The sequence below is a fragment of the Agrobacterium sp. LEGMi-208b genome (assembly GCF_059511785.1).
In genome coordinates this window covers 1,115,899-1,560,000 of the sequence record NZ_CM183445.1, presented here as the reverse complement: position 1 = coordinate 1,560,000, position 444,102 = coordinate 1,115,899, and the positions used below count along the sequence as shown (strand labels likewise).

The 444,102-nt window shown below is 59.0% G+C and carries 428 protein-coding genes, 6 tRNA genes, 2 rRNA genes, 1 other RNA gene, 1 pseudogene and 2 riboswitches (1 of these 440 only partly in view); of the genes and pseudogenes, 233 read left to right on the top strand and 205 right to left on the bottom strand.

Features of this window, described 5'->3' with window-relative positions; all coding sequences use genetic code 11:
- From AC5YUO_RS07740 to AC5YUO_RS07730, 3 genes are all read left to right on the top strand, one after another.
- Nucleotides 1–2,910 (top strand): 23S ribosomal RNA (locus AC5YUO_RS07740) (it extends 26 nt beyond the left edge of the window).
- A gap of 254 nt (nucleotides 2,911–3,164) precedes the next feature.
- A 5S ribosomal RNA gene (rrf, locus tag AC5YUO_RS07735) occupies nucleotides 3,165–3,279 on the top strand.
- 162 nt (nucleotides 3,280–3,441) lie between these two features.
- Nucleotides 3,442–3,518: transfer RNA gene (locus AC5YUO_RS07730), tRNA-Met, on the top strand.
- Between the two features lie 261 nt (nucleotides 3,519–3,779).
- Here AC5YUO_RS07730 and AC5YUO_RS07725 read toward each other — a convergent pair.
- Nucleotides 3,780–4,499 carry a GntR family transcriptional regulator gene (locus AC5YUO_RS07725; RefSeq protein WP_496152889.1) on the bottom strand — a complete coding sequence of 240 codons (720 nt, stop codon included), beginning with the start codon at nucleotides 4,497–4,499 and terminating at the stop codon, nucleotides 3,780–3,782.
- Nucleotides 4,500–4,701: 202 nt separating this feature from the next.
- On the opposite strand from AC5YUO_RS07725, the gene AC5YUO_RS07720 reads away from it, so the two are divergent.
- From AC5YUO_RS07720 to AC5YUO_RS07690, 7 genes are read left to right on the top strand one after another with little or no spacing between them, the layout of a single operon-like run.
- The gene (locus AC5YUO_RS07720) at nucleotides 4,702–5,532 is read left to right on the top strand and encodes a substrate-binding periplasmic protein (RefSeq protein WP_496152888.1); all 831 of its coding nucleotides are present in this window, start codon (nucleotides 4,702–4,704) and stop codon (nucleotides 5,530–5,532) included.
- A 59-nt stretch (nucleotides 5,533–5,591) separates the two neighbouring features.
- Nucleotides 5,592–6,362, top strand: coding sequence for an amino acid ABC transporter ATP-binding protein (locus tag AC5YUO_RS07715; protein WP_496154824.1), 771 nt, complete (start codon nucleotides 5,592–5,594; stop codon nucleotides 6,360–6,362).
- Between the two features lie 10 nt (nucleotides 6,363–6,372).
- Nucleotides 6,373–7,041, top strand: coding sequence for an amino acid ABC transporter permease (locus tag AC5YUO_RS07710; protein ID WP_496152887.1), 669 nt, complete (start codon nucleotides 6,373–6,375; stop codon nucleotides 7,039–7,041).
- A gap of 11 nt (nucleotides 7,042–7,052) precedes the next feature.
- Nucleotides 7,053–7,718, top strand: coding sequence for an amino acid ABC transporter permease (locus tag AC5YUO_RS07705; protein WP_496152886.1), 666 nt, complete (start codon nucleotides 7,053–7,055; stop codon nucleotides 7,716–7,718).
- 33 nt (nucleotides 7,719–7,751) lie between these two features.
- The gene (gene dapA / locus AC5YUO_RS07700; RefSeq protein ID WP_496152885.1) at nucleotides 7,752–8,630 is read left to right on the top strand and encodes a 4-hydroxy-tetrahydrodipicolinate synthase; all 879 of its coding nucleotides are present in this window, start codon (nucleotides 7,752–7,754) and stop codon (nucleotides 8,628–8,630) included.
- 60 nt (nucleotides 8,631–8,690) lie between these two features.
- Complete coding sequence (locus AC5YUO_RS07695; RefSeq protein ID WP_496152884.1) at nucleotides 8,691–9,923, top strand: NAD(P)/FAD-dependent oxidoreductase; 1,233 nt, start codon at nucleotides 8,691–8,693, stop codon at nucleotides 9,921–9,923.
- A gap of 19 nt (nucleotides 9,924–9,942) precedes the next feature.
- Nucleotides 9,943–11,412: an aldehyde dehydrogenase family protein gene (locus tag AC5YUO_RS07690; protein ID WP_496152883.1), complete on the top strand. Its 1,470-nt coding sequence runs from the start codon at nucleotides 9,943–9,945 to the stop codon at nucleotides 11,410–11,412.
- Between the two features lie 109 nt (nucleotides 11,413–11,521).
- On the opposite strand, the gene AC5YUO_RS07685 is transcribed toward AC5YUO_RS07690, so the two are convergent.
- Nucleotides 11,522–12,007, bottom strand: coding sequence for an Lrp/AsnC family transcriptional regulator (locus AC5YUO_RS07685; protein ID WP_400815713.1), 486 nt, complete (start codon nucleotides 12,005–12,007; stop codon nucleotides 11,522–11,524).
- A gap of 161 nt (nucleotides 12,008–12,168) precedes the next feature.
- On the opposite strand from AC5YUO_RS07685, the gene AC5YUO_RS07680 reads away from it, so the two are divergent.
- Entirely contained in the window at nucleotides 12,169–12,735 is a 567-nt protein-coding gene (locus tag AC5YUO_RS07680) for a PPC domain-containing DNA-binding protein (protein WP_496152882.1), read from the top strand.
- Nucleotides 12,722–13,129 carry a PPC domain-containing DNA-binding protein gene (locus tag AC5YUO_RS07675; RefSeq protein WP_496152881.1) on the top strand — a complete coding sequence of 136 codons (408 nt, stop codon included), beginning with the start codon at nucleotides 12,722–12,724 and terminating at the stop codon, nucleotides 13,127–13,129. The genes AC5YUO_RS07680 and AC5YUO_RS07675 overlap by 14 nt, the downstream gene beginning before the upstream one ends.
- A 38-nt stretch (nucleotides 13,130–13,167) precedes the next feature.
- Here the strand turns inward: AC5YUO_RS07675 and AC5YUO_RS07670 are convergent, their stop codons facing one another.
- From AC5YUO_RS07670 to AC5YUO_RS07635, 8 genes are all read right to left on the bottom strand, one after another.
- Nucleotides 13,168–14,061 carry a PPC domain-containing DNA-binding protein gene (locus tag AC5YUO_RS07670; RefSeq protein WP_496152880.1) on the bottom strand — a complete coding sequence of 298 codons (894 nt, stop codon included), beginning with the start codon at nucleotides 14,059–14,061 and terminating at the stop codon, nucleotides 13,168–13,170.
- Entirely contained in the window at nucleotides 14,058–14,837 is a 780-nt protein-coding gene (locus tag AC5YUO_RS07665; protein ID WP_496152879.1) for an SDR family NAD(P)-dependent oxidoreductase, read from the bottom strand. The genes AC5YUO_RS07670 and AC5YUO_RS07665 overlap by 4 nt, the downstream gene beginning before the upstream one ends.
- A gap of 31 nt (nucleotides 14,838–14,868) precedes the next feature.
- Nucleotides 14,869–16,509 (bottom strand): acyl-CoA synthetase, encoded by a 1,641-nt coding sequence (locus tag AC5YUO_RS07660; RefSeq protein ID WP_496152878.1) that lies wholly within the window; start codon nucleotides 16,507–16,509, stop codon nucleotides 14,869–14,871.
- Nucleotides 16,506–17,675 (bottom strand): acetyl-CoA acetyltransferase, encoded by a 1,170-nt coding sequence (locus AC5YUO_RS07655; RefSeq protein ID WP_496152877.1) that lies wholly within the window; start codon nucleotides 17,673–17,675, stop codon nucleotides 16,506–16,508. The genes AC5YUO_RS07660 and AC5YUO_RS07655 overlap by 4 nt, the downstream gene beginning before the upstream one ends.
- On the bottom strand, nucleotides 17,672–18,529 hold the full coding sequence (locus AC5YUO_RS07650) for an IclR family transcriptional regulator (RefSeq protein WP_400815729.1): 858 nt from the start codon (nucleotides 18,527–18,529) through the stop codon (nucleotides 17,672–17,674). The genes AC5YUO_RS07655 and AC5YUO_RS07650 overlap by 4 nt, the downstream gene beginning before the upstream one ends.
- Nucleotide 18,530: 1 nt before the next feature.
- Nucleotides 18,531–19,334, bottom strand: coding sequence for an SDR family NAD(P)-dependent oxidoreductase (locus tag AC5YUO_RS07645; RefSeq protein WP_496152876.1), 804 nt, complete (start codon nucleotides 19,332–19,334; stop codon nucleotides 18,531–18,533).
- Nucleotides 19,335–19,410: 76 nt separating this feature from the next.
- Complete coding sequence (locus tag AC5YUO_RS07640; protein ID WP_496152875.1) at nucleotides 19,411–20,421, bottom strand: TRAP transporter substrate-binding protein; 1,011 nt, start codon at nucleotides 20,419–20,421, stop codon at nucleotides 19,411–19,413.
- 63 nt (nucleotides 20,422–20,484) lie between these two features.
- Complete coding sequence (locus AC5YUO_RS07635) at nucleotides 20,485–22,362, bottom strand: TRAP transporter large permease subunit (protein ID WP_496152874.1); 1,878 nt, start codon at nucleotides 22,360–22,362, stop codon at nucleotides 20,485–20,487.
- Nucleotides 22,363–22,860: 498 nt separating this feature from the next.
- On the opposite strand from AC5YUO_RS07635, the gene recQ reads away from it, so the two are divergent.
- Nucleotides 22,861–24,669, top strand: a complete 1,809-nt coding sequence (recQ, locus tag AC5YUO_RS07630; protein WP_496152873.1) for a DNA helicase RecQ — start codon at nucleotides 22,861–22,863, stop codon at nucleotides 24,667–24,669.
- Nucleotides 24,670–24,732: 63 nt separating this feature from the next.
- Here the strand turns inward: recQ and AC5YUO_RS07625 are convergent, their stop codons facing one another.
- Nucleotides 24,733–25,965 (bottom strand): ROK family transcriptional regulator, encoded by a 1,233-nt coding sequence (locus AC5YUO_RS07625; RefSeq protein WP_496152872.1) that lies wholly within the window; start codon nucleotides 25,963–25,965, stop codon nucleotides 24,733–24,735.
- A 263-nt stretch (nucleotides 25,966–26,228) separates the two neighbouring features.
- On the opposite strand from AC5YUO_RS07625, the gene AC5YUO_RS07620 reads away from it, so the two are divergent.
- From AC5YUO_RS07620 to nrdF, 8 genes are all read left to right on the top strand, one after another.
- Entirely contained in the window at nucleotides 26,229–27,251 is a 1,023-nt protein-coding gene (locus AC5YUO_RS07620; RefSeq protein ID WP_003524279.1) for a sugar ABC transporter substrate-binding protein, read from the top strand.
- A 224-nt stretch (nucleotides 27,252–27,475) separates the two neighbouring features.
- Nucleotides 27,476–28,558, top strand: a complete 1,083-nt coding sequence (locus tag AC5YUO_RS07615) for an ABC transporter permease (protein WP_496152871.1) — start codon at nucleotides 27,476–27,478, stop codon at nucleotides 28,556–28,558.
- A complete protein-coding gene (locus AC5YUO_RS07610; RefSeq protein WP_003524281.1) occupies nucleotides 28,558–29,340 on the top strand; it encodes an ATP-binding cassette domain-containing protein in 783 nt (260 codons plus the stop codon). The genes AC5YUO_RS07615 and AC5YUO_RS07610 overlap by 1 nt, the downstream gene beginning before the upstream one ends.
- On the top strand, nucleotides 29,337–29,966 hold the full coding sequence (locus AC5YUO_RS07605; RefSeq protein WP_496152870.1) for a nucleoside triphosphate hydrolase: 630 nt from the start codon (nucleotides 29,337–29,339) through the stop codon (nucleotides 29,964–29,966). Before AC5YUO_RS07610 ends, AC5YUO_RS07605 begins: the two co-directional genes overlap by 4 nt.
- 133 nt (nucleotides 29,967–30,099) lie before the next feature.
- Nucleotides 30,100–30,323: riboswitch (cobalamin riboswitch) on the top strand.
- 308 nt (nucleotides 30,324–30,631) lie between these two features.
- Nucleotides 30,632–30,853, top strand: coding sequence for a glutaredoxin-like protein NrdH (gene nrdH, locus AC5YUO_RS07600; protein WP_003524283.1), 222 nt, complete (start codon nucleotides 30,632–30,634; stop codon nucleotides 30,851–30,853).
- A gap of 12 nt (nucleotides 30,854–30,865) precedes the next feature.
- Nucleotides 30,866–31,264 (top strand): class Ib ribonucleoside-diphosphate reductase assembly flavoprotein NrdI, encoded by a 399-nt coding sequence (nrdI, locus tag AC5YUO_RS07595; RefSeq protein WP_496152869.1) that lies wholly within the window; start codon nucleotides 30,866–30,868, stop codon nucleotides 31,262–31,264.
- Entirely contained in the window at nucleotides 31,252–33,438 is a 2,187-nt protein-coding gene (gene nrdE / locus AC5YUO_RS07590; RefSeq protein ID WP_496152868.1) for a class 1b ribonucleoside-diphosphate reductase subunit alpha, read from the top strand. Before nrdI ends, nrdE begins: the two co-directional genes overlap by 13 nt.
- 16 nt (nucleotides 33,439–33,454) lie before the next feature.
- Entirely contained in the window at nucleotides 33,455–34,429 is a 975-nt protein-coding gene (nrdF, locus tag AC5YUO_RS07585) for a class 1b ribonucleoside-diphosphate reductase subunit beta (RefSeq protein WP_142855118.1), read from the top strand.
- A gap of 30 nt (nucleotides 34,430–34,459) precedes the next feature.
- On the opposite strand, the gene AC5YUO_RS07580 is transcribed toward nrdF, so the two are convergent.
- Nucleotides 34,460–35,563 (bottom strand): alpha/beta hydrolase, encoded by a 1,104-nt coding sequence (locus AC5YUO_RS07580; RefSeq protein WP_496152867.1) that lies wholly within the window; start codon nucleotides 35,561–35,563, stop codon nucleotides 34,460–34,462.
- 152 nt (nucleotides 35,564–35,715) lie between these two features.
- On the opposite strand from AC5YUO_RS07580, the gene recF reads away from it, so the two are divergent.
- Genes recF through AC5YUO_RS07565 form a run of 3 tightly spaced genes read left to right on the top strand, consistent with a single transcriptional unit; the run spans nucleotide 35,716 to nucleotide 38,106 of the window.
- The gene (gene recF / locus AC5YUO_RS07575) at nucleotides 35,716–36,843 is read left to right on the top strand and encodes a DNA replication/repair protein RecF (protein WP_496152866.1); all 1,128 of its coding nucleotides are present in this window, start codon (nucleotides 35,716–35,718) and stop codon (nucleotides 36,841–36,843) included.
- Nucleotides 36,844–36,865: 22 nt separating this feature from the next.
- Nucleotides 36,866–37,633 (top strand): molybdopterin-synthase adenylyltransferase MoeB, encoded by a 768-nt coding sequence (locus AC5YUO_RS07570; RefSeq protein WP_496152865.1) that lies wholly within the window; start codon nucleotides 36,866–36,868, stop codon nucleotides 37,631–37,633.
- On the top strand, nucleotides 37,630–38,106 hold the full coding sequence (locus AC5YUO_RS07565) for a GNAT family N-acetyltransferase (RefSeq protein WP_496152864.1): 477 nt from the start codon (nucleotides 37,630–37,632) through the stop codon (nucleotides 38,104–38,106). The genes AC5YUO_RS07570 and AC5YUO_RS07565 overlap by 4 nt, the downstream gene beginning before the upstream one ends.
- Nucleotides 38,107–38,112: 6 nt before the next feature.
- On the opposite strand, the gene AC5YUO_RS07560 is transcribed toward AC5YUO_RS07565, so the two are convergent.
- Nucleotides 38,113–39,117, bottom strand: coding sequence for a 2-hydroxyacid dehydrogenase (locus AC5YUO_RS07560; RefSeq protein WP_496152863.1), 1,005 nt, complete (start codon nucleotides 39,115–39,117; stop codon nucleotides 38,113–38,115).
- Between the two features lie 180 nt (nucleotides 39,118–39,297).
- Between AC5YUO_RS07560 and AC5YUO_RS07555 the strand changes: the two genes are divergently transcribed.
- On the top strand, nucleotides 39,298–39,831 hold the full coding sequence (locus AC5YUO_RS07555) for an SH3 domain-containing protein (protein ID WP_035214555.1): 534 nt from the start codon (nucleotides 39,298–39,300) through the stop codon (nucleotides 39,829–39,831).
- Here the strand turns inward: AC5YUO_RS07555 and AC5YUO_RS07550 are convergent.
- Nucleotides 39,824–40,816, bottom strand: a complete 993-nt coding sequence (locus AC5YUO_RS07550) for an adenosine kinase (protein ID WP_496154796.1) — start codon at nucleotides 40,814–40,816, stop codon at nucleotides 39,824–39,826. The two genes, AC5YUO_RS07555 and AC5YUO_RS07550, sit on opposite strands and share 8 nt — an antisense overlap.
- A gap of 477 nt (nucleotides 40,817–41,293) precedes the next feature.
- Between AC5YUO_RS07550 and AC5YUO_RS07545 the strand changes: the two genes are divergently transcribed.
- Entirely contained in the window at nucleotides 41,294–42,238 is a 945-nt protein-coding gene (locus AC5YUO_RS07545; protein WP_003507159.1) for an AEC family transporter, read from the top strand.
- A gap of 5 nt (nucleotides 42,239–42,243) precedes the next feature.
- Here the strand turns inward: AC5YUO_RS07545 and AC5YUO_RS07540 are convergent, their stop codons facing one another.
- The 9 genes from AC5YUO_RS07540 to rimP all read right to left on the bottom strand — a co-directional run bounded on the left by AC5YUO_RS07540 (nucleotide 42,244) and on the right by rimP (nucleotide 53,616).
- Nucleotides 42,244–43,260 carry a class I SAM-dependent methyltransferase gene (locus AC5YUO_RS07540; RefSeq protein WP_496154795.1) on the bottom strand — a complete coding sequence of 339 codons (1,017 nt, stop codon included), beginning with the start codon at nucleotides 43,258–43,260 and terminating at the stop codon, nucleotides 42,244–42,246.
- 133 nt (nucleotides 43,261–43,393) lie between these two features.
- On the bottom strand, nucleotides 43,394–45,535 hold the full coding sequence (gene pnp, locus AC5YUO_RS07535; RefSeq protein WP_496154794.1) for a polyribonucleotide nucleotidyltransferase: 2,142 nt from the start codon (nucleotides 45,533–45,535) through the stop codon (nucleotides 43,394–43,396).
- 266 nt (nucleotides 45,536–45,801) lie between these two features.
- Nucleotides 45,802–46,071 carry a 30S ribosomal protein S15 gene (gene rpsO, locus AC5YUO_RS07530; RefSeq protein ID WP_003492949.1) on the bottom strand — a complete coding sequence of 90 codons (270 nt, stop codon included), beginning with the start codon at nucleotides 46,069–46,071 and terminating at the stop codon, nucleotides 45,802–45,804.
- A 225-nt stretch (nucleotides 46,072–46,296) separates the two neighbouring features.
- The gene (gene truB / locus AC5YUO_RS07525) at nucleotides 46,297–47,244 is read right to left on the bottom strand and encodes a tRNA pseudouridine(55) synthase TruB (RefSeq protein WP_496154793.1); all 948 of its coding nucleotides are present in this window, start codon (nucleotides 47,242–47,244) and stop codon (nucleotides 46,297–46,299) included.
- A 3-nt stretch (nucleotides 47,245–47,247) separates the two neighbouring features.
- Nucleotides 47,248–47,664 carry a 30S ribosome-binding factor RbfA gene (gene rbfA, locus AC5YUO_RS07520; RefSeq protein ID WP_003507167.1) on the bottom strand — a complete coding sequence of 139 codons (417 nt, stop codon included), beginning with the start codon at nucleotides 47,662–47,664 and terminating at the stop codon, nucleotides 47,248–47,250.
- Nucleotides 47,665–47,803: 139 nt separating this feature from the next.
- On the bottom strand, nucleotides 47,804–50,539 hold the full coding sequence (gene infB, locus AC5YUO_RS07515; protein WP_496154792.1) for a translation initiation factor IF-2: 2,736 nt from the start codon (nucleotides 50,537–50,539) through the stop codon (nucleotides 47,804–47,806).
- 102 nt (nucleotides 50,540–50,641) lie between these two features.
- Entirely contained in the window at nucleotides 50,642–51,343 is a 702-nt protein-coding gene (locus AC5YUO_RS07510; protein WP_496154791.1) for an RNA-binding protein, read from the bottom strand.
- Nucleotides 51,340–52,956, bottom strand: a complete 1,617-nt coding sequence (nusA, locus tag AC5YUO_RS07505) for a transcription termination factor NusA (protein WP_400815784.1) — start codon at nucleotides 52,954–52,956, stop codon at nucleotides 51,340–51,342. The genes AC5YUO_RS07510 and nusA overlap by 4 nt, the downstream gene beginning before the upstream one ends.
- Before the next feature lie 63 nt (nucleotides 52,957–53,019).
- Nucleotides 53,020–53,616 carry a ribosome maturation factor RimP gene (gene rimP, locus AC5YUO_RS07500; protein WP_496154790.1) on the bottom strand — a complete coding sequence of 199 codons (597 nt, stop codon included), beginning with the start codon at nucleotides 53,614–53,616 and terminating at the stop codon, nucleotides 53,020–53,022.
- 288 nt (nucleotides 53,617–53,904) lie between these two features.
- Here rimP and AC5YUO_RS07495 point away from each other — a divergent pair, with 288 nt between their 5' ends.
- Nucleotides 53,905–55,533, top strand: coding sequence for an MFS transporter (locus AC5YUO_RS07495; RefSeq protein WP_400815789.1), 1,629 nt, complete (start codon nucleotides 53,905–53,907; stop codon nucleotides 55,531–55,533).
- Nucleotides 55,534–55,697: 164 nt separating this feature from the next.
- Here the strand turns inward: AC5YUO_RS07495 and AC5YUO_RS07490 are convergent, their stop codons facing one another.
- On the bottom strand, nucleotides 55,698–56,963 hold the full coding sequence (locus tag AC5YUO_RS07490) for a lytic murein transglycosylase (protein WP_496154789.1): 1,266 nt from the start codon (nucleotides 56,961–56,963) through the stop codon (nucleotides 55,698–55,700).
- A gap of 34 nt (nucleotides 56,964–56,997) precedes the next feature.
- Nucleotides 56,998–57,603 carry a recombination mediator RecR gene (recR, locus tag AC5YUO_RS07485; RefSeq protein ID WP_077983270.1) on the bottom strand — a complete coding sequence of 202 codons (606 nt, stop codon included), beginning with the start codon at nucleotides 57,601–57,603 and terminating at the stop codon, nucleotides 56,998–57,000.
- A 37-nt stretch (nucleotides 57,604–57,640) separates the two neighbouring features.
- Between recR and AC5YUO_RS07480 the strand changes: the two genes are divergently transcribed.
- Nucleotides 57,641–58,276 (top strand): MOSC domain-containing protein, encoded by a 636-nt coding sequence (locus tag AC5YUO_RS07480; protein ID WP_496154788.1) that lies wholly within the window; start codon nucleotides 57,641–57,643, stop codon nucleotides 58,274–58,276.
- A 68-nt stretch (nucleotides 58,277–58,344) separates the two neighbouring features.
- Here AC5YUO_RS07480 and AC5YUO_RS07475 read toward each other — a convergent pair whose 3' ends face one another.
- The 3 genes from AC5YUO_RS07475 to ffs form a co-directional block, all read right to left on the bottom strand.
- Complete coding sequence (locus AC5YUO_RS07475) at nucleotides 58,345–58,668, bottom strand: YbaB/EbfC family nucleoid-associated protein (protein ID WP_065114501.1); 324 nt, start codon at nucleotides 58,666–58,668, stop codon at nucleotides 58,345–58,347.
- Between the two features lie 24 nt (nucleotides 58,669–58,692).
- Nucleotides 58,693–60,567: a DNA polymerase III subunit gamma/tau gene (locus tag AC5YUO_RS07470; protein WP_496154787.1), complete on the bottom strand. Its 1,875-nt coding sequence runs from the start codon at nucleotides 60,565–60,567 to the stop codon at nucleotides 58,693–58,695.
- A gap of 94 nt (nucleotides 60,568–60,661) precedes the next feature.
- Nucleotides 60,662–60,758, bottom strand: an RNA gene (gene ffs / locus AC5YUO_RS07465) — signal recognition particle sRNA small type.
- A 65-nt stretch (nucleotides 60,759–60,823) separates the two neighbouring features.
- Between ffs and AC5YUO_RS07460 the strand changes: the two genes are divergently transcribed.
- Together AC5YUO_RS07460 and nudC are read left to right on the top strand one after the other, a co-directional pair.
- Nucleotides 60,824–61,252: an HIT domain-containing protein gene (locus tag AC5YUO_RS07460; RefSeq protein WP_400815800.1), complete on the top strand. Its 429-nt coding sequence runs from the start codon at nucleotides 60,824–60,826 to the stop codon at nucleotides 61,250–61,252.
- Nucleotides 61,252–62,214, top strand: coding sequence for an NAD(+) diphosphatase (gene nudC, locus AC5YUO_RS07455; RefSeq protein WP_496154786.1), 963 nt, complete (start codon nucleotides 61,252–61,254; stop codon nucleotides 62,212–62,214). The genes AC5YUO_RS07460 and nudC overlap by 1 nt, the downstream gene beginning before the upstream one ends.
- A gap of 15 nt (nucleotides 62,215–62,229) precedes the next feature.
- Here nudC and AC5YUO_RS07450 read toward each other — a convergent pair whose 3' ends face one another.
- The gene (locus AC5YUO_RS07450) at nucleotides 62,230–63,093 is read right to left on the bottom strand and encodes a prephenate dehydratase (RefSeq protein ID WP_496154785.1); all 864 of its coding nucleotides are present in this window, start codon (nucleotides 63,091–63,093) and stop codon (nucleotides 62,230–62,232) included.
- 11 nt (nucleotides 63,094–63,104) lie between these two features.
- Nucleotides 63,105–63,860 (bottom strand): 3-deoxy-manno-octulosonate cytidylyltransferase, encoded by a 756-nt coding sequence (locus AC5YUO_RS07445; protein ID WP_496154784.1) that lies wholly within the window; start codon nucleotides 63,858–63,860, stop codon nucleotides 63,105–63,107.
- Nucleotides 63,861–64,010: 150 nt separating this feature from the next.
- On the opposite strand from AC5YUO_RS07445, the gene AC5YUO_RS07440 reads away from it, so the two are divergent.
- A complete protein-coding gene (locus AC5YUO_RS07440; protein ID WP_400815808.1) occupies nucleotides 64,011–64,589 on the top strand; it encodes a c-type cytochrome in 579 nt (192 codons plus the stop codon).
- Between the two features lie 97 nt (nucleotides 64,590–64,686).
- Here AC5YUO_RS07440 and AC5YUO_RS07435 read toward each other — a convergent pair whose 3' ends face one another.
- The 3 genes from AC5YUO_RS07435 to AC5YUO_RS07425 all read right to left on the bottom strand — a co-directional run bounded on the left by AC5YUO_RS07435 (nucleotide 64,687) and on the right by AC5YUO_RS07425 (nucleotide 68,590).
- On the bottom strand, nucleotides 64,687–65,412 hold the full coding sequence (locus AC5YUO_RS07435) for a sugar transferase (RefSeq protein WP_496154783.1): 726 nt from the start codon (nucleotides 65,410–65,412) through the stop codon (nucleotides 64,687–64,689).
- A 278-nt stretch (nucleotides 65,413–65,690) separates the two neighbouring features.
- Nucleotides 65,691–67,985, bottom strand: coding sequence for a transglycosylase domain-containing protein (locus AC5YUO_RS07430; protein WP_496154782.1), 2,295 nt, complete (start codon nucleotides 67,983–67,985; stop codon nucleotides 65,691–65,693).
- A 146-nt stretch (nucleotides 67,986–68,131) separates the two neighbouring features.
- The gene (locus AC5YUO_RS07425) at nucleotides 68,132–68,590 is read right to left on the bottom strand and encodes a YbaK/EbsC family protein (protein WP_496154781.1); all 459 of its coding nucleotides are present in this window, start codon (nucleotides 68,588–68,590) and stop codon (nucleotides 68,132–68,134) included.
- 470 nt (nucleotides 68,591–69,060) lie between these two features.
- Between AC5YUO_RS07425 and AC5YUO_RS07420 the strand changes: the two genes are divergently transcribed.
- A complete protein-coding gene (locus tag AC5YUO_RS07420) occupies nucleotides 69,061–69,270 on the top strand; it encodes a cold-shock protein (protein WP_003492998.1) in 210 nt (69 codons plus the stop codon).
- Nucleotides 69,271–69,671: 401 nt separating this feature from the next.
- On the opposite strand, the gene AC5YUO_RS07415 is transcribed toward AC5YUO_RS07420, so the two are convergent.
- Nucleotides 69,672–71,063 carry a dipeptidase gene (locus AC5YUO_RS07415; protein WP_496154780.1) on the bottom strand — a complete coding sequence of 464 codons (1,392 nt, stop codon included), beginning with the start codon at nucleotides 71,061–71,063 and terminating at the stop codon, nucleotides 69,672–69,674.
- A 166-nt stretch (nucleotides 71,064–71,229) separates the two neighbouring features.
- Nucleotides 71,230–71,664, bottom strand: coding sequence for a MarR family winged helix-turn-helix transcriptional regulator (locus tag AC5YUO_RS07410; RefSeq protein ID WP_400815823.1), 435 nt, complete (start codon nucleotides 71,662–71,664; stop codon nucleotides 71,230–71,232).
- A gap of 415 nt (nucleotides 71,665–72,079) precedes the next feature.
- On the opposite strand from AC5YUO_RS07410, the gene polA reads away from it, so the two are divergent.
- From polA to AC5YUO_RS07360, 10 genes are all read left to right on the top strand, one after another.
- On the top strand, nucleotides 72,080–75,079 hold the full coding sequence (gene polA / locus AC5YUO_RS07405; RefSeq protein ID WP_496154779.1) for a DNA polymerase I: 3,000 nt from the start codon (nucleotides 72,080–72,082) through the stop codon (nucleotides 75,077–75,079).
- 76 nt (nucleotides 75,080–75,155) lie between these two features.
- On the top strand, nucleotides 75,156–75,875 hold the full coding sequence (locus AC5YUO_RS07400; protein ID WP_496154778.1) for a DUF1868 domain-containing protein: 720 nt from the start codon (nucleotides 75,156–75,158) through the stop codon (nucleotides 75,873–75,875).
- Between the two features lie 192 nt (nucleotides 75,876–76,067).
- Entirely contained in the window at nucleotides 76,068–76,253 is a 186-nt protein-coding gene (gene rpmF / locus AC5YUO_RS07395; RefSeq protein WP_003507205.1) for a 50S ribosomal protein L32, read from the top strand.
- A 184-nt stretch (nucleotides 76,254–76,437) separates the two neighbouring features.
- Nucleotides 76,438–78,240: a sensor histidine kinase gene (locus AC5YUO_RS07390; protein ID WP_496154777.1), complete on the top strand. Its 1,803-nt coding sequence runs from the start codon at nucleotides 76,438–76,440 to the stop codon at nucleotides 78,238–78,240.
- Nucleotides 78,237–79,583 carry a sigma-54-dependent transcriptional regulator gene (locus AC5YUO_RS07385; protein WP_496154776.1) on the top strand — a complete coding sequence of 449 codons (1,347 nt, stop codon included), beginning with the start codon at nucleotides 78,237–78,239 and terminating at the stop codon, nucleotides 79,581–79,583. The genes AC5YUO_RS07390 and AC5YUO_RS07385 overlap by 4 nt, the downstream gene beginning before the upstream one ends.
- Before the next feature lie 198 nt (nucleotides 79,584–79,781).
- Nucleotides 79,782–80,765: a tripartite tricarboxylate transporter substrate-binding protein gene (locus tag AC5YUO_RS07380; RefSeq protein WP_400815836.1), complete on the top strand. Its 984-nt coding sequence runs from the start codon at nucleotides 79,782–79,784 to the stop codon at nucleotides 80,763–80,765.
- Between the two features lie 99 nt (nucleotides 80,766–80,864).
- Entirely contained in the window at nucleotides 80,865–81,326 is a 462-nt protein-coding gene (locus AC5YUO_RS07375) for a tripartite tricarboxylate transporter TctB family protein (RefSeq protein ID WP_400815838.1), read from the top strand.
- Between the two features lie 9 nt (nucleotides 81,327–81,335).
- Nucleotides 81,336–82,841 (top strand): tripartite tricarboxylate transporter permease, encoded by a 1,506-nt coding sequence (locus AC5YUO_RS07370; protein ID WP_496154775.1) that lies wholly within the window; start codon nucleotides 81,336–81,338, stop codon nucleotides 82,839–82,841.
- 148 nt (nucleotides 82,842–82,989) lie between these two features.
- On the top strand, nucleotides 82,990–83,202 hold the full coding sequence (locus tag AC5YUO_RS07365) for a SlyX family protein (RefSeq protein ID WP_400815843.1): 213 nt from the start codon (nucleotides 82,990–82,992) through the stop codon (nucleotides 83,200–83,202).
- 13 nt (nucleotides 83,203–83,215) lie between these two features.
- On the top strand, nucleotides 83,216–83,767 hold the full coding sequence (locus AC5YUO_RS07360) for a DUF924 family protein (RefSeq protein WP_496154774.1): 552 nt from the start codon (nucleotides 83,216–83,218) through the stop codon (nucleotides 83,765–83,767).
- Nucleotides 83,768–83,834: 67 nt separating this feature from the next.
- On the opposite strand, the gene dnaJ is transcribed toward AC5YUO_RS07360, so the two are convergent.
- Both dnaJ and dnaK read right to left on the bottom strand, forming a co-directional pair.
- A complete protein-coding gene (gene dnaJ, locus AC5YUO_RS07355; protein ID WP_003507223.1) occupies nucleotides 83,835–84,971 on the bottom strand; it encodes a molecular chaperone DnaJ in 1,137 nt (378 codons plus the stop codon).
- Between the two features lie 90 nt (nucleotides 84,972–85,061).
- A complete protein-coding gene (dnaK, locus tag AC5YUO_RS07350; RefSeq protein WP_496154773.1) occupies nucleotides 85,062–86,963 on the bottom strand; it encodes a molecular chaperone DnaK in 1,902 nt (633 codons plus the stop codon).
- 46 nt (nucleotides 86,964–87,009) lie between these two features.
- On the opposite strand from dnaK, the gene AC5YUO_RS07345 reads away from it, so the two are divergent.
- A complete protein-coding gene (locus AC5YUO_RS07345; protein WP_496154772.1) occupies nucleotides 87,010–87,270 on the top strand; it encodes a hypothetical protein in 261 nt (86 codons plus the stop codon).
- A gap of 2 nt (nucleotides 87,271–87,272) precedes the next feature.
- Here the strand turns inward: AC5YUO_RS07345 and AC5YUO_RS07340 are convergent.
- Nucleotides 87,273–87,362: transfer RNA gene (locus AC5YUO_RS07340), tRNA-Ser, on the bottom strand.
- 221 nt (nucleotides 87,363–87,583) lie between these two features.
- Here AC5YUO_RS07340 and AC5YUO_RS07335 point away from each other — a divergent pair.
- The 10 genes from AC5YUO_RS07335 to deoA all read left to right on the top strand — a co-directional run bounded on the left by AC5YUO_RS07335 (nucleotide 87,584) and on the right by deoA (nucleotide 96,810).
- Nucleotides 87,584–87,901 carry a hypothetical protein gene (locus AC5YUO_RS07335; RefSeq protein ID WP_496154771.1) on the top strand — a complete coding sequence of 106 codons (318 nt, stop codon included), beginning with the start codon at nucleotides 87,584–87,586 and terminating at the stop codon, nucleotides 87,899–87,901.
- Nucleotides 87,902–87,976: 75 nt separating this feature from the next.
- Nucleotides 87,977–88,627: a peptide-methionine (S)-S-oxide reductase MsrA gene (gene msrA, locus AC5YUO_RS07330; protein ID WP_496154770.1), complete on the top strand. Its 651-nt coding sequence runs from the start codon at nucleotides 87,977–87,979 to the stop codon at nucleotides 88,625–88,627.
- A gap of 214 nt (nucleotides 88,628–88,841) precedes the next feature.
- Complete coding sequence (locus AC5YUO_RS07325; protein WP_400815859.1) at nucleotides 88,842–89,834, top strand: BMP family lipoprotein; 993 nt, start codon at nucleotides 88,842–88,844, stop codon at nucleotides 89,832–89,834.
- Between the two features lie 83 nt (nucleotides 89,835–89,917).
- Nucleotides 89,918–91,423 (top strand): ABC transporter ATP-binding protein, encoded by a 1,506-nt coding sequence (locus AC5YUO_RS07320; protein ID WP_496154823.1) that lies wholly within the window; start codon nucleotides 89,918–89,920, stop codon nucleotides 91,421–91,423.
- A gap of 7 nt (nucleotides 91,424–91,430) precedes the next feature.
- Nucleotides 91,431–92,534 (top strand): ABC transporter permease, encoded by a 1,104-nt coding sequence (locus AC5YUO_RS07315; RefSeq protein WP_400815861.1) that lies wholly within the window; start codon nucleotides 91,431–91,433, stop codon nucleotides 92,532–92,534.
- A gap of 6 nt (nucleotides 92,535–92,540) precedes the next feature.
- Nucleotides 92,541–93,512 carry an ABC transporter permease gene (locus tag AC5YUO_RS07310; RefSeq protein WP_496154769.1) on the top strand — a complete coding sequence of 324 codons (972 nt, stop codon included), beginning with the start codon at nucleotides 92,541–92,543 and terminating at the stop codon, nucleotides 93,510–93,512.
- Between the two features lie 19 nt (nucleotides 93,513–93,531).
- Nucleotides 93,532–93,921 (top strand): cytidine deaminase, encoded by a 390-nt coding sequence (locus tag AC5YUO_RS07305; protein WP_162936796.1) that lies wholly within the window; start codon nucleotides 93,532–93,534, stop codon nucleotides 93,919–93,921.
- The gene (locus AC5YUO_RS07300) at nucleotides 93,921–94,721 is read left to right on the top strand and encodes a purine-nucleoside phosphorylase (protein ID WP_496154768.1); all 801 of its coding nucleotides are present in this window, start codon (nucleotides 93,921–93,923) and stop codon (nucleotides 94,719–94,721) included. Before AC5YUO_RS07305 ends, AC5YUO_RS07300 begins: the two co-directional genes overlap by 1 nt.
- Nucleotides 94,722–94,723: 2 nt before the next feature.
- Complete coding sequence (gene deoC / locus AC5YUO_RS07295) at nucleotides 94,724–95,497, top strand: deoxyribose-phosphate aldolase (RefSeq protein WP_496154767.1); 774 nt, start codon at nucleotides 94,724–94,726, stop codon at nucleotides 95,495–95,497.
- The gene (gene deoA, locus AC5YUO_RS07290) at nucleotides 95,494–96,810 is read left to right on the top strand and encodes a thymidine phosphorylase (RefSeq protein WP_496154822.1); all 1,317 of its coding nucleotides are present in this window, start codon (nucleotides 95,494–95,496) and stop codon (nucleotides 96,808–96,810) included. Before deoC ends, deoA begins: the two co-directional genes overlap by 4 nt.
- On the opposite strand, the gene AC5YUO_RS07285 is transcribed toward deoA, so the two are convergent.
- The 9 genes from AC5YUO_RS07285 to cyoA all read right to left on the bottom strand — a co-directional run bounded on the left by AC5YUO_RS07285 (nucleotide 96,803) and on the right by cyoA (nucleotide 105,665).
- The gene (locus tag AC5YUO_RS07285; protein ID WP_496154766.1) at nucleotides 96,803–97,324 is read right to left on the bottom strand and encodes a TIGR02281 family clan AA aspartic protease; all 522 of its coding nucleotides are present in this window, start codon (nucleotides 97,322–97,324) and stop codon (nucleotides 96,803–96,805) included. The two genes, deoA and AC5YUO_RS07285, sit on opposite strands and share 8 nt — an antisense overlap.
- 135 nt (nucleotides 97,325–97,459) lie before the next feature.
- Nucleotides 97,460–98,089, bottom strand: a complete 630-nt coding sequence (gene upp / locus AC5YUO_RS07280) for a uracil phosphoribosyltransferase (RefSeq protein WP_400815870.1) — start codon at nucleotides 98,087–98,089, stop codon at nucleotides 97,460–97,462.
- A gap of 93 nt (nucleotides 98,090–98,182) precedes the next feature.
- Nucleotides 98,183–99,160 carry an adenosine deaminase gene (locus tag AC5YUO_RS07275; RefSeq protein ID WP_496154765.1) on the bottom strand — a complete coding sequence of 326 codons (978 nt, stop codon included), beginning with the start codon at nucleotides 99,158–99,160 and terminating at the stop codon, nucleotides 98,183–98,185.
- Entirely contained in the window at nucleotides 99,157–100,377 is a 1,221-nt protein-coding gene (locus tag AC5YUO_RS07270) for a phosphopentomutase (RefSeq protein WP_496154764.1), read from the bottom strand. Before AC5YUO_RS07270 ends, AC5YUO_RS07275 begins: the two co-directional genes overlap by 4 nt.
- 113 nt (nucleotides 100,378–100,490) lie before the next feature.
- Nucleotides 100,491–101,252: an SURF1 family protein gene (locus tag AC5YUO_RS07265; RefSeq protein ID WP_496154763.1), complete on the bottom strand. Its 762-nt coding sequence runs from the start codon at nucleotides 101,250–101,252 to the stop codon at nucleotides 100,491–100,493.
- A 178-nt stretch (nucleotides 101,253–101,430) separates the two neighbouring features.
- On the bottom strand, nucleotides 101,431–101,826 hold the full coding sequence (cyoD, locus tag AC5YUO_RS07260; protein WP_496154762.1) for a cytochrome o ubiquinol oxidase subunit IV: 396 nt from the start codon (nucleotides 101,824–101,826) through the stop codon (nucleotides 101,431–101,433).
- Nucleotides 101,826–102,452, bottom strand: coding sequence for a cytochrome o ubiquinol oxidase subunit III (cyoC, locus tag AC5YUO_RS07255; protein ID WP_003524364.1), 627 nt, complete (start codon nucleotides 102,450–102,452; stop codon nucleotides 101,826–101,828). Before cyoC ends, cyoD begins: the two co-directional genes overlap by 1 nt.
- Nucleotides 102,453–102,458: 6 nt before the next feature.
- A complete protein-coding gene (gene cyoB, locus AC5YUO_RS07250) occupies nucleotides 102,459–104,462 on the bottom strand; it encodes a cytochrome o ubiquinol oxidase subunit I (RefSeq protein WP_400815881.1) in 2,004 nt (667 codons plus the stop codon).
- 72 nt (nucleotides 104,463–104,534) lie between these two features.
- A complete protein-coding gene (gene cyoA / locus AC5YUO_RS07245; RefSeq protein ID WP_496154761.1) occupies nucleotides 104,535–105,665 on the bottom strand; it encodes a ubiquinol oxidase subunit II in 1,131 nt (376 codons plus the stop codon).
- 249 nt (nucleotides 105,666–105,914) lie between these two features.
- Here cyoA and AC5YUO_RS07240 point away from each other — a divergent pair, with 249 nt between their 5' ends.
- The 3 genes from AC5YUO_RS07240 to AC5YUO_RS07230 all read left to right on the top strand — a co-directional run bounded on the left by AC5YUO_RS07240 (nucleotide 105,915) and on the right by AC5YUO_RS07230 (nucleotide 114,916).
- Nucleotides 105,915–107,243, top strand: a complete 1,329-nt coding sequence (locus tag AC5YUO_RS07240) for an MFS transporter (protein WP_496154760.1) — start codon at nucleotides 105,915–105,917, stop codon at nucleotides 107,241–107,243.
- A 405-nt stretch (nucleotides 107,244–107,648) separates the two neighbouring features.
- Nucleotides 107,649–113,150, top strand: a complete 5,502-nt coding sequence (locus tag AC5YUO_RS07235; protein ID WP_496154759.1) for a glutamate synthase-related protein — start codon at nucleotides 107,649–107,651, stop codon at nucleotides 113,148–113,150.
- On the top strand, nucleotides 113,147–114,916 hold the full coding sequence (locus AC5YUO_RS07230) for a sulfite reductase subunit alpha (protein ID WP_496154758.1): 1,770 nt from the start codon (nucleotides 113,147–113,149) through the stop codon (nucleotides 114,914–114,916). The genes AC5YUO_RS07235 and AC5YUO_RS07230 overlap by 4 nt, the downstream gene beginning before the upstream one ends.
- Before the next feature lie 36 nt (nucleotides 114,917–114,952).
- Here AC5YUO_RS07230 and AC5YUO_RS07225 read toward each other — a convergent pair whose 3' ends face one another.
- The 5 genes from AC5YUO_RS07225 to fabA form a co-directional block, all read right to left on the bottom strand.
- A complete protein-coding gene (locus AC5YUO_RS07225; RefSeq protein WP_400815893.1) occupies nucleotides 114,953–115,546 on the bottom strand; it encodes a TadE/TadG family type IV pilus assembly protein in 594 nt (197 codons plus the stop codon).
- Nucleotides 115,543–116,139, bottom strand: coding sequence for a TadE/TadG family type IV pilus assembly protein (locus AC5YUO_RS07220; protein WP_496154757.1), 597 nt, complete (start codon nucleotides 116,137–116,139; stop codon nucleotides 115,543–115,545). The genes AC5YUO_RS07225 and AC5YUO_RS07220 overlap by 4 nt, the downstream gene beginning before the upstream one ends.
- A 184-nt stretch (nucleotides 116,140–116,323) precedes the next feature.
- The gene (fabI, locus tag AC5YUO_RS07215; RefSeq protein WP_065114546.1) at nucleotides 116,324–117,130 is read right to left on the bottom strand and encodes an enoyl-ACP reductase FabI; all 807 of its coding nucleotides are present in this window, start codon (nucleotides 117,128–117,130) and stop codon (nucleotides 116,324–116,326) included.
- Nucleotides 117,131–117,136: 6 nt separating this feature from the next.
- Nucleotides 117,137–118,360: a beta-ketoacyl-ACP synthase I gene (gene fabB / locus AC5YUO_RS07210; RefSeq protein WP_496154756.1), complete on the bottom strand. Its 1,224-nt coding sequence runs from the start codon at nucleotides 118,358–118,360 to the stop codon at nucleotides 117,137–117,139.
- Nucleotides 118,361–118,435: 75 nt separating this feature from the next.
- Complete coding sequence (fabA, locus tag AC5YUO_RS07205) at nucleotides 118,436–118,951, bottom strand: 3-hydroxyacyl-[acyl-carrier-protein] dehydratase FabA (protein ID WP_003507274.1); 516 nt, start codon at nucleotides 118,949–118,951, stop codon at nucleotides 118,436–118,438.
- Between the two features lie 318 nt (nucleotides 118,952–119,269).
- On the opposite strand from fabA, the gene irrA reads away from it, so the two are divergent.
- Entirely contained in the window at nucleotides 119,270–119,689 is a 420-nt protein-coding gene (gene irrA, locus AC5YUO_RS07200; protein WP_006309975.1) for an iron response transcriptional regulator IrrA, read from the top strand.
- A gap of 273 nt (nucleotides 119,690–119,962) precedes the next feature.
- Nucleotides 119,963–120,109 carry a hypothetical protein gene (locus tag AC5YUO_RS07195; RefSeq protein WP_496154755.1) on the top strand — a complete coding sequence of 49 codons (147 nt, stop codon included), beginning with the start codon at nucleotides 119,963–119,965 and terminating at the stop codon, nucleotides 120,107–120,109.
- Nucleotides 120,110–120,322: 213 nt separating this feature from the next.
- Here AC5YUO_RS07195 and AC5YUO_RS07190 read toward each other — a convergent pair whose 3' ends face one another.
- Nucleotides 120,323–120,961 (bottom strand): trimeric intracellular cation channel family protein, encoded by a 639-nt coding sequence (locus AC5YUO_RS07190; RefSeq protein ID WP_496154754.1) that lies wholly within the window; start codon nucleotides 120,959–120,961, stop codon nucleotides 120,323–120,325.
- A gap of 78 nt (nucleotides 120,962–121,039) precedes the next feature.
- Here AC5YUO_RS07190 and AC5YUO_RS07185 point away from each other — a divergent pair, with 78 nt between their 5' ends.
- Nucleotides 121,040–121,558, top strand: a complete 519-nt coding sequence (locus AC5YUO_RS07185) for a hypothetical protein (RefSeq protein WP_400815907.1) — start codon at nucleotides 121,040–121,042, stop codon at nucleotides 121,556–121,558.
- A 12-nt stretch (nucleotides 121,559–121,570) separates the two neighbouring features.
- Here the strand turns inward: AC5YUO_RS07185 and AC5YUO_RS07180 are convergent, their stop codons facing one another.
- Complete coding sequence (locus AC5YUO_RS07180; RefSeq protein WP_496154753.1) at nucleotides 121,571–122,281, bottom strand: YoaK family protein; 711 nt, start codon at nucleotides 122,279–122,281, stop codon at nucleotides 121,571–121,573.
- A gap of 208 nt (nucleotides 122,282–122,489) precedes the next feature.
- Here AC5YUO_RS07180 and AC5YUO_RS07175 point away from each other — a divergent pair, with 208 nt between their 5' ends.
- The 8 genes from AC5YUO_RS07175 (at nucleotide 122,490) to AC5YUO_RS07140 (ending at nucleotide 129,856) form a co-directional block, all read left to right on the top strand.
- Nucleotides 122,490–123,431: an ABC transporter substrate-binding protein gene (locus AC5YUO_RS07175; protein ID WP_496154752.1), complete on the top strand. Its 942-nt coding sequence runs from the start codon at nucleotides 122,490–122,492 to the stop codon at nucleotides 123,429–123,431.
- A 139-nt stretch (nucleotides 123,432–123,570) separates the two neighbouring features.
- The gene (locus AC5YUO_RS07170) at nucleotides 123,571–124,344 is read left to right on the top strand and encodes an ABC transporter permease (protein WP_496154751.1); all 774 of its coding nucleotides are present in this window, start codon (nucleotides 123,571–123,573) and stop codon (nucleotides 124,342–124,344) included.
- A complete protein-coding gene (locus AC5YUO_RS07165; RefSeq protein ID WP_496154750.1) occupies nucleotides 124,344–125,129 on the top strand; it encodes an ABC transporter ATP-binding protein in 786 nt (261 codons plus the stop codon). Before AC5YUO_RS07170 ends, AC5YUO_RS07165 begins: the two co-directional genes overlap by 1 nt.
- A gap of 34 nt (nucleotides 125,130–125,163) precedes the next feature.
- Complete coding sequence (hutC, locus tag AC5YUO_RS07160; RefSeq protein WP_496154749.1) at nucleotides 125,164–125,901, top strand: histidine utilization transcriptional repressor HutC; 738 nt, start codon at nucleotides 125,164–125,166, stop codon at nucleotides 125,899–125,901.
- A gap of 193 nt (nucleotides 125,902–126,094) precedes the next feature.
- Nucleotides 126,095–127,300, top strand: coding sequence for a tonB-system energizer ExbB (exbB, locus tag AC5YUO_RS07155; RefSeq protein ID WP_496154748.1), 1,206 nt, complete (start codon nucleotides 126,095–126,097; stop codon nucleotides 127,298–127,300).
- A gap of 6 nt (nucleotides 127,301–127,306) precedes the next feature.
- Nucleotides 127,307–127,792 (top strand): TonB system transport protein ExbD, encoded by a 486-nt coding sequence (exbD, locus tag AC5YUO_RS07150; protein ID WP_496154747.1) that lies wholly within the window; start codon nucleotides 127,307–127,309, stop codon nucleotides 127,790–127,792.
- Entirely contained in the window at nucleotides 127,789–128,718 is a 930-nt protein-coding gene (locus tag AC5YUO_RS07145; RefSeq protein ID WP_496154746.1) for an energy transducer TonB family protein, read from the top strand. Before exbD ends, AC5YUO_RS07145 begins: the two co-directional genes overlap by 4 nt.
- A 148-nt stretch (nucleotides 128,719–128,866) precedes the next feature.
- Nucleotides 128,867–129,856 carry an Ldh family oxidoreductase gene (locus tag AC5YUO_RS07140; RefSeq protein WP_496154745.1) on the top strand — a complete coding sequence of 330 codons (990 nt, stop codon included), beginning with the start codon at nucleotides 128,867–128,869 and terminating at the stop codon, nucleotides 129,854–129,856.
- 218 nt (nucleotides 129,857–130,074) lie between these two features.
- Here the strand turns inward: AC5YUO_RS07140 and AC5YUO_RS07135 are convergent, their stop codons facing one another.
- The 16 genes and pseudogenes from AC5YUO_RS07135 to phnG all read right to left on the bottom strand — a co-directional run bounded on the left by AC5YUO_RS07135 (nucleotide 130,075) and on the right by phnG (nucleotide 144,425).
- The gene (locus AC5YUO_RS07135; protein ID WP_400815926.1) at nucleotides 130,075–130,320 is read right to left on the bottom strand and encodes a transcriptional regulator; all 246 of its coding nucleotides are present in this window, start codon (nucleotides 130,318–130,320) and stop codon (nucleotides 130,075–130,077) included.
- A 463-nt stretch (nucleotides 130,321–130,783) separates the two neighbouring features.
- Nucleotides 130,784–131,824, bottom strand: coding sequence for an AraC family transcriptional regulator (locus AC5YUO_RS07130; protein WP_496154744.1), 1,041 nt, complete (start codon nucleotides 131,822–131,824; stop codon nucleotides 130,784–130,786).
- Nucleotides 131,825–131,911: 87 nt separating this feature from the next.
- Entirely contained in the window at nucleotides 131,912–132,511 is a 600-nt protein-coding gene (phnN, locus tag AC5YUO_RS07125) for a phosphonate metabolism protein/1,5-bisphosphokinase (PRPP-forming) PhnN (RefSeq protein ID WP_496154743.1), read from the bottom strand.
- Nucleotides 132,508–133,644 (bottom strand): alpha-D-ribose 1-methylphosphonate 5-triphosphate diphosphatase, encoded by a 1,137-nt coding sequence (locus AC5YUO_RS07120; RefSeq protein ID WP_400815933.1) that lies wholly within the window; start codon nucleotides 133,642–133,644, stop codon nucleotides 132,508–132,510. Before AC5YUO_RS07120 ends, phnN begins: the two co-directional genes overlap by 4 nt.
- Nucleotides 133,641–134,339, bottom strand: coding sequence for a DUF1045 domain-containing protein (locus tag AC5YUO_RS07115; RefSeq protein ID WP_496154742.1), 699 nt, complete (start codon nucleotides 134,337–134,339; stop codon nucleotides 133,641–133,643). Before AC5YUO_RS07115 ends, AC5YUO_RS07120 begins: the two co-directional genes overlap by 4 nt.
- 276 nt (nucleotides 134,340–134,615) lie before the next feature.
- Nucleotides 134,616–135,965, bottom strand: coding sequence for a phosphonate ABC transporter, permease protein PhnE (phnE, locus tag AC5YUO_RS07110; protein ID WP_496154741.1), 1,350 nt, complete (start codon nucleotides 135,963–135,965; stop codon nucleotides 134,616–134,618).
- On the bottom strand, nucleotides 135,965–136,951 hold the full coding sequence (gene phnE, locus AC5YUO_RS07105; protein WP_400815940.1) for a phosphonate ABC transporter, permease protein PhnE: 987 nt from the start codon (nucleotides 136,949–136,951) through the stop codon (nucleotides 135,965–135,967). Before phnE (AC5YUO_RS07105) ends, phnE (AC5YUO_RS07110) begins: the two co-directional genes overlap by 1 nt.
- A 70-nt stretch (nucleotides 136,952–137,021) precedes the next feature.
- Nucleotides 137,022–137,927, bottom strand: coding sequence for a phosphonate ABC transporter substrate-binding protein (gene phnD / locus AC5YUO_RS07100; RefSeq protein ID WP_060722755.1), 906 nt, complete (start codon nucleotides 137,925–137,927; stop codon nucleotides 137,022–137,024).
- 85 nt (nucleotides 137,928–138,012) lie between these two features.
- Nucleotides 138,013–138,873 (bottom strand): phosphonate ABC transporter ATP-binding protein, encoded by an 861-nt coding sequence (gene phnC, locus AC5YUO_RS07095; protein WP_496154740.1) that lies wholly within the window; start codon nucleotides 138,871–138,873, stop codon nucleotides 138,013–138,015.
- Between the two features lie 363 nt (nucleotides 138,874–139,236).
- A pseudogene (locus AC5YUO_RS07090) lies at nucleotides 139,237–139,727 on the bottom strand (DapH/DapD/GlmU-related protein); the annotation flags it as partial.
- Complete coding sequence (gene phnL, locus AC5YUO_RS07085) at nucleotides 139,724–140,431, bottom strand: phosphonate C-P lyase system protein PhnL (RefSeq protein WP_080826862.1); 708 nt, start codon at nucleotides 140,429–140,431, stop codon at nucleotides 139,724–139,726. The pseudogene AC5YUO_RS07090 and the gene phnL, both read right to left, overlap by 4 nt.
- Before the next feature lie 4 nt (nucleotides 140,432–140,435).
- Complete coding sequence (gene phnK / locus AC5YUO_RS07080) at nucleotides 140,436–141,212, bottom strand: phosphonate C-P lyase system protein PhnK (protein WP_004439249.1); 777 nt, start codon at nucleotides 141,210–141,212, stop codon at nucleotides 140,436–140,438.
- The gene (locus AC5YUO_RS07075; RefSeq protein ID WP_496154739.1) at nucleotides 141,209–142,111 is read right to left on the bottom strand and encodes an alpha-D-ribose 1-methylphosphonate 5-phosphate C-P-lyase PhnJ; all 903 of its coding nucleotides are present in this window, start codon (nucleotides 142,109–142,111) and stop codon (nucleotides 141,209–141,211) included. The genes phnK and AC5YUO_RS07075 overlap by 4 nt, the downstream gene beginning before the upstream one ends.
- 133 nt (nucleotides 142,112–142,244) lie before the next feature.
- The gene (locus AC5YUO_RS07070) at nucleotides 142,245–143,354 is read right to left on the bottom strand and encodes a carbon-phosphorus lyase complex subunit (protein WP_496154738.1); all 1,110 of its coding nucleotides are present in this window, start codon (nucleotides 143,352–143,354) and stop codon (nucleotides 142,245–142,247) included.
- Nucleotide 143,355: 1 nt separating this feature from the next.
- Nucleotides 143,356–143,964, bottom strand: coding sequence for a phosphonate C-P lyase system protein PhnH (gene phnH / locus AC5YUO_RS07065; protein ID WP_496154737.1), 609 nt, complete (start codon nucleotides 143,962–143,964; stop codon nucleotides 143,356–143,358).
- The gene (phnG, locus tag AC5YUO_RS07060; RefSeq protein WP_400815958.1) at nucleotides 143,964–144,425 is read right to left on the bottom strand and encodes a phosphonate C-P lyase system protein PhnG; all 462 of its coding nucleotides are present in this window, start codon (nucleotides 144,423–144,425) and stop codon (nucleotides 143,964–143,966) included. Before phnG ends, phnH begins: the two co-directional genes overlap by 1 nt.
- A gap of 82 nt (nucleotides 144,426–144,507) precedes the next feature.
- On the opposite strand from phnG, the gene phnF reads away from it, so the two are divergent.
- Complete coding sequence (phnF, locus tag AC5YUO_RS07055; RefSeq protein ID WP_496154736.1) at nucleotides 144,508–145,245, top strand: phosphonate metabolism transcriptional regulator PhnF; 738 nt, start codon at nucleotides 144,508–144,510, stop codon at nucleotides 145,243–145,245.
- Nucleotides 145,246–145,253: 8 nt separating this feature from the next.
- On the opposite strand, the gene dapB is transcribed toward phnF, so the two are convergent.
- The 4 genes from dapB to mepA form a co-directional block, all read right to left on the bottom strand.
- Nucleotides 145,254–146,081 (bottom strand): 4-hydroxy-tetrahydrodipicolinate reductase, encoded by an 828-nt coding sequence (gene dapB, locus AC5YUO_RS07050; protein WP_496154821.1) that lies wholly within the window; start codon nucleotides 146,079–146,081, stop codon nucleotides 145,254–145,256.
- A gap of 134 nt (nucleotides 146,082–146,215) precedes the next feature.
- Nucleotides 146,216–147,238 carry a glucokinase gene (locus tag AC5YUO_RS07045; protein WP_496154735.1) on the bottom strand — a complete coding sequence of 341 codons (1,023 nt, stop codon included), beginning with the start codon at nucleotides 147,236–147,238 and terminating at the stop codon, nucleotides 146,216–146,218.
- Between the two features lie 22 nt (nucleotides 147,239–147,260).
- Nucleotides 147,261–147,644, bottom strand: a complete 384-nt coding sequence (locus AC5YUO_RS07040) for a methylglyoxal synthase (protein WP_496154734.1) — start codon at nucleotides 147,642–147,644, stop codon at nucleotides 147,261–147,263.
- A gap of 99 nt (nucleotides 147,645–147,743) precedes the next feature.
- Complete coding sequence (gene mepA / locus AC5YUO_RS07035; protein ID WP_496154733.1) at nucleotides 147,744–148,799, bottom strand: penicillin-insensitive murein endopeptidase; 1,056 nt, start codon at nucleotides 148,797–148,799, stop codon at nucleotides 147,744–147,746.
- A 205-nt stretch (nucleotides 148,800–149,004) separates the two neighbouring features.
- Between mepA and AC5YUO_RS07030 the strand changes: the two genes are divergently transcribed.
- The 9 genes from AC5YUO_RS07030 (at nucleotide 149,005) to AC5YUO_RS06990 (ending at nucleotide 159,921) form a co-directional block, all read left to right on the top strand.
- The gene (locus AC5YUO_RS07030) at nucleotides 149,005–150,849 is read left to right on the top strand and encodes an extracellular solute-binding protein (protein ID WP_400815970.1); all 1,845 of its coding nucleotides are present in this window, start codon (nucleotides 149,005–149,007) and stop codon (nucleotides 150,847–150,849) included.
- Nucleotides 150,850–150,988: 139 nt separating this feature from the next.
- The gene (locus tag AC5YUO_RS07025; protein WP_400815973.1) at nucleotides 150,989–152,083 is read left to right on the top strand and encodes a microcin C ABC transporter permease YejB; all 1,095 of its coding nucleotides are present in this window, start codon (nucleotides 150,989–150,991) and stop codon (nucleotides 152,081–152,083) included.
- Nucleotides 152,083–153,228: an ABC transporter permease gene (locus tag AC5YUO_RS07020; protein WP_400815976.1), complete on the top strand. Its 1,146-nt coding sequence runs from the start codon at nucleotides 152,083–152,085 to the stop codon at nucleotides 153,226–153,228. Before AC5YUO_RS07025 ends, AC5YUO_RS07020 begins: the two co-directional genes overlap by 1 nt.
- 63 nt (nucleotides 153,229–153,291) lie before the next feature.
- Complete coding sequence (locus AC5YUO_RS07015) at nucleotides 153,292–153,558, top strand: hypothetical protein (RefSeq protein WP_496154732.1); 267 nt, start codon at nucleotides 153,292–153,294, stop codon at nucleotides 153,556–153,558.
- Between the two features lie 3 nt (nucleotides 153,559–153,561).
- Nucleotides 153,562–154,029 carry a type II toxin-antitoxin system VapC family toxin gene (locus tag AC5YUO_RS07010; RefSeq protein ID WP_496154731.1) on the top strand — a complete coding sequence of 156 codons (468 nt, stop codon included), beginning with the start codon at nucleotides 153,562–153,564 and terminating at the stop codon, nucleotides 154,027–154,029.
- Nucleotides 154,026–155,654 carry an ABC transporter ATP-binding protein gene (locus tag AC5YUO_RS07005; RefSeq protein ID WP_496154730.1) on the top strand — a complete coding sequence of 543 codons (1,629 nt, stop codon included), beginning with the start codon at nucleotides 154,026–154,028 and terminating at the stop codon, nucleotides 155,652–155,654. The genes AC5YUO_RS07010 and AC5YUO_RS07005 overlap by 4 nt, the downstream gene beginning before the upstream one ends.
- 102 nt (nucleotides 155,655–155,756) lie before the next feature.
- A complete protein-coding gene (locus AC5YUO_RS07000) occupies nucleotides 155,757–157,004 on the top strand; it encodes an NAD(P)/FAD-dependent oxidoreductase (RefSeq protein WP_496154729.1) in 1,248 nt (415 codons plus the stop codon).
- Between the two features lie 252 nt (nucleotides 157,005–157,256).
- A complete protein-coding gene (locus tag AC5YUO_RS06995) occupies nucleotides 157,257–158,618 on the top strand; it encodes a glutamine synthetase family protein (protein WP_496154728.1) in 1,362 nt (453 codons plus the stop codon).
- A 1-nt stretch (nucleotide 158,619) separates the two neighbouring features.
- A complete protein-coding gene (locus AC5YUO_RS06990; RefSeq protein ID WP_496154727.1) occupies nucleotides 158,620–159,921 on the top strand; it encodes an NAD(P)/FAD-dependent oxidoreductase in 1,302 nt (433 codons plus the stop codon).
- On the opposite strand, the gene AC5YUO_RS06985 is transcribed toward AC5YUO_RS06990, so the two are convergent.
- The 7 genes from AC5YUO_RS06985 to rirA all read right to left on the bottom strand — a co-directional run bounded on the left by AC5YUO_RS06985 (nucleotide 159,918) and on the right by rirA (nucleotide 166,188).
- Complete coding sequence (locus tag AC5YUO_RS06985) at nucleotides 159,918–160,406, bottom strand: gluconokinase (protein WP_496154820.1); 489 nt, start codon at nucleotides 160,404–160,406, stop codon at nucleotides 159,918–159,920. The two genes, AC5YUO_RS06990 and AC5YUO_RS06985, sit on opposite strands and share 4 nt — an antisense overlap.
- A 108-nt stretch (nucleotides 160,407–160,514) precedes the next feature.
- Nucleotides 160,515–161,255 (bottom strand): ABC transporter permease, encoded by a 741-nt coding sequence (locus AC5YUO_RS06980; protein ID WP_400815989.1) that lies wholly within the window; start codon nucleotides 161,253–161,255, stop codon nucleotides 160,515–160,517.
- On the bottom strand, nucleotides 161,252–162,190 hold the full coding sequence (locus AC5YUO_RS06975) for an ABC transporter ATP-binding protein (protein ID WP_496154726.1): 939 nt from the start codon (nucleotides 162,188–162,190) through the stop codon (nucleotides 161,252–161,254). Before AC5YUO_RS06975 ends, AC5YUO_RS06980 begins: the two co-directional genes overlap by 4 nt.
- The gene (locus AC5YUO_RS06970; protein WP_496154725.1) at nucleotides 162,187–163,353 is read right to left on the bottom strand and encodes an ABC transporter permease; all 1,167 of its coding nucleotides are present in this window, start codon (nucleotides 163,351–163,353) and stop codon (nucleotides 162,187–162,189) included. Before AC5YUO_RS06970 ends, AC5YUO_RS06975 begins: the two co-directional genes overlap by 4 nt.
- A gap of 94 nt (nucleotides 163,354–163,447) precedes the next feature.
- Nucleotides 163,448–164,359 carry a glycine betaine ABC transporter substrate-binding protein OsmF gene (gene osmF, locus AC5YUO_RS06965; protein WP_496154724.1) on the bottom strand — a complete coding sequence of 304 codons (912 nt, stop codon included), beginning with the start codon at nucleotides 164,357–164,359 and terminating at the stop codon, nucleotides 163,448–163,450.
- Nucleotides 164,360–164,500: 141 nt separating this feature from the next.
- Nucleotides 164,501–165,547: an AbrB family transcriptional regulator gene (locus AC5YUO_RS06960; protein ID WP_496154723.1), complete on the bottom strand. Its 1,047-nt coding sequence runs from the start codon at nucleotides 165,545–165,547 to the stop codon at nucleotides 164,501–164,503.
- A 170-nt stretch (nucleotides 165,548–165,717) separates the two neighbouring features.
- A complete protein-coding gene (gene rirA, locus AC5YUO_RS06955) occupies nucleotides 165,718–166,188 on the bottom strand; it encodes an iron-responsive transcriptional regulator RirA (protein WP_059759126.1) in 471 nt (156 codons plus the stop codon).
- 173 nt (nucleotides 166,189–166,361) lie between these two features.
- Between rirA and AC5YUO_RS06950 the strand changes: the two genes are divergently transcribed.
- Nucleotides 166,362–167,411 (top strand): Fe(3+) ABC transporter substrate-binding protein, encoded by a 1,050-nt coding sequence (locus tag AC5YUO_RS06950; RefSeq protein ID WP_400816004.1) that lies wholly within the window; start codon nucleotides 166,362–166,364, stop codon nucleotides 167,409–167,411.
- 42 nt (nucleotides 167,412–167,453) lie between these two features.
- Here the strand turns inward: AC5YUO_RS06950 and AC5YUO_RS06945 are convergent, their stop codons facing one another.
- The 3 genes from AC5YUO_RS06945 to AC5YUO_RS06935 all read right to left on the bottom strand — a co-directional run bounded on the left by AC5YUO_RS06945 (nucleotide 167,454) and on the right by AC5YUO_RS06935 (nucleotide 171,307).
- Nucleotides 167,454–168,524 (bottom strand): M48 family metallopeptidase, encoded by a 1,071-nt coding sequence (locus AC5YUO_RS06945; protein WP_496154722.1) that lies wholly within the window; start codon nucleotides 168,522–168,524, stop codon nucleotides 167,454–167,456.
- Nucleotides 168,514–169,584 carry a YjgN family protein gene (locus AC5YUO_RS06940; protein ID WP_496154721.1) on the bottom strand — a complete coding sequence of 357 codons (1,071 nt, stop codon included), beginning with the start codon at nucleotides 169,582–169,584 and terminating at the stop codon, nucleotides 168,514–168,516. Before AC5YUO_RS06940 ends, AC5YUO_RS06945 begins: the two co-directional genes overlap by 11 nt.
- 226 nt (nucleotides 169,585–169,810) lie before the next feature.
- Nucleotides 169,811–171,307: a CoA-acylating methylmalonate-semialdehyde dehydrogenase gene (locus AC5YUO_RS06935; protein ID WP_400816013.1), complete on the bottom strand. Its 1,497-nt coding sequence runs from the start codon at nucleotides 171,305–171,307 to the stop codon at nucleotides 169,811–169,813.
- A 106-nt stretch (nucleotides 171,308–171,413) separates the two neighbouring features.
- On the opposite strand from AC5YUO_RS06935, the gene AC5YUO_RS06930 reads away from it, so the two are divergent.
- The 7 genes from AC5YUO_RS06930 (at nucleotide 171,414) to pncB (ending at nucleotide 178,280) form a co-directional block, all read left to right on the top strand.
- Nucleotides 171,414–172,295, top strand: a complete 882-nt coding sequence (locus AC5YUO_RS06930; RefSeq protein ID WP_496154720.1) for a LysR family transcriptional regulator — start codon at nucleotides 171,414–171,416, stop codon at nucleotides 172,293–172,295.
- A 122-nt stretch (nucleotides 172,296–172,417) separates the two neighbouring features.
- A complete protein-coding gene (locus AC5YUO_RS06925) occupies nucleotides 172,418–173,335 on the top strand; it encodes a DMT family transporter (protein ID WP_496154819.1) in 918 nt (305 codons plus the stop codon).
- A gap of 291 nt (nucleotides 173,336–173,626) precedes the next feature.
- The gene (locus tag AC5YUO_RS06920) at nucleotides 173,627–174,733 is read left to right on the top strand and encodes a DUF475 domain-containing protein (protein ID WP_400816018.1); all 1,107 of its coding nucleotides are present in this window, start codon (nucleotides 173,627–173,629) and stop codon (nucleotides 174,731–174,733) included.
- Between the two features lie 360 nt (nucleotides 174,734–175,093).
- Nucleotides 175,094–175,438, top strand: a complete 345-nt coding sequence (locus AC5YUO_RS06915) for a MarR family transcriptional regulator (RefSeq protein WP_080826839.1) — start codon at nucleotides 175,094–175,096, stop codon at nucleotides 175,436–175,438.
- 18 nt (nucleotides 175,439–175,456) lie between these two features.
- Nucleotides 175,457–176,308 (top strand): C40 family peptidase, encoded by an 852-nt coding sequence (locus tag AC5YUO_RS06910; RefSeq protein WP_400816022.1) that lies wholly within the window; start codon nucleotides 175,457–175,459, stop codon nucleotides 176,306–176,308.
- Nucleotides 176,309–176,403: 95 nt separating this feature from the next.
- On the top strand, nucleotides 176,404–176,763 hold the full coding sequence (locus tag AC5YUO_RS06905; RefSeq protein WP_496154719.1) for a hypothetical protein: 360 nt from the start codon (nucleotides 176,404–176,406) through the stop codon (nucleotides 176,761–176,763).
- A 212-nt stretch (nucleotides 176,764–176,975) separates the two neighbouring features.
- On the top strand, nucleotides 176,976–178,280 hold the full coding sequence (pncB, locus tag AC5YUO_RS06900) for a nicotinate phosphoribosyltransferase (protein ID WP_003507389.1): 1,305 nt from the start codon (nucleotides 176,976–176,978) through the stop codon (nucleotides 178,278–178,280).
- Nucleotides 178,281–178,337: 57 nt separating this feature from the next.
- Here the strand turns inward: pncB and AC5YUO_RS06895 are convergent, their stop codons facing one another.
- Nucleotides 178,338–179,732, bottom strand: coding sequence for a leucyl aminopeptidase family protein (locus AC5YUO_RS06895; RefSeq protein WP_496154718.1), 1,395 nt, complete (start codon nucleotides 179,730–179,732; stop codon nucleotides 178,338–178,340).
- A 142-nt stretch (nucleotides 179,733–179,874) separates the two neighbouring features.
- Here AC5YUO_RS06895 and AC5YUO_RS06890 point away from each other — a divergent pair, with 142 nt between their 5' ends.
- Nucleotides 179,875–180,699, top strand: coding sequence for a tetratricopeptide repeat protein (locus tag AC5YUO_RS06890; RefSeq protein WP_496154717.1), 825 nt, complete (start codon nucleotides 179,875–179,877; stop codon nucleotides 180,697–180,699).
- A gap of 81 nt (nucleotides 180,700–180,780) precedes the next feature.
- Here AC5YUO_RS06890 and AC5YUO_RS06885 read toward each other — a convergent pair whose 3' ends face one another.
- From AC5YUO_RS06885 to AC5YUO_RS06845, 9 genes are all read right to left on the bottom strand, one after another.
- Nucleotides 180,781–181,767, bottom strand: coding sequence for a type II secretion system F family protein (locus AC5YUO_RS06885; RefSeq protein ID WP_496154716.1), 987 nt, complete (start codon nucleotides 181,765–181,767; stop codon nucleotides 180,781–180,783).
- 9 nt (nucleotides 181,768–181,776) lie between these two features.
- Nucleotides 181,777–182,781 carry a type II secretion system F family protein gene (locus tag AC5YUO_RS06880; RefSeq protein WP_496154715.1) on the bottom strand — a complete coding sequence of 335 codons (1,005 nt, stop codon included), beginning with the start codon at nucleotides 182,779–182,781 and terminating at the stop codon, nucleotides 181,777–181,779.
- Between the two features lie 15 nt (nucleotides 182,782–182,796).
- A complete protein-coding gene (locus AC5YUO_RS06875; protein ID WP_496154714.1) occupies nucleotides 182,797–184,269 on the bottom strand; it encodes a TadA family conjugal transfer-associated ATPase in 1,473 nt (490 codons plus the stop codon).
- Nucleotides 184,270–184,302: 33 nt separating this feature from the next.
- The gene (locus tag AC5YUO_RS06870; RefSeq protein ID WP_400816047.1) at nucleotides 184,303–185,586 is read right to left on the bottom strand and encodes a CpaE/TadZ family protein; all 1,284 of its coding nucleotides are present in this window, start codon (nucleotides 185,584–185,586) and stop codon (nucleotides 184,303–184,305) included.
- Nucleotides 185,587–185,620: 34 nt separating this feature from the next.
- Nucleotides 185,621–186,313 carry a CpaD family pilus assembly protein gene (locus tag AC5YUO_RS06865; protein ID WP_496154713.1) on the bottom strand — a complete coding sequence of 231 codons (693 nt, stop codon included), beginning with the start codon at nucleotides 186,311–186,313 and terminating at the stop codon, nucleotides 185,621–185,623.
- A 56-nt stretch (nucleotides 186,314–186,369) separates the two neighbouring features.
- Entirely contained in the window at nucleotides 186,370–187,953 is a 1,584-nt protein-coding gene (locus tag AC5YUO_RS06860; RefSeq protein ID WP_496154712.1) for a type II and III secretion system protein family protein, read from the bottom strand.
- Nucleotides 187,950–188,756: a Flp pilus assembly protein CpaB gene (gene cpaB / locus AC5YUO_RS06855; protein WP_496154711.1), complete on the bottom strand. Its 807-nt coding sequence runs from the start codon at nucleotides 188,754–188,756 to the stop codon at nucleotides 187,950–187,952. Before cpaB ends, AC5YUO_RS06860 begins: the two co-directional genes overlap by 4 nt.
- 117 nt (nucleotides 188,757–188,873) lie before the next feature.
- Entirely contained in the window at nucleotides 188,874–189,386 is a 513-nt protein-coding gene (locus tag AC5YUO_RS06850) for an A24 family peptidase (RefSeq protein WP_496154710.1), read from the bottom strand.
- Between the two features lie 79 nt (nucleotides 189,387–189,465).
- Complete coding sequence (locus AC5YUO_RS06845) at nucleotides 189,466–189,651, bottom strand: Flp family type IVb pilin (protein ID WP_496154709.1); 186 nt, start codon at nucleotides 189,649–189,651, stop codon at nucleotides 189,466–189,468.
- A gap of 441 nt (nucleotides 189,652–190,092) precedes the next feature.
- Between AC5YUO_RS06845 and AC5YUO_RS06840 the strand changes: the two genes are divergently transcribed.
- The gene (locus AC5YUO_RS06840) at nucleotides 190,093–190,476 is read left to right on the top strand and encodes a pilus assembly protein N-terminal domain-containing protein (RefSeq protein WP_496154708.1); all 384 of its coding nucleotides are present in this window, start codon (nucleotides 190,093–190,095) and stop codon (nucleotides 190,474–190,476) included.
- Between the two features lie 184 nt (nucleotides 190,477–190,660).
- Here the strand turns inward: AC5YUO_RS06840 and AC5YUO_RS06835 are convergent.
- A tRNA-Leu gene (locus tag AC5YUO_RS06835) sits at nucleotides 190,661–190,747 on the bottom strand.
- 119 nt (nucleotides 190,748–190,866) lie between these two features.
- Nucleotides 190,867–191,172 carry an Rdx family protein gene (locus AC5YUO_RS06830; RefSeq protein ID WP_496154707.1) on the bottom strand — a complete coding sequence of 102 codons (306 nt, stop codon included), beginning with the start codon at nucleotides 191,170–191,172 and terminating at the stop codon, nucleotides 190,867–190,869.
- Nucleotides 191,173–191,317: 145 nt separating this feature from the next.
- On the opposite strand from AC5YUO_RS06830, the gene AC5YUO_RS06825 reads away from it, so the two are divergent.
- The 4 genes from AC5YUO_RS06825 (at nucleotide 191,318) to AC5YUO_RS06810 (ending at nucleotide 194,166) form a co-directional block, all read left to right on the top strand.
- Nucleotides 191,318–191,767 carry a DoxX family protein gene (locus AC5YUO_RS06825; RefSeq protein ID WP_003524478.1) on the top strand — a complete coding sequence of 150 codons (450 nt, stop codon included), beginning with the start codon at nucleotides 191,318–191,320 and terminating at the stop codon, nucleotides 191,765–191,767.
- A gap of 136 nt (nucleotides 191,768–191,903) precedes the next feature.
- Nucleotides 191,904–192,602 (top strand): type 1 glutamine amidotransferase, encoded by a 699-nt coding sequence (locus tag AC5YUO_RS06820; RefSeq protein ID WP_496154706.1) that lies wholly within the window; start codon nucleotides 191,904–191,906, stop codon nucleotides 192,600–192,602.
- Nucleotides 192,603–192,686: 84 nt separating this feature from the next.
- The gene (locus AC5YUO_RS06815; protein ID WP_003524480.1) at nucleotides 192,687–192,875 is read left to right on the top strand and encodes a YegP family protein; all 189 of its coding nucleotides are present in this window, start codon (nucleotides 192,687–192,689) and stop codon (nucleotides 192,873–192,875) included.
- A 178-nt stretch (nucleotides 192,876–193,053) separates the two neighbouring features.
- Complete coding sequence (locus AC5YUO_RS06810) at nucleotides 193,054–194,166, top strand: glycoside hydrolase family 25 protein (protein WP_496154705.1); 1,113 nt, start codon at nucleotides 193,054–193,056, stop codon at nucleotides 194,164–194,166.
- Nucleotides 194,167–194,178: 12 nt separating this feature from the next.
- Here AC5YUO_RS06810 and AC5YUO_RS06805 read toward each other — a convergent pair whose 3' ends face one another.
- Nucleotides 194,179–195,054, bottom strand: coding sequence for a DMT family transporter (locus AC5YUO_RS06805; protein WP_496154704.1), 876 nt, complete (start codon nucleotides 195,052–195,054; stop codon nucleotides 194,179–194,181).
- Between the two features lie 116 nt (nucleotides 195,055–195,170).
- Between AC5YUO_RS06805 and AC5YUO_RS06800 the strand changes: the two genes are divergently transcribed.
- Both AC5YUO_RS06800 and AC5YUO_RS06795 read left to right on the top strand, forming a co-directional pair.
- Nucleotides 195,171–196,583, top strand: coding sequence for an aminotransferase-like domain-containing protein (locus AC5YUO_RS06800; protein WP_496154703.1), 1,413 nt, complete (start codon nucleotides 195,171–195,173; stop codon nucleotides 196,581–196,583).
- A 72-nt stretch (nucleotides 196,584–196,655) separates the two neighbouring features.
- On the top strand, nucleotides 196,656–196,973 hold the full coding sequence (locus tag AC5YUO_RS06795; RefSeq protein WP_003524488.1) for a hypothetical protein: 318 nt from the start codon (nucleotides 196,656–196,658) through the stop codon (nucleotides 196,971–196,973).
- Nucleotides 196,974–197,051: 78 nt separating this feature from the next.
- Here the strand turns inward: AC5YUO_RS06795 and AC5YUO_RS06790 are convergent, their stop codons facing one another.
- Nucleotides 197,052–197,510 carry an Rrf2 family transcriptional regulator gene (locus AC5YUO_RS06790; RefSeq protein WP_496154702.1) on the bottom strand — a complete coding sequence of 153 codons (459 nt, stop codon included), beginning with the start codon at nucleotides 197,508–197,510 and terminating at the stop codon, nucleotides 197,052–197,054.
- A gap of 154 nt (nucleotides 197,511–197,664) precedes the next feature.
- On the opposite strand from AC5YUO_RS06790, the gene AC5YUO_RS06785 reads away from it, so the two are divergent.
- On the top strand, nucleotides 197,665–198,558 hold the full coding sequence (locus AC5YUO_RS06785) for an NAD(P)/FAD-dependent oxidoreductase (RefSeq protein WP_496154701.1): 894 nt from the start codon (nucleotides 197,665–197,667) through the stop codon (nucleotides 198,556–198,558).
- On the opposite strand, the gene AC5YUO_RS06780 is transcribed toward AC5YUO_RS06785, so the two are convergent.
- Complete coding sequence (locus AC5YUO_RS06780; protein WP_496154700.1) at nucleotides 198,555–199,451, bottom strand: AraC family transcriptional regulator; 897 nt, start codon at nucleotides 199,449–199,451, stop codon at nucleotides 198,555–198,557. The two genes, AC5YUO_RS06785 and AC5YUO_RS06780, sit on opposite strands and share 4 nt — an antisense overlap.
- Here AC5YUO_RS06780 and AC5YUO_RS06775 point away from each other — a divergent pair.
- A complete protein-coding gene (locus tag AC5YUO_RS06775; RefSeq protein ID WP_496154699.1) occupies nucleotides 199,426–199,833 on the top strand; it encodes a DUF2000 family protein in 408 nt (135 codons plus the stop codon). The genes AC5YUO_RS06780 and AC5YUO_RS06775 overlap by 26 nt on opposite strands.
- Nucleotides 199,834–199,901: 68 nt before the next feature.
- Here the strand turns inward: AC5YUO_RS06775 and lepA are convergent, their stop codons facing one another.
- The 3 genes from lepA to AC5YUO_RS06760 all read right to left on the bottom strand — a co-directional run bounded on the left by lepA (nucleotide 199,902) and on the right by AC5YUO_RS06760 (nucleotide 203,273).
- Complete coding sequence (gene lepA, locus AC5YUO_RS06770) at nucleotides 199,902–201,728, bottom strand: translation elongation factor 4 (protein WP_020808457.1); 1,827 nt, start codon at nucleotides 201,726–201,728, stop codon at nucleotides 199,902–199,904.
- A gap of 73 nt (nucleotides 201,729–201,801) precedes the next feature.
- Complete coding sequence (locus tag AC5YUO_RS06765; protein WP_496154698.1) at nucleotides 201,802–202,671, bottom strand: carbon-nitrogen hydrolase family protein; 870 nt, start codon at nucleotides 202,669–202,671, stop codon at nucleotides 201,802–201,804.
- Nucleotides 202,668–203,273 (bottom strand): GNAT family N-acetyltransferase, encoded by a 606-nt coding sequence (locus tag AC5YUO_RS06760; protein ID WP_496154697.1) that lies wholly within the window; start codon nucleotides 203,271–203,273, stop codon nucleotides 202,668–202,670. Before AC5YUO_RS06760 ends, AC5YUO_RS06765 begins: the two co-directional genes overlap by 4 nt.
- Before the next feature lie 73 nt (nucleotides 203,274–203,346).
- Between AC5YUO_RS06760 and AC5YUO_RS06755 the strand changes: the two genes are divergently transcribed.
- The 3 genes from AC5YUO_RS06755 (at nucleotide 203,347) to AC5YUO_RS06745 (ending at nucleotide 204,964) form a co-directional block, all read left to right on the top strand.
- Nucleotides 203,347–203,748, top strand: a complete 402-nt coding sequence (locus AC5YUO_RS06755) for a ketosteroid isomerase-related protein (protein ID WP_496154696.1) — start codon at nucleotides 203,347–203,349, stop codon at nucleotides 203,746–203,748.
- 96 nt (nucleotides 203,749–203,844) lie between these two features.
- Nucleotides 203,845–204,426, top strand: coding sequence for a helix-turn-helix domain-containing protein (locus tag AC5YUO_RS06750; RefSeq protein WP_496154695.1), 582 nt, complete (start codon nucleotides 203,845–203,847; stop codon nucleotides 204,424–204,426).
- Between the two features lie 19 nt (nucleotides 204,427–204,445).
- A complete protein-coding gene (locus AC5YUO_RS06745; protein ID WP_496154694.1) occupies nucleotides 204,446–204,964 on the top strand; it encodes a GNAT family N-acetyltransferase in 519 nt (172 codons plus the stop codon).
- 18 nt (nucleotides 204,965–204,982) lie between these two features.
- Here the strand turns inward: AC5YUO_RS06745 and AC5YUO_RS06740 are convergent, their stop codons facing one another.
- Entirely contained in the window at nucleotides 204,983–206,056 is a 1,074-nt protein-coding gene (locus tag AC5YUO_RS06740; protein WP_496154693.1) for an alpha/beta hydrolase family protein, read from the bottom strand.
- Between the two features lie 145 nt (nucleotides 206,057–206,201).
- Here AC5YUO_RS06740 and AC5YUO_RS06735 point away from each other — a divergent pair, with 145 nt between their 5' ends.
- Entirely contained in the window at nucleotides 206,202–207,293 is a 1,092-nt protein-coding gene (locus tag AC5YUO_RS06735) for a helix-turn-helix transcriptional regulator (RefSeq protein WP_496154692.1), read from the top strand.
- Between the two features lie 6 nt (nucleotides 207,294–207,299).
- Here the strand turns inward: AC5YUO_RS06735 and AC5YUO_RS06730 are convergent, their stop codons facing one another.
- Together AC5YUO_RS06730 and AC5YUO_RS06725 are read right to left on the bottom strand one after the other, a co-directional pair.
- Entirely contained in the window at nucleotides 207,300–208,403 is a 1,104-nt protein-coding gene (locus AC5YUO_RS06730) for a TRAP transporter substrate-binding protein (protein ID WP_496154691.1), read from the bottom strand.
- Nucleotides 208,404–208,566: 163 nt separating this feature from the next.
- Nucleotides 208,567–209,037 carry a group III truncated hemoglobin gene (locus AC5YUO_RS06725; protein WP_496154690.1) on the bottom strand — a complete coding sequence of 157 codons (471 nt, stop codon included), beginning with the start codon at nucleotides 209,035–209,037 and terminating at the stop codon, nucleotides 208,567–208,569.
- A gap of 139 nt (nucleotides 209,038–209,176) precedes the next feature.
- Between AC5YUO_RS06725 and mbfA the strand changes: the two genes are divergently transcribed.
- Entirely contained in the window at nucleotides 209,177–210,160 is a 984-nt protein-coding gene (mbfA, locus tag AC5YUO_RS06720) for an iron exporter MbfA (RefSeq protein WP_400816109.1), read from the top strand.
- 56 nt (nucleotides 210,161–210,216) lie between these two features.
- Here mbfA and AC5YUO_RS06715 read toward each other — a convergent pair whose 3' ends face one another.
- Both AC5YUO_RS06715 and AC5YUO_RS06710 read right to left on the bottom strand, forming a co-directional pair.
- Entirely contained in the window at nucleotides 210,217–210,831 is a 615-nt protein-coding gene (locus AC5YUO_RS06715; protein WP_496154689.1) for a transglutaminase-like cysteine peptidase, read from the bottom strand.
- 118 nt (nucleotides 210,832–210,949) lie between these two features.
- The gene (locus AC5YUO_RS06710) at nucleotides 210,950–211,738 is read right to left on the bottom strand and encodes an alpha/beta hydrolase (protein WP_496154688.1); all 789 of its coding nucleotides are present in this window, start codon (nucleotides 211,736–211,738) and stop codon (nucleotides 210,950–210,952) included.
- 187 nt (nucleotides 211,739–211,925) lie between these two features.
- Here AC5YUO_RS06710 and infC point away from each other — a divergent pair, with 187 nt between their 5' ends.
- The 6 genes from infC to pheT all read left to right on the top strand — a co-directional run bounded on the left by infC (nucleotide 211,926) and on the right by pheT (nucleotide 217,875).
- Nucleotides 211,926–212,462 carry a translation initiation factor IF-3 gene (infC, locus tag AC5YUO_RS06705; RefSeq protein ID WP_078051391.1) on the top strand — a complete coding sequence of 179 codons (537 nt, stop codon included), beginning with the start codon at nucleotides 211,926–211,928 and terminating at the stop codon, nucleotides 212,460–212,462.
- A 187-nt stretch (nucleotides 212,463–212,649) separates the two neighbouring features.
- Complete coding sequence (gene rpmI, locus AC5YUO_RS06700; protein ID WP_003493355.1) at nucleotides 212,650–212,853, top strand: 50S ribosomal protein L35; 204 nt, start codon at nucleotides 212,650–212,652, stop codon at nucleotides 212,851–212,853.
- Between the two features lie 40 nt (nucleotides 212,854–212,893).
- Entirely contained in the window at nucleotides 212,894–213,298 is a 405-nt protein-coding gene (rplT, locus tag AC5YUO_RS06695) for a 50S ribosomal protein L20 (protein WP_003493358.1), read from the top strand.
- Between the two features lie 175 nt (nucleotides 213,299–213,473).
- Nucleotides 213,474–214,352 carry a phosphotransferase gene (locus tag AC5YUO_RS06690; protein WP_496154687.1) on the top strand — a complete coding sequence of 293 codons (879 nt, stop codon included), beginning with the start codon at nucleotides 213,474–213,476 and terminating at the stop codon, nucleotides 214,350–214,352.
- Entirely contained in the window at nucleotides 214,345–215,427 is a 1,083-nt protein-coding gene (gene pheS, locus AC5YUO_RS06685) for a phenylalanine--tRNA ligase subunit alpha (protein ID WP_496154686.1), read from the top strand. Before AC5YUO_RS06690 ends, pheS begins: the two co-directional genes overlap by 8 nt.
- 24 nt (nucleotides 215,428–215,451) lie before the next feature.
- Nucleotides 215,452–217,875 carry a phenylalanine--tRNA ligase subunit beta gene (gene pheT, locus AC5YUO_RS06680; protein ID WP_496154685.1) on the top strand — a complete coding sequence of 808 codons (2,424 nt, stop codon included), beginning with the start codon at nucleotides 215,452–215,454 and terminating at the stop codon, nucleotides 217,873–217,875.
- A 52-nt stretch (nucleotides 217,876–217,927) separates the two neighbouring features.
- Here the strand turns inward: pheT and AC5YUO_RS06675 are convergent, their stop codons facing one another.
- Nucleotides 217,928–218,929, bottom strand: a complete 1,002-nt coding sequence (locus AC5YUO_RS06675; RefSeq protein ID WP_496154684.1) for an aldo/keto reductase — start codon at nucleotides 218,927–218,929, stop codon at nucleotides 217,928–217,930.
- Nucleotides 218,930–219,100: 171 nt separating this feature from the next.
- Between AC5YUO_RS06675 and AC5YUO_RS06670 the strand changes: the two genes are divergently transcribed.
- Entirely contained in the window at nucleotides 219,101–219,991 is an 891-nt protein-coding gene (locus tag AC5YUO_RS06670) for a LysR family transcriptional regulator (RefSeq protein WP_496154683.1), read from the top strand.
- Here the strand turns inward: AC5YUO_RS06670 and AC5YUO_RS06665 are convergent, their stop codons facing one another.
- The 4 genes from AC5YUO_RS06665 to AC5YUO_RS06650 form a co-directional block, all read right to left on the bottom strand.
- On the bottom strand, nucleotides 219,992–220,435 hold the full coding sequence (locus AC5YUO_RS06665) for a GNAT family N-acetyltransferase (RefSeq protein ID WP_496154682.1): 444 nt from the start codon (nucleotides 220,433–220,435) through the stop codon (nucleotides 219,992–219,994).
- 1 nt (nucleotide 220,436) lies between these two features.
- Complete coding sequence (locus AC5YUO_RS06660) at nucleotides 220,437–221,387, bottom strand: aldo/keto reductase (RefSeq protein ID WP_496154681.1); 951 nt, start codon at nucleotides 221,385–221,387, stop codon at nucleotides 220,437–220,439.
- Nucleotides 221,388–221,495: 108 nt separating this feature from the next.
- On the bottom strand, nucleotides 221,496–222,479 hold the full coding sequence (locus AC5YUO_RS06655; protein WP_496154680.1) for a GlxA family transcriptional regulator: 984 nt from the start codon (nucleotides 222,477–222,479) through the stop codon (nucleotides 221,496–221,498).
- Entirely contained in the window at nucleotides 222,479–223,039 is a 561-nt protein-coding gene (locus tag AC5YUO_RS06650) for a cysteine hydrolase family protein (RefSeq protein ID WP_496154679.1), read from the bottom strand. Before AC5YUO_RS06650 ends, AC5YUO_RS06655 begins: the two co-directional genes overlap by 1 nt.
- A gap of 180 nt (nucleotides 223,040–223,219) precedes the next feature.
- Here AC5YUO_RS06650 and AC5YUO_RS06645 point away from each other — a divergent pair, with 180 nt between their 5' ends.
- Nucleotides 223,220–224,203 (top strand): Gfo/Idh/MocA family protein, encoded by a 984-nt coding sequence (locus AC5YUO_RS06645; protein ID WP_496154678.1) that lies wholly within the window; start codon nucleotides 223,220–223,222, stop codon nucleotides 224,201–224,203.
- Here the strand turns inward: AC5YUO_RS06645 and AC5YUO_RS06640 are convergent.
- Together AC5YUO_RS06640 and AC5YUO_RS06635 are read right to left on the bottom strand one after the other, a co-directional pair.
- Nucleotides 224,200–224,571 (bottom strand): GtrA domain-containing protein, encoded by a 372-nt coding sequence (locus tag AC5YUO_RS06640; protein WP_496154677.1) that lies wholly within the window; start codon nucleotides 224,569–224,571, stop codon nucleotides 224,200–224,202. The two genes, AC5YUO_RS06645 and AC5YUO_RS06640, sit on opposite strands and share 4 nt — an antisense overlap.
- Nucleotides 224,572–224,583: 12 nt before the next feature.
- Complete coding sequence (locus AC5YUO_RS06635; protein WP_496154676.1) at nucleotides 224,584–224,826, bottom strand: hypothetical protein; 243 nt, start codon at nucleotides 224,824–224,826, stop codon at nucleotides 224,584–224,586.
- Nucleotides 224,827–225,015: 189 nt separating this feature from the next.
- On the opposite strand from AC5YUO_RS06635, the gene xseA reads away from it, so the two are divergent.
- The gene (gene xseA, locus AC5YUO_RS06630; protein ID WP_496154675.1) at nucleotides 225,016–226,614 is read left to right on the top strand and encodes an exodeoxyribonuclease VII large subunit; all 1,599 of its coding nucleotides are present in this window, start codon (nucleotides 225,016–225,018) and stop codon (nucleotides 226,612–226,614) included.
- Here the strand turns inward: xseA and AC5YUO_RS06625 are convergent, their stop codons facing one another.
- The 3 genes from AC5YUO_RS06625 to AC5YUO_RS06615 form a co-directional block, all read right to left on the bottom strand.
- Complete coding sequence (locus AC5YUO_RS06625; protein ID WP_496154674.1) at nucleotides 226,615–227,817, bottom strand: mandelate racemase/muconate lactonizing enzyme family protein; 1,203 nt, start codon at nucleotides 227,815–227,817, stop codon at nucleotides 226,615–226,617.
- Between the two features lie 57 nt (nucleotides 227,818–227,874).
- On the bottom strand, nucleotides 227,875–228,582 hold the full coding sequence (locus AC5YUO_RS06620; RefSeq protein ID WP_400816147.1) for a FadR/GntR family transcriptional regulator: 708 nt from the start codon (nucleotides 228,580–228,582) through the stop codon (nucleotides 227,875–227,877).
- Between the two features lie 108 nt (nucleotides 228,583–228,690).
- Nucleotides 228,691–229,191: a MarR family winged helix-turn-helix transcriptional regulator gene (locus tag AC5YUO_RS06615; RefSeq protein WP_400816149.1), complete on the bottom strand. Its 501-nt coding sequence runs from the start codon at nucleotides 229,189–229,191 to the stop codon at nucleotides 228,691–228,693.
- 81 nt (nucleotides 229,192–229,272) lie between these two features.
- Here AC5YUO_RS06615 and pecM point away from each other — a divergent pair, with 81 nt between their 5' ends.
- Entirely contained in the window at nucleotides 229,273–230,136 is an 864-nt protein-coding gene (pecM, locus tag AC5YUO_RS06610; RefSeq protein WP_496154673.1) for a 4-hydroxybenzaldehyde efflux transporter PecM, read from the top strand.
- 6 nt (nucleotides 230,137–230,142) lie between these two features.
- Here the strand turns inward: pecM and AC5YUO_RS06605 are convergent, their stop codons facing one another.
- The 3 genes from AC5YUO_RS06605 to AC5YUO_RS06595 form a co-directional block, all read right to left on the bottom strand.
- Nucleotides 230,143–231,381, bottom strand: a complete 1,239-nt coding sequence (locus tag AC5YUO_RS06605; RefSeq protein ID WP_496154672.1) for an aminopeptidase — start codon at nucleotides 231,379–231,381, stop codon at nucleotides 230,143–230,145.
- An 88-nt stretch (nucleotides 231,382–231,469) separates the two neighbouring features.
- On the bottom strand, nucleotides 231,470–231,946 hold the full coding sequence (gene ybaK, locus AC5YUO_RS06600; RefSeq protein ID WP_496154671.1) for a Cys-tRNA(Pro) deacylase: 477 nt from the start codon (nucleotides 231,944–231,946) through the stop codon (nucleotides 231,470–231,472).
- A 12-nt stretch (nucleotides 231,947–231,958) separates the two neighbouring features.
- The gene (locus AC5YUO_RS06595; RefSeq protein ID WP_496154670.1) at nucleotides 231,959–232,306 is read right to left on the bottom strand and encodes an ArsC family reductase; all 348 of its coding nucleotides are present in this window, start codon (nucleotides 232,304–232,306) and stop codon (nucleotides 231,959–231,961) included.
- A 237-nt stretch (nucleotides 232,307–232,543) separates the two neighbouring features.
- Between AC5YUO_RS06595 and AC5YUO_RS06590 the strand changes: the two genes are divergently transcribed.
- Nucleotides 232,544–232,711: a hypothetical protein gene (locus tag AC5YUO_RS06590; RefSeq protein WP_003503889.1), complete on the top strand. Its 168-nt coding sequence runs from the start codon at nucleotides 232,544–232,546 to the stop codon at nucleotides 232,709–232,711.
- Nucleotides 232,712–232,912: 201 nt separating this feature from the next.
- Here AC5YUO_RS06590 and AC5YUO_RS06585 read toward each other — a convergent pair whose 3' ends face one another.
- Nucleotides 232,913–233,629, bottom strand: a complete 717-nt coding sequence (locus AC5YUO_RS06585; protein WP_496154669.1) for a 2'-5' RNA ligase family protein — start codon at nucleotides 233,627–233,629, stop codon at nucleotides 232,913–232,915.
- Between the two features lie 91 nt (nucleotides 233,630–233,720).
- Nucleotides 233,721–234,422, bottom strand: a complete 702-nt coding sequence (locus tag AC5YUO_RS06580; RefSeq protein ID WP_496154668.1) for a methyltransferase family protein — start codon at nucleotides 234,420–234,422, stop codon at nucleotides 233,721–233,723.
- A gap of 352 nt (nucleotides 234,423–234,774) precedes the next feature.
- Here AC5YUO_RS06580 and AC5YUO_RS06575 point away from each other — a divergent pair, with 352 nt between their 5' ends.
- The gene (locus AC5YUO_RS06575; RefSeq protein WP_496154667.1) at nucleotides 234,775–235,353 is read left to right on the top strand and encodes a TetR/AcrR family transcriptional regulator; all 579 of its coding nucleotides are present in this window, start codon (nucleotides 234,775–234,777) and stop codon (nucleotides 235,351–235,353) included.
- A gap of 143 nt (nucleotides 235,354–235,496) precedes the next feature.
- Nucleotides 235,497–235,985: a hypothetical protein gene (locus AC5YUO_RS06570; RefSeq protein ID WP_496154666.1), complete on the top strand. Its 489-nt coding sequence runs from the start codon at nucleotides 235,497–235,499 to the stop codon at nucleotides 235,983–235,985.
- A 40-nt stretch (nucleotides 235,986–236,025) separates the two neighbouring features.
- Here AC5YUO_RS06570 and guaA read toward each other — a convergent pair whose 3' ends face one another.
- The 13 genes from guaA to AC5YUO_RS06505 form a co-directional block, all read right to left on the bottom strand.
- A complete protein-coding gene (gene guaA / locus AC5YUO_RS06565) occupies nucleotides 236,026–237,603 on the bottom strand; it encodes a glutamine-hydrolyzing GMP synthase (protein WP_400818896.1) in 1,578 nt (525 codons plus the stop codon).
- Between the two features lie 82 nt (nucleotides 237,604–237,685).
- Nucleotides 237,686–238,324 carry a 5'-methylthioadenosine/S-adenosylhomocysteine nucleosidase gene (locus tag AC5YUO_RS06560; RefSeq protein WP_496154665.1) on the bottom strand — a complete coding sequence of 213 codons (639 nt, stop codon included), beginning with the start codon at nucleotides 238,322–238,324 and terminating at the stop codon, nucleotides 237,686–237,688.
- Complete coding sequence (locus AC5YUO_RS06555) at nucleotides 238,321–238,770, bottom strand: PaaI family thioesterase (RefSeq protein ID WP_003520131.1); 450 nt, start codon at nucleotides 238,768–238,770, stop codon at nucleotides 238,321–238,323. The genes AC5YUO_RS06560 and AC5YUO_RS06555 overlap by 4 nt, the downstream gene beginning before the upstream one ends.
- Before the next feature lie 78 nt (nucleotides 238,771–238,848).
- Entirely contained in the window at nucleotides 238,849–239,301 is a 453-nt protein-coding gene (locus tag AC5YUO_RS06550; RefSeq protein WP_400818890.1) for a TspO/MBR family protein, read from the bottom strand.
- A gap of 51 nt (nucleotides 239,302–239,352) precedes the next feature.
- Nucleotides 239,353–240,447, bottom strand: a complete 1,095-nt coding sequence (locus AC5YUO_RS06545) for a DUF1513 domain-containing protein (RefSeq protein ID WP_496154664.1) — start codon at nucleotides 240,445–240,447, stop codon at nucleotides 239,353–239,355.
- 4 nt (nucleotides 240,448–240,451) lie between these two features.
- Nucleotides 240,452–241,573 carry an imelysin family protein gene (locus AC5YUO_RS06540; protein ID WP_496154663.1) on the bottom strand — a complete coding sequence of 374 codons (1,122 nt, stop codon included), beginning with the start codon at nucleotides 241,571–241,573 and terminating at the stop codon, nucleotides 240,452–240,454.
- Nucleotides 241,573–243,096 (bottom strand): di-heme oxidoreductase family protein, encoded by a 1,524-nt coding sequence (locus AC5YUO_RS06535; RefSeq protein ID WP_496154662.1) that lies wholly within the window; start codon nucleotides 243,094–243,096, stop codon nucleotides 241,573–241,575. The genes AC5YUO_RS06540 and AC5YUO_RS06535 overlap by 1 nt, the downstream gene beginning before the upstream one ends.
- 56 nt (nucleotides 243,097–243,152) lie before the next feature.
- Nucleotides 243,153–244,430: an imelysin family protein gene (locus AC5YUO_RS06530; RefSeq protein WP_496154661.1), complete on the bottom strand. Its 1,278-nt coding sequence runs from the start codon at nucleotides 244,428–244,430 to the stop codon at nucleotides 243,153–243,155.
- 155 nt (nucleotides 244,431–244,585) lie between these two features.
- Entirely contained in the window at nucleotides 244,586–245,875 is a 1,290-nt protein-coding gene (locus AC5YUO_RS06525) for an RsmB/NOP family class I SAM-dependent RNA methyltransferase (RefSeq protein WP_496154660.1), read from the bottom strand.
- Nucleotides 245,876–245,936: 61 nt separating this feature from the next.
- Nucleotides 245,937–246,305: a septal ring lytic transglycosylase RlpA family protein gene (locus AC5YUO_RS06520; protein ID WP_269341622.1), complete on the bottom strand. Its 369-nt coding sequence runs from the start codon at nucleotides 246,303–246,305 to the stop codon at nucleotides 245,937–245,939.
- Nucleotides 246,306–246,733: 428 nt separating this feature from the next.
- Nucleotides 246,734–247,606: an SDR family oxidoreductase gene (locus AC5YUO_RS06515; RefSeq protein ID WP_496154659.1), complete on the bottom strand. Its 873-nt coding sequence runs from the start codon at nucleotides 247,604–247,606 to the stop codon at nucleotides 246,734–246,736.
- Nucleotides 247,607–247,609: 3 nt separating this feature from the next.
- Nucleotides 247,610–248,761 carry a tRNA epoxyqueuosine(34) reductase QueG gene (queG, locus tag AC5YUO_RS06510; protein ID WP_496154818.1) on the bottom strand — a complete coding sequence of 384 codons (1,152 nt, stop codon included), beginning with the start codon at nucleotides 248,759–248,761 and terminating at the stop codon, nucleotides 247,610–247,612.
- 129 nt (nucleotides 248,762–248,890) lie between these two features.
- Entirely contained in the window at nucleotides 248,891–249,583 is a 693-nt protein-coding gene (locus AC5YUO_RS06505; protein WP_003520121.1) for a glutathione S-transferase family protein, read from the bottom strand.
- A gap of 159 nt (nucleotides 249,584–249,742) precedes the next feature.
- Here AC5YUO_RS06505 and AC5YUO_RS06500 point away from each other — a divergent pair, with 159 nt between their 5' ends.
- A complete protein-coding gene (locus AC5YUO_RS06500; protein WP_400818870.1) occupies nucleotides 249,743–250,549 on the top strand; it encodes an undecaprenyl-diphosphate phosphatase in 807 nt (268 codons plus the stop codon).
- A gap of 604 nt (nucleotides 250,550–251,153) precedes the next feature.
- Here AC5YUO_RS06500 and AC5YUO_RS06495 read toward each other — a convergent pair.
- The 6 genes from AC5YUO_RS06495 to dnaN form a co-directional block, all read right to left on the bottom strand.
- The gene (locus AC5YUO_RS06495) at nucleotides 251,154–252,134 is read right to left on the bottom strand and encodes a complex I NDUFA9 subunit family protein (RefSeq protein ID WP_496154658.1); all 981 of its coding nucleotides are present in this window, start codon (nucleotides 252,132–252,134) and stop codon (nucleotides 251,154–251,156) included.
- Between the two features lie 120 nt (nucleotides 252,135–252,254).
- On the bottom strand, nucleotides 252,255–252,542 hold the full coding sequence (locus AC5YUO_RS06490) for a DUF1330 domain-containing protein (RefSeq protein WP_496154657.1): 288 nt from the start codon (nucleotides 252,540–252,542) through the stop codon (nucleotides 252,255–252,257).
- 20 nt (nucleotides 252,543–252,562) lie between these two features.
- Entirely contained in the window at nucleotides 252,563–253,270 is a 708-nt protein-coding gene (pyrF, locus tag AC5YUO_RS06485) for an orotidine-5'-phosphate decarboxylase (RefSeq protein ID WP_003503850.1), read from the bottom strand.
- A 4-nt stretch (nucleotides 253,271–253,274) separates the two neighbouring features.
- Nucleotides 253,275–253,871 carry a histidine phosphatase family protein gene (locus AC5YUO_RS06480; RefSeq protein WP_496154656.1) on the bottom strand — a complete coding sequence of 199 codons (597 nt, stop codon included), beginning with the start codon at nucleotides 253,869–253,871 and terminating at the stop codon, nucleotides 253,275–253,277.
- 95 nt (nucleotides 253,872–253,966) lie between these two features.
- Nucleotides 253,967–254,560, bottom strand: coding sequence for a phospholipid N-methyltransferase PmtA (gene pmtA, locus AC5YUO_RS06475; protein WP_003520115.1), 594 nt, complete (start codon nucleotides 254,558–254,560; stop codon nucleotides 253,967–253,969).
- Between the two features lie 192 nt (nucleotides 254,561–254,752).
- Nucleotides 254,753–255,871 carry a DNA polymerase III subunit beta gene (gene dnaN / locus AC5YUO_RS06470; RefSeq protein WP_065654600.1) on the bottom strand — a complete coding sequence of 373 codons (1,119 nt, stop codon included), beginning with the start codon at nucleotides 255,869–255,871 and terminating at the stop codon, nucleotides 254,753–254,755.
- Here dnaN and AC5YUO_RS06465 point away from each other — a divergent pair.
- The 11 genes from AC5YUO_RS06465 to AC5YUO_RS06415 all read left to right on the top strand — a co-directional run bounded on the left by AC5YUO_RS06465 (nucleotide 255,870) and on the right by AC5YUO_RS06415 (nucleotide 265,998).
- Complete coding sequence (locus tag AC5YUO_RS06465; RefSeq protein ID WP_496154655.1) at nucleotides 255,870–256,040, top strand: hypothetical protein; 171 nt, start codon at nucleotides 255,870–255,872, stop codon at nucleotides 256,038–256,040. The two genes, dnaN and AC5YUO_RS06465, sit on opposite strands and share 2 nt — an antisense overlap.
- A 96-nt stretch (nucleotides 256,041–256,136) precedes the next feature.
- Nucleotides 256,137–257,078: a 16S rRNA (cytidine(1402)-2'-O)-methyltransferase gene (gene rsmI, locus AC5YUO_RS06460; RefSeq protein ID WP_496154654.1), complete on the top strand. Its 942-nt coding sequence runs from the start codon at nucleotides 256,137–256,139 to the stop codon at nucleotides 257,076–257,078.
- Nucleotides 257,068–257,436, top strand: a complete 369-nt coding sequence (locus tag AC5YUO_RS06455) for a YraN family protein (protein WP_496154653.1) — start codon at nucleotides 257,068–257,070, stop codon at nucleotides 257,434–257,436. Before rsmI ends, AC5YUO_RS06455 begins: the two co-directional genes overlap by 11 nt.
- A gap of 14 nt (nucleotides 257,437–257,450) precedes the next feature.
- Nucleotides 257,451–258,011 carry a sugar O-acetyltransferase gene (locus AC5YUO_RS06450; RefSeq protein ID WP_496154652.1) on the top strand — a complete coding sequence of 187 codons (561 nt, stop codon included), beginning with the start codon at nucleotides 257,451–257,453 and terminating at the stop codon, nucleotides 258,009–258,011.
- A 133-nt stretch (nucleotides 258,012–258,144) separates the two neighbouring features.
- On the top strand, nucleotides 258,145–259,443 hold the full coding sequence (locus AC5YUO_RS06445) for an extracellular solute-binding protein (protein ID WP_496154651.1): 1,299 nt from the start codon (nucleotides 258,145–258,147) through the stop codon (nucleotides 259,441–259,443).
- A gap of 82 nt (nucleotides 259,444–259,525) precedes the next feature.
- The gene (locus AC5YUO_RS06440) at nucleotides 259,526–260,494 is read left to right on the top strand and encodes an ABC transporter permease (RefSeq protein WP_496154650.1); all 969 of its coding nucleotides are present in this window, start codon (nucleotides 259,526–259,528) and stop codon (nucleotides 260,492–260,494) included.
- 11 nt (nucleotides 260,495–260,505) lie between these two features.
- Nucleotides 260,506–261,348, top strand: coding sequence for a sn-glycerol-3-phosphate ABC transporter permease UgpE (gene ugpE, locus AC5YUO_RS06435; RefSeq protein ID WP_400818842.1), 843 nt, complete (start codon nucleotides 260,506–260,508; stop codon nucleotides 261,346–261,348).
- Nucleotides 261,349–261,358: 10 nt separating this feature from the next.
- Nucleotides 261,359–262,459, top strand: coding sequence for a sn-glycerol-3-phosphate import ATP-binding protein UgpC (locus tag AC5YUO_RS06430; RefSeq protein ID WP_496154649.1), 1,101 nt, complete (start codon nucleotides 261,359–261,361; stop codon nucleotides 262,457–262,459).
- Nucleotides 262,460–262,568: 109 nt separating this feature from the next.
- Nucleotides 262,569–263,081: a cupin domain-containing protein gene (locus tag AC5YUO_RS06425; protein WP_400818836.1), complete on the top strand. Its 513-nt coding sequence runs from the start codon at nucleotides 262,569–262,571 to the stop codon at nucleotides 263,079–263,081.
- A 241-nt stretch (nucleotides 263,082–263,322) separates the two neighbouring features.
- Complete coding sequence (gshB, locus tag AC5YUO_RS06420; protein WP_003520105.1) at nucleotides 263,323–264,282, top strand: glutathione synthase; 960 nt, start codon at nucleotides 263,323–263,325, stop codon at nucleotides 264,280–264,282.
- A 183-nt stretch (nucleotides 264,283–264,465) separates the two neighbouring features.
- Complete coding sequence (locus AC5YUO_RS06415) at nucleotides 264,466–265,998, top strand: YifB family Mg chelatase-like AAA ATPase (protein WP_496154648.1); 1,533 nt, start codon at nucleotides 264,466–264,468, stop codon at nucleotides 265,996–265,998.
- A 198-nt stretch (nucleotides 265,999–266,196) separates the two neighbouring features.
- Here the strand turns inward: AC5YUO_RS06415 and cysK are convergent, their stop codons facing one another.
- From cysK to dut, 3 genes are all read right to left on the bottom strand, one after another.
- Nucleotides 266,197–267,165, bottom strand: coding sequence for a cysteine synthase A (cysK, locus tag AC5YUO_RS06410; RefSeq protein WP_496154647.1), 969 nt, complete (start codon nucleotides 267,163–267,165; stop codon nucleotides 266,197–266,199).
- Between the two features lie 141 nt (nucleotides 267,166–267,306).
- Entirely contained in the window at nucleotides 267,307–267,924 is a 618-nt protein-coding gene (locus AC5YUO_RS06405) for a LysE family translocator (protein ID WP_496154646.1), read from the bottom strand.
- A 152-nt stretch (nucleotides 267,925–268,076) separates the two neighbouring features.
- The gene (gene dut / locus AC5YUO_RS06400) at nucleotides 268,077–268,547 is read right to left on the bottom strand and encodes a dUTP diphosphatase (RefSeq protein WP_496154645.1); all 471 of its coding nucleotides are present in this window, start codon (nucleotides 268,545–268,547) and stop codon (nucleotides 268,077–268,079) included.
- 90 nt (nucleotides 268,548–268,637) lie between these two features.
- On the opposite strand from dut, the gene AC5YUO_RS06395 reads away from it, so the two are divergent.
- The 3 genes from AC5YUO_RS06395 to AC5YUO_RS06385 are packed head-to-tail and all read left to right on the top strand — an operon-like array spanning nucleotide 268,638 to nucleotide 271,857.
- Nucleotides 268,638–270,221 carry a peptide chain release factor 3 gene (locus AC5YUO_RS06395; RefSeq protein WP_496154644.1) on the top strand — a complete coding sequence of 528 codons (1,584 nt, stop codon included), beginning with the start codon at nucleotides 268,638–268,640 and terminating at the stop codon, nucleotides 270,219–270,221.
- 59 nt (nucleotides 270,222–270,280) lie between these two features.
- Nucleotides 270,281–271,486, top strand: coding sequence for a bifunctional phosphopantothenoylcysteine decarboxylase/phosphopantothenate--cysteine ligase CoaBC (coaBC, locus tag AC5YUO_RS06390; RefSeq protein WP_496154643.1), 1,206 nt, complete (start codon nucleotides 270,281–270,283; stop codon nucleotides 271,484–271,486).
- Nucleotides 271,483–271,857, top strand: a complete 375-nt coding sequence (locus tag AC5YUO_RS06385) for an MmcQ/YjbR family DNA-binding protein (RefSeq protein ID WP_400818817.1) — start codon at nucleotides 271,483–271,485, stop codon at nucleotides 271,855–271,857. Before coaBC ends, AC5YUO_RS06385 begins: the two co-directional genes overlap by 4 nt.
- A gap of 7 nt (nucleotides 271,858–271,864) precedes the next feature.
- On the opposite strand, the gene olsE is transcribed toward AC5YUO_RS06385, so the two are convergent.
- The 3 genes from olsE to ubiE form a co-directional block, all read right to left on the bottom strand.
- A complete protein-coding gene (olsE, locus tag AC5YUO_RS06380; protein WP_496154642.1) occupies nucleotides 271,865–272,779 on the bottom strand; it encodes an ornithine lipid hydroxylase OlsE in 915 nt (304 codons plus the stop codon).
- A gap of 164 nt (nucleotides 272,780–272,943) precedes the next feature.
- Nucleotides 272,944–274,518: a 2-polyprenylphenol 6-hydroxylase gene (gene ubiB, locus AC5YUO_RS06375; protein WP_496154641.1), complete on the bottom strand. Its 1,575-nt coding sequence runs from the start codon at nucleotides 274,516–274,518 to the stop codon at nucleotides 272,944–272,946.
- 36 nt (nucleotides 274,519–274,554) lie between these two features.
- Nucleotides 274,555–275,331 (bottom strand): bifunctional demethylmenaquinone methyltransferase/2-methoxy-6-polyprenyl-1,4-benzoquinol methylase UbiE, encoded by a 777-nt coding sequence (ubiE, locus tag AC5YUO_RS06370; protein ID WP_496154640.1) that lies wholly within the window; start codon nucleotides 275,329–275,331, stop codon nucleotides 274,555–274,557.
- 143 nt (nucleotides 275,332–275,474) lie between these two features.
- On the opposite strand from ubiE, the gene mutM reads away from it, so the two are divergent.
- The 4 genes from mutM (at nucleotide 275,475) to dnaA (ending at nucleotide 279,972) form a co-directional block, all read left to right on the top strand.
- Entirely contained in the window at nucleotides 275,475–276,371 is an 897-nt protein-coding gene (mutM, locus tag AC5YUO_RS06365) for a bifunctional DNA-formamidopyrimidine glycosylase/DNA-(apurinic or apyrimidinic site) lyase (protein WP_496154639.1), read from the top strand.
- 34 nt (nucleotides 276,372–276,405) lie between these two features.
- On the top strand, nucleotides 276,406–277,179 hold the full coding sequence (locus AC5YUO_RS06360) for an enoyl-CoA hydratase (protein WP_496154638.1): 774 nt from the start codon (nucleotides 276,406–276,408) through the stop codon (nucleotides 277,177–277,179).
- A gap of 195 nt (nucleotides 277,180–277,374) precedes the next feature.
- On the top strand, nucleotides 277,375–277,641 hold the full coding sequence (gene rpsT, locus AC5YUO_RS06355) for a 30S ribosomal protein S20 (RefSeq protein WP_269341670.1): 267 nt from the start codon (nucleotides 277,375–277,377) through the stop codon (nucleotides 277,639–277,641).
- A gap of 870 nt (nucleotides 277,642–278,511) precedes the next feature.
- Nucleotides 278,512–279,972: a chromosomal replication initiator protein DnaA gene (gene dnaA / locus AC5YUO_RS06350; protein ID WP_496154637.1), complete on the top strand. Its 1,461-nt coding sequence runs from the start codon at nucleotides 278,512–278,514 to the stop codon at nucleotides 279,970–279,972.
- A 72-nt stretch (nucleotides 279,973–280,044) separates the two neighbouring features.
- Here dnaA and hemW read toward each other — a convergent pair whose 3' ends face one another.
- From hemW to rph, 3 genes are read right to left on the bottom strand one after another with little or no spacing between them, the layout of a single operon-like run.
- Entirely contained in the window at nucleotides 280,045–281,244 is a 1,200-nt protein-coding gene (gene hemW, locus AC5YUO_RS06345) for a radical SAM family heme chaperone HemW (RefSeq protein ID WP_496154636.1), read from the bottom strand.
- Between the two features lie 5 nt (nucleotides 281,245–281,249).
- Nucleotides 281,250–281,894 carry an RdgB/HAM1 family non-canonical purine NTP pyrophosphatase gene (gene rdgB, locus AC5YUO_RS06340; RefSeq protein WP_400818802.1) on the bottom strand — a complete coding sequence of 215 codons (645 nt, stop codon included), beginning with the start codon at nucleotides 281,892–281,894 and terminating at the stop codon, nucleotides 281,250–281,252.
- A gap of 17 nt (nucleotides 281,895–281,911) precedes the next feature.
- Nucleotides 281,912–282,628: a ribonuclease PH gene (gene rph, locus AC5YUO_RS06335; protein ID WP_046799315.1), complete on the bottom strand. Its 717-nt coding sequence runs from the start codon at nucleotides 282,626–282,628 to the stop codon at nucleotides 281,912–281,914.
- A gap of 135 nt (nucleotides 282,629–282,763) precedes the next feature.
- Between rph and hrcA the strand changes: the two genes are divergently transcribed.
- Together hrcA and grpE are read left to right on the top strand one after the other, a co-directional pair.
- Nucleotides 282,764–283,855, top strand: a complete 1,092-nt coding sequence (gene hrcA / locus AC5YUO_RS06330) for a heat-inducible transcriptional repressor HrcA (protein WP_400818800.1) — start codon at nucleotides 282,764–282,766, stop codon at nucleotides 283,853–283,855.
- Nucleotides 283,856–283,968: 113 nt separating this feature from the next.
- Nucleotides 283,969–284,604 carry a nucleotide exchange factor GrpE gene (gene grpE / locus AC5YUO_RS06325; protein ID WP_496154635.1) on the top strand — a complete coding sequence of 212 codons (636 nt, stop codon included), beginning with the start codon at nucleotides 283,969–283,971 and terminating at the stop codon, nucleotides 284,602–284,604.
- Nucleotides 284,605–284,688: 84 nt separating this feature from the next.
- On the opposite strand, the gene ptsN is transcribed toward grpE, so the two are convergent.
- The 6 genes from ptsN to lptC all read right to left on the bottom strand — a co-directional run bounded on the left by ptsN (nucleotide 284,689) and on the right by lptC (nucleotide 289,805).
- Entirely contained in the window at nucleotides 284,689–285,150 is a 462-nt protein-coding gene (gene ptsN / locus AC5YUO_RS06320; RefSeq protein ID WP_003503792.1) for a PTS IIA-like nitrogen regulatory protein PtsN, read from the bottom strand.
- Nucleotides 285,151–285,232: 82 nt separating this feature from the next.
- Nucleotides 285,233–285,805, bottom strand: a complete 573-nt coding sequence (gene hpf / locus AC5YUO_RS06315; RefSeq protein ID WP_026363803.1) for a ribosome hibernation-promoting factor, HPF/YfiA family — start codon at nucleotides 285,803–285,805, stop codon at nucleotides 285,233–285,235.
- A gap of 234 nt (nucleotides 285,806–286,039) precedes the next feature.
- Nucleotides 286,040–287,590, bottom strand: coding sequence for an RNA polymerase factor sigma-54 (rpoN, locus tag AC5YUO_RS06310; protein ID WP_496154634.1), 1,551 nt, complete (start codon nucleotides 287,588–287,590; stop codon nucleotides 286,040–286,042).
- Nucleotides 287,591–287,743: 153 nt separating this feature from the next.
- Nucleotides 287,744–288,553 (bottom strand): LPS export ABC transporter ATP-binding protein, encoded by an 810-nt coding sequence (gene lptB / locus AC5YUO_RS06305; RefSeq protein ID WP_003520083.1) that lies wholly within the window; start codon nucleotides 288,551–288,553, stop codon nucleotides 287,744–287,746.
- A 9-nt stretch (nucleotides 288,554–288,562) separates the two neighbouring features.
- Complete coding sequence (locus tag AC5YUO_RS06300; protein ID WP_496154633.1) at nucleotides 288,563–289,126, bottom strand: LptA/OstA family protein; 564 nt, start codon at nucleotides 289,124–289,126, stop codon at nucleotides 288,563–288,565.
- A 13-nt stretch (nucleotides 289,127–289,139) separates the two neighbouring features.
- The gene (lptC, locus tag AC5YUO_RS06295) at nucleotides 289,140–289,805 is read right to left on the bottom strand and encodes an LPS export ABC transporter periplasmic protein LptC (RefSeq protein WP_400818918.1); all 666 of its coding nucleotides are present in this window, start codon (nucleotides 289,803–289,805) and stop codon (nucleotides 289,140–289,142) included.
- A 234-nt stretch (nucleotides 289,806–290,039) separates the two neighbouring features.
- On the opposite strand from lptC, the gene sppA reads away from it, so the two are divergent.
- The 27 genes from sppA (at nucleotide 290,040) to trmB (ending at nucleotide 319,340) form a co-directional block, all read left to right on the top strand.
- A complete protein-coding gene (gene sppA / locus AC5YUO_RS06290) occupies nucleotides 290,040–290,993 on the top strand; it encodes a signal peptide peptidase SppA (protein WP_496154817.1) in 954 nt (317 codons plus the stop codon).
- 2 nt (nucleotides 290,994–290,995) lie between these two features.
- A complete protein-coding gene (locus AC5YUO_RS06285; protein WP_219256707.1) occupies nucleotides 290,996–291,322 on the top strand; it encodes an integration host factor subunit beta in 327 nt (108 codons plus the stop codon).
- Nucleotides 291,323–291,388: 66 nt separating this feature from the next.
- On the top strand, nucleotides 291,389–291,730 hold the full coding sequence (locus AC5YUO_RS06280) for a LapA family protein (RefSeq protein WP_006310184.1): 342 nt from the start codon (nucleotides 291,389–291,391) through the stop codon (nucleotides 291,728–291,730).
- A gap of 93 nt (nucleotides 291,731–291,823) precedes the next feature.
- Nucleotides 291,824–292,957 carry a class I SAM-dependent methyltransferase gene (locus AC5YUO_RS06275; protein WP_496154631.1) on the top strand — a complete coding sequence of 378 codons (1,134 nt, stop codon included), beginning with the start codon at nucleotides 291,824–291,826 and terminating at the stop codon, nucleotides 292,955–292,957.
- Nucleotides 292,954–293,814: a TrmH family RNA methyltransferase gene (locus AC5YUO_RS06270; RefSeq protein WP_496154630.1), complete on the top strand. Its 861-nt coding sequence runs from the start codon at nucleotides 292,954–292,956 to the stop codon at nucleotides 293,812–293,814. Before AC5YUO_RS06275 ends, AC5YUO_RS06270 begins: the two co-directional genes overlap by 4 nt.
- Nucleotides 293,814–294,302 (top strand): signal peptidase II, encoded by a 489-nt coding sequence (lspA, locus tag AC5YUO_RS06265; RefSeq protein ID WP_400818785.1) that lies wholly within the window; start codon nucleotides 293,814–293,816, stop codon nucleotides 294,300–294,302. The genes AC5YUO_RS06270 and lspA overlap by 1 nt, the downstream gene beginning before the upstream one ends.
- A gap of 55 nt (nucleotides 294,303–294,357) precedes the next feature.
- Nucleotides 294,358–296,598: a hybrid sensor histidine kinase/response regulator gene (locus AC5YUO_RS06260; protein ID WP_496154629.1), complete on the top strand. Its 2,241-nt coding sequence runs from the start codon at nucleotides 294,358–294,360 to the stop codon at nucleotides 296,596–296,598.
- Nucleotides 296,599–296,692: 94 nt separating this feature from the next.
- Nucleotides 296,693–297,574 (top strand): l-ornithine N(alpha)-acyltransferase, encoded by an 882-nt coding sequence (olsB, locus tag AC5YUO_RS06255; RefSeq protein ID WP_400818914.1) that lies wholly within the window; start codon nucleotides 296,693–296,695, stop codon nucleotides 297,572–297,574.
- 190 nt (nucleotides 297,575–297,764) lie between these two features.
- Complete coding sequence (gene mutS / locus AC5YUO_RS06250) at nucleotides 297,765–300,416, top strand: DNA mismatch repair protein MutS (protein WP_496154816.1); 2,652 nt, start codon at nucleotides 297,765–297,767, stop codon at nucleotides 300,414–300,416.
- Nucleotides 300,417–300,512: 96 nt separating this feature from the next.
- Nucleotides 300,513–303,341, top strand: coding sequence for a [protein-PII] uridylyltransferase (locus AC5YUO_RS06245; RefSeq protein WP_496154628.1), 2,829 nt, complete (start codon nucleotides 300,513–300,515; stop codon nucleotides 303,339–303,341).
- A 7-nt stretch (nucleotides 303,342–303,348) separates the two neighbouring features.
- Nucleotides 303,349–304,938, top strand: coding sequence for a murein biosynthesis integral membrane protein MurJ (gene murJ / locus AC5YUO_RS06240; protein ID WP_400818777.1), 1,590 nt, complete (start codon nucleotides 303,349–303,351; stop codon nucleotides 304,936–304,938).
- On the top strand, nucleotides 304,938–305,342 hold the full coding sequence (locus AC5YUO_RS06235; RefSeq protein WP_496154627.1) for a VOC family protein: 405 nt from the start codon (nucleotides 304,938–304,940) through the stop codon (nucleotides 305,340–305,342). Before murJ ends, AC5YUO_RS06235 begins: the two co-directional genes overlap by 1 nt.
- A 103-nt stretch (nucleotides 305,343–305,445) precedes the next feature.
- Nucleotides 305,446–306,510, top strand: a complete 1,065-nt coding sequence (gene trpS, locus AC5YUO_RS06230; protein ID WP_496154626.1) for a tryptophan--tRNA ligase — start codon at nucleotides 305,446–305,448, stop codon at nucleotides 306,508–306,510.
- A gap of 114 nt (nucleotides 306,511–306,624) precedes the next feature.
- A complete protein-coding gene (locus AC5YUO_RS06225; protein ID WP_003503758.1) occupies nucleotides 306,625–307,116 on the top strand; it encodes a universal stress protein in 492 nt (163 codons plus the stop codon).
- Between the two features lie 145 nt (nucleotides 307,117–307,261).
- Nucleotides 307,262–307,825 carry a NifU family protein gene (locus AC5YUO_RS06220; RefSeq protein WP_400818768.1) on the top strand — a complete coding sequence of 188 codons (564 nt, stop codon included), beginning with the start codon at nucleotides 307,262–307,264 and terminating at the stop codon, nucleotides 307,823–307,825.
- Nucleotides 307,826–307,846: 21 nt separating this feature from the next.
- Nucleotides 307,847–308,515 (top strand): tRNA (adenosine(37)-N6)-threonylcarbamoyltransferase complex dimerization subunit type 1 TsaB, encoded by a 669-nt coding sequence (gene tsaB / locus AC5YUO_RS06215; RefSeq protein ID WP_496154624.1) that lies wholly within the window; start codon nucleotides 307,847–307,849, stop codon nucleotides 308,513–308,515.
- A gap of 60 nt (nucleotides 308,516–308,575) precedes the next feature.
- Nucleotides 308,576–309,070: a GNAT family N-acetyltransferase gene (locus tag AC5YUO_RS06210; RefSeq protein ID WP_496154623.1), complete on the top strand. Its 495-nt coding sequence runs from the start codon at nucleotides 308,576–308,578 to the stop codon at nucleotides 309,068–309,070.
- A 64-nt stretch (nucleotides 309,071–309,134) separates the two neighbouring features.
- Nucleotides 309,135–309,563, top strand: a complete 429-nt coding sequence (locus AC5YUO_RS06205) for a Fur family transcriptional regulator (protein WP_003503749.1) — start codon at nucleotides 309,135–309,137, stop codon at nucleotides 309,561–309,563.
- 30 nt (nucleotides 309,564–309,593) lie between these two features.
- A complete protein-coding gene (olsA, locus tag AC5YUO_RS06200; RefSeq protein ID WP_400818762.1) occupies nucleotides 309,594–310,388 on the top strand; it encodes a lyso-ornithine lipid O-acyltransferase in 795 nt (264 codons plus the stop codon).
- A 150-nt stretch (nucleotides 310,389–310,538) separates the two neighbouring features.
- The gene (miaB, locus tag AC5YUO_RS06195; RefSeq protein WP_496154622.1) at nucleotides 310,539–311,942 is read left to right on the top strand and encodes a tRNA (N6-isopentenyl adenosine(37)-C2)-methylthiotransferase MiaB; all 1,404 of its coding nucleotides are present in this window, start codon (nucleotides 310,539–310,541) and stop codon (nucleotides 311,940–311,942) included.
- 40 nt (nucleotides 311,943–311,982) lie between these two features.
- Nucleotides 311,983–313,038, top strand: a complete 1,056-nt coding sequence (locus tag AC5YUO_RS06190; RefSeq protein ID WP_400818757.1) for a PhoH family protein — start codon at nucleotides 311,983–311,985, stop codon at nucleotides 313,036–313,038.
- A gap of 9 nt (nucleotides 313,039–313,047) precedes the next feature.
- Entirely contained in the window at nucleotides 313,048–313,554 is a 507-nt protein-coding gene (ybeY, locus tag AC5YUO_RS06185) for an rRNA maturation RNase YbeY (RefSeq protein ID WP_400818754.1), read from the top strand.
- Between the two features lie 15 nt (nucleotides 313,555–313,569).
- Nucleotides 313,570–314,715 (top strand): hemolysin family protein, encoded by a 1,146-nt coding sequence (locus AC5YUO_RS06180; protein ID WP_496154621.1) that lies wholly within the window; start codon nucleotides 313,570–313,572, stop codon nucleotides 314,713–314,715.
- A 222-nt stretch (nucleotides 314,716–314,937) separates the two neighbouring features.
- A complete protein-coding gene (gene lnt, locus AC5YUO_RS06175) occupies nucleotides 314,938–316,527 on the top strand; it encodes an apolipoprotein N-acyltransferase (protein WP_496154620.1) in 1,590 nt (529 codons plus the stop codon).
- A 133-nt stretch (nucleotides 316,528–316,660) separates the two neighbouring features.
- Nucleotides 316,661–317,080 carry a helix-turn-helix domain-containing protein gene (locus tag AC5YUO_RS06170; protein ID WP_404499427.1) on the top strand — a complete coding sequence of 140 codons (420 nt, stop codon included), beginning with the start codon at nucleotides 316,661–316,663 and terminating at the stop codon, nucleotides 317,078–317,080.
- 189 nt (nucleotides 317,081–317,269) lie between these two features.
- Entirely contained in the window at nucleotides 317,270–318,532 is a 1,263-nt protein-coding gene (gene metK / locus AC5YUO_RS06165) for a methionine adenosyltransferase (RefSeq protein ID WP_496154619.1), read from the top strand.
- Between the two features lie 109 nt (nucleotides 318,533–318,641).
- The gene (trmB, locus tag AC5YUO_RS06160; RefSeq protein WP_006310208.1) at nucleotides 318,642–319,340 is read left to right on the top strand and encodes a tRNA (guanosine(46)-N7)-methyltransferase TrmB; all 699 of its coding nucleotides are present in this window, start codon (nucleotides 318,642–318,644) and stop codon (nucleotides 319,338–319,340) included.
- 62 nt (nucleotides 319,341–319,402) lie between these two features.
- Here trmB and AC5YUO_RS06155 read toward each other — a convergent pair whose 3' ends face one another.
- Nucleotides 319,403–320,302 carry a ribokinase gene (locus tag AC5YUO_RS06155; RefSeq protein WP_496154618.1) on the bottom strand — a complete coding sequence of 300 codons (900 nt, stop codon included), beginning with the start codon at nucleotides 320,300–320,302 and terminating at the stop codon, nucleotides 319,403–319,405.
- Between the two features lie 54 nt (nucleotides 320,303–320,356).
- Nucleotides 320,357–321,550, bottom strand: a complete 1,194-nt coding sequence (locus AC5YUO_RS06150) for a DNA recombination protein RmuC (RefSeq protein WP_496154616.1) — start codon at nucleotides 321,548–321,550, stop codon at nucleotides 320,357–320,359.
- A 149-nt stretch (nucleotides 321,551–321,699) separates the two neighbouring features.
- Between AC5YUO_RS06150 and def the strand changes: the two genes are divergently transcribed.
- Genes def through truA form a run of 3 tightly spaced genes read left to right on the top strand, consistent with a single transcriptional unit; the run spans nucleotide 321,700 to nucleotide 323,998 of the window.
- Nucleotides 321,700–322,212: a peptide deformylase gene (gene def, locus AC5YUO_RS06145; protein WP_496154615.1), complete on the top strand. Its 513-nt coding sequence runs from the start codon at nucleotides 321,700–321,702 to the stop codon at nucleotides 322,210–322,212.
- Between the two features lie 47 nt (nucleotides 322,213–322,259).
- On the top strand, nucleotides 322,260–323,195 hold the full coding sequence (gene fmt, locus AC5YUO_RS06140) for a methionyl-tRNA formyltransferase (RefSeq protein WP_496154614.1): 936 nt from the start codon (nucleotides 322,260–322,262) through the stop codon (nucleotides 323,193–323,195).
- Nucleotides 323,195–323,998, top strand: coding sequence for a tRNA pseudouridine(38-40) synthase TruA (truA, locus tag AC5YUO_RS06135; RefSeq protein WP_496154613.1), 804 nt, complete (start codon nucleotides 323,195–323,197; stop codon nucleotides 323,996–323,998). Before fmt ends, truA begins: the two co-directional genes overlap by 1 nt.
- A 23-nt stretch (nucleotides 323,999–324,021) precedes the next feature.
- Here truA and AC5YUO_RS06130 read toward each other — a convergent pair whose 3' ends face one another.
- From AC5YUO_RS06130 to dapD, 3 genes are read right to left on the bottom strand one after another with little or no spacing between them, the layout of a single operon-like run.
- Nucleotides 324,022–324,618, bottom strand: a complete 597-nt coding sequence (locus tag AC5YUO_RS06130) for a hypothetical protein (protein WP_496154612.1) — start codon at nucleotides 324,616–324,618, stop codon at nucleotides 324,022–324,024.
- Entirely contained in the window at nucleotides 324,602–325,798 is a 1,197-nt protein-coding gene (gene dapE, locus AC5YUO_RS06125; protein WP_496154611.1) for a succinyl-diaminopimelate desuccinylase, read from the bottom strand. The genes AC5YUO_RS06130 and dapE overlap by 17 nt, the downstream gene beginning before the upstream one ends.
- Before the next feature lie 14 nt (nucleotides 325,799–325,812).
- Nucleotides 325,813–326,667: a 2,3,4,5-tetrahydropyridine-2,6-dicarboxylate N-succinyltransferase gene (gene dapD, locus AC5YUO_RS06120; protein ID WP_496154610.1), complete on the bottom strand. Its 855-nt coding sequence runs from the start codon at nucleotides 326,665–326,667 to the stop codon at nucleotides 325,813–325,815.
- A 138-nt stretch (nucleotides 326,668–326,805) separates the two neighbouring features.
- Between dapD and AC5YUO_RS06115 the strand changes: the two genes are divergently transcribed.
- Together AC5YUO_RS06115 and AC5YUO_RS06110 are read left to right on the top strand one after the other, a co-directional pair.
- A complete protein-coding gene (locus tag AC5YUO_RS06115; RefSeq protein WP_496154609.1) occupies nucleotides 326,806–327,672 on the top strand; it encodes an LOG family protein in 867 nt (288 codons plus the stop codon).
- 166 nt (nucleotides 327,673–327,838) lie between these two features.
- The gene (locus AC5YUO_RS06110) at nucleotides 327,839–330,178 is read left to right on the top strand and encodes a methyl-accepting chemotaxis protein (RefSeq protein ID WP_496154608.1); all 2,340 of its coding nucleotides are present in this window, start codon (nucleotides 327,839–327,841) and stop codon (nucleotides 330,176–330,178) included.
- Between the two features lie 69 nt (nucleotides 330,179–330,247).
- On the opposite strand, the gene AC5YUO_RS06105 is transcribed toward AC5YUO_RS06110, so the two are convergent.
- Entirely contained in the window at nucleotides 330,248–331,192 is a 945-nt protein-coding gene (locus tag AC5YUO_RS06105; RefSeq protein ID WP_496154607.1) for a nucleoside hydrolase, read from the bottom strand.
- 206 nt (nucleotides 331,193–331,398) lie between these two features.
- Between AC5YUO_RS06105 and AC5YUO_RS06100 the strand changes: the two genes are divergently transcribed.
- Together AC5YUO_RS06100 and AC5YUO_RS06095 are read left to right on the top strand one after the other, a co-directional pair.
- Nucleotides 331,399–331,824: an Hsp20 family protein gene (locus tag AC5YUO_RS06100; protein WP_496154606.1), complete on the top strand. Its 426-nt coding sequence runs from the start codon at nucleotides 331,399–331,401 to the stop codon at nucleotides 331,822–331,824.
- A 56-nt stretch (nucleotides 331,825–331,880) separates the two neighbouring features.
- Nucleotides 331,881–332,138 (top strand): BQ00720 family protein, encoded by a 258-nt coding sequence (locus AC5YUO_RS06095; protein ID WP_496154605.1) that lies wholly within the window; start codon nucleotides 331,881–331,883, stop codon nucleotides 332,136–332,138.
- Nucleotides 332,139–332,180: 42 nt separating this feature from the next.
- Here the strand turns inward: AC5YUO_RS06095 and AC5YUO_RS06090 are convergent, their stop codons facing one another.
- Together AC5YUO_RS06090 and AC5YUO_RS06085 are read right to left on the bottom strand one after the other, a co-directional pair.
- The gene (locus AC5YUO_RS06090; RefSeq protein ID WP_496154604.1) at nucleotides 332,181–332,789 is read right to left on the bottom strand and encodes an EF-hand domain-containing protein; all 609 of its coding nucleotides are present in this window, start codon (nucleotides 332,787–332,789) and stop codon (nucleotides 332,181–332,183) included.
- Nucleotides 332,790–332,889: 100 nt separating this feature from the next.
- Nucleotides 332,890–333,603 carry a pyrimidine 5'-nucleotidase gene (locus AC5YUO_RS06085; protein WP_496154603.1) on the bottom strand — a complete coding sequence of 238 codons (714 nt, stop codon included), beginning with the start codon at nucleotides 333,601–333,603 and terminating at the stop codon, nucleotides 332,890–332,892.
- A 106-nt stretch (nucleotides 333,604–333,709) separates the two neighbouring features.
- Between AC5YUO_RS06085 and AC5YUO_RS06080 the strand changes: the two genes are divergently transcribed.
- Nucleotides 333,710–334,627, top strand: coding sequence for an EamA family transporter (locus tag AC5YUO_RS06080; RefSeq protein WP_496154602.1), 918 nt, complete (start codon nucleotides 333,710–333,712; stop codon nucleotides 334,625–334,627).
- Nucleotides 334,628–334,673: 46 nt separating this feature from the next.
- Here AC5YUO_RS06080 and argB read toward each other — a convergent pair whose 3' ends face one another.
- Nucleotides 334,674–335,558 (bottom strand): acetylglutamate kinase, encoded by an 885-nt coding sequence (argB, locus tag AC5YUO_RS06075; protein ID WP_400818715.1) that lies wholly within the window; start codon nucleotides 335,556–335,558, stop codon nucleotides 334,674–334,676.
- 271 nt (nucleotides 335,559–335,829) lie between these two features.
- On the opposite strand from argB, the gene AC5YUO_RS06070 reads away from it, so the two are divergent.
- A complete protein-coding gene (locus tag AC5YUO_RS06070; RefSeq protein WP_496154601.1) occupies nucleotides 335,830–336,207 on the top strand; it encodes a hypothetical protein in 378 nt (125 codons plus the stop codon).
- Nucleotides 336,208–336,219: 12 nt separating this feature from the next.
- On the opposite strand, the gene yihA is transcribed toward AC5YUO_RS06070, so the two are convergent.
- Genes yihA through rpmH form a run of 4 tightly spaced genes read right to left on the bottom strand, consistent with a single transcriptional unit; the run spans nucleotide 336,220 to nucleotide 339,229 of the window.
- Nucleotides 336,220–336,873 (bottom strand): ribosome biogenesis GTP-binding protein YihA/YsxC, encoded by a 654-nt coding sequence (gene yihA, locus AC5YUO_RS06065; protein ID WP_149743868.1) that lies wholly within the window; start codon nucleotides 336,871–336,873, stop codon nucleotides 336,220–336,222.
- A complete protein-coding gene (yidC, locus tag AC5YUO_RS06060; protein ID WP_496154600.1) occupies nucleotides 336,870–338,672 on the bottom strand; it encodes a membrane protein insertase YidC in 1,803 nt (600 codons plus the stop codon). Before yidC ends, yihA begins: the two co-directional genes overlap by 4 nt.
- On the bottom strand, nucleotides 338,672–339,055 hold the full coding sequence (gene rnpA, locus AC5YUO_RS06055) for a ribonuclease P protein component (protein WP_496154599.1): 384 nt from the start codon (nucleotides 339,053–339,055) through the stop codon (nucleotides 338,672–338,674). The genes yidC and rnpA overlap by 1 nt, the downstream gene beginning before the upstream one ends.
- Nucleotides 339,056–339,091: 36 nt before the next feature.
- Nucleotides 339,092–339,229: a 50S ribosomal protein L34 gene (gene rpmH / locus AC5YUO_RS06050; protein WP_003493611.1), complete on the bottom strand. Its 138-nt coding sequence runs from the start codon at nucleotides 339,227–339,229 to the stop codon at nucleotides 339,092–339,094.
- Nucleotides 339,230–339,580: 351 nt separating this feature from the next.
- Between rpmH and AC5YUO_RS06045 the strand changes: the two genes are divergently transcribed.
- The 17 genes from AC5YUO_RS06045 (at nucleotide 339,581) to AC5YUO_RS05965 (ending at nucleotide 359,218) form a co-directional block, all read left to right on the top strand.
- Nucleotides 339,581–341,629, top strand: a complete 2,049-nt coding sequence (locus AC5YUO_RS06045) for a methyl-accepting chemotaxis protein (protein WP_496154598.1) — start codon at nucleotides 339,581–339,583, stop codon at nucleotides 341,627–341,629.
- Nucleotides 341,630–341,873: 244 nt separating this feature from the next.
- Nucleotides 341,874–343,292 (top strand): sensor histidine kinase, encoded by a 1,419-nt coding sequence (locus tag AC5YUO_RS06040; protein WP_496154815.1) that lies wholly within the window; start codon nucleotides 341,874–341,876, stop codon nucleotides 343,290–343,292.
- 217 nt (nucleotides 343,293–343,509) lie between these two features.
- Nucleotides 343,510–343,586: transfer RNA gene (locus tag AC5YUO_RS06035), tRNA-Arg, on the top strand.
- Nucleotides 343,587–343,766: 180 nt separating this feature from the next.
- Nucleotides 343,767–344,579, top strand: coding sequence for a class I SAM-dependent methyltransferase (locus AC5YUO_RS06030; RefSeq protein WP_496154597.1), 813 nt, complete (start codon nucleotides 343,767–343,769; stop codon nucleotides 344,577–344,579).
- 218 nt (nucleotides 344,580–344,797) lie between these two features.
- Nucleotides 344,798–345,943 carry an ABC transporter ATP-binding protein gene (locus AC5YUO_RS06025; RefSeq protein ID WP_496154596.1) on the top strand — a complete coding sequence of 382 codons (1,146 nt, stop codon included), beginning with the start codon at nucleotides 344,798–344,800 and terminating at the stop codon, nucleotides 345,941–345,943.
- Nucleotides 345,940–346,866, top strand: coding sequence for a carbohydrate ABC transporter permease (locus tag AC5YUO_RS06020; RefSeq protein ID WP_496154595.1), 927 nt, complete (start codon nucleotides 345,940–345,942; stop codon nucleotides 346,864–346,866). Before AC5YUO_RS06025 ends, AC5YUO_RS06020 begins: the two co-directional genes overlap by 4 nt.
- Nucleotides 346,866–347,687: a carbohydrate ABC transporter permease gene (locus AC5YUO_RS06015; protein WP_496154594.1), complete on the top strand. Its 822-nt coding sequence runs from the start codon at nucleotides 346,866–346,868 to the stop codon at nucleotides 347,685–347,687. Before AC5YUO_RS06020 ends, AC5YUO_RS06015 begins: the two co-directional genes overlap by 1 nt.
- Nucleotides 347,688–347,729: 42 nt before the next feature.
- Nucleotides 347,730–349,022: an ABC transporter substrate-binding protein gene (locus AC5YUO_RS06010; RefSeq protein ID WP_496154593.1), complete on the top strand. Its 1,293-nt coding sequence runs from the start codon at nucleotides 347,730–347,732 to the stop codon at nucleotides 349,020–349,022.
- A gap of 66 nt (nucleotides 349,023–349,088) precedes the next feature.
- Nucleotides 349,089–349,889, top strand: coding sequence for a phosphodiesterase (locus AC5YUO_RS06005; protein ID WP_496154592.1), 801 nt, complete (start codon nucleotides 349,089–349,091; stop codon nucleotides 349,887–349,889).
- 287 nt (nucleotides 349,890–350,176) lie between these two features.
- Nucleotides 350,177–351,685 carry a succinyl-CoA:acetate CoA-transferase ScpC gene (gene scpC, locus AC5YUO_RS06000; RefSeq protein ID WP_496154591.1) on the top strand — a complete coding sequence of 503 codons (1,509 nt, stop codon included), beginning with the start codon at nucleotides 350,177–350,179 and terminating at the stop codon, nucleotides 351,683–351,685.
- A 188-nt stretch (nucleotides 351,686–351,873) separates the two neighbouring features.
- On the top strand, nucleotides 351,874–353,196 hold the full coding sequence (locus AC5YUO_RS05995; protein WP_496154814.1) for an alpha/beta hydrolase: 1,323 nt from the start codon (nucleotides 351,874–351,876) through the stop codon (nucleotides 353,194–353,196).
- Between the two features lie 125 nt (nucleotides 353,197–353,321).
- The gene (locus tag AC5YUO_RS05990) at nucleotides 353,322–354,359 is read left to right on the top strand and encodes a 4-hydroxyproline epimerase (protein WP_496154590.1); all 1,038 of its coding nucleotides are present in this window, start codon (nucleotides 353,322–353,324) and stop codon (nucleotides 354,357–354,359) included.
- 113 nt (nucleotides 354,360–354,472) lie between these two features.
- Nucleotides 354,473–355,510 (top strand): dihydroorotase, encoded by a 1,038-nt coding sequence (pyrC, locus tag AC5YUO_RS05985; protein WP_496154589.1) that lies wholly within the window; start codon nucleotides 354,473–354,475, stop codon nucleotides 355,508–355,510.
- 167 nt (nucleotides 355,511–355,677) lie between these two features.
- Complete coding sequence (locus tag AC5YUO_RS05980; RefSeq protein WP_400818683.1) at nucleotides 355,678–356,376, top strand: orotate phosphoribosyltransferase; 699 nt, start codon at nucleotides 355,678–355,680, stop codon at nucleotides 356,374–356,376.
- Between the two features lie 100 nt (nucleotides 356,377–356,476).
- A complete protein-coding gene (locus AC5YUO_RS05975; RefSeq protein ID WP_496154588.1) occupies nucleotides 356,477–357,403 on the top strand; it encodes a carbohydrate kinase family protein in 927 nt (308 codons plus the stop codon).
- A 124-nt stretch (nucleotides 357,404–357,527) separates the two neighbouring features.
- Nucleotides 357,528–358,493, top strand: coding sequence for an acetylxylan esterase (locus tag AC5YUO_RS05970; protein WP_496154587.1), 966 nt, complete (start codon nucleotides 357,528–357,530; stop codon nucleotides 358,491–358,493).
- Nucleotides 358,490–359,218 carry an esterase family protein gene (locus tag AC5YUO_RS05965; protein ID WP_496154586.1) on the top strand — a complete coding sequence of 243 codons (729 nt, stop codon included), beginning with the start codon at nucleotides 358,490–358,492 and terminating at the stop codon, nucleotides 359,216–359,218. Before AC5YUO_RS05970 ends, AC5YUO_RS05965 begins: the two co-directional genes overlap by 4 nt.
- An 11-nt stretch (nucleotides 359,219–359,229) precedes the next feature.
- Here the strand turns inward: AC5YUO_RS05965 and AC5YUO_RS05960 are convergent, their stop codons facing one another.
- From AC5YUO_RS05960 to AC5YUO_RS05950, 3 genes are all read right to left on the bottom strand, one after another.
- Complete coding sequence (locus AC5YUO_RS05960) at nucleotides 359,230–360,099, bottom strand: Rossmann-fold NAD(P)-binding domain-containing protein (RefSeq protein WP_496154585.1); 870 nt, start codon at nucleotides 360,097–360,099, stop codon at nucleotides 359,230–359,232.
- A gap of 89 nt (nucleotides 360,100–360,188) precedes the next feature.
- Nucleotides 360,189–361,814, bottom strand: a complete 1,626-nt coding sequence (pgi, locus tag AC5YUO_RS05955; protein WP_496154584.1) for a glucose-6-phosphate isomerase — start codon at nucleotides 361,812–361,814, stop codon at nucleotides 360,189–360,191.
- 139 nt (nucleotides 361,815–361,953) lie between these two features.
- Entirely contained in the window at nucleotides 361,954–363,666 is a 1,713-nt protein-coding gene (locus AC5YUO_RS05950; protein ID WP_496154583.1) for a long-chain fatty acid--CoA ligase, read from the bottom strand.
- A gap of 360 nt (nucleotides 363,667–364,026) precedes the next feature.
- Here AC5YUO_RS05950 and AC5YUO_RS05945 point away from each other — a divergent pair, with 360 nt between their 5' ends.
- The 6 genes from AC5YUO_RS05945 to AC5YUO_RS05920 all read left to right on the top strand — a co-directional run bounded on the left by AC5YUO_RS05945 (nucleotide 364,027) and on the right by AC5YUO_RS05920 (nucleotide 371,982).
- Nucleotides 364,027–365,082 (top strand): ABC transporter ATP-binding protein, encoded by a 1,056-nt coding sequence (locus AC5YUO_RS05945; protein ID WP_496154582.1) that lies wholly within the window; start codon nucleotides 364,027–364,029, stop codon nucleotides 365,080–365,082.
- 149 nt (nucleotides 365,083–365,231) lie between these two features.
- Entirely contained in the window at nucleotides 365,232–366,248 is a 1,017-nt protein-coding gene (locus AC5YUO_RS05940; RefSeq protein ID WP_496154581.1) for an extracellular solute-binding protein, read from the top strand.
- 174 nt (nucleotides 366,249–366,422) lie between these two features.
- Nucleotides 366,423–368,099: an ABC transporter permease gene (locus AC5YUO_RS05935; RefSeq protein WP_496154580.1), complete on the top strand. Its 1,677-nt coding sequence runs from the start codon at nucleotides 366,423–366,425 to the stop codon at nucleotides 368,097–368,099.
- Nucleotides 368,100–368,278: 179 nt separating this feature from the next.
- Nucleotides 368,279–370,468 carry a TonB-dependent siderophore receptor gene (locus AC5YUO_RS05930; protein ID WP_496154579.1) on the top strand — a complete coding sequence of 730 codons (2,190 nt, stop codon included), beginning with the start codon at nucleotides 368,279–368,281 and terminating at the stop codon, nucleotides 370,466–370,468.
- Between the two features lie 109 nt (nucleotides 370,469–370,577).
- Nucleotides 370,578–371,459: a helix-turn-helix transcriptional regulator gene (locus tag AC5YUO_RS05925; protein ID WP_496154578.1), complete on the top strand. Its 882-nt coding sequence runs from the start codon at nucleotides 370,578–370,580 to the stop codon at nucleotides 371,457–371,459.
- A 130-nt stretch (nucleotides 371,460–371,589) separates the two neighbouring features.
- On the top strand, nucleotides 371,590–371,982 hold the full coding sequence (locus AC5YUO_RS05920; protein WP_003503587.1) for a PRC-barrel domain-containing protein: 393 nt from the start codon (nucleotides 371,590–371,592) through the stop codon (nucleotides 371,980–371,982).
- Between the two features lie 94 nt (nucleotides 371,983–372,076).
- Here AC5YUO_RS05920 and AC5YUO_RS05915 read toward each other — a convergent pair whose 3' ends face one another.
- The 4 genes from AC5YUO_RS05915 to AC5YUO_RS05900 all read right to left on the bottom strand — a co-directional run bounded on the left by AC5YUO_RS05915 (nucleotide 372,077) and on the right by AC5YUO_RS05900 (nucleotide 375,002).
- Entirely contained in the window at nucleotides 372,077–372,319 is a 243-nt protein-coding gene (locus AC5YUO_RS05915) for a DUF982 domain-containing protein (protein ID WP_003519998.1), read from the bottom strand.
- Between the two features lie 318 nt (nucleotides 372,320–372,637).
- Nucleotides 372,638–372,796, bottom strand: coding sequence for a YqaE/Pmp3 family membrane protein (locus AC5YUO_RS05910; RefSeq protein ID WP_496154577.1), 159 nt, complete (start codon nucleotides 372,794–372,796; stop codon nucleotides 372,638–372,640).
- Nucleotides 372,797–373,827: 1,031 nt separating this feature from the next.
- Nucleotides 373,828–373,903: transfer RNA gene (locus tag AC5YUO_RS05905), tRNA-Thr, on the bottom strand.
- Between the two features lie 136 nt (nucleotides 373,904–374,039).
- Nucleotides 374,040–375,002, bottom strand: a complete 963-nt coding sequence (locus AC5YUO_RS05900; RefSeq protein ID WP_496154576.1) for an NAD(P)H-dependent flavin oxidoreductase — start codon at nucleotides 375,000–375,002, stop codon at nucleotides 374,040–374,042.
- 254 nt (nucleotides 375,003–375,256) lie between these two features.
- On the opposite strand from AC5YUO_RS05900, the gene AC5YUO_RS05895 reads away from it, so the two are divergent.
- A complete protein-coding gene (locus tag AC5YUO_RS05895; RefSeq protein WP_496154575.1) occupies nucleotides 375,257–376,402 on the top strand; it encodes a hypothetical protein in 1,146 nt (381 codons plus the stop codon).
- A gap of 49 nt (nucleotides 376,403–376,451) precedes the next feature.
- On the opposite strand, the gene ppk2 is transcribed toward AC5YUO_RS05895, so the two are convergent.
- A complete protein-coding gene (gene ppk2, locus AC5YUO_RS05890) occupies nucleotides 376,452–377,333 on the bottom strand; it encodes a polyphosphate kinase 2 (protein WP_496154574.1) in 882 nt (293 codons plus the stop codon).
- A 233-nt stretch (nucleotides 377,334–377,566) separates the two neighbouring features.
- Here ppk2 and phoR point away from each other — a divergent pair, with 233 nt between their 5' ends.
- The 7 genes from phoR to phoB all read left to right on the top strand — a co-directional run bounded on the left by phoR (nucleotide 377,567) and on the right by phoB (nucleotide 385,525).
- Entirely contained in the window at nucleotides 377,567–378,841 is a 1,275-nt protein-coding gene (phoR, locus tag AC5YUO_RS05885) for a phosphate regulon sensor histidine kinase PhoR (RefSeq protein ID WP_400821190.1), read from the top strand.
- 195 nt (nucleotides 378,842–379,036) lie between these two features.
- Nucleotides 379,037–380,071: a substrate-binding domain-containing protein gene (locus tag AC5YUO_RS05880; RefSeq protein WP_400821188.1), complete on the top strand. Its 1,035-nt coding sequence runs from the start codon at nucleotides 379,037–379,039 to the stop codon at nucleotides 380,069–380,071.
- A gap of 288 nt (nucleotides 380,072–380,359) precedes the next feature.
- Nucleotides 380,360–381,844: a phosphate ABC transporter permease subunit PstC gene (gene pstC / locus AC5YUO_RS05875; RefSeq protein WP_400821186.1), complete on the top strand. Its 1,485-nt coding sequence runs from the start codon at nucleotides 380,360–380,362 to the stop codon at nucleotides 381,842–381,844.
- Nucleotides 381,841–383,160 (top strand): phosphate ABC transporter permease PstA, encoded by a 1,320-nt coding sequence (gene pstA, locus AC5YUO_RS05870; protein WP_400821184.1) that lies wholly within the window; start codon nucleotides 381,841–381,843, stop codon nucleotides 383,158–383,160. Before pstC ends, pstA begins: the two co-directional genes overlap by 4 nt.
- A 14-nt stretch (nucleotides 383,161–383,174) precedes the next feature.
- On the top strand, nucleotides 383,175–383,990 hold the full coding sequence (gene pstB, locus AC5YUO_RS05865) for a phosphate ABC transporter ATP-binding protein PstB (protein ID WP_269341816.1): 816 nt from the start codon (nucleotides 383,175–383,177) through the stop codon (nucleotides 383,988–383,990).
- Between the two features lie 95 nt (nucleotides 383,991–384,085).
- Nucleotides 384,086–384,811, top strand: a complete 726-nt coding sequence (gene phoU / locus AC5YUO_RS05860) for a phosphate signaling complex protein PhoU (protein ID WP_400821182.1) — start codon at nucleotides 384,086–384,088, stop codon at nucleotides 384,809–384,811.
- A 30-nt stretch (nucleotides 384,812–384,841) separates the two neighbouring features.
- A complete protein-coding gene (phoB, locus tag AC5YUO_RS05855; RefSeq protein WP_003493692.1) occupies nucleotides 384,842–385,525 on the top strand; it encodes a phosphate regulon transcriptional regulator PhoB in 684 nt (227 codons plus the stop codon).
- 380 nt (nucleotides 385,526–385,905) lie between these two features.
- On the opposite strand, the gene AC5YUO_RS05850 is transcribed toward phoB, so the two are convergent.
- A complete protein-coding gene (locus AC5YUO_RS05850) occupies nucleotides 385,906–386,439 on the bottom strand; it encodes a GcrA family cell cycle regulator (protein WP_496154573.1) in 534 nt (177 codons plus the stop codon).
- Between the two features lie 430 nt (nucleotides 386,440–386,869).
- Between AC5YUO_RS05850 and AC5YUO_RS05845 the strand changes: the two genes are divergently transcribed.
- From AC5YUO_RS05845 to AC5YUO_RS05835, 3 genes are all read left to right on the top strand, one after another.
- A complete protein-coding gene (locus AC5YUO_RS05845; RefSeq protein ID WP_496154572.1) occupies nucleotides 386,870–388,069 on the top strand; it encodes an aspartate aminotransferase family protein in 1,200 nt (399 codons plus the stop codon).
- A gap of 57 nt (nucleotides 388,070–388,126) precedes the next feature.
- Nucleotides 388,127–389,044, top strand: a complete 918-nt coding sequence (gene argF, locus AC5YUO_RS05840) for an ornithine carbamoyltransferase (protein WP_496154571.1) — start codon at nucleotides 388,127–388,129, stop codon at nucleotides 389,042–389,044.
- Between the two features lie 241 nt (nucleotides 389,045–389,285).
- Nucleotides 389,286–390,275, top strand: coding sequence for an Hsp33 family molecular chaperone (locus AC5YUO_RS05835; protein WP_400821170.1), 990 nt, complete (start codon nucleotides 389,286–389,288; stop codon nucleotides 390,273–390,275).
- A gap of 49 nt (nucleotides 390,276–390,324) precedes the next feature.
- On the opposite strand, the gene apaG is transcribed toward AC5YUO_RS05835, so the two are convergent.
- Together apaG and AC5YUO_RS05825 are read right to left on the bottom strand one after the other, a co-directional pair.
- Nucleotides 390,325–390,717: a Co2+/Mg2+ efflux facilitator ApaG/CorD gene (gene apaG / locus AC5YUO_RS05830; protein ID WP_003503545.1), complete on the bottom strand. Its 393-nt coding sequence runs from the start codon at nucleotides 390,715–390,717 to the stop codon at nucleotides 390,325–390,327.
- A gap of 233 nt (nucleotides 390,718–390,950) precedes the next feature.
- Nucleotides 390,951–392,135, bottom strand: a complete 1,185-nt coding sequence (locus AC5YUO_RS05825) for an O-succinylhomoserine sulfhydrylase (RefSeq protein ID WP_400821167.1) — start codon at nucleotides 392,133–392,135, stop codon at nucleotides 390,951–390,953.
- Nucleotides 392,136–392,177: 42 nt separating this feature from the next.
- Nucleotides 392,178–392,256: riboswitch (SAM riboswitch) on the bottom strand.
- A 73-nt stretch (nucleotides 392,257–392,329) separates the two neighbouring features.
- Here AC5YUO_RS05825 and AC5YUO_RS05820 point away from each other — a divergent pair.
- The 3 genes from AC5YUO_RS05820 to AC5YUO_RS05810 all read left to right on the top strand — a co-directional run bounded on the left by AC5YUO_RS05820 (nucleotide 392,330) and on the right by AC5YUO_RS05810 (nucleotide 394,947).
- Entirely contained in the window at nucleotides 392,330–393,427 is a 1,098-nt protein-coding gene (locus AC5YUO_RS05820; protein WP_400821165.1) for a 2'-deoxycytidine 5'-triphosphate deaminase, read from the top strand.
- Nucleotides 393,428–393,483: 56 nt separating this feature from the next.
- Nucleotides 393,484–393,557: transfer RNA gene (locus AC5YUO_RS05815), tRNA-Gly, on the top strand.
- Nucleotides 393,558–393,720: 163 nt separating this feature from the next.
- Nucleotides 393,721–394,947, top strand: coding sequence for a tyrosine-type recombinase/integrase (locus AC5YUO_RS05810; protein WP_496154570.1), 1,227 nt, complete (start codon nucleotides 393,721–393,723; stop codon nucleotides 394,945–394,947).
- Here AC5YUO_RS05810 and AC5YUO_RS05805 read toward each other — a convergent pair.
- Both AC5YUO_RS05805 and AC5YUO_RS05800 read right to left on the bottom strand, forming a co-directional pair.
- The gene (locus AC5YUO_RS05805; protein WP_496154569.1) at nucleotides 394,942–396,639 is read right to left on the bottom strand and encodes an ATP-dependent nuclease; all 1,698 of its coding nucleotides are present in this window, start codon (nucleotides 396,637–396,639) and stop codon (nucleotides 394,942–394,944) included. The genes AC5YUO_RS05810 and AC5YUO_RS05805 overlap by 6 nt on opposite strands.
- Before the next feature lie 121 nt (nucleotides 396,640–396,760).
- Nucleotides 396,761–397,327, bottom strand: a complete 567-nt coding sequence (locus AC5YUO_RS05800) for a recombinase family protein (RefSeq protein WP_496154568.1) — start codon at nucleotides 397,325–397,327, stop codon at nucleotides 396,761–396,763.
- A 210-nt stretch (nucleotides 397,328–397,537) separates the two neighbouring features.
- Here AC5YUO_RS05800 and AC5YUO_RS05795 point away from each other — a divergent pair, with 210 nt between their 5' ends.
- The 3 genes from AC5YUO_RS05795 to drt5 are packed head-to-tail and all read left to right on the top strand — an operon-like array spanning nucleotide 397,538 to nucleotide 402,183.
- Nucleotides 397,538–398,893 (top strand): SIR2 family protein, encoded by a 1,356-nt coding sequence (locus tag AC5YUO_RS05795; RefSeq protein WP_496154567.1) that lies wholly within the window; start codon nucleotides 397,538–397,540, stop codon nucleotides 398,891–398,893.
- Complete coding sequence (locus AC5YUO_RS05790) at nucleotides 398,890–400,698, top strand: ATP-binding protein (RefSeq protein WP_496154566.1); 1,809 nt, start codon at nucleotides 398,890–398,892, stop codon at nucleotides 400,696–400,698. Before AC5YUO_RS05795 ends, AC5YUO_RS05790 begins: the two co-directional genes overlap by 4 nt.
- Nucleotides 400,699–400,719: 21 nt before the next feature.
- The gene (gene drt5 / locus AC5YUO_RS05785) at nucleotides 400,720–402,183 is read left to right on the top strand and encodes an antiviral reverse transcriptase Drt5 (RefSeq protein ID WP_496154565.1); all 1,464 of its coding nucleotides are present in this window, start codon (nucleotides 400,720–400,722) and stop codon (nucleotides 402,181–402,183) included.
- Nucleotides 402,184–402,463: 280 nt separating this feature from the next.
- Here drt5 and AC5YUO_RS05780 read toward each other — a convergent pair whose 3' ends face one another.
- Genes AC5YUO_RS05780 through AC5YUO_RS05770 form a run of 3 tightly spaced genes read right to left on the bottom strand, consistent with a single transcriptional unit; the run spans nucleotide 402,464 to nucleotide 404,834 of the window.
- A complete protein-coding gene (locus AC5YUO_RS05780; RefSeq protein WP_496154564.1) occupies nucleotides 402,464–403,894 on the bottom strand; it encodes a hypothetical protein in 1,431 nt (476 codons plus the stop codon).
- Nucleotides 403,891–404,436 carry a DUF805 domain-containing protein gene (locus AC5YUO_RS05775; protein ID WP_496154563.1) on the bottom strand — a complete coding sequence of 182 codons (546 nt, stop codon included), beginning with the start codon at nucleotides 404,434–404,436 and terminating at the stop codon, nucleotides 403,891–403,893. Before AC5YUO_RS05775 ends, AC5YUO_RS05780 begins: the two co-directional genes overlap by 4 nt.
- Before the next feature lie 47 nt (nucleotides 404,437–404,483).
- Nucleotides 404,484–404,834, bottom strand: a complete 351-nt coding sequence (locus AC5YUO_RS05770) for a hypothetical protein (protein ID WP_496154562.1) — start codon at nucleotides 404,832–404,834, stop codon at nucleotides 404,484–404,486.
- A gap of 103 nt (nucleotides 404,835–404,937) precedes the next feature.
- On the opposite strand from AC5YUO_RS05770, the gene AC5YUO_RS05765 reads away from it, so the two are divergent.
- Complete coding sequence (locus tag AC5YUO_RS05765; protein ID WP_111791282.1) at nucleotides 404,938–405,204, top strand: helix-turn-helix domain-containing protein; 267 nt, start codon at nucleotides 404,938–404,940, stop codon at nucleotides 405,202–405,204.
- A gap of 24 nt (nucleotides 405,205–405,228) precedes the next feature.
- On the opposite strand, the gene AC5YUO_RS05760 is transcribed toward AC5YUO_RS05765, so the two are convergent.
- The 4 genes from AC5YUO_RS05760 to AC5YUO_RS05745 all read right to left on the bottom strand — a co-directional run bounded on the left by AC5YUO_RS05760 (nucleotide 405,229) and on the right by AC5YUO_RS05745 (nucleotide 407,706).
- Nucleotides 405,229–405,594 (bottom strand): DUF3768 domain-containing protein, encoded by a 366-nt coding sequence (locus AC5YUO_RS05760; protein WP_496154561.1) that lies wholly within the window; start codon nucleotides 405,592–405,594, stop codon nucleotides 405,229–405,231.
- A gap of 5 nt (nucleotides 405,595–405,599) precedes the next feature.
- Nucleotides 405,600–406,205 carry a hypothetical protein gene (locus tag AC5YUO_RS05755; RefSeq protein ID WP_496154560.1) on the bottom strand — a complete coding sequence of 202 codons (606 nt, stop codon included), beginning with the start codon at nucleotides 406,203–406,205 and terminating at the stop codon, nucleotides 405,600–405,602.
- A gap of 465 nt (nucleotides 406,206–406,670) precedes the next feature.
- Complete coding sequence (locus AC5YUO_RS05750) at nucleotides 406,671–406,799, bottom strand: hypothetical protein (protein WP_496154559.1); 129 nt, start codon at nucleotides 406,797–406,799, stop codon at nucleotides 406,671–406,673.
- A gap of 691 nt (nucleotides 406,800–407,490) precedes the next feature.
- Nucleotides 407,491–407,706 carry a hypothetical protein gene (locus tag AC5YUO_RS05745; protein ID WP_496154558.1) on the bottom strand — a complete coding sequence of 72 codons (216 nt, stop codon included), beginning with the start codon at nucleotides 407,704–407,706 and terminating at the stop codon, nucleotides 407,491–407,493.
- A 385-nt stretch (nucleotides 407,707–408,091) separates the two neighbouring features.
- Here AC5YUO_RS05745 and AC5YUO_RS05740 point away from each other — a divergent pair, with 385 nt between their 5' ends.
- On the top strand, nucleotides 408,092–408,667 hold the full coding sequence (locus tag AC5YUO_RS05740) for a hypothetical protein (protein WP_496154557.1): 576 nt from the start codon (nucleotides 408,092–408,094) through the stop codon (nucleotides 408,665–408,667).
- A gap of 20 nt (nucleotides 408,668–408,687) precedes the next feature.
- Here the strand turns inward: AC5YUO_RS05740 and AC5YUO_RS05735 are convergent, their stop codons facing one another.
- From AC5YUO_RS05735 to AC5YUO_RS05720, 4 genes are all read right to left on the bottom strand, one after another.
- The gene (locus AC5YUO_RS05735) at nucleotides 408,688–409,476 is read right to left on the bottom strand and encodes a hypothetical protein (RefSeq protein WP_496154556.1); all 789 of its coding nucleotides are present in this window, start codon (nucleotides 409,474–409,476) and stop codon (nucleotides 408,688–408,690) included.
- 1 nt (nucleotide 409,477) lies between these two features.
- Entirely contained in the window at nucleotides 409,478–409,735 is a 258-nt protein-coding gene (locus AC5YUO_RS05730; RefSeq protein WP_496154555.1) for a helix-turn-helix transcriptional regulator, read from the bottom strand.
- 129 nt (nucleotides 409,736–409,864) lie between these two features.
- Nucleotides 409,865–410,860, bottom strand: coding sequence for a hypothetical protein (locus AC5YUO_RS05725; RefSeq protein ID WP_496154554.1), 996 nt, complete (start codon nucleotides 410,858–410,860; stop codon nucleotides 409,865–409,867).
- A 400-nt stretch (nucleotides 410,861–411,260) separates the two neighbouring features.
- Nucleotides 411,261–412,049, bottom strand: coding sequence for a DUF4394 domain-containing protein (locus AC5YUO_RS05720; protein ID WP_496154553.1), 789 nt, complete (start codon nucleotides 412,047–412,049; stop codon nucleotides 411,261–411,263).
- Nucleotides 412,050–412,252: 203 nt separating this feature from the next.
- Between AC5YUO_RS05720 and AC5YUO_RS05715 the strand changes: the two genes are divergently transcribed.
- The 5 genes from AC5YUO_RS05715 (at nucleotide 412,253) to AC5YUO_RS05695 (ending at nucleotide 417,528) form a co-directional block, all read left to right on the top strand.
- Nucleotides 412,253–412,798 carry a sigma-70 family RNA polymerase sigma factor gene (locus AC5YUO_RS05715; RefSeq protein ID WP_496154813.1) on the top strand — a complete coding sequence of 182 codons (546 nt, stop codon included), beginning with the start codon at nucleotides 412,253–412,255 and terminating at the stop codon, nucleotides 412,796–412,798.
- A complete protein-coding gene (locus AC5YUO_RS05710; RefSeq protein ID WP_496154552.1) occupies nucleotides 412,795–413,499 on the top strand; it encodes an anti-sigma factor in 705 nt (234 codons plus the stop codon). Before AC5YUO_RS05715 ends, AC5YUO_RS05710 begins: the two co-directional genes overlap by 4 nt.
- A gap of 364 nt (nucleotides 413,500–413,863) precedes the next feature.
- Nucleotides 413,864–416,074 carry an ATP-binding protein gene (locus AC5YUO_RS05705; RefSeq protein WP_496154551.1) on the top strand — a complete coding sequence of 737 codons (2,211 nt, stop codon included), beginning with the start codon at nucleotides 413,864–413,866 and terminating at the stop codon, nucleotides 416,072–416,074.
- A complete protein-coding gene (locus tag AC5YUO_RS05700) occupies nucleotides 416,067–416,522 on the top strand; it encodes a response regulator (RefSeq protein WP_496154550.1) in 456 nt (151 codons plus the stop codon). Before AC5YUO_RS05705 ends, AC5YUO_RS05700 begins: the two co-directional genes overlap by 8 nt.
- On the top strand, nucleotides 416,512–417,528 hold the full coding sequence (locus AC5YUO_RS05695) for a sensor histidine kinase (protein WP_496154549.1): 1,017 nt from the start codon (nucleotides 416,512–416,514) through the stop codon (nucleotides 417,526–417,528). The genes AC5YUO_RS05700 and AC5YUO_RS05695 overlap by 11 nt, the downstream gene beginning before the upstream one ends.
- A gap of 53 nt (nucleotides 417,529–417,581) precedes the next feature.
- Here the strand turns inward: AC5YUO_RS05695 and AC5YUO_RS05690 are convergent, their stop codons facing one another.
- Nucleotides 417,582–418,076 carry a response regulator gene (locus tag AC5YUO_RS05690; protein WP_496154548.1) on the bottom strand — a complete coding sequence of 165 codons (495 nt, stop codon included), beginning with the start codon at nucleotides 418,074–418,076 and terminating at the stop codon, nucleotides 417,582–417,584.
- Between the two features lie 89 nt (nucleotides 418,077–418,165).
- Between AC5YUO_RS05690 and AC5YUO_RS05685 the strand changes: the two genes are divergently transcribed.
- The 6 genes from AC5YUO_RS05685 to AC5YUO_RS05660 all read left to right on the top strand — a co-directional run bounded on the left by AC5YUO_RS05685 (nucleotide 418,166) and on the right by AC5YUO_RS05660 (nucleotide 423,620).
- Complete coding sequence (locus AC5YUO_RS05685) at nucleotides 418,166–419,620, top strand: sensor histidine kinase (protein ID WP_496154812.1); 1,455 nt, start codon at nucleotides 418,166–418,168, stop codon at nucleotides 419,618–419,620.
- Nucleotides 419,617–420,054 carry a response regulator gene (locus tag AC5YUO_RS05680; protein WP_142843558.1) on the top strand — a complete coding sequence of 146 codons (438 nt, stop codon included), beginning with the start codon at nucleotides 419,617–419,619 and terminating at the stop codon, nucleotides 420,052–420,054. Before AC5YUO_RS05685 ends, AC5YUO_RS05680 begins: the two co-directional genes overlap by 4 nt.
- 4 nt (nucleotides 420,055–420,058) lie before the next feature.
- Nucleotides 420,059–421,099, top strand: coding sequence for a sensor histidine kinase (locus AC5YUO_RS05675; RefSeq protein ID WP_496154547.1), 1,041 nt, complete (start codon nucleotides 420,059–420,061; stop codon nucleotides 421,097–421,099).
- 309 nt (nucleotides 421,100–421,408) lie between these two features.
- Nucleotides 421,409–421,786 carry an RNA 2'-phosphotransferase gene (locus AC5YUO_RS05670; protein WP_496154546.1) on the top strand — a complete coding sequence of 126 codons (378 nt, stop codon included), beginning with the start codon at nucleotides 421,409–421,411 and terminating at the stop codon, nucleotides 421,784–421,786.
- Nucleotides 421,787–422,548: 762 nt separating this feature from the next.
- A complete protein-coding gene (gene aqpZ, locus AC5YUO_RS05665; protein WP_496154545.1) occupies nucleotides 422,549–423,274 on the top strand; it encodes an aquaporin Z in 726 nt (241 codons plus the stop codon).
- Nucleotides 423,275–423,326: 52 nt separating this feature from the next.
- Nucleotides 423,327–423,620, top strand: a complete 294-nt coding sequence (locus AC5YUO_RS05660; protein ID WP_400820907.1) for a hypothetical protein — start codon at nucleotides 423,327–423,329, stop codon at nucleotides 423,618–423,620.
- Nucleotides 423,621–423,834: 214 nt separating this feature from the next.
- On the opposite strand, the gene AC5YUO_RS05655 is transcribed toward AC5YUO_RS05660, so the two are convergent.
- Complete coding sequence (locus tag AC5YUO_RS05655; protein ID WP_496154544.1) at nucleotides 423,835–425,772, bottom strand: glycosyltransferase family 2 protein; 1,938 nt, start codon at nucleotides 425,770–425,772, stop codon at nucleotides 423,835–423,837.
- A 169-nt stretch (nucleotides 425,773–425,941) separates the two neighbouring features.
- On the opposite strand from AC5YUO_RS05655, the gene AC5YUO_RS05650 reads away from it, so the two are divergent.
- Nucleotides 425,942–426,703 (top strand): transporter substrate-binding domain-containing protein, encoded by a 762-nt coding sequence (locus AC5YUO_RS05650; RefSeq protein WP_496154543.1) that lies wholly within the window; start codon nucleotides 425,942–425,944, stop codon nucleotides 426,701–426,703.
- A gap of 37 nt (nucleotides 426,704–426,740) precedes the next feature.
- Here AC5YUO_RS05650 and uppX read toward each other — a convergent pair whose 3' ends face one another.
- Complete coding sequence (gene uppX / locus AC5YUO_RS05645; RefSeq protein WP_400820912.1) at nucleotides 426,741–428,033, bottom strand: Wzx-type polysaccharide biosynthesis protein UppX; 1,293 nt, start codon at nucleotides 428,031–428,033, stop codon at nucleotides 426,741–426,743.
- A 286-nt stretch (nucleotides 428,034–428,319) separates the two neighbouring features.
- Between uppX and uppY the strand changes: the two genes are divergently transcribed.
- On the top strand, nucleotides 428,320–429,615 hold the full coding sequence (uppY, locus tag AC5YUO_RS05640) for a Wzy-type polysaccharide biosynthesis protein UppY (RefSeq protein WP_496154542.1): 1,296 nt from the start codon (nucleotides 428,320–428,322) through the stop codon (nucleotides 429,613–429,615).
- Nucleotides 429,616–429,641: 26 nt separating this feature from the next.
- A complete protein-coding gene (locus tag AC5YUO_RS05635) occupies nucleotides 429,642–430,394 on the top strand; it encodes a polysaccharide deacetylase family protein (protein ID WP_496154541.1) in 753 nt (250 codons plus the stop codon).
- Nucleotides 430,395–430,449: 55 nt separating this feature from the next.
- Here AC5YUO_RS05635 and AC5YUO_RS05630 read toward each other — a convergent pair whose 3' ends face one another.
- Nucleotides 430,450–431,100, bottom strand: a complete 651-nt coding sequence (locus tag AC5YUO_RS05630) for a S24 family peptidase (protein ID WP_400820919.1) — start codon at nucleotides 431,098–431,100, stop codon at nucleotides 430,450–430,452.
- A gap of 111 nt (nucleotides 431,101–431,211) precedes the next feature.
- On the bottom strand, nucleotides 431,212–431,862 hold the full coding sequence (locus tag AC5YUO_RS05625) for a response regulator (protein ID WP_035265127.1): 651 nt from the start codon (nucleotides 431,860–431,862) through the stop codon (nucleotides 431,212–431,214).
- Nucleotides 431,863–432,105: 243 nt separating this feature from the next.
- On the opposite strand from AC5YUO_RS05625, the gene AC5YUO_RS05620 reads away from it, so the two are divergent.
- Nucleotides 432,106–432,459, top strand: coding sequence for a DUF952 domain-containing protein (locus tag AC5YUO_RS05620; RefSeq protein WP_400820922.1), 354 nt, complete (start codon nucleotides 432,106–432,108; stop codon nucleotides 432,457–432,459).
- A complete protein-coding gene (locus AC5YUO_RS05615; protein ID WP_496154540.1) occupies nucleotides 432,459–433,550 on the top strand; it encodes a quinone-dependent dihydroorotate dehydrogenase in 1,092 nt (363 codons plus the stop codon). The genes AC5YUO_RS05620 and AC5YUO_RS05615 overlap by 1 nt, the downstream gene beginning before the upstream one ends.
- A gap of 163 nt (nucleotides 433,551–433,713) precedes the next feature.
- Here AC5YUO_RS05615 and AC5YUO_RS05610 read toward each other — a convergent pair whose 3' ends face one another.
- Nucleotides 433,714–434,211, bottom strand: coding sequence for a CAP domain-containing protein (locus tag AC5YUO_RS05610; protein WP_400820927.1), 498 nt, complete (start codon nucleotides 434,209–434,211; stop codon nucleotides 433,714–433,716).
- 1 nt (nucleotide 434,212) lies between these two features.
- Nucleotides 434,213–434,479: a DUF6460 domain-containing protein gene (locus tag AC5YUO_RS05605; RefSeq protein ID WP_003493739.1), complete on the bottom strand. Its 267-nt coding sequence runs from the start codon at nucleotides 434,477–434,479 to the stop codon at nucleotides 434,213–434,215.
- A gap of 169 nt (nucleotides 434,480–434,648) precedes the next feature.
- Here AC5YUO_RS05605 and AC5YUO_RS05600 point away from each other — a divergent pair, with 169 nt between their 5' ends.
- The 3 genes from AC5YUO_RS05600 to AC5YUO_RS05590 all read left to right on the top strand — a co-directional run bounded on the left by AC5YUO_RS05600 (nucleotide 434,649) and on the right by AC5YUO_RS05590 (nucleotide 437,151).
- Nucleotides 434,649–435,590, top strand: a complete 942-nt coding sequence (locus AC5YUO_RS05600; RefSeq protein WP_400820931.1) for a class I SAM-dependent methyltransferase — start codon at nucleotides 434,649–434,651, stop codon at nucleotides 435,588–435,590.
- 134 nt (nucleotides 435,591–435,724) lie between these two features.
- Nucleotides 435,725–436,336, top strand: a complete 612-nt coding sequence (locus AC5YUO_RS05595) for a YitT family protein (protein ID WP_496154811.1) — start codon at nucleotides 435,725–435,727, stop codon at nucleotides 436,334–436,336.
- 173 nt (nucleotides 436,337–436,509) lie between these two features.
- Nucleotides 436,510–437,151, top strand: coding sequence for a YitT family protein (locus AC5YUO_RS05590; protein WP_496154539.1), 642 nt, complete (start codon nucleotides 436,510–436,512; stop codon nucleotides 437,149–437,151).
- Between the two features lie 25 nt (nucleotides 437,152–437,176).
- Here AC5YUO_RS05590 and AC5YUO_RS05585 read toward each other — a convergent pair whose 3' ends face one another.
- Together AC5YUO_RS05585 and AC5YUO_RS05580 are read right to left on the bottom strand one after the other, a co-directional pair.
- Nucleotides 437,177–437,638 (bottom strand): carboxymuconolactone decarboxylase family protein, encoded by a 462-nt coding sequence (locus AC5YUO_RS05585; protein WP_400820936.1) that lies wholly within the window; start codon nucleotides 437,636–437,638, stop codon nucleotides 437,177–437,179.
- Between the two features lie 105 nt (nucleotides 437,639–437,743).
- Nucleotides 437,744–438,247: an RrF2 family transcriptional regulator gene (locus tag AC5YUO_RS05580; protein WP_496154538.1), complete on the bottom strand. Its 504-nt coding sequence runs from the start codon at nucleotides 438,245–438,247 to the stop codon at nucleotides 437,744–437,746.
- A gap of 50 nt (nucleotides 438,248–438,297) precedes the next feature.
- Here AC5YUO_RS05580 and AC5YUO_RS05575 point away from each other — a divergent pair, with 50 nt between their 5' ends.
- Nucleotides 438,298–440,889 carry a ligase-associated DNA damage response DEXH box helicase gene (locus tag AC5YUO_RS05575; protein WP_496154537.1) on the top strand — a complete coding sequence of 864 codons (2,592 nt, stop codon included), beginning with the start codon at nucleotides 438,298–438,300 and terminating at the stop codon, nucleotides 440,887–440,889.
- A gap of 28 nt (nucleotides 440,890–440,917) precedes the next feature.
- On the top strand, nucleotides 440,918–441,646 hold the full coding sequence (gene pdeM / locus AC5YUO_RS05570; RefSeq protein WP_496154536.1) for a ligase-associated DNA damage response endonuclease PdeM: 729 nt from the start codon (nucleotides 440,918–440,920) through the stop codon (nucleotides 441,644–441,646).
- Nucleotides 441,647–441,723: 77 nt separating this feature from the next.
- Here the strand turns inward: pdeM and AC5YUO_RS05565 are convergent, their stop codons facing one another.
- From AC5YUO_RS05565 to AC5YUO_RS05555, 3 genes are all read right to left on the bottom strand, one after another.
- Nucleotides 441,724–442,161 carry a universal stress protein gene (locus AC5YUO_RS05565; RefSeq protein WP_003522788.1) on the bottom strand — a complete coding sequence of 146 codons (438 nt, stop codon included), beginning with the start codon at nucleotides 442,159–442,161 and terminating at the stop codon, nucleotides 441,724–441,726.
- A 158-nt stretch (nucleotides 442,162–442,319) separates the two neighbouring features.
- On the bottom strand, nucleotides 442,320–443,147 hold the full coding sequence (locus AC5YUO_RS05560; RefSeq protein WP_496154535.1) for a TIGR02186 family protein: 828 nt from the start codon (nucleotides 443,145–443,147) through the stop codon (nucleotides 442,320–442,322).
- Complete coding sequence (locus AC5YUO_RS05555) at nucleotides 443,144–444,070, bottom strand: sulfite exporter TauE/SafE family protein (RefSeq protein WP_496154534.1); 927 nt, start codon at nucleotides 444,068–444,070, stop codon at nucleotides 443,144–443,146. The genes AC5YUO_RS05560 and AC5YUO_RS05555 overlap by 4 nt, the downstream gene beginning before the upstream one ends.
- Between the last annotated feature and the right edge of the window lie 32 nt (nucleotides 444,071–444,102).

The following is a 444,102-nucleotide window of genomic DNA, read 5'->3' as shown; positions in this document are numbered from 1 at the left end:
GGATGCCTTGGCATGCACAGGCGAAGAAGGACGTGATACGCTGCGAAAAGCCGTGGGGAGCTGCGAATAAGCTTTGATCCATGGATCTCCGAATGGGGCAACCCACCTTAAATACCTAGAAAATCTGTTTTGCAGACACCTTGAATAAGACTTTTGATCGGTTTGCATGGGACTTCCCATACAGACCGATAGGTCGTCGCCAATCGTTTGGCGCGCCGTCCGCAGGCCTTCGGCCGTGAGGACAAAAGAGACCCCGGAAGCGGGGCATGAGGGTTCGGCAAAAGAGGTTTCTAGGTATTGTTATAAGGTATCTTACCTTCGAATACATAGGGGTAAGAAGCGAACGCAGGGAACTGAAACATCTAAGTACCTGCAGGAAAGGACATCAACCGAGACTCCGCAAGTAGTGGCGAGCGAACGCGGACCAGGCCAGTGGCAATGATGAATAAAGCGGAACGATCTGGAAAGGTCGGCCATAGAGGGTGATAGCCCCTTACGCGTAGAACAGTCATTGTCCTTGAGTAGGGCGGGACACGTGAAATCCTGTCTGAACATGGGGAGACCACTCTCCAAGCCTAAGTACTCGTGCATGACCGATAGCGAACAAGTACCGTGAGGGAAAGGTGAAAAGCACCCCGACGAGGGGAGTGAAATAGAACCTGAAACCGGATGCCTACAAACAGTCGGAGCCCGCAAGGGTGACGGCGTACCTTTTGTATAATGGGTCAACGACTTAGTGTAACTAGCAAGCTTAAGCCGGTAGGTGTAGGCGCAGCGAAAGCGAGTCTGAATAGGGCGATTTTAGTTAGTTGCATTAGACCCGAAACCGAGTGATCTAGCCATGAGCAGGCTGAAGGTTGGGTAACACCAACTGGAGGGCCGAACCCATAACTGTTGCAATAGTTCGGGATGACTTGTGGCTAGGGGTGAAAGGCCAATCAAACTCGGAAATAGCTGGTTCTCCGCGAAATCTATTTAGGTAGAGCGTCGACCGAATACCCTCGGGGGTAGAGCACTGGATGGGCTATGGGGACTCACCGTCTTACTGATCCTAACCAAACTCCGAATACCGAGGAGTACTAGTCGGCAGACACACGGCGGGTGCTAACGTCCGTCGTGAAAAGGGCAACAACCCTGACCTCCAGCTAAGGTCCCCAAGTCATGGCTAAGTGGGAAAGGATGTGAGGATCCCAAAACAACCAGGATGTTGGCTTAGAAGCAGCCATCATTTAAAGAAAGCGTAACAGCTCACTGGTCTAAATAAGGGTCTTTGCGCCGAAAATGTAACGGGGCTAAAGCCATGCACCGAAGCTGAGGATATGCCGTAAGGCATGTGGTAGCGGAGCGTTCCGTAAGTCTGTGAAGGCGGACCCGTGAGGGCTGCTGGAGATATCGGAAGTGCGAATGTTGACATGAGTAACGATAAAGGGAGTGAGAGACTCCCTCGCCGAAAGACCAAGGGTTCCTGCTTAAAGTTAATCTGAGCAGGGTTAGCCGGCCCCTAAGACGAGGCGGACACGCGTAGTCGATGGGAACCACGTTAATATTCGTGGGCCTGGTGGTAGTGACGGATCTCGTGTGTTGTTCAACCTTATTGGATTGGTTGGGCGGCGAAGAGGTTCCAGGAAATAGCTCCACCGTATAGACCGTACCCGAAACCGACACAGGTGGTCAGGTAGAGTATACCAAGGCGCTTGAGAGAACTATGTTGAAGGAACTCGGCAAATTGCACGCGTAACTTCGGAAGAAGCGTGACCCTTTTGTACGCAAGTATGATGGGGTGGCACAGACCAGGGGGTAGCGACTGTTTATCAAAAACACAGGGCTCTGCGAAGTAGCAATACGACGTATAGGGTCTGACGCCTGCCCGGTGCTGGAAGGTTAAAGGGAGGGGTGCAAGCTCTGAACTGAAGCCCCAGTAAACGGCGGCCGTAACTATAACGGTCCTAAGGTAGCGAAATTCCTTGTCGGGTAAGTTCCGACCTGCACGAATGGCGTAACGACTTCCCCGCTGTCTCCAACATAGACTCAGTGAAATTGAATTCCCCGTGAAGATGCGGGGTTCCTGCGGTCAGACGGAAAGACCCCGTGCACCTTTACTATAGCTTTACACTGGCATTCGCCAAGGCATGTGTAGGATAGGTGGTAGGCTTTGAAGCAGGGACGCCAGTTCCTGTGGAGCCATCCTTGAAATACCACCCTTATCTTCGTGGATGTCTAACCGCGGTCCGTCATCCGGATCCGGGACAGTGTATGGTGGGTAGTTTGACTGGGGCGGTCGCCTCCGAAAGAGTAACGGAGGCGCGCGATGGTTAGCTCAGACCGGTCGGAAATCGGTCGTCGAGTGCAATGGCATAAGCTAGCCTGACTGCGAGACTGACAAGTCGAGCAGAGACGAAAGTCGGTCATAGTGATCCGGTGGTCCCGTGTGGAAGGGCCATCGCTCAACGGATAAAAGGTACGCCGGGGATAACAGGCTGATGACCCCCAAGAGTCCATATCGACGGGGTTGTTTGGCACCTCGATGTCGACTCATCGCATCCTGGGGCTGGAGCAGGTCCCAAGGGTATGGCTGTTCGCCATTTAAAGCGGTACGTGAGTTGGGTTCAGAACGTCGTGAGACAGTTCGGTCCCTATCTGCCGTGGGTGTAGGAATATTGACAGGATCTGTCCCTAGTACGAGAGGACCGGGATGGACGTATCTCTGGTGGATCTGTTGTCCTGCCAAGGGCATAGCAGAGTAGCTATATACGGAATGGATAACCGCTGAAGGCATCTAAGCGGGAAACCAACCTGAAAACGAGTGTTCCCTATCAGAGCCGTGGAAGACGACCACGTTGATAGGACGGGTGTGGAAGCACAGCAATGTGTGAAGCTTACCGTTACTAATAGCTCGATCGACTTCTTCGTTCCCATTGAATATGTTCATCAAGCAAAGCTTGATGACATCATCTTCTGTCCTCACGGGCCAAAGGCCCTGCGGACGGCGCGCCGGACAACCGGCGACGGACTAGCGTCCTGTATGGCTGCCAAACTCGATCTCGAGCAAGGCAACATGAGGATGGGTCACAGAAAGACGTGTAAATTAAATAGAGCCTTGGCTCTCCAGCTTCTCGAAACAGCAGTTTCCATGTGAAAACATGGAGCATGTTGCGTTTTGCCGACCTGGTGGTTATCGCGGGGCGGCTGCACCCGTTCCCTTTCCGAACACGGCCGTGAAACGCCCCAGCGCCAATGGTACTTCGTCTCAAGACGCGGGAGAGTAGGTCGCTGCCAGGTCTGCAAAACGCAACACAAATCTTCTCATTCACAAATAAGGGCCAGCGCCCAAATCAACAGGCCGCGTAAGCGGCCTTTGTGTTATAATGAAATCACTTCGGTTCTTTGCCAAAAGCAAAAACCAGATCTAGGCGACAAGTTCTTCCGACTTCTCGCTGGTGCCGCGGGGTGGAGCAGCCCGGTAGCTCGTCAGGCTCATAACCTGAAGGCCGCAGGTTCAAATCCTGCCCCCGCAACCAAATCTATCCAATTATCAAAGGGCTCCGGGGAAACTCGGAGCCCTTTTGGCGTTGCTGCTACAACTCAAGCTCGCCGCTACAAAGCTTATCCGCATAGTCGTCGCCCTTCAGCGCAGCCAACTGCTTATCCAGAATGGCCGTGGATTCCATGAAAGGGCTGGCCACGCTTTGTAAAGGCGCGGGAATGGCTGGCAGGGTCAGTATCCTGTCGCTAGTGGATGGGCGTATTACCGATTCCCGGATATTCCGAGGCCGACTTGACTATTCCGCGGCGACACTGGAGCCAAGCGAAACGTCAGTCGTATAGTTCTCCCGCAGAAACCGAATGAAGTTGTCCTGGAACTGCCGCGTGTGGGCGTGCGCCAGGTCGTCGGCGCGCTCCACATCCTTGGCGCGGATCGCTTCCAGCATCAGGTTGTGCTCGTCGGTCAGGAGATAGCCGTCACCGGTTCGCTCCAGATATTCGAAGTGGAGATGCAGCATGCGCTGGCCCTGGTTCAGGAGACGCTCGTAAAAAGATGCGAGATAGGCGTTCTTGCCGGCATAGGCCACCGCCATGTGAAATTGCTTGTTGGCCTCCGACATCTTGAGATGTTGTCCGGTTTTTACCGCGGCCTCGAATTCCTTCTGGCGTCTGGCGATGATCTTCAGGTCAGCATCCGTGCGCAGCGCGGCGGCAAGCCGCGTGTTCATGCGCTGGGCGACATCAAGTGCTTCCACATATTTGGGAAAACTTGCCACCTCGATGGGCGCAACGATGGTGCTGCGGTTGGAGAGCGTCACAACCAGATCTTCGCCCGCCAGCCTGATCAATGCCTCGCGGATCGGCGAGCGTGACATGTCGAAGCGTTCGGCAAGCGTCATCTCGTCGAGAAGCTGCCCTGGCGGCAGGGTCAATGCCAGGATTTCATTTCGCAGCGTGTCATAGACATTTTTCCAACCCGTGCCGCGCACCCGCTTCATTTCAATTTCGTCAGACACTTAGGTCCCTTTCCGTCATCCAGTGGCATTGGGCCAGAAAATCGGCCTGGCGGCAATGTTAAATTTTCCGCTTGACTTTGTCGACACGGAGACGACATAAATTAATCAGTCGACACGGAGCCGACAGAAAAAGACAAAAAGAACGGCCAGATCCGACGGGTGGAACCGCGCGTCCTATGCGCTAAAAAAATGGGGAATGCTTATGTTATCGAAGATGGTAAGGCCCGCTCTGCGGGCAACGGTCGCGCTCGCCCTGGTGTCGGGGCTTGCCACAGCGGCAATGGCCCAGACGGCGGAAGGATACTGGCAGGGTGTCCAGAAGAGCGGCAGGCTGCGCTGCGGCGCCGCCGTCGCGCCGCCTTACGTCATGCGTGATCCGGCCAGCGGTGAATATTCCGGGTTTTTCGCGGATCTTTGCCGGGAATTCGCCGGGGTTCTGCAGGTGAACCCCGAATTTGTCGATACGACCTGGGATAATATCGTGGCGGGTCTCCAGGCCGGAAAATGGGATTTATCGCTGGCGCTCAACCGCACGGCCACCCGCGCCATGGCGGTGCAATTCTCCATCCCGGCGATGGAATATCAGATTTCGCTCGCCTACAATAAACAGAACCCGAAAATTCCGGCCGGCGCCACCTCGGTTGCCGATCTCGACAAGCAAGACGTGACCATGGCGGTCATGTCGGGTTCCGCGCAGGACAAGGCAATTTCGGCGGCCGTGAAGAAGGCGCAGATTCTGCGCCTGCCGACCAACGACGAAACGCGTCTTGCGGTCGTGTCCCGCCGCGCGGATATCCTTGTCGACGCCTCCGATACCAATCAGCTTTTCACCCAGTCGAACCCGGAATGGGCCGTGGCGCTGAACCCGACCCCGGCGCTCGCCAAGCAGGGCGTCTCTTTCGGCCTGCCGCATCAGCTTTCTGCGGCCGATATCGAGGTTGTCAACATCTTCCTCGAAGAGCGGGTTGCAACGGGTCATGTCGACGCCTTGATCCGCAAGGCCGTCGATCAGGTTCTCAAGACCGGCAACTGAACAGTGCCGGAGCCGCCGTGCGGCGGCTCCGTGCCCGTTCCGAACAGGAGAACCTGATGATGCCAGATGCGACTTCGCTGGTGAAAATCGAAAGGCTGCACAAGAGCTACGGTGGCGTGGTGAAGGTGCTGCAGGGGCTGGATATCGAGATGAAAGCGGGAGACCGCGTCGTCGTCATCGGCCCGTCCGGCGGCGGCAAGTCCACCCTTTTACGCGTGCTGATGGGACTTGAGCAGATCGACAGCGGTTCCGTCGTCTTCGGCGGCAAGCCCTATATTTCCGTAAACGGCAATGGAAAGACGGCCATCGACGCTAGGGTCCGCCGCTCGATCGGCATGGTCTTCCAGCACTATACGCTGTTTCCCCATCTCAATGTGATCGGCAATCTCATTCTCGCGCCGATGAAAGTGCGGGGAGAGAAGAAAGCCGAGGCCGAGGCAAGGGCGATGGCGCTCCTGACGCGCTTCGGTCTGGCGCAAAAGGCAAAGTCTTATCCGGCTCAGCTTTCCGGCGGCCAGAAACAGCGCGTGGCGATTGCCCGCGCCCTGATGCTCGATCCGAAACTGATGTTGTTCGATGAGGTCACCTCGGCGCTCGATCCCGAGCTTGTGGCCGAGGTCGAACAGGTCATCCTGCAACTCGCCCAGCAGCAGATGCCGATGGTGATCGTCACCCATGACATGTGGTTTGCGAAAAACATCGCGTCGCGCGTGATCTTCTGCGCAGGCGGCGTCGTGGTGGAGGACGGTCCTCCGGAACAGGTGCTCGGCTCGCCGAAGGAAGAGCGCACACGCGAGTTCATCGAGCGCGTCTTCCATATCAAGCATTGAGGGCTTGGCCATGAACTATAGTTTCGATTTTTCGTCCGTCTTCCGCAATTTAGGGCCCTTGTGGGAAGGGCTGATCGTCACGATAGAACTCACCATCGCGGCCAACGCCATCGGGCTGACGCTCGGCTTCGTGCTGGCGCTGCTCGTCATGAGCCGCTGGGCAACGATCCGGTTGCCCGTGACGCTTTTCATCGAATTTTTCCGCTGCACGCCGGCGATCATCCAGATCGTCTGGTTCTTCTATTGTGTGCCCATGCTGTTCAATGTGTTCCTGGGCTCGATCACGATGGGCGTGCTGGCGCTCGGCCTCAACCTGGCCGCTTTCAATGCGGAAGCCTATCGCGCCGCGATCCAGGCGGTGCCAAAGGAGCAGCTCGATGCTGGCGTGGCGCTTGGCCTGACGCCGCTCCAGAGGGTGTTCTACATCGTTCTGCCGACAGCGGTGCGCAACTCGATCCCGGTTTTGCTCACAAATGGGATCGGTATCTTCCAGCAGACCGCGCTGGTCGCCATCGTCGCTGTCCAGGATCTGATGTATCAGGGCAAGACGCTGGCCACGCAGACCTACCGGCCGATCGAGACCTTCACCATCGTCGCCCTCGTTTATTTCGCCGTGTCTTTCCCGGTTTCCCAGATCGTCGGTTATCTGGAACGCCGCCGTGAAATCATGGCAAGCTGAGGAGGCGGATAATGACCCTCAACTTCGCGATTGTGCTCAGATTCCAGGACGCGCTTCTTCTAGGCCTCTGGACGACGCTCAAGCTGACCCTCGTCTGCGTCGTGCTCGGCTGCATCTTCGGTTTCCTGCTAGCGCTCGCCCGCACGTCGAAAAGCGTTATTCTCCGGGGCATGGCCAGCGTCTATGTGGAATTCTTCCGTGGTACGCCGGTGCTCGTGCAACTGTTCTGGATATTTTTCTGCCTGCCGCTGGTTCTCGGCGTGGAGCTTTCCAACATGGCGTCCGCCATCATCGCCCTGACGCTCTATATGGGTGCGATCAGCAGCGAAACCTTCCGCGCCTCGCTGAAATCCGTCGGGCGCGAGCAACTGGACGCCTGTGTGGCGCTGGGGCTTTCGCCCTTCGTGCGCACCACGAGCGTCGTGCTGCCGCAGGCCGTGCTGCGCGCCGCGCCGACGCTGCTATCCAATTGCGTCAGCCTCTTCAAGGAAAGCGCGCTGGTCTCGGCGGTCGGCATGGCCGATCTGATGTTCGTCGGCCAGAACATTTCCAACACAACGGCCCGCCCCATCGAGGTGCTGACCGTCGTCGCCCTGATCTACTTCATCATCGCCTTTCCGCTGACGCGCGCCGTCACGGTTTTCGAACAGCGCATCCTCAAACGGCTTGCCGTCTGACGCGCCAACCACCCATCCGAACGGAGATATTCCATGAAACTGTCCGGCGTTATGCCCGCTCTCGTTACCCCCTTCGATGCCAACGGCAAGATCGATTTCAAGGCCTTCGAAAAACTTCTCGCCCATCTGCGCGAAGCCGGCGTGACCGGCTGGGTGCCGAACGGTTCGACCGGCGAATATTTCAGCCAGTCGACCGAAGAACGCCGCGACGTGCTTCAATTCGTCAAGGACTTTGCAAGGCCCGGTGAAATCCTGATCGCCGGCACCAATGCGCCCGCCACGCGCGAGGTCATCGAGCAGACGGCACTGGCGAAGGACATCGGCTATGACACGGTCCTGCTTGCCCCGCCTTTCTACACGCGCCCAACGCAGGCCGAACTCATCGGGCATTACGAAACCATACTCGCCGCCGTCGACGTCAATCTGGTGCTTTACAGCTATCCCGCAAAGGACGGCTCGGACATCAGCTTCGAACTGATGGATCACTTCGCCGATAATCCGCGCGTGATCGGCATCAAGGAAAGCTCCGGTGTGCTACAGCGTGCGATCGATATCGCCAGCCGCTACGGGGACAAGATCCAGCTCGTATCGGGCTCGGACGATATCGCGCTCGATTTCATGTTCTGGGGAGCGGAAAGCTGGATTTGCGGTCCGTCCAACTGCATGGCCAAAGCCTGCTGCGATCTCGACCGCACCTATAAGGCCGGCGACCTCGACAAAGCCCGCGAGATGATGAAGACGCTCTATAGGGCGATGAACATTCTGGAATCCGGGAAATTCGTCCAGAAGATCAAATATGGCTGCGAATTGCAGGGTCTGCCGGTCGGGGAATGCCGCGCGCCGCTCGGCCCCCTGACCGACGAGGAGAAGGCCGAATTCCGCGCCGCCATGCAGCCGATCCTCAACTGGTGAGCGAAGCGCGGCCGGGCGGCTTGCGCCCGGCCTATGGTTGAATCGAACGGGGAGAGCGGCATGAGTACCGTCGTGATCGGCGCGGGCATTATCGGCACCACCATCGCCTATGAATTGCAGAAACGCGGGCGGCAGGTCGTGCTCTTGGACAGGGGCGAGGTCGGAGGCGGCGCGTCCTATGGCAATATGGCCTCCATCGCGGTTACCGAATTCATGCCGGCGTCGCGTCCTTCCATCTGGAAGCAGATACCGGGCTGGATGCTCGACCCCGAAGGGCCGGTGCGCGTTCGCCCCGGCTATATGCCGAAACTCATCCCGTGGTTCGCCCGTTTTGTCGCCGCGTCCCGCCCGAGCCGGCTCCGCCAGATCGAGGCCGAAGGTGCGGCACTCTGCAAGCGTGTCTATGACGACCTGTTGCCGCTGCTGAAGGAGACGGGTCTGGAAGGCGAGTTGACGGCGGAGGGGTGCCTCTCCCTCTATACCGATGAGGCGGAATTCTCCGCCGACCGCGACCATATCGAAATCCTCGAGCGTTTCGATTTTCCGTATCGCCGCCTGACGGGGGCGGAGGCGAGGGAACTGGAACCGGAACTGTCGAAGGATATCGGCATTGCCGTGCTGTTTCCCGAAAACCGCAGCCTGCGCGACCCGTTCCGCCTGGTGAACGGCCTTGCGCAGCGCTTCACGGCGCTTGGCGGCGATATCCGGCGCGGCGACGTGACGGGTTTCGACCGATCGGACCGCATCACCGCCGTCCGGCTGGCCGGCGGCGAACCAGTCTTTGCCGATGAAGTGGTGATCTGTGCCGGCGCCCATAGCGGCCTCCTGTCGGGGATGCTCGGCGAACCGATGCCGCTCGAAACGGAGCGCGGCTACCACACCCAGATCATGTCGCCCGGCATTTCCATGCGGCATTCGATCATCTGGCCGGCGCGCGCCTTCATGGTGACGCCAACGGCCGGCGGCATCCGCGTCGGCGGCACGGTGGAAATGGCGGGCCTCGCCGCCGCCGCCGATTATCGTCGCTCCAAGATCACCGTACGGCGGGCGCAGACTGCCCTGCCGAAGCTGCGCTGCGAAGATTTTACCGAATGGATGGGCCATCGTCCGGCCTTTCCGGATACCGTGCCGGTCATGTCCGCCTCGGCAAAGGTGCCGGGCGTCTATTACGCCACCGGCCACGGCCATCTGGGCGTCACCTATGCGGCGACGACCGCCCGTTTGATGGGCGACCTGATCACCGGGCGGGCGCCGCCCGTCGACATGCGGCCGTATCGCATCGACCGCTTCTGAAAACACATGTGAGGACACCATGCAGAACAAGCTTTTCATCGATGGCAAGTGGGTCGTTCCGGCCGACGGGGCCACGCTTGCGGTGATCGATCCGGCGACCGGGGAGGTCTTCCACCACATCGCCGCCGCCGGCGCGGCGGAGGCGGAACTGGCCGTGAGGGCCGCCCGCGAAGCCTTCGACAACGGCCCATGGCCCCGCCTTTCGGGTAAGGAGCGCGCAACATATCTCCGCGCCATGGCGCAGGGCATTCGCGACCGCCTGCCCGAACTGGCACGTCTGGAAACCCGCGACAACGGCAAACCGCTTCCCGAATCCGAATGGGATCTGACCGACGCCGCCGGCTGCTTCGACTTCTACGCCGATCTCGCCGAGGAGCTGGATGGCGAGGCGGAAGAGGTGAAGCTTGGCGATGCGCGCTTCGTTTCCAGGGCCGTGCGCGAGCCGCTCGGCGTCGCGGTCGCCATCGTTCCGTGGAACTATCCGCTGCTGATGGCGTCCTGGAAGGTGGCGCCGGCGCTTGCGGCCGGCTGCACGATCATCCTGAAACCGGCCGAAACGACGTCGCTGACGGCGCTGGAGCTCGGTGTCATCGCGCAGGCGGCAGGGTTGCCGAGCGGTGTTCTGAACATCCTTTCCGGCAGAGGCTCTGTGGTCGGGCAGGCGCTGGTCGATCACCCTGATGTCGACAAGGTCGCCTTTACCGGCTCCGGCCCGGTCGGCTCGAAAATCATGGCTGCCGGCGCGAAGGATATCAAGCGCATCAGCCTTGAGCTTGGCGGCAAGTCGCCCTTCGTCATTTTCGCCGACAGTGATATCGAGAAAGCGGTCGAATGGATCATGTTCGGCATCTTCTGGAACCAGGGGCAGGTCTGCTCGGCCACATCAAGGGTTCTGGTGGAGGCCCCGCTCTATCCGAGACTGCTGGCGCGGCTGGTGGAGGAAGCCCAGAAGATCAGGCTGGGGAACGGCCTTGATGAAGGCACGCTCCTCGGCCCGCTCGTCAACAAGGGACAATATGAGGATGTGCTGCGCCATATCGACCGCGCCGTCGAACAGGGTGCGACGCTTGCCTGCGGCGGCAGGTATGACGGCTTCGACAGGGGTTTCTTCGTCGCCCCCACCATTCTTGTCGATGTGGCGCTCGACAGCGATGCCTGGCGGGAGGAGATATTCGGCCCCGTCGTCTGCATCCGGCCTTTCGAGACCGAGGAAGAGGCGATCCGCCTTGCCAATGATTCCCGCTTCGGCCTTGCCGCCGCCGTGATGTCGGCGGACGATGCGCGCTGCGACCGCGTCGCGGCCGCCTTCCGCGCCGGCATCGTCTGGATCAACTGCTCGCAGCCGACATTCACCGAAGCGCCCTGGGGCGGTTACAAGCAGTCCGGCATCGGCCGTGAACTCGGCCGCTGGGGTCTCGACAACTATCTGGAAACCAAGCAGATCACCCGTCTGGTCAGCGAAGAACCCTGGGGATGGTATTTGAAATGAGGTTCGACAGGGTGCTCTTCGGCCGTCAGCAATCGCGGCTCGATCCGAAGGATCCTCTGCAAAATGCCTGCGAGATCGCCGTACAGATCAAAGACGAGGTATCCCTCACTCAGCTCAATGGCGGTTCCGGATCGGGCACAACGGACAATGTGTGTTTGAGACATTTGAGCGCGAAACAGGAGCGTGAATGGCGCACACCCTCAATCTTATAGAGCTTCCTGCGCAGAAACTGCTCATAGCCTGCGGTTCCCGCCACCGCCACCTTGATGAGGTAATCATATTCGCCGGTGGTTAGATAGGCTTCCAGCACCTCCGGAAGAGCGGCCATGGCCTCGCCGAAACGCTCCAGAACCTCGTCGTCATGACGCTCCAGCATCACCTCGATGATAACGGTTTCGGTCAGTCCGAGCTTGGCCTGATCGAGAATGGCGGTGTAGCCGCGAATGATCCCTTCGTCTTCCAGCCGCTTGACGCGCTGCCAGCAGGGGCTCGGCGAGAGCCCTACTTTTTCCGAGAGCTCCGTATTGCTCAGCCTGCCGTTCTTCAAGAGGGTGCGCAATATCTTGCGGTCAATTCTGTCCAGCGGTTTGGTCATGCCGGTCTTCCCAAAATACGTTGCAAAAAAATCTGCCGGCCTTGCGGCCGCCGGCGAAAGAAGTGTTTTCCGCCACGCCGTTTTGCGGCGCCATTCGAAAGCACCTTCGGTCGATCCTTGAGTACCGTACTGCAAGGTACAGGCAGCAGGGAGGAGCAGGCATGGCACCAAGAGAACAGCAGCATTTTCCAAGGCCGAGAACGCTCATCCATCCCGGCATTTCTTCGCCGGTGCGCATCAACAGCCTTCACTCGCCATCTGCCCGCCATGTGCGGCTGTTCATCGCGCCGGGATCCAGCCTCTACGATGGCATTGTGCGGCCGCTTTTCGAAAACGGCATCGAAAATGCCTCGCTCACCATTCTCGGTGGTTATTTCGACGTATTGTCCTATTGCGTGGCCCCACCCGATCCTTCCGGAAGGGCCGTCATTGCCTATACGAAACCCATCGATGCCGGTGCGGCGTGGCTGGTTTTCGGCAATGCCACGCTGGGGCGCAGCATGAAGGGTGAGCCGATCGTCCATTGCCATGCCGCCATGCGCACTGCGGCGGGCGTTGTCAGGGGCGGCCATTTGCTGACGGAATCCTGTATTGTCGGCGAAGGCGGCGTTTCCGCACTTGTGACCTCGCTCGACGGTTTCGTGCTGCAGCAATCCTTCGATCCCGAAACCAATATTCCTCTTCTTCAACCCAGGAACCGCACGGAGCGCGCCGATGAACCCGCATAACACTGTCGAATCCGGCTCCATGGGGCGTGTGGCCTATGCCCGAATCGCGCCCAACGAGGATCTCGTGCTCGGCGTCGAGAAATTGTGCCTCGCCGAAGGGTTCCGCAACGCCTTCGTGCGCGGCGCGCTGGGCAGTCTGGTCGACGCCTGTCTCGGCACCCGCAGCGGCGCGTTCCTGCAGATACGTGGTCCCGCCGTTGAAATCGTCTCCATTGCCGGGGAGGTGCGCGCCCAGCCCGATGGCTCGCTGCGCGCCGCGCTGACCGGCGTCGTCGCCGATACCGAAGGCGCTGTTTACGGCGGTCCCTTCATCGCGGGCGCCAATCCGGTTTGCATGACCTTCGAGGTGACGCTGGAAGAATGGTTGCCTGCGGAGACGCCGCAGGCGGCGTGAGTCGCGGGAAGGCGGGTCGTTGAGTTGCGCGGCGCAACTCATGCGACGGCCCCCTGTCTTTCGGTCAGAAGTAGCTCGAAAGTGACGCAAACGGGGTTTTTGCCGCGCACCAGCCGCCCGCTGCTGATATGTTTGGTGAGATCGACCATCGCAATATCCAGCATCGCCTGTTCGCCGCCCATGGCGGAGGGGCCGATACGGCCACTGCGGATGAGGATTTCGCTGGCATAGGCGCTGAGACTTGTCCCGTCTTCATAATCCGCACCGATCAGGCTTCCGATACCATTGACCTCGGTCTCCCGCAGGCCAAATTGGGCAGCGGCCGTTTCAAGGGCCGTGCAGATATCGGTATTGGGCCGCACCGTGCATAACAGCGCCCGCAGGCCGGCGTCCTTTCGGTTGCGCGGTCGCGCGACGGGGGTGAAGAGGGGGAAATTGGTTTCCTCATCCTGTTGCACATCGAGGATTGCGCCATCCAGCGCCAGCGCCTCAAGTGGCGTTTCTCCGGCAAATTCGGCCTCGAAAGGCAAGAGATGCCCCATGGAGACAACGTCGTCGGCACTCTTCCAGGAACCATGGCAATGCAGAAACGGCTTTCCATCGCGTCGGCCCATATGCAGGCCGGCATCGAGGATCGTACCATCAGGCATGGAAAAGGTTTCGCTGTACCAGGCGGCATGGGCGTCATCGGGTGCGGCTGCGGGCATGACATAATGCAGCCGCTTCATCGGTACGTTTCTCAGTCTGACGTAACCACCCTCGAAACCCCGTTCCGCAAAGGCATCGGCAATCGCTTCATTGACACAGATGCCGGGCCTGGCCGTCAGCGTGACGGGATAGGCATGGCAGCCGACGGCACGAAAGCGTTCGGCTGTTTCCGGCCCGGGATGGACGATGCTGCGCGGAAGCGCCACCGGGGCCATTGTCGTCATACCGCAAGCCCCGCGGTAATGAAGCCGCCATCCACGGCGAGCACCTGTCCGTTGACGTAGCTTGCGTCATCCGACACGAGGAAGGCCACGGCCGATGCGATCTCGTCCGTCCTGCCATAGCGATGCATGGGAACGCGGCTATGCCACTGGCTGCGAACATTCTCCGTGTGAACGGCCTGGGTGAGGGGGGTATCGACCGGGCCGGGAGCGATCGCATTGACCCGAATGCCCGATTGCCCGAGTTCGTTTGCCATCACCATCGTCAGAAGGTTGACGCCGCCTTTCGATGCGCCATAGGCGCTGCGGCCACGATTGCCGCACATGCCGGAAACGGAGCTGATATTGACGATGGAGCCGGAAATCTCGCGGTTCAGCCAGTAACGCGCTGCGGCGCGGGCCACCGCGAAGCTGCCGACGAGATTGACGTCAACGATACGGCGAAATTCCTCGACGCTGGTGTCGACGGAAAGTTTGTCGATACCGACACCGGCGCTGTTGACGACGGCCACCAGTTCAACCGCATGATCGGTGCCGCCTGCCGTCAAGGCGGTGAAAGCCTCTTCTATCGACGCCTCATCCGCCACGTTGCAGACGATGCCGCGCGAGGCATCGATACCGAGTTTTTCGCAGGCCGCATCCAGTGCCTCGCGCTTGAGATCCAGCAACCATGGCTGCCAACCGCGTGCCATCAGCAGCTGCGCGGTGGAAAAACCGATACCGGATGCGCCGCCGGTGATCGCGACAGCCCCTTTTGTTCCTGTCGTCTGTTGTGTCATACCGTCTCCTCCCGGTTGCATGTCGTGCCCGTCAGCCGGTCCGCTTTTCCTCGAAAACGGGCATCTGGCCGCGTTTTTCCAACTCCTCGCGGATCATTTTCTTGGTGATCTTGCCATAGGCGGATTTTGGCATGGCATCCCAGAACACCACGGTTTTCGGCAGCTTGTAGCGGGCCATCTTGCCCTCGAGATAAGCCTTGAGGTCGATGCCGGCGATATCCGCCCCCTCGCGCGCCACGCAGACGGCGATGCCCACCTCGCCCCACACCGCATCCGGCACACCCAGAACGGCGGTCTCGCTGATATCCGGGTGCATGAGGATTTTCTCCTCGATCTCGCGCGGGTAGATGTTCGAGCCGCCGGAAATATACATGTCGGAGGCGCGGCCGGTGATGTAGACGAAGCCGTTGTCATCGCGATGGCCGAGATCGCCGGTGCGGAACCAGCCATTGCGGAAGGCTTTGGTATTGGCCTCGGGATTGTCGTAATAACCGGCAAAGACGGCTGGACCGATAACGCAGATCTCGCCGGTCTCACCCGCGCCAACCTCCTCACCCGCCTCGTTCTGGATCTGCACTTCCATGCCGGTCCGGTCGAAACCGCAGGTGCCGACCCGCGCTTCCGGGCCGTCTTCGGCGCTGTGGAAGGAAGGGGGCAGCACGGTGATGTTGCCGGTCACTTCGCCGAGGCCGAAATATTGCACCAGCACCGGACCGAGTTTTGCCAGAGCCCGTTTCTGATCGGCGCGATACATTGGCGCTCCGGCATAGATAATGTACCGCAGTGATGAGTGATCGAAGCGGTCCACGGAAGGGTCTTCGATCAGCATTTTTAAAATGGTCGGCACGGTGAAGGCATTGGTGACACGCCATTTTTCGATCAGTGCCCAGACAGCGGGCACATCGAGTTTTTCCGCGGCCGGAAGCACGGTTTTGGCCCCGTGCGCCACCTGCACGAGCTGGTGAATGCCCGCACCGTGCGAAAGCGGCGCCACGACGATGGAGGCGTCGCCGGTTCCGGTGCCGGGCATCAGATCGCAGAGATGGTTGGTGATGACGAAAGCCATCTGGCCGTGGGTCAGCACCGCTGCCTTGGGGCGGCCGGTGGTGCCTGACGTGAAGAAGAACCAGCAGGGGTCGTCGCGGTTCACGGATTCGCTTTTGACCGTCTGGCCCAGATGACGGGCCACGATGGAGTCGTAATCCTCACCGAACTCGGCCGGGCCGATGGCAATGGTGAAATCGAGAGCGGTTGCCTCACGGCTGGCTTTGGCATGATCCTGAAAAGCGCTGGCGCAGATCATGCCGCGCGCGCCGCTGGCCTTGGCCAGGTAAGCCACTTCATCGGATGACTGCCGGTAATTGGTCGGCACCCAAACTGCACCCACGCGGAAGCAGGCAAACATGGATTCGAACATCTGGTTGTTGTTGGAAGACTGCACCAGAATGCGGTCACCCTTCTTGACGCCGAATTCATTCACCAGCGCATGGGCCATGGCGTTGACCCGGGCATCCATCCGAGCCCAGGTCCATGTGTTTTCGCCCCAGACGAAGCCGATATTGTCAGGGTTGCGGCGTGCCGCCTGGGTCAGGAAATGCGAGAGATTCATCACCCGTGTGGTGGAGGGCGCGACCCCGCCCGCGGGATGCTGCACGGCACTTTGCATCGTCATTTCACGCGCTCCATGATCGAGACGTAATTGGCAACCGCAGTACCCCCCATGTTGAACACGCCGGCCAGTGAGGCATTGGGTATCTGCATGTCGCCCGCCTCGCCCATCAATTGCATGGCGGCCATGACATGCATGGAAACGCCGGTCGCTCCGACGGGGTGACCTTTCGATTTCAGGCCTCCCGAGGGATTGATCGGCAGGCGGCCGGTCTTCAGCGCCGTGCCCTCCTGCACCACCCGATGGCCTTCACCGGGCTTCGCCAGCCCCATGGCCTCATATTCAATGAGCTCAGCGATGGTGAAGCAGTCATGGGTTTCAACGAAAGAGAGATCGTCGAGGGTAGCGCCTGCAAGCTCCAGCGAACCCGCCCAGGCGCGGCGTGCGCCTTCGAACGCCAGCGGGTCGCGACGGCTGAGCGCCAGAATGTCGTTGACGTGTTTGCGCCCCCTGAAGCCGATGGCGCGGTTGAGCGTCGCGGCGGTTTCCTCATCGGCCAGAATGATGGCGGCGGCGCCGTCGGAGATCAGCGAGCAGTCGGTACGGCGCAGGGGGCCGGCGACATAAGGATTTTTCTCCGATACGGTATTGCAGAATTCGAAACCGAAATCCTTGCGCATATGGGCATAGGGATTGACCGCGCCATTGGCGTGGTTCTTGGCGGCAATCATCGCCAGCTCTTCGGAGCGATCGCCATAACGCTGGAAATAGGCCTGAGCGATGCGCCCGAACTGACCGGCAAAGCCGCCGCTAATATCGGCCTCTTCGGCGCGGTAGCAGGCGGAGAGCAGAATTTCGCCAACTTCCGCCGTCGGCAGCGCCGTCATTTTTTCGGCGCCGACGACGAGCGCGATGCGCCCGCGCCCGGCCTCGATGAAATCCATGGCGCTGTAAAGGGCGGCCGATCCCGTCGAGCAGGCATTCTCGAAGCGCACAGCCGGCGTATAGGCAAGCCGCTCATCGCCCATGGCCACCAAAGCGCCCTGAAAATCCTGCTTTGAGAACCCGTTATTCATCACACCGACGAAAATGCCGTCGATATCGCCGACGTCGATGCCGGCATGGTCTATGGCGGGTGCTACGACCGAAGCCATCAGTTGTTCGGTATTTTCAAGGGTCGATTTGCCGAAAGGCGAATGCGCCCAGCCGACGATCTGCGCTTTGCTCATTTGCTCGTTCTCCTTGTTTGCCGTTTCGTGTCGCCTTCACCGCGCGTGCGGGCGCGGCTGGCCATCATTTCTGCGATGCGCGTTTCGATGCGGGTCACTTCCTCGCGCAGCAGGGCGGCCAGTTCCGGCTGGCGCTCCGGTCGCATGCGGCTATCGACAGCGGCGATGCTCAATGCACCAGCAACCGCGCCATCCGGTGTGCGAATGGCGACGCCGATACCCCAGGAATTGGAAAGGATGAGACCGGGATTGAGCGAATAGCCATTCGCCCGGGTCAACTCGACATCACGGCGCAGCCCATCAAGCGTAATGCCCGGATAGTTCGCGGCGATGAGGCCGCTATTGGCGGCAATGACGCTTTCCACCTCGGCATCCGGCAGCGCCGCCAGCATGGCGAGCGACCCTGCACCGATGCCTAACGGGTGCTCAAACCCGGCCTGAAGCGCGTGGGTGCGCACCGGCCAGGTGCCTTCTTCACGATAAAGGCACAGCGCAAACGTATCACGGCGCACGGAAAGGAAGCTTGAATCCTCGGTGCGGCGGGAAATACGCGTCAACCCGTCCTGGGCCATCTGCAGCAAGCCAAAACGGCGCGATGACAGGCTGCCCAGCACATAGGCTTCCTCGCCGAGATAATATCGCCGTGTTTCCTCGTCCTGTTCCACGAGGCCCGCGCGGATCAGCGCCAGCAGCAGACGGCGGGCCGTGGGCTTGTTGAGCCCGCTTTCGGTGACGATCACGGACAGCGATACGCCGCGTTCGGCGTGCCGCCCCACCATGGACAGCAACGCCAATGCCCGGTCTACCGCACGCGCGCCTGTCAGATCATTTTCTATCGGAACTGCCGTGGCCATATCAGGAAAATGCCCCCACCGCACAACTTTGCCCGCCATCGACCGGCAGGCAGATGCCTGTGATAAATTTCGCTTCATCGGATGCCAGAAAGACGGCGGCGCGGGCGATATCGAAGGCATCGCCCATACGGCCCACGGGCACTGCGGCATTGCGCGCCGCGACCATATCCTCGACGGAGGCGTATTGGTTGCTGATCTGCTTGTAGATCAGTGGCGTGTCGATCATGCCCGGCAGAATGCAATTAGCGCGAATACCCTGTCGGGCATATTGCATGGCCAGCGCCACGGTCGCCTGATTGACGGCGGCCTTCATGGCGTAATAGGCAAAATAGGGATAGCCGGTCCAGCGGATCGAGGCGAGCGAGGAAATATTGACGATGGCCCCGCCGCCCTGCGCCAGCATCACCGGCAGCACCGCCTTGGCGGTGCGATAGACGGAGCCAATATTGAGATCGACCGAGGCGCGAAAACGTTCCTCGTCCAGTTCGACCGGCCCGCCCATATGCGTCACGCCGACATTGTTGTGCAGGATATCGACGCCGCCAAAGGCCTCGCAGGTGCGGGCAACGGTGTCCGACACGGACTGCAGCTCGGTGACATCGGCCGCGACAGCAATTGCCTCGAACCCTTCGCCGCGAATGATCTCTGCCGTCTCTTCAGCGGCGTCAGCGGAAAGGTCGATACAGGCGACATGCGCGCCTTCGCGGGCAAACTGCACGGCTGTAGCCTTGCCATTGCCAAAACCCGGACCTGATGATCCTGCGCCAAACACGAGCGCGCGTTTTCCCGTCAGGCGACCTGTCAAAACAGTCTCCATTGCAATCGTCAGATATAATCGGGTTGGCCCCGCCGGAGGCGGGGCCAGTTATTCAGCGGACCAATCAGGTCAGGCTGGCGCCAACGGCCTTCTCGAGAATGGCCCAGGCTTCGTCGCCATATTTGCCCTTCCACTCGGAATAGAAGCCCGCCTCCTTCAGCGCGGCGCGGAAGAGTGTCGCATCCGTGTCGTTGAAGGTCATGCCCTTGGCGATCAGGTCTTCCTTAACCGAGGCATTCAGCTTCGCCACATCGGCACGCTCATCCTTGCCGGACTGGTTGAGGTTCTTTGCCACAATGGCGCGCAGGTCATCCGGCAGGCGTTCCCAGGCGCGCTTGTTGGCGAGGAACCAGAAGCCGTCCCACATGTGGTTGGTGACAGAGCAGAATTTCTGCACTTCGAACAGTTTGGCGGTGGAAATGATGGCCAGCGGATTTTCCTGGCCGTCGACGACGCCGGTCTGCAGCGCGGTATAGACCTCGGCGAAATTGATCGAGGCCGGCGCCGACTTGAAGGCCTTGAACATCGAAGTCCAGAGCGGGCTTACCGGTACGCGGATCTTGAAGCTTTCAAGATCGGCCGGCGTGGCTATCGGCTTTGACGCGCTGGTGATCTGGCGGAAACCGTTATCCCAGATCGTATCCATGGCAACGAGGTTCTGCTTGGCAATTTCGCCACGCACATATTTGCCGAGATCGCCATCCATGGCCGCCCAGACGGAATCGTAGTTGGGGAAGGCGAAACCGATGCCGCTGATGGACGCATTCGGCACCAGCGTCGACAGGATCAGCGGTGAGAGCGTGAAGAATTCAACGCCGCCGGAGCGCACCTGGCTCAACACGTCGGTATCGGCACCCAGCTGGCTGCTGGGGAAGATGCTGATATTCACCTGCCCGTCGGTCTCCTTGGCGATACGCTCGGCGGCCTCCTTGGCGCGAATGTTCATCGGGTGCGCGGCAGGCAGGTTGTTGGCATATTTGTAATTGTACTGGGCAGCGCGGACGCGCGACACGAAGGCGGTGGCCAGAACGGCGGAACCGGCACCGGCGAGCATGGTACGTCTGTTGATATTCATTGCTTTCTCCTCCCAAAATAAAGCAGTGTCGTTCCTCGGCATGGCGGGCGGCCCGCCACGATCCTAGAGCAGAATGGTCGAAAAACCGGGAATTGCGGCAATCAGCAGCAGGCCGATGACCATGGCCGCGAGATAAGGCCAGATGGCGCCCATGGCTTCATCGGGCGAGACATTGCCGATCTTGCAGGCGATATAAAAGCCGATGCCGATGGGCGGCGCCATCAGGCCGATATTCATGGCGACCACCACGACCATCGAATAATGGATGTCGTTGATGCCCAGCGTGCGGGCAATCGGGAACATGATCGGCGCGAGCAGAACGATTGCCGGCAAACCTTCCAGCACGCAGCCGAGGATCATGAAAATCAGGATCGACACGACCATATAGGTCATCCAGCCGCCCGGCAGATCGGTAATCATGGCGGTGAGCTGGAAGGCGAAACCGCTCTGCGTCAGCCCCCAGGCCATGGCCGAGGCGCAGCCAAGGATCAGCAGGATGGCGCCGGAAAGCGCTGCCGTCTCCACCAGCATGGAATAGAGCTTTTTAAGGCTGATGCCGCCATAAAGCACCGCACCGATAATCATCGCATAGAGCACGGCAATGGTGGAAACCTCGGTTGCCGTCGCCACGCCGCCGCCGACAAGGCTACGGATGAGGAAGGGCAGAACCAGCGCCGGGGCGGCAATCAGGGCTGCCTTGCCCACCAGCGGCCAAGGGGTGCGTTTTGCGCCTTCCATGTTTTCATGCCGCGCCTTCCAGCGGGCCAGTACGGCCAGCACGAGAAGCAGCACCATGGCAATCATGAAACCGGAGGTGAAGAGGCCGGCAATCGATACGCCCGCCGCCGAACCCAGAACGATCAGCACGATGGAGGGCGGAACCGTATCGGCCATGGCCGCACCGGTGGCCAGAAGCGCGATCATTTCCTTGGGCTTGTGGCCACGGCGCTTCATTTCCGGAAACAGCGCCGGCGCAACCGTCGCCATATCCGAAACCTTGGAGCCGGAAATGCCCGAGACCAGAAACAGCGAACCGAGCAGCACATAGGACATGCCGGCGCGGATGTGGCCGAACATCGAGGACAGAAGCTCGACAATCGCCTTGCCCATGCCGGTGGCATCGAGCACGCAGCCCAGCAGCACGAACACTGGCACCGACAACAGAATGATGCCCGACATGCCCTCATCCATGCGCCCGATCATCACGATGGTCGGGACCCAGGTGGTGAAGGTCAGGTAGGCGAGGGTTCCAAGGCCGAAACAGAAGGCGATCGGCACGCCCAGCACCAGAAACACCGCCACGAACAGGCCGAGGAAGATCGCCAGATTAAGATTGCCGAGGGATTCCAGCATCGGGGATGCCAGATAGAGCAGGCCGGAGGCGACCGCGACGGTCAAAAAGGCCGCGATGATATCGCGCAGCTTTTCCCTGCGGAAGAGATTGTTGAGAACCAGAAGCAGCATAAGACAGGCGCCGACCGGCAGCGCCGCAGCGCGGAAGGACATCGGAATATTCAAGGCCGCCGATGTGACCACCCATTCTTCGATGGCGTATTCCATGGCGGGCTTGATAATCGCTGCGAGAAATGTCGCCACCAGCACCAGGGCCAGCGAATTGATGTAGCCGAGAACACGTTGCGGAAACATGTTGAGAAACAGCGTCAGGCGCAGGTGTTCGCTGCGATCGATGGCAATTGCCGCACCCAGCATGGCAAACCACAGGAAGCATAACGACGCCGTTTCATCGATCCAGACGATCGGCAGATGCAGGGCATAACGGGATGTCACGCCCAGCAGAAGCAGGCCGATCATCGCTGCCAGCAGCATGGCCGCCACGGCCTCGACGGGGCGCATGAACCACGAGCCGGTCACCGGCCCGGTGTGCAACAACTCGCCATCGAGCACAAATACGTCGTCATTCGCGTTTGCGGTCATGGTCATCGGGGCCTCCTCTCCCACAGAACAACCTTCGCAATGAAGATGGCCAGCAAAACAGCATGTCCATGCCACGGCCGCGACATCAGGATTCCGTTGTTGCCAGACTGGCCAGACCCCTCCAAAAGTCCTGATGTATCGGTATATCGCCTCCACAATATGGACCGTTACAAAACCATGTATTCGGGATACACAGGAAAATTGGTGAAATCAACAGTAAATAGGCGGATTTGTGTAGTTTATTTGCGTATCTACAAGGTCCACATAGTGGATCATACTTAATTCTGATCTATATTCACGGGTAATGGTGATGCGACGGAATGCCATGCAAATGCCTGCCAGTGCTGATCGTGTCGGGGTCTTCTGGCTGGCAGGATGCGAACAGGGTTGGGGCCACAAAATCAATCCCGCTCCCTGCCTGCTTGACCAATTCCATCTTCGGGATTGCCATAGGTCCCAAAACGGTGATGATGCGCCATCATTCCAGTTCGGATAAAAGCTGCCGTGACCGCTGATCCCTTACATATCCTCAAGACCGTCTACGGTTACGATGCGTTTCGCGGGCGGCAGGCCGAGATCATCCGGCATGTGGTGGCGGGCAACAATGCTTTCGTGCTGATGCCGACGGGCGGTGGAAAGTCGCTATGTTATCAGATCCCAGCGCTTGCTCGTAAAGGCATGGGGCTGATCGTCTCACCGCTTATCGCGCTGATGGTCGATCAGGTCGCCGCCCTGCGTCAGGCCGGTGTGCGGGCCGAAGCTCTCAATTCCGATCTTTCTTCGGAAGAGCGGCGTGCGCTCTGGCGCGATATGCGGGCCGGCAAGGTCGATATTCTCTATGCTGCGCCGGAAACCCTTCTCAAGCCGGATGTTCTGGATGCGCTCCAGCCTATTCCACTGTCGCTGATCGCGATCGACGAAGCCCATTGCCTGTCTCAATGGGGTCATGATTTCCGCCCGCCTTATCGCCAGCTCGACACGCTGATCGAGCGTTTTCCCGATACACCGCGCATGGCGCTGACGGCGACGGCCGATGAGCCCACCCGCACCGAAATTCTCGGTCATCTGGAAATTGCCGAAGACGACGCCTTCATCGCCGGGTTCGACCGACCCAATATCCGCTATGCGATCATGGAAAAGGATAATCCGCGCGCGCAGCTGAAGCGTTTTCTGAAAGACCGCGATGGTGAAAGCGGCATTGTCTATTGCCTCTCCAAACGCAAGGTGGACGAAACGGCCGCGTGGCTGCGGGAAGAGGGCCGCGATGCGCTGCCCTATCACGCCGGCATGGACAAGGCCGCCCGCGAAGAGAACCAGACCCGTTTCCAGCACGGCGAGGCGGTCATTATTGTCGCGACCGTCGCTTTCGGCATGGGCATAGACAAGCCGGATGTGCGCTTCGTGGTTCATATCGATCTTCCCGGCAGCATCGAGGCTTATTATCAGGAAACGGGCCGCGCCGGCCGCGATGGCCTGCCGTCAGACGTGCTCATGCTTTACGGCTACGAAGATATTGCCCTGCGTAACCGTTTCATCGAAGAGTCTGATGCCGCCGACCAGCGCAAATATATGGAGCGCCAGAAGCTCGATGCGTTACTCGGTCTCGCGGAAACCGCGAGCTGCCGCAGGCAGGTTCTGCTGTCCTATTTCGGCGACCGGTGTGAACCCTGCGGCAATTGCGATACCTGCGCCGAGCCACCCGACCTGTTTGACGGTGCCATCGCCGCGCAGAAGCTTCTGTCCTGCATCTACCGCACCGGTGAACGTTTTGGCCAGGCCTATGTCATCCGCGTATTGCTGGGTGTCGAGGATGAGCGAATTTCCCGCTTCGGACATGATCGCATCACCACCTATGGGATAGGCAAGGAGCATGACAATCGCACATGGCGCGCCATTCTGCGTCAACTGGTTGCGCTGCGCATGATTGAAGTGGATTTGTCCGGGCATGGAGGCCTGTCCATTTCCGATGATGGACGGCGGTTTCTGCGGGAAAAACCGGCGTTGATGCTGAGGATACCATCTGCTCCGCGCTCTGCACGGCAGCAGACGCCTCGCAACACGGCATCGACGGCTTTACCGGAATCCGATCGCAGCCTTTTTGAGGCACTGCGTGCGAAGCGTATGGAAATTGCCCGCGCGCAGAACGTTCCGCCCTATGTGATTTTCCATGACAGGACCCTGATTGAACTTGCCACGGCAAAACCGGTTTCGGCGAGGGAAATGGCCGAGATTGCCGGTGTCGGAGACACCAAGCTCGAGCGCTATGGGCCCGCCTTTCTGGCGGCGATCATGCAGCATACCGCCGGCGAGTGACCGGCAGGCAGTCAAATGAAGAGCCGGGTAATGAAATCAGTGTAGTTGCAGTTCGGCGGAGGCTCAGCCGGTCGTGTCCTTGAACAGAACATTCTGGTCGATGAGGTAGCGCGAAAACAGCGGCAGGCTCGCCCCGCCGATTGCCCGTGCCTGGCTGCCCACCGCGCCTTCAACGATTTCCGGCAGCGTGACACCCTGCAGATCGTGGTGTTTAAGGGCAAGGCGGGTGGCGGCGACGATCCTCGTTCTGACCCAGTCGGGAAAACCGCCATCGATGATGACGCTCGAAAAATCGATGATGGAGGCGGCGGCAATAACGGCCTGCGCCAGTGCTGCTGCGGTTTTTCTGATCCAGCTTTCCAGCGGCTCGCCGAAATCGATCCACTCGTCTGGAGAAAACCACAGGGGCCGTGGATCTATGCCCCTTTCGCGCAGCATGTTTTCCAGAACGAAGATCGACGCGATTTTCAGAAGCTGGACGGTATTGCCGTCCTGCCCCTGTACCGGCAGGGGGCCGATTGCACCGGCCGTCCCCGTCTTTCCGGAAAAGAGCGCGGAATTCAGAACGACGCCGCCGCCGATGAAGGAACCGATGAAGATATAGAGAAAATCCGGATAATGCTGACCTGCGCCGAAAACCAGTTCGGCGCCGCAGGCGCTGGTCGCATCGTTCTGGAGAAAAACCGGATAGCTGACGCTTTCGGCAATTTCCGACCGGATGTCGACGCCCCGCCACCGCTCCATTTCAATCTGCGGGGCACCCACTTCCTGCGCCCAGTTCCACAATTCAAAGGGGGCGGCGATGCCGACGCCGGCGATTTTCTCTCGCTCGGCCGGGGAAAGCTTCGATTCGAGCTCCGTTATGCCATCGATCACGAACGGCAATATCCATTCCGGCAGCGGATAAGGGTAAGTTCTGCGCAGCTTGAGCCTGATCCGGCCGACAAAATCCATCAGCACGAGATCGACGCTGCGCCGACCGATCTTTACGCCGAAAGAAAAGACAGCATCGGGATTAAGGCGCATCGGCGTCGATGGCTGCCCGACTTTGCCGCGCAGTCTTTCGCCGCGAATGAGAAGCCCGTCCTTTTCAAGCGAGCGCATGATAACAGAGACAGTCTGCGCCGAAAGGCCGCAAAGTCTTGATATTTCGGCTTTTGACAGTCCGCCGTGACGGCGAACGAGAGACAGCACGAGCCGCTCATTATAAGCGCGCACCCCGATCTGGTTGGCGCCGCCGCTTATATCCATGGTGGTTGGCGACGCCGGTGGCGCCGTCTCGACAGATTGTCTCATAGTGTCATCCTCCCGCCCGCCCTATCCACCGTGACCGATACAGCAGGCTTTATGGCAATCTTGCTATCGCAACGTTAAACGACGCGGCGATATTCCTCCCTGCCGCATATTAGAATGCCATACGGAATTAATAATTCAATCGGATTTATTTATTGACAGCCGTTTCCTTTGGTGGTTCCATCTGGTCAACGGTCGTCGATCTCGGAGGAGACGGGATCGTCGGGTAACCGTCACGGTGCTCAAATATCCATTGGGAGGATCTCATGAAGACCACTGTTTCCGCTCTTCTGGGCGCGCTTGCGCTTGGCGTTTCTTTCGCTTCCGTCGCGTCCGCGGCCGATACCTCGGTTTGCCTCATTACCAAGACCGACACCAATCCCTTCTTCGTCAAGATGAAGGAAGGCGCGACCGCCAAGGCGAAAGAACTCGGCGTGACGCTGAAATCCTATGCCGGCAAGATCGACGGCGATTCCGAAAGCCAGGTAGCTGCTATCGAAACCTGCATCGCCGATGGCGCCAAGGGTATCCTGATCACCGCATCGGACACCAAGGGCATCGTTCCGGCCGTGCAGAAGGCGCGTGATGCCGGTCTTCTGGTAATCGCTCTCGACACGCCTCTGGAGCCCGTCGACGCCGCTGATTCCACCTTTGCCACCGACAATCTTCTGGCCGGTGAACTGATCGGCAAATGGGCTGCCGGCAGCCTCGGCGACAAGGCCAAGGATGCGAAAATCGCCTTCCTCAACCTCACCCCCTCCCAGCCGACGGTGGATGTGCTGCGTAACCAGGGCTTCATGAAGGGCTTTGGCATCGACGTGAAGGACATCAACAAGATCGGCGACGAGAACGATCCGCGTATTGTTGGTCACGATGTCACCAATGGTAACGAAGAAGGCGGTCGTGCGGCGATGGAAAATCTGCTGCAGAAGGACCCGACCATCAACGTCGTCCACACCATCAACGAACCTGCGGCTGCCGGCGCTTATGAAGCGCTGAAGGCGGTCGGTCGCGAAAAGGATGTTCTGATCGTCTCTGTCGACGGCGGTTGCCCGGGTGTCAAGAACGTGGCGGAAGGCGTGATCGGTGCGACCTCGCAGCAATATCCGTTGCTGATGGCGGCACTCGGCGTCGAAGCCGTCAAGAAGTTTGCCGACACGGGCGAAAAGCCGAAGCCGACCGAAGGCAAGAACTTTGTCGACACCGGCGTGACGCTGGTGACCGACAAGCCGGTCAAGGGCCTCGACTCGATCGACACGAAGGAAGGTCTCAACAAGTGCTGGGGCTGATGCCTAACCGTTGAAGCCCGCGGGGGCATTCGTGCCCCCGCCCTTGGACCAGAATGATTTCAGGCACGATCCGGGGGATCGGACAAAGGAACAAACGAGCGCGTCACGCGTCCTGCGGGGATGGCATGGGCGGCTTCACAACACTTTGAAATCTACGCATCATTCTCCTTGGAGATAGGCCCGGTATCAGGGCTGATGCGATGGAGCGATCGGGAGGAAAATCCATGAGCGATCAGCCGGTGCGGGCTCAGCCGCATAATGAATTTGAAAAGGTGCTTTCGGGAAGTTCGACACAGGTCGCCGCTTTCGATACGCATGACAAGAGCGCGCTGGAAAAATTCCAGCACTTTCTCCATTCCAGCCCGGCGGCCGTGCCGCTTATCGTTCTGGTGCTGTCGCTGATTGTTTTCGGCCTGCTCCTCGGCGGCAAATTCTTCTCGGCCTTCTCGCTGACCCTCATCCTGCAGCAGGTCGCAATCGTCGGTATCGTCGGCGCGGCGCAGTCGCTGGTCATCCTGACGGCGGGCATCGATCTCTCGGTCGGCGCGATCATGGTTCTCTCTTCCGTCATCATGGGGCAGTTCACCTTCCGCTACGGTTTGCCGGCGGAGCTTTCCATTCTCTGTGGCCTCGCCGTCGGCGCATTCTGCGGCTTCATCAATGGCGTCCTGGTCTCGCGCATGCGTCTGCCGCCATTCATCGTCACCCTCGGCATGTGGCAGATCGTGCTGGCGACCAACTTCCTCTATTCCGCGAACGAGACGATCCGCGCCCAGGATATCGCCCAGCAGGCGCCGATCCTACAGTTCTTCGGCGCCAATATCCGTTTCGGCAACGCGGTCTTTACCTATGGCGTCATCGCCATGGTTCTGCTCGTCGCTCTGCTCTGGTATGTGCTGAACCGCACAGCCTGGGGCCGCCATCTTTATGCTGTCGGTGACGATCCGGATGCCGCCGAACTTGCTGGCGTCAACGTCAAGCGCATGCTGACGACCGTCTACACGCTGTCCGGTCTCATCTGCGCCTTTGCCGGCTGGGCCCTCATCGGCCGCATCGGCTCGGTTTCGCCGACCGCCGGTCAATTTGCCAATATCGAATCCATCACTGCGGTGGTTATCGGCGGCCTGTCGCTGTTCGGCGGGCGCGGCTCCATCATGGGCATGATCTTCGGTGCCCTGATCGTCGGTGTCTTTTCGCTCGGCCTCAGGCTCATCGGAACAGACCCGCAATGGACCTATCTGTTGATCGGCGTCCTCATCATCATGGCTGTCGCAATCGACCAGTGGATCAGAAAGGTAGCAGGCTGATGGCAAAAGAACCCATTCTCACAGCACGCAATCTCGTCAAGCGCTACGGTCGCGTGACCGCCCTCGACCACGCCGATTTTGATCTCTATCCGGGCGAAATCCTGGCCGTCATAGGTGATAACGGCGCCGGAAAATCTTCGCTCATCAAGGCGATTTCCGGTGCTGTAACACCCGATGAAGGGGAGATCAGGCTGGAAGGCCAGCCCGTGCAGTTCCGCTCGCCGATCGAGGCGCGCAAGGCGGGTATTGAAACCGTCTACCAGAACCTCGCCCTCTCGCCGGCGCTTTCCATAGCCGACAATATGTTCCTCGGCCGTGAAATCCGCAAACCCGGCATTCAGGGCAGCCTGTTCCGGGCGCTGGACCGCCCGGCCATGGAAAAATTCGCTCGCGAGAAACTGTCCGAGCTCGGCCTGATGACGATCCAGAACATCAATCAGGCGGTGGAAACCCTCTCCGGCGGCCAGCGTCAGGGTGTGGCCGTGGCGCGTGCGGCGGCCTTCGGTTCCAAGGTCGTCATCCTCGACGAGCCGACGGCAGCACTCGGCGTCAAGGAAAGCCGGCGTGTTCTCGAGCTTATTCTCGATGTACGGTCCCGTGGCCTGCCGATCGTCCTGATCTCGCATAACATGCCGCATGTCTTCGAGGTTGCGGATCGCATCCATATTCACCGGCTGGGCAAGCGCCTGTGCGTCATCAATCCGAAGGACTATTCGATGTCGGATGCCGTCGCCTTCATGACCGGTGCCAAGGAAGCGCCGAAGGAAACGCTTGCCGCATGACGCTGAAGCTTGAAACTATCGCCGAGGATGTTCTTCGGCGGGCAGAAGGTAAGTCCCGTTTTATCGTTGCCATTGCCGGTCCCCCTGGGGCCGGCAAATCCACGCTCGCGGACGCCCTTTGTGATGCTTTGCTCACGCGCGGCGAGACGGCCGCCGTTCTGCCGATGGACGGCTTCCATATGGATAACGGTATTCTTGAGGAGCGGGGGCTGCTGTCGCGAAAGGGGGCGCCCGAAACTTTCGATGTGCGCGGTTTCCTCGATATAGTTTCGGCTGTTCGTAAAGGCGGGCAGGAAGTCCTCGTCCCGATTTTCGACCGTTCCCGCGAAATCGCCATTGCGTCCGCCCGCGCTATCGTACCGGAAACACGTTTCGTCCTTGCCGAAGGCAACTACCTGCTGCTGAACGAAGCGCCGTGGACGACGCTTTCCGGGAGCTTCGACCTCACCATCCTTGTGGGTCCCTCTGTCGCGGTGCTGGAAGAGAGGTTGCGCAACAGATGGTTGGGCTATGGTCTCGATGCCGCTCAAATCCACGCCAAACTATTCGAGAACGATCTTCCCAATGGAAAAAGGGTGATCGAAAACGCCCGTCCCGCCGATATTCGCATCGATATATGGGAATAGATTAACGCTTTTCCGTTCTTCAGCCGTAACGCGCATTTGCCGTTAAGCCTTTGTTGACCATGTGTTGAATCTTTTTGATCCACAGGGTGGGGCTTTTGTGTGTCTATTCATTGACGCGAAAATTTCCTCATATACTATATGTGGTGTTCGAGGTTCTTCCGATTCGCAAGGATTGGGAGCTAAGACGGGAATTCGGTGCGTAACGCCATCCAGGCGGAGCAAGGCCGAAACTGCCCCCGCAACTGTAAGCGGTGAGCATCGTTCCGATTTGGGCCACTGGGGCTGAAAGCTCCGGGAAGGCCGGAATAGATGTTGTGACCTGCAAGTCAGGAGACCTGCCTTGAGCGCAAACGTCCACGGGCGGGGTGTCCGGAGGAAGGTGTATGACGCAAATGATTTGCGTTCGCCCTTTTCTGCCCCCTCCAGAACAAGCTTCGGGGTGAAGTCATGCCAGTGCATTTTTTTGAGTTGCTACGCTCGTCGGCGTAGAGAGTGATTTTCTGCGGCTTGAAGATCGCCAGGAAAAGGGAACCCGGTTTCCGCCTAGAATGCGACGAACTCTCCAAGCTGCACGTTTCGCCTGAATGACAGATCCATCGCCACCCGATTGCGAGTGCAATCGGCAATGTTGAGCCGTGTCCTAAATCGGCTTCGAAAGGGAAATTATGACCGTCACCGTTTACAGCAAACCCGCCTGCGTCCAATGCACCGCCACGTACCGCGCCCTCGACCGCATCGGCGTTCCCTATGAGATTGTCGATATTTCCGAGGATGCTGACGCGCTCGATCACGTCCGTGGCCTTGGTTATATGCAGGTTCCCGTGGTCGTCGCCGGCGAACGCCATTGGGCGGGTTTCCGGCCTGACATGATCGGCTCGATCAGCTGAGGCGGTGGGGCGATGGGCCTGATCGTCTATTATTCCAGCCGCTCTGAAAACACCCATCGTTTCCTTCTGAAACTGGGACGGCGATTGTTTCGCCTGCCGCTCGGCGCGGAGGATGACGTGCCTCAGGTATCGGAGCCCTATGTGCTCGTTACCCCCACCTATGGCGGCGGCGGCACAAAAGGGGCCGTGCCGAAACCGGTGATCCGGTTCTTGAACGATCCCTCCAACAGAAATCTCATTCGCGGCGTCATCGCGGCGGGCAACACGAATTTTGGCGCAGCTTTCGCATCCGCCGGAGATATCGTCTCGCGCAAATGCGCAGTGCCGTTTCTCTATCGCTTCGAGCTTCTCGGCACGGAGGAAGATGTCGCCAACGTCAAACATGGATTGGAACGATTTTGGACACGCTGACCTCGAGCGCGCTGCGCAAGGACGCCAAACAGCCGGTAGCCGCAAGCCAGAAACCGCTCGATGCGGCCCTGGACTACCACGCACTGAACGCGATGCTGAACCTTTATGACGAGAACGGAAAGATCCAGCTCGACAAGGATCGCCTCGCCGCCCGGCAATATTTCCTCCAGCACGTCAACCAGAATACGGTGTTTTTCCATAACCTCAGGGAAAAACTCGATTATCTGGTGACGGAGGGATATTATGAGCAGGAGGTGCTGGATCAGTACTCCTTCAATTTCGTCCGCGACCTCTATGACGAGGCTTATGCCCGGAAATTCCGCTTCCCGACCTTTCTCGGCGCCTTCAAATATTACACCTCCTACACGCTGAAGACCTTCGACGGAAAACGTTATCTCGAGCGTTATGAGGATCGCGTCTGCATGGTGGCGCTGGCTCTCGCGCGCGGTGACGAACAGCTTGCCCGCGACCTGATGGACGAGATCATTTCCGGCCGCTTCCAGCCGGCGACCCCGACGTTCCTGAACGCTGGCAAGAAGAGCCGCGGTGAGCTGGTCTCATGTTTTCTGCTGCGCGTGGAAGACAATATGGAAAGCATCGGCCGCTCCATCAATTCGGCGCTGCAGCTTTCCAAGCGCGGCGGCGGCGTGGCGCTGTCGCTCACCAATATTCGCGAATTCGGAGCGCCGATCAAGCAGATCGAAAACCAGTCTTCCGGCGTCATTCCTGTCATGAAGTTGCTGGAAGATTCGTTTTCCTACGCCAACCAGCTGGGTGCACGCCAGGGCGCCGGCGCGGTCTATCTGCACGCCCACCACCCTGACATCATGCGCTTTCTCGATACCAAGCGTGAAAATGCCGACGAAAAGATCCGTATCAAGACCCTGTCGCTCGGCGTGGTGATCCCTGACATCACCTTCGAACTCGCCCGCAACAATGAGGATATGTACCTGTTTTCGCCCTATGATGTGGAGCGGGTCTATGGCGTGCCATTGACGGAGATTTCGGTTACCGAAAAATATCACGAGATGGTCGCCGACAGCCGCATCCGCAAGAAGAAGATCAAGGCGCGCGAATTCTTCCAGGTGATCGCCGAAATCCAGTTCGAGAGCGGTTATCCCTACATCATGTTCGAAGATACGGTGAACCGCGCCAATCCGGTCGCCGGCCGTATCAGCATGAGTAATCTCTGCTCGGAAATCCTGCAGGTCAGCGAGGCGAGCGAGTTCAATACCGATCTCTCCTACAGCCACATGGGCAAGGATATTTCGTGCAATCTCGGTTCGCTCAACATCGCCTCGGCGATGGATTCGGCCGATTTCGGCAAGACCATCGAGACCTCCATCCGGGCGCTGACCGCGGTGTCGGACATGAGCCATATATCCTCCGTTCCCTCGGTGGAAAAGGGCAATGATGCCAGTCACGCCATCGGGCTTGGCCAGATGAACCTGCACGGTTATCTGGCACGCGAGCGCATCTTTTATGGATCCGAAGAAGGTATCGACTTCACCAATATCTATTTCTACACGGTGACCTATCACGCCATCCGCGCCAGCAACCGGCTGGCGGTGGAAAGGGGCCAGAGCTTCAAGGGCTTTGAGAACTCCAAATACGCCTCGGGCGACTATTTCGACAAATATACCGACCGGGAATGGTTGCCTGCGACGGAAAAGGTTCGTGAGCTGTTCGAAAAGGCCGGCATTGCCATTCCGACACAGGAGGACTGGAGGGCTTTGAAGCAGGAGGTCATGGCATCAGGCCTCTATAACCAGAACCTGCAGGCCGTGCCGCCCACTGGCTCGATCTCCTATATCAACCACTCCACCTCTTCGATCCATCCGATCGTCTCGAAGATCGAAATCCGCAAAGAGGGCAAGATTGGCCGCGTTTATTACCCGGCTTCCTATCTCTCGAACGACAACCTCGAATACTACCAGGATGCCTACGAAATCGGACCGGAAAAGATCATCGACACCTATGCGGCGGCCACCCAGCATGTCGATCAGGGCCTGTCGCTGACGCTGTTCTTCCGCGATACGGCGACGACGCGTGATATCAACCGGGCACAGATCTACGCCTGGAAGAAGGGCATCAAGACCATCTACTACATTCGTTTGCGCCAGATGGCGCTGGAAGGCACGCAGGTTCAGGGCTGCGTTTCCTGCACGCTCTGATTTGAGGGACAAGAGAATGAACATCGCCGTAAAACCTGCGTCCCGCATCCGCGCGGTCAACTGGAACCGCATCGAGGACGACAAGGACCTCGAAGTCTGGAACCGCCTGACCTCAAACTTCTGGTTGCCGGAAAAGGTGCCGCTTTCCAACGACATCCCCTCCTGGGGAACGCTGAAGCCGGAAGAACAGAAGTTGACGATCCGTGTCTTCACCGGGCTGACATTGCTCGACACCATCCAGAACGGTGTAGGCGCCGTGCGGCTGATGGCGGATTCGGCAACGCCGCATGAGGAGGCGGTGCTTTCCAACATATCCTTTATGGAGGCCGTGCACGCCCGTTCCTATTCATCGATCTTCTCGACGCTCTGCCTCACGCCTGATGTTGACGACGCCTATCGCTGGTCGGAGGAAAACGAGTTCCTGCAGCGCAAATCCGCCCTCATCATGCGGGAATATGACAGCGGCGATCCGCTGAAGAAGAAAATCGCCAGCGTATTTCTGGAAAGCTTCCTGTTCTATTCCGGCTTCTATCTGCCGATGTTCTGGTCAAGCCGCGCCAAACTTACCAACACGGCGGATTTGATCCGCCTCATCATCCGCGACGAGGCCGTGCATGGCTATTATATCGGCTACAAGTTCCAGCGGGCGGTGGATCGGCTCGGTGAGAAGGAAAGACAGGAGATCAAGGACTTCGCCTTCGATCTGCTTCTGGAACTTTACGACAATGAGGCGAAATATACCGAAGACCTCTATGACGGCGTCGGCCTGACGGAGGACGTCAAGCAGTTCCTGCACTACAACGCCAACAAGGCCCTGATGAATCTGGGTTACGAGGCGCTGTTTCCGGCCGAGGCCTGCCGGGTCAATCCGGCGATCCTCTCCGCCCTCTCGCCCAATGCCGACGAGAACCACGACTTTTTCTCCGGCTCCGGCTCGTCCTATGTCATCGGCAAGGCGGTTGCCACCGAGGACGAAGACTGGGATTTCTGAAGCAGGGTATTTCGGCGGGAGCCCGCAAAACTATTGCGGGTTCACCACCTGGCTCGCAAGCCGGAAAGGGCTGGAGACGGTGGCGCCGATCGCATCGAAAACGAAGGCTCCGGCACTGTTGATGTCACCCCCGCGCCTGCTTGCCTCAAGTTGCGGCACCATGGAGGCCAGTGCCGCATAGCGGTCGTGGTTGAGCGGGTCCGAGGCTTCCAGATTGGAAATGTCGACGAATTGCACGCCCTCCTTGAGGGCGGCTTCCTGCACCTGGCGGTCGGTGACATCCAGCGCGCCGATACGGGTGATGTCCGCACCGAGGATGGAGGAGGCTTTGAGCGCACGGTCGTCCTTGGAGACGAGCACGGTGAGCGGCGGGTTGAGCCGTCCAACCACTTCGATCTGCTTGCGGAAGACATCGGCATCGATGTCAGGCGCTGCCAGCACCACTTGCAGCTTGGCGATCACGTCATTCCTGCCCTGCAAGCGCAATTGCCGCAGCGCCTCCATGACCAGCCAGCCGCCCATGCTGTGGCCGAACACGACGACGCTTTTCTTCGGGGTCTGCCGGGTGAGGTCGATCAACATCGATGCCAGCGCATCGCGTGAAAAAGTCGCGGACTCCTTGTCGGCCACATAACCGGCGACAGTGGCCTGTGACGGCCAGGAAAAGACCAGCGGCACGCCGTTCATATTGGCATCTGCCGCCATCTGCGCCGCGCGGAACAGGGCTTCCTGATAGCTGTAATTATAGCCATGTACAAAAAGCGCGATCTGTTTGCCGGAGCGGGCTATGTCGCCAAGATCGGCATTGAAGCGTGTTTTCGTCAACATATCGGCCCTGGTGACGACGAAATCCTTGTTCGGGTCGGGTTTGCCGCTGGCCCATTCGATTTTGCCGCTCTTATGGGTGGGCGGAATGGAAATATCGAAACTGGCGTAGTTCGGCTCCATCGCCCGCTCCGTGCTGAAGCCCTTTTTCGCATCCTTGTTTTTCTCCCGTGTGCTCGCCACAAAGGCGGTCACGATTTTCGTGTCGCGGGTTCTGGTGTTGACGGCTTCCAGCACATCCGCCCCCGGTCGGCCTGCGCAGGAAGAGAGAAGACCGAGAGTGAGAAAGAGCGAAAAGATCAGGCGCATGAATGGGCTACCAGTGATGAGGACCGGCTCATAAATAACCGGCCACTAAAAAAGTTGCTACTGGAGAATGAATTGCACTGTAGCGGCGGTCTTCGTTGCGGACGGGCATTCCCCACCTTGCTATCCGGCCATGTTCGTTTTAGGCCGTAAAGATGACGAACAAGGTGTCGCTTTTACGGCTGAAACTCACGGACTTCCGCAATTATGCTGCGGCTGCGCTCACGCTTGATGACCGCCATGTGGTGCTGACAGGCGACAATGGTTCCGGCAAGACAAATCTCCTGGAGGCCGTCTCCTTTCTCTCCCCCGGAAGGGGCCTGCGCCGCGCCACCCTGTCTGACGTGACGCGGGTAGGCGCCGAAGCCACCGGTTTCTCGATCTTCGCCGATGTCGAGGGCATGGATGGCGAAGTCGCCATCGGCACAGGCATCGAAGGCGATGGCGAGGTGGTGTCGCGTCGGCTAAGACTGAACGGGACGCCGGTGAAATCTGTCGATGAGTTGACCGATCATCTGCGGGTTCTTTGGCTGACGCCCGCCATGGACGGCCTTTTTACCGGTTCGTCCTCGGATCGCCGGCGTTTCCTCGATCGGCTGGTGCTGTCGCTCGATCCCGCCCATGGCCGGCGGGCAAGCGATTTCGAAAAGGCCATGCGCGGCCGCAACCGCCTGCTGTCGGAAGGCCGTTTCGATCCGGTCTGGCTGGATGGCATCGAAAAGCAGATGGCGGAACTCGGTATCTCCATGGCGATTGCCCGTTATGAGATGCTCGGCTTGTTGAAGACCCTGATCGAAGGGCGGGCAGGCGATGCGGCGTTCCCATCGGCAGCGCTGTCGTTGTCCGGTTTCATGGACGACGGGCTCAATCGCCCGGCCGTCGACCTGGAAGACGAATATGGCGTGATGCTTCGGGAAGGTCGATATCGGGACGCTGCTGCCGGTCGCACGCTGGATGGGCCGCATCGCGTCGATCTCTTCGTGCGCCATGCGGAAAAGGACATGGAAGCCGAACGTTGTTCGACCGGGGAGCAGAAGGCGCTGCTGGTCGGGCTGGTGCTTGCCCATGCGCAGCTGACCGCCAATATGACCGGTTACGCGCCGGTTCTGCTGCTCGACGAGATCGCCGCCCATCTGGATGAGGGCAGGCGGGCGGCTCTGTTTGATCTCATTCATGCGCTTGGCGGCCAGAGTTTCATGACGGGAACCGATGCGGCGATGTTCTCCGCCCTTGGCGACAGGGCGCAATTTTTCAATGTATCCCACGGGAGCATCACGGCATGACGGCTAAGAGACGGAGGGCGGCATGGACCCGCTGAGCCCGGAAGAAATCGAACGTTACAAGCGCCACATCCTGCTGCCGGAAATCGGCGGCGCCGGCCAGCAGCGGCTGAAGGCGGCGCGTGTTCTGGTCATCGGCGCAGGCGGCCTTGGAGCGCCCGTGCTTCATTATCTCGCCGCAGCCGGTGTCGGCACGCTCGGCATGATCGATGACGATGTGGTTTCGCTGTCCAATCTCCAGCGACAGGTGATTCATGATACCGGCACGATTGGGGAACTGAAAACGGAAAGCGCCCGCAGGACCATTGCACGGCTTAATCCGCATGTTCGCACGCTTGTTTATGAGGAGCGATTTTCGCAGGTCTGGGCGCATGACCACCTGCCATCCTTCGATCTCCTGATCGATGGCTCGGATAATTTCGATACGCGTTACGCCGCAGCAGACGCCGCGGAGGCCGCAAAAAGACCGCTCGTGACAGGCGCCGTTGGCCGTTTCGATGGCTCGATTACAGTGCTGAAGCCCTATGAGACCAACGCAGAAGGTACTCTGCTGCCGGGTTACCGCGATCTGTTCCCGGAACCGCCGCCACAGGGTCTCATTCCCAATTGCGCGGAAACGGGTATCGTTGGCGCGCTGACCGGGGTCATCGGCACGCTCATGGCGATGGAGGCGATCAAGGTGATCACCGGCGCCGGCGAACCCCTCATCGGCCGCCTGCTTCTCTATGATGCCTTGTCAGCACGGTTTGAAACGGTGCGATACAAGCGCCGGGCAGCGGGAAAAAAAGAATGATCGAGATCGTAGGGATCGGCGAGGATTTCGACCGCTGGCAGGATTTGCTGGCGCTCATCATGGCGTCCTTCGCTTATATGGATGGCGTCATCGACCCGCCCTCTTCGGCCCATCGGTTGACACCTGAAAATCTTGCCGAAAAGGCGAGGGCGGAGGTCGCTTTCATGGTGCGGCATGGCGATGAATTGCTGGGCTGCCTGTTTTGCCGGCCCGAACCGCCGGCCTCGCTTTATGTTGGCAAGCTATGTGTTTCTCCGAAAGCGCAGGGAAAGGGCATCGGCAAGCTGCTTCTGCAGCAGGCCGAAGCGCTGGCAAGAGAATTGGTGCTGCCGGCGCTCAGGCTGGAAACGCGCATCGAGCTTCTCTCCAACCACGCGAAATTCGCCGCCTGGGGTTTCGTCAAGACGGCGGAAAATGCCCATGCCGGCTATGATCGTACGACCTCGATCGAAATGACCAAACTCCTCGGCTGAACCGGCTCAGTTCCGCCCCGGCAGCACCCGGTTCGGCGGACGATGTCCGTCGAACAGCGTGCGGATGTTGATGATGACCTTGTCGCCCATTTCGATGCGGCCTTCGATCGTTGCCGAGCCCATATGCGGAAGCAGCACGACCTTGCCCTCCTTGGCGAGCTTGATGAGCTTGGGGTTCACCTGCGGCTCGTTCTCATAGACATCGAGACCGGCGCCGGCGATCTTGCCTTCACGCAGGCACTGGATCATGGCCGCCTCGTCGATGATATCGCCGCGCGCCGTGTTGACGATATAGCTGGTCGGCTGCATCAGCGCGAGCCGCCGCGCCGAGATCAGGTGATAGGTCGCCGGCGTCGAAGGGCAATTGACCGATACGATATCCACCCGCGCCAGCATCTGATCGAGACTGTCCCAATAGGTTGCCTCAAGCTCTGCCTCCGTCGCCGGATTGACCCGCTTGCGATTGTGGTAATGAATGGAAAGGCCGAAGGCCTTGGCGCGCCGCGCAACCGCCGTGCCGATGCGGCCCATGCCGACAATGCCGATACGCTTGCCGGAAATGCGGCGTCCGAGCATCCAGGTGGGTGACCAGCCCAGCCACTCATCCGCGCCGTTGGCGAGCACCCGCGTGCCTTCGATCATGCGGCGCGGCACGGCCAGCACCAGCGCCATGGTGATATCGGCGCTGTCCTCCGTCAGTACATTCGGCGTATTGGTGACCGTGATGCCCTTCCGCGCGGCCGCATCGACATCCACATGGTCGATACCGTTGGAGAAGCTGGCGATCAGCTTCAGCTGCGGTCCGGCTTTCTCGATCATCGCGGCGGTGATGCGGTCGGTCACGGTCGGCACCAGCACATCCACCCGTTGCATGGCGGCGACAAGCTCTGTCTCGCTGCGCGGCATATCGTCGATATTCAGTTCCGCATCGAAGAGCTCGCGCATTCTGGTCTCGACGACGTCAGGCAATTTGCGGGTGATATAGACTGTCGGTCTCTTCTTGTGGGTCATCGTTTGCCGCTGCCTTGTTCAGAAGTCATTAACCAGAAAGAGCGATAATTTCTTTCAATCAGGGCGTTTCTACCAGACCCACCGGCGAAGACAAATAAAACTCGCCGCGGCTTGAGGCATGTGGAAACGCGCCTCCTTAAATATCATCCGGTTTGCAGAAGGCGGGAAACGGAAATGGGCATGCGCAGTGTGGTTTCTATCGTTTGCATTGCATTGTCTCTCGGCCTCCTCGGTGCGGCGGGAGAAGCCATGGCGCAGGGTGCGGCCAAGGGCGCAAGCGGCCTGCCGCTGCCGCGTTTTGTCAGCCTGAAATCCAAGCGGGTCAACATGCGCATCGGCCCCAGCACGGATTATGCCGTGTCTTGGATGTATCTGAAATCGGGCATGCCGGTGGAAATCATCCAGGAATATGAAAATTGGCGGCGCATCCGCGATGCCGACGGCACGGAAGGCTGGGTCAATCAGGCCCTGCTGTCAGGCGAACGCACCGCTGTCGCCGCTCCATGGATGCGCGGCAAGGGCAAAGAAGTCTATGTGAACATGCGTCGTGAGGCACAGTCTGGCGCTGCCGTTACCGCCCGGCTGGAGCCGGGCGTCGTCTTCCGGATTGGCGAATGCAACGGAGACTGGTGCCGTGCCGAGGCCGGTCAGGCCTCGGGTTGGGTATCCCAGGGGGAAATCTGGGGCGCTTACCCTGGCGAAGCCTTTAAATAAGACCGTGTTTTTCGCCCAGCGCCTTCAGCGATGACATGGGGCGTGGCCCGACCTGCTGAATGACGGCAGCCGCCGCAAGGCAGCCAAGCTTGCCGCAATCTTCAAGCGAACGGTTCTGCGTATAACCGAACAGGAAGCCGGCGGCGAAAAGATCGCCCGCACCCGTCGTATCGACCACGTCATGCACGGGATAGGCATCCACCTTCACGCGTTCCGTGCCGCGCAGGATGACGGCGCCTTCTTCGCTCATCGTTACCGCGGCAATCTTGCAATCGGCGGCAATTTTTGTGAGCGCCAGCTCGAAGTCGTCGGTTTCGTAAAGCGAAAGCGCTTCCTGCTTGTTGGCGAAAACGATGTCCACCGTGCCGGAACGCATCAGGTCCAGAAACTCGTCGCGGTAGCGGCCGACGCAGAAACTGTCGGACAGCGTCATGGAGACTTCGCGGCCGTTTTCATGGGCAATGCGGGCGCATTCGCGAATGGCGTCCTTGGCGCGTGGCGGATCCCACAGGTAACCTTCGAAATAGGTGACCTTGGTCTGCGCAACGACATCGTCTTCCACGTCTTCCGGACCGAGATCAACGCAGGCGCCGAGATAGGTGTTCATCGAACGCTCGCCATCTTCAGTCACGAAGATCATCGAACGTGCCGTCGGCGGGAATGTGCCTTCCGGCTTGGTTTCGAAATAAACGCCCTGAGCACGGATATCGTGCTGGAAGATTTCGCCGAGCTGGTCTTCGGCCACCTTGCCGAAATAGGCGGCCTTGCCGCCGAAGTTTGCAACGCCTGCCGCCGTATTGCCCGCGCTGCCGCCGGAGGCCTCAAGCGCCGGTCCCATCAGCGAATAAAGCAACTCGGCGCGTTCCGCGTCGATGAGGTTCATTGCACCCTTGGTAATGGCATTGTCGTTGAGGAAGCGATCATCGCAACGGGAGATGATGTCGACGATGGCATTGCCGACAGTCAGTACGTCGAATTTCGTCATAGGCCCTATCCGGTTCGCACGGGGTGTGCTTTTTTCGAATGGTCTTAAACATTTCTGGCTGCAAGAAAAGCCCAAAGAGAAAATATGCGGTTCTCCACGAAAGGCGGAAGCGCGTCATTTGTCTGTAATGTGGTTAAGCTATTACTCCGATCAGAGCAAAAGGTGTGTGAATGCATACCGAAATAGAAGACATGAGGTCTTCTGGCTCAACCGTTATCTCCGCCACGGATGTACTGGCGGCATTTAACGGACATAAAAGGCGGGGGTAACCCCGCTTTTTCTTTTTTGAGGACCTTGGCCTGCGGCCATCGCGCGGGCAATGAGCGGCGCTTCCGCCCATCGCTCACCAAGCTCCTTCCCCCAAGCCACGCCTCATTTGATGAAAACAAGGAATGGAAGCGTATTCGCGATTCCATTCCCGTGGAAAAGGCTCTAAAGCGGAGTATCTCCCGCAAAAGCCGCGAAAGCTTTCCCTTCATGTCTGCCGTTGCCGCGAATGTCGCCCCGATTTTCATTCTCATCCTGATCGGCTGGCTCACCGTCAAGGCTGGCCTCTTCAGGGCCGATGCCGGTGATATCCTCAGTGATTTCGTCTTCAAGATCGCGGTGCCGACATTGATCTTCCGCACGCTTGCGGAAGCGAATTTTCACGGCGCGTCGCCTTTCCGTCTCTGGATAACCTATTTCGCCGGCGTGGCCGTCACCTGGACGGTCGGGCATATCGTCACCCGTTATGTCTTCAAGCAGGATGTCCGCATCGCCGTCATCGCCGGCATTTCCTCGGCCTTTGCGAATAATATCTTCATCGGCCTGCCGCTGGTCGGACGTTCGGTGGGGGATGAAGGGCTGGTGGCTCTCTCCATCCTGCTCGCCATCCATTTGCCGGTCATGATGATCGCCGGCACCATCCTGATGGAAAATGCCACGCACAAGGCGGTCGGTGGCGAAAAACGGAGCATGGCTGCGGTCTTCAAACAGGTGGGCCGCAATCTCATCACAAATCCGCTGGTGATCGGCCTTGTCATCGGGCTTTCGACCAATGTTTCCGGTGTGGCGCTGACACCCATTTTGAAAACCGTGGTCGATCAGATCGCCTCGATGGCGGGACCGGCGGCACTCATCTCGCTCGGCATGGCGCTGACGAAATACACCATTCGCGGCAATATGGGCATTGCCGTCACCATGACCGTTTTCAAGCTGCTGCTTCTGCCCGCCTGCGTGTGGGCCATGGGCCACGCTCTTGGCCTCAGCCGTGAATGGACGGCGGCGCTGGTGCTCACCTCGTCGGTGCCGACGGGCGTGAATGCCTGGCTGATCGCCAACCGCTTCGGCATCGGCCACAGCGTTGCGGCCTCCACCATCAGCATTTCCACGGCGACCGGCGTTTTGTCCGTGTCGCTATGGGCCTGGTTGCTGAGCTGATCCGATTATTTCTGAGCGCTCAGAATCTTGAAGCGGGCGTTACGGCACACTTCGGCGCTCGTGCGGAATTCCGCCGCGAGAATCGGCTCGTAGGGCAGGCCGCGATTGGCGACCATCAGCAGCTTGCCGCCACTGCGCAACGCGCCGGCCGCAGCCTTGATGAAGGCTTGGCCAAGCGCCGGTTCCGCCGCCTGTCCGGCTGCATGGAAAGGCGGATTCATGATGATGAGGTCGTATTTTTCCTTCGGCGGCTCGTTCGCCAGATCCTGCCAGAAGAAGCGCGCCGTCAGCCGCGGATTGTTTTCGAGAAGATTGGTCTTGGCGAACTCAAGCGCGTTCCAGTCCGCTTCGAAAAGATCGATACGGGCCGTACGCGGCGATTTTTCCGCCAGCATGATGGAGAGATAACCCCAGCCTGCACCAAAATCGGCGGCATTGCCGTCAAAGTCGGTCGGCAGACGCGATGCGAGAAGCTCAGAACCGTCATCCACGCGGTCATGCGAGAACATGCCCGGCAGGGCGGTAAAGCGGCCCTCGATCGTCGCAGGCTTCTGGGCAAGCTTGGAGACGGCGGCTGAGACATCCTCTGGCCGTTTGAACCAGATTGCAACGCCGTGATATTTCGGTGTCGATTCCGACTCGATGCCGAGCTTTGCCAGCGTCTTGCGCAGCGTCACGATGCCGTCTTCCTTGGAACCCGCCGCGACGATCAGGCCGCCGGCCTTCACGCGCGAGAGCGCTTCGGCAACACGGTTTTCATTCTCACCGCGATGTTTGCCGCAAAGCAGCAGCGCCGCATCGTAATCTTCACCCGAAACGTCAGGGGCGACCGCTGTGCCCTGAGCCTCGAGCGCGCGATAGAGCGGCCGAAGATGCTGAACCGCGACGATCTCCGCGTCGAAGCCATCCAGCCGCGGACCGGCTTCCGCTCCCAGAAACAGAACGCGTTCACCTTCTTTCGGCATGGCAAGCATGTCCGAGGCAAAGGGATGGAAAAGGGTTTTCACGGCGTCACGGCTCATGGGAGCGTCCTCAAGGTAGGATGGAGTTTGTCAGGGAAAGTGGAAACCGGTTTTCCCGAACAGACAAACGATAACAAAACGAAAAAAAGGCGCGGGCAGAACCCGCGCCTCGATAGGGTCTGGCGGCGCGGCCTTATTCGGCAGCGGCTTCGCCGTCTTTCTTGTCGGCAGCGACTTCCTTGCCGGTTGCCTGGTCGACAACCTTCATGGACAGGCGAACCTTGCCGCGCTCATCGAAGCCCATCAGCTTGACCCAGACCTTGTCGCCTTCCTTGACGACGTCGGAGGTCTTGGCCACACGCTCGGAAGCGAGCTGCGAGATGTGGACGAGGCCGTCACGGGCACCGAAGAAGTTGACGAAAGCGCCGAAGTCGGCGGTCTTGACAACCGTGCCTTCGTAGATCTGGCCGACTTCCGGTTCCGCAACGATGGAGTGGATCCACTTGCGGGCCGCTTCGATTTCCTTGCCGGAAGAAGAAGCGATCTTGACGGTGCCGTCGTCTTCGATGTTGATCTTGGCGCCGGTCTTTTCGACGATTTCGCGAATGACCTTGCCGCCGGAACCGATGACTTCACGGATCTTGTCGACCGGAATGTTCATCACTTCGATGCGCGGTGCGAATTCGCCGAGCTGGCTGCGGCTCTCGGTGATGGCGTTGGCCATTTCGCCGAGGATGTGCTTGCGGCCGCCCTGTGCCTGCTCCAGAGCGATCTTCATGATCTCTTCGGTGATACCGGCGATCTTGATGTCCATCTGCAGCGAGGTGATGCCGTCGGCCGTACCCGCAACCTTGAAGTCCATGTCGCCGAGGTGGTCTTCGTCACCGAGAATGTCGGAGAGAACCGCAAAGCGCTCGCCTTCGAGGATGAGGCCCATGGCAATACCGGCAACCGGCTTCGCCAGCGGAACGCCGGCATCCATCAGCGCGAGCGAGGTGCCGCAAACCGTTGCCATCGACGAGGAGCCGTTGGACTCGGTGATTTCGGAAACGACGCGCAGCGTGTAGGGGAACTGTTCCGCCGTCGGCAGCATCGGGCGGATAGCGCGCCATGCGAGCTTGCCGTGACCGATTTCGCGGCGGCCCGGGGAGCCCATGCGACCGGTTTCGCCGACCGAGTAGGGCGGGAAGTTGTAATGCAGCAGGAAGCGTTCCTTGTACATGCCGGTGAGGCTATCGACATACTGCTCGTCTTCGCCGGTGCCGAGGGTCGCAACAACGATTGCCTGGGTTTCACCGCGGGTGAAGAGAGCCGAACCGTGCGTGCGCGGCAACAGGCCGACTTCCGAGATGATCGGACGAACGGTCGACAGGTCGCGGCCGTCGATGCGGCTCTTGGTGTCGAGAACGTTCCAGCGAACGATCTTCGCCTGAAGGTGCTTGAAGACGGCGCCGATTTCTTCCGGCGTGTACTTGGCTTCGCCTTCTTCCGGCAGGAAGTGGGCCTTGACCTTTGCCTTCACGGCGTCGACGGCAGCGTAACGGGCAGCCTTTTCGGTGATCTTGTAGGCGGTGCGCAGTTCGGTTTCGGCCAGAGCCAGCATTTCGTTTTCGAGCGCGGAGAAATCTTCCGGTTCGAATTCGCGGGGTTCCTTGGCGGCAACTTCAGCGAGCTTGATGATCGCGTCGATAACCGGCTGGAAGCCCTTGTGGCCGAACATGACGGCGCCGAGCATGATCTCTTCGTTGAGTTCCTTGGCTTCCGATTCAACCATCAGAACGGCGTCGGAGGTACCGGCGACAACCAGATCGAGCGTGGATTCTTCCATCTCGTCCAGATGCGGGTTCAGAACATATTCGCCGTTGATGTAGCCAACGCGCGCGCCGCCGATCGGACCCATGAACGGAATGCCGGAAAGGGTCAGCGCAGCCGAAGTGGCGACCATCGACAGAATGTCGGGGTTGTTTTCCAGATCGTGCTGAATGACGGTCACGACAACCTGCGTGTCGTTCTTGTAGCCTTCAGGGAAAAGCGGGCGGATCGGGCGGTCGATCAGACGCGAAACGAGGGTCTCGTTTTCGCTCGGACGGCCTTCGCGCTTGAAATAACCGCCGGGGATCTTGCCGGCTGCGTAGGTCTTTTCCTGGTAGTTGACGGTCAGCGGAAAGAAGTCCTGGCCGGGCTTCGGAGACTTTGCGGAAACCACGGTCGCGAGAACCATCGTCTCGCCGTAGGTTGCGATGACGGCGCCGTCAGCCTGACGGGCAACCTTGCCGGTCTCAAGCTTCAGCGGGCGGCCTGCCCATTCGATTTCCACGGAGTGCTTATTGAACATATCTTGTCCTTGTTTGTGCGTGCCACCAAAAGGGGCAACGAATGACGCAATCACGGGCAAGACAGCGGGAGGCTTTAAGGATCAAGCATCCGGCAATCCTGCCCCATGACAGGTCTGCGGTTGAAAAGGCGGCCCCGGCCCATCCGGGTCTACCTCATCCGTCCGGGGGCCACATCTGCGGCAGACGCCCGGAAATTCATGTGGCCTTCAAAAGGCTCGATATAAAAACCGGCGGGTATCTTTGCGAAACCCGCCGGACACAAGTTTTAGCGGCGAATGCCGAGAGCACCGATCAGCTTGGAGTAACGGGCTTCGTCCTTCTTCTTCAGATAGTCAAGAAGCGAACGGCGGCTCGAAACCAGCGTCAGAAGGCCACGACGGGAGTGGTTGTCCTTCTTGTGGTCCTTGAAGTGACCGGTCAGGTTGTTGATCCGCTCGGTGAGGATTGCGACCTGAACTTCCGGAGAACCGGTGTCGCCTTCCTTCGTTGCATATTCCTTGATGAGGGCGGCTTTGCGCTCTGCAGTAATCGACATCGGACGATCCTTTCTGTTTTAAGGAAAATGGGACGCCAAAGAGCCGGGATGTCGTCCAGCTCTGGCCATTCAGTAGCATAGGCAAAGCCCAAGCTGGCGCTGCCTATAAACTATTCCGGGTGCAATTGAAAGAGGCGATTGACAGCGCCTCTTTGAGCGTTTCCGGGAAAAGTGTGAAGCGGTTTTCCGGGCGGAAACGCGAAAAACAGATAGATGGAGCCCGTTTCAGCCGAAAACGCGCTTCGGTCGGAACTCGCCTTCGCCAATCTCGCCGATGGCGACAAGCTTGCCATGCGCGGTGGCATAGGCTTCCGGATGGTTGGCCGGCGCATCGCGCCCGCGCAGCAGGATGGGGTTGCCCATTTTCAGCCGGTGCGCCTGATCGTCGTTGATGATAAGGCGGGGAAGGGCGGAAAGCGCCTCGGCCGTGTCGATGAGATAGGCGTCCAGCGCTTCCAGCCGTTCGTCGCGGTCCTCTACGGCTTCCAGCGCCGTCAGGGTTTCGAGTGGCACCATCATGTCTTCGCCAAAGGGGGCGACCATGGTACGGCGCAGTTCCGAAATATGGCCGAAACAGCCGAGATCGCGGCCCATGTCGCGCGCCAGCGCTCGGACATAGGTGCCCTTGCCGCACTCCACTTCGAAATGCGCGGTATTAGCGTCCGGACAGGCAAGCAGCGTCAGGCGGTGGATTTCCACCTCGCGGGCGGGGATTTCGACCGTCTCGCCATCACGCGCCAGATCATAGGCGCGCTCGCCGGCGATCTTGATCGCGGAAAATTGCGGCGGTGTCTGCAATATCACGCCGGTATAATTGGGCAGAATATCGCGGATCGCCTGCTCGTCAGGGCGCTGATCGGAGGATTCGACCACCTCGCCTTCCAGATCGTCAGTCGTGCGCTGCTCACCCCAGGTCACGGTGAATTCATAAATCTTGCGACCGTCCATGACATAGGGCACGGTCTTGGTGGCATCGCCAAGCGCGATCGGCAGCATGCCGGAAGCAAGCGGATCGAGCGTGCCGGCATGGCCCGCCTTCTGGGCGTTGAACAGCCACTTGATCTTGGAAACGGCCTCGGTCGAGCCGAAATCCAGCGGCTTGTCGAGAATGAGCCAGCCGGAAATCGGGCGGCCCTTGGGTTTGCGGTTCTGCTGTTTGCGTGGTTTGGACATGCTTCAGTTCTGTTCGTCGTCTTTTTCGTTCGAAGGTCCAAGATCGCGCTGCACTTCGGGCGAACGCAGAAGCGCATCGATCTTCTGATAATTGTCGAAACTCGTATCGTCGCGGAAGCGCAGTTCCGGCATGTATTTCATCTGCCGAAGCTGGGGTCCGAGGCGGCCGCGCATGAACTTGGCATGGCGGTTGAGCGCGGTGATGATGTCGGTGTGATCGGCAACGCCAAGCGGCGTCACGTAAGCGGTGGCGATCTTGAGATCGGGCGACATGCGCACTTCCGAAATGGAAATGACGGTGCCTTCGATCAGATCGTCGCGGACTTCGCCGCGCTGGAGAATCTGGGTCAGTGCGGCGCGCACCTGTTCGCCAACACGCAGCATGCGTTGCGAAGGGGCCGATGATGTTGCTTTTGCCATGGGTTATGCCTCAAACGGAGCGAGCGCCGGTAAGCCGGCGCCCGACAGTAAAGTCCTGTTTTGCGGCGAGAACGCTCTAACTCTTTGTTTTATCGCATTTTCGAACGGAAAACCGGGGTCCAGTTTTCTTGGAAATGCTTTAGAGCGTTCTCGTGATGTGTTCGACGCGGAAGCACTCGATGGTGTCGCCGGCGCGGATGTCTTCGTAGTTTTCGAAGGCCATGCCGCATTCCTGACCGACCGGAACTTCCGAGACTTCGTCCTTGAAGCGCTTGAGGGTCTTGAGCTTGCCTTCGTGGATGACGACGTTGTCGCGAACCAGACGCACGCCCGCACCACGTTCCACCTTGCCTTCGATGACGCGGCAACCCGCGACCTTGCCGACCTTCGTGATGTTGAACACCTCGAGGATTTCGGCATTGCCGAGGAAGGTCTCGCGACGTTCCGGCGAAAGCAGGCCCGACATCGCCGCCTTCACGTCATCCACCAGATCGTAGATGATGTTGTAGTAGCGGATCTCGATGCCGGCGCGTTCGGACGCCGTACGTGCCTGTGCGTTGGCGCGAACGTTGAAGCCGATGATCGCGGCGTTGGAGGCCTCGGCAAGCGAGATATCCGATTCCGTGATGGCGCCAGCGCCCGAGTGAACGATACGAGCACGGACTTCGTCGGTGCCGAGCTTGTCGAGCGAAGCGATAATGGCTTCGACCGAACCCTGCACGTCTGCCTTGATGACCAGCGGGAATTCCTTCATTCCCGAAGTTTGCAACTGGCTCATCATCTGTTCCAGCGAACCGCGCTGGCCCGTCTGACGTGCGACAGCCTTGTCGCGTGCCAGACGCTGGCGGTACTCGGAAATCTCGCGGGCACGGCTTTCATTTTCGACAACCGCGAAACGGTCACCGGCAGATGGCGTGCCGGAAAGACCGAGAATCTCGACAGGCATAGCCGGACCGGCTTCCTTGACGTGTTCACCCTTGTCGTTGACGAGGGCGCGAACGCGGCCCCACTGGTCGCCGGCCACGATGATCTGGCCAGGTTTCAGCGTACCCTTCTGTACGAGAACTGTAGCGACGGCACCACGGCCGCGGTCGAGTTCCGCTTCGATGACGGTACCTTCTGCGGTACGGTTCGGATCTGCCTTGAGGTCGAGAATTTCAGCCTGCAGCAGGATCGCTTCAAGCAGTTTGTCGAGACCAAGCTGTTTCTTGGCGGAGACTTCCACGTCAAGCACTTCACCGCCCATCGATTCCACGAAAACTTCGTGCTGCAGGAGCTGCTGGCGAACCTTTTCAGGGTTTGCTTCGTGCTTGTCGATCTTGTTGATCGCCACGACGATCGGAACACCCGCTGCCTTGGCATGGTTGATGGACTCGATCGTCTGCGGCATCACGCTGTCGTCAGCGGCGACCACCAGAACGGCGATATCCGTCGCCTGTGCACCACGGGCACGCATGGCCGTAAAGGCGGCGTGGCCGGGGGTATCGATGAAGGTGATCTTCTGGCCGTTCTTTTCGACCTGATAGGCGCCGATATGCTGGGTGATACCACCGGCTTCGCCCGCGACCACATTCGCCTGGCGAATGGCGTCGAGCAGCGAGGTCTTGCCGTGGTCGACGTGGCCCATGATCGTGACAACCGGCGGACGCGGCAGCATTTCGCCTTCGTCGTCTGCCTGGTTGAAGATGCCTTCTTCCACGTCGGATTCTGAAACGCGCTTGACGGTATGGCCGAATTCGACCGCGATCAGTTCCGCCAGATCGGCGTCGATCACGTCGCCCGGCTTCATCATCTGGCCTTCCTTCATCAGGAACTTGATGACGTCGACGGCGCGTTCGGACATGCGCTGCGACAGTTCCTGAATGGTGATGGTTTCCGGCAGGATCACTTCGCGCATGACCTTTTCACGGGTTTCCTGCATCTGGCTGCGGCGGAATTTCTCCTGCCGGCGGCGCATGGATGCCATGGAGCGGCCGCGCGGCGTGCCGTCTTCATCCAGATTGGATGAGGTGACGGTCAGCTTGCCGCGACGGCGTTCTTCTTCCGTCTTCAGGCGTGCAGCGGGCTTTGCCGGTGCAGGCGCGGCGACTTTGCCACGAACAGGAAGATTGCTACGGCGCGCACCGCGATCGTCCTCGTCGTCACCATCGGTACGACGTCCGCGCGGAGCGACGGATTCCGGAAGGGCGCGGGCAGGGGCGGCGGCCGGCTGAGGACGAGCCTCGGTGCGCGGCGCCGGCTGAGCGGCGGCAGCCGGCTTTTCAGCGGCCGGTTCGGATTTCGTTTCCACAGCCGGCTGGCTTGCTGCCACCTTGGCGGCTTCGGCCTCTTCGGCGGCACGGCGTGCAGCTTCTTCCTTTTCAGCGGCGATGCGCCGCTCTTCTTCCACCTTGCGGCGCGCTTCGTCTTCGGCACGCTGCTTGGCTTCGATCACGTCGCGGGCCTGCGCTTCCATCAGCGCGCGGCGGCGGGCTTCCATCTCGCCGGCGGACAGATCGTGCAGGACGTTGCCGCGCGGACGCTCAGGCTGGCGCTGCTGCGGTGCGGACGAGCCGGTACGCTGCTGCTGCGGCTGGGAGGAACCCGGACGCTGCTGCTGGCCGCTCGGCTGGTGGATGCGCGGCTGCGGAGCCTGCGGACGCGGTGCCGCGGGGGCAGGGGCGGCCGGCTTCGAAGCGGGTGCTGCAACCGAATGAACCTGCTTCTCGTCTTCAGGTCGATGGGGGCGGCGCTTGCGTGTTTCCACGACAACCGCATTGGTGCGACCTCGACCCATATCCTGCCGCACGGTGCCCTGATTCATCCCGCCCGGCTTGAGGGTGAGAGTCTTCTTGGCAGGCGCGTTAAGTGTCTTGTCGTCGTTGTTGTCGGTCATTCCGTTCCCGTTCCTTCGGACGAGAACCGGATGACGTCCATCAGGTCTCGTCGTTCAATTGCTGCATCGGAACGCGGCGACCGTTGATGTCGGTTAACCGCGTCATTGTTCTGTCCGGGCAGCGTCGCGTTCCGCCTGAGATTGGCCGCCGAGGCGGTACCGCTCAAGCATCGTTGCGCGCTTCACTACACCCTCACCCGCCTGCCCTGCAAGCGCGCAGGCATGGATAAAAGCATTCTGGCCCATCAACTCGTCCATTTCGGCTCCGCTGAAGAGCCGGAAGGACGGAATTTCATTGCCGGCATCGCTGCCGAGCGCCCAGGCCTTGCGGGCCTGGTCCAGTTTTCTCACGCCGTCGGCCGCAGCATCGGTCGCATGAAACACGGCGATCGTATTTCCGGACCGGACGGCGGCATCGACCTTCGTCGCGCCGCTGATGAACTGGCCGGCCTTGCGCGCCATATTCATCATCCCGGCAAGCTGCTGCGCCATCAGCCGGTCGAGAAGAGCAAGAAGCTCCGGCCCGGCCTTGACGTCGCGTTTGAGAGCCCGCGCGAAGAGCTTCTTCGCGATGGCCTTCTCGATCAGGGCGCGCTCGGGTGTCACCCAGCAGCCGCGCCCCGGCAATTGGCGTTTCAGGTCCGGAACGACGCCGCCGTCCGGGCCTGCGACGAAGCGGATCAGCTCATCCGGCGATCCGCTCTGCCGTGTCACAATGCACATACGTCCATTGACGTCGCCCTTGATCCGCCCGTCATCGTCAGTCTCGGGCAGATCGTCCGGCTCATGCGCCTGCGATATCATTCCTGTTCGGCGGTATCCGCCTCCTCGGCAGCTTCCGCATCGGCTTCCTGTTCGGAAGCGAGCTCTTCGGCGGTGATCCAGCCTGCCAGAAGACGGGCCTGCACCACCATGTTCTCGGCTTCGACACGCGAAACATCGAGCTTGGAGAAGATGCCTTCGAACTTCTTGGTCTCGCCGTCCTTGCGCTCGCTCCAGCCGACCAGATCGTCCGCTGCGCAGCCGGCAAAGTCCTCGATGGTCTTGATGCCGTCTTCACCGAGCGCGACCATCATCTGCGAGGTCAGGCCGTCGATCTGGCGCAGCTCGTCCGTAACGCCGAGTTCCTTGCGCTTGGCGTCCATTTCGGCTTCCAGGCGTTCCAGATATTCGCGGGCGCGGGTCTGGATTTCATCGGCGGTGTCTTCGTCGAAGCCGTCGATCGAGGAAATTTCATCGAGATCGACATAGGCCAGTTCTTCGACCTGCGCGAAGCCTTCCGAAGCCAGAACCTGGCCGACCATTTCGTCGACATCCAGCGCTTCCATGAACAAGGCCGTGCGCTCGTTGAATTCCTTCTGGCGACGCTCGGATTCTTCCTGCTCGGTCATGATGTCGATATCCCAGCCGGTCAGCTGCGATGCCAGACGCACGTTCTGACCGCGGCGGCCGATGGCGAGCGACAGCTGCTCGTCGGGAACAACCACTTCGATACGCTCGGATTCTTCATCCAGAACGACCTTGGCGACTTCCGCCGGCTGCAGGGCGTTGACGATGAAGGAAGCCGGTTCCTGGCTCCACGGAATGATGTCGATCTTCTCGCCCTGGAGTTCGCCGACAACGGCCTGGACGCGCGAGCCGCGCATACCGACGCAGGCGCCGACCGGATCGATCGAGCTATCGTTCGAGATAACCGCGATCTTGGCGCGCGAACCGGGGTCGCGGGCAACCGACTTGATCTGGATGATGCCGTCGTAGATTTCAGGAACTTCCATGGTGAAGAGCTTCACCATGAACTGCGGATGGGTACGCGACAGGAAAATCTGCGGGCCACGCTGTTCGCGGCGAACGTCGTAGACATAGGCGCGAACGCGGTCGCCATAACGCATGTTTTCGCGCGGGATCATCTCGTCGCGACGGATGATGCCTTCGCCACGGCCGAGATCGACGATGACATTGCCATATTCGACGCGCTTGACGGTGCCGTTGACGATTTCGCCAATGCGGTCCTTGAACTCGTCATACTGGCGGTCACGCTCCGCTTCGCGCACCTTCTGCACGATCACCTGCTTGGCGGACTGGGCGGCGATACGGCCGAAATCCATCGGCGGCAGCGGATCGGCGATGAAGTCGCCGAGCTTGGCATCGGGGTTGCGGTCGCGGGCGAGCTCCAGCGGGATCTGGGTCGAATAGTCCTCAGCGGCTTCGACCACTTCCAGAAGACGCTGCAGGCGGATTTCGCCGGTCTTGGAGTTGATGTCGGCGCGGATGTTGGTTTCCGAACCATAGCGCGAGCGGGCGGCTTTCTGGATAGCGTCGGCCATTGCGGCAAGCACGATTTCGCGGTCGATGACCTTTTCGCGCGCCACAGCATCGGCGATCTGCAGAAGCTCAAGCCGGTTAGCACTCACTGCCATTTTTTTATCTCCGTAAGTCGCATAATTGCGGGGATCGCCCGTTTTCCGGGCTTTACGTTGGAATTAGTCTTCGTCTGCTTCGTTTTCGTCGTTCTGGTTTGCGGCGGCGGCCTTTGCCGCCTTGTCTGCCCGCAGAGCATCACGAATAAGGTCGTCCGTCAGGATGAGCTTCGCATCGGAAAGCGCATTGAACGGAACGATGACTGTCGGTTCTTCGCCATAGGCGATCTGGTCGCGTTCGAGCTTGAAGCCGTCAGCATCGACCTCAACGATCTTGCCGCGAAACCGCTTGCGGTTCTCGACCAGAATGGAGGTTTCGACCTTCACCAGATGACCCTGCCAGCGGGTGAAATCCGATTTGCGAACCATCGGCCGGTCGATGCCGGGCGAGGAAACTTCGAGATGATACGCTTTATCGACCGGATCTTCCACATCAAGAACCGGTGAAATCGCCATGGAGATGGCTTCACAGTCCTGAACGGTCATGGTGCCGTCTTCCCGCTCGGCCATCACCTGCAGCGTCATGCCGTTCTGGTTGGAGAGCCGCACGCGCACCAGAAGATACCCCATGCCCGTCAGAACAGGCTCGATGATCTCGGCAATGCGCTGGTCAATGCCCGTTTCGGTTATCAGTCGCGGTTCATGTGCGGTGTCTGCCATCTGGCCTTCCGGTCTTTAGATTTTCACCGGGCACTCAGCCCGTGGTTTCCGGTTCGCCTAACGAAAAAGAGCGGAGCCTCGCGGCCCCACTCTTCATCAAGCGATCAAGAATTTCAGGGGTCATATAGACCCATCGGGGCAGGATTGCAAGGTTTTCGCGGGCGGTCTCGCCCGGAGCGTGGCTCCGGCCATATTTTCACCCTTACCGTGTCGGAAAGGCTGGCATGAATTCCGGCACTGTCTATAGTTGCCGTTTGATAGATCGCAGTTGCATCAAGTGGACAGAGCGTGCCTGACCGAAAATCGCCACTCGCGCCTTTAAGGCATTTGACTTACAGACGAATCTGGATCGCGAGCCTTGCCTCGAATTTCGGCGGATTGATCCAGGCGGTGGGTGCCGCGTGGATGATGACCTCGCTTTCGAGTTCGGAAAACATGATCGCGCTGGTACAGGCCTCCACCTCGCTGCCGATCATGCTGTTCTCGCTGATTTCAGGTGCGCTGGCCGATAGTTTCGACCGCCGCCGCATCATGATTTCGGCGCAGCTTCTGATGCTGACGGCCTCCGTGCTGCTCACCGTCTTTGCCTGGTCAGGGTGGCTCACGCCCTGGCTGCTGCTCTTTTTCACCTTCATGATCGGCTGCGGCACGGCGCTCAACAACCCGTCCTGGCAGGCCTCGGTCGGTGAAATGGTACCGCGTGAGGATTTGCCGGCCGCCGTGACGCTGAACAGCGTCGGCTTCAACATCACCCGCAGCGTCGGCCCGGCCATCGGCGGTATCATCGTCGCCGCCGCCGGGGCCGCGGCTGCGTTTTTTGTCAATACGCTCAGCTATTTCGCCCTGATCTACGCGCTGTTTCGCTGGCAGCCGCCCAAATATGCTTCGAGCCTGCCGCGTGAGCAGCTTCTGGCCGCCATCTCGGCCGGCATGCGTTATGTGGCGATGTCGCCCAATATCGGCAAGGTGCTGGTGCGCGGCTTTCTCTTCGGCCTTTCCGCCAGCGCCATCCTTGCTTTGATGCCCATTGTCGCGCGCGATCTGGTAGAAGGCGGCCCGCTTACCTACGGCGTCATGCTCGGCGCGTTCGGTGTCGGCGCTATTGGTGGGGCCCTTATCAGCGCCAGATTGCGCGAGGTCCTGTCCAGCGAATGGATCGTGCGCGTCGCCTTTTTGGGCTTCGCTCTCAGCTCCGGTGTAACGGCGCTGAGCACCAGTTCGATCATCACCTCGCTGGTTCTCACCATTGCCGGTGCCTGCTGGGTGCTGGCGCTGTCGCTCTTCAACACCATCGTTCAACTCTCCACCCCACGCTGGGTGGTGGGCCGCGCGCTGTCGCTTTACCAGACACTGACCTTCGGCGGTATCGCCGTCGGCAGCTGGCTGTGGGGTGAGCTGGCGGAAGATTATGGCATTTCCTATTCGCTGCTCTGTTCCTGCGTGCTGATGCTGCTCGGTGTCGTCGTCGGTCTCAAGCTTGCGATGCCGGCCTTCGCCTCGCTCAATCTCGATCCGCTCAACCGTTTCGTGGAGCCGCCGCTGAGGCTGGATATCAAGCCGCGCAGCGGCCCCATTGCCATTCTCATCGACTACGAAATCCATGACGAGGACCTTGGCGAATTCCTGCCGCTGATGGCCGAGCGCCGCCGCATCCGCATCCGCGATGGTGCCCGCAACTGGAACCTGATGCGCGACCTCGAAAACCCCGACATCTGGACGGAAAGTTACCATGTGCCGACATGGGTGGAATATGTCCGCCACAACCATCGCCGCACCCAGGCGGATGCGGAAGCCTGGGACCGGCTGCTGGAGCTTCATCGTGGCAAGACGCGGCCGCGGGTGCATCGAATGATCGAACGGCAGACCATTCCGCCGACCGACGACATCTTTCACAAGCCGCATACCGACCAGCATTGAAAGACGATGCGACAGTAGAGTGGCGACGGTTTTTACCCAAGTGCTGTCATCCTCGGCCTTGTGCCGAGGATCCAATCACCTGTCGCTAAATCAATCGGTTGCAGATGCTCGGGACAAGCCCGAGCATGACGATGGAGAGGTTTTCGGACTTCGCCAGCAGCCTGCTATTTCAGCTTCGCCTTCAGCGTCGCATCGGGAAAACATGTCGGCGCGAGGCCGTTTTTCGACTGCCAGTCACCGAGTGAGCGGCGTGTCTTGAAGCCCGCCAGCCCGTCCGCCTTGCCAACATCGTAACCCTTGGCGACCAGCGCCTTCTGCATGGCCAGCACGTCGGAGCGCAGCATCGACCCGACATTGCCCCATTCCCCCTTGAAGGGCCCCGCCCCATGGGCGATGCGGTCGGCGAGATTGCCGATGAAGAGCGCATAGAGATCGGAATTGTTATATTCCTTGATGACGTAGAAATTCGGCGTCACCACGAATTCCGGCCCGTGCCGTCCAGCCGGCACCAGCATCATGCCGTCAGCGGTCAGGTCATTGGCAGGAAAGGCTTTTCCGGAAATGCGGGTAATGCCCATCTTCGCCCAGTCGGCCACCGGCCGGGCAAGGTCAGGGCCTTCCTGCGCGCAGGAAACATTGGCGGGAATGGAGACTTCGAAACCCCAGTCGCGATTGCGCTGCCAGCCGCGCTCAGAAAGATAGTTCGCTATGGACGCCAGTGCATCCGGCACGGAATTCCAGATATCACGGTGGCCGTCACCATCGAAATCCACGGCATATTTGAGATAGCTCGACGGCATGAATTGCGGCTGGCCAAGCGCGCCGGCCCAGGAGCCCATCATGCGAGAGGCTGCGATATCGCCGCTTTCGACGATCTTCAGCGCGTCTATCAGCTCAGTGCGGAACATCTCCTTGCGGGTTGACATATAGGCTTTCGTGGCCAGCACATCGACCACCGAATGCGGCAGCTTCGCCCGGCCGAAGCCGGATTCGCGGCCCCAGATCGCGATAACGATGTCTCCGGGAACACCATATTTCGCCTCGATCCTGCGCAGCGTTGCCGCATGCGTGGCCGCAAGCGAGCGGCCGGTGCCGGCAAGCCCCTGCAACCGCTTTTCGGAGAAATAGGCGCCCGGAGAGGAGAATTCCGCCTGGCTCTGGCTCTGTTCCTTCGGCGGTTTCTGGCCGGGAATGACGAGATCGGGCAGGTTCCAGCTGATGGAGAGATCGCTGAGCGTGGCCTCCAGCGTCTTTTGCGAAATGCCGGCCTTACGGGCTTCCGGCCAGATTTCCTTTTTCAGCCAGGCATTGAAGTCTGCGTCATATTTGGCTGCAGCCGCACCTGTCGGGGCCGACTGTGCAAGAACTGTCGTTGCTGAAAAAACGGAAAGAATGGCGGCCAATGCCTTGGTAGCAAATCGGTGTCGCATTCGGTCTCCTCTTGGGTGATGGGGAGGGAAGGCTTCAGATTGTCGTTCGCGCGCGAAGCGCCGCCGTCAATGTGCCCTCGTCGAGATAATCAAGCTCGCCGCCCACAGGCACGCCATGCGCGAGCCTCGTGATCTTGATGCCGAGATCGGAAAGGCGATCGGTGATGTAATGGGCGGTCGCCTGTCCTTCCACCGTCGCATTAACGGCGATGATGAGCTCGCGAATGCCGCCGGCGCTCACACGGTCGATCAGGCCCTTGATGTTCAGGTCCTCCGGCCCAACACCGTCGAGCGGTGACAGCGTGCCACCCAGAACGTGATAGGCGGTGTTCATCGCACCCGCTCGCTCCAGCGCCCAGAGATCCGACACGTCTTCCACCACGATGATGACGGACTGGTCGCGCCGGTCATCGGCGCAGACGGTGCAGGGATCGATCGTATCGACATTGCCGCAGCAGGAGCAGATCTTCACCTTGTCATAGGCTTCGCCCATGGCATGGCCCAGCGGCCCGAGGAGCTGTTCCTTCTTTTTGATGAGATGCAACGCCGCCCGCCGTGCCGAGCGGGGCCCAAGCCCCGGCACTTTTGCCAGAAGCTGGATCAGTTTTTCGATTTCGGGACCAGTGACTCGTTTTGCCATGAGCGCTTTCTACTGCATAAATCGGGAAACGGGAATCATGAAGCTTGAAGGGCAATCCATGAAAATAAGGGCGGTGTGCCGGGGCGGGGCAAAAAGCCTGCCGGGAAAGACGGCGAAGACGGGCATCTTCAAACATGCGGTGAACGGCCCGGTCATGGTCGATGCGGAAGGCATTGTCAGCGATGCCGTCTGCAATCGCAAACATCATGGTGGGCCGGATCAGGCGATTTACGTGATGGGCTCCGTCGATCTCGACTTTTGGTCCAGCGCTCTGGGCTTCATGGTCGAACCCGGATTTTTCGGCGAGAACCTCGTGCTTGATGGTGTCGACAGCGCGAAACTGCATGTGGGTGACAGGTTCACGGCAGATGACGTCGTGCTGGAGGTGACCGCTGCCCGCATCCCCTGCGCCACGCTGTCGGCCCGCATCGGCGATCCCGATTTTGCCCCGCGTTTTCGGCAGGCGGGCCAGCCGGGTTTTTATTGCCGCGTGCTGAAAGGCGGAATGCTCGCCGCCGGTGAGGAGGTAGTGTTCGAGCCCTATCAGGGAACGAAACTGCCGATACCGACTATTCTGCAGCGCTTCCGTCCCATGCAACTCAGCGAAGCCGAACGTGCGGCCTATCTCGAAACACCGCTCGCAAGCCGGTTCCGCGCGATGCTGGAAGCCTAGCCCCAATCTTTGAGGCGAGGATGGCGAATGCTCAACAGCGGTTCGCCATCCTCTTCAGTCGGATGATATCAGAACGGCAGCTTCATGCCGGGCGGTAGCGGCAGACCGGCGGTCAGGCCGGCCATTTTTTCCTGGGCCTGCGCTTCGCCTTTTTCCTTGGCGTCCTTGTGGGCAGCCACGATCAGATCCTCAAGGATTTCGACCTCGTCTTCCTTGAACAGCGAAGGATCGATTTTCAGGCCGCGCATTTCGCCCTTGCCGTTGAGGATGACGGTCACCAGACCGCCGCCGGCCCTGCCTTCGACTTCAAGGGCGGCGATTTCTTCCTGCACCTTCTCCATCTTGGACTGCATTTCCTTGACCTTGCCCATCATGCCCATGATGTCGCGCATGTGCCAATCTCCTGTTCTTCTTGTTTAAAACTCGATGTCGTCGCCGGGAAGGATGTCGCCTTCGCTCGATTCGGCAACCGATGGCGGGGCGATGTCCTCCGCCTCATCCTGTATCGCGGCGCGGATACGCACGTCGGTGATCTTTGCGCCGGGAAACTGCGCCAGAATCGCGGCAACATCAGGGTCCTGACGCGCATCGACCAGGCGGGCATCGCGGGCATTGCCTTCGGCTTCAACAAGCGTCGGCTCACCCTGTTCCTTGCTGAGGCTGACGATCCAGTGGATACCGGTCCATTCCTTCAGCCTGACACCAAGTTCACCGGGCAGGGAGCCGGGCGCACCTTCGCCGAGGCGCATATCGAGCCGGCCGGGCTCCAGCCGCACCAGCCGCACGAAGTTGCGAACCTTCGCCCGCATAACGGGATCGCGGTTTTTCTGGCAGAGATCGGCAATATCCTGAAGCGAATTGACGGGAACCTTCGGCTCCGGCCGCTCTTCGGTTTTCGGGGGCGCGACCTGCATCTCCTGCGGCCGGCTATCCGGAACGGCGCGCAGCATGGTGGAGGGTTGCGGACCGGCCTGCCTCGGGGTGGCAAATTCTGCAGGTCTTCCCGCTGCCACGGTCTGCGCCGAAGAATAGGCACGCGCGCCACCGCCATTGCCGCCCCCTGAGGGCCCGCCATTGGCGTAACCGCCGTCGCCGCTGGAAAGCTCCAGCAGGCGTCGCGCCGCATCTTCCGGTGCCGGCAGATTGGCGGCATGCGAAAGCCGGATCAGCACCATTTCAGCCGCACCAGCGGGCCGCGAGGCATTTTCCGTTTCCGGAATGCCCTTCAGCAGCATCTGCCAGATGCGCGACAGCGCCGTCACGGCGATGGTTTCGGCAAACTCCGCGCCACGCACGCGCTCGATCTCGGAAAGCGAGGGGTCTTCCTCTGCGTCAGGCACATATTTCATGCGGGTGACGAGATGGGTGAAATCGGCGAGGTCGTTCAGAACCACAACCGGGTTCGCGCCAGCCTCATATTGCCCGTTGAATTCCGAAAGGGCAGCAGCGACATCGCCTTTGACGACGTGCTGGAAGAGATCGACGATGCGCGCCCGGTCAGCAAGGCCAAGCATGCCGCGCACCGCTTCGGCCTCCACACGGCCGCCGCCATGGGCAATCGCCTGGTCGAGCAGGGAAAGACCGTCACGGGCGGAACCCTCGGCCGCCCGCGCAATCATCGACAGTGCCTGCGGATCGGCCTCGAAACCTTCCTTGCCGGCAATGGCGGTGAACAGGCCGACGAGATCGGCGGCGCTGATGCGGCGCAGGTCGAAACGCTGGCAGCGCGACAGAACCGTGATCGGCACCTTGCGGATTTCGGTGGTCGCGAAGATGAATTTCACATGTTCCGGCGGCTCTTCGAGCGTCTTCAGAAGGCCGTTGAAAGCCTGCGTCGAGAGCATGTGCACTTCGTCGATGATATAGACCTTGTAGCGCGCCGAGACCGGGCGATAACGCACCTGTTCGATGATCTCGCGAATATCGTCGATACCGGTATGCGAGGCGGCATCCATCTCGATCACGTCGACATGCCGGCCTTCCATGATCGCCTGGCAATGTTCGCCGGGAATGCGAAGGTCGATGGTCGGCTTGTCGATGGTGTCGGTCTTGTAATTCAGTGCGCGGGCGAGAATGCGGGCCGTGGTCGTCTTGCCCACGCCGCGAACGCCGGTCAGCATATAGGCCTGCGCGATACGCCCCGTCTCGAAGGCGTTGGTCAGCGTGCGGACCATCGGCTCCTGGCCGACCATCAGATCGGAAAAATCCTTGGGGCGATATTTGCGCGCCAGTACCCGGTAGCCGGTCCCGACCTGGGATTTGCTTGATGTGGTGGGTACGGTATCGCTCATTGCCTCGCCAGTTTGTTTTGCCAGTTGTCTCGGGGCGCAGTTGTCTTGGGGCGCGGAACTGGCCCGGCGAAAGCTGAGCACGTCTTTTAAAAAGGTGGGAGGCTGGCACGGCGACCCGTGCCGGGCTCGTTAGGGCTGCTTCCTTCCGGACCTGACCCGGTTGGCGAGTGGCTCGTCCACCACCAACCTCCCGGGGCCACATATCGGCAATATCGACAGCAAATGCAAGCCAAGCCTTCAAAAAACTGCTATCACGATGAAAACAAACATGGAGGACACCTTGGAGACATTCCGGCTGGACGACAGGCTGGCGCGCGACAGCGTGCTGGTGACGCGTTTGGGACTATGTGAACTGCGTTTGCAAAACGACAGTCGCTGGCCCTGGCTGGTGCTGGTGCCGCAGCGAGATGGTGCCAGCGAATTGTTCGATCTCACCCCGCTTGATCAGGCCGTGCTGACATTCGAGACCAATCTCGTCGCCTCCGCCTTGAAGGAAATCACGGGAGCCACCAAGATCAATGTCGGTGCTCTGGGCAATATCGTCCGGCAGCTGCATGTCCATATTATCGCCCGTAATGAAGGCGACACCTGCTGGCCCGGTCCCATCTGGGGTCACGGAACGGCGGTGCCCTACGCTCCGGGCGAAAAGGAAAGTCTGATGAAAAAAATCTCCGGCGCGCTCTGATGATCTCAATGAAAATTTTTGAAACCACTGCTCCCCATCCCGAAGCAAGCCTGCTGACGGCCTTTTCCAAAAATGCTCTCGACCGTTTCGCTGAAAAGCGGACGGAGGAGTGCGTTGCCGATGCGCTGAAAGTCGACGGCACCCATATTTTTGCCTTTTCGGGCAACCGGCTTGTCCTGAAACATGACGAGCAGGTCATCGATCCCCTGTTTTCCGCTTATGAACTGGCCGAGTTGCAGCCGGATTTCGACAATGCCGTTCTGCTGGGATATCGCGAAACCGGCGAACCGAGAATTGCGGTGCCGGTTGCCGTGGCCGAGGATCAGCTGGCGAGCCACTACAAGCTGGCCGATGCCCGCACGCTTTATCGCGACCATCTTCTCGACGAGGAATTGCTGAGCGAAGTCGCGCAGGCTGTCAGCCTCACCCACTGGAACGCCGACAATCGCTTTTGCGGCAAGTGCGGCGGCACCATGGAGCTGCGAATCGGCGGCTACAAGCGTATCTGCGCCGTCTGCAGCCACACCATTTTTCCGCGCACCGATCCCGTCGTCATCATGATGACGATCGATATCGAGCGTGATCTGTGCCTGCTTGGCCGCGGCGCGCATTTTGCACCGGGCATGTATTCGTGCCTTGCCGGTTTTGTCGAACCGGGCGAAACCATCGAGCAGGCTGTCCGCCGCGAAACGCATGAGGAATCCGGCGTTGAAATCGGCCGCGTGCGTTATCACGCGTCGCAGCCCTGGCCGATGCCGCATACGCTGATGATCGGCTGTTATGCCGAGGCACTGTCTTTCGATATTGCCCGCGATGAGATCGAACTGGAGGATTGCCGCTGGTTCACACGGGCGGAAGTCGCAAAAATGCTGGAGACGGCGACGGGCGAAGGCTTTTCCGCGCCTCCCGGCGGCGCCATCGCGCATCGGCTGATGCGCGACTGGGTGGAATGGACGAAATAATCGCGTTCGGCAGGCTCACCCCTGGTTGAGCTTGCCGCGCATCGCATGGCCCTTGTAGACGCCGAGAATGCGGACTTTTTCCGAGAAAAAGCGCAGCTCGTCCAGCGCGTGTCGCACCGGTTCGTCATCGGGGTGGCCTTCAATATCGGCATAAAACTGCGTCGCCACGAATTTGCCGCCGAGCTGGTAGCTCTCAAGCTTCGTCATGTTGATGCCGTTGGTGGCGAAACCGCCCATGGCCTTGTAGAGCGCGGCCGGAATGTTGCGAACATTGAAGACGAAGGTGGTGACAACGATTTCATCGCTCGACTGGCGCTTGGCCCAGTTTTCATCGCGGGAAAGCACCACGAAGCGCGTGACGTTGTTTTCCGAATCCTCGACATTCTCAGCCAGAATATCGAGACCGTAGAGATCCGCGGCAAGGCGTGGAGCCAGTGCCGCCATGCTGCGGTCGCCCTTTTCGGAAACCAGCCTTGCGGAGCCCGCCGTATCGCCGGCGATGACGGGCTTCCAGCCATTGGCACGAATAATCTTTCGGCATTGGCCCAGCGCATGGATATGGCTGTGGACGGTGCGGATTTCATCCTTCGTCACGCCCGGCACCACCATCAGCTGGAAACGGATCGGCATGAAATATTCGCCGATGATGTGAAGGCGTGATTCGGGCAGCAGGTGGTGAATATCCGCGACGCGGCCGGCCAGCGTGTTTTCAATCGGGATCATGCCGAGATCGGCTTCGCCATTCTCGATAGCGTTGAAGGCATCCTCGAATGTCGGGCATGGCAAAGGCTCCATATCCGGAAACATGTCACGGCAGGCCATGTCGGAATTCGCGCCGAACTCGCCCTGAAAGGCAATGCGATTGGTAATCAAGCTCATGGGACTGTCCGTTAGAGGGTTCTGCTTGCAAGGATCTTGCGGGCTTTTTCGAGATCGTGCGGCGTGTCGACGCCGAGCGGCACGGAGCGGACGATTTCTGCATCGATGCGCATGCCCGCTTCGAGTGCACGCAGCTGTTCCAGCCGCTCGCGCAATTCGAGAGGCGAGGGCGGCAGGCGCACGAATGTTTCAAGTGCGGCGCGGCGATAGGTGTAAAGTCCGATGTGATGATAAAGCGGCCCATCGCCATAAGGCGCGGTGGTGCGGGTGAAATAAAGCGCGCGCAACCGTGTTTCGGAAAGCGGGCTGCCCACCACTTTCACCACGTTCGGATTGGTTTTTTCCTCTTCGTCGGTGATTTCGACCGTCAACGTCGCAATGTCGACGGCGGCATTTTCCAGCGGGCGCAGCGAGGCACGGATGGTTTCCGCCTCGATGGTCGGAAGGTCACCCTGGACATTGATGACGTATTCCGCCTTGCCGTAGGGGTCGGCCTTTTGCAGCGCCTCGAAAATGCGGTCCGAGCCGGACTGGTGGTCGTCACGTGTCATCATCACGTCGAAACCGGCGTTTTTTACCGCTGAAAACACCTGTTCGTCATCGACCGCAACGACGATTCGCTCCGCACCGGCCTCGCGTGCTCTCAGCGCCACCTGCACGATCATCGGCTTGCCGCCAATGTCGGCAAGTGGCTTGCCGGGCAGGCGCGTGGAGGCCATCCGCGCCGGTATGAGGACGACAGCTTTCTCGAAATCCCGATTCTTCATCCGACACCCTTCAAATCCCGCCCGAAAAGTGTCAAAACGTCACGGTGTGGGGAGCATTATTCAAGTTGCGCAGGCTGTGCAAAAGCCATAGCTTTCGAGCAATTTCAAGATGCCCGGTTATATGGAGCGGATGCGAGGGAGCGCATATAGATGAATTCTTATGTTAATATGGGCGTTGGGGCGTTGCTCGGCACGGTTTTCGTCCTGATGTCGGTGTCGATTGCGTCTGAGGGCATTTTCCATGCGCCCGCGCCCGAAAAGGAAGGTTACGCCATTGCCGCGGCAGAGAGTGGCGGCGGAGAAGCCGGTGGCGGAGAAGCCGCTGCAGCTGCGACGCCAATCGCAAAATTGCTTGCGAGCGCCGATGCCACCAAGGGTGAGGCCGTCTTCAAGAAGTGTACGAGCTGTCATACCGGAGAGAGTGGTGGTGCAAACAAGGTCGGCCCCAATCTCTTCGATATCGTCAACCGGCCGATCGCCAGCCACGAAGGTTTCAGCTACTCCGCTGGGATGAAGGATTTCTCCAAGGGCGGTTCCGTGCATTGGGATTACGATCATCTCAGCTACTTCATCGAAGCTCCCAAGAAACACGTTCCCGGCACGGCCATGGGCTTCGCGGGTGTGAAGAAGGAGACGGAACGAGCAGACCTCATCGCTTATCTGCGCACGCTTTCGGCAAATCCGGCTCCGCTTCCGGATCCGAATGCGGCTCCCGTACCGATGAACTGATCATGATGATGGTTTCATGATAAAAAGCCCGGCATCGCTGCCGGGCTTTTATTTTTGTGAGGAGTGGACTGCAGATGTCGGAATGGCGCCTGGAGAATCAGAAGCCCTTGCCGCCGCGCAATTCGGAAATCACCGTTCCGACCATGATCTTGATATCCAGCCAGACCGAAAAATTGTCGACATAATAGAGATCGGAGACGATCCGGGCACGGGCCTTGTCGCTGCGATCCGTCGGGCCGCGTAGTCCCCGCATCTGGGCAAGGCCGGTAATGCCGGGCCGCATCCGGTGCCGCATGTGATAATGCGGAACCAGCTCCTCATAAAGACGGCCGGCCGCCAGCATGCCGATGGCGTGGCAGCGTGGGCCTACCAGCGACATGTCGCCCTTCAACACATTGATGAGCTGCGGCAGTTCGTCGATATTCGTACGGCGGAGAATGGCGCCGATACGGGTTATCCGCGGATCGTTCTTCACCGTTTGCGCCACGCCGGTGGCATCACCCAGTTCCGCCCGCATCGAGCGAAATTTATAGACGCGGATTTTTCGTCCATTCATGCCCCAGCGCACCTGCGAGAACAGGACGGGACCTTTGCTGTCGAGCTTCACCAGCAATGCGACGGTCGCCAATACTGGCGCAAGCGCCACAAGGGCGATGGACGCCCCTGTAATGTCTATTGTCCTTTTGAGCGCAAACTGGCTGCGCAGAAAAGCCGATGGTTTCTTGTCGGAGATGGGAGATTGTATTTCCGCCGTTTCAAACGGGACGGCAGGATAGGGAGCGCCGTAAAAAACGGCATGCGATGAGCCTTTAGTACCCAGCATAATATGGAACCCTGAAAAGTTATTTTGAAACAAGAAAATTAATTTATATGAACGATTAATAATTCATTTACCCTAAAAAGTCACCCGAAATGTAGCCGCCTCCCTGCAAATGGCAATCTAGGGTTAATGTCGGTGCATCCATATGTTGCGGCCTTGCGCCATCTTCGCGCGCGGCTAGGGATGCGAGGGGTCTATCCCCAGGGAAAAGCGGGTTTTTGGGGAGGTGAACGGGTCTGCCGTCGTCATCCGTCCTGAGACCGGGTCCGTTTCGGTGCCGCTCAGTTGCCCATCAGAATGTCGAGAAGCGTCGTCTGCTTCGGCCCCGATTGTGCGGGGGCCGAGCTGCCTATATCGGCAGGCGGCACGGGGCCGTTGCCGGCCTGATAGCCAGGTTCGATATCGCGGGAGGGTATGTTCGCCGGCGGCATGGCCATGCCCGGCTGGTTGGGCGAGGCCGGCGCGTCGGGATAGGCCCGGGTGCCGGTCGTTCCGCCACCAAGCGCATTGGAAATAATGTCGCCGATGGAGGAGGGGGCGCTTTCCGGCGCCGGCTGCTGCATTTCTCCAAGCGGCGGCACGCCGCCTGCGCCAAGCCCGAAGAGCGGTGAGGGCGAAAGCCCCGAATGGGCGGCGGTCATGAAATCTTTCCAGGCCTTTGCGGGAAGCCCGCCGCCGGTGACCTTTTTCATCGACGTGCCGTCATCATTGCCGAACCAGACGCCGGTGGTCAGGTTGCTTGTGTAGCCGACAAAAAGTGCGTCACGGAACGACTGGGTCGTCCCGGATTTTCCTGCCGCCTGCCAGCCCTGCAGCTTTGCGGCTTTGCCGGTGCCTTCGGTGATGACACGCGACAGCATGCTGTTCATGGTCGCCGCGATCTCTTCGCTCAGCACGCGCGGCGGGTTATCGTATTTGTTTTCGTAAAGCACCTTGCCGTCCGCATCGGTGATGCGTTTGACGATATGCGGCGTCGCCTTGTAGCCGCCATTCATGAAGGGGGCGTAGGAGGCGGTCAGCTCCATCAGCGACACTTCCGAGGTGCCGAGCGCGATGGAGGCATTGTTCTGCAGCTCGGATTCGATGCCCATGCGATGGGCCACCTGGGTCACGCGATCGGGGCCCACTTCCATCACCAGCTGCGCGGCAATCGTGTTCAGCGAATTGGCGAGCGCGGTGGCGAGCGTCACCTCGCCCCGATATTTCTTCTCGTAATTTTCCGGAGTCCAGTTGCCGATACGAACAGGCGCGTCATTGCGGATGGTGTAGGGGGTGAGCCCGGATTCGAGCGCGGCGACATAAACGAAGGGTTTGAATGCGGAGCCGGGTTGCCGTTTTGCCTTGGCGGCGCGGTTGAACTGGCTTTCGGCATAATCCGCTCCGCCTACGACGGCCCGGATCGCACCCGTACCATCGATGGAAACCAGCGCCGCCTGCGAGGCGCCCTGTTTCTTGCCGTCGCCCTGCAGCACATGCGTCAGTGCCTTTTCGGCGTCGCGCTCGAGATTGGGGTCGATGGTCGTATCGACGACGATGTCCTGTTTGACCTCGCCGACCAGGTTGCGCACTTCCTCCAGCACCATATCGGCGGCGTAATGCTCGGCACCCGACCAGAAACGTTTCGCCTTGGTCGGCGGCTGTGACATGGCGGTCTTGATTTCGTCGTCGGTGATGAAGCCGACATCGCGCATGGATTGCAGCACGACCTGTGCCCGCTCTTCCGCCGCCTGCGGGTCGCGCGCCGGCGAAAGGCGCGAGGGCGCTTTCAGAAGCCCGGCGAGCATGGCCGCCTCGCCCAGATTGACGTCGCGTGCGGATTTATTGAAGTAGCGCCGCGAGGCAGCCTCGACGCCATAGGCGTTGGAGCCGAAATAGACGCGATTGAGATACATCGCGAGAATCTGGTCCTTGGTGAATTTATGCTCCAGCCAGAAGGACAGCAGCACTTCCTGAACCTTGCGCTCCAGCGTGCGATCCGGCGACAGGAACAGGTTTTTCGCCAGCTGCTGCGTCAGCGTCGAGCCGCCCTGCACGGTGCGCCCCGTCAGCACATTGGTGACGATGGCGCGCCCGAGACCGAGCGGATCGACGCCGAAATGCGAATAAAACCGCCGGTCCTCGATCGCCATGACGGCCTGCGGAATATAGGGCGACATATCTTCCAGCGCGAGCGCCTCGCCGCCGGTGGTACCGCGATTGGCCAGCACGCTGCCATTTACCGAAACAATCTTCACATTCGGCGGGCGTTCGGGAATGGACCAGCTGCTGGCGCTCGGCATGCGTGCACCGTAATAGAGGACAAGACCGGCAACGCCAATGCCGCCCCAGATGCCGAGCACGATGCACCAGTAGACGAGAGAGCGAAGGAAGCCCGTCGCGCCGCGGCCGGAGCTGCGGCTGCGTTTTTCTTTTTTCCTGGATTTGGTTCGGGCGGATGCCGGCTTCGGTTTCCCGGCTTGCTGTTTTGTGGTGCCGCTGATGCGTTCGTTGGCGTCAAGGCGCAGGTCGTCGCCGGACTCGTGGAAATCCCCGAAGGAGGGTTCTACCCGTTCGCGTGATTTACCTTTGCCTGCCATTCAGCCGAAGTCGCTCCTATTTGCGAAACCGCGCGCATCCCATTCGAATTTCAGGCTTTCATGCCTGCGCGATCATTAATCCAGGATGAAGAGTTTAAATGCGGCAATTTAAGGCGGGGTTAAGCTCTTGCCGGATCAAATCGGCGTCATTGGCAGACGTCGACCCATTGCGCGCCCGTCAATTCGGCCATCACATCGGGAGAAATCTTCACTGCCGCATTGGTGGCGCCGGCAGCCGGAACCACCTCTTGGTAGTTTTTCAGAGATATGTCGCAGAACACTGGCAGGGGCGAGGGCAGGCCGAAAGGGCACACGCCGCCGACGGGGTGGCTGGTCACCGCAACCACTTCTTCCGGTCCGAGCATACGCGGCTTGGCCCCAAAATGATCGCGGAACTTCCGGTTATCGAGCCGCCTCGTGCCGGCGGCGACGACAAGGAGAATGGTGTCGCCTGCCTTGAGGCAGATCGTTTTGGCGATCTGGTCGGGCGCGACACCATGGGCTTCGGCGGCCAACGCCACCGTCGCTGAACTCGCCTCCGTTTCAATCACGGCGACTTCGGGCGATTTCTCGGTGAAAAAGGCTCTGACGGATTCGATAGACATGCGTATTTATTAGGCGTTACGCGGAGACGCTTCAAGTCACCTTGAAACAGCTATGCAATTTGTGCAATGCTGCGCTGCGATGAAACGTCTGTTTTTTAAGCTGATATCCTGTATCTTCAAATCATCGAAGCGACGCACTCCTCCTCCCAGCGTCGCCCGATTGGACTGACAATACTCCTCCTCCCAATTGTCAGTCAGTTTCAAGAACCCGGCGCACCTCCTCCCGCGCCGGGTTTTTGCTTTTTGGCGCCCCTGTCGTCTGGCTCCCTGCTGAACTCCGGCAAGATGGGCGTGTTCAAAGAAACTTGACTTTCAGCCCCTTCCAACCTAGTTACTTCGCCATCGATATTTGTTTGACGACCAGAGCTTCGGCGTCTTTTTAGACGCTCACGACGATCTTTTCCTTCAAATTCGACCCAAGTCCGCACTGCTCGCAGTGCAAATACAATTGCCAACGGAAGGAAATCGTTATGGCGACTGGTACAGTAAAGTGGTTCAACGCAACCAAGGGCTACGGCTTCATTCAGCCTGACGACGGTTCGCAGGACGTATTCGTTCACATCTCCGCTGTTGAGCGCGCTGGTCTGACCGCCCTCAACGACGGCCAGAAGCTCTCCTACGAGCTGATGCAGGATCGTCGCTCGGGCAAGATGTCCGCAGGCAACCTCGTTGCTGCCTGATAAGCGCTTTGGCCCGAAAGGGTCATTCGCATGAATGGAAAGGCCGGATTTTTCCGGCCTTTTTCTTTTGCTGGAAGGGGCTGGACCGGTTGCCCTTGAAAAAGCCGGACCACATACCAATATAGGGTTCAACAGTGCTCCGGACCGGAACTGCCGGGAATGGCGCTTTTAAAAGTGCCGCTGCGGTTGTGTTAACCAAAGATTAACCAAAGCAGCCGATCCTGAGCCGGAAAGCAGCGTCGATATCTTTGACGCGCTCTGGAGCATCAGACCGTTTGAACGCTTTGACCACGGATGTACTGGCATTGACGGAAAACGGATGGAAAGGTCGGGCTTGCCCGGCCTTTTTGTTTATGGGCCGAGGAGGTGCCGAATATTCGGCACCTCCTCTTTTTTCTGGATTATTTCGCCGCGAGCGCGTCGAGAATACGGACCCAGGAGCGGATACCCTTGTGGAAGGACTGCAGGTCGTATTTTTCATTCGGCGAATGAATACGGTCATCGGTAAGTCCGAAGCCGACAAGCAGCGAATCCATTCCCAGCATCTTCTGGAAATCGCCGACGATCGGGATCGAGCCCCCCATGCCGATGACGACGGCAGGTTTTGGCCATTCTTCCGAAAGCGCGTTTTTGGCCTTGGTCAGCACGGGTGAATCGTAAGAAAGCTGGATGGCCGGTGATGCGCCATGCTCGTGGAATTCCACGGAGCAATCGGCTGGAAGCTTCGAGCGCACATAGGTCCGGAAGCTGTCGCGGATGGCTGCCGGATTCTGCTCGCCGACGAGGCGGAACGACACCTTGGCGGAGGCCTTCGCGGCGATCACGGTCTTGAAGCCGTCACCAGTGTAACCACCGATGATGCCGTTGACTTCCGCCGTCGGCCGCGCCCATGTCTGCTCCAGCACGGAACGGCCCTTTTCTCCCGAGGGAACAGAAAGGCCGACTTCGCCGAGAAAGGCTTCGGCCGTGCGTCCCAGCGTTTCCCAGGAGGCCTTGATGTTGGCCGGGGTTTCCTCCACGCCATCATAAAAGCCTGAAAGCGTCACCCGGCCTGTTTCGTCATGCAGGCCGGCGAGAATATCGGTGAGGATGTGGATCGGATTTGCCGCCGCACCGCCGAACAGACCGGAATGCAGATCGCGGTCGGCCGCGGCGATGACGATCTCTTCCCCGACAAGACCGCGCAGGGCTGCGGCAATGGCCGGCGTATCCCGGTCCCACATGCCGGTATCGCAGACCAGCGCATAATCGGCCTTCAACTCATCCGCATTGGCTTCGAGAAAAGGCTTCAGCGAGGGCGAGCCGGATTCCTCTTCGCCTTCAAAGAGGATAGTGACGCGCACCGGCAGGCCGCCATTCACTGCCTTATAGGCGCGGCAGGCTTCCACGAAGGTCATCAGCTGGCCCTTGTCGTCTGCCGTACCGCGTCCGGTGATCACCTGCCGGCCGGCGCCGATATCCTTGACGGCGGGCTCGAACGGATCGTTTTCCCAGAGATCGAGCGGATCGACGGGCTGTACGTCATAATGGCCGTAGAAAAGCACATGCGGTGCATCTTTGGTGGCCGCATCGTGATGCGCCACAACCATGGGATGGCCGGCCGTATCGCGCACGGAAGCTGTGAAGCCGAGCGCTGAAAGCGTTCTGACCAGCCATTCCGCCGCCTTGCGGCAGTCCGCTTTGTAGGCCGGGTCCGTCGAAATCGATGGAATGCGCACGAGCTCGAACAGCCGCTCGAGGCTGGAGGTGAGATTGTCGTCGGCGGTGGAAAGAATGGGGGAAACGTCTGTCATCGCTGATCCTGTCATGTCTGTCGTGACCCGGCGATAAGACGACACATCCGGGCATCGCGCATCGCGGGAAACAAGGGGGCCGGCGTGTCGTGAATCGGCAAACGTGCGGCCGCCGGAACGATAGAGCAGTTCAGGGAAAGTGCGAAGCGGTTTCGGGCTCTAAATATTATTTCGCTTTTTTTGCGCTTTCGATCGCCCGGCGCATATATTCCAGCAGAAGCTGTCTCTCGAAACGCCGGAAATCCTTGAGCAGCGTGTCTTCGGTGGCTTCGGAGGCGGCAATGGCGTTGGCTTCCAGATCCCTGCCGCGCTGGGTCAACTCGATGATCTGGGCACGGCGGTCGCTTGGATGTGATTTGCGGATGATCAGCCCGTCACGTTCCATACGGGAGAGCGTATTGGCGAGTGTCGCCTGTTCAACATCGATTCTATCGAGCAATTGCCGCTGCGTCAGGCCTTCTTCATGCCAGAGTTCGATCAGGATGGGGAACTGCCCGGGGGAGAAACCGAGCGCGGCGGCTCTTTTCTGCATCGCCATGGTGAATTCGCGCGCCATTTTTGAGGCGAGATAGATTGCCGATTCGTCCCGGGAAAAACCCATTTTTTCCGCCCATAAAGCACCACGGCCGGCTCAGTCCGGCAATTTCAATAGCGTGATATATATCGCGTGATATGTTTAAGCCAGCCCGACAGGGCACAAAATAAAACCGCCATGGCCGGGAGGGGTCGGCCATGGCGGTCATATTGGAGGACAAAGGCCCGGAGAGGGGGAAAGGCCTTTGTCCGGTCTGACGCGGCGGGGGACGAGCCAGCAATCAGACTACGGCGTGATCAGGCGCCGTCCTCCTAGAAATGTGTCTGCAAATGCGGCTTTTCAAGGGAAGGGCGGATTACAAATCGGTAACGTTGAGGTGAATTTCGCGCGCTCTCGCGGACACCGTATTCCCTGCGCTTTGCGGTGTGTTGTGCGAAGTTTCGGTGGACGTCAAAACGGCCCCGCGCTATCCATGCTACCCATGAAAAAAGGCGATCATCTTTTCCTCGTTGACGGTTCCGGCTTCATTTTCCGGGCCTTCCATGCCATTCCGCCGCTGAACCGCAAGTCGGACGGGCTGCCGGTCAACGCCGTCTCGGGCTTCTGCAACATGTTGTGGAAGCTCCTGAAGGATGCGCGCAATACCGATGTGGGTGTGACGCCTACCCATTTCGCGGTGATTTTCGACTATTCGTCGAAGACCTTCCGTAACGAGCTTTACGATCTCTACAAGGCCAACCGCACCGCGCCGCCGGAAGATCTCGTTCCGCAATTCGGTCTGATCCGCGAAGCGACGCGCGCCTTCAACCTTCCCTGCATCGAGACGGAAGGTTTCGAGGCGGACGATATCATCGCCACCTACGCCCGGCAGGCCGAGGCAATCGGCGCCGATGTCACCATCATCTCTTCCGACAAGGATCTGATGCAGCTCGTGACGGCCAATGTGCATATGTACGACGCCATGAAGGACAAGCAGATCGGCGTTCCCGACGTCATCGAAAAATGGGGCGTAGGCCCCGAGAAGATGATCGACCTGCAGGCGATGACCGGCGATTCCACCGACAATGTTCCCGGCATTCCCGGCATTGGGCCGAAGACTGCGGCGCAATTGCTGGAGGAATATGGTGATCTCGATACGTTGCTGGCTCGGGCGGGCGAAATCAAGCAGCAGAAGCGTCGGGAAAACATCATCGCTAACGCGGAACTTGCCCGCCTTTCCAGACAGCTTGTGGCGCTCAGGACCGATGTGCCGCTGGATCAGTCTCTCGAAGCGCTGGTACTCGAACCGCAGAACGGCCCGAAACTCATCGCCTTCCTGAAGGCGATGGAGTTCACGACGCTGACACGCCGGGTTGCCGAAGCGACCGAAACCGACGCTTCCGCGATCGACCCTGCCAATGTGCCGGTGCAATGGGGTGCCGATGCCCATGGTCCCGATCTTGACGCGCCGGCCGCTGCCGTCAAGGCCGGTGAAGTTGCTGCTGACGCAGCAGGCGCCCCGGCTTTGCCTGCCGCTCCGGCAAGGAAAGTAACGGGGGAGGGCAGCGCGCCCGCCGATTTGGCCGCAGCGCGACAGGCGCTTTTTTCCGCCGCCGCGATCGATACGACTTCCTATCTAACGATCAGGGATCTTGCGACGCTTGACCGTTGGATAGCCGCTGCCCGGGAGACGGGCGTCGTCGCCTTCGATACGGAAACGACCTCGCTCGACCCGATGCAGGCGGAACTTGTCGGCTTTTCTCTGGCCATTGCCGATAACGGCAAGGACGCCACAGGCACCGATATCCGGGCAGCCTACGTTCCGTTGACGCACAAGACCGGCTCCGGCGGCGATCTCTTCAGCGATGGCATTAAAATGGCTGAGGGGCAGGTTCCCTTTGCCGAGGCGCTGGAGCGCCTGAAGGACCTGCTCGAAGATGAAGCCGTCCTGAAAGTCGCCCAAAACCTTAAATACGACTATCTGCTGATGAAGCGCCACGGCGTCGTCATTCAGAGCTTCGACGACACGATGCTGATTTCCTATGTTCTCGAGGCCGGCAAGGCCACGCATGGCATGGATTCACTGTCCGAACGCTGGCTCGGCCACACGCCGATCGCCTATAAGGACGTGGCGGGTTCGGGCAAGTCGAGCGTCACTTTCGATTTTGTCGAGATCGACAAGGCGACCGCTTATGCTGCGGAAGATGCAGATGTCACCCTGCGGCTCTGGATGGCGCTGAAGCCGCGGCTTGTCTCGGAACGGCTGACCAAGGTTTATGAGCGCCTGGAACGTCCCCTCGTTCCGGTTCTCGCGCATATGGAAGAGCGCGGCATCACCGTCGACCGGCAGATTCTTTCGCGTCTTTCCGGAGAACTCGCGCAGAAGGCTGCGGCCTTCGAAGAGGAAATCTACGAGCTGGCGGGCGAGCGTTTCAACATCGGATCGCCAAAGCAGCTCGGCGATATTCTGTTCGGCAAGATGGGGCTGCCGGGCGGTTCCAAGACCAAGACCGGCCAATGGTCGACATCGGCGCAGGTTCTCGAAGATCTTGCGGCGGAAGGTATCGAACTGCCGCGCAAGATCGTCGACTGGCGGCAGCTGACGAAGCTGAAATCGACCTATACGGATGCGCTGCCCGGCTATATCCATCCCGAGACGAAACGGGTGCATACGTCCTATGCGCTCGCCTCCACCACCACCGGACGCCTGTCCTCCTCGGAGCCGAACCTTCAGAATATCCCGGTTCGCACGGCGGAAGGGCGCAAGATCCGCACGGCCTTCATCACCACGCCCGGCCACAAGCTTCTGTCGGCCGACTACAGCCAGATCGAACTGCGCGTGCTGGCCCATGTCGCCGACATTCCGCAGCTGCGCAACGCCTTCGAAAACGGCATCGACATTCACGCCATGACGGCTTCGGAAATGTTTGGCGTGCCCGTGGAAGGCATGCCGTCGGAAGTACGCCGCCGCGCCAAGGCCATCAACTTCGGTATCATTTACGGCATTTCCGCTTTTGGCCTCGCCAACCAGCTCGGTATCGCCCGCTCGGAGGCGGGCGAATATATCAAGAAATATTTCGAGCGTTTTCCCGGCATTCGCGATTACATGGAAGCGACCAAGGCCTTCGCCCGCGAGAATGGCTATGTCGAAACGATTTTCGGCCGGCGCGCCCATTACCCGGAAATCCGTTCTTCCAACCCTTCCGTGAAGGCCTTCAACGAACGCGCCGCCATCAACGCGCCGATCCAGGGCTCGGCCGCCGATATCATCCGCCGCGCCATGGTCCGTATCGAGCCGGCGCTGGAGGCGGAAAAGCTTTCCGCCCGCATGCTTTTGCAGGTACATGACGAACTCATCTTCGAAGTCGAGGAAGCGGAAATCGAAAAGACCCTGCCTGTCGTCGTCTCTGTCATGGAGGATGCGGCCATGCCGGCGATTTCGATGAAGGTGCCGCTGAAAGTGGATGCGCGTGCCGCCGACAATTGGGATGAGGCGCATTGACCGGCCTTTGAGCGGTCGATGTCATTGCCTTGTCGCGTGCGCGGACTAGGGGGAACGTCTCACAAGGAGTTCCCCGATGCACGCCCCGCTCGTTTCGAAAGATCTTGAGTATATTTCCGCCGCCAATCGCGATCAGCCGCCGCGCCATCTGGGCAGCCGCTTCAATGCGAATGGCGAGTTCCTGCCCGAGCCAGGTAACACCGTCGTCTGCCATCTTGTCGAAGGATCGCAGACCGAAAAAGCGATCATTGCGACCCGCCAGCGTTTTCTGGATATGCCGGAGGCGTCGCATCTTGCCTTTACGCCTGTTTCCAGCCTGCACATGACGGTATTTCAGGGCATCATCGAGTTTCGCCGGGCTTTGCCCTATTGGCCGGAAAACATGCCGCTCGATACGCCTATCGACACGATGACGGACTATTATCGCGACCGTCTTTCCGCATTTCCGGTCCTGCCCGCGTTCAAAATGCAGGTGTCGGGTCTGCGTCCCGTAGGTCTCGCAATGAAGGGCGCAACCGCTGAAGATGACCGGATCATAGCTCTCTGGCGGGACACATTCGCCGATTTCTTCGGCTATCGCCATCCCGATCATGATAGCTATGAGTTCCATATCACCCTGTCCTACATTGTTCGCTGGTTCGAGCCTGACTGCCTGCCGCGCTGGCAGGCGATGCTCCACGAGGAACTGGAAAAGCTGCGCGCCGCAGCGCCCGTCATAGAGATGCATCCGCCGGCTTTCTGTGAATTCAAGGATATGAACCACTTCAAGGAACTTGTCGTTTTCGATAAGACGTGAGGTGTGATTTGCAGCCACCAGCCGTGGTTCTGCATACCGATTCCGCTGAATCGGAAAAAATGCGCATCAGGGCTGGTCAAAGCCCGTTTGGGCATGTATAAGCGCGCCAAATTTCCGATATCGAGACATCCGACATTCGGCCTTTGGTTCTGGCCGGTTCCGTTGTTTCGCCGCTTAAGTGGAGTAACAAAAATGGCTGTACCAAAAAGAAAAACAAGCCCGTCCAAGCGCGGTATGCGCCGCTCGGCTGACGGTCTCAAGTCTGCAACCTATGTTGAAGACAAGAACTCCGGCGAACTGCGCCGTCCGCACCATATCGATCTGAAGACCGGTATGTATCGCGGCCGTCAGGTTCTGACGCCGAAGGAAAGCGCATAAGCTTTCTGAAATCATCTTTGCAAAAACCGGCCCTCGTGGCCGGTTTTTTGTTTTCAGGACTGCCCACCTGTCCTTTCCGCTCCCTTGGAAAATCCGCGCGCTCCCCCTACACTCTTTTAGGGAGAGCAGGTTTGCTGCCTGCAGCAGGAGGGGAGCTTCGGTGAAATATCGCTGGATTTTGTTGATGCTTCTCAGCCTCGGCCTCGGTTATGGCGCCGTGACGAGAGGTGGTGGCATCATTGCGGAGAGCTATTTTGGCGAAATGTCCGAGCAGGGTCGCACCACGCTTCGGCTCGCCGTCTCGGCACTGGGCGGGCTCCTGAGCCGTTACGAGCCGCTTCCTGCACTCATTGCCGATCACGACGACATCGAGGAACTGGTCGCGCATCCCAAGGATGGAGCCCTGCGTCAGCGCGCCAATGTGTACCTCAAATCCATCAACACCCTGCTGGAATCCTCCGATATCTATATCATCACGCTGGACGGAGAGACCATCGCGGCCAGCAACTATGATGGTCCGACAAGTTTCGTTGGTGAGAATTTCAGCTACCGTCCCTATTTCCAGGATGCCGCCAGGGGCTTCCAGTCCCGCTTTTTCGCGCTCGGCACCACCTCGCACAAGCGCGGTTATTATTTCTCCGCACCGATTCTCTTCAATGATGAGATCAAGGGCGTCATCGTCTTCAAGGTCGATATCGAAGGCATAGAGGCCTCCTTTGGCGATGGCGAGAACCGTATTCTGGTATCGGACCCGGAAGGCATCATCTTCATGACCGGAACGCCGCAATGGCTTTATTCCGGCCTGATGCCGCTGACGCCTGAAAGGCTGGCGCGTACGGAGGCTTCCCGCCGCTATGCCAATGCCACCTTGAAGGAACTGCCGCTTAAGAACGGCAGTTTCGGCTCGCATCAGCTGATGACGATCAGCCAGGAAGACGGTGAGAGGGAATATATGGTCCTGTCGCAACCGATGCCCGATGCCGGCTGGACCGTCAGCGTGCTGATGGACACGGGCTCGCTCCGAACGCAGGTCAAGACGGCGATGATTGCGATCATCCTCTGCCTGTGTCTGGCCGCTGCGCTGATCGCCGTGCTGTTGCAAAGACGTCGACGCCTGCGGGATCGGTTAACCCATCAGGCCGAAGCCCAGGCGGAACTGGAGCGCCGGGTGGAGGAGCGCACGGCCGATCTGGCGCGGGTCAATCAGGAGATCGAGCACGAAATCGCCGAACGCCGCCAGACCGAAAAGCAGTTGCGCAAGATGCAGAACGATCTGGTTCAGGCTGGCAAACTTGCGGCACTTGGGCAGATGTCGGCCGCGCTGTCGCATGAGTTCAACCAGCCGCTGGCCGCCGCCAAGAATTATGCCGAAAACGCCTCGCTTCTCGTGGAGCGCGGGCGGCTGGAGGAGGTGACGGAAAATCTCAGGCGTATTTCGGGCCTTATCGACCGTATGGCGTCCATCAGCAAGCATCTCAGGAACTTCGCCCGTAAGCCCAATGAAAAAATGGCGGCAGTGGGTCTGGAAGCCGTGCTTCGCGACACGCTCGAAATCGTCGGCCCGCGGCTGAAGGCCGCCAATGCGGTGCTGGATGTCGATCTCGGCCCGGTGCCGCTTGCCGTAAAGGCCGGTCCGGTGCGGCTGCAGCAGGTGCTCGTCAACATCATCTCCAATGCCGCTGATGCGGTGGAGGGGCGCGAGGACCGCCGCATTGCGCTGCAGGCGGTGCAGCATGGCCAGTCGGTGTCGATTTTCATCCGTGATCGCGGTCCCGGCGTGCCGGCGGCGATTTCGGAACGTATTTTTGACCCCTTCTTCACCACCAAGGGCGTGGGACGCGGCCTTGGTCTTGGCCTGTCCATTTCCTACAACATCATCAAGGATTTTGGCGGCCAGCTGCGCGTCAGAAACCATGAAGACGGTGGGGCGGAGTTCGAAATCGAATTGCCTGCCGCCGCATGGCGCGTGGAGGCGGCTGCGGAATGACGATGTCGCGGGTTCTGTTGATCGATGACGAAGAGGAGCTGCGCTTTTCCACGGCGCAGGCGCTGGAGCTCTCCGGCTTTGCCGTCACCATGCTGGCGAGTGCCGAACATGCGCTCGAACTGATTGGATACAGTTTCGACGGTGTCGTGGTCAGCGATATCAGGATGCCCGGCATGGATGGCATGACGCTGCTGCAGAAGGTGCGGGAGCTCGACCCGGAAATACCCGTCATCCTGATGACCGGCCATGGCGATGTGCAGCTTGCGGTCAACGCCATGCGCAACGGCGCCTATGATTTCATCGAAAAGCCGTTCACGCCGCAATATCTCGCCGGCATCATAAAAAGGGCGAATGACCGGCGCGCATTGGTGCTGGAAAACCGCCGCCTCAAGGCGGTGGCGGGCAAGCATGACGATCTCGAGACACGTCTGCCCGGCAGAACCCAGATCATGGTCGATCTGCGTTACCGCATCCGCGCCATCGGCGCGACGGACGCCGATACGCTGATCGTCGGCGATACGGGTGCGGGCAAGGAGGTCGTGGCGCGGGCACTGCATGATATCAGCGCCAGAGCCAACCGGCCCTTCGTGGCGATCAATTGCGCCGCCCTTCCGCAGACGCTGATCGAAAGTGAACTATTCGGCCATGAGGCCGGTGCGTTTCCGGGTGCGCTGCGCCCGCGCTACGGCAAGTTCGAGCATGCTCGCGGTGGCACCATCTTGCTGGACGAGATCGGCTCTATGCCCTTCGAATTGCAGGGCCGCTTTCTGCGTGTGTTACAGGAGAGGGTGATTACCCGTCTCGGCTCGAATGAAACGGTCGAACTCGATGTCCGTTTCATTGCCACCAGCAAGGTCGATCTGGAACAGGAAGTTGCGGCTGGCCGGTTTCGTGCCGATCTTCTTTACCGCCTGAACGTGGCGACACTTCTCGTGCCATCCCTTTCGCAGCGCAGTGCCGATATACCGTTACTCTTCCTGCATCTTGTGCGGGAAGCTGCGGCTCGCTACGGGCGGGAAGACATGGAGGTGCCGCAGAACCTGCTTTCAGCCGTCTCGCTCCGAGAATGGCCGGGCAATGTGCGTGAATTGCGCAATGCCGCCGACCGTTTCGTTCTCGGTCTGGAAAGCGACGTATCCGAAGGATCGTTGCCGTTTCAGGATGACGGAAAGGCAGCGCTTGCCACAAGGGTTGCCGCTTATGAAAAAAGTCTGATTGCACATGCAATTGCCGCCAATGGCGGAAATCTGAAATCCGTCTATGAGAATCTCGGCATTTCGCGCAAAACGCTCTATGAAAAAATGCAGAAATACGGGTTGCATCGCCACATGACCGAGGTCTGATGGGTGGATTTCCACCCATGGATAGGCTGCTATGGGTCGAAATCCACCCAATCCCCTTCGCGATGGCGATAAAAGCGCACTCTATTGCAAGACCGCCATTGCTGAATGGCCGTCCCGGATCGCAAATATCGTCACCCCGGTCGCCATGGAGGAGCATGCGCGGCTGAAGTGGCAAACATTTTCATCCGGGAGGAATCGATGAAAATACTGAAGACAGTTACCGGCCTTGCCGCCGCCGCTGCCGTTTCCCTTTTTGCGCTGTCCGCATCCGCTCAGAACTATCCCGAGCGCAATATCACCATGGTCGTGCCCTTTGCCGCCGGCGGCCCGACGGATACGGTCGCGCGCCTTGTCGCCGAATCCATGTCGAAGGATCTCGGTCAGCAGATCATCGTTGAAAATGTCGGCGGCGCGGGTGGCACGCTGGGCGCGGGCCGTGTGGCATCGGCCGATCCGGATGGTTACACTGTCCTTCTCCACCATATCGGCATGGCGACCAGCGCAACGCTCTACCGCAAGCTCGCCTATGACACGCTGAACGCCTTCGAATATGTGGGTCTCGTCACCGAAGTCCCGATGACCATCCTGTCGCGCAAGAACCTCGAGACCAAGGATCTCAAGGGTCTGATCGAATACGCGAAAGCAAACAAGGACAAGGTCACCGTGGCCAATGCCGGCATCGGCGCTGCCTCACATTTGTGCGGCATGCTGTTCATGAGCGCCATCGAGACACCGCTCGTCACCGTTCCCTACAAGGGCACCGGACCGGCCATGACCGATCTGCTCGGCGGCCAGGTCGACATCATGTGCGACCAGACCACCAACACCACCAAGCAGATTCAGGGCGGCACCGTGAAAGCCTATGCCGTGACCACGGCCAAGCGCCTGGACGTACTGCCGGACGTGCCGACGGTTGTCGAAGCGGGCCTGCCGAAACTCGAAGTGGGCATCTGGCACGGCATCTATACGCCGAAGGGCACGCCGGCCGAAATCAACGAAAAGCTCTCCAAGTCGCTGCAGGTCGCGCTGAAGGACAAGAATGTCGCGGCCCGCTTTGCCGAACTCGGCACCACGCCCTCCTCGGAAAGCGATGCGACGCCGGCGGCGCTGAAGGCCAAGCTTGAAAGCGAAATCGCCCGCTGGAAGCCGGTGATCGAATCCGCCGGCCAATATGCCGACTGATGAACGCGGAACGACCGGCGGTATCTCGCCGCCGGTCGACCGTGATCATTTCAACAGGCGGACCGGTGTTATGCCGGCCGTGATGGAGGGGCATCTTTCATGAAGTCTTTATTTAATGACCCTGCCGAGGCGATCTGCGGGGCAATTTTCATGGGGCTTGGCGTCTTTTTCGCCTTGCAGTCCTATGGGCTGGAAATCGGAACGGCCTTTCGTATGGGCCCCGGCTATTTCCCACTCGTTCTGGCAATCATCCTCATCCTGCTCGGCGGCGTTATATTCCTGCGATCGGCCCGCCCGGTCGGGGAGGGGATCGGAGCAATTGCGTGGCGCGGCATATTTTTTATCCTGCCCGCGCCGATTTTCTTCGGTTTCACTGTCCGCGGTCTTGGTTTTGTGCCGGCGCTGTTTTTCAGCGCGCTCATCGCCTCCTTCGCCTCGCACAAGATGAGCCCGCTCATGGCGATCATTCTTTCCGCGGCCATCACGGTCTTTTCCGTCGCCGTTTTCAACTACGGTCTCGGCCTGCCGTTCCAGCGCTTCGGCCCCTGGCTCAAATTTTAAGGTGCTGCGATGGATCTGCTCGATAATCTCGCTCTCGGTTTCGTCACGGCATCCTCGCTGGCAAACCTGTTCTTCTGCCTGATCGGCGTGCTGCTCGGCACCCTGATCGGTGTGCTGCCCGGTATCGGCGCGACGGCGACCATCGCCATGCTGCTGCCGATCACGTTTCAGCTGGAACCCGTCTCGTCACTCATCATGCTCGCCGGCATTTATTACGGCGCGCAATATGGCGGTTCCACCACCGCCATCCTGATCAATATGCCCGGAGAATCCTCCTCCGCCGTCACCGCCATCGATGGTTATCAGATGGCACGCAAGGGCAAGGCGGGTGCGGCACTTGCGATTGCGGCCATCGGCTCGTTTTTCGCCGGCACGGTCTCCACCTTCCTCGTGGCGATCTTCGCCCCGCCGCTCACGGCCATTGCGCTGGAGTTCGGTGCGGCGGAATATTTTTCGCTGATGGTCGTCGGCCTCGTTTCGTCGATCGCGCTTGCCCATGGTTCCATCGTCAAGGCGCTGGCCATGGTCGTGCTGGGCCTGCTGCTCGGCCTGGTCGGCACGGATATTTATAGCGGCACGCCGCGCTTCACCCTCGGTATCCGTGAATATGCCGATGGTCTGAACTTCGTGGCCGTGGCCGTCGGCGTCTTCGGTATCGCCGAAATCCTGCGCAACCTCGAAAATGAGCGCACCCGCACGGTACTGATCGCTAAGGTCAGCGGGCTGATGCCAACCCGGGAAGATTTCAGGAAAATGGTCGCGCCGGTGCTGCGTGGCACGGTCATTGGTTCCGCTCTCGGCATTCTTCCGGGCGGCGGCGCCATCCTTGCGGCCTTTGCGTCCTACACGGTTGAAAAACGCGTCTCCAAGAACCCGGAAGAATTCGGGCATGGCGCGGTGGCTGGCGTCGCCGGTCCGGAATCGGCCAACAATGCCGGCGCGCAGACCTCCTTCATCCCGCTACTCACGCTTGGCATTCCCGCCAATCCGGTGATGGCGTTGATGATCGGCGCGATGATCATTCAGGGTATCGTGCCGGGTCCGAATGTGGCGACCGAACAGCCGGCGCTGTTCTGGGGCATCATCGCCTCCATGTGGATCGGCAACCTGATGCTCGTCATCCTGAACCTGCCGCTGATTGGGCTGTGGGTGAAGCTTCTGACGGTGCCCTATTATGTGCTTTTCCCCATCATCATGGCCTTCTGTGCCATCGGGGTCTACAGCGTCAATTCCAACGTCTTCGATCTCTATGCCGTCGCCTTCTTCGGCTTCATCGGTTACGTGCTGGTGAAACTGCGCTGCGAGCCGGCGCCGCTGCTGCTCGGCTTCGTGCTCGGCCCGCTGCTGGAGGAAAATCTGCGCCGTGCCATGATCCTCTCCCGCGGTGATCCGACCACCTTCGTCACCCGGCCGATCAGCGCCACCCTGCTCTTCATTGCCTTGGCCGTGCTGATCATCGTCTTCCTGCCCAGCGTGAAGAAGAAGCGCGAAGAGGTTTTCGTAGAAGAAGACTGAGACTGCCAAAAATTCCGGATGCCGGCGATGGAAACATCGCCGGCTTTTTCCGTTTCCGGATCGCCATGACGAATTCGCTTCACGAAAGCGACATATGGTTGACTTGTTCGCTTTTACGCCCAAGGAAGGGCTGGAAAGAGAGGTCGATATGACGTCGGAAACCGAAAAACGCATCATCACGCTCGAGGAAACGGCCGCGCATCAGGCGAAGGTGATAGAGGAACTCTCCGATCAGCTGGCGGAACAGTGGAAGGTGGTGGAGCAGACCCGCGCCAAGCTAGACCGCCTGACGGAGAGGTTCCTGAGCCTCGAAGAGCAATCGCTGGATGCGCCCGCAATCACTCGACCGCCGCATTATTGACAGGGAAGAGCCAATGAAAAACGACACCGCCGCGCTGGCTGCCGATATCGTCGATTTCTGGAAGAAGGCCGGACCGGACAAGTGGTTCGACAAGGATGCCGCTTTCGACAATCATTTCCACGACCGTTTCCGTGACGCCCATTTCGCCGCCGCAAGGCGGGAACTGGATCGCTGGCTGGAGGGTGCGGAAAGCAGCCTGGCGCTGATGCTTCTGCTGGACCAGTTTCCGCGCAACTGCTTTCGCGGCACCGCCCACATGTATGCGACAGACCCGCTGGCGCGGCTTTTTGCCGACGAGGCTATCCGCCGTGGCCACGATCAGGCGGTGGGCGAGGACTTGCGCGTTTTCTTCTATCTGCCCTTTTCCCATGCGGAAGATATGGCGGCCCAGCAGCGCGCCTGCGGCCTGAACCAGCCGCTTGGCGGGCTTTATCTTCACCACGCCGAAGAACATCGCGATATCGTCGAGCGTTTCGGCCGCTTTCCGCATCGCAACGGCATATTGCTGCGGGAAACGACCCCGGCGGAGCGGCAATATCTGGATGAAGGCGGTTTTTCCGGCTGAGCCGGAAACGAAAACGCCGCCAGTCCCGAAGGGTGGCGGCGTTTTGAAGGCATGGGAGCGGCGACAATCAGCCGTCGAAGAATTCCTTCATCCGGGCGAAGAAGCCCGTAGATTCCGGATTATTCTCCTTGGAGGACAACTGCTCGAACTCCTGCAGCAACTCGCGCTGACGCTTGCTGAGTTTCTGCGGTGTTTCGATCTGAATCTGGATATAGAGATCGCCCGTCTGCGCAGAACGCAGCACCGGCATACCCTTGCCCTTCAGACGGAACTGCTTGCCCGGCTGGGTGCCTTCCGGAACCGTGACGCGCGATTTCGTGCCATCGAGCGTTGTCACATCGAAAGTGCCGCCAAGCGCTGCCGTGGTCATCGAGATCGGCACGGTGCAATAAAGATCGGCACCGTCCCGCTGGAAGAATTCATGCGGACGCACGGACAGGAAGATATAGAGATCGCCTGCCGGACCGCCACGCATGCCGGCCTCGCCTTCGCCCTGCAGGCGAATGCGGGTGCCGTCTTCGATGCCCGAGGGAATGTTGACGGAAAGCGAACGCTCTTCCGTTACACGGCCCTGGCCATGGCACTTGCCGCAGGGGTCGGAGATCGTCTGTCCGCGACCGTGGCAGGTGGGGCAGGTGCGTTCCACGGAAAAGAAGCCCTGCGCCGCGCGCACGCGGCCAGATCCCTGGCAGGTGGCGCAGGTCTTGGGCTGCGTGCCGGGCTTTGCGCCCGAGCCGGAACAGACATCGCAGGTGATCGAGGTCGGAACCCTGATCTGCGCCGTCTTGCCGGTGAAGGCCTCTTCCAGCGTGATTTCCATATTGTAGCGAAGATCGGCGCCGCGCTCGCGACCACCGGAAGACCGGCGCGCACGACCGCCACCCATCATCTCGCCGAAGATGTCTTCGAAAATATCCGAGAAGCCGCCATTGGCGAAACCGCCGCCGCCAAAGCCGCCACCGCCGCCCATGCCGCCATTTTCAAAGGCCGCATGGCCGAAACGGTCATAGGCCGCGCGCTTCTGCGGGTCCTTCAGCGTTTCATAGGCTTCGTTGATTTCCTTGAATTTCTGCTCGGATTCGGCGTTATCCGGGTTCTTGTCCGGATGGTATTTCATCGCGAGTTTGCGGAAGGCGCTTTTCAGCTCTTTTTCGTCCGCGGTCTTGCTGACGCCAAGTGTTTCGTAAAAGTCTGCTTTCGCCATTAAGTTAACAAGCCCCGCAAATGGATTTCCGGCTGCACGTCGGCAGCCGGATGTCTTGCATATGTTGCCAGGAGACGGAAGGTCACGCGATTATGCGGACTTCTTGTCGTCCTTGATTTCTTCATAGTCGGCATCGACGACGTCATCCTTGCCGCCTTCAGAAGCATCGCCGGCCTCCGCCTGCTGTGCTTCGTAGATGGCCTGACCGAGCTTCATGGAGACTTCCATGAGGGTCTGGGTCTTGGCCTGAATGTCGTCTGCGTCAGGCTCAGCGGCTTCGACAGCGGTCTTCAGGCTGGCAATGGCGTCTTCGATCGCCTTGCGGTCGGTCTCGGAAACCTTGTCGCCATATTCCTTCACCGACTTCTCAGTGGAGTGAATGAGGCTTTCGGCCTGGTTCTTGGCTTCCACACCGGCGCGGCGCTTCTTGTCGGCCTCGGCATTGGCTTCGGCGTCCTTCACCATCTTTTCGATGTCGGCGTCGGACAGACCACCGGAGGCCTGGATGCGGATCTGCTGTTCCTTGCCGGTGCCCTTGTCCTTGGCGGAAACCTGCACGATGCCGTTGGCGTCGATATCGAAGGTAACTTCGATCTGCGGAACGCCACGCGGCGACGGCGGCAGGCCAACGAGGTCGAACTGGCCGAGCAGCTTGTTGTCCTGGGCCATTTCACGCTCGCCCTGCGAAACGCGGATGGTCACGGCCGACTGGTTGTCTTCGGCGGTCGAGAAGGTCTGGCTCTTCTTCGTCGGGATCGTCGTGTTGCGATCGATCAGACGGGTGAAGACACCACCCAGCGTTTCGATACCGAGCGACAGCGGGGTCACGTCGAGCAGCAGAACGTCCTTTACGTCGCCCTGCAGAACGCCGGCCTGAATGGCGGCGCCCATGGCAACCACTTCATCCGGGTTCACGCCCTTGTGCGGCTCCTTGCCGAACAGCTGCTTGACGACTTCCTGCACCTTCGGCATGCGGCTCATGCCACCGACGAGAACGACTTCGTCGATCTCGGACGCGGAAACGCCGGCATCCTTGAGCGCTGCCTTGCAAGGCGCGACGGTGCGCTGCACCAGATCGTCGACCAGGCTTTCGAACTTGGCACGGGTGAGCTTAAGCGTCAGGTGCTTCGGACCGGAAGCGTCAGCCGTGATGAAGGGCAAGTTGATTTCGGTCTGCTGCGAGGACGAAAGCTCGATCTTCGCCTTTTCGGCAGCTTCCTTGAGGCGCTGCAGAGCGAGCTTGTCGTTCTTCAGGTCGATGCCCTGATCCTTCTTGAACTCGCCGGCCAGATATTCGACCAGACGCATGTCGAAGTCTTCACCGCCAAGGAAGGTATCGCCGTTCGTCGACTTCACTTCGAAGACGCCGTCGCCGATTTCCAGAACGGAAATATCGAAGGTGCCGCCGCCAAGGTCGTAAACGGCGATGGTCTTGCCGTCCTTCTTGTCGAGGCCATAAGCGAGTGCTGCCGCAGTCGGCTCGTTGATGATACGCAGAACATCAAGACCGGCGATGCGGCCGGCATCCTTGGTTGCCTGGCGCTGCGCGTCGTTGAAATAGGCCGGAACGGTGATGACGGCCTTCTCGACCTTTTCGCCGAGATAGGATTCAGCCGTTTCCTTCATCTTCTGAAGGATCATCGCGGAAATCTGCGAAGGGGAATAGGGCTTGTCCTGCGCCTTCACCCATGCGTCGCCATTGTCACCCTTGACGATTTCAAAGGGAACGAGGGCCTTGTCCTTTTCGACGGTCGGGTCTTCATAACGGCGGCCGATCAGGCGCTTGACCGCAAACAGGGTGTTGGTCGGGTTGGTGACCGCCTGGCGCTTGGCCGGCTGGCCGACAAGGCGTTCGCCATCGTCGGAAAATGCCACCATGGACGGCGTGGTGCGTGCACCTTCCGCGTTTTCAATTACTTTCGTGTCCTTGCCGTCCATCACTGCGACGCAGGAATTGGTCGTGCCAAGGTCGATACCGATTACTTTTGCCATGCTCTTCTCTCCTTGAAGCGAGCTGCCGGAACCCCGTGAGGCATTCTTGTGGCAACTCCTTGACTTGGATTTGCAGTATTTGCTGCAGTTCTGCGGCGTATATAAGGAGCGATTTTTCCTGCTGCAAGGCGCAAGAGAGGGTGAAGCGCAGCAAAAAAGCGCAAGAAACCCCTGTCTGTGCAGAAGCATAGCCATCGCGGCTTGCGGAAGCGGGAAAACGCGGCTGAAGCGCTACACGGCGGCATCGTTCGACATCGCGGGGAGCGAACCGGTGAGACTTGCTTTTAACGGCATCGGGGTGGGGTGAAATGGCGGACAGGGTGGGATTCGAACCCACGGTACGCTTTCACGCACACACGCGTTCCAGGCGTGCGCCTTAAACCACTCGGCCACCTGTCCTTTTTTCAAATCTGCATGTTTTGAAGAATGCAAATCACTGGAACGGCGCGATATATACCGATGAATTCGCAGGGATCAACACGAATCTGACAGTTTTTTGAAATGTCGGCAATTTCCTGTGTTCCGATGCGATTGCAAACCGGTTTTTCCACCTTTATCGATGCATTATAGATTTCAAAATATGGCTGTCTGACCGGCAGATCGTAAGCGAGGTGTCCCCAATGAAAGCTTTTTTGCGGTTTTTGAGCTTTCTTTTCCTCGTTGCGGCGGTTTTTCTGGGCGTGCTCGATTCGATCCGCTCGGTTTCCACATCCTCGGTCAACATCACCGGCATCCTGTCCGCCTGGAACTATCTTCTTCCTGCCTCCCGTACCATGGTGGAAGCGGCCATGGCTCACTATATTCACCCTGAAGCGTGGCGCTTCATTGAAAATGCCCTGTCGGCGGTGCCCGCATTTGCCGTTTCCCTGGCGCTTTCCCTGCTCTTCTGGATGGCGGGTTACAGGAAGCACAAGGCGATGAGGCGTTTATCGGCCTGACCTCGTGTCTGTCGAATTGAGCGCCCGCAGACGTGAACCATGAGAAGCGGCTGAACTGGCCGCATGGAGGACCGAATGTTCCTGTTCGATACGCTTTCAAAAAAAACGACGATGCCGACTGAAGAAACGGCCTTGCCCGGCCGTGAAGAGGCGCTTGCGGTGCCGGAAAACCATTTCGTGAATGGCCGGCCTTTGAAGGGGCCATATCCGGATGGTCTGGAAATCATCTATCTCGGCATGGGCTGCTTCTGGGGCGCGGAGCGGCTTTTCTGGAAAACGCCGGGCGTGTGGGTAACGGCGGTCGGATATGCCGGCGGCTTCACCCGCAACCCGACCTATCAGGAAACGACGACCGGCCAGACAGGCCATGCCGAAGTAGTCAAGGTTGTCTACGATCCGGCGGTTATCTCGCTCTCGGGTCTGCTGAAGATATTCTTCGAGGAGCATGATCCGACTCAAGGGATGCGGCAGGGCAACGATGTCGGCACGACCTACCGTTCCGCCATTTACGCGACGACGGAAGGGCAGTTGCAGCAGGCGCAGAAGGCGCGCGATGCTTTTCAGGAGGCTTTGGACGAGGCCGGCCATGGCAGCGCCATCACCACCGAGATCGGGCCGCTTGAAACGTTTTATTACGCTGAAGACTATCATCAGCAATATCTTGCCAAGAACCCGGGCGGCTACTGCGGCCTGAGGGGAACCGGCGTAAGCTGCAATATCGACTAGATTTTTTGCAGGTCGCTCCGGTGGAAAGACCAAAAAAACGCCAGAATAAAGTTTTTCCACCGGGTCAAAAAAACCGGATGAATTTTTCATTGAGCCATGCAAGGATATGAGCCAAGCACAGCCGGGAAAACGGCTGGCGGTTCCGCAGACATTCCCGGTCAACGGGTTTGCGGGAGGACCCTTAAAATATCAATTGCAACAACAGGGCTGCACAATGAAAAAATCCCTTCTGACGCTTTTTGCGCTCGCCGCAATGTCGGCTTCCGCGCTCGCCGCAGATATCAAGCCGGCGCTGGTCTATGGCACGGGCGGCAAGTTCGACAAATCGTTCAACGAAGCCGCTGCGGCCGGGGCTGAAAAGTTCAAGGCAGAAACGGGCATCGAATACCGCGACTTCGAACCGACCAGCGACACGCAGGGTGAACAGGCGATCCGCAACTTCGCCAGCAAGGGCTTCAACCCGGTCGTCGCTGTTTCCTTCGCCTGGACCTCGGCCATGGAAAAGGTTGCAGCCGAATTCCCTGACACCAAATTCGTCATCGTCGATTCCGTCGTCGAGCTGCCGAACGTCCGATCCGTCGTCTACAAGGAGCATGAAGGCTCCTACCTCGTTGGTCTTCTGGCCGGCATGGCTTCCAAGACCGGCAAGGTCGGCTTCATCGGCGGCATGGATATTCCGCTGATCCGTAAGTTCGCCTGTGGTTATGCCCAGGGCGCCAAGGCGGCCAACGACAAGATCGAAGTCTTCCAGAACATGACCGGCACCACGGGTGCTGCCTGGAACGATCCGGTGCGCGGCGGTGAACTCACCAAGAACCAGATCGACCAGGGCGCGGACGTGATCTACGCGGCGGCCGGTGCGACCGGTATCGGCGTGTTGCAGACCGCCGCCGATAACAAGAAGTTCTCGATCGGCGTCGATTCCAACCAGAACCATCTGCATCCGGGTTCCGTTCTGACCTCCATGGTCAAGCGCGTCGATCTGGCGGTTTACAATGCCTATAAGGATGCCAAGGACGACAAGTTCACCCCCGGCATCGTTGCTTTGGGCGTCAAGGAAGACGGTGTGGCTTACGCGGTTGACGACAACAACAAGGCCCTGATCACGCCGGAAATGACCGCCGCCGTGGACAAGGCGAAGGCTGATATCATCTCCGGCGCCGTCAAGGTTCATGACTATATGGCGGATAATTCCTGCCCGAAATGATATGATATGTAACGGGGGCGCATGATGATTTTTCATCTTGCGCCCTTTTCATATCCAGCCTTCGGAGAGGTTTCGGTTTGAGTATGGACCCTGCAATCGAACTGGTGGGCATCGACAAGAAATTCGGTGCCGTTCACGCCAATAAAAATATCAATCTGACCGTTGCCAAGGGCACGATCCACGGCATCATCGGGGAAAACGGTGCCGGAAAATCGACCCTGATGTCGATCCTCTACGGTTTTTACCAGGCGGATGCCGGTGAAATCCGGGTGAATGGCACGCCCGTCGCGATCCGTGACAGTCAGACGGCCATCAATGCCGGCATCGGCATGGTGCATCAGCACTTCATGTTGGTGGAAAACTTCACCGTACTTGAAAACGTCATGCTAGGCGCGGAAGGCGGCGCATCGCTCGCCAAGGGCCGGGCGGCGGCCCGCAAGGAGTTGCAGCGTCTGGAGGACGATTACGGTCTGGAAGTCGATCCGGATGCGGTCATCGAAGAACTGCCTGTCGGCCTGCAGCAGCGCGTCGAAATCCTGAAAGCCATGTATCGTGGCGCCGAAATCCTGATCCTCGATGAGCCGACCGGTGTTCTGACCCCGGCTGAGGCCGATCACCTTTTCAAGATTCTCGGCGTCCTGCGCGAGCAGGGCAAGACCGTCATCCTGATCACCCACAAGCTGCGCGAGATCATGGCGATCACGGATTCCGTCTCCGTCATGCGCCGCGGCGAAATGGTGGCGACCCGCAAGACCTCAGAAACCAGCGTCGAGGAGCTGGCCGAACTGATGGTTGGCCGTCGCGTGCTGCTCCGGGTGGAAAAGGGCGAGACGACACCGGGTGATGTTCTGTTCTCCATCCGCAATCTGACCGTCAAGGATAACCGCGGCGTCACCATGGTGGACGATGTCTCGCTCGATGTCCGCGCCGGTGAAATCGTCGGCATTGCCGGCGTGGCAGGCAATGGCCAGTCGGAACTGCTCGAAGCCATCGCCGGCATCCGCAAGCCCGCTTCGGGAGAGATATGGGTGGATGGCCAGAAGGTAGAGCGCCCCGATCCGGCAATCTTGCGCAGGCTCGGTCTCGCGCATATTCCGGAAGACCGCCACCATATGGGGCTGGTGCTGAAATTCGAGGAATATGAAAACTCAATCCTCGGCTATCACCATGATGAGCGATACGGCAAAGGACCTTTCCTCAACCCCGAGGCCATCCGCAAGGATGCGGTCGAAAAGATCGAGAAATACGATATCCGCCCGCCGAACCCGCAATTGAAGACCGCCAATTTTTCCGGCGGCAACCAGCAGAAGATCGTCGTCGCCCGCGAAATCGAACGCGACCCGAAGATGCTGATTATCGGCCAGCCGACACGCGGCGTGGATATCGGCGCCATCGAATTCATCCATCGCCGCATCATCGAAATGCGCGATGCCGGCAAGGCGATTTTGCTGGTTTCGGTTGAACTCGATGAAATCCGTTCCCTTTCGGACCGGATCATGGTCATGTTCGCCGGCCGTGTCGTTGGAGAAAAAACGGCGGAAGCCGAAGAACAGACGCTGGGCCTGATGATGGCCGGCATCGCCGCATGAGGCATGAATGAGCACCGCTTCCACCCCCCTGCCAAACTGGATCAGCTACGGCCTGCTGCCTTTGCTGAACGTCGTCACCGCCTTTCTGATTTCCGGCCTCGTCGTCTGGTCCATCGGTGAAAATCCGCTGGCGGCGCTTCGCCTGCTCATCGAAGGTGCGCTCGGCCGTGGCGACGCCATCGGCTTCACGCTGTTTTACACGACGAGCTTCATTTTCACCGGCCTCTCCGTCGCCGTGGCTTTCCATGCGGGCCTGTTCAATATCGGCTCCGAAGGTCAGGCCTATATTGGCGGGCTGGGTGCGGCGCTGGTGGCGCTGGCGCTTGATCGTTACGTGCCCTGGTATGTGACGATGCCCTTCGCCGTCATCGGTGCTGCGGTTTTCGGCGCGGCCTGGGCCTTCATTCCGGCATGGCTTCAGGCCAAGCGCGGCAGCCATGTCGTCATCACCACCATCATGTTCAACTTCATCGCCGCGGCACTGATGGTTTATCTCCTGGTCAACGTGCTGATCGTACCGGGCAAGATGGCGCCGGAAACGCGTACCTTCCTGCCGGGCGGGCAATTGCCGAAGCTGGACTGGCTGATGGCATTGTTCGGCCTCAAGCTCGGGCCGGCGCCGTTCAACGTCTCCTTCATCATCGCGCTGGTCATGTGTTTCCTCGTCTGGGTGCTGATCTGGCGCACCAAGCTCGGTTACGAGATGCGTACGCTCGGCATCAGCCCGTCGGCAGCCATCTATGCCGGTATTCCCTATGCGCGCACGGTCATCATCGCCATGCTCATTTCCGGTGGACTGGCGGGCATGATGGCCCTGAACCCTGTCATGGGCGCCTCCGCCCGCCTGCAGGTGGAATTTGTCGGCGGTGCGGGTTTCGTCGGCATCGCCGTTTCGCTGATGGGGCGAAGTCACCCGCTTGGCATCATCTTCTCGGCATTGCTGTTCGGCATTCTCTATCAGGGCGGTGCAGACCTTTCCTTCGAGATGCCCAACATTACCCGCGAGATGATCGTGGTCATCCAGGGTCTGGTGATCCTGTTTGCCGGCGCGCTGGAATATATGTACCGGCCGGCGGTCGTCCGCATCTACCAGCGTCTGGCAAAGGGGTGAGCTGATATGGATTTCTTCGACATGCTGGTCAGCATTCTCGGCTCGACCGTCCGCCTCACCATCCCGCTTCTGTTCACCGCCCTTGCCGGGCTTTTTTCCGAGCGTGCGGGCGTGTTCGATATCGGGCTTGAAGGCAAGATGCTGGCTGCGGCCTTCGCGTCTGCCTGTGTTGCCTATATCACTGCCAATCCCTGGGCCGGTCTACTGGCTGGCATCGCGGTCTCCATCCTGTTCTCGCTGATCCATGGTTTCGCCGTCATCACCAATCGCGGTAACCAGATCGTGTCGGGCGTGGCGCTGAACTTCATTGCCGCCGGCCTGACCGTGGTTCTGGGGCAGGCCTGGTTCGGCCAGGGCGGCCGCACGCCGCAGCTTCCGGGCGAAGGACGTTTTGCCCCGATCATCCTGCCCGGCGGGGACGCGATGCGCGAGGTGCCTTTCATCGGCCCGCTTTATGCCAATGTCATTTCCGGCAACAATATCCTCACCTATCTCGCCTTTCTGGCTGTGCCGCTTTCCTGGTGGGTGCTTTATCGCACCCGTTTCGGCCTGCGGCTGCGCGCCGTCGGTGAAAACCCGGGTGCCGTCGATACGGCCGGCATTTCGGTGACATGGATGCGTTTCCGCGCCGTCATCGTTGCCGGTTTCCTCTGCGGCTTTTCAGGCGCCTATCTCGCCGTTGCGCAATCAGCCGCCTTTATCGCCAACATGTCGGCCGGCAAGGGTTATATCGCGCTCGCGGCGCTGATTTTCGCGAAATGGAAGCCGGTGCCGGTCATGTTCGCCTGCCTGCTCTTCGGTTTTCTGGATGCCTTCGCCAACTTCATGCAGGGCAAATCCGTGCCCGGCATCGGCGAAGTGCCGGTGCAGATATTCCAGGCCATGCCCTATATTCTGACCTGCATCCTGCTTGCCGGTTTCATCGGCGTCGCCAAGCCGCCCAAGGCCGGTGGCGTTGCCTATGCGAAGGAGCGTTAAATCCATGTCACAAGACCCGATGTCGCATGCCCTGTTCGAGGCGGCGGTGGAGGCCATGGCCTTTGCCCATGCACCCTATTCGAAATTCCCGGTCGGTGCGGCGATCCGCGCTGAAGACGGCAAGATCTACAAGGGTGCCAATATCGAAAATCTTTCTTTCCCGCAGGGCTGGTGCGCCGAACCTTCCGCCATCAGCGCCATGATCATGGGCGGGGCCAAGAAGATCAGCGAAATCGCCGTCATCGCCGAAAAGCTCGCTCTCTGCCCGCCCTGCGGCGGCTGCCGGCAGAAGATCGCCGAATTCGCCACGCCGGAGACGAAAGTCTATCTCTGCGATGAAACCGGTGTCCAGAAGGTCATGACCATGGAAGAGCTTTTGCCCTTCAGCTTCAAGACAGAGCTGCCCTGATGCCGGATACGCTGATCGATATTCTGGTGGAGCGCCTGAACGGCCTGATGCCGCGCATCGCCATCGTTCTCGGCTCTGGCCTCGGTTCTCTGGTGGAGGAGGTGGGCGATCCGATCCGGGTGCCCTATGCCGAACTTCCCGGTTTTCCCGCAAGCGGCGTTTCCGGCCATGCGGGCGAGCTGGTGGCGGGCTATCTTGGCGGTGAGCCCGTCATGATGCTCTCCGGCCGGGTGCATTATTACGAGAAGGGCGATCCGTCCGCCATGCGTGCGATCATCGGGGCGCTGGCCGGTCTCGGCGTGCAGTCGCTCATTCTCACCAATTCGGCGGGTTCGGTCAGGCAGGATATGCCGCCCGGCTCGGTCATGCAGATTACCGATCACATCAATTATTCCGGCATGAACCCGCTGATCGGCGAGGAAAGCGACCGCCGCTTCGTCGGCATGACCACGGCTTACGATCCTGATTTGATGCTCGCCATGCGCAATGCCGCGATCCGTGCAACGGTGCCCCTGTTCGGCGGCGTCTATATGTGGTTCTCCGGCCCAAGCTTCGAAACGCCGGCGGAAATCCGCATGGCGCGGTTGCTGGGTGCGGATGCCGTCGGCATGTCCACGGTGCCGGAAGTCATCCTCGCCCGCTTTTTCGGGATGCGTGTTGCCGCTGCATCGGTTATTACCAATTACGGCGCCGGCATGACCGGTGCGGAACTGAGCCATGAAGAAACCAAGGACATGGCTCCCGTGGGTGGCAAGAGGCTTGCCGCTATTCTGAAGGAAATGATCGCAGGAGGAGCGTGACCATGGAACTCCAGCGTCCGCGCGAAGCGGCTGCCCTCACTCTGTCCTTGCTGGACCTGACAAATCTCAAGGAAGACTGCACGCCGGAGCAGATCGCTGCCCTGTGCCAGCGCGCGCATACGGATTATGGCAACACCGCCGCGATCTGCATCTGGCCGCGTTTCGTGGCACAGGCCCGGGCTGCTTTCGGAAAAGAACACGCGATCCGCATCGCCACCGTCGTCAATTTCCCCTCGGGCGATCTCGATATCGCGACCGTGGTTACGGAAACCGAAGTGGCGATCCGCGACGGCGCCGACGAAATCGATCTGGTGATCCCCTATCGCAAATTCATCGCCGGCGATGAAGCGGCCGTTTCCGACATGGTGGCCGCCGTGCGCAAGGCCTGCGTGGCACCCGTGCTGCTCAAGGTCATTCTCGAAACCGGCGAGTTGAAGGACAAGGCGCTGATCCGCCGCGCCTCCGAGATCGCCATCGCCGAAGGGGCGGATTTCATCAAGACATCGACCGGCAAGGTCGCCGTCAATGCCACGCTGGAAGCGGCCGATATCATGTTGCAGGCGATCCGCGACAGCCGGCAGAAAGTTGGCTTCAAGCCCGCCGGCGGCATCGGCACGGTGGAGGACGCGACACTTTACCTGCGGCTGGCGGAAACCATCATGGCGCCCAACTGGGCCATGCCGTCCACTTTCCGTTTTGGTGCCTCGGGCATTCTCGATGACGTGCTGAACGTGCTGGCCGGCGGCGAACCGGCCAAGGCCGCCAGCGGGTACTGAGCTTGATCCCGCAGGAAATCATCCGCCGCAAACGTGATGGCCTGTCGCTTGCGCCGCAGGAGATCGCCGCTTTCATCGAGGCGCTTTCCAAAGACGGCATCTCGGAAGGGCAGGCGGCCGCCTTCGCCATGGCGGTGTTCTTTCGCGGCATGAACCGCGATGAGATGGTGGCGCTGACGCTTGCCATGCGCGACAGCGGCGATGTCCTGTCCTGGAGTGATCTCGGCAGACCGGTGGCGGACAAGCATTCCACCGGGGGCGTCGGTGATAATGTCTCTTTGATGCTCGCCCCCATCGTTGCCGCCTGCGGTCTTGCCGTGCCGATGATTTCCGGCAGGGGTCTTGGCCATACCGGCGGCACGCTGGACAAGCTGGAAGCGATCCCCGGTTATAACGTTATGCCGGACGAGGCGCTGTTTCGCCGGACAGTGAAGACGGTTGGCTGCGCCATCATCGGCCAGACGGGCGATCTCGCACCCGCCGATAAACGCCTCTATGCCATCAGGGATGTGACCGCGACGGTCGATTCCATCCCGCTGATCACGGCTTCCATTCTCTCGAAGAAGCTGGCCGCCGGGCTTGAGACGCTGGTTCTCGACGTGAAAGTCGGCAACGGCGCTTTCATGCAAAGCCTGGAGGATGCCCGCATTCTCGCCCGCGCGCTGGTCGATGTAGCGAATGGCGCGGGCCTGCCGACGGCCGCGCTGATCACCGACATGAACCAGCCGCTTGGCGATGCGGCGGGCAATGCCGTCGAAATCGTCAATTGTCTGGAGTTTCTGGCCGGTCGCAAGGCCGGCACACGTCTCAAAAAAGTGGTTCTGTCCTTTGCGGCGGAAATGCTCGTGCAGGCTCAAAAAGCCGCGACGTTGGAGGAAGGCGAGGCGCTGGCGTCGTCGGCTCTTTCCTCCGGCCGCGCCATGGAGGTCTTTGCGCGGATGGTTTCGGCACTGGGCGGCCCGTCGGACTTTGTCGAACATCCATCCCGTTACCTGGCCTCTGCGCCGGTCATTCTCCCGGTTCCCGCTGTGCGAAGCGGTTGGCTCGCATCCTGCGCAACGCGCGATCTCGGCATTGCCGTGGTCGAACTCGGCGGCGGCAGAACAAAGCCCTCGGACACCATCGATCCGGCAGTCGGTATTTCGGGTATTCTGCCGCTTGGGGCGAGGGTGGAGAAGGGCGAGCCGATCGCCGTCGTTCACGCAGGGTCCAGCGAAGATGCGGAACGTGCGATCAAAAGAATAGAGGGCTGTTATGGGATTGCGGACAGCGCCCCGGAAATCGCGGCACCTATCCTCGAGCGGATCACCTGACCAGCCGCATTTCGCCGCCGGACACCTTGAAAGACGACAATTGTTTCAGAAAGCTCATGCCGATCAGCATGTTGCTCAGCGCATTGTCCTTCAGCACCATGGCATCGACATTCTGAACGCGGATTGCGCCGATCTCTACCCGGTCAAGCTTCACATGCGCCGCCAGGGTCTGCCCATTGGCCGTCGAGATCGCATATTTGAAATCGAGGCTGTTGACGCCGTAACCCAGCCGGCGTGCAATCGTCTCGTTGATCGCCACCATGGAGGCGCCGGTATCGACCATCCCGTCGAAGGACTTGCCGTTGATGCGGAAGGTGGCGTTGAAGTGACCGCGCGTATCCGCTTTCAGACTGACGCTGCCCAGCGAAACCGGCTGCGGCCTGGAAACTTCGGCGGTGGCGCCGGATTTTGCCACGCCGGTTTCCGGGCGTGACTGAAATTTTTCCATCAGCGCTGGAATTTGCGTGGCACTAACCGAAAGACCGACAAGCAGAAAAATCGCACGCGCCAGCAAGTGATTGCTCCTTAAGGGCAGGGGTTGTCCCTGTGCAGCATAGGCGCAAAACATGCTGAAATCTTAAAAGAAAAAAGCCATCCGCCGCGTTGCGTGCGGCGAATGGCTCAAACGGTTAAGCAATGATGAACGGTGTTATTTGGTACCGTACATGCGGTCGCCGGCATCGCCGAGGCCGGGAACGATATAGCCCTTCTCGTTCAGATGCCTGTCGATGGCGGCTGTGTAGATATGCACATCGGGATGGGCTTCACGGAAATTCTTGATGCCTTCGGGTGCAGCCAGCAGACACAGGAAGCGGATGTTCTTGGCGCCGCGCTCCTTCAGCTTTTCAACGGCGGCGATGGAGGAATTGCCGGTTGCCAACATCGGATCCACGACGATGATGAGACGGGCGTCGAGGCTTTCAGGAGCCTTGAAATAATATTCGACCGCTTCCAGCGTATCGTGATCGCGATAAACGCCGATATGGGAGACACGCGCCGAAGGAACGAGTTCGAGCATGCCTTCCAGCAGGCCGTTGCCGGCGCGCAGAATGGAAGCGAAAACCAGCTTCTTGCCTTCGAGCACCGGTGCCTCGATGGTTTCGAGCGGCGTGTCGATGGTTTCCATCGTCATTTCAAGGTCGCGCGTCACTTCATAGCAGAGCAGCGTCGAAATTTCCCTGAGCAGGCGGCGGAAGCCGGCCGTGGAAGTTTCCTTCTTGCGCATGATGGTGAGTTTGTGCCGCACCAGCGGATGTTCGATGACTGTGACGCCGTCCATGAAACTGGCCTTCCTTTTATCTTATGCCCTGTAATTCACCGAAAGCACGTTTTTCGCAAGCCTTCTTCGCGGTTTTACCCTGCCAACAACAGCTCAGGACTGATCGATCCGGGCCAGCAGCTGTGCGCGGGTGGCGTCGTCCACAAAGGCGCATTCCAGCGCGGTGCGGGTCATATGATTGATCTCGGCATTGCTGAACCCGAACTCGTCGGCAGCCAGCGCATATTCCCTTGCGAGCGATGTGAAGAAAAATGGCGGGTCGTCGGAACTGATGCACACACGCACCCCGGCATCGCTGAGAGCTTTCAGCGGGTGGCTGGCGAAATCGGGATAGACGCTGAGCGCGATATTCGAGCCGGGGCAGACTTCGAGAACCGTTCCCGCCTCGACCAGCCGGGAGATGAGAGCGGCATCTTCAATCGCGCGAACGCCGTGGCCGATACGCGACGGTTTGACGAGATCGAGCGCGTCAGCAACGCTTTGTGGCCCGCAAACCTCACCCGCGTGGATCGTCAGCCCAAGACCCGCATCGCGGGCGATATCGAAGGCGCGGGCGTAATCGGCAACCCGGCCCATGCGCTCTTCACCGGCCATGTTGAAGCCGGTGACCAGGGGATGCCGCCCGCGCGCCGCATATTCGGCCGCTGCGATTACCCGCTCTGGGCCGAAATGCCGCTCGCCGGTGACGATGATGCGGGTTTCGATGCCGGTCTTTTCTTTCGCGATGCGGATGCCTTCGGCAATGCCGGCGAGATAGGCGTCGGCACCGAGCCCGATGCGGTCGCCGTGGTCGGGCGAAATGATCAGCTCGCTGTAGATCGTATTGGCTTCGGCAAGTTCGGTCAGATAGGTTTCGGTCAGGAGGGCATAATCCTCATCCGTCTTGAACACCTGCGCCACCGCGTCATAACAGCGGATGAATTCGGCGAAATCCGACCAGACATATTGGCCGTCCCGCAGGAAGCCGCTGGTGTCGATGCCGTATTTCTCCGCCTGTTTCGCGACGAGGGCGGGCGGGGCCGCACCCTCGATGTGGCAGTGAATTTCTGCTTTCAGCAAATGCGATGTCAAATGAAGCTCCTGCCGTGTGAACCGGCGTCAATTCCAAGATGATGGGCGATGCTTTCGCCGATATCGGCGTAGCTTGAACGGATGCCGACATCGCGGGAACGGATGCCCGGCCCGAATGCCATGATCGGCACCCTTTCGCGTGTATGGTCCGTGCCCCGCCATGTGGGGTCGCAACCGTGGTCGGCGGTCAGAAGGGCGATATCACCCGGCGCCATCTTGCGATGGATTTCGGGGATGCGCGCATCGAAGGCCTCAAGGGCAGCGGCGTAACCGGCAACATCGCGGCGATGGCCGTAAAGCATGTCGAAATCGACGAAATTGGTGAAGACGAGATCGCCGTTTTCTGCCTCGTCGATCGCCTGCAACGTCGCATCCATCAGGGCGCTGTTGCCGTTAGCCTTAATGACGCGCGAGACGCCCTGATGGGCATAGATATCGCCGATCTTGCCGATCGCATGCACCTTGCGCCCGGCCTCCATCAGCCGATCGAGCAGGGTCGGCTCGGGTGGCAGAACGGAGAAATCGCGACGGTTGCCGGTGCGTTCGAAGGTTGCGACCGTTTCGCCGATGAAGGGGCGGGCGATGACGCGGCCAATATTCAGCGGATCGAGCAGCTTGCGCACCGTCTCGCAGAGCGCGATGAGCCGCTCCAGACCGAAATGCGTTTCATGCGCGGCGATCTGGAAAACGGAATCGGAGGACGTGTAGCAGATCGGTTTGCCGGTCCTGATATGCTCTTCACCGAGCGCCGCGATGATCTCGGTGCCGGAAGCATGGCAATTGCCGAGAATGCCCGGAATATCTGCCTCTTTGCAGATCGCTTCCACCAGTTCCGGTGAAAATGCATCGCCTTCCGTCGGGAAATATCCCCAGTCGAAGGTAACTGGCGTACCGGCGATCTCCCAGTGGCCGGAAGGCGTGTCCTTGCCCTTGGAGATTTCGCTGGCGGAGCCATGCAGGCCGAAAATGCGCTCCGGCGGTTCCATGCCGGCGGGAATGTCGCCGCTTGCCTGCCTTGCGATCTCGATGAGGCCGAGCGAACACATGTTCGGCAGCTTCAGCGGACCTGCCCGAAGCCCGGCTCTATCCGCCGCACCTGCCGCGCAGAATTCCGCGATGTGACCGAGCGTATTTGCACCAAGATCGCCATAACGCTCCGCATCAGGCGCGCCGCCGACACCGAAGGAATCCAGAACGAGAAGAAATGCTCTTGCCATAACTCACCGAAACAAAATGCGCCGACGGGCAATGTCAGGCCGAACTGCCGTTATAGATCAGCAAAACGTGAAGAAGGAAGTGCTTTTATGAACCATCCGGTAAAACCGGCTGCTCAATCCTCGTCCCGTTTCGATTTGGGGGCGTTGAGATTACGCAGGACATACCACCCCGCCGCCACCACCATCGTCGCCAGAATATACCACGTTACGGCATAGGAGAGGTGGTTGTTGGGGAAGGTGAGCATGGTCTTGCCGCCGACCGGCAGACCGCCGGGATTGGGTGTCGCATCGGCGTCGACATAAAACGGCGCGACATCGGAAAGGCCGGATGCCTGCGAGATTTCAGGAATATTGCGGGAATACCAGCGGCCATTTGCCGGATCGTTGGTGCGCAGGAAAAGCCCGCCGGTTTCGGGCGCGCGCATCAGCCCGACGATCTCCACGTTTCCGGTCGGTTCGCCTTCCTGACGGGAGGATGGATCGCGCCTGTCGGACGGCACGAAGCCGCGATTGACGATGATGCTGGAGCCATCGTCGCGCCTGAGCGGCGTCATCACCCAGTAACCGGGGCCGAGATCCGTGACCGTATAGACCTGAACCTCCCTGTCATTGAGCAAGGTGCCGGACAGTTTCACACGGCGATATTCGTATTGCGCCGGGTCGCCGAGTGCCGGCCATTCTCCGGCTGCAGGGGCATCGACGGGATCGGCATGGGCGCGGGCTTCGACCCGTTCGATAAGATCGAGCTTCCAGGAAAGGCGCTTGACCTGCCATGTGCCGAGCGCCAGCAGCAGACCCGTCAGGACAACGGTCAGAAACAGAACGACGATGGCCGCAGGGCGGATGCGCCGCTTATGGGATGTGGTTTCTTTCATGTCACGGTCCTTGCGAAGCGCGCCTGGCAGAGACCAGTCTGCTTTGGCGGGCTTTTTTTCCCACCCGCATGCGCTTCTTCCAGCAAATAACCCCATAAATCGCACCAGGATTCATGGGGTTATGTGTTGGCGCGAGGGCGGCCCGCCGGAAACCCGGCAGGCCGTCGATTTATGCTGCTCAGGGCAGGTTCTTCACATCCTCGATGTGCAGCGGCATCATGTTCTTGTTCATGTTGTACATGACCCAGAGCGAGCCGGAGAGGGTGATCAAAAGCACCACGACGGTGAAGATCAGCGCCATGAAGGTCCAGCCGCCTTCGGACTTGGTGTCCATGTGCAGGAAGTAGATCATGTGCACGAAAATCTGGATGACGCCGAGGCCCATGATCGCGATGACCAGCAGGGTCTTGTTTTCGAGAACGTCGCCCATGACCAGCCAGAAGGGGATCGCCGTCAGGATGACCGACAGGACGAAGCCGATCATGTAGCTCTTGAACGTGCCATGGCTGGCGCCATCATGGTGATGATGCTCGTCGCCATGCGCGTCGTGATGTGCGTGTGCTTCGGAACTCATCAAAGAACTCCCATGAGGTAAACGAAGGAGAAGACGCCGATCCAGATGACGTCGAGGAAGTGCCAGAACATCGACAGGCACATCAGGCGGCGCTTGTTCGCCGCGATCAGGCCGTGTTTGGCAACCTGGAACATCAGCGTGACGAGCCAGATGATGCCGAAGGTGACGTGCAGACCGTGCGTACCGACCAGCGCGAAGAAGGCCGACAGGAACGCTGAACGCTGCGGGCCGGCACCTTCCGCGATCAGGTGATGGAACTCATAGAGTTCGACGGCGAGGAAGGCGAGGCCAAAGAGGCCGGTCACACCCAGCCATACCAGTGTTGCCTTTACCTTCTGCTTTTCCATTTCCAGCATGGCGAAGCCATAGGTGATGGAGGAGAAAAGCAGGAAGCCGGTATTGATCGCCACCAGCTTCAGGTCGAACAGGTCCGCACCCGAGGGGCCGGCCGCATAGTTGCGGCCGACGACGGCATAGGTGGCAAACAGCGTCGCGAAGATGAGGCAGTCGCTCATCAGGTAGAGCCAGAAGCCCAGCGACGTGCCGTTCTCCGGGTGATGGTCTTCCTTCAGGTAGAAGACCGGTGGTTCAGCGCCGTCGACGCTTTGTGCAGGTGTATGAGACATGTTCCGTTACGCCTGTTCCGCGAGCAGCTTGGTACGTTCCGCTTCGACCGTCGAAACGTCGGCAGCCGGAATGTAATAATCGCGATTGTAGTTGAAGGTGTGGGCGATGGAGACCGCGATGATGGCGAGCATCGACAGAGCCGCAAGCCACCATATGTGCCATACCAGGGCGAAGCCGAGAACCACGCTGATGGCGCTGATGATCACGCCGGCGCCGGTGTTCTTCGGCATATGGATCGGAATGAAGCCTTCCTTGGGACGGTTGTAACCGCGCTTCTTCATATCCGCCCAGGCGTCGACATCATGGATGACGGGCGTGAAGGCGAAGTTGTAGGCAGGCGGCGGCGACGAGGTCGACCATTCCAGCGTACGGCCGTTATAGGGGTCGCCGGTTACATCGCGCAGCTGGTCGCGCTTCAGGAAGCTGACGATGAGCTGGATGACGAAGGAGGCGATGCCGAGCGCGATCAGGAAGGCGCCGAAGGCGGCGATCAGGAACCAGATCTGCAGCGAGTTGTCCTCGAACTGGCTGATACGGCGGGTGATGCCCATCAGGCCGAGAATATAGAGCGGCATGAAGGCGAAGTAGAAGCCGATGAACCAGAACCAGAAGGACAGCTTGCCCCAGAACGGATCGAGACGGTAACCGAAGGCCTTGGGGAACCAGTAGACGATACCCGCAAGCACACCGAACACGACGCCACCGATAATGGTGTTGTGGAAGTGGGCGATGAGGAACAGCGAGTTGTGCAGCACGAAGTCCGCCGGCGGAACGGCAAGAAGAACGCCGGTCATGCCGCCGATGACGAAGGTGATCATGAAGCCGATCGTCCAGAGCATCGGCACATCGAACTTGATGCGGCCCTTATACATGGTGAAGAGCCAGTTGAAGATCTTCGCGCCCGTCGGGATCGAGATGATCATCGTGGTGATGCCGAAGAAGGCGTTGACGCTTGCGCCGGAACCCATGGTGAAGAAGTGGTGCAGCCACACGATATAGGCGAGGATGGTGATGACGCCCGTGGCGTAGACCATCGAGGCATAACCGAAAAGGCGCTTGTTGGAGAAGGTCGAGACGATTTCCGAGAAGACGCCGAAGGCCGGCAGAACCAGAATGTAAACTTCCGGATGACCCCAGATCCAGATGAGGTTGACATACATCATCGGATTGCCACCGAGATCGTTGGTGAAGAAATTGGTGCCAACGTAACGGTCGAGGGTGAGAAGGGCGAGCGTGCCGGTCAGGATCGGGAAGGAGGCCACGATCAGGATGTTCGAACACAGCGACGTCCAGACGAAGATCGGCAGGCGCATCATGGTCATGCCAGGCGCGCGCATCTTGATGATCGTGACGATCAGGTTGATGCCCGATAACGTCGTTCCCACACCGGCGATCTGCAGACCCCAGATATAATAATCGACCCCGACCCCCGGGCTTCCGTCGATGCCGGACAGCGGCGGATAGGCCAGCCAGCCGGTCTGCGCATATTCACCGATGAACAGCGAGATCATGGTGATGACGGCGCCGGCCGTGGTCATCCAGAAGGAGAAATTGTTGAGGAAGGGGAACGAAACGTCGCGGGCGCCGATCTGCAGCGGTACGACGAAGTTCATGAGACCCGTGATCATCGGCATGGCCATGAAGAAGATCATGATGACGCCATGGGCCGTGAAGATCTGGTCGTAATGGTGCGGCGGAAGATAACCTTCCGAACCACCCGAGGCGATGGCCTGCTGCACGCGCATCATGATGGCGTCGGCGAAGCCGCGCAACAGCATGACGAGCGCCAGAATGATGTACATGATACCGATCTTCTTGTGATCGATGCTCGTGAACCATTCGTTCCAGAGATAGCCCCACAGGCGGAAATAGGTAAGGGCGCCGACGACGGCGATGCCGCCCAGAGCCACGGCCGCGAAGGTGGCGACGAGAATGGGCTCGTGAAGCGGGATGGACTCCCATGTCAGCTTCCCGAACAGGAACGACGTTTGATCGGAATTGACGATCATTTTAGCCTCTTGCGATTCGAAAACGTAAGATCGGCGCGGACCGGCCGCGCCGCAGAATGCCGGGACGTATCGTCAGCCAGCGACTTGTTTCGTTTCCGGCAGCGCCGCGGGTTCGAAAGTCTGACCCTTGATTGCAGCCGGAGTGGATTGAGGACCGCTGGCGACGCCATAGGGCGCGAGCGGGGTGCAGACGACGGAGTTCAGCGCCTTGGCGATGTCGATGCCTTCCTTGCCGCCGCCGCCATTGGCGTCGATATGCATCATGTCACGCATGCAGAGCTTGTTGGGCTCGACACAGCGGTTGAGAATGGCGCTGTAGAGCTCCGGATCGACCGAAGCGAAATATTGCACCGGCTCGCGCTCGGAAGGCTTGGCGAATTCCAGATATTCCTGACGGCCGAAGCCCTTGCCGCCTGCTTTCGTCTTGGCAACCCACTCATCGAAGCCCTGCTGGCTGAGGCCATGGAACTTGAAGCGCATGTGGGAGAAGCCGGGGCCGGAGAAGTTGGCCGAGAAGCCGTCATAGACGCCTTCCTTGTTGATGACCGCGTGCAGCTTGGTCTGCATGCCGCCCATGGCGTAGATCTGGCCGGCGAGTGCGGGAACGAAGAAGGAGTTCATCGCGGTCGTGCCGGTGATCTTGAAGTTGATCGGAACATCGACCGGAGCGGCGAATTCATTGACGCTGCCAATGCCGAGTTCGGGATAGAAGAACAGCCACTTCCAGTCCATGGCCACCACTTCGACCGTGAGCGGCTTGATATCGGCGGTCACCTGGCGGTTCTCGTCGATACGCTCCAGCGGGCGATAGGGGTCGAGACGGTGAGTGGAAATCCAGGTCACCGTGCCGAGCATCAGGATGATGGCGACCGGAGCCGACCAGATCACCATTTCAAGGCGTGTGGAGTGGTGCCACTCGGGATCGTAATCCTCGGCCTTTGCCGATTCCCGATACTTCCATGCGAAGAAAAGCGTCAGGGCAATGACGGGGACGATGATCAGCAGCATCAAGACCGTGGACGTGATGATAAGATCGCGCTGCTGGATGGCGATGTCGCCCGAAGGGTTCATGACGACGAGGTTGCAGCCGCTGAGCAGCAGCAGAGCCGGGATTGCCAGAAGGGCGGATGAGATTTTTTTGATCGTGCGCACGTTCTTTGAACTCGTACAGTTTGGATTATGCCGCGAATAATTGCCGAACATCATTTTTCAAATGAGGTATATTGTCGCGGTGCAGCGAAACCTTCGCGATGCACCATGTACCGGGCAGAGCTGCCTTTGAAGGCTGAGCGCGTGCATTATCGCATGGTCGACCGACTGGGCAACCCTTTATTGCCAAACTTCAATTGACGTTACGGAGGGTGCGTGTGACAATCCGTCGCATCGTAACGCAACGGAAGAGGAGCCGGCGCGTTACAGGAAATGGTTCGTCCATGACGCAGGAGGGATATTATGAGTTATACGAATGCTGCTCCATCCTTTGGGCAGGCGCCGGAGGCGAACGGACATGGGGCCGGTCCCGTCAAGGTCGATCCGGATCGCATTACGATTGCGGTCATTCTTGCGAGAATGACGGAATTTTTTGACTTTTTCATCTATGCCATCGCCTCCGCGCTCGTTTTCCCACACGTCTTCTTTTCTTTCGTCGATCCGCTGACGGCGACGCTTTATTCCTTCGCGGTTTTCTCATTGGCCTTTATCGCAAGGCCGATCGGTTCGCTGATCTTCCTCCAGATCGACCGCAAGTTCGGCCGCGCCGTCAAGCTGATGGCCGCCCTCTTCACGCTCTGTGGCTCCACCATGGCGATCAGCTTTCTTCCGTCCTACGCGGAAGCGGGCATGCTCGCGCCCTGTCTTCTGGCCGCGTTCCGCATCGGCCAGGGCCTTGGGCTCGGCGGCGCATGGGACGGTCTCGTTTCGCTGCTCGCCATGAATGCACCGCAGAAGCAGCGCGGCTGGTACGCCATGATGCCGCAGATTGGCGCGGCCATGGGCTTTGGTCTCGCCAGTGCCTTTTTCATCGTCTTCGTCACGCAGCTTTCCAATGCGGAATTCCTCGCCTGGGGCTGGCGTTTCCCCTTCTTCGTGGCGCTCGCGCTGAATGTTCTCGCGCTGTTTGCCCGACTGCGCATGATCGTGACGCCGGAATTCCAGGCTATGCTGGAACAGCACGAGCTGGAGCCGCGTCCCATGTTCAAAATGCTCCGCTCGCAGTTTCCGGTGGTCGTGACAGGCGCATTCGTGCCGCTGGCAAGCTTTGCGCTCTTCCATCTCGTCACGGTCTTCCCGCTGAGCTGGGTTTCGCTCAACACCAGCCAGCGTGTCTCGGACTTCCTGTTCGTGCAATTCGTCAGCGCCATCATCGCCGGCGGAATGATCGTGGTGTCGGGTATTCTGGCAGATCGGATCGGACGGCGGAAACTCTTGGCTATCGCGGCCGTGCTGATCGGTCTTTTCAGCCTCGTGGCACCCGTTCTCCTGAGTTCGGGCGATATCGGCCGCTATCTCTTCGTCCTGATCGGCTTCTCGCTGCTTGGCCTGTCCTTCGGCCAGGCGGGTGGCGCGCTCGCTTCCCGCTTCAGCCGCGAATACCGCTATACCGGCGCATCGCTCACCTCGGATATCTCCTGGCTGATCGGCGCCGGCTTCGCCCCGCTCGTCGCTCTTGGATTTTCGTCCAAATTCGGCCTTTTCGCGGTCGGGATTTACCTGATGTCGGGTGCGCTTTGCACACTGATTGCCCTCTGGTTCAGCCGCACGCTGGACATGCCCTCGGAGTAAGCAGGGTAATTTAACAATCTCTGCAGCCATTGCGCCGCGGAATCCTGTCGGATTTCGCGGCGTTTTTGTTTTTTTATTGCGCTGGACCGATTTTAATCTTGACTCGGTCGATCATGAAATATTATGTAAGCAATACTGACGTAATTCAGTGTGTCTCACCGCCGGAAAGCCGGCCTTCAGGGAACGCGATGCGAACGACGACGATCATTATTTGCGAAAAAGCGGCCATTGCCGCCAAGCCGTTTGACGGCCGCAAAACGACCGTTCGCGCCATTAAACGCCGATAAGCAGAAAAAGAGGAGCAGCCAGGTCGCCTGCGGCTCCGCCCGCAGAGTGCCGGCTGACGCACCGGGTTTCGGGAAAGAGGGCGATACCGCGCGAAATGCGCAACGAGAGGAGAGTGCCTTGAGCGTGACGGAGCAAAAATTCGGCCTTTACGATGCCGCTTTTGAAAAAAGCAGCTGTGGCGTCGGTTTCATCACCCGCAAGGACGGCGTACAGACTCACGATGTGCTGAAGCGCGGGCACGAGGCGCTCTGTGCCGTGCCGCATCGCGGCGGCATGTCGGCGGAAGGTGTCGGCGACGGCGCGGGCGTGTCGCTGGATCTGTCGCTTCCCTTCTTTCGGCAATTGACCGGTGAGACTGGCTTGCAGGCCGGCCGTTTCGGCGTCGGCAATTTTTTCCTGCCGCAAAATCCGGCTTTCCACGGCGAGGCGGTCGGTATCATCGCAAACGCCCTTAAAGAGCAGGGCTTTGCAATCCTGCTCGTCCGCGATGTGCCGGTGAATGACGCGGCCATCCGTCCCGCCGCCATCCGTTACCAGTTGCCGATCCGCCAATGGGTCTTTTCGGCTCCGGCCGAATGCGGCAGCCTTGTCGAATTCGACTGGCGCATCCACAAGGCGCTGCTCGCCATTGAGGCGCTTGCCTATACCGTGCCGGAACTCGCCGGATTTTATCCGCTGTCGCTCAGCGCCCGCACGCAGGTTCTGAAGGGTCGACTGAACTCCCATGAGGTCATGCCCTATTTCTGCGACCTCACCGATCCGCGCCATGAAGTGCATACGATGTATTTCCACACGCGGTTCTCCACCAATACCGACCCGCATCCTTCCATGGCGCAGCCCTTCCGCCTGATGGCGCATAATGGCGAGCTCAATACGGACAAGAAGAACCGGCTGTCGGAAGCGGCCGTGGCGCTGGCGAAGAATGCCAGCATCATCCGGCCGAAGGGCCAGTCGGACAGCTGCCGCCTGGACCAGACCCTGCAGGCGCGCGTGATGGAAGACGGTCTCGACCTCGTTACAGCCGTTGTCTCGATGATGCCGCCAGCCTGGGAAAACGACGATACCCTGTCACCGGGCGTCAAGGCGATGCTGGAATATTTCTCGCTCTATGAGGAGAAGAATGACGGCCCGGCCGCGCTGATCTTCGGCGACGGCAACATTATTGGTGCGCGTCTCGATCGCCTCGGTCTGCGCCCGCTGCGCACCGTCGAGACGGAAGATTATCTCTGTGTCATGTCGGAGGCGGGGCAGATCGCCTTTCCGGCGGAAAGCGTCATCCGTCGCGGCCGCATCGAGGCGGGCGGCATGCTTTATTACGACCATGCAGAACGCCGCGCCTTTTCGACCGTCGAGGCGCTGGAGCTTCTGGCCTCGCGCCGCGATTATTCGTCCCTGCTGCGCGAAGCCCGTGTCATGCTGGAGGATCTGCCGGAAGTGCCGGCGGAAAAGCAGGGCTCGCCGCTGCGTTACAATGGCGATCTCGAACGGCACCAGCGTTATGTCGCCTATTCGCATAATCAGGAAAGCTTCAAGTTCCTGATGGACCCGATGCTGGCCTCCGGCGCTGAAAAAATTTCGGCGATGGGCTACGGCAATGCCATCAACGCGCTGTCCGATCAGGAAGGCGGGGTCGCGAAGTATTTCTCGCAGCGCTTCGCGCAGGTCACCAATCCGCCACTCGACAGTATTCGTGAGGCCGATGGCATGACGTTGCGTGTCGCTCTCGGCGCAAAGCCGAACAGCGGCGCGAGGAAGGCCCGCCAGATCGTCGTGCGCTCCCCGATCCTGACCCATCTCGATATGCTGCGTATCCGCGAGCAGTCGGAGACGCCGCTTCGCCGTTTCGAAATGCTCTATTCGCCGGTCTTCGATGTTGCGGAGGCCAATGAAGCGGCCCTGCGGCAGGCAATCGATGGTCTCTGCGATGAGGTTGTGGCTTTTGCGGCTGATGAAGGCGGCATCGCCATCATCACCGACCGGCACGTTTCGGCAAACCGCGCGGCCTTGCCGATGATCATGGTCGTCTCCGCCATCAATCAGCGGCTAATCGAGGAAGGTCTGCGGCTGCGCGTATCGCTGATCGTTGAAAGCGGACAGTTTTCCTCTTCCCATCACATTGCGGCGAGCCTCGGTTTCGGCGCTTCGGCCGCCTACCCGCTCGGCGTGCAGTTCCGTGCCGAGGAGAAATTCGGTGCCGACGCCGACAAGGCCTTCAAGAGTTTCGCCAAGGCGGCGGAAAAGTCGCTGATGAAGACCATGGGCAAGGTGGGCCTGTGCACGGCGGAAAGTTACATCGGTGGCGAGTTCTTCGAACCGAACTTCCTCGATACCGACGATGCGGTGCTGAAGCGTTATTTCCCGAACGTGAAGACCCCGGTTGGCGGCGTCAACTTCGCCGTCATCGCGCAGGCGGTGGCGGACTGGCATCGCAAGGCGCTGTCGGTGAAGGGTGAGAACGACATTCCGCTGCTCGGTCTTTTCAAGGAACGTGCAGAAGGTGCGGGCCACTCCTACGGTACCACGGCGGTGCGCGGTTTCGTGGATATGACGGAGGAAAAGATCGGTTTCGACAAGGGAACCGACAATGAAGAGGCGCTACGCCTCCTGCCGCTCAACCGGCTGGAGGATGCCTTTGGTCTCAATGACACCGCCTATTACCACAACAGCTTCGACCGGTTGACGCCGGACGCCATCGATAAATTCGAGGTGACGCCCGGTTACCGCGCCTTCGCCCGCATGATGGCGGAGGAAAGGGCGCGCCGCCCCGCCGCCCTGCGCGATGTTCTGGAATTGCCGGCTGACGTGACCTTCGCCGGTTCCGCAGAAGAATTCCGCCGGGAAATGGGCCGCTTTTCCCGGCAGGGCAATAACAGCTTCATGGTGCGCGGGTTGCTCTGCGAAGAGGCGGGCGAAGGCGCGTTCCGGCTGCAATTGACCGGTCCGCACGGTCATGAGCTCGCCCGGCTTGCCGCACTCGGCCAGTCGCTGCTCGACCGTTTCGGCGCGGATATTCCCGGCCATTGGCTGGAAGGCGGCGCGCTTCTGGTTCAGGCCAGGGGCGAGGCTTTCGCCTATCTGTCGCTTATCCGCACCGCGCCGGCAAGCATACCGCTTGAGGCCGTGCAAAAGGCGAGCGAGATCACCAGGACACTGGCATCTGGCGCCATGAGCCATGGCGCGCTGGTCGCCGCTGCCCATGAGGCGGTGGCGCATGGCACCAACATGGTCGGCGGCATGTCGAATTCCGGCGAAGGCGGTGAGCATATTTCCCGCTACGGCACCATCCGCGCCTCGCGCATCAAGCAGTTCGCCTCCGGCCGCTTCGGCGTCTGGGCCGGTTATCTTGCCGATCCGATGCTGGAAGAGATCGAGATCAAGATCGGTCAGGGTGCAAAGCCGGGCGAGGGCGGGCAGTTGCCGTCTCCCAAGGTGACGGTGGAAATCGCGGCCGCACGCGGCGGCACGCCGGGTGTCGAGCTCGTCTCGCCGCCGCCGCATCACGATACCTATTCCATCGAGGATCTGGCCCAGCTCATCCATGACGCCAAGGCGGCGCGCGTGCGCGTCATCGTCAAGCTCGTCTCGTCGGAAGGCATCGGCACGATTGCGGTCGGCGTCGCAAAGGCGGGGGCCGATGTCATCAATGTCGCCGGCAATACCGGCGGCACGGGGGCGGCGGCCGTCACCAGCCTGAAATATACCGGCCGCGCGGCGGAAATCGGTATCTCAGAAGTGCATCAGGCGCTTTGCGCCACCGGCCTGCGCGCCAAGGTGCTGCTGCGCTGCTCCGGCGCGCACCAGACCGCGAGTGACGTGGTGAAGTCTGCCCTTCTCGGCGGCGACAGCTTTGAATTCGGCACGACGGCGCTGATGATGCTGAAATGTGTCATGGCAAAGAACTGCAACATCAAGTGCCCGGCCGGTCTCACCACCAACCAGGAAGCCTTCAACGGCGATCCGCGCGCGCTGGCGCAATATCTCATGAACATCGCCCATGAAACGCGCGAGATTCTGGCCGCACTCGGGCTGCGCTCGCTGCGGGAAGCACGCGGCCGTTCCGATCTTCTTCACCTCCTCGATCATCCGGCGAGCGTCGGCCAGCTTGACCTCCGGGCAATGCTTGCCGTGGTCGAAGAGGTGAAGATCGACAGCCCCGTCTACATGGAAAAGGATTTTGGGCTGGATGATGCCTTCATCGAACTCGTGCGCTCGGCTCTGGTTGACAGCAAGCGGGAAAAAATCGAGCTGGGCGGCAATCGTTTCCTGAATAATTGCAACAAGAGCGTGGGCGGCCAGCTCGCCGTCGATATTGAACGCATGCTGAACCACGAGCTTTCCGACGAAGAGGTGGAGGCGCTTCCGGCCGTGAAGCGGGACAGCCGTGGCCGCCGGTTCCTGGAGGCGGGTTCGGTGCGCATCGATACCTCGGGTTCGGCCGGTCAGTCCTTCGGTGCCTTCTGCAATGACGGCATGGTCATGGTTCATACCGGCACCTGCAATGACGGTGTCGGCAAAAGCGCCTGCGGCGGCACCATCGTCGTGCGTTCGCCCGGCGGCGGATCCGAAGAGGCGGGCGGTAATGTGCTGGTCGGCAATTTCGCGCTGTTCGGCGCCACCGGCGGCCGCACCTTCGTGGAAGGGCAGGCGGGAGACCGTTTCGCAGTGCGTAACTCCGGTGCCACCGCTGTCGTCGAAGGCGTGGGTGATTTCGCCTGCGAATACATGACCAACGGCGCGGTGCTGAACCTTGGCAGCTTCGGCAAGGGTTTCGGCAACGGCATGAGCGGCGGTTTCGTTTATCAATATGATCCCTATGGCGATCTGCCGAAGAAGATCAGCCATGATTCCATCCTGCTCGGCTCGATCACCGGTGAGGATGAGCAGGCCGCGATCCATCATCAGGCTGTGCACCAGCTTCTGGCCTGGCATGTCGCGGAGACCGGCTCGGCCAAGGCGGCATGGCTGCTGGAAAACTGGGAAAGCGAACAGCATAATTTCGTCTATGGCATGCCGCGCGCCCTGCTGCTTTATCAGGACAGTGACGAGATTCTCAAAGCCAAGCCCCGCAAGGAGCTGCTGGAGGAGCTGGCATCTGCGCTTGCCGCCCATCAACTGCGCAAGTTCAAGCTCGCCTATCGTGACCGCAAGGCTGTCTTGAATGGAACGGTGCCGGGCTATGGCGAGACGGATACGGAGGAAATGTATGCGCTTCTCAACAATTACACGGTGTTGAGTATGGCGCAGGCCATCGCCTTGCAGCGGGTGCCGATGGCATCAGGCCCTTCCGACCCGGCCATCGAAAAGGCGGTGCGCAATCTCATCCTCACGGAAGACTATGCGCTGATGCAGCGTCTGCTGAAATATGCGCGCGAGGCTCTTTCCGATCATGGCGACGAACAGCTTGCGGTGATGATCGCCGCCAAGCGTCTCGACGATTACAAGCAGGCGCTGGCGCGCCGCAACATCTGGTCGGTGGACAGCCCCGGCACCTATGGCTGGATTATTCAGCAGAACCGGAAAAACATCGAGAAGATCGGCCGCCTGCCGGGCTTCGAGGAGCTTTTCGCAGCCCGCGCCATTCCCGACCTCGCCACCGTATCCAGCCACAGGGCAGCATGATGAAGATACCTTATATTCCCGAGGATGCGCCGTTCAACGGTGATCAGCGCGCATGGCTTTCCGGTTTCCTGGCGGGGCTCCATTCCCGCGCCGCCATCGGCATGGAGACATCTGTTGCTGCGGCCGCTCCGAAAGCGGCGGCCAGTGTGCTGAATATTCTTTTCGGCACCCAGACCGGCAATGCCGAAGCGCTGGCGATGGATATTGCCGCCGCCGCCCGTGCGCAGGGCATGCAGCCGGTGGTGACGGCGCTGGACGATGTCTCGATGGACAGTCTCGGGGCCATGAAGCGGGTCATCGTTGTCACCTCGACATATGGCGAAGGGGAAATGCCTGACAATGCCCAGCTTTTCTGGGAAGCACTTGCCGCTGACAGCGCCCCGCGTCTGGACGAGACGAATTTTGCCGTCCTCGCTCTCGGCGATACCGGTTATGACGGCTTTTGCCAGGCGGGCAAGCTCATCGATACGCGGTTCGAGCAACTCGGCGGCAAGCGCATGAAGACGCGTATCGACTGCGATATCGATTTCGAGGATGCGGCCGCGGCATGGATCGGCGAGGCCTTGCCGCTTGCGCTTGCTGTCGATGGCGGCAAGGCGGCGGCGGTCGCCATGCCCGATATCGCCGAGCCACCCGCGCGCGCGAAACAGGGCTGGAACCGCAAGAATCCCTATTTGGCGACGGTGAGTGTCAATCGTCGCCTTTCCGGTCCCGGTTCGTCCAAGGAGATTCGTCACTATGAATTCGATCTCGGCGAAAGCGGCCTGGACTATGAGGCGGGTGATGCGCTCGGCGTCGTGCCCCTGAACGATCCGAAACTGGCCGGCGCGCTGCTGGAACACTTCGGAGCGGCGGCGGACAGCGAAGTCGCGGGGCTCGACCGGCCGGTCGGCGATGCGCTTCTCAACATGGTCGAAATCTCGACGCCCTCGCGCGAACTCGTCGCCGAAATCGGCAAGCGGGCGGGGCATGATGAACTCAGCCACATTCTCGCAAATGGAGACAGGGAGCAGCTGGCCGCCTTTCTCTGGAGCAAGGATATTCTCGACCTCATCAATCTCGCGGGAAAACCCCTGTTTGACGTCGCCGAATTCGTGACATTCCTGAAGCCTTTGCAGCACCGCGCCTATTCCATCTCCTCCAGCCCGCTGGTTGCAAAAAACAGCGTGCATCTGACCATCGCCAGCGTGCGTTATCGCGCCGAGGGGCGTGAGCGTGGCGGCGTGTGCTCCACCTATCTCGCCGACCGGGTGGAGGCGGGACAGAATGCCGGGATTTTCGTCTCACCGAACAAGGCGTTTCGTGTGCCGCAGGACGATGAGGCGCCTGTTATCATGGTGGGACCGGGCACGGGCATCGCCCCCTTCCGGGCCTTTTTGCAGGAACGTCAGGCGCGCGGTGCCAAGGGCAGGAACTGGCTGTTTTTCGGCGATCAGCACCGGCAGTCGGATTTCATCTATGAAAACGAGCTTGGCGACATGAGCCGCGATGGCGTGCTGACCCGTCTCGACCTCGCCTTCTCGCGCGATCAGGCGGAGAAAATCTATGTCCAGACCCGCATGCGGCAGAACGGCAAGGCGCTCTATCAATGGCTTGAAGAGGGCGGGTATTTCTACGTTTGCGGCGATGCGACGCGTATGGCGAAGGATGTCGATGATGCCCTGCACAGCATCATCAGCGATGAAGCAGGCATTTCCACTGAGGCGGCAAGCGATTATGTGAACCGGCTGAAGCGCGAAAAACGCTACCTGCGCGATGTCTATTAGGCCTCGCCCACAGGGGCCGCCAGAGCGCCGATTGGCTCAGCAATTGGTGCAGGCGGTCTCGGCGTCGCGCTGTTTGAAGAAATAGTCCCGACCGATGGTGATCGACTTCACCCCGGATGAGGTGACGTCGGGCATGAACATCAGCAGTTCGTGCGGGATGGAAAGTTCGACGTGGATGAGGAAGCTGTCTTCCACGAGCAGGCGGGTCGGAACGACGACCGGTGATCCCACCGCATAGGGTCTGAGGTTCTTCTCGTCCCAGGACCAGGTGATTTTCGCCTGTTTTTGTGTATCGATCTTGATGCCGCTGATCTTAAGCTGCAGACCCTTGGTGCTGTAAGGCGCAAAAACTGCCGCTGCGACATCCTGCATGCCTGTGAGATAGGTTTTATCGACGGAGCCCGTTTTCGATATCAGGTCATTGATGGTGGCGGCCGCGCTGCTTGCCCGCTTGTAGGTGTTGTAGCCGATCGTCAATTCGAAAGAGGTCAGATAGAGCGCGAGCAATATCGGGAAGATGATCGCGAACTCCACCGCGCCCACGCCACGGTTGTCTCTGGCAAAGCGAGAAACGAGCGCCATCAAGCGTTGTTTGCCCTTTGCAGCAACGGACACCAGCCCTGCCATCATGAGCCCCCGCCTGTGATGTATTTCTCGTTCATGAATGCACTCGTTGCGACGATGAGGAAATGTGAGGGCATCGATCCATCGGCTGGACGTATTTTGGTCAGGTACGGCCGAATGATATCGGCAATCACACGCCAGCGATAATAGACGCGCAACATGTTGATGGTTTCCGGCCCGCCCGGCTTGAAGCCGAATTGAGCCGTGTCGAGATCGTAATATTCGCCATAGGCTTTCAGGGGTACCGTGGTCGGAATATCCTTGAAAGCGGTGAAGGAACGGAGGTCGATATAAAGCTTCTGCTCTTTCTGGATCTCGTCTGCCGAGCAGGTGATCATCACCGAGACTTCGCTGCAGAAACTTCTGCGGAAATCCTCTTTCGAAATCGAGCTGCTGATCTGCCCGGTGCGCAGACGCCGCGACATGGTCTCGGTGGCGTTGACCACGACCTGTTCGGCCATAAGGGCGATGAAGGTTTCGATGATTGCGAAGACGACAAGGAAATAGGGAATGGCCAGGATCGCGAATTCGATGGCCGCTGTCCCGTCTCGCGAGAACCCGAATTTTTCCAGCAATGGCTTCAGTCTGGCCAGTCGCATGAGGCGGTGTCGATCTCTAAGAATATGCGGCAAGCGCAACCGTTGAATTTGTTGCGGACCATAACCACCCGATGTTTAAATTCAGTTACTTCGATAAACTATACTTTAGTGATTTCCAAAATTGATACGGCGCATAAAAAAGCCCGGCACGGAGCCGGGCTTTTGGCTGATGTCAGAGAGCTGCTTATTCCGCGTCTGCCTTGGACAGAACCTCGAGCGTGGGCGTTGAGGTGATGTTGTAACCGCAATCAACGTAGTGGCATTCGCCCGTTACGCCGCGCGACAGGCTGGACAGGAGGTAGAGTGCGGATCCGCCGATGTCGTCGATGTCAGCCGTCCGCCGCAACGGTGCGTTTTTCTGGTTCCACGCGTAGATCGCCCGCGCATCCGAAATGCCGGCGCCCGCCAGTGTGCGGACCGGACCGGCCGAGATGGCGTTGACGCGGATATCGCGGGGGCCATAATCGGCGGCGAGATAGCGAACGGACGCTTCAAGAGCAGCCTTGGCGACGCCCATGACATTGTAGTTCGGAATGACGCGCTGCGAGCCATTATAGGTCAGCGTCAGCATTGAGCCGCCATTCGTCATCAGTTCAGCGGCGCGCTTGGCGATTTCCGTGAAGGAGAAACAGGAAATGACCATGGTGCGGCTGAAATTGTCGCGGGTCGTATCCGCGTAGAGACCTTTCAGCTCGTTCTTGTCGGAAAAGCCGATGGCGTGCACGACGAAGTCCAGCGAACCCCATTTTTCGCGGATCGTCGCAAAGAGGGCGTCGACCGAGGCGATATCCTCGACATCGCACGGTACGATGAAATCGGATCCGAGTTCCGCCGCGAGCGGTTTCACACGCTTGCCGAGCGCTTCTCCCTGATAGGTGAAGGCCAGTTCCGCGCCTTGTGCCGCAAGCGCCTTGGAGATACCCCAGGCGATCGAGTGATTGTTTGCGACGCCCATGATGAGGCCGCGTTTACCCTGCATGATGCCGTTCATTGGCAATTATCCGTTATGACGCTGGAAGACGAGCGTGGCGTTGGTGCCGCCGAAGCCGAAGGAATTGGAAAGGATGGTGTCGATCTTGGCATTGTCGATGCGGCTGCGAACGATCGGAACACCCGCAAATTCCGGATCGAGCTCGGCAATATGCGCGCTTTCGCCGATGAAGCGTTCCTGCATCATCAAAAGGCCGTAGATCGATTCCTGAACGCCGGCAGCACCCAGCGAATGACCCGTCAGCGATTTGGTCGACTGGATGTGCGGGATCTTGTCGCCGAAGACTTCGCGGATCGCGCCGATTTCCTTGCTGTCGCCAACCGGCGTCGAAGTACCGTGCGTATTGATGTAGTCGATGTCACCCTTGACGGTGGAGAGCGCCTGCCGCATGCAGCGGATTGCACCTTCGCCCGACGGAGCCACCATGTCGTAGCCGTCGGAGGTCGCGCCGTAACCGACGATCTCGGCGTAAATCTTGGCGCCGCGTGCCTTCGCATGTTCCAACTCTTCGAGAACCAGCACGCCAGCACCGCCGGCAATCACGAAACCGTCGCGGTTGACGTCATAGGCGCGCGAGGCGACGTCGGGTGTTTCATTATATTTGGACGACATGGCGCCCATGGCGTCGAAGAGGTTGGACATCGACCAGTCGAGATCCTCATGGCCGCCCGCGAACATCACGTCCTGCTTGCCCCACTGGATCATTTCGGCGGCGTTGCCGATGCAATGCGCCGAGGTGGAGCAGGCCGACGAGATCGAATAGTTGACGCCGTGGATCTTGAACCAGGTGGCGAGCGTGGCCGATGCGGTGGAAGACATGGCCTTCGGCACGGCAAACGGGCCGATGCGCTTCGGGCTGTTGTTCTTCAGCGTGATGTCGGCTGCCTCGACGATGGTGCGGGTGGAAGGACCGCCCGAACCCATGATGATGCCGGTGCGCTCATTGCCGCTGATATCGCTCTCTTCGAGGCCGGAATCGGCAATCGCCTGCTTCATGGCCACATGGTTCCATGCACCGCCCTGCGACAGGAAGCGCATGGCGCGGCGGTCGACCAGATCGGTTGGGTCGAGAGACGGCTTGCCCCAGACCTGGCATTTGAAACCGTGCTCGGCAAAATCCGGCGAAAATGAAATGCCGGATTTGGCATTGCGCAACGATGCGGTGACTTCAGCGGCATCACCGCCGATGGAAGAAACAATACCGAGGCCGGTGACAACAACTCGTCTCATGAAAGGGACCTTTTCTTAAGATTTCGGCTGGACGACCGAAGCCGCCCGGCTTTTGTCAGGACTATTCCGTCTGCCTCAGGCAGCCTTTTCCTTCGACAGGCCTACGCGCAGGTCCGTCGCCTGATAAATGGTTTCGCCGTCCGCCTTCAGCCAGCCATCGGCGGTGCCAAGCACCAGACGGCCGCGCATCACGCGCTTGAAATCAATACCATACTGAAGCAGCTTGGTGTGAGGGCGTACCATGCCCTTGAACTTCACTTCGCCGGTGGAAAGCGCCATGCCGCGGCCTTCTTCGCCCAGCCAGCCGAGGAAGAAACCGGTCAGCTGCCACATGCCGTCAAGGCCGAGGCAGCCCGGCATGATCGGGTTGCCCTGGAAGTGGCAGGGGAAATACCAGTCGTCGGGGCTGACATCGTATTCGGCACGGATGAAACCCTTGTCGAAGGCGCCGCCGGTTTCGGAAATTTCGGTAATGCGATGGACCATGAGCATGGGGGGCAATGGGAGCTGGGCATTTCCCGGGCCGAACAATTCGCCGCGACCGCAGGACAGGATCTCCTCGTAATTGTAACTTGATTGCCTCGTTGCCATACCGCTTTCACTTCCCCAATTACTGGTGTTGATTGACTTCACTAGAGCAAGTTAGGTTCAAAATGAAGCGCTGCAAGGGCAGAGGCCGCTCCGCCCCCATTCTTTGTCTTCGAACCTTCTTTGCAGAAGTCATTACCTCAATATGCCGTCCGCATACAGGAACCATACGGCTGGAACCAGAGGAAATTTGCAGGAAAGGCCGGTTTGCCGCCATTTGCCGCGCCTAAGCCACGCTGAAACTATTGAAAGCACTCGCTGCAAAAGATATATGCTAATGCAATTGATAGGTTTCATACCCTCTGTTTGGAATGGGATTGCATGGCATTTGACGCCACATTGGATATCGGAACGAGGCTGCGGCGCTCGGGGCTGCGCCCCACGCGCCAGCGTGTGGCTCTGGGCGATCTTCTCTTCGCAAAGGGTGATCGCCACCTGACGGTGGAGGAACTGCACGACGAGGCGGTCACCGCCGGCGTGCCTGTTTCCCTCGCCACCGTCTACAACACGCTGCACCAGTTCACCGAAGCCGGCCTGATCCGCGTTCTGGCCGTGGAAGGCGCGCGTACCTATTTCGACACTAACGTCTCGGATCACCACCACTTCTTCGTGGAGGGCGAGAACGAGGTTCTCGATATTCCGATCAACAATCTCCAGATCGACAATCTGCCGGAAGCGCCCGAAGGCATGGAAATCGCCCATGTGGACGTGGTCATCCGCCTTCGCCGCAAGCGCGGCTGACATTCCGTTTCGCGATATATGTGAAAATGGCGCCAAGGGGCGCCATTTATGTTTTCACGTGTGATTTCAGGGCATGTGTGCGTGGCTGGTACTTTTGGACCAAGCTGAACTTTCGGTCAATAAGTGCACATGTACAGGTTTTTTAGTCGACCTACGCCGACCCTGTGGAGTTTGTAAGTTGTCATTTTCTATTATAAAATGTCTTTGAAGTTGTGTTTCGGATTGTTTGTAGACGTTAATTCAATTAAATATTTATTAAATTGGATATGTATTGTGGAAGAAGATAATAAAACGGGAAAAAAAGAAAAAAATAATAAAAATGACTCAACAAAATACTATAAATTATTCAATGGAGGTGAGAATATCAGGGTGGTGTTAGATGGAATTAATTTGATTTTTTCGCTTTTCATTAAAAAATGACAGCAGACATGAGGGTGGGTGAGCAGTTCAGAAAGGATTATTTGGATGTACCGCCTCCTATTCACGGACATGTTGGTGGTATGCTGAATTGTAGAGAGATAGAAATTGGTGCCGAAATTATAGCTTTGGGAGTCGTGGTGCCGGAGTTGTTTGATTGTCGACATTTAATGGACCACCAAAGGCTAGAGTTACCCGCCATAGGCGTAGGTTATATCACTTCATAACGTCTTCTGGCCGCCTGCCGGGCTTGGCCTTGTACGGCGGGAAAGTCCAGCCGAAGAGCAGTGCGCCGGATCGCACGCAGAAGGCCGTCAGGAAACCCACAGCTGATGCGGCATATAGCGGTGCGCCGAAGAAATAGACGACAATGAAGGTGGAAGAGCCCAAAAGCGCGCAGGTGATGTAGATTTCCGGGCGCAGGAGAACCGACGGCTCCCCGGCCATAATATCGCGCAAAACGCCACCGAACGTCGCCGTCAGAACGCCGGTGACGATGGCGACGGTCGCGGAGCCGCTTGCGGCAAGGCCCTTGGCTGCTCCCATGACGCAATAGGCGGAGAGACCGAGCGCATCGAGCCAGATCAGTACCCGATAGCGGGACTCGAAAAGATGTGCAGTGAAGAACAGCAGCACCGCGACCGACACGCAGACGAGGATATAGGTGGGGTTTATCACCCAGAAGACCGGCGTTCTGCCCAGCACGAGATCACGCACCGTGCCGCCGCCGATGCCGGTCGCGGCTGCGAAAAACAGGAAGCCTATCAGGTCGAGCTGCTTGCGCGAGGCGGCGAGCGCGCCGGTTGCGGCAAAGACGGCGACACCCGCATAATCGAGAAAACCCAGAAGCGTCATGAAAAGGTTCCCCCTGGAAATACGGGCTGCGAACACGTCAGTGTCGCGCAAGCACTAAACTCTAGGCTGGCCGCCCGGATGATCGCAACATCCATAACCGAAACGGATGCAAAGGAAAATGCCGTGCGAATCGCTCTCGTTGCCGCTCTTCAGGCGCTGGTTCTCTTGATGTTTCCGGTGGCGCTCTCGGCGCAGCAGCAGCTGGTGAGCGACCCGGAGATCTATGAAAAGGATCATTTCCGCACCGAATGCAAGGTGGCGGCCTTCGGCGACGATTTCGTCACGCGGCAGGATATCAACAATGACGGGCTGATGGACGCCGTCGTCAATCACGGCGTTCTCGATTGTGACGGCGAAAAGGGCCGCAGCTGCGACGACGAGGGATGCCCCTATAATTTCTATGTCCAGGTGAAGGAGGGCGGTTATCTGATGATCGCGACGGCCCGGATTTACGGTTATGATTTCATCAAGCGCTTTGGCAACATGGTTTTTGTGCTGAAGATGCATCCGCGCTATTGCGAGCGCACCGACAAGGAGCCCTGCCTGATGACGGTGCGGGTACGCGGTACGAAATTCGTCACCATCTCGCGAAAGTGAAGTTGACGATTTTCAGGGCGTGATTCTTCGGATTTTGACCCTTTGATTGTAGCGCTGCCGAAGCGAGCGCGGAATGATGAAGGTGGCGATGGCGACGGCGAAAACCGTGGCCGCAACCACCCACAGGGCATTGGACTGCAGCTTGGCGGCGAGAACGGCGCCGCAGATCGCGCCGCTGATCATGCCGAGCCAGGGCACGATCTGAATGCCCCAGTCGAGGCTCCGTTCGCCGAGAAGAAAGCGACCAATGCCACGGCCGAAGCGGGAAAGAGCGCCGGTCACATAGGTGAGGCCGATTGGCAGCCCCTCAATATGTTCAACGGCGGCGTTGACCATGCCCATGGCGAAAACGACGAGATAAAATTGCGCGAGAGCGGAAGCCTCGCCCCCGAGCAGCGCGGCAATTGTTACCAGCAGTCCCACCGCCATCAGAACGGCAAAGATGCGCCGGTCGAACTTATGCGCCACCACGATGCCGCCTGCATTGCCCGCCACGAAGGCAATGATCGCGAAAAGCAGTTTTGCTGCATGGGAATAGAGGCCAGCCTCCACCGATACGGCGGCTCGCGTGGTGTTGCCGGTCATAAAGGACACGAAGTCACCTGAAATATGCAGGCCCACCGCATCGGTCATGCCGGCGATGAAGGAAATGGCGGCAACCAGCGCAATTCCGGTTCCGGTTCGCCTTGCCCTGATGATACTGCGGCGTCTTTGTCTTGTCATGGAAAAGCTCGATATGGAAAAACAGCGGTCCTGCGCGCAGGGGCCGTGTTATCCTATGTCTAGAATGCCTGATGGTGTATTTGCAATCTTTCTGGAGGCCTTCGGAAGCTTCTATTTTGTCTAGACAAATATAAAATCCCTGCCTACCATGCCTCAAATAAAGCGAAAAACAACATCGCACAAAAATAAATCAAAAGGGGTTCAGATCATGAAGAAAACATGGGTTCTTGCCACAGTCGCCGCACTCTTTTCATCCGCTTCCGCCTATGCCGAGACGTCGGTGACGATCGGCATGTCCGGCTGGACCGGTTTTGCCCCGCTGACGCTCGCCAAGCAGGCCGGCATTTTTGAAAAGAACGGCCTGAAGGTCGATATCAAGAAAATCCCGCAGGCGAGCCGCCATCTGGCTCTTGCTTCCGGTGACATCCAGTGCGCCGCCACCACGGTGGAAACATGGATCGCGTGGAATGCCAATGGCGTGAAATCCACCCAGATTTTCCAGATGGACAAGTCGCATGGCGCCGATGGTATTGCTGTGCGCAGTGATGTTGCAAAGGTCGCGGACCTGAAGGGCAAGACGGTTGCCGCTTCCGCGCCGGGCACCTCGCCCTATTTCTTTCTTGCCTGGATTCTCAAGGAAAACGGCCTCACCCTGAAGGACGTCAAGGTCGTCAACCTCGAGCCGGGACCGGCCGCGCAGGCATTCGTCGCTGGCCAGAACGACGCAGCCATGACCTATGAGCCCTATCTGTCCACCGTCCGCGCCGCCCCCGACAAGGGCAAAATCCTCGCCACGACGCTGGATTATCCCGCCGTCATGGATACGTTCGGTTGCACCCCGGATTTCCTGAAGGCCAATCCGCAGGCGGCGAAAGCCCTGGCGGACAGCTATTTCCAGGCCCTTGAGCTCATCAAGGCCGATCCCGAAAAGTCCTATGCGACGATGGGGGCGGATGTGAAACAGACCGGCGAGGCCTTTGCCGCTTCGGCAAAGTTCCTCGAATGGCAGAACAAGGCGGCCAATCAGAAATTTTTCGAGGGTGAATTCAAGACATTCTCGGAAAAATCGGCGGAGCTGCTGCTGGAAATCGGCGTGATAAAGTCTAAGCCCGATCTTTCGACCCTCGCGGATACGTCCTTCATCAAGTAACAGAAAAAGGCGGCCGCACTCCCTGCAGGGAATATTGCAGCCAAAACAGGTGAGTGCGTCGATTGTGCGTCACGAAACGCGCACGGCGTTCTGATGGCGCGGCGAAGGTGCCGCGCCGGTTTTCCGGACAGGCGACAGAATGCAACCTCTTCAACCCATAAAGAACAGCACGAGGATTGCCCTCGGCATTCTGTTCTTCGTGCTGTTTTTTTCCGCCTGGGGCTTTGCCACGCTGGGCGGTTTCGTGTCGTCGACCTTTCTGGCCGACCCCATCACCATGCTGAAGGACGGCATCTATCTGCTGACCGATCAGGGGTTTGCCAGCGATATCGGCATGACGATCTGGCGCGTGGTGGGTGGTTTCGTGCTGGCATCGCTCATTGCCGTGCCGGTCGGCATCGCCATGGGGGCCTATAAGCCCATCGAGGCGCTGCTTGAGCCCTTCGTATCCTTCGCGCGCTATCTGCCGGCTTCCGCCTTCGTGCCGCTGCTCATTCTCTGGGCCGGCATCGGCGAGATGCAGAAGCTGCTGGTGATCTTCATCGGCGCGGTGTTCCAGATCATCCTGATGGTGGCCGTCGCTGTCGCCGGCACCCGGCGTGATCTGGTGGAGGCCGCCTATACGCTTGGCGCGAAGGACCGGGGCGTCGTTCGCCGTGTTCTCATTCCTGCCAATGCGCCCGATATTGCCGAAATCCTCCGTCTCGTTCTCGGTTGGGCCTGGACCTATGTCATCGTCGCGGAACTGATCGGCGCCTCCTCGGGCATCGGCTATATGATCATCAACAGCCAGGCGCTGATGGCGACCGGCCAGATCATCTTCGGCATCATCGTCATCGGCATTATCGGCCTTATTTCGGATTTCGCGTTCAAATCGCTGAACCGGAAGCTTTTCGCCTGGAGGCTTGCCTGATGAGCGAACTCGTTATCAAGGGCGTCAGCCGCACTTTTCCGGGCGTACAGGGCGGGCAGCCGACACTGGCCCTGCAGCCGACGAATTTGGATATCCCCCGCAATGACTTCGTCACCATCCTCGGCCCGTCGGGATGCGGAAAATCGACCCTGCTGCGCATCATCGCCGGTCTCGACCGTCCGACGACGGGCGAGGTGCTGCTGTCGGGCAAGGCGGTAACGGGTCCGGGCGCGGATCGCGGCATGGTGTTCCAGTCCTACACGCTGTTTCCCTGGCTAACGATCCGCGAAAACGTCGCCTTCGGTCTGCGCGAACGCGGCGTCGCCGAAAAGGAAAAATGGGAGATCGTCGACAGCTATATCGACAAGGTCGGCCTGCGCGGTTTTGAAAACCATTGGCCGAAACAATTGTCCGGCGGCATGCAGCAGAGAACGGCCATCGCCCGTGCCCTGGCGAACGGCCCGAAAATCCTGCTGCTCGATGAGCCTTTCGGCGCCCTCGACAATCAGACACGCGGGCTTATGCAGGAGTTGCTGCTCGGCATCTGGGAGCGTGAGCAGAAGACGGTCATTTTTGTCACCCATGACATCGAGGAGGCGGTCTTCATGGCGTCGCGTGTGGTGACCATGTCCGCAAGGCCGGGCCGCATCAAGTCGATCACGCCGGTCGACTTGCCGCATCCACGTCACTACACCGTCAAGGCCAGCCCGGAATTTTCCGAGCTGCGCGCGAAGCTTACGGAGGAAATCCGCAGCGAGGCGATTGCCGCCGCCGCCCATGGATAGTTGACCAGCCAAAGGGGAGGATAAAAGCATCGGGATGAGGAGCACAGGCGCCGATCTTCAGGAAAAATCGCTGCACGAGCGCATCCGCAATGATGTCGAGCGCCATATCATGTCGGGCGAGTGGCCGCCGGGTTATCGTATTCCCTTCGAACACGAGATGACCCGGCACTATGCCTGTTCGCGCATGACGGTGAACAAGGCTCTGAGTGAACTGGTGCAGCGCGGACTTATCGAAAGACGCCGTCGTCTCGGCACCTTCGTTCGCCAGCCCCATGCGCAATCCGCCGTTCTGGAAATCCACGATATCGAGCGGGAGGTGCAGGCGCTCGGTCTGGTCTACGGTTACCGTCTCGACAAACGACGGCTGCGCCCTGTGGGGGAAGAGGACGGCGCGGCCATGGCGCTTGCCGCCGAAGCCCGGGTCCTGGAACTCACCTGCACGCACTTCGCCGGCGGCGTTCCCTTTTGCCTTGAGGAGCGCATCATCAATGTCACCGCCGTTCCGGAGGCGGAAGCCGCGGATTTTTCACAGATCGGGCCGGGGACATGGCTGCTGAAAATGGTGCCCTGGAGCGCTGCCGAACATCGCATCAGCGCCGTTTCCGCCGACCGTAAAAATGCGGCGGCGCTCGGTATTGCTTCCGGTGCCGCCTGTCTGGTCATTGATCGGCGGACCTGGCATGGGGCGGATTATATCACCCGCGTCCGTGTCACCTATCCCGGTGACCGGCATGCCCTCGTTGCGCAGTTTTCGCCCTCGCAGAACAGCTGAAGGCCGTCGATCGGTCAATTTTTTGTAAAGAAGAGTTTACGGGTCGTCTTTTGACAATATAATAGTTGTCAAAAGAACTCAGGTTTATTATCGGAACGTCAAGCTTTCACGACGTTATCCGTTCATGACCCCGGTTTTCAGGAACCGGTCAATCTGCGGATGAGTTCATCGACGGAAATCCGGGATAAAAATTATGTCAGCTGAGACCTCAACTTCTTCCGCATCCTTCAACAAGGCAAACACAACAAGGCATCTCTGCCTTGCCGTCGCTGTCACCTTGCTGGCCGGCTTGAGTAGCGGCGCGGTTTTCGCTCAGACGGCATCGGAGACCCAGATACAGCCCGCACCGCAAACGGAAGCGGTTCAGCCGGCACAGCCGGCGGCTCCCGCAACGCCGAGCGCTCCGGCGGCCGCGCCCGTCCAGCCTTCCGCGACGGCACCGGAACAGCCGGCCGCCACCGCACCCTCGCAGCCTCAGTCAACTCAGCCCGCACCGGTCCAGCCTGCACCCGCTCAGCCCGTGACGAATACCGCACCGGGAGCCGAAGGCCTGGCGCCGCAGCCGACGCAGACCGAGCAACCCGCACAGACCGGCCAGACGACCGCGCCGAATGAAGCCGCGACCCCATTGGAGCCTGTCAGCACCGAGCCCGCGAGCGCTGAACATCGTGCGGATATCCCGCATAATCTTTCTCCCTGGGGCATGTTCATGGCGGCCGACTGGGTCGTGAAGGGTGTGATGATCGGTCTTGCCTTCGCATCGCTGGTCACCTGGACGGTCTGGGTCGCGAAGTCTATCGAGCTTGCGGGTGCGCGGGTGCGCGCCGGTGCAACGCTCAAGGTCATTCGCAGGGCAAAAACCCTGATCGAGGCGACCGAAGCCGTCGAAAAGAAGGGCGGACCGGCCGCGCTGATGCTGCGCATGGCAACCCATGAAATGCAGCTTTCCGATGCGGTGGTTGAGCATACGGATGGCGGCGGTATCAAGGAGCGCGTCTCTTCGGCGCTGTCGCGTATCGAAACCCATGCCGGCCGCCGCATGTCGCGCGGGACTGGGGTTCTGGCGACGATCGGTTCCACGGCTCCCTTTGTCGGCCTGTTCGGCACCGTCTGGGGTATCATGAACTCCTTCATCAGTATTTCGGAATCGCAGACCACCAACCTCGCCGTCGTCGCGCCGGGTATTGCCGAGGCGTTGCTCGCCACCGCCATCGGTCTTGTCGCCGCCATTCCGGCCGTGGTGATCTATAACGTCTTTGCCCGCTCCATCACCGGTTACCGCCATCTTCTGGCGGATGCCGCAGCCGGCGTGGAACGCCTCGTCAGCCGCGACCTCGATTTCCGCCGTATTCCGCCGGGCAGCACCAGCAAGCCCGCCGTGTCTCTGGTTGGACGGTGATCGGTCATGGCTGGCGGCATTCGCGAAAATAGCGGAGACGATCTCTCCGAAAACCACGAGATCAACGTCACGCCCTTCATCGACGTGATGCTGGTTCTGCTCATCATCTTCATGGTGGCCGCACCGCTGGCCACCGTCGATGTGAATGTCGATCTGCCGGCATCCACCGCCAAGCCGGCGGAACGTCCTGACGAGCCGCTCTATCTGACGGTGAAGGACGATCTCTCGCTCAATCTCGGTAATGATGCGGTTGCCCGCGAAGCCTTGGCTGCCGCGATAGACCGGCAGACGGGCGGCAAGAAGGATACGCGCATCTTCCTGCGGGCCGACAAGGCGGTCGATTATGGCCACTTCATGGAAATCATGAACCTGCTGAGAGATGCCGGTTATCTGAAGATCGCCCTTGTCGGGCTGGAAAACGCGGCTGCCGCATCGCCGCCTGCCGCCGCTGGCCAGCCCGTGGCGCCGGCAGCGCAGGGAACGGCGCCATGACTGAAAACGGCTACCCGCAGGCCCGGCATTCCCGTCTCGGGGAAGTGACGCTGTGGTCCGCCGCGGCGTTGCTCATGCTGGGCGTTCACGCCGGTTTTGCCTATTATCTTATGCAGGAGCCCGAGGAAATGGATGCCGGCGGGCCGCCGCCTGCTGCGATCATGATTGAAATGGCGGCGATACCGGAAGCCGTCAAGACCGAAGAAACAACGCAGGCGCAGGATGTCGAAGACGCCGAAGAGGTGAAGAGCGACAGCAGCGAACCGGTGGAGGAAACCGCCCCGGAAGAGCCGCCGCCGCCGGAGCCGGTTGCGGAAACGCCGCCGCCGGAACCGGAGCCGGTGCAGCCGCCTGAACCGCCGGTCGAGGAGATCGTCGAACCGCAGGAAATTCCCGAGCCCGTTGAGCCGATCGATCCCGTTCAGGAGCAGATGATGGCGGAACTCGAAAATGTCGAGGTTCCCTTACCCGTCATGCGGCCTCCGCCGCCACCTGTCGAAAAAAAGGTGGAAAAGAAACAGCCGGAAGAGAAAAAGAAGGTCGAGCGCCAGCGTCCCAAACCGCAGCAGGCATCGGAACTGCGCGAAACGGCGAAGGCTGAAGCCCAGCAGTCCGACCGGACGGCGGCGTCGCGCAGCAATGCCGGCTCCTTCTCGGCCTCGTCCATGTCAAATGCCGACTGGGGTGCGAAAGTGCGCTCGGCGATGCAGCGGCGACTGGTCCGTTCGGCTGGAAAATCGGGAATGACGATCACGGTTTCTTTCAGGATCGATAGCGGCGGTTCCGTTGGCGGTGCGAGGATTATTTCATCCACTGGCGACTCGGCGATGGATCAGAAGCTTTTGGCGGTCATACAAAAAGCGTCCGTCTCGCCGCCGCCGCCAGGCGCAAATACGAGTTTCACCCTGCCGATTCTTTTCAAGTAGGCGAAACAGGCCGACCACATAAGGGCATCCCGACTCTTGAGAGAACGGGATGTCCGATTTATTTTCGATGTTGATTTGCAGCGACCGTATACCGCAGAGTAGGACCAATCGTCCCATCGCATGCAAGCCAACAGGAATCACGAAAATCATGAAATTCTCAATCGCAGAGGCGGAGGATCTCGTATCCTCTATCTTTGAGCGCAACGGCGTTCTGCCGCAAAACGCCCGCTCGGTCGCAAAGGCGCTCGTCGCCTCCGAAGCGGCTGGTCAAAGCGGCCACGGTTTTCGTCGCATCCCCGTTTATGTCCGGCAGGTGCGGGTTGGCAAGGTCGACGGCAAGGCGCGTCCCTTGGCGACGCGCGTGAAGCCGGGCGTGCTCTCGATCGACGCCAATCACGGCTATGCCTATCCGGCGATCGATTGCGCCCTTGAGGAATTGCCTGATATGGTACGGCAGCAGGGCATCGCGCTTGCCGCGATCCACCGCTCCCATCATGCGGGTGTCATGGCGCTGACCGTCGAGCGGCTTGCCGAAATGGGTCTTGTCGCGCTCATGTTCGCCAACGCGCCGGCATCCATGGCGCCCTGGGGCGGCAGCAAGCCGCTCTATGGAACCAATCCAATCGCCTTCGCCACTCCCGTCGGTGGCGCCGATCCGCTGGTCATCGATCTGGCCCTGTCGAAGGTCGCGCGCGGAAAGATCATGGCCGCCCGCCAAAAGGGTGAAACGATCCCCGGCGACTGGGCGCTTGACAGAAATGGCCGACCGACGACCGATCCCGAAGAGGCCATAGAGGGAACCATGGTGCCCGCAGGCGAGGCCAAGGGTGCCGCGCTGGCATTGATGGTGGAGATCATGGCTGCGGCGATTACCGGCGGAAACTTCGCATTCGAGGCTTCTTCCCTTCTGGACGACAAGGGCGCGCCACCCTCTCTCGGCCACACGATCATCGCCATAGAACCCGTATCGTCAGGCGGTGCGGCCTTTACCGAGCGGCTGGCGCTCATCGCCGGCGAGATAGAAAAGCAGGAAAATGTGCGTCTGCCCGGCCGCCGCAGCCAGGGGATTCGCAAACAGGCGCTGGAAAGCGGCATCGTGATCGAAAGCGATATTCTGGCCGAAATTCAATCGCTTTGACGTGACAATGAAAACCCGGCGGATCGAATAGGACCCGCCGGGCAAACCGTAAACGGCCGCTTTGCATTTGCGTCGATAGAGCCGGACATCATGTCCAGCCCGCTTTTGGTCCGCCATCCCGCCATTAATATGGAGAGATTTGACGCAGAAAGCCGCTCATTCGGTTTTCAGCTTACGGGAGGGGACGTTTCGCGTAAGCCTGGATGATCATTTGTCGATTATGCATCCTGTTCGATCAGGCCGCGCAGCAGGGCGATGCTGACGGCATTCAGCAAATTGGTCGCACCCAGCCTGTGGCGCACCCTTTCAAGCGTATCTTTCACATCCGCTTCATCCGCGCCGGTGATCAAGGCGACATGGGACGGATGCTTGCCCCGCGCCACGAGCCCAAGATAATGCCGCTCACGCTCCGAAAGGATGATTTCCCGCGCTTGGCGATGTTCATGTGGCGTATTTGAAGACATTTTCTTTCAGCCTCAAAAGAGATTGACCTTGCCGGGGGCACGATCAGGCAATGGTTCATTCCCCAAAACCGGTTCGTGAACCGTTCTGTCTACACGCGAACGGAAACGCCAATTTCGCCAATAGGTTTCATTTCGCATTGGAAATTATGCAATAAAAGGCTGTTTTCGCAGCCAGACGATCCCGGCGGACGCTCTGTTCCGGGCATTGAAAGGAACTGCGACATCGATATTGCCAGAGACCACAATCGGTCTGGCGCAAAATGCAGCTTCAAAGCTTTGGAATGTTTTCGTCACACCCGAAGGATATGCGGCGCTTTAATAGGCGATGTGCTGCACCGATAGAATAACATCTCGCGCCAAGTTTTTCGTTTTATTGTTATGTTTCGGCACACATCATAATCGGTGCCGACATATTTCTTAAATTTAATGTGTCATTCCGAAATATTGATGCCAACAACATGGATCATCCGGCGGAATGATGCGCGTGTTTCTTGCGAATGTCGGTCGGTGTTGCCCCGAACCAGCGGGAAACGGAACGCGAAAACGCGCCGGGTGTCGAATAGCCCAGCCTGTAGCTAATGTCGGATACCGGAAGATCGCTTTCCACGAGGAGCTTGAAACCGGCGTTTTTGCGGATGGCGTCCTTTATCTCGTTAAGATTGGTGCCGAGTTCGGCGAGCCGCCGTTGAAAACTCCGTTCCGACAGGTTGAAATAGGGGGCGATCTCACCGAGCGACAGCTCGGCATCCGACAGCCGCATCTGCATGTACCGTTTCACCTGATCGATGAAATGGGTCGCATCCGACGATGTTTCCGGTCGCAACATGCGGCACTGCAGGTTCATCAGCTCGAACAGCCGCTCATCCGCATTCGGATTGACCACATCGAGAAGCGATGCCGGAAGACGCATGGTATGGATGGGCTGGGAAAAACTGACGCGCCGCGTCATTCTTTCTCTAAATAGTTGAATATTATTCGGTTTAGGCCGCTCCAGACCGATCTCTATCTGGTTTATGCGATCTCCGAGAATATCACGCAGGCGCTGCACCAGGACGGCGAGCGACAAATCCACATATTGATCGCGTTTGGCGATAACCGGTGCGAAAGACCATGACAGGGTTACCTGCGTGGCATCCGTTACCATGGTGAAATTGCTGTTGTTGGTCGCGTAATAAACATGGTCCTGAAGAAAGCGCAGGAATGCCCTTACCGTCGGTGCACTGATCAGGCCATATCCGAATGCGCCGGATGCACCCGCGGGAAAGGCTGAGGCGCATTGCAGACCGAAGGCATCGTCACCGGAAATGAGTGCGCAGGTTTCGAGCAGACGCGAAAATCTGTCGAGGCTGATACGCTCCGTCAGGCTGCTGAATGTGGCTGGATCAATATTCAGGGCCTTGCAGATGGGAGCGATATCGATGCCCCGTGACCGGGCATAATTGCTGACGCCGGCAGCCAGACCGGCGACCACAGTTATCTCATCACTGACCCTTTTTTCGGGCATCCCTCGCCTTGGCGTACCATGTTTGGAAATTGTCGCGTGATGGTAAGCCTTGAAAGGGCGTTTGTCGAGCAGCCGGGCCGGGGGATTTTAAGCGCGGCCCACACCGGCGCTTTGCTCCAGCACCCGCATGATGGTTTGGCCGGCATCTTCGATTGCGCCGCTATTATCGACGGTTATGACATCGAAGTCCCCGACGACGGCCAGCGAGCTGCGTTCCAGCCGCCGGAGGATATCGTCCCGGCTTTCCCGCCCGCGTTGCTCCAGCCGCCTTGCCAGCACCTCCGGCCGCGCGACGATGTTCACGACCTTGAGACGGGAAAAGGCGGTGCCGAAATGGGGAAGTGCCGAGCGCGAGCCATTGGCGATGACCACGTCGCCCGCCTCGAGATGACGATAGACGGCAGCCGGGATGCCGTATTTCAGCCCATGTGCCTGCCAGGAAACCGCGAAGGCGCCCGCCTCTTCCAGCCGGTTGAACTCATGCATCGAAACGGCATCGTGATTTTCACCGCCCGCATCGCCGCTGCGGGTAATGACACGGCGGGTGAAGTGAAAACCCGGCCGGCTGGAAAGCTGTGTCGCTGCATAATCCATCAGCGTGTCCTTGCCGGCCCCGCTGGGGCCGACAATCACGATCATCGTGCCTGGCAATTGTTCGCGCCGGCTATCCTGCCCATCGCCGGTCATGCCACGCGCTTGCCCTGACGCCAGACCGAACGGGCGACCGGCACGCCATCCTCGCGATGAACGCGGACCAGATCGGCCCGCAGTCCCGTTGCGATACGACCACGGTCAACAAGGCCAACCGTCCGGGCGGGCGTGGCAGTGACCATGCGGAGCGCTTCCGGCAGAGAGATGGCTTCCACCTGATCGGCGAGCAGGAAGGGCGCGAAGAGCAGGCTGAACGGCACATAATCGGAAGAAAGAACATCCAGCACGCCGATCTCCGCGAGATCGCGGGCGGCGATATTGCCGGAATGGGATTTGCCGCGGACGATGTTCGGCGCACCCATCAGCACGCTCATGCCAGCGCTGTGCGAGGCCTTTGCAGCCTCGACGCTGGTGGGGAATTCCGCCAGTTTCACGCCGTGGCCGATAGCCTCGCCGACATGCGCTTCGGTGGCATCGTCATGGCTTGCGACGGTGATGCCGCGTTCGGCGCAGCGGGCGGCAAGATAATCGCGGTGCTTGGCGGAAAATTCCGCCGAAGCAGCCTGCCGCCGCCGCACGAACTCGGCGAAAGCCTCGTCGCTCAAGCCGCGCTTCTTCTGGTAGTAGAAAATGTACTGATCCATCGACTGGAACTGGCGCTGACCCGGGGAGTGGTCCATCAACGAAATCAGCCGCACGCGCGGATCGGTTTCGAAGTCTTCGAAATGCTCCAGCACATCGGCGGAGGCGACCTCACAGCGCAGATGCAGCAGGTGGTCCGCACGCAGGCGGTTCTGGTCGGCTGCTGCCTCGATGGCGTCAGCCATTTCGCGCATTTCGCCCTTCTTGAAACCGCCATCCTCATCCGAACCGAGCCGCAGGCAGTCGAATACGGTGGTGATGCCGGAGGCCGCGACCTGCGCGTCATGGGCCTGAATGGCGGCGATCTTGTCCCAGATAACGCCAGGGCGCGGCGAATAATGCTGCTCCAGATGGTCGGTGTGCAGTTCCACCAGGCCGGGGATCAGGAAGTCACCTTCGAGGTCTTCTCCGGTCTTGGAGGCGCCTTCGCTGATATCGGCGATCTTGCCATCACGGATCAGGACGGAACCCAGAATAATATCGTCTTCCAGAACGATACGGGCATTGGAAAGGGCGTGCTCGGTCATGGGTTCGCATCTTTCTTTGGTGGCTGGCCAAGGGGGTGCCAGCTATGAACGGTAAAGGGCGCGCCACGCGTTTCTTCAATGAACAAAGCGAGGCCGGAAATGCTGAGGGGCTGATCAACGAACTCGGAAAACCGCGCCGAAAGCACCTCGTGCATGGCGGGCTGATCGTTCTCGTCGATGCGGCCGGTCAGCGTCATGTGAAAACGGAAGTCATCCATCACATGCGGATAACCCCAGAGCGACAGATTTTGCCGCTGGCTCTCCGTCAGCATTTGTGGCCGCCGCCGGGCAATATCTGTCTCAGACAGAGGCGCGCGAAACCGGTCGAAATGATCGACGATCTCGGCGGCAAAATCCTGCAGCGGCTGGTAAATGCGATCCGGAACCAGTGCGAAAAAAGGCCCGAGCGCACCGACGACGACGCGGGGAATTTCGAAGGCAGGCTGGCGGGCCGCGAAATCTTCGAAGGCCGCGAGCAGCTCCGCCTCGCTGTATTTTTCGGCAAGTTCGAAAGGCGCCTTCAGGGTGGCGTGGAAACCATAACGGCGGGGTTCTTCCGTCATCTCGGCATAGTCGTCGTGGTCGTCATGCAATGTGTCGGAAAATGCATTTCGGCCCAGCCAGCGCGACGCTGCTTCAGTCAGCGGATGATCCTTAGCCGGAGAAAAATAGATGGCGTAGCGCACGGCAAGCACTCTTCAGTGTCATGGGAAACCAGGGATGAGAAGCTATTTGGCGTGACTCGCCCGCTTCCCGCAAGGTCAGGAGTGCGAGGTAATTGGTTTCCGTGACAGAATGATGATGCCGAGGGAAAAAAGCGCATTCGAAATGCGGTAGAACTAGCGAATACGCTCCAATCGCAGATGGACGAGGCGAGGGGATATGGTCGGCGTCCGTGAGGGCTTTGCAAATGCCCGAGGGGCGGGACAACAAATGCCGTTATGGCTTTTATCATCCCGCTCTTTCTAGGCTTAGTGCTGTGTTTTACCGATCAGGCGCGAACGCAGGGAATTGGAGATGTGGTCGAACAGGAAAACGACGAAGAGGATGAGCAGAACCATATAGGCGACCTTGTCCCAGTCGGCATTGGTACCCATCGCTTCCAGCAGTTTCAGGCCGATGCCGCCGGCACCCACCGCACCGATGATGGTGGCGGAACGGGTGTTGCTTTCCCAGAAGTAGAGCGATTGCGAAATGAAGACCGGCAGAACCTGCGGCAACACGCCGAAGCGATTGACCGCAATCGGGGATGCACCGACCGACTTGACGCCCTCGCGCTGCTTGTCGTCGACATTTTCCAGTGCCTCGGCGTAGACTTTGCCGAGCGCCCCGGTATCGGTGAAGAAGATCGCGGCAATGCCGGGGATCGGTCCGGGGCCGAAACTGCGGGTGAAGAACAGCGCCCAGATCAGCATGTCGATGGAACGCAGGAAGTCGAACAGGCGCTTCATGCCCCAGTTTGCGGCCTTGTTGGCGGTGATGTTGCGGGCGGCGATGAAGGCGAGCGGCAGGGCAACGAGCGTGCCGAACAGCGTGCCCACAAATGCCATCACCAGCGTCTGCATCAGCTTGGAGAGAATATCGGCATGTTGCCAGACGCTGTTGTCGAGGAAATCATCGACCATATGGCCGATGTTGGAGCGCTCGGGATCGAGCCTTTCTCCCCAGAGCGCCAGCGCGGCGAGTTCACCATAACCCTTGCCCCAGAATTCCGATTTGGTGTCGAACAGGAAGTTGGCCCATCCAAGGAAACGGCGCTGCACATAGACCTGGCTGGTGCGGATTTCCGCCTGGCCGGCAAAGCCGTAATGCACGAGAACCTTCTTGCCGTCCTGTTGGATTTCGTCGGGCAGGCCCTGCGGAGCGACCGCCGCATCGTCATTGATGATGACGGGGTAGTTCTTGCCGTCGACATAGACATCCACCCGGGTCGGGGTCACATCGAGGCGGTTTTGCGTACCGGCATAGACCACACTGTAGCCGCCGCCCGGCAGGGGCTGCAGCCAGTCGATCTTCGCATCGGTGGGATATTGCCCGCGGCTTGACCATTGCGGTTCAACCTTGCCGTCTTCGAAACGCAGGCGCGGCTGGGCGCGCCAGGAATACCAGTCCTGAATATAGCTCGAAGCGCGATCCCACCGCCCCTGCATGAAAGCCGGCCCGACATTGAAGAAGAAAAAGCAGCCAATGAGATAGGCGGTGACGGCAAGAAGGCCGACGAGCAGGCCATACCGTTGCATGAAACTGCGGTTGAATACGCCGGGATATGCAGCCGTCAGCCTCTCGCGGTCGGCGGTGTTGAGAATGAAGCTGGACGACATCAGGCCGCTCCCCGTCCGAATTCGAAGGATTGTTGGCCGATCAGCTTACGGCGCAGCCAGCTGGAAAACTGGTCGACGGCGATGATGGTGATCAGCAGAAGGATGATGATGGCATAGGTCTTCGACGCGTGATCGTTACCGATCGACAGGCGGAAGACCTCGCCGATGCCGCCGCCGCCCACCGCGCCGATGATCGTGGAGGCGCGCACGTTGATTTCGGCGCGCAGCAGCGCGTAGGACACGAAATTGGGCAGAACCTGCGGCACGATGGCGAAGCGTACCCGCTCCAGCCAGTTGGCACCAGCGGCGCGCAGGCCTTCATCCGGTTTCATGTCGGCATTTTCGACGACTTCGAAGAAGAGCTTGCCCAAAGCGCCGATCGTATGAACCGAAATCGCGATGATGGCCGCGATCGGACCGATCGACAGGATGGCGGTCAGCAGCCCGGCGACGACGATTTCAGGAAAGGCTCGCAGCACTTCCATCACCCGGCGCACCACCCAGCGCACGAGGCCAGCGCCGACGAGATTGGTGGAGGCAAAGAAGCAGAGCACGAAGGCGAAACTCGTGCCGATGATTGTCGAGACCAGCGCGATATTGAGCGTGATGATCAGCTGGTAGATGAAATGCGGGATGTAGAAGCCGTCGGTGATGTAAACGCGATCCGCGACATAATTATATTTCAGCGAACCATCCGCATAAGGCGACGGCAGGTCGAACATTGCCCGGAAGATTTCCAGCGGACTGTCAGGCACGAAGGTCTTCATGAAATCGAAGAAATAGGGCAGGCGCTCGAAGAATTTGCCCGAATTGGCCGCATTGGCGAAATTCAGGGAGGCGGCGAGGATGACGAGAAAGATCACGAGCGAAATGACGGTATAGATCCGCCGTGTCGCAAGCTGCTGTTGATAATGGCGCATGACCGTCCGGGACGATGCGCTCAACCCCTCGGATGAGAGGGTACCATTGTGCAGTGTGGTCGCCATGCCGCTTTTCCTTTATTGGCAAAAGCGGCGGCGCCATGGGGCACCGCCGCTTCCGGATATGATCTGAGGATCAGCCGCCGATAACGGACTTACGGGCGTCGATGATCGTCTGGTAGAAGGACGGGTCGACCTTGATGTAGGCGGTGTTCTTGCCCTGGGTGAAGCCCTGGAAGCATGCGAGGTCCTTCTTCGGCAGTTCCATGAAGAAGTTTTCGACCTTCTGCTTCATCGCGTCGCCCAGCTTGTTGGTGACCATCAGCGGACCGTTCGGGATCAGCGGCGACTTCCAGACTTCGACGATATCGTCCATGTCGAGGTTGCCCTTCTTGACCATCTGGTAGAGGTTGCCGGCGGTGTAGCCTTCTTCCCACTTGCCAACGCCCGAACCGAAGGTGGTGCCAACGTCGAACTTCTTGTCGAGAACGGCGAGAACGAGGTTCTCATGGCCGCCGCCGAAGCCGGTTTCGGAGAAGTATTCCTTGACCGGAACGCCGGTTTCCTTCGGGATAGCCACGTTCGGAACGAGGAAGCCGGAGGTGGAGTCAGGGTCGGCGAAGCCGATCTTCTTGCCCTTGGCGTCAGCCAGCGTCTTGATGCCGCTGTCCTTGCGGGCAACCATGATCGTGTAATAACCGGTCGAACCATCGGCGCCAGCCGTGGTCAGGATCGGGTCAACGGCCTTCGGGTCGGCCAGAGCGATCTTGGCGTAGGAGGATGCACCCATGGAAGCGATGTCGATGGTGCCGCCGAGCAGGCCCTGGATGACGCCGTTATAGTCCGGCGACGGGAAAACCTGAACTTCGGAAACGCCGGTTGCAGCCTTGAGGCCATCGGCAACGCACTTGGTGTTGCGGATCTGGTCGGCTTCGTTTTCGGAACCGTCGAGACCGATGCGCAGAACCTTGACGTCCTGAGCCATGGCGGAACCGGCCAGAACGCCAAGGGCGACTGCCGAAAGAAGGACTTTCTTCAACATGGACTTTCTCCTGTTTCCCGGCGAGCCGGAGTTTGTTGTGAAATGTCGGCCCTTGACGCGGGCGCAAACGATGCTGAGCGGTTCCTCAGAGCCCGGCGAGAGCGAGCGGTTCGGGACCGGCAGATTGCTGCACCGGACGCGCGGCAAGCTGCGCGCCGGGAATATTGATGCTGGTCGAGGTCATGGTCTCGTCGATGCCGGAGCCTTGAGAATCGGTTCCGTAAATCTCGGTGACGGCGGCAGCCGTCAGCTCGGCGGGCGTCCCGTCGAAGACGACGCGGCCCTGAGACATGCCGATGATGCGTTCGCAATAATTGCGTGCCGTATCCAGCGTGTGCAGGTTGGTGATGACGGTGATGCCTTCGCGCTCGTTGATGTCGCGCAACGCGTCCATCACGATCTTGGCATTGAGGGGATCGAGGGAAGCGATCGGCTCATCGGCCAGCACCATCTTCGGGGACTGCATCAGTGCGCGCGCAATGGCGACACGCTGTTGCTGGCCGCCGGAAAGCGTGCCCGCCGCCTGCATGGCCACATGCTCGATGCCGAGGCGCTCCAGCGCGGCGATCGCCATCAGCCGCTCCTCATGGGTGAAGATGTTGAAGAGGCTGAGCGCCGTCGAACGGTGGTTGAGGCGGCCGAGCATGACATTGGTGAGCACGTCGAGGCGGGGCACCAGATTGAACTGCTGGAAGATCATGGCGCAGTCGCGCTGCCAGTTGCGCAGCGCCGCACCCTTCAGCGACGAGACTTCCGTATTGTTGAAATGAATGGAACCCGAGGAGGGATCGACGAGGCGGTTGATCATGCGCAGCAGAGTCGATTTTCCCGCACCGGAGCGTCCGATCACGCCGACCATCTGACCCTGCGGTATCTCGACATCAACGGAATCGACCGCAGTGTGGTTGCCGAAACGGCGCGTGACTTGCTTCAGGTGAAAGCTCATTTCCCCGTCCAATCTTCTTTTGACGGGGTTCCACGTAACAGCGGTGCGTGAAGCGTGAGTGTCAGTTTGATGAATAAAATATTACAGATTCCGGAGGCGCGACCGGTGCCTGTTCGCCGACAAAGCTTTCAGGAGGTATCTCGGCGCGCTGAAATCCGCGCGTCCCTTAAAGGCGCAGAAACAAAAATCCCGGAGTTTTGCTCCGGGATTTTTAACTGTTTCAGAAGTGGGAAGTTCATCCGCCATATTTCGCGACGAAATCCTCTGCCGCCAGGTTGCGGAAGTCGTCCAGAGCGCCGCGTAATTTTGTATGGTCCCAGTCCCACCATTTCAGATCATCCATTTGCCGGCCCAGTTCAGTCGGGAAACGTTCCCGGATCAGCTTCGCTGGCACACCCCCAACGATTGGTGTAGGGCGCCACATCCTTGGAGACGACCGCACCCGCGCCGATCACAGCGCCGTTGCCGACCGTGACGCCGGGCAGGATCGTCGCACCATGGCCGATCCAGACATCGTGGCCGATCACCACCCGTTTGGCACGGCGGGCGGCGAAGAAGTCCGTCTCGTCTTCCGCATCGTCCCAATAGCTGCGGGCGCGATAGGTAAAATGGTGCAATGTCGCCCGCTGCATCGGATGATTGGTGGCGTTGATGCGGACGGAAGCGGCGATATTGACGAATTTGCCGATGGTGGCGCACCAGATGGCGCCATCCTGCATGACATAGGAATAATCGCCCATCTCGACCTCCTCGAGGCGGCAGCGCTCCGAAATTTCGGTATAGCGGCCGATCGAGGAATTGGTGACGCGGGCACTTTCGTGGATGACGGGTTCGAGACCGACCTTGACACTCATGCCGCTGCCTTTCGGGGCGAGAATTGCGAGACGTCAAGAATGCGATCAGCCACGGCTTCGCGCACCTCTTCGTCGTGGAAGATGCCGAGCAGCGCGGTGCCCTTCTCTTTTTTCTCCCTGATCATGTCGACCACCACACGCCGGTTGGTGGCGTCGAGCGAGGCGGTCGGCTCGTCGAGGAGCAGGATCGCATGATCGGTGATGAAACCGCGGGCGATATTGACGCGCTGCTGCTCACCGCCCGAAAAAGTCGCGGGTGGCAGCGACCACAATTCCCGTGGCAGGTTGAGTTTCGAAAGCAGCATGGCCGCCTGCTCGCGCGCATCTTCAGCGGTAACCTTGCGCGCCAGAAGCGGCTCGGCAACGACGTCGATGGCCGCCACACGCGGCACCGTGCGCAGGAACTGGCTGACATAACCGATGGTGCGGTGGCGGATATCGAGGATCGTGCGCGGCGAGGCATTGCCCATATCGATGACCTCACCCTGATGGCGGATGAGGATCTGCCCGCTGTCGATGGCGTAGTTGCCATAGAGCATTTTCAGGATCGAGCTTTTGCCGATACCCGACGGGCCGCCGAGAACGACGCATTCGCCGCCCGAAACGGAGAAATTGACATCGCGGACAACGGGCAGCTCGATGCCGTCGCGAAGATGCATGGTGAAGCTTTTGAAGACTTCCGAAACAATGAGTGGCGTCGTCATGGCATCAAACCTGCAAGATGGAGGAAACAAGCAATTGCGTGTAGGGCTCGCGCGGATCGTCCAGCACCCGGTCGGTCAGGCCATGTTCGATGACGTCGCCGCCCTTCATCACCATCATCCGGTGGGAAAGCAGTCGCGCCACCGCGAGATCATGGGTGACGACGACGACCGCAAGACCGAGATCGTTGACGAGACCGCGTACGAGATCGAGCAGGCGCGCCTGCACCGAGACATCGAGGCCGCCGGTCGGCTCGTCCATGAAAACGAGGCGCGGCGAGGTGACGAGGTTGCGGGCAATCTGCAGGCGCTGGCGCATGCCGCCGGAAAAGGCGCGCGGCTGGTCGTCGATACGGTCGGTGCCGATTTCCACCCGCTCCAGCCATTCGCTGGCCGATTGACGGATATTGCCGTAATGCCGGTTACCCACGGCCATCAGCCGCTCGCCGACATTGGCGCCGGCAGATACCGCCATGCGCAGTCCATCCGCCGGGTTCTGGTGCACGAACCCCCAGTCGGTGCGCATCAGGAAACGCCGCTCGGCCTCGCCCATATGGTAGAGATCACGCATGGAGCCGTCACGCATGCGATATTCCACGCTGCCGGCGGTGGGCATCAGCCGGGTGGAAATGCAGTTGAGCAGCGTCGTCTTGCCGGAGCCGGATTCGCCGACGATTGCCAGCACCTCGCCCGGATAAAGCTCGAAGGAGACGTTGCGGCAACCGGCGCGGTCGCCGTAATATTTGGAAACGTCCCGGACTTTCAGAAGCGGTGCGTCGCTCATTCTGCGGCCTCCTTCACATCCGCCAGCAGGTGGCCCTTGTGGCCATGGGCACGGCGGTCTTCGCAATGGTCGGTATCGGAGCAGACGAACATGCGTCCGCCCTTGTCATCCAGCACCACCTCGTCGAGATAGACATTCTCCCCGCCGCAGAGCGCGCAGGGCTTGTCGAAGCGCTGGATTTCGAAGGGATGATCTTCGAAGTCGAGGCTGACGACGTCGGTATAGGGCGGCACGGCGTAAATGCGCTTCTCGCGCCCGGCGCCAAACAGCTGCAGGGCGTCCGAGAGATGCATTTTCGGATTGTCGAACTTTGGTGTCGGCGAGGGGTCCATCACGTAGCGCCCGGCGACCTTCACCGGATAGGCATAGGTGGTGGAGATGCGGCCGTTGCGGGCGATGTCCTCATAAAGCTTGACGTGCATCAGGCCATATTCTTCCAGCGCATGCATGACACGGGTCTCGGTCTCGCGAGGCTCGAGGAAGCGTAAGGGTTCGGGGATGGGAACCTGATAAACGAGCACCTGGCCCGAATGCAGCTCCTCTTCCGGAATACGGTGCCGTGTCTGGATGATCGTTGCATCCTTCGTGCGGGTGGTAACCGCAACATCGGCCACCTTCTGAAAAAAGGCGCGGATGGAAACCGCGTTGGTCGTGTCGTCGGCGCCCTGGTCGATGACCTTCAGCACATCGTCGGGACCGAGGATGGAGGCGGTCAACTGCACGCCACCGGTGCCCCAGCCATAGGGCATGGGCATTTCACGGGAAGCGAAAGGGACCTGGTAACCGGGAATGGCGATGGCTTTCAGGATCGCCCGGCGGATCATCCGCTTGGTCTGTTCGTCCAGATAGGCGAAGTTGTAGGCAGCCAGCCCGTCGTCAAATGAAACTTCTTTAAGCATTGCGCGTTAGCCTTGTGAAAAAAGGAGTACAAGCTCATGGAGATTGGAATTCTTGCAGCCGTGTTCTTTGCTGTCTTTGCAGCATCGACCGTCTTTTGCGCCTACTGGTTTGGCGAGCAGCACGGCCGCTGAGCTATTCGGCCGCATCGCTCATCCACTCCGCGCCATTGGCATTGATCGCCTCGAAATCGGCGCGCATCTTTCGCACCAGACCGAGTTCGGCCTGGAAATCCACGTAGTGCGGCAGTTTCAGATGCTCGACGAAACCCGTCGCCTGCACATTGTCGGCATGTGAGATGACGAATTCCTCGTCCTGAGCGGGGGCGACGACATCCTCGCCGAATTCGCTGGCGCGTAGCGCCCGGTCGACCAGAGACATGGCCATCGCCTTGCGTTCGCTCTGGCCAAAAACCAGACCGTAACCGCGGGTGAATTGCGGCGGTGCCTTGGCCGAACCCTTGAACTGGTTGACCATCTGGCATTCGGTGACCTTGATATCGCCGAGCGAGACGGAAAAGCCGAGTTCCGGCACCTCAAGCTCGACTTCCACCTCACCGATGCGGATTTCACCGACGAAGGGGTGGGTGCGGCCGTACCCGCGCTGGGTCGAATAGGCGAGCGCCAGAAGAAAACCCTCATCACCACGCGCCAGCGATTGCAGGCGCAGGTCGCGCGGCATCGGAAACTCCATCGGTTCCCGTGTCAGGTCGCCGGCAATATGGTCATCCGCCATATCGCCGTCGCTTTCGATAAGCCCCTCCTGGGCGAGGATATCGGAAACGCGCATGACATATTCCGGCTCGCCTTCGCGCTGGGTAGCGGTTTCGACGGCCTCGTCTTCGAGGAGGGAGGGATCAAGCAGCCGATGGGTGTAGTCGAAGGTCGGCCCCAGCAATTGCCCGCCGGGCAGATCCTTGTAGGTGGCGGAAACACGCCGCTGCACCGCCATGTCGGCGGTATCCACCGGAACCGAATAACCAAAGCGCGGCAGCGTGGTGCGATAGGCGCGCAGCAGGAAGATGGCTTCGATCATGTCGCCGCGCGCCTGCTTGACGGCAAGGGCTGCAAGCGACTGATCGTAGAGTGAGGCTTCCGCCATCACCCGGTCGACGGCGAGAGACAGTTGCGAAACGATCTGCGCCACGCTCATGGCGGGCAGGTCGCGGTCTCCGCGCCGCTGGTCGGCTAGCAGCCGGTGGGCGTTGGCGATGGCGGTCTCCCCGCCTTTGACAGCAACATACATCTTATGCCTCCACGGGTTTGATGCGCGTCGTGCGCGGCAGGCAGACGAATTTATCGCCAGCCGTCAGGATGACATCGACGCCACGCGGGAAGATGGCGTTGTTCTCCGCCCAAAGCCTCGGGAATATATCCGGCAGGCCGGAAGGGCTGATGACGTTGACGTGGCGGATGCCGGGGCCGGAGAGCAGCAATTCCCGACCACCGTCCAGATCGGACAATTCGATGATGAGGGTCGTGGAGCGGTCGGGATATTCCTGGCTGCCCTGGGCGAAGAGGCCGAAGGACGCGATGGCGCTGCCCGCTTCGATGACGGCGAAATGCGCGGCCGCTTTTTCTTCCGTCGCCGGTGCGCCGGTGTGAAATCCGATCCAGCCCGGCACCGCGGTCTTGCGCAATGCGCCGCTCAGCCAGACCGGTGTATCGTGGTCGCAGAGCGCCAGCAGAACCGCACCGGTGGCGGCGGCAAGCGGCAGCGGCGGGGCGATCGCCGTTTCGATTGTCTGCGGCGTGCCGGGACGGGCCATGCCGTCCATCAGCTTCTTGAAAATACGCTGGGAATCGAAGACGGCGCTGGAAAAGCCACCCGTCAATGCTTCGGCTTTCACGCCCATCAATCCTCTCCTCGAACCATGGTGAAGAAATCGACCCGCGTGGCTGCGGTTTCCTTTGTTTTCCGGTCCTTCTCTTCGCTCAGTCTCTTTTCGACCGGTGAAAGAAGCTCGGTCTCGATGAAGTCCCGGGTCGGGCTTTCCTGCCAGAGTGCGTCGAAAACGGCGGCGTACCAGGCCTTCTTGCGGCCGGTGCCGAGAACATGCGCATGGCCGACGGTTCCCGAGGCCAGCTTGACGGTCGCGCGGGTGACTGTGGTCTCGCCGAGATTAAAAGGCGCACCGCCGCCGCCGATACGACCCTTGACCATGACGAGGCCGGTTTCCGGCCCCCGCACGTTTTCCGTCTGCGGGCTGGCATCCTGCCGGCTCCAGACCGTTTCAAGTTCCTGAACGGTGGCGCGGGCAAGAAGCGCCGCCACCCGCTTCCTTTCCGCATGTATATTCGCAGCTTCGTTATTCATCGCTTGACCTCTAATGTCTATTGATATAGACAACTATACAATATAAGCTACAATTAACGTCGATGAATGACAAGCGTGTGACATGAGCCCTGCAGCAGCGATGAAAAGAAAGAACGGCGTGGCACTCTGGCGGCAGATCGCCGACCGGATCAGAGGCGAGATCGCGGCAGGCGATCACGACGAAACCGGCATGTTGCCGCCGGAGATGACGCTGGCTGAAAAATTCGGCGTCAACCGCCATACCGTCAGAAGTGCGATCGCCGCACTGGCGAGCGAAGGCATTCTCGAGCCGATGCAGGGGCGCGGCACGATGATCGCCCGCAAGGAGCGTCTGAGCTTTCCGATTTCGCTACGCACGCGCTTCACGGCAGGCATCGGCGATCAGGTGAAGGAAATGGAGGCGCTGCTTCTTTCCCACACGACCGAACCGGCCAGTGCTGATCTGGCAGCGCGGCTGCAACTGACGGCCGGTGCGCCGCTCATCCGCCTGGAAACCCTGCGCAAGGCGGACACTCGCCCTGTATCCCGTTCGACCACATGGTTCCCGGCGGATCGTTTTGCCGGAATAGGCGAGGCCTATCAGAAAAGCGGCTCGATCACGGCCGCTTTCAAGATGCTTGGCGTGGCAGATTATGTGCGCATTTCCACCGTCATTTCCGCTATCCACGCGGATACGCAGGATCTCGCCGATCTCGAACTATCGCCGGGGGCCATCCTGCTTGTCACCCAGGCGTTGAATGCGGATATGGACGGCGTGCCGGTGCAATATGCCGTCAGCCGTTTCTCGGCCGACACGGTCGAATTCACGGTGGAGAATTAGAGTACGGCTTACTCCGGCTGCGAAAGTCCGAGCACATCCAGCATGGAGTAGAAGCCGGGCTTCTTGTCGAAAGCCCACATGGCTGCGGTGATTGCGCCGCGTGCGAAGATGGAGCGGTCGCCGGCATAATGGGAAAGCTCGACGCGCTCACCTTCGCCGGCGAAGATCACCGAATGTTCGCCGATGACCGAGCCGCCGCGCAGCGTGGCAAAACCGATGGTGCCGGCCTCACGCGCGCCCGTATGTCCGTCGCGCACGCGCACGGAGGAGGCGGTGAGATCGACCTTGCGGCCGGCGGCGGCCGCTTCGCCCAGCAGCAGCGCCGTGCCCGAGGGCGCGTCCACCTTGTGTTTGTGGTGCATTTCCAGAATTTCGATATCCCAGTTCTGCGCATCGAGCGCCTGTGCCGCCTGCTGGGTGAGAACGCTGAGCAGGTTGACCCCAAGGCTCATATTGCCCGACTTGACGATGCGGGCATGGCGCGAAGCCGCCTTGAATTTTTCCTCATCTTGCGGCGAACAGCCGGTCGTGCCGATGACGTGCACGATGCGGGCCTGCGCGGCAAGGCCGGCAAAGGTGACGCTGGTTGCCGGTGAGGTGAAATCGATCACCCCTTCGGCATGCAGAAATGCCTGCAAGGGATCGCTGGTGATTTCGACGCCGATGGGGCCGAGACCGGCGATCTCACCGGCATCACGGCCGACAAAAGCCGAACCTTCACGCGCCACGGCGGCATGCAGCTGAACGCCGGGCGTCTGGTGAATGAGGCGGATCAGCGCCTGTCCCATGCGGCCCGCCGCGCCGACCACCACCAGTTTCATCCCGCTGCCGCCCATGCTGTCACTCACTTTTCATGTCGGGCGGATCGGAACCCGCCGGTATCGGATATTTGATGTTTGCTGTAGCGACGTTAAAGGCCGCCCGCCCGCTTCGCAAGCATCACATATGAAGGGTGGTCCTTCAAAACCGGTCAGGCTCTCCAGCGCCGGCCGTCCAGCGACAGGCCGAAATCCGAAGGCGTTCTGGCATAGGTGGCAAGACCGGAAAGGGCCGCCTGCGGATGGGTGACGACGAATGTCGGAATGGTCCGCATCAGGGCGCTGTGTGGTGCCTTATCCTCGAAAGCGGCCCGGAATTCCGGGCTCTTCAGCGCCGGAACGATCTTCTGCGAAATGCCGCCGGCGAGATAAACGCCGCCCTTGGCCATGAAGATCAGCGCAAGGTCGCCCGCCACACGGCCGAGATAGGTGCTGAACAGCGAGAGCGTTTCTTTCGCCTGCGCGTTCTGGCCGGAAAGCCCCTGCGAGGTGATATCGGCCGGATCGGAGAAGACGGCGTCAATGCCGTCGGCCTTGCAGACGGCGCGGTAAAGATTGACCAGCCCGCGCCCGCACAGGATTTGTTCGCCCGCGACGCGGCCTTCGATGGTTTCGATATGCGGGAAAACCGCATAGTCACGCGCGCTTCTGGGGCCGATATCGATATGTCCACCTTCGCCCGGCACCGGGAACCACATGTGGCGGGCATAGACCAGCCCTGCAACGCCAAGCCCCGTGCCCGGTCCAAGAACGACCCTCGACGCCAGCACGTCTTTTTTGCCGGAGCCGATGGCGTCGCGGTTATCGTCGTCAAGGGCCGCAATCGCCAGAGCCTGCGCCTCGAAATCATTGATGACGATGACGTCCTTCAGGCCGAGATTGGCGAGCATGTCCTTCGGCTTGACGACCCAGTGGCAATTGGTGAGCGGAATCTCGTCGCCCTCGATCGGGCCCGCAATCGCAAGAATGGTCGAGACCGGCTGAAGCGAGGTCTTGTCCAGAACCGCCTGCTGGATGGCGTCATCGATCGTCGGATATTCCGCCGTCTTCACGGTGGTGAGGTGGGCCGGTTCCGCAAAGGAATCGATCAGAATGGAAAAGCGGGCATTAGTGCCGCCGATGTCGCCAAGAAGGATCGGAAAGGACAGATATTCGGTATCGGACGTCTTCGGCATTGCCTGTTCCATGGTGGGAGGGTCAGTTGGCGAGGTGGAAGTCGATGAGGTTTTCTGCGGTGGCGCGATTGAGCGCCATGGGAATGTCATAGACCGTGGCAAGCCGGGTCAGCGCCTTCACATCCACATCGTGCGGCATGGCCGTCAGCGGATCGGTGAAAAAGATCAGCATGTCCACTTCGCCGGTGGCGATCATCGCGCCGATCTGCTGATCGCCGCCGAGGGGGCCGCTCTTGAGGCGGATGACCTCAAGTCCCGGGCAGGCTTCCTGCACGCGTCCGCCGGTGGTGCCGGTGGCGACGATCCTGAAAGCGGTAAGCGCCTTTTGATGGTGACGGGCGAAATCCGCCATATCGTCCTTCTTCTCGTCGTGAGCGATGAGCGCGATACAGCGTTGCCCTTCCATGATCCCAGCCTGTCCTCAAAGAATTAAATCGATTTGAAGCCTTCTATAACAGCTTGCCGCCATTTGAAAAGGGAAGCCGTTGAATGCCTCATTTCTGTTTCAGTTCAATGTCGGACGCTGGGCCGGAAGCGGAATATCGGATGGCGGCTGAATGGCAGGCGCATTCTGGATGACCTGTTCCACGCTCTGTTGCCGCACGGCCTGTGCAGACGCGGGCGAATATGCCTGGGCTGCAATTCCTTCAGGATTGGCGGAAGGGGCGGCGGCCACGGTGGCGCAGGCCGAGGGCAGGTCGGAAACCATGACCGGACGCGGTTTCACCGGTTTGGCATTGGGATCCTTTTTCGGTGGCGCCCACGGCTCCTTGGAGAACCACCAGGCCAGCGACTTGTCGCAGCCATCGCCCTTGCCAACGGCCGCCTGCGGTTTGCAGTTGGGAGCGCCAGGCGGGCATTCGAGACGGATGTGGAAATGTTCGTCATGACCATAGATCGGCCTGATCTTGCCCATGAAGGTACGGTCGCCAGTCCATGTCTGGCAGAGCTTCTGCTTGATCGCCGGGTTGACGAAGACCCGCTCCACCTGCGGGTAGCTTGCCGCCATCATCACCAGTCGGGCATTCAGTGGCGACCATTTGCGGTCATCGACCGTCAGGAACTTGCTCTTGTCCAGCATCGAGATGAAAGGCACCGTTTCGCGCTGCTCCGCGCTCAGCCGCGGGGTCGGCATCGGCCGCCACCAGATGTCGACATCGAGACCGATCTGGTGCGACGCATGGCCTGTCAACATCGGCCCGCCGCGCGGCTGGGAAATATCGCCGAGCAACAGGCCCGGCCAGCCGATCTTCTGGGCGTCCTGCGAAAATTGCTCGAGGAAGGAAATCATCTGCGGCTGACCCCAGCGCCGGTTGCGCGAAAGGCGCATGGCCTGCCAGCCGGGACCATCAGTCGGCATGGCGATGGCACCGGACTGGCAGCCCTTGGCATAGGAGCCGATCGGCTGCGAGCCGGTAGCGGAAGGCAGGGCCATGTGCCCGAACACTTCTTTCGCCGGCCTGTCCTCGGCCGATGCGGTTTCCATCTGTAACTGCAGCGCGGAGACGACCGAAATCGCCAACATGGCCGCCTTGAAAACTCTCGATGATCCCGCCGTCATATAGTCGTGCCCGTCCGATCAAATGATTCTCTTCCCCTTAAGATAAACTGGAACGGGAATTTGTTGAAACCATGTTTCGCCCCGCATCTTGCAAAGCGGAAGGATAAAGGCGCCGATAAAGAGCTTGTGAGTCGACGCATCTGTTTTTTGCCAATCTTTGTTTTATGCTCTCTCCAACAAACACGAAAACAGGGACATTCCCCCAATGATATTGGCACCACTGAAATCCCGTCTCCTCATTGCTCTTGCGGCATCTGCCCTGCTGATACCGGCGGCCGTCTCCGCACAATCGGCCGATGTATGGCGAAAGGGGATTTCAACGGTTGGGGAGCTGAAACATCCCGATGGCTTCGATCATTTCGACTATGTGAACACCAAGGCGCCGAAAGGCGGCACCCTTCGCCTGTCGACGGCTGGCACCTTCGACACGCTCAATCCGCTGCTCGCCAAGGGTGAGGCGGCGACGGGCCTTTCGCTGGTTTTCGATACGCTGATGAAATCGACGGAAGAAGAGCTGTCGGCCTCCTACGGCTTGCTGGCAGAGGGCGTGAGCTATCCCGACGATATTTCCAAAGCTACTTTCCGGCTGCGGGCGGAGGCCAAATTCGCCGACGGCAAGCCGGTGACGCCTGAAGACGTCGTCTTCAGCTTCGAAAAGGCGAAGGATCTGAGCCCGCAGCTTGCGACCTATTACACCCATGTGACCAAGGCGGAGGTGAGCGGCGAAAGGGACATTACCTTCACTTTCGATGAAAAGAACAATCGTGAATTGCCGCAGATCGTCGGGCAATTGCTGATCGTTCCCAAGCACTGGTGGGAAGCCGCCGGCCCGGATGGCAAGCCGCGCGACATATCGCGCGGCACGCTGGAACCGGTCATGGGTTCCGGCCCCTACAAGATTGCGTCAGTCTCTCCCGGCTCGACAATCACCTATGAACGCCGCGACGACTATTGGGGCAAGGACATCAATGTGAATGTGGGGATGAACAATTTCAAAACCATCGCCTATACCTTCTTTGCCGATCAGGATGTGGAATTCCAGGCCTTCAAATCCGGCACCGTCGATTTCCGCCAGGAAGCCTCCTCCAGCCGCTGGGTCACGGGTTATGATTTTCCGGCCGTCAAGGAAGGCCGCGTCAAGAAGGAGGAATTGCCGAACATCTATCGCTCCGTCGGCATCATGCAGGCCTTCGTGCCGAACATGCGCCGGGAGAAGTTCCAGAACCCGAAACTGCGCAGGGCGCTCAATTACGCTTTCGATTTCGAGGAGCTGAACCGCACCTTGGCTTACGGCCAGTTCCAGCGCATCAACAGCTTCTTCATGGGCAGCGAACTGGCCTCTTCCGGGCTGCCGACCGGTCGCGAGCTGGAAATTCTTCAGGAGCTGAAGGATCAGGTCCCGCCGGAAGTCTTCACGACAGAATATCGTAACCCGGTGGCCGGCGATCCCACCAAGCAGCGCGACAATCTGCGGGAAGCGGTCAAGCTGATGAAGGAGGCGGGATACGAGCTGCGTGGCAACCGAATGGTCAATGCGGCAACGGGACAGCCTCTCGATATGGAGTTTCTGATCGATTCCGCCGGCATGGAAAGAACCATCCTGCCCTATGTCCAGAATCTGAAGAAGATCGGCATCAACGCCACCATCCGTACCGTTGACGCATCGCAATATACCAACCGCACCCGCAGCTTCGATTATGACGTGATCGTCAAGCTCTGGGCGACCTCGGCGAACCCCGGAAACGAACAGGCGGATTTCTGGGGCTCGGCCGCCGCCGACCGGCAGGGTTCCAATAATATTGCCGGAATCAAGAATCCGGCCGTTGATGCCTTGGTCAGGAAGGTCATATTTGCACCGAACCGGGATGAGCAGGTGGCGGCGGCCCGTGCTCTCGACCGGGTGCTTTTGGCAAACAGCTATGTCATCCCGCAATTCTATCGCGGTGAGATGTTCATCGCCTATTGGAACACGCTCATTCGTCCGGAAAACCTGCCTCAATATGGCGTCGGTTTTCCAGATGCATGGTGGTCCAGCCAGGCCGGAAACTGACGCCGGCCTTGCTTTCGCGGCGAAGGCTTGATTCACATAGGGCGAGACGAATCGCTCAGAGCGCAGGCAGCGCTTTCAGGAAAGGACCGGGTTTGACAGAAACGAAAACCGCTGACGTATCGGCCGGGAGCAGAGGCTGATGGGCGCCTATATCCTCAGACGTCTGGCGCTGATGATCCCAACCATCGTCGGCATTATGGGCATTTCGTTTCTCGTCATCCAGTTCGCACCGGGCGGGCCGGTGGAACAGGTCGTCGCGCAATTGACGGGGCAGGGCGACAGCGCCTCCGACCGGCTTTCGGGTGGCGGCGATCTCATGGGCCAGTCCGGCGGTTTCGATGACAGCGGTTCGAAATATCGCGGCGCGCAGGGTCTCGATCCGGAACTGATCGCGAAGCTCGAAAAACAGTTCGGTTTCGACAAGCCGCCGCTCACCCGTTTTCTCGAAATGATGTGGAATTATATCCGCTTCGATTTCGGTGACAGCTTCTTCCGCAACTCTTCGGTGATCGATCTCATCATCGACAAGCTGCCGGTCTCTGCCTCGCTCGGCTTCTGGATTCTGATCATTTCCTATATCATCTCCATTCCGCTCGGCATCAAGAAGGCCGTGTCCGATGGCTCGACCTTCGATGTCTGGACGTCGGGCATCATCATCATCGGTTATGCCGTGCCGAGCTTCCTGTTCGGCATCCTGCTCATCGTCCTCTTCGCCGGCGGATCCTTCTTCGACTGGTTCCCGCTGCGCGGCCTTGTGTCGGATAATTTCGACCAGCTCACCTGGTGGCAGAAGATCATCGACTATTTCTGGCACCTGACCCTGCCGCTGATCGCGCTGTCGCTCTCGGCCTTCGCGACGACGACGCTGCTGACCAAGAACTCCTTCATCGACGAGATCAAGAAGCAATATGTCATCACCGCCCGCGCCAAGGGTCTCACCGAACGCAGGGTTCTTTATGGCCATGTCTTCCGGAATGCGATGCTGATCGTGATCGCCGGTTTTCCGGGCGCCTTCATCTCGGCCTTCTTTACCGGATCGTTGCTGATCGAGAATATCTTTTCGCTCGATGGCCTCGGTCGCCTCGGTTATCTCTCGGTCGTCAACCGCGATTACCCGATCGTCTTCGGCACGCTCTTCATCTTCTCGCTGATGGGCCTCGTGGTCGGCCTGATTTCCGACCTGATCTATACATGGATCGATCCGCGCATCGATTTCGAGCGGAGGGACGTGTGATGACGCTTGCCCGTACCGCCGAAACCGAAACGCTGGTAAAGCCCAAGCGCCCGTGGTTCTCGCCGACAACCAAGCGTCGCTGGCAGAATTTCAAGGCAAACCGGCGCGGTTACTGGTCCTTCTGGCTGTTCCTGATCCTGTTTTTCCTGAGCCTGATCGCGGAATTCATCGCCAATGACAAACCCATTCTCGCTTCTTACAAGGGTGAGATTCTGGTGCCGGTCATGGTGGATTATCCTGAGGAGAAATTCGGTGGCTTCCTGGCCCAGACCGACTACAAATCCTCCTTCATTCAGGATGAGATCAACGCCAATGGCTGGATGATCTGGCCGCCGATCCGCTATTCCTATCAGACGGTCAATTCCAATATTCCCCATTCGGCGCCCACTGCGCCCTTCTGGCTGATGGACAAAAAGGATCGCTGCTCGGCCTACCCGCAGGGCGATGCCGATCCCGGCTGCACCCTTGGCAATCTGAATTGGCTCGGAACCGACAATCAGGCCCGCGACGTCACGGCGCGTATGATCTATGGTTTCCGCATCTCGGTGCTTTTCGGTCTGACGCTGACCATCGCGTCGGCTCTCGTCGGCGTCACGGCCGGTGCGATACAGGGTTATTTCGGCGGCTGGACGGACCTTCTGTTACAGCGTTTCATCGAAATCTGGTCGTCAATGCCGGTGCTCTATATCCTGCTCATTATCGCGGCCATCCTGCCGCCGGGCTTCTTTGTGCTGCTCGGCATCATGCTGCTCTTTTCATGGGTCGGCTTCGTTGGCATCGTGCGTGCCGAATTCCTGCGGGCGAGAAATTTCGAATATGTCCGCGCCGCCCGCGCACTCGGTGTCGGCAACTGGACAATCATGTTCCGGCATCTTCTGCCCAATGCCATGGTGGCGACGCTGACCTTCCTGCCTTTCATCCTCTCCGGTTCGATCACGACACTCACCTCGCTCGATTTCCTCGGTTTCGGCATGCCGCCGGGATCGCCGTCGCTGGGTGAGATGATCGCGCAGGGCAAGAACAACCTTCAGGCTCCCTGGCTCGGTCTTACCGCCTTCTTCACCATGTCCATCATGCTGTCGCTATTGATCTTCGTGGGCGAGGCGGTGCGCGACGCCTTCGATCCACGCAAGACGTTCCGGTAGATCAGTTCGTTTTTCGCTATTGTTGTGCCATGATGCCCTTGCCGGATATTTGTGGAGTTTGTCTTGAACAAGATCATACGTGACCATTATCCTGTCGAGAAATTGCCTGCCGACCTTCGGCAGGGTTTCAGCGCGCGTGCGACCGTGCGTGTCGTCATTGAGGAAGAGCCGGTGCCGGCCTCCGCCGAGCCTCTATCCGGCGGTGGAAAAATGACGATTGCCGATACCCTGGAAATGATCCGTGCCTATCATGCGCTGGCGCGACCATCGGTGAGTTCCGAAGAGGCCGTTGCGAGGATCCGTGCTTTGCGTGATGAATGGGACGACTGAGGTTTGCGGATTTATCTGGACACGAATATTTTCATAGCGGCTTTCGAACGCAGGGATGCTTCAAGCGATCGCTTGCGTGATTTCCTGAACGCATTCGCTGCGAGCGCCACGCAGGTTTTCTGCACAAGTGAACTGACATTATCGGAATTGCTGGTCATTCCGTTGCGTGATCGGAATGAAGTGCTTTCCCAAGATTATCAGGGAGTTGTCTCTGACAGAAATGTCTGGCTTGACGTGTTGCCCGTAACCCGGTCGACATTGGTGGAGGCGGCGCGATTTCGAGCCGGTATCAATCGGATGAAACTTCCCGATGCGATCCATGTCGCTGCTTCTATCGGTTCAGACTGCACACATTTTCTGAGCGAAGACAACCACCTCCTTGCCGCCGGGAAAGCGCTTGCGGAAAAGACGCTTTTCATCCAACCCGACGAAACAAATCTCTCCCAGCTTCTCGAAAGCCTCGATGCATGACAAAGCCGCTTCTCTCCGTCCGCGACCTCTCCGTTGCTTTCCATCAGGGCGGCGCAACCAGTGTTGCTGTCGATCATGTCTCCTTCGATCTGATGCCGGGTGAGGTCGTCGCCCTCGTCGGGGAATCCGGTTCCGGCAAATCGGTCACGGCGAATTCCATCCTCAAATTGCTGCCCTATCCGGCAGCAAGCCATCCTTCCGGGAAAATCCTGTTCGATGGCAAGGACATGCTGACTTTGCCGGAACGTTCCCTGCGTGCGGTCCGCGGCAATGACGTCACCATGATTTTCCAAGAGCCGATGACCTCGCTCAACCCGCTTCACACCATCGAGCGGCAGATCGGCGAGATTCTGGAGCTGCATCAGGCAATCACCGGGGCGGAGGCGCGGGCGCGCACGCTGGAACTGCTGCTGCAGGTTGGTATCCGTGAACCGAAAAAGCGCCTGAAGGCCTATCCGCACGAATTGTCCGGCGGCCAGCGGCAGCGCGTGATGATCGCCATGGCGCTTGCCAACCGGCCGAAACTGCTGATCGCCGATGAGCCGACGACGGCGCTCGACGTGACGGTCCAGGCGCAGATTCTCGAGCTGCTTGGCGATCTGAAAAGACAGCACGGCATGTCCATGCTGTTCATTACCCACGATCTCGGCATCGTGCGCAAATTCGCTGATCGCGTCTGTGTCATGACCAAGGGCAAGATCGTCGAGACCGGCACTGTGGAGCAGGTGTTCAACGATCCGCAACACGCCTATACGCGCCACCTTCTGGCGGCAGAGCCGAAAGGCGAACCGCCGCATTCCGACGCGACCAAACCGGTGGTCATGCAGGGCGACGATATCAAGGTCTGGTTCCCCATCAAGGCGGGGCTGATGCGCCGGGTGGTCGATCATGTGAAGGCGGTGGACGGTATCGATATTACCCTGCGTGCCGGCCAGACGGTCGGCGTGGTGGGCGAATCCGGCTCCGGCAAGACGACGCTCGGCCTGGCGCTCTCGCGGTTGATTGCCTCACAAGGGCGTATTAGTTTTATCGGCCAATCGATCGACCACTATTCCTATGAAATGATGAAGCCGCTCAGAAACTGGCTGCAGGTGGTGTTTCAGGATCCCTATGGATCACTCAGCCCGCGCATGTCGGTTGGCGAAATCGTCGCCGAAGGCCTGAAGGTGCATGAGCGGTCGCTGTCCGCCGACGAGCGCGATACGCGTGTCGCCACCGCGCTGGAAGAGGTCGGCCTCGATCCGGCCACCCGCTGGCGGTATCCGCATGAATTTTCCGGCGGCCAGCGCCAGCGCATCGCCATTGCCCGCGCCATGGTGCTTAAACCCCGTTTCGTCATGCTGGACGAGCCGACATCCGCACTCGACATGAGCGTGCAGGCGCAGGTGGTGGACTTGCTACGCGATCTCCAGGCCAAGCATGAACTCGCTTATCTCTTCATCAGCCACGATCTGAAGGTGGTGAAGGCGCTTGCCAACGATCTGATCGTCATGCGTCACGGCAAGGTGGTGGAGAGCGGCCCGGCGGCGGAAATCTTCGCCGATCCGCAGCAGGACTATACCAAGGCGCTGCTGGCGGCCGCCTTCAACATCGAGGCGGTGAAGACGAAAGCGGTCAGCCAGTAGGCTGCATTGCTGTTTCTGTTAAGGCAATGATTTTTCTGTTGCTTCGCGGAAAATGCCGACCCATGTTGCGGGGGCATGTGACGCGGAAACGGATTGATTGCCATGGCAGCGGATGTGATTGTTTTGGGAGCGGGGATTATCGGGGTCTCCGTCGCCTTGCAACTGGCCCGCAGGGGTAAATCGGTGGTGCTGGTCGACCGGCGCGGACCGGGCGAGGAGACCTCTTTCGGCAATGCCGGCCTGATCCAGAGAGAAGGCGTGGTGCCTTATGCCTTCCCGCAGGATATCGCTTTGCTGCTGCGCTATTCCCTGAACAACAGCATCGATGCCCGCTATCATCTCTCCGCTTTGCCGAAGATCGCGCCCTTTCTCGGCCGCTACTGGTATAATTCCGCAGCCACGCGCCACGCGGCAATTGCCCGCGTGTATGCACCGCTGATCGAGCATTCGGTTTCGGAACACAACATCCTGATCGAGGAGGCAAAAGCCGGCGATCTGATCGTCAAGAACGGCTGGATGCAGGCCTACAGGACCGCTGCAAGGCGGGACGCCGATTTTGCTTTCGCCGAGCGTCTGGCGCGCGACCACGGCATTTCCCATACGAAGCTCGATGCTGACGAGCTTGCCGCAGCCGAGCCGCATCTGAGCCATGATTTCGTCGGCGGCCTGAAATGGAACGATCCCTGGTCGGTGCGCGATCCGCATGCGCTGACGCTCGCTTATGTCCGGCTGTTCGAGAGCCTTGGCGGAAGCTTGGTCCGGGGGGATGCATCCACCATCAGCCAGACGGTGACCGGCTGGACGGTACGCACCGAAACCGGCGCGGTCGAGGCCGAACAAGCCGTCGTGGCGCTTGGCCCCTGGGCCGATACCGTCACGGAACGGCTGGGTTACCGCTTCCCGCTTGGTGTGAAGCGGGGCTATCACATGCATTATGCGCCGCAGGAGGGTACGAAGCTCAACAACTGGCTGATCGATGCCGAACGCGGTTATTTTCTGGCGCCGATGCGCAAGGGCATCCGCCTGACGACGGGGGCGGAATTTGCCGAACGCGATGCGCCAAAATCTCCGGTGCAGATCGAACGGGCGGAGCGTGTGGCGCGCACCATCTTTCCTCTTGGTGGCCGGCTGGATGCGGAACCCTGGATGGGTGCGCGGCCCTGCACGCCGGATATGATGCCGATCATTGGCAAAGCGCCGCGTCATAAAACATTGTGGTTTGCTTTCGGACACGCCCATCACGGCCTTACACTTGGGCCGATCACCGGCCGTGTGCTGGCGGAAACCATGCTGGGAGAAACGCCGGTTATCGCCATCGATGCCTATCGTCCGGAAAGGTTCAATCCCTGATAGCTAAATCCGCTGGCCTTCCTGTGACAGGCCACGTAACATGGTCACATGCTGGAGCGGGATGGCGAAAAGTGTGAGCGGTTTTCGCCTGAAATCCCATTCTAACCATATAATTTAGATCATGTGATGATCTAAAGGGGAAAAGGGGCAAACGTCATCATGGTGGCGAGGTTTCTCATCTATCAGCAGCAGGACGACTTTCGTTAGCGAAACTCGCTGCGCATGAAACGAGATGAAACGGCTTGCTGGTGCATGATGGATGATATTGAAAAAGCAAAGAAATTTTTCGCCGATAACCCCGATATCGAAATTCTTGAAGCTTTCGTCATAGACGCAAACGGCGTGCCGCGCGGCAAATGGATTCCGCGCGAACGGGCAATCGACGTGCTGGAAAAGGGGATGGCCATTCCCCGTTCGGTCTATGCGCTGGATATCTGGGGCCGGGATGTGCATGCCGCGGGCCTTGCGGAAGGCACGGGCGATCCGGATGGCTTTTGTTTCCCCGTTCCCGGCACGTTGTCGCGCGTGACATGGCTTGGCCGCCCGACGGCACAGGTTCTGCTGGCGATGAAAAACCCGGATGGGACAGGCTTTTATGGCGATCCGCGCCATGTTCTGGCGCAGGTTCTGAACGCCTATAAAAAGGCTGGCCTCACGCCGGTCGTGGCCACCGAACTCGAATTTTACCTGATCGATCCCGTGCGCTCCGCGCTCGATCCCGTCCGTCCGCCGCATAGCCGTGAGGGCCGGTGGCATACGGGCCAGACACAGGTTCTGTCGATTTCCGAATTGCAGGATTTCGAGGATGTTTTCCACGATATCTCGACAGCCTGCCGCGCCCAGGGCGTGCTTGCCGATACGACGCTGCGGGAAAACGGGCCCGGCCAATATGAGATCAACCTCAACCATGTGCCGGATGCCCTGCAGGCCGCCGATTTCGCCGTTTTCCTGAAACGTATCGTCAAGGGCGTGGCGCGGCGGCATGAGCTCGACGCTACCTTCATGGCCAAGCCTTACGGCCTGCAGGCCGGCAACGGCATGCATGTGCATTTTTCCGTTCTCGACAGGGACGGCAGGAATATCTACGCGGGGGAGGACGGCCCATCGGATGCGTTGATGCATTCGGTTGGCGGTCTCTTGGAAAACATGGGGGAAAGCATGGCGATCTTCGCCCCCCATGCCAATTCCTATCGCCGCCTGACACCCAGCGAACATGCGCCGACCTATGCCTCCTGGGGCATCGACAACCGCTCGGCGGCGGTGCGTGTCATCGTCGCCAGCAAGGCGGCGACGCGTATCGAACATCGGGTCGCGGGCGCCGATACCAATCCCTATCTCGTTGTTGCGATGATCCTGAGCGCCGCATTGGCCGGCATGAAGGAGAAGCGCCAGCCCGGCGGTGCGATTGCCGGCGACAGCCACGCGATCAATCACGAACCGCTGCCCACCAACTGGGATTATGCGCTGCAGCGCTTCACGCGATCGAGCTTTGCCTATGCGACGCTCGGCCAGAAGTACCGCACGTTGTTTTCCGCCTGCAAACAGCAGGAGCTTTCCGAATTTTCCCTGCGTGTAACCGACGTCGAATATGACGCCTATATCAGGACGGTGTGAGATGGCTGAGGTAACGAACATTCCCAATCCCGGCCACACATCGTCATGGTATGCGGCCTCCGCCAATGTCAAAACCGTGCGGCCGACGCTTGAAGGCGCGCTGGACGCCGATGTCTGCATCATCGGTGGCGGCTTCACTGGCATTTCCGCCGCGCTGGAACTCAGCGAGCGCGGTTATTCCGTCATCGTTTTGGAAGGCGTCCGAGTCGGCTTCGGCGCTTCGGGTCGCAATGGCGGCCAGATCGTCAACGGTTATAGCCGCGATCTCGAAACCATCGCTGGCCGCTATGGGCATGACAAGGCGGTAAAACTCGGCGAAATGTCGCTTGAAGGCGGCGCGATCATCCGCGAGCGTATCTCGAAATACGCCATCGATTGCGATCTCGTCGATGGCGGTTTTTTCGCCGCCTTCACGCCGAAACAGATCCGCGAGATGGAGACCCATAAGGCCCATTGGGAGAAACACGGCCATGGCGGGCTCGAAATGGTCTCGAAGGCAGATGTCGCCCAGTATGTGAAGACCGACCGTTATGCCGGCGGCATGATCGACCGGTTCGGCGGCCATATCCACCCGCTCAATCTGGTGCAGGGCGAAGCGGCGGCGGCCGAAAGCCTCGGTGCGCGCATATTTGAAAATTCGCGCGTCATTTCCGTAGAGCAGGGCGAAAACCCCGTCGTGCGCACCGCGACAAGTAGCGTGAAGGCGAAATATGTCCTCGTCTGCGGCAACGCCTATCTCGGCAAGCTGTTGCCGGAAATCGGTGACAGGATGATGCCGGTCTCAAGCCAGGTCATGGCGACGGAGCCGCTCGATGCCGACCTGATCGAGGCCCTTCTGCCGGCCGATTATTGTGTTGAGGATGCCAACTACATTCTCGATTATTACCGCCGCACGTCGGACAACCGCCTGCTTTATGGTGGCGGCATCGGTTATGGTGGCAGCGATCCCGCTGACCTGACGGGTGTGATCCGGCCGAACATGCTGAAGACCTTTCCGCAGCTGGAAAAGACCAAGATCGATTTCGCCTGGAGCGGCAATTTTGCGCTGACCCTGACGCGCATCCCGCATATGGGCCGGCTGTCGGACAATGTCTATTTTTCGCATGGCGACAGCGGCCATGGCGTCACCACCACGCATCTGCTCGGCAAGATACTGGGCGAGGCCGTTGCCGGCCACGCCGAACGTTTCGATATCTGGAGTTCGCTGCCGAACTATCCGTTCCCGGGCGGCAAGACCTTCCGCGTGCCGCTGACCGTGCTCGGCGCATGGTGGTACGGCATGCGGGACAGGCTCGGATTTTAGAACGCCACCGTCTTCAAGCCGGAAAGCGCGTTCTTCGCAATCTCCTCCGGCGTGGCATCGATGCTGACGGTCACGACGCCCGGCTCGCCGGTTGGTACTTCCAGCGTGGCAAGCTGGGTCTGAAGCAGCGAAAGCGGCATGAAATGGCCCTTGCGTTCGCCCATGCGCCGGCTGAGAAGTTCCAGGCTGCCATCCAGATAAACGAAAGCCAGCGGGCCGCCGGTGGCCTTGCGCAGCCGGTCGCGATAGATCTTCTTAAGCGCCGAGCAGGAAACCACGACACCGTTGTTTTCGCTGCCCTTGCGCAGTTCCGCGCCGATCAGATCGAGCCAGGGCCAGCGGTCTTCGTCCGTCAGCGGAATGCCCTCGGACATTTTATCGACATTGGATTTCGGGTGAAGCTTGTCGCCCTCTATGAAGGCAATTCCCAGTTTCTCCGCCAGCTCCTCCGCGACCGTGGACTTGCCGGAGCCGCTCACTCCCATCACGACAATTGCCTGTGTCACCCGAACCTCTGATATTTCTGTTTCGACGGTCAGGCCCTACCATGTGTGGCAGGTATCGGGAATATAAAAATGCGGTGCTTGCCCCTGTCAGTGCCCGGTTTTGCGCGCCGCCGCCTTTTCCAGAGCGGAGAAGCCGGTATGGATCAGGATCGCCAGGGCCGCAACGATCAGCCCACCCTGCAGAATGAAGGCGAGATTGTTGGATTGCAGGCCGGCGATGATCACTTCGCCGAGGGTGCGCGCCGCGACTGTCGAGCCGATGGTCGCGGTGGAAAGGCTGATGACCGCAGAAAGCCGGATGCCGGCGAGAATGGCCGGAAGGGCAAGCGGCAATTCTACTTTGACAAGGCGTTGCCAGCCGGTCATGCCGCTGCCTCTGGCGGCATCCATCACCGTGGTCGGCAGGGTGGTCAGGCCCGTCAGTGTGTTTTCGAAAACCGGCAGCAGTGCATAGAGAAACAGCGCGATAAGCGTCGGTTTTTCACCAAAACCGATCATCGGAACGGCCAGCGCCAGCACCGCCACCGGCGGAAAGGTCTGGCCGATATTGACGATGCTGCGCGAGAGCGGCAGGAAATCCGCCCCGAATGGCCGGGTGACGAGAACCGCGAGCGCGCCCGCCGTGAGCGTGGCCAGCCCGGTCGCTATCGCAACGGTGGCAAGATGCGACAGCGTCAGGGAAAATAGATTGGCCTGCGTGTAGATCGCCGGCGCATTGGCCTGCACAAGAGGGCGGAACACCGGCGCAAAGACCTGCGGCACGGCAAGGAAGATGAGCAGCGCCAGCGTCAGGAAACCGAGGGCAAAGAAGGACGAGGCGTTTTTCATGGGGTGCCAGTGGCACGCTGGAGGAGAACATCGCGCCGCACCCGGCCGGCGGGTTGCCCATTGTCTTTGACCACCGGCAAGGCATCGCAGCCCGCCCATAACATCGCCGACAGGGCGTCGCGCTGGCTTGTATGCTCGCTGAGCGGCTCGCCTTCGGCGTTCCCCGGCTCCACGATATCGGCAACGGAGAGAACAGAAAGCAGTTTCAGTGCACGTTCGTTTTCGCCGATCATGGTGCACACGAAATCCGTCGCCGGTTTCAGCACCAGTTCGGCTGGCGGGCAGTCCTGCACGATGCGGCCCCTGTCCATCACGGCGATACGATCCGCCAGACGGAAAGCCTCGTCCATATCGTGTGTCACGAGAACGACCGTCACGCCGAGTTTTTTCTGGATATCGAGAAGATCATTCTGGGCCTTGGCGCGGATCACCGGGTCCAGCGCGCCGAAAGGCTCGTCCATCAGGAGAATGTTCGGCTCGGCGGCGAGCGCACGCGCTACGCCGACACGCTGCTGCTGGCCACCGGACAGCTCATGCGGGAAACGGTCAGCATAAAGCGCGGGGTCAAGCTGGAAGAGCTGCATCAGCGCGTCGATCTTCGCCTCAATGCGCTTGCGATCCCAGCCGATCAGCTGGGGAACGGTCGCAATATTTTCGGCCACCGTCCGGTGCGGAAACAGGCCATGGCCCTGAATGGCGTAACCGATCTGACGGCGCAGCTTGAAGCCGGGTATCGCGCTGACATCCTCTCCGTCGATCCGGATCGTGCCGGAGGTCGGCTCCACCAGCCGGTTGATCATGCGCAGCAAGGTGGTTTTTCCCGACCCGGACGTGCCGACGATGACGGTGACGGTGCGCGGCGCTACCGTTAGCGATACCTGATCCACCACGGTCGTATCGCCATATCGTTTCGTGATGGTGTCGATCTCGATCATGCCTTTTGCCTTCCGCCTGCGCTGAAGAGATTGCTGTCTATGAGAGCGTCGAGTGTTATCGCGGCGGCAAAGCCGAGAAGAACCGTCGGCACGGTGCCAAGCAGCACAAGATCCATCGCCGTCTGCCCGATGCCCTGAAACACGAAAACGCCGAAGCCACCGCCGCCGATCAGGGCGGCGATCGTCGCCAGCCCTATGTTCTGCACCAGCACGATGCGGATGCCGGTGAGGATGACCGGCATGGCCAGCGGAAACTCCACCTGCAACAGCCGTTGTACCGGCGTCATGCCCAGCCCGCGCGCCGCTTCCCGGACAGCCTGCGAAACGCCGGAAAGGCCGACCACCGTGTTGGAAACCACCGGCAACAGCGAATAGAGAAACAGCGCCACGAAGGCGGGTGCCATGCCGATGCCGGCAATGCCGATTTTCGCTGCGCCCGGCACAGTGGCTGCGATCCAGCCGAGCGGCGCGATCAGCAGGCCGAAAAGAGCGATGGAGGGAATCGTCTGGACGATATTGAGACTGTTCAGTACCCCCGCTCGTAGCCGCTCGACCTTGTAACAGAGGATGCCCAGCGGAATGCCCACGACGGTTGCCGCGATGAGCGAGCCAATGGCTAGCTCCACGTGCCGCAGGGCCTCGGTCCAGAAAATATCGGCCCGGCCGGTATATTCCTTGATGATGGAGAGATCGTTCCAGAGACCGCTTGTCAGCACTGCCGCAAGCGCAGCCATCGCCATCAGCAACAGCAAAATCCGGATGGTGGGTTTCGGCTGGAGACGGGCAATACAATCCGTGGTGAGCAGAGCCAGGCCAGCGAATATCAGCCAAAAGCCGCTGGCAGGCGAAACGCGGGCAAAACTGTTACCCTCCGGCGTGAGGAAAGAAGCCGCCTGCCCGACGAAAACCGCCAGAGCCGCAAGACCGACCAGCGCGACTGCAAGTTTCAGTCGAGCGGGAAAGCGGAAAAAGGCAATGAAGGCCGAGAGAAGAATGATGACCGCAAGGATTATCGCGGCCGCCGGTGGGAGCGCCTCGAAGATTGTCCGTGTTTCCCCCTGAACGATCCGGTTGGCGCGAAACGTCATGAATGGCGATGCAAAAAGCGCATAAAGAAGCAGGCACGAAATCAGCACGCCCACCTTGTCAGGCCATTTCGTCAAATCCTGTTCCCCTGTGCCCTGGCCATGAACTTTGGTTAAGGCGGGATCATGGGAACGCACCCGTTACCGCACCCCGCGCCGGCGCCGCGAGCGGTTACTTGACGAAGCCGTTCTTTGTCAGGAAGTCGATGGCTACGGTCTTCGCCTGTTCGCCGCCTACCTGCACGCGGGCATTCAGCTCCTGCAGGGTTGCCAGATCGAGCTTCTCGAATACGGGTTTCAGCAACTCTTCGATATTCGGATGCTTTTTCAGAACCTCTTCGCGAATGATCGGCGCTGGTTGATAGACCGGCTGCACATGTTTGTCGTCTTCAAGAACCACAAGACCGGAAGGGGCGATGCCGCCATCCGTGCCATAGACCATGGCTGCATTGGCATTGTTCGTCTGGTTGGCGGCGGCGGCGATCGTGGCCGCGGTGTCGCCGCCGGAAAGCGTGATCAGCTGGTCAGGTTTCATGGTGAAGCCATAGGTTGTCTGAAATGCAGGGAGCGCAGCGGCGGAGTTGACGAATTCGGAGGAGGCGGCAAGGACCACCTCACCACCATCGGCAACATATTTGCCGAAATCGGAAAGCGTCTTCAGATTGTTCTTGTCGGCGACATCCTTGCGCAGGGCAATTGCCCAGGTGTTGTTGGCCGGCGATGGTGTCAGCCAGACGATCTTGTTGGCGTCGAAGTCGAGTGTTTTGGCTTCTTCATAGCCCTTGGCTGCATCTTTCCAGAGCGGCTCGTCCGCCTTGGAGAAAAAGAACGCGGCGTTGCCGGTATATTCCGGATAGATGTCGATCTCGCCCGCGGTGATCGCCTTCCGGACAACCGGTGTCGCACCGAGCTGGATGCGATCCGTCGTTTCGATCTTGTTCTGGTTGAGGACGGCGAGGATGATGTTGCCGAGAACGCCGCCTTCCGTGTCGATCTTCGACGCCACGACCACCTGCGCCTGAGCGATGGAAACAGAAAGGGCAAGCGCAAGTCCGGCGCCCGTCAACGTCATCAAGCGGTTCATGAATGTTCCTCCGGTGGGTCAGCCTGCCGAACAGGCGAAAGATCGCCGCCGCAATTGCGGCGGAATATAAACGGCCGTGAGGAAAAATGGTTGCAGGTCATCTGCATTTTCGCGCTGATGGCGCCGGTTACACGCCGATGGTCAGGTTTCGCCGTCGCGCTTGCGTGCATCCTTGCCCATGACGAGCGGCATGAGAACGGAAAGAAACAAGAGCCTGATGACGTGGTGGGAGCCGACATAGGCCGTATCGGCATGCATCATCACCGCCATCGCCGCCATGGTTTCCAGGCCGCCCGGCGAATAGGCGATCATGACGGCATTGAGCGGCACGCCGGTCACGCCTGATATCATCCAGGCAATGCTGCCGGCAATCAGCATCACGGCGATGGTGACGACGAGGCCCGCCAGAAAGCCTTTCCGCACATCCATCAGTGAGACATTCGAAAAACGTGTGCCGATAAGACAGCCGATCAGCACATAGACGGGCAGGCTGAGCCAGGTGGGAACGCCGCCTTCGGTAAGACCGGTAATGTGGGTGCCGATGGAAATGGCGACGCCGCCAAGCAGTAGCGCGGCCGGAAACTTCCAGCGCAGGAAAAGCCAGCCGGTCAGAAGCGATGCGCCGATGGTCAGCGCCAGCGCGAACAGGCCCATTGGCGGGTTGGCCACAAGCGGTTCCGTGCTGACGAGATCGAAATATTCGACGATCAGCGGCACGGAAAGTGTGAGCGCCAGCACCCGCACGCTCTGCACGATGCTGACGGTCGCAAGGTCGCTTTTCGTCTCGGCGCCAAGGCTGATGATATAGCTGAGATGACCGGGAGAGGCGCCAAGCATCGCCGTTGTCCGATCGTAACCGAAGCCGTAATGCAGGATCCAGTAGGCGACATAGAGCATGATGACGACAGCGACGAGCACAACGACGAAGCTCAGGGGCCAGGTCTTTGCGGCGTCGATCACGGAGGGTGTCACGCTCGTTCCCATCGAAATGCCGACGACGACGAAACAGGCATTGCGGATGAAGGCGGGAACGCCAAGCCTTATGCCGGCCAGCCCCGTCATCGTCACGGCGAGCGCCGGGCCGGAAAGAAAAGGCGCCGGAATATCGATGAGGCTGGCGAGCAGCGCCCCTATGCTGCCGATGAGCGCGGTAAGAGCAAATGTATGGAATTCAGGCTTGATGATCATTGCGACGCTGATTGGTTGCTTGAAAAAGCTCGCGACCAAATGCGCCGCTTCCATTCGCGACGTCAACACGCAGGATCAAAAATATTATATTTCCTGCATCTTCGATAAAAGAAAAGCCCGTGACCTCACGGACACGGGCTATGGCAATTGCCGACAGGGCAACGGGATGCTCAGGCAGCCGGAAGGGCAGCGATCTTCGGCATTTCGGTATCGAGGCCCAGCAGGAAGTTGATCTGCGGCCGCGCCTTGACGAGATCGTCGATCGAATATTCCGCCAGAACGTCGAAAAAGGCATTGAGCGCCTTGCGAAGCGCCGAGTTGAGGCCGCAGCTGTCCACAAGCGGACATTCCACAGCGCCATCCTCGAAGCATTCGGCCATGGCGAAGCTGTCTTCAGTCACCTTCACCACGTCGAACAGGCTGATCTTTTCGGCGGGTTTGCCAAGACGCACGCCACCGTTGCGGCCACGCACCGTTTCTACAAGGCCTGCCTTGTTGAGCGGCTGCAGAATTTTGAACAGGAACAGCTCCGAAACGCCATAGGCTTTGGCGATCTCAGGAATGCGGCTCAGATGGCCTTCATTGGCGGCGCAATACATCAACATGCGAACGGCATAGTTGGTCTGTTTGGTCAAGCGCATGCTGGTCTCCTAACTCTCAATGTGGAGTTATATAGTCTCTTTTTCAGTTTAGAACAATTCCAGAAACTGAAAAAACTGGCACCCATCCGATATTTCTCAAGCAGCCTTGTTGACCGTCCTGATGATTCATGAACAAACAAGTCAAGAATCGGAATGTAATGGAGGCATTCATAATGGCAAGCTTGAAATCATACTTTTCCGCTGCCGTTTTTTCAGGGCTGGCGATGCTTTCGGCCGCGCCCGCCGCTCTGGCAGAAGGAGAGGTTAACGTCTATTCCTATCGCCAGCCTGAATTGATCCAGCCGCTGCTCGATGCCTTCACGAAGGAGACCGGGATAGAGGCGAACGTGCTTTTTCTCGACAAGGGGCTGGTGGAACGCATTCAGGCCGAGGGTGTCAATTCACCCGCCGATGTGCTGCTGACGGTCGATATCGCCCGTCTCGTCGAGGCGAAGGAAGGCAAGGTCACCCAGCCGGTCCTCAACGATCCCGTCATCGAAAAGGATATTCCTGCCAATCTGCGTGATCCCGAGGGCGAATGGTTTGGGCTCACCACGCGAGGCCGGGTTGTCTATGCGTCGAAGGAAAGGGTGACCCAGAAGGACATCACCTATGAGGAGCTTGCCGATCCGAAATGGAAGGGCAAGATCTGCATTCGCGACGGCCAGCATTCCTATAATATCGCGCTGATCGCCTCGATGATCGCCCATCACGGCGTCGATTATACCCGCACATGGCTGACCGGCCTGAAGAACAATCTCGCCCGCAAGCCTGACGGAACCGACCGCAGCCAGGCGAAATCGATCTTTTCCGGTGAATGCGACATCGCGCTCGGCAACACCTATTATGTCGGCCTGATGCTGACCAATGATCGCGAGCCGGAAGAAAAGGAATGGGCCGGATCGGTGCGGGTGATCTTCCCCAATGCGGGCGATCGCGGCACACATGTGAATATTTCCGGCATGGCGCTGACGAAATACGCACCCAACAAAGACAATGCGCTGAAGCTGATGGAATTCCTGGCCTCGCGCGAGGCGCAGGAAATCTACGCCAAGCAGGTCTTCGAATATCCGGTCCTGCCCGGCGCGGAGCCCTCCGATGTGGTAAAGGGTTTCGGCCCCATCAATCCGGACAGGCTGCCGCTGACGGACATAGCCGCCCATCGCAAACAGGCATCCGAGCTGGTGGATGAAGTGGGTTTCAACGACGGCCCGACCAACTGAGCTGGCTCTTGATCGAACTCTGAGAGTTGCGATACCGGCGGGTCAGTTACCCGCCGGTTTGTTGTTCAGGGAAGCGTTGTAGTCGAGTATGGCCTTACGCCTTTCCGGTGTTCCGGGATGGGTTGACACGATACTGGTGCCACCCTTGTCGCCCAGTTTTTCCTCAAGCAGCGCAAAGAAGCGTTCGATGGCGGTGGGGTCGAGCCCTGCCTCGCGCATCAGTTCGACGGAGCGCTGATCCGCCTGCCGTTCGGCATCGCGCGAATGCGACAGCGCCAGAAGGCCGCCGCCCTGGGTGAGAATATCCTCCATCGCTGAACCGACGTCGCCGGCAATCAGCATGACGAGACCGGCGACACCCGCGGCACGATAAAGCTGCCGCAGGCTGTGTTCATATTCCACATGGCCGATTTCATGCGCGAGAACTCCGGTGATCATCTGCCTGTCGTCACCTGCGAGTTCCACCAGTTCGTCCGTCAAGACCAGCGTGCCATCCGGCAGCGCAAAGGCGTTGGGGCCTATATAACCGCCCTTGCGGAAATTAAGCTTGTAGTCCTCGGGCGAACCTTCCGCATGGGCGGCGATCCGGGCAAATTCCACACGGATGGCGTCCTGCTCTTGCTGCGGCAATTCGCTTGGAGAAAACACCGCCTGGTCCAGGGCCTGCATGGTGCTGGCCGACATGACCTGCGGAACGATGGGCGGTGTTACGGCGACCGCCAGTTCCACCAGCGCCGGTAGCGCCAGCTTGTAGGTGCCGTAAGCCAGCAGAACGGCCGCGGCGGTGATGCCGATCAGTCGTGGGCGGAACTGTTCCAGCCAGTGCACGAAGCCGGAACGGTTGGTAATGTGTTGGCCAAGCAGCCGGTCCACGCCGTCATTATCGCGGGTTTCGAACAGCGACCCGTCGGGAAAATGCAACTCCCGGGGGATGGTGCCGACCCGGTGGCTGATCTCCACCGTTTTTATCTCGGCCTGGGTTCTGACGTGGTTGTCCTTCGCGTCGAGCACGAGAAGGACGGTGCCGCCAAGCTTCAGCCTGGCGGCGCTGGAAAGGTTGGAGCGAGCGGCATGCCACTCGCCCGCAACGGTTTCGCCGGTATCAGAAACCAAATTCGAAACCTTCCATATCCATATATTCGGCGCTGACGGCAGCCCCCGTTGCCTCCATCGAGGAAAGAACCTCGCCGACATCGCCATTGAAACGGATTGCCGTGCGTTCAACGGTATAACGTGCTTCCCGCACCGCCGCCCATGGCCGCATCAGGCCAAGCGTGAAGACGGTGACGACAAGGTTGGAGATGACGATCCACAGGTAGCGGCCGCGATGAAGATCGCTGTGCAGGTCGTGCTTTCCGTCCAACAGCATGGAGGAGATGACGACATTGCGAACGCCGGTGCGATAGACGACACCCGCAAGACCATAGACGAGAAACGCGCCGAAAATTCCGACATAAAGCGAAGCCAGCGCCGTGGCCATGGCTGCCGTCTCGTCTTCGATCATCGCGCTATTGGCCGCAAAGGCGGCAATGCCGAAAAAGCCGACCACGATGCCGCCGATCACCACCATGATCGCGGGAATGATCCAGACCCGGTAGAGTTTGCCGATCCTCGGGTCGGCGCTGAAGGGCCGGTCGCCGTAACGCAGGTTGCTGAAAATATAGCGGTTCGCCCAGCGGCTGGACAGCGGTGCCAGAATGCCGAAGGAGAAGAACGCAACGAGGCTGCCAAGCAGGATGGAGACAAAAGCACCCCAAGCCGTTCCGACAAAATCAAAACGCACATTGCGATAGCTCGTCACCCGCGCATTGAAACGAATGCTGCGCGTGATCAGCCATGGAAAGAAGATCATCAGCAGGATTGCCGGCACGAAAACCAGGAACGGATGGATGAGGCCGACGAGTTGCGAGATGACGATGAAGGCAAAGGCGATCAGCCGGCCCTTGAAGATTTGTCCGCCGGTGGCGTGATAACCGAAGGCACGGCCGGCCAGCATGGTGTTGCCATTGAAATAACGTTTGCGGCGCACCTTTGCCCAGGCGGAATAGATGCCGATGGTGATGATCGTCAGCAGAATATTGACGATCCAGATTCCGAAATATTCCTTGGCGTTTCCGCTGAACGAGCCGCGTTCAAGCGCGCGCTGATCCGCGCTCACAGAGATATCACTCATAATAGTCCCTTATGACATGCCCCTTTCCGGGCAGATTGAGTTTGCAGGCTTCCCCGTTGTCGTCGGTTTGGCAGCGTCCCCACGCCGCAGATGCTCTCTTACGTCATAACAGCTTTAAGTGGAAATATTTTGAAGGAAAAACATGATTTTTAAAGTTATCTTTTAATCAAAAAAGCCCCGCTGCAACAACAGCGGGGCTTTTATGTTCTCTTGCCGGCTTAGCGGCTTACTTCATTGTCGGCATCACGAATTCGGCGCCCGACTTGATGCCCGACGGCCAGCGCGAGGTGATCGTCTTGGTCTTTGTCCAGAACTTGATCGAATCCGTCCCGTGCTGGTTGAGGTCGCCGAAGCTCGAAGCCTTCCAGCCGCCGAAGGAGTGATAGGCAAGCGGAACCGGGATCGGAACGTTGACGCCGATCATGCCGATGTTGACGCGGCTTGCGAAGTCGCGGGCGGCGTCGCCGTCACGGGTGTAGATCGCGACGCCGTTGCCGTATTCATGCTTCATCGGCAGTTCGAGCGCGTCTTCGTAGTTCTTGGCGCGAACGACCGACAGCACCGGTCCGAAGATTTCCGTCTTGTAGATGTCCATATCGGGGGTGACGTGGTCGAACAGGCAACCGCCGACGAAATAGCCATCTTCATAGCCCTGCAGCTTGAAGTCGCGACCATCGACCAGAAGCTTCGCACCCTGTGCGACGCCGCTGTCGATCAGACCCTTGACGCGCGTCTGCGCTTCCTTGGTGACGAGCGGGCCCATATCGGCTTTGTCGTCGGTATAGGGGCCGATTCTCAGGCTTTCGATCTGCGGAATGAGCTTTTCAACGAGACGGTTGGCCGTCTCCTCACCGACCGGAACCGCAACGGAAACGGCCATGCAGCGTTCGCCGGCCGAACCGTAACCTGCGCCCATCAACGCGTTCACCGCCTGATCGAGATCGGCATCCGGCATGATGATCATGTGGTTCTTCGCACCGCCGAAGCACTGTGCGCGCTTGCCGTTCATGGCAGCGGTGCCATAGACGTAGCGGGCAATCGGCGTCGAGCCGACAAAGGAGACCGCGCCGATATCGGGATCGGTCAGGATGGCGTCGACCGCACCCTTGTCGCCATTGACGACGTTCAGGATGCCGGCCGGAAGACCGGCTTCGATCATCAGTTCGGCAAGACGGATCGGCAGCGACGGATCGCGCTCGGAAGGCTTGAGGATGAAGGCGTTGCCGCAGGCAATCGCCGGGGCGAACATCCACATCGGGATCATGCCGGGGAAGTTGAACGGGGTAATCCCCGCGCCGATGCCGACTGGCTGGCGGATAGAATACATGTCGATGGCCGGGCCTGCGCCTTCGGTGAATTCACCCTTCTGCAGATGCGGAATGCCGCAGACGAATTCGCAGACTTCGAGGCCGCGAATGATATCGCCCTTGGAATCTTCGACGGTCTTGCCGTGTTCGCTGGAAAGAAGAACCGCAAGCTCGTTGATGTCGCGGTTCAGAAGCTCGACGAATTTGAAGAAGACGCGGGCGCGGCGCTGCGGGTTGGTGGCGGCCCATTTCGGCTGTGCCGCTTTTGCGCTTTCCACGGCGGCGCGCAGCTCGGCATCGCTTGCAAGCGCGACCGTCGCCTGAACTTCGCCCGTGGCCGGGTTATAGACATTCGATGTGCGGCCGCTGGTGCCCGGCACATGCTTGCCGTTAATGAAATGACCGATTTCCTTCATGGGTTTTCCTCCAGAATGTGATGGCGCAGCATTACCTTTCGATTTGCACAAATCAATCGCCTGAAATAAGCATCCATTATGCAAAAATAGACATAAGGAGGGTGCCGTGAACTGGGATGATGTGCGTTTGTTTCTAAGCGTGGCGCGAAGCGGCCAGTTTCTTTCGGCGGCCAGAAAGCTTGGCGTCAACCATGCCACCCTCAGCAGGCGTATTTCCGCGCTGGAAGCGGCCATCGGCACGCAGCTCTTCCTGCGAAGCACCAATGGCTGCGAGTTGACGGAGGAGGGCCAGCGTCTTCTTGCCGGGGCCGAGCGCATGGAAACCGAAATGCTCAACGCCCAGGCCAATCTCGGCCGCGTGGATACGGCGGTGGCGGGAACGGTGCGCATCGGCGCGCCGGATGGTCTCGGCGTTTCCTTCCTCGCGCCGCGGCTCGGCCGACTGACGGCGCGTTACCCCGACCTGAAAATCCAGCTCGTGCCGGTGCCGCGTTCCTTCTCGCTGTCGCAGCGCGAGGCCGATATCGCCATCACCATCGAGAGGCCGGAGCAGGGCCGGCTGATGTTTTCGAAGCTCACCGATTATTCACTGGGCCTCTATGCCTCCGCGAATTATCTGGCCGACTATGGAACGCCTGATGATGTCGAGGCGCTGAAGCGCCACCGGCGGATCGGTTATGTTGAGGACCTGATCTTTTCGCCTTCACTGAACTTTACCGGTGAGATCATGCGCGACTGGGACGCCGCCTTTGAAATCTCGAGCGCCACCGGCCAGACCGAAGCGGTGCGCTCCGGCGCGGGTATCGGCATCCTGCATAATTACATCGCCGGGCAATATCCCGAACTTCTGCGGATCATGCCGCATCTCACCATCAGCCGATCCTACTGGACGGCCTATCACGAATCCGCCCGTCAACTGGTCCGGGTCCGCACGGTGGTCGATTTTCTTCAGGAACTCGTGGCCGAAGAACGGCGAATCTTCATCTGACCTCGGCTGCCCAGGTTATTAGTACTATTATTTGCGCTGAACTGCCGTTTCCGGGCTTGACAAAGGGCTACCGGCTGGACGACCAATGCAACCATTGGGAGATCGGAATTGACATGTCGACTATGATAAAAAAGCTTTCGCCGACCGGCCTCGGCGTGGCCGTCATGCTGCTTGGAATGCTGCTTTTTGCGTTGAACGATGCCATGGGTAAATGGCTTGTCGCGACCTACAGCCAGGGTCAGGTGATCCTCATCCGCAGCGCCGCAGCGCTTGTCATTCTTGTTCCGATCGTCTGGAGAGCCGGCCCTTCCGGCTTGGTGAAAATCGAGCGCCCGGTTCTTCAGGTGGCGCGTGTCTTTTTCTCCACCGCAGAGCTTTTCTGTTTCTATTTCGCGGTTGCGGCCCTGCCGCTTGCCGATGTCATGACCTATTGGCTGGCCGCTCCCATCTACGTTGCGGCGCTTTCGCCGTTTCTGCTGGGGGAAAAGGTCGGCTGGCGTCGCTGGACGGCCATCGCCATCGGTTTTGTCGGCGTTCTCATCGCGCTCAAACCCAGCTCGGCAAGCCTCACCTCGGCAGCATTGTTTTCGATCCTTGGCAGCGCCGCTTTCGCCTTCATGATGTTGTCCGGCCGGCAGCTGCGCAATACGCCGGATACGGTGCTTGCCTTCTGGCAGATCATCGGTGCGGCGCTTGCGGGCATTGTCGCGGTGTTTCTCACGCCTTCGGGATGGCTGCCGGTTCAGTCCGGTTTCGATCTGGCCTTGCTCGGCCTGCTCGGTGTGGTCGCCATGGCGGCGCATGTGCTGGTTAACCGGGCCCTGAAACTGGCCGATGCGGCCACCGTCGCCCCGCTGCAATATACGCTGCTGCTCTGGGCGGTGATTTTCGGCTGGCTGTTCTTCGGCGACGTGCCGCAGACGAGTATCGTTCTCGGCGCCGGCCTGATTGTTCTTTCCGGCCTTTACATCTTCTTTCGCGAAAATACGCTCAAACGCCGTCGCGAAACCGCCGAAGGACTGGCCGCGGAGCAGGTTTGATCTTTCTCACAGCCTCGATCACGATCACGGGACTTGACGAAGGCGTGATCTTCGGGGAGTAAGAAGGGGCCCTGCGATGATTTGTCTCGCAACGGCAGAGGAAACAAAGGTGCCGGGCCCCTCTGGCGAGAGTTTTACGGCGCTCTCGCGATGTCGGTACCGCCTGCAAAAATTGGCCGGCGGATTAAAAACTATGAAAAACCTGAATGTGCTTCGCGCGCGTGCTTTTCGCGTGCGGCCTGACGCCTCGCGTCGGTCCGTGAACATCCTCGTCATCGGAGGAGACCGGACATGAGCGCCGCCCAGAAAAACACGCTTACCTACTTCAAGTGGGCTTTTATCGTCACCATCGTCGGCCTGATCCTCGGCGGTTATCTCGGTTGGGAAATGACCGGAACGGTGGGCGGTACGGCGACGATTTTCTTCATCTGCGTCGTCCTGGCGGTGCTGGAAATCTCGCTCTCCTTCGACAACGCCATCGTCAATGCCAACAAGCTGAAGGATATGACACCGGTCTGGCAGCATCGCTTCCTGACCTGGGGTATCCTGATCGCCGTTTTCGGCATGCGTATCGTCTTCCCGCTGCTCATCGTGGTCGTCGCGGCCAATGTCGGCCCGTGGACGGCGATCGTCATGGCGGCCACGCAACCGGAACGTTATGCGGAAATCATGCGTGACGCCCATCTGCCGATTGCGGCTTTCGGCGGCACCTTCCTGATGATGGTCGGTCTCAACTTCTTCTTCGACCATGAAAAGGACGTGCACTGGGTGCGCTGGATCGAGGAAAAGGCGGCGATCTATTCCTCCGTCAAGGGCATCGAGATCGCCTTCGTGCTGGTCGTCATGCTGATCTTTTCCCGCATCATCGGCGCAAGTGACAATCCGGAACTGGGTCCGGTCGCGGCCAACACCTTCTTCCATTCGGCGATCTGGGGTCTTCTGACCTTCCTGCTTGTGGAAGTTGTTGGCGGTATTCTCGACCGCAGCCAGGAAATGCTGGAAGGCGCTGCAAAAGGCGGCTTCGGTGCGTTTCTTTATCTTGAGGTGCTGGATGCCAGCTTCTCCTTCGACGGCGTTATCGGCGCTTTCGCCCTGACGCAGAACCTCTTCATCATCGCCATCGGCCTCGGCATCGGCGCCATGTATGTGCGTTCGATGACCATCATGCTGGTCGAGAAGGGAACGCTGGCCGAATATCGCTATCTGGAGCACGGCGCCTTTTATGCGATCCTCATCCTGTCCGTCATCATGTATGTGCAGACCATGGTACATATACCGGAAGTCATCACGGGTCTTGGCGGTGCGGGCCTGATCGGCATCTCGCTCTGGTCGTCGATCCGCTATAACCGGCGGCAGAATGCCGATGCGGTCGATGCCGCACGCGGCGCGGAAATCTGATCCGCGATATCATTGCCTTCCGCTGTCGCGGCGGAAGGCAGTTTTTAAGCATTGAATTATTTTATGCCTGTTTTTGTTGCCATTTGCCCTTTGCGAAAAATTTCGCCACAAGGCGGAGTATTCACCTTAAGTCCCTGTTTTAAAAAACACTTGTGCGTCGGCAAAACTGGCACGCTTCCTGCATCTCATTCCGCAAGTCCAGAGGGGACATTATGGCCTGAAAACGGGTCAACAAATACCGCCGCGCCGCGCGATCTTCGGATCTGTGCCGTGCGGCGGTTCTGTTTGTGCGGGATGGTTCTTGAGTTTTCCGTTCTGTTGAATGAAAACGGTAGGACAACGACTGGAAGGGTCACCGGCTTGCCTGCACAATTGTCGCCAACGGAGGCCCTGGGGCTCTGGCATCGTGTATCCACGGCGCAGGTCATTGACGATCAGCCGGATTTGACCTTGCGTCAGACGGCCATCCTGCTGCAGATTTATCTCGTGCCGCCGCCGCACACCGTTCGGGGTCTCGCCGCCACGCTGGGCGTGACCAAGCCCGTCATTACCCGCGCGCTCGACAGCCTCGGCGCGCTCGGATTGGTCGACCGGGTTCGGGATGAGCGGGACAGGCGCAATGTCGTGATAAAACGCACCGTGGCCGGTGCGCTTTATCTGGAAAAATTCGGCGATCTGATTATTGATCAGGCACGCAAGATCTAACCCCTGGATGTGAAACCCATGATGCTCGACCGCCGCCTGAATGTCTTCCGCTCCGATCTAGCCGATGAAAAGCTGCAGGGCGTGGTTCAGGCCGAACGTTTTGTCAGCGGTACGGCCGCCCAGATCGCGGTGCCGGTTATTGGCCTGCGGCCAACGCCCGATCTTGCCGCCGGTATCGATACCGAGCTGCTGTCTGGCGAAACTGTCCGTGTGTTCGACAGGGCGAATGGCTGGGCCTGGGTGCAGGCGGATGTGGATGGTTATGCCGGTTATGTGCCGGAAACGACGATCGGCGATGTTGTTGCCGCCACCCATCGGGTGATTGCACCGCGCACTTTTCTCTATCCAGCCGCCGAATTGCGCAAACCGCCGGTCGCAGCGCTTTCCATGGGTAGCCTGATCCGCATCGTCGGCGAGGCGGAGACGCGCGGCACCCGTTATCTGCTGACTGAAAAAGGCGAAGGCATCATCGCCGCCCATTGTCGGGCCGTTGATGCGGCGCTTGAGGAGGATTATGTGGCGGTGGCGCTGCGTTTTATCGAAACGCCCTATCTCTGGGGCGGCCGCTCCGGCTTCGGTATCGATTGTTCCGGCCTCGTGCAGCTTTCCATGGCCATGACGGGCCGGCGGGTTCTGCGCGATACCGACATGCAGGTGAAGTCGCTCGGCGTGGAAATCGAGCGTGATGAATTGCGCCGCGGCGATCTGGTCTTCTGGAAGGGCCATGTCGGCCTCATGGAAAACGAGGAAACGCTGCTGCATGCCAATGGCCACACGATGAATGTCGCACGCGAAAATCTCGATGCGGCTATCGAGCGCATTGGCTGGCTTTATGAAAAGCCGACGGCTTTTCGCCGCGTTGAAGGCTGAGGCGGCGGCTTTCACGAAATTGTGCCTGCCCGCCCCTTTGTGCGAGAGCTGCCGACAGCCTACATCGGTTGGATAGTGGTACGGGACCGGCATCGATGAAAACAACAACGGCAACACGATTGGCGGCGATCCTCACGGCGGCTTTGCTGAGCGCGTCGGCGCAGGCGCAAACTGTTTTCCAGAACGGCTTTGCCCCCGCGCCGGATGCCTATGCAAACTTACCCGGCGTCAAGGACCCGCGCACGCTGCAGCCAAAGGTCCGCTACAACTGCCATAGCGAACTCGGCAGGACCGGATATTCCCGCGGCCCCTACAGGAATGTTTTCGGCAGCCGTGGACTTCCCGTTCAGGGTTACCGCTGCACCGACGAAAACGGCATTTCCAGTTTCGGCGGCAGAAATCCCGTCTCCAAGGACTGGTATCCCGGCATAAACCCCGTAGACCCAACCTTCTGAAGCGGCATCGCTCCAGTACCGGACCGAAAACCCCATTGCGGTCTTCGGAAAATCGATGCGCGAGCGGTGGCGGCGGGCATTTGCCGGGCCAGTGCTCTGGACTTGTTGTCGCTTTTTCAGATAAATCTTCCCCGTGGCAGGTTGATACCTGCCGGGGTGCGGAGTGAGATCGGCTGTTTTTTGACCTTTGGCCGATATTGGGGAATGCAAGTATGACGAAGACCGATATTGCCACCCGTGTCCACAATCATACCTGGAAGCTAGACCCGATCGTCCGCAGCCTGATCGATACGGATTTCTACAAGCTGTTGATGTTGCAGATGATCTGGAAGCTTTATCCGGAAGTCGACGCGACGTTTTCGCTGATCAACCGCACCAAGACTGTGCGGCTGGCGGAAGAGATCGACGAGATGGAGCTGCGTGAACAGCTGGATCATGCGCGCACCCTGCGTCTCTCCAAGAAGGAAAATATCTGGCTTGCGGGTAACACGTTTTACGGTCGCTCGCAGATTTTCGAGCCGGAGTTTCTCTCCTGGCTTTCGAGTTATCAATTGCCGGAATACGAGCTTTTCAAGCGCGACGGGCAATATGAGCTGAATTTCCATGGCCGCTGGATGGATACGACACTCTGGGAAATCCCGGCGCTGGCCATCATCAACGAACTCCGCTCGCGCAGCGCCATGCGCTCGCTCGGTTATTTCACGCTGGATGTGCTCTACGCCCGCGCCAAGGCAAAGATGTGGGAGAAGGTGGAGCGATTGCGGGAACTGCCGGGCCTGCGCATTTCCGATTTCGGCACCCGTCGCCGCCACAGCTTCCTTTGGCAGCGCTGGTGCGTCGAAGCCTTGAAGGAAGGCATCGGCCCCGCCTTCACCGGTACGAGCAACGTCCTTCTCGCCATGGATTCCGATCTTGAAGCTGTCGGCACGAACGCGCATGAACTGCCCATGGTGGTCGCGGCGCTGGCGCAGACGAACGAGGAACTGGCGGCCGCACCCTATCAGGTTCTGAAGGACTGGAACCGGCTTTATGGCGGCAATCTGCTGATCGTGCTGCCGGATGCTTTCGGCACGGCGGCGTTTCTGCGCAATGCGCCGGAATGGGTGGCTGACTGGACGGGCTTCCGTCCGGACAGCGCACCGCCGATCGAAGGCGGCGAAAAGATCATCGAGTGGTGGCAGAAGATGGGCCGCGATCCGCGCAAGAAGATGCTGATCTTTTCCGATGGTCTCGATGTCGACGCCATCATCGACACCTACCGGCATTTCGAAGGCCGCGTTCGCATGAGCTTCGGCTGGGGCACCAATCTCACCAACGATTTTGCCGGATGCGCGCCGAAGACCATTGCCAGCCTCAAGCCGATCTCCATCGTCTGCAAGGTGAGCGACGCCAATGGCCGCCCGGCGGTGAAGCTCTCGGACAATCCGCAAAAGGCCACCGGCGACCCGGCCGAAGTGGAACGGTATCTGAAGTTCTTCGGCGAGGAAGACCATAAGGAACAGAAGGTTCTGGTTTAAGGCAACCGGGCGCTCCGTCGAGGAAGCGCCCTTCAAACTTGAACCGGGTTCAGTAGATTACTTCGCGAATTGATGTGCGATGTAATGGAAGAGCGCGCGGATACCCTGCGCTTCCCCGCCGATCGATGAGTGATGCCTCTCGCTCAGAGACCAGCCGTAAATATCGAAATGCGCCCAGCGCCTGGTATTGGTGACGAAGCGTTTCAGGAACAGGGCGGCGGTGATCGATCCGCCCATGCCGCCCGAAGGCGCGTTGGTGATGTCGGCTGCGCGCGAGCGGATATCCTTGTCGTAACCCATATAAAGCGGCATGCGCCATAGCGGGTCATCCGTATCGATGCTGGCTTCCGCGATATCATGCGCCAGATCCTCGTCATCGGTATAGAAGGGCGGCAGATCCGGGCCGAGCGCGACGCGCGCAGCGCCCGTCAGCGTCGCCATGTCGATCATCAGATCCGGCGCATCTTCGTCCGCATAAGCGAGCGCATCCGCCAGAACAAGACGACCCTCCGCATCGGTATTGTCGATCTGGACCGTCAGCCCCTTGCGGCTCCTATAGATATCGCCGGGGCGGAAGGCATTGGCGGAGATGGAGTTTTCGACAGCGGGCACGAGAACGCGCAGATCGACCGGAAGCTTCGCATCCATGATCATCAGCGCAAGGCCGAGCACATTGGCCGCACCTCCCATATCCTTCTTCATCAACGCCATGGAAGCGGCGGGTTTGATATCGAGACCGCCTGTATCGAAGCACACACCCTTGCCCACCAGTGTCAGCCGCGGATTGCCCTTCTTGCCCCAGTTCATCTCCAGAAGCCGCGGCGCGCTTTCGCTGGCCCGGCCAACGGCATGGATCAGCGGGAAGTTTTCCTTGAGCAGATCATCGCCGGTGGTGACCTTCACCTTCGCCTTGTAATGGGCGGCAAGCGCGCGGAAGGCAATCTCGAGCTCATCCGGTCCCATATCGTTGGCCGGAACATTGATGAGGTCGCGCGCAAGGAAAACGCCGGCCAGAACGCGCTTGATCTCGCCATCTTCCGCGTCCTGCGGAATGAGAAGCTTTGCCCCGCTGGTCTTGGTGGTCTTGTATTTGTCGAAGCGATAGCTGCCGAGGCCGAAACCGAGCGCGAGGCGATTGGCTGTCAGTGGTGCTGTCTCGATGTGCCACTCACCCTCCGGCAGCTCACGGGCGAGTTTGCCGGTGATGAAGGGAATTTCGGAAGGATTGCCACCAAGGCCGAGCAGTACACCGCCCAGCGATCCATCGGCGGAAGGAACGAGCAGGACGGCGCCGGCTTCCGCCTTGAACCCTGCCTTTTTAGCCCAGTCCAGAGCGACCGGGTCTATGGCACCCTGTTCGATATGGGCCGGCGTGACGGCAAAAACCGGCAATGTGCTGCCGGCCTTCGAGCTGAAAGGGGTGGGGCGTTCGATGAACTGATAGGGCGCCATGGTATGCTTCCGTAAATATCGAGAATCGGTGCGATTAACGCTCTGTTAGGGTTAACAGATTATTGCTTAAGCGAAAGTTGCGTCATGTGAGTCTGTCGTGTGTCGGGCGCAAGATCGATCATTCTCGGGCGGGGGCGCTGCCATGACTGCATTTTCTTTGGGTGAGACAGGCCGGACGGGGTTGCTGCGGGGCGCTTGTCTTGCAGCGCTGGTTTTGGCCGTTTCCGGATGTGCGAGCACCAACAAGCCGGATCGCATGTCCACCGGCTCCATTCCCACCGCCACGCGCTCTTACGACCATCTGAACATGGAACAGCTTCGGCAGGCGGAAGAGGCCGCCGGCAAGGCCTATGAACGCAACCCCAAGGACAAGTCCGTCGGCATGAATTATGCCAGTGTGCTGATGATGACCGGCAAGAATACGCAGGCTCTCGCCGTCATGCAGCAGATCGCCATTGCCAATCCCGCCGACCGTGAAGTGCTTGCAGCCTATGGCAAGTCGCAGGCGGCTGCCGGCCAGCTGGAACAGGCGCTTTCGACAATCCAGCGGGCGCAGACACCTGATCGTCCCGACTGGCGGCTCTACTCCGCCGAAGGTGCCGTGCTCGATCAGCTTGGACGCTCGAACGAGGCACGTTCCAGATATCGTCAGGCGCTTGACCTGAAGCCGAACGATCCGAGCGTCCTGTCCAATCTCGGCATGTCCTATGTCCTGTCGAGCGATCCGCGTACCGCCGAAACCTATCTGCAATCGGCCATTTCCCAGCCGGGCGCCGATAGCCGCGTCCGCCAGAACCTTGCGCTCGTGGTCGGTCTGCAGGGCCGCTTTGCCGAAGCCGAACGCATTGCGGTTCAGGAGCTCTCCGCGCAGCAGGCACAGGCTAACCTCACATATCTGCGGGCAATGCTTTCGCAGCAGAATTCCTGGCAGCAGCTGGCGAAGAAAGACGGCAAGCCGGCTGGCTGATGCGCTTTCGGATGCACGGATCAGTGCAATCCCGCCGATATCATGACGTCGGTTCCACTCAATTTGCCTGCGCGTTTCTTGTCAGAAAGTATCCATGACGCGAAGACCGGCCGGTCCAAGAATGACAGCGATGAGTACAGGCAGGAAAAACAAGATCATCGGCACGGTCAGTTTCGGTGGCAGGGCGGAGGCCTTTTTCTCGGCTTCATTCATGCGCTCGTCACGACCTTCCTGCGCAAGAACACGCAGCGCCTGAGCGAGCGGGGTTCCGTATCGTTCCGCCTGTATAAGGGCCTGTACCACGCTTTTGACGCCATCGAGCTGGGTGCGCATACCGAAATTCTCAAGCGCCATGCGCCTGTCCTGAAGGAAGGACAGTTCCGCCGTCGTCAGGATCATTTCCTCCGCCAGTTCAGGTGACTGCTCCGCCATCTCTTCAGCCACACGGCGCATGGCCGCTTCCATCGATACGCCGGATTCGATGCAGATCAACATCAGGTCAAGCGCATCGGGCCATGCCCGCTTGATTGAGGCTTGCCTCTTGGTCATGCGGTTCGAAACATAGATATTGGGAGCGTAAAAACCGATATAGCCGAAAAGAAGCACGGCCATCAGCCGAACGACAAAAGCCTGATCGACCAGGTTTCCCAGAATGAAAACCCAGAAAAATGCCACTGCCAGGAAAATGAACGGCAAGACGAACCGGGCGGCAAGAAAGGTATTAAGCGCATTCTGTGAACGGAAACCGGCTGCGCGCAGCTTGTTCATCGTGTTCTTGTCGACAAGCGCTTCCCGAAGGTTGAATTTTTCGACGATGCGTCGTGCGGATTTATTGTTATTGCTGCGCAGGGAGGTCTTGCCCTCTCTGGTCGCGGTGGCCAGACGCTCGCGCTCACGGTTGCGAATGAGTTCCCGTTCCGACGATACGGCTTTCATACGCTTGGCGAGATCTTTCCGCTCTAGGAAGGGCATGATCAGCGTATAGAGGGTCGCGAAAACCGCCAGCGTCACGAGAATGGCAATGATCGTCTGCGGATCAGTCAGGCGAGAAAAGAGATTTCCTGTCATGGCCGCCCCTCAAATATCGAAATTGATCATTTGACGCATGATGAAAATCCCGATGAGCATCCACAATGCGGATGCCCCCAGAATGAGATGTCCGCGCGTATCCGTGAAAAGGATCGAGAGATAGTCGGGCGACGTGAAGTGCACCAGCAGCATCACGATGAAAGGCAATGCGCCGATGATGACGGCGGATGCTTTCGCCTCCATGGACAGGGCATTCACCTTGGCGCGCATCTTTCTACGGTCGCGCAGCACCTTGGACAGGTTGGACAAGGCCTCCGAAAGATTGCCGCCTGCCTGGGCCTGGATGTTGATGACGATGCTGAAGAAGCTGACTTCGAAAAGCGGCATGGTCAGCATCATGCGCTCGATCCCCTGGGGGATGCCGATCCCGACCTGCTGTGCATCGACAACCCGCTGGAACTCCGTTTTAACCGGTTCCTGACCATCCGAGGCGATCAGTCGTACTGCGTCGTTGAGCGGCAAACCTGATTTGATCGAGCGGCACATGACATCAAGCGCATTGGGAAACTCCTCAAGGAACTTTTTCTGCCGGCGTTTGAGGAGAAACGCCAGGACCCAGCGCGGCAGTCCCAAAGCCGCGACGACGGCTATGAGGAGAGCGGTCAATAACGACAGACCATAGATAAGGGCGATGAAAGCGGCACAAGCCGCCGCGCCGGCGCTCAGAAGGTGGAACTGCCGAACGGAGATTGCCAGCCCTGCCTGCACGAGTTTATCGCGCAGGCTGACATTCTTTGCTTTTTTCGCCTTTTCATTCTGTTTCTTTTCCATATCCCGCAGGCTGTCCTGCATGGATTTGCGGCGCTTGCTGAGTTCCTGGACCCGGTCGCGCGCAGCCTTGATATTGGCATGATCCGTCTCTGCGGCCTGTACCCGTTTGAAGCGGCTGGTGGTCTTTTTTTCGACCTCTATCTGCTGGAAAAGAAAGGCATAGGCGAGCGCTCCTGCCGAGATGGCGACAAGTACGGCCAGTAACACTATTGTCGGGTCCATGGCGGTCGCTTTCCCTTAGGATGTCTTTTCCATCTCATCGAGCGCGGCCGCCAGACGTTTTTCTTCGCCGTAATAACGTGCACGATCCCAGAAATGCGGCTTGCTGATCCCGGTCGACACATGCCTGCCGATCAGCTTGCCCTGCGCATCTTCGCCTTCGATCTCGTATCGCATCAGATCCTGGGTGACGATGACATCGCCTTCCATACCGATCACTTCGGTGATCTGCGTTATCCGGCGCGAGCCGTCGCGCAGACGCGCTGCCTGAATGACGACATCGATCGAGCCTGAGATGATTTCGCGCACGGTCTTGGCCGGCAACGTGAACCCGCCCATGGCGATCATCGATTCGATACGGCTGAGGCATTCGCGCGGCGTATTGGCGTGCAGCGTTCCCATCGAGCCATCATGGCCTGTGTTCATGGCCTGGAGCAGGTCAAAAACTTCCGGGCCGCGCACTTCGCCGACGATGATGCGCTCGGGCCGCATGCGGAGGCAGTTCTTGACGAGATCGCGCATGGTGATCTCACCTTCGCCCTCGATATTCGGCGGACGCGTTTCAAGCCGCACCACATGCGGCTGCTGGAGCTGCAATTCGGCGGTGTCTTCGCAGGTGATGACGCGTTCATCCCTGTCGATGAAGCTCGTCAGGCAATTGAGGAGCGTGGTCTTGCCCGAACCGGTGCCTCCGGAGATGACGACATTGCAGCGGACGCGACCGATGATCTTGAGCAACGTGGCGCCTTCCGGCGTGATGGCACCGAAACGCACGAGCTGGTCGAGCGTCAGCTTGTCCCGTTTGAATTTTCGGATCGTCAATGCGGGTCCGTCGATGGCGAGCGGCGGTGCGATGACGTTGACGCGCGATCCGTCCGGCAGGCGCGCGTCGCATATCGGGCTCGATTCATCCACACGCCGGCCGACCTGGCTGACGATGCGCTGGCAGATGGACAGCAACTGCGCATTGTCCCGAAAGCGGATATCGGATTCGATGGTCTTGCCGCCGACTTCGATGAATGTCTGGCCGGAACCATTGACCATGATATCGGCAATATCGTCGCGTGCGAGAAGCGGCTCCAGCGGTCCGTAACCCAGGACGTCGTTACAGATGTCCTCGAGCAGCTCTTCCTGCTCGGCAATCGACATGGCGAAATTCTTGATCGTGATGATATCGTTGACGATATCACGGATTTCCTCGCGCGCGCTTTCCGCGTCGAGCTTGGCGAGCTGCGAAAGATCGATCGTATCGATGAGGGCGGAAAATACCTGGCTCTTGGTATTGTAGTAGTCTTCCGTACGGGCACGTTTTTTCTGCACGGGTGGTGTGCCCGCCGCCGCCTGACGTGTGATGGGTGACTGGCCGGGCTCGAGCGTGTCAATTGCAGAAGAGCGAGGCTCAGCCGCCGGCGCCATCTGCATGGCGACAGGTGCAACAGGTTCCGGCTTCGTGCTTCTGGCTGGGCCTTCAGGCCCGCGTTTTCCGAACATCGGCGTTTCCGTCTAAGGACGCAGGCAGAAGACCTACTTGCGCTTGAGAATATTCTTCAGTTTTTCCAGACCGCCGCGCCTGCTTTTGCGCAGCACGGAGCGGCCTGTGATGGTATGGGCGATCTGCGAGAAGGTTTCCGCAGCCTGGGATTTTTCATCCATCTCGCTGATCATGCGGCCGCTATTGGCGGCATTTCCGAACAAATGTGCGTCGAAGGGTATGATCGCGATCGGCTCGACTTCCAGTGGATCGAGGAAATCCGCCGGCGCGATTTCCGGGCGTTTGGGCATGCCGACCTGATTGAGAATGAGATGCGGTAACTTGTCGTTGGGTCTCATCTTGATCAGCGCGTCGAAAAGGTTCTTCGTATTGCGCAGATTGGCGAGATCGGGAACCGCGGTGATGACCACCTCGTCGGCTTCCGCAAGAACGGCCCGGGTCCAGTCGCACCATTGGTGGGGAAGATCGAGAACCGCAACCGGCGCACTGCGCTGCAAGACCTCGAGGATCGGCAGAAAGGCCTGACGATCGAGATCATAGGTCCTGTCGAGAAGAGACGGTGCCGCCAGCAGAGACAGATGATCGGAGCATTTCGTCAGAAGACGGTCGAGGAACACCTCGTCCAGCCGCTCCGGCGAAAAGACCGCTTCAGCCATGCCCTGGGCAGGATCCTGGTCGAAATCGATATTGGCTGTTCCATAGGCGAGATCCATGTCCGCCAGAATGGTTTCCGTGGAGAAGAGGCTCGAAATGCCGAAGGCGCAATTATGCGCGATGGTGGAGGAACCCACGCCGCCCTTGGCGCCGATAAAGGCGATGTTGCGGCCGAGCGGTTCGGCTTCCGGATCGACAAAGATAGCGGCGACCGAAGCGAGCAGATCGGCCATGTTGACCGGCGCGACGAGGTATTCGGAAATACCGTTACGGATGAGATCGCGATAAAGCGTGATGTCGTTGTGCCGGCCGATAATGATGACACGGGTGGAAGGATCACAAACCTCTGCCAAAGGCGCGAGATCGTCCAGCAGAGAGGCGGGCGAGCTTGACGTTTCGAGAATGATGAGATTGGGCGTGGGTGATGCGGAAAACATCGTTGCTGCCGCATTGATGTCGCCCTTGGTCACTCGCAGGGTGACCTTGCTCATGCGCCTGTCGCTGGACAATGCATCCATGACGCCTTGCATATTGTCGCTGACGCAGAAAGCGTGAACGGAAATACGGGGCAGGGGACGCAGGCGATCCATATCCGAAGCGCGCACCGGCGGCTCGGCTTCTGCGCCGCCGCTTGGTTTGATATCGTATTCTACAGCGCTCATCGTCTTTCCTGCCGTGACAAATGTTGGATCCGCATCAATCTGTTGCCGCCGTCGAAGTCTTGCCGCGATAGGTGTCGATGACGACCGCGCGGCGCTCGGCATCGATCGGGCTCATGCCGCGCGGGCCGACCAGATCCATGGGATTGGCGATCTGCGCCGCGAGATTGCTCTGGGAAGCGCAGCCGAAATTGTACCAGTTCTTGTTGCCGAAGGTATTGTCTGAGAGATCCTCCGGCCATTGACCGCACTGGCCGGTCATGGCGGTAACAGCCACATAACTTAGGCGGATCGGGGAGGCGTCGCCGCTCGGGGAAGCGGCATAGCGCGTCTCCATGATCTTGCCTGGTGCCACGCCTGCACCGGAAAGCGTCGAGCGGATCTGTTTTGCCATTCGTGATGCGGCTGCCGAATTGGCCGATCCCGACGGAGTCTGAATATTGATGATGCCCGTCGACATAGACGCATAATTTTGCGCAAAACCGCGGACATTGTCCGCCATCGCTGTGGTCAGCCGGCTGTCGCTGGCTGAGACCGGAATATCCAGCGAGTGCTCCGCCTCCGACAGGGTAATCGGGTGACGTGTGCGATAATCGTCGGGAATGGCGTTGGTGGTCATCGGATCGCGCGCGCAGCCCTGCAGCAGGCTGGCAGCAAGCGCGGCAACGACGACGAGGCCGGTCCGTCTTCCTGACCGGAAGGAGGAAAAGGAGGGGTGGGTTTTCTTCATGACGTTTCCGGCCCTGACCGGGCTTGCTGCTAAGAGGGGATTTTGTTTGCGTATCGTCATTTGTAGATGAACCCCACTGACCCCTGATAGGGAGCCGCCTGAACCTGGTCCTTGCGGCCATAAACCTTGTTGACGCGGTTCATGAAATACATGGCGGCATCGTTTTCCGGGTTGAAGTTATCATCCGGCCGGGCGATCTGGTTGCGGGCAACCGGCCGCACCAGATAGGGCGTTGCGATGATGACAAGTTCTGTTTCGTTACGTAGGAAGTCCTTACTGCGGAAAAGCGTGCCGAAGATCGGGATTTTCGAAATTCCCGGAAGTCCGGACATGGCCTGCCGCACATTGTCCTGAACAAGGCCCGCAATCACGATCGATCCGCCGGAAGGAAGCTCGACCGTTGTGGAGGTTTCGCGCTTGCGTACCGACATGTAGGTCGACCCTGGGATGCCACGCCCGTAGTTTCCGCTTGTGAAATTACCTTCATAGGTAGGTTCGGACACGTTCGTCTCGATCTTGAGACTTATTCTGCCCGGTGAAAGCACCACCGGTTTGAAGTTCAGGGTAATGCCGTAGTCGACCGTCTCCACATCGCGTTTGACGACCATGGTATTCGTTTCTTTGTCGAGCGAAACATCCTGTTGCGCGGCAATGCGGAAGTCGCCCCCCACATAAAATTTGGCCTGTTCGCCGGAAATTGCCGTCAGGCTCGGTTCCGCCAATGTGCGCATGACGCCGGCCTGCTCCATGGCGTTGAGGTAGGAGGCGAATCTGAGAGAGCCTGAACCTATCGCACCGCTGGCAATCCGGGATGCACCGTCAATCGCCGCGCCAAGATTAGACGGATTTGCGAATTCGAAACCATTGCCGCTCGTCGTGCTGCTGATCGAGCCGTTGAAGCCGAGCTGCTTCAGAACCTGCCTGCTCACTTCGGCAACGGTGACCTTCAGCGTCACCTGGTCTTCCCCTTCGATCGTCAGCATGTTGACGATCTGCGATACCTGCCGGCGCTCGGCAAAAATCGCCGCATCGCCGCCATTGTCACCGCCTGTCAGCGATATATTGCGGGTAGTGGCTTCACCGCCTTTGAGAAAGGCGTCGGCAAGTTGAACGGCGCGTGCGGAATCCTGCGGTGTGCGTACCGATCCCGTCAGAACGATGTTGTCCGAAACGATTTCTACCTTGATATCCGAGTCGGGAATAAAGCGGCGGATATTGGCCTCAAGCCCGGAAATGTCGCGCTCTACCTCGAGATCGAGGCTGACGATTTCCCGGCCGCCGTCACCGAAAATGAAGATGTTGGTCTGCCCCACCGTTTTGCCGAAAAGATAGATGCGTTTCGATGTTCGGGTCACGGCATCGGCAAGGTTCGGGTCGGCAACGAGAATGTCGTGGGCATCTTCCGGCAGGTCGATGACCAGCGCCTTGTTCAGGCCCAGTTTCAAACGTTTGCGGATGCCTGCCCCACTTTCGGTGATCCGCACCACGCTCGCGCTTTGCGCCTCGGCTTTGCTGATACGCAGGAACTCGGGGGAATTTTGGCCGGGAAGGCCTGAGAAAGCCAGGCAGAATGCGATGCCACCTGCCATCGACGAGCGCAGGCGCTGTTTGAGACGTTTCGTCATGAGTTCCCCGGTCATTGTGATGCTCCTTGACCGCTTTTTACGATCGAGCCGGATTTGATCACCTGAATTTCCGGTTGTCCCGAACCTCCATTGAGAAGGTAGCCGGCGGAAAGCGTATCGTTTTCCTGGGCATCGGCGACGGAGCGCAAGGCGAGCGTGAGGCGATCCGCCATCTGTTGCGCCACCGTTATGATCTTGGCCTGTTCCGGGGTCAGTTCCAGCGTGGCGGTTGCACCGACCACCGCCGATATTCCGTCCTCGCCTTCCTTGATCTGCTGGTCGATCGCCAGAACACGAACATTGTTCAAAACATTTTCGGTCAGGAAGTTACCGTTGTCGCCCTTGCGGACCATGATGACATCGACCCGGTCGTTCGGCAGCACGAAACCGCCCGCACCGGTCGAGACGGAAATCTCGGTAGCAACGGCGCGTTTGCCGGCCGGTAAAAGGGACGACATGATACGGGTGCTGGAATCGACCACTTTTTCCGGCCGGATCGGCTCGCCTTCGAACAAAGGCAAACGCACGACCGCGCCAGTGAGTTCGGTGATGGCGTCAGGCCTTTTCGCCTCCGTTATGAAACTATCGACTACATTGCCCTGCGGCCACGCTGTCCAGCGCACGGAACTGTCGTTCAGACGGCTACCGACGGGCAGATTGACCGAAGAGACGAGAACGTTGACCGTTGGTTCTTTCTGAATGATCGTTTCCGCCTTTTCGATGACCTGCTTCGCGCCGGAAATCTGCATGGCGACAAGGCCGGCAAGACCGGCGGCCACTAGGGCAACGGAAAGAATGACGATACGCGACGGTTTCATGCTCGATCCTTGAGGGAATCAGATTCTTCTCCCCTCAGGATGGCGCGCGATTGGTATAATTATGGTTAATATTGTGCTTGGGTTTGTGGTTAACCGCTGCTTAACGCGCAAGGTTATTCAAGAAAGGCTCGCAATGGCGGCTTTGACCAGTGGAGTTTCCCCGTAGGTTAGAAGACCAGCGATCGCTATGCCGATACCGTAAGGGATTTTTTTTGCCACAAGCAGGGAATCGGGTACCGGAATTCCGGCCGCCATGATTTCGCGCGAGCGCGTTCGCAAAAGAAGGATACCGACCGTCAAGGCGCCGCCGATAAAGGTGACCGCGAGCAGAAACTCGATGACGGAGATATTGAAGCCGTACCAGACCGCTGCGGCGGTCAGGAGCTTCGCATCTCCCCCGCCCATGACATTGGCGGCAAAGAGCGCAAAACAGGCGAAGAAGACTGCTGCGCCGGCGGCCAGACTCAGGGTAAAAGTTTGCCAATCCATGCCGGAAAAAGGCGCGACGATCAAAAAGGAAAAGAGCAGGATAAGCGGTATCCTGTTTGGGATCGTCATGGTGAAGAGGTCGTTCAGCGCGGCGAAGCTGAGACAAAGAGGGAGAATGAGGAATATCGCCGCAACTGTCATGGTTTTAATACCTGTAACTAGAAACTATGTTGCCCCGCAATGACGGGGCAACACGATCAAATCCATTGTAACCTGGAGATTACGGCGTCGTATTCGACTTCACGTTCATGTAGCTGCCCAGGTTCGTGAACTGGGTGCTGAGGCTGGTACCCAGCGTCTTGGCGCCGCCGATGATGGCGACAGAAATGAGGGCAGCGATCAAACCGTATTCGATGGCGGTCGCGCCGGATTCGTCCTTGAGGAAACGAGCGAAAATCTTGGTCATAGGTCTCTCCTAACTCTTGTTTGGTTCAGCACGCCGACAACTGTTCTCCGTTGTTCGGTTGCGTTCAAACTACAGCCGAGCGATTTCCAACCGCTTAAAAAAAACGATTAACTCAAAGTAAATGGCAGGATGAGTTTCTCTTGGTAAATAAAGGTGAAAAGTATTTTGTGCGTTTTTATATTTGCTTATAAACAAATGTATTTTAAGCCTGATCGCTTTCCTCTTTCCTCGGAGTGTTGTTTCAGGGAAACGCATGTGTTCAGTTTTGAGGCAGCAGAGGAGGTGCGAAAATATCAACTTGTGACACATGGTTATCATCCGCGTCGCAGATTCCCGCCATTTAACGCTTCATTCACTAAAAATGCGCATTGTGAAATGCAATAACTGTGCTGATAGTGAGCAAGGGCCAAACGCGTGTCATCCGGAAAACTGGCGAAAATCATGGTCGGCTTGTCCGTCTTTCTGGGGACTGCGGCGCAGCCTGTTGTTGCCCAGGACGATATATTGCGCGTTTCAATGAATCACGCCCGCGTCCTTCGCCTCGATCGTCCCGTGAGCAAGGTTATCGTCGGCAATTCCAAGGTCGCCGATGCCACGGTTGCCGATGCCACCACGATTGTTCTGACGGGTCGCAGTTTCGGCACGACCAACCTTGTGCTTCTCGATGGCGAAGGCAATCCGATCGTGGATGAACGCATTCTCGTTTCCATCGATGAGGGTAATACGGTTCGCGTTTTCCGTCAGACGGAGCGAACCGTGCTGTCCTGTACGCCGAATTGCGAACAGCATTCGCAAAACAGCGGCGACAAGGACGCTCAGCCGTAACGCTGCAACCTCAATCATAGCTCTGAGGATAGCAGGCTTTCCGAAGAAAACGGAAGCCACCTGTTTCCAGCTTTTCTGAACGTAGAAAAGGCAAAAAAGCAACATGCTTCCCGGCGTTTGCCGGTCGGCTGTATGTTGCTATTTTTTGGCTAAGTATTTGATCTGGCTAAGATCAAAAATGGAATGGTGCCCAGAAGAGGACTCGAACCTCCACACCCTTGCGAGTACCAGCACCTGAAGCTGGCGCGTCTACCAATTCCGCCATCTGGGCGACGGAGAGCGATGTACGAGGGCAGCCGCCCGGTGTCAACAGGCTTTTTGAACTTTTATGACGATCATTGATTTTAAAGGGAAAAAACTTGGTTGGGGCTGTTGAAACATGTCGCCGGGTTAGGTGTCGAGCCCCTCATGCTTCGCTCTGTCCACATGACCGAGGTCGCGTTCCGGGTCGATGATGTCACGGATTCTCTGTTTCAGTTCTTTTGGGCCGGGAAAACCGCCATCGCGTTTGCGCTCCCATATGGTCGTGCCGTCCACGGTAATCTCGAACAGACCGCCGGTCGAGGGAACGAGGCTGACTGCGCCGACATCGGAAGCGAAGGTCTGCAGGATTTCCTGCGCCATCCAGCCGGCCCGAAGCAGCCAGTTGCATTGCGTGCAGTAGCGGATGGTTATGTGGGGTTTGGTCTCGGTCATCCTCACGTCTCCTTCATCGCCCGGCGGCAATAATGTTCACGATAATGTCAACTATAATACTCATGTTTTTACCGGGCGCATGCTTGTTCTTATCATGCGGCTTTGCGAACAGAGAAGCTGTCGAAGGCTGAAACGTGGAGATCCTATGGCCCAGTTCGAGAATAATCGTCAGCGTCTGTTCGTTCCGGCGGTCGCACCGCTTTATAATGCGACACACGATCTGGTGGAGACGATCCTGCGTGTTACGGCTGGACTTCTTCTCGTCACCCATGGGTTCGGAAAGATCGTCAATCCTTTTGGCGCAGTCGGCATGGTGGAAAGTCTCGGCTTTTATCCCGGCGTCTTCTGGTCGCCGCTACTTGCCGCCACGGAATTTTTCGGCGGAATTCTGGTCGCTATCGGCCTGTTCACACGGCCGGCCTCCTTCGCGGCCATGATCGTCCTCTTGGTGACGGTTTATTTTCACGGCATCGTAAAGGCGGAAGGTCTGGGCGGTGCGGAAAAATCGATCCTGTGGGCCGCGATTTTCCTGTTCTTCGCCGTTCGCGGCGGCAACCGACATTCGGCAGACGCCAAGCTGGCGCGTGAATTCTAAGGCTTATCGCGTCAGAATCCGCCTATTGTCACACGGACGATGCTGCGGCTCTTGAAAATCGATTTTTCTCGTGGTGAAGCTGGATTCGATCGGCACTTCTGGCCGGTCGAATCCATTGTCGTCTCCACGAGGTTTTATGCGCGTTGCAATCATAGAAAACATGGCGGGTACGCCGCATGGGCAACTCGGCGTAGCACTGAACGAAGCGGCGGCGGAAATCCATGTCATCCGCGCTTATGCGGGTGAGCCTCTCCCCACCGATGCCGCCGGTCATGATGCGCTTGTCGTTCTGGGCGGCGAACAGAACGCGCTTGACGATGCACTTTATCCCTATCTTGCCGATCTTGCCCATCTCATGAAAGCATTTGGCGATGCAGGCAAGGCGGTCATGGGCGTGTGCCTCGGCAGCCAGTTGCTGGCGCGCGCCTATGGGGGCGAGAACATTCTCTCCGGCCCGCCGGAATTCGGCTGGCAGGATGTTTCCCTGACGGAAGAGGGTGAGTCCGATCCGCTATTGGCCGGGCTTGGAAAGACATTCCCTATTTTTCAGTGGCATTGCGATACATTCACGCTCCCGCCGGACGCCACTCGGCTTGCGACCAATGGCGCCACACGAAACCAGGCCTTTCGCATTGGCCGGGCGGTCTATGGCACGCAATTCCATTTCGAGGCCTCCACTCCCGTGGTCGATGGCTGGTGTCAGGCCTTTCCCGCTTCCGTGGAAAGAATGTCGCCGGGCTGGCTGGAGGATTATCGTGACCATCGCGGCTTGCGGGCAGAAATGGCCGATGCAGCCGGGCTGGAAATTGCCCGGGCCTGGGTACGGCTCATCTAGCCCGGCGATTTTCCGTTGCGAAACTGATCGAGGCCGAACAAATTGCGGCTGACGAACCATCGTGTGCAAGGAGGCGCAGAGATCATGTACAAATTCGAGATCTATCAGGACAAGGCCGGCGAATATCGTTTCCGCTTCAAGGCATCTAACGGGGAAACCATGTTCTCGTCGGAAGGATACCAGGCGAAGGCATCGGCTGTTCATGCGATCGAATCGATCAAGAGAAATTCCCCCGGTGCCGACACTGTCGATCTGACCGCCATGACGGCCTGAGCCGCGCCGCCACGCGAGAATTCGAAGTGTTGCGCCTGCCAGAAATGACAGGCGTATCGACAGGTGCCGACGTAAAGATAAGATTCAGTCTTTTTTGATAATCTTCCGTTAGCATTTGTATTTCGAGGTCTCCGGGCGGCATCAGAGTGCCCCCGATTTGTTTTGCGTACGGGTTCTCATGCGTTCATCGGCTGTGCCAGCACTTTTCTTCGGTTGCCTCCTGCTTGGAGGCTGCACGTCCAGTTCCGGGCCGGAAAGCCTGATGGCCGGCCTGCCTTCGAAGGAAACGACGAGTTCGGTCACGCCATCCGCACCGGTGCCGCAGGCAGGCGTCGGCACCCAGGCGATCGCCGCCCAGCCAAGGCAGGAAGTTCTGGCGTGGGGAGGGCCGGTGCCGGACGAACCCAAGGCCTTTTCCGCCGTCACCCCCAAGGCGTCGTTAACGCAGAATGCACCTGAAATCCGTTTGCCGGTCCCGTCACAGGCGACTGGCATGGTGCGGCCGGCGGAGCGCCCCATGATCAACCAGATGGAGCGTCCGGTACAATTGGCCATGGCTGCGGCCCCGGCGGCGAGCGCCGGCGCGCAGATACGCTCGCGGATTTTTCGATCCAGCTTCAGCGATGCCAAGCCGATCAATTTCGGCAGGGTCCAGCCCCGTCATTTCCAGGTCCATGGGGTGGATGTATCCCGCTGGCAGGCCAATATAAACTGGCCGCAGCTACGCACGCGCGGCGCCAATTTCGCTTTCATCAAGGCGACGGATGGCGGTGATCATCTCGATCCGATGTTCCGCACCAACTGGCAGCGCGCGAAGGAAGCGGGCATTCGCCGTGGCGCCTACCACTTCTTTTATTGGTGCCGCAACGCCAGCGAACAGGCGGACTGGTTCATTCGCAATGTACCGCGCGATCCGGACGCGCTGCCGCCTGTCATCGACGTGGAATATAACGGCGAATCGAGCTGCAAGATGCGCCATTCCCGCGAACGCGTTCTGGAAAAGATGCGCGTCTTCATGGACAAGCTCGAGCGCCATTATGGTCAGCGGCCGATCATTTATACGGCGCCCGATTTTTACAAGGACAATCTCCAGGGCGAATTCCAGGATTATCCCTTCTGGCTGCGCGCCGTCGCGCAGCATCCGTCGGTGGTTTATCCCGGCCGCAAGTGGCTGTTCTGGCAATATTCCGGTTCGGGCCTGTCGCACGGTGTCGATGGCCGTATCGATCTCAATGTCTTCAACGGCAGCGAGGATGCATGGCATCGCTGGGTGGACCGCCGTTCGAGCTGACGATAGCAATCATCAGCGTGCGAATTTCCGTGCGCCTGCAACACAGAGCACCACCACAAGCGTAACGGCGATCATGGCCGGGCTCACCTCCTCATGCAGCAGGGTGGCGGCAAGCGCGAGCCCGAAAAAGGGCTGAAGCAATTGCAGCTGGCCCACGGCGGCGATGCCGCCAAGCGCCAGCCCGCGATACCAGAAGATGAAGCCGATCAGCATGCTGAACAGCGAGACATAGGCAAGGCCAGCCCAGGCCTGCGGGTCGATGCCGGCAAGCGTTTCCGGCCCGGTGAAGAAAGCAAGCGGCAACATGACCGGCAGGGAAAGAACCAGCGCCCAGGAAATGACCTGCCAGCCGCCCAGCTTGCGGGAAAGGGCAGCACCCTCCGCATAGCCAAGCCCGCAGACGATGATTGCGCCGAGCATTAGAAGGTCGCCGGCCAGTGAGGCCTCGATCCCGGCGGCGAATGAATTCGACAGGGAAAAACCCGCGACAAGCGCACTGCCCAGACAGGAAAAGAACCAGAACACCGGGCGCGGGCGTTCGCCGCCGCGCAGCACCGCGAAGATTGCCGTTGCGAGCGGCAATAGCCCCACAAAAACGATGGAATGCGCCGAGGTGACGTGCCGCAGGGCGAGCGCGGTCAATAGCGGGAAACCCACGACGACACCGAGCGAGACGATGAAAAGCGATGTCAGGTCATCGCGCGCCGGCCGCTTTTGCCTGAACAGAAACAGCAGCGCGAGCGCCAGCAGGCCGGCAATGCTGGCGCGGGCGACGGTCAGGAACACCGGATCGAAACCCGTTACCGCAATGCGTGTCGCGGGAAGGGAACCGCTGAATATCACCACCCCTGTCAGGCCGCTCAGCCAGCCGCTCGTCGTCTTGTCCATTGTCAACTCCTGCGTTTTGCCTTTCTTGATCCGGAATGGCTGGCAGGAACAGCGACAATCATATACAATTTCGAGAAACTGTTATGGTTTCATGAGCGGTACGGTTGGAGGGAAATGTGGACGGGCAGGTTGCTGCGGGCACGCGCATAGAAAAGGTGATGGCAAATGTGCGGCAACGCATTGCCTCGCGCAGCCTCGTGCCGGGCGCTCGCCTGCCGTCCGTCAGGGCGCTGGCAAAGACCATGCAGGTATCCACCTCCACCATCGTCGAGGCCTATGACCGGCTTGTGGCGGATGGTACGATAAGCTCGCGCCCCGGCTCCGGTTTTTTCGTTTCGGGTCCGCTCGCGCCCCTGTCGCTCGCCGATATCGAACCGCAGCTCGACAGGGCCGTGGATCCCTTGTGGGTCTCGCGGCAGGCGCTGGATGAAGGTTCCGTCCTCGCCAAGCCCGGTTGCGGCTGGCTTCCCGCATCGTGGATGCCGCAGGAGGCTTTGAGACGGGCCATGCGCGGGCTTGCCCGCGCCGACGCCGCCCTGCTGGCGGATTATGGCAGCCCGATGGGGCTGTTGCCGCTGCGCCAGCTTCTGTCGCGCAGGCTGGCTGAACACGGGATGCAGGCGGGTGCGCACCAGATCATGCTCACCGATTCCGGCACGCAGGCGATCGATCTTCTGTGCCGTTTCCTGCTGCAGCCGGGAGATACGGTGATTGTCGATGATCCCTGTTATTTCAATTTCCACGCCCTCTTGCGGGCGCATCGGGTGAAGATCGTCGGTGTTCCCTATACGCCGACCGGACCGGATCTGCTGCTTTTCGAGCAGGCGCTGAAAGACCATCAGCCGCGGCTTTATATCACCAATTCCGCAATCCATAATCCGACAGGTGCAAGGCTTTCCGCCGTTTCCGCCCATCGCCTGCTGATGCTCGCCGAACAGGCGGGGCTGACCATCATCGAGGATGATATTTTTGCCGATTTCGAAACCCAGGCTGCGCCCCGGCTGGCGGCCTTCGATGGTTTGAACCGGGTCGTCCAGATAGGCAGTTTTTCAAAAACACTGTCGGCCTCCGTGCGGTGCGGTTTCATTGCGGCCCCCCTGGCGTGGGTGGAGGCCCTGACCGATCTCAAGATCGCCACCACTTTTGGCGGAACGCATTTTTCGGCAGCGCTGATCCTCTCGCTTTTGACCGATGGCAGTTACCGCAAGCACGTGGAGGCGCTCAGGCAGCGTCTTGCGGCAGCGATGCCAGAGGTGGCGGCGCGTCTGAGGTCGGTCGGGTGTATGCCATGGATCGAACCGCAGGCGGGCATGTTCTTATGGTGCCGCCTGCCTGATGGGATCGATGCTGCCGATGTGGCGCGCCGGGCGCTTTCCCGGCAGGTGGTGCTGGCCCCCGGCAATGTGTTCAGCTCCTCGCAGAGCGCCTCCGGTTTCATGCGTTTCAACGTGTCGCAAATGGCAGGTCCGCAGGTCATGGCGGTGCTGGTGGATGCCCTTCAGCAAGGGGCGGAGCATCGTGGACTGTAGGCGTTCTGGAACGAATCGGAACAAAATCCCGTGAACGTCGTTTTCTCCGCAGAATGAAGAGGAGGAAACACCATGACATTCGATCCCAACAACCCGCGCCCGGACCGCGATCTTCGTCCGGAAGTGAATATCAGCAATGAACCGCGTGCCCGCACGTCGTCGTCCTGGGTGCCGTGGCTGGCGATCATCGTCGTCGTATTGGTGGGCGTTTTCGCATGGTCGCAGATGAGCGGCCCGACCACCGATCCGGCCACGACATCCTCCACCACGCCGCCCGCGGCAACGGATCAGGCACCGGCGCCCATGGCTCCGACCGCTCCGGCAACACCGCCTGCGAACAATACCGCACCGGCAAGCCCGAATACGGGCGGCACGCAGACCCAGCCGTAACGGGCTCCCTGATATGATAAAACCGCCTGCTTTCCGGCAGGCGGTTTTTCTTTGCGAGGGGTGGCGTTGTCCGCCCCCTTAAAGCTGCTCCATCGCGGAAGGGTGGTTGGAAACGCTGGACCAGCGGGTGATGGATTCTTGCGCCAGCGTCGAGAGTGCAATGCTTCCAAAGCGGGACAAGAGAATGCTTTCCGCCTCTTTCATGGCGTCGAAAAGCGCCGCATTGACGGCCTGTTCGATAACGCAGTTCGGATTGTCGCCCGCCAGCCCGATCGAGAACAGTTCCGGTGCGCCAAGCGCCCGGTAAATATCGAGCAGCGTGATTTCGCTGAGTGGCCGCGCCAGCACCCACCCGCCGCCATGGCCTTTTTCCGACGATACATAGCCGTGCTCGCGCAAGCCGGCCATCGTCCTGCGCACCACCACCGGGTTGGTCTGAAGCATTGCCGCGATGTTCTCGGATGTCGCCGCACCCTTATGATTTTCCATGTGGATCAGAATATGCAGCACCCGTGAAAGGCGCGTGTCGTGTCTCATTGCTCAAACCCGTCTGTTTGTATCGACGCTACCACTTTCAGGGTGATGTAACAATATAAGTTGCGTGACTATTGACTCCGAAAATCATGTAACAATATAAGTATCGTGAAATGAACGGGCACTTCCGCCTCCTTCCTGAAACGATGGGTGCATCATGAAATTCGACGTCATCATTATCGGCGGCAGCTATGCCGGCCTTTCAGCCGCCCTGCAGCTTGGACGCGCCAGAAAAAACATTCTGGTGGTGGACGCCGGTGAGCGGAGAAACCGCTTCGCCAGCCATTCGCACGGTTTTCTCGGGCAGGACGGCAGGGCGCCGGGTGAGATTATCGCCGAGGCGCGTCGCCAGATCGAACGTTATCCGACCATACAATGGGCCGGAGGCAGGGTGACCGATGCCGAAGGCTCATTTGGCGATTTCGTGATCGAGATCGATGGCAACCGCGATGAAACTGCGGACCGGCTCATTCTCGCCATGGGCGTCACCGATGAATTGCCTGCTGTTGCCGGGCTGAAAGACCGCTGGGGTTCTTCGGTCTTCCATTGCCCCTATTGCCATGGTTACGAGCTCAATCAGGGAAAGATCGGCGTTATCGCGGCTTCACCGTTCGCCATCCATCACGCGTTGATGCTTCCTGACTGGGGCGAGACGACCTTTTTCACAAACGGCATATTCGAGCCGGATGCGGACCAGCACGCACTGTTGTCAAAGCGCGGCGTGCGGGTGGAAAAAGACCGCATCCGGGAAATTACCGGGCATGCGGATGTCGTTCTGGCGGATGGACGCAGCATCGCATTGGCTGGCCTTTTCACCCAGCCGACATTGCGGATCGCCTCGAACTGGCTGGAAAAGCTTGGCTGCGCCGTGGAGGAAGGGCCTATGGGATCGACCATCGTGACTGACCCGATGAAACAGACCACCGCCCGCGGCATATTCGCCTGCGGTGATGTGGCAAGGCCCGCCGGCTCGGTCGCCCTTTCGGTGGGAGACGGCGCCATGGCGGGTGCTGCGGCTCACCGGTCGATCCTGTTTCCGGAAGCGATCTAGTGTGAAACGAGGTTCAGCCAGCGGCCGGGAGGCATGCCGAAGGCATTTTTGAAATGCCGGGTGAAATGTGCCTGATCCGCGAAACCGCAGGCAAATGCCGTTTCGACAAGGCTCGCACCCCCTCGCATCATGTCCTTGCATTTTTGCAGCCGCCGCATGATGAGATAACGATGCGGACTGGTGCCGAACAGGCAACGGAAGTGCCGGAAGAGCGTGAAGCGGTCGAGCCCGCTTATCTCTTCTAACTCCCGCGAACCGACGGTGTCGGCGCTGTTTTCCAGCAGATAGTCCCGGCACCGCAAAACGGCGGTACGGTCGATCCATTTGATGGGTCTGACGCTTCCGTTCGAATGTTTCCAGAGCAGATCCGAAAGCCGCGACTGCCAGTCGGTGAGAAGAAGATTATCCGGTTCGCCGTCGAGATTTCCGAGTGCCTCGGTCAGGCATTGGCGGAACTCTTCGTCCTCGATGACGGCACTTTGGGCAAAGGGCAGTGTGTTATATCCCGCTTCCGTCGTTTTCTCCGGCGGAAGGTAGAGCATGCGATAGTGCAGGCCTTCGTCTGTGCCTGCGCCGCCATCGTGAACTTCATCGGGATGCAGAACGATGACATTTCCCGGCATGCTGAAATGCGATGTGCCGCGATAGGAAAAGGTCTGGACGCCGGAAAGCGTGACGCCGAGTGCATAGGTGTCATGGCGATGCGGCGCATAGGCATTGCCGTGAAAGCGAGCGTCTATACGCTCTATGCCTTCGCTGGATGGCGCCTGGACAATCCCTTCGAATTTGCACGAACGTTCAAGATCGCCGACGCCCCGAGGCGCTAGAATCGCTTCTCTTTCGTAACCACAGCCAGATTGAGTTTGCATGTTTGATACCAAGATCGCCGTCATCCTTCGCGATGACCTTGCCGTGTGGCAAAAACTGAACGTTACCGCATTTCTCATGTCCGGCATCGTCGCCCAGACCAGAGAGATCATCGGCGAACCATACCGCGACGGGGCAGGCAACGTCTATAATCCCCTGTCCATCCAGCCGATTGTCGTCATGGCCACGGATCAGGAGGCGCTGCGCAAAATCCATCAGCGATCCCTCGAGCGCGACGTTACGACGTCGCTCTACATCGAGGAGATGTTCTCCACCGGGCACGATGTTGCCAACCGTCAGGTATTTTCGGAGTTTTCTCCTGATAATGCCAGGGTGGTCGGCATGGCGCTGAGGGCAGACAAGAAGATCGTCGACAAGATCACCAAGGGTGCGAAGTTGCACGCCTGAGGACGGGCCTTGAAACGCAAAAGGGAGGCTGCGGGCCTCCCTTCAATTGCGATGGCGCAGATTGCCGCTTACTCGTCGTTCATCTTCAGCGCAGCGATGAAGGCTTCCTGCGGAATTTCCACCTTGCCGAACTGGCGCATGCGCTTCTTGCCTTCCTTCTGCTTGTCCAGAAGCTTGCGCTTGCGCGTTGCGTCGCCGCCGTAGCACTTCGCTGTCACGTCCTTGCGCAGGGCGCGCACGGTTTCGCGGGCGATGACCTTGCCGCCAATGGCGGCCTGGATCGGAATCTGGAACATGTGCGGCGGAATGAGTTCCTTCAGCTTTTCGCACATGCCGCGCCCGCGCCGGTCCGCCGCCGAGCGGTGAACCAGCATGGAGAGCGCGTCGACAGGATCGCCATTGACGAGGATCGACATCTTGACCAGATCGCCTTCGCGATAGTCGATGATGTTGTAATCGAAGGAAGCGTAACCCTTGGAAATGGATTTCAGGCGGTCGTAGAAATCGAACACCACTTCGTTGAGCGGCAGTTCATAGGTGATCATTGCACGGTTGCCGACATAGGTCAGCTCCGTCTGCAGGCCGCGCCGGTCCTGACACAGTTTCAGGATGCCGCCGAGATATTCGTCCGGCGTCATGATGGTCGCCTTGATCCACGGCTCGCGGATTTCCTTGATCTTGACAACGTCGGGCATGTCGGCCGGGTTGTGAAGTTCCTTCTCCGTGCCATCGGTCAGCGTCATTTCATAGACAACCGAAGGTGCGGTGGCGACGAGATCGAGATTGAACTCGCGCTCGAGGCGCTCCTGAATGATTTCGAGATGCAGCAGGCCGAGGAAGCCGCAGCGGAAACCGAAGCCGAGGGCAGCAGACGATTCCATTTCGAAGGAAAAGGAAGCGTCGTTGAGGCGAAGCTTGCCGACAGCTGCGCGCAGATCTTCAAAGTCGGCCGCATCGACCGGGAAGAGGCCGCAGAACACCACCGGCTGCGCGGGCTTGAAGCCGGGCAGGGCCTGCGCCGTCGGGCGCTTGTCGTCGGTGATGGTATCGCCGACGCGCGTATCGGCAACTTCCTTGATCGAGGCGGTGATGAAGCCGATCTCGCCGGGGCCGAGGCTGTCGACATTGACCATCTTCGGGGTCAGCACGCCGACGCGCTCGATGCCGTATTTCGCGCCCGAACCCATCATGCGGATCTGCTGGCCCTTGCTCAGCACGCCGTCAATGACGCGCACCAGAACCATGACGCCGAGATAGGTGTCGTACCAGCTGTCGACCAGCAGCGCCTTCAGCGGACCGTTCTCGCCGACTTCGCTCTTCGGCGGCGGCAGACGGTTGACGATGGCTTCCAGCACATCGGGAATGCCAAGACCGGTCTTGGCCGAGATCATCACGGCGTCGGAGGCGTCGATGCCGATCACCTCTTCGATCTGTTCCTTGATGCGGTCGGGTTCGGCCGCAGGCAGGTCGATCTTGTTGAGCACCGTGACCAGCTCGTGATTATTGTCGATTGCCTGATAGACGTTGGCGAGCGTCTGGGCTTCTACGCCCTGCGATGCGTCCACGACGAGCAGCGAACCTTCACAGGCCGAAAGCGAGCGGGACACTTCGTAGGCAAAGTCGACGTGGCCGGGCGTGTCGATGAGGTTCAGCACATAGGTCTCGCCGTTATTCGCCTTGTAGTGCAGGCGCACCGTCTGGGCCTTGATGGTGATGCCGCGCTCGCGCTCGATATCCATCGAATCGAGAACCTGTTCCGACATGTCGCGTTCGGCAAGGCCGCCCGTCGACTGGATCAGCCGGTCGGCCAGCGTCGATTTGCCGTGATCGATGTGGGCAACGATCGAGAAGTTGCGGATATGGTCCAGGGGCGTGCGGGTCGAATTTGTGCTCATGTTCCGCGCTATAGCAGGGGCTTCTCATGCCGCAAAGCGGGAATTTGGTTAAAAGCCCTTTAAAATGGGCTTTTCAGGTCGCAAATTGCTCCGGCCAGTCGCGGCGGGTGGCGACCTGTCCCTCGGTGCGGAGCCTTGCAACGGCGGCAAGATCGACATCGGCGATCAGAAGCGTGCTTCGCACCACCGCATCGCTTTCGCTTTCCGCGATGATGCCGGATGCCGGCATGCCGTAGTCGGACGGCACGTAAAGCGCCGCGCGGCCGCGATTTTCATCGACGGCGGGAGACCATGGCGCCTCTCCTGCGGTCGGGGCGGAAAGAACGGCATATTGGTTTTCCAGCGCCCTGGCCTGTGCACCGATCCGTACCCGGTAAGCGCCGGCCAAAGTGTCGGTGCAACTCGGGGCGAGAACCATTTCCACACCAAGTTCTGCAAGCCTGCGGCCGAGCATCGGGAACTCGTTGTCGTAACAGATGAGGATGCCGAGCCTGCCGATACTCGTCTCGAAGGCCTTCAAACCCTCCACGCCGGCATGGATGTTCCATTGCTCCCGCTCGAAGCGGGTCATGATCTGCTTGTCCTGATAACCGATCAGGCCATCGGGGCCAAAGAGCCACGCCCGGTTGCGGAACTTGCCGTCCGGGTCCTTCACCGGCGCGCTGCCGGGCTGGAACAGAATCTGGTATTGCCGCGCCAGCTCTTCGCAAAGCTCCACCCAGGAGGGGATGAGCGGCTGTATCTCTTCGATGGAACGGTGCAGATCGGAGCGGGCATCGGCCGGCAATTGCCCGGTCAGCACCATGGCCGAATATTCCGGCAGCAGTAGCAGTTCCGCGCCCTTTTCCTTCGCCTCGCGCACAATGGCGGCAAGATGCGCGGCGTAGGCCTCCCATGTCTCGATCAGTTCGATGGCGTATTGGCTGGCGGCTAACCGGGTCATTCGTTTCCATCTCCGGCAATGGTCTTCATCCAGAAGGATAGCGATTTCGGGCTTTCGCTGCTCTCGTCGAGATCCTGCCATGTGAAGCTGGTGCGCAATTCGGGATGGTGGCGATAGCCGCGCTTTTCCCAGAAGGCATTAAGCGGCACGTAATCCACCGGCCTGCGCGGATGGTCGGTGGGCCGTTCGACCGCGCAGAAGGTGCAACGGTTAAAGCCGAGCCGCTTTGCATGCGCCTCCCGCTCCTCGAAGAAGCGCACTCCTATTCCGTGACCGCGATAGCCGGGCAAAAGGACACTTTCGCCGAAGTAAAATATCCGCTCGGGATCGTAACCCGCTTCGACGAACGGCATTTTTACCTCGTCGGTCTCCGCAGCCATCGGCATGCCGGTGGACATGCCAATCACGCTGCCGTCGTCGAGCGCCAGCACGAAGACGGCGCCGTCCGTATTGGCATAGGTCGCGAGATATTTCCGCTCATAGTCCAGCGAGCCGTCATAGAGATAGGGAAAGGCGCGAAACACCTCGATCCGCAGGCGCGCAAGGTCATCGAAATAGGGTGTGGCGCTGATGCCGGAAAGAGACTTGATTTCGACGGTCATGGGCATTTTCACTTTCGGTTGCACTGGTTATACCGTCATGGAAAACCCGCGCAAGCATTGAACGGAGAAGACGATGACCGCTGCCGAGACCATTCGCGCCTATTATGATGCCTTCAACCGTCAGGACATGGATGCCTTTCTGGCACTTCTTCACGATGAGGTGGTGCACGATATCAATCAGGGCGAGCGCCAGACCGGCAAGGCCGCCTTCGCCTCCTTCATGGATCATATGAACCGCTGCTATAGGGAAAACCTCACCGATATGGTGATCATGGCGAGCGAGGACGGTAAGCGTGCTTCCGCGGAATTCATCGTCAATGGCGAATATCTCAAGACCGATGAGGGATTGCCCGAGGCGAACGGTCAGACATATGTGCTGCCGGCTGGCGCCTTCTTTGACCTGAAGGACGGAAAAGTTAGCCGAGTAACTAACTACTATAATCTGAACGACTGGATTGCACAGGTTGGTGCCTGAGCCCTCCGGTTTCCCGCGATAAGTGGTAACCTGACATCGACAGTGGTTTCCACTATCGTGGATATTGACTCCATCATACGGGAATTCTAATCTCATATGATGGAAAACGAAGATCATGTTCTCGAACGCTCGATCGGCGAGCGGATCAAAACATTGCGGGCGGAAAACGGCCTGACGCTGGACAAACTAGCGTCCGAATCCGGCGTCAGCCGCGCCATGATTTCCCGCATAGAGCGTGGCGAGGCGAGCCCCACTGCCTCGCTGCTGGCCCGCATCTGTGCGGCACTTGGCCTGTCGCTCTCCGGCTTCTTCGCCGAAAAAGAAGAGGCTGTTTCCCCGCTGGTGAAAAAGCGCGACCAGCGGCTCTGGAAAGATCCCGAAACCGGCTATGTACGCCGCGCCATTTCCCCGCCGCGTGTGGGTTCCGATGTCGATATCGTCGAGGTGGAATTTCCGGCCGGCGCGCGCGTTGGTTTTCCGCCGCACGCGGCAAGCCGGGGGATGACGCAATATGTCTGGCTTTTCGAAGGTGTGCTGGAAATGACGAGCGGCGGAGAGATCCACCGGATGGAGCCTGGCGATTGCCTTTTCATGCCCGTGGGAGAAGGGCATGTCTTCCACAATCCTTCCGAAAAACCCGCCCGTTATGCCGTCGTGCTGGATCAAAGACAGCGCTGATTTCCCCAAAGGAGTTTTTATGGCCACCATCCGCGTGTTAAACCGGGAAGAGACGATCGAGGCCCTGCCTGAACTTTGCGAAGTCCTCGCCGCCTGCGTGAATGGCGGTGCATCCGTTGGTTTCATGTTGCCCTTTTCACCGCAGGATGCTGAGCCCTTCTGGCGATCCGTGGCGGAAACGGCCGGCGAGGGTGAGACCATTCATGTGGTGGCGGAAGTGGAGGGCAAGGTGGCGGGCACCGTGCAGGTCGGCCTTGCCTCGAAGCCCAATCAGCCGCATCGCGGCGATCTGATGAAACTCCTCGTGCACCCGTCCGCGCGAGGCCTCGGGCTTGCCCGCAAGCTCATGCAAAAGGTGGAGGAGGAGGCGGCAAAACGTGGCCGCACCCTCTTGGTTCTGGATACGGCCACGGGCAGCGATGCCGAGGCGATTTATCCTCGCCTCGGCTGGGAGCGGGTCGGCATTATTCCCGACTATGCCCTGTTTCCGGATGGGCGCTTTTGCGGCACGACCCTGTTCTACAAGCGGATCGGCTAGGCTTTTCAGGCTGCCATCCTACTGACCCGGCTTCAGCGTATGGTCGAAGGCGGCAACGATCATCGTCTCCAATTGTGCGTGAATATCGGCGCGGTCCCGTGGTCCTGCCGGTTCGCAGATCGGATCGCGCTCGCCGATGGATTTGAGGAACGCATCGGCATCCGGTTTGCAAAGCGGCAGGAAGCTGAAATGATTGGCCTCGTCCACCTGCTGATAGGTCGCGCCGGGCACTTCCTCCGCAAGTTTATCCGCAAGCACGGCCGGCGGAATTTTGCCCTTGCTGCCGAGATTGATGAAGGTCAGCGGAATATCGATCTCTTTCAGGCTCTCCGGTTTGAAAGCGAGCGCCAGACCGGGATCGACCAGCACGGCGGAGCGGATGCGGGGATCGCGGTTCTGCTGCTCGAAACGGGCCTTGTCGAGGGTTTCGAGATCAAGCTTCGGCACGCTGACCGGCTCGCCATTGAGATAACCGCGGCCGCCGGCAAACCATTGGCAATCCATCATCGTGGCATAGTCTTCGCAATAACGCGCATAGGCATCGAGATCGGCGCCCGCGCCCGCAATCTCCATCGCCGCGCTGCCGCCCAGCGAAAAGCCGAGAACGCCGATCCTCTTCGCATCAATTGCACTCGACCATTTGCCTTGTGCTGTCAGGACCGTCATGATCGTGGAAAGATCGTCCGTCCGTTCCCAGATTTTCGGTGTGTCGGCCGGTGTGGAGTCGCCGCTGGTCGTGCCGGGGTGGTTGGCTCCGGCGACAATGAAACCTTCGCTCGCAAGTTTCGCGGCGATCCATGCCATACCGGACACTCTTGAACCCGAACCGTGGGACAGAAGCACGAGCGGCAGACGAGCCGGCTTCAGGGCAGCATCCTTGAGCACGGGCGTGCCTTTAAAAATCCGGTCCTCGCCGGAAAGCGTCTGCACGCCGTTGCCATCAGAAGGATACCAGATGGTGACGGCAAGGTCCTTGCCGCGTGTGGGTGAATGGATGGTGGTTTCGCTGAGGCCGACGGCCTCGCCTGCAAAAACCGGTTGGGTGACGAGGGCGGAAAACAGTAGGGTCGCGATGGTGGTGACAGGGCGCATGAAAACCTCGTGCGGTTGGAAAGAACGGGGTTCAATCTGCGCCACCGCATATTTTTCGCGTCCTTGATCGCGTTAGAGGTCGTCCCGAAACGCGATCTGGTCCATGAATTGGCAATATAAGCCGTTGTTCCGGGGATATTCATTCGTGCTGTTCATTCCGCTGCCTTTCGTCGTGGCGCTTTTGCTGGTTGTCATGTTCATCGTTTTCCTTCGAAGCGGAGACGATGTGCGGACCAACAGGGCCTTTCTGGTGGCTATCGCCCTTTGCGCCGTGCAATCCGTCCTTGTTGGCCTGCGCTGGGGATATGGCATCAGCGAAACGCGTTATATTCTGCCGATCCTCGCCGCCTGCCTGCCGCCTCTCGTCTACATCGCCTTTCGCGGGTTGATGGGAGTGGGCGCGGAGAGCAGGAGAGCGATGTTCGCCAGCCTGGTTCTGTCGCCGCTTTTGATTGTCGTTCTGGAATTTGCGTTCCCGACCGGCATCGATCTTGCGCTGATCGTCATCTTCGTCGGGCACGCCATCGCCCTGCTTCTTCTGGGACGAAAGGGGCCGGATGGGCTGGACGAGGCGCAATTCGCCAGCGTTGCCTCGGCACACCGGGCGCTGATCATCGCTGCCATTGCTTTGTGTGTTTCCGCCCTGTTCGATCTTCTGGTGTTTTTCGATTTCGAATGGGCGCAGGGGCAGAACGTTGCTGCGCTCGTCAGCAATGCCAATCTTCTCGGGCTGTTGTTGATTGGCCTCATGGCCGCTTTGGCCGGCAAGAGCAAAGCGCCACAAACAGCCGTAGAATCTATCGCGGAATTGCCGCCGCCCGAACCATCGGAGCAGGACCGGGACATCGTCGCAAGGATCGATCAGCTGATGGAAACCCAGGCGCTTTACCGCGACGAGAACCTCAACCTGTCGCGGCTTGCAAGACGCCTCGGCCTGCCGAGCCGGCAGATATCAGGCGCGATCAATCGCTCGCTCGGCGTCAATGTCTCGCAATATGTCAACCAGCTGCGCATCCGCGAAGCCTGCCGGCTGCTTGAGGAGACGGAGCAATCGGTGACGGCAATCATGCTGTCCTCGGGCTTTCAGACCAAGTCCAATTTTAACCGCGAATTTCGCCGCGTCACCGGCATGAGCCCGGTCGACTGGCGGGAGCGTGAAGTGTGGAAGCTGGTCTCGCCAAACAAAACGGCCACCCGGAAAATGCCGGATGACCGTCTGAAGATCGTCGGAAAGTGATGGGGATCAGAGCGTGCCGTTGCGCTGCTGGATCATCATGTAGGTGTCATAGGTATATTCGGCAATCTGCGCCCAGAGATAGGCGTCCTTCTTGAAGGCTTGCTGGCTTTCGTAGATTTTCTTGAAGTTTTCGTTCTTGGCCGAAATCTCCGCATAGGTGTCCTGCGCCGCCTTGTGGCAGACATCGAGGATTTCCTGGCTGAAGGGGCGCAGGATAGCGCCCTGCGCCACGAGTTCCTTCAGGGCCTTCGGGTTGCGCGCATCGTAACGTTCCAGCATGCTGGCGCTGCCGGCGGCGCAGGCATCCTTCAGGATGCGCTTGTAGTTCTCGGGCAGCGCGTTGAACTTCTGCAGGTTCACGAAGGCATGCACGGCCGGGCCGCCTTCCCACCATGCCGGGTAGTAGTAATATTTCGCGACCTTGTAGAAGCCGAGCTTCTGGTCGTCATAGGGACCGACGAATTCGGTCGCGTCGATCGTGCCCTTTTCCAGCGCGGCATAAACGTCACCGCCGGCGATCTGCTGCGGTGTCACGCCGACCTTCTGCATCACTTGGCCGGTGAGGCCGGCAATGCGCATCTTCAGGCCCTTCAGGTCGTCGATGGTGTTGATTTCCTTGCGGAACCAGCCGCCCATCTGGGCACCGGTATTGCCGAGCAGGATCGAGTAGATATTGTGCTGGGCAAGGAATTCATTGAGCAGTTCGTTGCCGCCGGCCTGGTTGAACCAGGCATTCGTCTGGCGCGCGTTGAGGCCGAAGGGAACCGAGGTTCCGAGCGCGAAGGTCGGATCCTTGCCGACGTAATAATAGGAGCAGGTATGCGCCATCTCGACGGTTCCGGCTGTCACCGCATCCGCTGCCTGCAGCGCCGGCACGATTTCGCCGCCGGCGAAGTGCTGAATGACGAAGTTGCCGCCGGAGGCTTCCTTGACATGATCGGCGACGATCTGGCCCGCGCCGAACAAAATGTCGAGACCCTTGGTGAAGGACGACGTCATGCGCCAGGTGATCTTGGGGTTTTCCTGCGCAATCGCCGGAGCGGCAAGCGCCGTTGCGGTAACACCGGCGCCAACGGCGCCCGCCTTGCGAATAAATGATCTGCGATCCATGTCGATAAGCCCTGATATGTCTGCATATGACGGGCGAACCGCACGGTACGCCTCCCGAGGGCTACTAACCATTTATCCCGGCGGCCATCAAGAGGGAATGTTCGAAACTTGCGTGATCGTCCGTGATGCTTGGCGATTGTTGCTTCGTCCCGTCTTGTTCACGTCACTTGCTGCGCATCAACGCCGGGTCGTCCATTGCGGGATTATAAAACAGCGAAAGCGTCAGGCTTCTGGCGATGCGTTCCGCCGTTTCCATGAACCAGTCATGAGCCTCCCTGCTCGGCGCTATATCGTCAAGCGTGGCGGAAAAAAGCGCGAGCCATTGCGGGAAAAGCTCCGCCGACATGCCCTTTACACCGAGATGCGCCTGCACAGGCTTGCCGCCATAACCACCATTCTTGAACGCCACAGCCGCCCAGAACTGTTTCATCCTGGCCATATGCTCCGGCCAGCGCCCGGCAAGCCGCGCATCAAAAACCGGGCCGAGCGTGGGGTGTTCGAGAACGCGGCCGTAGAATGTTTCCACCAGAAGGTCGATGAAACCGGCATCGACGCCAATCTCCGCCATGGCTTTTTCCGCCCGGTCCTGAATGTCCGCGCTATGGGCGGCCCTGGCCGCAATGTCATCCTGCATGGTGTTTCCTTTTCTGCGAATTTACCCCGCGACGACGTGGCCCGCAATGCGACCCTTTGCCATATTAGAATTATTCTAAGATGTCTTGATCCTGACACGGCGCAGATGTATTTAGAATTATTCTAAAAAGGTTTCAGCCATGTTCCGCAGTCTTTTTTCCCTGTCCAAACGTCCTTTTTCCTCCCTCGGTGAGCAGGAAATCCTCGCGCTCGCCATTTCGTCCGAAGAGGACGATTCCCGCATCTATCGCTCCTATGCCGATCATCTGCGCGCGCAATATCCACAATCTGCAAAAGTCTTCGACGATATGGCTGATGTCGAGCAGCAGCATCGAAATATCCTGATCGACATGCATCGCCGCCGTTTCGGAGAGACGATCCCGCTGATCCGCCGCGAACATGTGCGTGGTTTTTACGAGCGCACCCCGGACTGGCTGGTGAAGAACCTGTCGCTCGAAAAAATCCGCGCCCAGGCCGAATTGATGGAAGCGCAGGCGATCCGTTTTTACGATGAGGCCGTCAAGCGCACCAGCGATGCCTCGACGCGCAAGCTGCTGGGCGATCTGGCCGAAGCGGAGCGGGGTCACGAAGAGATCGCGCAAATGCTGGAAGAAAAACATCTCGATGAAGATGGCAGGACCGAAGAGGCGGAAACCGCAAGGCGGCAATTTCTTCTGACCTATGTGCAGCCCGGTCTTGCCGGTCTGATGGATGGCTCCGTCTCGACGCTCGCCCCCATCTTTGCGGCCGCCTTCGCAACACAGGATACCTGGCAGACTTTCCTCATCGGCCTTTCGGCATCCGTCGGCGCGGGTATTTCCATGGGTTTCACCGAGGCCGCCCATGATGACGGCAAGCTTTCGGGCCGGGGTTCTCCGGTAAAGCGGGGCCTGGCCTCGGGTATCATGACGGCGATAGGCGGTCTTGGCCACGCCTTGCCCTATCTCATTCCGCATTTCTGGACAGCAACGGCGATTGCCGCCGTCGTCGTCTTCGTGGAACTCTGGGCCATCGCCTTCATTCAGAACCGTTTCATGGAAACGCCGTTCCTGCGCGCCGTGTTTCAGGTGGTCCTGGGCGGCTCACTGGTGCTCGCGGCCGGCATTATCATTGGTAACGGGTGAAAAAAGAAAGAGCCCGCAATAGCGGGCCCTTGATTTATCAGACGTGGAACTAAGCGTCAGCGCAATGCACCAACCAGAACGTCACGGCCATCTTCGATGGAGACCCAACGGCCCGTATTGAAGGACGCCTGCCGCTTCAGATAGGTATAGTTGGTGTCGGTCCAGAGCTTCACGTCATCAGTGAGATTGTCGAGAATATAATCGCCGTCGGTGGTGCGAAGCGTCAGCACGGCATGGCCCTCGCCATCCGGCTTGCGCACGACGGTGATCAGCAGATCGGCCACGGAGAAGCCACGCTCAACCAGCTTCTTGCGCTTCAGCAGCACGAAATCTTCGCAATCGCCGGCAGTCGTCGGATATTCCCAGACTTCGTCCTTGCCGTAGATTTCCTGGTCGGTCATCGCCACGATGGTGGTGTTGACGGACGTATTGACCTCGCGAATGACACTCCAGCCATAGTCGGTGACACGCGGCGGCGGCGTCGTTTTGCTGCGAATATTGCACTCGTCCGCATATTTCTGACAGAACTCATAATGGCCGATCGGCTGGGATGTAATCCCGCCCGTCACCATGGAAGGGCTTCCCTTGGTTTCCGCCATGGCGGAGGCAGCAGTCATTAGCCCGGCGGCAACTGCAGACAGCAGCGCACGCGCCAGCGGTGCGTTCATCATGAAACCCGTCCCTTAATTCTTAACGAAAAGTTAAGAGGGATAGGGGGCTTGAGTCAATCGCTAGCAATCGGCGGCGCGCAAGACTCGTCGAATATGGTTAAGAGCGTTGCGCAAATGCCTATGTTGCAAGGGCTTTGACCGCGGCGAGCATGCGCTCGATATCCTGCGGCCGGGAAAGCCGATGGTCGCCATCGCGGATCAGCGTCAGCACGACGTCATCGGACGGAAGATGTTCGAGAAGCTTCAGCGCATGCTGATAGGGAACATCGGGGTCGCGCATGCCCTGCAGGATGTGGACGGGGCAACCGGTGGTGATGATACCCTGCAGCACGCGGTTCTGCTTCCCGTCCTCCATCAGCGCGCGGGTGAAGATGTTGGGCTCGGGGCTATATTCCGAATGTTCCTCGAAGTAACCCTTTTCCGCGAGAGAGGTTTTTTCCGCAGCCGAAAGGCTGGGCTCTATCAGTTCCTGCGTGAAATCCGGCGCTGGCGCAATGAGGACCAGACCGGCGACGGACGGCGCACCCCCCGCCTTGCGCAGCTCCTCGACCATGCGTAGGGCAATCCACCCGCCCATGGAGGAGCCGATGAGAACGACACGCGACGGCGCTTTTGCGCGCACCACGGCAAGCGCCTCTTCCAGCCAGCGCGAGATCGTGCCGTTCTTGAAGTCGCCGCCGGAGGCGCCATGGCCGGAATAGTCGAGCCGCAGGCAGGCAAGGCCGTTTTCTGCCGCGAAGCGATCGAGTTCAACCGCCTTGGTTCCGGTCATGTCGGAGCGATAGCCTCCAAGCCATACCAGCATCGGCGTATTCTCGTTGGAAATCGCCGGGCGATGGAGGAAAGCGATGTCGCGGGTGTCGTTGTCGGGGCCTACACGCAGGAATTCAGCAGCTTGTTCGGTCATGTATATGCAATTCTCCTGATTTTGGTGCAACAACGGCGGCGTATTTGCAAAAACCGTGACAACAGGTGATCTTTTCGGGCAGATATGCTATTGACTTCGCCACGGCAATAACGACATTTCCGCCGCTTGTACCAAACAAGCTGTTTTTTGCTGACGTGATCCAGAAACAGATCAGGAGAATACGACCATTCGCAGACCTTTCAAAGCCGATGCCCCCGTCAAGGAGGGGCCGCGCTCCAACCGGGAAATTCGGGTTCCCAGAGTTCAGCTTATTGATGAAGAGGGCCAGAACCTCGGTAGCATGCCGACGGATCAGGCTTTGAAACTGGCGGAGGAGGCCGGTCTCGATCTCGTTGAGATTTCGCCGAACGCTGAACCGCCGGTGTGCAAGATCCTCGATCTCGGCAAGCTGAAGTACTCGACCCAGAAAAAGGCCGCTGAAGCGCGCAAGAAACAGAAGATCGTCGAAGTTAAAGAAATCAAGATGCGCCCCAACATCGACACGCATGACTATGACGTGAAGATGAAGGCAATGGGCCGTTTCTTTGATGATGGCGACAAGGTGAAGGTAACGCTGAAGTTCCGCGGCCGCGAAATGGCCCACCAGGAACTCGGCATGAAGCTTCTCCTTCAGGTGAAGGAAGACACCCAGGCGATTGCCAAGGTGGAGGCCGAGCCGAAGCTGGAAGGCCGTCAGATGATGATGGTTCTCGCCCCGAAATAATTTGCGCCGGCCTTTACGGCCGCATAATCACCATCGCAAGGGGAAGTTTGCTTTCCCCGTTGCGCTTTTAGCCGACTGCGGTTATAAGCGCGCGTCCGAACGGTCCGGCAGGGCATGCCGTGGCCGTTCCTGAATAGCTTGAAATAGGCCTCGTCTGCCTGTTTCGATACAAAAACGGAGTAGCAAAATGCCCAAGATGAAGACGAAGTCCGCTGCAAAGAAGCGGTTCAAGATCACTGCGACCGGCAAGGTCGTTGCAGCCGCCGCCGGCAAGCGCCACGGCATGATCAAGCGTACCAACAAGTTCATTCGCGACGCGCGTGGAACCATGGTTCTCGCCGAAGCTGACGGCAAGAAAGTCGTCAAGAACTACCTGCCGAACGGTCTCTGAGACTTTTCCGCACATTTGGACACTTTAAGGAGATCATGACATGGCACGCGTAAAACGTGGCGTAACTTCCCGCGCCAAGCACACCAAGACACTCAAGGCAGCCAAGGGCTTCTACGGCCGCCGCAAGAACACCATCCGCGCAGCAAAGGCTGCCGTGGATCGTTCCAAGCAGTACGCTTACCGCGACCGCAAGGTCAACAAGCGCAACTTCCGCGCTCTGTGGATCCAGCGTATCAACGCTGCTGTTCGCGAATTCGGCCTGACCTACGGCCGCTTCATCGACGGCCTGAACAAGGCTGGCATCGAAGTCGACCGCAAGGTTCTGTCCGACATGGCTATCCATGAGCCGGCAGCATTCGGCGCGCTCGTCGAAGCAGCAAAGAAGGCGCTTGAGTACCTCAAGGATGCTGGTACGGCCAACGAGTTTGAAACCGCTGTAAAGTAATTACGGCGCGGACAATCTGTTGTTCATTTGAAACCCGCGCCGGTTCTCCGGCGCGGGTTTTCGTTTTTTGCAATTCAGGGCAGTTTCGGCAAAGGCGTGGAACGCTTTTGACCCGAGTTTGCCAAAAGGGTGGGGCATCCGGCTTTCGGTCGGCAGGCTCCATTGGGGGCGGAAAATGCTGGTTGCCGCAAGCGAGGCGGAAAAGGCGAAGGGTTTCCACGTCCATCTCGAAGATGGCGATATCGCAGCCTTGATGCGGGCTCTGCTTAAAAGCGAGCGCCGCGTGCAGAAACTCGAGCTTTCCGCAACGACCGTCTGGATCAAGCGCCAGGGCACGGAAACGCCGTCCTGGTGGATAAAGCTGCAGACCTTTCTCGCAAAGCTGCTTCCCTATACCTTCATGCGCCCATCGCCGCCGCTTGACGGCGCAGGCCTGATGCGCCGTGAACTCGAAACGCTGCAGGTCTTCAAGGCCCGCGGGTTTCCCGTTCCGCCCATCATCTATTCTTCGTTGACGGCCGTTGTCCTAGGGGATGTCGGGCCCACCATCATGGAGCGCATGGACGCGATAAAGGCCACCAAGCCCGCGGACCATGATGCCCTGCTGGTAAAATCCGCCGAGGCGCTCGGCGAATTGCACGCGGCAGGCCTTTGCCACGGGCGCCCGCATGTGCGCGACTTTTTTCTCGAAGACGGCCGCGTCGGTTTCATGGATTTCGAGGAGCGACCGCAGGAGGTCATGCCGCTTGAGACGGCGCAGGCCCGCGATATCTGGCTGCTGTTTCTGCAGGTCGCGACACGCGCTTGCGATGCGCCGAAAACCTGCGATGCGGCCTTCGCCCGCTGGCGCGAAAATGCCCCGCCCCGGGCACTTGAAGAATTAAGCCGCCTGACCGGCATTCTCGGGCGATTTTTACCGCTTGCCCGGTTGATCGGGCGCGTGCGGATGGGTAGTGATCTGCGACGCTTTATCATGGCGACCGACTATCTGATGAATGCTGTGAACCCCGAAGCCGCTCTCAAAAAAACCGGCAAGGCAGGAAAAGATGACTGAACTTGATACCTTGAAATCGCAATTGATGTCGGAGATCGCCGCCGCTGCCGATGAGCCGGCCATCGAAGCCGTGCGCGTTTCCGCGCTGGGCAAGAAGGGCTCGGTTTCGGAGCTTCTGAAGACGCTGGGCAGCATGACCCCGGAAGAGCGCCAGACCCGCGGCGCTGCCATCAACCAGCTCAAGACCGAAATCACCGATCTCATCGGCGAACGCAAGAACGCCCTGAAGGATGCCGCCATCGCCGCCCGGCTGAAGGCGGAAACGGTGGATGTCAGCTTGCCGGTTCGCCAGTCCCCGGCCGAGCGTGGCCGCATTCATCCGATCAGCCAGATCGTCGATGAAATCACCGCCATCTTCGCGGATATGGGTTTCTCGATCGCCGAAGGTCCCGATATCGAGACCGATTATTACAATTTCACGGCGCTGAATTTCCCTGAAGGCCATCCGGCCCGCGAAATGCACGACACCTTCTTCTTCCAGCCGGACGAAAAGGGTGAGCGCAAGGTGCTGCGCACGCACACCTCGCCGGTGCAGATCCGCACCATGGAAAGCCAGAAGCCGCCGATCCGCATCGTCATTCCCGGCAAGACCTATCGTCAGGATTCCGACGCCACCCATTCGCCGATGTTCCATCAGGTCGAAGGCCTTGTCATCGACAGGAAGGCGCATGTCGGCAATCTGCGCTGGGTGCTGGAAGAGTTCTGCAAGACCTTCTTCGAGGTCGACAGTGTCGTCATGCGCTTCCGCCCGTCCTTCTTCCCCTTCACGGAGCCGAGCTTCGAGGTGGATATCCAGTGCGACCGTTCCGGCCCGATCGTCAAGTTCGGCGAGGGCAAGGACTGGATGGAAATCCTCGGCTGCGGCATGGTGCACCCGAATGTGCTGCGCGCCGGCGGACTGGATCCGGATGAATATCAGGGTTTTGCCTGGGGCATGGGCCTCGACCGCATCGCCATGCTGAAATACGGCATGCCTGATCTGCGCGATTTCTTCAACGCCGATGTCCGCTGGATGAACCATTACGGCTTCCGCCCGCTCGACATGCCGACGCTGTTCGGCGGTTTGAGCGTTTAATCCGGTTAGCCAAGGAGCAAAGACATGAAATTCACTCTTTCCTGGCTGAAAGAGCATCTGGATACCGATGCGACGCTGGACGAGATTTGCGAGCGGCTGACGGCAATCGGCCTCGAGGTCGAAGAAGTTGACGACAAGGCGGCTTACAAGCCTTTTGTCATTGCCAAGGTGGTTTCCGCTGAAAAACACCCTGAGGCCGACCGCCTCAAGGTGCTGATGGTCGATGCCGGTGATGGCAAGCCGGTGCAGATCGTCTGCGGTGCGCCCAATGCGCGTGCCGGCCTCGTTGGCGCGCTCGCACGTCCCGGCATGTATGTGCCCGGCATTGATGTCACGCTTGCCATCGGCAAGATTCGTGGTGTCGAAAGCCACGGCATGATGTGCTCCGAAAAGGAGCTCAACATTTCCGACGATCACGACGGCATCATCGACCTGCCGCAGGATGCCCCTGTCGGCACGTCTTTCGCCACCTATGCCGGCCTCGACGATCCGGTCATCGAGATCAACCTTACGCCTAACCGCCCGGATTGCACCTCGATCTACGGCATCGCCCGCGATCTTGCCGCGTCAGGTCTCGGCAAGCTGAAGACGAAGCCTGCGCCGTCCTTCAAGATTGAAGGCGCAACCCCGGTTACGGTGAAGCTGGAGCTGGACGACGCGGCGCTCTGCCCCGGCTTTTCGCTGCGTATCGTGCGCGGTGTCAAGAACGGCCCGAGCCCGAAATGGATGCAGCAGCGCCTGATGGCGATCGGCCTGCGCCCCATCAACGCGCTTGTCGACATCACCAACTACATGACCTTCGATCAGGGCCGGCCGATGCACGTCTTCGACGCCGCCAAGGTCAAGGGCGATCTCACGGTTCGCCGCGCGAAAGAGGGCGAGACCATTCTTGCGCTCGACCAGCGTGAATACAAGCTCGGCCCGAACAATGTCGTCATCGCCGATGAAAAGGGCCTTGAGTCCATCGGCGGCGTGATGGGCGGCGAACATTCCGGCTGCGATGACAATACCGTCGACGTGCTGATCGAATCCGCTCTCTGGGATCCGATCAACATTGCCAAGACCGGCCGTTCGCTCGGCATCATCACCGATGCGCGTTATCGTTTCGAGCGCGGCGTCGATCCGGACTATATGGTTCCGGGTCTGGAACGCACCACGGAACTGGTTCTGGAACTGTGTGGCGGCGTTGCCGGCGAAGCCAGGGTTGTCGGTTACAAGGGCCATCAGCCGAAGGTCGTGGATTTTCCGCTGGCGGAAGTGAAGCGCCTGACAGGTCTGGAAGTGTCGGCGGAAGAAAGCCTCGCCATTCTCAAGGGGCTTGGTTTTGGCGTCGAGGGAACGGGCGAACGCGTTTCCGTCACCGTGCCGTCCTGGCGTCCTGATGTCGACGGCAAGGCCGATCTGGTGGAAGAAGTCATGCGCATCCACGGCGTTGACAATATCAAGCCGGAACCGCTGGAAAACTTCGGTGCCGTCAATGGCCGTATCCTGACCACATTGCAGATCCGCACGCGTACCGCGCGCCGTGCCCTGGCAAGCCGTGGCATGCTGGAAGCCGTCACGTGGTCCTTCATTCCGGAAGCGCAGGCGAAGCTCTTCGGTGGCGGCTCGCCGGCCCTGAAGCTCGCCAACCCGATTGCGGCCGATATGTCGGACATGCGGCCCTCGTTGCTGCCCGGCCTTTTGACCGCCGCGCAGCGCAATGCCGACAAGGGTTATGGTGACGTCGCGATCTTCGAGGTTTCCGGCACCTATGAGGGCGATACGCCTGAGAAGCAGCGCCGCGTTGCCGGCGGTGTCCGCCGTGGCACGGCCTCGCTCGCAGGCAGCGGTCGCATGTGGTCGAATGCGGCCAAGGGCGGCGGCAAGCCGGTGGATGTCTATGACGCCAAGGCCGATGCGCTTTCAGTACTCGAAGCCTGCGGCCTGCCCATGGCCAATGTGCAGATCGAAGCGGGGGCACCTTCCTGGTATCACCCCGGCCGCTCCGGCACCATCAAGATGGGTCCGAAGGTCGTGCTCGGTTATTTCGGTGAATTCCATCCGAAAACACTGTCCGAACTGGATGTCTCCGGTGCCTATTGCGGTTTCGAGATTTATCTCGATGCCATGCAGGAGCCGAAGAAGAAGGCGACTCGCACCAAGCCGGCGCTTGAGCTTTCGCCTTTCCAGGCGGTCAAGCGCGACTTCGCCTTCGTTGTCGACAAGTCGGTTGAGGCGGGCGCCATCATCAAGGCCGCGACGAGCGCCGATCGCAAGCTGATCACCGGCGTCAATGTCTTCGATATCTTCGAAGGCGCATCGCTCGGCGAAAACCGTAAATCGGTGGCCATCGAAGTCCAGATCCAGCCGGTCGACAAGACGCTGACCGATGAGGATTTCGAAGCGCTGACGGCCAAGATTGTCGGCAATGTCGAGAAATCGACGGGCGGCGTTCTGCGCGCCTGACGGCAGCTTACGGAATGAAAAAAGCCGCGGCGGTTGCCGCGGCTTTTTGTTTTTAACGATTGGCCAATCGGGTCATGCGTTCCGGATAACGTTCCCCCGCAACCTTCGTCGGAGAGAGCAATGCGCCGAGGCTGGCGACTTCGTCGGCCGTCAGCGACACGTCCGCCGCCGCCACGTTTTTCTCCAGATTGGCGATTTTTGTGGTGCCGGGGATCGGTACTATAAAATCGCCCTGCGCCAGAACCCAGGCGAGCGCAAGCTGGCCGGCGGTAACGCCTTTTTCGGCTGCCATGTCCTCCAGCAGCTGGATGAGCGCCAGATTGGCATCGAAGTTTTCACTTTGGAAGCGCGGCAGGCTGCGGCGGAAATCGTCGGGCGCAAGCCCATCGAGGGATTTCAGCGCACCCGTCAAAGCGCCGCGGCCGAGCGGGCTGAAGGGCACAAAACCGATGCCGAGTTCACGGCAGGTTTCCAGCACGCCATTTTCTTCGGGATCGCGCGTCCATAGCGAATATTCGCTCTGAATGGCCGCGATCGGGTGAACGGCATGCGCCCTGCGAAGGGTCGCCGCGCTCGCTTCCGAAAGGCCGAGGGCCTTCACCTTGCCTTCCCGCACCAGATCAGCCATGGCGCCGACCGTCTCTTCAATCGCCACATCCGGATCGACACGATGCTGGTAATAGAGGTCGATGACATCGACACCCAGCCTCTTCAGCGAGGCTTCGGCAACGGCACGAACATTTGCCGGCGAGCCGTCGACCCCCTGGATCATCTCCGCCGAAGGTTTGCTGCCATCGATGCGGAAACCGAATTTGGTGGCGATGGTCACCTGGTCGCGATAGGGCTTCAAAGCCTTGCCAACGAGGGTTTCATTCTTGAACGGGCCATAAACTTCCGCCGTATCGAACAATGTGACGCCAAGCTCGACGGCGCGATGCAGCGTCGCGATGGAGCCGCTTTCATCATTCGAAGGGCCATAGGCATGGCTCATGCCCATGCAGCCAAGTCCGAGTGCGGAAACGGAGAGGTCTTTTCCGAGAATTCTGTGTTTCATCTGCCTGTCCTTTGTCAGAGCACGCCTTGAAAACCGTCCCGTGGTTTGGGCCGAGCATGTGTCCAAGACGCTGAATATACCCCTGGGAGTGGGTACGGGCAAAACATAACGCCTGGTGGTGGCAAAGATAATCGCTGCAAATCCGCTCGGCTTGTTCTATCATTTAGAACAATGAACCGTGTGCAACTCTCCCAGCTGGCCGTTCTCGCCGCCGTTGCCGAAGGCCGCAGCTTCCGCAAGGCCGCGGCTGAACTCGCCATTGCGCCGTCGGCCGTCAGCCATGCGGTGTCGTCGCTGGAGGCAAGCCTTGGCCTGCGCCTGCTTCACCGCACCACCCGCAGCGTTTCGCCGACGGAGGAGGGCAGGCGGCTTCTGGAAACATTGGGTCCGGCGCTCGCCGATATCGGCGCGGTCATCGAGACGCTGGCGGAACAGGGCGGAAGACCGGCCGGCCCCCTGCGTATCACCTTGCCGAGACTGGCCGCCGAGGATCTCATCGTGCCCCGGTTGGGCGAATTCCTGCGGCTTTATCCCGATATTTCACTCGAAATCTCAACGGATGATCGTTTCGAAGATATTGTCGCGAAGGGTTTCGATGCCGGTCTGCGGCTCGGGGAACACCTCGATGCGGATATGATTGCGGTGAAAGCCAGCGGCGCCTGGCGCGGCGCCATTGTTGGTGCTCCATCCTATTTCGCGGAAAACCCTCCGCCGCGCGATCCCAGGGATCTCATCCGGCACCGTTGCATCCGCCGTCGTTTCGCCAGTGGCCTTATCTATCGCTGGGAACTGGAGAAGAGTGGCAAGCCGCTGGTGGTCGATGTCCAGGGGCCTTTGATCCTGTCGGACCAGAGCCTTATTCGTCGGGCGGCAATCGATGGGGCAGGGCTGGCCTTCGTTTTCGAGCAGCGCGTCGAAGACGATATCAGGGAGGGCAGGCTCATCCGCGTGCTGGAGGACTGGTGCGCGCCCTTCGACGGCTTCTATATCTATTATCCCTCGCGCCGGCAGATGCGCCCGGCGCTGAGGGCTTTCGTGGATTTCTTCCGTTTCCGGGGATGATCAGAAGGTGATGCGATAGCGGATATGGCCGTCACTCTTCACATAGCTGTCGTAAAGCTTCTGGGCGCGGTGGTTGTCTTCGCCGGTGTTCCAGTAAAGCCGCGACCAGCCCTTCTCCTTGCAGATGGCGATAAGATCGTCCATCAGCGCCCGGCCGGTGCCTTTGCCGCGGATTTCACCATCAACGAAAAGGTCTTCCAGATAGCAGTCGGGCGTCTTCACCCAGGTAGAATCATGGAAGTGGTGAATGGCGAAACCGGCCATGCGATCACCGAGCAGCGCCACACGCATGGCGACGCGGGATGTAGGGTCGAGAATCCGCGCCCAGGTATGGTCGGTGACATCATCGGCAAGATCGACATCGTAAAAGGCGAGATAGTCGTTCCAGAGACGCAGCCATTCCGCCCGGTCAGCCGGCTTAGCGTCACGAATTGTAAGTTCCATCTTATGCGCCCGCCTTGTCGAGAAGCGTCATCATCTCGTCGGTCAGTTTCAGATCGACGGCACGTTTGAAGCTTTCAAGCTGGGACAGGCTTGTGGCGCTGGTAATCGGCGCGGTTATCGCCTTTTTCCGCAAAAGCCACGCCAGCGCGATATCGGCAAGTCTGGCGCCGGTCTCCACCGCCACCGCGTCCATCGCCCCCAGAACGGCAAGGCCGCGCGTGTTGACATATTCGCCGACCCGATAGCTGCGGGCGACACCCTCCGTATCGGCCTTGGCGCGGTATTTCCCGGTCAGGAAGCCGGCAGCGAGGCTGTAGTAGTTGATGACGCCAATCTCTTCTTTCACACAAAGATCGGCAAGCGGACCTTCGAAATCCGCGCGGTTATAGAGATTATATTCCGGCTGCAGCACATCGTAGCGGGGAAGATTGTTCTTCGCAGCCGTGTCCAGCGCATCCTGAAGCTGGCTGGCGGAATAGTTGGAGCAGCCGATGGCGCGGATTTTTCCCTGCTCCTTCAGCTTTGCGAAGGCGGCAAGCGTCTCTTCCAGCGGCACCTCCGTATCCGGTTTATGGGCGAGGTAGAGGTCGATATAGTCGGTTTGCAGCCGTTTCAGCGAAGCTTCGACGGCTTCCACGATCCACTTGGCACTGAGCCCCGTCTTCTGTCCGCGATTGTCGAAACCGACCTTGGTGACGATCACCGCATCCTCACGCCTGACGCTCGACTGCTTCAGCCATTTGCCGATGATCGCCTCGGATTCGCCGCCCACATGGCCGTCTACCCAGGCGGAATAGACATCCGCCGTGTCGATGGCGTTGAACCCGGCATCGAAAAAGGCGTCGAGCAGGGCAAAGGAAGTCTTCTCATCCGCTGTCCAGCCGAACACGTTGCCACCGAAGACGATCGGGGCGATGGAGAGGCCGGTGCGGCCGAGGCTTCGTTTTTCCACGGGGAATGCTCCTGTTGCTGTCTTGGTGGCAAGGTTAGCAACTGCCTGCCGACATAACCATTCAATTCCTTTGATGGCATTCATCAGGCGGCGGGAGGGCTGCGACAATCAGGCCTGAAAACCGCGATAATGGCTGGGCGGGTAACGATTGTGCTGCTGCCACACCCGCCGCAGGTGCCGGGCCGATGCAAAACCCGCCCGTTCGGCAATGGCTTCCATATCGAGACGGCTGTTGGTGAGAATGTCACGGGCGAGATTGACCCGCATCAGGTTGACGTAGTCGATGACGCTAATGCCGGTATGCTCGCGAAACAGGCGCGACAGATGCCTTTCGCTGAGCGCGGCAATATCGGCCAGCCGCTCCAGCGACCAGTCCTGCGCCGGCTCCGACATCACACGGTCCTGAACCCGATGAATGGCTGGGTGAATATGATTGCGGCCAGTGAGCCAAGGGGAGATTTGCGGATCGCTGCCGCTGCGCCTGAGATAAACGACCATGGTTTTGGCAATACGGGCCGCGACGGCCGGGGATGTCAGCCGGGACACCACATGCAGCATCAGGTCGATGCCGGTGGAAATGCCGGCGCTTGAGAAACGGTTGCCATCCTCGACGAAAAGGCGGTTCTCGGCCACCTGGGACAGCGGCGCGATGCGACGCAGCCCTTCAACGCAATCGGAATGGGTCGTGCAGTTGCGCCCGTCGAAAAGTCCTGCTTCGCCCGCCAGCAGGGCGCCGGAGCAGATGGAAATGACCGTTGTGTCGGGGCGCACCGCACGGCGCAACCATGCCGCCAGTGCCTGCCGCTCTCGCCGTGTCTCCGGATCGTTGTCGAAGCGTGACGTGCTGCCAGAGATCAGCAGGAAGGCATTTTCCGGCAGGCTCGCGGGCAAGCTCTCCAGCCCGGAGAGCCCGAGGCCGATTGAGGATTGTTGTTCGCCATTCACGGCAATGTAGTGGCAGACGAAATTGATGTCCTGCTGTTCGCCGTTGGCATAACGGATCACTTCGAGCGGACCGGCAATGTCTAGCAACAGCGCATGTGGCGGCACAAGCGTATAAAAGGGAATGGTGCGCGTGCCGCCTTTGTCCATCAGGCTGCCTCTTTTGCCGTGGCAAGCGCGTCGTTGACGGTGACGATGCGCGCGAAGCGGCCGGCAAGCACGAGTTCGGTCCGTTTGCGGATATCGTCCGGGCTGAAGACGGTGCCGGACGCATGTGTCATCGGGAAAGTCAGTGTTGCTTCGGTAACGTAGTCGACGCTGTAGCCAAGATCGGAAGCGTGGCGGGTGGTGGTTTCGCAGCATTGCTCGGTGCGGATGCCGGAGACGATCAGCCGGTTGATACCCTTCTGCGTCAGCCAGATTTCGAGGCCGGTGCCGGCAAAGGCCGAATGGCGGTTCTTGTGAAAGGTGACATCAGGGGTAATCCGCACCCCGTCCAGTGCACGGATATAGCCGCTGTCTTTCGAGAAGGCCTTGTCGCCATCGACATGGAAGATTTGCACAACGGGAATGCCCGCAGTTTTGGCGCCGTCGATCAGCGCCTGCTGCTTCTCCAGATAGGTGGCAAGCTCGCTTTCTTCGAAATAGGGGGCGTGACGAAAGGATTCCTGAACGTCGATAACAAGCAGTGCTGTATGGGAAGAGGACATTTCATGTTTCTCCATTAGGTTCATGCATAGCATAATTCTCTCTATAAGGTCGGGAGAAAAGCAGATATCCCGACAAAGAGAGGACAAATTCAGCCATCTCTGATTCTATCAAGCACCTGCGGCTTGTCAGCAGGCGTGACGGTGGTAAGTTTCCGATGGATGGCAGAGCGGGAGAATGGAATGCTGCGCTTCGGAATAATTTCAACGGCGAAAATCGCCCAGGATCACGTCATTCCGGCGATACAGGATACACAGAACTGCGTGGTCAGCGCCATCGCCAGCCGGGATCTCGCCAAGGCGCGCGCGGTTGCGGATCGTTTTTCCGTGCCTCATGCTTTCGGCTCCTATGAGGAAATGCTGGCATCTGATGTCATCGACGCGGTTTACATTCCGCTTCCCACATCGCAGCACGTGGAATGGACCATCAAGGCGGCCGATGCCGGCAAACATGTTCTGTGCGAAAAGCCGATTGCTTTGAAGGCAGGGGAAATCGACACCCTGATTGCCGCGCGCGACCGCAACCGCGTTGTCATCTCGGAAGCCTTCATGGTCACCTATGCGCCCGTCTGGGCGAAGGTGAAGGAATTGTTGGGCTCGGGCGCGATCGGGACACTGAAGCATGTGCAGGGTGCTTTCAGCTATTTTAATCGCGACCCCGGCAATATGCGCAATATTCCCGAACTGGGTGGCGGTGCCTTGCCCGATATCGGCGTCTACCCGACCATCGTCACCCGCTTTGCCACGAATGCGGAGCCGAAACGCGTGCAGGCGACCGTCGAGCGCGATAGTGAATTCGGCACCGATATCTATTCCAGCGTCAGGGCCGATTTCGGTGATTTCGAACTGAGCTTTTATCTGGCGACCCAGCTTGCCGCCCGCCAACTGATGGTTTTCCATGGCACGGACGGCTACATCGAGGTCAAGTCGCCCTTTAACGCCAATCGCTGGGGTGCGGAAGAGGTCGAGCTGACCAATCAGGCCCATAACCAGTCGCAAATCTTCCGGTTTCAGGATAGCCGCCAATATAAGCTGGAGGCGGAGGCCTTTGCCCGGGCGGCGAAGGGTGAGGGTGACGTCGTCACGCTGGAAAGCTCGAGGAAAAACCAGCTTTTCATTGACGCTATCTACCGGGCGGCGGAAAAGGATGGCTGGGAAGCGGTTTAATCCTGATCTTGCCGTTGCTTTTGAAGCCGCCAATAACCGTAAAGCGCCAACGCCAGTGCCGCGAGTGCTGAAAAGGCAAGCGGGACGAGTGGCTGCACCAGCGGGTTACGCCACTGCAGCAGGGCAAACAGCCCGACGCTGACGATGCGTGAGGTGAGTGTGACGGCATTCGTCAGAAAGCTGTTCAGCCTGGCTGATTCCTCACCATTTGCACGGTTCAGCCGCCAGCTTGTTGCAAGCCCTGCTGCTGCGCCCGGCAAACGGGCTGCCAGCGGATCAACGCCGAGATAGAAAATAAGCAGGCAGGTAACGGCAAGGTCAGCGGCCAGTCCACAAATCTCGGTCAGCGCAAAATGCGGAAGCCTCAAGGCCGTAAGCTTTTAAAGCGTAGGCTGGGTGGAACGCGGGCGCTGCAGCACCAGAAGGCTGATAACGACACCCACGACGCCGAAATTGTAACCGGCGAGTGCCAGAAGCAGCGACATCAAGGGCACTGCCGCCGAAGAAAGTGCGATCGCTACGCCATAGGCGGCGATAATCATCATGCAGATAAAAACGATGCTGAAAACCGAACGGAGCGCAACTGCGGTTACGCCGAGCACTGTGGCGGTAAGAAAAATCATGATGCCGCCTCCTCTTTGGTTGCCGGGCCTGGGGCAAGACGTAACGCCGTCTTCCCTAATGAACCCTTGTTTTCTCCTCCAATCCCCATTTTCCTAACTCGTTAGTTGAGGATATGGTTTCATCGTCGTTAAAATGGGGCGTGCCGGTGCCGGCATTTCCGAATCGACGGGTTTTGGTTACAAACGGGCATGAGCGATATCTTCTCCCACGCAGCATTGAGCAATCTTGCCGAATTCTCGGTGTCCGAACTGTCGGGTTCCATCAAGCGAACGGTGGAGACGGCTTTCGAGCAGGTGCGGGTGCGCGGTGAAATTTCTGGCTATCGTGGGCCGCATTCGTCCGGACACGCCTATTTCTCGCTGAAGGACGATCGCGCCCGTATCGATGCGGTGATCTGGAAAGGCACCTTCTCGCGGCTGAAGTTCCGCCCGGAAGAGGGCATGGAAGTCATCGCCACCGGCAAGGTCACAACCTTTCCCGGCTCGTCGAAATATCAGATCGTCATAGAAAGCCTCGAACCGGCCGGTGCCGGCGCGCTGATGGCGCTTCTCGAAGACCGCCGCCGGCGTCTGGCGGCGGAAGGGCTGTTCGATCCGGCCCGAAAGCGTCGCCTGCCGTTCATGCCGCATGTCATCGGTGTCGTCACCTCGCCCACCGGCGCGGTCATTCGCGATATTCTTCACCGCATCTCGGATCGTTTTCCCGTGCATGTCGTCGTCTGGCCGGTCAAGGTGCAGGGCGAAGGCTCGGGCGAGGAGGTGGCGAACGCCATTCGCGGTTTCAACGCGCTGAAGCCCGGTGGCGAAATTGCGCGGCCGGATGTGTTGATCGTCGCGCGTGGCGGCGGCAGTCTGGAGGACCTCTGGAGCTTCAACGACGAAATCGTCGTGCGTGCGGCTGCCGAAAGCGAAATCCCGCTGATTTCCGCCGTCGGGCATGAAACCGATACGACCTTGATCGACTACGCCGCCGATGTGCGCGCGCCGACACCGACGGGCGCTGCCGAGATGGCGGTGCCGGTGCGGGCGGAACTCGAAGCGCAGCTCTCTGGACTTGCCGCGCGTCTTTCAGGCTCGGTATCGCGGCAGATGGACAATCGCCGTCAGGGTGTGCGTGCGCTGGTGCGCGCGCTGCCGTCTCTCGATCAGCTTCTGGCCCTGCCGCGCCGCCGTTTCGACGAGGCCGCGAGCGGTCTCAGCCGCGGGTTGGAAATGACAACCCTCAACAAGCGCCGCACCTTCGAACGGTCCACCTCGGGTCTCAGGCCTGAAACGCTGCTGAACGGCCTTAAACAGCACAGACAACGGATTGCCGAGCGCATGCACCGGGCAGAGGCCCTGGTGGAGCGCCGTCTGCTGCGGGGAAAAGGCCGTGTCGATGCCTTCGATTCCGCGCTGCGTTCGCTTCCCGCCCGTCTGCTCGGCCAGCTGGAGCGGCAGAAGGAACGCACCATCACCGCCGCACGCCGTGCCGACACAGCCGTGCTGCACCGCATGACGCAGAACCGTGCGGGCCTTGCCGCCCATGATCGCATCCTGCAATCGCTGTCTTATAAAAACGTGCTGAAGCGCGGTTATGCCGTGATCCGCGATGAGGAAAACCGGCCGCTGACGCGTGCAGCGGCCATTGCCTCCGGTGCGGTGGTATCGATGGAATTTGCCGATGGCCGCGTCTCGGCCATTACAACGGGAGAGGGTGCGCCATCCCCTGACACTCCCGTAGTGTCAAAAAAGAAGCCGGCGAAACCGGCTTCTTCCGGCCCTAGCAATCAGGGCAGCCTGTTCTGATCAGATCGATGCAGCATCCGAAAAACGCCGGCTGACGGTGAAGGTCTTTTCGATATCTGGATGCAGCTCCATGCCAAGGCCGGCCCCCGGCGGCACGGTGATCATGCCGTTTTTCACTTCCGGCAATGCGGTGACGAGATCACGATACCAGGTCTTGTAGAAGGCGCGCACGCTTTCCTGCACCAGCGCGTTCGGCGCATTGAGCGACAGATGGGTGGAGGCGCAGAGCACCACTGGCCCGGTGCAATCATGCGGGGCGACCGGCAGATGCCAGGCTTCCGCCATGGAAGCGATCTTGCGTGCCTCCGAAAGCCCGCCGCACCAGCTGATGTCGAGCATCACCACACCGGCCGCACCCGTTTCCAGGAGATCGCGGAAAGCCCAGCGGGAACCAAGCGTCTCCGATGCGGAAATCGGCGCGGGCGAAACGGCGGCATAACGCGTCAGGCTGGAAAGGCTGTCCATCTTGATCGGGTCTTCATGCCAGAAGGTCTGGTAGGGGGTGAGAGCCTTGGCGATCTGCATGGCGGGCAGAAGCTGCCACATGGAGTGAAACTCCACCATGATATCCATCTTGTCGCCCACCGCCTTGCGGATTTTTTCGAACGGCTCAAGCGCGCTTTTGAGGTCCGGCATCGAAATATATTGCCCGCGCGTCTTTTCCGCCGCCGCATCGAAGGGCCAGATCTTCATGGCCGTGATGCCGTCTTCCAGCAGCGAGTGGGCAAGTTCGTCAGCGCGGTGCAGGAAGCCGTTGAGGTCGTCATAGTCCTTGCCGCTGGAGAGGCCGTAATTGGCCGTCTGCTGCCCTGTGGCCTTCTTGATATATTCGGTACCCGCGCAGGTATTGTAGGTGCGGATTTCCTTGCGGCTGAAGCCGCCGAGAAGCTGGGCGATCGGCTGGTTGGTGGCCTTGCCGAAAATATCCCACAGCGCGATATCGAAGGCGGAATTGCCACGCACTTCCGCGCCCGATGAGCGGAAACCGAGATAACCGACAAGGTCCTGCGCCAGAAGGTCGATCTGCAGCGGATCGCGACCGATCACGCGGGGCGCGATATATTCATGCACATAGGTCTCCACCGTCTCCGCTCCGAAGAAGGTTTCGCCAAGCCCGGTAATGCCCTCATCGGTATGGACCAGAACCCAGAGCAGGTTCGTCCGTTCCGCCACGCGGACGGTCTCGAGTTTCGTGATTTTCATGAAGTGTTTCCTCCTCCAGAGGCAGGTCGTGCTCCGTATGGAACGGTGTTTGAAAAATCAGGCGATGCCGGCGGCCAGAAGTGCGTGCACGCTTTCATCGAAATGCCGCGCCATCAGCGTTGAGGCTGTTTGCGGATCGCCGGCGGCAATGGCCTGCCCTATGGCGATGTGAAGCTCGCTTGCGGCATGGCGCTGCGCATCGGATGTGCGGCTTTTCCAGCCGATTGGCCATGTCTGGCGCGTCACGTTCTGGAAAGCGCCGAGAATGAGTTCGAAAACCGGGTTCTTGGAGGCCCTGGCGACGGCGAGGTGAAAGGCAAGGTCGTGTTCCATGACCTTGTCATTGTCGCCGAAATCCCGTTCCATATTGTTGGCGTGGTCGAGAATGGTGAGTGCTTCCGCATCCGTCCGCCTGAGTGCCGCGAGCGTCACGGTTCTGACTTCGATCGTGCGGCGCACATCGTAGATCTGCTGGATATTGATTTGTTCGGTATGAATGCCGTGCTCGAACATCAGCGACATGGCGCCATGATCCAACGTCGCCACCGTTGCGCGCTTGCCGGCGCTGACATCGATCAGCCGCATGGCCGACAAAGACCGGAAAGCCTCACGGACGACAGTGCGCGAAACGCCGAGTTGCTGCGAGAGCGAAAGCTCGCTGGGCAGCTTCGCGCCGGGCGCAAGTTCGTTTTCCCTGATGTGACGGGTGATCGCGCCGATCGTGCTGCTGACGAGACCGGATTCATTTGAAATGGCGTTATACATTTTTCCTCCAACCTGTAGTACAGGTTTATGGAGAATTGCTTACAGGGTTTTTGGGCGCGAAACAAGCGCCATCACGAAGCCCTTGTGTGTTTATTCGGCCGAAAAAGCCTATTCTTCGAAATCCCGCAAAAAACGTTTCAGCAGCTGGTTCAGCGTCGCACGCTCTTCTTCGCTGAGACCGGCGACCAGGCGGTGCTGGTTTTCGACGTGAGCGCCCGCCGCTTCCTCGACAATGGCAAACCCCTGTTCCGTCAAAGATATCAAGACGCTGCGCCGGTCGTTCGGGTTATGGATGCGCTCCACCAGTCCGGCTTTTTCGAGCTGGTCGATCCGGTTGGTCATGGTGCCGGAGCTCACCATCGTCATGGCCAGGAGATCGCCGGGGGAAAGCCGGTAGGGTGAGCCGGAGCGCCGCAATGTCGCCAGCACATCGAAAGCGGAAGAGGAAAGCCCGTGCTTCAGCAGCACCGCCTCCACCTCCCGGCCGAGATGGGTGCTGAGACGGTTCAGGCGCCCGAGCAGCCCCATGGGGCCGACATCCAGATCGGGTCGCTCCCTGCGCCATTGCGCCAGAATGTGGTCGACGTGGTCCAGCGGTTCTTTGCTCATCACCAAGGCATAACAATTGATATCTTGACGTCAAGATAAAATCGGCTAGATTGCATTTATCTTGATATAGAGATTCTTGAAATGAAGAAAAATACGACCTATGCCGCCGATGTGCTGGTGACCGCCCTTGCCCCCGCCATCTGGGGAACCACCTATTTCGTCACGACCGAATTTTTGCCGCACGGCTATCCCTTTCATGTCGCGATGCTGCGCGCATTGCCGGCCGGTGTGCTTTTGCTGCTTTTCGTGAGAAGGCTGCCGCAAGGTATCTGGTGGCCGCGCAGCTTCATTCTGGGGGCGCTGAATTTCTCGTTCTTCTGGGCGATGCTTTTTGTCTCGGCCTATCGGCTGCCGGGCGGCGTGGCGGCCACTGTGGGCGCAGTCCAGCCGCTCATCGTCATTGGCCTTTCCCGGCTGTTTCTCGCGGCACCCGTCCGGCCGCTGGCCATCGCGGCCGGTTTTCTGGGCATTGTCGGCGTCGCGCTTCTGGTTCTGGCGCCGGGTGCTGCGCTGGATGGTATCGGTGTGGCCGCGGGTCTTGCCGGCGCCGTATCCATGGCTTTTGGAACGGTGCTGACCCGCAAATGGCGACCGCCGGTGTCGAACCTCACATTCACTGCCTGGCAATTGACGGCGGGCGGCATTCTGCTGCTGCCCGTCGCCTGTTTCCTGGAGCCGGCCCTTCCGACGCCGACAGCGGCCAATATTCTCGGCATGGCCTATCTAGGAATTATCGGTGCCGCCTTGACTTATTTCCTGTGGTTTCGCGGGCTTGCCCGCATCGAACCGTCCGCCGCGGCATCGCTCGGTTTTCTAAGCCCGGTCGTTGCAACCCTGCTTGGCTGGCTGGCGCTTGGCCAAAGCCTCGCGCCAGCGCAGATCGCCGGTTTCGTTGCGGTGCTTTTCAGCATCTGGCTCAGTCAGCGCAGCCAGTTGCCGCGATAGGTGTCGTCAGGCCCATTCACCCTTGCGTATCACCGGAACCGTGGAGCCATCCGGCTTCACACCGTCAATATCCACCTTGTTGGAACCGATCATCCAGTCGATGTGGATCAGGCTAGAATTGCCGCCCTGTGCCTTGATCTCATCCTGCGACAGCGAAGCGCCGTCGAGGAAGCATTTCGAATAGCATTGGCCAAGTGCGATGTGGCAGGAGGCGTTTTCATCGAACAGAGTATTGTAGAACAGGATGCCGCTTGCCGAAATCGGTGAGGAATGCGGCACCAGCGCCACTTCGCCAAGACGCCGCGCTCCTTCGTCGGTATCGAGCACCTTGTTCAGCACCGCTTCACCCCTGGAAGCCTTGGCTTCGACGATACGGCCAGCCTCGAACTTCACCTGGATATCGTCGATCAACGTTCCCTGATGTGAGAGCGGCTTGGTGCTAGAAACGTAACCGTCAACCCGCAGCGCATGCGGCGTGGTGAACACTTCTTCCGTCGGGATATTCGGGTTGCAGGTGACACCGTTCTTGGCGGTGGAGGCGCCGCCATGCCATTCGTGGCCGTCCGCCAGGCCGATCTTCACATCCGTACCGGGGCCGGTAAAATGCAGCGCGGAGAAGCGCTCGCCGTTCAGCCATGCCGAACGTTTGGCAAGGTTGGCATTGTGCTGCGCCCAGGCCGCCACCGGATCGGCCACATCCACCCGCGATGCGGCGAAGATGGCATCCGCGAGCTTGCGGACCGCTTCGTCTTCCGTCACATCCGGAAAGACCTGCTTTGCCCAGGAAGGGTTCGGATAGGAGATGATGTTCCAGTTGATGTCGAAATTGGAAATCTTCTCCAGCGCCGGCTTGTAGGCGGTGGAGTTGGCCTTGTTGGCGCGCGCCACCTTGGCCGGGTCCTGTTCGGCCAGCAGCATGGGATTGTCGCCGGCAATCGCCAGCCGCGCCGCGCCATTGGCATAGGCCTTCGCCATGCCTTCATAAAGCCAGCCGGAAGCCCGGTCGAAATTGGCGTCGCTGGCATGGCGATAGCGCGCCAACGTGGTTTCCTCATCGGAATAGAAGGTGGTGACCAGTCCGCCACCCGCCATATAGGCGTGTTTGGTCAAAAATCGCACCAGCGGCAGGGCTGCCAGCGGCGCGGTAATCACCAGATCCTGATCTTTCTGCAATTGCAGGCCGACCTTGACGGCGACTTCGGCCAGTTTTTCGAGTTTGACGGGATCGATGGGGGAAGCGGTCATGATCTGCCTTCGTCTATTTCAATCGGAGGCGCCGACCATAGCCCATTCCTTCCGAAAGCCAAATGCTTTCAGGCGCGCCCCTTGCGCTTCAATCGGCGACCAGCGGCGCGGCAATGGCCTTCAGCGCCGTTTGGGCATCGTGGGGCGAAAGCCTCACCTGCAAGCCACGCTGCCCGCCATTCATGTAGACATAATCATGCGCCATGGCCCCGGCTTCGATGGCCGTCGGCACCTGTTTCTTCTGCCCGAAAGGGCTGATGCCGCCGACATGGTAACCGGTGGCCCGTTCCGCATCGGCAGGCTTCATCATGCTGGCGGATTTGCCTCCGAAGGCAGCGGCCAGCTTCTTCATGCTGACCTCTCGGTCCGAGGGGACGACAACGCAGACCGGTTTGCCGTCCAATTCCGCCATCAGCGTCTTCAGCACCAGATGCGGGGCCTCACCGATCGCCTCGGCCGCCTGCAGGCCGATCCGATCGGCATTCGGGTCGTAGTCATAGGTGACGGTGGTGAAGGCAACGCCGGCCTTCGTCAGCATCTGGGTGGCGCGGGTCGTTTTGGACATGGCGGGCTGCGTTCACGCAAAAAGGGTCTGGTAGGTTTCAGGCTTGAAACCGACGGTTATCCTGCCCTTCGCCTCCAGCACGGGGCGCTTGATCATCGAGGGCTGCTCAAGCATCAGCCCGATGGCCTTCTCGCAGGTGAGATCGGCCTTCTGGCCGTCATCCAGTTTCTTGAAGGTGGTGCCGGCCCGGTTGAGAACCGTTTCCCAGCCCGCGGCATCGCACCATGTTTCCAGATGCGCGCGGTCGATGCCGGCCGCCTTATAGTCATGGAAAGAATAGTCGACGCTGTTGGCTTCCAGCCAGCTTCTGGCCTTCTTCATCGTGTCGCAGTTCTTGATGCCGTAAATCGTGACCGTCATGCCTTCTGCCTCTTCATCTCTAAAAGCACTTCCGGCATAACAAAATATCCGTCTTATTCAACCCGCCCGTGAACGTGCTCTGCGCATTTGTCCCGCCGAGGTGCTGAAGCCATGCAAAATCGCAATGGCTGATATCCAAACGAGCGCGAGCAAAGCTGCATGGCTTCCCTGCTACATCATGAGTTGTAGAACGGGCCGGAAATGCCCATTATCTGGGCATCAAAGATGGAGAGAAAAATGCGTCAGGTTGCAAAGACATCGCGTAACTTCTTCGGCGAAACTTTCGCCGTTCTCGGTGCAGCGCTCTCGGTTTCGGCCGCTGTTCGCGCACATCGCAAGCCCGCCCGTGCCGATCTCGAAGCCCTCGGCATCGACGGCAAGGCTTTCGACAAGGTACAGCTCTAAGCTGGTCATTATCCGTTGCGAGGCGATATCGCCTCGCTTGCGCTCAGGGTCGACAACCGGTTCGGTTTTCGACAGACGCGGTGGATGTGCGAATGGTGCGAAAAGCGCCCAGAACTTGCACAACAAGGTCCCGTGTCGTTTTCATTATTGAATTCGGAAATAATTGTCGGCGTGGAAGCGCTATGTCGCTTCGGATGCAGATTATCGTACCGCCAGCCTTTGCGTCTGTCGTTTCGAGCGTCCGATTACTTTTTCCGGCAAATGTAGCTGGCTTTCAGGCCGCTCATAACAGTCCGCTTTCGGCGAAAGTGCGAAGCGCCCAAGCGACTCATGTCGTGTTTCGCCATTGTGGCTGAAAACCAGTTCGAAGCTCCCCGCCAGCCAGCTATAGGGCTTTTCCGTCGGCATCAACTCGATTTTCCCGCAGCCATAGATCATGGTGAGATGCGGCGTAAACGACGGCGCGACGACATAGGGCAGGTTTGCCCGCCAAAGGGCGCGCTGCACCATCTTCGACAAGGCCTTAAGTTCCTGCATTTCACGGCTGCTGCGCAGCACCAGACTATTGCGATTGCCGAAAAGCGACGATCCATCGAAGGTGATCGGAACGGGTCGCGCCTTGATCTCCCCCAGTACCGCTCGCAGCCGATTTACCAGCCCCTGAGGCACGGTCTCGAAACATCCGATACAGAGCAGGGTTATATGCAGAAGTTCCTGCGGATAGGCCTCACGTTTCGTCCGCCCTGCGGCATGACGCGACGCATCGGCAAAAATTCGCTCCGCGAGAGCTGCAGGTGGTTTCACCGTGATCAAGAGTTTGCTGCTAAATCGCGGATTGAAACGCCGTATTTTCTCCGGCTCACACCCTTCGAAGAAAAGCTGCCGTGAACCTCCTTCATCTGCTAACTCGAAACCCATGACGATGCTCCACGGCCTATGCCAGGGCCGCGATATTATCATCACCGGTAAGAATTAAAAGAACAAAAAGAGAACAATAGCCATGTGGTGCTCACCAGATGCCGGGAAACAGGCGATGGCGCCTTTCACGGGCATAGTCAGCATAACCGGGCAATTCTGCCTGAAGCAGACGATCTTCCCAGCCGGTGCGCAGGATCAGCAGGGCGATGGCCAAAGCGGCGGGGAGCAAAGCTACCCAGGAACCCAATGCGAGCGGTATGCCGGTGAACATGGCGATTGCGGCCGTGTAACCGGGATGGCGCACGATACGGTATGGCCCCGACGTGATCACCCGTTGCCCGCGCTCGCTTTGGATGCGGACACCCGGCTCGAAGAATGGATTGACGGCCTGGGCCCAGGCCGTAACCGCAATACCGCCGACAAGCAGGATATACCCAAGCAGGACGGCCGAGATCGGCACGGCGGACCACCCCATCCGGCCGGCATCGAGTGCCGCGACCGGGATTTCGGCGGAAAAAGCAAGAAGGATACCGGTGACGAGGAACAGGTCCCATTTCTTGGTGCCCGGCTGGAACCGGCTGCGCGCGCGGAAAATGACCGGGTTCACACGCGCCAATACCAGCGCCGAAAGGCCAAAGGCGGCGACCACGACCGCGACGAAAACCCAGCCCGGACACCAGCCAATCTGGCCTGCAGGCAGAAAAATCAGGGCCATCAGGCTGAGCGGTGAAACAATGGCGTAGAGGATCGCCGCGGAGCGTGACATTGGCTTTGGATCGGCATCGTGTGTCATCGGCTCCTCCCATTATCCTTCGCAGGCGAACGTAGCCTCTCCTAACGGACTGCGTTGCAGCGGCCTGAAGCCATGCCGGACCGAGGATACTCTGCGAAGACGGTCGAAATACTGGCGAAAAAGGGCAGAAAGTCAAACGTGCAAGCGGCATCCGGGCTTGTCAACCGCCCGACATTGGCGCCCGGACCGGGACGGTTCGCCGCTGTTCGGGGCATCGATCAACCGCCATCGATCGTCGATGGGTCCCGCCATATGCGCCGCGCGCACGCGGTTTCCGGGAAGCTCCTGTCAGCGGTTATAGGCAAAACCGCTCGGTGTTGACATTCTACCTATTAGTTGGTAGGTGATGCCTATGAAAAATCCCCAGACCAAGGCTGATGAAATTCTTCGCTGCGCACGCGCCCTGATCATAAAGGGTGGCTATAACAGTTTCAGCTATGCCGACATTTCCGCCGTGGTCGGCATTCGCAATGCAAGCATTCACCACCATTTTCCCAGCAAGTCCGATCTGGTCCAAAAACTGGTTGCGCAATACAGGCAGGAGGCGGAAGCCGGTATTGCCGAACTGGAACGAAACATCTCCGACCCGCTCGAACAGCTCCGCGCCTATATCGGCTATTGGGAGGGCTGCATCGCCGAGGCTACGCATCCCTTCTGCGTCTGTGCTCTACTCGCCAGTGAAATCCCGGTTCTTCCTGAAACGGTCGCTCTTGAAGTGCGCGCGCATTTCCGAAGCCTCTCCGACTGGCTCACCGCCGTTCTGGAACGTGGTGTTGCACAGGGGCGCCTCGCGCTGACCGGGTCTGCCAGAACCAATGCTGAAATCTTCATGGCCACCGTTCACGGCGCGATGCTCTCCGCCCGTGCCCACGGTGATGCGACGACTTTTGGCGCAATAACCCGTCCCATGCTGGAGCGCATGACCGCTTGAAATCGGAGCTTCGCGAGACAGATGGACGCGTGGCCCGAGCGGCATGCCACCGAAAAAATTAGACGGCATCAAGCTGGCAGATTTGTCGATGACGGTCTGCTTCCCGGACCAACCCGTCCTTTGGACGAGAAAGGTAATCTCTCATGTTCGGAATTTCTCCGCTCGGCTGGATCCACACGCTTGGAAGCCTGCCAGCCATTCCCGCCGCCATCTACATGTTTGCCCGCCACGGTCGAATTGTTCCCCGATCAGCGCCGGGCAACCTCTATCTTGTTTCCATGCTGATCGGCGCTTCCACGGTCTTCCTCGTGGCGCATCAGCCGATCAGTTATGGCGTCGGCGTCCTGACCATCCTGTTCCTGCTTGCAGGTTACGGCATCGAACGCGTTCTGGGTTCAACGCGCATTGCCAGATATATTGAAACCATCTGTCTCAGCATCAGTGCATTTCTTTTGATGGTCCCGACGGTGAGCGAAATCCTGCGTCGTGTTCCGGACGGTCACCCGCTGGTTACGGACCTGAAATCGCCGCCGCTTCTCGGTGTCCAGGCCGGGTTGCTGGCGATCCTCGTCGTGGGCCTGACGGCTCAGATGATCTATCTCACACGACAAAACAGAAACGCCGCGAACTAGTCGCGGCGTCATATTTATCGGACCGTGTCGAGGTATAGTCCTATTCCCACTCGATCGTGCCGGGCGGCTTGCTCGTCACGTCATAGACGACGCGATTGATGCCGCGCACTTCGTTGATGATACGGGTCGCCGCGCGGCCGAGGAAATTCATGTCGTAGGGATAGAAATCCGCCGTCATGCCATCCACCGAGGTCACGGCGCGCAGCGCACAGACGAAGTCGTAGGTGCGGTAATCGCCCATCACGCCGACGGTCTGCACCGGCAACAGCACGGCAAAGGCCTGCCAGATGGTGTCGTAAAGACCAGCCTTGCGGATTTCATCGAGATAGATCGCATCCGCCTTGCGAAGGATATCGAGCTTTTCGCGGGTGATCGCGCCGGGGCAGCGGATCGCGAGACCCGGGCCGGGGAAGGGGTGACGGCCGATGAAGCTTTCCGGCAGGCCGAGTTCGCGGCCCAGCGCGCGCACTTCATCCTTGAAGAGTTCACGCAGCGGCTCGACGAGCTGCATGTTCATGCGCTCGGGAAGACCGCCGACATTGTGGTGGCTCTTGATGGTGACCGAGGGGCCGCCGGAGAAGGAGACGCTCTCGATGACGTCAGGATAAAGCGTGCCCTGCGCGAGGAAATTCGGTGCTCCCTTGCCATCGGCGGCAATCTTGGCCGCTTCGGCTTCGAAGACCTCGATGAACAGGCGGCCAATGGTCTTGCGCTTCACTTCCGGATCGGAAACGCCCGACAGTTCACCGAGGAACAGGTCGGCGGCGTCAACATGAACAAGCGGAATATTGTAATGGTCGCGGAACATGCCGACGACCTGCTCGCTTTCGCCAAGCCGCATCAGGCCGTGGTCGACGTAAACGCAGGTCAGCTGGTCGCCGATCGCCTCGTGGATGAGGATGGCCGCAACCGAGGAATCGACGCCGCCGGAAAGCGCGCAGAGCACGCGGCCGGTGCCGACCTGCTCGCGGATCTTGCGGATCATCTCGGCGCGATAGGCCGCCATCGTCCAGTCGGATTTCAGCCCGACGATCTTGTGCACGAAATTGGAGAGCAGCTTGCCGCCGTCTGGCGTATGCACCACTTCCGGGTGGAACATGGTGGAGTAGTAGTGACGCTTCTCGTCCGCGGCGATGGCGAAAGGTGCGTTCTCGGAGGTCGCGATGACCTCGAAACCGTCCGGCAGCTTCGTCACGCGGTCGCCATGGCTCATCCACACGGGATAGCTCTTGCCCTGTTCCCAGAAGCCTTCGAAAAGCGGGCTTGCCTTCTTGATGTCGATATCGGCACGGCCGAATTCCGCCGCATGGCCACCCTCGACCACACCACCGAGCTGCGTGCAGAGCGTCTGCTGGCCGTAGCAGATGCCGAGGATCGGAACCTTGCTGTCGAACACCGCCTGCGGTGCGCGCGGGCTGCCTTCCGCCGTGACAGATGCGGGGCCGCCGGAGAAGATCACGCCCTTCGGCTGAAGCTTCTCGAAGGCCTCTGCGGCATTCTGGAACGGGTGGATTTCGCAATAGACCCCGGCTTCACGGATGCGGCGCGCAATCAGCTGCGTCACCTGGCTGCCGAAATCGATGATGAGAATGCTGTCGGGATGGGCTATCTGGGTCATGGCGAGCCTTTAAAGAAAATGGCGGCTTTAGGCAACCCGGAAGCGGGCGTCAAACAGCGGAAATTTGCGAAAATCACAAGGTTCAGAGGGCGATTACGCCTTCCTCGATGGCGCGGCAAAGCCGGTCGACGGCATCCGCCAGCTTTTCATCGATGATGTGCAGGTACTCCGTCCAGTCGTCCACATGGTTCACATCCACCTTGCCATCGGAAATGCCGCGCAGACTGACGAGAGGCACGCCGAAACGCTGGCAGGCTCTTAAAACCGCAAAGGTTTCCATTTCCACCATATCGGCGTCGATCAGCCCGTAGGCCTCGCCGGAGACGACATTGGCGCCCGTGGAAAGCCGCGCCTCGGCAACTTCAGGTATTCGCAAAGGCAAGGCCACTTCGGCGGGCAGATCAAGCAGCGGCGTACAGCCCTTTTCGAAACCGAAGGCGGAGGCGTCCATGTCGCGATAGGAAACCGAAATCGCCTGATAGATGCCGGTTTGCTCCAGCGTCCGCGAACCGGCGGAACCGAGCGAAACGACGAGGTCGGGCAGGTGATCGGCCGCATCGAGACCGGCAAGAACGGCCGTGACCGCAATCGCTGCCTCGACCGGGCCGATACCGGTCATCAGCGGTGCAATGCGTGCCTGAAGGTGAGGGCCGTATTCGGGGGAAGCCGCCATGACGAAGAGGACGGATTTATTCGCAACATGCAAAAGCCGGTAGCTCATCCGGTAATATCCTCACGCCCCTTCACCACCATCATCGTGCCTGTCATCGAGGCGATCAGCTTTGCCGGCCCGTCGGAAAGCGCATAAGCGCGGCCATCGGCGACGATCAGGTTATTGCCGGGCTTGATGATTTCACCGCGAAACAGGAACCGCTCGCCACGTCCGGGCGACATGAGGTTGACCTTGAATTCGATGGTCAGCAACGAGGCTTCCGGCTCGATGATCGTATAGGCGGCATAGGTGCAGGCCGTATCCAGACCGGCGGCGATGACGCCGGCATGCAAGATGCCGTGCTGCTGTGTCAGCTTTTCATGAAAAGGCAGCTCGATTTCCACCAGCCGGTGTTCGATACGGCTGATCTCGGCGTTAATCGCCTGCACCACGCCCTGTCGCGCAAAGCTTCGTTCTATCCGCTGACGAAAATCGCCGGGATCCGTGATCTCCATGGCCTACCTGCCTGCTTCTGCCTCATCGCAAACTGACATGGCGCGTGGCGGCAGGCAACGCAAGGGCGGCGCAGGGATTTAGTTCAACATGCCGATGCTTGCGTTCAACACCGTGGCAAAGGCGACCCACAGGGCATAGGGCACGAAAAGCCACATGGATATGCGGTCACGGCGGTAGGTAAGTGCCACGAAGGCGATGATGCAGATCAGCATCGGAATGATGATGACGAGTGCACCTGCCGGGCTTTGCATGCCGAAGAAGATCGGCGACCACAGGAAGTTCAGCACCATCTGCGTGAACCACAGCCGCATGCGCGTTCCCATCGGCTTGCGGATCCATGTCCGCGCGCCGGCAATGCCGATCAGTACGTAAAGCGCGGTCCAGACAGGCCCGAAAATCCAGTTGGGCGGATTGAAGAACGGCTTCTGCAGCGATTGATACCATTCGCCGGGCACATTGTTGACGCCGATCAGCGCCCCCACGGCAACAACAGCAACCACAAAAACAACATGGACGGCAAGGTTTCTCATGACCCGTCCAATGCGCCGGCCGGGCTTTTGTTCCCGTGTCTTTTCAGTATTTTAGCTGGACAGACGCACGATGTGCTGGTCCCACGCCACGTCGCTGCGCAGGGTCTCGAAAAATCCGTCATAGGAAGAAACCGCAATGCCTCTCGCGGCGGGCGCGACGCCTGCGGCTTCCCGCACGGTCGTCTCGGAAACGACACGCCCGTTTTTTGCATCCAGCGTCACGGCGGCGTTGCCGTTGGGTGATGTCAGGCCCACCAGCCCATCGCGCCGGTTGACGGCGATGGCCCCGACATAATTGGCAAGGCGCACCGTCGTTTCTTCCGGCAGATCGACAAAGGTGAGATCTTCACCCTTGGAGAAATGGCCGACAAGCGGCGGAAGATCGTTGCGCGGTCCCTCATATTGGCAGGCGAACCAGATGCGCCCGTCATCGCCGAGATCGACATGGCGGGTGGAAAGCTGCCGCAGCCGGTCCGGCATGGCGTGTTTCTGGATCAATTGACCCGTCACGGCGTCCAGAAGCACGAGGGACGGCTGCATGCTGTCGATATTGAGCTTGGTTCGGTCGAAATCCGGATGGGTTTCAATACCGCCATTGGCGATCACGATCAGCCGCCCGTCATCGCTCACCGTCATATCATGCGTGCCGATGCCATGCGCATCATATTCGCCGATGCGGGCAAAGTCGTTGCGGGCGTCATAGAGCCCGATAACGCCGCGATTGCCGTCGAAGTCGTTTTCGCTGGCATAGAGGATTGCCCCGTCAGGGGAGAATTGCCCGTGACCGTAGAAGTGGCGGTTTTCCGGCGTGTGCATCACGATCGGTTCGCGGCGCCGCGCGGGGTCGAAGGCCATGAAGAAGGTGCCGGGCCGACGCGCAAAGGCCACTGTCATACCGGTCGCGCGGTTTGTCGCCATTCCATGGGCGCGGGCGGGAAGCGCGACGCGGTCGATGATCTCGCCGCCCTCGCTCACCGTCGCAATGCCGTAGGATCCGTCACGGGCGCGGAAGGCGGAGGCAAAGACCGCGTCTGTCCGTTCAAGCGCATAAAGTGAACGGGGAGCAAGCGCGGCGAGGAAGGAAACGCCCGCCGCCTTGATGAAGCTGCGCCGATCTATCAGCAACCGTTTGGTGCCTGATATCATCGGCTCAGTCCCCATCGGCGAAGGAAAAGCCGGAACTGAGGCCGATCGCGCCGCCATATTGATCGTTCAAGCGGTAGATCAGGTCTTTGCCATTGAGCAGCAGATAATCCACCTTGGCGCGCTGATCGTCCTGATCCAGCGCCTTTTGCACATCCGTATCGATTGTCCCGGCAACGCGGATCATCGATTTGGCGATGAAGTCGATGGAGTTGACGATGGAGCGCTGATCGGGCGGGACGAGTTCGACCATATCCGCCGTGTGCAGCAGGGTCTGAACCGCCTTGATATTGGTGGAAATGCTCTGCCATGTCAGGCCGGAGCGCCAATAAATGGCGGTGCGGGGAAATCTTGCCTTGTCCGGTCCCTTGTAAAAGGTTTCGATCCGCTGGTCGCGAATGGCTTCGGAGCCATGGACGAGAATGCCAAGCAGGGCAACTAGCGCCTCGCGCTCGTCGCGAAAGACGGGGTTGTCCGCTCCGGGCTCGGTCCAGTTTTTCTGCGCGCCGTCAGGTGCATTCCAGCTGTCGGAAAGTTCCGTCGCCACATTGGCAATATTGCCGGCGATGGCAGCGCCATAGCGGCAGCGGAAATCACCCTTCCTGTTGAGCAGCTCTTCCGCGCCGGTTCCGTAAAGCACGAACTCCAGAGCGCCGAGCCCCTGCGCCGCAACGCTCTTGCCGCTCAGGCCATCGGCATTGGTGACGCTTTCATCTTTTTCGGCGAGATAACGCTGCACCTGTTTCAGCCCGAGACCCTTCTTGTCGGGATAATAAAGCACGCGTTCGAAACGGTTCTTCTCGATGACAGGGCCGACACGCACGATCTCGATGGTGGACCAGCTTGACACCGTATCGGCAAAGGCTGCCTTGGCCGCCGCCTCTGTCGTTTGGGAAGGAGCGGTGCAGAAAGCTTTCATGCGGCCTTCCAGCGTCTCCGCCGACTGCCGGAAGTGGTCATAGCCGGGACGGATGAAGCCGTTCACCGCTTTTTCCATAACGCTCCGCACCTGCGCCGGGTCGAGTGGCGGCGGCGGCATCAATTCCACGTCCTGCGCCATTGCCGGCTGGTTGGCCAAGAGTAGCAACACGGAAAAGAGACCGGAAATTTTTCGCATGGCATTTTTCATCAAAGGGACTCCAGAAAAGCCAGCAAAGCCTGCCGGTCGGATTTTTGCAAGGCGGCAAAGGCGTCACGCGCTTTTTGCCCTTCGCCGCCGTGCCACAGTATCGCTTCCGTCAGGCTGCGCGCCCGCCCGTCATGCAGGTAAAAACCGTTGCCATTGACCTTTTGCGTGAGGCCTATCCCCCAGAGCGGCTGGGTTCGCCACTGCCGTCCGCTGGCTTCGCCCACCTGCTGGCCGTCGGCAAGTCCTTCGCCCATGTCGTGCAGCAGAAAATCGGAATAGGGCCAGATCAGCTGGAAGGAATGCATGGGGTCGGCGGCATCGCGGCGGGTGACGAATTTCGGGGTGTGGCAGGCCGTACATCCGGCGGCGTAGAAAAGCTGCTTTCCCTGCAGAACCCTCGGATCATCGACATTGCGGCGGCGCGGCACGGCGAGGTTTTCGGTATAGAAGGTCACGAGATCGAGAACCGGATCGGGCGCCTCCACCGGCCCGAGCCGGGGCTGCACGCCGGTCGGCATGGCAAGACAGTCCTTCTGGATGTCCGTGCAGTCGCCATAGGCATTCGGCGCATCCGGTGTGGAAATGCCGATATCGTGGGAGAAGGCGCTGGCGCTCTGGTCGCGCACGCTCGCATTCTGCGCTTTCCAGCCAAACCGCCCGAGTTTCACCTCGCCGGTGCGATGGTCTTTGACCCATGCGGGACGCCCGGCAATGCCGTCGCCATCATTGTCGTCCGGGTCGGCCTTGGCCAGAATATCGGCCTCGGCAATGGCCTCGATCAGGCCAAGCCCGAGAGTGGGCATGGCGATGCGCGCAGAAAGTGTCGTGTCGGCACCAAGCGGGCCATATTGCAGATTCGCCGCGGCATAGTCGGGTTTGCGCAGCATTACCACTTCGCCATCCGCCAGTTGAACCGGCTCTTCCCTATAGGTGATGACTGGCTTGCCTTCGGCAGCAAGGCCGGGAATGGCCAGGTTCTGAAGCTGCCGGCCATAGGTCTCATCGGGAAAATTTAAGGTCTGGTGGCTGGCAATGGCCTGTCGTTCGGCTTCATTTCGGGCCGGCCGCGCCAGCCGCAGAAATAGCGAGACGGCATCTTCCCCGGCAAGGGGCGGGCGGCCCCTGCCATCCTTCACATGGCAGGTCTGGCAGGACCGGGCATTAAACAGCGGCCCAAGCCCGTCCGAAGCCTGTGTGGAAGAGGGGGAGGAGACCCAGAGCTTCTGGAACAGCGCGTTGCCGAGCTTGAAATCCTGCTTCCGCTCGGGCGGCATGGTGGCGGAAGGATGTGAAAATGCGTTGCTATCGGCCTTGCTGGCGCTGGTCGTCGCTCCGCCGGACATGGCCTCGAAAGCTTCCGGCCTGGTAAAATCCGCCGTTGGCGCGGTAACGGCCAGCACGCGGCTTCGATCTTTCTCCGTCAGATCGTCACGCAGCGGTTCGGCAAGCGCCATCGACGCCACAAGGCAGGCTGCCCCGGCGAAGAAGAATGGCTTGCGGATCGGCGGCAGCAAAAATTGCATGACAATAGGGCGGATGGGAGTAACGGGCCGCAGCGATCCGCGGCCCGCTTTACCGCTTATTTGAAGACGGCGTTCGGATTGTCGAGGCTGTCGGAGCCTTCAAGCTCGATCTTGCCGAGATCGAGCGCCGCGATAACGCGTTCGACAGACTTCGTCTGGTCGAGAAGGCCATCGATGGCCGCCTGAACCACGGCATTGCCTTCCTTGTTGCCTTCGCCGATCATCTGGTCATAGGCCTCGACGGTCTGCGCACGCTTTTCCATGGCGTGCATGGCGTCGAGCGTCTTGTTGAGCTTCGCCAGCATCTCGTCGTTCAGCGCCTTGTCCTTGGCGCCGACCAGTTCGGACAGCGAGGCGCCCGTCATCTTCGTTCCGTCCACGCGGGTATAGTCACCGGTATAGGCCGATGCGATGCCGATCGCGTCGTAAAGATGCGAATTATAGGTGTTGTCGGAGAAGCAATCATGCTCCTCTTCCGGATCGTGCAGCAGAAGGCCGAGCTTCATGCGCTCACCCGCCAGCTCACCATAGGAGAGCGAGCCCATGCCGGTGAGGATGGCGGTCAGGCCCGCTTTCGGGTCGGCTTCCACCGTTTTCGTGGCTTCGCCTTCCGGCGCCCAGGCATCCACCATTTCCTGAAGATCCTTGACCAGCAGGGTCGAGGCGGATTTCAGGTAGTCGGCGCGGCGGTCGCAATTGCCGTTCGTGCATTTCGCCTTGTCGTAATCGGTGTAGGGGCGGTTGCCTGCGCCCGGCCCGGTGCCGTTCAGGTCCTGACCCCAGAGCAGGAATTCGATGGCGTGGTAACCGGTCGTCACATTGGCTTCGACATCGCCCGCCTCGTGCAGGCTTTCGATCAGCTCGGGGGTGATCTTGGAGGCGTCGACCTCTTCACCGCTGATCTTGATCTTCGGATTGGCAATGATGTTGGCAACGTAAAGCTCGTTCTCGTCGCTTTCCGTGCCATAGGAACCGTCGACATAGTCGATCAGGCCTTCATCCAGCGGCCAGGCATTCACCTTGCCTTCCCAATCGTCAACGATCGGGTTGCCGAAACGATAGACTTCCGACTGCTGATAGGGAACGCGGGCCTTGATCCATGCTTCCCGGGCGGCTTTCAGGGTTTCTTCGCTCGGCGTTGCGAGCAGCGCATCGATGGCCTTGTCCAGCGCCTTCGCCGTTGTCAGCGAATCCTCATATTTGGCATGCGCGACATCGGCATAATGCTTGACGACGGCAGCCGCGTCGGTGGCGGCCTGGGCGGGAAGCGCGGTGAAAGCCGCAGATGCGGCAAGAAGCGCAAAAGAAGCGCTGAGAATGGTTTTGCGGATCATGATCCCTCTCCTTCGGCAGGCGCGAAATGACTTCACGCCGCGGCAAGCGAGTTCTGACCCAATCACAAACTTGTGTCAAACATTCTAGTTTAGAATGCTTTGAAACAAGACCTGGTGTTGTTTTTCAAGTAAAATCAGTGCTTGCAAAGACGGTGTTATGCTTTGCGTTTCATCAAGCAGAAGAAGAAGCCGTCCGTATCTGTGGTTGCAGGCGTCAGCGTCACTGTCTTGCCATCGGAAGAATGCGGTTTGTTGGCATTGCCGCCGAAAGTCGTCTGCCAGCGCTCCAGCGCCGAGCCAATGGCAAATTCCGGATTTTCCTCGCAGAAACGACGGACCTGCTGTTCGTTTTCTTCGGGAAGCACCGAACAGGTGACATAGAGCAGCTCCCCGCCCGGGCGCACGAAGCCCTTGGCCTGCGAAAGCGCCTCGCCCTGCTGCTGCACGCGCTCTTCCAGATTGCGGGCCGTCAGCCGCCATTTGGTGTCGGGTCGGCGGCGCCATGTCCCGGTGCCGGTACAGGGCGCGTCCACCAGAACGCGGTCGAATTTTTCCTGAAACGGCGTAAGGCCAGAGGCGCGGTCATGGACCTGCACATTGCGCGTACCGGCCCGTTTCAGCCGCTCGATGATCGGCGCGAGCCGCTTGCGGTCGGCGTCAAAGGCGTGGACCTGGCCCTTATTGTTCATGCTGGCCGCCATGGCCAGCGTCTTGCCGCCGCCGCCGGCGCAATAATCGAGGATCTGTTCGCCTTCATGCGCGCCGGCAAGATCGGCAACGATCTGCGATCCCTCGTCCTGCACTTCGAACCAGCCCTTCTGGAAGGACAGTTCGGCGGTGACGTTCGGCAGGCGGGAAGGGCCTTCGCCAGCGGGAATGCGCACGCCCTGCCGGGCGATATGTGTGGCTTCCGCGCCGCTTTCTTCCAAAGCCTTCAGCACCTTGTCGCGTGTCGCTTTCAAGGTGTTGGCACGAAGATCAAGCGTGGGCCGCTCATTCAGCGCCTGCGCCTCGGCGAGCCAGCGCTCTCCAAAGGCGGTTTCGAAGGAAGATTGGACCCATTCGGGTATGTCGCCCTGAATATGAGCCGGTGCGTCACTAAGGGAACGGGAGAGGAAAGCCTGCTGCCTTTCCGCATCGGGTGCTGTGGGCGCGAATTTGTCGCCGTCGAATTCCGCCGAAAGGTCCGAAAAGCTTTTGCCCCACTGCCGCAACAGAACCGCATAGGCAAGAGAGGCAGCGCTATCGTCATCCATCAGCCAGGCGTGCGACAGTTTCATGCGCAGCGCGTCATAGACGATGTTGCCAATTGCGGCCCTGTCGCCGGAACCGGCGAAACGATGGGCAAGGCCCCAATCTTTCAGAGCATCGGCAACGGGACGCCTGCGTCCCTCAATATCTGCCAATACTTCGATTGCTCCGGCCAAACGCCCGCCTAAACGCATTGTCTACCTCGTTCTTGTGCTAAGCCCGGTTGGTAGACGCGAATGGCGGCGAGGGCAAGGCTCAATCGGCCTTGACGACCTCGTAGCAGACCTTGGCGGTGCCGGAGCTGATCATGCCGATGTTCTTGGCGGCTGCCTTGGAAAGATCGAGAACGCGGCCCTTGATGAACGGCCCACGGTCGTTGATGCGCACCACAACGGCCTTGCCATTGCGCGCATTGGTCACCTTGACCTTGGTGCCGAACCGCAGCGAGCGGTGGGCGGCGGTCAGGTTGGCGGCGTTCATGCGCTCGCCCGAAGCAGTCTTGGAGGTCAACGCATACCACGATGCGCCTCCACAACCATTTGCCGCATTCGCCTGAAGAGGCGCAATGATGGAACAGGCGGCAATGGTTGCAGCGGTGAAAGTTATACGACGGATATTCAACAAACTGTGCTTCCCTGAAAATCGGCCCCGCGCCGATTGATTGTGCCCTTGCTAAACGGCCATGAACTGGCCTGAACGCCTTTTGATGCGAGATTGTAGGGCGAGGGAAAAATGGCGAAAAAAAGCTGATCTCAAATCACGAACTGTTACAGTCTGTAATATTCGTGATCGTTAGCCGGAAAGCTGTCGGCAGGGCATCCTGGCCAAAAGGTGGAAAAAATAACGCAAAATCAATGGACAATCGAAATGCTGTTACAAGTCACGGCTTCGTGAATCCAGTTCACGAAATGTGAGTGAAATATTTTTCTAATGACTACGATTTTAGCGATTTTCGGATGGTTAATAAAATCCTAATTGGCTGAAATAAGACGAAAACCATCCGCAAAAGTGGGTTTGGAAGGATTTTTCATCGCTTTTCCGGGTGAGGTTTTTCAACCTCTCCAGAGGCCGTTTTCCCACAATTGTTTGAGGGAGAGCCGGTACTCCGGAAAGCGGAAATCGAAGCCAAGATCGCGTATTCTGGTGTTGGAAACACGCTTGTTCTCGCCATAAAAGGAGCGCGCCATCGGCGTCAGATCGGCGGTCTCGAAGGTCTGTTCGGGTGGTGGTTCCACACCCATCAATGTCGCTGCAAAGCTCACCACATCCTGCGGCGGGCAGGGTTCGTCGTCGGTCACATTGAAGATGCCGCGCTCATTCCTCTTCACCAGAAAGGCAAGTGCGGCACCGATATCTTCGACCCGGATGCGATTGAACACCTGGTCCTTCTTCACCAGCCGCCGGGCCGTTCCCTTCTCGAAATTCATGAAGGCATTGCGTCCCGGACCATAAATTCCGGAAAGGCGCAGGATGGAAAGCGGCACATCCGCCTTTTCCGCTGCCGCAGTCCAGGCGGTTTCCGCAGCCACCCGTTCCACGGATCGCGCGGAGACCGGGCGGCAGGGTGTCGTCTCGTCCACCCAGGCGCCGCCATGGTCGCCATAAACACCGACGGTGGAAAGGTAGGCGACCCATGTCAGATTGGGCAGGAGCTTTTTCAGATCGCCGCCCAGAAGCGCAAGCAATGGATCGCCCTCCTTGCCCGGCGCGACGGATTGTACGAGATGCGTGACATTGCCCATTGTGGCGACGAGTTCGTCATTGAGCTGAACGCCGTCAAAGAGGAAGGGCGTCATGCCCGCGGCGGTAAGGTTTGCGAACTTGTCATGGCTGCGTGTGGTTCCGGAAACGCTTGTTGCTTCGCTTTTCAGCGTGTTTGCGATGGCTTTTCCCGAATATCCCGCGCCGAAAATCATCACATGCATGCGTCACGCCCCTGCCAGTTGCCATTCCATTTCCGCCTCCGGATCAGCTTCCGGCGCGCGACCGGCAGAGTATGTACGGAATTCGTCCCTGTCCATAAGCCGTGACAAGGCCCATGCGGCCATGCCGCGCACTTCGGGCGAAGGGTCGGTTTCGGCAAGCGCCTTGCATTGTTCCACGAATTGCCGGTCGGCAGAGTTGCCCGCCGCGATCAGCACGTTGCGGATGAAGCGATTGCGGCCGATGCGCTTGACGGGCGAACCACTGAAAAAGCTGCGAAAGGCGGCATCATCGAGCGTCAGCAGGAAGGCGATGGAAGGTTCCTTCAGATCCTCGCGCGCCTGCAATTTCATCTCGGAGGCACTGGCCGCGAACTTGTTCCACGGACAGGCGGCAAGGCAATCGTCGCAGCCATAGATGCGATTGCCGATCATCGGCCGGAATTCGTGCGGGATCGGCCCCTTATGTTCGATGGTGAGATAGGAAATGCAGCGGCGCGCATCGAGCTGGTAAGGAGCGGGGAAGGCTGCCGTCGGACAGGCATCGAGACAGGCGCGGCAGGAGCCGCAATGGTCCCTCTCAGCCTCGTCAAGACAGAGTTCCGCCGTGGTGAACATGCTGCCGAGAAACAGCCAGGAGCCATGGGTGCGGCTGACGAGGTTGGTGTGCTTGCCCTGCCAGCCGAGCCCGGCGGCGGCGGCAAGCGGTTTTTCCATGACGGGTGCGGTATCGACAAAGACCTTTACATCCTCACCGGCGCGCGCGGCAAAACGGGTGGCGATTTCCTTCAGCCGCCCCTTGATAATGTCGTGATAATCGCGATTGCGGGCATAGACCGAAATGGCCGCCTTGTCGGGTTTGGAAAGCAGCCCGCGCGGGTCTTCTTCAGGACCGTAGTTCAGCCCGAACATGACGATGGAGCGCACGTCGCCCCAGAGCGTTTTCGGCTCCGCCCGGCGGGCCTCGGTCTCCTCCATCCACGCCATCGTACCGTGATAGCCATTATCGAGAAATTGTCTCAGCCGTTCCGGCGCGAGCGGAATGCTGTCCGGCGTCGTGATGCGGCAGAGATCGAAGCCGAGCGAAAGCGCTTCCTGGCGAACGAAGTCCGTCAGTTTACGCGCACGTATCCGCTGCTTGTCGCTGGCAACGTCGATGGTCGTTTCTCCCGAGGGTTATGCTGCGGCATATATAGTGCATGTCGCCCGAAAGTGTGCAGCGGTTTCGGGAAAACGACATGCTTTAAATACAGCCGCGCGCCGCAGCAAATAACCCGCAGATAAACCTCAGAAGTCCAGATCGGCGTAGTGGGAGGACGGGGCAAGACGCGGAATGCGTTCGCTGAGGAACGGCCGGAAGGAAGGACGGGATTTCACCCGCTGATACCATTCCTTGGCAATCGGCGCTTCGAGCCAGTTGATCTCACCGAGATAATCCAGCACCGAGACCGCGGCAGCCGCGGCAAGATCGGCATAGCTCAACCGGTCTCCGGCAAGCCAGGTGCGTGAACCTGCGAGCCATTCCAGATATTTGATGTGCTGGCGAATATTGTTGCGGGCGGTGCGCAGCAGCTTGGAATCCGGCGGTCCGCCACCCTGCGCTGCCGTCATCTGCAACTTATAGACCCGTTCCCGCACCAGCGGCCGGGTCACGTCGTTTTCCATCTTTTGCAGAAACCATTCCGTCAGGCGGCGGATTTCCGCGCGCTGAAACGGGTCTTCGGCAAGAAGCCGACGGTCGCGCTTTAAAACCCCATGCGTTTCGTCAAGAAATTCCGCAAGCACATAAGGCCCGCTCAGCGAGCGCATATTGTCATCCAGATAGACCGGCAGGGTGCCAGCCGGATTGAGCGCCAGAAACTCCCGCCGTCTTTCCCACGGTTGCTCCTCCACGAGATCGGTCTGGAACCCGTATTCCGCAAGGATCAGACGAACGAACCGGGATGCGGTCGACATCGGAGAGTGATAGAGAGTTGGCATCGGTACTCAATTTTTACGATTGGTTGTCATGATCGGCATTTGCCGAAAAACTTTTTCAGTTTCGCTTCATCAAGACGCTATAAGAGCTTGGCTACTTTAAAACAAGTTTAACGCAATTGCCTTCCATTGCCACTTTCCCCCTGAAAAGAAGGATACCTCATGGGTGACCAATCGATCATCAGCGCGCTTCTGCTGGGTATTATCGAGGGTCTGACGGAGTTCATTCCCGTCTCCTCAACGGCGCATGTGCTGCTGGCCGGGCATTTCCTCGGCTTCAAATCACCCGGCAACACCTTTGCCGTTCTCATTCAGCTTGGTGCGATCCTTGCGATCCTTCTTGTTTATTTTCAAAAGCTTGTGTCGATCGCGATGGCCTTGCCGACCAGCGCCAAGGCGCGTCGTTTCGTGCTGGCCGTCGCTCTTGCTTTCCTGCCGGCGGCGATTATCGGTGCTTTGGCGCATGACTTCATCAAGACCGTGCTGTTCGAAACGCCGATGCTCATCTGCGTGGTGCTGATCATCGGCGGCGTCATTCTGCTCGCGGTCGACCGCATGCCGCTAAAACCGAAATATACCGACATCATGGACTATCCGCCGTCGCTTGCCTTCAAGATCGGCCTCTTCCAGTGCCTTGCGATGATTCCCGGCACGTCGCGGTCCGGCGCCACAATCGTCGGGTCGTTGCTGATGGGAACGGACAAGCGTTCCGCCGCCGAGTTTTCGTTCTTCCTGGCCATGCCGACCATGCTCGGCGCTTTCACGCTCGATCTTTACAAGAACCGCGATGCGCTGAGCTTCGATGACGGCGCGCTGATCGCCGTGGGTTTCGTTGCCGCTTTTGTCTCGGGCCTCTTCGTCGTTCGCTCTCTGCTGGATTTTGTATCGCGGCGCGGTTTTGCACCCTTCGCCTGGTGGCGCATCGCCATCGGTTCTCTGGGACTGATCGCACTTCTGGTTCTGGGTTGAGCGAGAGGCCGGAATAATCTCCCCCGTGATGAACGAACAGAAACAGAAAAAGCGCCCCGGAGAACCGGCGGCGCTTTTTCTTTGAAACTTTAAAGGCCGATCAGTTGGCGCTGATCGAAGCCGTTGCGCAGGGGTCGACGCCATAGGCGGGAGCGCATCCGCTCTTACCCGCTGCAACCGTTCCCGGCGCCATGAAAGAACCCGCCAGAACCACCAAAGCCGCACACGCAAAAAAGAGTGCGATAGATCTGCCCATTTTATGATTGCCTTTCAGACGTTCGTTCGCGCGGATCATACCGCCGTGTGTGAATTGAGTGGTCGGGATATGTTTGGAATGTGGCGAATATCAATAAAGCAGCTTGTTGAATACCGGGTTAATACGAAGTCTTTTCCACAGTTGCGCTTGTGCCACGCTTACCTGTGGAGGCCCGACGGCCGTTAACTTTTACCCGGCTTTGCAAAGCAGCCTTAGTTTATGCGACACCTCCCCTGCAGTTGAGGGGGAAATGCATGAATAGCGGTTTGGTTGCAATTGAATTGCGCAAAAACAAAAAGCGGGAATGGCTCCCGCTTTCGTTTACGATCGATGAGGCTGAAGATGGCCTCAGGCCGCTTTTCCGGCATTGGAGAACTGGCCGTGCGGGCGATATTGCACCATGTAGGACGGCAGAATGGACGCGACGCGAACGGGGGTGATGCCGATGCCTTCCAGCGTCAGGCCGTTCTTTTCGGTCTCAGTGGAAACGACATTGTCCTTTTTCAGCATGGTCACCTGATCGACCGTAAGCGGCGGCGCAATCAGCGGCACCATTGAAGCGATCTTGCCAATCATCGACGCGACGCCGAAGGGCAGGTTGACAAAAGGCCGCTCCCGATAGGTCGCGGCAAGAACCGCCTCGAGACAGTCACGGAACGTCATGACATCCTGACCGCCAAGTTCATAGATCGCGCCGGGCTTCAGCTTGCCATCGACGCCGCGGGCGACAGCTTCCGCGACATCCTCGACATAAACAGGCTGGAACCGGGTTTTTCCGCCGCCGATCAGCGGCAGGAACGGCATGCTGCGGGACATTTTTGCGAACTTGTTGAAGAAATCGTCTTCCGGTCCAAAAATGATCGACGGACGCAGGATCACGGCGCCAGGCAGGATGGAATGGATGGCGGCCTCGGCGCGGCCCTTGGTGCGGCCATAACCGGTTGGCGAATTGGCATCCGCGCCGATGGCGGAGATATGCGTCAGCGTGGCGCCGGCATCGCGGGCCGCCTCGGCAATGGCTTTCGCGCCGAATTCCTGCACGGCGTCAAAAGTGTTGCGGCCGCTTTCGGCCAGGATGCCGACGCAATTGACCACATGATCGGCGTCTTCCACGGCTTTGACGATGGAATCGCGATAGCGCAGGTTGGCCTGGGCGAAGGAAATCTGGCCGACATTGCCGAGCGGCTGCAGGAAGCCGGCGAGATCCGGGCGGCGCACGGCGACGCGGATGCGATAACCGCGCTTGGCAAGTATCCGCACGACATGCCGCCCGACAAAACCCGAACCGCCGAAAACGGTGACGAGGGGTGGAAGGTTGGCCAAGGTCATGGGAGGCTCCTCAGAAGCTGTCGATAAAGCGTTTTTCAGTGTCTTAGCCCAAAGCCGCGCGCGCGTGAAGAGATGTTGTCGCGAGGCAGGGGCCGGTTTTGGCAATGGGATTGACGCTGGTCAAATCCCTTCGACGATCATCATCTCCGCATCTGCGACGTCCTGGCGGATTTTTGCCGCCGCCTGATATTCGGGAGAGTTGTAGCAGTCAATCGCATGCTGGACGGACGGGAACTCGATGATAACGTTGCGCGCGCGCGCCTTGCCTTCCAGCTCCGTCACGGAACCGCCACGGGCCAGAAAATTGGCGCCGAACCGCTCGAAGGCGGGCTTGGCTGTGGAGACATAGTCCTTATACCGCTCGCTGTCGCGCACATCGACGCGGGCGACCCAATATCCCTTTGCCATTTCATCTCCTCCTGTCGTTATTACTGATTTGCCGGAAAGCTGGCGCGCAGCATGTCGTCCAGAATGGCGCGGGCCGCCGCTTTCGGATCTTCCGCCCTGACGATCGGGCGGGCGACGACCAGATGGCTCGATCCGGCCTTGATGGCGTCGTAGGGTGTCATCACCCGCTTCTGATCACCCAGATCCGCGCCGGCCGGGCGAATGCCGGGGGTGACGACGGCAAGGTCCGGACCAAGGATTTCACGCACGGCGGTCGATTCCTCCGCCGAACAGACGATGCCGCCCATGCCCGCCTCGCGTGCCTGCTCCGCCCGGCGCAGCACCAGCGAACGGGCGTCAGAGGCATAACCCGCCTCGGCGAGATCGACGTCGTCCATCGAAGTCAGCACGGTGACGCCCAGCAGGCAGAGGCCGGAGCCTTCTGCGGCCTTGACGGCAGCGCGCATCGCTTTCGGATAGGCATGCAGCGTCAGCATCGACATACCCATGCGGGCGATGTTTTCGACACCGGAGGCGACGGTGTTGTCGATATCGAGCAGCTTCATGTCGAGAAAGACCTTCTTGCCGCTCTGGACAAGGTCACGCGCGAATTCGAGACCGCCTGCGAAGACCAGCTGATAACCGATCTTGTAGAACAGAACCTCATCGCCGATTTTCGAGACGATGTCTTCGGCCTGCTGCACAGTCGGAACATCCAGCCCGACGATGAGTTTTTCGCGCGCTGTCATTGTCTTATCCCTGCCATGTTTCCATTGCCGTCCAGTCGCATGTGGGGGACGCGGCTGCAAGTGAAAAGTCGGCGATGGAAAAGCGAAAGAGGTTGCCGCCGCCGGGCGGCTGGTCCTTGCTGCGGCTGATGCCGCGGCCCTCGATATGGCATTTCAGAAGCGTGCCCACGCCACCATGGCCGACAAAGGCAATAGGCTGCTGCGTGTCGTGCCGGTCGAGAACGGCCTTGATGGCCCCGACGATCCGCGCCTGCGCGTCGATTGCGCGCTCCCAACCGTGAAAACTCTCCTCGGGATGGGCGAAGAACCAGTCCGCCGCCTTTTCGAATTCCGGCGGCGGCAGGAAACCGGTGGCGGACCGGTCGTTTTCATGCATCGCCTCGATAATCTCTATCTTTGCACCGGAGGTTTCGGCGAGGATGCGGGCGGTTTCGATCGCTTTGGTTTCTGCGCTGGAAACGATGTGGCGCAATGACCGCGCCCAGGGCAGGCGGCTTGCCTCGCGCGTCCGCTCGACACCCCTGTCCGAAAGCCCCCATTCGGGAACGGGAACAGCCGGATCGATCTTGACCTGGGGGTGGGTGATGTAGAGCGCATGCATGGCAATCGGTTCTCAAGGGCGATGGAAAGGGCAAATAAACACCCTAACCATTCGTCACGACCGGGAAATGACGGGTTCTCGCACTCTGTCGAATATCAGGCCCGCGTATAGGTCCACAATTGCGCCGGCGGAATATTGCGCACGATGAAATCGAAATGGCGGATGTGGTAGAGATGCGGCTGTGCGACGATGGGGGAAATCGGGCCGTAGGATATCTGCACCACGGGGCGGCCGTGCGGCACGCGCTTCAGCAACTCGTCGAGAAGCTTGATACGGGCGGCCATCGGAAAATTCAGCATCGGCACAGCGGAAACGACACTGTCGAACATCTGGCCCTTGTGTTCGCCAAGTGTTGCATCGAGATCGAAAGCGTCGCCATTGACGAAGTTGACGCCGGGATAGCTCCTGAGCAGCTGATTGTAGAAATCGGTCGAATATTCGATGGCGGTCAGGTTCTCCGGCTTGATGCCGCGCGCCAGAATGGCCTTGGTGATGACACCCGTGCCCGGGCCGAGTTCGAGAACCGGCAGGCCGGAATGGGGATTGATGACACTTGCCATTTTTTTCGCCGTGATCGACGATGTCGGCACAATGGCCCCGACTTTTTTCGGCTGGCTGACCATGCCCTTGAAGAAGCGGATTTCTTCCTCAAATTTCTGTTCAAGCCGTTGCTTCAGGTTAAGTGCCATAGTTCCCTCAGATGCTTTTGGTCATTGTCAAAAAACTGTTACGCAATGTTGATCCCATTTGGCGCAAAAACAAGGCAAAATGTCGTAACTGGAAAAATTCGCTTACGGTTTGAAATGCGCGTCGCCGAATCAAAAAAAGCCGGCGGAGCGTTCCACCGGCTTTTTTAATGAAATTTGCGGAAAATTCCCGCTTCAAACGCGCATCGGCATCAGAACATAAAGCGCATCGTCGCCGGCGGTGTCGCGAACGAGCGTCGGCGAGCCGGCGTCGGCCAGCAGGAAAATCGCGTCATCGCCGGAAAGCTGCGAGGTGATGTCGAGGAGATATTTCGCGTTGAAGCCGATTTCCATCGAATCATTGTCGTAACCGACAGCCACTTCTTCCGTCGCACTGCCCGAATCCGGGTTGTTGACGGTCAGCGTCAGCTGACCGTTGGTGAGCGCCAGCTTCACGGCGCGGCCGCGCTCGGAAGAAATGGTCGAGACGCGGTCCACGGCCTGCGCAAAAGTCTGGCAATCGACGCGCATTTCCTTGTCGTTGCCGGTCGGGATCACGCGCTGGTAATCCGGGAAAGTGCCGTCGATCAGCTTCGAGGTCAGAACGACCGAACCGATGGTCAGGCGGATTTTCGCATCCGAAACTTCGACAGTGACTTCGAGTTCCGGATTGTCCATCAGCTTCTGCAACTCGCCGACGGTCTTGCGCGGAATGATGATGCCCGGCATGCCTTCGGAGCCGGAGGGTGCATCCACGTCGGCGCGGGCCAGGCGGTGACCGTCGGTGGCGACGGCACGCAGCTTCAGATCGCCATTGCTTTCGATGGTGTGGAAGAAGATGCCGTTGAGGTAATAACGCGTCTCTTCGGTCGAAATCGCAAATTGTGTGCGGTCGATCAGCATCTTCAGATCGGTCGCCTTCAGTTTGAAGGTGTGGCTGAAGGTGCCGGCGGTCAGGTCAGGGAAATCCCCTTCCGGCAGGCATTGCAGCGAGAATTTCGAACGGCCGGAGGCAACCGTCATCGAGGAGCCGTCCGGGTTGGTCGCCAGAAGCACTTCGGAACCGTCGGGCAGCTTGCGCACGATTTCATAAAGCAGATGCGCCGGCACGGTCGTCGCGCCTGCCTGTTCCACCATGGCCGGGGTCGCTTCGGTGATTTCGAGATCGAGGTCGGTCGCCTTCATGTCCAGATTGGCGCCGGAGGCGCGCAGGAGGACATTGGAGAGGATCGGGATCGTGTTGCGACGCTCGACGACCCGGTGGACGTGGTTCAGCGATTTCAGAAGGTTCGACCGCTCAAGAGTAATACGCATGGACGCTACCGCTTTCAACCGTTGCGAACCGGCCACCGCCGGATCGGCAAGAAAAGTCTTCACCGGCAAAAAGCCGGACAATGTGGACGGGCAAAATGGCAGAGTTATTGCAGAAAATGCAAGAGCCGAGTGCATCTGCTGCGGCTCATTTTGCTGCTATACAACATGATCCACAGGTTGGGACCGCCAATGGACCTTGTTCGCCGGTTTTCTATTGCCCATAAAGGGGAAAACCGGAGCGACCGGCCGGCAAGGATCGGCCAGAATGATTGGAAGCCGTGTGACGCAGGAAATATCGAGCAGCGATGCCAGACAGGCAGCGAAGGAATTCAGGATCGGCACCGCCACCATTCCGGCCCGGCCGCTGGAGCCGGCGCTTTACCTCGTCGCCACCCCCATCGGCAATCTCGGCGATATCACCATCCGCGCGCTGGAAACCCTGGCCTCTGCCGATGTTCTCGCCTGCGAGGATACCCGCGTCACTCGCATCCTGCTGGAGCGCTACGGCATCCGCACGCGCCCGCTCGCCTATCACGAACATAATGCCAATGAAGCGGGGCCGAAGCTCATCGCCGCGCTGGATGCCGGAAAATCCGTGGCGCTTGTATCGGACGCCGGAACGCCGCTGGTTTCCGATCCCGGTTACCGCCTCGGCCAGCTGGCACTCGAGGCCGGACATCGCGTCGTGCCGGTGCCGGGGGCGTCAGCGCCGCTTGCCGCCCTTGTCGGGTCCGGCATGCCGAGTGACTCCTTTTTGTTTGCCGGTTTCCTGCCGGTGAAGGATCGCGGCAAGCGCGACCGTTTTGCCGAGCTGGCGAAAATCCCCGCGACCCTGATCTTCTTTGAATCGCCGCATCGCATCGGCGCCACCGTCAAGGTGGCATCGGAGGTCCTGGGCCGCGATCGCCGGGCGGTGGTCTGCCGCGAGCTGACCAAGACCTTCGAGGAGTTCCGGCGCGGGACGCTGGGTGAGCTTGCGGGTTATTACGATGGCGACCGTGTGGTGAAGGGGGAGATCGTGCTTCTGGTGGAGCCGCCTTCCTATGACGAAATTCCCGATATCGAAGATGTCGAGAAGCTCCTGAAGGATCTCGTCACCACCATGCCCGCCGCCAAGGCTGCCGGCGAAGCGGCGAAGCTGACGGGCCTGCCGCGCAAGGAGCTTTATCAGAGGCTGCTGGATATGAAGGAAACGGATGGCCGCTGACGGGCGAAGCAATAAAAGGCGCAAGGCCGAGCGGCGCGGCCATGCCGCGGAATATTGGGCTGCACTTTATCTGCTGTTGAAGGGATATCGTATCCTGGCCATCCGGTATCGCACGCGGCTGGGGGAAATCGATCTCATCGCCCGCAAGAAGCACCTCGTCGCCATCATCGAGGTCAAGGCGCGGTCATCGGGTGAACGTGCGGTTGATGCCGTCGGCTTCCATTCGCAACAGCGCATCCGGGCCGCTGCCGATCTCTGGCTCTCCCGCCGCAAGGATGCCGCGCGGTTTTCGCTGCGCTTCGATATCATCGCCATTCTGCCGCGACGCCTGCCGCAGCATTTCATTGACGCCTTTTGAGGGGGAGGAAAACAATGCCCACCGAGCGGGAAAAAATGGCTGCGGGCGAATGGTACAGCTGCATGGATGACGAGCTGGATGTGCTGCGCTGGCAGGCCCGGCGTGCCGTTCATCAACACAACACCATGCCGCCGGATGAGCGCGGCGCCTTCGGACCGATGCTGCGGGCGCTCTTTGCCGCCGTTGGTGAAGGGGCATTCATCGAGGCGCCGTTTCATTGCGCCTACGGCTTCAACATTATGCTCGGCAGGAATGTCTATCTCAATGCCGGCTGCACGATTCTCGATTCCGCGAAGGTGGAGATAGGTGACGGCGCGATGCTCGGCCCCGCCGTGCAGATCTATTGCGCCGAACATCATCTCGACCCGGTTCCCCGCGCGCAAGGCATTGAAATCGCAAAGCCCGTCATGATCGGCCGTGATGTCTGGATTGGCGGCGGGGCGATCCTTCTGGCGGGTGTGACCATTGGTGACGGCGCGATCGTCGGCGCCGGTTCGGTGGTGACGCGTGACGTGCCGCCGGGCGCAACGGTGGTCGGAAATCCAGCCCGCGCGATAAAGCGTAGCGACAGTTGAGGCATGTGTTCCCAGGGGGAACCGCGTCCATTAGCATCTGCTGTAACAAATCTGACATCAAACTGTTAAAGAGGCGTCATGGAACGGCTCTATTCGCATCCTCATCCCAATAAATGGTGGAGAGGATTTAGTAATGTTGAAGAAGATTTCCATGGCCGCAGTCGCGGTCAGCATTTCGGCAACGTCTTCCATGGCTGCGACCAACATCACCTGGTGGCACGGCATGGGTGGCCGTAACGGCGAAGTCATCAACGAAGTTTCCCAGAAGTTCAACGAAGCCCAGAAGGAATGCGCCCTGACGCCGGTTTCCAAGGGCTCTTACGAAGAAGCACTGGCCAGCGGCATCGCTGCTTTCCGTTCGGGCGAACAGCCGAACATCCTCCAGGTTTTCGATGCCGGCGCCGCCACCATCATCAACGCCAAGGGCGCGGTCATTCCTGCGGAAGACCTCATCAACAAGGCCGGTTACAAGTTCGATCGCGACGCCTTCATCAACGGCGTGCGTTATTTCTACGCTGCCGCTGACGGCAAGTTCGTCGGCATGCCGTTCAACTCCTCCGCTCCGATCATGTACATCAACGACGAAGCCCTGAAGAAGGCCGGCGTCGAAGCACCGAAGACCTGGGAAGAGTTCGAGCAGGTCGCGCCGAAGCTGAAGGAAGCCGGCTACATTCCGCTCGTTCAGTCGCAGCTGACCTGGCAGTTCACGGAAAACTTCTTCTCCCGCAACAACATCCAGTTCGCCACCAACAACAACGGTTACGACAGCGTCACCGACACCAAGCTCAAGGTCACCGACCCGAACCTCGTCATGATGTTCGACAAGCTGAAGGACTGGAAGGACAAGGGCCTGTTCGCCTATTACGGCGCCGGCTGGAACGATAACCAGAAGCCCTTCGAAGAAGGCAAGGTTGCTCTCTGGATCGGTTCTTCGGGTTCCTTCGGCGGTTTGCAGAAGACGGCGACCATGCCGTTCTCGGCAACCTTCCTGCCCTACTGGAACTCTATCAAGGGTGCCGGCACCAACTCCTTCATCGGCGGTGCTGCCCTCTTCGCAATGTCGGGCAAGTCTGAAGCCGAAAACAAGTGCGTGGCCGACTTCTTCCAGTTCCTGACCTCGCCGGAAATCCAGGTCTTCTACCACAAGGCCACCGGTTACGTCGCCATCACCAAGGCTGCTTATGAAAAGGCCAAGGCTGAAGGCTTCTACAAGGAAAAGCCGGTCGCCGAAGTTGGTATCCAGCAGCTGTCGCTGCCGGGCGGCGAATGGTCGAAGGGTTACCGCCTTGGCTTCTACCCGCAGATCCGCGCCGTCATGGAACGCGAATATAACCGCATCTTCTCGGGTGAAGTAACGCCGAAGGCTGCTTTCGAGATCATCGAGAAGGAAGGCAACGACCTTCTGGCCCGTTTCGCCAAGACGGCCGGCTAATCGATCTTTCGAAACCAATGATCGTTGTCGAGCCTCCTTTCCGATGGAAGGGAGGCTCGCTTCTGGATAAGGAGGCGCAAGCGTGGCCTATACATCGTCTCAACCGCGCCGGTTTTTGTCCGGCTGGTCCGCAAAGGCTGGAAAACCCGCCAAGCCCGCTGAAGCTGGCATGAAGCGCGTGCAGTTCTCCTCGTCCTACGTGCCCTACCTGTTTCTGGCGCCGCAGCTTGCGGTGATTTTCATCTTTTTCTACTGGCCATCGGTTCAGGCCATCCATTCGTCCTTCTATATTGAGGACCCGTTCGGCTTCGGCGCTTCTTTCGTCGGACTTTCCAATTATTCGGATGCGATATTCAGCCCCGAATATCTCAGCATCGCCAAATTCACGGTGGTCTTCACCGTGCTGGTCACTTTCTTTTCGCTGGCGCTCGGCCTGCTGCTCGCCGTCAAGGCCGACGCGGTCATTCGCGGCAGTTCGACATACAAGACGCTGCTGATTTCCGTCTATGCCATAGCACCGCCGGTCGCCGGTCTCATCGGCATGATGTTTTTCGACCAGCATATCGGCCCCTTCGTCAAGATGGCCGCGTTTCTCGGCTGGGACATGAAGGTCGGCCTCAACTATTTCGATACGGCCTTCGCCATGATCGTCGTCGCGGTCTGGAAGCAGATTCCCTACAACTTCATCTTCTTCCTTTCCGGTTTGCAGGGCGTGCCGGTCTCCGTGCGGGAAGCAGCAGCCATCGACTGCCGCTCGGGCTTTCGCCGGTTCTGGACGGTCATCATGCCGCTTCTGGCGCCCACGGCTTTCTTCCTGTTGATCATCAACATCACCTACGCCCTCTTCGACACATTCGGCGTCATCGACGTGATGGTGAAGGACAAGGCGGCCAACAACCCGATCACGCTGGTCTACAAGGTGTTTCTGGATGGTTTCCGCGGCAATGACATCGGTGGTTCTTCGGCCCAGTCCGTCATCCTGATGCTGGTCGTCTTCGTCCTCACCATCATCCAGTTCCGCTTCATCGAGAAGCGCATCCATTACAATTGAGGGAAAAGACTATGTACAAGACAAAACCCCTCGATCATCTGGTGCTGATAATAGGCGCGTTGTTCCTGATATTGCCTGTTGTCGTGGCTTTCATGACCTCCACGCATACGGCGGCGGAAATCCACCGCAGCGGTCTGGCCATCATTCCCGGCGACAATTTCGTCGAGACCTATGAAAAGGTTCTGACGCAGAAAGGTGGTTTCACCGGTCAGATCACCGGTCTCAACATGGTGATCAACTCGCTGATCCTCGGCATTGGTTTTGCCGTCGGCAAGATCGTCCTGTCGATGACGGCGGCCTATGCGATCGTCTATTTCCGCTTCCGCTTTGCCACACTCGCCTTCTGGATCATTTTTACGACGCTGCTCCTGCCGCTCGAAGTGCGCATCATGCCCTCCTACGAGGTGATGAGCAAACTTGGCTTGTTGAACTCCTATACCGGCTTGATCGTGCCGCTTCTGGCGTCTGCAACGGGCACCTTCTATTTTCGGCAGTTCTTCAAATCCATTCCGGAAGAATTGCTGGAGGCTGCCCGCATCGACGGGGCAGGGCCGTTCAAATTCTTCATCGACGTGATCATCCCGCTCTCACGCACCATGATGGCGGCGATCTTCATCATCATGTTCGTGTATGGCTGGAACCAGTATCTCTGGCCCATGCTGATGACGACGGATGAGAGCTTCTTCACCCTGATGCGCGGCATCAAGTCGATCCTGCAGGTCTGGGTCGGTTCGCAAATTCCCGATTATAACGAAGCTTTCGCGCTTGCCGTTCTGGCCATGCTGCCGCCGGTGCTGATCGTCGTGATTTTCCAGCGCTGGTTCATCAAGGGCCTCACCGAGAGCGATAAATAAGGAGACCGAAATGGCCGCGATAGAAATCAGTCAGGTCTGCAAGGATTATCATGGCGGCGTGCGCGCCGTGCATCACGTCGATATCGACATCAGGGACGGCGAGTTCATCGTTCTCGTCGGCCCTTCCGGGTGCGGCAAGTCCACGCTTCTGCGCATGGTGGCCGGACTGGAAGACATATCCGAAGGGACGGTGAAAATCGGCGACCGGGTGGTCAATCAGGCCGACCCCGCTGACCGCGATATCGCCATGGTGTTCCAGAATTATGCGCTTTATCCGCATATGTCGGTGCGCCAGAATCTGGAATACGGGTTGAAGAACCGCAAGACGCCAAAGACGGAGATCGATGCGCGTGTGGCTGAAGCCGCCCGCATGCTGCAGCTTGAACCCTATCTGGACCGCAAGCCGCGCGCGCTTTCCGGCGGTCAGCGGCAGCGTGTCGCCATGGGCCGCGCCATCGTGCGCAAACCGGCGGCCTTTCTGTTCGATGAACCCTTGTCCAACCTCGATGCGAAGCTGCGCGTGTCCATGCGCGGCGAGATCAAGCGTCTGCAGAAGCGCCTTGGGACCACGTCGATCTACGTTACCCACGATCAGCTGGAGGCCATGACGCTGGCCGATCGTCTGGTGGTGCTGAACGGCGGCCGTATCGAGCAGATCGGCGCGCCGCTCGATGTCTATCACACGCCCGCCTCCACCTTCGTTGCGAGCTTCATCGGCTCTCCCGCCATGAACCTGCTGAATGGCGAATTGCATGGTGACAGCCTCGCGATTGGTCCGTCGCTGTTTGGGCTGAATGGTTTTGCGCCTGCCTCCGGGACGGTGACGGTAGGCATGCGCGCGGAAGATTTCCGCCTCGCTGCGGCAGGTGAGCAGGGTTTCACGCTCCGCGTCGATTATATCGAGGAGCTGGGTTCACAGCGCCTGGTGCACGGGGCGATCGGCGACCAGACCTTGACGGTGGCTTTCCCGCCGGATGTCGACGTTCCCGCCGTGCTCTCGGTCACGATCGCGCCGGAAAAGCTGCACTTCTTTTCCAGCGAAACCGGCAAGCGTATTGCCGGCAAGACGGAACAGGTTGGCGCGCAGTCCGCTCAGTTGGCGACGGCCTGAGCGCATCGCAGAAATCGGCGCGATGACTAAAATTGCGCCGATTGTCAAAACCGCTTTGTTACGATCCTGATGATAGAAGACCTCCAATATTTCACGGGGGTTTTCTAATATGTCCTTCAAAATGATGTTTGCCGCCGCGGCAACCATGGCTATCCGCACGGTACCGATTTTGCCGGCCTATCTGCGCCGGTCAAAAGACGAGGCCGTCGTCAGCGCCTCCTGCACCGATCTGCGGCTTCAGCCGGCCCCCATTAATCCGGACTGGATCATTTCCGGCAACCCCCAGGCGCGCGCGGCGGATCATTCCCGAAGCGGCGACCGCGCTTCCAGCACCGCCATGTGGGATTGCACGGCAGGTGAGTTTCGCTGGTTCTTCGGCTGGGATGAAACCGTCTATATTCTCGAAGGCGAAGTGCATGTAACGGCGGAAGATGGTTCGATCAGCATCCTTCGGGTCGGCGATGTCGCTTATTTTCCAGCGGGAACATGGGCCACCTGGCGGGTGGATGACTATGTCCGCAAGGTCGCTTTCATGCGCCGTCCGTTCCCCAAGGCGCTGGCTCTGGCCTACCGCGTCAAGAACAAGCTGTTTGCCGGCCGTTCCTATAAGCTGGCGGCCTGAACCGATAAAACATTCCGGTTGGCGGGGCCTGCACGGCTCCGTCCATGGAATTGTGAAGGTTCAATAAAACTCACACAAACCACCGCTTGCAGCAGTTGCCTTTGAATGGTCGCTGCCCTACATCTTCAGGGTTTTCTGCAGCATTTACGGGTTTCTCCCGGTCCTGCAGGAAACTTGAAAAGGCGAGGCAATGGGCATGGCGGGCCGGAAAGCGTCCGCATGCTGCAAGAGGAACATGCGCATGGCGAAGATCAAGAACGTCGCGATCCAGATGGATCATGTCTCCGGTATCAATATCGCCGGCGACTCCACCTTCGCCATGAGCCTTGAGGCGCAGGCACGCGGATACCGGCTGTTCCATTATACGCCCGAACGCCTTTCCATGCGCGATGGCAAGATTTACGCCACTGTCGAACAGATGGAGCTGCGCGACATCAAGGGCGACCATTTCTCCCTGTCCGAACCGGAGCGCGTCGATCTCTCCACGATGGATGTCATCCATCTGCGTCAGGATCCGCCCTTCGACATGGCTTACATTACCTCCACCCATTTGCTGGAACGCATTCATCCGAAAACGCTTGTCGTCAACGATCCCGCCTGGGTGCGCAATTCGCCCGAGAAGATTTTCGTCACCGAATTCGCCGATCTGATGCCGAAGACGCTGATTACCAAGGACGTGGCCGAAATCGCCCGCTTCCGCAACGAAATGGGCGATATCATCCTCAAGCCGCTTTATGGCAATGGCGGCGCGGGCGTCTTCCATTCCGCGCGCGACGACCGCAATTTCTCCTCGCTGCTGGAAATGTTCGGCCAGATGTTCCGCGAGCCTTACATCGCCCAGCAATATCTGCCTGACGTCCGCAAGGGCGACAAGCGCATCCTGCTCGTGGATGGCGAGCCGGTCGGCGCAATCAACCGTGTACCGGCGGAAAACGACGCCCGCTCCAACATGCATGCCGGCGGCCGGCCGGAACCGACGGAACTGACGGCGCGCGAGAAAGAAATCTGCCGCCGCATCGGTCCGGCATTGCGCGAACGCGGTTTCCTGTTCGTCGGCATCGATGTGATCGGCGACTATATGACGGAAATCAACGTCACCTCGCCGACGGGCATTCGCGAAGTGCGGAAATTCGGCGGCGCCGATGTCGCAAGCCTGTTGTGGGACGCGATAGAGAAAAAGCGCGAAGCCCAGGATTTCTGACGCGGCCTTTCGCCGATCCAGCTTTGTTCCGCGAGCACAACTAGATACAACTAAAATACATCGCCAGCGAGAAATTGTTCGCTGGATGTTCTTGTTTTATTCTTTGCGCTGTGGCACGTTGCTTGCGGGTGGCCGCCGGAGCATGAAGCTCCTGTTGGCGCGGCCGGTTTGCGGGGGCAGGCCATGGTGGCAAAGGTCAATACGGTTGCATTTCAGGGCATAGAGGGCGTGCCCGTCGAAGTGCAGGTCATGGTCGCACCGGGAAAGGTGGGCATCCAGATTGTCGGCCTGCCGGATAAGGCGGTGGCCGAAAGCCGGGAGCGGGTACAGGCTGCCCTGCACGCCTCGGGTCTGGCCTTGCCGGCAAAAAAAGTCACCGTCAATCTTGCTCCTGCCGATTTACCCAAGGAAGGATCGCATTTTGATCTTCCCATTGCACTTGGCCTCATGGCCGCTTTGGGGGCGATACCGGCAGAAATGCTGGGACGTTATGTGGTTCTCGGTGAACTCAATCTTGATGGCACCATTGGTATGGTTTCGGGCGCCTTGCCGGCGGCGATCGGCGCCAATGCGCTCGGCAAGGGGCTGATCTGCCCGGCTGAAAGCGGACCTGAAGCGGCCTGGGCCGGAGCCGGTATCGATATTCTCGCTCCGCGCAGCCTGATTGCGCTTGCCAATCATTTTCGCGGCACCCAGCTTCTGTCGCGCCCCACACCCGCCATCCGCGCCAATCCGGTCAATCTGCCGGATTTGGCTGACATCAAAGGACAGGAGAGTGCCCGGCGTGCGCTGGAGGTGGCAGCGGCCGGCGGCCATAATCTGCTCATGGTCGGTCCGCCCGGCTCTGGCAAATCCATGCTCGCAGCCCGCCTGCCTTCCATCCTGCCGCCACTGGAGGCGGCGGAACTTTTGGAAGTGTCGATGGTTCATTCCATCGCCGGCCAATTGTCCGGCGGCAAGCTGTCGGACCGCAGGCCGTTCCGCACCCCGCACCATTCCGCCACCATGGCGGCGCTGATCGGAGGGGGGCTCCGCGCCAAACCGGGTGAGGCCTCGCTTGCCCATCACGGTGTTCTTTTTCTGGATGAGTTCCCGGAATTTTCGCCGCCGGTGCTGGATGCGCTTCGCCAGCCGCTTGAAACGGGTGAATGCATCATTGCGCGGGCCAATCATCGCGTCAGCTATCCGGCGGAAATCCAGCTTGTTGCGGCCATGAACCCCTGCCGTTGCGGCATGGCGGGAGAGCCGGGTTTCACCTGCGCTCGAGGCCAGCGGTGCGTGACCGATTATCAGGCCCGCATTTCCGGACCGCTGCTGGACCGTATTGATATCCGCATCGACGTGCCCGCTGTTTCCGCAGCCGATCTCATTCGCCCCGTCGCGGCCGAGCCGAGTGCAGTGGTGGCCGCCCGTGTCGCCCGGGCACGCCTTACACAGCAGGAGCGTTACACGGCGGCGGGATTTGCCGCCATTCGCACGAATGCCCGCTGCACAACCACATTGATCGAAAAATATGCCGAACCGGATGCGTCCGGGCTGCAATTGCTGCGCGATGCGGCCGAGCGGCTGAAGTTTTCCGCCCGGGGTTATCATCGCATACTCAAGGTTGCCCGTACCCTGGCCGATCTGGATGGCAAGCAGACGGTCGGCCGCATCCATGTGGCGGAGGCCGTATCCTATCGTATCGCCGGCGAAAGGCTGACAGCGGCGGCGTAGACCATATCCGGCTGTGTGCACTTGGAAAGAAAGTACGTGCCGCATGCGATTTGGCGCAAAGCGAGCAAAGCTATTTCAAAGGCTTGTGATGCATGTGCGGCATGCCAGCCATCGTAAAACCGACATGCCGCCGGCTAGGCCGGCGGCGTATCAAATAGTCGTTTATTGCTTTACAACTGCGTAGAGCAGAGGGCGTCGTTAAAGCCCAAGACCTTCGAAAAGCGCCGTCGAAAGGTAGCGTTCCGCAAAGGAAGGAATGATGACGACGATGTTCTTGCCGGCATTTTCCTCACGCGCACCGACCTTGATCGCGGCCGCCAGCGCCGCGCCTGAGGAGATGCCGACCGGCACGCCTTCCAGCCGTGCTGCCAGACGCGCGGTTTCGAAAGCCTCGTCATTGGTCACGGTGACGATCTCGTCATAGATACCGGTATCGAGGATGGCGGGCGCAAAACCGGCGCCGATGCCCTGAATCTTGTGCGGGCCGGGGTTGCCGCCGGAAAGCACCGGGCTGTCGGCGGGCTCGACCGCAATGACCTTCACCTCGGGTTTGCGGGATTTCAGCACCTGACCCGTGCCGGTAATCGTGCCGCCGGTGCCGATACCGGAGACGAGAATATCGACCGTGCCTTCAGTGTCGTTCCAGATTTCTTCCGCCGTCGTCTTGCGGTGGATATCGGGATTGGCGGGGTTTTCGAACTGCTGCGGGATGATGGCGTCAGGCAGGGTCTCGGCCAGTTCCTGCGCCTTGGCGATCGCACCCTTCATGCCCTTCGGGCCTTCGGTCAACACCAGTTCGGCGCCCAGGAGGGCCAGCATTTTCCGGCGTTCAACCGACATGGTTTCAGGCATGGTCAGGATCAGCTTGTAACCCTTCGCAGCGGCGGCGAAGGCAAGCGCAATGCCCGTGTTGCCGGAGGTCGGCTCCACCAGCGTGGTCTTGCCGGGGGTGATCTTGCCCTGTGTTTCCAGCGCTTCGATCATGGCGACGCCGATGCGGTCCTTCACGGAAGCGATGGGATTGAAAAATTCGAGCTTGGCGAGAAGGTTGGCCTTCACGCCCTTCTCCTTCGCCAGCTTGTCGAGCCGCACGATCGGCGTGTCGCCGATTGTTTCCGTAATCGAGGAATAGACGCGTCCGCGTCCGGGCTTTCTGGCTTCGGGCATGATGTTCTCCTGTGTAAAGACCGCAAGATTTGAGCGGCAGAATAGGAGCAATAGCTTTCGCAAGCTAGCGAACGTTCGTCCTAATATCTCTGAATTGCAGGAATAATTTCACGATAAATCGCGCAAATGCACGAATTTGTTTTACGTGCTGCGGATGGCGATCATGGTCGCCGTTCCAGCCAGAATACCCGCCGCGGTGCGGTTGAGGATCGTCAAGGCGCTTGGCCTTTTCAGAAGGTTACGCGCCTTGGCCGCAAGCAGGATGTAAGGCAGGAGAACCGCCATCAGCACGACGAAGGTGAGGGCGAGAAGTGTCGCATATTCCGAAGGACCGATCATGCGGATATCGATCAGCGTCGGCACCAGCGCCACATAAAACAGCATGGTTTTCGGATTGCCGAGTGTGATCAGCAAGCCGGACAGAAAGGACATGGGCATGCTGGTGCTTTTCTTGGCCTTCAGCTCCTGTGGCAGCAGGCCGGCGGTCCAAAGCTTCCAGGCAATATAAAGGAGATAGGCCGCGCCCGCGAATTTCAGGACCATGAAGGCTTCCTGAAAGGTCTGCGCGACGAAGGCCAACCCCAATATCACTGCGGTCAGGTAGATCATGTCGCCCAGCACCAGCCCGAGACCCATGAAGAAGGTTTCCCGGAAGCCCGAACCCAGCGCCCGCGCCACGATCGCCGTCATGCCGGGACCGGGAATGGCGGCGGCGATGAAGAGGGCTGTGGCATAGGCGAAAAGGGTCGTCAGCGTCATGATGGTGTTTCCCGGAAAATCCGCTCAATCCATAGCGAAATTGCCCGGCAAAGACAATCAGTCCACTCGCCCGTCCTGCCGGAACGGCAAGACATGGAACGCCCTGAAAAAGCGGAACGAGGGTCGCGCAGCGTGGCGGGCAAGCGGCGTCGCTAAACGCCTGTCGAGCCGAAGCCGCCGGCACCCCGTGCCGTTTCGGAGGTCTCCGTCACCTCGCTCACAATAACCTGGGTTACCGGCGCAATCACCATCTGCGCAATGCGCATGCCGCGTTCGATGACAAAAACCTCCTGACCCAGATTGGCGAGGATAACTTTCACTTCGCCGCGATAATCGCTGTCTACCGTACCGGGGGAATTGAGGCAGGTGATGCCGTTCTTGATGGCGAGGCCGGAGCGAGGGCGGATTTGTGCTTCGTACCCCTGCGGAACCTCGAAGATGAACCCGGTCGGAACCAGCGCGCGTTCGCCCGGTTGCAGGGTCAAGGGTTCACCGGCAGGCACGGCCGCACGCAGGTCCATGCCGGCGGCGCCACGGGTTTCGTAGGACGGCAATTCGAGGTCTGCGCCATTGGCGAGGCGGACGAGCCGGAGAGGGGGACGATTGTCGTTTTGAAGGGTCATACGGCATTAGTTTGCCGAGATCGCGGCAAGGTCAATTGCAAATGCGGGCCTGAAACGCTAGATAGCCCGCAATTCCACAGGATTTGTCAGATGGCCGAAACACTTGCCGAGGCGGTCTCCCGCCGCCGCACCTTTGCTATTATCGCGCACCCGGACGCGGGTAAGACCACGCTTACCGAAAAACTGCTGCTGTTCGGCGGAGCGATCCAGCTTGCCGGTGAGGTGAAGGCGAAGAAGGATCGTATCCAGACCCGCTCGGACTGGATGAAGATCGAGCGCGAGCGCGGCATTTCGGTCGTCACCTCGGTCATGACCTTCGAATATAACGACCGTGTCTTCAACATTCTCGATACGCCCGGCCACGAAGATTTCGCCGACGATACCTACCGCACCCTGACGGCGGTGGATGCGGCGATCATGGTCATCGATGCCGCCAAGGGTATCGAGCCGCGTACGCTGAAGCTCTTCGAAGTTTGCCGCATGCGCGATATTCCGATCATCACCTTCATCAACAAGATGGACCGCGAAAGCCGCGATCCCTTCGAGATTCTGGATGAGGTGGAAGAGAAGCTGGCGCTCGATACCGCGCCGATCACCTGGCCGGTCGGCCGGGCAAAGACGTTCTGCGGCGCCTATAATCTTGCCGACAGCACCTTCCGTGGCGTCGATACGCAGGTGGAAGCCATGCCGGTCAACGGTCCGCAGGCGGTTGCAGATCGTTTGCCGGAAAATGAGCGCCAGCTTTTTGTCGAGGAAACGGAGCTTGCGCTGGAAGCCTGCCGCCCCTTTGACCGCCAGGCCTTTCTCGAAGGTCATATGACACCGGTGTTCTTCGGTTCGGCGCTGCGCAATTTCGGCGTGCGTGACCTCATCAATGCGCTTGGCGATTTCGCCCCGCCGCCGCGCGATCAGGTGGCCGATACCCGCACCGTCCATGCGGCCGAAGAAAAAATGACGGCCTTCGTCTTCAAGATTCAGGCCAATATGGACCCGAACCATCGTGACCGCATCGCTTTCGCCCGCATCTGCTCCGGCAAGCTGGAGCGTGGCATGAAGGCGCGGCTTGCCCGCACCGGCAAACAGATGGGGCTTACCGCGCCGCAGTTCTTCTTCGCCTCGCAGCGCCAGCTGGCTGACACCGCCTTTGCGGGCGACGTGGTGGGCATCCCGAACCATGGCACGCTGCGCATCGGCGATACGCTGACCGAGGGTGAAAACCTCGTCTTCCAGGGTGTACCGAACTTCTCGCCGGAAATCCTGCGCCGCGTGCGGCTGGAAGACGCCATGAAGGCGAAAAAGCTGAAGGAAGCCCTGCAACAGATGGCGGAAGAGGGCGTCGTGCAGCTCTTTTCGCCGGAAGACGGCTCGCCGGCCATTGTCGGCGTTGTCGGCGCGCTGCAGCTCGATGTGTTGAAGGAGCGTCTGATGGGCGAATATGGCCTGCCGGTCTCCTTTGAAATGTCACGCTTTTCCGTCTGCCGCTGGATTTCCTCCGATCAGCCGGCGGAAATGGAAAAGTTCCTCAACGTCAAGCGTGGCGATATCGCCCGCGATCTGGATGGCGATCCGGTGTTTCTGGCGCAGGATGCGTTTTCGCTGCGTTATGAATCCGAGCGTTTCCCGGCCATCAAGATGGTCGCGATCAAGGAATATCACGTCGCCAAGGCGGCGTGATTGCACTTTGAATGCCAAGGGCTTAGTTTCCCGGTGAAACGGGAAACTGGTCCGGCATCATGACGCTTTCAGGCAAACATATTCTCCTCATCATCTCCGGCGGTATCGCGGCCTATAAGAGCCTCGACCTCATCCGCAGGCTGAAAGAGCGCGGCGCGAAGGTGACGCCTGTGATGACCAAGGGCGCGCAGGAATTCGTCACTCCGCTTGCTGTCGGGGCTCTGTCCGCGACCCATGTTTTCACCGAGCTCTTTTCCCGCCAGGATGAGCAGGATGTTGGCCATATCAGGCTGGCGCGCGACTGTGATCTCGTTCTGGTGGCACCCGCCACCGCCGATCTGATGGCGAAGATGGCGCATGGCCTCGCCGATGATCTCGCCTCAACGGTCCTTCTTGCGACCGACCGCAAGGTACTCGTCGCACCGGCGATGAACCCCAAGATGTGGTCGGCAAAACCGACGCTGCGCAATGTCGACAGGCTGAAAGAAGACGGTGTGGTTTTTGTCGGCCCGATGGCGGGTGAGATGGCGGAAAAAGGCGAGACCGGTCTCGGTCGCATGGCGGAGCCTTTGCAGATCGTTGAAGCCGTCGAGGCGCTGCTGGAAAGCGGCCCGAAGCCGTTGCGGGGCAGAACGGCAATCGTTACCTCCGGTCCCACGCATGAGCCGATCGATCCCGTGCGCTATATCGCCAACCGCTCTTCCGGCAAGCAGGGCCATGCCATTGCGGCGGCTCTCGCAGCGCTGGGCGCAAAGGTTACGCTGGTCTCGGGGCCTGTCACCATTGCCGATCCGACGGGCGTTGAAACGGTTCATGTCGAGCGCGCCGAGGAGATGCGCGATGCGGTGATCTCGAGACTGCCGGCGGATATCGCCGTCATGGTCGCTGCGGTGGCGGACTGGCGGGTGATGGGCTCATCGGAACAGAAGATCAAGAAGCAGCCGGGGGATGCGCCGCCGGCGCTGCAGCTCACGGAAAATCCCGATATTCTCAAAACCATCGGTCACCATGAAAAGCGCCCTATGCTGGTGGTGGGTTTCGCCGCCGAAACGCAGGATGTCGAGAAGAACGGCCGGGCGAAGCTGGAGCGCAAGGGGGCGGACTACATCGTCGCCAATGACGTATCGGCGGAAACCGGCATCATGGGCGGGGACCGTAACAGCGTGAAGATCATTTCCGCAGATGGCATCGACGTCTGGCCGGATCTCGACAAGGCCGAGGTTGCAAAACGTCTGGCGGCCCTGATCGCGGAGAAACTCGCATGACGCTGTTCGATCGCAAGACTTTCGACAGGGTGCTCGGTCAATGGCCGGGCGTGCGTTTCGTCGATCAATGGGATTCCCATGTCGCCAAGGTGGGCGACAAGGTCTTTGCCGTGCTAGGTGAGCGGGAAGACTGGCGGCTGGTGGTGAAATGCTCGGAAGAGAGCTTCGAAATCCTCACCTCGCTGGAAGGCATAGGGCAGGCGCCCTATTTCGCCAAACGCAAATGGGTGTCGATTGCCGATCATTCCCCGCTCGAACAGGAAGAGCTGGAGCATTATGTGCGCCGTTCCTACGAACTCGTCGCCGCCGGTCTGACCAAAAAACTGCGGGGCGAGCTGGGCATCGTGATCGATACCGGACCTCGCCTGTAATTCTCCGTCAGTTGATCTTTTTGTCCTTGCCGATGATCTGGCGCACGCCTTCCTTGGTGAAGGGCTGCAGGAGTTGCGGCAGAAATCCTTTCGCGATCTCACCCTTGATGCCGATATCGGTGGAAGAAGGCCGATCGGGGTTATGATAGGAGCCGAAGATCAGATCGAAGATGACGAGATTTTCGCCGTAATTGGTGTTGCCTTCCGGAAGCTGCTTCGAATGGTGCCAGCGGTGCAGGCGTGGGGTGCTGAACACGTAATCGAGCGGCCCCGTTTTCATATCGACATTGCAATGGGTCAAGATGCCGATGAAGGCGGTCACGGCGCCCAGCCACCAGAAAACCTGTAGCGGCGCACCCATGAAATAGAGCGGAATCTGGCTGAGTGCGATCTTGAACAGCGAGTCGGCCACATGGAACCGACCCGTATTGACGACCCAAAGCCGCACGACGCTGTGATGCAGGGCGTGGAAGCGCCAGAAGAATACGGTCTCATGCGCGATGCGGTGGGCCCAGTAGAGACCGAATTCGGCAATCGTCACCGCAAGCGCGACCTGGACGATGACAGGCAGATGAGACGGCCACAGATCGAAGCGCATCGCCGCCAGCGGCTGCAGAACATTGGCGGCCACCATCGGGAAGATTGCCGCCGCAGCGGCAGCGAGTTGCACGAGCCCCTTCGTCAAAAGCGTGTGGCCGATGCTGTTGATAGTCTCGCCGTCACCCTCAAGCCATTCGACTTCATAGGGAATATAGCGCTCAAGAAGAAACAGGCTCAGAACCGCACCCGCATAAACGGCCAGAAAGGCCGCAATCGGATGGCTGCTGCTGAACGCGAAATAGGACCCCACGAGGCCGCCGACGAACACCAGTGGCCAGGAAGAATAGGAAAGGACTTCCTTCAGTACTTGCGCTTTTGCCATCAAAATCAAATCCCGTCCGGCATCATTCGTCTCTACCGCCGGCGCATTTCCGCGCAGGCATCAAAGCAGCCCTTACCCGCATCGATCACCTGTCTTGATTAAAGATCAGGCCCTTATCGCTTCAATACGTTACACCAACATGGCACAGGGCGGCGCCGAGATGCTCAGCTGACCCTGATTGCGATATAGAGAAGCGTCAGCGCAATAACCCAGAGAGCGATCCGTCCCCATTTGGTATGGCGCGCTTCTGCCTTGCCGATGGCTTCCGCCGTCTGCGCGTCGAAACGCAGGCCGTTTTCGCTCATATACATCAACTCGGAATGCAGCTTCTCCGTCTTGGCGGCAATCTCCGGCGCGGCCTCGGCAAGCTTGAGGGCCGCCTTCAACCCGTCCTTCAGATCCGTGGCGATGCGTTTGGGACCGAGATTGTCACGGATCCAGCCGCCGACAACCGGGTCGGCCGCCTTCCACATGTTGAAGCGCGGGTTGAGCATGCGCGACACGCCTTCCACCACCACCATCGTCTTTTGCAGCATGACGAGTTCCGGGCGCGTTTCCATGTCGAAAAGCTCGGTCACTTCAAACAGCAGGGTCAGAAGCTTGCCCATGGAGATCGTCTCGGCCGGCTGGCCGTGGATCGGTTCGCCAATGGCGCGGATCGCCTGGGCGAAGCTGGCTTTGTCGTGGTGGCCCGGCACGTAACCGGCCTCGAAATGCACTTCCGCCACGCGCATGTAATCGCGGGTAATGAAGCCGTAGAGAATTTCGGCAAGGAAGCGGCGCTCCTTTTTGCCGAGGCGTCCGGCAATGCCCATATCCACGGCGACGATCTCGCCCTGAGCGTCAACGAAGAGATTGCCGGGATGCATGTCGGCGTGGAAAAAGCCATCGCGCAGCGTGTGCCGCAGGAAGGACTGGATCAGCGTGTCGGCCAGCTTGTTCAGGTCGTGGCCCGCCGCCTTCAACCCCTCGATATCCGACATCTTGACGCCGTCGATCCACTCCATGGTGACGACATCGCGGCCGGTGCGTTCCCAATCCACTTCCGGAACTCGGAATCCGGGATCGTCCTTGGTGTTCTCCGCAAGTTCGGAAAGCGCGGCGGCCTCGAGCCGCAGATCCATCTCGATCTTGGTCGTCTGCTCCAGCGTGCGCGTCACCTCGACCGGGCGCAGGCGGCGGGCGGAGCGGACGAAACGCTGCTGCAGATCGGCGATCAGATACATCGCCTCGAGATCGTTCTGGAAACGCTGGCGCACGCCGGGGCGGATGACCTTGACGGCCACCTTGCGCGGCCCCTTCGGCGTATCCACCATGGCCGGATGCACCTGGGCGATGGAGGCGGCGGCGATCGGATCGCCGAATTCCCTGTAGAGATCGGACACCGACCGTCCGAGCGAGCCCTCGATATTGGCCTTCGCCGCGGCCGCCGGGAAGAAGGCCATGCGGTCCTGAAGGCTTGCGAGATCGTCGGCGAAGTCGGCACCCACCACATCCGGCCGGGTGGCGAGAAACTGGCCCATTTTCACATAAGAAGGCCCAAGCCGTTCGACAGCCACGGCCAGCCGGTCGCTGCGCTGCGCCCGTTTCGCCTTGCTGCGGGCGAAGGGCTTCAGCGCCGCTTTCAATAATTGGGCGGGAGCAGGCAGGTCATCGGACGGCAGGGCCAGCACGACGCCTTCGCGCACGAGAACCCAGCCAACCCTTGCGAGGCGGAAATATGCGCCCAAAGTACTCATGCTTATGCTTGTCTCCTGCGTCTGCCGGCCATGGTCTTAAAGCTTCCAGCCGGAATGCAGGGCGGCGATGCCGCCGGTGTAATTGGTATAGGTCACGCGGGAAAAGCCGGCCGAGCGGATCATCGTCGCGAAGTCTTCCTGATTGGGGAATTTGCGGATCGATTCGACCAGATATTGATAGGGCTCGGCGTCACCCGTGATCATCTTGCCGAATTGCGGAATGGCATTGAACGACCAGGCGTCATAAACGCGGTCAAGCAGCGGCATTTCGACCTCGGAAAATTCCAGCACCAGCAGCCGTCCGCCACGCTTCAACACACGGTGCGCCTCCTTCAGCGCAACATCGATGCGCGGCACGTTGCGAATGCCGAACGCGATCGTATAGGCATCGAAACTGTTTGCCTCGAAAGGCAGTTCTTCGGCATTGGCCTCCACGAAGGTCAGATTGTCGGAGAGCTTCTTTTTTGCCGCGCGTTCTTCGCCGACGGCCAGCATCGAGCCGTTAATGTCGAGAACGGTGGCATGCGCCAGACGGTTGGACGCTTCGATGATGCGGAAGGCGATATCGCCGGTGCCGCCCGCAACGTCCAGAATCTTGTAGGACGCGTCCTTGCGTGGCGAAAGCGAAGACACCATGGCGTCTTTCCACAGCCGGTGCAGGCCGGCCGACATCACGTCATTCATGATGTCGTAGCGTTTGGCCACTTTGTGGAAGACTTCGTTGACCAGCCCCTGCTTCTTGCCTTCGTCCACCTTGTGGAAGCCATAGGACGTTTCCATGCCGCCTTGGGCGGTGGTACGGGCGTCGGTCATCGTCTGTCTCCATATTTATTGCGTGGCGGACCATAGCGGAAACGCCATGGCAACGCTATCTGTTGCCGCATCGCCTGGGCGCGACATTTCGCGTGCACTGTATAGACCACATGGTCCTAACGATAAACTGCCGGATAAGCCAGATGCCAGAATTGCCAGAAGTCGAAACCGTCAGACGCGGCCTCGCACCCGCCATGGAAGGCGCAAGGGTCCGCAAGCTCCATCTCGGCCGCCCCGATCTGCGTTTTCCGTTTCCAGAGGATTTCGCGGGGCTGATCGAAGGCAAAACGATCATCTCGCTTGGACGCAGGGCGAAATATCTTCTCATCGAGCTGGAGGATGGGCTGACGATCGTGTCCCATCTCGGCATGTCCGGCTCGTTCCGCATCGAGGCGGAAAAGGGCGAGGGCGGCGAAGCGCCCGGCGCGTTTCATTATGCCCGCTCGAAAGACGGCAAACATGACCATGTCGTCTTTCATCTGGATAAGGGAGAGGAACGCGTCTGCGTCATCTATAACGATCCGCGCCGCTTCGGTTTCATGCATCTGGTGGAACGCAACAAGCTCGATCTTTACCCCGCTTTCGCGGAGCTTGGACCGGAGCCGACGGGTAATGCGCTGAGCGCGGATTATCTGGCAAGCCGGTTTGAGGGCAAAAGCCAGCCCCTGAAATCCACGCTTCTGGATCAGAAGGTCATTGCGGGTCTCGGCAATATCTATGTCTGCGAGGCGCTGTGGCGCGCCCATCTTTCGCCCTTGCGGGCGGCGGGGACGCTGGTGACGAAAGGCGGCAAGCCCAAAGCGCAGCTCACCGATCTGACGGAGAAAATCCGCGACGTGATCGCCGATGCCATCGCCGCCGGCGGCTCCTCCCTGCGCGACCATATACAGACGGATGGAACGCTCGGTTATTTCCAGCATTCCTTTTCGGTCTACGATCAGGAAGGCCAGCCTTGCCGGACACCCGGCTGCGGGGGTACGGTTGAAAGGGTGGTACAGGCCGGTCGTTCGACATTTTATTGCGCCGCCTGCCAGAAGTAGCGGTGCCGCAAGTGACGGAGAAGGGGAGATTGCCGTGGACTATGAAACGATACTGGTCGAGAAACGCGATGAGGTGGGCGTCATCACGCTCAACCGCCCCAAGGCGCTCAACGCCCTCAATTCGGTGCTTCTGAAAGAGCTGCGGCACATTCTGTCTTCGTTTTCCGCCGATGATTCCATCGGTGCGATCATTATCACCGGTTCGGAAAAGGCATTTGCCGCAGGCGCTGACATCAAGGAAATGCAGGGGCTGGATTTTGTCGATGCCTATGTCGGCGACTTTCTCGGCGGCTGGGACGAGGTTGCGGCCACCCGCAAGCCGGTCATCGCTGCCGTTTCCGGTTTTGCGCTCGGCGGCGGCTGTGAACTGGCGATGATGTGTGACTTCATCATCGCCTCGGACACGGCGAAGTTCGGCCAGCCGGAAATCACCCTCGGTGTCATTCCCGGAATGGGCGGTTCACAACGGCTGACCCGGGCGGTGGGCAAGGCGAAGGCCATGGACCTGGTTCTGACCGGCCGTATGATGGATGCGGCGGAAGCCGAGCGCGCCGGCCTCGTGTCGCGGATCGTGCCGGCTGCAGATCTCATGGAGGTGGCGGTGGAGGCCGCAACCCGCATTGCCTCGTTGTCGCGTGCTTCCGTTCTGATGGCTAAGGAAAGCGTCAATCGCTCCTTTGAGGTGCCGCTTGCGGAAGGACTGAGATATGAAAGACGTGCCTTCCAGTCGCTCTTTGCAACGGCGGATCAGAAGGAGGGCATGGCCGCCTTCGTGGAAAAGCGCAAACCCGCTTTCCGGAATCGCTAAGGATTCGGAATATCGGCGCTTTTAAGCGTTTTGCGCGTTGACGGGGGTGCGCTTTAGCGGTATATGCCCGCCCACGGTTAAGGAAAGCCATCCGGCTTGTCCGAAATTACTCCCGCATTCTTGGGTTACGTGAGGTCTTCGAACGACCCGATCCTATGGTTGCGGAATTTGGTTTGAATTCGAAGAGAGGCATACATGGCCAATACAACTTCGGCGAAAAAGGCGACCCGCAAGATCGCTCGCCGTACCGCAGTCAACAAGGCTCGCCGTTCGCGCGTTCGCGGCTTCATCCGCAAGGTCGAGGAAGCAATCGCTACCGGCGATCTCGCAATCGCCACCGAAGCTCTGAAGGCAGCTCAGCCCGAGATCCAGCGCGCAGCTACCCGCGGCGTTCTGCATGGCAACACCGCATCCCGCAAGGTGTCGCGTCTCGCGCAGCGCGTTAAGGCTCTTTCCGCCTAATCCGGCTAATCACAAATAATTATTCAAAAAGCCTGGTCTTTTGACCGGGCTTTTTGTGATTCTAACTGCCCGTTAACCATTGCTGCCGTAACGTGACAAACGCGTGTCAGATGGACGACAGGAAAATTTAAGTAAAAACAATGACTTGCTGGAGGTCTCTGGAAAACTCGGGGGCTTTCTCTACGGAAGTCGCGGCTAGTTTTGAGTCAAGAAGATTTTTATTTTTTTGCCAAAATCAGCTCTCAAAAATTGCCAAAATTGAATCTCATTGATTCATAAGCGATTCTGCTTCGCACCTCATCGGTGATGCAAAACGGCCTTTGCGAGTCAATGGCCGATCTGAGTTTTTGCAGAAAAAACGCCATTGATCTCTCCCCACGATCCTGCCTAAATGCATTTCAACAAGGGGTGCGGATCTCAGTCCACAGATTATCTCGATGATCGTATCGACGATATTCACCTTCTTGCTGGCGGGTCTTTCGAGGTCCGTTTTTTCAGGTCATGGAGCTTTTTGTGCCGTTTCGGTCTCCGGAACGGGCTGGAGTTTTTTGTCCTCAAGAATGCGCCTTAAGGTTGTAACGAAAGGAGCGTTTTTAGCGTGTCGCAGGCCTCTCCATGAGGGGGAGGGAAATGGGATAACCGACTCGCAAACGAGTAGTCGCCTTTGACGTTCTTTCGAGGGGAACGCTGGGGGCAGAAATAAACGAGGGGGATCCCTGGCGGTCGATCTTTGATCGTCAGGCTATGATTGGCAATTTGAAAGGCGGCAATATGCAATTGAATTTGGCGATGGGTGCGGTGGCTGATGGGGACCGCGCACCAAAGGCATGTGATGCAGCTTGCTCAGATGCGGCAGGGGACAAATCGGCAATGACGCACGATGCGCTGTTTGAACGTTTTAGCGCGCGGCTCAAGGCACAGGTTGGTCCGGAGGTCTATGCAAGCTGGTTCGCACGGCTCAAACTCCATTCCGTTTCGAAAAGCGTCGTCCGTTTTACCGTTCCGACGACCTTTCTGAAGTCCTGGATCAACAACCGTTACATGGACCTGATCACCAACCTCGTCCAGAGCGAGGATCCGGATGTGTTGAAGGTGGAGATTCTTGTCCGCTCGGCGAGCCGCCCGGTTCGTCCGGCGCAGGCTGAAGAACGGGCGCAGCCCGTTCAGGAGATCGGTGCGGCTCCGCGTAACAAGTCCTTCATTCCGTCGCAGCCCGCGACACCTGCCGCGCAGCCTGCGGCTTCGCAGGCGACCCTGCGTCAGGGCGGTTCCGGGCCACTCTTCGGTTCGCCGCTCGACACACGTTTCACCTTCGATACCTTTGTCGAAGGCTCGTCCAACCGCGTCGCGCTTGCGGCCGCAAAAACTATTGCCGAAGCCGGTGCCGGTGCCGTGCGCTTCAACCCGCTGTTCATCCATGCGGGTGTCGGTCTCGGCAAGACGCATCTTCTGCAGGCAATCGCCAATGCCGCCATCGACAGCCCGCGCAATCCGCGCGTGGTCTATCTGACGGCTGAATATTTCATGTGGCGTTTTGCGACTGCGATCCGCGACAATGACGCGCTGACGCTGAAGGATACGCTGCGCAATATCGACCTGCTCGTCATCGACGACATGCAGTTCCTGCAGGGCAAGATGATCCAGCACGAATTCTGCCACCTGCTGAACATGCTGCTCGACAGCGCCAAGCAGGTCGTGGTTGCGGCTGACCGTGCGCCTTGGGAGCTGGAATCCCTCGATCCGCGTGTTCGTTCCCGTCTTCAGGGCGGCATGGCGATCGAGATCGAAGGTCCCGATTACGACATGCGTTATGAAATGCTCAACCGCCGCCTTGGCTCTGCACGCCAGGACGATCCGTCCTTCGAGATTTCCGACGAAATCCTGACCCATGTGGCGAAAAGCGTGACGGCAAGCGGTCGCGAACTCGAGGGCGCCTTCAACCAGTTGATGTTCCGTCGCTCTTTCGAGCCGAACCTCTCGGTGGACCGCGTCGATGAGCTGCTGTCGCATCTTGTTGGGACGGGTGAGGCAAAGCGTGTGCGCATCGAGGATATTCAGCGCATCGTTGCCAAGCACTATAATGTGTCGCGGCAGGAACTGGTGTCCAACCGCCGCACCCGCGTCATCGTCAAGCCGCGCCAGATCGCCATGTATCTGGCCAAGATGCTGACGCCGCGTTCTTTCCCGGAGATCGGTCGCCGTTTCGGTGGTCGCGATCACACCACTGTTCTGCATGCGGTGCGCAAGATCGAGGAACTGATTTCGGGCGATACCAAGCTCGGCCACGAGGTTGAGCTGCTGAAACGCCTGATCAACGAAAACAACGCATAAAAAAGAAGCGGCCTTCGGGCCGCTTTTTTATTGGATTCTCGTTTATCGGGTTCAAGCCGGGTGGCGCTGGCCTCAGCAGGCGAGATCGGCCACCACGGCATCCAGAATAAGCATGCCGGAAGGGGTGCAGCGCAGGCGGGAATTGCCGAGCCTTTCCACGAAACCGTGCTGGAGGAGAAACTCCTCCTTTTCCGGGTCGAGGTCGCGGCCGGAAAGGTCGCTCCAGCGGGCGAGATCGATGCCCTCGCGCAGGCGAAGGCCCATCAGCAGCAATTCATCGGCCTGTTCATCGACACCGAGCAACTCCTGATCGACCATGCCATGGCCTTCCCGCTCAACGGTTTCGAGCCAGGTCTCGGGGTGCCGCTCGGTGGCGGTGGCGAGCTTGGAAGCGCCACGTGTCAGGCGTCCATGCGCACCGGGGCCGATGCCGGCGTAATCGCCATACCGCCAGTAGGTGAGGTTATGGCGGCTTTCGGCGCCCGGCCGGGCATGATTGGAAACCTCATAAGCCGGCATGCCGTAACGCTCGGTGATTTCCTGCGTCGCTTCATAGAGCACGGCCGAGTGTTCGCCATCCGGCACGATGAGCTTGCCGGCCTTGTGCAGCCCATAAAAGGGCGTACCCTCTTCGATGGTCAGCTGATAGAGCGACAGATGGTCGACAGCATAGGAGACAGCCTCCTTCAGTTCGGCGTCCCATTCGGCCACCGTCTGGTTCGGGCGGGCATAGATGAGATCGAAGGACATGCGCGGAAAAATCTCCCGCGCCAGCCGGATGGCTTTCAGGGCATCGGCAACATCATGCAGGCGGCCGAGGAATTTCAGGTCCCGGTCGTTCAGAGCCTGCACGCCAAGCGAGACACGATTGACGCCTGCTGCCCGGTAACCGCGAAACCGTTCGGCCTCGACGCTGGAAGGATTGGCTTCCATGGTGATCTCGATACCATCAGGCACATGCCAGAAGCGCGAGATGCCATCAAGAAGCGCGCCAACCGTCTGCGGGTCCATCAGCGATGGCGTACCACCACCCATGAAGATGCTGGTGACCACGCGCGGGCCGCTCAGCGCCCGCATATGTTCCATTTCCCGCAGAAAGGCCGTGGTAAACCGTTCCTGATCCACCGGCCGGTGGCGGACATGGCTGTTGAAATCGCAATAGGGGCATTTGGCCGCGCAAAAGGGCCAGTGCAGATAGATCCCGAAACCGGGATCGCCCGTATCCGGCAGAAGCGATGCGCCGGGGGCAGAAAGTTGGTGCTCCCCGACCATCGGGTTCATGCCTCCAGGCAGGTTTCTACGAATTTTTTGAACGCCCGGGCGCGGTGCGACAGTGCGAAGGCGTCGCCATGTTTCCAGCCGTGTTTTTCATCCGCGCTCATTTCGCCGAATGTGGTGTCGTATCCCTCGGGTTTAAAGACGGGATCATAACCGAAACCGCTCGTTCCGCGCGGCGGCCATACCACCGTGCCTTCCACCTCGCCACGGAAATATTCGACATGCCCATCCGGCCAGGCCAGGCACAGCACGCTGACGAAGCGACCGGTACGATCTTCCGGCTTCGATGCGCCACGCTCGGCCAGCGCATCCTCGACCTTCTGCATCGCCATGGCGAAATCGCGCGTACCGTCGGCCGTCTCCGCCCAATTGGCGGTATAGACGCCAGGCGCACCGTCAAGCGCATCGATGACCAGACCGGAATCGTCGGACAAAGCCGGAAGACCCGATGCCTTCGCGGAGGCGAGCGCCTTGATGGCGGCATTTTCCTCGAAGGTGGTGCCCGTCTCATCCGGCTCCGAGAAGTTCAGCTCCGCCGCCGATTTGGCGGAGAAACCGAAAGGCCCGATCAGATCGGCGATTTCGGCGATCTTGCCCTTGTTATGGCTGGCGACGACGATCGTTCTGGTATCGAGCTTGCGCATGGTACTTTCCTGTCGGCTCAGGCAATCGCCTGTTTCTGAAGGGCAACCAGTTCGCTGCATCCGGCCTTGGCAAGACCGAGCAGCGTCAGGAATTCTTCCTCGGAGAAGGGCGCGCCTTCCGCCGTTCCCTGAACTTCGACGATGCCGCCGGAGCCGGTGATGACGAAATTCGCGTCGGTTTCGGCGGAAGAGTCTTCCAGATAATCGAGATCGATCACCGGCTGCTTGGCGAAGATGCCGCAGGAGATCGCGGCGATATGGTCCTTCAGAACCTTCTCGACCTTGATCATGTTGCGGGTTTCCATCCATTTCAGGCAATCGTGGAGCGCAATCCATGCGCCGGTGATGGAGGCGGTGCGGGTGCCGCCATCGGCCTGGATGACATCGCAGTCGATGCTGATCTGGCGTTCGCCGAGAGCCTGCAGATCAACAACGGCGCGCAGCGAGCGGCCGATGAGGCGCTGGATTTCCTGGGTGCGGCCACCCTGCTTGCCGGCGGCGGCCTCGCGCTTCATGCGCTCATGGGTGGAGCGCGGCAGCATGCCGTATTCGGCGGTGACCCAGCCCTTGCCGCTGTTGCGCAGCCATGGCGGCGTCTTTTCCTCAAGGCTGGCGGTGACGAGCACATGCGTGTCGCCGAATTTCACGAGACAGGAGCCTTCGGCATGTTTCGAGAAATTGCGCTCGAAGGAAACCTTGCGCATCTGGTCGGTTTTTCTGCCTGAAGGCCGCATATGATCCACTCTCCATGTTGGTTCCTGCCTTCTAAGGTGCGCTCCGGGCTTTTGCAAAGCCAATTTCCATTTTGCCGCGGCGTTGCAACGCATTATATTGATGCGAGCTGGTTTGAACGACAAAGAACGGACGAAATGGGTTTTTCCGCACCGCTATCAAAAGATCAGGCATCATTGCTGGATGAACGGTCTCGGGAAATTTTCCGGCGCATCGTTGAGGGTTATCTCGATACGGGCGAGCCGCTCGGATCGCGCAGCCTGTCGCGGCTTTTACCAATGTCGCTTTCCCCGGCCTCCGTCCGCAATGTCATGAGCGACCTTGAGGAGCTCGGTCTCATCTATTCGCCGCATATCAGCGCCGGACGCCTGCCCACGCAGACGGGGCTGCGCTTCTTCGTTGATGCCTTCATGCAGGTGGGCGATCTGCCGGCGGAGGAAAGAGCGACTATCGACCGTCAGATCGGACCGGTCGCCGGCCACGAACAATCGCTGGAAGGCTTGTTGACGGAAGCGAGCCGCATGCTGTCAGGCATGTCGCGTGGCGCTGGCCTCGTGCTGACGGCCAAGAATGATGTCATCCTCAAACATGTCGAATTCATCAGGCTGGAGCCTACCAAGGCGCTTGCGGTTCTGGTTGGCGACCACAATCAGGTCGAAAACCGCATCATCGAATTGCCTTCAGGCATTTCCTCCTCGCAATTGACCGAGGCTGCGAATTTCATCAACGCCCATCTCTCCGGCCAAACGCTGCAGGAGCTGCGCGGTCAGTTTCAGACGCAACGTGCGGAGCTGCAATCGGAACTCGGCATGCTGGCGCAGGATCTCGTGGAACGTGGTCTCGCGGTATGGGCCGGCGACAATGAGGAAGGCAAGCTCGGCCGGCTTATCGTGCGCGGCCGCTCCAACCTGCTCGAGGGCCTGGCCGGTGAGGAAGATATCGATCGGGTACGCATGCTGTTCGACGATCTCGAGCGCAAGGAAAATCTGATCGAGATCCTCAATCTCGCCGAAACCGGATCGGGGGTCAGGATTTTCATCGGCTCTGAAAACAAGCTGTTTTCGCTCTCCGGTTCCTCTCTCATCGTCGCGCCCTATCGCGATGAGGATAATCGTGTCGTGGGTGCCGTCGGTGTCATCGGGCCGACCAGGCTGAACTATGCCCGTATCGTGCCGATGGTGGATTACACCGCGCAGATCATGGCGCGCCTTTCCCGCAAACAGAGATAGGACACATCAGCAAGGTCAGAGAATGCGGCAAGCTTTTCGCCGCAAGCCTTGATTTTTGCCCGTCAAAGCTCGATATCGGGCGCAACCAACAACATTCAAATCTGGAGAACGTCATGACCGACGATACAAAAAAGCCCGGACCTGACGCGGACGTCGCCGAAGAGTTTGTCGAACCCGCGCTTGCCGGGGAAGAGCCGACCGATGCTGCCGAACCCGATCCGGTCGAACTGCTGAAAGCCGAAAATGCCGATCTGCGCGACAAATTCCTGCGCCTTGCGGCCGAGATGGACAATCTTCGCCGTCGCACGGAACGTGATGTCAAGGACGCCAAGGCCTATTCGTTGGCCGGTTTCGCGCGCGACATGCTCGCCGTTTCCGATAATCTTCGCCGCGCGCTGGAAGCCATTCCGGACGAACTCAAGACCAATGGCGAAGCCGGTCTCAACGGCCTGATCGAGGGTGTCGAGATGACCGAGCGCTCGATGCTGTCGACGCTGGAACGCCATGGCGTGAGGAAGATCGACGCCGAGGGCCAGAAATTCGACCCGAATTTCCATCAGGCCATGTTCGAAATTCCGAACACGGCGGTTCCCAACAATACCGTACTGCAGGTGGTTCAGGCCGGCTTCACCATTGGTGACCGTGTTCTGCGTCCCGCCATGGTCGGTGTCGCCAAGGGCGGCCCGAAGGCGGAGACCGCGGCATCGGCCGAGCCCGGCACATCGTCTCTCAATGAAAAGGATGCGTGACGCATCATCTATCCCTACGACATAAAAAACGCGCCTTCCGGGCGCGTTTTTTATTGCCGTTAAACTGAGAGGATCGGCCTGCTATCAGGCCGCCGTCGCCTGTTCCTGATTGAGGAAGGCGTAGATTGCCGTATCGGAATCGGTAGCGCGCAGCTTGGCCACCAGTTCAGGGTCGCGCAGGGCGCGTGCAATTCTGGAAAGCGCCTTCAGGTGATCCGCGCCGGCACCTTCTGGCGCGAGCAGCAGGAAAACCAGATCGACCGGTTGGTCGTCCAGGGCTTCGAAATCGACCGGCGTTTCAAGGCGCGCGAAAACACCGGTGATCTGATGAATGCTGTTGAGCTTGCCATGCGGAATGGCGATGCCATGGCCCACACCGGTGGAGCCGAGTTTCTCACGCTGGAGGATGACGTCGAAAACTTCCCGTTCCGAGACTCCGGTAATTCTGGCTGCCTTTGCGGCCAGCTCCTGAAGCAACTGCTTTTTGGAATTCACCTTGAGGGCGGGAATAATCGCATCTTGTTGCAGCAAATCTGCCAACGCCATTCTCTTTTTCCTTCATGCCATCGAGACGATGCAGGAGGCAGATGCGCTTTTGCGCCCTGCCTCCCACGTCTTGTCAGACTGTTCAGCTCTTGATCGTTTCCGCGTCGATCCAGCCAATATTGCCGTCATGACGTCGGTAAACGATGTTGAGATATTCCTTGCCGGGGCTGCGGAACAGCAGAACCGGCTCGTCGGTCATGTCGAGCGCCATCACGGCGCTGGCGACTGACATGGTCTTAATCTGTTTCGAACTCTCCGCCACAATGGTGGGTGCGTAATCCTCGGGGACCTCGTGGTCCTCATCGGGAATAGCATCCATCACCGTATAGGCGATTTCCTGCGACACGCCATTCGAACCATTGTGGTGGTCCTTGAGCTTGCGCTTGTAACGACGCAGGCGCTTCTCGATCCGCTCTGCGGCAGCGTCGAAGCTGGCTTGCGGATCATTCGCCTGACCCGCCGCATGCAATACAACGCCCGTATCGAGATGCAGCTTGCAATCGGCGGCAAAACGCGATCCGGACTTCTCCACGGTTACCTGGCCTGAATACCCCCCATCGAAGTATTTGGTAACTGCCAGACCTATATTGTCCTCGATCCGCTGACGGAAAGATTCACCGATCTCCATATGTTTACCAGATACACGCACACTCATGGAAATTTTCCTTTTTGTAGTGATTTGCGAGTACCAGCTTACGTCAAGCCGCGCGCGCATCCAAGCGTTTCGAAGACCTTAAAAAGCCCTCATTCGAATTTTACGCCCATGGACGGTGGAGGTGAATCCGTTACAAATGACCTTGCTTACGTGTGCGGCGGGCTTCTAGCCCTTGGCGTGGCAAGAGTCAATGGTGCGGCAAAAAACCGCTATAAACGTGATCAGGTTCATTGCTCAGAAGGCGGAAAGCTTGGCCAGCGCCTTCTTTTCCCGGCGCCTCTGAACGGAAGAGGGAATGTTCATCGCCTCGCGATATTTGGCGACAGTGCGGCGGGCGATATCGATGCCGCCCTTTTTCAGATTGTCGACGATATCGTCGTCGGAAAGCACCGCTTCAGCTGCTTCCTGTGCGATCATGGCCTTGATGCGGTGGCGCACCGCTTCCGCCGAATGGCTGTCACCACCTTCAACGGCGCTGATCGACACGCTGAAGAAATATTTGAGCTCGAACAGCCCCCGCGGCGTCAGCATGTATTTCTTCGACGTCACCCGGCTGACGGTGGATTCATGCATCTTGATGGCGTCGGCCACCGTCTTCAGGTTCAGCGGGCGTAGCTGGTCGACGCCGTTGACGAGGAAGGCATCCTGCTGGCGCACGATTTCGCTCGCGACCTTCATGATCGTCCGGGCGCGCTGGTCGAGGCTGCGGGTCAGCCAGTGGGCCGTCTGCATGCATTCGGACAGAAAATCCTGATCCTCTCCTGCGCGCGCCTTATGTTTTGAAACCTCCGCGAAGTAGCTCTGGTTGATGAGCACGCGCGGCAGGGTGTCGGGATTGATCTCCACCAGCCACCCACCGGTGGAGGAGGGGCGGACAATGATGTCAGGGACGATGGTCTCCGAAACCATCGAATCGTAACCAGCACCAGGGCGCGGATTGAGCGTGCGGATTTCCGCCAGCATGTCGAGAAGGTCTTCTTCATCGACGCCGCAGAGTTTTTTTAAGGAGGCAAAATCGCGTTTCGCCAGAAGCTCGAGATTATCGACAAAAGCCCGCATGGCCGGGTCGAGCCGGTCCTTCTGCGCGAGCTGGATCGCCAGACATTCGCTCAAGGAACGGGAAAAGATGCCCGGCGGATCAAAACCCTGAAGCGTCTTCAGAACGTGCTCGACCGCCGATGGGGCCGCACCCAGCCGTTCGGCAACGTCGTCGACGGCATCCGCGGCGATATAACCGGTCTCATCGAGCTGGCCGATCAGCGCATCGGCAATCATCCTGTCCTCGGCTGCGGATATGGCGAGCGGCAGTTGCTGATAGAGATGATCGCTGAGGCTCTGTCTGGCCGCGACGAAGTCGTCGAGATCGTAGCTTTCCCCCGACTCCTGTCCAGGCATGGATTTCCACTGGCCGGCCAGTTCGGGCGCATCGGCTTTTCTCGGCTCGCCATCATCCGGAAAGACGTTTTCGAAGCTGGTGTCCAGTTGCTCGCCGAGATTTGCGGCGCGATCGCCATACCAGTCGTCGCTGTCGGACGTCACCGTGGCGGATCTTTCCGAGCCTTCGCCATCCGCGTCGCCGAAACTCTCCGTCTCCGCCGGGGCATCGCTGCTCAAATCGCCATCGTTTGCCGCAATTTCCAGCAACGGGTTACGCTCCACCTCCTGCGCGATGAACTGCGTCAGCTCGAAATGCGTCATCTGAAGCAGCTGAATGGACTGCATCAGTTGCGGTGTCATCACGAGAGACTGGTTTTGACGCAGCAAAAGGCTGGCAGACAATGCCATGGCGGACGCGAAACTCCCCTTAAAGCTTCTCTGCCGCCTGATTTTCCAGAAATTTTGCTGAGACGGCAGAACTTGGCCCAAAAATTGCTTTTTTATCTTGTTTGGTCAAGCGTCAGGGTGGGGCGCGATGAAGAATCTTTCGCGCCCTATACTTCAAAGGCTGAAATTATTGCCGAGATAGAGACGGCGTACGTCCGGATTGTTGACGATGTCGTCAGGACGTCCATGCGTCAGCACTTCGCCGGCATGGATGATATAGGCGCGGTCGATTAGGCCGAGCGTTTCACGGACATTATGGTCGGTTACGAGAACGCCAATGCCACGCGCCGTCAGGTGCCTGACAAGATTCTGAATATCGCTGACCGAAATCGGATCGACGCCCGCGAAGGGTTCATCCAGCAGCATGAAGGTCGGATCGGTCGCCAGCGCGCGCGCAATTTCCAGACGACGCCGCTCGCCACCCGAAAGCGCCACGGCAGGCGATTTGCGCAGCTGCGCGATGTGGAACTCTTCCAGAAGCTCATCGAGCTTGCGGTTGCGCTTGGCTGCGTCCGGCTCATGCACTTCCAGCACGGCGCGGATGTTTTCCTCAACCGTCAGTCCGCGGAAAATCGAAGCTTCCTGCGGCAGGTAGCCGACGCCGAGACGGGCACGCCTGTACATTGGCATGGTCGTCACATCATTGCCGTTGATGGCGATCTTGCCGGTATCGACGGGCACCAGCCCCGTGATCATGTAAAAACAGGTGGTCTTGCCGGCACCGTTCGGGCCAAGCAACCCAACGGCTTCTCCACGGCGCACGACCAGCGAGACGCCATTGACGACACGACGGGTATTATACGTCTTCGTCAGGCCATGCGCGATCAGCGTGCCCTGATAGGGGGTCTTGTCCGCCGGCGAGGCCGCGTCCGCGGATCGGCTGCGCCCGCCGCCGAATATCTTTGAGATCGAGGGTATCTTCACGAGGAAAGACTACTGTTTTTTCTGCGATTTCGGATCGAGCATGATCCGGACAGGGCCGCCGCAGCTTTCGAGCTTGGCCTGCCCCGTATTCATCAGAACGGTGAGCTTGCAGCCGGTGAAGACATTCGTGCCCTCGGACAGCACAACCTGCTTGCCGGTGAGAATGAAGGTCTGCGCAGCCATGTCGAATTCGCCGTGATCGGCCGTCGCCTTCTGGGTCTCGGACGTCAGGTAGACATTATTGTCGACGAAGATTTTTTCGATATTGGCGTCGCCGCTGGTGAGCGAGGAACCTTCGCCCTTGTAGTTCACCGTCATCTTGCCGGCCTGAAGGGTGGTCGTACCCTGCACAACCTTCACATTACCGGTGAAATAGGCCTTGCGCTCCTGATCGCGAATCTCGAGCTGATCGCTTTCAATCGCGATCGGCTGGTCGCCGGAGAGCTTGACGCCCTGCATGTTGCTGGTGGTGTTCTGGGCGAAAGCCACAGTTGCAAGACAAGAAAACACAAGACCTGCGGCTGCACGGCCTGCGGATTTGCCAAGGGAAACGGGACGGGAAATTTGCATCATCTGGACCGGGCTCTCACTTGCCTTCATTCTTGATATTGGATGCAGCGATACGTGCCCGTACCTGCCCCGAAAATGTAATTGTCTTGCCATTATCGGCGATGTCAATCGATTGCGCAACAATCGAGCCGTCGTTTGTTTTGATTGAAACCGGCTCTTTGCTGCTCATTTTTCCGGCCTTCAGATCGACATCCGCAGACTGGAACTTCGCTTGTATGCCATTGCTGAGATTGATGTCAAAAGGTGCGGTCATCTTCAGCGTGTTGGTCGCCCGGTCGAAAATGCCTTCCTGGGCGATCACCTGCGCGACGCTGTCATTGACAGGCACTGCCGCCAGAACTTTCTCAAGCGTCATGAGATTGGGGTTGGCGATGTCCTGCAACGCACGGTCGGCGTTCATGGAATAGTCGATCCCCTTCTCGTTGCGGCCGGCAACGGCAGGTTTTTCCATCACAATCTTGCCGTCTTCAATTCGCGCGCTTTCAAGCGAGACCTCGTCGGGCGCCCAGGTTCGGATGACGGAAACAGCGATGAAGGCGAGCGAAATGATCGCCGCGCTGAGCGGCAGAATGATTTTGAGCCGCTTCACGCGCGCAGAATGCCTCAGCGCGGTGTCATAGGCGCCGTTCTGGTCATTGGGCAGCGAAAATGCTGGCGCGGGTTCGCGGAGTCTTTCGAGCATAAGAGTGGGTCCGGAATGCTTCCCCGGCGCCATTCTGGCGCGCAATCGAAGCTTGTGTATCTATCTAAATGTGTTTGGCACGAGTGCTTTGTCCTGCCAATATGGTTTTTGTCTGGAGAGGTGCAAGGGAAATGCGAATTTTATCGTAATTCTGGTTTCCTTATTGTTTCCTTGCGGCTTCGCGTTAGAAGAACCATATGGCCTGAAGCGCAAGAGCGGATGACAGAGGTTTCTATGGACAATATGGCGATAGCGGATCGCAGGCGGTTGCGCCGCAAGCTGACTTTCTGGCGGATTGCCGCCGTTCTCCTGCTCGTCGCCGGCGCCTTCGGCCTTTACCGGTTTTTATGGGATGGACCGCAGCAAAGTGCGAAGCCCCATATTGCCCGCATCGAGATCTCCGGCCTGATCACCGACAATACCGAACTTCTCGAGCGGCTCGACAAGATCGCCAAGAGCGATAATGTCAAAGGGCTGATCGTTTCGATTTCCTCGCCCGGCGGCACCACCTATGGCGGTGAGCGCATCTTCAAGGCCATCAGAGGCGTCGCGGAAAAGAAGCCGGTCGTCTCGGATGTGCGCACGCTCGCCGCTTCCGCAGGTTATATGATCGCGTCGGCAGGCGATGTCATCGTCGCCGGCGAAACCTCCATCACCGGCTCGATCGGCGTTATCTTCCAGTACCCCCAGCTTGGCCCGCTTATGGAAAAGCTCGGCGTCTCGCTGCAGGAAATCAAGTCGTCACCGATGAAGGCGGAGCCTTCGCCTTTCCACGAGGCGCCGGAGGAGGCGAAGACGATGATCCGCGCCATGGTGATGGACAGCTACGGCTGGTTCGTCGATCTTGTGGCAGATCGCCGCAAGTTGCCGCGTGAAGATGTGCTGAAACTGGCGGATGGGTCGATCTTCACCGGCAGGCAGGCGCTCGCCAACAAGCTGGTCGACACGCTCGGCGGCGAAAAGGAAGTTCGCAGCTATTTCGAAACCCGTGGTGTAGCCAAGGATTTGCCGATCGTCGAATGGCGTGCGCCGTCGTCCCGTTCGCCTTTTGCGCTTTTCAGTGTTGCGCAAATAGCGAAACTTCTGGGATATGACGATTTAATTCCCTTCGCAGGCCCCAGCCAGCTCGGTGCGGACAAGTTGTTTCTTGACGGTCTTGTTTCCGTTTGGCAGGTTGAGCCGCGTTAAAAATCCAATTCTTTCAGGGGGCAACCGTGATCAAGTCTGAACTGGTGCAGATCGTTGCTGCGCGTAACCCGCACCTTTATCACCGCGACGTGGAAAACATCGTCAACGCGGTGCTGGATGAAATCACCGATGCCCTGGCGGCGGGAAATCGTGTCGAGCTTCGCGGTTTCGGCGCATTTTCGGTGAAGAACCGTCCGTCCCGCTCGGGCCGGAACCCGCGCACGGGTGAATCGGTTTTCGTCGAGGAAAAATGGGTGCCTTTCTTCAAGACGGGCAAGGAACTGCGCGAGCGGCTGAACCCGGGTATGGGCGACGAAGAGGACGATTGATCGTTCTTGACGCCGGGCGACTGAAAAGGAGCCGGCGGAACGCCCGCAGCGATGGAGTATTGTCGGATGTCGAAAAAAATCATCAACCTCATCATCCTGCTTCCGCTGGCGATCATCCTCGTCATCCTGTGCGTGGCCAATCGTCAGTCCGTGACGCTGGCGCTCAATCCGTTCCGACCGGACGATGGCGTTCTGTCCTTCACCGCGCCGTTTTTCGTTTTCCTGTTTCTGGCGGTGATTTTTGGCGTTCTCATGGGCTCGGCGGCCACATGGTTCGCCCAGGGCAAACATCGCAAACGCGCCCGTATCGAAGCGAAAGAGGCCGTTCGCTGGCACGACGAGGCGAACCGCCAGAAGGCGGCCGCCACCGGACAGCTGCCACATGCGGGACAACTCCCGGCAAAGTGATGGTGCCGACAGTCGTTCCGGCTCTAGTCGAGCGGCGTGCGGAATGTTATTTGCTGGCGCAATAAGACGCGGGCAGAAGCGGAAAGATTTCCATTGAAGAAAAAAGACAGCCGGCCGGGCAATCGTGTGCGCGCCGGGAGCGAGAAAAAACAGGTCCATGCCGCAAAGCCGGCGCGTCGCGCGGATGCGGCACCGAAAAAGCGCGAGCCTGATGCGGTGCGCACCGTGCAGAAAGCCGCGCCGAAGGAAAAACCCGTTGTAGCGGCTGCCGTTGAGCAGGTCCCCGCGCGCGCGCTCATGCAGCGCACCGGTGAATTGCCCACAGAACAGGTTCCGGTGATTCTGGAATCGAGTGGCGCGGGTGATTTTCACCTGATCGATAGCGGCAACGGCCTGAAGCTTGAACAATATGGCGATTACCGCGTCGTTCGTCCCGAGGCGCAGGCGCTCTGGCGGCCATCGGTTCCCGAGCGCGTGTGGCAAAATGCCGATGCTGTTTTCACCGGCGATACGGATGAGGACGGCATGGGCCGCTGGCGGTTTCCGAAGGAAGCGCTTGGCGAAACCTGGCCTCTCTCCCTGCTGGATGTTGAATTTCTCGGTCGTTTCACGGCCTTCCGGCATGTCGGCGTCTTTCCGGAACAGATCGTCCATTGGGAATGGCTGAAAAACGCGGTCGAAACGGCTGGCCGGCCGCTGAAAGTACTGAACCTCTTCGGTTATACCGGCGTCGCCTCGCTGGTCGCGGCGGCGGCTGGTGCCGAAGTCACCCATGTCGACGCCTCCAAGAAGGCGATCGGCTGGGCGAAGGAAAATCAGGCGCTCGCCGGGCTCGAACAGGCGCCGATCCGCTGGATTTGCGAAGACGCGATGAAGTTCATCCAGCGGGAAGAACGCCGCGGCAATACCTACGACATCATTCTCACCGACCCGCCGAAATTCGGTCGCGGCACCCATGGCGAGGTCTGGCAATTGTTCGACCATCTGCCGCTGATGCTCGATATCTGCCGGGAAATCCTCTCACCCAAGGCGCTCGGTCTGGTGCTGACGGCCTATTCCATCCGGGCCAGCTTCTATTCGATGCATGAGCTGATGCGTGAAACCATGCGCGGCGCCGGCGGTGTCGTCGCATCCGGCGAACTGGTCATTCGCGAGGCCGGGCTTGACGGCAAGACGCCGGGCCGGGTGCTTTCCACATCGCTGTTCAGCCGCTGGGAGCCGAAATGACGAAGGACATGCGCGAAAACACCACGCGCCGGGTTGGCCAGGTCAAGGAAGTGACGAGCCTTGCCAATCCCATCATCAAGGACATCAAGGCGCTCACCCAGAAAAAGGGCAGGGAAGAGACCGGCACCTTCATGGCCGAGGGCCTGAAGCTGGTCATCGACGCGCTCGAACTTGGCTGGACGATCAAGACGCTGGTTTATGCCAAGGCCGCCAAGGGCAAGCCGCTGGTGGAGCAAGCGGCGGTAAGGACCGTCGCATCGGGCGGTCTGGTGCTCGAAGTCAGCGAAAAGGTCATCGCCTCGATCACACGCCGCGACAATCCGCAGATGGTCGTCGGTATTTTCGAACAGAAATGGAAGCCGCTGAAGGATATCCGGCCGGAAAAGGGCGAGACCTATATCGCGCTCGACCGCGTGCGCGATCCCGGCAATCTCGGCACCATCATCCGCACGGCGGATGCGGCCGGCGCCTCGGGCGTCATTCTGGTGGGCGATTGCACCGATCCTTTCTCGCTGGAAACGGTGCGCGCCACCATGGGCTCGGTCTTTGCCACGCCCGTGGCCCGCGCTTCGGTCGAGGAATTCCTTTCCTGGAAAAAATCGGCTCATGTCAGCGTCGTTGCCACACATCTTGCCGGTTCCGTGGATTATCGGAAGATCGACTATGCCGGCAAACCGGTGGTGATCTTGATGGGCAACGAGCAATCCGGCCTGCCGCCGGAACTGGCCGGCAAGGCGGACCAGCTGGCGCGCATTCCCCAGCAGGGCCGTGCCGATAGTCTCAACCTCGCCATCGCCACCGCCGTCATGCTGTTTGAAGCACGGCGACATCTCCTCGAACTTGCACCGGTGACGTAATGGCCAAAGCGGCGTTGTTCTCGAAATTCGGCCCGGCCTTTGCGCTGATCGTTGCCGCACTGGTGCTGGACCAGATCGTCAAGCAGCTGGTCGAGGCCTATCTGCCGCTGCAGGAGATGGTTCCGGTAATGCCGTTTCTGGCGCTTTACCGCACCTACAATCTCGGTGTCGCCTTTTCGATGCTGGAGGACATGCACGGCTGGTTCATCGTCAGCATGCGCCTCGTCATCGTGGTCTTCGTTCTGTGGCTCTGGCGCAAGACGGCGGCTGACCGCACCTTCGCCCATCTCGGTTTTGCCTTCATCATCGCGGGTGCTGCCGGCAATCTTCTCGACCGCTTTTTTTACGGTCACGTCATCGACTATATCCTGTTCCACACGCAGACATGGTCGTTCGCGGTGTTCAATCTGGCTGACAGTTTCATAACCATCGGTGCAGCCTGCGTCATTCTCGACGAGTTTCTGCACGCCCGGGCGGCCAAAAAATAAAATTTTAGCGTTTCAGCCAAACATATCAAAACCGCTGCCGTGGTAGCGGTTGTGTATGAGCGAACTGGCACGACTTCGGCAAAAAGTTTCAGATGGTCTCGGCCTGCCCGTCCCAGCGGCGGATATTGCCGATAAGACAGTGCGCCTTGCGGAAGAGGAACATGCGAGCGATGTCAGGGCGGTTGCGCTTTACGTCGCCGTTTCGCTATCGGTGGGGGCCTTCAGTGCCGCCCTGATCGCACTTGCGGTGCCCTATGCCGTCACCGCTGCGCTCGCCTGTTTTTTTGGCGCCGTGCTCGTCGGCGTCCTGTTTTATGTGCTCTTTGGCAAATCTTTCCCGCTTCCCGGCACGCTGCCCGCGGATTATTCGGATGTCCGGCTGCGGCAAACGCAAAACCGTTCGCTGATTGCCGAAATGCAGGAGTCCATGGGCGATATCGTCGTGATCCGCAACATGAACCGGCGTATCGTCGAGGCGAACCGCGTCTTTCGTGAAATGACCGGCTGCACGGCGCCTGAAGGCTTGAGCTGCGAGGAGATCGGCATTGCTTTCCGCCCGGGCGACAAGGTCCATGCCTATGATGTGGAGATTGCGACCCCGTTCGGTCAGCGCATCTTCTCCTGGCATGATGTGGTAACCCGCGATCTCGCAAGCAGCCGTCTCATGATCAGCAGCATCGCGAGAGACGTGACCGAAGAGCGGCTTGCGCTGGCCGAACGGGAAGATGCCCGCCTGCGCGCCGAAAAGGCAGATGCCGAAAAGGCGCGGCTGCTTGCCACGGTCAGCCATGAAATCCGCCTGCCGCTTTCCGGCATGCTTGGCATGAACCACCTTCTCTCGCAGACGAAGCTCAATCAGGAACAGCGCAATTATCTCGACGGCATGAAACAGTCCGGCCAGTCGCTGGTGCAGCTTGTCGAGGATCTCCTGGATTATTCGACCATGGAGGCCGGCCGCTTCAGGCTCAATCCGCGCGCGGAAAACCTGCGGCGGCTGATCGAAAGCATCGTCGAGATGCTGGCCCACCGCGCCCATGAAAAGGGCATCGAAATCGCCTCCTTCGTCACGCCTGACGTGCCCGATTACCTCGATTTCGATCCGGCAAGGCTGCGTCAGGTCCTGTTCAATCTCATCGGCAATGCTGTGAAATTCACGCAGGTGGGCGGGGTCGTCATCCGGGCGCGCATGGTCGACGGCGAATTGCAGATCACCGTCGAAGATACCGGCCCCGGCATGAGTGAGGCGGAACTGGCCCGCATCTTCGGGGAATTCGAGCAGGCCGGCCCGCTGTCGCAACGAAGCGCCGGCACGGGTCTCGGTCTTGCGATCTCCGCCCGCATCGTGCGGGAATTCGGCGGCAACCTCACGGTTTCGAGCCGCAGGGGGGAGGGCAGCACCTTCAAGCTGGTGTTCCGCCCGGGCACGGCCCCCGCCGAGACGCCGGATTCCGGCAGGAGCCATTGCCTGCAGCACACCAACGTCCTGCTGATTGCGCCGCAGGGTGTGGCGGCAGCGGTGACGGTGGAAGCCATCGAAGCTTTCGGCGGCAAATGTATTCTCATCCATCAGCCCGAGGACTTGGACAGGCTGAGGAGTGGGCCTGCCGGCCAGACCGCCGATCTCACCGACATCATCGTCGATCTGCGTATTTCGGCGCTGTTCAGGGATGCCCTGCGGGATTGGCCGCAGCAGACGATCCGCCGCACGCTGCTCGTCAGTCCCGAGGAGCGGGCTTCGACCACCCATGCATCCTTCGACGCCTGGCTGATCCGGCCCCTGCGCGAAAAATCCCTGATCGACGTGTTGTGTGGCCGCCTGCGCGGCATAGAGCGGCGCGACGCGATCAACGATAACCACCCGGATGTGGGGTTTTCGTCAAGGGTGGTGGAAGGGGTGAGCGGCATCGAGATACTCGTGGCCGAAGACGATGCGGTCAATGCGCGCATCATCCGCGCTGTTCTGGAAAAAAGCGGCTATATCGTCCGCACGGTCGACAATTTTCAGGCCCTGCTGCAATCGGTGGCGTCCGGCGAGCCCCGCCTGCCAAATCTCATCATCTCCGATCTCAACATGCCGGGCGGTGAGGGCCTTGATGTGTTGCCGGACCTCCTCGGCACGCTGAAAGAGGAAAGAAATATTCCCGTCATCATTCTCAGCGGGGACGCCGGTGCCGGGACTACTGAGATATTGCTGAAGGCTGGTGCAGGCGCGGTTTTGACCAAGCCCGCTGACCCACGCCGGCTGGTTGAGGAAATCCGTCGCCTGCTGGAGGCGAAACGCCTGTTGTCATCATAACTTGACAGACTCGCGCTGGTGGCATTTTGTCACTATTCTGTCGTCAATTAGTGATTTATGACAGGAAAATTCTTTGGTGGCGGAGCGATTCCCCATGGTTGCCGAAATCCTCAATCACGACATTTGTGAAAACAATGTTGTCATTACTCCTCGTCCCGAGACAGCTCAGGACAATGAGGGTCTTTTCGGCCGTATCGGCACGCTGGAAACACGGCTTGCCAGAAATGAACGCGAGATCGATGCCGCGCAATCCGTGCGCTACCGGGTCTTTGTCGAGGAAATGAAGGCGCGCCTTCCCGCCGAAGCGATGCGCCGCAAGCGCGACATCGATGCCTGGGACAGCGTCTGCGACCACCTTCTCGTGCTCGACAAGGCGATTGAAGGCGACAGCGAAGACCAGATCGTCGGCACCTATCGTCTGCTGCGCCAGGAAACGGCGCTTGCCAATAATGGCTTCTATTCCGCCAGCGAGTTCGATATTGCCGGGCTCGTCGCGCGCCATCCGGGCAAGCGTTTCATGGAGCTTGGCCGCTCCTGCGTGCTGCCGGAATATCGCACCAAACGTACCGTCGAGCTTCTGTGGCAGGGCAACTGGGCCTATGCCGTGAAACACCGCATGGACGCCATGATCGGCTGCGCTTCCTTCCCCGGCGTGCAGCCGGAAGCGCATGCGCTGGCTCTGTCCTTCCTGCACCATAATTGCCTTGCAAAGGGAGAGTGGGAAGCGGTCGCTTTGCCCGAACTCTATCATGAAATGGACCTCGTGCCGGTCGAGGCGCTGAATGCCCGCAAGGCATTGAATGCCATGCCGCCGCTGATCAAGGGTTATATGCGTCTCGGCGCCATGTTCGGCTCCGGCGCGGTCGTAGACCACGCTTTCAACACCACCGACGTCCTGGTGGTTCTGCCGGTATCGTCCATCGCGGGTCGCTATATCAGCTATTATGGCGGCGAGGCCGAACGCATCAACGGCTGAGCGGGTTTTGATCGGGACCATCAGGATGTTCCTGTGGGCAGCGGTGCCGTGTGTGTTGTGTTGGGGCGGGCAATGCCGCTAGTGTCGGCGCTCCTTTTCCGCAACACGATATGACATCGGCAGGCCATTGACGGACGTTCTGACAACCGCTTCCCTGATCTCGGAAGAGAGCCGCGCGACGGCCACTCCGATGATGGAGCAATATATCGAGATCAAGGCGAACAATCCCGGTTCGCTCTTGTTCTACCGCATGGGCGATTTTTACGAATTGTTCTTTGACGATGCGGTCGAAGCCTCCCGCGCTCTCGGCATCACGCTGACGAAACGCGGCCAGCATATGGGGCACGATATTCCCATGTGCGGCGTTCCCGTTCACGCGGCGGATGACTATCTGCAGAAGCTCATCCTGCGCGGCTACCGTGTCGCGGTTTGCGAACAGGTCGAAGACCCGGCGGAGGCGAAGAAGCGCGGCTCGAAATCCGTGGTCAAGCGTGATGTGGTACGGCTCGTCACGCCCGGCACGTTGACCGAAGAAAAGCTGCTGTCGCCGACGGAATCCAACTATCTGATGGCGCTTGCCCGTATTCGCGGCAGTGCCGAGGCGCAGTTCGCGCTCGCCTGGATCGATATTTCCACCGGCGTCTTCCGTCTGGCGGAAACCACGCTGACGCGGCTTCTCGCCGATATCTGGCGCATCGATCCGCGTGAACTGATCGTTGCCGACAGCCTGTTCCACGACGAGGAATTGCGGCCGGTTTTCGATGTGCTGGGCCGCGTCGCGGTGCCGCAGCCGGCCATCCTCTTCGACAGCGCCACGGCGGAAGGGCGCATCGCGCGCTATTTCAACGTTTCGACCCTGGATGGTTTCGGCACGTTTTCGCGGGTGGAAATGGCTGCCGCCGCTGCGGCCGTGGCCTATGTCGAGAAGACCCAGATTGCCGAGCGCCCGCCGCTCGGCGCGCCGGAACGCGAAAGTGCGGCCTCCACGCTTTTCATCGATCCCGCTACCCGCGCCAATCTGGAACTGGTAAAAACACTCTCAGGCGACCGGGACGGATCGTTGCTGCATGCGCTTAACCGCACGGTCACGGGCGGCGGAGCGCGGCTTCTGGCCGAGCGGCTGATGTCGCCGCTGACCGATCCCGAAAAGATCAATGCCCGCCTTGATGCCGTGGCCTATCTCATCGATGACGTCGCCCTCTGCGATGGCCTGCGCGACGCGTTGAAACAGGTTGCTGACATGCCGCGTGCGCTCTCCCGTCTTGCGCTGGAGCGCGGCGGCCCGCGCGATCTCGGCGCCATCCGGCAGGGTTTGGTTTCGGCGGAAAAAATTGCGGTCATTCTCGATGGTGGGCTGCTGCCGGATGAACTGGCGACAGCTCTCAGGGATTTGAACGCCCTGCCCGGCGCTCTTGAGGCGATGCTCGGATCGATGCTGGCCGATGATCTGCCACTTTTGAAACGCGACGGCGGTTTCCTGCGCGAGGGCGCCAATCCCGAACTCGATGAGGTGCGGGCGCTGCGCGATCAGTCACGCCGGGTGATTGCCGGGTTGCAGCTGCAATATGCCGATGAGACCGGCATCAAGTCGCTCAAGATCAAGCACAACAACGTGCTGGGTTATTTCATCGAGGTGACGGCGGGCAATGCCGATGTGATGACGGCGACCGACGAGGCCAAGGCGCGCTTCATCCACCGCCAGACCATGGCGGGCGCCATGCGCTTCACCACCACGGAGCTTGCCGATCTCGAAAGCCGCATCGCCAATGCCGCGGCCGAGGCTCTGACCATGGAGCTGGAGGCCTTCGAGCGGATGGTCAAGGCCGTGGTGCAGCAGGCAGAGGCGATCAAGGCCGGTGCGCTGGCGCTTGCGGTGATCGATGTCGCCTCGAGCCTTGCCCATCTCGCCACCGAACAGGCCTATTGCCGCCCGATCGTCGACGCCTCCATGACCTTCGCGATCACGGGCGGTCGCCACCCGGTGGTCGAGCAGGCGCTGCGGCGGCAGTCCGCCGGGCCGTTCATCGCCAATAATTGCGATCTCTCCGCCGTCGATGGTGGCAAGAACGGTGCGATCTGGCTGCTCACCGGCCCCAACATGGGCGGTAAATCGACCTTCCTGCGCCAGAATGCGCTGATCGCCATTCTCGCGCAGATCGGCTCCTTCGTTCCGGCGGAGGCCGCCCATATCGGCGTCGTTGACCGGCTGTTTTCCCGCGTTGGCGCCTCCGACGATCTGGCGCGCGGCCGCTCTACCTTCATGGTGGAGATGGTGGAAACCGCCGCCATCCTCAATCAGGCGACGGATCGCTCGCTGGTCATTCTGGACGAGATCGGCCGTGGCACCGCGACCTTTGACGGTCTTTCGATCGCCTGGGCGGCGGTGGAGCATCTGCACGAGGTCAATCGTTGCCGCGGCCTCTTCGCGACGCATTTCCACGAACTGACGGTACTTTCGGAAAAACTCGGCCGCCTTTCCAATGCCACGATGCGGGTGAAGGAGTGGGAAGGTGATGTCATCTTCCTGCATGAGGTCGGACCGGGTGCCGCGGATCGTTCTTACGGTATTCAGGTCGCGCGGCTTGCGGGCCTTCCGGCATCGGTGGTGGAGCGCGCCCGTGAGGTACTGACGAAGCTCGAAGATGCCGATCGCAAGAACCCGGCGAGCCAGCTGATCGACGACCTGCCGTTGTTCCAGATTGCCGTGCGCCGCGAGGAAACCCGCAAAGCCGGGCCATCGAAGGTGGAGGAGGCTTTGAAGAGCTTCAACCCGGACGAAATGACACCACGTGAGGCATTGGACGCGCTCTATGCGTTGAAGAAAGAACTTGGCAAGGCGTGAAGAGATAGAGTGCCTGTCCATCGCCTTTAAAACTCGCTATAGGACACTCCCATCGCAAGCGGTGGGGTCTCCCACAGGACATGGATACCGGCATAGATGGCCATCAAGGACCTGGATTTTTCCGAAATTCTCGATGTCTCGGCGCTGAAGCGCTATTGTGACGTCATCTTCAAGGAAGACGGCAAGCGCATCGCCGATATCAGGTCCGACCTGCTGCCGCTCTTCCGCAAGGCCAGCACGGAAGGCCGGGAAAAGGCGCGGGAACTGCTGAAAACCGATGGCAGCGGCATTGATTGCGCCCGGCGCATCTCCTGGCTTCAGGACCGGCTGATCGAGACGCTTTACGATCTCACCTGCCAATATGTCTATCCGAAGGATGCGCCGCAGATCGCGGTTGCGGCGGTCGGCGGTTACGGCCGCGGCACGCTGGCGCCGGGATCGGATATCGACCTCCTGTTCCTTCTGCCGGCCAAGAACACGCCTGATATGCACAAGGCCGTGGAGTTCGTGCTTTATCTCCTCTGGGACCTCGGCTTCAAGGTCGGCCACGCCACCCGCACGGTGGATGAATCTATCCGCCTCTCCAAATCCGATATGACGATCCGCACCGCCATTCTGGAAGTGCGGGCGATCTGCGGCAAAAAATCCCTGACCGACGATCTCGAAAAGCGCTTCGAGTCGGAAGTCGTCACCGGCACCGGCCCGGAATTCATTGCCGCCAAGCTCGCCGAGCGCGACCAGCGCCACCGCAAGGCCGGCGATACGCGTTATCTGGTGGAGCCGAATGTCAAGGAAGGCAAGGGCGGCCTGCGTGACCTGCATACGCTGTTCTGGATCGCCAAATATTATTACCACGTTCGCGATACCGCCGATCTGGTCAAACTCGGCGTTTTGTCGAGATCGGAACTGAAGCTGTTCGAAAAGGCCGATGATTTTCTCTGGGCCGTCCGCTGCCAGATGCATTTTATCACCGGCAAGGCCGAAGAACGCCTTTCTTTCGACATTCAGCGTGAAATCGCCGATGCGCTGAACTACCAGCCACGCCCGGGCCTTTCCGCCGTGGAACGTTTCATGAAGCACTATTTCCTCGTTGCGAAGGATGTCGGTGATCTGACCCGCATCGTCTGCGCGGCACTTGAGGATCGTCAGGCGAAGGACGTACCCGGCCTTTCCGGCGTGCTGAGCCGCTTTGCGCACCGTGTCCGCAAGATTCCGGGTTCGGTGGAGTTCGTCGAGGACCGCGGCCGCATCGCGCTCGCCAAACCCGATGTCTTCAAGAACGACCCGGTCAATCTGATCCGGCTCTTTCACATTGCCGATATCAACAATCTCGAACTGCATCCGGATGCGCTGCGTGCCGTCACCCGCTCGCTGTCGCTCATCAATGACGAGCTTCGGGAAAACGAGGAGGCAAACCGGCTTTTCCTGTCGATCCTCACCTCCCGGCGCGATCCGGCGCTGACGCTGCGGCGCATGAACGAGGCCGGGGTGCTGGGTAAATTCATTCCCGAATTCGGCAAGATCGTCGCGATGATGCAGTTCAACATGTATCATCACTATACGGTCGACGAGCATCTTATCCGCTCTGTTGGCGTGCTGTCGGAGGTGGACAAGGGAACCGCGGTGGATGCCCATCCGCTCGCCAACCAGCTGATGCCCAGCGTCGAGGAACGCGAGGCGCTTTATGTCGCCGTTCTGTTGCATGATGTGGCAAAGGGTCGGCAGGAGGATCATTCGATTGCCGGTGCGCGGGTTGCCCGCAAGCTCTGCCAGCGTTTCCGTCTCACGGGCAAGCAGACCGAAACGGTAGTCTGGCTCATCGAGCAGCATCTTTTGATGTCGATGGTCGCCCAGACACGCGACCTGCACGACCGCAAGACCATCACCGATTTCGCCGACAAGGTGCAGTCCATGGAGCGGCTGAAGATGCTGCTGATCCTGACGGTCTGCGATATCCGCGCTGTCGGCCCCGGCGTGTGGAACGGCTGGAAGGGGCAGTTGCTGCGTTCGCTTTATTACGAGACGGAACTGCTTCTGTCGGGCGGCTTCTCGGAAGTCTCCCGCAAGGAGCGCGCGCAGATCGCCCGGCAGGCGCTTTACGATGCCCTTGATGACTGGGGCCAGAAGGCGCGGCGCAAATACACCAAGCTGCATTACGAGCCCTATCTGCTGACGGTGGCGCTGGAAGACCAGGTGCGCCACACCCGCTTCATGCGTGAGGCTGACAAGCAGGAAAAGGCGCTGTCGACCATGGTGCGCACCCATTCCTTCCACGCCATTACGGAAATCACCGTGCTGGCGCCCGACCATCCGCGCCTCTTGTCGATCATAACAGGCGCCTGTGCGGCGGCCGGCGCGAATATTGCGGATGCGCAAATCTTCACCACGTCAGATGGGCGGGCGCTCGATACGATCCTGATCAACCGCGAATTCCCGATTGACGAAGATGAGATGCGGCGCGGCAACAATGTAGGCAAGCTCATCGAGGAGGTTCTTTCCGGCAAGCAGCGCCTTCCGGAAATGATCGCCACGCGCACCAAGAGCCGCAAGAAAAAGAGCGCCTTCACCATTCCGCCTTCCGTCACCATCTCCAATGGTCTGTCGAACAAGTTCACCGTCATTGAAGTCGAATGCCTCGACCGGCCGGGGCTGCTGGCGGATATGACGGCTGTCATCGCCGATCTGTCGCTCGACATTCACTCCGCCCGCATCACCACCTTCGGCGAGAAGGTCATCGACACTTTCTATGTGACGGATCTGTTCGGCCAGAAGGTGACGAATGACAACCGGCAGGCCAGCATTGCGCAGCGCCTGAAGGCCGTGATGAGCGAGCAGGAAGACGAATTGCGTGACCGTATGCCGAACGGCATCATCGCCCACCCAGACGTGGCGGCGCTGCCGGCCGCGCGCACGGCAAAGGCTTGATATCCCCATGAGTCTGATCGGCAAGTTCGCCACCGTTGGCACCGCCACGCTCGGCAGCCGCATTTTCGGCTTTCTGCGCGAGACGCTGATGGCCGCTGCCGTCGGCACCGGGCCGGTGGCCGATGCCTTCAACGCCGCGTTCCGATTTCCCAACACGTTCCGGCGGCTTTTTGCCGAAGGTGCTTTCAACTCGGCTTTCGTGCCGCTTTTCGCCAAGGAAATTGAGGCGAACGGCATGGAGGGCGCAAGGCGTTTTTCCGAAGAGGTTTTCGGCGTTCTCTTCACCGTGCTTCTGGCCCTGACAATCCTGATGGAATTGTCGATGCCGTTCATCGTGCGCACGGTTATTGCACCGGGCTTTCTGGAAGACCCGGTGAAGTTCGAAAACACCGTTCATCTCGCCACCATCATGTTTCCTTATCTCGCCTGCATGTCGCTGGCGGCGATGATGGGCGGCATGCTGAACTCGCTGCATCGTTATTTCGCAGCCGCGATCGCACCTGTCTTCCTCAACATCATCCTCATCGGCGTGCTCGCTTTGGCATGGTGGAAGAATTACGATCCTTTGCAGGTGGGTTATGCCCTTTCCTGGGGGGTGATGGCGGCGGGTCTGGTGCAGCTCGCCATCGTCTGGATCGCCGTGCGCAATGCCGGCATGCGGATCGGTTTCCGCAGGCCGAGGCTGACAAAAAACGTACAGCGGCTTCTGGTCCTTGCCCTGCCGGCGGCAATCACCGGCGGCATCACCCAGATCAACCTTCTGATCAACACCAATATCGCCTCTGCCGGCGAGGGTGTCATCTCCTCGCTTGCTTATGCCGACCGGATTTACCAGCTGCCGCTCGGCGTCGTCGGCATTGCGGTGGCCACCGTGCTTCTGCCGGAACTGGCGCGGGCTTTGCGCGGCGGGCACATGGTGGAGGCGGGAAGCCTGCAGAACCGCTCGGTTGAATTTGTATTGTTCCTGACCTTGCCTGCGGCGGCCGCCCTTCTGGTCATGGCGGAGCCCATCGTTCGTTTTCTCTATGAGCGCGGCAACTTCTCACCTTCGGCCACCATCACCGTCGCGCAAATCCTCGGCATCTATGGGCTCGGCCTGCCGGCTTTCGTGCTGATCAAGGCCTTCATTCCCGGGTTTTTCGCCCGCGAGGATACCCGCACGCCGATGATTTTCGCGGCGATTTCCGTGGTTGTGAATGTCTCCCTGGCACTGACGCTGTTTCCGCGTCTCGGCGGCCCGGGCATTGCGATTGCCGAAATCACTGCCGGCTGGGTCAATGCCGCCCTGCTGTTCGGCATGCTTTTGTGGCGTGGTCACTGGCATGTGGATATTCCGCTGCTGACCCGCATCCCGCGTTTGCTCCTGGCTGCGGCTTTGATGGCCGGTTTTGTGCATTATGCGCTGACCTGGCTGAGTTTCGAACTGTCGTCGGCCTCGTCTATCTTTGTCCGGGCAGGGACCATTATGGGCCTCGTCTTCGCGGCCATGCTGGTTTATTTCGTGCTGGCTTTCGTTTCTGGCGGTGCCGATATCGGCATGGTGAAGAGAGCCGTCCGCAAGCGCGGCAAAAAGACCGCCGAGACGGAGGCTAGTTGATGTTCTTTTCTAAAAACCGCCGCATCGCGCTGGTCACGCTTGTCGTGGATGATTACGACAGGGCAAAGGCGTTTTATTGCGATGTTCTCGGCTTCGAGTGCCTCTCCGATCAGCCGCTTGACGACGGTAAAAGGTGGCTGGTGGTCAAGCCGCAAGGCGCCGAGGGTGGTGCCCTGCTGCTCGCCGAGGCGGATGGCGAACAGCAACGGCTTGCCATCGGTAACCAGACTGGCGGGCGTGTCGGATTTTTCCTGCATACCGACGATTTTGCCCGCGACTATGAAACGATGATTGCGCGCGGCGTGCGCTTTCTGGAGGAGCCGCGCCATGAGGTTTACGGTTCCGTCGCGGTCTTCACCGACCCTTACGGAAATCGCTGGGACCTTCTTCAGCCGCGCGGTTGACAGCCCTTGAAACCGCTTGATTGCGAGGGGCTGCGGGTGCATAAGCGCGCGTGCAATTCCAATCACGGGGCGGGGCCCTCCACAAGCCTTTTCGAGGACGACAATGAACGCATTCAAGCCGCTGGTTTTCTCGGGCGTCCAGCCGACCGGCAATCTGCATCTCGGCAATTATCTCGGCGCGATCCGCAAATTCGTGGCGCTGCAGGAAGATAACGACTGCATCTATTGCGTCGTCGATATGCATGCCATCACCGCCCAGCTCGTTCACTCGGACCTGAAGGCGCAGACCCGCTCCATCGCGGCCGCCTTCATCGCAGCCGGCATCGACCCCGTGAAGCATATCGTCTTCAACCAGTCTGCCGTGCCGCAGCATGCGGAACTGGCATGGGTGTTCAACTGCGTGGCGCGCATCGGCTGGATGGAGCGCATGACGCAGTTCAAGGACAAGTCCGGCAAGAATGCCGAACAGGTCTCGCTCGGCCTGCTCGCCTATCCGAGCCTGATGGCCGCCGACATTCTCGTCTACCGCGCCACCCATGTGCCCGTTGGCGATGACCAGAAGCAGCATCTCGAACTCGCCCGCGATATCGCTCAGAAATTCAACATCGATTTCGGCGACCATATCCGCAGGGCGGGCCTCGGGCTCGACATCACGGTGGGCGATGAGCCGGTCCATGCCTATTTCCCGATGGTGGAGCCGCTGATCGGCGGACCGGCGCCGCGCGTCATGTCACTGAAGGACGGTACCAAGAAGATGTCGAAGTCCGATCCTTCCGACCTGTCACGCATCAACCTCATGGACGATGTCGACGCGATCTCGAAGAAGATCAAGAAGGCAAAGACCGATCCGGATGCGCTGCCGAGCGAAGTTGAAGGCCTGAAGGGTCGTCCCGAAGCCGAAAACCTCGTTGGCATCTATGCTGCCCTTTCCGACAGGACCAAGGCGGACGTTCTTTCCGAATTCGGCGGACAGCAATTCTCAGCCTTCAAGCCGGCCCTCGTCGAGCTTGCCGTCAATGTGCTGGCACCGGTCAACAACGAGATGCGCCGTCTTCTCGATGATCCGACCCATATCGACGCCATCCTCAGCCAAGGCGGTGAGCGGGCGCGTGCCATTGCCGAAAAGACGATGAACGAGGTGCGCGATATCATCGGCTTCCTGCGCTGACAGGTCGCTGCCGCGCGGATGCGGCGGGCGGTTTGCGCCTGCCGTGATTTGATATAATCTCCGCCCGAACCGTCGGGCGGTTTTGCGGATCACGGCGGACTTAGGGAGTGCGGAATGGTTTCAAAACGGCTGTCGCGTCTGGAAGGACATCGCCGCAAGTTTCTTGCTGTTATCGATGATACACCGGAATGCGAAAGGGCCGTGCATTATGCCGGTCGTCGCGCCAAGAACTCCAATGGCGGACTGGTGCTGCTTTACATGATCCCGGAAGGCGATTTCCAGCAATGGCTGGGCGTCGAGCAGATCATGCGGGCCGAAGCGCGCGAGGAAGCGGAAGCCACCCTCGCCAAGATCGCCCAGAAAGTGCGCGAAACCATCGGCATCGAGCCGGAAGCGGTGATCCGCGAAGGCAGCGCCACCGAGCAGATTCACGGGCTGATCGAGGAAGACCGCGATATAGCTATTCTCGTTCTGGCGGCAGGCTCGACAAAGGAAGGACCGGGACCGCTCGTCTCCTCCATCGCCGGACGCGGTGCCGCATTCCCCATTCCCGTCACGGTTCTGCCGGATACGTTGTCGGACGAGGAAATCGACGCGCTCTGCTGATCCGGGTCTCGGACAAGATTTAGGGGCTGACGATTTCTTGAATGTAATTATCATGTCAGGGCTTGAAGTGAAGCTTCGCCGGGCGTATTTTTTGGAAGAATTCTAAATTGCGGGGCGTGAACGGCGACCTCGAAGGAGACAGACGATGTTCATTCAAACGGAAGCCACGCCGAACCCCACGACGCTGAAGTTCCTGCCGGGCAAGGTGGTGCTGGAAAGTGGGACAGTGGAGTTTCTCAACCCTTCGCAGGCACAGGCCTCGCCGCTGGCGGAGCGCCTCTTCACGATTCCGGGTGTTACCGGCGTCTATTTCGGTTTCGATTTCATCACCGTCACCAAGGACGGTGCGGAATGGCAGCATCTGAAGCCCGCCATTCTCGGCTCGATCATGGAGCACTTCATGTCCGGTCGCCCGATCATGGGCACCGCAATCGCGGCGGAAGTGTCGGATGAGGAAGGCGAGTTCTTCGAAGAGGGTGACGAAACCATCGTCGCCACCATCAAGGAACTGCTGGATACCCGCGTTCGCCCCGCTGTGGCGCAGGATGGCGGCGATATCACCTTCCGCGGTTTCCGCGACGGCACGGTGTTCCTGAACATGAAGGGCGCCTGCTCGGGTTGCCCGTCCTCCACCGCCACGCTGAAGCACGGCGTTCAGAATCTGCTTCGCCATTTCGTGCCGGAAGTGCGCGAAGTCGAAGCGGTATGACGTTTTAAGCCAGGCCCCGCCATGATTGTTCTCGCACTCGACACGTCAGGCGTGGATTGTTCTGCCTGCGTTTATGACAGCGCCTCTGACAGGGTGCTCGGTGAGGTCTGTGAAACGATCGGCAAGGGCCATGCCGAAAGGCTGATGGCGGTGATCGACGGTGCCCTGCAGCAGGCGCAATTGCCGCTGCAGGACATCGAGCGCATCGCGGTGACCATCGGTCCGGGATCCTTCACCGGCATCCGCGTCGGCGTTGCCGCTGCGCGCGGTTTTGCCCTGTCGCTCGGTGTCGAGGCCGTCGGTGTTACCACGCTCGAGACGCTCGCCTTGCATCATCTGCTCGAAAATCCCGGCCGGCCCGTGGCCGTCGGGCTCGATGCCAAACGCGGCGAAACCTATTTACAGATATTCGGCGCGGATGGATCGCCGCGCAACGAGGCGGCGCTTTTGTCTGTGGAGGACGCCAAAGGTGTTCTCTTCGGTTTTGACGGTGCCGTCATTGGCTCTGCCGCACCGCTGTTTGCTGGAGAGGAAAGCGGGTCCGGGCCGGACCATTTCCCGATTTCCTCCGTCGCCCGTGCTGGCGCGCGCAAGCCGGCAGGCCAACGGAAACCCGCGCCGCTTTATCTGCGCGGGCCGGATGCCCGGCCACAGACCGGTTTTGCGCTGGCACGCCAGGACGTTGCCTGATACGGCATGGCATGAGTGCCTGCGACTGATTCCCGATACCCATGATGCCCGATACCCGCGATGTTTGACGATTACCTGAGCTGGAAACCCTATTTCGAGATCGTCCCGATGCAGCATGAGGATTGCGCCGCGGTCGCGGACCTGCATGCCCTGCGCTTTCCGCGTCCGTGGAATGACGGCGAGTTTTCGGGCCTGCTCACGCAAGGAGCGGTTTTTGGCGCCGTCGCCCGCCAGACCAACGCCTTTTTCAGCAAGCCCCTCGGCGGTTTCGTGCTGGCGCGGGAAGTGGCGGGCGAAGCGGAAATCCTCACCGTCGCCGTGGCCGACAAATTCGCGCGCGCCGGTCTCGGCTGGCGCCTGATGCAGTCGGCCATTCGCGAGGCGATGATGCGCGGGGCCGAAACCATGTTCCTTGAGGTGGACAATAACAATACCTCTGCACTGGGGCTCTATAAGAAGCTTGGCTTCAAGACGGTTGCGGAACGCAAGGCCTATTACACAGCCAAGGATGGAACAAAGTCGACGGCGCTTGTCATGCGCCGCGATCTTCGCTAGTTCCCTGCGACAGGCATTTTTTCGGCGAAAGCCGCAAACCGGAATTCTCAAAAGGCCAGAAGACGTGACAGACCTTTCGAAAACGCTGGAGGAGCTTTGTGCCGAACGCGGCATGCGGATGACGGATCAGCGCCGTGTCATCGCCCGCGTCCTTCAGGAATCAGCCGACCACCCCGATGTCGAGGAGCTTTACCGTCGCTCTTCCGCCGTGGACCCGCGCATCTCGATCTCCACCGTCTATAGAACGGTGAAGCTGTTCGAGGATGCCGGCATCATCGAGCGTCACGATTTTCGCGACGGCCGCTCGCGTTATGAAACCGTGCCCGAGGAACATCACGATCACCTGATCGATCTGAAGAACGGCGTGGTCATCGAATTCCATTCGGCCGAGATCGAGGCCCTTCAGGAAAAGATTGCCCGGGAACACGGCTTCAAGCTCGTGGATCACCGGCTGGAACTTTACGGCGTGCCATTGAAGCCCGGCGAACACTGAGACGCCGGTGAACAAGCGGGCGTTCCCATCATGATGTGGCTGCGGACAGCCTATATTGCGGTCGTTCTTCTGATCGTCACGCTCGTTTTGCTGCCGCTGCAACTCCTGGGGCTCGCCTTCGACTGGCGGCTGCGTCGCCGCATTCCGCGCATCTGGCATCGCATCGCCTGCCATGTTCTCGGCATCCGCGTGCATGTGCATGGGGATGTGGAGCGGGCAAAACCGCTGATGCTGGCGGTCAATCACGCATCGTGGAAGGATATCCTCGTTCTCGGCAGCATTGCCGACGTGGTGTTTATTGCCAAGACCGAGGTTCGTGACTGGCCGGTTTTCGGCTGGCTCGCCCGGCTGCAGAAAAGCATCTTCGTTCAGCGTGAACAGAAGCGCAGCACGGGCCAGCAGGTGGGTGAGATCGCCAGCCGCATGGCCGATGGCGAGATCGTCGTCCTTTTCCCCGAAGGCACGACCTCGGACGGCAACCGCATGCTGGCCGTCAAATCCTCCCTGTTCGGCGCCGCCTCCACCGCTGCCGAGCAGGTTCCGGGCAAGCTGGTCTACGTGCAGCCGGTCGCCATCGCCTATACGCGGGTGCAGGGCATGGCCATGGGCCGTTACCACCGGATCATTGCCGCCTGGCCGGGCAGCATCACGCTCGTGCCGCATCTGCTCGGTGTCATCAAGGCAGGCGCAATTGACGTCGACGTCACGTTTGGAGAAAGCGTTCCGTTTCACAGCGCTGACAACCGCAAGCGTCTTGCGACCGATATTGCCGCTGCCATCCGCTCGATGCTGGCCTTCAGCCTGCGCGGCGGCTGGCGGAAATAGAGCATCGGACCGAAATGTGTGCGCGGTTTTCGAGAAATCCGGTGCGTAAGCTAAACTCAAGAGCAACGGAATTACTCCGTTGCTCTGACATCCTCGCTTTTCCGGCATTTTTCTGTTTAATCTGGCTGTGAAAAACACTAGATAGCCGCCATGACCCAGGAAACGCTTGGCCTCGACGCCCCCCAGATGATCGCCCATGAGGGCTCGAACAGTCGAAAAGTCTTCATCAAGACCTACGGCTGTCAGATGAACGTCTATGATTCCGTCCGCATGAGCGATGCGCTGGCGAAGGATGGTTATGTTCAGACCGAAGACATGGGCGAGGCGGATCTGGTTCTCTTGAACACCTGTCACATCCGCGAAAAGGCGGCGGAAAAGGTTTATTCCGCGCTTGGCCGCCTGCGGGATATGAAGAAGTCACGCGAAGAGCAGGGCCGTGAATTCATGATCGGCGTTGCCGGCTGCGTTGCGCAGGCGGAAGGCGAGGAGATCCTGCGCCGTGCGCCCGCCGTCGATGTCGTTATCGGCCCGCAGACCTATCACCGCCTGCCGGATGCGCTGAAGCGGGTGCGCGGCGGTGAGCGCGTCATCGAGACCGAATATGCGGTGGAGGACAAGTTCGAGCATCTGCCGGTCGCCGAAAAGTCCACGCTGCGGACACGCGGCGTCACGGCGTTCCTGACAGTACAGGAAGGCTGCGACAAGTTCTGTACCTTCTGTGTCGTGCCCTATACGCGCGGCTCGGAAGTGTCGCGTCCCGTGCGCCAGATCGTCGATGAGGCGATGAAACTGGTGGATGCCGGCGTGCGCGAGATCACCCTGCTTGGCCAGAACGTCAATGCCTGGCAGGGCGAAGGCCCGAAGGGCGAAAAATGGGGTCTGGCCGAACTGCTCTACAGGCTGGCGGAAATTCCGGGCCTTGCGCGGCTTCGCTACACCACCAGCCACCCGCGCGACATGGACGAGCGCCTGATCGGCGCCCATCGCGATCTGCGCATTCTTATGCCCTATCTGCACCTGCCGGTGCAGTCCGGCTCGGATCGTATTCTGAAAGCGATGAACCGCCGCCATACGGGTGAGGAATATATCCAGCTCATCGAAAAAATCCGGAACGCCCGCCCTGATATTGCCATGTCGGGGGACTTTATTGTCGGTTTCCCCGGTGAGACGGATCGCGATTTCGAAGATACGATGGCGATGGTCGAGACGGTGAAATACGCGCAGGCCTTCTCGTTCAAATATTCCACCCGCCCCGGCACCCCGGGCGCCGATCTGACCGATCAGGTGGAGGAAGATGTGAAGGCCGAGCGGCTGGAACGATTGCAGGCCCTGTTGCTGCGGCAGCAGAAGGAATTTGCGGAATCGCTGGTCGGAAAAACCATGGATGTGCTGCTGGAAAAGCCTGGCCGCATGCCTGAGCAGTTGATAGGTCGCTCTCCATGGCTGCAATCCGTGAATCTTGATGCAAAGACGTTGAAAATCGGTGACATTGTTAATGTACGAATCACCGCAACGGGTCCAAACAGCTTGTTTGCCGAGGTGGCAGGGAGTTAGAGTGAGGAGCCGACACTGATTGGGACAGGAGCCTGACCGCTTGAACGCACACGAATTGGTATCAAATTCATCGCGCCAGCCACGCCAAGCCGCGACCGACGCCAATCACTTCGTCCTCACGTTCGAGAATAACAGGATAGCGGGCGAGCTATTCGGTCAGTTCGATCAGAACCTGAAGCTCCTGGAGCAGCGCCTCAATATCGACGCCCGCCCGCGCGGCAACTCCGTCGCCATCACCGGCGATGTCGTGGCTACCAATCAGGCACGCCGTGCGCTGGATTTCCTCTACGAACGTCTGCTCAAGGGCGGAACCGCCGAGGTCTCCGACGTGGAAGGCGCGATCCGCATGGCGATGGCCGCTGACGACCAGCTCACCTTGCCGACGATGGAGCGCAAGGCGAAGATTTCCATGGCGCAGATTTCCACCCGCAAGAAGACCATCGCTGCCCGCACGCCGACGCAGGATGTCTATATGCGGGCGCTGGAGCAATCCGAACTGGTTTTCGGCGTCGGCCCCGCCGGCACCGGCAAGACCTATCTGGCCGTGGCCCATGCCGCACAGCTTCTGGAACGCGGCGCGGTCGACCGTATCATCCTCTCACGCCCCGCCGTCGAAGCGGGCGAGCGTCTGGGCTTCCTGCCGGGCGACATGAAGGAAAAGGTCGATCCGTATCTCCGTCCGCTCTACGACGCGCTGTATGACATGATGCCGGGCGACAAGGTGGAGCGCGCCATTCAGGCGGGGGTCATCGAAATCGCGCCGCTCGCCTTCATGCGCGGACGTACCCTTGCCAATGCCGCCGTCATTCTGGACGAAGCCCAGAACACCACGACCATGCAGATGAAGATGTTCCTCACCCGTCTTGGTGAGAACGGCCGCATGATCGTGACCGGTGACCCGAGCCAGGTTGACCTGCCGCGTGGCGTGAAATCCGGTCTTGTCGAAGCCCTGCAGATACTTACCGATGTCGAAGGCGTATCCGTCGTGCGCTTCAAGGATGTCGATGTCGTCCGCCATCCGATGGTGGCGCGCATCGTCCGGGCTTACGAATCCCACACGGCCGTGCCGGATGAAAGCCTCGTGAAGGGCAACTGACGTAAGAAAATGACAGCTCTGGATATTCAAATCAGCGTCGAGGCCGAAGGCTGGTCCTCGGAAGAGGACTTGGCTGCCTTTGCCACCAAGGTCTTGGATGCGGCGGTCGATTTTCTGAAGCGGGAAGAGGAACAACCCTTTCCGAAAATGCCGGTCGAACTGTCTCTGGTCTTCACCGATGACGAAAATATCCGGGAAATCAATGCCGAATGGCGCGACAAGGACAAGGCGACCAATGTCTTGTCTTTCCCCGCTTTTCCGCTGGAACCGGGCGGAATGCCCGGCCCGATGCTGGGCGATATCGTCATCGCCCGCGAGACGGTTGAACGCGAGGCCCTTGAACTTGAGAAGAGTTTCGGGGATCATCTGACCCATCTTCTCGTTCATGGGTTCCTGCATTTGTTTGGTTATGACCACATGGACGAGGAAGAAGCGGAAGAAATGGAGTCGCTTGAGACTCGCATTTTGGCGGTGCTTGGCCTATCTGATCCCTACGCGGGTCAGGAACCGCTTTAAATATTGTCTGGAGCCATGAACGAACATTCTGCACGACCTGCCAATGAGGGCAGAGAAAACGGCGAGCAGTCCTCTTCGGAGGAGGGCAGTAGTCACTTACGTCAGGACTACAATGCCAAACCGAAATCGACCATCTGGTCGCGTATCGCACGGTTGCTGAAACCATCCCAGGGCGAACGCCTGCGCGAGGATCTGACCGACGCGCTGATGGCCGACACCGAAATCGGTGCCGCCTTTTCGCCCGAAGAACGGGCGATGCTGAACAATATCCTGCGTTTCCGCGAGGTCCGGGTCGAAGATATCATGATCCCGCGGGTCGATATCGACGGCCTTGATGAGAATATGACGATCGGCGACGCGCTGATCCTCTTCGAGGAAACCGGGCGTTCCCGTATGCCGGTTTATGACGAGACGCTGGATAATCCGAAGGGCATGATCCACATTCGCGATCTTCTGGCCTATGTCGCCAAGCAGGCGCGTAACAAACGCCGGGCGGGATCGCGCAGCGTTGCTTATGGCGAGGCGAAAGCGCCCCGTTCGCCACGGCCGAATTTTGATCTGGCGCGGGTGGATCTCGAGCAGACGGTCGCGGCTGCCGGGCTGGTGCGTAAAATTCTCTTCGCACCGCCCTCCATGCTGGCCTCCGACCTGTTGAAGACCATGCAGGCCCAGAGAACCCAGCTTGCGCTGGTGATTGACGAATATGGCGGCACCGACGGTCTCGTCAGCCACGAGGATATCGTCGAGATGGTCGTGGGCGATATCGATGACGAGCACGACAAGGACGAGGCGATGTTCTCCCGTCTTTCCGCCGATGTGCTCGTGGCGGATGCACGCGCGGAACTCACCGAACTTGCCGAGGCGATCGGGCCGGAATTCGATGTTCGTGAACATCTGGAGGAAATCGATACGCTCGGCGGTCTCATCTTCTTTGCGCTCGGCCGCATTCCGGCCAAGGGCGAGGTGGTTCGGGCCGTACCCGGTTTCGAGTTCCAAATCCTCGATGCGGATAGCCGGCGTATCAAGGGCGTCCGTATCGTCCGGGATCACGGCTCCGAAGGCGAAGATGATCGCGCTCCGGGCGAAGCGGGTGGCAATGAAGTGATTGCGCTGCCCGCTCCGGATGTGCGCCTTCTCACGCACCAGCAGAACGCCGATTAAGAAAGATCGACGGGGTTTTCCCCGTCGCGTCCACCTTTTGGCATATCAATCCAACAGGTATGAATGCCTGTGTTCGGCGTCGAAAAGAACACATGGCGCTTCGGTGGCAATGCCTCCTGTGGACTGCGAATCTTTTTTCCTTTACGTCGGGTCTGAGGGGAAATTCCGTGGCACGGCCTTGCCGGGAGCGGGCTTTTCCGGTCGCGCATAAACGGAGATGGCATGGAGCGTCTTGCAGGCAGGGTAATGCTGGCCGGCGGCATGAGCCGCGCAGTGATGGCGATTGCTGCGGGTGCGGTCGGGGCACTCGCTTTGCCTCCTTTCGGCTTTTTTTCAGCGCTGTTTTTCTCTTTCACCCTGCTTGTCTGGCTCGTGGATGGCTGCACGGGAAAGCCCGATGGCGGTCTCTTCAGCCGCATCCTGCCGGCTTTCGGCATCGGCTGGTGCTTCGGGCTCGGTTATTTCGTGGCCGGCCTGTGGTGGCTCGGCAATGCTCTCCTGCTGGAAGCGGATGAATTCGCCTGGGCGCTGCCGCTTGCCATCCTTGGCCTGCCCGCATTCCTGGCGCTGTTTTACGGTTTTGCCGTCGCTGCCGCCAATCTTCTCTGGTCGGATGGCCTTGGCCGCATAGCGGCGCTTGCTGCGGCCTTCGGCTTTTCGGAATGGCTGCGCAGTTTCCTCGCGACCGGCTTTCCCTGGAACGCCATCGGTTATGGCATCATGCCCATCCCGATCATGATGCAGTCGGCGCATCTGCTCGGTCTTTTCAGCATTACGACGCTCGCAGTTTTCATCTTCGCCTCGCCGGCGCTGATCGGTACGAAAAAAGGCATGGCACCGGGGCTGGCGCTGGCGGGTCTGCTGCTGGCCGCCCACTTCGGTTATGGCTTCTACCGCCTGCAGACACCAGCGGAGACACCGGCGGATGCCCTGACCGTCCGCATCGTGCAGCCCTCCATCGATCAATCCCGCAAGATGCTGAATGCCGACCGCACGGAGATTTTCGCAGAGCATCTGCGGTTGTCGGCCCTGCCGCCGGGCGAAGGGAAAAAACGCCCCGACGTCATCGTCTGGCCGGAAACCTCCGTACCGTTTATCCTGACGCAGAACCCGGATGCGCTCGCGGAAATTGCCAGAACACTCGAGGATGGCCAGGTGCTGTTCACCGGCGCCGTCAGGATGGAAGATCAGGGGGCAGGCCGACCGCCGCGTTATTACAATTCCGTCTATGCTATCGACAGCCAGGGCGAGATCATCGGTGCGACCGACAAGGTGCATCTCACTCCCTTTGGCGAATATGTCCCCTTTGAAGGCATCCTGCGGGAATTCGGCATCGACAATGTCATTGCCCTGCCTGGCGGGTTTTCCGCCGCCTCGTCGCGTACGCCACTCACGCTTCCTTCGGGTAAGACCTTCTATCCCCTGATCTGTTACGAGATCATTTTCCCGGGCGAGATGACGTCGGGTCTTCAGGGATCGGCGGCGATCCTCAATGTGACGAATGACGGCTGGTTTGGCGATACCCCCGGTCCCTACCAGCATTTTCTGCAGGCGAGGGTGCGCGCCGTTGAGACGGGCGTGCCGGTGATTCGCGGCGCCAATACCGGAATTTCCGCCGTCATAGACCCCTATGGCCGCATTATTGCCGGGCTGGACTATGGTCGGGTGGGAATTGTTGACGCCACTTTGAGTGGTGGGTCTAATGACGCATTTACTTACGACACACATCGGACGTATTTCTGGTTGATTTTTTCAATCTTGATGATCGTTGCGGTATTTCCCGCCTTGAGTTTCGCTCGGCGCCAGAATTGACCGGGAACCCCTGTAATTGCATAGTGAATACGTCAGTCGTAAAACAAGTTTAGACGCTGTCGAATTGCCGACTCATTTCTTCGAATAGTAATGAAGCGAGATATCAACCCTTTCCGAGTGTCAGGACCGCATGATGACCGAGAATAAGAAAAAGCCTAACCCCATCGACATTCATGTCGGAAGCCGAATTCGCCTTCGTAGAACCATGCTCGGAATGAGCCAGGAGAAGCTGGGTGAAAGTCTCGGAATTACCTTTCAGCAAATCCAGAAATATGAAAAAGGCACGAACCGCGTCGGCGCCAGCCGCCTCCAGAATATTTCCGCGATCCTCAATGTGCCCGTTTCCTTTTTTTTCGAAGATGCGCCCGGCGATCAGGCTGGCGGGGCAACCGGCATGGCCGAAGCGTCGAGTTCCAACTACGTGGTCGATTTTCTGTCCTCGGCTGAAGGTCTGCAGCTGAACCGGGCATTCGTGAAGATCGCAGACCCGAAGGTTCGCCGCCGCCTCGTCGACCTCGTCAAGGCGCTCGCCGCCGAGGGAGACGCCGAGTAAGCGCAGCCTCCGCAGCGCAGAAATTTCCGGCACGGGATGCCGGGCACTCAACGGTCCGCAAGGACCGTTTTTTTGTGTCTGATTAGAAAGGAATTCTCACATAAAGATATATTTATGTGGTTGTGTCCTTGTTTTTCGCGGCTGAAATGACTAACAAACTCGAAGACCGTTCTTTGAGGGGAATCCCGCATGCGTGCCAATTACCTGTTCACCAGCGAGTCCGTGGCCGAGGGTCATCCGGACAAGGTTTGTGATCGTATTTCCGATGAAATCGTGGATCTTATCTATCGCGAAGCGGCCAAGACGGGTGTTGACCCCTGGACCGTACGCATCGCCTGCGAAACGCTTGCGACGACCAACCGCGTCATCATCGCCGGTGAGGTTCGGGTTCCCGACACGCTTCTGAAGAAGGACAAGGACGGCAAGGTCGTCAAGGACGCCGCCGGCCACCCGGTCATCAATCCTTCCAAGTTCAAGTCCGCCGCCCGCAAGGCGATCCGCGACATCGGCTACGAGCAGGATGGTTTCCACTGGAAGACCGCCAAGATCGACGTTCTGCTGCATCCCCAGTCCGCGGATATCGCGCAGGGCGTGGACAGCGCCTCCGACAAGCAGGGCGACGAGGGTGCCGGCGACCAGGGCATCATGTTCGGTTACGCCTGCAAGGAAACACCGGATCTGATGCCGGCGCCGATCTATTATTCCCACCGCATCCTGCAGCTTCTCGCCACCGCCCGTAAGAGCGGCGAAGGCGAAGCGGCGAAACTCGGCCCCGACGCCAAGAGCCAGGTGACCGTTCGTTACGTCGACGGCAAGGCCTCGGAAGCCGTGTCCATCGTCCTGTCCACGCAGCATCTCGATGCAAGCTGGGATTCGAAGAAGGTTCGTGCCGTTGTCGAGCCCTATATCCGCGAAGCTCTGGGTGACCTGAAGATCGCTGACGATTGCCAGTGGTACATCAACCCGACCGGCAAGTTCGTCATCGGTGGTCCCGATGGCGATGCCGGTCTGACCGGCCGCAAGATCATCGTCGACACCTATGGCGGTGCCGCTCCCCATGGTGGTGGCGCATTCTCCGGCAAGGACACGACCAAGGTCGACCGTTCCGCCGCTTATGCCGCCCGTTACCTCGCCAAGAACGTCGTGGCTGCCGGCCTTGCAGAGCGCTGCACGATCCAGATCTCCTACGCGATCGGCATCGCCCAGCCCTTGTCGATCTATGTCGATCTGCATGGCACCGGCAAGGTCAGTGAAGATCAGGTCGAGGCCGCGATCCGCAAGGTCATGGACCTGTCGCCCTCGGGCATTCGTCGCCATCTCGATCTCAACAAGCCGATCTATGCCAAGACGTCTTCCTACGGCCATTTCGGCCGCAAGGCCGGCCGTGACGGCTCCTTCTCCTGGGAGAAGCTTGATCTGGTGAAGCCGCTCAAGGAAGCTTTGAGCGCCTAACACTTGTTATTTGTTGGCAATTGAGAGATACCGTCTGCACCTTTGTAACCCGCACAGTGCCTCATCTGGCGCTGTGCGGGTTAAGTCTATTTGTTCTTGAGAGTATGAGATGACGGAAGAACGGCGTTCGCGCGCGACGGAAGCGTTTTTTGGCAGGCGCAAGGGCAAACCCCTGCGCAATCAGCAGGTCGATACGATTGAGAACCTGCTGCCTTTGCTGAAAATCGATCTGGAAAGCGTGCCCCCGCAAAATCTCGTTGCTCTTTTTCCTGCGGATGTACGATCGATCCGTCTGGAGATCGGTTTCGGCGGCGGCGAGCATCTTGCGCACCGCGCGGTCGAAAATCCCGAAACGGGTTTCATCGGCGTCGAGCCCTTCGTGAATTCCATGGCCAAGCTGCTTGCCACCGTTCGCGAGCGCGAGCTGATGAATATCCGCCTTTACGACGATGACGCGACACAGCTGCTGGATTGGTTGCCCGAGGGGTCGATCGATCACATCGATCTGCTTTATCCCGATCCGTGGCCGAAGAAGAAGCACTGGAAGCGCCGTTTCGTCTCCGACGTCAATCTCGCCCGTTTCCATCGTGTGTTGAAACCCGGCGGCAAGTTCTGCTTTGCGTCGGATATCGATACTTATGTCAACTGGACGCTGCAGCATTGCGCCCGGCATGGCGGTTTTGAATGGACGGCGACAAGCGCTGACGACTGGCGCACGCCCTATGCCAACTGGCCGGGCACCCGTTACGAGAACAAGGCAAAAAGAGAAGGCCGCAGTTCGGCCTATCTCACCTTCATCCGTCGCTAAAGCATTGCCAGCGAAACGGCGTAGCGGTTCTACATCCGGAAAATGCGCTAACGGCCGATCCCTTAGAGCGCTGCGTCCACTTCCGCTGCCAGCGGAATGGAGGGCTGCGCACCGGCGCGCGTGCAGGCAAGCGAACCCGCAACGGCGGCGCGCTTCAGCGCCGTTTCGAAATCCATCCCCTGATCGAGGCTGGCGGCGAGATAACCGCAGAAGGTATCGCCCGCACCGACCGTGTCGACCGGCTCGATCTTGAGGCCGGAGGCCCTGTAGACCCTGCTGTTGCGCATGGCGATCACGCCATCCGCACCAAGTGTGACGATCAATGTCTGACCGGTCCTGTCATGCAGGGTCTTGAGTTCATTTTCCCGCTCGGAGGCGGAAAGTCCGTTCTTGCCGATCAACAGTTCGAACTCGGTTTCATTGGCAATGACAATATCGGCGAGGCCGGCAAGGCGGGGCGCGTCAGACGTCAATGGTGCGGTATTGATCACGGTGGTGATGCGCTTTGCCTTTGCAGCCGTCAGCGCCGCTTCGATGGCAGGCGCGGGAATCTCGAACTGCAACATCAGAATATCGCCCGTAGCCATCTCTGATATTGTCCTTGCAGCGTCCGAGGCGGAAACTTCGCCATTGGCGGCGGGAATGACCGAGATCATGTTCTCTCCGCCTTCACCGATCAGGATCACCGCCGTTCCCGTTGGGCCGGGTGCGGTTTTGACCAATGACAGATCGGTACCTGCATCGCGCAGCAAGGTCAGCGCCGGTGCGGCAAATGTGTCATCGCCCGCAGCGCCCGCCATCTTGACGGTGGCGCCTGCACGCCGCGCGGCCAGCGCCTGATTGGCGCCTTTGCCGCCGGCAGCCGTGGAGAAGGTCTCACCGGTCACGGTTTCACCGGGCTTGGGCAGGCGTTTGGCGGTGGCGACGAGGTCCATGTTGATGGAGCCGAAAACAGTAATCATGGGGCGCTGGGTCCGTATGAAATTTGAGCAAGGCGGCGACTTTGCCCGAGACGATCACTCGTCGTCAACTACCCGCAATTTTGCTGCACCGGCTCTGTTTTCCGCAAAGCGACGGGCCTGCTCGATTTCCCCATGCGGAGCCTCTTTTTCCGTCGGCGAGAAATCAAGTCCTTCGATCTTCTGGCCGCGCGCCAGCACCTTGTCGGAGGAGATCAGCATCATGTCGATGTCTTTCTGCGCCAGCCCGAAATGGGCCTGCAGCTTGCGCGTCCGGTCGTCCAGCCGCCGCACATCGTCCATGAGAAGGGCGACCTCGCCCTGAATGAGATGCGCCTGTTCACGCATGCGCTGGTCTTTCAAAACCGACTGGATGACCTGCACCGACAGCATCAGCAGCGATGGCGAAACGATGACGACGCGGGCGCGGTGGGCGCGCTGCACCAGATATTCGAAATGCTGATGAATATCGGCGAAGATCGACTCCGATGGCACAAAGATGAAGGCCGTATCCTGGGTCTCGCCGCGAATGAGGTACTTCTCCGCGACGTCGCGAATATGCACCTCCATATCGCGGCGGAACTGCTGCACGGCGGCGCGTTTGGTTTCCGGCGTCTCATCCGCCTTGATGGCGTTCCATGCCTCCAGCGGAAACTTGGCGTCGATGACGAGCGGCGGTGCATTGTTCGGCATTTTGATGGTGCAATCCGGCCGGTAGCCGTTGGAAAGCGTCGGTTGCAGCTGGAAGGCCCCGTGGGGAAGCGCATCGGCGATCAACGTTTCCATCCGCGCCTGTCCGAAAGCGCCACGCGTCTGTTTGTTGGAAAGGATGGCCTGCAGCCCGACCACGTCTTTCGCCAAATCCTGAATATTGCCCTGTGCGGCATCGATGACAGCCAGGCGTTCCTGCAGGCGGCTCAGATTCTCATGGGTCGACCGGGTCTGCTCCGTCAGCGTTTCGCCAAGGCGCTGTGACATGCCGTCAAGGCGCTGGTTCAGCGTCTGGCTCATCTCGGTCTGGCGGGTGCCAAGCGTTTCCGCCATGGCCGCGATCCGGCCATGCAATTCGGACTGTGTTTTCAGAAGATCGGAGATTTCACCGTCGGCTCCCGCTTTTTTTGCGCGGTTTGTCGTGACCAGCCATGTGATGACCAGACCGAAAACCAGAGCCGCGAGCAGCGCGCCGAAGCTGATATCGACGGAGCCCGCGCGGAGTGCGGGGGTAAGGAGAACGGAGAAATCTATGTTCATGATTAAATCTAGCAGATTTCCAATGATTCGGAAGATCAAAACAAGAACATTCCTGCGGCGGAAATGAGTCGAATGCGGTGGACAACGCAGGCCGTTTTCACCCTCGTGTTTTTTATTTCCTCGGCGCGAGAGATACGTTATGGGAAGCCATGACCATCAAACCGCTTATCATTTTGCCCGATCCCGTGCTGCGCCAGCAATCGAAACCCATCGAACAGGTGGATGCCGAGGTGCTGCGCCTTGCCGACGACATGCTCGAAACCATGTATGATGCGCCGGGTATCGGCCTCGCCGCCATTCAGATCGGCGTGCCGCGCCGCATGCTGGTGATCGACGTTGCGCGTGAAGGCGAGGAAAAGACCCCGATCGTCTTCATCAATCCCGAAATCCTCAAGGTGTCGGACGATGTCTCGACCTATGAGGAAGGTTGCCTCTCCATTCCCGATTATTATGCCGAGGTCGAGCGTCCCGCGTCGCTCACCGTGCAATATGTCGGCCGTGACGGCAAGCAGCAGACGGTCGAGGCGGATGGCCTGCTCGCAACCTGCCTGCAGCACGAGATCGATCACCTGAACGGCGTTCTCTTCATCGATCATATTTCGCGGCTGAAGCGCGACATGGTCATCAAGAAATTCACGAAAGCGGCCCGCGCAAAGATCTGATCCTTCCCCTTTGGGAGATGGAACGGAAAACAGGGCAGGGGGCGACGATGGCTCTTCGCATCATTTTTATGGGCACGCCGGATTTTTCCGTTCCCACCCTGCGTGCACTGGTGGAGGCGGGCCACGAGATCGTGGCCGTCTACACCCAGCCGCCGCGTCCCGGCGGCCGCCGTGGTCTCGATCTGCAGAAGTCACCGGTGCATCAGGCCGCCGAGCTTCTGGGCCTGCCTGTGCTGACGCCGGTGAACTTCAAGGCAGAGGAAGACCGCCAGCAATTCCGGGACTTCAATGCCGATGTCGCGGTTGTCGTGGCTTACGGTCTGCTGCTGCCGGAAGCGATCCTCAGCGGCACGCGCCTTGGCTGTTACAATGGTCACGCCTCCCTGCTGCCACGCTGGCGCGGTGCTGCACCCATCCAGCGGGCGATCATGGCCGGCGATGCCGAGACCGGCATGATGGTCATGAAAATGGAAAAGGGGCTCGATACCGGCCCCGTCGCGCTCACCGCCAAGATCGCAATCGGCGAGAATATGACGGCTGGCGAATTGCATGACAGCCTGATGCTGGCCGGCGCGCGGCTGATGCGGCAGGCGATGGACAAGCTGGAAGCCAGTGACCTGCCTCTCGTCACCCAGGCGGAAGAGGGCGTTCTCTACGCTGCAAAGATCGACAAGGGCGAAACCCGCATCGATTTTTCAAGGCCAGCGCAGGATGTGCACAATCACATTCGCGGCCTTTCGCCGTTTCCCGGCGCCTGGCTGGAGATGGATATCGGCGGCAAAGCCGAGCGCGTGAAGGTTCTGGCCTCCGAGCTGGCTGGCGGCATGGGAGAAGCGGGTGCGGCGCTGGATGATGCGCTCACCATTGCCTGCGGCAGCGATGCCGTGCGGCTCACCCGCTTGCAGAAGGCGGGCGGCAAGCCGATGTCGGCCGCCGATTTCGTGCGCGGTACGCCGATTCCGGCGACAACGAGGCTCGGCTGATGCCACGTTTCCGCATGACCGTCGAATATGACGGCACGCCCTATTACGGCTGGCAGAGACAGGAAAACGGCCCTTCGGTTCAGGGTGCTTTGGAAGCTGCTGTCCGGTCGTTGACGGGAGAGAGCGTTTCCATTCGCGGCGCCGGCCGCACCGATTCCGGCGTGCATGCCGTCGGGCAGGTCGTCCACGTCGATCTTTCCCGAGACTGGGAACCCTACAAGCTTCGTAACGCGCTCAATGCGCATCTCGCCATGGCCGGGGAGGCCGTGGCAGTGCTGGATACCGCTTCCGTGACCGAGGATTTCGACGCCCGGTTTTCCGCTCTTCGTCGGCACTACCTCTACCGCATCATCTGCCGCAAGGCTCGGCTGGCGCTGGAGCACAAGCGGGCATGGTGGGTGTCGAAGGACATGGATCATGAGCGCATGCATGAAGCCGCGCAGATGCTCGTCGGCCGGCATGATTTCACCACCTTCCGTTCCGTGCATTGTCAGGCGAAAAGCCCGGTGCGTACGCTCGACCGGCTGGATGTGACGCGCACCGGCGATCTCATCGAGATACGTGCGACCGCGCAGAGCTTCCTGCATAACCAGATCCGCTCTTTCGCGGGCACGCTGAAACTGGCGGGCGAAGGCACGATGACGCCGGAGGATGTGCGTGTCGCACTGGAGGCGCGGGATCGCAAGGCCTGCGGCCCTGTCGCGCCGCCGGACGGTCTTTATTTCATGCAGGTCGATTATCCCGACGTCATTCCGCCGCGTCGTCGGTACCCTGACGTCGATATGGCTGAGGATACAGACTGACCTTTAAAACCCAAGGCCGGTTCTCAGGCGGGGTAAACGCCGAGAAACCGCTGCAGCGCTTCCGACAGAAGCATGCCGGGCACCAGCAGCGTCATGACGATGGCCGAGACGAGCAGCGACTGGTCGCGGATGAAGAAGCGTACGATCCGCGAGAAGGCGAAGACCAGCGACAGAAGCAGCGCCAGCCACAGAATGGCGATCAGCCCCTGCAAGGGTGGCAGGAAGAATGCGATCAGTATCAGAACCGCATAGGCGTAGGAAAATGGCAGCGACAGCCAGTTCATGGTGGTGACGAGCGGCGCGAATTTTTCCCGTGCGCCGAAGGCAAAGAGCAGCATGCCGATCAACAGCAGCGGTACGATCCAGCAGATGGCCTCGACCATCGCCAGACGGAAGAAAAAGATGAAGCCCGTTCCGGTGCCGGGCGGATAGCTGGCGAGGAAGGCGGCGCGCAGCCACAGCCAGGAAACCAGCATGGCGGGCAGGCACCACAGCGCCGAATAGAAGGACCGCCACATGCCGCGCTCGGAGAGGTCCAGATAACGTGCGCCATTGTGGTCGCTAAGTAGCAGAAGCCACAGGCCCGTCAGATAGAGCCTTACTTCACTTGCCGTCGGCATGGGCGAACCAGCGTTCGATAAAGGTCTCGTAAATCCGCGTCAGCGTCTCCAGATCGGCAACCGCCACGCGTTCGTCGACCATATGCATGGTTTGTCCGACGAGGCCGAACTCCACCACCGGGCAATAATCCTTGATGAAACGCGCATCCGAGGTGCCGCCGGTGGTCGAAAGCTTGGGCTCCTTGCCGGTAACGGCCTCCACCGCGCCGGAAAGCGAGGAGATGAGCGCATTGTTGCGGGTCAGGAATACATGGGCCGGACGGTCCGCCCAGACGATGTCGTATTTCACCGGTGAACGGTCGGGGCGAAGCTCACCTTCGGCCGCGGCGGCATCGAGGCGGCGGATGATTTCCGCCCGAAGGCTTTCTGCAGTCCACGTATCGTTGAAACGGATGTTGAAGGAGGCCGTCGCCCGCGCCGGGATCACATTGGTGGCGGCATTGCCGGTATCGACGGTCGTCACTTCCAGGTTGGAAGGCTGGAAATTATCGGTGCCGTGATCGAAGGGCGGATGCATCAGCGCATGGGTGAGCTGCAACAAGCCGCGAATGGGGTTGTCGGCGAGATGCGGATAGGCGGCGTGTCCCTGCACGCCATGGACCGTGATGCGGCCGGAGAGTGACCCCCGGCGGCCGATCTTTATCATGTCGCCCAGCTGGTCGGGATTGGTCGGTTCGCCCACCACGCAGGCGTCCCACGTCTCGCCCTTGGCGGCTGCCCATTCCAGCAGCTTGGAGGTGCCGTTGATCGACGGGCCTTCCTCATCGCCTGTAATCAGGAAGGAGACGGAGCCCTGCGGCTTGCCGTGTTTTTCGATATGGCGGGCGATGGCGGCAACGAAACAGGCAATACCGCCCTTCATGTCCACCGCACCGCGACCGTACATTTCGCCGCCGGCGATTTCGGCCGCAAAGGGCGGATGGCTCCAGGCGGCCTCGTCGCCAACGGGAACAACATCCGTATGGCCCGCAAACATCAGATGCGGACCCTCGGTGCCGAGCCGGGCATAGAGATTTTCCACGTCAGGCGTTTCCGCCTCGCTCGCCACCATCCTGTCCACCCGGAAGCCAAGCGGCGAAAGCAGGGTATCGAGCAGGGAAAGCGCGCCGCCTTCCGCAGGCGTCACCGAAGGGCAACGGATGAGGGCGGCGAGATTGGCAACGGGATCGGTCGTGGTCATGGTATCAGCTTTTATCAGTCGCGCAGAAGCTCGTTGATGCCGGTCTTGGAGCGGGTCTTTTCATCGACGCGCTTGACGATCACGGCGCAATAAAGGCTCGGGCCGGGTTCGCCGTTCGGGAAAGGCTTGCCCGGCATGGTGCCGGCAACGACGACGGAATAGGGCGGTACTTCGCCATAGGTGATCTCGCCGGTGGCGCGGTCGACGATCTTGGTCGACTTGCCGATGAACACGCCCATGCCGAGAACCGCGCCTTCGCGCACGATGCAGCCTTCAACAACTTCCGAACGGGCGCCGATGAAGCAATTATCCTCGATGATGGTCGGGCCGGCCTGCAGCGGCTCCAGAACGCCGCCGATGCCGACGCCGCCCGAAAGATGCACGTTCTTGCCGATCTGCGCGCAGGAGCCGACGGTCGCCCAGGTATCGACCATCGTGCCTTCATCGACATAGGCACCGAGATTGACGAAGGAGGGCATCAGGACCACGTTCTTGGCAACATAGGCGGAGCGGCGCACGACGGCATTAGGCACGGCGCGGAAACCGGCGGCCCGGAACTGGTTTTCACCCCAGTTTTCAAACTTCGACGGCACCTTGTCCCACCAGGTGGATTCGCCCGGTCCGCCGGTCACGATCTCCATATCGTTCAGGCGGAAGGACAGAAGCACGGCCTTTTTCAGCCACTGGTTCACCTTCCAGTTCCCGTCAGCCTGCTTTTCGGCCACGCGTGCCTTGCCGCTATCGAGAAATTGAAGAGATGTGTCCACGGCGTCGCGAACCTCGCCCTTCGTCGATACGTTCACACCATCGCGGTTGTCGAAGGCGGTTTCGATGATGGTTTCGAGGGAGGTGAGATCCGTAAGGCTCATGGAAAATTCCTTAAAGTCGCGTGGTGTTCGTGGTCACGGATGGTGCCGCGCCGCTGGAAGGCTTTGGTCATTTGATCTAAGGGAGTGTTGGAAAGGCGTCAATGTGATTTGGGTGATTTGGCGCGTCAGACGAAAGGCATGGAAATGACACGACTGAAAAACGGCAAGTTGCGGCGCAAGGACGGGGTATGGGATCCGTTGAAGCGCAGTGCCGTCGACAAGCAGCAGGCCGAGGTCGTTCAAAAAACACCACAGTCGGATTCCTCATCCTATCGCCTCGCCTATGTGGACATGGATTTCCTCTGCCGCGAGGAACTGCGCCCCGTCAGGCTTCAATTGGAACTTCTGAAGACGGAAATGGCGCTGACCGAGCGCGGCATCAAATCCACCGTCGTCATGTTCGGCGGCGCCCGCATTCCCGAGCCGGGCGGCGAAGCCTGGGCGGCGCGCAACGAGACGCAGAAGCGCAATCTCGAGCAATCCTCGGTCTATTACGACGAGGCGCGCAAGTTCGCCCGTCTCTGCACCGACTATGCCGCGAAATCCGATCACCTCGAATATGTCGTGGTCACCGGCGGTGGTCCCGGTGTCATGGAAGCGGGCAATCGCGGCGCTGCCGATGCCGGCGGCCCCTCTATCGGCCTCAACATCGTTCTTCCGCACGAGCAGGCGCCGAACCCCTATGTGACGCCGGAGCTGAGCTTCAACTTCCACTATTTCGCCATTCGCAAGATGCATTTCCTGATGCGGGCGAAGGCCGTGGTGATCTTCCCCGGCGGTTTCGGCACGCTGGATGAATTGTTCGAAGCGCTGACCCTGATCCAGACGAAACGCATGGAGCCCATTCCGCTCATCCTGTTCGGTGAGAAATTCTGGCGATCGGTGATCAACTTCGAATTCTTGGCGGATTTCGGCACCATCGCACCTGAAGATATGAATCTTCTGCACTTCGCCGAAACGGCCGACGATGCATGGAAAATCATCTCGGCCCATTACGAACACTGATTATGCTTGGCGCGGCGATGTAATTTTAGGGCTTAATTAGCAAAGATCTTCTAGTTTTGCCCCGTCGCGCTGCAGCGCACTGTCCCGTGAGGACAGGCCTCCATGACGGAGATTTCTCATCCGTTGACGTCAGCCTTTTCGGGCGGGCGATTTGATCGAGGCCAAAATGTTCAATTTCCAAGTGAAGTCGCTTGCGACCAAGCTGATCCTTGTAACCGGCTGCGCCATCACCACGGTTCTTGTTGCATCGAATTCCTTTCTGATTTCCCAGACCAGCGAGCGCGTCCATTCGCTGACCATGGAGCAGGCCAATACCGAAGCGCGCGCCATCGCCAACGTCATCGCTGCCGATGTGGGTGAACTGGGCAGCGCCGCGCGCTCCATGGCCGGTGTCATCGGCCGCGCGCATCAGGCGAAATCGATGGATCGCCCCGGCATCGTCAACATCCTCAAGGCCAATGTCGAGCAGAATGCCTTTGCTTTCGGAAGCTGGTTCTGCGAGCAGCTTGGCCTTTTTGATGGGCAGAGCAAGGAGATTGCGGGCAGGCTGGATCTCGGCACCAATGAAAACGGCGCGTTTGCGCCCTATTGGTCGAAGACCCAGAAGGGCGATATCCAGTTTTCAACCTTCAATAACGACTATGCGGCGGAATGGTATGCCCTTGCGGCAAAGACCGGCAAGGGCGCCATTACCCAGCCCTATCTCGCCGAAGGCACGGAAGTGCCCACCACCATGACCTCGCTTGCCTATCCGGTCATGTCGGATGGCAAGATGATCGGCGTGGCGGGTGTGGATATATCGCTCGCCTCGCTGTCGCAGAAGCTGCAGGCGCTGCATCCTTTCGAGACCGGCCGCGTGACGCTCGTTTCGCAGGGCGGGCAATGGCTGGTGCCGCCGACGCCGGAACAGAACATGAAAGCCTATGACGGAGACGGTGCGAGCACCGTTCAGGCGGCGATCACGTCAGGCAAGCAGGGCCTCATCGAAAATCTCGGCCTTGACACGGATGCGCCCTTTAACCGTCTCGTCTATCCCTTCGCCGTTCCGGGTCTCAACGCGACCTGGGTGGTGCTGGTGGATATTCCCCATCAGGCCCTGAACGCACCGGTTCAGGAACAGACCTACATGATGATCATCGGCGCGATCGTCATTCTCGCCGCCGTCATCACTGCGCTTTATTTCGCCGTGCGTTATTTCGTCGGCAATCCCCTTGCCTCGCTGGTCTCCGATGTCAGGACGCTGAGTGACGGTCGCTACGACGTACCGGTTTCCGGACAGGAACGCCGGGATGAGACGGGCGCCGTGGCTACCGCGCTGGAAGGGTTCCGCGCGAAGCTTGCCGGCATTCGCGAGATGGAGGCAGAAGCCGCCGCCCAGCGTGGCCATGCGGAAACGGAGCGCCAGCGATCCGAATTCGAGCGCAATGAAAACAGCCGCATGCAGCAGCACATTGTCGGCGCGCTTGGTACTGGCCTCAACGCGCTTTCGCAGGGTAACCTCACCTACCGTATCGAGGACGAATTCCCCGGCGAATATAAAAAGCTGCGTGAGGACTTCAACGCGGCGCTCGCCAGCCTCGAGGAAACCGTTTCCACGGTCAACACAACCGTCGTCAGCATCGGCAACGGCACGGGCGAGATCACCCGCGCCGCCAGTGATCTTTCGCACCGCACGGAACAGCAGGCCGCGAGCCTCGAAGAAACCGCCGCCGCGCTCAACGAGCTTACCGCGCAGGTCAATTCCAGCGCGGAAAACGCCGCAGAGGCGGCTGGAGCCGTCAGCCATGCCTGCGACGACGCCGGCAAGTCGGGTGAAGTCGTGCAGCAGGCCGTGAACTCCATGCAGGGCATCGCGCAATCCTCGGCCGAAATCTCCCGTATTATCGGCGTGATCGACGAGATCGCCTTCCAGACCAACCTTCTGGCGCTGAATGCGGGCGTTGAAGCCGCCCGTGCGGGTGATGCGGGCAAGGGCTTTGCCGTCGTCGCACAGGAAGTTCGCGAACTGGCGCAACGCTCCGCCACCGCCGCCAAGGAGATCAAGGGTCTTATCAACACCTCGGCCACGCAGGTGGGCGAGGGCGTCCAGCTGGTCGGCAAGGCCGGTGAGACGATGAAAAAGATCGCCGATCAGGTTCTGCAGATCAACCAGTTGATACGGCAGATTTCCGCTTCCGCCAGCGAACAGGCGGTCGGCCTGAAGGAGATCAATTCCGCCGTGACGCAGATGGATCAGGTCACCCAGCAGAATGCGGCGATGGTGGAAGAAACGACGGCGGCCAGCGTGACGCTGAACAGCGAGGCCGAAACGCTGAAATCGCTCGTTGCCGGTTTCTCGGTTTCCGGCGGCCATTCCAGCCAGCAATTGCGCGCCACGGCGGCGGCGATGCGCGCACCCGCCGCTCCGGTGCAGACGCACGCGCCTGCACATGCCGTTACCCCCCGCGCACGCCCGAGAACCAGCGGCGCAAACGCGCTGGCGCAGGATGACTGGACGGAATTCTGACAAACCCTTCCGGCTTCAAATAAAAGGGCCGCTGGCGATACCAGCGGCCCTTTTCGTATCCGCACTCCGTTACAGACGGGCGAAACGTTCCGTCAGCAGTTCGAAGAAGCCATCCGCATCCACATTGCGCATAACGCGGGCGTTGGCGGGCCGTTCGGTAACATGCCACCAATCCACCACCGTCATGCCCATGGTGAGTTCGGAATGGACTTCGATTTCGACATTGCACTCGCGACCCTGAAACAGTTCGGGTTTGATGAGATAGGCGATGACGGTCGGATCATGCAGCGGACCACCGTCCGAACCGTATTTCTCGATGTCGAAACGTTCGAAGAATTCCAGCATTTCCGCCATGGCGATGGCCGGCCGTGTGCCGATCTCGCGAATGCGGCTGACGCGCGCCTTGGTCGTCAGCAACTGATGGGTGACGTCGAGCGGCATCATGACAACAGGCATGCCGGAGCGGAAGACGATATCGGCGGCCTGCGGGTCGACATAGATGTTGAATTCCGCCGCCGGCGTGATGTTGCCGCCCTCAAAGAAGCCGCCGCCCATCATCACCAGTTCCTTGACGCGATCGGCGATCTCGGGTGCCTTCAGGAGCGCCAGCGCTACATTGGTCAGTGCGCCGAGCGTGCACAGTGTCACCGTGCCGGCGGGTTCCCGCATCAGCGTTTCGATGATGAAATCGACCGCATGCTGCTTTTGCGCCTCCATCGTCGGCTCATCGAGATCAGGGCCATCGAGGCCGGTGCTGCCGTGAACGTGCTCGGCGGTGATGGGCTCGCGCACCAGCGGCTTCTCGGCGCCCTCATAGACCGGAATATCGGTGCGGCCGCACAATTCGCTGATGATGCGGATATTGCGGCTGGTGAGCTTCAAGGGAACGTTGCCGGCGACGGCGCACAATCCGAGAATGTCGATTTCCTCCGGACTTGCGAAAGCGAGCATGATTGCCGCCGCGTCGTCCTGGCCCGGATCGGTGTCGATGATGATTTTTCTGCGTTCTGCCATGTCTTGCCCGCCGTTGAGATGAGCGCTTTTTTCGAGCCGCGGATGCTCACTTGTCAAGCCTCATTCCCCGGTGTCCCCTTTGCTCGTCGCCGCGTCTTGCGTATTGCGGTTGTGCTTCCCATATTGCAGGGGCCGGTGCGATTGACCGGCGAGGTTGCCGGAAGCGGGACCGCGAAACGTCGCTTGGTTGCAAGGACAACAGAGATATGAGCCGCATGACGCCATTCACCCACCCGCTTTTGCTGGGTTTTGATGCCATGGAAAAAACGCTGGAGCGTATGGCGAAGGCCAATGATGGCTATCCTCCCTATAATATCGAGCGCCTGCCGGGCAGTGACGATGTGCCGGAGCGCCTGCGCATCACCATCGCCGTCGCGGGGTTTTCGCAGGATGAGCTGGATGTGACGACGGCCGATAATCAGCTCGTCATTCGCGGACGCCAGCAGGAACAGGAGAAGCGCGATTTTCTCTATCGCGGCATCGCCGCGCGCCAGTTCCAGCGGGTCTTCGTGCTTGCCGATGGCATGCAGGTTCGCGACGCGCGCCTGCGCAACGGTCTTCTGTCCATCGATCTGGTCCGGCCCGAAATTTCAAACGTGGTAAAGAAAATTAATATTTCCGTCTCAGAGTAGAACGTGAACGCCGGAATCGGACATGAATCGCTCGGCGTGAAGAAGGAGGCTGAAATATGCTCTTAAAAGAAGCGCATGCGCGTCTCACCCAGTCCCAGCTCGCCCATATCGGTGAAGGAGAAGTGGGATATATCCGCAAGATCCGTGCGGAAGACGTTAGCCGCTGTTTCCCGGAGGCACCGGATCTCGATCCGCAATTGGATATTTGGGCGCTGTTTGGTGCGGATGGTACGCCGATCCTCCTGACGGACAACCGGTCCAGTACATTTTTCAAGGCTGCCGAAGACGATCTCAAGACCGTCAGCCTGCATTGAAGGAAAAAGCCCGCCGGTTGAGCGGGCTTTATGCTTATTGGATTAAAGGAACGGGCGGTCCGGCATGTCGTCGATGGAGATGACGCCGTCCTTGTTCTTGTCCAGCCGTTCGAACATTTTTTCGCCGGCGGCGGTGAATTCGGCCTTGCTGACCTGACCGTTCTCGTCGGTATCGGCCCAGCGGATCCGCGCGAAGCCTGCGCCCTTGCCGCCATGCTTGCCCCAGCCCTGATGGCCGAAACGGCCACCATGTTCGCGCTCGGCATGTCTTTCGGCGCGCTTGCCCTCGGGGCCCTTGCCGTCTTCGGCTTTGGCGTTCTCACGCTCGGGACGGGGATTGGCGGCGCGGAAAGCTTCCATTTTCGCCTGGCGATATTCGCGCATTTCCTTCGGCGTGATCGAGCCGTCCTTGTCCTTGTCGATCTCGGTGAAGAGGGCGTCCTGACGGGCGGCGAATTCCTCCTTGGAAATCTTGCCGTCCTTGTTGGTATCCGCAACCTTCAGGAGGTGAACGAAGGCGGCTTCCTGGCGGATCGGCATGCGATCCTTGTGGCCTTTGCCGGGTGCGGCGAAACTCGCCGTCGCGGCCGTGCTGAGCACAAGGGCTGCGCCAAGAGCAGACAGGGCGATTTTTCGTGTGGTCATCGTCATTACCTTTCTTTGGTGTCCCTGAAGAAAAGATAGTGACGTCTAACACGCCCCACCACTTAAACATCCGTAAGGTGGATGAAGCTTCGGTAATGTTCGCTGCTCAGCCTGCGATGGTCTTCGTCAGGAACCCGGTCAGGTCATCGGTGATATAGTCGATATGCGCGTCCGTGACGGCGGGGATTTCCCAGCGTTCCATGATGACGCCCTCGAGATTGGCGGGGACGAGCAGCACGGTCTTCATGCCGAGCGCCTTGGGCGCTGCAAGATTGCGCGGTAAATCCTCGAACATGGCGGCTTTTTGCGTGTCGAGTTTCGCAAGCGCCGCGAACTTCTCATAGGTCGCGCTGGCCGGCTTTGGCAGATAGCCTGCGGCGACGATATCGAAAATATCCTCGAAATGATCGAGAATGCCGAGCGCGCCGGCGGCGGCCTGCGCATGTTTGACGCTACCGTTGGTGAGGATGAACTTGCGGCCCGGCAAAGCCTTGATTGCCTCACCGAGTTCCGGATGCGGTTTCAGCGCCGAATAATCGATGGCATGGGCGCGTTCCAGAAACTCGTCCGGGCTGATGCCGTAATGGATCATCAGGCCCTGAAGCGTCGTGCCATGGTCGTGATAATAGCGCTTCTGCAGCGCCCGGGCCTCGTCGGGATCGAGCTTCAGAAGCTCCGCCACATAGGCCGTCATGTTGCGATCGATCTGCGAGAACAGATTGACGTGATGCGGATAGAGCGTGTTGTCGAGATCGAAGACCCATTCGTTCACATGGGCGAAATCGGCGGCTTCGGGCAGGTTTTTCGGCTTTGTGTCCATGGGCTGCTTTATGCCCGTTTCGAATGCCGAAGAAAATCGAAAAGACGACGTTTGATCAGAAAATCGGGCTTGGCTGCGGCCTCCGGCGCATGATACCGCCAAGGCCATGGAACTCTGGATAGGCATCACTTTCGCAAGCGCGTTCTTGCAGAACCTGCGCTCGACCCTGCAAAAGCACCTCAAGGGCATGATGGGCACCACGGGCGCGACCTTCGTGCGCTTCGTGTTCGGCATGCCTTTCGCTCTCGCCTATCTCGCTTTTTTGCATTTCGGGCTCGGTCGCCCTCTGCCGGTGCCCAACATGTCCTTTGCCGTGTGGGCGACGGTCGGGGCCATGGCGCAGATTGCCGCCACCTTCCTGCTGGTGCATCTGTTCTCGTTTCGCAACTTCGCGGTTGGCACAGCCTATTCCCGCACGGAACCGGCGCAGGCGGCACTGTTCGCGCTTATCTTCATCGGTGAAAGCGTCAATGGCGGCACATTGGCGGCCATCGCCATCTCGGTTGCCGGCGTCATGCTGATTTCGGTGGCGCGCACGGAAGTCACGCCCGCTTCCTTCCTGACCTCTATCTTCAGCCGGACGGCGGGTATCGGCCTTGCTTCAGGCGCTTTCTTCGGCCTGTCGTCGGTTGCCTATCGATCAGCGTCGCTCGCGCTTGCGCCGAGCCTTCCCGCCCCGGACGCGATGATGCAGGCGGGCTTTACCCTCGTTGTCGTCATCGTCATGCAGACGGTGTCGATGTTCCTGTGGATCGTCTTGCGCGAGCGGGAAGAGTTGCGGCGGATCGCCAGGGTGTGGAAACCGTCGCTTGCGGTCGGTTTCGTAGGTGCCACGGCCTCATTCGGCTGGTTCACGGCGATGACCCTGCAACAGGCCGCCGTGGTGAAGGCATTGGCGCAGGTGGAGATGCTCTTCGCCTTCGCTTCGACCGTGCTTTTCTTCAAGGAGAAGATCAACCGGCTCGAACTCTCCGGCTGCCTGCTGATTGTCGTGGGTGTGCTGTCGCTGCTGGCATTCGGCTGAATGCCCGATGTGGCGAACAGGCTCGCTGTCCGCCACCTGAAGCACGTCAGGGCACGATGAGCGTGCCGGCGCCTTCCGTGAAGATTTCCAGAAGGACGGAGTGAGGCGTCTTGCCGTTGAGGATCACCACGCCCTGAACACCGGCCTTGATGGCGTCGATGCAGGTCTCGACCTTCGGGATCATACCGCCGGAAATCGTGCCGTCCTTGATGAGCGCACGCGCCTGCGAGACGGTGAGTTCCTTGATGAGCTCCTTGTTCTTGTCGAGAACGCCGGGAACGTCGGTGAGAAACAGCAGACGGGAGGCGTGAAGCGCACCCGCAATCGCCCCGGCGAAGGTATCGGCGTTGATATTGTAGGTGGCACCGTCGCGACCGGGAGCGACGGGAGCGATGACCGGGATCATCTCCGACTTGGCGAGCAGGTCGAGCAGGGTGCGGTCGACTTCTGTGACTTCGCCGACGAAGCCGAGATCGAGCACACGTTCGATATTGCTGTCAGGATCGATGACGGTCTTTTTCGCCTTTTCGGCAAAGACCATGTTGCCGTCCTTGCCGCACAGGCCGATGGCCCATTCGCCCGTCTGATTGATGAGGGCGACGATTTCCTTGTTGATGGAACCGGCCAGAACCATTTCGACGATCTCGACCGTCTTGGCGTCGGTAACGCGCAGGCCGCCCTCGAATTTCGATTCGATGCCCATCTTCGTCAGCATCGCGCCGATCTGCGGGCCGCCGCCATGCACGACGATGGGGTTTATGCCCGATTGCTTCAACAGGGCGATGTCTTCCGCGAAAGCCTTGCCGAGCGTGGTATCTCCCATGGCGTGACCGCCATATTTCACCACGATGGTCTTGTTCTCGTATTTCTGCATGAAGGGCAGAGCTTGTGCGAGCAGCCGCGCCTGAGTTTCGCTTTCGGAAGCAGTCATCTAAAAACCTCGGTCTGTGGTTGCGGCTGTTGAGAGCCTGTCACCGCTCTAAAGCAAGTCTTTGACGGATGAAATAACCTCCTGGCCTTATTGTGTCGGCAGCGGTCAAATTTCTTTTTTTTGACGGTCCCGGCCCTGTAATGTGATTGACATAAAGGCCCAATGGGACCAGCCTTGCAGGGGAAAGGGGAGGGGTTAATTCAGGGCGATATGGGATGTCGCGCGCCGCGGAAGCGATGCTGACCTGAACGACCGAGGAGCGAGAGACCATATGACGGCACCCGATCGAGACAAGCAAAGCGGTTTGCGGGATGAAGTCCTTGCGGGCGAATATGTGCTGGGTGCCCTGCCGCCGGAAAACATGGCGGAGCTTGCCAAGCGCGTCAAACGCGACCGCCAGTTCGCAGCCATGGTCAGGCGCTGGCGGGACAATCTGGCGGAAACCGAGTATCGCGAAAACGCAACCGTTGCCGCGCTGCTGGAACGGGACCCGAGCCGCTCCGGCCTGCCATTCAGGAGCCAGCCGCTGCGGGGTGGCAGCATGTTCGCTGCCATGCTTTCGGAGGTCTGGCATTCGGTGCGCTTCTGGCGCCTTCTGGCGTTGACGGCGATGCTCTGGACCGCCGTTCTGCTTTTCACCATCGCCTGAGAGGCGCGCCTTTCAGAGAGAGATCGTTCTGACGATCTCGGCCCGCAGGCTATCCAGCCCGAATGATTTTTCCGAGGATGTGGCGAGAACTTCCGGATAGGCGGCGGGACGCTTGCGGATTTTCTCCAGCGTTTCGCCGATCAGCCGCGGAACACCGGCATCCTTGATCTTGTCCGTCTTCGTCAGCACGATCTGGTAGGAAACGGCCGCCTTGTCGAGCAGGGTCAGAACCTCCTCGTCATTCTTTTTCACGCCGTGGCGGGAATCGATCAGCACGTAAACGCGCTTCAGCGTCGCACGACCGCGCAGATAATCGAAGACGAGCTTCGTCCAGGCATCGACCTGATCCTTGGGGGCCTGCGCATAACCGTAACCGGGCATGTCGACCAGCGCCATCGGCGGCAGATCGCCCGCTTCGCCGGAATAACCATCCGGAACGAAATAGTTGAGTTCCTGTGTGCGTCCGGGCGTGTTGGAGGTGCGGGCAAGCCCCTTGTGGCCCACCAGCGCATTGATGAGCGAGGACTTGCCGACATTCGAACGGCCGGCGAAGGCAATCTCAGGCGGGCCTTCGGGCGGCAGGAATTTCATCGCGGGAACGCCGCGAATGAAAATCCAGGGTCGCCCGAACAGGGGCTTTTCGGTTGCCGTGCCGGTCTCGGTCATTTCGATTGCACCGGCTTTCGCTTGAACAACCCCTTGATGTTATCGAACAGCTCGATCTTGGCGCCCTGGCGCTTCATGATGACGGCCTGCTGGGTGATGGAGAGCGTGTTGTTCCATGCCCAGTAGATGACCAGACCGGCCGGGAAGGAGGCCAGCATGAAGGTGAAGATCAGCGGCATCCAGTTGAAGATCATCGCCTGCGTCGGATCGGGCGGCGTCGGGTTCATGCGCATCTGCAGGAACATGGTGATGCCCATGACCAGCGGCCAGACGCCGATCATCAGGAAGTGCGGCACATCATAGGGCAGAAGGCCGAAAAGGTTGAACAGCGACGTCGGATCCGGCGCGGACAGGTCGTGAATCCAGCCGAAGAACGGTGCATGCCGCATTTCGATGGTGACGTAGATGACCTTGTAGAGCGCGAAGAAGACCGGGATCTGCAGAAGCATCGGCCAGCAGCCGGCAACCGGGTTGATTTTCTCTTCCTTGTAGAGCTGCATCATCGCCTGCTGCATGGCCATGCGGTCATCGCCATGCTTGGCTTTCAGCTCTTCCATCTTCGGCTGCACGCGCTTCATGTTCGCCATGGACGCATATTGCTTGCTGGCGAGCGGGAAGAAGAGAGCCTTGACGACGATGGTGGTGAGCAGGATCGCCACGCCGAAATTGCCAAAATAACGGAAGAAGAAATCCATCAGTTTGAACATCGGCTTGGTGATGAAGTAGAACCAGCCCCAGTCGATCAGCAGGTCGAACTTCGGAATGGAGTATTCTTTTTCATAGCGGTCAACCAGCGGCACTTCCTTGGCGCCGGCGAAAACGAGGCTCTTCAGCTCGATCGACTGGCCGGGCTCGACCGTCATCGGGTCGCTCTTGAAATCGGCCTGATAGCTCGGCTGATTGCCGGTGATGTGCGAATACCGGGTTTCGAACGGCGTCGTCTGCGGCGGAACGATGGCTGCGGCCCAATATTTGTCGGTGATGCCGAGCCAGCCGCCGGTCGCCTTGGCAACCGTTACCGGTGCTTCTTCGACGTCCTTGTACTTTTCTTCCGTCAGGCTGCCGTCCTTGCCCGAAACGCCAAGGAAGCCTTCATGGATGACGAAGACGGGGGGAACTGCAGGCTTGTTGTTGCGCGTCACACGGCCATAGGTGGCGAAGGAGATCGCCGCCTGGCCGGGGTTCTCTACCTTGTCGGCGACCGAGATCATGTAATGCTCGTCGATCGAAACCGTACGGGAGAAAATCACGCCCTTGGAATTGGTGTAGGTGAGGGTGACCGGGGTGGTTTCCGTCAGCTTGTCGCCGCTTGCCAGCGTCCAGACGGTGGTCGGGCCGGGAACGCCACCGACTTCCTGTGCTGCAACGTAACCGAGTTCGGTGAAGTAGCCGTCCTTGGTGTCGGAGGGCGAGAACAGCGTGATGATCGGGCTCGAGTCATCGACGGTCTCATGGTAATCCTTGAGCCGGATGTCATCGAAGCGGGCGCCGGTGAGGTTGATCGAGCCGGCGATGGCGTTGGTCTCGATGGCCACGCGCTGGGTTCTTGCAATCGACTCTTCGCGGGTCGCCGTGGCGGCAGTCTGCGGTGAGGAGGCAGGCGGTGCGCCTTCAACGGCAGTACCTGGTGCTGCACCCGGCGCCGGCTGCTGTTGCTGCGTCGTCTGCTGCTGCGCCTGGCGGGCCTCTTCGGCGCGGCGCTGCTGCTCGATACGCGGATTCATGTAAAGGAATTGCCAGGCGAGGACGATGACAACCGAAAGGGCTATCGCGATGAAGTAATTACGGTTCTTTTCCATCATTCTTTCCTGGAGCGGGTCTCCTGGGACCGTTTCGGTTTCGCCGTTCCTTCAATCCGCTCGTTAAGGAGAGACTGAAGTTTCGGGAAGGCCGTATCGAGCACGTCCCTGCGGGCGACAATCACATAGTCATGACCGGGCTTCATTGCGACCCCGGCAGAAAGCCTGACGGCTTCCTTGAGACGGCGGCGTATGCGATTTCGCTCGACCGCGTTGCCTTGTCTTTTCGTTACGGTAAAACCGACGCGAGGTTCGGTTTCCGGGGCTCTCCGGTCAAGCACTTCCAGAAGAAAGGTGCTTCCCCGCCGTTTTTCTCCTGCCTGAACGGCAAGGAAATCCGACCGGTTTTTAAGCCGGCCGGGCAGTTTTCCTGTCTTGCTCATGTGCCCGCGACTTTCACCGGGTCACAGAGACGGCAATTAAGCCGAAAGACGAGCGCGGCCGCGCGCACGGCGGGCTGCGAGAACCTTGCGGCCGCCAGCGGTAGCCATACGGGCGCGGAAGCCATGGCGACGCTTGCGGACAAGCTTGGACGGTTGGTAAGTACGCTTCGACATTTATTTAATACCGCGGTGTGCGGCCCTTCTTGAATTTGCAATAATTTGCAAGAGCGTTTCGTTTTTTGCACGGCTAACCCCGCCTGGGCGAGCTTTCATTGGCCGAGCGTGCGCGGCTTATAAGGGCATAGGCCGAGCAAAGTCAATTGCCGAAGGGGTTTTCGCGCTTCACCTTTTGCGGAAAACGCACCGCCATCTCCTTCGCCGACTGCCAATAGAGGCCGATTCCGGCGCGCAATCGATAAAATCTGAAATTCTTTCTTAACGCGGCATTGATAAATCTTGTGACGCGAAAAGTTATGCCAGCTTCCCATTTTCATCTTGGCGCTGGTTTTTGTTGGGGGAACGAAGTTGAGAATTCGTGGTCGTATCAATCTACTTGTCGGGCTGATGAGCCTTGTGGCCTGCACCATTGGCGGGCTGTCCATCTATGCGATCAACGAATTCTGGGTTCGGTCGCATCACTTCGAGGAAGCTGCCGAAAGGGCCTACAAGGGCGAGGCGCTCAATCGACTGGTAACGGCAGTCGTCATGGAGGCGCGTGGCGTTTATGCGGCGGCCGATGTGGCTGCGGCCACCCCCTTTGCCGACGGCATGGTCAAAAACCTCGACGCCATGGAAAAGCTGATCGCCAGCTGGGCGCCGCTCGTGCCGGCGGAACAGCAGGCGAGTTTCGACAAGCTTGTCAGCCGGTCCAAGGAATTCCGGACCTTCCGTCTGGAGACTGTCCGGCTGGGGAAGGAAAACGGGCCGCAGGCAGCCAGCCAGCAGGGCAATAACGAGGCGAACCGCGCCAATCGCAAGGCCTATCAGGCGGAGATCGACAGTGTCGTGAAAAACGATCTTGCCGAACTGGAAGTCGTAAAGGCGGGAGTCGATTCTTTCAGCACCACCATATTCTGGGCGATCGTCGCGGTAACGGTTGCCGGCGTCGGCGCGGGAGCCGCGTTCGGCCTCTATATTGGTACGCGGCAACTCAGCGCACCCATCCGCAGGGTTTCGCAGGTGATGAATGCCGTGGCCGATGGAAATCTCGACGCGGACGTCCCCTATCTCGGCCGCAACGACGAAATCGGCGAAATGGCTGCGGCCGTCGAGGTCTTCAAGAAAAACGGCAGCGAAGTGCGCCGCATGAATGCGCAGGAAGCCGCCATGCGCGCCAAGAGCGACGATCTGCAAGCCGGCATGGCCGTCGTCGTCGACGCCGCGGCCCAGGGCGATTTCAGCCGCCGCATCAACAAGGATTATGGCGAAGAGAACCTCAACCGTTTCGCCGCAACGATCAATTCGCTCCTCACCGGGGTCCACAACGGTGTCTCCGAGACCAACCGTGTCATTGGAGGTCTGGCGCGGGGCGATCTGACGGAGCGGATGGATGGCGAGTTTCGCGGCGTGTTCGCCGAACTTCAGGAGAACGTCAACCAGACGCTGACCAAGCTGCGCGAGACGATGCGCGAAGTGCGCGGCAGCACGGAAGGCATCAGCGGCAACGCGAACGAACTGCGCTCGGCGGCTGACGACCTGTCGAAGCGGACGGAACAGCAGGCTGCGGCACTGGAGGAAACCTCCGCCGCTCTGGATGAGATCACCGCCGTCGTTCGCAATTCGACCGATCGCGCGCAGGAAGCCAGCGCCATGGTCGCCGAAACGAAGCAGAAGACGGAAGAATCCGCCAATGTCGTGCGCGATGCCGTTTCCGCCATGGATCGCATCGAGCACGCCTCTCGCGAGATCAGCCAGATCATCAACGTCATCGATGAAATTGCCTTCCAGACGAACCTGCTGGCGCTGAATGCCGGCGTGGAAGCCGCCCGTGCGGGTGAAGCCGGTAAGGGCTTTGCCGTCGTCGCACAGGAAGTGCGGGAACTTGCGCAACGCTCCGCGACGGCCGCCAAAGACATCAAGGCGCTGATCACCAAATCCGGCGAAGAGGTCGGGCGTGGCGTGTCGCTGGTGCAGAGAACCGGTGGCGCGCTGAACGAGATCGAGACTCGCGTTCTCGCAATCAACGAGCATATCCATTCGATCGCGACGGCTGCCAGGGAACAGTCCACCGGACTGCACGAGGTGAATACCGCCATCAACCAGATGGATCAGGTAACGCAGCGCAACGCCGCCATGGTGGAGGAGACCTCGGCTGCAACCCACAAGCTGAGCAGCGAGGCGGACCATCTCGTGACGCTGGTGGCGCGCTTCAACGTCGGCGCCGAGAATACGCAGCGCAGCCATCGCAGCGAGCAGCCCTCGAGGCCGATGACGGTCTCCGCCGGACCGGTGGCTGTCTCCGGCAGGACGCCGGCGGTGGCATCCCCGGCCCGCAAATTGATGAACAGCGTCAGCCGCGCGCTCAATGCCCAGCCTGCGGCAGCGCCCGCGCATGGCGACTGGCAGGAGTTCTAGGCCACCTGCGGTTTCGCTTCAAACAGGCTCAAACGCCGCCCCTGCCGGGCGGCGTTTGTTTTTCCGGCGATGAAAACCTTTGTTTTGCAGCGCATTGGAAAAATATCCATTAGGTCCTATTATCGTCGCTGCATATAAACCGAGCCGTTCCACGCAAGCGGCGGCACGCATACAGGATCATGGCCCGGTGTTTTCTAAAGGCGTAGACAGCTTGGACCGCACGCAAGACGATCCGGTGCATTGCATGCCGGGATTGACCGCCGGTCTTTCAGGACGGCTGCTGCTGCTCACGGTCATTTTCGTAATGATCGCGGAAGTGCTGATTTTCGTGCCTTCCGTCGCCAATATGCGTCTTTCATGGCTGCGCGACCGTCTGAATACGGCCGCTGCCGCCGGTGCTGTCATCGATGGCCTGCAGGCCGAACTGCCGCGAAGCGTGCAGAACGACACGCTGATGGCAACCGGGGCGAAACTTATCGCGCTGCGCAAGGACGGTACCTCGCGGCTGCTCGCCGTGGCGGAGACGCCGCCCGGCGTCGACGAGCAATATGATCTTTCCGATGTTTCGCAGGTGGCGGCTGTGCGGGACGCCTTTTCCACCCTGCTGTTCGGCGGCAACCGCGTCATCCGCGTTTTCGATGTCGTCGGCGACAGCGACACGATCATCGAACTGGTGCTCGGTGAAAACAAGCTTCGGGCGGCGATGCTTGCTTACGCCCGCAACGTTTTCCTGATCTCCATCGTCCTGTCGCTGATCACCGCGGGCCTGATCTTCGTCTCCATCAACCGCATCATGATCCGGCCCATACGTCGGTTGACGCTCGGCATGCAGAATTTCTCGGAGGATCCGGGTAATCCGGAGCGGATTTTCGTGCCCGAGGAAGGGACCGACGAACTGTCCGTTGCGGGCCGCCACCTCGCCGACATGCAGACCGAACTGCAGAAAACCCTGCGCCAGCAGAAGAATCTCGTGGATCTCGGCCTCGCGGTCTCGAAGATCAACCATGACATGCGCAACATCCTGTCCTCCGCACAGCTCATGTCGGACCGTCTGGTGGATGCCAAGGATCCGATGGTGAGAAGTTTCGCGCCGAAACTGCTGCGCACCATCGACCGCGCCGTGGCCTATACCGGTGAGGTTCTGGCCTATGGCCAGGCAACGGAGGGTGCGCCGAAACGCAAGATGGTGCCGTTGAGCCTTCTGGTGCGGGATGTGCGCGATATTCTGGCGCTCGATCCAGACGGCGGCATCGAGTTCCAGGACAGCGTTCCGCCCGATCTCACAGTGGATGCGGATTCCGAACAGCTTTTCCGGGTCATCCACAATCTCTGTCGCAATGCGGTTCAGGCCCTGCAATCCGATGCGGCGAATGCTGCGCCGCGACACCTTTCCATTTCGGCCCAGAGGGCGGGCGGCGTCGTCAGCATCGTCATCGACGACAATGGGCCGGGAATGCCGCGCAAGGCCAAGGAAAACCTGTTCTCCGCTTTCAGGGGATCGGCCCGCTCCGGCGGCACGGGCCTTGGCCTCGTCATTGCCCGCGAACTCGTGCTTGCCCATGGCGGTACGATCGCGCTTGTCGAAAAGCCCGGTCCCGGAACGCAGTTCCGTATCGAAATCGCTGACCGCGCCGCTTCCGTACAGGCAGCCAGAACCGCCTGAAAAACCCGCTCGGCAGCGGGTTCGGGACGTCATCATCTTCGGCGGAATCGAGGCCGCGTCAGGCTCGCGGAAAATGGTCCGCATGGAATTTGCAATATAATCAATGTGATAAGCGAATTGCTGCGGAAAAATGACAATTTCGAAACGAAATCGCTTGCATTCGGAATGAGGACGTTTTAGAGGATCGCCACGCCACCGGAAACGACCGGAACGGCACGCACCCGTAGCTCAGCTGGATAGAGCACCAGACTACGAATCTGGGGGTCAGGAGTTCGAATCTCTTCGGGTGCGCCATTTTCTTCCCTTTGAAAAGACACGCTGGAACGCATCGCTGCCTGCCATATGCGCCGGTTGATGTCTTCAATTGCCGATCCGTCTGCATTGACGTCAAAACCCAGCAAGACCCAGCGAATTCCGCACCTTCCGGATATATGCTAAAATCCTCCGCTCATCAGATGGCGCGGAGTGAAAGCCATGTTGGAAGCGGACAAGGTGTTTGCGGGTTCGATTCCTGAGAATTACGACCGCTATATGGTGCCGTTGATCTTTGCGCCGTTCGCCGCCGATCTGGCGCGGCGGGCAGCGGCCTTGATGCCGGTTGATGTCCTGGAGATCGCCGCGGGTACCGGGGCTGTCACGCGGGAACTGGCTCCAAGATTATTGCCCGCTGCAAATTATGTGGTGACCGACCTCAATCAGCCGATGCTTGATTTCGCAGCGGCGCAGCAGGCGCCCGACCATCGCATAAAATGGCAGCAGGCAGATGCCCAGACCCTGCCTTTTGGAAACGCTGGTTTTGATCTCGTTTTCTGCCAGTTCGGCGCGATGTTCTTTAATGATCGCCCATCCGCCTATCGCGAGGCGAGGCGGATGCTGAAGCCCGGCGGGCACTATTTATTGAACGTCTGGGATCGCATCGAGGAAAATCACTTCGCGGATGATGTGACGAAAGCCCTTGCCGGCCTTTTTCCCGATGATCCGCCGCGCTTCATGGCCCGCACACCGCATGGTTATCATGATACGGCATTGATACGCCGTGAGCTGGAGAATGCCGGTTTTTCCCGCGTGACGATCGAGACGGTGGCGGCGCAAAGCCGCGCGCCTTCGCCGCGTTTCGCCGCCTTGGCCTATTGTCAGGGAACTGTGCTTCGAACCGAAATAGAGGCCAGGGCGCCGGAGAAGCTTGATGCCGCGACTGACTGTGCCGCCGCCGCGATTGAAGCGCGGCATGGAAGCGGTGCGGTTTCCGCCAAAATTCAGGCGCATGTGATTCTCGCTGCGGTCTGAAACGGCCCGCACAAACCGGCAATTTCCTTCCGGGATGAGCAGGCTTGCACCATCTGGAAACGGCCCCTCAATATTGGTGGGTTTTTGAGAAGGCCTGTGCCGCAGGGCCTCGCGATCTGGCGATGTTGCCGGGCTTTTCGATGTCACCGAAGTTTCCGCAAACCTTCGTCATATTGTCATACAATATAAGCATATGCGCTCCAGAAAAGGAGCGCAGAATGACGCCACAATCACTTGAACTTTCAGGCATCGGCAAAGGCTTCGGGGCTGACGATGTTCTGAAAGAGATCGATCTTTCCATTCGTCCGGGCGAATTCCTCTCCCTCGTCGGCATGTCGGGCTGCGGCAAGTCCACGCTGCTGCGCATCATTGCCGGGCTGGAATCGCCGGATCGCGGTTCGGTTTCGATCGGCGGGCAGGACGTGACGGAGATCGATCCGAGCGATCGCAATCTGGCGATGGTGTTCCAGTCCTATGCGCTTTATCCGCATATGAGCGTACGCCAGAATATTGCAACGCCGCTCAGAATGCGGCGCCTGCCTTTTGCCGCCCGCCTGCCGTTGATCGGGCGTTTTGCAGCGCCCGCGGAAACATTGAAGCAGATTGATGCCGCCGTTGAACAGGCGGCCGAGACGCTGCAGATTGCGCATCTGCTGGATCGCAGGCCGGCGCAGCTTTCCGGCGGCCAGCGCCAGCGTGTGGCGCTTGCCCGGGCGCTGGTGCGCTCGCCCGCCGCCTTCCTGATGGATGAGCCGCTTTCCAACCTCGATGCCAAGCTCCGCGCCCATATGCGTGAGGAACTGGCAGGTCTGCACCGCCGGCTTGGCGCGACCTTCATCTATGTCACCCATGACCAGATCGAAGCCATGACCATGTCCGACCGCATCGCGCTGATGTCGGAAGGCCGCATCGAGCAGCTCGGCACGCCGGACGAGCTTTACCGAAAGCCGGCGACACTGACGGTCGCGCGTTTTATCGGCACGCCATCGATCAACCTGCTGCCGGTCGAAATCGATGCGCAGGGTAAGGTCACGGCCTTTGGACGCGATCTTGGCATAGAGGGCGCGGGCCGCGATGCCGGCCCGGCGACACTCGGCCTTCGTGCCGAGGATCTGCATCCGGGCGAGGAAGGTTTCACTGTCCGCGTGGTGCGTAGTGAAACCCACGGTGCCGACCGTTTCGTGAGCTGCCGCCTGCTCAGCGACGAGACAGTCGCCATCACCCTTCGGCAGGGCGCGGGTGAGGCGCTGGGCGCCGATGCAAATGGCATGATGAATCTGGGTTTCGCGCCGGATCGCGCGCATCTTTTCGCGGCCGATGGCCTGCGCCGCAAGGTGACGGTGCGTGAACGGGTGCCGGCATGACGGCTGTCGATATCTCCACGCCCCTGCGTGCCAGGTCCCGCCCGCGCCTGTCGAAGGCGGACCGGCGGATGATGTGGCGTGGCCTGATATTCGCAGCGCCCGCAAGCCTGCTGCTTTTGGCCATTTATATCGTTCCGATGCTGGTCCTTGCCGGTTTTTCCGTCACCGATTACCAGCTTGGGGCACTTTCCACCCGCTTCATCGGCCTCGGCAATTTCGTGAAGGCGTTTCAGGATCCGGTTTTCCTGCGCGCGCTGGCGAATACCGCCATCTATGCAATCATCGTCATTCCCTTTGGCGTGTTTCTCGCGCTTGGGGTCGCTCTGCTGGTCTATAACCGCAAGCGCAGCCGTGCCTTCTGGGAAGTGGCCTATTTCCTTCCCGTCACCGCAACCCTCGTCGCCATGGCGACGGTGTGGCAATTCCTGTTGCACCCTTCGCTCGGCCCGGTGAACGCGGCGATCAAATGGCTGGGTTTCGAGCCTGTCGCCTTTCTCTCCAACCCCGTTCTCCTCATTCCCACCATGGCGCTGATCGGCATCTGGCAGGTTCTGGGCTTCAACATGGTGCTGTTCCTCGCCGGCCTCACCGCCATTTCGAAGGATCTGCATGAGGCGGCGCGGCTGGATGGCGCCAAGAACCCGGTCGACCGGTTCCTGACGGTGACATGGCCGATGCTGGGGCCGACCACCATGTTCGTGGTGGTCACCACCTCCATCTCGGCCTTCAAGGTGTTCGAGACGGTCGCCGTGCTGACCAAGGGCCGCTTCGGTTCGGAAACCCTGCTGTTCGATCTTTATCTTGAAGGTTTCGAATATTCCAACACCGGTTATGCCGCCGCGCTGACGATCATTTTCCTCATCATCGTGCTGATCCTGTCGATTGGCCAGACGCTGCATATGGACCGGAAGGTGCATTATTGATGGCCGTATTCCGCAAATATTTCCCGCATCTCGTTCTTGCTCTTGGCGCTTTCGTGATGCTCCTGCCATTCTACTGGATGGCCCTGACGTCGATCCGCTCGCCGGCGGAAATATTCGACGTCTCGCTCTGGCCCATCCCGCAGAAATTCGACGCGGCCGATAATTATGCCCGGGCGGCGGGACAGGTGCCGATGGGCCGTTTCATGCTGAACGGCCTCATCGTCTGTGTCGGCATTCTCGTCGTGCAGATCCTCACATCGGTTCCGGCCGCCTATGCTTTGGCGAAACTCCGGTTTCCGGGACGCAAGCTGCTGCTTGGCCTCGTCATCGCGGCGCTCTGCGTGCCCATTCAGGCGTTGGCGCTGCCGCTCTTTGTCGGGCTGGCCAAGACGCAACTTTTGAACACTTACTTCGCGATGATGATGCCGTTCTTCCTTTCGGTTTTCGCCATCTTCCTGTTCAACCAGTCCTTCCGCAGCTACCCCGATGAAATCATCGAAGCCGCCCGCATGGACGGTTTCTCGGAAATGGAAATCTGCTGGGGGCTGGTGCTTCGCGGCTCTCTGCCGTCGCTTGCGGCTTTCTCGATCTTCTCGCTCGTTGCCCATTGGAACGATCTCTACTGGCCGATGATCGTCATCTCCGACACCAATCTCGCCCCGCCGCCGCTTGGCATGATGCTTTTCGCCGATGTCGAATCCGGCGCAAATTACGGTGCGCTGATGGCGGGCGCCACACTGATTACCGCGCCGATGGTGCTGTGCTTCCTCCTCGCACGGCGGCACTTCATCGCCGGTATTACCATGACCGGCGTCAAGTGATGCCGTTCAGATTTCCTCCTCCCAACCTCTCTGGAGACTGACATGAAACTCAACCGACGCGCCGTGATGGGCGGTCTGGCTCTTGGCATGGCTTTTGCTGGCCTCGCACAGCCGGTTCTGGCCAATGAAATCACACTCAACGTTCTTTACAACCTGCCGGGCTTCACGAAATTCCATCAGCCGCTGGCCGATGAATTCATGAAGAAAAACCCTGACGTGAAGATCAACTTCCTCGCTCCGGCTGCCGGTTACAATGAAGGCCAGCAGCAGGTTCTGCGCTCTGCCGTCACTGGCAATCTGCCTGATGTTTATTTCTCGGGTTACAACCTGACGGCGGAACTGGTTCACACACTCGCACCGCGCAACCAGATCACCGATCTCGGCCCGTTCATTCAGGCTGAAGGCGGTCAGGCCTTCCTCGACAAGAACTACAGCCCGAAGATGGCCGCACTCGGCCAGATCGACGGCAAGCAGTACGGCCTGCCGGTCAATGCTTCTTCGCCGATCATCTACATCAACTCCGACCTCGTCACCAAGGCTGGCGGCGACCCGGACAAGATGCCGACGACTTTCCCGGAGCTCATCGCTCTCGCCAAGAAGATCAAGGCCCTCGACCCGAAATTCGCTGGCATGAGCTACGATATCAACGGCTGGCCGGATGACTGGTTGTGGCAGGCGCTGGTCTTTGAACAGGGCGGCAAGCTGGTCGACGACAAGACCAAGACCGTTGCCTTCGATAACGAGATCGGCCTCAACGCCCTGAAGATGACCCGCCAGTTCGTCACCGAAGGTGGCCAGAACCTGCTCGACTGGGACCAGTCGCGCCAGCAGTTCGGCGCAGGCCTCACCGGCTTCATCTTCTCGACGCCCGCTCACGTTCAGACGATCCAGGGTCTGGTCGGCGACCGCTTCAAGCTGAAGACGGCGACCTTCCCGCTCGACAACAAGGAAAAGGGCGGCGTGCCGACGGGCGGCAACTCTGCCGTCATCCTGACGCAGGAAAAGGCCAAGCAGGATGCTGCCTGGAAATACCTGAAGTGGATCACCGGTCCGGAAGCGCAGAACACCATCGTTCGCATCACCGGCTATCTGCCGACCAACAAGCTGGCAACCGGCCCGGACTTCCTCGCTCCTTATTATGTCGAGAACCCGAATGTGAAGACCGCTTCGCTTCAGGCCGATCGTTCTCTGCCCTGGGCCGGTTATCCGGGCGGCGATTCCGTCCGCATCTGGCGCACCCAGCGCGATATCATCGGCACCGTCATGCGCGGTGAAGTTACGCCTGAAGCCGGTCTGAAGCAGATCGTCGAGCAGACCAACGCCCTGTTGAAATAAGCAGAGCCATGAAAGAGGCTGCGGGGAAATCCGTTCCCGCAGCCATTTTGCGCAGAGAGACCGATTATGAAGATCATCCAGATCACCGACACCCATCTTCTGCCGCCCGGCATCGCGATAAACGGCGTCGACCCGGAAAAGCAGCTGCGCGCGGCAGTGGCCGATATCGTCGAAAAACATGCCGACGCCGATCTTCTTGTCATGACGGGCGATCTTTGCAACTACGGCGAGCCGGAAGCCTATGCGCTGCTGCGCGATATCCTCGCGCCCGTCTCGATTCCAACACGGTTGATGCTTGGCAATCATGATCGCCGTCCGGAATTTATTGCAGCCTTCCCGGAGCAGCCGCGCGACGACGATGGTTATATCCAGTCCGTCATCGATACGGATTTCGGCCGGCTGCTGTTTCTCGACAGCCACGAAGCCGATGTGATCGGCGGTATCTATGGTGCGGATCGTCTGGCATGGCTGGAGAATGCGCTGGAAAACGCGGGCGATCTTCCGGTGACGGCGTTCATTCATCACCCGCCGATGGATTGCGGCATCCGGCATTTCGAACATATCGGCATGCATGATGACGGCGCTGTCATGCGCCGTCTCGCTGCCCACCCGGCCGGCATACGCCATATTATTTTCGGCCATATCCATGTGCCGATGGCCGGCACGACAGCGGAAGGCATTGCCTATAGTTCCGGTCAGGCCTGTGCGCATCGTTTCATCACTGATATCGATGTTGTCGATCCCCTGTGGACGGGTGGCAATCCTTGCTACCGCGTCATAAGCCTCGGTGCATTCGGTCTGCGTGCCTATGATGCGGAAGTTGGGCAGGCCGTTCTGGGTCAGGCACCCATCTGCGAAGGCCCCTGACCCAGGGTGATTCTTCGGGCTGCGATGAGGCGCCTTCGCCTCGTCGCTTGCCGGCGACGGAGAGGCTTGGCGGAAGTCTTGTGCCGATAAGGAGGTTGCGATGGTCTGAAGAACCTCTCAGCCTGTCGCGCCGATGCGTCACTTGCGATTTGTTGAACGGGATTTGAGACGCGAAAGCCATGGTTCTGTTCACACCCTTGATCTATGTCAGTTTCATCGATCAAACTGCACGCCATAGTCGCCCGAGAGGTGGCCAACCGAATGCCGTGCCATCGTGATGACAGATCATGGAGAAGTGCACGCTTGAAAAGCGTATCCGCAACGCGTCCCTCTTGAACAGGATCGTCAGCGCCGAAGAGGCCGCCAGTCTCATTCAGGATGGCATGACGGTTGGCATGAGCGGTTTTACGCGCGCCGGTGAAGCCAAGGCCGTGCCGCTGGCACTGGCCGAGCGCGCCAAGACGAACCCCATGAAAATCACCCTGATGACCGGCGCTTCCCTTGGCAATGATCTCGACAAGACCATGGTCGAGGCAGGCATGCTCGCACGCCGCATGCCGTTCCAGTCCGATCCGGCTTTGCGCAAGGCAATCAATGACGGCAGGGTGATGTTCATCGATCAGCATCTTTCGGAAACGGTTGAGCAACTGCGTGGCGGTCAGATTCACGGCGTCGACGTCGCCATTGTCGAGGCGGTGGCAATCACGGCGGAAGGCGGCATCGTCCCCACAACCTCGGTCGGCAATTCCGCAAGCTTCGCCATTCTGGCCGATAAGGTCATCGTCGAGATCAACCTGTCGCAGCCCGAGGTGCTGGAAGGGCTGCATGATATCTTCATTCCCGCCAAGCGCCCGACCCGTATGCCCATTCCGGTGGTGGCGACGGATAGCCGTGTCGGCCTGCCCTTCATTCCGGTGCCGCCGGAAAAGATCGCCGCCATCGTTCTGAGCGACAAGAGCGACAGTTTTTCGACGGTGCTGCCGCCGGATGACGAGACGAAGGCGATTGCCGGCCACCTTACCGAGTTCCTGTTGAACGAGGTGCGCCACGGCCGCATGACCCACGAACTCCAGCCGCTTCAGGCCGGCATAGGCACCATCGCCAATGCGGTGATGCATGGTTTCATCGATACGCCGTTTCACGATCTCAAAATGTACTCGGAGGTCTTGCAGGATTCGACGTTCGAACTGTTTGACGCGGGCAAGCTGAGCTTCGCTTCGGGTTCGTCGATCACGCTGTCTTCCGCCATGAACGAACAGGTGATGCCGCGATTGGCCGAGTATAAGAGCAGGTTGATCCTGCGCCCGCAGGAGGTCAGCAATCATCCGGAGGTCATCCGCCGTCTCGGCATCATCGGCATCAATACGGCGCTGGAATTCGATATTTACGGAAACGTCAATTCCACCCATGTCGGCGGAACGCACATGATGAACGGCATCGGCGGCTCGGGGGATTTTGCCCGCAACGCCTATATGTCCATCTTCGTCACCAAATCGATCGCCAAGGGTGGCGCCATCTCCAGTGTCGTGCCGATGGTCAGCCATGTCGATCATACCGAACATGATGTCGATATTCTCGTCACCGAAACAGGTCTCGCCGATCTGCGCGGCCTGGCGCCCCGCGAGCGCGCGGCGGTCATCATCGCGAACTGCGTGCACCCCGATTATCGCGATGCGCTGACGGACTATTACCAGCGGGCGGTGGCGCGGGGCGGACACACGCCGCATCTCATCGAAGAGGCGCTATCCTGGCACGCGGCTTTGCGCGAAAGGGGCACGATGCTGCCGCAGAAATAGACCTGCCTTTCGCCAGGCCTGCGCCGTTGCCGGTTCAACCGCCGTGTAATTGGGTCCGTTTGGACACACCGGGGCGGAAATTGTCCGCTCTTGTGCTCAGGTTGCTGGCGCGGCAGTTCCGCCTCCGGTAGAAAATCCTCTCCCCCGGCTGCTGTCCGGCTGCCTCTGGGTTGTAGGAGAGTAACGTGATGCCCATTCGCTTCGTGGCCATGATCGCCATTGTCGCCCTGCTCGCCGGCTGCGGGGGCCGTCCGATCGGGGTCATGACGCCGACGGGGCAGACCGTGGCGGGAACCACGCCAGTCAATCTTCTGGTCGCCACCACCCGTGCGCCATCGGAAAATGCCGCCGTGCTTTTTGGCGGCGAGCGTGGAACGGGTCTGAAGGTGGATGCGGTGACGGTTTCCATTCCGCCCAATGCCAATCGCAAGGTCGGGCAAGTGCAATGGCCGAAGAAGTTGCCGCCGAACCCGCTGAAGGATTTCACCACCGTTGCGGTGGAGCCCATTCGCTCCGAAGCGGAGACCAGAAGCTGGATCAGCAGACATATCCAGAAGGACCGCCGCGTCCTGGTCTTCGTGCATGGTTTCAACAACCGTTACGAGGAATCCGTTTATCGCTTTGCCCAGATCGTTCATGATTCCGGCACGGATGTCGTGCCCGTCGTCTTCACTTGGCCGTCGCGCGCGAGCATCTTCGACTATAATTACGACAAGGAAAGCACCAACTATTCGCGCGATGCGCTGGAGGAGATGCTAACACGTCTCGCCAAGGACAAGTCCATCGGCGAAGTCACCGTCATGGCGCATTCCATGGGCACCTGGCTCGCGGTGGAGGCGCTGCGCCAGATGGCCATCCGCAACGGCCGTGTCGATCCGAAGATCGGCAATGTCATTCTGGCTGCGCCGGATCTGGATGTGGACGTATTCAGCCGGCAATTCGCAAGCCTCGGCAAGACACCACCGAAATTCACCCTCTTCGTCTCGCAGGATGACCGCGCACTTAGCCTGTCGCGCCGCATTTCCGGCAATGTCGATCGTCTCGGCCAGATCGACCCATCCGTCGAGCCCTATCGCAGCCAGCTGGAAAAGGCGGGCATCACGGTTCTCGATCTCACCAAACTGCAATCCGGCGACCGCCTGAACCACGGAAAATTTGCCGAGAGCCCCGAGGTCGTCCGCCTGATCGGCGACCGTCTTATCGCGGGCCAGACGGTGACGGATTCCGATGTCGGTCTGGGCGAAGCGCTTGGCGCGGTCAGCATCGGTGCTGCGCAAACCGTTGGGACGGCGGCCAGCGTTGTGGTCAGCGCGCCGATCGCGGTCTTCGATCCGCGCACGCGGGAGAATTACGGCAGGCAGGTGGAGCGGCTTGGCCGTTCCGTCGAAAACACCGTGGGGTCGGTGGGCGATACGGCGGGTTCCGTGGTGGATGACCAGGCGCTTCAGTCGTCGAGGATCAACTGCGATGCCGCCGCCAATCGAAACCGGGCGGAATGCCGTAATCGCTAAACCATGGTGCCAGAGGATCGGGCAAAAACGTCGAGCGTTTTTGTCATCGCATGCCGCAGATTTGTATACAGCTTGTATTTTTATCTGTATGGTCGGGTCAATAACCCACTTCCGGAGTAAGACCCATGCGTTGGAAACGCACCCTCCAGCTTCTCGATGTCCATTGCGAAGGCGAAATCGGCCGTGTCGTCACCGGCGGCGCGCCGAAAATTCCCGGCAACACGGTGGCCGAGCAGCTTCACTGGATGAACACCGATCCGCAGGGTGAGGCGCTGCGTCGTTTTCTGACGCTGGAGCCGCGTGGCACACCCATGGGCTCGGTCAATCTTCTCCTGCCGCCGAAACATCCCGATGCGCATGCCGCCTTCGTTATTCTCCAGCCGGATCAGGCCCATGCCAGTTCCGGCTCGAATTCCATCTGCGCCACCACGGCGCTTCTGGAAAGCGGCATGGTGGAAATGCAGGAGCCGGAAACCGTCATCATTCTGGAAACGGCCGCCGGTCTGGTGAAGGCCACGGCCACCTGCCGTGACGGGCGCTGCGAAAAGGTCAAGCTGACCATGGTTCCGTCTTTCGTGCATGAGCTGGATGTCAGCATCGACACGCCCGAATGGGGCAGGGTGACGATGGACATTTCTTATGGCGGGATTTTTTACGCGCTGGTTGATGTCCGCCAGATCGGGCTTACGATCGACAAGGCCAATGCCGCAAAGCTGGTCGCCGCCGGCATGATCCTGAAGGACCGCGTCAATCGCGAAATGACCGTCGTTCATCCGGAAATTCCCGCAATATCAGGCGTCGCTTATGTGATGTTCCGCGATGTGGATGCGGATGGCTCCATTCGCACCTGCACCACCATGTGGCCGGGCCGGGCGGATCGCTCGCCCTGCGGCACCGGCAATTCCGCCAATCTCGCCACGCTTTATGCGCGCGGCAAGGTGAAGGTGGGAGACGAATATAAGTCCCGCTCGATTATCGGTTCGGAATTCGATGTCGGGCTTTCCGCCGTCACCGAGGTGGCGGGCCGTCCGGCTGTCATTCCCACCATTGCCGGGCGCGGCTTCACCTTCGGGCTGCATCAGCTCGGTCTCGATCCCTTCGACCCCCTGGCCGACGGTTTCGCCATGACCGATGTCTGGGGCCCGGAAGCGGGCAACATCTGAGACTTGCTTCAAAAAAATGAAATTTACAGCCGCCGGATCGTCTTTGGCGGCTGTTTTCCGGCGGCAAAAGATGCTAAGCGGGCGCCAATTCCGTCATGCTCCGAGGTAAATCGATGAAGTCGCTCACCCTGCGCCGCCCTGATGACTGGCACCTGCATCTGCGTGATGGGGCAATGCTGGAAGGGGTGATCGGGGATACGAGCCGCCATTTCGCCCGCGCCATCATCATGCCGAACCTGGTGCCGCCGGTCGTCACCACGGCCGATGCCCGCGCCTATCGCGAACGCATCGTCAAGGCAATTCCCGCGAGTGACCGTTTCGAGCCGCTGATGACCCTCTATCTGACCGAGGATACGCAGGCCGACGATGTGGAAGAGGGCAAGAAGAGCGGCCTCATCACCGCCGTGAAGCTCTACCCGGCGGGTGCGACGACCAATTCCCACGGCGGTGTGCGTGATTTCAACAAGGCGATGCCGGTTCTGGAGCGCATGGCGAAGATCGGCCTGCCGCTCTGTGTGCACGGCGAGGTGACGACACCCGAAGTCGATATTTTCGACCGGGAGAAAGCCTTCATCGATACGGTTCTGGAGCCGCTGCGCCAGCGCCTGCCGGAACTGAAGGTGACGATGGAGCACATCACCACCCGCGATGGCGTCGACTATATCAAGTCGTCCAAGGCCAATCTGGCCGGCTCCATCACCACCCACCACCTCATCATCAATCGCAACGCCATTCTGGTCGGTGGTATCAAGCCGCATTATTATTGCCTGCCCGTCGCCAAGCGTGAGGAGCACCGGCTGGCGCTGCGGGCTGCGGCGACCTCGGGCGATGCGCGTTTCTTCCTCGGCACGGATTCCGCTCCGCATGTGGACCCGCTGAAGGAATGCGCCTGCGGCTGCGCCGGCATCTACACCTCCATCAACACCATGAGCTGCCTTGCGCATGTTTTCGAGGACGAAAACGCTCTCGACAAGCTGGAGGCCTTCGCCTCGCTCAACGGCCCGGCCTGGTACGGCCTTGCGCCGAACGAGGAAACGATCACGCTGGTGAAGCGCGATGAAGCCGTGGCCTTTCCCGCCAAGATCGAAACGGGCGCCGGGCCGGTGACGGTATTCGATCCGATGTTCCCGCTTCATTGGGATGTGAGTTGATTTTTTAATGACCGCCGGCACTGCCGGCGGTTTTGTTATGGTCCACAGGCATTCGCTATCCGGCGCCGTCTGCGGATACCTGCAACGCTGAACAAAGACATTGTGCTTTCCGGAAACCGGTCAGGGTTCTCGGAACGATAAACCAAGGCCGAAAAAGGAGAACGCCTATGAACCATTTCACATTCACCGACCGCGCCGTCGTTGCGGAACTGGTTGCGAAGATGTTGTGGGAAATCAAGGCGGTCCACTTCAATTCGGAAAGCCCCTACACTTTCGCTTCGGGCATGAAGAGCCCGGTCTATATCGACATGCGCAAGCTCATTTCCTTCCCGCGCATCCGCTCGGCGGCGATGGATTTTGCGGCGGCGGCGGTGATGCGCGAGGCCGGTTTTGAGAAGTTCGACTGTGTGGCAGGCGGTGAAACGGCAGGCATTCCCTTCGCGGCTTTCCTTGCCGAACGCCTCGGCCTGCCGATGATCTATTGCCGCAAGAAGCCGAAAGGCCATGGCCGCAACGCCCAGATTGAAGGCCATATGCCGGATGGTGCGCGCGTTCTGGTCATCGAGGACCTGACGACGGCCGGCGGATCGATGTTCACCTTCATCGACGCCATCCGCGCGGCGGGCGGCATTGTCGATCATGGCATCGCGCTCTTCTATTACGGCATCTTCGAAGAGGCCGAAGCGCGCTTCGCCAATGGCAATGTCAAGCTGCATTACCTGACGACCTGGCGCGATGTTCTGGCGGTCGCACGGGCTGAAAAACTGTTCGATGAAAAGACCCTTTCGGAGGTCGAAGCCTTCCTCGACAATCCGCTGCCATGGTCCGCAAAACGCGGCGGCGTCAGCGAATTGCCGCAATCTTAATTTCGGATGCGGCCAGCCCGGTTTTGCGGCTGGCCTTCCGATCGATCTTCGTCTAAATCGATTTAAGTCCATTTGATTTGCTGTTTTGAGGAGGACCGTAATGATCCTGTGTTGTGGTGAAGCCCTGATCGACATGCTGCCCCGGCAGACGACGCTGGGCGAGGCGGGTTTTGCCCCCTACGCAGGTGGAGCGGTCTTCAACACGGCAATTGCGCTGGGGCGTCTCGGTGTCCCTTCCGCCTTTTTCACCGGTCTTTCCGATGACATGATGGGCGATATCCTGCGGGAGACCCTGCGCGCCAGCAAGGTTGACTTCAGCTATTGCGCCACGCTTTCGCGGCCAACCACCATTGCCTTCGTGAAGCTGGTCGATGGCCATGCGACCTACGCGTTTTACGATGAAAACACCGCGGGCCGGATGATCACCGAGGCCGAGCTCCCGGCCCTTGGCGCCGATTGTGAAGCCCTGCATTTCGGCGCCATCAGCCTCATTCCCGAACCCTGCGGCAGCACCTATGAGGCGCTGATGGCACGCGAGCATGAAAGCCGCGTCATTTCGCTCGATCCGAATATCCGCCCCGGCTTCATCAAGGACAAGCAGTCCCATATGGCCCGCATCCGCCGCATGGCGGCCATGTCGGATATCGTCAAGTTCTCGGATGAAGACCTTGCCTGGTTCGGACTGGAAGGCGATGAGGATACGCTTGCCCGCCACTGGCTGCACCACGGCGCGAAACTCGTCGTTGTCACCCGTGGTGCCAAGGGTGCCGTGGGTTATAGCGCCAATCTCAAGGTGGAAGTGGCCTCCGAACGGGTGGAGGTGGTCGATACGGTCGGCGCGGGTGATACTTTCGATGCCGGCATTCTCGCTTCGCTGAAAATGCAGGGGCTCCTGACCAAGCCACAGGTTGCCTCGCTGGGCGAAGAACAGATCAGGAAGGCGTTGGCGCTGGGTGCGAAGGCTGCTGCGGTCACGGTCTCGCGGGCCGGCGCGAATCCGCCTTTCGCGCATGAAATCGGATTGTGACGGCGATGGTTGAACCATTTTGAAAAGGTGGTTCGACCCTCTTGCCGGCGCCAAAGCCGTAAAAAACCGTTATTTCGCGATTATCAAGCTTGTGTCCGCTGTTTTTTCACGAAACAAGCATCGCATGAGCGTTCCCAAGTCCCATCCTTTTGATTTCGATCCGACCTATGGCATGCAGCGCGAACAGTTGCTGGCCATCGCCCCGCCCGAAGCACCGCCGGGCTTCGATGATTTCTGGAAAAAGCGCTATCGCCGCGCGCTTGCCACGGATCCCCGGCCGGTGCTGCGCAAGAGCAGGCTCAACGATCCCCGCTGGCATGTCCTCGACATGACCTACACCTCCACCGGCGGTTTTCGCATCGGCGGGTGGTTGCTTTTGCCGCGCGAGGGGCAGGTGCGTCGCGGTCTCGTTGTCGGCCACGGTTATGGCGGGCGGGGAGAGCCCGATTTCGACGTGCCGGTGGAAGAAACGGCCGTGCTGTTTCCCTGTTTTCGCGGGCTTTCGCTGAGCGCTTGCCCACCGATTTCGTCCGATCCGGCCCTCCATGTTCTCTATAATATCGACAGGAAAGACGACTACATCATTGGCGGCTGCGTCGATGATCTGTGGGTTGCCGTTTCCACGCTCATAAGTCTCTATCCCTGGCTGGAAGGGCAGGTGGGTTATAGCGGCATCAGTTTCGGTGGCGGTATCGGTGCTCTGGCATTACCCTTTGACAGGCGCATGGATCGTGGCCACCTGGTGGTCCCGACATTCGGACACCGGCCGTTCTGGCTGACGCTGCCAACGGTGGGCAGTGCGGATGCGGTTCAGACTTACCAGAAGACCTATGCCAATGTGCTCGAGACGCTGCGCCTGTTCGACGCCGCCTCTGCCGCCACCCGCATAAAAGTGCCGATGCTGGTCGCGCCCGCGCTTTTCGACCCGGCGGTGGCGCCACCCTGCCAGTTTGCGGTGGCCAATGCTCTGCCGCAATCAAAATTTAATGAAATCTTCATCCTCGACGCCGGGCATTTCGATTACCCTGACAGCGCATCGCAAGATGCGGTCCATAAGGACAAGGTCAGACGGTTTTTCAAGGTGCCATGAAACGCGAATATCTCCGCTGGTATAGTCAAAGGCTTCATCGCGATATGGAGCTGTTAATATTCGGTCATTCTGGCGCCAAGGTGCTGATGTTTCCCACCCGCGACGGGCGTTTCTTCGAATATGAGGAGCTCGGCCTTGTCGGCAGTCTGGCCGACAAGCTTGAGGCGGGCCACCTTCAGCTTTATTGCATAGAGGGGCTGGCCAGAGAGACCTTCTATGCCGCGGGGCATCATCCCGCCGATCGTCTTCGCCGCCATGCCGCTTTCGAAGAGTATATTCTGAACGAGGTGCTGCCGCTGATGGCCGATAAAAACCCGCATGGTGATACGATCGTGCAGGGTTGCAGTCTGGGTGCGTTTCAGGCCGCCAGCCTCGTCTTTCGCCATCCGCATCTTTTTCGCAAGCTCGTCGCCTTTTCCGGCCGTTATGACCTGACGATGAAGGTGGAATCCTTCGGCGACCTGTTCGATGGCTATTACGATGACGACGTCTATTTCCACATGCCGAGCCATTTTCTGCCGGGCCTCGCCTGCCCATGGCGGCTCGACAGCCTGCGCCGGATCGACATGGTTTTCACCATCGGCAATGCAGACCCGTTTCTGGACAACAATCATCATCTGAGCCGGGTTCTGTTGGACAAACAGGTGGGGCATCAAATGCACGTCTGGGATGGCCGTGCCCACCGGGCGGGCGCATGGCGCAAGATGGCGGCGCTTTATATCTGACGGTGCCGCCCTCAGGTCAGAAGAAATTCCATCAGGGCGTTCTGTGCGTGCAGAAGATAGGCCTTCGCTGCCCGGCTTTGACAGGCCGGGTGCACCATGGCATCCGCAGTCACTTCCTGACCACGCGCGACTGGCGGGCAGGGCAAAAAGATCGCATCGGGCCGCATCCTGTCGAGAAGGGCTGCGGATATGCGATAATCGATCAGATGATGATCTGGGCCGGGAGGCCAGGAATCGGTAATGATCACATCCGCATCCAGCAAAACTGCCATGTCCGGGCTTGCCCGGAACTTCTGATTGACGAGCGCAGCGTCGGTGACGTGCCATTGATCGGGGTAGACCTGCGTGACCTGAATGGGCAGGGAAATCGAGGCTTCGACCCATGAGCGTAAAATATTGGCATCCGGTGCCACGCCGACGATTTTGAGACCGTCTATCCGGCCTCTCACGCTTTCGACATAGGCCAGATCACCTAGCGTTTCGCAGGGATGATTGGACTTGGTTCGCGCGTTGATGACGGGTGCGCGCATTTCGGCTGCAAGCGCCCGCAGGCTCGAGAGTTCTCTCGTGCGGATAATCAGCAGGTCGAACCAGTTGTCGAGATAACCCGCCAGATCGGCAATGTCTTCGCGGCCATTAAAGCTGATCGGAACGGTAACGCAAATGCCGCCCATCGCCTGAATACCGAGATCGAAGGCTGCGGTATTACGCCAGCCCGTGTCATCAACGATCAGGCCGACGCGCTTTCCCTTGAGGGACTGTGGCATCGCAGCCTTTGACCAGCCCTCGGCCAGATCGCCCGCACGGTCTATGATCGACAGGACCGCATCCGCAGGCAGATCGTGAAACGCCAGAAAATCCTTGGCCCGCCGCAACGACATAAGCGCCTCCAAAACGACATTCGATCAATGCTGCATTGAAAAAAGCCGGAAGTTCCCTCCCGGCTTTCGCAAAATCGCGGTGTGTGGGTTTATCCCGCCAGTCCCGCCAGCGCCTTCACCAGACCCTGCGTCGAGCTGTCATGGCCGGCGGCACTTTCCTTGCCTTCAACGACGGGAAGCAGGCCCGTTGCCAGTTCCTTGCCAAGCTCCACGCCCCACTGGTCGAAGGAGTTGATGCGGAACAGCACGCCTTCCACGAAAACGCGATGCTCGTAGAGCGCGATCAGGCGGCCAAGCGCAAATGGCGTCAGCTTGTCGTAGACGAAAGTGATGGAGGGGCGGTTGCCGGTGAAGACGCGATGCGGCGCGATGAAATCGGCCTGGCTGTCTTCCATGCCCTTGGAAGTGAGCTGGGCTTTCGCTTCAGCGAGCGTGCGGCCCTTCATCAGTGCTTCCGATTGCGCCAGGCAATTGGCAATGAGAAGCTGGTGCTGGTGGCGCAGTTCGGGCTCGAAGCCGTTGGCGGCAATCATGAATTCCGCCGGAATGACGCTCGTGCCCTGATGGATGAGCTGGTAGAAAGCGTGCTGGCCGTTGGTGCCGGGTTCGCCCCAGACGACCGGGCCGGACTGACCTTCGACCGGTGTGCCGTCGATGGTGACGCCCTTGCCGTTCGATTCCATGTCGAGCTGCTGCAGATAGGCCGGGAAGCGCGACAGACGCTGGTCATAGGGCAGGATCGCCCGGGTCGGATAATTCAGCACGTTGCGGTTATAAAAACCGATGAGGCCGAGCAGCATCGGCACGTTTTCACGGATCGGCGCTTCGCGGAAGTGCCTGTCCATGGCATGCGCCCCATCCAGGAACTTGCCGAAATTATCCGGGCCGATGGCGATCATCAGCGGCAGGCCGATGGCCGACCAGATCGAATAACGTCCGCCAACCCAGTCCCAGAAACCGAAGATGCGGTCGCTTTCGATGCCGAAGGCGGCCACTTTTTCCAGTGCGGTCGAAACGGCGGCGAAGTGATGCTTGACGGCTGCTTCACCCAGTTTCTCAGCGATGAAACGGCGCGCGGTGGCGGCGTTCGTCATCGTCTCGATGGTGGTGAAAGTCTTGGAGGCCACGATGAAAAGCGAGGTCTCGGGATCGATGAGCTTCAGCGTATCGGCAATATGAGCGCCATCGATATTGGACACGAAATGCGCGCGCGGGCCGTCATGGAAAGGCGCAAGCGCCAGCGTCGCCATGACGGGGCCAAGATCGGAACCGCCAATGCCGATATTGATGACATCGGTGATCTTTTTGCCGGTCGCACCTTTCAGCGAACCGGAACGGATCGCATCGGCAAACTTGCCCATGGCGGCGAGAACGCCGTTGACGTCAGGCATCACGTCCTTGCCATCAACGAGAACCGGCGTATTGGAGCGGTTGCGCAGTGCGGTATGCAGCACGGCGCGGTCTTCGGTGAAGTTGATCGCCTTGCCGGAGAACATCTCCTCGCGCTTGGCCTCGACACCGCCTTCACGCGCCAGCTGTTCGAGAAGCGTGACGATCTCCTCATTCACGGCGCATTTGGAATAATCCATCAGCAGGTCATCGAATTTGGCGCTGAAACGGCTGAATCTCTTGTCGTCGGCCGCAAAAGCGGCGCGAAGATCGGTTGCGGCTGTGCTGCTCGCCGTTGCTTTCAGTTTTTCGATGGTGGCCTGCATCTTGTGCTCCTCGGCTTCCGTGGAAGGATGAGGAAACTATTCTTTTTCAGGCGGCCAAATCAAGGCGACTTTGATAAAAGAAAAGGGCCGGGATGAAAGAAAGAGCCGGTCGCCCGGCTCTCCCCATTGCGCGAGACAATCAGTTCAGATTGCGCAATTCGCGCCGCAAGATTTTGCCGACATTCGATTTCGGCAACTCGGTGCGGAACTCGATGATTTTCGGCCGTTTGTAGTTCGTCAGGTTCTTGGCGCAGAAGGCCTTGAGCTCCGCTTCCGTGAGCGACTGGTCCTTCTTGACGACGAAAAGCTTGACGGTTTCGCCGGAATGTTCGTCCGGAACACCGATGGCGGCGCATTCCAGCACGCCCGGATGGCTGGCGGCCACTTCCTCCACTTCGTTCGGATAGACGTTGAAACCGGAAACGAGGATCATGTCCTTCTTGCGGTCGACGATCTTGGTGTAACCGCGTTCGTCCATGAAACCCATGTCGCCGGAACGGAAGAAGCCGTCGGCGGTCATGGCTTTTGCGGTTTCATCCGGCCGCTGCCAATAGCCGGCCATGACCTGCGGACCGCGAATGCAGATCTCGCCCACTTCGCCTGTTGGCAGGCTGTTGCCGTCCTCGTCGCGAATATCGATTTCCGTCGAGGAGATGGGCAGACCGATGGTGCCGCTGAATTCCGTGGAATCGAGACGGTTGACGGTTGCAACCGGCGACGTCTCGGAGAGGCCATAACCTTCGGCAATCGGGCAACCGACAATGGAAAGCCAACGTTCCGCGACAGGTCTCTGCACGGCCATGCCGCCGCCGAGAACCAGAATGAGCGACGAGAGATCGAGCTTGCGGAAATCCTCATTATTCATCAGCGCGTTGAAAAGCGTGTTGATGCCAGGGAAAACATGCGGCTGATAATGCGCCAGCTCCTTCACGAAGCCGGGAATGTCGCGCGGATTGGCGATCAGCAGATTATGGCCGCCGAGCGCGATGCCCATCAGCGAATTCACCGTCAATGCGAAGATGTGGCAGAGCGGCAGCGCGCAGATGAAGTTGAGAACTTCCGGGCGGTCTTTTCGGCCGTTGAAGGCGGCGTCCAGCCACAGGCTGATTTGAAGCTTGTTGGCCAGAAGATTGGCATGGGTGAGAACCGCACCCTTGGATACGCCCGTGGTTCCACCGGTATATTGCAGGAAGGCAATGTCCTGCGCCGTGAGGCTGACCGGCTTCAGCGAGAAACCCTGACCTTCCTTCAGCATCGCCTTGAAGCTGATGGAGCCGGGAATGGTGTAGGCGGGCACCAGTTTCTTGACCTTGCGAACCACCAGATTGACGATATGTCCCTTCAGGCCGAGGAGATCGCCCATCGCCGCGACGACCACATGCCGCACCGCGGTTTTCGGTACCGCCTGCTGTGCCACATGCGCGAAGTTTTCGAGCACGAAGATGGCCTTTGCGCCGGAATCCTTGAGCTGATGTTCCAGTTCGCGCGGCGTGTAGAGCGGATTGACGTTGACCACGATCATGCCCGCCCGAAGGATCCCGTATACGGCGACGGGATTTTGCAGGATATTCGGCATCATCACCGCAACCCGGTCGCCTTTTTCCAGCCCTCTGGATTGCAGCCAGGCAGAGACCGCGCGGGTTTCAGCGTCCAGTTCCCGATAGGTCAGGGACTTTCCCATGCTGGAAAAGGCCTTGCGGTCGGCAAATTGCGCACAGCTCTTTTCGAGAAGCTCGACAAGGGAGGCATGGGCGGATGCGGGGATTTCGGAAGGTACGCCCGGCGGATAGGATGCCAGCCAGCGCTTCTCCGCGCTGACATTTTCCGGGTGTCCCAGGGACAGTTCACTCATGCTTCTCCTCCCAGAGTCTTTAGTCGCGCCGCGCATTCCTTAAAATGCGTGAAGGGCGCTTTCGGCTGCCTGATGTTCACGAGGCTCCCGCATTCAGCCGGCCCAATCGGCCAGGTTGAGGCAACCCCATGTGGCGTCACCGGATCGACCGCTCCTCTCGCTCCCCGGTGACGAATGATAGACGCGTAATCCCTCGACGTCCATCTCGTCGGCGAAACCTATTTAACTCTAACGTAAACGTCAATATTGCTGCCGCACATCTCGCCAACTCGTGAAGGCAAAAGCATTTTTCCCGGCTTTTTTGACTTTAATCCTGATTTGAGCGATCAACATAATTCGCAAAGCAGGGCAGGATTGGAAATGGCAAGCAGGGCAGCGCTTGAACTGAAATCGGTCGGGAAGAGATTCGGCGATACGGATGTGCTGTCCGATATCGATCTCTCCGTCGAACGCGGCGAAATCATTTGTCTGGTGGGACGCTCCGGCTGTGGAAAATCGACGCTGCTGCGCATCGTGGCGGGCGTGGAGACGCCTGATCGTGGCAGCGTTTTCTTAAACGGTGCGGTCGTCGCAGGTCCCGCTGTTTTCGTCGAGCCGGAAAAGCGCAATATCGGTTTTGTCTTTCAGGACTATGCGCTGTTTCCGCATCTCACCGTCGAGCAGAATGTGATGTTCGGCCTTCGGTCTCTGCCAAAGGCAGAAGCCCGCGACCGCGCCGCCGAGATGATCGAACATGTTCATCTGCAGGAACTGGCGAAACGTTATCCGCATACGCTTTCGGGCGGTGAGCAGCAGCGTGTGGCGCTTGCCCGCGCGCTTGCCCCGCAGCCCGGTCTGCTATTGATGGATGAACCCTTTTCCAATCTGGACAGAGGATTGCGCGACAGCGTGCGCGAGGAAACGCTGGGCCTGCTGCGGCAACTGGGCACGACGGCGATCATGGTTACCCATGATCCGGAAGAGGCGCTTTCGGCAGGCGACCGTGTGGTTTTGATGCAGCGCGGGCGTATCGTGCAGAGCGGCACGGGTTACGAAATCCACGATCATCCCAAAACCCGCTATGCCGCCGATTTTTTCTGCGCCTTCAACAAGATCGAGGGCCGGGTGAGACAGGGCCGCGTCGAAACGCCACTCGGGCTTCTGGGCGATGCGTCCGATCTGCCTGATGGTCTCGCCGCCGTTGCCTATGTTCGCCCAAATGCGATTTCGATCATCGAGGACGGCGCCACGAAAGAAGGAATTGCCGGCGAAATATCGAGCCGTGTCTTCCTCGGTGAGATCGAGCAGCTTGGCATCGCCGTGCCCGGACTGTCGGCCGATCTGCGTGTCAGGACGATGCAGCGCACTCCCGCCCGCACCACGGCGGTGCGCTTCGGTATCGATCCCAAGGGCGTGCTTATATTTACTGCAAGTTGAATGAGCGGATTTGTATGTTTATTTTCGCTCCATTTTCAACTCTTGGTGATCGAATTCGCCCGAAAAACAGGGAAATAAAACTTGATTTAAGGCATCAGGTATGATGTCTGCTCCCTCTATATTGCCGCTATCGGAGAGGGAGACAAAACATGACGAAATTTACCAGATTTGCCCTGCTTGCCAGCACGGTTGCCTTTGCAGCCGGAACCGCGAGCGCCGCGGAGATCAACATCTACACCACCAGAGAGCCGGGCCTGATCCAGCCGCTTCTGGAATCCTTCACCGCCTCGAGCGGCGTCAAGGTCAACACCGTGTTCCTGAAGGACGGTCTTGCCGAGCGCGTTCTGAGCGAGGGCGCAAGCTCGCCTGCCGACGTTCTGATGACGGTGGATGCGGGCAACCTCGTCGATCTCGCCGAAAAGGGCGTTACCCAAGCGGTCGAATCCGAAACCCTGACCAAGGCCATTCCGGCTGAACTTCGCGACGCCAAGGGCCATTGGTTCGCGCTCTCCATGCGCGCCCGCGTTCTTTATGCGGCGAAGGATGTCGATCTCGCCTCCTTCAACTATGAAGATCTGGCGGATGCGAAGTGGAAGGGCAAGGTCTGCATTCGCGCCGGCCAGCATCCCTATAACACCGCGCTCTTTGCCGACTACATCGCCCATTACGGCGCAGCCGACACCGAGAAGTGGCTTGCCGGCGTCAAGGAAAACCTGGCCCGCAAGGCAGGCGGCGGCGACCGTGACGTTGCCAAGGATATCCTCGGCGGCATTTGCGATATCGGCATCGCCAACTCCTATTATGTCGGCCTGATGCGCTCGGGCAAGGGCGGCGAAGAGCAGGTGAAGTGGGGCGACGCCATCAAGGTGGTTCTGCCGACCTTCAAGAATGGCGGCACGCAGGTCAATATCAGCGGCGCGGCCGTGGCCAAGAACGCACCGAACAAGGCGGAAGCGGTCAAGCTGCTGGAATATCTCGTCTCCGACGAAGCCCAGAAGATCTATGCTGAAGCCAACTATGAATATCCGGTCAAGCAGGGTGCGGCTCTCAACGAGATCGTCGCTTCCTTCGGCACGCTGAAGATCGATAACAAGCCGCTGACGGAAATCGTCTCGCATCGCAAGCAGGCGAGCGAGCTGGTCGACAAGGTCGGTTTCGACAACTAAAGGCCATCGAAAGCACTGGACCGAAAAGTGTACGCGGTTTTCGGAAAATCCGATGCTTTAACAAAAAGATAGAGCGTCGGACACGGTTGCGTTTTTCTGTCCGACGCTCTAGCGATAACATGGTGGAAGGCGTTCGCATCTGCGGGCGCCTTTCCGCGTATTTTCTGAAAGCACATGAATCCAGACGCCATCCAGCCATTGACACCCCGTGCCCGAGCCAGGTTTTCATCCTCCTTCTGGTGGCTGTGCCTCTCCGTGCTGGCGGTCTGTGGTGCCATGGTGCCGGTGCTGGCGCTTGTCTCGCAGGCTTTTCAGGGTTCTGAAGGCCTTTGGGCCCATCTCGGCTCAACCGTGCTCTGGACGGCGCTTCCGGATACGGCGATCCTTCTTGCCGGTGTCGGGCTGCTGGCCGGTGTCGTCGGAACCTATGCCGCCTGGCTGGTCACAGCCTATGATTTTCCCGGCCGCAAAATATTGGAATGGGCGCTGCTGCTGCCGCTGGCCATGCCCACCTATATCGTCGCTTACGCCTATCTGGATATTCTGCATCCCATCGGACCGGTGCAGGGTGCGATCCGCTGGCTGCTCGGTTATTCCAGCCCGCGCGAATTCCGCCTGCCGGACATAAGGTCCATGACGGGCTGCATTGTCCTTCTCGGTTTCGTGCTGTTTCCCTATGTCTACATTCCCGTGCGCGCTATGTTCCTGACGCAGGCGGGCAACCTGCTGGAAGCGGCACGCACGCTCGGCGTTTCCAGACGCGCGGCTTTCTTTAAAGTGGCAGTGCCGCTGGCACGCCCGGCGATTGCGGTCGGCACCAGTCTTGCTCTGATGGAAGCGCTGAACGACATAGGAGCATCGGAGTTCCTCGGCGTCCGCACGCTCACCGTTTCCGTCTACACGACTTGGGTCACGAAATCCGACCTCCCGGGTGCGGCGCAGATCGCGCTTTCAATGCTGTTCATCGTTGTCGCCCTCGTGGCGCTCGAGCGCTGGGCGCGGCGCAAGCAGCGTTATGCGGTTTCGGCGCAGAAAAGCAGGGAACTGGAGCCAGTGCGGCTGAATGGCCTGAAGGGCTGGTTTGCCTTCGCGCTTGGCGGCCTGCCGGTCTTGATCGGCTTTGTCGCACCGGCCAGCTATCTCGTCATCGAGGCATGGAAACGGTTCCGTTTCAGCGGTCTGTCCGCCCGTTTTGCCGATGAGGCTCTGAACACCATCGTCTTTGCCGGGCTGGCGACGGTGATCACCCTGATCCTCGGCCTTGCGGTTGCTTATGCAATGCGGCTTGCACCGGGGCGTCTCTCGCTCTGGTCCTATCGCCTTTCGACGGTCGGATATGCGGCCCCCGGCACGGTCATCGCCATCGGCGTGCTGATTGCGCTCGGCGGCTTCGACCGCTTTGTCGACCAGACCATGCGTGACTGGTTCGGCATTTCTACCGGCCTCATCTTCATCGGCAGCGGTGCCGCGCTGATCTACGCCTATTCGGCGCGTTTCCTGACCATTGCCGCAGGCGGTGTGGATGCCGGCCTCAGCCGCATCCCGCAATCCTTCGATCACGCCTCGCGAACGCTCGGGCGATCCGCGACGCAGACATTCCGCCAGATTCATCTGCCGCTATCCAAGGCGTCGCTTGCGGCTGCGGCGCTGCTGATCTTTGTCGATTGCATCAAGGAACTTCCCGCCACGCTTCTGTTGAGGCCGCTCAATTTCGAAACCTTCGCCACCCATCTTTATGGCGAAGCGGCGCGCGGCACCTATGAGGAGGCGGCCATCGCAGCGCTGGCAATCGTCGTCATCGGCATGCTTCCGGTCATGCAGCTTGCAAGGATCGGCCGGCGCAAGGGCTGATATCGAAGCCCTACGCGATAAATGACGGGCGCAAAACTGTGCGAGAGGCCAATAAGCTTCAAATCCCGCCAGAAAACGACAAGCATCCTGCCTTAATCCTGATGTAAATACTCAGCTTAATTGAGGTGCCGCGGCCTGTCGGATATGGACATCGGCCGCGATCTGTTTCGGGGCATATCTTGAAAAATTTGCATGGGATGTTTTTGAGCCGTCTGGCTTTGGGCACGGCTGCCGTTGTTTTGATGGCGCCAGCGATGGGCCACGCGCAGGACACGACCGTTCTGCGGCAGATTACCGTTGAAGGGCAGGGCGCGGAAAACGCGACGGGCCCGGTCCGGGGTTATGTCGCGAAGAAAAGCGCGACGGGTTCGAAAACAGAGACGGAAACCAAGGATATTCCGCAATCCGTATCGGTCGTCGGCCGCCAGGAAATGGATGACCGTGGCGCGGTGACGAAAATCGACGAGGTACTGCGTTATACCCCCGGCGTGACGGCGGAGCCCTTCGGTACGGACCCGGATACGGACTGGATTTATATTCGCGGTTTTCAGGCCACCCAGACCGGCGTGTTTCTCGATGGTTTGAACCTGTTCAGCTACGGTTTCGGCGGTTTCCAGATGGATGCCTATGGTCTGGAGCGCGTCGAAGTTCTGAAGGGCCCCGCCTCGGTGCTTTATGGCGGCGCCAATCCCGGCGGCATCGTGCAGATGGTCCGCAAGCGCACGCAGGATGAGCCGGTGCGCGAAACGGAAATCGGCATCAATAATTTCGGCAATGCCTTCTTCGGCTTCGATCTCGGCGACAAGGTCGATGAGCAAGGGGTATGGAAATACCGCGTCACCGGCAAGGTCTCCGGCGGCGACAATTACACCGATTATTCCGAGGACTTGCGCGGCTTCATCATGCCGCAGATCACCTTCGAACCGGATGCGCAGACAAGCGCGACGCTCTACGGCTATTTCTCGGCGCTCGATCAGGTTCATATCGGCAACGGTTTCCTGCCCTATGTCGGCACGGTGGTCGACGCGCCTTTCGGCAAGCTCGACCGCAAGGCCTTTTATGGCGAACCGGATATCGACAATGGCCGTGTCTACCAGTCCATGGTGGGTTACGAGGTCAGCCATGAATTCGACAATGGCTGGAAGATCAGCCAGAACGCCCGTTACGGCCACCTCTACAAGCACGAGACCGGACCCTATGCCGGCGGCTGGGCCAATACCGATGCAAATGGCCAGCCTATCCTCGATGCCACCACCAACGACTATATGCTGACCCGCTTCGGTTATGACGGTGTGTCGAAAGTCGACAGCTTTGGTGTCGATAACCGGGTCGAAGGCCAGTTCGATACAGGCGCGGTCAACCATTCGCTGCTCTTCGGTCTCGACTATAAATATTACCGACTGGATCAGGTACAGGCCTGCTGCGGATCGAATGCAATCGGCGCGCTCAACCCGGTCTATGGTTCGATGCAGGGAACGAATTTCGTTTATGCCGACAATATCGTGACCCAGCAGCAGATCGGCATCTATGCCCAGGACCAGCTGCGTTTCGGCGACGGCTGGCTGGTCACGCTGAATGGCCGTTACGACTATGTCGATACGGAACTGAACAACAGGCTGCCGGCGGGCCTATCCCGCCGCTCGAATGACGATGCGCTGAGCGGCAGGGCCGGCCTTGCCTATGAATTCGATAACGGTCTGACGCCCTATGTCTCTGCGGCCACTTTCTTCAATCCGCTGATCGATACGCTTGCGGATGGCACGCCCGCTTCGCCGGAAGAAGGTCACCAGTTCGAGGCCGGCATCAAATACGAGCCGACCTTCTTCGATGGCAGCATCACGGCCTCCGTCTTCAAACTGGTCAAGGACAATGCCATCGTGTCCTATACGGCCGGTGGTGTGACCACGAGCGGACAGTTCGGGCAGGTCGAATCCACCGGCTTCGAACTGGAGGCCAAGGCCAATCTCAGCGAGAACTGGAAGGCGCTCGCCTCCTATTCCTATACGGATATCGAGATTACCCGCGATGCCAATCCCAATCTGATCGGTAAGTCGCCATGGATCGTGCCCGCCCACACCGCCTCGCTGTGGCTGGACTATGCCTTTACCACAGACGCGCTGGAAGGCCTGAGCCTCGGCGGCGGCGTACGGTATCAGGGCAAATCCTGGGCGGATGAGGCAAATACGCTGCGCGTTCCGGATGCCGCCGTCTTCGACGCCGCTATCCGCTATGAGAAGAACGACTGGACCGCATCGATCAACGTCGCCAATGTCTTCGACAAGGAATATGTGAAGAGCTGCGCCGGCGTCTCCGTCTGCGGCTGGGGCGATAGCCGCACCATCACCTTCAAGCTTTCCAAGAAGTGGTAAGGCTTGGCCGAAGGCCGGCAGTTGCGGGGAAAGCAGTTTGCCATTATAAACATGAATAGATTTATCATGTTTATAATGGCGCCATGGCGCCCTGCGGGATCGAGAGGCCATGGCTTTCCGCGTGCGGATGGAAAATGAGATTGAGGGCTTTGCCGTCATCGGCGGCCCGCGCTCAAGGGTCTGGAACGGCATTGTCGCCGATCTCTGGGATGTGCGTTGCGCCCCGAAGGCGGGCGGGCGTTATGTCGGCAAGGATCCACGCTTCGTTTTCCTGCTGGATATGGATGGGACGGATGACGGCCGGTTCATGATGAACCGCTGCCGCCGCGATAATTTCGGATCGTCCAAGGCGAACCGGATTTCCTTCGTGCCCGCCGATCTGGATGTGCATGCTGAACTCAGCAACGTCTCTTTCGTGCGTCATCTCGATCTGCATTTCGATGCGGGATTGCTGGGTGCGCGGCTGGTGCAGGGCTTCGATCCGCACGGTCTGCTCGATCCGCATCTGATGTTCGAGGATGAGCGCCTGCTGGCGCTGGCGCGATTGATTGCCGCCGAATGTGATAATCCCGATCCGCTGCACGACCTCTACGGCGAGAGCCTTGTGCTGGCACTGTTGACGGATTTCCTGAAGGTGAAGCGTGAGCCGGTCAAAAAACGCAGCAAGCTCGCGGTCTGGCAGTTAAGGGCGGCGACGGATTACATCCGCGAACATTGCCTGCGGTCGATCCGGCTGGAGGAACTGGCGGAACTGACCAACCTGTCGCAATCGCATTTCAGCCATGCCTTCAAGGCCTCCACCGGCGTGCCGCCGCATCAATGGCAGATGCAGGCGCGCATCGATCGCGTCAAGGAACTGATGATGCGAACCGACATGGCGCTGACCGACATCGCCATCGCCGCCGGTTTTTCCGATCAGGCGCATTTCTCCCGCGTCTTTCGCAAGATGGTCGGTGTCTCTCCGTCCGTCTGGCAGAAAATCCGCCAATAAACGCGCGTTTTCGTTCCATTTTCCTTCAAAAAAATTCCGGCAGAAGCGTCTGAAACGCCGCGGAACGAATTGTCCGTCGAGGGGTTTACCAGACGTGACACAAACGAGGAAAATCAAGGAGGAAAGGCACATGATGCATCAGGAACCCCGCGCCGGACAGGATCCCTATGTCAAGGATACGCCGAGCCTGATCGCCAGCGACAAGGTGGAAGGCACCCGCGTTTATGGTGCCGATGGCAAACATATCGGCTCGATCCAGCGCATCATTCTGGAAAAACGCGGCGGGCGCGTGGCCTATGCGGTGTTGAGCTTTGGTGGCTTCCTCGGCATTGGCGACGATTATTATCCGCTGCCATGGGAAAAGCTGCATTACGACGAAGAACTCGACGGCTACCGCATCGATCTCACCAAGGAAGAGATTGAAAACGCGCCGCACTTCGCCAATCTCGATGATAACGACCTGTTGAACGCCAGGGATCGCAAGGTCTACGACTATTACGGCGTCGCCCCCTATTGGATGTAAACCCGCCCAGAAGGCGCTGCCGGTTTATTCTATCCCCGGAAGCATCGCACATAAAAGAACGGCTCCTTTTCAGGAGCCGTTTTTCGTTTGGGCGTCAATGCGGGTTTTTCTGCATCTCGGAAACCGCGTCGGTGAAGCACTTGCGTGCCTCCTCGGGCGATTTGCGTCCGTCAAGGGCGGCGCGGCAGGCGCTTCTCGCTCTCACGAAGCTCAACCCACCGATTTTGGGCCAACCTTCGGTCAACAATGTCAGCGCTTCGAAGGGGCCGGCGATGACGCTTTTGCCATTCGCCTCAAGATTGACCTCGACAGGTTCTGTCCATCTCTCGTTCTTCATCGTGCACCTCCCAGAGCAACGCGATCCCGAAATTCACCCGACAGCGAAGCAACCCATGAACGCAGTCGTGTGTCACTGCTGCTTAGGATATGCGCAAGCGATCGAATTGACAACGGGAATCAACGGAAGCCGAAAAACGACAGGATTGCCAGGACGATGACGACGAGGCCGACGATGTAGATGATCTGGTTCATGATTTTCTCCTTGGCTGGTGTCATCACCATAACGTGAGGGAGAAGACGAGGTTCCCGCAGCCAATAAGAATTTAATCACGTACTAAAATGTTGCGGACGTTCCATCGCGAATAGGAGGCGGGTGTCACTTCCGCAGGATCACCCAGATCGCGTGAATAATGCCGGGAACATAACCGCACAACGTCAGGAGAATGTTGATCCAGAAATGCAGGCCGAGCCCGACCTGGAGAAACACGCCGACGGGCGGCAGGATGATGGCGATGAGAATACGGATAACGTCCACGTTGAGAGGCTTTCCAGTTGTTTATGACCTGCTGGAGAACGTGTGGTGGGCGGTTTGGTTTCAAAGGTTCCGGTGATCGAGGAATTGGGAAGCGTACAGTATCTTTTGACCTTTTCATTCTGATGGGACACGGTATCGCCCCTTAAGAAAAGGTCAGCCAACGATTCCGACCGAGTTATCGTGTCGTGCTTCGAGTATTCGTGGAAGCCAAGCCATCGGGGCGACAAGTCGGGGGCCGCATTCCGGGTTCAGTCGCCCTGGAGTTCAAAACAGACTAAGACTGAGGAACAATACAGAGGAAGGTGGCCGCCTTTTACGGCGACTAAAAGGCGTCGGATTTAATTTTCGGAAGCCGCAAAAGCCAGGGCGGTGAGTTTGCCGTAGCCGCAAAAGCACCACCGCCTTGATAATACGAGGGAAAACACAGACTGTCAAAATCTGTGATAGGGCTGAGAAAGCCGATCGCTTTGGTCAGTCCGGATAAATTGCCCGACCATTTGGCAATATGACCGGTGCGTTGCGTACATCGCGGCGACCTCCGCTGCTAGGCTCCGTCCGGGGCTGTGGCCGATTGCGCCATTCGCTTGCGCTCCGGTCCTGGCCCCGGTCCCTGTCGCGTCGATCCCGCCACTCTCTTCGTTCTCCCCAGTAACGGCGGTCGTAATCCCGGTAGTAGCGGTCGCGATCATAGGATCGATAGTACACACCGGTCGTATAGTAGCCCCCGGTGCGATAGCCGGGATCATCGACGCATCCGGTCAGAACGCCTAGCGACACCAGACAAATTGCTGCGCTCAATAGCTTCATGATTTCTGCTCCCAATAACGGACTCAAACGCGTGATGAAGTCCGCGGTTCCATTGGCGAATACCCTGAGGCAAGCGCTCTTAACCGGACCTGAACAGGCAAGCGGCGGCTCAATTCAGCGGCAAGATAAGAGATGTCTATCGAGGGCCATCACGTTGCGACGACGCTCCAAGGCCGCCCAAGGCAATGATTGGCAATTTTGAAGTTGATTGGGATTTGGGAAAATGGTGCCGCTTACGTGACTCGAACACGTGACCCCGTCATTACGAATGACGTGCTCTACCAACTGAGCTAAAGCGGCCCGATTGTGACCCGTTTGTTGCGGATCAGCTTCAAGGCGGGCTGATACAGGCAATGCTGACGGATTTCAAGCCTTGAATGTGCTGGTTTTGAAATTTCCGCAAAAAGCTTTGCCTGTCCGTTGTTTGCCCGTGACGTCAGCCTTTCCCGCAGATGCGCTTTTTGGCCGTTTCATATTCATTTGCCAGACGATCGACGAGCGCCGCCACCGGTTCCACCGCCTTGATTGCGCCGATGCCTTGACCCGCGCCCCATATGTCCTTCCAGGCCTTGGCGCCGCCGGTGGCGGTTTCGAAGTCCATTTTCGAAGGGTCGGCTTCGGGCAGATTGTCGGGGTCCATGCCGGAGGCGACGATCGAACTTTTCAGGTAGTTGCCGTGCACACCCGTGAAATAGTTCGAATAAACGATATCCTTGGCCTGTGCGTCCACAATCGCCTGCTTGTAGCCTTCGGAAGCGCGCGCCTCCTCCGTGGCGATGAACGGGGAACCGATGTAGGCCATATCGGCGCCCATGGCCTGCGCCGCGAGAATGGAACCGCCATTGGCGATGGCACCGGCCAAGAGCAGCGGCCCGTCGAACCATTCGCGGATTTCCTGAACGAGGGCGAAGGGCGAAAGCGTGCCCGCATGTCCGCCCGCACCGGCCGCCACCGCAATCAGCCCATCCGCGCCCTTGCGAATGGCGGAGCGGGCATGGCGGTCATTGATGACGTCATGCAGCACGATGCCGCCATAGGAGTGCACGGCCGCATTGACTTCAGGCACCGCCCCCAGCGAGGAGATCACCACCGGCACCTTGTATTTCACACAAAGGCCGAGATCATGCTCCAGCCGCCGGTTGGACATGTGTACGATCTGGTTGACCGCGAAAGGCGCCGCCGGGCGCCCGGGATTGGCGCGGTTATAGGCGTCGAGTTCCTCGGTGATCATCGCCAGCCACTCGTCGAGCTGGCTTTCGGGCCGCGCGTTGAGCGCCGGGAAAGCGCCGATGACGCCGGCCTTGCATTGCGCCAGCGTCAGCTGCGGATGCGAAATGATGAATAGCGGTGATGCTATGACCGGAAGACGCAGATTGTCTTTCAGCACGGACGGCAGCATGTCTCCTCCACGAATTACGTTTACGCGCACGTAAGTCAATATCGTGTTCGGCAACGGATTGAAAGCAAAAACAGCGTCGCATTGACCTCTCGAATCTGCGTTCGTAGCGCCACAATGAATTGATTTTCCCCAAGCCAATCCGGTCTTTATCGTAAACGATGCTTGCGGAGGGGCGGTATAGCCGTTACCGAATCGTGAAGACATGGCGCAGCGCCGCATATTTTTTGCAAAGCGCAATAGAACAAGGATCGGTCGTGAGCGGACTGGAAACGGCAATCAGAAATGCTCTGGAAAAATCGGACAGATCGAACGCCGAAGTTCGTGCACGGATTTACCAATCGTCCCGTCAGGCGCTGGAAGCGGGCCTGCGCAAGCAGGGAATAGACGATCCGCAGGTCGTCGCCCAGCAGCGCCAGCGGCTCGAAAGCCTGATCCATCTCATTGAAAATGAAGAGCGCAACCGTCTTCTGGACAGGGTGGAGCAGCAATTGCGCCCACCCGCGCCCGAAAATCCGGCACAGGACGATCACTCGGTCGATCCCGCTCCGCAGCCGCCGCATCGGGGCAGCATGGCCGTCGAGCCGGAGCTGCGCGGTGAAACGCGCGATGCGCGTCCGGGTGCGGGCGTCGCTCCGGAGCCGTTGAATGCGGGGCCACGCAATGCAAAGCCGCCGAAAAGAGGTACCCGCAAGGGCGACTCCTCGCTTGCCTTCCGTCCGGAAGGCGCGGTTGGGCGCCGCAAGAGCCGGGGGCTTTTCGCCCGGCTTTTCATTTATGTGACGCTTCTGGCCTTTGTCGGTTTCGGTGCCTGGTGGGTCTATTCCTCCGGCCTCCTGCTGTCGCCGGAACAGCGCGATACCAGCGTGCCCAATCCGCCGGCGCAGGTGCAGGCCGAGGATTTCAACGGGACGGAGCCCGCACCGAGCCTTTCCGCCGGCCGTGGTTTTTCCGATGACTGGGTTGAAGTCTTCAATGCGGAGCGTGGCAGTTCCGGTGTTTCGGCCGGCCCGCGCGCCGCTGTCGAAAACATCGCCACACCCGCCGGCAAGGCGATAAAGGTGACATCGCGAAGTGTCTCGCAGGATGGCGCCGTCAGCGTTGAGGTTCCGGTGGAGGTGATGCGGGATATGGCGGGCAAGTCCTCGACCATTTCGATCACGCTGCAATCCTCCAGCGACCGGCAGACCCAGGTTTCCGTCGCCTGCGATTTCGCCACGCTTGGCGATTGCTCCCGCCATCGCTTCACCGCCACGGCCGAGCGCGCGGACATGCTGCTGAACGCGGCGTTCGAACGATCTCTTGCCCCCAATGCGCCGGGCAGGATCTTCATCAACAGCGATATCGATGGCAGCGGCCGCCCGGTCAATCTTTATTCCGTGCGCATTTTGCCGGGCCAGTAAGGGAAAAACGGGCGCCTCGGATGGAGGCGCCTGTTCGCGTCTTCCGGTCCTATTTGAGAAAATCCGGTCCCGATCCCAATATTTTGTCGTCGATCTCACCGATGGCTTTTTTGTCTTTGCCCTCATAATCGAGCGCAAGAAGAATGTGGCGGATGAGGTTCACCCGCGCGCGACGCTTGTCATTGGCGCGCACCACCGTCCAGGGCGCGGCATCGGTGTGGGTTTTTTCCAGCATTTCGTCGCGTTTCTGCGTGTAGTCGTCCCATTTCGTAAGCGCAGCTATGTCCATGTCTGAAAGCTTCCAGCATTTCAGCGGGCTGTGGCGGCGGTCGTGAAAGCGCCCGATCTGCGTTTCGCGGCCGATGTCGAGCCAGAATTTGAAAAGGTGAATGTCCTCATGGGCAAGCATCTTTTCCAGACGTGGCGTTTCCTTGAGGAAGCGCTTGTGTTCTTCCGGCGTGCAGAAGCCCATGACCGGCTCGACTCCGGCGCGGTTATACCAGGAGCGGTCGAAGAGAACGAATTCGCCGGCGGTCGGAAAATGCGAGATGTAGCGCTGAAAATACCATTGGCCACGCTCGGTTTCCGTCGGTTTGGTCAGTGCCACCACGCGGGCATAGCGGGGGTTGAGATAGGCCCGGGCCGCGAAGATCGCGCCGCCCTTGCCTGCAGCATCCCGGCCTTCGAAAACCGCCATGACCCTTTTGCCGGTGGCCTGCAGCCAGAACTGCACCTTGACCAGCTCCACCTGAAGCGCCTCCAGCGTGGTGTCGTAGTCCTCCCGCTTCATCTTCTTGTCATAGGGAAAATTGCCGGCGGAAAGCTCCTTTTCCTCAACCCAGTCAGGAAGAACCGGATCGTCGATGTCGAAGCTGCGCAGCTTGTCGCCAATGGTGATATCGACCGTCCGCTTCTTCGTTTCTTCGCCCATAGTTTTCTCCTGCTGTTGTTGTGTAAAGGCAACTCACCGCCAATGAGTTCACATCCATTGCCAGAATTCAAGTGAAACAGGACCGGTTGAGCGGGGTGCGGCGGCGGGAGCGATTGCGGCGTCGATTTTGCGCATATACGTTGTGGAAAATGCGCGATGATGAATCTCTGTCATGAAGCTGGCCTATGAGATTTCGATGCGCTGTCAGATGAGAATGGAAAGAGCAGGCTGAAATGGCAGTCATGGAAGGCGATGGTGGACTAAGGCGTTTGGGAAGGAAGCTCGGCCGGAACTGGTTGCCCATTCTCATCGTCAGCATGCTCGCCATCGTGGCCGTTGTCGAACTCAACACGCCTTATATGCCCGTCGCCCTGTGGCTTTGCGCCGTCATTGCCATTCTCGCCGTTCGGGATGGGCCTGCGGTGGCTTCCGCAAAAGATGGGGGGAACCCGGCTGCGGAAACGGATGAGCCGGAAGTGCCTGGTGAAAACGTCATTTCCGGCGTAAGGGCGGGTCTCGCGGTTCTGGATACCCCCGTTTTCATTCTCGACAAGAATGCCAGCGTGCTGTTTCAGAACGGCGCGGCCGAACGTGCCTTCGGCCTGCTTCCGCCCGGCGCGCATATTTCCGCCCGGCTGCGTTCTCCCGGCCTCCTGGACGTCATTCGCGAAACCATCACCACCGGCCAGCCCAACCAGGTCGAACATTCGGAGCGCTTTCCTTCCGAACGGGTCTTCATCGTGCGCATCGCCCGTGCGGATGTGGGAGAGGGTGCAGGCCCGCCATTCTACATCCTCTCGTTCCGCGATGTCTCGGAGCTTCGCCGCATCGACCGGATGCGCAGCGACTTCGTCGCCAATGCCAGCCATGAACTGCGCACGCCGCTCGCCTCGCTGCGCGGTTTCATCGAAACCATGCAGGGGCCGGCACGCAACGACCCGACGGCGCAGGAACGTTTCCTCGCCATCATGCTGGATCAGGCAACCCGCATGAGCAGGCTGGTGGACGATCTCATGTCCCTTTCGCGGCTGGAATTGCGGGCCAACATCGCGCCCGACCAGAAGGTCGATCTCGTTCCCGTCATCGGCCACGTGCGCGATACGCTGCTGCCGCTTGCCGACGAACTCGATGTGACCATCACGCTGCACCTGCCGGACCGGCCGGCAGAGGTGCAGGGAGACCGCGACGAACTGGTGCAGGTGTTCCAGAACCTCGTTGAAAATGCTTGCAAATACGGTCAGGAGGGGAAGGTCGTGGATGTCTGGCTGCGGGCCGAACCCGGCAAGCCGGTGGAGGTGAGTGTCATCGACAAGGGGCCGGGCATTCCCGCCGAACATGTGCCGCGCCTGACGGAGCGTTTTTATCGTGTCAGCGTCGCCGACAGCCGCTCGAAAAAGGGCACGGGCCTCGGGCTTGCCATCGTCAAGCACATCCTCACCCGCCACCGCGCTCGCCTCATCATTAAATCGGAATTGGGCAGCGGTACGGACTTCACCGTGAGATTCTGACATAAAATATGCATCTGCTTTTAACGTCGTAAATATTTTCAAGTAAAATCAATAATTTAGATTGTCACAAATCTTTCGTCAAAGTGACATAAAAGGATGGGGCTACGGTGGTTAAGAAAAGGTCGCCGAGCGCAAGCTAAGAGCGAGTGTCGCTATCGGCTGCGTCCACAACAAAGCCCACGACGGGAGAGACAAATGAACATCGTTAAATTTTCCGCAGCAGCTCTGGTGGCTTCTGTCGCCTTCGCTGGCGCCGCCGCTGCTCGCGACCAGATCCAGGTTGCCGGTTCCTCCACGGTTCTGCCCTACGCCAAGATCGTTGCCGAAACCTTTGCCGAAACCTTCCCGAACTTCAAGGCTCCGGTTGTTGAGTCCGGCGGCACGGGCGGCGGTCTGAAGGCATTCTGCTCCGGCGTCGGCGAAGGCACCATCGACATCGCCAATGCTTCGCGCGCAATCAAGAGCGACGAACTGGCCGCCTGTAAGGCTGCTGGCGTTGCCGACGTCCAGGAAGTGAAGATCGGTTACGACGGTATCGTCTTCGCAATGGACTCGTCCAACAAGGACATCAAGCTCGAGCCGAAGGATCTTTACCTCGCTCTCGCCGCTGAAATCGTCAAGGACGGCAAGCTCGTTGCCAACCCCAACAAGAAGTGGTCGGAAGTCAACAAGGAACTGCCTGATGTAGCGATCGCCGCTTACATCCCGGGCTCCAAGCACGGCACGCGCGAAGTCTTCGAAGAGAAGATCATGGCTGACGGCTGCAAGGAAGCCGGCGCCACCGACGCTATCAAGAAGATCGTCACCGATGCCAAGCAGGCTGCTGCAAAGTGCATCGCTGTCCGTAAGGACGGTGCTGCGGTCGACATCGACGGCGACTACACCGAAACGCTGGCCCGTATCGATGCCAACAAGACCGGTCTCGGCGTTTTCGGCCTCGCTTTCTATGAAAACAACGCTGACCGTCTGAAGGTTGCGACTGTTTCCGGCGTTGTTCCGTCCACCGAAACCGTTGCCAGCGGCAAGTACCCGGTTTCCCGCCCGCTGTTCTTCTACGTGAAGAAGGCTCACCTGGGCGTTATCCCGGGCCTCAAGGAATATGTCGAGTTCTTCGTTTCTGACGAAATGATCGGCCCCGACTCCCCGCTCGCAAACTACGGCCTCGTTGCCGCTCCGGACAAAGAGCGCGAAGAAATCCGCGCCAAGTTCGCTGCCGGCGCTTCGATGTAATAAGAAAGGGGGGGTGCGGCCTGCCGCACCCCTCGTTCCGCTTCGGTGCCATTCCGCCTCGGCGCCATTCGTCTCGGTGATTGTCTCCGGTTGACAGTTCCCATCCATCGCCATCCACATGATTATTGATGGATTACAGATGGATAGGACGTATCAACCTTGACGCTTGCCAGACTTTATTACAGTCAGGCGGCAAGCATCTCTGGATGGTCCAGCGGTCTCGTTTTGATGACTTTTTGATTTGCCCGATATCGCACCGTGCTCTTGAGGCACGCCGAGGGAACTCTAATGAACACATCGATCCTTTTGCTGATACTGGCGCTCATCGGCATCGGCAGCTATCTGCTCGGCAGCCGCCGTGCCGTCGCCCTGTCTGGTGGTCGCCCCGCCAGCATGCATTCCCGTGCCGGTTATCACGGTTCCTACGCGGTCGTCTGGGCTGTTTTGCCCGCGGCGTTCATTCTCTGTGCCTGGCTCATTGTCAGCCCATTGCTCGTCACCTCCGCGGTGCGCGGTAATTTCCCCGAGGACGTGCGGGCGCAATCCGAAGCGCAGCAGAGCCTGACCTACGGCATGGTGACCTCCATCGCCCGTGGCCTCCAGCGGCTGACGCCGGAGGAAACCGCGCAGGTCGAGGCGGACACGGCTGCGGTCCGGCCGCTTCTGGCATCGAAGGGTGTGGCGATCGCCGGTGATCCCGAGCGTTTCATGGTCGATGCCGCCCACACGCTCAACACCATGAGCTCCACCAGCCGCATCGCGATGATCGCCATCGTCCTGCTGGCCGCGCTCGGCGGTGCCGCCTATGCGCTGCGTGCGATCGCGCCGCGCTTCCGGGCGCGCAACCAGGTTGAGAAGGTCATTCTCGCGGCCCTGCTCGTCGCCTCGTCCATCGCCATCCTCACAACCATCGGCATTGTTCTGTCGATGCTGACCGAGGCGATCCAGTTCTTCACCATGGTTCCGGCCCACCAGTTCTTCTTCGGAACGGTCTGGGATCCGCGTTTTGCCGCGGCGGGTGCTACCGACTCCTCCGGCCAGTTCGGCCTTATCCCGCTGCTCGCCGGCACGCTTTATATCGGCTTCGTCGCCATGCTGGTTGCGGTTCCGGTCGGTCTCTTTTCGGCGATCTATATGGCGGAATATGCCTCGCCCCGCTTCCGCTCCATGGCAAAGCCGCTGCTTGAAGTGCTCGCCGGCATTCCCACCATCGTCTACGGCTTCTTCGCGCTCACGACGGTCGGTCCTTTCCTCAGAGACATTTCCACGCAGATCAACGGTCTGGCGACGGGCAACTACGCCAACTTCATCCAGGCGCAGAGCGTCATCACCGCCGGCTTCGTCATGGGCATCATGCTGATCCCCTATGTGTCGTCGCTGTCGGATGACATCATCACCGCCGTGCCGCGCTCGCTGCGTGACGGTTCGCTTGGCCTTGGCGCCACGCGCTCCGAGACGATCAAGAGGGTCATTATTCCGGCCGCTCTTCCCGGCATCGTCGGCGCCGTGCTGATGACGGCGTCGCGCGCCATCGGCGAAACCATGATCGTGGTTCTCGCAGCAGGTGTTGCTGCCCGCCTGCAGCTCAATCCCTTCGAGCCCATGACCACGGTAACGGTCAAGATCGTCAGCCAGCTCACCGGCGACCTTGAATTCACCTCGCCGCAGACGCTGGTTGCCTTTGCGCTCGGCATCACGCTTTTCGCCATCACGCTTTGCCTGAATATCTACGCGCTTTACATCGTGCGCAAATACCGGGAGCAATATGAATGACCGACATCGTTTCTCCCGCAGCCGGTGCTGCCGTCAACAGGGCCACACGCCGTGATATCGGCATCAAGCGCCGCTATGCCGCCGAACGCCGCTTCCGTGCTTACGGCATGGCAGCGATTTCCTTCGGCCTCATCTTTCTGTTCCTGCTGCTTTTCTCGGTGGTTTCCAAGGGTTACACCGCCTTCCAGCAGACGATGATCACCGTTCCGGTCGAATTTTCCGAACAGATCATCGATCCCAAGAATGAGCGCGCCACGAACCCGGCGAAGCTGATGACGGCCAATTATCCGGTCGTTGCCCGTGATGCCGTCGCCAAGGTTCTCGGCGTTGCGCCAACGGACCGTGCCGGCCTGCGTGCCGTCAACCTCCTGATCTCCGACAGCGTGCGCACGCAGCTTCGCGACATCGTCGTCGCCGATCCCGCCGTCATCGGCACCACGCGCACCGTCACGCTTCTGGCGTCGGGCGACGTCGACAGTGCCTTCAAGGGCCAGGTCGATCTGACGGCGGATGAGGCCAATCGCCGTATCTCGAACCAGCAGCTCGGCTGGATGAACCAGCTCGCGGAAAGTGGCCAGCTCGGCAAACATTTCAACACCGGCATCTTCGTCAACGGCGCCTCAAGCCGTCCGGAAGCGGCGGGTGTCGGCGTGGCGCTGATCGGCTCCTTCTACATGATGCTGATCGTGCTGGTGCTGTCGCTGCCGATCGGTGTTGCCGCTTCGATCTATCTTGAGGAATTCGCTCCGAAGAACCGTCTGACGGATCTTATCGAGGTGAATATCAACAATCTCGCGGCCGTTCCTTCGATCGTTTACGGTCTGCTCGGTCTCTCGGTCTTCATCAACTTCATGGGCTTTCCGCGGTCGGCTTCGCTGGTCGGTGGTCTCGTCCTGACGCTGATGACCCTGCCGACGATCATCATCGCGACCCGCGCAGCCCTCAAAGCCGTGCCGCCGTCGATCCGCGCCGCAGCCCTCGGTCTCGGCGCGTCCAAGATGCAGACGATTTTCCATCATGTGCTGCCGCTTGCCATGCCCGGCATCCTGACCGGCACCATCATCGGTCTCGCCCACGCGCTGGGCGAAACGGCGCCGCTGCTGCTGATCGGCATGGTGGCATTCGTCGCGAATTACCCGACAACGCCGATGGATCCGTCCACGGCCCTGCCGGTGCAGATTTACATGTGGGCGAACGAAGCCGAGCGCGCCTTTGTCGAAAGGACATCCGGCGCTATCATCATCCTGCTTTTGTTCCTCATCGTCATGAATGTTGGCGCAATCCTGTTGCGTCGCCGCTTCGAACGGCGCTGGTAGAGGGAGCTTGAGCAATGAACATGTTGTCGGAAGCAGCAGTTGAAAAGGCGCTGGACAAGAAAATGAATGAAGTCTCATACAAGATGATCGGCAAGGACGTTTCGGTTTATTACGGCGAGAAGCGCGCGCTTTACGACGTGAACCTCAACGTTCGGGAAAATACGGTGACCGCGTTGATCGGCCCGTCCGGCTGCGGTAAATCCACCTTCCTGCGTACCCTGAACCGTATGAATGATACGATCGACGGCTGCCGGGTCACCGGCAAGATCACGCTCGACACCGACGATATTTACGATCAGCAGATCGACGTCGTGGAACTGCGCGCCCGTGTCGGCATGGTGTTCCAGAAGCCGAACCCCTTTCCGAAGTCGATCTACGAGAATATTTCCTACGGCCCGCGCATCCACGGTCTCGCCCGCAACAAGGCGGATATGGACCAGATCGTCGAGCAGAGCCTGCAGAAGGCGGGTCTCTGGAACGAGGTGAAGGATCGCCTGCACGAATCCGGCACCGGCCTTTCCGGTGGTCAGCAGCAGCGTCTGTGCATTGCCCGCGCGGTTGCCGTCAGCCCGGAAGTGATCCTGATGGACGAGCCCTGCTCGGCGCTCGACCCGATTGCGACCGCAAAGGTCGAGGAGCTGATCCACGAGCTGCGCACCAATTACACGATCGTCATCGTCACACACTCCATGCAGCAGGCGGCCCGTGTTTCCCAGCGCACGGCCATGTTCCATCTTGGCCATCTTGTCGAGGAAAACGAAACCGACAAGATGTTCACCAATCCCGACGATCAGCGCACGCAGGATTACATCATGGGCCGCTTCGGCTGATCCCGGCCGGCGCTTTATCGAAACCGAACAAGACTGGTGCCTCTGCCGTGCCCGCTCTGGGCACGCGCATGCAGGCCAAGCCGGAGGACTAGACCATGACACAGACAACGACCCATTCGCATATCGTTTCCGTCTATGACGATGAATTGAAGTTTCTGACGCGCCGCATCGCGGAAATGGGCGGTCTTGCGGAACAGATGTGCGCCGACGCCGTGCGTGCGCTCGTCAATTCCGATGCCGCACTTGCGCAGAAGGTCATTTCCGACGATACGATCCTCGACCATTCCGAGCGGGAGATCGGCGACAAGGCCATCGTCACCATCGCCAGACGTCAGCCGATGGCGGCCGATCTTCGCGAGATCATCGGCACCCTGCGTATCGCCGGCGACCTCGAGCGCGTCGGTGATCTCGGTAAGAACACCGCCAAGCGCGTCATCGCGGTTGCCGGAACCGGCGTGCCGCGCAAGCTCGCCCGCGGCATCGAGCATCTGTCGGAGCTGGCACTGGTGCAGCTCAAGGAAGTCCTTGACGTCTATTCCACACGCTCCGCCGAGAAGGCCAATGCCATCCGCGAGCGCGACGAGGAAATCGACGCCATGTATACGTCGCTCTTCCGCGAGCTTCTGACCTACATGATGGAAGATCCGCGCAACATCACCACCTGCACGCATCTTCTTTTCTGCGCCAAGAACATCGAGCGTATCGGCGACCACGCCACCAATATCGCCGAAACGATCTATTACATGACCACCGGCAGCCAGCCGGAGGGCGAGCGTCCGAAGGACGACAGTTCCAACACGCTCGGTTCGGTGACCGAGTAACAGACAAGCAGCGGCTTGCGGAGTTAGCATATGGTGCCCAAGATTGCAGTTGTGGAAGACGAGGAAGCGCTAAGCGTCCTGCTTCGTTACAATCTCGAGGCTGAGGGATATGACGTCGACACGATACCCCGTGGCGACGAGGCGGAAATCAGGCTGCAGGAGCGTATTCCGGATCTTCTCATCCTGGACTGGATGTTGCCCGGCGTTTCCGGCATCGAACTGTGCCGGCGGCTTAGAATGCGGCCGGAAACCGAACGCCTGCCCATCATCATGCTGACGGCGCGCGGCGAGGAAAGCGAACGGGTTCGTGGCCTCGCCACCGGCGCCGACGATTATGTCGTCAAGCCGTTCTCGACGCCGGAACTCATGGCCCGCGTCAAGGCCATGCTGCGCCGGGCTCGTCCTGAGGTTCTGTCTTCGGTGCTGAAATGCGGTGATATCGAACTGGATCGCGAGACCCATCGCGTTCACCGGAAAAGCCGCGAAGTGCGCCTCGGCCCGACGGAGTTCCGGCTGCTGGAATTCCTGATGACCTCTCCGGGCCGGGTATTCTCCCGCTCGCAATTGCTGGATGGCGTCTGGGGCCACGATATCTATGTGGATGAGCGTACCGTCGACGTGCATGTCGGACGTCTGCGCAAGGCGCTCAATTTTTCGCATATGCAGGATGTCATCCGCACCGTGCGCGGTGCTGGATATTCGATGGAAGCCTGAGCAAAACCGAAACCGATGGTTTCACTCGGGATAATTCCCCAAAAATCAGAAGGCCCGGGACCGGAATGGGTGTCGGGCCTTTCGATTTTGAACCTTCCGCAAATGCGGCACCCCTGTCATTCTTGGGGGCGATAGACGGTTCGCTGAGATTTGGACTGCGCAGAGAAGCCAGTCAGGAAGGGCGCGGCACGCCGCCGACGAATTCAGAGCATTTGCAGTAAGGGACGCTTCGCGGTTTGCGTCCGCAGATTGCGCAAGAACAAGGATTGGAGCGCCTCTTAAACAACGCGTGCTGCAAGGAGGAACCGCCTTGAATTTTCCCACAAAAAAACGGGCCCGAAGGCCCGTAGTTTTTGAGTGTCAAATGCGTGCCGCAACACTCAAGCCTTGCGACGCTCGCTTACCGGCTGGTAGGCAAGCTTTGCATGGAACTTGCAATAGGGCGAAGATTCCAGTGCTTCACAACCGCAGAAATGGAAATCGTCTTTCAAGGGGTCGCCGACCGGCCACTTGCAGGTGCGCTCCGTCAGTTCCGTCAGCGTCAGGCGACGGGAAATTGGCGTAACCACGTTCTTGGAAGGAACGTATTCGAGAACTTCGGCGGTCTCGATATCGATCTCCTCGTGCAGCGCGGTTGCCGCGTTGGAGCGGTTCAAGGCCCGTGCGGGGGCAGCGCTGACGCGGGTTGCGAAATTCGTCGCGCGTGGGGCAGGGGCGGCAGCGCGCTTGGGCGCGGAACGCGCCGAAGTCACCGGGCCGCCGGCCTTCACGCGGCCAGGCAGGTTAAGGCGATGGACCTTGCCGATTACGGCATTGCGGCTGACACCGCCCAGCTGTGCCGCTATCTGGCTGGCGCTAAGCCCCTCGGACCACAATTTCTTGAGTTTTTCGACCCGCTCGTCTGTCCAGTTCATGCCGCTTCTCCGCTCGTCGCGTATAATGTCGGCAGAATCCCTCTCCGTCTCGCGGGCGTGCCGCGAGCGTGGTTTCCGCCGGATTTTTGGTGACTAGTTCCGCCGCAATGCAGTCTAGTAATTAGCGATTAACCTAGTGCCAGCCTGACTCTGTGGCAAGAGTCGGGGGAATCATCTGGAATCGATTTTCCGGTTTTCCCCAACTTGCTGGCGAGTTGAGTCTGAAAGGCAACACCTTGGGCCTCACCGGCCACCTCCTACTAGTGCTTGAGAAGCCCGGGAAACGCGGACTTTTGTTGACATCGGCAGGCGAAGTGACAATAGTGCCCCTGCCGCCGCGAGGCGGCATTTTTGATTTTCAGGCAAGGGATAACCCCGAAGGCCTATTGACAACGTCTGACAGCGCATCCGCGCAAGGAGTGATACAGCCATGGCCGAAGCCGCCGCGCCATTGTTCGATACATTTGCAAGAGCCCCCCTGCGCTTCGAGCGAGGCGAGGGCGTCTGGCTGTTCACGGAAAGCGGCGAACGATATCTGGATTTTGCAGCCGGTGTCGCGGTCAACTCGCTGGGCCACGCCCATCCGCACCTCGTGGAAGCGATCAAGACCCAGGCCGAGAAGGTCTGGCACGTTTCGAACCTTTATGAAGTACCGGGCCAGGAAAAGCTTGCAAAGCGCCTGGCGGAAGCGACATTCGCGGACAAGGTCTTCTTCACCAATTCCGGCGCGGAAGCGCTGGAATGCGCGATCAAGACCGCGCGCCGTTATCATTATTCCAAGGGACATCCGGAAAAATTCCGGATTATCACCTTCGAAGGCGCCTTTCATGGCCGTACGCTGGCGACGATCGCCGCCGGTGGTCAGCAGAAATATCTCGAAGGTTTCGGTCCCAAGGTCGAGGGTTTCGACCAGGTGCCCTTCGGTGATGTCGATGCGCTGAAGGCCGCCATCACCGCCGAGACGGCCGCGCTTCTGATAGAGCCCATTCAGGGCGAAGGCGGCATTCGCGCGCCCAGCAAAGAATTTCTGCAGCTGCTGCGGTCGCTCTGCGACGAGCATGGCATGCTGCTGATTTTTGATGAGGTCCAGACCGGTGTCGGCCGTACGGGCAAGCTCTTCGCCTATGAGCAGACGGGTGTTGCGCCTGATATCATGGCGGTTGCCAAGGGTATCGGCGGCGGTTTCCCGCTCGGCGCGTGCCTTGCGACGGCGGATGCCGCTTCCGGCATGACGGCAGGCGTGCATGGCACCACCTATGGCGGCAACCCGCTGGCCATGGCTGTTGGCAATGCGGTGCTTGATGTCGTCCTCTCGGAGGGCTTTCTGGAAAAGGTCCGTGATGTCGCGCTGGTCTTCCGCCAGGGCCTTGCCTCGCTGAAGGATCGTTATCCTGATGTCATCGAGGAAATTCGCGGCGAAGGCCTGCTTCTCGGCATCAAGGCGAAGATCCCGTCGGGCGAGCTGTTGCAGGCCATGCGCGCCGAGCATCTGCTGGGCGTGCCGGCGGGCGACAACGTCATCCGTCTTCTGCCGCCGCTCGTCACCACGGCGGAAGAGGCCCGCGAGGGCCTGGCACGCGTGGAAGCGGCCGCCGCCTCCCTGACAGCGAAACAGGCGAAAATCGCCTGAGGAAACAATAAAGGGCGGGCCTCTTCCCGGAGGCTCGCGAGCATGGGACAGTTTGAAATGGCTTCACCTAAACATTTTCTCGACCTGTCGGCCGTCAGCTCGCAGGACCTGCGGGCAATTCTCGACGATGCCCGGGCGCGCAAGGCCGCCACCAAGGCCGGAACGGCGGAAAAGCCGCTTGCCGGCAAGATGCTGGCAATGATCTTCGAAAAACCTTCGACCCGCACCCGCGTCTCCTTCGATGTCGGCATGCGCCAGCTCGGTGGCGAGACGCTTTTCCTCTCCGGCACGGAAATGCAGCTCGGTCGCGCCGAGACGATCGGCGATACGGCCAAGGTCCTGTCGCGTTATGTCGATGCCATCATGATCCGCACGACGGATCATTCGCGCCTGCTGGAGCTTGCCGAACATGCGACGGTGCCGGTCATCAACGCCCTGACGGATGACACGCATCCCTGCCAGATCATGGCTGACATCATGACCTTCGAGGAACATCGCGGCCCCGTCAAAGGCAAGACCATTGCCTGGACGGGTGACGGCAACAACGTCCTGCATTCCTTCGTGGAAGGCTCGGCCCGTTTCGGTTACCGCATGACGATGGCCGTGCCGATGGGCTCCGAACCGCATGACAAGTTCCTGAACTGGGCGCGCAACAATGGCGGCGAGATCATGCTGTGCCATGATGCCGACAAGGCCGTTTCGGGTGCGGATTGCGTCGTCACCGATACCTGGGTGTCCATGAACCAGGAACACAAGGCGCGCGGCCACAATATCTTCCAGCCCTATCAGGTGAATGAAACCCTGATGGCGAAGGCGGAAAAAGACGCGCTGTTCATGCATTGCCTGCCGGCGCACCGCGGGGAGGAAGTGACGGATGCGGTGATCGACGGTCCACAATCCGTGGTCTTCGACGAGGCGGAAAACCGTCTCCATGCGCAGAAGTCCATCATCGCATGGTGCATGGGCGTCCTCTGACCAGGATCCCCCGGTCTGATACGCGTCAGGCCGGGTGCTTGAACTTGGCAGCATAGATTACCATCTGTGGGACTTCGAAGAGGCTCGTCGGTTTTGCTGGCGGGCCATCATCACGATTTGCACGTTTTTCCCCGGAGGCGGTTTCTCTTCCCGGGTCTCTGTGCGACAAGCGGAAAAAGCACATTTTAAAAGCCGGACTTTTGGACGGTAGCGGCGCCACGGCTGCGCCAGGGAGTATGACATGGCAGATGTAACGGTTGAACTGGACGATCTCGATTTTGCTGGCGACGACAAGGTTGTGCCCTTTCAGGTCGAAGGTCTGGATGTGCGCGGCCGCGCCGTACAGGTGGGTCCGCTGCTGAACGCCATCCTCGAACGGCACGACTATCCCGCGGCGGTCGCCCGCCTGCTGGCGGAAGCGACCGTTCTGACGGCGCTGATCGGCACGTCGCTCAAGTTTTCCGGCAAGCTGACCGTCCAGACCAAGGGTGACGGACCGGTCGACCTGTTGGTCGCGGATTTCACCGCGCCGGAAAGCATGCGCGCTTATGCCCGTTTCGATGAGGAGCGGCTGGCGGAGGCGATTGCGGCGGGGGCGACGTCGCCGGAGCAATTGCTCGGCAACGGCATTCTGGCCTTCACGATCGATCAGGGTGCGGGCATGCAGCCTTATCAGGGTATTGTGCCGCTTGATGGCTCCTCGCTGGAAGACATTGCCGGGGTGTATTTCCGTCAGTCGGAACAGCTTCCCACCCGCGTGCGGCTGGGCGTTGCCGAGTTCTTCGACCGTGATGGCGAAGGCAAGCCGCGTCATGGCTGGCGCGCGGGCGGCGTTATCGCGCAGTTCCTGCCGCAGGCCCCCGAGCGGCTGCGTATGCGCGACCTGCATGGCGGCGATGGCGACGAGGGCGGTCACGAGGTGCAGGAGGACGATGCCTGGACGGAAGCCGTCACGCTGCTGAACACGGTGGATACCGACGAGTTAACCGATCCGCAGGTGCCGGTGGAACGCCTTCTCTTCAGGCTTTTCCACGAGAGCGGCGTGCGTATCTATGATCCTCAGGCGGTTTTCGACCGTTGCAGCTGCTCGCGGGACAAGATCAAGGGCGTGCTGTCAGGCTTCACCGCCGAGGAGATCAAGGCGAGCGAGGAAGACGGCGCCATTGCCGTGACCTGCGAGTTCTGCTCCACGACCTATCGCTACGATGTCAGCGAATTTGAAAATGCCTGAATGAAAGCCGCGTCCTCAAGGGCGCGGCTTTTTCATTGCCGGGTGAGGGTCAGTTCAGAACCCGCATCAGGCCGGGTGAATCCAGCGAAAAGGCGGGTATGGTGACGTTGAACACCTCGCCGTTTTCCGTTTCCATTTCATAATGGCCAAACATCAGGCCGGAAGGTGTATCCAGCGGGCAGCCGGAGGAATATTCGTAGCTGTCGCCCGGTTTCAGATGCGGCTTCTCACCCACGACGCCCGGCCCATAGACCTCATCCACCTGTCCGTTCTGATCGGTGATGTGCCAATAGCGATTGACGAGGGTAACCGGAATATCGGAATTGTTCGCGATCACGACTTTATAGCCCCAGACGTAGCGATCGTCATCCGGGTCGGATTGTTCCTCGAGATAATACGGATCGACCGTTACCTCGATATCCCTTGTCAGAGCACGATACATACGCGCCACACCTCGATATTATGCCTGCCGCCACATCCTACACTATAGGCTCTGGCTATCGTCAAGAAAATGAATGACTTGACGGGCAGGAGGCGTCTCCTGTTGCGCTGTTTTCCACCGTTAGGGATAACGGAAAAGGTAAATATTGGTTGCCTGATGCGGTCTTTTTGGACCGTGCAGGTGAACCATGGCCCGACACGCGGTCAGGCCATGGCGATTTGCCGATTGAATTTTCAGGCCGAAACGGCCGCCAGACCCTTCGCCAGATCCTCCAGCAGATCGTCGGTGTCCTCGATGCCGCAGGAAAGGCGGAGCGTGCCGCCGGAAATGCCGAGTTCGGCACGCGCCTCGTCGGTAAGGTTCTTGTGCGTCGTTGTGCCGGGATGGGTGATGAGGCTCTTCGCGTCGCCCAGATTGTTGGAAATCTTCACGATTTCCAGCGCGTTCTGCAGCTTGAAGGCCGCTTCCTTGCCGCCCTTCAGTTCGAAAGCCACCAGCGTCGAACCGCCGGACATCTGTCGGGCGATGATATCAGCCTGCGGATGGTCGGCGCGGCCGGGATAGATGACCTTGGCGACCTTGCCGTTATCGGCGAGGAAATCGGCAATTTTAGAGGCGTTGGCCGTCTGCTGCTTCACACGCAGCGGCAGGGTCTCGATGCCTTTCAGAAGCGTCCAGGCATTAAACGGCGACATGGCTGGGCCGGTATGGCGGAAATAATCCTGCAACTCTTCCTCGATCCACTTCTTGTCGGAAAGGATCACGCCGCCCAGGCAGCGGCCCTGGCCGTCAATATGTTTCGTCGCGGAATAAACGACGATATGCGCGCCGAGTTCGAGTGGCTTCTGGAAAAGCGGCGTCGCAAAGACGTTGTCGACCACCACCTTGGCGCCGATCTGGTTGGCAAGCTTCGCCACGCCGGCAATATCCACCACTTCGAGCGTCGGGTTGGTCGGGCTTTCCAGAAAGAACAGCTTGGTGTTCGGCTGGATCGCCTTTTCCCAATTGCCGAGATCGCGTCCGTCGATCAGCGTGCATTCGATGCCGTATTTCGGCGCAAGCGTCTCGACCACCCAGCGGCAGGAGCCGAAGAGGGCGCGTGCGGCAACGATGTGGTCGCCGGCGCGCAGCTGGCACATGATGGCGGCGGTGACGGCAGCCATGCCGGAGGCAAGTGCGCGGGCGTCTTCAGCGCCTTCGAGCAGGCACATGCGCTTTTCGAACATGTCATTGGTGGGGCTCGCATAGCGGGCATAGATGAAACCGTCCGTTTCCCCCTTGAAGCGCGCTTCGGCGGCTTCGGAGTTTTCGTAGACGAAACCCTGGGTCAGATAGATCGCTTCCGACGTTTCACCATACGGTGAGCGTAGCGTACCGCCGTGAACCAGCTGGGTTGCCGGGCGCCATTTATTGCTCATGTGATCCCCTTCAAAACAAAAAAACCGGCCGCAAAAGCAGACCGGTTCAATCACCCGGTCTTTTTAGCCACTTGTTTAACGTGGCTGCAAGCCGACCGGCCAAATCACCACGGGATAAGCTTGCCATACTGCCGTTACCGGCTTGCGTCAATGCTTTCCTTTTGGTTTTGTCGCCGTAAAAAGGAATGATGACCATGACCAGAACCACGGGCATTTTGGCGGATGGCGCGATCAAGGCGCTGTTTGCGGGCGGCAAGCTGAAGAGCGAGGCCGATCTCGATGTCGATCAGGTACAGCCCGCCAGCCTCGATCTCAGGCTGGGCTCGAAGGCCTATCGAGTGCGCGCCAGTTTCATGCCCGGTCCCGGAACCCGCGTCATCGACAAGCTCAATCGCCTCAGCCTGCACGAGATCGACCTTACCCAGGGCGCGGTGCTGGAGACCGGTTGTGTCTATATCGTTCCCCTGATGGAAAGCCTGGCTCTGCCGGCGGACATGTCGGCCTCGGCCAATCCAAAAAGCTCGACCGGCCGTCTCGATATCTTCACCCGCGTCATGACTGACGGCGCGCAGGAATTCGACAAGATACCGGCCGGCTATGCCGGTCCGCTCTATCTGGAAATCAGCCCACGCACTTTCCCCATCGTTGTGCGCCGCGGCTCCCGCCTGTCGCAGATTCGCTTCCGCATCGGCCATTCACTGCTCAATGAAAGCGAGCTTTTGACGCTGCACGAGACGGAAATGCTGGTCGCCAGCGAGAGCCCGAACGTGACGGGCGGCGGCATCGCTCTTTCCATCGACCTGAAGGGCTTCGGTGAAAACGGGCTGATCGGTTATCGTGGCAAACACCACACGGCGGTGGTGGATGTCGACAAGAAGGCCCAGCACGATGTTCTCGATTTCTGGGAGCCTCTCTATGCTCGTGGCCGCGCCGAACTGATCCTCGATCCCGATGAATTCTATATTCTCGTTTCGCGCGAGGCCGTTCACGTGCCGCCGCTTTATGCGGCCGAAATGACGCCCTTCGATCCGCTGGTGGGTGAATTCCGTGTGCACTACGCCGGCTTCTTCGATCCCGGCTTCGGCCACGCCGAGGCCGGCGGCACAGGCAGCCGCGCCGTGCTCGAAGTCCGTAGCCACGAGGTGCCCTTCATCCTCGAACACGGCCAGATCGTCGGCCGACTGGTTTACGAGCATATGCTGCAGAAACCGGAAGGCCTCTATGGCACCGGTCTCGGCTCCAACTATCAGGCGCAGGGGCTGAAGCTCTCCAAGCATTTTCGCGCCGAATAACCAACCCGGCGGGTGCTTGACACCCGCTACGAACTATCCGATGTCTTAACGGGTGCGCGGGTGTAGCTCAATGGTAGAGCAGCAGCTTCCCAAGCTGAATACGAGGGTTCGATTCCCTTCACCCGCTCCAGCGACCTTTCCAACAAGATCAGTGACGTCCAACAAACACTGATTTTTCAGCATTTTTGCCTCGCGCGCGCGTAAGGTCGTGCAACGGTATGCAGTGACATCCAGCAAATTTGTCGGTAAAAATCACGGTATTCGTCATCGTGGTGGGAAGCCGATACCGTAAAATGGCACTAACAGACATTCAGGTTAAAAACGCCAAAGCCGACAGCAAACCGCGTAAGCTATCTGATGAAAAGGGGCTTTACCTCTACATATCGGCTGCCGGCGGCAAGTCCTGGCGCTTCGATTTTAATTTTTTTGGAAAGCGAAAAACACTTACGATTGGAGCTTACCCGACTGTGGGATTGGCGGATGCCCGTCGATTGCGCGACGAGGCCAAGAAAAAGCTGGCTGAAGGTTTGGACCCATCGCTGGCAAAAAAACGCGAACACCTTGCTGCCAAAGCCGCTGCCGGAAACACCTTCGGTGTGATTGCGGATGAGTTTATTGAAAAGCTGAAACGCGATAAACGCGCAGAGCCCACCATCACGAAAAACAAATGGATGTTGAAGGACCTCGCCGAGAAGCTTGGGCCTTATCCGGTTACTCAGATCACGGCGCGTGACGTTCTTGCAGTACTAACCAGCATTGAAAAGAGCGGCCGTGTGGAGAGCGCGCTGGCTACTCGCGCTGCGATCGGTCGCGTGTTTCGCTACGCCGTCGCGACAGCGAGGGCAGAGAATGACCCAACGTCGGCGTTACGCGGCGCTCTTCAACGCCATGTGCCGGTCAACCATGCCGCCTTAACGACGAAGGCTGAGATGGGCGGCCTTATGCGGGCAATTTACGGCTACGAGGGTTGGCCCTCGTTAGTGGCTGCCTTGAAGATTCAAGCCTTTTGTTTTGCCCGCCCCGGTGAGACGCGCTCGATGGAGTGGATGGAGTTAGATTTTGCGAATGCCGTTTGGACCATACCGGCCGAGAAAACAAAGATGCGCCGTGAGCATCATGTACCGCTTTCCAAGCAGGCTGTCGGAGTTCTGATGGAAATGAAGGAACTGTTCGGCGATAAACCCTACGTTTTTCCCTCGATGATGTCCGGTAAGAAGATTTTGTCCGAGAATTCCATGAATTCGGCTCTGCGGCGCATGGGGGTAACGGGGGACCAGCATACTGCCCACGGCTTTCGTTCTTCCTCCAGCAGCATATTGAATGAGTCTGGAGAATTCAGCATTGACGCTATTGAGACTCAACTCGCACATCTCGACACGCGGGCGGTCAGGCGCATCTATAATCGAGCCACGTATTGGGATGAGCGCGTGCGCATGATGCAGTGGTGGGCCGACACACTCGATGAAATGAGATCTCACGTAAACCTGATTCCGAGGGCCACGGAAGCAAAGACTTTATAAAATAGACGCAATCTTATCGTGGAGGCACCCACCAACGGTCCCACCTGCAGCCCCCTTTTTAAGAAGCGCTCTTTTGCCCAAAAGTCTGCCCATCCCGTGGGTTGGCAGTACGTTCAAGGAAGCTTGGCCAATCAGTTTGAGTAGTTTTTTTCCCTTGATTGTTGTTGAATTGTATCCTCCAAGCGCATGCCATCTTGCAACAGGATTTCGTTCTGGGGTCGCGGGAAGCTTGTTCACCACATCGCTATAGGCAGTAGAAAAATCCTGCATGCATTCATTTTCGTCGTACAGCGTCAATGCAATGTCAAAAATTTGCTGTGCAACAGCAAAGTCTATGCCAAAGACGCGTGCGATATGATGTGGATCACAAAAAAGACTTTCGATGTCTGAACCGGTCGGAAGCCATACCGGAATATCGAAATCCACGTATCCTTTTCGAGCACACCATTCGTTGGCATCTTCATCCGACATAAAATCGCGATCCCGATGGATGAGTACTTTAATACCCATTTTTTCCATTATGGCTTTCGCCTTTTGGCCATTGGGAAGGCTGTCTTTACCAAACGTGGGCCAAATTGCACATTTCTGAGCCAATGCGGGCCACTGATCCAAGATATTTTGGAGAGGCTCGGTATTTCCGTCTTCTGAAAAAATCAGAACATCTTTATCGAGAGCGCTCCAACCCATCCGCTCTCTCACAACGTTGCCATTTGCGCGTATAGCGCCATTTTCAAGCCAGTGGATGGTAGCGTTTGAGGAAAGTGCTCGTACAAGACTCGGGGAATGAGTAGTCAGAATGATTTGCGTCTCAGGAAATTCTTTGGACGCTTTTTCTAACGCCTTTATGAGCAGTTGTTGTCTTCCCGGATGTAGGTGAGCGTCAGGTTCGTCGACAAGTAGAAGCTTTGGTTTGAAATATAGCAAGTAGGCAAATATCTGAACAACTTGAAGGAAGCCTGTTCCTGCCATGTCGATTGACTTCCAACCGACGGTATGGCTTTGCCCGGGAACTCGCATCTCAGGGGTCAAGAATTTCACGTCGATATTGCGATCACGCAGCCGATCGAATTTCACCCAGAACTGTGTCTCAGGCAGTACCATCGATACCCAGCGAGATAACTCATCCAACTGCGCAAACTGTGCCCCGGTTCCGTCTGATCCTACTGCTTGTGCCAGAATGATCTGCCGAAGAACCGAGCCGCCCTCACCAGAAGCCGCCTTACGGTGCATAATCGGTACGGCTAATATGGTTTCTTCCTCTGCAGCTCCGGCTATTCCTGGGATATAAGCTGTGCTCGGTTTTTCGTTGTTAGTTAATTCTGCAGCCATCGGGCCTTGGACACTGGTTAGAACCCCCGCTCCATTGCGCGCAGCACTTATAGAGATAGAACTATCTTTGCCATCTTGATCAATCAGGTTGACTACAATTTTTCGTCCAGCAGCGTTGTTCTGCAGCTTTAGCTTGTGTGCAAGATCCAGAAAATCTTTACTTGGAACGAAATCCATCTGATCTAATGATACTTTGCCGCTATTGTCGGCTAATGTCGCGCACCTGATCGCCCAATGTACCCCCTTCATAAAGGAGGACTTTCCACACCCGTTTTCGCCGACCAAAACTGTCACAGGTCCAAGTTCGAGCGAAAGAGCGTCGTCAATCCGCTGGAAGTTTTGGATTCTTATAGATTTGATCATTGATGGCCGCCTGTTCCGATTCGCAATAATCAGCTTAAACGTGCATCAATTCGTTTGTCCATTATGGCGTGCTTTATATCTTGCGTTTTTTAAATCCTTTGCGAACTGATGGTCAGGCTCCTCAGGAAGGTTGTGGTGAAGCATTTAGATGATCCAAGATGCGATAAACTTGCATGCGTGAGCACTTCAATTGGCGGCTTATCGCAGAAGCTCCCATACCGTGTTGATGGAGTTCCAACACAAGGTTCCGGTCAATAATTCGTTTGCCTCCGCGATAAGCGCCTCGCTGTTTTGCACGATCGATACCTTCGCGTTGGCGATCTTTCACAAATCGGCGCTCCATCTGAGCTACCATGCCAAGTACCGTCAGAATCACTTTGCCCATTTCCCCTTTTGTTGAAACGTGTGGCTCAAGAACCGTGACGTACGCACCGAGTTGTTCGCACTCGTGGACGATGTTCAGAACGTCGCGGGTGTCACGGCCGAGGCGATCAAGCCGGGTGACAATCAGTTCATCATCTTCGCGCAAGAACTCGATGATTGTTGCCAATTCGGTCCGACCTTCACGGCTTGCACCTGAAACTTTTTCACACCGGATGATTTGGCAACCCTCGGCTACAAGCCGCTGCTGCTGAATTTCTAAATCCTGATCAAGCGTGCTAACGCGCGCGTACCCAATTCGAGCCATGTGTCACCTCAAGCTTTAAGCTTGAAGCTACCCTGTCACAAATAGCTGCTGTCAACTTAGATGTTACGTTTATGGCTGTAACCGCTGGTTGCCACGTCAGGGTATACCCTCATGTGACGACCCCATTTGCTCATCCTAATTTATAGACGATTTACTTTGCTGCTCAACCAAACTACCTTCACCCTAGGATTGTATTCTAAGGCGGCAGTATTGACAAACTTTTGGGATGGAGAGCCAGTAGGCAAAAAAGAACTGTTGCGCTTATTAACGCGCGACGGAAAGTGGCTGCGCTGGGAGGGTGAGAAAGAAGACCCCGACGACCCCACCAAGAAACCCAAGGCCGGATGTAGGGTTCAGGTTGAAGAAGCCCTTCTTGCGGCACTCCACTCGACTAATGTCGTGGTGCTGCTGGGATCTGGGGCGTCCTTCTCGGCCAAGAACGAAGGCGGACCAAAGGCGCCGGGGATGGGCGATCTATGGCATGCCGTGCGCGGTGCTGTTTCGCAAACCAATTTGGTTGATCATAGAGAGTTTGACGATCTCGCACAGAAAGTAATGGGTAGTCTACCGGAGAACGACAGCGAGGAGAAGCAGAAGGCCGGAGATATCGAGAGCTTGTTGAGCCTCTGCAAAATGCAAATCGAGTTGCTCAGTATTCGGGCAAAAAATGCCCCTGATTTCGCCGATAAGCCATGGTTGGAAGAGCTGATCGAATTTGTTCGTGTCGCTGAGGCCACGATCTTGCGCAAAGTGAGTTTCGTTGATGCGGCAACGGATTTACCCGCGCACATAGCATTTTTTAAGAAGTTTGCGCGTCGATCCCCGGAAAAGCCCCGAGTGAAGCTGTTCACCACCAACTACGATCTTTGCATTGAGACAGCGGGCCTCCGCTTGGGCGTTGTGCTGATCGACGGCTTTTCTCACAGTGCAGAACAGCGGTTCAACCGCGACCATTTCGACCATGACATCGTGCGGAGAGCCGCGTCCGGTACAAAGGCCGACTACCTCGACGGCGTATTTCACCTCTACAAGCTGCATGGATCGGTGGATTGGCGGCGCCGGACCGATGAGGTTGTTATTCGTAGCCAAGATGAGCCCGGAGAGAACCGCAGGCCAGTCCTTATCTATCCGCGTTCGTCAAAGTATCAAGAAGCTTTCGAAAGTCCCTATCTCGACATGTTCGCGGCCTTGCAGGCAGCACTGCGAGAACCTGACACGACGCTGATCGTCTCCGGATTTGGTTTCGCTGATGATCATATCAGCGCCCCGATCTGGTCAGCCATAGAAACGAACCTGTCGCTGCGCCTAGTGCTTTGTGATCGTGGGTTCATAGGACATCAAGAGCTTTTCGATGAAGAGGCACAGGAAATCAGCCTCGATCTGGGGGGGCAACGCCCCTATCAGAACAAGATCGCGCGTCTTGTGCATCAGGGCGATACGCGTCTCACTATGCTAAATGGCCGTTTCGAAGACCTTGCCGATGCCCTGCCGATGATATCCGGCAAGACGGATCGCCAGCTGTTGCAGGACCGGCTTGAGAAGCTGCGCGAGGGCAATGAGGTATGACTGAACTCGCCTCGCTGATAGACCCATCCAAGCGCATCGGAACGGTAGCACGGGTTACAGCCAGTACTGTTGAGCTGACTCTGCCGCAAGCGCTCGCCGCTCTCGGTCGGCGTGGGCTTGCAAAAGGGTCCGTTGGGGATTTTGTCTTTATCGATTGTGACCGTGCCGCAATCTTGGGCCGCGTCACGGAAGTTGGGATACCTGACCGACAGCGCAATGTTCTGGAACACCAGATCGAAACCAATCCTTCGGTTGAGCCGCAGGGGCGCGTCCAGCTATTGGCGACTGTCAGCAAGACTACTCGGAAGGTCACGCGCGGCATCAACACCCAGCCAAGGGTGGGCGATGGGGTTTATCTCGCAGAAGGTGGGGCGTTGTCCAATTCCATCAAGGATGCTCTCGAAGGCGACGTTAAGCGCAGGGATGGGGGGCTACTTGTGGAATTGGGCCATCTTTCTGGGCTAGACGATTCGGCACTTAGCATTACTCCGGAGAAACTGTTTGGTCGTCATTGCGGGGTCTTTGGTGCTACTGGCGGGGGGAAGAGTTGGACGGTTTCACGCCTCGTGAACGAGATTGTGCGTATCGGTGGGAAGTGTATTTTGTTCGATCCTACCGGCGAATTTACAGGGAAGGTAGCTGAAGCGTGGCAGTATTCGTTCAGTGAAGCAGGGAACGAAAACCAACCCTTGGTGCGGTTTCCAAGCGAAAACTTGTCGGAACTCGACCTACACGCGCTTCTCACTCCAACCGGCCAAAGTCAGGGTCCAACCCTCCGCAGCGCAACCAAAAGTCTTCGTATTGCTCGGATGTTGATCGCCGACGCAAAACGCTTCCCCGTCGAACAGAACGGCGCAGAGCGAAGTGTTTTGATTCACAGGGGCGACCAACAAGTCGGATATGTCGTCGTGGAAGAGCAGGGGACGATTGATAAAGCAAATCGGAGCCGTATAGCATACAGTCAAGCTGAGCTAGTTCTCGCAGATGATTTGGCTGTCGAGACCTGTAGATTCGATTTCAGCGGTTTGTCACGGCAGGTCAGAAACGAGTGTGTGAGGCCTGTGCATAACACTGACGCGTCTAAATATGGCGCACTCGACCCCAATGCGGTCGGATACTGCAATTCGCTTATAATTCGAATTGAAACCTTTTTGACATCACCGGAACTAGCATGCCTGTTCTCTAACAATGGCCTAGACATCTGCAGCGAGATTGAACGTTTCTTAGCCGATTCAAGCGCCAGAGCAATGGTAATTTCCTTCGAAAAAGTAAGCTTCAAGCACAACACTAGAGAGTTGCTTTTGAATGCGTTGGGGCGCTATCTTCTCGGTCTCGCACGCAAAAGTCGATTTCGCCAGAACCCGCTCGTTTGCTGCTTGGATGAGGCGCACCAGTTTATCGGCAGGACGGTCGGCGACGAATTCAATAGCGTCAGCCTTGATGCCTTTGGTCTGATTGCAAAGGAAGGGAGGAAATATGGGCTGACCACCATTATTGCTACGCAGCGTCCCCGAGATGTGCCACAGGATGTTCTCAGCCAGCTCGGAACCCTTTTTGTTCATCGGCTCACAAATGACCAAGACCGGGAAACCATAGAAAGGGCATGCGGTGACCTTGATCGCAGCGCCGCTGCCTTCATCCCATCACTTTCTCAGGGCGAGGCGATCATTGTTGGCCCCGATTTGCCTGCACCGTTGCCGATCATGATGACCAAACCAGAAAAAGGTCAGCAACCAGAAAGCTACGGTCCGAAGTACCAAGAATTTTGGGGAAAGGTACCAGTCCAAATGACAGGAGAGTCTTGATCAAATTTGCGGGATGCATTGATGTTAGATTTCTACTTAGCTGACTATCGGAGAACGCTTTTTCCGATGTCGACAAACCGCTACCTGATCGAAAATGGTCAGAGCGAAATCGCCGAGTTTTTGAATCGTTGTCTTGATCCCGATCAGGAGGCGTTTTCTTTTCGCTCCCAGACTAGGATCTATGCTGGCAAGCCCGGATTTCACCTCAGACGAACCGTTAAACTAGACCCTGTGGCGGAATATTTCTTATACGATCTCGTCTTACGAAATAGAACCCGATTCAGAGCACCTTTCCATGAGCACAAAAAGCATTTTGGCTATCGCTTTCAAGACGGTGAACCACTGAATCCTTCGGGGTCATTCAAGGGTTATAAGGGAGCCATTGCTGCGTATCGAGATCAGTTCCAGTACAGTCTGAGTTTCGACGTCGCTGCTTACTTCAACTCGATTTATCACCACGATCTCGTTTCTTGGCTATCGAGAATCGGTGCGTCTGAAAACGATTATCAAGCCTTCGGCCAGTTTCTTCGGGAAATAAACACAGGCCGTTCGGTCGATTGCCTGCCGCAGGGTATTTATCCCGCCAAAATGATTGGAAATGATTTCCTGCGTTTCGTCGAGCAGTTCCACGGACTGCGCAGCAAAGCAATTGTAAGGTTTATGGATGATTTTGTTCTGTTTTCTGACTCCCAGCGTGATCTTCGTCATGACTTTATTACGATCCAAGGCTTGCTCGGTGAGAAAGGCCTTTCACTCAATCCAAACAAAACCAGCGACGGAGTGAGGGAGAACGTTGGACTTGAAGCTGCAATCGAAGATGTAAGAGCGCAACTCCTTCAGAGACGCAGAGTTGTCGTTACCGACTACGACGGTATTCCCGATGAAGAGGTTAAAGTTACACGAGATTTGTCAGACGAAGAAATGGGCTTTTTGAGGGGCCTCCTACAACAAGATGATATAGAAGAGGAGGACGCCGAACTCGTGCTGGCCTTGATGGCCGAGCACGCAGAAGAAGCCATCGACCGCCTCGCAGACATAGCGCGTCGCTTTCCCCATTTATTTAAGAATATTCACTCATTTTGCCTCCATGCAGAGAATGACGAAGCTATAGCTGCATTTGTCTTAGAGTTGCTTCGCGACAATGATGCGATGATCTATGAGTTTCAGCTGTTTTGGCTGACTCATATTCTCGAGGATAGGCTTTTGGACACCGCATCAGCGGCCGAGATCATTGACAGGCTGTACAGCCACCCAAACGCTAAGTCGATCTCAAGGGCTAAATTGCTTGAAATTCCGGACTTGAGATATGGTTTGGTTGAGCTACGCGACGCCCAGTTGGGAGCAGGGCAATCCGATTGGCTGTCTTGGTCTAGCGCGGTCGGCCACAGGAGACTGAACAAGATTGATCGTCGCCACAGATTGGGCTACTTCGCCAAAGCGTCAAACTACAACAAACTCGTATTCGACATTGTCTCCAAGGATTGAGCGCACCCGTATAGGGTCGAAATTGTTTATCTTGTTATTATTGTTATATGAATATCAACATCCGCTTTGGCGTCGAACGGCCGCAGCGGAGGTATGTAAGCGGCGTTTTTGACGCACCTTGCGGACGCTGGCACTTGACAGCCGTATGGGATCTTTCGCGTCGCTAGTTCCGGAAGGATTAGTCTCCCGACAGCTTCCAAAAGCTCGTTGCGGTTGAGGGGCTGGCAGCCTACTTTTTGACTGCTAAGCCTGCATTTTTACCACCGACGAACAACTGCTTTTAGTCCCCGGCACAAACCCGCACGCTTTTGTTCTTCCAGCATTTGCCATCGCGCTTCATGTCTCCGAGATCAGAATGCGCATGGGTACTGCCCGGCGTCTCGTTCCACGCGCCGTTAGCGCCGGTTGTGTCAACGCCGATGAGTGCAAAGTAGCCGTTCGCCTCCATTACGAAGCTGCCGGTTTCGCTGCCGTAAGGCCCCCAATAGCAGGCACCATCTATTGCTTTGGTCCCGTCGACTTCTAGAACGCAGCCCTTCCGATTTGGAGGCGTTTGTTTCGCCGCAGGATAGTTGCTCGCCTTTTCCGTCTTTGGAGCAGCTTTGTTGAAACATGCCTGAAACTGAGAGAGAGGCGCTGCGGCATCGGCGAGGCTTACGGTAATCGTTTTGCCATCAAGGTCGGCGATTTCTAGTTTTTTGCCTTTCTTGCCGTCATCGAGGATTTGCGGTGAGATTTCGTAGAAGCCGTGCCAGCCAAAATAGTCTTCTGGATGGCCGTTGGACATTTGAACCGTCTTATCATCGACCTGCCAAGACGCGCGAACGACACCGTCAAAGTTCCCATTCTCCACAAATGCAACGAAATCCTTGCCCGGCGCGCCCATAAAGCCGACCGTTACGTCGCCCTGCTTCGCTTCCACAAAGCACGTATCGCCCCAATCCTCCTCGCGTTGTTCGAAGGTCCACGGTGATGTTGAGGCGGCGGTGGCAGCGGCTGACTTCGGTGGCGGGTTTTGAAGCATTACACTGCGGTTTGCAGGCGCTTGCACGGCTGTTCCGCCACCTTCGCTTGATGGCTGGGCAAATGGCGACGTGGACGAAGCCTGAGGGGCCTTGAACAGCGATGGGCCAAGCCCGGTTAAAGTGGATATGCAGGTGTCGAAGCCAGTTCCGAGCGCTATCGCTTCCGTATAGGTCATCACCGGCACAAACCACGGCGGTTCATTCCCTTGAAAGGTGATCGCGAGCGGGGCTGGCTTGTTTGTCGAGATTGCTGTGCCCAAAATGGTGGTAACCTTAAAGCCACCGCCATCTTCCGCAAAATCCTCGGGGATTTCGCCATAGAGTTCATCGCCGTTGACTACCTTCGAAACGAACTGAATGTTGCCCGCCCACTCGGTTCCGATGCTGACATGGGTTGTCTCGCCGGCTGGAAGGTTCCAGTTTTGCTTGGTGACGCGCAGCCTCGGAACAATTTTGTCTATGCCGATGAGCGTGTACTCGATCACCACCGACTTGCCCGACCACGCCGTGCTGCGGAAACCACAAAACGCTTTGTCGCCAAAAGGGTCTGGCGTCTTCAGTATGACCTGCCAGCTATTACCCTTGTGGTAGGAGTGTTCTCCGGCCACGGCGGGGGTTGACATTGAACCCGCCACAGCAGCGCTCAGGCTAATCGCCGCAAGAAGTATTCCAGCATTTTTGGTCATGATGATTTTTCCGTGGGATAGGCGGCGGCTCGGCGTTTTCCAGAAAACTGGTCGCTGCCGATGATGCCCGCCTTCATCGTTTCAAATTCCCCGGCGGTGATCGCGCCTGAAGAGCGCAGTGCCGCGAGTTTTTCGATGCGCTCAATCTGTTGGTCCGAGCCGGAAGGGGGGAAGTGCGGGGCAGGGCGCTGATCGCTGCTCTCGGGAAAGTCCGTTGCCCCATGCTTTGACGGGGTGCTGCCGATCACGATGAACGCAACGATCCCGACAAGCGGTATGAGGCAGGTCAGCACAAGCCAGCCGCTTTTCTCAAGGTCATGTAGGCGCCTGACGATAACGGCAAGCGACGGAACATAGTGGCCCATCACGATCAATGCCGAAACGAGGGGCTGTGGCTCACGTGGTCCGGCAATAGCCACGTCGATAATCAATCCGCCGATGGCTAAACCCAGCAACACGAGGTGGTAGTACCAAAATTCCTTTCGTGTGGATCGGCCCGAAAAGGTGGCGTAGCGACGCATGGCGTCAAGGTAGGCGCTCATCAAAGCCCTCTGTATCCTTGGTTGTTGTCTGAGTGCGCGCAGCGTTTTCACGCAACAGGCTGGTTTTTCTTCCGCTTGGCCGAGCGCCACGTGAAAAAAGCCATGACAGCAAGCACGAGAGCGATGACGCCCCAAACCGACATGTCGCCGAAGCTGCCCTGGGACGACGCGATGAAGGCCATCAGCGCTGACACAAAGAAGATGATGGCACCCACCAGCGGCAGGCTGAAGGAAAACGCGCCACCGATCACCAACAGCACGCCTGTGAGCATGCCGACCGCGCCTGCGCTGCCTGTGGCCTGATCGTTCAATAGGCCGCTTCCCGCCGTCACCGCGCAGGATTGCAGCAGCACCAATAAGCCGAGGAAGAGTCCGATAATTCCAACCGCGATTTTCATAGTACCCCCTTAAGTGAAGTGATCGAGTCAATGCTCGTGTAAGATTTAATATGGGACTGTTGGTCCGTCGATTGTCAAGCCGTGAATATGGCTTTCTGCGCGTATGGATGTTCGCAAAACAATCGGCTGGAACTTACGACGCCTGCGCGTTGACAAAGGCCTCTCGCAAGAACGGCTGGCTTTAGAAGCCGGTATTGATAGGTCGTATGTTGGGCGAGTCGAACGCGGTATGGAAAACGTGACTGTTTCCACGCTTGAAGCGATATCGCTCACCCTTAACGTCCACGTATCGGAGCTCTTTGCGGTCGTTGATGACAAGTTGGCTTCGCCCAAGCCATTGAGGGCGGGGCGAAAGCCGAAGGCTGGGTGACCTCCCATAGCTGAAGCCGCCATTTCAATATTCATCTGCCCGCATGACGGTGAGCACCCGGCAGGTCATGTCGTCATCTGCCGGATCGGATGATCCGAATTGCAGGTCGAGATCGTAGTAGTCGATCTTCCATAAGAACACCGAGTCTTCGAGCGTGACGGCACCAAAATCATGTTCGCCGTAAGGGTCGTTATCGGGCGAGAAATCATCGAACGTCTGCACCGCCACTATGACCGCTCGCCGTTGTTCGTCGCTGAGGTTTGTGACGCCCGGTGTCAGCAGCACTCGTCCGCCGGAGAAGCTTTTTCGAAAAGCGTCGTTTTTATCGCGGATGGCTGCGGCCCGCGCGGCCGCATCCTCGCTGACGTTCTGTTTTAAAGCACAGCCCATGACGATCACTTCTCGACATAGGCGGGGTGAATGAGGGCCACCTGATCGACGCGGCGGGTGAAAGGCAGCATGTCGAGATAATCGCGCCACTTGAGGCGAAGCCCTGTGTCGCCCTCGATCTTGATGACGGTGGCTTCATACCACCCCTCCAAAGGCCCTTCAGTCGCCAACACGAGGCTACCTACGGTCAACTGGTCCCAGCTTTCGGGCATATTCTTGGGCGGAACAGGGTACTCGATTTCGGCGGTGGGTTTATCCGGCACCACACGCGGTTGCTCCAGCCGCTCGCGATCTTCATCAGACAGATGAGCGGCGATAGCCTGATAGAGGTCCTGCTTCACAAATGGCACAAAGGCCTTGCCGCTGTCGAACAGCTTGCCCTGCGGCAACCGACCGAGAAACGCCCTGAGTTCGTCGCCTTCCACTTTGAGCGCCACCATGCCCATCAGTTCGGCAGCTTTCTCTGCTGCGCGGGTATCGGTGGCAGGGAAGAATGAGGCGTGGGGCCTGCCGTTGTCGTCACGGCCGAGGATGATGACAGGGCAGGGCAGGGTGACGGCAGGGGTGGCGGGTAAGGCGGTGGTCGTGGGTGTAGAGGTTGAAATGTTCATGACTGTAGCTCTCCAAAACAAGAAGAGGGGCCAAACGGCCCCTCGCACCGGCAGTAGCACCGGCGTGTTATGGTATAGCATTACAACCAAGGATTGTCAAACTTGGAAAAATACAACCTCATTGTCCGCTGGAGAGGAACTCTCCCGGAGTGCGTTTGCAACAGTGAAAGTAAGCCCATTACTCTACGGTTCGGACGGGACAGCGATGGCCAGCATCGAGCAGGCTGTTAGTGGCATGGGATCGACAGGCAGCAGTGTGTCGACCTTAGGGAAATCGAGGTCACCCCCCAGCGGATGGAGAAAGGGCAGAGGCCTTGAACATGTCTTGTTGAGGGATGCCGACATCTATCCAGCCGGTGTAATAACCAATCATCGCAACAATTGCCGCAGCCAGAGTGACCATCAGAAATGTAATTACTGAAAGCACCGTAGTCCTAATCAACGCCACTCTTTGCTCCTACGACCCTAATTGCTCAATGCCGTCAGCAAATAAATTGAGACCAAGAGCAGGCAAATGATAGCGAAAAAGATAAAGCCAGCGGCGAGTTCTTCAAACTTGCCTTCGCGTCCGGCGCCAGTCCAGTCGTAAGCCATCGTTAACTTCCGTAGTTGCTATGCGAACAGCGTCGGCTGGTATGGTTAACGAAGACTTAATAGACTGAGCGTGAATTTTGTCGGTATGAATTGATGTCACGATGCGAAATGGTCATTCTGACCATTGGCTTGGTGGCCCCACCACAGCAGAAAGAAACCCGAAGGAAACAACGATGCTATTTATTGATTGAGCTGGTCGTCATGTAATCCACATCGATTACGTTGTCGGCATTTCGTGAGACGGCGACAGCGGCAAAAATAACGAGGCCGCATAGTGGTATTGCCAGAAGCATAGCGGCATTGATCAAAAAACGGGAACGCATAACAAGACCCTCTCTGGTAAGGGATGCCGTGTTCTGGTGAAAAAATCGTTTACCGCGATGAGCAAAAAGAAACCCGCCATTCACGACGGGCTTCCTTTACGCATTACAATCTATGCGCAGTCTTCTGGTCTGCGCAGTTTTATTCTAGCGCCCGCTTTGGTTAAAGCCGACTTAACGGGACAAAAAGAAACCCGCCGGAGCGGGATTCACATAGGTCATGATTCCTGTACCGTTGACGCTCCGTGACCGAGACGTTCTCGTGAGCTGAACCGGGAGTTCGTGCCAATGCGAAGCGATCTCCCCCAAGTCTGAGCGTCTACGGCCAGAGATTTGGTGTTGCCGTGGTTGTTATCTGAGCGTCACCATCGTCAGATGGCAGCCAGACAGTCCGCATTGGAATGTTCCTGACCACGCAGCTTTGCCAAGTCCTCGTCCAGGTCGCTCAGCCGCATCATATGTGCGGTGATCTGCAATGAGATGATATGCCGATCATCTATCGAAAAACGTTCCCACCTCTTGAGATTGTCGATGACCTCAATGAGGTCGAGACGTTCTTGTTCGAGCTTCCCCAAATTCGACATCATCGCAGCCGGGCTCCTGTTTCGACTTGCATGAAACGTGGCATGCGCGGATCAGTTCAAACCGATAAGATTTAGCGTAAATTTTATGTAAATTGCCGTTTCGGCTTTTTCCGGACGAACGCAGGTTAGCGCCCACTCACGCGCACAGGTCCGCACCACCACAAAATCTGCTCGAAAGAAGCCGCCGTAAATAACGGTCGGCATAACGCCAATTACATTTGCAGGCCACAAGGTCGTGCGTGGAAGCGCCACGCGGGACTTCGCTTGCTTTATCTGAAGACACAAATGCTGCGTTCGCAAGGGCAAAGCATATGGGCAACCTGTACCCAAATTACCCTACAGACACACCCCCCCACACACAATCAACCTAACCAAGGGAGATATGCTCATGCATACCCGTACCCATACTGATACCCAGCAGATACTCGATGCCTATACCCAGATGGTGGAAGAACGAACAGCAGGGGGTTGGGAAACCTACATGGTCACGTTGATGTTCAATCCATTGGCAGGCAATGAGAACGCCAAAAGGCAGCAGATGCGTCGGATTACGGAGAACCTATATGCGCTCCTGCTGACCCGCTTCGTCAGGCGTCCGCACAACACCCCGATAGTAGAGATGCCATTCTGGCTCGCCAGTTACGACTGGCCAGTGCGGAAGCTGTCTGGCTGGACTGCTGCTGACAGCATGATCAACGACGGGATGCATATGCACATTCTCGCGATGATACCGCCCAACGGACGTGAGGGCCGTCGTCTGACGGACGTTATCGCGAAGGCACCGACAAGTTTCCTGATTGGAAAGACAGCGCCGCTATCCCGCATTCATGTCATGCCCATCGAAAAGACGTTGGCGCGGGCCGCTGCATACACCCTGAAGTCGGTGGACAGAAAAAGAACGACCTCTGAAGACGTGATTATCCTTCCGAGGTCGAAGAGTGAACTGAATAGTTGGCGCACGTGATCGCGATAGTCTAAAGCCGGTTACGCGTTCTCGCGCTTGATTGAGCGCACGAGAATGCTTGTGGTGGCGCCAACCGCCATGATCTCACATTTCATCTTGAACGGCTCGCCCTGCTGCAGTCTCCTAAAGGCCTTTGCTGACTTTTTGATAAGTAAGTCCGTATGTACGATGGTCAACTCATCATGGGCGGCGATAGCCTTGACTGCATCCGAAATAGGCGACCGCTCAAGGTTTTTCGCCTTTTCGGAAACAACGCTTTGATCGTCTGTGTCCAAAGAATTGGCTGGTAACGGCTTCGTTTTCTGAGGCGTATTCGACTTCGATTCGCGCTCAGCCTTATTCTTGATTGCATGTTCATCTGCCAGCGCCTTCAGGCCCTCCCTGTTGAGAGTGACTGCCAAACTTTTTCCCAAAATACCTTTTTCAACTAACGGTCCCGCGGCCCGAAAGTAAAAACTTGCTCTTTTCTGAGCGTCTTTGCCGGAGCCGACCATGCACTTCAGGACCCATCGAACTGCGTCGTGCTGTTGTTCCGCGTTTGGCTTGCCAATGTCTTTCAGCAAACGTTTGCAGAAAGCCATCCAGAGTTTGGCATTCTTTTTCAACTTTGAACCGAGATCGCAAGCCTCGGCAATATCCTCACATACACCCTGCCGATATCCCTTTTCCCGATTGAAATGCTGGACTTGTAATAGCGTCACGGCACGGTTCATTTCAAATTCCGACATTTCTTTCGATTTCGGATTATCCGATTTCCTCTTCGATTTGGCGGCCGTCGTTGCGACGTGTTTTTTTGATGATGAGACCATATTATTTGCCTCCTCGTTCGATTTCGCGCAGGAGGTCATGGATATCCTCGGCTTTCCATACGGTGACCCGAGGGGATATCTTGTGCGGTTGCGGAAACTTGCCGTTTTTGACGCCTGCCCAGAAGCCCGACTTGCTGATCGGCAACGGTCCGTTCGGGCCAACTATCTGGTTCAGTCGCACATACCCGCTTACTGGAAATTCTTTAATGTAGACATTCGCTTGCTCAGCGGTGGCTTTGTCATTTCGACCTTGGGTCATCTTCGCTCTCCGTAGTTTGTGTTGAACACGGCTAGAAGATGAGCAAAAATCTGTTTGTTTACTATTCTCCACCCGTCCATAAATAATACCAGTTTTTTTGGATATAAAAAAACTTTTAAAAACAGATACTTAATTGATATTTTGTTTGAATCGTTTTCTGAATTGAGAAATCAATCTTGTTTCTTCAAGAGGAGATAATGACGCAGCTTTGAAGGGGCGTGCTTCCACTCCGTCCAGTAACTGTATCGTGGTCCGGTAGAGGTCGTTGTTCTCCATTTTCTGAAAAATATGATCAGCGACAAAACGACCGCGCCCGACCCATTCGTCTAGGTATTGTTTGTGCGATTTGTATGAAAAGGCGCCTTCCAGCATCACAGTCAGGAGAGACTTTCTTTTGACGCGGATTGTTGACGCTGCGTAGAGTAGCGCCAATGTTTGTTTCGAACTGCTCCATCTGTCGTGGAGCAATGATCTGGCCACATATTGAGTGCGGTAGGCTTCTGCCCCTAGGGACTTTTTTATATCTGCGAGTATCTTAGTCGCGCGGTTTAGACTGGGAGCAAAATCGAACTCGGGCTGCTGGTAGCGATCAGCGCCATGGTGCAAGTATAGAAGTGCTCGAACAACCGTCTTGATGGACTTGTCTTCCGAGTTGGCGTGTATGGAAAGGCTGTCCAGGCTGAAAATTCGAGCGAATGCTTGATATCCCCCAAGGGGATCATAGATGTCTGACAAAAAATCAACGCCAGTCAGAACGTAGCGAGAGACGATATCGCGGTGTAAATCGAGTGGATGGTCAATCAAGCCAACGGACAGATCGTGATCATCCATGTGATCGAGTACAGCATGCGTCATCAAGGCGTGACGTACTGGTGGGGCATCAGGAAATAACGCCCAACCAACAAAGCCAGATGAAAGGACCTCTCTAAATCCCGGATAGGCGGGTTCACTGCTCAAAATCACATTAAGTGCGTCTCTGGCTCTAAACTCCCGGCCCAGCACGATTTCTTTAAACGTTTTCTGAGTGGGGCTTTTCCTGGGTAGCTGATGTTTTTCCAGCAGAATCTCGACTGCCTTAACGGCTGCATTTAGTTCTTCAGAATCAAGAATTTCTACTACGTCCATTCCGATAGCTCCTGTTGCTTCGGAACGACGATATTCGAGGTTGAAACTGCTTTCGACGCTGGGCGGGATATTTTTTTATGTAACGGGGAAGATATTCATCTCAAGAAATCTGCACAGATCCAATTGCCGTTACGGTATAATGAACGGTATTTTATGGAAAAAATTTTTAAATGACGTTATTTAATCAAGTAATTAATTGATTATTTCGATTCCCTTCACCCCCTCCAGCTACCTTTCCAACAAGAACGAAAAACCAACTGAGGCCGGAAAACAAGGCCCAGCTTACCAAGGCTCTGCTGGCGAAGATGTAATTGGCCATAGGATTGATCAAATAATAAGGCTGGCCCCGTTTACGAGCCAGCCCTGTTTTTTGACACCGGGATTTAACCCAGATTGTGTTTCACATTGCGGGAAGCACCGTGATATCGCGAAGGCCGTTGTCTGCGCCGGTGATCGGCCCGACTTCGGTTGCGGCGCCGGTTTCCAAATTGACGGTGTAGAGAATATTGCCGGCGGCGAGATAGGCCGTGTTCTTGTCGCCTTCCTCGCCGTGGATATCGAATGCATAAGTTGCCGGCTTCTCCTTGAGGCTAAGCTTGCCGATGGCTTTCAATGTGCCGTCATTCGGTTTCGTCTGCTGGACCAGTGCGCCGATGGTGGCATCAATATTGTACATGGCCGTTTTCTCCGGCTTGCCGACGGAGTTGGTATAGGCAGCGGCAACGATATCAGGCGTTTCTCCCTTGTGCATGTCGCCGTCTTCGTAAGCGAGTGCACCATCAACCGTCACCGCGCCGGTATCGGGGTGGACGCGGTGATTGGTTGTGCCGGTCATGAAGCGCAGACGATCCGCCATCGGGTTGAAATCGACCACGACAGGAGCCTCCGTCAAGGTCAGCATCTTGTCCATCTTCGCCACGTCGGTTGCCGCGCCCGTCTCGAGGTTGATCGTGACGATGCGATGATCGGGCGTTACGCCGATGAGGGTCTTGTTGCCCGGGCGAAAATCGATGCCGACAAGCTTGTCGACACCGCTCACATCCATGCTCTTGGTAACGGCCGGCTTCTCGGTGTCGAACATCACCAGCGTCTTGTCCCCGGTCAGTCCAAGGACAGGGGCGGAAACGGCGGCGCTTGCGGTTGCCGCAAAGGCGGCGGAAGCGATCAGAGTGAGGCGGATAGTCGTCATGTCTTTCTCCCGTGCGTTGATCCTTTTGGAAGTCGCCCAACCCTTGGTTTTCGACGCTTCCATCAATGAAGACACGCGGGGATGTGGGTTTGGATGCAGGCAGCAAAAAAATATCTGCCTTATGCATCCATATCGTTCCTCTATGGGTATTATGCCAAAGCCGACCGTGCCTGCGGTCTCAACTGGAAAGGTTTCGCATGCGTATGGGTTCCGTGCCGGACGATCTCGACAGGGCGCTCGCCGCCTGCGCCAGAGGCGACCGAAACGCATTGCGCGCTATCTTCGACCGTGAGGCAGGGCGGTTGATCGCGGTCGCAGAGCGCATCGTCAAGCGCAGGGAACTGGCGGAAGAAGTTGTGCAGGAGAGCTTCGTGCGCATCTGGACGCATGCGCACCAATATAAAGCCGACCACGGTTCGGCGCGTGGCTGGATTTACGCCATTGTCCGAAACCGGGCGCTTAATCTTCTGCGGGACGGGAGTCGCGAACTTGCCGTGCAGGATGTTGAAACGCTTCGCGACAGCGAACAGGCGGATGAGGTGATTGCCGTATGGCAGAAGCTCGACAGGAATTCCCGCCTCTATGAATGTCTGGGCGCGCTCGATGAGACTAAAAGGCAGGGCATTCTGATGGCCTACGTCGCCGGATATTCCCACGGCGAAATCGCCGGCCGGTTGCGTGCTCCGCTCGGGACGACGAAGTCCTGGATAAGGCGCGGTCTTTCCGCCCTTCGGGAGTGCATGGCATGACATATGATCGTAAAGACATTCCCGACATCGCCGATGACTATGTATTGGGGCTGCTTGAGGCATCCGAGGCTGCGGCTATCGAAACGGCAACGGAGCGGGACGGCGAATTGCGGGCGGCAATCACGGCAAGCCGCGAGCGTTTTCTGCCACTCGATACCAGCGTTGCGCCCGCAGCCGTGAACGGTGAATTATGGAGCAATATCGAAAGCCGGTTGTCGCCGCAGGGGAAATCCATTGCCAGTAAGTCTATCCGCACCGCAAACGACAATAAGCGAAACGGATGGCGGTCAATCGCCATTTCCGCGATTGCAGCAACCGTCGTTCTTGCCGCCGGTCTGACCTTCAGCCTGACACGCACCATGGAGCCGCTGGTGATCGCAGTTCTCGTCAATGAGGCAGGAGAGGTTCAGGCAGTGGTCGAGGATTTTGGAAACGAAAAAGCGACTGTACGCATGCTGGCTGATTTTGCCGTGCCGCAAGACAAGACGATCCAGGTGTGGACGTTGCCGTCCAAAGATGTTGGGCCTGTTTCGCTCGGTCTTATCGAAGGCGTTCGCTCAGCACGCCTAGAAGGACCGGCATTGCCGACACCGAGAAACGATCAGCTTTACGAGATCACGCTCGAGCAGGCAGGCGGATCGCCGACAGGCAGACCGACCGGGCCAATTCTGGCAAAGGGGCTGGCGCGAATGCCACGTTGAAAACTGCAGTGGCGCACCCATCGAGAAATGTGGCTTGGCTCAGTCGCCAACGGCTCCCAATAAACCTGAAGCGATGTATTTTCCTGCGAATACGCCTGCTTGTTTTGTTCTCAAAATAGACAGCGGTCTTCTTGGTTTTATGCGTTAGCCACGCATCAGGCTCCAGCACGCTGATGTGCTGGTTAAGTGATTGCCACAATCCCTGGCCGTCTGAACCTCTTGCATGTGTGCAACCGGCAGTCTGGTGGAGATCATTCGGCAATTTTGCGAAAACGAGCGTTTACATCCCCGTAATAATCAATAGGTTGGCCGCATCTTTTGAGCAGGTCGAACGTTCTTGCAAAGAGAGCGACTGGAGAAAGTTATGAGTTCACATACGCCGAAACTGGATAGTTGCGGCGCGGAGCCCATCCACATTCCCGGTGCTATTCAGGAACATGGAGCCCTAGTGGTTTTGTCCGCGCGGGAATTATCCGTGGTTCAGGCGAGCGATAATCTCGCCGGTTATATTGGTGTGGACCTGCCAATCGGAGCCGTTGTCACCGAAGCAATCTTGCCGTTCATCTCCGCACTCTCCGCCTGGTATTCCGGCGAAGAGAGCAATTTCCGATATGCCTGGGCCGAAAAGAAACTCGATGTTTTGGCGCATCGATCCGGGCCTCTGGTTATTCTCGAGGTCGAAAAGGCAAGAGAGGGCGAGTCGGCTGAAAGGCTGATGGGCGAACTTACCAATCTGGCGAAATATCTGAACAGCGCGCCGTCGCTGGAGGACGCGCTTTTTCGGACGGCGCAACTGGTGTCCTCAATCAGCGGTCATGATCGTACTCTGATCTATGATTTCGGACTGGACTGGAGCGGCCATGTCGTGGCGGAGGCTGGGAGCGGGGCTTTGCCGTCTTACCTCGGACTTCGCTTTCCGGCGGGCGATATCCCGCCGCAGGCGCGGCAGCTCTACACCATCAATCGCCTGCGAATGATTCCCGATGTCAATTATAAGCCCGTCCGAATCAGACCGCAGGTGAATGCGGAAACGGGAGCGGTGCTCGATATGAGCTTTTCACAGCTTCGCAGTGTGTCGCCGGTTCATCTCGAATATATGCGCAATATGGGCACGGTCGCTTCGATGTCGGTGTCCATCATCGTCAATGGCGCTCTCTGGGGCTTGATTGCCTGCCATCACGCGACACCTCATTCGGTATCTCTTGCTGCACGTGAAGCCTGTGATTTTGCAGCACAACTCCTGTCCATGCGGATTTCCATGGAGCAGAGTTCCCAGGATGCATCCCGACGGGTTGAGCTTGGCCACATTCAGGCCCGGCTCTTGAAAGGCATGGCCGCCGCCGAAAAATGGGTTGATGGCCTGCTGGGAGGCGAAAGTGAAAGAGAAAACCTGCTGAAACAGGTGGGTGCGGATGGCGCAGCGCTTGTCCTGGGTGACGACTACGAGTTGGTCGGCAAGACGCCCTCACGCCAGCAGGTTGAAGAATTGATTCTGTGGCTTGGCGAAAGAGAGATCGCCGATGTCTTCGCGACCGACAATCTCGCCGGCGACTACCCTGCCGCCTCGGCTTCTGCCTCGGTTGCCAGCGGTATTATCGCGATGCGGGTTTCGGAGTTGCACGGCAGCTGGCTCATCTGGTTTCGGCCGGAAGTCATAAAAACGGTGCGCTGGGGCGGTGATCCGCACAAGACGGTTCAGGAGAGCGGGCGCATTCATCCGCGCAAGTCCTTTGAGATATGGAAGGAGCAATTGCGCAACACCTCGTCTTCCTGGTCGGAGCCCGAGCTTGCGGCGGCGAGGGAGCTTCGCAGCGCGATCATCGGCATTGTCCTGCGCAAGGCCGAGGAGATGGCGGATCTGACACGGGAATTGCAGCGGACCAATAAAGAGCTGGAGGCCTTTTCCTATTCCGTTTCGCACGACCTGCGCGCGCCGTTCCGCCATATAGTCGGGTTTGCGCAGTTATTGCGGGAGCGTAGCGACGCTCTGGACGAGAAATCCTTGCATTATCTTCAGATGATATCAGAGGCGGCGCTGGGTGCTGGCAGGCTGGTGGATGATCTCCTGAACTTTTCACAGCTTGGCAGAACGCAGCTCACCTTGAAACCGGTGGATATGCAGAAAGTGGTGAGCGAAGTTCGTCGCTCTCTAGGACATGCGGTTGCCGATCGCCAGATCGAGTGGCGCATCGGAGAGTTGCCGGTGATATTCGGGGACCCGACACTGCTTCGGCAGGTCTGGTACAATCTCATCGAAAACGCCCTCAAATATTCGTCTCGGGAGCCGGTCTCGATCATCACCATTTCTGCGGTTGAAACCGAGGATGACGTCACTTATTCGGTCGAAGACAATGGTGTCGGCTTCGATATGGCCTATTACAGCAAGCTTTTTGGCGTGTTCCAGAGGTTGCAGCGGGTAGAGGATTTTGAGGGAACAGGCATTGGACTTGCGCTGGTGCGACGAATTGTCGAACGCCATCGCGGTTTGGTCGGTGCCGAGGGAACTGTCGGTGAGGGAGCCACGTTCTCTTTCACATTGCCGATTACGAAAGTTGACGAGGAAAAAATTGCCTGAACTGAGACCCATTCTGCTTGTGGAAGATAATCCACGCGATCTGGAACTAACGCTGACCGCTCTTGAGAAATGCCAGCTGGCGAATGAGGTGATTGTGGCGCGTGACGGCGCCGAGGCGCTCGACTATCTGAATGTCAGCGGCAGTCATCACAACCGGCCGGCTGGTGATCCTGCCGTGGTCCTTCTCGATCTCAAACTCCCGAAAGTGGACGGGCTTGAGGTGTTGCAAACGGTTAAGGGCAGCGACCACTTGCGGCACATTCCGGTCGTCATGCTGACCTCGTCCCGGGAAGAACAGGATCTCGTCAAAAGCTACGAACTCGGCGTGAATGCATTTGTCGTCAAACCTGTGGAATTCAACCAGTTCTTCAAGGCAATACAGGATCTTGGCGTCTTCTGGGCTCTCTTGAACGAACCGCCGCCGGGTGCACATCGCAATGGCGGATGAGGCGGTGTTGCGAATGGAGGCAAGCAGGCTTCTTCTGCTTGAAGACAGCTCTGTCGATGCGGAACTGATCGAAGAACAGCTTTCACGCCTTTCGCCACCGCCTGCGGTGACGAGGGCAGTTGGCAAGGCATCGTTTATCGAGGCACTGGAAAAACATCAGTTCGATATCATCCTTGCGGATTTTTCGTTGCCGGACTTCGATGGCATGTCGGCACTAGATGTCGTCATGGGGACCAGACCTGATACGCCGTTCATTTTCGTTTCCGGTGTTTTAGGTGAGGATGCGGCGATCGATGCATTCCGGCGCGGCGCGACGGATTATGTTCTCAAGCAGCGGCTTGTGAGATTGCCATCCGCTGTCGAACGCGCGCTGGCGGAAGCCCGGGAGAAGCAGGAGCGAAAGCGGGCGGAGCTGCACAAGGAGTTGCTCGTCCGTGAGCTCAGCCACCGTGTCAAGAACACGATGGCGATGGTCGTTTCAATCATTCGCAGAACGGCAAAAGGCAGCACCTCCATCAAGGATTACCAGGAACGGCTGGTTGCCCGCGTGAGTGCTCTTGCGGAGAGCCACGCCCTGCTTTTTCAGAGCAATTGGGGCGAGACGGATTTGAGAGATGTCGTGAAGCGGGCGATTGAACCGCATAATACCTTCACAAGCAGAGTCGAGCTCGACGGTCCGGATGGAGTGCATGTATCGCCAAAATCGGCTTTGGCTTTGGGAATGATCCTGCATGAACTGGCGACGAACGCTCAGAAGTACGGTTCTCTTTCCGGCGCAAACGGGAAGGTTGAAGTTATCTGGAAGAAGCTGGGTAGTGGAAACGGACTCGACCGTGTCGATTTGCGGTGGCAGGAAAGCGGAGGTCCACCGGTTTTGGTGCCAGAGGATACCGGTTTTGGGACGACCCTGATAACAAGGGGCGCGCAATACGAATTGCAGGGTGAAAGTGAGATTCGCTATGATCGCGAGGGCCTACAATATCGAGTCATTTTTCCCTTGGACTAAGTCGGCAAACGAAAAGATGCTGGGCGGGGCACCAAATCGACATTGGCCTCGCCCTAGTTCGTCAGTGAAAATTCATTCGCCAGAACATGCGGCAGATTGTCGAAATCGCAAGGTTTGGAGACGACCGTCAGCCCGTCAAGTTGCGCGCGAACCCCGGGGACCTCAGCGTATCCGCTGCAGATGACGAAAGGGATGTTTGCTGCCTTGAGCTCGTCAATGACTGGGAAGGACAATTCGCCCCTCAGATTAAGATCGATGACGGCGCCATCCAGAGCCGTAGCGTTTATTTTTTCAAGCGCGGCGCCAATGTGCGAAACCGGCCCGATAACGCTGACACCAAGGTCAGATAGAAAATCCTCCATATCCATCGCCAGAAGCGCATCGTCTTCCAAAACAAGGATTTGTTTTCCTTGAAAATTATAGTCCATAATCACCGCATCGCATTGTTTCAGCCCTTTCGGGACTGTTTTCACCAACACCGCTGAACTCTTGAAGTTGGGCGCAGTTCCATCGGCCTGAAAAAAGAAATCATTCGCATCGATCGTCACCGTACTCTAGTTTGTCGCGTAATTAGCTGCCTACCGGGAATGTTGTTGCTGTGATTGGTTTTTCACCGTTTGCCCAGCGAAGCCTTTTGATGCTTGCTGTGGGTGTCGCAATTTTGATTGGCATGGTCTCCACGTCGTTGTGGCTTGTCCAAGTGAACAATCGGTACTCTCAGGAAACTGCGGAACTGCGGCGCGTGCGTGCGGCGGTTTTGGATGTCGTGACCGCTATGCAGGACATTGAAACGGGTCAAAGAGGATATCTGCTCACCAACAATGCCGAGTATCTGGTGCCGTATGAGGAAGCTCTTCGCAGCCTGCCACAGCGCCAATCCAGAATTCTTGATCTACTGAAGAACGAGGACCGATATAAGCAGGCTTTGTCGCAGTTGACCCAAGCGATCGATGCGAAATTGGCTGAGACCCGCGAAACGATCGATTTGCAAAGGGCTGGCCGCATAACGGAGGCGGTCGAGGTCGTCCGCAACAACGACGGCAAACGCTTCATGAACGAAATCAGAGGCGTTCTGTCACGGTTGCAATCAGATACCGATGATCGTTTGCGTCTCATTGTCGTTGATCAGCTTAATGCAGCGAATACTCTTCAATGGGTGACGGTGGGCGGTGCGCTTGCAATTCTCCTTGTCGTTGGCGGCTCGATCTTTCTCGTTTTCACATATATCCGGGCCCTGAACAGGTCTCGGGAGGATGTCGATGAGCTCAATCGGCATCTGGAGGAACGCGTCGAAGAAAGGACACGCGATCTTCGCCGCGCCAATCAGGAGATTCAACGTTTCGCCTACATTGTAACGCATGATCTGCGCGCGCCGCTCGTCAATATCATGGGTTTCCTTACCGAATTTGACACTTCTTTGAAACCGGTGACCAGCTACGTTCTTGCAGACGGTAAAATGCCAGCGGAAGACGTTATTCACGAGGCCAGGCTGGCGGTTAAGGAGGATATTCCCGAAGCCATAGGATTTATCCGCTCCTCCACGCGCAAAATGGATCAGCTGATAAATGCCATCCTGAAAATCTCTCGCGACGGTCAGCGGAAGCTGCAGCCGGAAAAGGTAGATATAGAAACATTGCTGTCATCGCTTTCCGAAACGGTGCGGCATCAGATAACGGCCAATGGCGGTGAGATTGATGTCGACACGCCGAAGCTGACGATTGTGACCGACCGGATATCCCTCGATCAAATTCTCGGAAATCTCTTCGACAATGCGGTGAAATACCAGATGCCGGGTCGTCCGCTGCGGCTGACCGCGCGCGCCTATCCGGCTGGGCGTGGGGCTATTTGTATCGAGGTAGGCGACAATGGGCGTGGTATCGGCGAGCAGGATCTCGAACGGGTTTTCGAGCTTTTTCGCCGTGCTGGCAGTCAGGATCAGCCGGGAGAGGGAATAGGTCTCGCACATGTTCGTTCGCTAATAAGAAATTTAGGCGGTGACATTAGGGTGGAGTCCAAACTCGGTGAGGGCAGCACATTTGTCTTGCTTTTGCCGAGTGACCTCAGAAGAGTGACGAAGGAAGGCGACAAATGAAAGCGACCGGTCAGGAAGTAACGATCGTGATGATCGAAGACGACGAAGGCCATGCGCGTCTGATCGAGAAAAATGTGCGGCGCGCCGGGGTGAACAACGAGATTGTGCCTTTCACGCTCGGTGCAAAGGCGCTGGATTACATCTTGGGCGAAAGTCGGGATGGGCTTGTCAGCAAAGATCGCTATCTTCTCGTATTACTCGACCTTAATCTCCCCGATATGTCGGGCATCAACATCCTTGAGCAGATCAAGAGTAATGAATATACGCGACGTTTGCCTGTAGTGGTTTTGACGACCACCGACGACGAAACCGAAATTCAGAAATGCTATGATCTCGGCGCGAATGTTTATATAACCAAGCCGGTCGATTATGAGGGTTTTGCGAATGCCATCAAAAATCTTGGCCTGTTCTTTTCCGTAATTCAGATACCTTGAAGGCATGATGGCTCTGCGCGTTTTGTATGTCGATGACGACCCTGCTCTGGCGCGGCTTTCGAGCCGCGTGCTTGGCCGTCATGGCATGGAGGTTGTCCATGCCGAGTCTGTTGCGTCCGGGCTCGAGCTTTTTCAAAACGGTCAGTTCGATGTCGTTGTTCTCGACCACTATTTCCAGACGGCGACAGGAATGGAATTTCTTGCCGCTATCCAATCGATACCGGCAAGTGTTCCCGTGTTGTACGTAACGGGATCCAACGAGGCCCAGATCGCCATCGACGCGCTCAAGGCAGGTGCTGCCGACTACGTCATCAAGAATGTCGGAGATGACTTTTTTCCGCTTTTGCTCACGGCGATTAATCAGGCATTGGAGAACCATCGCCTGCGCCAGACGAAGGAGGAGGCTGACCGTTTGCTGGTGAAGGCCAAAGAGCACGCGGAAATGATGGTGAAAGAGATGAACCATCGCGTCGCCAACAGTCTGTCGCTGGTTTCCGCAATGATTCGTCTGCAAATAAACACCCTGAAGTCACAGGAAGCAGAAACCGCCTTGCTGGAGACGCAGAGCAGAATTTCGGCAATCGCCGGAGTGCATCGCAGCCTATACAACACGGCGAATGTGGGGCTCGTATCTCTGAGCTCCTATTTGACTTCCATCATCGGTGACCTGTTTCAGGCCGTGCCGGGCTCTTCGTCCATCACGGTTGAGACCTCGCTGTGTGAGGTGGACCTCAACGCGGACCATGCTGTCGCGTTAGGCGTCATTATCACCGAGCTTCTGACCAACGCATTGAAATATGCCTATCCCAACCAGACCGGGACAGTGCGTGTGAATTTGTCAGAACAAGACGGACAATTCGTTCTCGTTGTGGAAGATGACGGGGTTGGTTCGAAGCCGGACTCAACACCCCGTGGAACCGGCCTTGGCACGAAGCTCATCATGGCGATGGCACAAAACGTAGGTGGCCGCGTTGAGCAAACGCATACGCATCCAGACCTCGGCAAGGGAACCCGTTTCGCGATGATGTGGAACGAGAAGAGATAAATAATAAGACCGCTTACGTGAGAACGCCGCTGGCGACTGTTCTTCCTCGCAACCGCTGGTCTTTTAGGGCATCGGGCGAGGTCTATGGCGTAAGGCGCTACGTCCTGATGTCCAGCTAAGCCTAAAACATCAGAGCAAAGCGGTTCGTTATTCAGGCACGTTTGTTCGGCTGATTGAATTTTCCGCTTTTCGCACCGATGCTCTCGCGTCAATCCACCGGGGTGTAGTGCTTACCTTAGAAAAACTTGCCATTATTCCGCTCAAGCCTGCGCTACAGCGCCCTCCTTTTAAGTAGCACGGCGCGGTAGCATGCTTTTTGCGCTGTTTGGAAGCGCCCATAACGAGACAAGTGCTTTATCGCCCAGCAACATCCAAAAAATTTACGGTATAGTCCGCGGTAAAATTACTTTGATAAATAAATTTTATGTTATTTTTCAATTGCATATATTGCAAATTTGGTTCCCTTCACCCGCTCCAACGATGCCGCGATCCACGTGCCGGATATTGCGTCACAAGCCGAATGTGACGGGCATTGAGCTTGGCGTGGAGGGGTGGGTAAATATCGAGGACCTGATAGCAAGAGCCCATGTTCCCCTGACACCCGAAGTTCTGCTTGAAGTTGTTGAGACCAGGGACAAGAAGCGCTTCGCCATTTCTGCCGATGGACAAGTCATTGGCTGGGAGTAAACTGACGTAAAGATGGTAATAACTTAGATAATTTTGTTATAAAAATTAATTCCTATCCTCGAGATATTGGTATACGCAAAAGTTTCAATATAATTAGGTATTATTCATGATTATGATTTTAGTATTTGATTTTTACTTTTGTATGAATTGGTGTTCTTTATGGAGAATATTATTTTAGGAATATTATATATATCGGTGACGGCATATTTTTTGGTGTCTATGACAATATCAGAAGTTCGAGATATTGTGTTTTATAAGAACAACGACTGGAACTTTGAACTTGATAGTCACCCGAAATGGAAGTCGTACGAAGGGGATTCTGACAAGCAGATTTCAAACAGATCAAGAGTAATGTTTTGCATGCCAGCTTCGATTCTATTTTTTTCTTTGCAGTTGTTTTTTATAGTTTATTCATTTGTAATGAATTACATGTGACAAATATTTTATTCGCGAGGAAAGCCCAATAATAATTAGAATTTTTTTATATTTAGAATATAAGTATTCTCTTTTGCTTGGAATTATATTTTTGATGGCGCGATATGTGACCTTTGGGGGCGGCGCCGCAGGTCGTCGCGTTGGGCTATTTGAAGTGTAATACCTGCAAAAATCTCGGTTCGACGGCCATCCGATGTCGTTCGGGTTGTGGATGGCATAACGCTTCGGAAGCAAGAGCGTTACCATAAAAGAATAGTACACAATTTAGCTTGACTACGATTAAATTGCACGTAATAGTTGATGCAGTCGTAACATAGGGGAAGTGTTATGAGTCGCAAACTTCTTTCGGAATTTCTGGGAACCTTTTGGCTCGTGTTCGGAGGATGCGGCAGTGCGGTTTTTGCCGCCGCCTTTCCCGAGCTCGGCATCGGATTCCTTGGTGTCGCTTTCGCTTTTGGTCTGACGGTTCTGACCATGGCCTATGCGGTTGGCGGCATTTCAGGTGGCCACTTCAATCCAGCCGTTTCAGTCGGCCTCACGGTTGCCGGCAAATTCCCGGCAGCGAACCTCTTGCCTTATATTGTGGCTCAGGTCGTGGGGGCGATCGTCGCGGCTGCGGCGCTTTATGTCATCCTCACCGGCAAGGCGGGGGCTGACATCGGCGGTTTTGCCGCCAATGGTTATGGCGAGCATTCGCCGGGCGGATATTCTCTCGTTTCGGCGCTGCTGATCGAAGTCATCCTGACGGCATTTTTCCTGATCGTCATTCTGGGCTCAACGCATGGCAGGGTTCCGGTCGGCTTCGCGCCGATCGCCATCGGTCTTGCCCTCACCCTTATTCATCTGATTTCCATTCCGGTCACCAATACATCCGTCAATCCGGCCCGCTCCACGGGACAGGCATTGTTCGTTGGCGGGTGGGCGCTGCAGCAGCTCTGGCTGTTCTGGCTCGCTCCGATCCTCGGCGGCGCTCTCGGGGCCGTGATCTGGAAAATCTTCGGCGAGGAAGAGAAGGCCGGCCATGCCGGTTCGGTTCAACCTGCGCAGACGTGAATAAGAGGCTTTGTTTCCTCGAATGGTCGAGGAAACGACTGAGGAGGATGAGATGGATCTTGCTTCGATATTGGCCCAAATCGTCGGCGGTGCGGTAGGCGGCACGGCAGGCGGAAAGATAGTGAAGGACTCCGATCTTGGTTCGCTCGGCAATCTGATTGCCGGCGCCATCGGCGGTCTCGGCGGCGGAACCGTGCTCGGATCGCTGCTCGGCGCGGCGGGAGGTGCGGCAGCCGGCGGCGTGGATATCGGCGCTCTCGCCGGTCAGCTCGTTGGCGGTGGTGTCGGCGGTCTGATCGTGCAGATCATCGTCGGCCTGATCAAGAACAAGCTCGTTACCAAGTAGAGCGGTTCGGTCGCCTTCAGGGTGAAATGACGGACCTTGCCGAAGGAGGCGCTTCGTTCGGCAAGGCGTGAGCTTTTCGTATTTCGGTGACGGTGGCGATGCAATGCCTGAAGCGGTTTTGCCGGCAGCAGAAGCATGACCGAAATCGTGAAACGCCGTCGCGGTTGACAGAGGAAGTATTAGGGCTTTTTCGGCTGCTGTCGAAAATACCGGGTCACGTGGTATTTTTGACGGCTGGCATATGTGGCGTCTTGTTCCATGCGAAGGGTTTGGTTTTGAGCTCCACCACGGCCCGCCAGGCCGCGACGGACAAGATCAGCCAATATGCGGGCATTGCCAGCCACCGCTTTCCGACATGCCTTTTCTCATAGGCGATCATTCTGCTTCTGCCCATCAGCACGAAGATCGTGTAGCTTCCGACGATATTCAGCGCATCGATAAAAAACAGAAGACCCTGCCAGGTGAGCAGCAGATCGGCGCCGTTTTCCCGGATGGCGAGGGCCATGAGTGCCAGGGAAACGAAGAGCAGGGGATGGGCCAGAGACGACAGAAGCATGCCGCCGATCAGCAGCTGAAAAACCATATAGGCAATCCACCCCATGTCACGTGCGGTCGAAAAGGGCGCACGGGTCAAAACCAGCCAGCTTTGCAGCCAGCCCTTGTACCAGCGTGTTCGCTGGTTCAGCCACACGGGTAGCGAGGTCGGCGCATCCTCCAGCGTCTGCCGTCGGATGACGCCGCAACGATAGCCGAGCCGATGCAACCTCAGGCCAAGATCGGCGTCCTCAGTGACATTATAGGGGTCCCAGGCACCGGCCTGTCGCAGCACGGCGGTTCGGAAATGATTGGAGGTGCCGCCAAGCGGCAGTGGCAACCCGTGTGCGGCAAGCGCAGGCAGCATGCAGCGGAAAAGGCCGGAATATTCCAATGCGAAACAGGCGCTGAGCCATGAAGAAGAAGCGTTGCTGACAATAAGCGGCGCCTGCAGGCAGGCAACCTCCTCCGGCGCGTTGCGGAAGGTGGCATAGGCTTCGCGCAATTGTTGCGCATGGGGCCGGTCTTCTGCGTCATAGATGACGACGAATGCGCCGCGTGCGCGGGAAAGCGCGTAAGTCAGGGCCTTTGGTTTGGTGCGCGGCAGGGAAGGCGGCACCCTGACGACCTCCATATGCGGGCCGGGATTTGTCCGCTGTATTGCCTCGATTGTCGCGCCGTCGTCGGCCTCGCAGACAAGCTTGATGTCGAGCCGGGATTTCGGCCAGTCCAGACGTTCTAATGCGCCAATGAGTTGCCCGACGACGGCCTCTTCCCGGTAAAGCGCCACCAGAACGGTATAGATGGGCAACTCGTTTTCCTGCCGAAAAGGCGGGATGGTTTTCGTGTCGTTCTCCGCGCGTACGTGGACGAGTGCGAACAGCCTGAAAAGCAGGGTAAGGAGGTAAAGCATCGTGAGGGTGACATGCAGATAGGCAAATGCCGCTTCCGTATAAAACAGCAGCGACAGAATGAGCAGGGTAAGGAGAACGCCGCTGCAAAAACCCTGCTGGCCGTGAAGCGTGATCCTGGCGGAATGCTGCGGCGCCGTGTTGAAAAGCCGCTGCTGGGTTTCCGCCAGGCGGCGGGCCTCGCCCGCTTTCCAGATTGCGCTGCGTATGGCTTGTGGCGTGGTGACGGCACATTCGTCGAGAAGACGCGGGCGCTGATCCAGCATGTTTTTCAGCGATGCCATCCGCGCCAGTTCCGGCACGATCAGCAACGTCGGCGTGCCGTTGAGCGGCGTCAGCCGCAGGAACCTTGGCTGGGAGAGCTGAGTGTCCAGCTTGTTCAAGTCCGTCACCCGGTCGGGTCCGATTTCCGGTAGAAACGGCAAGCGCAGAACTCTCGCGAAAGCGCCGAAATAGGCATCCACCGTGACGAGACCGCTTGCCAGCAACTCGTCTTCCACAGTCGAGCCATTTTCCAGCGCCCGTTGTTCGAATGCTTCGATATAGGGCCTGCCAAATCCCAGCGAAGAAAGAAAGCGGGCTTGTCCGGCCCGGTCCTGTTCGGAAGTGGCCAAAAGCGGATTTTCACGGGTATGGGAAAATGCAATTTTTCGTGTCGTCGGCGTCGTGCGAAACGAATCTCGTGTATATTGCCTAAAATAATCCATGCATCGCCGCCGCCGTCATGGTAACGCCCACTTCCTGTCACGGATAGTATAGATGAGAATGACGAATGTAACGCGGAATATAAGTCTCGGATTTACTTTAGCTTTCGCTTTACAATTTACCGGTTTTTTTAGCGATGTGCGTGCGGAGGGTCTGTCGGACGGAAACCGGATGCCGGTGTTGTTCGATGCGCAGGAGCGGTTTCCGGGCGGCGATCTTTCTTCCGTACCTCGCATCAGATTTCTGATGTCGGTCGATTTCCCGCCCTTCAATTTTACCGATCAGGAAGGCCGGCTTGCGGGTTTCCATGTCGATCTGGTGCGTGAAATCTGCGCGCAACTGAAGGTCGAGAGCAAATGCCAGGTGCAGGCGCTGCCGTTTGACGAGCTGGAGGCGGCTTTGGAAATGGGCGAGGGCGAAGCGGTGATTTCCGGTCTCGCCACCACCGCCGACCTGCGCAAGAGTTTTACCTTCTCGCGGCCCTATCTCTTGATGCCCGCCCGTCTTGCGGTGAACAAGGCGGCGAAATTCACCGGCTCCGGTGCCGATGCGCTTTCGGGAAAGAAGGTGGGCGTGGTTGCCGGCTCGCGGCACGAACAGATGCTGAAGGCATTCTTTCCAAAGGCCACAGCCGAAGGTTTCGATGGTTACGAGCCGATGTATGACGCGCTGAAGAAAGGCAAGGTGGACGCCATCTTCGCGGACGGACTGCGCCTGCCGTTCTGGGTTTCAGGAAGCGCTTCCGAAGGCTGCTGCGCGCTCTTCGGCGGTCCCTATATGTCCGACAGGTTTCTGGGCGAAGGTCTGTCCATCATGACCGTCGATCCCGACAACGTGCTTGTCCCGGCTTTCGATCAGGCGCTGGCCGCCCTTTCCCGCAACGGCCGGCTGGAGGAAATCTACCGTCGTTGTTTCCCCTATGGGCTCTACTAGAGGGAGCCGGCCCCCAGATGTGTCCTGACGCCAGCTCTTATTTGGCTGGCGCGAAAACCTCTTCATTGCGTCGCAGGCGCAGCAGCGCGATCCATACGGCGGCGGCGATGGCGGTTTCCACCATGAAATAGCTGCCGATCGTTCCGGAAATGCTGAAGGACCAGGTGAAGAAGGCGACGACGACGGAGCCGATGAGATTGCCGCTGTTCCATATCTTGGCGCGAATATCCTGCCGTCCGGATGCGCCGAGCGCCTCAAGCGCGGTGGCGGCAACGGCCATCGGCAGAACCGCCCAGCAAAGCACGCGGGTGATGATCGGCAGCGAGACATATTCATCGCCGAACAAAAGCGGCAGGAACGGCGCGATGATGAAAATGACGAGCGCACTGCCGGTGGCAATGAAAAGTGCAGCCTTCAGCACATTATAGGCGCGCTCTATGGTCTTGGTGATGCCTTGCAGGGCGGCGGAAGCCGAGCCGGGATAGATCAGCCGGTTGAGGGCCTCGACGGAGAGATAGGAACTGTCGAGAATACGCCGGGCGATGGAATAGCTGCCGAGCACCTCGGCGCTGGCAATGGCGCCGAGAACGAGAATATCGGCATTGCCGCGCACCGCCTTGAACAGAAACTGGGTGGAAAACAGGATGCCGATGCGGATTTCCTCACGCACGATGCGGAACACCGGGCTGCCGAGTCTTGCTATCGCCTTGACCGAAATCACGGCCGCAATGGTGTGGGCGGCGAGGTTCCACAACGCCCAAGCCTCAACCGTCTCCACCTTGAAGATGAGGCAGGCGACCACCGCGGCAATGGTGCGAGCGACGGCGAACATCACTTCCAGCTTGTTGGCCGAGCCGAAATCGGAATGGGCGATGAAGCTCTGCGTGGAAAGCGAGATGACCTTCAGGAGAACGAGGTTGGTGAACAGGATCAGGAAGGTGGTGATAAGCGTGTGCAGCAATGTTTCCGAGGTCGGGAAAAAGACCGGGATCGTCACCATGCCGATGATCGTCAGTACAACGCCTGTCGCGGCGCTTAACAGATAGCTGTGGCCGAGCATGACGGGAAACATGCTGCGATCCTGCGCGACACGGCGGATCAGCGATTCCTGCGAACCGATGCCGCAGATCTGGACGCCGAGATTGGTGACGGCCGTGATGGAGGCGTAAAGCGCAAATTGTTCGACACCGAGATGGCGGGCAAGCAGCGCGAAGGTCAGGAGCTGGGCGGCGCTGGACATGAGGAGCGCTCCGCCGGACGCCATGTAGGTCAATCCCAGTCTGACTAGATGGCCGAGCCGCGGCGTATTGAACGACACCTCATTCTCCATGTTTTCCGGCAGTGCCGGGCGAATTCAAAAATGACTGCGCTGCTTTTAAAATCTGGCGAACTGAAAAAGCCGCAACCGGCCAATAAAGTGAAAGTCCGCGACCCGAATGAATGGCAGTTTATCCTGTCTTATCCCCCTTGAGGTAAGAGAGGGTTAAAGCAATTGCATAATAATGATGATAATGACTGTTTATGGTTATTTGGACATGGCCCTGTTTCAGAAGGGTTTCGTTGTTCGTCACAAGGCAGGCCAATGATCCGACTATCCATTTCCGATGCAGGCGACCATGCCGCGTTTGGCTGATACGCAGCCCGTCTCTGCGCAAGGCAGCGCCATATCCCTTGCCGGCGGCCGGCGCGACGCGTTTTTTTTCGTCGCCACCATGCTCTATATCTGGATTTCCGTCGCGCCTTTCGAAAATCTCGCGGCACCGCCCGTGCCGCACGCGGCCGCAAACCAGCTGACGGGCCTCGTCATCGCATTGATTCTCGGCGTTTTTGCACTGCGCCACCGGCTGACGGGGCTTCTGCTGCGGCCGCGATTGCCCATTCTGCTGCTGTTCTTCTGGCTGGCTATCTGCTCGGTGGTTGGAACCCAGCCCGGCACGTCGATGCAACGTCTGATCTTCACCGCGCTCCTGTGCTTCATCACCAGCGTCCTCGTCGTCATGCCGCGCGACCGGCGGCAGTTCGACCGGATGATGGCCATCTTCGCCATCATTCTCCTGGCGCTGTGTTATCTGGGTGTGATCTTCCTCAGCTCGCGCTCGATCCATCAGCCCTATGATCTCGATGAAAAAGCACTCGCGGGTGACTGGCGCGGTATCTTCAATCACAAGAATGCCGCCGCTCCGGCGATGATCATTCTTTTCATGATCGGGCTTTACCTGCGCAATGCCTGGTCGACGTTGGGCGGCATCGCCATCACGCTGCTGGCCGGTTTCTTCCTCTGGAAGACCAATGGAAAAACCGCGGCCATGCTGTTGCCCGTCACGGTGGCGCTGATCTGGATCATGGAAAGGCATGCCCACCGCACGCTGCTGATGATCGGCGGTCTTCTGGCCTTCATCAACATATCCGCGGTCGGCTCCACCTATTTTCCGAGCATACAGAATTTTGTCGAGAGCCTGGGCATCGATTCCACTTTCACCGGCCGGACGGACATATGGCGCCTGTCCTTCGACACTTTCGCGCAGTCACCGATCTTTGGGCAGGGGTTCCAGGCATTCTGGGCGAGCGACCGGCTCCTGTCGCAGGCCGATATTGCCGGCACCTGGGCGGTCACAGCCTTCCATGCCCATAATGGCTATATTGAAAGCCTGCTGAACGGCGGCTTGCCGGCCTTCATTCTAACCGTCATCTGGCTGGTCATCATACCCGCGAACGATTTCCGTACAGCGGTGGACAAGGGCACGGATCCGGGCCTGACCCGACTTTTTGCAAGAATCTGGGTGTATGCGCTACTTTCTTCGTGTTTAGAGAGTAATTTCTTTACCGGAACCGGGCCTATCTGGTCTTCTCTTCTCATCGCAATCTATTGTTTGAGGCATCAGGCGTACGACATACTCGAAGAGGGACAGTAATTTGCAGACAGGCCGGGGGGCTTTGTATGACGCAAAAAATCGGGACTTTTACAGACCGGATCAATAACCGGCTGGTGCGCTATTTTCCGGGACCGGCGGTGCGGATCGAAACATCCGAACCGATCGTGTCCTTCACATTCGACGATGTGCCGGCAAGCGCCTGGACGGCGGGTGCGCGCATTCTGGAAAACGAGGGCGTTTGCGGCACGTTTTACATCGCCGGCGTGTTTATCGACCAATACGATGGACAGCAGCAGATGATTTCCGCGAAAGGCTGCTCGGAACTGGCGGCGGCCGGCCATGAGCTTGCCTGCCACACCTTTTCCCATCGTAAGCTTTCGAGCTTTTCCCGACGGGGGCTGGAAGAGGATCTCGATCGCAATGACCGCGTGCTCGGCTCGTTCGATGCAAGCCGCCATGGGCGCAATTTCTCCGTTCCCTTCGGCATGGCCTCACCGGTCATGCAGCCGCTGCTGCGACGCCGGTTCAGGACGGCGCGCGGCATCATGCCAGGGATCAACCGGGGCAGTGTCGACCCGCATAATCTTGCCGCAGTCGAGTTGCGTTCGGATCAAAACTACCTCGATGCCGCCGATGGCTGGCTGGAGGATGTTCTGCAAAAAGGCGGCTGGCTCATCATCTTCACCCATGATGTTTCGCAGGCGCCGAGCTTTTACGGTTGTCCGGAAGGCAGATTTCAGGGCCTCGTCCGCAGGGCGGTGTCGGGAGGCGCGAAGATCATGACGGTCGATGCCGCCGCAAGGACACTCGGTCTTTAAACGAATGTTCTCAGCGCGCGTACCCGGTCGATCCCGCGGAAAACGCAGTTGAGGATTATTGGCTGGCCCAGATGATACGGGCGATCCATTCCACCTCGGCCATGTCGAAGCTGCGGTTCGGATGTTCCGGGTTGAGCGAAAGAAGCTCGATGTTTTTGGGGCTTTGCCGCGCAAGCACCTTGGCCATCACTTCGCCATCGCGGCTTTTCAGCACTACGCGGTCGCCGCGCCGCACCTGCGCGCCGGGCTCCACGATGAGGATGTCGCCGTCACGGTAAAGCGGCATCATGCTCTCGCCCTGCACCTCCAGCGCATAGACACCCTGTTTGCGCTCGGGGGAGGAGGGGAACTCCACCACATCCCAGCCCTGACCCGCCGGAAAACCGCCATCGTCGAAAAAGCCGCCCGAACCCGCCTGTGCGAAACCGAGCAGGGGAATGGCGTTGTCGGCACCGGAAGGCTGCATCGTTTGCGCCCTGCCGAAAGCATAACCGAAAAACTGGTCGACGCTTGCCCCCGTCGCCTCCAGCACCTTGGAAACGGATTCCGTCGAAGGCCAGCGTTTGCGGCCATCCGGGCCGAAACGTTTCGATTTGTTGAACGAGGTGGGATCGAGGCCGGCACGTTTCGCCAATGCCGAAGGCGTCAGCTGGTGGCGTTCGGCAAGCGTATCGATGGCGCTCCAGATCGTCTCGTGTGACAGCATGATAGAAAGCCCGCAAGTGGAGCCGATAGCGGAAAGCTCCTGTCGTTTACTGACCGGAATCTAGACCAAATCCAGTCAGGAGTAAAGCAAGGAAAGGAATAAAATCCTTTTCTATGCCACCATGGCGGATGTGTTGATCTTGGCGAGCTGGATCACCGCCTGGGTGCGGCTGTCGACCTTGAGCTTCAGCAGGATCGCGGAGACATGCGCCTTGATGGTGGCTTCGGAAACATTGAGCTCATAGGCGATCTGCTTGTTCAGCAACCCTTCGGCCAGCATGCCCAGAACCCGGCTTTGCTGCGGCGTCAGCGTTCTGAGCCGGCCAATGAGATCCGCCACGTCAGGATCCTGTTCCTTATCGCCCTGATGACCCGCCGGTATCCAGACGTCGCCTTCCAGAACCGCGCGGATGCCGTCCCTGATATCGTCGATACCAGAGGATTTGGAAATGAAACCGGAAGCGCCGAGTTCGATGGAGCGGCGCACGGTGGTCGCATCGTCGGTTGCCGAAACGATGACGATCGGCAGGCTGGAGAATTCCGCCCGGAGCGCCATCAGGCCTGAAAATCCGCTCACCCCCGGCATGGCGAGGTCGAGAAGCATGAGATCGGCGTCGTTGCGCGCTGCGGCCGCGCTTCGGGCGGCCTCGAAATCCCCGGCTTCAATAATGCTCTGTTGCCCATCGAGGCCGGATACGGCCTGTTTCAGGGCGCCGCGAAAAAGCGGGTGGTCATCTGCGATGATAATGACAAGTTCCGACATTCTGGCCCCCTCCCAAGGGCGTTATGCGGTTCTTTTTCTGATACTGGCTCACTCCCATTTGCCGGTGGTCGAAACACGTCCGGCTCCTCCGCCAAAGGTTGCGCCAATCGGTCCCGCATTACAAGGAAAAGCTTGTGGACATGCGGTCTTTCGGGCTCTGCGCAATAAAAATGCCGTGGAAACTGTGGACAATCTTCGAGCTTTGCGGCAAATCCCGCTGAGTGGAAAGCCTTGGAGAGCCCTATGCAGGAAACGCCCGCGATCATCTATAAAATCGTGCCGGAGACGTTGTGGAGTGCGGCAAAGGCGAAGGGCGTCTTCGAAGGCGCGGCCATCGATTTCACCGACGGTTTCATTCATTTTTCGACGGCAAAGCAGGTGGCCGAAACCGCCGCGCGGCATTTTTCCGGCCAGGTCGATCTGCTTCTGATCGCGGTCGACGGCGCGGCGCTTGGCGACAAGCTGGTCTATGAACCTTCCAGAGGCGGCGATCTCTTTCCTCACCTCTATGCGTCTCTTCCCTTGACCGCCGTGCTTTGGGAAACGCCGCTTTCGCTCGGTCACGATGGCCAGCACCAGTTTCCGGAGATTTTGTGATGAGCGGATTATTTTCCTCGATCGGCCGCAAGGGCCTGTTTCTGGTCGATCCGGAAAAGGCGCATGGGCTGTCCATCGCGGCGCTGAAAAGCGGCTTCCTGCCCACCTGCATGGTGCCGCATGATCCGCGTCTGCAGCAGACGGTGGCGGGCCTCGTCTTTCCCAATCCGCTTGGCATGGCGGCGGGTTACGACAAAAATGCGGAAGTCCCGGGGCCGCTTCTGAGGCTCGGTTTCGGCTTTACCGAAATCGGTACCGTCACGCCCAAGGCGCAAACGGGCAATCCCAAGCCGCGCATCTTCCGGCTGGTGGAGGATGAGGGCGTCATCAACCGCCTCGGTTTCAACAATGAAGGCCATGCCGCCGCGCTGGAACGTCTGAAGCAGGCAAAGCTGCGTGGCATCGTCGGCGTCAATATCGGTGCCAACAAGGATAGCGAAGACCGCATCGCCGATTATGTGCAGGGCATCGAGGCGTTTTATTCGGTCGCATCCTATTTCACCGTCAATATTTCTTCGCCCAACACGCCCGGCCTGCGTGACCTGCAGGCGCGGGAAAGCCTTGCCGCCCTTCTCGCGGCCGTGCTGGAGCGTCGCAAGGCGGAGGCCGAACGTTTCGGCAAGCGCATCCCGGTCTTCCTCAAGATCGCGCCCGATCTGACCGAGGAGGGGCTGGACGACGTTGCCGAAGAGGCGCTCGCCCATGATCTCGATGGCCTGATCGTCTCGAACACCACCCTCTCGCGCGAAGGCCTGCGACCCGGCCCGCACAAGGGCGAGGCCGGGGGCCTGTCCGGCAAGCCGCTCTTCGAGCTTTCCACCACGGTTCTCGCCAAGATGCGCCGCCGGGTCGGCGACAACCTGCCGATCATCGGTGTCGGTGGCGTTTCATCCGCAGAGACGGCTTTGGAAAAGGTGAGGGCGGGGGCCGATCTCGTGCAGCTTTATTCCTGCATGGTCTATGAAGGTCCCGGCCTGCCCTCGGCGATCGTCAAGGGCCTGTCGAAGCTGGTCGCCCGCGAGGGCGTGCAGTCCATTCGCGAGCTGCGCGACAGCGCGGTGGACCGCTGGGCGGATCGCAAGCTCGGCTGAGCGCAGATCTGGAAGGTCGAGGCAACGCGTCCTCAGGCGCTCTCCTCATCCCTGTTCCCCGGAACAAGTCCGAGGAGTCCTTCCCGCCGCGCAGACGCGCGTCGGCTGGATTCCTGTGACGAGCACAGGAATGAGGGAAGAGGATGGTTCCCGCCGCTTTACCTCAGGCGCAGAGCACCATAGCCCAATACGGCCGGTTGCGGCTGGCCGCGTCATAGGCGACCGCGACGCCGAGGCCATTATAGGGCCCGAGCATGTTTTCGAGATGGTGTTGCGAGCCGATCCAGGCCTTGACCACCCGCTCGACGCTATCCTGCCCGGCGGCCACGTTTTCCGCTGCCGGAAGCGGCACATTGCCGTCCTTCATGCGGATCAGGAAACTGTCCGTCAGGCCGATCAGATGCGCCATCTTCTGGGCCTTGACCATGCGGCCGGCCTGATAGGCGGCGGCACCGCTGGCTGCCCCATTGATGGCGAGTGGCGAAAGCCCCTTGGAGCGGCGCAGATCATTGACCATGGGAAGGGCCGCCGCCGTCTCGTCGCGGGTGCCTGATGGCATGCCCTTGTTGGTCGGCATGGACACGCAGGCGGAAAGAACGGAACCGGCGGAAAGCAGCACGAAACCGCGCCGGGTAAGCGTCTGAAGCGAAGTATCGGTCATGTCAGCGGCGGTAGCTCAGAAGGCGCAGGATGATGAAAACGGGAATGACGATCGTAGCCCCGAGGATCAGATAGTCGCCGATGGCGCCCAGCGCATGGAAACCGCTGCGCCACAGGTCGACCACGAAATCCCGCGCGCCATAGATGATGTTCCATGGCGTCAATCCGAAGATAGCCATCAGAAAGCCGACGAGCAATGAAACCACCAGCAGCTTCACGACGGTGCGGGCCACCGTGTCACCCAGCATTTTGTTGACCTCACCGGCCATCAGCACGTCTCCTGTTTTGTCCTGACATATGAAGCACGACGCTTCGATGCAAGTTTCGGCGCACTATATCGCGTCATATTCGCCAATTCCACGCAGGGGCCATGAAATAGGACTTGAGTTTTTTTATGGCTTGATAAATGACAGCCGGCATCTTCTCAGGAAATCATTGATGGCCCCAAACCAGTTTTCTTCCGGTGACGTCATTGCCGACCGCCGGGCCGACTATGCCCGCATGTTGGCGGAAGGCGGTGACTATCCCGCCGCCGCCGAACTTATGGAACAGGCGCTGGAACTTGCGCCACGGTGGACGGCGGGTTGGTTTCGCTTCGGGGAGTATCACGAAAAAGCGGGGGAGACCGCAAAAGCTATAGCGGCTTACGAGAAGGTCGCTGAACTGGATACGGAAGGGCTGTTTGCAGCCGAGCTGAAACTCGCGGTTCTCGGCGCCGCCGAAACACCGGAGCAACCGCCGAGCCGCTATGTGGAAGGGCTCTTCGACGACTACGCCGACCGTTTCGAAACCTCGCTCGTGGAAAAGCTGGACTACAGCGTGCCGCAAAAGCTGGCGGAACTGATCGGCAAGGCTGCGGATAGCGACGTCTTCGACACCATCATCGATATTGGCTGCGGCACGGGCCTGCTCGGGGTTGAAATCCGCCCTTTCTCGAAACGGCTGGAAGGTTTCGATATTTCCCAGAACATGCTGGCCAAGGCGGAGGAAAAGGGTCTTTACGACTATCTCGGCCAGGCCGATCTTTCGCTTGAGGCGCATATCTCAGGTTTGTTCCCTCCGGCATTGGTAGAGCACCGCGCCGACCTCGTCGCCGCCGCCGACGTGATGATGTATCTCGGCAGTCTCGAAACCGTCATGCCGCTCGTTTCCGCCCTGCTCGCACCTTCAGGCTTTTTCGCCTTTTCGGTGGAGGATGCGGGGGAGGAAGACGGTTTCGTGTTGCGGGAGTCCCTTCGTTATGCCCATTCGAAAAGCTACGTGACCGAGCTTCTTGAGCGGACGGGCTTCTCCCTCATCGAAATCCGCAAAACCACCATTCGCAAGGATGCCGGAAAACCCCTTTCCGGCATTCTTTTTCTTGCCCGCGCCAAAGCCTGAACATTCCGTTTCTTGCCATTTTTACGATAGGTCAGGCTTCCTTACGTATCCATCTTGCTCAGACGTTTTTTGCAGTGCAAAATATGCCTGAACCTGGGGAAAAAAGCGTGAGCAGAACGAGAAGCGTTTACGGCATGTGGAGTTCCGATCCGGCCAGACATGCGCCGGTGGAGGACGTGCAGGGCATCATCACCGGTGCCATTGTGTCGGCGCTCGGCTTTTATCTCCTGAACAAGGTCGGCCTTCTGACCGGCGGCACCGCCGGCGTCGCCTTCCTCCTTCATTATGCCTTCGGTATCAGCTTCGGCCTGCTGTTCTTCCTCGTCAATCTGCCGTTTTATTACCTGTCTTTCCGTCGCCTCGGTCTCGCTTTCTCCTTCAAGACATTCATCGCCATCGGCCTCGTTTCGGTGCTGACGGAAGTGGAGGCGCGCTGGATGGTGATCGACAGCATCAATCCGCTCTGGGCGGCGCTGCTTGGTGGTCTGCTTCTGGGTTATGGTTTGCTGGCGCTTTATCGCCATCGCGCCAGCTTGGGCGGAATCGGCATTCTCGCCATCTATATTCAGGACCGTTTCGGCATTCGCGCCGGTCTGATCCAGCTTGCCTTCGATGCCTTCGTCATGCTTTGCGCCTTCTTCGTCATCGATCCGGCCACGGTCGTTTATTCGATTGTCGGCGCGTTTGTCCTCAACATGTTTCTCGCCATCAATCACCGCTCGGATAGATACATCGTCGTGCGTTGAGCAAAGGTGTTGAAATCCGGAGCGCTTCGGCGCAATAGAGCATTTCCAGGAAAAGTGGAACCCGGTTTTCCGTCCGGAAATGCGCGAAAACAAAGAGTTAGAGTGTTTTCGCGTTTCGAGGAAAAGCGAAAGAACGCGAGTTCGGCAGGGGCCGAAAGTCAGGGGAAAAGGGCATGGACGATACGAGCGCACGCAGGCGTCTGAACCTTTGGGTCTCCGCGCCGGATCGGCATTCATTGCTGGAAGATGCGCAGGGCGTTCTCGCCGGCAGCATGCTGGTTTCGCTCGGTGTCACGCTGTTTTCCGCTGCCGGCCTTTTGACGGGCGGCACGGTCGGTCTGGCATTTCTCGTGCATTACGGCACTGACCTCAGTTTCGGCACGGTCTTCTTCCTCGTCAATCTGCCGTTTTATTATCTCGCCTTCCGTCGCCTTGGCCTCGCCTTCACGGTCAAGACCTTCTGCGCCATCGCCATGACGGCGCTGCTGTCGGAATATATGCCCGGCTTTTTCGCCTTTCAGAGCATCAATCCGGTTGCTGCTGCACTTTTCGGCGGGCTGACGGTTGCTGCCGGCATGCTGGCATTGTTTCGCCACCGCACCAGCCTCGGCGGCTTCGGCATATTGGCGCTTTATCTGCAGGATCGTTTCGGCTGGCGCGCCGGCCTCGTGCAGCTCGCCTTTGACGGCATGGTGCTGGCCTGTTCGTTTTTCGTGGCCACACCTTTCGTCATCATCTGCTCCGTCCTCGGCGCGCTGGTCATGAACCTCACGCTCGCCATCAATCACAGGAACGACCGCTACGTCGCCATGTAGCGGCCGTCAGTTCGGGCTGCGAAGATCAGGCTGCCTTGGCCGCGGCTTCGACCGGATGCTGCGAACGGAAGCCGACGGCGATGCGGTTCCAGGTGTTGATGGTGCCGATGGCGACGGTGATCTTCACGATATCCTCGTCGGAAAAATGCGCCTTCAGTGTCTCGAAGGCATCATCCGGGGCACCGGTTTCGGCGATCTTCGTCACCGCGTCCACCCAGCCAAGCAGGGCTCTTTCCTGTTCGGTATAAACGGGGGATTCCCGCCACACGCTCATCAGGTTGATCCATTGTTCGGAAAGCCCGTCATGGCGGCTTTCCTTCACATGCATATCCACGCAGAAGGCACAGCCGTTGATGATAGAGGCCCGCAGCTTGATGAGGTGAACGAAGCGGCGCTCGAGCCCGCTGCCCTGAACGTAATTTTCCAGCGCCATGACGGCCTTGAAGGCTTCGGGGGATGCTTTGGCATAGTTGATGCGGGTTTTCATGGGTCTCTCCATTGGTTGGGTCTATTGAAAGTCATGCATCATCGCTCCGGAAAGCGGCGAAGCTCTCCGGTGTAGCTCGGTCTCTTTGGGTTCCTGTTTCCGGCCTCAGCGCGCCGCTGTCTTACGCTCGTTCAGCTCCAGAAAGGCGCAGCCGCGCGCGGCAATCCCGCCGTCATCATTGGCGGCGAGATCGCCGAGAATGTCGGCGATGGTGGTCTTGGCGAGTTCCGCCCGATAGGCTTTCTCCGCTTTCAGCATCGCGGCATTGATGCCGCAGGGCCTGGTGAAATAACGCTCCGGCAAGGGGTTCGGCCCGCGCTGGCGGATTTCCGCGCAGCGGAAAGCGGGCTGCGGCCCTTCCACAGCCAGCACGATATCCAGCAGCGTGACCGTGTCGGTCGTCCGGGCCAGACGATAACCGCCCTTTGGTCCCGATACGGTGGCGACTATGCCGGCATTGGACAGCGATTGCAGGTGTTTCAGAAGATAGCTCGTGGAAACACCATGGAATTCAGCCAGCGCGGCCGCTGACAGCACACCGCCTTTGGAAAGCCCCGCCAGCATTCCGACGCTGTGAATGGCCTGTTCCACGCCGTCACCGAGTTTCATCGGGCTTGCCCCTGTCTGATTTGCTTCAATATCATGGATATTATTTATCCATGATATTGCTTTCCTGTCAAGCGGCCCCGTTATGCCCTTCTTTTTCGCAGGGTTTTCACTACCTTGAAGGGGTGAAACATACCGAGTCCCCCACTTCCGGCACCCATGTCGGCGCCTTGCCCCTTCCATTCCAGAAATGGTTTGCCGAAAAGGGGTGGTCTCCGCGCGCCCACCAATTGGAATTGATGGCGCGGGCACGCGGCGGTGAAAACATGCTGCTGATTGCACCGACGGGCGCCGGCAAGACGCTGGGCGGCTTCATGGCTTCGCTCACCGATCTGGCGGAGCGCGGCAAGGTTCCGCCTGGCTCCGGTTTTGTCGGCGTGCACACGCTCTATATCTCGCCGCTGAAGGCGCTTGCGGTGGATATTGAACGCAATCTCACCAGGCCCGTCTCGGAAATGGGCTTGCCGATTTCCATCGAAACACGAACAGGCGATACGCCGCAGGGCAAACGCCAGCGCCAGAAGATCAAGCCACCGGATATTCTCCTGACCACGCCGGAGCAGGTTTCCTTGCTGCTTGCCAATAAGGAGGCCGAGCGCTTTTTCCGTGACCTGAAGTATGTGGTGCTCGACGAATTACATTCGCTCGTCACCTCCAAACGCGGCCATCTGCTGTCGCTGGCGCTCGCCCGGGTGCGTCGGCATGCGCCCGGTGTGCGCTTTATCGGCCTTTCGGCCACGGTGGCGGAGCCGATGGATCTGCGTCGTTATCTCGCCCCGCAGGGGCAGGGTGAGTCGCCCGCTGGCCTCATCACCGTCGAAGGCGGGGCAAAGCCGGACATTGCCATCCTGCATACGGAAGAGCGCATTCCCTGGTCCGGCCATTCGGCGCGTTACGCGATGAAGGATCTCTATGCCGCACTGAAGGAGCATCAGACGACGCTGATCTTCGTCAACACCCGCTCGCAGGCGGAGCTGATCTTTCAGGAACTCTGGACCATCAATGACGACAATCTGCCGATCGCGCTGCATCACGGCTCGCTGGATGCCGGCCAGCGCCGACGGGTGGAAGCGGCCATGGCGGAAAACAAATTACGCGCCGTCGTCGCCACATCTACACTCGACCTCGGCATAGACTGGGGCGATGTCGACCTTGTCGTGCATGTCGGCGCGCCGAAAGGAGCAAGTCGTCTTGCCCAGCGCATCGGCCGTGCCAATCACCGCATGGATGAGCCGTCAAAGGCGATCCTCGTTCCCGCCAACCGTTTCGAGGTGATGGAGTGCCGGGCAGCACTGGATGCCAATTATATCGGCGCTCAGGATACGCCGCCCATTGCCGAAGGCGCGCTCGATGTTCTCGCCCAGCACGTGCTCGGCATGGCCTGCGCCGAACCCTTCGATGCGGACGATCTCTACCGCGAAGTGACCAGTGCCTCGCCCTATGCCGATCTGCCGCGCACCACCTTTGACCGGGTGGTGGATTTCACCGCCACCGGCGGTTACGCGCTGCGCACCTATGAGCGTTACGCCCGCATCCGCCAGATGAAGGATGGTCGCTGGCGGGTCTCCAATCCGGCGGTGGCACAACAATATCGCCTGAACCTCGGCACCATCGTCGAGGCGGCGGAACTCAATGTCCGCATGGTCAAGCGCAATGCCAAGGGCACGGTCGGCCGTGGCGGTATGTCGCTCGGCAAGGTCGAGGAATATTTCCTCGAGCAGCTGGTGCAGGGCGATACCTTCCTCTTCGCCGGCAAGGTGCTGCGCTTCGAAGGCATCAGGGAGAATGAATGTCTGGTGTCGCAGGCCTTCTCCATGGACCCGAAAATTCCTTCCTATGCCGGCGGCAAGTTTCCTCTTTCCACCTATCTCGCCGATCAGGTGCGTTCCATGCTCTCGGACCCGGCGCGCTGGCACGCTTTGCCGGATCAGGTGCGCGACTGGCTGGCGATCCAGAAGGAAAAATCGATCATCCCGAAGCGCGACGAGCTGCTGGTCGAGACCTTTCCCTTCCGCAAGCGCTTCTTCATGGTCATGTATCCCTTTGAGGGGCGCTTGGCGCATCAGACGCTCGGCATGCTGCTCACCCGGCGGCTGGAGCGGGCCGGTGCCAAGCCCATGGGTTTCGTCGCCACCGATTATTCGCTCGCCATCTGGGCCATGGAGGATATCGGCATGCGGCTGAAATCCCGCCGCCTGTCGCTGGCGGACCTTCTCGATGAGGATATGCTGGGCGACGATCTGGAGGCGTGGCTGGACGAATCCTTCATGCTGAAACGCACCTTCCGCAACTGTGCCGTCATTTCCGGCCTTATCGAACGCCGCCATCCGGGCAAGGAAAAGACCGGCCGACAGGTCACGGTCTCCGCCGATCTTATTTATGACGTTCTTCGCAGCCATGAGCCGGATCATATTCTGCTGGAAGCGACACGGCGCGATGCGGCGGCGGGACTTTTGGATATTGGCCGTCTTGGCGATATGCTGAAGCGAATCAAGGGTCACACCACCCACCGCGCGCTGGAACATGTCTCGCCGCTTGCCGTTCCGGTGATGCTGGAAATCGGCCGCGAGACGGTGGCGGGCGAGGCGATGGACGATGTGTTGGCCGAAGCCGCCGCCGAGCTGATCGCCGAGGCCATGTCCTGACATACACAATGAAGGAACGACGATAAAAGTGCTGAGCCGGCTGACATTGAGCGACAGGTTTTCAAATGGCTTCGAATGCCTCGGCAGCGAAACCGCCATCAATGGCGTCGCGGCCTGGTGCGATCCCCTGGGAGGGCTCTACCTGCCCGACCTGTCTTTGCTCGTCGTCTCCGACCTGCATCTGGAAAAGGGGGCGGCCTTTGCGCGGCGCGGACGCATGCTGCCGCCCTATGACACCATCGCCACCCTCAAGATACTCTCCTCACTCGTCAGCCGCTACGATCCGAAGATCGTCGTCAGCCTCGGCGACAATTTCCACGACCGCGTCGGGTCAGAGCATCTGCCGCCCATGTTGCGCGAACTCATCCGCGAAATGGCCCGTGGCCGCGAATGGATATGGATCAACGGCAATCACGACCCCGATGGCACGGTTGATCTGCCGGGTTCATCGGTGGACGAGATGTTTTACGGCAACCTCACCTTCCGCCACGAGCCGAAGCCGGGCGATGCCGCTGGTGAAATCGCCGGTCACCTGCATCCTTCCGCCACAGTGCGTCGCCGCGAAAAGACGGTGCGACGCCCCTGTTTCGCCACCGACGGCTCAAGGCTTTTGATGCCGGCATTCGGGGTCATGAGCGGCGGGCTGGATTTGCGGCATAAGGCCATGCGCGGCCTGTTCGATCATGCCGCTCTCGTCGCGCATCTGATGGGGAGGGACCGCATCTATTCGGTGCGGTTTGCAAATCTGCTCGGCTGAGCGCATCGACGCCGTTGCCTCGTTGTTTTACGCATTGTCCGGACGCAAAACCGCGATGCACTTTTACTGGAAACGCTCTATTGCCGGTAGACCAGCACCGGTATCTTCGAATTCTTCAGCACCTTGGCCGTGACGCTGCCGAGCAGCATTTCCACGAAGCTCCGGCGCCGGTGCGAGGCCATGGCGATGAGATCACAGCCGCTCCTGTTGGCGGCTTCGATGATCGCCTCGTCAGGCCTTCCCGCCCGTGCCAAGAGCGCTTCGCAATCCAGCCCCATGGATGTTGCCTGCGCCTGCGTATCCCGAAGCAGATGCTCTGCTTCTTCGCAGCGGTGGAATTCCTCTTCTGCAATGGCGGCAATGTCCTCGACATCGCTGGCAATCACGTGAAAGGGTTCCGATACCGTCACGACGGTCACCTTTGCGCCTGCCTCCTTGGCGAGAGCGAACCCTTGGTCGATTGCGATCTGCGCCAGCGGCGAGCCATCGGTGGGAATGAGAATGTGCTTGAACATGACATTTCTCCTTTTCATCCCGGTCACAACCGCGCTTACCGCCATGATCTGCGTGCGTGGTTGTAACGCCTTGAATTTTACAGCAAACCGATGACGGAAGCGAATGCTATCTTTGGCGGAAAGGGCGGCCAGCGCCCGATTTTGCGGGATGAAAAGGATCAGTCCTTGCGGAAGATGATGCTTGCGCCCCAGCCGGTCACGACGGCCAGCAGAACGCAGAGCGCGCCATAGGCAAGCGGCGTCTGATGCGCGGCGTCGGTAATCGCCTGTTCCATGCCGGTCTTGACGACACGCAGCTTCAGTTCGCGCTGGGCGATGAATTTGCCGCTCTTGAAGAGATAGGCGCGGGCGGTGTGGACGCCGTTCGGCACATTGGCGGGCAGGCGCAGCGTTGCCCAGAAAAGACCGGTGCGTTCCAGCCGCACCCCGGTCGTATCATTGCGATAGATGCCGCTCGAAAGCTTGAGCCGACGATAGGCTTCCTGGAAATCGAAGACATTGTCGGGCACGCCGGAGAAGACGGCGCTCTTGAGCGACAGATGGTCGACACCCAGCCCCATGGCGCGCAGAGTGCCGGGCGAGGCGACATCGCTGATATTGCGGGTGCTGGCCATGGAATAGGATTCCGGCAGCGGCGTGAAGGTGATGGCGCTGGTATTGATCCAGATGCCGGCGACCCGCTCCTTCTTGCGCACGGTCATATAGTCGCTCGGCCCTTCCAGCGTCACGACAATGTCGTATTGCCCGATGGCCAGCAGTAGCTGGTCGGTATTGTTCAGCGCACCGAAAAGCGTGAAATCCGCGCCGCGAAAATCCGAAGCGATGGGAATTTCCGTTGTCGATGCGCCGATTTCGATATTTTCCTGCAGCGGCCGTTGCTGCGGACCGGGCAGCACGGCGAGCGGCGGTGTTTGCGCCGAAGCAGTTTGCCCAAGGACAAGACATGAGAGCAGAGCAAGGGCGGCGAGCAGCTGGTGGCGGGTCAATAACCTAGCCCCCCGACGGCAACAGAAAACAGGTCTTCCGGGCGCACCACCAGCGATACCGCAAGGCGAAGCGCGACGGCGAGGACGAGGAGGGCGAGCAGCGCGCGCAATTGTTCACCGCGCAGTTTTTGACCCACCCGCACGCCATATTGCGCACCGATGACGCCAGCCACCATGAGGATGAAGGCCAGCACCACATCGACGGAATAGTTGGTCGCCGCCTGAACGACGGTCGTATAGGCGGTCACGAAGATGATCTGGAACAGCGAGGTGCCGACAACCACGCTGGTGGGGATGCGCAGAAGATAGATCATCGCCGGCACCATGATGAAGCCGCCGCCGACACCCATGATCGAGGTGAGGATGCCGATGCCGAAGCCCAGCGCAACGACGGGAATGATGCTGAGATAAATCTTCGATTTCTTGAACCGCATTTTCAGCGGCAGCCGGTGCACCCAGTTGTGGTGACCCGGCCGGCGCAGCGTCACGGTTTCATTGCGGGCGGCGCGGCGCAGTGCTGAAATGCTCTCCTTCAGCATCAGCGTGCCAACGGTGCCGAGCAGGATGACATAGAGCAGCGAGACGATGAGATCGAGCTGGCCGATGCTGCGTAGGAAGGAGAATATCCACACGCCGACTGTCGCCCCGACCAGGCCGCCGACAAGCAGCACGCTGCCGAGTTTGACGTCCAGCGTGCCGCGCCGGAAATGCGTGATCGAGCCGGAGACGGAGGAGGCAACCACCTGGTTCGCACCGGTGGCCACGGCCACTACGGGGGGGATATTATAGAAGATCAGCAGCGGGGTAATGAGAAAGCCGCCGCCCACGCCGAACATGCCGGACAGAAAACCGACGGCCGCGCCCATGCCGAGAATGATGAAAATATTCACCGACAGTTCTGCGATCGGCAGATAGACAGTCACGGCTCGGACCTCGGGCAAATGGTTCCGGGCGG

Coding starts and splice junctions, on each gene's coding strand:
- AC5YUO_RS07720 (WP_496152888.1), top strand. CDS start 4,702: ATGTTATCGAAGATGGTAAGGCCCGCTCTGCGGGCAACGGTCGCGCTC.
- AC5YUO_RS07715 (WP_496154824.1), top strand. CDS start 5,592: ATGCCAGATGCGACTTCGCTGGTGAAAATCGAAAGGCTGCACAAGAGC.
- AC5YUO_RS07710 (WP_496152887.1), top strand. CDS start 6,373: ATGAACTATAGTTTCGATTTTTCGTCCGTCTTCCGCAATTTAGGGCCC.
- AC5YUO_RS07705 (WP_496152886.1), top strand. CDS start 7,053: ATGACCCTCAACTTCGCGATTGTGCTCAGATTCCAGGACGCGCTTCTT.
- dapA (WP_496152885.1), top strand. CDS start 7,752: ATGAAACTGTCCGGCGTTATGCCCGCTCTCGTTACCCCCTTCGATGCC.
- AC5YUO_RS07695 (WP_496152884.1), top strand. CDS start 8,691: ATGAGTACCGTCGTGATCGGCGCGGGCATTATCGGCACCACCATCGCC.
- AC5YUO_RS07690 (WP_496152883.1), top strand. CDS start 9,943: ATGCAGAACAAGCTTTTCATCGATGGCAAGTGGGTCGTTCCGGCCGAC.
- AC5YUO_RS07685 (WP_400815713.1), bottom strand. CDS start 12,007: ATGACCAAACCGCTGGACAGAATTGACCGCAAGATATTGCGCACCCTC.
- AC5YUO_RS07680 (WP_496152882.1), top strand. CDS start 12,169: ATGGCACCAAGAGAACAGCAGCATTTTCCAAGGCCGAGAACGCTCATC.
- AC5YUO_RS07675 (WP_496152881.1), top strand. CDS start 12,722: ATGAACCCGCATAACACTGTCGAATCCGGCTCCATGGGGCGTGTGGCC.
- AC5YUO_RS07670 (WP_496152880.1), bottom strand. CDS start 14,061: ATGACGACAATGGCCCCGGTGGCGCTTCCGCGCAGCATCGTCCATCCC.
- AC5YUO_RS07665 (WP_496152879.1), bottom strand. CDS start 14,837: ATGACACAACAGACGACAGGAACAAAAGGGGCTGTCGCGATCACCGGC.
- AC5YUO_RS07660 (WP_496152878.1), bottom strand. CDS start 16,509: ATGACGATGCAAAGTGCCGTGCAGCATCCCGCGGGCGGGGTCGCGCCC.
- AC5YUO_RS07655 (WP_496152877.1), bottom strand. CDS start 17,675: ATGAGCAAAGCGCAGATCGTCGGCTGGGCGCATTCGCCTTTCGGCAAA.
- AC5YUO_RS07650 (WP_400815729.1), bottom strand. CDS start 18,529: ATGGCCACGGCAGTTCCGATAGAAAATGATCTGACAGGCGCGCGTGCG.
- AC5YUO_RS07640 (WP_496152875.1), bottom strand. CDS start 20,421: ATGAATATCAACAGACGTACCATGCTCGCCGGTGCCGGTTCCGCCGTT.
- AC5YUO_RS07635 (WP_496152874.1), bottom strand. CDS start 22,362: ATGACCATGACCGCAAACGCGAATGACGACGTATTTGTGCTCGATGGC.
- AC5YUO_RS07625 (WP_496152872.1), bottom strand. CDS start 25,965: ATGAGACAATCTGTCGAGACGGCGCCACCGGCGTCGCCAACCACCATG.
- AC5YUO_RS07620 (WP_003524279.1), top strand. CDS start 26,229: ATGAAGACCACTGTTTCCGCTCTTCTGGGCGCGCTTGCGCTTGGCGTT.
- AC5YUO_RS07615 (WP_496152871.1), top strand. CDS start 27,476: ATGAGCGATCAGCCGGTGCGGGCTCAGCCGCATAATGAATTTGAAAAG.
- AC5YUO_RS07610 (WP_003524281.1), top strand. CDS start 28,558: ATGGCAAAAGAACCCATTCTCACAGCACGCAATCTCGTCAAGCGCTAC.
- AC5YUO_RS07605 (WP_496152870.1), top strand. CDS start 29,337: ATGACGCTGAAGCTTGAAACTATCGCCGAGGATGTTCTTCGGCGGGCA.
- nrdH (WP_003524283.1), top strand. CDS start 30,632: ATGACCGTCACCGTTTACAGCAAACCCGCCTGCGTCCAATGCACCGCC.
- nrdI (WP_496152869.1), top strand. CDS start 30,866: ATGGGCCTGATCGTCTATTATTCCAGCCGCTCTGAAAACACCCATCGT.
- nrdF (WP_142855118.1), top strand. CDS start 33,455: ATGAACATCGCCGTAAAACCTGCGTCCCGCATCCGCGCGGTCAACTGG.
- AC5YUO_RS07580 (WP_496152867.1), bottom strand. CDS start 35,563: ATGCGCCTGATCTTTTCGCTCTTTCTCACTCTCGGTCTTCTCTCTTCC.
- recF (WP_496152866.1), top strand. CDS start 35,716: ATGACGAACAAGGTGTCGCTTTTACGGCTGAAACTCACGGACTTCCGC.
- AC5YUO_RS07570 (WP_496152865.1), top strand. CDS start 36,866: ATGGACCCGCTGAGCCCGGAAGAAATCGAACGTTACAAGCGCCACATC.
- AC5YUO_RS07565 (WP_496152864.1), top strand. CDS start 37,630: ATGATCGAGATCGTAGGGATCGGCGAGGATTTCGACCGCTGGCAGGAT.
- AC5YUO_RS07560 (WP_496152863.1), bottom strand. CDS start 39,117: ATGACCCACAAGAAGAGACCGACAGTCTATATCACCCGCAAATTGCCT.
- AC5YUO_RS07555 (WP_035214555.1), top strand. CDS start 39,298: ATGCGCAGTGTGGTTTCTATCGTTTGCATTGCATTGTCTCTCGGCCTC.
- AC5YUO_RS07550 (WP_496154796.1), bottom strand. CDS start 40,816: ATGACGAAATTCGACGTACTGACTGTCGGCAATGCCATCGTCGACATC.
- AC5YUO_RS07545 (WP_003507159.1), top strand. CDS start 41,294: ATGTCTGCCGTTGCCGCGAATGTCGCCCCGATTTTCATTCTCATCCTG.
- AC5YUO_RS07540 (WP_496154795.1), bottom strand. CDS start 43,260: ATGAGCCGTGACGCCGTGAAAACCCTTTTCCATCCCTTTGCCTCGGAC.
- pnp (WP_496154794.1), bottom strand. CDS start 45,535: ATGTTCAATAAGCACTCCGTGGAAATCGAATGGGCAGGCCGCCCGCTG.
- rpsO (WP_003492949.1), bottom strand. CDS start 46,071: ATGTCGATTACTGCAGAGCGCAAAGCCGCCCTCATCAAGGAATATGCA.
- truB (WP_496154793.1), bottom strand. CDS start 47,244: ATGTCCAAACCACGCAAACAGCAGAACCGCAAACCCAAGGGCCGCCCG.
- rbfA (WP_003507167.1), bottom strand. CDS start 47,664: ATGGCAAAAGCAACATCATCGGCCCCTTCGCAACGCATGCTGCGTGTT.
- infB (WP_496154792.1), bottom strand. CDS start 50,539: ATGACCGACAACAACGACGACAAGACACTTAACGCGCCTGCCAAGAAG.
- AC5YUO_RS07510 (WP_496154791.1), bottom strand. CDS start 51,343: ATGATATCGCAGGCGCATGAGCCGGACGATCTGCCCGAGACTGACGAT.
- nusA (WP_400815784.1), bottom strand. CDS start 52,956: ATGGCAGTGAGTGCTAACCGGCTTGAGCTTCTGCAGATCGCCGATGCT.
- rimP (WP_496154790.1), bottom strand. CDS start 53,616: ATGGCAGACACCGCACATGAACCGCGACTGATAACCGAAACGGGCATT.
- AC5YUO_RS07490 (WP_496154789.1), bottom strand. CDS start 56,963: ATGCGACACCGATTTGCTACCAAGGCATTGGCCGCCATTCTTTCCGTT.
- recR (WP_077983270.1), bottom strand. CDS start 57,603: ATGGCAAAACGAGTCACTGGTCCCGAAATCGAAAAACTGATCCAGCTT.
- AC5YUO_RS07480 (WP_496154788.1), top strand. CDS start 57,641: ATGAAGCTTGAAGGGCAATCCATGAAAATAAGGGCGGTGTGCCGGGGC.
- AC5YUO_RS07475 (WP_065114501.1), bottom strand. CDS start 58,668: ATGCGCGACATCATGGGCATGATGGGCAAGGTCAAGGAAATGCAGTCC.
- AC5YUO_RS07470 (WP_496154787.1), bottom strand. CDS start 60,567: ATGAGCGATACCGTACCCACCACATCAAGCAAATCCCAGGTCGGGACC.
- AC5YUO_RS07460 (WP_400815800.1), top strand. CDS start 60,824: ATGAAAACAAACATGGAGGACACCTTGGAGACATTCCGGCTGGACGAC.
- nudC (WP_496154786.1), top strand. CDS start 61,252: ATGATCTCAATGAAAATTTTTGAAACCACTGCTCCCCATCCCGAAGCA.
- AC5YUO_RS07450 (WP_496154785.1), bottom strand. CDS start 63,093: ATGAGCTTGATTACCAATCGCATTGCCTTTCAGGGCGAGTTCGGCGCG.
- AC5YUO_RS07445 (WP_496154784.1), bottom strand. CDS start 63,860: ATGAAGAATCGGGATTTCGAGAAAGCTGTCGTCCTCATACCGGCGCGG.
- AC5YUO_RS07440 (WP_400815808.1), top strand. CDS start 64,011: ATGAATTCTTATGTTAATATGGGCGTTGGGGCGTTGCTCGGCACGGTT.
- AC5YUO_RS07435 (WP_496154783.1), bottom strand. CDS start 65,412: ATGCTGGGTACTAAAGGCTCATCGCATGCCGTTTTTTACGGCGCTCCC.
- AC5YUO_RS07430 (WP_496154782.1), bottom strand. CDS start 67,985: ATGGCAGGCAAAGGTAAATCACGCGAACGGGTAGAACCCTCCTTCGGG.
- AC5YUO_RS07425 (WP_496154781.1), bottom strand. CDS start 68,590: ATGTCTATCGAATCCGTCAGAGCCTTTTTCACCGAGAAATCGCCCGAA.
- AC5YUO_RS07420 (WP_003492998.1), top strand. CDS start 69,061: ATGGCGACTGGTACAGTAAAGTGGTTCAACGCAACCAAGGGCTACGGC.
- AC5YUO_RS07415 (WP_496154780.1), bottom strand. CDS start 71,063: ATGACAGACGTTTCCCCCATTCTTTCCACCGCCGACGACAATCTCACC.
- AC5YUO_RS07410 (WP_400815823.1), bottom strand. CDS start 71,664: ATGGGTTTTTCCCGGGACGAATCGGCAATCTATCTCGCCTCAAAAATG.
- polA (WP_496154779.1), top strand. CDS start 72,080: ATGAAAAAAGGCGATCATCTTTTCCTCGTTGACGGTTCCGGCTTCATT.
- AC5YUO_RS07400 (WP_496154778.1), top strand. CDS start 75,156: ATGCACGCCCCGCTCGTTTCGAAAGATCTTGAGTATATTTCCGCCGCC.
- rpmF (WP_003507205.1), top strand. CDS start 76,068: ATGGCTGTACCAAAAAGAAAAACAAGCCCGTCCAAGCGCGGTATGCGC.
- AC5YUO_RS07390 (WP_496154777.1), top strand. CDS start 76,438: ATGCTTCTCAGCCTCGGCCTCGGTTATGGCGCCGTGACGAGAGGTGGT.
- AC5YUO_RS07385 (WP_496154776.1), top strand. CDS start 78,237: ATGACGATGTCGCGGGTTCTGTTGATCGATGACGAAGAGGAGCTGCGC.
- AC5YUO_RS07380 (WP_400815836.1), top strand. CDS start 79,782: ATGAAAATACTGAAGACAGTTACCGGCCTTGCCGCCGCCGCTGCCGTT.
- AC5YUO_RS07375 (WP_400815838.1), top strand. CDS start 80,865: ATGAAGTCTTTATTTAATGACCCTGCCGAGGCGATCTGCGGGGCAATT.
- AC5YUO_RS07370 (WP_496154775.1), top strand. CDS start 81,336: ATGGATCTGCTCGATAATCTCGCTCTCGGTTTCGTCACGGCATCCTCG.
- AC5YUO_RS07365 (WP_400815843.1), top strand. CDS start 82,990: ATGACGTCGGAAACCGAAAAACGCATCATCACGCTCGAGGAAACGGCC.
- AC5YUO_RS07360 (WP_496154774.1), top strand. CDS start 83,216: ATGAAAAACGACACCGCCGCGCTGGCTGCCGATATCGTCGATTTCTGG.
- dnaJ (WP_003507223.1), bottom strand. CDS start 84,971: ATGGCGAAAGCAGACTTTTACGAAACACTTGGCGTCAGCAAGACCGCG.
- dnaK (WP_496154773.1), bottom strand. CDS start 86,963: ATGGCAAAAGTAATCGGTATCGACCTTGGCACGACCAATTCCTGCGTC.
- AC5YUO_RS07335 (WP_496154771.1), top strand. CDS start 87,584: ATGAAAGCTTTTTTGCGGTTTTTGAGCTTTCTTTTCCTCGTTGCGGCG.
- msrA (WP_496154770.1), top strand. CDS start 87,977: ATGTTCCTGTTCGATACGCTTTCAAAAAAAACGACGATGCCGACTGAA.
- AC5YUO_RS07325 (WP_400815859.1), top strand. CDS start 88,842: ATGAAAAAATCCCTTCTGACGCTTTTTGCGCTCGCCGCAATGTCGGCT.
- AC5YUO_RS07320 (WP_496154823.1), top strand. CDS start 89,918: ATGGACCCTGCAATCGAACTGGTGGGCATCGACAAGAAATTCGGTGCC.
- AC5YUO_RS07315 (WP_400815861.1), top strand. CDS start 91,431: ATGAGCACCGCTTCCACCCCCCTGCCAAACTGGATCAGCTACGGCCTG.
- AC5YUO_RS07310 (WP_496154769.1), top strand. CDS start 92,541: ATGGATTTCTTCGACATGCTGGTCAGCATTCTCGGCTCGACCGTCCGC.
- AC5YUO_RS07305 (WP_162936796.1), top strand. CDS start 93,532: ATGTCGCATGCCCTGTTCGAGGCGGCGGTGGAGGCCATGGCCTTTGCC.
- AC5YUO_RS07300 (WP_496154768.1), top strand. CDS start 93,921: ATGCCGGATACGCTGATCGATATTCTGGTGGAGCGCCTGAACGGCCTG.
- deoC (WP_496154767.1), top strand. CDS start 94,724: ATGGAACTCCAGCGTCCGCGCGAAGCGGCTGCCCTCACTCTGTCCTTG.
- upp (WP_400815870.1), bottom strand. CDS start 98,089: ATGGACGGCGTCACAGTCATCGAACATCCGCTGGTGCGGCACAAACTC.
- AC5YUO_RS07270 (WP_496154764.1), bottom strand. CDS start 100,377: ATGGCAAGAGCATTTCTTCTCGTTCTGGATTCCTTCGGTGTCGGCGGC.
- AC5YUO_RS07265 (WP_496154763.1), bottom strand. CDS start 101,252: ATGAAAGAAACCACATCCCATAAGCGGCGCATCCGCCCTGCGGCCATC.
- cyoD (WP_496154762.1), bottom strand. CDS start 101,826: ATGAGTTCCGAAGCACACGCACATCACGACGCGCATGGCGACGAGCAT.
- cyoC (WP_003524364.1), bottom strand. CDS start 102,452: ATGTCTCATACACCTGCACAAAGCGTCGACGGCGCTGAACCACCGGTC.
- cyoB (WP_400815881.1), bottom strand. CDS start 104,462: ATGATCGTCAATTCCGATCAAACGTCGTTCCTGTTCGGGAAGCTGACA.
- cyoA (WP_496154761.1), bottom strand. CDS start 105,665: ATGTTCGGCAATTATTCGCGGCATAATCCAAACTGTACGAGTTCAAAG.
- AC5YUO_RS07240 (WP_496154760.1), top strand. CDS start 105,915: ATGAGTTATACGAATGCTGCTCCATCCTTTGGGCAGGCGCCGGAGGCG.
- AC5YUO_RS07230 (WP_496154758.1), top strand. CDS start 113,147: ATGATGAAGATACCTTATATTCCCGAGGATGCGCCGTTCAACGGTGAT.
- AC5YUO_RS07225 (WP_400815893.1), bottom strand. CDS start 115,546: ATGATGGCAGGGCTGGTGTCCGTTGCTGCAAAGGGCAAACAACGCTTG.
- AC5YUO_RS07220 (WP_496154757.1), bottom strand. CDS start 116,139: ATGCGACTGGCCAGACTGAAGCCATTGCTGGAAAAATTCGGGTTCTCG.
- fabI (WP_065114546.1), bottom strand. CDS start 117,130: ATGAACGGCATCATGCAGGGTAAACGCGGCCTCATCATGGGCGTCGCA.
- fabB (WP_496154756.1), bottom strand. CDS start 118,360: ATGAGACGAGTTGTTGTCACCGGCCTCGGTATTGTTTCTTCCATCGGC.
- fabA (WP_003507274.1), bottom strand. CDS start 118,951: ATGGCAACGAGGCAATCAAGTTACAATTACGAGGAGATCCTGTCCTGC.
- irrA (WP_006309975.1), top strand. CDS start 119,270: ATGGCATTTGACGCCACATTGGATATCGGAACGAGGCTGCGGCGCTCG.
- AC5YUO_RS07190 (WP_496154754.1), bottom strand. CDS start 120,961: ATGACGCTTCTGGGTTTTCTCGATTATGCGGGTGTCGCCGTCTTTGCC.
- AC5YUO_RS07185 (WP_400815907.1), top strand. CDS start 121,040: ATGATCGCAACATCCATAACCGAAACGGATGCAAAGGAAAATGCCGTG.
- AC5YUO_RS07180 (WP_496154753.1), bottom strand. CDS start 122,281: ATGACAAGACAAAGACGCCGCAGTATCATCAGGGCAAGGCGAACCGGA.
- AC5YUO_RS07175 (WP_496154752.1), top strand. CDS start 122,490: ATGAAGAAAACATGGGTTCTTGCCACAGTCGCCGCACTCTTTTCATCC.
- AC5YUO_RS07170 (WP_496154751.1), top strand. CDS start 123,571: ATGCAACCTCTTCAACCCATAAAGAACAGCACGAGGATTGCCCTCGGC.
- AC5YUO_RS07165 (WP_496154750.1), top strand. CDS start 124,344: ATGAGCGAACTCGTTATCAAGGGCGTCAGCCGCACTTTTCCGGGCGTA.
- hutC (WP_496154749.1), top strand. CDS start 125,164: ATGAGGAGCACAGGCGCCGATCTTCAGGAAAAATCGCTGCACGAGCGC.
- exbB (WP_496154748.1), top strand. CDS start 126,095: ATGTCAGCTGAGACCTCAACTTCTTCCGCATCCTTCAACAAGGCAAAC.
- exbD (WP_496154747.1), top strand. CDS start 127,307: ATGGCTGGCGGCATTCGCGAAAATAGCGGAGACGATCTCTCCGAAAAC.
- AC5YUO_RS07145 (WP_496154746.1), top strand. CDS start 127,789: ATGACTGAAAACGGCTACCCGCAGGCCCGGCATTCCCGTCTCGGGGAA.
- AC5YUO_RS07140 (WP_496154745.1), top strand. CDS start 128,867: ATGAAATTCTCAATCGCAGAGGCGGAGGATCTCGTATCCTCTATCTTT.
- AC5YUO_RS07135 (WP_400815926.1), bottom strand. CDS start 130,320: ATGTCTTCAAATACGCCACATGAACATCGCCAAGCGCGGGAAATCATC.
- AC5YUO_RS07130 (WP_496154744.1), bottom strand. CDS start 131,824: ATGCCCGAAAAAAGGGTCAGTGATGAGATAACTGTGGTCGCCGGTCTG.
- phnN (WP_496154743.1), bottom strand. CDS start 132,511: ATGACCGGCGATGGGCAGGATAGCCGGCGCGAACAATTGCCAGGCACG.
- AC5YUO_RS07120 (WP_400815933.1), bottom strand. CDS start 133,644: ATGACCGAGCACGCCCTTTCCAATGCCCGTATCGTTCTGGAAGACGAT.
- phnE (WP_496154741.1), bottom strand. CDS start 135,965: ATGTCGTCCAGCTTCATTCTCAACACCGCCGACCGCGAGAGGCTGACG.
- phnE (WP_400815940.1), bottom strand. CDS start 136,951: ATGGCGACCACACTGCACAATGGTACCCTCTCATCCGAGGGGTTGAGC.
- phnD (WP_060722755.1), bottom strand. CDS start 137,927: ATGTTGAAGAAAGTCCTTCTTTCGGCAGTCGCCCTTGGCGTTCTGGCC.
- phnC (WP_496154740.1), bottom strand. CDS start 138,873: ATGAGCTTTCACCTGAAGCAAGTCACGCGCCGTTTCGGCAACCACACT.
- phnL (WP_080826862.1), bottom strand. CDS start 140,431: ATGACGACGCCACTCATTGTTTCGGAAGTCTTCAAAAGCTTCACCATG.
- phnK (WP_004439249.1), bottom strand. CDS start 141,212: ATGAGCGACGCACCGCTTCTGAAAGTCCGGGACGTTTCCAAATATTAC.
- AC5YUO_RS07075 (WP_496154739.1), bottom strand. CDS start 142,111: ATGCTTAAAGAAGTTTCATTTGACGACGGGCTGGCTGCCTACAACTTC.
- AC5YUO_RS07070 (WP_496154738.1), bottom strand. CDS start 143,354: ATGTATGTTGCTGTCAAAGGCGGGGAGACCGCCATCGCCAACGCCCAC.
- phnH (WP_496154737.1), bottom strand. CDS start 143,964: ATGGGCGTGAAAGCCGAAGCATTGACGGGTGGCTTTTCCAGCGCCGTC.
- phnG (WP_400815958.1), bottom strand. CDS start 144,425: ATGAATAACGAAGCTGCGAATATACATGCGGAAAGGAAGCGGGTGGCG.
- phnF (WP_496154736.1), top strand. CDS start 144,508: ATGAGCCCTGCAGCAGCGATGAAAAGAAAGAACGGCGTGGCACTCTGG.
- dapB (WP_496154821.1), bottom strand. CDS start 146,081: ATGGGCGGCAGCGGGATGAAACTGGTGGTGGTCGGCGCGGCGGGCCGC.
- AC5YUO_RS07045 (WP_496154735.1), bottom strand. CDS start 147,238: ATGCCGAAGACGTCCGATACCGAATATCTGTCCTTTCCGATCCTTCTT.
- AC5YUO_RS07040 (WP_496154734.1), bottom strand. CDS start 147,644: ATGGAAGGGCAACGCTGTATCGCGCTCATCGCTCACGACGAGAAGAAG.
- mepA (WP_496154733.1), bottom strand. CDS start 148,799: ATGACGGCGGGATCATCGAGAGTTTTCAAGGCGGCCATGTTGGCGATT.
- AC5YUO_RS07030 (WP_400815970.1), top strand. CDS start 149,005: ATGATATTGGCACCACTGAAATCCCGTCTCCTCATTGCTCTTGCGGCA.
- AC5YUO_RS07025 (WP_400815973.1), top strand. CDS start 150,989: ATGGGCGCCTATATCCTCAGACGTCTGGCGCTGATGATCCCAACCATC.
- AC5YUO_RS07020 (WP_400815976.1), top strand. CDS start 152,083: ATGACGCTTGCCCGTACCGCCGAAACCGAAACGCTGGTAAAGCCCAAG.
- AC5YUO_RS07005 (WP_496154730.1), top strand. CDS start 154,026: ATGACAAAGCCGCTTCTCTCCGTCCGCGACCTCTCCGTTGCTTTCCAT.
- AC5YUO_RS07000 (WP_496154729.1), top strand. CDS start 155,757: ATGGCAGCGGATGTGATTGTTTTGGGAGCGGGGATTATCGGGGTCTCC.
- AC5YUO_RS06995 (WP_496154728.1), top strand. CDS start 157,257: ATGATGGATGATATTGAAAAAGCAAAGAAATTTTTCGCCGATAACCCC.
- AC5YUO_RS06990 (WP_496154727.1), top strand. CDS start 158,620: ATGGCTGAGGTAACGAACATTCCCAATCCCGGCCACACATCGTCATGG.
- AC5YUO_RS06985 (WP_496154820.1), bottom strand. CDS start 160,406: ATGGGAGTGAGCGGCTCCGGCAAGTCCACGGTCGCGGAGGAGCTGGCG.
- AC5YUO_RS06980 (WP_400815989.1), bottom strand. CDS start 161,255: ATGAAAAACGCCTCGTCCTTCTTTGCCCTCGGTTTCCTGACGCTGGCG.
- AC5YUO_RS06975 (WP_496154726.1), bottom strand. CDS start 162,190: ATGATCGAGATCGACACCATCACGAAACGATATGGCGATACGACCGTG.
- osmF (WP_496154724.1), bottom strand. CDS start 164,359: ATGAACCGCTTGATGACGTTGACGGGCGCCGGACTTGCGCTTGCCCTT.
- AC5YUO_RS06960 (WP_496154723.1), bottom strand. CDS start 165,547: ATGATCATCAAGCCTGAATTCCATACATTTGCTCTTACCGCGCTCATC.
- rirA (WP_059759126.1), bottom strand. CDS start 166,188: ATGCGCTTGACCAAACAGACCAACTATGCCGTTCGCATGTTGATGTAT.
- AC5YUO_RS06950 (WP_400816004.1), top strand. CDS start 166,362: ATGGCAAGCTTGAAATCATACTTTTCCGCTGCCGTTTTTTCAGGGCTG.
- AC5YUO_RS06940 (WP_496154721.1), bottom strand. CDS start 169,584: ATGAGTGATATCTCTGTGAGCGCGGATCAGCGCGCGCTTGAACGCGGC.
- AC5YUO_RS06935 (WP_400816013.1), bottom strand. CDS start 171,307: ATGAAGGAAATCGGTCATTTCATTAACGGCAAGCATGTGCCGGGCACC.
- AC5YUO_RS06925 (WP_496154819.1), top strand. CDS start 172,418: ATGATAAAAAAGCTTTCGCCGACCGGCCTCGGCGTGGCCGTCATGCTG.
- AC5YUO_RS06920 (WP_400816018.1), top strand. CDS start 173,627: ATGAGCGCCGCCCAGAAAAACACGCTTACCTACTTCAAGTGGGCTTTT.
- AC5YUO_RS06910 (WP_400816022.1), top strand. CDS start 175,457: ATGATGCTCGACCGCCGCCTGAATGTCTTCCGCTCCGATCTAGCCGAT.
- AC5YUO_RS06905 (WP_496154719.1), top strand. CDS start 176,404: ATGAAAACAACAACGGCAACACGATTGGCGGCGATCCTCACGGCGGCT.
- pncB (WP_003507389.1), top strand. CDS start 176,976: ATGACGAAGACCGATATTGCCACCCGTGTCCACAATCATACCTGGAAG.
- AC5YUO_RS06895 (WP_496154718.1), bottom strand. CDS start 179,732: ATGGCGCCCTATCAGTTCATCGAACGCCCCACCCCTTTCAGCTCGAAG.
- AC5YUO_RS06890 (WP_496154717.1), top strand. CDS start 179,875: ATGACTGCATTTTCTTTGGGTGAGACAGGCCGGACGGGGTTGCTGCGG.
- AC5YUO_RS06885 (WP_496154716.1), bottom strand. CDS start 181,767: ATGACAGGAAATCTCTTTTCTCGCCTGACTGATCCGCAGACGATCATT.
- AC5YUO_RS06880 (WP_496154715.1), bottom strand. CDS start 182,781: ATGGACCCGACAATAGTGTTACTGGCCGTACTTGTCGCCATCTCGGCA.
- AC5YUO_RS06875 (WP_496154714.1), bottom strand. CDS start 184,269: ATGTTCGGAAAACGCGGGCCTGAAGGCCCAGCCAGAAGCACGAAGCCG.
- AC5YUO_RS06870 (WP_400816047.1), bottom strand. CDS start 185,586: ATGAGCGCTGTAGAATACGATATCAAACCAAGCGGCGGCGCAGAAGCC.
- AC5YUO_RS06865 (WP_496154713.1), bottom strand. CDS start 186,313: ATGAAGAAAACCCACCCCTCCTTTTCCTCCTTCCGGTCAGGAAGACGG.
- AC5YUO_RS06860 (WP_496154712.1), bottom strand. CDS start 187,953: ATGACCGGGGAACTCATGACGAAACGTCTCAAACAGCGCCTGCGCTCG.
- cpaB (WP_496154711.1), bottom strand. CDS start 188,756: ATGAAACCGTCGCGTATCGTCATTCTTTCCGTTGCCCTAGTGGCCGCC.
- AC5YUO_RS06850 (WP_496154710.1), bottom strand. CDS start 189,386: ATGACAGTTGCGGCGATATTCCTCATTCTCCCTCTTTGTCTCAGCTTC.
- AC5YUO_RS06845 (WP_496154709.1), bottom strand. CDS start 189,651: ATGACCAAGATTTTCGCTCGTTTCCTCAAGGACGAATCCGGCGCGACC.
- AC5YUO_RS06840 (WP_496154708.1), top strand. CDS start 190,093: ATGGTCGGCTTGTCCGTCTTTCTGGGGACTGCGGCGCAGCCTGTTGTT.
- AC5YUO_RS06830 (WP_496154707.1), bottom strand. CDS start 191,172: ATGACCGAGACCAAACCCCACATAACCATCCGCTACTGCACGCAATGC.
- AC5YUO_RS06825 (WP_003524478.1), top strand. CDS start 191,318: ATGGCCCAGTTCGAGAATAATCGTCAGCGTCTGTTCGTTCCGGCGGTC.
- AC5YUO_RS06820 (WP_496154706.1), top strand. CDS start 191,904: ATGCGCGTTGCAATCATAGAAAACATGGCGGGTACGCCGCATGGGCAA.
- AC5YUO_RS06815 (WP_003524480.1), top strand. CDS start 192,687: ATGTACAAATTCGAGATCTATCAGGACAAGGCCGGCGAATATCGTTTC.
- AC5YUO_RS06810 (WP_496154705.1), top strand. CDS start 193,054: ATGCGTTCATCGGCTGTGCCAGCACTTTTCTTCGGTTGCCTCCTGCTT.
- AC5YUO_RS06805 (WP_496154704.1), bottom strand. CDS start 195,054: ATGGACAAGACGACGAGCGGCTGGCTGAGCGGCCTGACAGGGGTGGTG.
- AC5YUO_RS06795 (WP_003524488.1), top strand. CDS start 196,656: ATGACATTCGATCCCAACAACCCGCGCCCGGACCGCGATCTTCGTCCG.
- AC5YUO_RS06790 (WP_496154702.1), bottom strand. CDS start 197,510: ATGAGACACGACACGCGCCTTTCACGGGTGCTGCATATTCTGATCCAC.
- AC5YUO_RS06785 (WP_496154701.1), top strand. CDS start 197,665: ATGAAATTCGACGTCATCATTATCGGCGGCAGCTATGCCGGCCTTTCA.
- AC5YUO_RS06775 (WP_496154699.1), top strand. CDS start 199,426: ATGTTTGATACCAAGATCGCCGTCATCCTTCGCGATGACCTTGCCGTG.
- AC5YUO_RS06780 (WP_496154700.1), bottom strand. CDS start 199,451: ATGACGGCGATCTTGGTATCAAACATGCAAACTCAATCTGGCTGTGGT.
- lepA (WP_020808457.1), bottom strand. CDS start 201,728: ATGAGCACAAATTCGACCCGCACGCCCCTGGACCATATCCGCAACTTC.
- AC5YUO_RS06765 (WP_496154698.1), bottom strand. CDS start 202,671: ATGACCCGGTTAGCCGCCAGCCAATACGCCATCGAACTGATCGAGACA.
- AC5YUO_RS06760 (WP_496154697.1), bottom strand. CDS start 203,273: ATGACCGTCGAAATCAAGTCTCTTTCCGGCATCAGCGCCACACCCTAT.
- AC5YUO_RS06755 (WP_496154696.1), top strand. CDS start 203,347: ATGACCGCTGCCGAGACCATTCGCGCCTATTATGATGCCTTCAACCGT.
- AC5YUO_RS06750 (WP_496154695.1), top strand. CDS start 203,845: ATGATGGAAAACGAAGATCATGTTCTCGAACGCTCGATCGGCGAGCGG.
- AC5YUO_RS06745 (WP_496154694.1), top strand. CDS start 204,446: ATGGCCACCATCCGCGTGTTAAACCGGGAAGAGACGATCGAGGCCCTG.
- AC5YUO_RS06740 (WP_496154693.1), bottom strand. CDS start 206,056: ATGCGCCCTGTCACCACCATCGCGACCCTACTGTTTTCCGCCCTCGTC.
- AC5YUO_RS06730 (WP_496154691.1), bottom strand. CDS start 208,403: ATGGATCGCAGATCATTTATTCGCAAGGCGGGCGCCGTTGGCGCCGGT.
- AC5YUO_RS06725 (WP_496154690.1), bottom strand. CDS start 209,037: ATGCAGGATGACATTGCGGCCAGGGCCGCCCATAGCGCGGACATTCAG.
- mbfA (WP_400816109.1), top strand. CDS start 209,177: ATGTTCCGCAGTCTTTTTTCCCTGTCCAAACGTCCTTTTTCCTCCCTC.
- AC5YUO_RS06715 (WP_496154689.1), bottom strand. CDS start 210,831: ATGATGAACGCACCGCTGGCGCGTGCGCTGCTGTCTGCAGTTGCCGCC.
- AC5YUO_RS06710 (WP_496154688.1), bottom strand. CDS start 211,738: ATGACCGAACAAGCTGCTGAATTCCTGCGTGTAGGCCCCGACAACGAC.
- rpmI (WP_003493355.1), top strand. CDS start 212,650: ATGCCCAAGATGAAGACGAAGTCCGCTGCAAAGAAGCGGTTCAAGATC.
- rplT (WP_003493358.1), top strand. CDS start 212,894: ATGGCACGCGTAAAACGTGGCGTAACTTCCCGCGCCAAGCACACCAAG.
- AC5YUO_RS06690 (WP_496154687.1), top strand. CDS start 213,474: ATGCTGGTTGCCGCAAGCGAGGCGGAAAAGGCGAAGGGTTTCCACGTC.
- pheS (WP_496154686.1), top strand. CDS start 214,345: ATGACTGAACTTGATACCTTGAAATCGCAATTGATGTCGGAGATCGCC.
- pheT (WP_496154685.1), top strand. CDS start 215,452: ATGAAATTCACTCTTTCCTGGCTGAAAGAGCATCTGGATACCGATGCG.
- AC5YUO_RS06675 (WP_496154684.1), bottom strand. CDS start 218,929: ATGAAACACAGAATTCTCGGAAAAGACCTCTCCGTTTCCGCACTCGGA.
- AC5YUO_RS06670 (WP_496154683.1), top strand. CDS start 219,101: ATGAACCGTGTGCAACTCTCCCAGCTGGCCGTTCTCGCCGCCGTTGCC.
- AC5YUO_RS06665 (WP_496154682.1), bottom strand. CDS start 220,435: ATGGAACTTACAATTCGTGACGCTAAGCCGGCTGACCGGGCGGAATGG.
- AC5YUO_RS06655 (WP_496154680.1), bottom strand. CDS start 222,479: ATGGACAAAGGCGGCACGCGCACCATTCCCTTTTATACGCTTGTGCCG.
- AC5YUO_RS06650 (WP_496154679.1), bottom strand. CDS start 223,039: ATGTCCTCTTCCCATACAGCACTGCTTGTTATCGACGTTCAGGAATCC.
- AC5YUO_RS06645 (WP_496154678.1), top strand. CDS start 223,220: ATGCTGCGCTTCGGAATAATTTCAACGGCGAAAATCGCCCAGGATCAC.
- AC5YUO_RS06635 (WP_496154676.1), bottom strand. CDS start 224,826: ATGATTTTTCTTACCGCCACAGTGCTCGGCGTAACCGCAGTTGCGCTC.
- xseA (WP_496154675.1), top strand. CDS start 225,016: ATGAGCGATATCTTCTCCCACGCAGCATTGAGCAATCTTGCCGAATTC.
- AC5YUO_RS06625 (WP_496154674.1), bottom strand. CDS start 227,817: ATGAAAATCACGAAACTCGAGACCGTCCGCGTGGCGGAACGGACGAAC.
- AC5YUO_RS06620 (WP_400816147.1), bottom strand. CDS start 228,582: ATGTATAACGCCATTTCAAATGAATCCGGTCTCGTCAGCAGCACGATC.
- AC5YUO_RS06615 (WP_400816149.1), bottom strand. CDS start 229,191: ATGAGCAAAGAACCGCTGGACCACGTCGACCACATTCTGGCGCAATGG.
- pecM (WP_496154673.1), top strand. CDS start 229,273: ATGAAGAAAAATACGACCTATGCCGCCGATGTGCTGGTGACCGCCCTT.
- AC5YUO_RS06605 (WP_496154672.1), bottom strand. CDS start 231,381: ATGACCGCTTCCCCCATCGATCCCGTCAAACTCGAAAAACTGGCCGAA.
- ybaK (WP_496154671.1), bottom strand. CDS start 231,946: ATGTCCAAAACGACCCGCGCCACCCAGATGCTGACGAAGGCCGGCGTT.
- AC5YUO_RS06595 (WP_496154670.1), bottom strand. CDS start 232,306: ATGACGGTCACGATTTACGGCATCAAGAACTGCGACACGATGAAGAAG.
- AC5YUO_RS06590 (WP_003503889.1), top strand. CDS start 232,544: ATGCGTCAGGTTGCAAAGACATCGCGTAACTTCTTCGGCGAAACTTTC.
- AC5YUO_RS06585 (WP_496154669.1), bottom strand. CDS start 233,629: ATGGGTTTCGAGTTAGCAGATGAAGGAGGTTCACGGCAGCTTTTCTTC.
- AC5YUO_RS06580 (WP_496154668.1), bottom strand. CDS start 234,422: ATGACACACGATGCCGATCCAAAGCCAATGTCACGCTCCGCGGCGATC.
- AC5YUO_RS06575 (WP_496154667.1), top strand. CDS start 234,775: ATGAAAAATCCCCAGACCAAGGCTGATGAAATTCTTCGCTGCGCACGC.
- AC5YUO_RS06570 (WP_496154666.1), top strand. CDS start 235,497: ATGTTCGGAATTTCTCCGCTCGGCTGGATCCACACGCTTGGAAGCCTG.
- guaA (WP_400818896.1), bottom strand. CDS start 237,603: ATGACCCAGATAGCCCATCCCGACAGCATTCTCATCATCGATTTCGGC.
- AC5YUO_RS06560 (WP_496154665.1), bottom strand. CDS start 238,324: ATGAGCTACCGGCTTTTGCATGTTGCGAATAAATCCGTCCTCTTCGTC.
- AC5YUO_RS06555 (WP_003520131.1), bottom strand. CDS start 238,770: ATGGAGATCACGGATCCCGGCGATTTTCGTCAGCGGATAGAACGAAGC.
- AC5YUO_RS06550 (WP_400818890.1), bottom strand. CDS start 239,301: ATGAGAAACCTTGCCGTCCATGTTGTTTTTGTGGTTGCTGTTGTTGCC.
- AC5YUO_RS06545 (WP_496154664.1), bottom strand. CDS start 240,447: ATGATATCAGGCACCAAACGGTTGCTGATAGATCGGCGCAGCTTCATC.
- AC5YUO_RS06540 (WP_496154663.1), bottom strand. CDS start 241,573: ATGAAAAATGCCATGCGAAAAATTTCCGGTCTCTTTTCCGTGTTGCTA.
- AC5YUO_RS06535 (WP_496154662.1), bottom strand. CDS start 243,096: ATGCAATTTTTGCTGCCGCCGATCCGCAAGCCATTCTTCTTCGCCGGG.
- AC5YUO_RS06530 (WP_496154661.1), bottom strand. CDS start 244,430: ATGATCCGCAAAACCATTCTCAGCGCTTCTTTTGCGCTTCTTGCCGCA.
- AC5YUO_RS06525 (WP_496154660.1), bottom strand. CDS start 245,875: ATGCGTTTAGGCGGGCGTTTGGCCGGAGCAATCGAAGTATTGGCAGAT.
- AC5YUO_RS06515 (WP_496154659.1), bottom strand. CDS start 247,606: ATGCATGTGATGATTTTCGGCGCGGGATATTCGGGAAAAGCCATCGCA.
- AC5YUO_RS06505 (WP_003520121.1), bottom strand. CDS start 249,583: ATGCCAACTCTCTATCACTCTCCGATGTCGACCGCATCCCGGTTCGTT.
- AC5YUO_RS06500 (WP_400818870.1), top strand. CDS start 249,743: ATGGGTGACCAATCGATCATCAGCGCGCTTCTGCTGGGTATTATCGAG.
- AC5YUO_RS06495 (WP_496154658.1), bottom strand. CDS start 252,134: ATGACCTTGGCCAACCTTCCACCCCTCGTCACCGTTTTCGGCGGTTCG.
- AC5YUO_RS06490 (WP_496154657.1), bottom strand. CDS start 252,542: ATGGCAAAGGGATATTGGGTCGCCCGCGTCGATGTGCGCGACAGCGAG.
- pyrF (WP_003503850.1), bottom strand. CDS start 253,270: ATGACAGCGCGCGAAAAACTCATCGTCGGGCTGGATGTTCCGACTGTG.
- AC5YUO_RS06480 (WP_496154656.1), bottom strand. CDS start 253,871: ATGCATGCGCTCTACATCACCCACCCCCAGGTCAAGATCGATCCGGCT.
- pmtA (WP_003520115.1), bottom strand. CDS start 254,560: ATGGCACTTAACCTGAAGCAACGGCTTGAACAGAAATTTGAGGAAGAA.
- AC5YUO_RS06465 (WP_496154655.1), top strand. CDS start 255,870: ATGGACGCTACCGCTTTCAACCGTTGCGAACCGGCCACCGCCGGATCG.
- dnaN (WP_065654600.1), bottom strand. CDS start 255,871: ATGCGTATTACTCTTGAGCGGTCGAACCTTCTGAAATCGCTGAACCAC.
- rsmI (WP_496154654.1), top strand. CDS start 256,137: ATGATTGGAAGCCGTGTGACGCAGGAAATATCGAGCAGCGATGCCAGA.
- AC5YUO_RS06455 (WP_496154653.1), top strand. CDS start 257,068: ATGGCCGCTGACGGGCGAAGCAATAAAAGGCGCAAGGCCGAGCGGCGC.
- AC5YUO_RS06450 (WP_496154652.1), top strand. CDS start 257,451: ATGCCCACCGAGCGGGAAAAAATGGCTGCGGGCGAATGGTACAGCTGC.
- AC5YUO_RS06445 (WP_496154651.1), top strand. CDS start 258,145: ATGTTGAAGAAGATTTCCATGGCCGCAGTCGCGGTCAGCATTTCGGCA.
- ugpE (WP_400818842.1), top strand. CDS start 260,506: ATGTACAAGACAAAACCCCTCGATCATCTGGTGCTGATAATAGGCGCG.
- AC5YUO_RS06430 (WP_496154649.1), top strand. CDS start 261,359: ATGGCCGCGATAGAAATCAGTCAGGTCTGCAAGGATTATCATGGCGGC.
- AC5YUO_RS06425 (WP_400818836.1), top strand. CDS start 262,569: ATGTCCTTCAAAATGATGTTTGCCGCCGCGGCAACCATGGCTATCCGC.
- gshB (WP_003520105.1), top strand. CDS start 263,323: ATGGCGAAGATCAAGAACGTCGCGATCCAGATGGATCATGTCTCCGGT.
- AC5YUO_RS06415 (WP_496154648.1), top strand. CDS start 264,466: ATGGTGGCAAAGGTCAATACGGTTGCATTTCAGGGCATAGAGGGCGTG.
- cysK (WP_496154647.1), bottom strand. CDS start 267,165: ATGCCCGAAGCCAGAAAGCCCGGACGCGGACGCGTCTATTCCTCGATT.
- AC5YUO_RS06405 (WP_496154646.1), bottom strand. CDS start 267,924: ATGACGCTGACGACCCTTTTCGCCTATGCCACAGCCCTCTTCATCGCC.
- dut (WP_496154645.1), bottom strand. CDS start 268,547: ATGACCCTTCAAAACGACAATCGTCCCCCTCTCCGGCTCGTCCGCCTC.
- AC5YUO_RS06395 (WP_496154644.1), top strand. CDS start 268,638: ATGGCCGAAACACTTGCCGAGGCGGTCTCCCGCCGCCGCACCTTTGCT.
- coaBC (WP_496154643.1), top strand. CDS start 270,281: ATGACGCTTTCAGGCAAACATATTCTCCTCATCATCTCCGGCGGTATC.
- AC5YUO_RS06385 (WP_400818817.1), top strand. CDS start 271,483: ATGACGCTGTTCGATCGCAAGACTTTCGACAGGGTGCTCGGTCAATGG.
- olsE (WP_496154642.1), bottom strand. CDS start 272,779: ATGGCAAAAGCGCAAGTACTGAAGGAAGTCCTTTCCTATTCTTCCTGG.
- ubiB (WP_496154641.1), bottom strand. CDS start 274,518: ATGAGTACTTTGGGCGCATATTTCCGCCTCGCAAGGGTTGGCTGGGTT.
- ubiE (WP_496154640.1), bottom strand. CDS start 275,331: ATGACCGACGCCCGTACCACCGCCCAAGGCGGCATGGAAACGTCCTAT.
- mutM (WP_496154639.1), top strand. CDS start 275,475: ATGCCAGAATTGCCAGAAGTCGAAACCGTCAGACGCGGCCTCGCACCC.
- rpsT (WP_269341670.1), top strand. CDS start 277,375: ATGGCCAATACAACTTCGGCGAAAAAGGCGACCCGCAAGATCGCTCGC.
- dnaA (WP_496154637.1), top strand. CDS start 278,512: ATGACGCACGATGCGCTGTTTGAACGTTTTAGCGCGCGGCTCAAGGCA.
- hemW (WP_496154636.1), bottom strand. CDS start 281,244: ATGGTCGGGGAGCACCAACTTTCTGCCCCCGGCGCATCGCTTCTGCCG.
- rdgB (WP_400818802.1), bottom strand. CDS start 281,894: ATGCGCAAGCTCGATACCAGAACGATCGTCGTCGCCAGCCATAACAAG.
- rph (WP_046799315.1), bottom strand. CDS start 282,628: ATGCGGCCTTCAGGCAGAAAAACCGACCAGATGCGCAAGGTTTCCTTC.
- hrcA (WP_400818800.1), top strand. CDS start 282,764: ATGGGTTTTTCCGCACCGCTATCAAAAGATCAGGCATCATTGCTGGAT.
- grpE (WP_496154635.1), top strand. CDS start 283,969: ATGACCGACGATACAAAAAAGCCCGGACCTGACGCGGACGTCGCCGAA.
- ptsN (WP_003503792.1), bottom strand. CDS start 285,150: ATGGCGTTGGCAGATTTGCTGCAACAAGATGCGATTATTCCCGCCCTC.
- hpf (WP_026363803.1), bottom strand. CDS start 285,805: ATGAGTGTGCGTGTATCTGGTAAACATATGGAGATCGGTGAATCTTTC.
- rpoN (WP_496154634.1), bottom strand. CDS start 287,590: ATGGCATTGTCTGCCAGCCTTTTGCTGCGTCAAAACCAGTCTCTCGTG.
- AC5YUO_RS06300 (WP_496154633.1), bottom strand. CDS start 289,126: ATGATGCAAATTTCCCGTCCCGTTTCCCTTGGCAAATCCGCAGGCCGT.
- lptC (WP_400818918.1), bottom strand. CDS start 289,805: ATGCTCGAAAGACTCCGCGAACCCGCGCCAGCATTTTCGCTGCCCAAT.
- sppA (WP_496154817.1), top strand. CDS start 290,040: ATGGACAATATGGCGATAGCGGATCGCAGGCGGTTGCGCCGCAAGCTG.
- AC5YUO_RS06280 (WP_006310184.1), top strand. CDS start 291,389: ATGTCGAAAAAAATCATCAACCTCATCATCCTGCTTCCGCTGGCGATC.
- AC5YUO_RS06270 (WP_496154630.1), top strand. CDS start 292,954: ATGACGAAGGACATGCGCGAAAACACCACGCGCCGGGTTGGCCAGGTC.
- lspA (WP_400818785.1), top strand. CDS start 293,814: ATGGCCAAAGCGGCGTTGTTCTCGAAATTCGGCCCGGCCTTTGCGCTG.
- AC5YUO_RS06260 (WP_496154629.1), top strand. CDS start 294,358: ATGAGCGAACTGGCACGACTTCGGCAAAAAGTTTCAGATGGTCTCGGC.
- olsB (WP_400818914.1), top strand. CDS start 296,693: ATGGTTGCCGAAATCCTCAATCACGACATTTGTGAAAACAATGTTGTC.
- mutS (WP_496154816.1), top strand. CDS start 297,765: ATGATGGAGCAATATATCGAGATCAAGGCGAACAATCCCGGTTCGCTC.
- AC5YUO_RS06245 (WP_496154628.1), top strand. CDS start 300,513: ATGGCCATCAAGGACCTGGATTTTTCCGAAATTCTCGATGTCTCGGCG.
- murJ (WP_400818777.1), top strand. CDS start 303,349: ATGAGTCTGATCGGCAAGTTCGCCACCGTTGGCACCGCCACGCTCGGC.
- AC5YUO_RS06235 (WP_496154627.1), top strand. CDS start 304,938: ATGTTCTTTTCTAAAAACCGCCGCATCGCGCTGGTCACGCTTGTCGTG.
- trpS (WP_496154626.1), top strand. CDS start 305,446: ATGAACGCATTCAAGCCGCTGGTTTTCTCGGGCGTCCAGCCGACCGGC.
- AC5YUO_RS06225 (WP_003503758.1), top strand. CDS start 306,625: ATGGTTTCAAAACGGCTGTCGCGTCTGGAAGGACATCGCCGCAAGTTT.
- AC5YUO_RS06220 (WP_400818768.1), top strand. CDS start 307,262: ATGTTCATTCAAACGGAAGCCACGCCGAACCCCACGACGCTGAAGTTC.
- tsaB (WP_496154624.1), top strand. CDS start 307,847: ATGATTGTTCTCGCACTCGACACGTCAGGCGTGGATTGTTCTGCCTGC.
- AC5YUO_RS06210 (WP_496154623.1), top strand. CDS start 308,576: ATGTTTGACGATTACCTGAGCTGGAAACCCTATTTCGAGATCGTCCCG.
- olsA (WP_400818762.1), top strand. CDS start 309,594: ATGATGTGGCTGCGGACAGCCTATATTGCGGTCGTTCTTCTGATCGTC.
- miaB (WP_496154622.1), top strand. CDS start 310,539: ATGACCCAGGAAACGCTTGGCCTCGACGCCCCCCAGATGATCGCCCAT.
- ybeY (WP_400818754.1), top strand. CDS start 313,048: ATGACAGCTCTGGATATTCAAATCAGCGTCGAGGCCGAAGGCTGGTCC.
- AC5YUO_RS06180 (WP_496154621.1), top strand. CDS start 313,570: ATGAACGAACATTCTGCACGACCTGCCAATGAGGGCAGAGAAAACGGC.
- lnt (WP_496154620.1), top strand. CDS start 314,938: ATGGAGCGTCTTGCAGGCAGGGTAATGCTGGCCGGCGGCATGAGCCGC.
- AC5YUO_RS06170 (WP_404499427.1), top strand. CDS start 316,661: ATGACCGAGAATAAGAAAAAGCCTAACCCCATCGACATTCATGTCGGA.
- metK (WP_496154619.1), top strand. CDS start 317,270: ATGCGTGCCAATTACCTGTTCACCAGCGAGTCCGTGGCCGAGGGTCAT.
- trmB (WP_006310208.1), top strand. CDS start 318,642: ATGACGGAAGAACGGCGTTCGCGCGCGACGGAAGCGTTTTTTGGCAGG.
- AC5YUO_RS06155 (WP_496154618.1), bottom strand. CDS start 320,302: ATGATTACTGTTTTCGGCTCCATCAACATGGACCTCGTCGCCACCGCC.
- AC5YUO_RS06150 (WP_496154616.1), bottom strand. CDS start 321,550: ATGAACATAGATTTCTCCGTTCTCCTTACCCCCGCACTCCGCGCGGGC.
- def (WP_496154615.1), top strand. CDS start 321,700: ATGACCATCAAACCGCTTATCATTTTGCCCGATCCCGTGCTGCGCCAG.
- fmt (WP_496154614.1), top strand. CDS start 322,260: ATGGCTCTTCGCATCATTTTTATGGGCACGCCGGATTTTTCCGTTCCC.
- truA (WP_496154613.1), top strand. CDS start 323,195: ATGCCACGTTTCCGCATGACCGTCGAATATGACGGCACGCCCTATTAC.
- AC5YUO_RS06130 (WP_496154612.1), bottom strand. CDS start 324,618: ATGCCGACGGCAAGTGAAGTAAGGCTCTATCTGACGGGCCTGTGGCTT.
- dapE (WP_496154611.1), bottom strand. CDS start 325,798: ATGACCACGACCGATCCCGTTGCCAATCTCGCCGCCCTCATCCGTTGC.
- dapD (WP_496154610.1), bottom strand. CDS start 326,667: ATGAGCCTTACGGATCTCACCTCCCTCGAAACCATCATCGAAACCGCC.
- AC5YUO_RS06115 (WP_496154609.1), top strand. CDS start 326,806: ATGGAAATGACACGACTGAAAAACGGCAAGTTGCGGCGCAAGGACGGG.
- AC5YUO_RS06110 (WP_496154608.1), top strand. CDS start 327,839: ATGTTCAATTTCCAAGTGAAGTCGCTTGCGACCAAGCTGATCCTTGTA.
- AC5YUO_RS06105 (WP_496154607.1), bottom strand. CDS start 331,192: ATGGCAGAACGCAGAAAAATCATCATCGACACCGATCCGGGCCAGGAC.
- AC5YUO_RS06100 (WP_496154606.1), top strand. CDS start 331,399: ATGAGCCGCATGACGCCATTCACCCACCCGCTTTTGCTGGGTTTTGAT.
- AC5YUO_RS06095 (WP_496154605.1), top strand. CDS start 331,881: ATGCTCTTAAAAGAAGCGCATGCGCGTCTCACCCAGTCCCAGCTCGCC.
- AC5YUO_RS06090 (WP_496154604.1), bottom strand. CDS start 332,789: ATGACGATGACCACACGAAAAATCGCCCTGTCTGCTCTTGGCGCAGCC.
- AC5YUO_RS06085 (WP_496154603.1), bottom strand. CDS start 333,603: ATGGACACAAAGCCGAAAAACCTGCCCGAAGCCGCCGATTTCGCCCAT.
- AC5YUO_RS06080 (WP_496154602.1), top strand. CDS start 333,710: ATGGAACTCTGGATAGGCATCACTTTCGCAAGCGCGTTCTTGCAGAAC.
- argB (WP_400818715.1), bottom strand. CDS start 335,558: ATGACTGCTTCCGAAAGCGAAACTCAGGCGCGGCTGCTCGCACAAGCT.
- AC5YUO_RS06070 (WP_496154601.1), top strand. CDS start 335,830: ATGACGGCACCCGATCGAGACAAGCAAAGCGGTTTGCGGGATGAAGTC.
- yihA (WP_149743868.1), bottom strand. CDS start 336,873: ATGACCGAGACCGGCACGGCAACCGAAAAGCCCCTGTTCGGGCGACCC.
- yidC (WP_496154600.1), bottom strand. CDS start 338,672: ATGGAAAAGAACCGTAATTACTTCATCGCGATAGCCCTTTCGGTTGTC.
- rnpA (WP_496154599.1), bottom strand. CDS start 339,055: ATGAGCAAGACAGGAAAACTGCCCGGCCGGCTTAAAAACCGGTCGGAT.
- rpmH (WP_003493611.1), bottom strand. CDS start 339,229: ATGTCGAAGCGTACTTACCAACCGTCCAAGCTTGTCCGCAAGCGTCGC.
- AC5YUO_RS06040 (WP_496154815.1), top strand. CDS start 341,874: ATGCCGGGATTGACCGCCGGTCTTTCAGGACGGCTGCTGCTGCTCACG.
- AC5YUO_RS06030 (WP_496154597.1), top strand. CDS start 343,767: ATGTTGGAAGCGGACAAGGTGTTTGCGGGTTCGATTCCTGAGAATTAC.
- AC5YUO_RS06025 (WP_496154596.1), top strand. CDS start 344,798: ATGACGCCACAATCACTTGAACTTTCAGGCATCGGCAAAGGCTTCGGG.
- AC5YUO_RS06020 (WP_496154595.1), top strand. CDS start 345,940: ATGACGGCTGTCGATATCTCCACGCCCCTGCGTGCCAGGTCCCGCCCG.
- AC5YUO_RS06015 (WP_496154594.1), top strand. CDS start 346,866: ATGGCCGTATTCCGCAAATATTTCCCGCATCTCGTTCTTGCTCTTGGC.
- AC5YUO_RS06010 (WP_496154593.1), top strand. CDS start 347,730: ATGAAACTCAACCGACGCGCCGTGATGGGCGGTCTGGCTCTTGGCATG.
- AC5YUO_RS06005 (WP_496154592.1), top strand. CDS start 349,089: ATGAAGATCATCCAGATCACCGACACCCATCTTCTGCCGCCCGGCATC.
- scpC (WP_496154591.1), top strand. CDS start 350,177: ATGGAGAAGTGCACGCTTGAAAAGCGTATCCGCAACGCGTCCCTCTTG.
- AC5YUO_RS05995 (WP_496154814.1), top strand. CDS start 351,874: ATGCCCATTCGCTTCGTGGCCATGATCGCCATTGTCGCCCTGCTCGCC.
- AC5YUO_RS05990 (WP_496154590.1), top strand. CDS start 353,322: ATGCGTTGGAAACGCACCCTCCAGCTTCTCGATGTCCATTGCGAAGGC.
- pyrC (WP_496154589.1), top strand. CDS start 354,473: ATGAAGTCGCTCACCCTGCGCCGCCCTGATGACTGGCACCTGCATCTG.
- AC5YUO_RS05980 (WP_400818683.1), top strand. CDS start 355,678: ATGAACCATTTCACATTCACCGACCGCGCCGTCGTTGCGGAACTGGTT.
- AC5YUO_RS05975 (WP_496154588.1), top strand. CDS start 356,477: ATGATCCTGTGTTGTGGTGAAGCCCTGATCGACATGCTGCCCCGGCAG.
- AC5YUO_RS05970 (WP_496154587.1), top strand. CDS start 357,528: ATGAGCGTTCCCAAGTCCCATCCTTTTGATTTCGATCCGACCTATGGC.
- AC5YUO_RS05965 (WP_496154586.1), top strand. CDS start 358,490: ATGAAACGCGAATATCTCCGCTGGTATAGTCAAAGGCTTCATCGCGAT.
- AC5YUO_RS05960 (WP_496154585.1), bottom strand. CDS start 360,099: ATGTCGTTGCGGCGGGCCAAGGATTTTCTGGCGTTTCACGATCTGCCT.
- pgi (WP_496154584.1), bottom strand. CDS start 361,814: ATGCAGGCCACCATCGAAAAACTGAAAGCAACGGCGAGCAGCACAGCC.
- AC5YUO_RS05950 (WP_496154583.1), bottom strand. CDS start 363,666: ATGAGTGAACTGTCCCTGGGACACCCGGAAAATGTCAGCGCGGAGAAG.
- AC5YUO_RS05945 (WP_496154582.1), top strand. CDS start 364,027: ATGGCAAGCAGGGCAGCGCTTGAACTGAAATCGGTCGGGAAGAGATTC.
- AC5YUO_RS05940 (WP_496154581.1), top strand. CDS start 365,232: ATGACGAAATTTACCAGATTTGCCCTGCTTGCCAGCACGGTTGCCTTT.
- AC5YUO_RS05935 (WP_496154580.1), top strand. CDS start 366,423: ATGAATCCAGACGCCATCCAGCCATTGACACCCCGTGCCCGAGCCAGG.
- AC5YUO_RS05925 (WP_496154578.1), top strand. CDS start 370,578: ATGGCTTTCCGCGTGCGGATGGAAAATGAGATTGAGGGCTTTGCCGTC.
- AC5YUO_RS05920 (WP_003503587.1), top strand. CDS start 371,590: ATGATGCATCAGGAACCCCGCGCCGGACAGGATCCCTATGTCAAGGAT.
- AC5YUO_RS05915 (WP_003519998.1), bottom strand. CDS start 372,319: ATGAAGAACGAGAGATGGACAGAACCTGTCGAGGTCAATCTTGAGGCG.
- AC5YUO_RS05900 (WP_496154576.1), bottom strand. CDS start 375,002: ATGCTGCCGTCCGTGCTGAAAGACAATCTGCGTCTTCCGGTCATAGCA.
- ppk2 (WP_496154574.1), bottom strand. CDS start 377,333: ATGGGCGAAGAAACGAAGAAGCGGACGGTCGATATCACCATTGGCGAC.
- phoR (WP_400821190.1), top strand. CDS start 377,567: ATGGCAGTCATGGAAGGCGATGGTGGACTAAGGCGTTTGGGAAGGAAG.
- AC5YUO_RS05880 (WP_400821188.1), top strand. CDS start 379,037: ATGAACATCGTTAAATTTTCCGCAGCAGCTCTGGTGGCTTCTGTCGCC.
- pstC (WP_400821186.1), top strand. CDS start 380,360: ATGAACACATCGATCCTTTTGCTGATACTGGCGCTCATCGGCATCGGC.
- pstA (WP_400821184.1), top strand. CDS start 381,841: ATGACCGACATCGTTTCTCCCGCAGCCGGTGCTGCCGTCAACAGGGCC.
- pstB (WP_269341816.1), top strand. CDS start 383,175: ATGAACATGTTGTCGGAAGCAGCAGTTGAAAAGGCGCTGGACAAGAAA.
- phoU (WP_400821182.1), top strand. CDS start 384,086: ATGACACAGACAACGACCCATTCGCATATCGTTTCCGTCTATGACGAT.
- phoB (WP_003493692.1), top strand. CDS start 384,842: ATGGTGCCCAAGATTGCAGTTGTGGAAGACGAGGAAGCGCTAAGCGTC.
- AC5YUO_RS05850 (WP_496154573.1), bottom strand. CDS start 386,439: ATGAACTGGACAGACGAGCGGGTCGAAAAACTCAAGAAATTGTGGTCC.
- AC5YUO_RS05845 (WP_496154572.1), top strand. CDS start 386,870: ATGGCCGAAGCCGCCGCGCCATTGTTCGATACATTTGCAAGAGCCCCC.
- argF (WP_496154571.1), top strand. CDS start 388,127: ATGGCTTCACCTAAACATTTTCTCGACCTGTCGGCCGTCAGCTCGCAG.
- AC5YUO_RS05835 (WP_400821170.1), top strand. CDS start 389,286: ATGGCAGATGTAACGGTTGAACTGGACGATCTCGATTTTGCTGGCGAC.
- apaG (WP_003503545.1), bottom strand. CDS start 390,717: ATGTATCGTGCTCTGACAAGGGATATCGAGGTAACGGTCGATCCGTAT.
- AC5YUO_RS05825 (WP_400821167.1), bottom strand. CDS start 392,135: ATGAGCAATAAATGGCGCCCGGCAACCCAGCTGGTTCACGGCGGTACG.
- AC5YUO_RS05820 (WP_400821165.1), top strand. CDS start 392,330: ATGACCAGAACCACGGGCATTTTGGCGGATGGCGCGATCAAGGCGCTG.
- AC5YUO_RS05810 (WP_496154570.1), top strand. CDS start 393,721: ATGGCACTAACAGACATTCAGGTTAAAAACGCCAAAGCCGACAGCAAA.
- AC5YUO_RS05805 (WP_496154569.1), bottom strand. CDS start 396,639: ATGATCAAATCTATAAGAATCCAAAACTTCCAGCGGATTGACGACGCT.
- AC5YUO_RS05800 (WP_496154568.1), bottom strand. CDS start 397,327: ATGGCTCGAATTGGGTACGCGCGCGTTAGCACGCTTGATCAGGATTTA.
- AC5YUO_RS05790 (WP_496154566.1), top strand. CDS start 398,890: ATGACTGAACTCGCCTCGCTGATAGACCCATCCAAGCGCATCGGAACG.
- drt5 (WP_496154565.1), top strand. CDS start 400,720: ATGTTAGATTTCTACTTAGCTGACTATCGGAGAACGCTTTTTCCGATG.
- AC5YUO_RS05780 (WP_496154564.1), bottom strand. CDS start 403,894: ATGACCAAAAATGCTGGAATACTTCTTGCGGCGATTAGCCTGAGCGCT.
- AC5YUO_RS05775 (WP_496154563.1), bottom strand. CDS start 404,436: ATGAGCGCCTACCTTGACGCCATGCGTCGCTACGCCACCTTTTCGGGC.
- AC5YUO_RS05770 (WP_496154562.1), bottom strand. CDS start 404,834: ATGAAAATCGCGGTTGGAATTATCGGACTCTTCCTCGGCTTATTGGTG.
- AC5YUO_RS05765 (WP_111791282.1), top strand. CDS start 404,938: ATGGATGTTCGCAAAACAATCGGCTGGAACTTACGACGCCTGCGCGTT.
- AC5YUO_RS05760 (WP_496154561.1), bottom strand. CDS start 405,594: ATGGGCTGTGCTTTAAAACAGAACGTCAGCGAGGATGCGGCCGCGCGG.
- AC5YUO_RS05755 (WP_496154560.1), bottom strand. CDS start 406,205: ATGAACATTTCAACCTCTACACCCACGACCACCGCCTTACCCGCCACC.
- AC5YUO_RS05750 (WP_496154559.1), bottom strand. CDS start 406,799: ATGGCTTACGACTGGACTGGCGCCGGACGCGAAGGCAAGTTTGAAGAA.
- AC5YUO_RS05745 (WP_496154558.1), bottom strand. CDS start 407,706: ATGATGTCGAATTTGGGGAAGCTCGAACAAGAACGTCTCGACCTCATT.
- AC5YUO_RS05740 (WP_496154557.1), top strand. CDS start 408,092: ATGCATACCCGTACCCATACTGATACCCAGCAGATACTCGATGCCTAT.
- AC5YUO_RS05735 (WP_496154556.1), bottom strand. CDS start 409,476: ATGGTCTCATCATCAAAAAAACACGTCGCAACGACGGCCGCCAAATCG.
- AC5YUO_RS05730 (WP_496154555.1), bottom strand. CDS start 409,735: ATGACCCAAGGTCGAAATGACAAAGCCACCGCTGAGCAAGCGAATGTC.
- AC5YUO_RS05725 (WP_496154554.1), bottom strand. CDS start 410,860: ATGGACGTAGTAGAAATTCTTGATTCTGAAGAACTAAATGCAGCCGTT.
- AC5YUO_RS05720 (WP_496154553.1), bottom strand. CDS start 412,049: ATGACGACTATCCGCCTCACTCTGATCGCTTCCGCCGCCTTTGCGGCA.
- AC5YUO_RS05715 (WP_496154813.1), top strand. CDS start 412,253: ATGGGTTCCGTGCCGGACGATCTCGACAGGGCGCTCGCCGCCTGCGCC.
- AC5YUO_RS05710 (WP_496154552.1), top strand. CDS start 412,795: ATGACATATGATCGTAAAGACATTCCCGACATCGCCGATGACTATGTA.
- AC5YUO_RS05705 (WP_496154551.1), top strand. CDS start 413,864: ATGAGTTCACATACGCCGAAACTGGATAGTTGCGGCGCGGAGCCCATC.
- AC5YUO_RS05695 (WP_496154549.1), top strand. CDS start 416,512: ATGGCGGATGAGGCGGTGTTGCGAATGGAGGCAAGCAGGCTTCTTCTG.
- AC5YUO_RS05685 (WP_496154812.1), top strand. CDS start 418,166: ATGCTTGCTGTGGGTGTCGCAATTTTGATTGGCATGGTCTCCACGTCG.
- AC5YUO_RS05680 (WP_142843558.1), top strand. CDS start 419,617: ATGAAAGCGACCGGTCAGGAAGTAACGATCGTGATGATCGAAGACGAC.
- AC5YUO_RS05675 (WP_496154547.1), top strand. CDS start 420,059: ATGATGGCTCTGCGCGTTTTGTATGTCGATGACGACCCTGCTCTGGCG.
- AC5YUO_RS05670 (WP_496154546.1), top strand. CDS start 421,409: ATGCTTTTTGCGCTGTTTGGAAGCGCCCATAACGAGACAAGTGCTTTA.
- aqpZ (WP_496154545.1), top strand. CDS start 422,549: ATGAGTCGCAAACTTCTTTCGGAATTTCTGGGAACCTTTTGGCTCGTG.
- AC5YUO_RS05660 (WP_400820907.1), top strand. CDS start 423,327: ATGGATCTTGCTTCGATATTGGCCCAAATCGTCGGCGGTGCGGTAGGC.
- AC5YUO_RS05655 (WP_496154544.1), bottom strand. CDS start 425,772: ATGGATTATTTTAGGCAATATACACGAGATTCGTTTCGCACGACGCCG.
- AC5YUO_RS05650 (WP_496154543.1), top strand. CDS start 425,942: ATGCCGGTGTTGTTCGATGCGCAGGAGCGGTTTCCGGGCGGCGATCTT.
- uppX (WP_400820912.1), bottom strand. CDS start 428,033: ATGGAGAATGAGGTGTCGTTCAATACGCCGCGGCTCGGCCATCTAGTC.
- uppY (WP_496154542.1), top strand. CDS start 428,320: ATGCCGCGTTTGGCTGATACGCAGCCCGTCTCTGCGCAAGGCAGCGCC.
- AC5YUO_RS05635 (WP_496154541.1), top strand. CDS start 429,642: ATGACGCAAAAAATCGGGACTTTTACAGACCGGATCAATAACCGGCTG.
- AC5YUO_RS05630 (WP_400820919.1), bottom strand. CDS start 431,100: ATGCTGTCACACGAGACGATCTGGAGCGCCATCGATACGCTTGCCGAA.
- AC5YUO_RS05625 (WP_035265127.1), bottom strand. CDS start 431,862: ATGTCGGAACTTGTCATTATCATCGCAGATGACCACCCGCTTTTTCGC.
- AC5YUO_RS05620 (WP_400820922.1), top strand. CDS start 432,106: ATGCAGGAAACGCCCGCGATCATCTATAAAATCGTGCCGGAGACGTTG.
- AC5YUO_RS05615 (WP_496154540.1), top strand. CDS start 432,459: ATGAGCGGATTATTTTCCTCGATCGGCCGCAAGGGCCTGTTTCTGGTC.
- AC5YUO_RS05610 (WP_400820927.1), bottom strand. CDS start 434,211: ATGACCGATACTTCGCTTCAGACGCTTACCCGGCGCGGTTTCGTGCTG.
- AC5YUO_RS05605 (WP_003493739.1), bottom strand. CDS start 434,479: ATGGCCGGTGAGGTCAACAAAATGCTGGGTGACACGGTGGCCCGCACC.
- AC5YUO_RS05600 (WP_400820931.1), top strand. CDS start 434,649: ATGGCCCCAAACCAGTTTTCTTCCGGTGACGTCATTGCCGACCGCCGG.
- AC5YUO_RS05595 (WP_496154811.1), top strand. CDS start 435,725: ATGTGGAGTTCCGATCCGGCCAGACATGCGCCGGTGGAGGACGTGCAG.
- AC5YUO_RS05590 (WP_496154539.1), top strand. CDS start 436,510: ATGGACGATACGAGCGCACGCAGGCGTCTGAACCTTTGGGTCTCCGCG.
- AC5YUO_RS05585 (WP_400820936.1), bottom strand. CDS start 437,638: ATGAAAACCCGCATCAACTATGCCAAAGCATCCCCCGAAGCCTTCAAG.
- AC5YUO_RS05580 (WP_496154538.1), bottom strand. CDS start 438,247: ATGAAACTCGGTGACGGCGTGGAACAGGCCATTCACAGCGTCGGAATG.
- AC5YUO_RS05575 (WP_496154537.1), top strand. CDS start 438,298: ATGATATTGCTTTCCTGTCAAGCGGCCCCGTTATGCCCTTCTTTTTCG.
- AC5YUO_RS05565 (WP_003522788.1), bottom strand. CDS start 442,161: ATGTTCAAGCACATTCTCATTCCCACCGATGGCTCGCCGCTGGCGCAG.